General features: G+C 70.9%; 387 protein-coding genes, 1 other RNA gene and 4 pseudogenes (1 of these 392 running past the window's edge). 176 read left to right on the top strand and 216 right to left on the bottom strand.

Features of this window, described 5'->3' with window-relative positions; genetic code table 11:
• Nucleotides 1-383 (bottom strand): hypothetical protein (locus AB0I59_RS06210; protein ID WP_358130577.1); only part of this gene is annotated, 383 nt, incomplete at its 3' end.
• A gap of 697 nt (nt 384-1,080) precedes the next feature.
• Nucleotides 1,081-1,170 (bottom strand): hypothetical protein, encoded by a 90-nt coding sequence (locus AB0I59_RS06205; RefSeq protein WP_358130628.1) that lies wholly within the window; start codon nt 1,168-1,170, stop codon nt 1,081-1,083.
• Between the two features lie 190 nt (nt 1,171-1,360).
• Here AB0I59_RS06205 and AB0I59_RS06200 point away from each other — a divergent pair, with 190 nt between their 5' ends.
• On the top strand, nt 1,361-4,624 hold the full coding sequence (locus tag AB0I59_RS06200; RefSeq protein ID WP_358130574.1) for a DEAD/DEAH box helicase: 3,264 nt from the start codon (nt 1,361-1,363) through the stop codon (nt 4,622-4,624).
• Nucleotides 4,621-5,499, top strand: coding sequence for an SWIM zinc finger family protein (locus AB0I59_RS06195; protein ID WP_358130572.1), 879 nt, complete (start codon nt 4,621-4,623; stop codon nt 5,497-5,499). Before AB0I59_RS06200 ends, AB0I59_RS06195 begins: the two co-directional genes overlap by 4 nt.
• Before the next feature lie 28 nt (nt 5,500-5,527).
• On the opposite strand, the gene AB0I59_RS06190 is transcribed toward AB0I59_RS06195, so the two are convergent.
• A complete protein-coding gene (locus tag AB0I59_RS06190; protein WP_061261221.1) occupies nt 5,528-6,457 on the bottom strand; it encodes a diacylglycerol/lipid kinase family protein in 930 nt (309 codons plus the stop codon).
• 102 nt (nt 6,458-6,559) lie between these two features.
• Nucleotides 6,560-9,310, bottom strand: coding sequence for an immune inhibitor A domain-containing protein (locus AB0I59_RS06185; RefSeq protein WP_358130568.1), 2,751 nt, complete (start codon nt 9,308-9,310; stop codon nt 6,560-6,562).
• Between the two features lie 332 nt (nt 9,311-9,642).
• Between AB0I59_RS06185 and AB0I59_RS06180 the strand changes: the two genes are divergently transcribed.
• The 9 genes from AB0I59_RS06180 (at nt 9,643) to AB0I59_RS06140 (ending at nt 20,630) form a co-directional block, all read left to right on the top strand.
• Complete coding sequence (locus AB0I59_RS06180) at nt 9,643-10,992, top strand: FAD-binding oxidoreductase (RefSeq protein ID WP_358130565.1); 1,350 nt, start codon at nt 9,643-9,645, stop codon at nt 10,990-10,992.
• Between the two features lie 69 nt (nt 10,993-11,061).
• On the top strand, nt 11,062-12,756 hold the full coding sequence (locus AB0I59_RS06175) for a serine/threonine protein kinase (protein ID WP_082777618.1): 1,695 nt from the start codon (nt 11,062-11,064) through the stop codon (nt 12,754-12,756).
• A 69-nt stretch (nt 12,757-12,825) separates the two neighbouring features.
• Nucleotides 12,826-14,424 carry an acyl-CoA carboxylase subunit beta gene (locus tag AB0I59_RS06170; RefSeq protein WP_061261225.1) on the top strand — a complete coding sequence of 533 codons (1,599 nt, stop codon included), beginning with the start codon at nt 12,826-12,828 and terminating at the stop codon, nt 14,422-14,424.
• 13 nt (nt 14,425-14,437) lie between these two features.
• Nucleotides 14,438-16,417 carry an acetyl/propionyl/methylcrotonyl-CoA carboxylase subunit alpha gene (locus tag AB0I59_RS06165; protein ID WP_358130626.1) on the top strand — a complete coding sequence of 660 codons (1,980 nt, stop codon included), beginning with the start codon at nt 14,438-14,440 and terminating at the stop codon, nt 16,415-16,417.
• Nucleotides 16,395-17,186 (top strand): enoyl-CoA hydratase-related protein, encoded by a 792-nt coding sequence (locus AB0I59_RS06160; RefSeq protein WP_061261226.1) that lies wholly within the window; start codon nt 16,395-16,397, stop codon nt 17,184-17,186. Before AB0I59_RS06165 ends, AB0I59_RS06160 begins: the two co-directional genes overlap by 23 nt.
• Complete coding sequence (locus AB0I59_RS06155; RefSeq protein WP_358130561.1) at nt 17,183-19,024, top strand: acyclic terpene utilization AtuA family protein; 1,842 nt, start codon at nt 17,183-17,185, stop codon at nt 19,022-19,024. The genes AB0I59_RS06160 and AB0I59_RS06155 overlap by 4 nt, the downstream gene beginning before the upstream one ends.
• Nucleotides 19,025-19,080: 56 nt before the next feature.
• Nucleotides 19,081-19,287 (top strand): hypothetical protein, encoded by a 207-nt coding sequence (locus AB0I59_RS06150; RefSeq protein ID WP_061261228.1) that lies wholly within the window; start codon nt 19,081-19,083, stop codon nt 19,285-19,287.
• Nucleotides 19,288-19,450: 163 nt separating this feature from the next.
• Nucleotides 19,451-20,302 carry a helix-turn-helix domain-containing protein gene (locus AB0I59_RS06145; RefSeq protein WP_061261229.1) on the top strand — a complete coding sequence of 284 codons (852 nt, stop codon included), beginning with the start codon at nt 19,451-19,453 and terminating at the stop codon, nt 20,300-20,302.
• 70 nt (nt 20,303-20,372) lie between these two features.
• Nucleotides 20,373-20,630, top strand: coding sequence for a hypothetical protein (locus AB0I59_RS06140; protein ID WP_061261230.1), 258 nt, complete (start codon nt 20,373-20,375; stop codon nt 20,628-20,630).
• 31 nt (nt 20,631-20,661) lie between these two features.
• Here the strand turns inward: AB0I59_RS06140 and AB0I59_RS06135 are convergent, their stop codons facing one another.
• The 5 genes from AB0I59_RS06135 to AB0I59_RS06115 form a co-directional block, all read right to left on the bottom strand.
• Entirely contained in the window at nt 20,662-22,779 is a 2,118-nt protein-coding gene (locus AB0I59_RS06135) for a mannosyltransferase YkcB-related protein (protein WP_358130557.1), read from the bottom strand.
• Nucleotides 22,776-23,987, bottom strand: a complete 1,212-nt coding sequence (locus tag AB0I59_RS06130; RefSeq protein ID WP_061261232.1) for a bifunctional glycosyltransferase family 2/GtrA family protein — start codon at nt 23,985-23,987, stop codon at nt 22,776-22,778. Before AB0I59_RS06130 ends, AB0I59_RS06135 begins: the two co-directional genes overlap by 4 nt.
• 95 nt (nt 23,988-24,082) lie before the next feature.
• Complete coding sequence (locus AB0I59_RS06125; protein WP_358130554.1) at nt 24,083-25,555, bottom strand: sensor histidine kinase; 1,473 nt, start codon at nt 25,553-25,555, stop codon at nt 24,083-24,085.
• A complete protein-coding gene (locus AB0I59_RS06120; protein ID WP_358130623.1) occupies nt 25,552-26,262 on the bottom strand; it encodes a response regulator transcription factor in 711 nt (236 codons plus the stop codon). Before AB0I59_RS06120 ends, AB0I59_RS06125 begins: the two co-directional genes overlap by 4 nt.
• Before the next feature lie 7 nt (nt 26,263-26,269).
• Nucleotides 26,270-27,835, bottom strand: a complete 1,566-nt coding sequence (locus AB0I59_RS06115; RefSeq protein WP_358130551.1) for a phytoene desaturase family protein — start codon at nt 27,833-27,835, stop codon at nt 26,270-26,272.
• 241 nt (nt 27,836-28,076) lie between these two features.
• Here AB0I59_RS06115 and AB0I59_RS06110 point away from each other — a divergent pair, with 241 nt between their 5' ends.
• From AB0I59_RS06110 to AB0I59_RS06100, 3 genes are all read left to right on the top strand, one after another.
• Complete coding sequence (locus tag AB0I59_RS06110) at nt 28,077-28,991, top strand: pseudouridine-5'-phosphate glycosidase (RefSeq protein WP_228648517.1); 915 nt, start codon at nt 28,077-28,079, stop codon at nt 28,989-28,991.
• A 1-nt stretch (nt 28,992) separates the two neighbouring features.
• Nucleotides 28,993-29,937, top strand: coding sequence for a carbohydrate kinase family protein (locus AB0I59_RS06105; RefSeq protein WP_061261237.1), 945 nt, complete (start codon nt 28,993-28,995; stop codon nt 29,935-29,937).
• Nucleotides 29,938-30,002: 65 nt separating this feature from the next.
• Nucleotides 30,003-31,889 carry a hypothetical protein gene (locus AB0I59_RS06100; RefSeq protein WP_061261238.1) on the top strand — a complete coding sequence of 629 codons (1,887 nt, stop codon included), beginning with the start codon at nt 30,003-30,005 and terminating at the stop codon, nt 31,887-31,889.
• 75 nt (nt 31,890-31,964) lie between these two features.
• Here AB0I59_RS06100 and AB0I59_RS06095 read toward each other — a convergent pair whose 3' ends face one another.
• The 6 genes from AB0I59_RS06095 to AB0I59_RS06070 form a co-directional block, all read right to left on the bottom strand.
• Nucleotides 31,965-32,411: a GNAT family N-acetyltransferase gene (locus tag AB0I59_RS06095; protein ID WP_061261239.1), complete on the bottom strand. Its 447-nt coding sequence runs from the start codon at nt 32,409-32,411 to the stop codon at nt 31,965-31,967.
• A 59-nt stretch (nt 32,412-32,470) separates the two neighbouring features.
• Nucleotides 32,471-32,971 (bottom strand): Rieske (2Fe-2S) protein, encoded by a 501-nt coding sequence (locus AB0I59_RS06090; RefSeq protein WP_358130546.1) that lies wholly within the window; start codon nt 32,969-32,971, stop codon nt 32,471-32,473.
• Between the two features lie 113 nt (nt 32,972-33,084).
• Complete coding sequence (locus AB0I59_RS06085) at nt 33,085-34,242, bottom strand: acyl-CoA dehydrogenase family protein (protein WP_061261266.1); 1,158 nt, start codon at nt 34,240-34,242, stop codon at nt 33,085-33,087.
• Nucleotides 34,229-35,248: a hydroxymethylglutaryl-CoA lyase gene (locus AB0I59_RS06080; RefSeq protein ID WP_082777620.1), complete on the bottom strand. Its 1,020-nt coding sequence runs from the start codon at nt 35,246-35,248 to the stop codon at nt 34,229-34,231. Before AB0I59_RS06080 ends, AB0I59_RS06085 begins: the two co-directional genes overlap by 14 nt.
• On the bottom strand, nt 35,245-37,275 hold the full coding sequence (locus AB0I59_RS06075) for an acetyl/propionyl/methylcrotonyl-CoA carboxylase subunit alpha (RefSeq protein WP_358130542.1): 2,031 nt from the start codon (nt 37,273-37,275) through the stop codon (nt 35,245-35,247). The genes AB0I59_RS06080 and AB0I59_RS06075 overlap by 4 nt, the downstream gene beginning before the upstream one ends.
• Before the next feature lie 49 nt (nt 37,276-37,324).
• Nucleotides 37,325-38,935 (bottom strand): carboxyl transferase domain-containing protein, encoded by a 1,611-nt coding sequence (locus AB0I59_RS06070; protein WP_435830920.1) that lies wholly within the window; start codon nt 38,933-38,935, stop codon nt 37,325-37,327.
• Nucleotides 38,936-38,984: 49 nt separating this feature from the next.
• On the opposite strand from AB0I59_RS06070, the gene AB0I59_RS06065 reads away from it, so the two are divergent.
• Nucleotides 38,985-39,590 carry a TetR/AcrR family transcriptional regulator gene (locus tag AB0I59_RS06065; protein ID WP_061261267.1) on the top strand — a complete coding sequence of 202 codons (606 nt, stop codon included), beginning with the start codon at nt 38,985-38,987 and terminating at the stop codon, nt 39,588-39,590.
• 16 nt (nt 39,591-39,606) lie between these two features.
• Here AB0I59_RS06065 and AB0I59_RS06060 read toward each other — a convergent pair whose 3' ends face one another.
• Nucleotides 39,607-41,781, bottom strand: a complete 2,175-nt coding sequence (locus tag AB0I59_RS06060) for a thiamine pyrophosphate-dependent enzyme (RefSeq protein WP_358130539.1) — start codon at nt 41,779-41,781, stop codon at nt 39,607-39,609.
• Between the two features lie 253 nt (nt 41,782-42,034).
• Between AB0I59_RS06060 and AB0I59_RS06055 the strand changes: the two genes are divergently transcribed.
• Entirely contained in the window at nt 42,035-43,363 is a 1,329-nt protein-coding gene (locus AB0I59_RS06055; protein WP_358130537.1) for a hypothetical protein, read from the top strand.
• Nucleotides 43,364-43,426: 63 nt separating this feature from the next.
• Here the strand turns inward: AB0I59_RS06055 and AB0I59_RS06050 are convergent, their stop codons facing one another.
• The 8 genes from AB0I59_RS06050 to AB0I59_RS06015 all read right to left on the bottom strand — a co-directional run bounded on the left by AB0I59_RS06050 (nt 43,427) and on the right by AB0I59_RS06015 (nt 51,643).
• Nucleotides 43,427-44,785, bottom strand: a complete 1,359-nt coding sequence (locus AB0I59_RS06050; RefSeq protein ID WP_358130533.1) for an NAD-dependent succinate-semialdehyde dehydrogenase — start codon at nt 44,783-44,785, stop codon at nt 43,427-43,429.
• 79 nt (nt 44,786-44,864) lie between these two features.
• The gene (locus AB0I59_RS06045) at nt 44,865-46,031 is read right to left on the bottom strand and encodes a fumarylacetoacetate hydrolase family protein (RefSeq protein ID WP_358130530.1); all 1,167 of its coding nucleotides are present in this window, start codon (nt 46,029-46,031) and stop codon (nt 44,865-44,867) included.
• A gap of 66 nt (nt 46,032-46,097) precedes the next feature.
• Nucleotides 46,098-46,547 (bottom strand): VOC family protein, encoded by a 450-nt coding sequence (locus AB0I59_RS06040; RefSeq protein WP_061261248.1) that lies wholly within the window; start codon nt 46,545-46,547, stop codon nt 46,098-46,100.
• Nucleotides 46,548-46,997, bottom strand: coding sequence for a cytidine/deoxycytidylate deaminase family protein (locus AB0I59_RS06035; protein ID WP_061261249.1), 450 nt, complete (start codon nt 46,995-46,997; stop codon nt 46,548-46,550).
• Nucleotides 46,998-47,004: 7 nt separating this feature from the next.
• Nucleotides 47,005-47,925, bottom strand: a complete 921-nt coding sequence (locus AB0I59_RS06030) for an ABC transporter permease (protein WP_358130526.1) — start codon at nt 47,923-47,925, stop codon at nt 47,005-47,007.
• Nucleotides 47,926-47,928: 3 nt separating this feature from the next.
• Nucleotides 47,929-49,047 (bottom strand): ABC transporter permease, encoded by a 1,119-nt coding sequence (locus AB0I59_RS06025; protein ID WP_358130523.1) that lies wholly within the window; start codon nt 49,045-49,047, stop codon nt 47,929-47,931.
• On the bottom strand, nt 49,044-50,597 hold the full coding sequence (locus AB0I59_RS06020; protein WP_061261252.1) for an ABC transporter ATP-binding protein: 1,554 nt from the start codon (nt 50,595-50,597) through the stop codon (nt 49,044-49,046). The genes AB0I59_RS06025 and AB0I59_RS06020 overlap by 4 nt, the downstream gene beginning before the upstream one ends.
• On the bottom strand, nt 50,594-51,643 hold the full coding sequence (locus tag AB0I59_RS06015; protein WP_082777622.1) for a BMP family lipoprotein: 1,050 nt from the start codon (nt 51,641-51,643) through the stop codon (nt 50,594-50,596). The genes AB0I59_RS06020 and AB0I59_RS06015 overlap by 4 nt, the downstream gene beginning before the upstream one ends.
• 186 nt (nt 51,644-51,829) lie before the next feature.
• Between AB0I59_RS06015 and AB0I59_RS06010 the strand changes: the two genes are divergently transcribed.
• From AB0I59_RS06010 to AB0I59_RS05995, 4 genes are read left to right on the top strand one after another with little or no spacing between them, the layout of a single operon-like run.
• The gene (locus AB0I59_RS06010; protein ID WP_061261254.1) at nt 51,830-52,786 is read left to right on the top strand and encodes a C-terminal binding protein; all 957 of its coding nucleotides are present in this window, start codon (nt 51,830-51,832) and stop codon (nt 52,784-52,786) included.
• Nucleotides 52,787-52,827: 41 nt separating this feature from the next.
• A complete protein-coding gene (locus AB0I59_RS06005) occupies nt 52,828-53,610 on the top strand; it encodes a FadR/GntR family transcriptional regulator (protein ID WP_358130519.1) in 783 nt (260 codons plus the stop codon).
• Nucleotides 53,607-54,422, top strand: coding sequence for an SDR family oxidoreductase (locus AB0I59_RS06000; RefSeq protein WP_358130516.1), 816 nt, complete (start codon nt 53,607-53,609; stop codon nt 54,420-54,422). The genes AB0I59_RS06005 and AB0I59_RS06000 overlap by 4 nt, the downstream gene beginning before the upstream one ends.
• Before the next feature lie 34 nt (nt 54,423-54,456).
• Nucleotides 54,457-56,028, top strand: a complete 1,572-nt coding sequence (locus AB0I59_RS05995) for an aldehyde dehydrogenase (NADP(+)) (RefSeq protein WP_358130514.1) — start codon at nt 54,457-54,459, stop codon at nt 56,026-56,028.
• 4 nt (nt 56,029-56,032) lie between these two features.
• Here AB0I59_RS05995 and AB0I59_RS05990 read toward each other — a convergent pair whose 3' ends face one another.
• A complete protein-coding gene (locus AB0I59_RS05990; RefSeq protein ID WP_358130511.1) occupies nt 56,033-57,172 on the bottom strand; it encodes a magnesium and cobalt transport protein CorA in 1,140 nt (379 codons plus the stop codon).
• A gap of 160 nt (nt 57,173-57,332) precedes the next feature.
• On the opposite strand from AB0I59_RS05990, the gene AB0I59_RS05985 reads away from it, so the two are divergent.
• The 4 genes from AB0I59_RS05985 to AB0I59_RS05970 are packed head-to-tail and all read left to right on the top strand — an operon-like array spanning nt 57,333 to nt 63,552.
• Nucleotides 57,333-58,016, top strand: a complete 684-nt coding sequence (locus AB0I59_RS05985; protein WP_082777625.1) for a M50 family metallopeptidase — start codon at nt 57,333-57,335, stop codon at nt 58,014-58,016.
• Nucleotides 58,017-58,075: 59 nt separating this feature from the next.
• Entirely contained in the window at nt 58,076-59,329 is a 1,254-nt protein-coding gene (locus AB0I59_RS05980; protein WP_358130508.1) for a hypothetical protein, read from the top strand.
• Entirely contained in the window at nt 59,322-60,593 is a 1,272-nt protein-coding gene (locus AB0I59_RS05975) for a hypothetical protein (RefSeq protein WP_358130505.1), read from the top strand. Before AB0I59_RS05980 ends, AB0I59_RS05975 begins: the two co-directional genes overlap by 8 nt.
• Before the next feature lie 34 nt (nt 60,594-60,627).
• Entirely contained in the window at nt 60,628-63,552 is a 2,925-nt protein-coding gene (locus tag AB0I59_RS05970) for a coiled-coil domain-containing protein (protein WP_358130502.1), read from the top strand.
• Between the two features lie 22 nt (nt 63,553-63,574).
• Here the strand turns inward: AB0I59_RS05970 and AB0I59_RS05965 are convergent, their stop codons facing one another.
• Both AB0I59_RS05965 and AB0I59_RS05960 read right to left on the bottom strand, forming a co-directional pair.
• Nucleotides 63,575-65,008: an APC family permease gene (locus tag AB0I59_RS05965; RefSeq protein WP_061261261.1), complete on the bottom strand. Its 1,434-nt coding sequence runs from the start codon at nt 65,006-65,008 to the stop codon at nt 63,575-63,577.
• Between the two features lie 11 nt (nt 65,009-65,019).
• Nucleotides 65,020-66,117 (bottom strand): alcohol dehydrogenase catalytic domain-containing protein, encoded by a 1,098-nt coding sequence (locus tag AB0I59_RS05960; protein ID WP_061261262.1) that lies wholly within the window; start codon nt 66,115-66,117, stop codon nt 65,020-65,022.
• A gap of 271 nt (nt 66,118-66,388) precedes the next feature.
• Here AB0I59_RS05960 and AB0I59_RS05955 point away from each other — a divergent pair, with 271 nt between their 5' ends.
• Nucleotides 66,389-67,873 carry a PucR family transcriptional regulator gene (locus AB0I59_RS05955; RefSeq protein WP_061261263.1) on the top strand — a complete coding sequence of 495 codons (1,485 nt, stop codon included), beginning with the start codon at nt 66,389-66,391 and terminating at the stop codon, nt 67,871-67,873.
• A 75-nt stretch (nt 67,874-67,948) separates the two neighbouring features.
• Here AB0I59_RS05955 and AB0I59_RS05950 read toward each other — a convergent pair whose 3' ends face one another.
• Together AB0I59_RS05950 and AB0I59_RS05945 are read right to left on the bottom strand one after the other, a co-directional pair.
• Nucleotides 67,949-71,791, bottom strand: coding sequence for an AAA family ATPase (locus AB0I59_RS05950; protein ID WP_358130496.1), 3,843 nt, complete (start codon nt 71,789-71,791; stop codon nt 67,949-67,951).
• Nucleotides 71,788-72,909 (bottom strand): exonuclease SbcCD subunit D, encoded by a 1,122-nt coding sequence (locus tag AB0I59_RS05945; RefSeq protein ID WP_358130493.1) that lies wholly within the window; start codon nt 72,907-72,909, stop codon nt 71,788-71,790. Before AB0I59_RS05945 ends, AB0I59_RS05950 begins: the two co-directional genes overlap by 4 nt.
• Before the next feature lie 147 nt (nt 72,910-73,056).
• Here AB0I59_RS05945 and AB0I59_RS05940 point away from each other — a divergent pair, with 147 nt between their 5' ends.
• Nucleotides 73,057-74,550 (top strand): alpha/beta hydrolase family protein, encoded by a 1,494-nt coding sequence (locus AB0I59_RS05940; protein WP_061255486.1) that lies wholly within the window; start codon nt 73,057-73,059, stop codon nt 74,548-74,550.
• Here the strand turns inward: AB0I59_RS05940 and AB0I59_RS05935 are convergent.
• The gene (locus AB0I59_RS05935) at nt 74,520-75,551 is read right to left on the bottom strand and encodes an alpha/beta hydrolase (RefSeq protein ID WP_358130490.1); all 1,032 of its coding nucleotides are present in this window, start codon (nt 75,549-75,551) and stop codon (nt 74,520-74,522) included. The genes AB0I59_RS05940 and AB0I59_RS05935 overlap by 31 nt on opposite strands.
• A 289-nt stretch (nt 75,552-75,840) precedes the next feature.
• Here AB0I59_RS05935 and AB0I59_RS05930 point away from each other — a divergent pair, with 289 nt between their 5' ends.
• Nucleotides 75,841-77,274 (top strand): LCP family glycopolymer transferase, encoded by a 1,434-nt coding sequence (locus tag AB0I59_RS05930; RefSeq protein WP_061255485.1) that lies wholly within the window; start codon nt 75,841-75,843, stop codon nt 77,272-77,274.
• Between the two features lie 83 nt (nt 77,275-77,357).
• On the opposite strand, the gene AB0I59_RS05925 is transcribed toward AB0I59_RS05930, so the two are convergent.
• From AB0I59_RS05925 to AB0I59_RS05890, 8 genes are all read right to left on the bottom strand, one after another.
• On the bottom strand, nt 77,358-78,407 hold the full coding sequence (locus AB0I59_RS05925; protein ID WP_358130487.1) for an enolase C-terminal domain-like protein: 1,050 nt from the start codon (nt 78,405-78,407) through the stop codon (nt 77,358-77,360).
• Nucleotides 78,408-78,423: 16 nt separating this feature from the next.
• Nucleotides 78,424-79,791 carry an MFS transporter gene (locus tag AB0I59_RS05920; RefSeq protein ID WP_358130484.1) on the bottom strand — a complete coding sequence of 456 codons (1,368 nt, stop codon included), beginning with the start codon at nt 79,789-79,791 and terminating at the stop codon, nt 78,424-78,426.
• A 113-nt stretch (nt 79,792-79,904) separates the two neighbouring features.
• Complete coding sequence (locus tag AB0I59_RS05915) at nt 79,905-81,056, bottom strand: VWA domain-containing protein (RefSeq protein ID WP_228647489.1); 1,152 nt, start codon at nt 81,054-81,056, stop codon at nt 79,905-79,907.
• On the bottom strand, nt 81,056-83,467 hold the full coding sequence (locus AB0I59_RS05910) for a DUF5682 family protein (RefSeq protein WP_358130482.1): 2,412 nt from the start codon (nt 83,465-83,467) through the stop codon (nt 81,056-81,058). The genes AB0I59_RS05915 and AB0I59_RS05910 overlap by 1 nt, the downstream gene beginning before the upstream one ends.
• On the bottom strand, nt 83,464-83,802 hold the full coding sequence (locus tag AB0I59_RS05905; RefSeq protein ID WP_358130479.1) for a hypothetical protein: 339 nt from the start codon (nt 83,800-83,802) through the stop codon (nt 83,464-83,466). The genes AB0I59_RS05910 and AB0I59_RS05905 overlap by 4 nt, the downstream gene beginning before the upstream one ends.
• Nucleotides 83,792-84,868, bottom strand: a complete 1,077-nt coding sequence (locus tag AB0I59_RS05900; RefSeq protein WP_061255479.1) for an ATP-binding protein — start codon at nt 84,866-84,868, stop codon at nt 83,792-83,794. The genes AB0I59_RS05905 and AB0I59_RS05900 overlap by 11 nt, the downstream gene beginning before the upstream one ends.
• Complete coding sequence (locus AB0I59_RS05895) at nt 84,865-86,637, bottom strand: DUF5691 domain-containing protein (protein ID WP_358130476.1); 1,773 nt, start codon at nt 86,635-86,637, stop codon at nt 84,865-84,867. The genes AB0I59_RS05900 and AB0I59_RS05895 overlap by 4 nt, the downstream gene beginning before the upstream one ends.
• Nucleotides 86,634-88,298: an SWIM zinc finger family protein gene (locus AB0I59_RS05890; protein WP_358130474.1), complete on the bottom strand. Its 1,665-nt coding sequence runs from the start codon at nt 88,296-88,298 to the stop codon at nt 86,634-86,636. Before AB0I59_RS05890 ends, AB0I59_RS05895 begins: the two co-directional genes overlap by 4 nt.
• 215 nt (nt 88,299-88,513) lie before the next feature.
• Here AB0I59_RS05890 and AB0I59_RS05885 point away from each other — a divergent pair, with 215 nt between their 5' ends.
• Entirely contained in the window at nt 88,514-91,450 is a 2,937-nt protein-coding gene (locus tag AB0I59_RS05885; protein ID WP_358130471.1) for a helix-turn-helix transcriptional regulator, read from the top strand.
• A 155-nt stretch (nt 91,451-91,605) separates the two neighbouring features.
• Entirely contained in the window at nt 91,606-93,111 is a 1,506-nt protein-coding gene (locus tag AB0I59_RS05880) for an aldehyde dehydrogenase family protein (protein WP_061255478.1), read from the top strand.
• Between the two features lie 22 nt (nt 93,112-93,133).
• Here the strand turns inward: AB0I59_RS05880 and AB0I59_RS05875 are convergent, their stop codons facing one another.
• The gene (locus AB0I59_RS05875) at nt 93,134-96,247 is read right to left on the bottom strand and encodes an AAA family ATPase (RefSeq protein ID WP_358130468.1); all 3,114 of its coding nucleotides are present in this window, start codon (nt 96,245-96,247) and stop codon (nt 93,134-93,136) included.
• Nucleotides 96,248-96,260: 13 nt separating this feature from the next.
• The gene (locus AB0I59_RS05870; RefSeq protein ID WP_061255476.1) at nt 96,261-96,938 is read right to left on the bottom strand and encodes a hypothetical protein; all 678 of its coding nucleotides are present in this window, start codon (nt 96,936-96,938) and stop codon (nt 96,261-96,263) included.
• A 356-nt stretch (nt 96,939-97,294) separates the two neighbouring features.
• Between AB0I59_RS05870 and AB0I59_RS05865 the strand changes: the two genes are divergently transcribed.
• The 4 genes from AB0I59_RS05865 (at nt 97,295) to AB0I59_RS05850 (ending at nt 100,351) form a co-directional block, all read left to right on the top strand.
• A complete protein-coding gene (locus AB0I59_RS05865; RefSeq protein ID WP_063818751.1) occupies nt 97,295-97,672 on the top strand; it encodes a carboxymuconolactone decarboxylase family protein in 378 nt (125 codons plus the stop codon).
• Between the two features lie 295 nt (nt 97,673-97,967).
• Entirely contained in the window at nt 97,968-98,741 is a 774-nt protein-coding gene (locus AB0I59_RS05860) for a class I SAM-dependent methyltransferase (RefSeq protein WP_061255475.1), read from the top strand.
• A 39-nt stretch (nt 98,742-98,780) separates the two neighbouring features.
• The gene (locus tag AB0I59_RS05855; protein ID WP_061255474.1) at nt 98,781-99,491 is read left to right on the top strand and encodes a PIG-L deacetylase family protein; all 711 of its coding nucleotides are present in this window, start codon (nt 98,781-98,783) and stop codon (nt 99,489-99,491) included.
• Nucleotides 99,492-99,598: 107 nt separating this feature from the next.
• Complete coding sequence (locus AB0I59_RS05850; protein ID WP_358130465.1) at nt 99,599-100,351, top strand: SDR family NAD(P)-dependent oxidoreductase; 753 nt, start codon at nt 99,599-99,601, stop codon at nt 100,349-100,351.
• 13 nt (nt 100,352-100,364) lie between these two features.
• Here the strand turns inward: AB0I59_RS05850 and AB0I59_RS05845 are convergent, their stop codons facing one another.
• Together AB0I59_RS05845 and AB0I59_RS05840 are read right to left on the bottom strand one after the other, a co-directional pair.
• The gene (locus AB0I59_RS05845) at nt 100,365-102,689 is read right to left on the bottom strand and encodes a hypothetical protein (protein ID WP_358130462.1); all 2,325 of its coding nucleotides are present in this window, start codon (nt 102,687-102,689) and stop codon (nt 100,365-100,367) included.
• A 71-nt stretch (nt 102,690-102,760) separates the two neighbouring features.
• A complete protein-coding gene (locus AB0I59_RS05840) occupies nt 102,761-104,020 on the bottom strand; it encodes a nucleotide sugar dehydrogenase (protein WP_082776843.1) in 1,260 nt (419 codons plus the stop codon).
• Nucleotides 104,021-104,699: 679 nt separating this feature from the next.
• Here AB0I59_RS05840 and AB0I59_RS05835 point away from each other — a divergent pair.
• On the top strand, nt 104,700-105,404 hold the full coding sequence (locus tag AB0I59_RS05835) for a WbqC family protein (RefSeq protein ID WP_358130460.1): 705 nt from the start codon (nt 104,700-104,702) through the stop codon (nt 105,402-105,404).
• Nucleotides 105,405-105,968: 564 nt separating this feature from the next.
• Here the strand turns inward: AB0I59_RS05835 and AB0I59_RS05830 are convergent.
• The 4 genes from AB0I59_RS05830 to AB0I59_RS05815 all read right to left on the bottom strand — a co-directional run bounded on the left by AB0I59_RS05830 (nt 105,969) and on the right by AB0I59_RS05815 (nt 109,573).
• Complete coding sequence (locus AB0I59_RS05830) at nt 105,969-106,733, bottom strand: methionyl-tRNA formyltransferase (protein ID WP_358130457.1); 765 nt, start codon at nt 106,731-106,733, stop codon at nt 105,969-105,971.
• A gap of 178 nt (nt 106,734-106,911) precedes the next feature.
• Entirely contained in the window at nt 106,912-107,889 is a 978-nt protein-coding gene (gene rfbB / locus AB0I59_RS05825) for a dTDP-glucose 4,6-dehydratase (RefSeq protein WP_061255469.1), read from the bottom strand.
• Nucleotides 107,886-108,953 carry a glucose-1-phosphate thymidylyltransferase gene (locus tag AB0I59_RS05820; protein WP_358130454.1) on the bottom strand — a complete coding sequence of 356 codons (1,068 nt, stop codon included), beginning with the start codon at nt 108,951-108,953 and terminating at the stop codon, nt 107,886-107,888. The genes rfbB and AB0I59_RS05820 overlap by 4 nt, the downstream gene beginning before the upstream one ends.
• Before the next feature lie 176 nt (nt 108,954-109,129).
• Nucleotides 109,130-109,573 (bottom strand): GtrA family protein, encoded by a 444-nt coding sequence (locus AB0I59_RS05815; protein ID WP_082776842.1) that lies wholly within the window; start codon nt 109,571-109,573, stop codon nt 109,130-109,132.
• Nucleotides 109,574-109,651: 78 nt separating this feature from the next.
• On the opposite strand from AB0I59_RS05815, the gene AB0I59_RS05810 reads away from it, so the two are divergent.
• A complete protein-coding gene (locus tag AB0I59_RS05810; protein ID WP_358130452.1) occupies nt 109,652-110,653 on the top strand; it encodes a glycosyltransferase family 2 protein in 1,002 nt (333 codons plus the stop codon).
• 39 nt (nt 110,654-110,692) lie between these two features.
• Here AB0I59_RS05810 and AB0I59_RS05805 read toward each other — a convergent pair whose 3' ends face one another.
• The 8 genes from AB0I59_RS05805 to AB0I59_RS05770 all read right to left on the bottom strand — a co-directional run bounded on the left by AB0I59_RS05805 (nt 110,693) and on the right by AB0I59_RS05770 (nt 121,228).
• Nucleotides 110,693-111,100 (bottom strand): GtrA family protein, encoded by a 408-nt coding sequence (locus AB0I59_RS05805; RefSeq protein WP_358130449.1) that lies wholly within the window; start codon nt 111,098-111,100, stop codon nt 110,693-110,695.
• Nucleotides 111,097-112,047: a WxcM-like domain-containing protein gene (locus AB0I59_RS05800; RefSeq protein WP_061255464.1), complete on the bottom strand. Its 951-nt coding sequence runs from the start codon at nt 112,045-112,047 to the stop codon at nt 111,097-111,099. Before AB0I59_RS05800 ends, AB0I59_RS05805 begins: the two co-directional genes overlap by 4 nt.
• Nucleotides 112,044-113,030: a glycosyltransferase gene (locus tag AB0I59_RS05795; RefSeq protein WP_358130445.1), complete on the bottom strand. Its 987-nt coding sequence runs from the start codon at nt 113,028-113,030 to the stop codon at nt 112,044-112,046. Before AB0I59_RS05795 ends, AB0I59_RS05800 begins: the two co-directional genes overlap by 4 nt.
• A 4-nt stretch (nt 113,031-113,034) precedes the next feature.
• The gene (locus AB0I59_RS05790) at nt 113,035-114,135 is read right to left on the bottom strand and encodes a DegT/DnrJ/EryC1/StrS family aminotransferase (protein ID WP_358130442.1); all 1,101 of its coding nucleotides are present in this window, start codon (nt 114,133-114,135) and stop codon (nt 113,035-113,037) included.
• 220 nt (nt 114,136-114,355) lie between these two features.
• Nucleotides 114,356-116,716, bottom strand: a complete 2,361-nt coding sequence (locus AB0I59_RS05785) for a hypothetical protein (protein WP_358130439.1) — start codon at nt 116,714-116,716, stop codon at nt 114,356-114,358.
• Between the two features lie 152 nt (nt 116,717-116,868).
• Nucleotides 116,869-117,630: a GNAT family N-acetyltransferase gene (locus tag AB0I59_RS05780; RefSeq protein ID WP_358130436.1), complete on the bottom strand. Its 762-nt coding sequence runs from the start codon at nt 117,628-117,630 to the stop codon at nt 116,869-116,871.
• The gene (gene rffA, locus AB0I59_RS05775; protein WP_358130433.1) at nt 117,630-118,778 is read right to left on the bottom strand and encodes a dTDP-4-amino-4,6-dideoxygalactose transaminase; all 1,149 of its coding nucleotides are present in this window, start codon (nt 118,776-118,778) and stop codon (nt 117,630-117,632) included. Before rffA ends, AB0I59_RS05780 begins: the two co-directional genes overlap by 1 nt.
• A gap of 74 nt (nt 118,779-118,852) precedes the next feature.
• Entirely contained in the window at nt 118,853-121,228 is a 2,376-nt protein-coding gene (locus AB0I59_RS05770; RefSeq protein WP_358130430.1) for a hypothetical protein, read from the bottom strand.
• A 284-nt stretch (nt 121,229-121,512) separates the two neighbouring features.
• On the opposite strand from AB0I59_RS05770, the gene AB0I59_RS05765 reads away from it, so the two are divergent.
• The 5 genes from AB0I59_RS05765 to AB0I59_RS05745 all read left to right on the top strand — a co-directional run bounded on the left by AB0I59_RS05765 (nt 121,513) and on the right by AB0I59_RS05745 (nt 129,011).
• Entirely contained in the window at nt 121,513-122,772 is a 1,260-nt protein-coding gene (locus tag AB0I59_RS05765; RefSeq protein WP_358130427.1) for a hypothetical protein, read from the top strand.
• Between the two features lie 21 nt (nt 122,773-122,793).
• Nucleotides 122,794-123,903, top strand: a complete 1,110-nt coding sequence (locus AB0I59_RS05760) for a glycosyltransferase family 4 protein (protein ID WP_358130424.1) — start codon at nt 122,794-122,796, stop codon at nt 123,901-123,903.
• A gap of 63 nt (nt 123,904-123,966) precedes the next feature.
• Entirely contained in the window at nt 123,967-125,343 is a 1,377-nt protein-coding gene (locus tag AB0I59_RS05755; protein ID WP_358130421.1) for a lipopolysaccharide biosynthesis protein, read from the top strand.
• Nucleotides 125,344-125,634: 291 nt separating this feature from the next.
• The gene (locus AB0I59_RS05750) at nt 125,635-126,525 is read left to right on the top strand and encodes a class I SAM-dependent methyltransferase (protein ID WP_358130418.1); all 891 of its coding nucleotides are present in this window, start codon (nt 125,635-125,637) and stop codon (nt 126,523-126,525) included.
• A gap of 137 nt (nt 126,526-126,662) precedes the next feature.
• Nucleotides 126,663-129,011 (top strand): hypothetical protein, encoded by a 2,349-nt coding sequence (locus tag AB0I59_RS05745; protein WP_358130415.1) that lies wholly within the window; start codon nt 126,663-126,665, stop codon nt 129,009-129,011.
• Nucleotides 129,012-129,068: 57 nt separating this feature from the next.
• On the opposite strand, the gene asnB (AB0I59_RS05740) is transcribed toward AB0I59_RS05745, so the two are convergent.
• Together asnB (AB0I59_RS05740) and AB0I59_RS05735 are read right to left on the bottom strand one after the other, a co-directional pair.
• The gene (gene asnB / locus AB0I59_RS05740) at nt 129,069-130,991 is read right to left on the bottom strand and encodes an asparagine synthase (glutamine-hydrolyzing) (RefSeq protein WP_358130412.1); all 1,923 of its coding nucleotides are present in this window, start codon (nt 130,989-130,991) and stop codon (nt 129,069-129,071) included.
• Nucleotides 130,991-132,103: a glycosyltransferase gene (locus tag AB0I59_RS05735; RefSeq protein WP_358130409.1), complete on the bottom strand. Its 1,113-nt coding sequence runs from the start codon at nt 132,101-132,103 to the stop codon at nt 130,991-130,993. Before AB0I59_RS05735 ends, asnB (AB0I59_RS05740) begins: the two co-directional genes overlap by 1 nt.
• Nucleotides 132,104-132,599: 496 nt before the next feature.
• Between AB0I59_RS05735 and AB0I59_RS05730 the strand changes: the two genes are divergently transcribed.
• The 5 genes from AB0I59_RS05730 to AB0I59_RS05710 all read left to right on the top strand — a co-directional run bounded on the left by AB0I59_RS05730 (nt 132,600) and on the right by AB0I59_RS05710 (nt 138,123).
• Nucleotides 132,600-133,736: a glycosyltransferase gene (locus AB0I59_RS05730; protein WP_358130407.1), complete on the top strand. Its 1,137-nt coding sequence runs from the start codon at nt 132,600-132,602 to the stop codon at nt 133,734-133,736.
• Nucleotides 133,733-134,671: an NAD-dependent epimerase/dehydratase family protein gene (locus AB0I59_RS05725; protein WP_061255450.1), complete on the top strand. Its 939-nt coding sequence runs from the start codon at nt 133,733-133,735 to the stop codon at nt 134,669-134,671. Before AB0I59_RS05730 ends, AB0I59_RS05725 begins: the two co-directional genes overlap by 4 nt.
• Before the next feature lie 68 nt (nt 134,672-134,739).
• Nucleotides 134,740-135,723 carry an NAD-dependent epimerase/dehydratase family protein gene (locus AB0I59_RS05720; protein WP_358130404.1) on the top strand — a complete coding sequence of 328 codons (984 nt, stop codon included), beginning with the start codon at nt 134,740-134,742 and terminating at the stop codon, nt 135,721-135,723.
• Complete coding sequence (locus AB0I59_RS05715) at nt 135,720-136,754, top strand: MraY family glycosyltransferase (protein ID WP_061255448.1); 1,035 nt, start codon at nt 135,720-135,722, stop codon at nt 136,752-136,754. The genes AB0I59_RS05720 and AB0I59_RS05715 overlap by 4 nt, the downstream gene beginning before the upstream one ends.
• Before the next feature lie 4 nt (nt 136,755-136,758).
• Nucleotides 136,759-138,123 carry a tyrosine-protein kinase domain-containing protein gene (locus AB0I59_RS05710; RefSeq protein WP_358130401.1) on the top strand — a complete coding sequence of 455 codons (1,365 nt, stop codon included), beginning with the start codon at nt 136,759-136,761 and terminating at the stop codon, nt 138,121-138,123.
• On the opposite strand, the gene AB0I59_RS05705 is transcribed toward AB0I59_RS05710, so the two are convergent.
• The 4 genes from AB0I59_RS05705 to AB0I59_RS05690 form a co-directional block, all read right to left on the bottom strand.
• Entirely contained in the window at nt 138,101-138,685 is a 585-nt protein-coding gene (locus AB0I59_RS05705; protein WP_358130398.1) for an arsenate reductase/protein-tyrosine-phosphatase family protein, read from the bottom strand. The genes AB0I59_RS05710 and AB0I59_RS05705 overlap by 23 nt on opposite strands.
• Before the next feature lie 69 nt (nt 138,686-138,754).
• The gene (locus tag AB0I59_RS05700; protein ID WP_061255446.1) at nt 138,755-139,186 is read right to left on the bottom strand and encodes a hypothetical protein; all 432 of its coding nucleotides are present in this window, start codon (nt 139,184-139,186) and stop codon (nt 138,755-138,757) included.
• 78 nt (nt 139,187-139,264) lie between these two features.
• Nucleotides 139,265-141,025 (bottom strand): DUF4012 domain-containing protein, encoded by a 1,761-nt coding sequence (locus AB0I59_RS05695; RefSeq protein WP_358130395.1) that lies wholly within the window; start codon nt 141,023-141,025, stop codon nt 139,265-139,267.
• Complete coding sequence (locus AB0I59_RS05690; protein ID WP_358130392.1) at nt 141,012-141,419, bottom strand: LPXTG cell wall anchor domain-containing protein; 408 nt, start codon at nt 141,417-141,419, stop codon at nt 141,012-141,014. The genes AB0I59_RS05695 and AB0I59_RS05690 overlap by 14 nt, the downstream gene beginning before the upstream one ends.
• A gap of 469 nt (nt 141,420-141,888) precedes the next feature.
• Between AB0I59_RS05690 and AB0I59_RS05685 the strand changes: the two genes are divergently transcribed.
• Both AB0I59_RS05685 and AB0I59_RS05680 read left to right on the top strand, forming a co-directional pair.
• Entirely contained in the window at nt 141,889-142,512 is a 624-nt protein-coding gene (locus tag AB0I59_RS05685; RefSeq protein ID WP_082776837.1) for a class E sortase, read from the top strand.
• Between the two features lie 16 nt (nt 142,513-142,528).
• On the top strand, nt 142,529-142,678 hold the full coding sequence (locus AB0I59_RS05680) for a hypothetical protein (protein ID WP_228641948.1): 150 nt from the start codon (nt 142,529-142,531) through the stop codon (nt 142,676-142,678).
• 127 nt (nt 142,679-142,805) lie between these two features.
• Here the strand turns inward: AB0I59_RS05680 and AB0I59_RS05675 are convergent, their stop codons facing one another.
• Nucleotides 142,806-144,026 (bottom strand): ABC transporter ATP-binding protein, encoded by a 1,221-nt coding sequence (locus tag AB0I59_RS05675; RefSeq protein WP_061255443.1) that lies wholly within the window; start codon nt 144,024-144,026, stop codon nt 142,806-142,808.
• 223 nt (nt 144,027-144,249) lie between these two features.
• Here AB0I59_RS05675 and AB0I59_RS05670 point away from each other — a divergent pair, with 223 nt between their 5' ends.
• Nucleotides 144,250-145,257 carry a LacI family DNA-binding transcriptional regulator gene (locus AB0I59_RS05670; protein ID WP_061255442.1) on the top strand — a complete coding sequence of 336 codons (1,008 nt, stop codon included), beginning with the start codon at nt 144,250-144,252 and terminating at the stop codon, nt 145,255-145,257.
• Between the two features lie 31 nt (nt 145,258-145,288).
• On the opposite strand, the gene AB0I59_RS05665 is transcribed toward AB0I59_RS05670, so the two are convergent.
• Nucleotides 145,289-145,780, bottom strand: a complete 492-nt coding sequence (locus AB0I59_RS05665; protein WP_061255441.1) for a glutathione peroxidase — start codon at nt 145,778-145,780, stop codon at nt 145,289-145,291.
• Nucleotides 145,781-146,227: 447 nt separating this feature from the next.
• On the opposite strand from AB0I59_RS05665, the gene AB0I59_RS05660 reads away from it, so the two are divergent.
• The 3 genes from AB0I59_RS05660 (at nt 146,228) to AB0I59_RS05650 (ending at nt 153,397) form a co-directional block, all read left to right on the top strand.
• The gene (locus AB0I59_RS05660) at nt 146,228-146,803 is read left to right on the top strand and encodes an aggregation-promoting factor C-terminal-like domain-containing protein (RefSeq protein ID WP_358130386.1); all 576 of its coding nucleotides are present in this window, start codon (nt 146,228-146,230) and stop codon (nt 146,801-146,803) included.
• A gap of 675 nt (nt 146,804-147,478) precedes the next feature.
• Nucleotides 147,479-149,575, top strand: a complete 2,097-nt coding sequence (locus AB0I59_RS05655; RefSeq protein ID WP_358130383.1) for a DUF4082 domain-containing protein — start codon at nt 147,479-147,481, stop codon at nt 149,573-149,575.
• Nucleotides 149,576-149,797: 222 nt separating this feature from the next.
• On the top strand, nt 149,798-153,397 hold the full coding sequence (locus AB0I59_RS05650) for a DUF4082 domain-containing protein (RefSeq protein WP_061255438.1): 3,600 nt from the start codon (nt 149,798-149,800) through the stop codon (nt 153,395-153,397).
• Nucleotides 153,398-153,541: 144 nt separating this feature from the next.
• On the opposite strand, the gene AB0I59_RS05645 is transcribed toward AB0I59_RS05650, so the two are convergent.
• The gene (locus tag AB0I59_RS05645; protein ID WP_061255437.1) at nt 153,542-154,192 is read right to left on the bottom strand and encodes a TetR/AcrR family transcriptional regulator C-terminal domain-containing protein; all 651 of its coding nucleotides are present in this window, start codon (nt 154,190-154,192) and stop codon (nt 153,542-153,544) included.
• 87 nt (nt 154,193-154,279) lie between these two features.
• Between AB0I59_RS05645 and AB0I59_RS05640 the strand changes: the two genes are divergently transcribed.
• Nucleotides 154,280-155,392 carry a ferritin-like domain-containing protein gene (locus AB0I59_RS05640; RefSeq protein WP_358130379.1) on the top strand — a complete coding sequence of 371 codons (1,113 nt, stop codon included), beginning with the start codon at nt 154,280-154,282 and terminating at the stop codon, nt 155,390-155,392.
• Nucleotides 155,393-155,537: 145 nt separating this feature from the next.
• Here AB0I59_RS05640 and AB0I59_RS05635 read toward each other — a convergent pair whose 3' ends face one another.
• Together AB0I59_RS05635 and AB0I59_RS05630 are read right to left on the bottom strand one after the other, a co-directional pair.
• Nucleotides 155,538-155,906 (bottom strand): YidH family protein, encoded by a 369-nt coding sequence (locus tag AB0I59_RS05635; protein WP_358130376.1) that lies wholly within the window; start codon nt 155,904-155,906, stop codon nt 155,538-155,540.
• Entirely contained in the window at nt 155,903-156,235 is a 333-nt protein-coding gene (locus tag AB0I59_RS05630; protein ID WP_061255435.1) for a YidH family protein, read from the bottom strand. Before AB0I59_RS05630 ends, AB0I59_RS05635 begins: the two co-directional genes overlap by 4 nt.
• Nucleotides 156,236-156,456: 221 nt before the next feature.
• Between AB0I59_RS05630 and AB0I59_RS05625 the strand changes: the two genes are divergently transcribed.
• On the top strand, nt 156,457-156,714 hold the full coding sequence (locus AB0I59_RS05625; protein WP_358130373.1) for a UBP-type zinc finger domain-containing protein: 258 nt from the start codon (nt 156,457-156,459) through the stop codon (nt 156,712-156,714).
• Nucleotides 156,715-156,737: 23 nt separating this feature from the next.
• On the opposite strand, the gene AB0I59_RS05620 is transcribed toward AB0I59_RS05625, so the two are convergent.
• Both AB0I59_RS05620 and AB0I59_RS05615 read right to left on the bottom strand, forming a co-directional pair.
• Complete coding sequence (locus AB0I59_RS05620; protein ID WP_358130371.1) at nt 156,738-158,327, bottom strand: Na+/H+ antiporter; 1,590 nt, start codon at nt 158,325-158,327, stop codon at nt 156,738-156,740.
• A gap of 52 nt (nt 158,328-158,379) precedes the next feature.
• Nucleotides 158,380-159,663, bottom strand: a complete 1,284-nt coding sequence (locus AB0I59_RS05615; RefSeq protein WP_358130368.1) for a chromosomal replication initiator protein DnaA — start codon at nt 159,661-159,663, stop codon at nt 158,380-158,382.
• Nucleotides 159,664-159,899: 236 nt separating this feature from the next.
• Here AB0I59_RS05615 and AB0I59_RS05610 point away from each other — a divergent pair, with 236 nt between their 5' ends.
• Nucleotides 159,900-161,873, top strand: coding sequence for an ATP-dependent DNA helicase (locus AB0I59_RS05610; RefSeq protein ID WP_061255431.1), 1,974 nt, complete (start codon nt 159,900-159,902; stop codon nt 161,871-161,873).
• A 54-nt stretch (nt 161,874-161,927) separates the two neighbouring features.
• Here AB0I59_RS05610 and AB0I59_RS05605 read toward each other — a convergent pair whose 3' ends face one another.
• The 15 genes from AB0I59_RS05605 to AB0I59_RS05535 form a co-directional block, all read right to left on the bottom strand.
• On the bottom strand, nt 161,928-162,755 hold the full coding sequence (locus tag AB0I59_RS05605; RefSeq protein WP_358130365.1) for an MOSC domain-containing protein: 828 nt from the start codon (nt 162,753-162,755) through the stop codon (nt 161,928-161,930).
• A 220-nt stretch (nt 162,756-162,975) separates the two neighbouring features.
• On the bottom strand, nt 162,976-163,296 hold the full coding sequence (locus AB0I59_RS05600) for a YbaB/EbfC family nucleoid-associated protein (protein WP_358130362.1): 321 nt from the start codon (nt 163,294-163,296) through the stop codon (nt 162,976-162,978).
• Between the two features lie 52 nt (nt 163,297-163,348).
• A complete protein-coding gene (locus tag AB0I59_RS05595) occupies nt 163,349-164,284 on the bottom strand; it encodes a WXG100-like domain-containing protein (protein ID WP_358130359.1) in 936 nt (311 codons plus the stop codon).
• Nucleotides 164,281-164,679, bottom strand: coding sequence for a hypothetical protein (locus AB0I59_RS05590; RefSeq protein ID WP_061255428.1), 399 nt, complete (start codon nt 164,677-164,679; stop codon nt 164,281-164,283). Before AB0I59_RS05590 ends, AB0I59_RS05595 begins: the two co-directional genes overlap by 4 nt.
• Before the next feature lie 107 nt (nt 164,680-164,786).
• Entirely contained in the window at nt 164,787-165,590 is an 804-nt protein-coding gene (locus AB0I59_RS05585; RefSeq protein WP_358130356.1) for an SGNH/GDSL hydrolase family protein, read from the bottom strand.
• A gap of 143 nt (nt 165,591-165,733) precedes the next feature.
• Nucleotides 165,734-166,168 carry a type II 3-dehydroquinate dehydratase gene (gene aroQ, locus AB0I59_RS05580; RefSeq protein ID WP_061255426.1) on the bottom strand — a complete coding sequence of 145 codons (435 nt, stop codon included), beginning with the start codon at nt 166,166-166,168 and terminating at the stop codon, nt 165,734-165,736.
• Between the two features lie 136 nt (nt 166,169-166,304).
• On the bottom strand, nt 166,305-167,381 hold the full coding sequence (gene aroB, locus AB0I59_RS05575; RefSeq protein WP_061255425.1) for a 3-dehydroquinate synthase: 1,077 nt from the start codon (nt 167,379-167,381) through the stop codon (nt 166,305-166,307).
• Between the two features lie 43 nt (nt 167,382-167,424).
• Nucleotides 167,425-167,943: a shikimate kinase gene (locus AB0I59_RS05570; RefSeq protein WP_061255518.1), complete on the bottom strand. Its 519-nt coding sequence runs from the start codon at nt 167,941-167,943 to the stop codon at nt 167,425-167,427.
• Between the two features lie 121 nt (nt 167,944-168,064).
• The gene (aroC, locus tag AB0I59_RS05565; RefSeq protein WP_061255424.1) at nt 168,065-169,243 is read right to left on the bottom strand and encodes a chorismate synthase; all 1,179 of its coding nucleotides are present in this window, start codon (nt 169,241-169,243) and stop codon (nt 168,065-168,067) included.
• 108 nt (nt 169,244-169,351) lie between these two features.
• Nucleotides 169,352-170,074 (bottom strand): prepilin peptidase, encoded by a 723-nt coding sequence (locus AB0I59_RS05560; RefSeq protein ID WP_061255423.1) that lies wholly within the window; start codon nt 170,072-170,074, stop codon nt 169,352-169,354.
• A gap of 28 nt (nt 170,075-170,102) precedes the next feature.
• On the bottom strand, nt 170,103-170,666 hold the full coding sequence (locus AB0I59_RS05555; protein ID WP_061255422.1) for an SseB family protein: 564 nt from the start codon (nt 170,664-170,666) through the stop codon (nt 170,103-170,105).
• A gap of 64 nt (nt 170,667-170,730) precedes the next feature.
• Nucleotides 170,731-171,837 carry a barbiturase gene (gene bar, locus AB0I59_RS05550; RefSeq protein ID WP_061255421.1) on the bottom strand — a complete coding sequence of 369 codons (1,107 nt, stop codon included), beginning with the start codon at nt 171,835-171,837 and terminating at the stop codon, nt 170,731-170,733.
• Nucleotides 171,838-171,968: 131 nt separating this feature from the next.
• The gene (locus AB0I59_RS05545; protein WP_358130350.1) at nt 171,969-172,916 is read right to left on the bottom strand and encodes a carbamate kinase; all 948 of its coding nucleotides are present in this window, start codon (nt 172,914-172,916) and stop codon (nt 171,969-171,971) included.
• Nucleotides 172,917-173,091: 175 nt separating this feature from the next.
• Nucleotides 173,092-173,628 carry an alkylhydroperoxidase, AhpD family gene (gene ahpD / locus AB0I59_RS05540; protein ID WP_061255420.1) on the bottom strand — a complete coding sequence of 179 codons (537 nt, stop codon included), beginning with the start codon at nt 173,626-173,628 and terminating at the stop codon, nt 173,092-173,094.
• Nucleotides 173,628-174,179: a peroxiredoxin gene (locus tag AB0I59_RS05535; RefSeq protein ID WP_061255419.1), complete on the bottom strand. Its 552-nt coding sequence runs from the start codon at nt 174,177-174,179 to the stop codon at nt 173,628-173,630. Before AB0I59_RS05535 ends, ahpD begins: the two co-directional genes overlap by 1 nt.
• A 92-nt stretch (nt 174,180-174,271) precedes the next feature.
• Here AB0I59_RS05535 and AB0I59_RS05530 point away from each other — a divergent pair, with 92 nt between their 5' ends.
• The 3 genes from AB0I59_RS05530 (at nt 174,272) to AB0I59_RS05520 (ending at nt 176,321) form a co-directional block, all read left to right on the top strand.
• Nucleotides 174,272-175,210, top strand: coding sequence for a hydrogen peroxide-inducible genes activator (locus AB0I59_RS05530; RefSeq protein ID WP_358130346.1), 939 nt, complete (start codon nt 174,272-174,274; stop codon nt 175,208-175,210).
• Between the two features lie 207 nt (nt 175,211-175,417).
• Nucleotides 175,418-175,822, top strand: a complete 405-nt coding sequence (locus AB0I59_RS05525; protein WP_061255418.1) for a hypothetical protein — start codon at nt 175,418-175,420, stop codon at nt 175,820-175,822.
• Between the two features lie 49 nt (nt 175,823-175,871).
• Complete coding sequence (locus AB0I59_RS05520; RefSeq protein WP_061255417.1) at nt 175,872-176,321, top strand: hypothetical protein; 450 nt, start codon at nt 175,872-175,874, stop codon at nt 176,319-176,321.
• Between the two features lie 51 nt (nt 176,322-176,372).
• Here the strand turns inward: AB0I59_RS05520 and AB0I59_RS05515 are convergent, their stop codons facing one another.
• A complete protein-coding gene (locus tag AB0I59_RS05515; RefSeq protein WP_358130341.1) occupies nt 176,373-177,533 on the bottom strand; it encodes a pyridoxal phosphate-dependent aminotransferase in 1,161 nt (386 codons plus the stop codon).
• A 54-nt stretch (nt 177,534-177,587) separates the two neighbouring features.
• Here AB0I59_RS05515 and AB0I59_RS05510 point away from each other — a divergent pair, with 54 nt between their 5' ends.
• The 4 genes from AB0I59_RS05510 to AB0I59_RS05495 all read left to right on the top strand — a co-directional run bounded on the left by AB0I59_RS05510 (nt 177,588) and on the right by AB0I59_RS05495 (nt 180,424).
• The gene (locus AB0I59_RS05510; RefSeq protein ID WP_061255415.1) at nt 177,588-178,661 is read left to right on the top strand and encodes a DUF418 domain-containing protein; all 1,074 of its coding nucleotides are present in this window, start codon (nt 177,588-177,590) and stop codon (nt 178,659-178,661) included.
• A complete protein-coding gene (locus AB0I59_RS05505; protein WP_358130338.1) occupies nt 178,621-179,436 on the top strand; it encodes a carbon-nitrogen hydrolase family protein in 816 nt (271 codons plus the stop codon). The genes AB0I59_RS05510 and AB0I59_RS05505 overlap by 41 nt, the downstream gene beginning before the upstream one ends.
• Before the next feature lie 10 nt (nt 179,437-179,446).
• Nucleotides 179,447-179,905, top strand: coding sequence for a hypothetical protein (locus tag AB0I59_RS05500; protein WP_358130335.1), 459 nt, complete (start codon nt 179,447-179,449; stop codon nt 179,903-179,905).
• Nucleotides 179,906-179,983: 78 nt separating this feature from the next.
• Nucleotides 179,984-180,424 (top strand): UCP033725 family protein, encoded by a 441-nt coding sequence (locus AB0I59_RS05495; protein ID WP_358130332.1) that lies wholly within the window; start codon nt 179,984-179,986, stop codon nt 180,422-180,424.
• Here the strand turns inward: AB0I59_RS05495 and AB0I59_RS05490 are convergent.
• Both AB0I59_RS05490 and AB0I59_RS05485 read right to left on the bottom strand, forming a co-directional pair.
• A complete protein-coding gene (locus AB0I59_RS05490) occupies nt 180,403-181,890 on the bottom strand; it encodes a carboxyl transferase domain-containing protein (protein WP_061255411.1) in 1,488 nt (495 codons plus the stop codon). The two genes, AB0I59_RS05495 and AB0I59_RS05490, sit on opposite strands and share 22 nt — an antisense overlap.
• Entirely contained in the window at nt 181,887-183,218 is a 1,332-nt protein-coding gene (locus AB0I59_RS05485) for a CaiB/BaiF CoA transferase family protein (RefSeq protein ID WP_358130329.1), read from the bottom strand. The genes AB0I59_RS05490 and AB0I59_RS05485 overlap by 4 nt, the downstream gene beginning before the upstream one ends.
• Nucleotides 183,219-183,881: 663 nt before the next feature.
• Here AB0I59_RS05485 and AB0I59_RS05480 point away from each other — a divergent pair.
• Nucleotides 183,882-184,511 (top strand): hypothetical protein, encoded by a 630-nt coding sequence (locus AB0I59_RS05480; protein WP_358130326.1) that lies wholly within the window; start codon nt 183,882-183,884, stop codon nt 184,509-184,511.
• A gap of 248 nt (nt 184,512-184,759) precedes the next feature.
• Here the strand turns inward: AB0I59_RS05480 and AB0I59_RS05475 are convergent, their stop codons facing one another.
• The 5 genes from AB0I59_RS05475 to AB0I59_RS05455 all read right to left on the bottom strand — a co-directional run bounded on the left by AB0I59_RS05475 (nt 184,760) and on the right by AB0I59_RS05455 (nt 193,708).
• On the bottom strand, nt 184,760-185,227 hold the full coding sequence (locus tag AB0I59_RS05475; protein ID WP_358130323.1) for a hypothetical protein: 468 nt from the start codon (nt 185,225-185,227) through the stop codon (nt 184,760-184,762).
• A gap of 269 nt (nt 185,228-185,496) precedes the next feature.
• Entirely contained in the window at nt 185,497-188,553 is a 3,057-nt protein-coding gene (locus AB0I59_RS05470; protein ID WP_358130320.1) for an AfsR/SARP family transcriptional regulator, read from the bottom strand.
• Between the two features lie 533 nt (nt 188,554-189,086).
• Nucleotides 189,087-190,919 carry a hydantoinase B/oxoprolinase family protein gene (locus tag AB0I59_RS05465; protein WP_082776831.1) on the bottom strand — a complete coding sequence of 611 codons (1,833 nt, stop codon included), beginning with the start codon at nt 190,917-190,919 and terminating at the stop codon, nt 189,087-189,089.
• A 14-nt stretch (nt 190,920-190,933) separates the two neighbouring features.
• Nucleotides 190,934-193,015, bottom strand: coding sequence for a hydantoinase/oxoprolinase family protein (locus AB0I59_RS05460; RefSeq protein ID WP_358130317.1), 2,082 nt, complete (start codon nt 193,013-193,015; stop codon nt 190,934-190,936).
• Nucleotides 193,016-193,300: 285 nt separating this feature from the next.
• Entirely contained in the window at nt 193,301-193,708 is a 408-nt protein-coding gene (locus tag AB0I59_RS05455) for a hypothetical protein (protein ID WP_061255405.1), read from the bottom strand.
• Nucleotides 193,709-193,965: 257 nt separating this feature from the next.
• Here AB0I59_RS05455 and AB0I59_RS05450 point away from each other — a divergent pair, with 257 nt between their 5' ends.
• The gene (locus AB0I59_RS05450) at nt 193,966-194,853 is read left to right on the top strand and encodes a hypothetical protein (protein WP_358130314.1); all 888 of its coding nucleotides are present in this window, start codon (nt 193,966-193,968) and stop codon (nt 194,851-194,853) included.
• 133 nt (nt 194,854-194,986) lie between these two features.
• A complete protein-coding gene (locus AB0I59_RS05445; RefSeq protein WP_082776830.1) occupies nt 194,987-195,640 on the top strand; it encodes a thymidine kinase in 654 nt (217 codons plus the stop codon).
• A gap of 122 nt (nt 195,641-195,762) precedes the next feature.
• Here the strand turns inward: AB0I59_RS05445 and AB0I59_RS05440 are convergent, their stop codons facing one another.
• From AB0I59_RS05440 to AB0I59_RS05430, 3 genes are all read right to left on the bottom strand, one after another.
• Entirely contained in the window at nt 195,763-196,566 is an 804-nt protein-coding gene (locus AB0I59_RS05440) for an SAM-dependent methyltransferase (RefSeq protein ID WP_358130310.1), read from the bottom strand.
• Between the two features lie 186 nt (nt 196,567-196,752).
• Nucleotides 196,753-197,433 carry a DsbA family oxidoreductase gene (locus AB0I59_RS05435; protein WP_061255401.1) on the bottom strand — a complete coding sequence of 227 codons (681 nt, stop codon included), beginning with the start codon at nt 197,431-197,433 and terminating at the stop codon, nt 196,753-196,755.
• 103 nt (nt 197,434-197,536) lie between these two features.
• Entirely contained in the window at nt 197,537-198,253 is a 717-nt protein-coding gene (locus AB0I59_RS05430) for an SRPBCC family protein (RefSeq protein ID WP_358130307.1), read from the bottom strand.
• Between the two features lie 204 nt (nt 198,254-198,457).
• Between AB0I59_RS05430 and AB0I59_RS05425 the strand changes: the two genes are divergently transcribed.
• The 5 genes from AB0I59_RS05425 (at nt 198,458) to AB0I59_RS05405 (ending at nt 202,853) form a co-directional block, all read left to right on the top strand.
• Nucleotides 198,458-199,312: a polysaccharide deacetylase family protein gene (locus tag AB0I59_RS05425; protein ID WP_061255399.1), complete on the top strand. Its 855-nt coding sequence runs from the start codon at nt 198,458-198,460 to the stop codon at nt 199,310-199,312.
• A gap of 444 nt (nt 199,313-199,756) precedes the next feature.
• Entirely contained in the window at nt 199,757-201,289 is a 1,533-nt protein-coding gene (locus AB0I59_RS05420; protein ID WP_061255398.1) for a cytochrome ubiquinol oxidase subunit I, read from the top strand.
• 11 nt (nt 201,290-201,300) lie between these two features.
• A complete protein-coding gene (gene cydB, locus AB0I59_RS05415) occupies nt 201,301-202,242 on the top strand; it encodes a cytochrome d ubiquinol oxidase subunit II (protein ID WP_061255397.1) in 942 nt (313 codons plus the stop codon).
• Between the two features lie 93 nt (nt 202,243-202,335).
• Entirely contained in the window at nt 202,336-202,578 is a 243-nt protein-coding gene (locus AB0I59_RS05410; RefSeq protein ID WP_061255396.1) for a DUF6364 family protein, read from the top strand.
• Nucleotides 202,575-202,853 carry a hypothetical protein gene (locus AB0I59_RS05405; RefSeq protein WP_061255395.1) on the top strand — a complete coding sequence of 93 codons (279 nt, stop codon included), beginning with the start codon at nt 202,575-202,577 and terminating at the stop codon, nt 202,851-202,853. The genes AB0I59_RS05410 and AB0I59_RS05405 overlap by 4 nt, the downstream gene beginning before the upstream one ends.
• A 165-nt stretch (nt 202,854-203,018) precedes the next feature.
• Here the strand turns inward: AB0I59_RS05405 and cutA are convergent, their stop codons facing one another.
• From cutA to AB0I59_RS05375, 6 genes are all read right to left on the bottom strand, one after another.
• Nucleotides 203,019-205,409, bottom strand: a complete 2,391-nt coding sequence (gene cutA / locus AB0I59_RS05400) for an aerobic carbon-monoxide dehydrogenase large subunit (protein WP_061255394.1) — start codon at nt 205,407-205,409, stop codon at nt 203,019-203,021.
• Nucleotides 205,406-205,969, bottom strand: coding sequence for a (2Fe-2S)-binding protein (locus AB0I59_RS05395; protein WP_082776828.1), 564 nt, complete (start codon nt 205,967-205,969; stop codon nt 205,406-205,408). The genes cutA and AB0I59_RS05395 overlap by 4 nt, the downstream gene beginning before the upstream one ends.
• On the bottom strand, nt 205,962-206,843 hold the full coding sequence (locus tag AB0I59_RS05390) for an FAD binding domain-containing protein (protein ID WP_061255393.1): 882 nt from the start codon (nt 206,841-206,843) through the stop codon (nt 205,962-205,964). The genes AB0I59_RS05395 and AB0I59_RS05390 overlap by 8 nt, the downstream gene beginning before the upstream one ends.
• Nucleotides 206,844-206,897: 54 nt before the next feature.
• On the bottom strand, nt 206,898-208,265 hold the full coding sequence (locus tag AB0I59_RS05385) for a uracil-xanthine permease family protein (protein WP_358130299.1): 1,368 nt from the start codon (nt 208,263-208,265) through the stop codon (nt 206,898-206,900).
• A gap of 213 nt (nt 208,266-208,478) precedes the next feature.
• The gene (locus AB0I59_RS05380; protein WP_061255391.1) at nt 208,479-208,697 is read right to left on the bottom strand and encodes an RNA-binding S4 domain-containing protein; all 219 of its coding nucleotides are present in this window, start codon (nt 208,695-208,697) and stop codon (nt 208,479-208,481) included.
• A gap of 101 nt (nt 208,698-208,798) precedes the next feature.
• Nucleotides 208,799-210,442, bottom strand: coding sequence for a PucR family transcriptional regulator (locus tag AB0I59_RS05375; RefSeq protein WP_061255390.1), 1,644 nt, complete (start codon nt 210,440-210,442; stop codon nt 208,799-208,801).
• A gap of 229 nt (nt 210,443-210,671) precedes the next feature.
• Between AB0I59_RS05375 and AB0I59_RS05370 the strand changes: the two genes are divergently transcribed.
• From AB0I59_RS05370 to AB0I59_RS05345, 6 genes and pseudogenes are all read left to right on the top strand, one after another.
• Nucleotides 210,672-211,682: an oxamate carbamoyltransferase subunit AllH family protein gene (locus AB0I59_RS05370; protein ID WP_358130295.1), complete on the top strand. Its 1,011-nt coding sequence runs from the start codon at nt 210,672-210,674 to the stop codon at nt 211,680-211,682.
• Entirely contained in the window at nt 211,679-213,124 is a 1,446-nt protein-coding gene (locus tag AB0I59_RS05365) for an AllF/FdrA family protein (protein ID WP_358130293.1), read from the top strand. The genes AB0I59_RS05370 and AB0I59_RS05365 overlap by 4 nt, the downstream gene beginning before the upstream one ends.
• Nucleotides 213,125-213,223: 99 nt before the next feature.
• Entirely contained in the window at nt 213,224-214,618 is a 1,395-nt protein-coding gene (locus tag AB0I59_RS05360) for a YlbE family protein (RefSeq protein WP_358130291.1), read from the top strand.
• 156 nt (nt 214,619-214,774) lie between these two features.
• A complete protein-coding gene (locus AB0I59_RS05355) occupies nt 214,775-217,033 on the top strand; it encodes a serine/threonine-protein kinase (RefSeq protein ID WP_358130288.1) in 2,259 nt (752 codons plus the stop codon).
• Between the two features lie 36 nt (nt 217,034-217,069).
• Nucleotides 217,070-218,428: an MFS transporter gene (locus AB0I59_RS05350; RefSeq protein WP_358130285.1), complete on the top strand. Its 1,359-nt coding sequence runs from the start codon at nt 217,070-217,072 to the stop codon at nt 218,426-218,428.
• 49 nt (nt 218,429-218,477) lie between these two features.
• Nucleotides 218,478-218,696: pseudogene (locus tag AB0I59_RS05345) on the top strand (helix-hairpin-helix domain-containing protein); the annotation flags it as partial.
• A 76-nt stretch (nt 218,697-218,772) separates the two neighbouring features.
• On the opposite strand, the gene AB0I59_RS05340 reads toward AB0I59_RS05345, so the two are convergent.
• Nucleotides 218,773-220,392 carry a bifunctional 3'-5' exonuclease/DNA polymerase gene (locus AB0I59_RS05340; protein ID WP_358130282.1) on the bottom strand — a complete coding sequence of 540 codons (1,620 nt, stop codon included), beginning with the start codon at nt 220,390-220,392 and terminating at the stop codon, nt 218,773-218,775.
• A 163-nt stretch (nt 220,393-220,555) separates the two neighbouring features.
• Between AB0I59_RS05340 and AB0I59_RS05335 the strand changes: the two genes are divergently transcribed.
• A complete protein-coding gene (locus AB0I59_RS05335; RefSeq protein ID WP_358130279.1) occupies nt 220,556-220,867 on the top strand; it encodes a hypothetical protein in 312 nt (103 codons plus the stop codon).
• Here AB0I59_RS05335 and AB0I59_RS05330 read toward each other — a convergent pair.
• Together AB0I59_RS05330 and AB0I59_RS05325 are read right to left on the bottom strand one after the other, a co-directional pair.
• Nucleotides 220,851-222,512, bottom strand: a complete 1,662-nt coding sequence (locus AB0I59_RS05330; RefSeq protein WP_358130276.1) for a metallophosphoesterase family protein — start codon at nt 222,510-222,512, stop codon at nt 220,851-220,853. The two genes, AB0I59_RS05335 and AB0I59_RS05330, sit on opposite strands and share 17 nt — an antisense overlap.
• A 33-nt stretch (nt 222,513-222,545) precedes the next feature.
• Nucleotides 222,546-224,114 (bottom strand): FAD-binding oxidoreductase, encoded by a 1,569-nt coding sequence (locus tag AB0I59_RS05325; protein ID WP_358130617.1) that lies wholly within the window; start codon nt 224,112-224,114, stop codon nt 222,546-222,548.
• Nucleotides 224,115-224,202: 88 nt separating this feature from the next.
• Here AB0I59_RS05325 and AB0I59_RS05320 point away from each other — a divergent pair, with 88 nt between their 5' ends.
• The 3 genes from AB0I59_RS05320 (at nt 224,203) to AB0I59_RS05310 (ending at nt 227,415) form a co-directional block, all read left to right on the top strand.
• The gene (locus tag AB0I59_RS05320) at nt 224,203-225,801 is read left to right on the top strand and encodes a glycerol-3-phosphate dehydrogenase/oxidase (protein WP_435830919.1); all 1,599 of its coding nucleotides are present in this window, start codon (nt 224,203-224,205) and stop codon (nt 225,799-225,801) included.
• Between the two features lie 273 nt (nt 225,802-226,074).
• On the top strand, nt 226,075-226,986 hold the full coding sequence (locus tag AB0I59_RS05315) for a ferredoxin family protein (RefSeq protein WP_061255383.1): 912 nt from the start codon (nt 226,075-226,077) through the stop codon (nt 226,984-226,986).
• Nucleotides 226,987-227,100: 114 nt separating this feature from the next.
• A complete protein-coding gene (locus tag AB0I59_RS05310) occupies nt 227,101-227,415 on the top strand; it encodes a WhiB family transcriptional regulator (RefSeq protein WP_076434697.1) in 315 nt (104 codons plus the stop codon).
• Between the two features lie 191 nt (nt 227,416-227,606).
• Here AB0I59_RS05310 and rsgA read toward each other — a convergent pair whose 3' ends face one another.
• From rsgA to AB0I59_RS05285, 5 genes are all read right to left on the bottom strand, one after another.
• On the bottom strand, nt 227,607-228,731 hold the full coding sequence (gene rsgA / locus AB0I59_RS05305; RefSeq protein WP_358130269.1) for a ribosome small subunit-dependent GTPase A: 1,125 nt from the start codon (nt 228,729-228,731) through the stop codon (nt 227,607-227,609).
• A 368-nt stretch (nt 228,732-229,099) separates the two neighbouring features.
• Nucleotides 229,100-230,359: a serine hydroxymethyltransferase gene (glyA, locus tag AB0I59_RS05300; protein ID WP_061255382.1), complete on the bottom strand. Its 1,260-nt coding sequence runs from the start codon at nt 230,357-230,359 to the stop codon at nt 229,100-229,102.
• Nucleotides 230,360-230,574: 215 nt separating this feature from the next.
• Nucleotides 230,575-231,519 (bottom strand): YihY/virulence factor BrkB family protein, encoded by a 945-nt coding sequence (locus tag AB0I59_RS05295; RefSeq protein ID WP_082776825.1) that lies wholly within the window; start codon nt 231,517-231,519, stop codon nt 230,575-230,577.
• Between the two features lie 65 nt (nt 231,520-231,584).
• On the bottom strand, nt 231,585-231,980 hold the full coding sequence (locus tag AB0I59_RS05290; protein WP_061255380.1) for a YccF domain-containing protein: 396 nt from the start codon (nt 231,978-231,980) through the stop codon (nt 231,585-231,587).
• Between the two features lie 115 nt (nt 231,981-232,095).
• Nucleotides 232,096-232,902, bottom strand: a complete 807-nt coding sequence (locus AB0I59_RS05285; RefSeq protein ID WP_061255379.1) for a TIGR03084 family metal-binding protein — start codon at nt 232,900-232,902, stop codon at nt 232,096-232,098.
• A gap of 61 nt (nt 232,903-232,963) precedes the next feature.
• On the opposite strand from AB0I59_RS05285, the gene AB0I59_RS05280 reads away from it, so the two are divergent.
• The 8 genes from AB0I59_RS05280 (at nt 232,964) to AB0I59_RS05245 (ending at nt 237,805) form a co-directional block, all read left to right on the top strand.
• A complete protein-coding gene (locus AB0I59_RS05280; RefSeq protein WP_255706695.1) occupies nt 232,964-233,098 on the top strand; it encodes a hypothetical protein in 135 nt (44 codons plus the stop codon).
• Between the two features lie 141 nt (nt 233,099-233,239).
• Nucleotides 233,240-233,323, top strand: coding sequence for a putative leader peptide (locus AB0I59_RS05275; protein WP_358130614.1), 84 nt, complete (start codon nt 233,240-233,242; stop codon nt 233,321-233,323).
• A 172-nt stretch (nt 233,324-233,495) separates the two neighbouring features.
• Nucleotides 233,496-235,175 carry a nitrite/sulfite reductase gene (locus AB0I59_RS05270; protein ID WP_358130262.1) on the top strand — a complete coding sequence of 560 codons (1,680 nt, stop codon included), beginning with the start codon at nt 233,496-233,498 and terminating at the stop codon, nt 235,173-235,175.
• A gap of 25 nt (nt 235,176-235,200) precedes the next feature.
• Nucleotides 235,201-235,356, top strand: a complete 156-nt coding sequence (locus AB0I59_RS05265) for a DpnI domain-containing protein (RefSeq protein WP_061255376.1) — start codon at nt 235,201-235,203, stop codon at nt 235,354-235,356.
• Nucleotides 235,357-235,389: 33 nt separating this feature from the next.
• Entirely contained in the window at nt 235,390-236,118 is a 729-nt protein-coding gene (locus tag AB0I59_RS05260) for a phosphoadenylyl-sulfate reductase (RefSeq protein ID WP_061255375.1), read from the top strand.
• 151 nt (nt 236,119-236,269) lie between these two features.
• Complete coding sequence (locus AB0I59_RS05255) at nt 236,270-237,019, top strand: sirohydrochlorin chelatase (protein WP_358130259.1); 750 nt, start codon at nt 236,270-236,272, stop codon at nt 237,017-237,019.
• Between the two features lie 100 nt (nt 237,020-237,119).
• Nucleotides 237,120-237,404, top strand: coding sequence for a type II toxin-antitoxin system Phd/YefM family antitoxin (locus AB0I59_RS05250; protein WP_061255374.1), 285 nt, complete (start codon nt 237,120-237,122; stop codon nt 237,402-237,404).
• A complete protein-coding gene (locus AB0I59_RS05245; protein ID WP_061255373.1) occupies nt 237,401-237,805 on the top strand; it encodes a type II toxin-antitoxin system VapC family toxin in 405 nt (134 codons plus the stop codon). The genes AB0I59_RS05250 and AB0I59_RS05245 overlap by 4 nt, the downstream gene beginning before the upstream one ends.
• On the opposite strand, the gene AB0I59_RS05240 is transcribed toward AB0I59_RS05245, so the two are convergent.
• From AB0I59_RS05240 to AB0I59_RS05230, 3 genes are all read right to left on the bottom strand, one after another.
• Nucleotides 237,798-238,352: a hypothetical protein gene (locus AB0I59_RS05240; RefSeq protein WP_358130255.1), complete on the bottom strand. Its 555-nt coding sequence runs from the start codon at nt 238,350-238,352 to the stop codon at nt 237,798-237,800. The genes AB0I59_RS05245 and AB0I59_RS05240 overlap by 8 nt on opposite strands.
• Nucleotides 238,349-238,612, bottom strand: a complete 264-nt coding sequence (locus AB0I59_RS05235; protein ID WP_358130252.1) for a sigma-70 family RNA polymerase sigma factor — start codon at nt 238,610-238,612, stop codon at nt 238,349-238,351. The genes AB0I59_RS05240 and AB0I59_RS05235 overlap by 4 nt, the downstream gene beginning before the upstream one ends.
• Before the next feature lie 430 nt (nt 238,613-239,042).
• A complete protein-coding gene (locus AB0I59_RS05230; RefSeq protein WP_082776824.1) occupies nt 239,043-239,942 on the bottom strand; it encodes a DUF1707 SHOCT-like domain-containing protein in 900 nt (299 codons plus the stop codon).
• 81 nt (nt 239,943-240,023) lie between these two features.
• On the opposite strand from AB0I59_RS05230, the gene AB0I59_RS05225 reads away from it, so the two are divergent.
• The 3 genes from AB0I59_RS05225 (at nt 240,024) to glgX (ending at nt 244,484) form a co-directional block, all read left to right on the top strand.
• A complete protein-coding gene (locus AB0I59_RS05225; protein ID WP_358130249.1) occupies nt 240,024-241,499 on the top strand; it encodes an ankyrin repeat domain-containing protein in 1,476 nt (491 codons plus the stop codon).
• A 228-nt stretch (nt 241,500-241,727) separates the two neighbouring features.
• Entirely contained in the window at nt 241,728-242,156 is a 429-nt protein-coding gene (locus tag AB0I59_RS05220) for an OsmC family protein (RefSeq protein ID WP_061255370.1), read from the top strand.
• Between the two features lie 198 nt (nt 242,157-242,354).
• The gene (gene glgX, locus AB0I59_RS05215) at nt 242,355-244,484 is read left to right on the top strand and encodes a glycogen debranching protein GlgX (protein WP_358130246.1); all 2,130 of its coding nucleotides are present in this window, start codon (nt 242,355-242,357) and stop codon (nt 244,482-244,484) included.
• Between the two features lie 15 nt (nt 244,485-244,499).
• On the opposite strand, the gene AB0I59_RS05210 is transcribed toward glgX, so the two are convergent.
• Complete coding sequence (locus AB0I59_RS05210; RefSeq protein ID WP_358130243.1) at nt 244,500-245,237, bottom strand: Clp protease N-terminal domain-containing protein; 738 nt, start codon at nt 245,235-245,237, stop codon at nt 244,500-244,502.
• Nucleotides 245,238-245,480: 243 nt separating this feature from the next.
• Between AB0I59_RS05210 and AB0I59_RS05205 the strand changes: the two genes are divergently transcribed.
• The 3 genes from AB0I59_RS05205 to AB0I59_RS05195 are packed head-to-tail and all read left to right on the top strand — an operon-like array spanning nt 245,481 to nt 247,367.
• On the top strand, nt 245,481-246,335 hold the full coding sequence (locus AB0I59_RS05205) for an AraC family transcriptional regulator (protein WP_061255368.1): 855 nt from the start codon (nt 245,481-245,483) through the stop codon (nt 246,333-246,335).
• Nucleotides 246,336-246,345: 10 nt separating this feature from the next.
• Entirely contained in the window at nt 246,346-247,062 is a 717-nt protein-coding gene (locus tag AB0I59_RS05200; protein ID WP_358130240.1) for an AzlC family ABC transporter permease, read from the top strand.
• Nucleotides 247,059-247,367 (top strand): AzlD domain-containing protein, encoded by a 309-nt coding sequence (locus AB0I59_RS05195; protein WP_061255367.1) that lies wholly within the window; start codon nt 247,059-247,061, stop codon nt 247,365-247,367. Before AB0I59_RS05200 ends, AB0I59_RS05195 begins: the two co-directional genes overlap by 4 nt.
• A gap of 48 nt (nt 247,368-247,415) precedes the next feature.
• Here AB0I59_RS05195 and AB0I59_RS05190 read toward each other — a convergent pair whose 3' ends face one another.
• Nucleotides 247,416-248,498: an ATP-dependent DNA ligase gene (locus tag AB0I59_RS05190; RefSeq protein WP_061255366.1), complete on the bottom strand. Its 1,083-nt coding sequence runs from the start codon at nt 248,496-248,498 to the stop codon at nt 247,416-247,418.
• A complete protein-coding gene (locus tag AB0I59_RS05185; protein ID WP_061255365.1) occupies nt 248,482-249,219 on the bottom strand; it encodes a pyrimidine reductase family protein in 738 nt (245 codons plus the stop codon). Before AB0I59_RS05185 ends, AB0I59_RS05190 begins: the two co-directional genes overlap by 17 nt.
• A gap of 183 nt (nt 249,220-249,402) precedes the next feature.
• On the opposite strand from AB0I59_RS05185, the gene AB0I59_RS05180 reads away from it, so the two are divergent.
• Nucleotides 249,403-249,807, top strand: a complete 405-nt coding sequence (locus AB0I59_RS05180) for a hypothetical protein (RefSeq protein WP_061255364.1) — start codon at nt 249,403-249,405, stop codon at nt 249,805-249,807.
• A 103-nt stretch (nt 249,808-249,910) separates the two neighbouring features.
• On the opposite strand, the gene ligD is transcribed toward AB0I59_RS05180, so the two are convergent.
• Nucleotides 249,911-250,906, bottom strand: coding sequence for a non-homologous end-joining DNA ligase (gene ligD, locus AB0I59_RS05175; protein ID WP_358130235.1), 996 nt, complete (start codon nt 250,904-250,906; stop codon nt 249,911-249,913).
• Nucleotides 250,907-251,271: 365 nt separating this feature from the next.
• On the opposite strand from ligD, the gene msrB reads away from it, so the two are divergent.
• A complete protein-coding gene (msrB, locus tag AB0I59_RS05170) occupies nt 251,272-251,673 on the top strand; it encodes a peptide-methionine (R)-S-oxide reductase MsrB (protein ID WP_358130232.1) in 402 nt (133 codons plus the stop codon).
• A 15-nt stretch (nt 251,674-251,688) separates the two neighbouring features.
• Here msrB and AB0I59_RS05165 read toward each other — a convergent pair whose 3' ends face one another.
• The 3 genes from AB0I59_RS05165 to hemG form a co-directional block, all read right to left on the bottom strand.
• On the bottom strand, nt 251,689-252,219 hold the full coding sequence (locus AB0I59_RS05165) for a hypothetical protein (protein WP_228643224.1): 531 nt from the start codon (nt 252,217-252,219) through the stop codon (nt 251,689-251,691).
• A gap of 284 nt (nt 252,220-252,503) precedes the next feature.
• The gene (hemQ, locus tag AB0I59_RS05160; protein ID WP_061255507.1) at nt 252,504-253,205 is read right to left on the bottom strand and encodes a hydrogen peroxide-dependent heme synthase; all 702 of its coding nucleotides are present in this window, start codon (nt 253,203-253,205) and stop codon (nt 252,504-252,506) included.
• Nucleotides 253,206-253,223: 18 nt separating this feature from the next.
• Complete coding sequence (hemG, locus tag AB0I59_RS05155) at nt 253,224-254,678, bottom strand: protoporphyrinogen oxidase (protein WP_358130228.1); 1,455 nt, start codon at nt 254,676-254,678, stop codon at nt 253,224-253,226.
• A 126-nt stretch (nt 254,679-254,804) separates the two neighbouring features.
• On the opposite strand from hemG, the gene AB0I59_RS05150 reads away from it, so the two are divergent.
• On the top strand, nt 254,805-255,842 hold the full coding sequence (locus tag AB0I59_RS05150) for a DUF4349 domain-containing protein (protein ID WP_358130225.1): 1,038 nt from the start codon (nt 254,805-254,807) through the stop codon (nt 255,840-255,842).
• A gap of 160 nt (nt 255,843-256,002) precedes the next feature.
• On the opposite strand, the gene hemE is transcribed toward AB0I59_RS05150, so the two are convergent.
• Nucleotides 256,003-257,040, bottom strand: coding sequence for a uroporphyrinogen decarboxylase (hemE, locus tag AB0I59_RS05145; RefSeq protein ID WP_061255358.1), 1,038 nt, complete (start codon nt 257,038-257,040; stop codon nt 256,003-256,005).
• Nucleotides 257,041-257,654: 614 nt separating this feature from the next.
• Here hemE and AB0I59_RS05140 point away from each other — a divergent pair.
• The gene (locus AB0I59_RS05140; protein WP_061255357.1) at nt 257,655-258,251 is read left to right on the top strand and encodes a DUF3000 domain-containing protein; all 597 of its coding nucleotides are present in this window, start codon (nt 257,655-257,657) and stop codon (nt 258,249-258,251) included.
• 3 nt (nt 258,252-258,254) lie between these two features.
• On the top strand, nt 258,255-259,478 hold the full coding sequence (locus AB0I59_RS05135; RefSeq protein ID WP_061255356.1) for a ribonuclease D: 1,224 nt from the start codon (nt 258,255-258,257) through the stop codon (nt 259,476-259,478).
• Between the two features lie 71 nt (nt 259,479-259,549).
• Here the strand turns inward: AB0I59_RS05135 and AB0I59_RS05130 are convergent, their stop codons facing one another.
• Nucleotides 259,550-260,680, bottom strand: coding sequence for a DUF1648 domain-containing protein (locus tag AB0I59_RS05130; protein ID WP_358130221.1), 1,131 nt, complete (start codon nt 260,678-260,680; stop codon nt 259,550-259,552).
• The gene (locus tag AB0I59_RS05125) at nt 260,677-261,078 is read right to left on the bottom strand and encodes a GntR family transcriptional regulator (protein WP_358130218.1); all 402 of its coding nucleotides are present in this window, start codon (nt 261,076-261,078) and stop codon (nt 260,677-260,679) included. The genes AB0I59_RS05130 and AB0I59_RS05125 overlap by 4 nt, the downstream gene beginning before the upstream one ends.
• Nucleotides 261,079-261,146: 68 nt before the next feature.
• On the opposite strand from AB0I59_RS05125, the gene AB0I59_RS05120 reads away from it, so the two are divergent.
• The 3 genes from AB0I59_RS05120 to AB0I59_RS05110 are packed head-to-tail and all read left to right on the top strand — an operon-like array spanning nt 261,147 to nt 263,208.
• Nucleotides 261,147-261,503, top strand: coding sequence for a hypothetical protein (locus tag AB0I59_RS05120; RefSeq protein WP_358130214.1), 357 nt, complete (start codon nt 261,147-261,149; stop codon nt 261,501-261,503).
• On the top strand, nt 261,500-262,417 hold the full coding sequence (locus AB0I59_RS05115; protein WP_358130211.1) for an ABC transporter ATP-binding protein: 918 nt from the start codon (nt 261,500-261,502) through the stop codon (nt 262,415-262,417). Before AB0I59_RS05120 ends, AB0I59_RS05115 begins: the two co-directional genes overlap by 4 nt.
• Nucleotides 262,414-263,208, top strand: a complete 795-nt coding sequence (locus AB0I59_RS05110) for an ABC transporter permease (protein WP_358130208.1) — start codon at nt 262,414-262,416, stop codon at nt 263,206-263,208. The genes AB0I59_RS05115 and AB0I59_RS05110 overlap by 4 nt, the downstream gene beginning before the upstream one ends.
• A gap of 32 nt (nt 263,209-263,240) precedes the next feature.
• Here AB0I59_RS05110 and AB0I59_RS05105 read toward each other — a convergent pair whose 3' ends face one another.
• On the bottom strand, nt 263,241-264,233 hold the full coding sequence (locus tag AB0I59_RS05105) for a LacI family DNA-binding transcriptional regulator (RefSeq protein ID WP_358130205.1): 993 nt from the start codon (nt 264,231-264,233) through the stop codon (nt 263,241-263,243).
• A gap of 102 nt (nt 264,234-264,335) precedes the next feature.
• Between AB0I59_RS05105 and AB0I59_RS05100 the strand changes: the two genes are divergently transcribed.
• Genes AB0I59_RS05100 through AB0I59_RS05090 form a run of 3 tightly spaced genes read left to right on the top strand, consistent with a single transcriptional unit; the run spans nt 264,336 to nt 268,453 of the window.
• Entirely contained in the window at nt 264,336-265,115 is a 780-nt protein-coding gene (locus AB0I59_RS05100; protein WP_061255351.1) for a hypothetical protein, read from the top strand.
• A gap of 54 nt (nt 265,116-265,169) precedes the next feature.
• Nucleotides 265,170-266,354 (top strand): thiolase family protein, encoded by a 1,185-nt coding sequence (locus tag AB0I59_RS05095; protein WP_061255350.1) that lies wholly within the window; start codon nt 265,170-265,172, stop codon nt 266,352-266,354.
• Complete coding sequence (locus AB0I59_RS05090) at nt 266,351-268,453, top strand: 3-hydroxyacyl-CoA dehydrogenase NAD-binding domain-containing protein (protein WP_358130201.1); 2,103 nt, start codon at nt 266,351-266,353, stop codon at nt 268,451-268,453. Before AB0I59_RS05095 ends, AB0I59_RS05090 begins: the two co-directional genes overlap by 4 nt.
• A gap of 61 nt (nt 268,454-268,514) precedes the next feature.
• Here the strand turns inward: AB0I59_RS05090 and AB0I59_RS05085 are convergent, their stop codons facing one another.
• Both AB0I59_RS05085 and AB0I59_RS05080 read right to left on the bottom strand, forming a co-directional pair.
• Nucleotides 268,515-268,937 (bottom strand): PIN domain nuclease, encoded by a 423-nt coding sequence (locus tag AB0I59_RS05085; RefSeq protein ID WP_358130198.1) that lies wholly within the window; start codon nt 268,935-268,937, stop codon nt 268,515-268,517.
• Nucleotides 268,934-269,143 carry a type II toxin-antitoxin system VapB family antitoxin gene (locus AB0I59_RS05080; protein ID WP_358130195.1) on the bottom strand — a complete coding sequence of 70 codons (210 nt, stop codon included), beginning with the start codon at nt 269,141-269,143 and terminating at the stop codon, nt 268,934-268,936. The genes AB0I59_RS05085 and AB0I59_RS05080 overlap by 4 nt, the downstream gene beginning before the upstream one ends.
• A 135-nt stretch (nt 269,144-269,278) precedes the next feature.
• On the opposite strand from AB0I59_RS05080, the gene AB0I59_RS05075 reads away from it, so the two are divergent.
• Nucleotides 269,279-269,905 (top strand): LysE family transporter, encoded by a 627-nt coding sequence (locus AB0I59_RS05075; RefSeq protein WP_358130611.1) that lies wholly within the window; start codon nt 269,279-269,281, stop codon nt 269,903-269,905.
• 21 nt (nt 269,906-269,926) lie between these two features.
• On the opposite strand, the pseudogene AB0I59_RS05070 reads toward AB0I59_RS05075, so the two are convergent.
• Both AB0I59_RS05070 and dxs read right to left on the bottom strand, forming a co-directional pair.
• Nucleotides 269,927-271,360, bottom strand: a pseudogene (locus tag AB0I59_RS05070) (amino acid permease); the annotation flags it as partial.
• A gap of 77 nt (nt 271,361-271,437) precedes the next feature.
• Nucleotides 271,438-273,339 carry a 1-deoxy-D-xylulose-5-phosphate synthase gene (gene dxs, locus AB0I59_RS05065; protein WP_061255346.1) on the bottom strand — a complete coding sequence of 634 codons (1,902 nt, stop codon included), beginning with the start codon at nt 273,337-273,339 and terminating at the stop codon, nt 271,438-271,440.
• A 156-nt stretch (nt 273,340-273,495) separates the two neighbouring features.
• On the opposite strand from dxs, the gene AB0I59_RS05060 reads away from it, so the two are divergent.
• Together AB0I59_RS05060 and AB0I59_RS05055 are read left to right on the top strand one after the other, a co-directional pair.
• On the top strand, nt 273,496-274,272 hold the full coding sequence (locus AB0I59_RS05060) for a neutral zinc metallopeptidase (RefSeq protein WP_082776822.1): 777 nt from the start codon (nt 273,496-273,498) through the stop codon (nt 274,270-274,272).
• 120 nt (nt 274,273-274,392) lie between these two features.
• Nucleotides 274,393-275,187 (top strand): neutral zinc metallopeptidase, encoded by a 795-nt coding sequence (locus AB0I59_RS05055; RefSeq protein ID WP_082776821.1) that lies wholly within the window; start codon nt 274,393-274,395, stop codon nt 275,185-275,187.
• A gap of 31 nt (nt 275,188-275,218) precedes the next feature.
• Here AB0I59_RS05055 and AB0I59_RS05050 read toward each other — a convergent pair whose 3' ends face one another.
• The 5 genes from AB0I59_RS05050 to AB0I59_RS05030 all read right to left on the bottom strand — a co-directional run bounded on the left by AB0I59_RS05050 (nt 275,219) and on the right by AB0I59_RS05030 (nt 280,664).
• Nucleotides 275,219-276,418 carry an ROK family transcriptional regulator gene (locus tag AB0I59_RS05050; protein ID WP_358130608.1) on the bottom strand — a complete coding sequence of 400 codons (1,200 nt, stop codon included), beginning with the start codon at nt 276,416-276,418 and terminating at the stop codon, nt 275,219-275,221.
• Nucleotides 276,419-276,470: 52 nt separating this feature from the next.
• Nucleotides 276,471-277,721, bottom strand: coding sequence for a sugar ABC transporter permease (locus AB0I59_RS05045; protein WP_061255343.1), 1,251 nt, complete (start codon nt 277,719-277,721; stop codon nt 276,471-276,473).
• The gene (locus AB0I59_RS05040) at nt 277,718-278,494 is read right to left on the bottom strand and encodes an ATP-binding cassette domain-containing protein (RefSeq protein ID WP_061255342.1); all 777 of its coding nucleotides are present in this window, start codon (nt 278,492-278,494) and stop codon (nt 277,718-277,720) included. Before AB0I59_RS05040 ends, AB0I59_RS05045 begins: the two co-directional genes overlap by 4 nt.
• Nucleotides 278,495-278,612: 118 nt before the next feature.
• Entirely contained in the window at nt 278,613-279,731 is a 1,119-nt protein-coding gene (locus tag AB0I59_RS05035; protein ID WP_061255341.1) for a sugar ABC transporter substrate-binding protein, read from the bottom strand.
• Between the two features lie 198 nt (nt 279,732-279,929).
• A complete protein-coding gene (locus AB0I59_RS05030; protein ID WP_061255340.1) occupies nt 279,930-280,664 on the bottom strand; it encodes a sulfite exporter TauE/SafE family protein in 735 nt (244 codons plus the stop codon).
• Nucleotides 280,665-280,850: 186 nt separating this feature from the next.
• On the opposite strand from AB0I59_RS05030, the gene AB0I59_RS05025 reads away from it, so the two are divergent.
• Nucleotides 280,851-281,171 carry a hypothetical protein gene (locus AB0I59_RS05025; protein ID WP_358130188.1) on the top strand — a complete coding sequence of 107 codons (321 nt, stop codon included), beginning with the start codon at nt 280,851-280,853 and terminating at the stop codon, nt 281,169-281,171.
• On the top strand, nt 281,152-281,484 hold the full coding sequence (locus tag AB0I59_RS05020) for a type II toxin-antitoxin system PemK/MazF family toxin (protein WP_358130185.1): 333 nt from the start codon (nt 281,152-281,154) through the stop codon (nt 281,482-281,484). The genes AB0I59_RS05025 and AB0I59_RS05020 overlap by 20 nt, the downstream gene beginning before the upstream one ends.
• A gap of 149 nt (nt 281,485-281,633) precedes the next feature.
• On the opposite strand, the gene AB0I59_RS05015 is transcribed toward AB0I59_RS05020, so the two are convergent.
• The 4 genes from AB0I59_RS05015 to AB0I59_RS05000 all read right to left on the bottom strand — a co-directional run bounded on the left by AB0I59_RS05015 (nt 281,634) and on the right by AB0I59_RS05000 (nt 288,362).
• Nucleotides 281,634-284,408, bottom strand: a complete 2,775-nt coding sequence (locus AB0I59_RS05015; protein ID WP_358130182.1) for an aconitate hydratase — start codon at nt 284,406-284,408, stop codon at nt 281,634-281,636.
• 271 nt (nt 284,409-284,679) lie between these two features.
• A complete protein-coding gene (locus AB0I59_RS05010) occupies nt 284,680-285,801 on the bottom strand; it encodes a carcinine hydrolase/isopenicillin-N N-acyltransferase family protein (protein WP_358130179.1) in 1,122 nt (373 codons plus the stop codon).
• Between the two features lie 127 nt (nt 285,802-285,928).
• Entirely contained in the window at nt 285,929-286,648 is a 720-nt protein-coding gene (locus AB0I59_RS05005) for a metal-dependent hydrolase (protein ID WP_358130605.1), read from the bottom strand.
• 325 nt (nt 286,649-286,973) lie between these two features.
• The gene (locus AB0I59_RS05000; protein WP_358130175.1) at nt 286,974-288,362 is read right to left on the bottom strand and encodes an MFS transporter; all 1,389 of its coding nucleotides are present in this window, start codon (nt 288,360-288,362) and stop codon (nt 286,974-286,976) included.
• 193 nt (nt 288,363-288,555) lie between these two features.
• Between AB0I59_RS05000 and AB0I59_RS04995 the strand changes: the two genes are divergently transcribed.
• From AB0I59_RS04995 to AB0I59_RS04985, 3 genes are all read left to right on the top strand, one after another.
• Nucleotides 288,556-289,320, top strand: coding sequence for a PadR family transcriptional regulator (locus tag AB0I59_RS04995; RefSeq protein WP_358130172.1), 765 nt, complete (start codon nt 288,556-288,558; stop codon nt 289,318-289,320).
• Between the two features lie 65 nt (nt 289,321-289,385).
• Nucleotides 289,386-289,919, top strand: coding sequence for a DUF1707 SHOCT-like domain-containing protein (locus AB0I59_RS04990; protein WP_358130603.1), 534 nt, complete (start codon nt 289,386-289,388; stop codon nt 289,917-289,919).
• A gap of 292 nt (nt 289,920-290,211) precedes the next feature.
• On the top strand, nt 290,212-291,165 hold the full coding sequence (locus tag AB0I59_RS04985; RefSeq protein ID WP_061255333.1) for a DUF5996 family protein: 954 nt from the start codon (nt 290,212-290,214) through the stop codon (nt 291,163-291,165).
• Nucleotides 291,166-291,227: 62 nt separating this feature from the next.
• Here the strand turns inward: AB0I59_RS04985 and mug are convergent, their stop codons facing one another.
• Entirely contained in the window at nt 291,228-291,764 is a 537-nt protein-coding gene (mug, locus tag AB0I59_RS04980; RefSeq protein WP_061255332.1) for a G/U mismatch-specific DNA glycosylase, read from the bottom strand.
• Nucleotides 291,765-291,865: 101 nt separating this feature from the next.
• Here mug and AB0I59_RS04975 point away from each other — a divergent pair, with 101 nt between their 5' ends.
• On the top strand, nt 291,866-293,263 hold the full coding sequence (locus AB0I59_RS04975; protein ID WP_358130169.1) for a sugar porter family MFS transporter: 1,398 nt from the start codon (nt 291,866-291,868) through the stop codon (nt 293,261-293,263).
• Here AB0I59_RS04975 and AB0I59_RS04970 read toward each other — a convergent pair.
• From AB0I59_RS04970 to AB0I59_RS04950, 5 genes are all read right to left on the bottom strand, one after another.
• Nucleotides 293,176-294,009, bottom strand: a complete 834-nt coding sequence (locus tag AB0I59_RS04970; protein WP_358130166.1) for a nucleotidyltransferase domain-containing protein — start codon at nt 294,007-294,009, stop codon at nt 293,176-293,178. The genes AB0I59_RS04975 and AB0I59_RS04970 overlap by 88 nt on opposite strands.
• On the bottom strand, nt 294,006-294,803 hold the full coding sequence (locus AB0I59_RS04965; protein WP_358130163.1) for a nucleotidyltransferase domain-containing protein: 798 nt from the start codon (nt 294,801-294,803) through the stop codon (nt 294,006-294,008). Before AB0I59_RS04965 ends, AB0I59_RS04970 begins: the two co-directional genes overlap by 4 nt.
• Nucleotides 294,800-297,298, bottom strand: coding sequence for a polynucleotide kinase-phosphatase (locus AB0I59_RS04960; RefSeq protein WP_061255330.1), 2,499 nt, complete (start codon nt 297,296-297,298; stop codon nt 294,800-294,802). The genes AB0I59_RS04965 and AB0I59_RS04960 overlap by 4 nt, the downstream gene beginning before the upstream one ends.
• Nucleotides 297,291-299,033 carry a 3' terminal RNA ribose 2'-O-methyltransferase Hen1 gene (locus AB0I59_RS04955; RefSeq protein ID WP_358130160.1) on the bottom strand — a complete coding sequence of 581 codons (1,743 nt, stop codon included), beginning with the start codon at nt 299,031-299,033 and terminating at the stop codon, nt 297,291-297,293. The genes AB0I59_RS04960 and AB0I59_RS04955 overlap by 8 nt, the downstream gene beginning before the upstream one ends.
• Before the next feature lie 94 nt (nt 299,034-299,127).
• Nucleotides 299,128-300,045 (bottom strand): LLM class F420-dependent oxidoreductase, encoded by a 918-nt coding sequence (locus tag AB0I59_RS04950; protein ID WP_358130157.1) that lies wholly within the window; start codon nt 300,043-300,045, stop codon nt 299,128-299,130.
• A 94-nt stretch (nt 300,046-300,139) separates the two neighbouring features.
• Here AB0I59_RS04950 and AB0I59_RS04945 point away from each other — a divergent pair, with 94 nt between their 5' ends.
• The gene (locus AB0I59_RS04945; RefSeq protein ID WP_358130155.1) at nt 300,140-301,219 is read left to right on the top strand and encodes a glycoside hydrolase family 18 protein; all 1,080 of its coding nucleotides are present in this window, start codon (nt 300,140-300,142) and stop codon (nt 301,217-301,219) included.
• Nucleotides 301,220-301,246: 27 nt separating this feature from the next.
• Complete coding sequence (locus AB0I59_RS04940) at nt 301,247-301,648, top strand: TIGR03668 family PPOX class F420-dependent oxidoreductase (RefSeq protein ID WP_061255327.1); 402 nt, start codon at nt 301,247-301,249, stop codon at nt 301,646-301,648.
• Nucleotides 301,649-301,738: 90 nt separating this feature from the next.
• On the opposite strand, the gene AB0I59_RS04935 is transcribed toward AB0I59_RS04940, so the two are convergent.
• Together AB0I59_RS04935 and AB0I59_RS04930 are read right to left on the bottom strand one after the other, a co-directional pair.
• Nucleotides 301,739-302,098 carry a four-helix bundle copper-binding protein gene (locus AB0I59_RS04935; protein WP_061255326.1) on the bottom strand — a complete coding sequence of 120 codons (360 nt, stop codon included), beginning with the start codon at nt 302,096-302,098 and terminating at the stop codon, nt 301,739-301,741.
• A 224-nt stretch (nt 302,099-302,322) separates the two neighbouring features.
• Nucleotides 302,323-302,886 carry a TetR/AcrR family transcriptional regulator gene (locus AB0I59_RS04930; RefSeq protein ID WP_358130152.1) on the bottom strand — a complete coding sequence of 188 codons (564 nt, stop codon included), beginning with the start codon at nt 302,884-302,886 and terminating at the stop codon, nt 302,323-302,325.
• Nucleotides 302,887-302,975: 89 nt separating this feature from the next.
• Here AB0I59_RS04930 and AB0I59_RS04925 point away from each other — a divergent pair, with 89 nt between their 5' ends.
• Entirely contained in the window at nt 302,976-304,373 is a 1,398-nt protein-coding gene (locus tag AB0I59_RS04925) for an MFS transporter (RefSeq protein ID WP_358130149.1), read from the top strand.
• Here AB0I59_RS04925 and AB0I59_RS04920 read toward each other — a convergent pair.
• Both AB0I59_RS04920 and AB0I59_RS04915 read right to left on the bottom strand, forming a co-directional pair.
• The gene (locus tag AB0I59_RS04920; protein WP_358130146.1) at nt 304,337-305,608 is read right to left on the bottom strand and encodes a class I SAM-dependent RNA methyltransferase; all 1,272 of its coding nucleotides are present in this window, start codon (nt 305,606-305,608) and stop codon (nt 304,337-304,339) included. The two genes, AB0I59_RS04925 and AB0I59_RS04920, sit on opposite strands and share 37 nt — an antisense overlap.
• The gene (locus AB0I59_RS04915) at nt 305,605-307,641 is read right to left on the bottom strand and encodes an APC family permease (RefSeq protein ID WP_358130143.1); all 2,037 of its coding nucleotides are present in this window, start codon (nt 307,639-307,641) and stop codon (nt 305,605-305,607) included. Before AB0I59_RS04915 ends, AB0I59_RS04920 begins: the two co-directional genes overlap by 4 nt.
• Nucleotides 307,642-307,747: 106 nt before the next feature.
• On the opposite strand from AB0I59_RS04915, the gene AB0I59_RS04910 reads away from it, so the two are divergent.
• Together AB0I59_RS04910 and AB0I59_RS04905 are read left to right on the top strand one after the other, a co-directional pair.
• Nucleotides 307,748-308,413 (top strand): potassium channel family protein, encoded by a 666-nt coding sequence (locus AB0I59_RS04910; protein WP_061255322.1) that lies wholly within the window; start codon nt 307,748-307,750, stop codon nt 308,411-308,413.
• Nucleotides 308,413-309,072: a potassium channel family protein gene (locus AB0I59_RS04905; protein ID WP_061255321.1), complete on the top strand. Its 660-nt coding sequence runs from the start codon at nt 308,413-308,415 to the stop codon at nt 309,070-309,072. The genes AB0I59_RS04910 and AB0I59_RS04905 overlap by 1 nt, the downstream gene beginning before the upstream one ends.
• Nucleotides 309,073-309,149: 77 nt before the next feature.
• On the opposite strand, the gene AB0I59_RS04900 is transcribed toward AB0I59_RS04905, so the two are convergent.
• From AB0I59_RS04900 to valS, 6 genes are all read right to left on the bottom strand, one after another.
• Nucleotides 309,150-309,809: a DUF3159 domain-containing protein gene (locus AB0I59_RS04900; RefSeq protein ID WP_358130139.1), complete on the bottom strand. Its 660-nt coding sequence runs from the start codon at nt 309,807-309,809 to the stop codon at nt 309,150-309,152.
• A 96-nt stretch (nt 309,810-309,905) separates the two neighbouring features.
• Nucleotides 309,906-310,298 (bottom strand): OB-fold nucleic acid binding domain-containing protein, encoded by a 393-nt coding sequence (locus tag AB0I59_RS04895; RefSeq protein ID WP_061255319.1) that lies wholly within the window; start codon nt 310,296-310,298, stop codon nt 309,906-309,908.
• Nucleotides 310,299-310,460: 162 nt separating this feature from the next.
• Nucleotides 310,461-311,138, bottom strand: coding sequence for a DUF3710 domain-containing protein (locus tag AB0I59_RS04890; protein ID WP_358130136.1), 678 nt, complete (start codon nt 311,136-311,138; stop codon nt 310,461-310,463).
• Between the two features lie 28 nt (nt 311,139-311,166).
• Nucleotides 311,167-311,604 (bottom strand): dUTP diphosphatase, encoded by a 438-nt coding sequence (dut, locus tag AB0I59_RS04885; protein ID WP_061255499.1) that lies wholly within the window; start codon nt 311,602-311,604, stop codon nt 311,167-311,169.
• Nucleotides 311,605-311,615: 11 nt separating this feature from the next.
• Nucleotides 311,616-312,764 carry an AI-2E family transporter gene (locus AB0I59_RS04880; protein ID WP_061255318.1) on the bottom strand — a complete coding sequence of 383 codons (1,149 nt, stop codon included), beginning with the start codon at nt 312,762-312,764 and terminating at the stop codon, nt 311,616-311,618.
• Between the two features lie 107 nt (nt 312,765-312,871).
• Nucleotides 312,872-315,442 carry a valine--tRNA ligase gene (gene valS, locus AB0I59_RS04875; RefSeq protein WP_358130132.1) on the bottom strand — a complete coding sequence of 857 codons (2,571 nt, stop codon included), beginning with the start codon at nt 315,440-315,442 and terminating at the stop codon, nt 312,872-312,874.
• 69 nt (nt 315,443-315,511) lie between these two features.
• On the opposite strand from valS, the gene AB0I59_RS04870 reads away from it, so the two are divergent.
• Nucleotides 315,512-315,823: a DUF4235 domain-containing protein gene (locus AB0I59_RS04870; RefSeq protein WP_061255316.1), complete on the top strand. Its 312-nt coding sequence runs from the start codon at nt 315,512-315,514 to the stop codon at nt 315,821-315,823.
• A 3-nt stretch (nt 315,824-315,826) separates the two neighbouring features.
• On the opposite strand, the gene AB0I59_RS04865 is transcribed toward AB0I59_RS04870, so the two are convergent.
• The 5 genes from AB0I59_RS04865 to AB0I59_RS04845 all read right to left on the bottom strand — a co-directional run bounded on the left by AB0I59_RS04865 (nt 315,827) and on the right by AB0I59_RS04845 (nt 321,082).
• Nucleotides 315,827-317,203: an alpha,alpha-trehalose-phosphate synthase (UDP-forming) gene (locus AB0I59_RS04865; protein WP_061255315.1), complete on the bottom strand. Its 1,377-nt coding sequence runs from the start codon at nt 317,201-317,203 to the stop codon at nt 315,827-315,829.
• A 402-nt stretch (nt 317,204-317,605) separates the two neighbouring features.
• Nucleotides 317,606-318,355, bottom strand: a complete 750-nt coding sequence (locus AB0I59_RS04860; protein ID WP_358130128.1) for a hypothetical protein — start codon at nt 318,353-318,355, stop codon at nt 317,606-317,608.
• Nucleotides 318,356-318,375: 20 nt separating this feature from the next.
• A complete protein-coding gene (locus tag AB0I59_RS04855; RefSeq protein WP_030505490.1) occupies nt 318,376-318,675 on the bottom strand; it encodes a DUF4193 domain-containing protein in 300 nt (99 codons plus the stop codon).
• A 257-nt stretch (nt 318,676-318,932) separates the two neighbouring features.
• A complete protein-coding gene (locus AB0I59_RS04850; protein ID WP_435830922.1) occupies nt 318,933-320,219 on the bottom strand; it encodes a sensor histidine kinase in 1,287 nt (428 codons plus the stop codon).
• Nucleotides 320,220-320,428: 209 nt separating this feature from the next.
• Nucleotides 320,429-321,082 (bottom strand): response regulator transcription factor, encoded by a 654-nt coding sequence (locus AB0I59_RS04845; RefSeq protein ID WP_061255497.1) that lies wholly within the window; start codon nt 321,080-321,082, stop codon nt 320,429-320,431.
• Between the two features lie 244 nt (nt 321,083-321,326).
• Between AB0I59_RS04845 and AB0I59_RS04840 the strand changes: the two genes are divergently transcribed.
• Nucleotides 321,327-321,491 (top strand): hypothetical protein, encoded by a 165-nt coding sequence (locus AB0I59_RS04840; protein WP_228646690.1) that lies wholly within the window; start codon nt 321,327-321,329, stop codon nt 321,489-321,491.
• A gap of 129 nt (nt 321,492-321,620) precedes the next feature.
• Here AB0I59_RS04840 and AB0I59_RS04835 read toward each other — a convergent pair whose 3' ends face one another.
• On the bottom strand, nt 321,621-322,442 hold the full coding sequence (locus tag AB0I59_RS04835) for an inositol monophosphatase family protein (protein WP_358130120.1): 822 nt from the start codon (nt 322,440-322,442) through the stop codon (nt 321,621-321,623).
• A 109-nt stretch (nt 322,443-322,551) separates the two neighbouring features.
• Nucleotides 322,552-324,537 (bottom strand): S9 family peptidase, encoded by a 1,986-nt coding sequence (locus AB0I59_RS04830; protein ID WP_358130117.1) that lies wholly within the window; start codon nt 324,535-324,537, stop codon nt 322,552-322,554.
• 183 nt (nt 324,538-324,720) lie between these two features.
• On the opposite strand from AB0I59_RS04830, the gene AB0I59_RS04825 reads away from it, so the two are divergent.
• Nucleotides 324,721-325,719: a ferrochelatase gene (locus AB0I59_RS04825; RefSeq protein ID WP_358130114.1), complete on the top strand. Its 999-nt coding sequence runs from the start codon at nt 324,721-324,723 to the stop codon at nt 325,717-325,719.
• Between the two features lie 44 nt (nt 325,720-325,763).
• Here the strand turns inward: AB0I59_RS04825 and AB0I59_RS04820 are convergent, their stop codons facing one another.
• A complete protein-coding gene (locus tag AB0I59_RS04820) occupies nt 325,764-327,044 on the bottom strand; it encodes a lytic transglycosylase domain-containing protein (RefSeq protein ID WP_358130111.1) in 1,281 nt (426 codons plus the stop codon).
• 226 nt (nt 327,045-327,270) lie between these two features.
• Here AB0I59_RS04820 and AB0I59_RS04815 point away from each other — a divergent pair, with 226 nt between their 5' ends.
• From AB0I59_RS04815 to sepH, 3 genes are all read left to right on the top strand, one after another.
• Nucleotides 327,271-328,473 (top strand): MFS transporter, encoded by a 1,203-nt coding sequence (locus AB0I59_RS04815; RefSeq protein WP_061255310.1) that lies wholly within the window; start codon nt 327,271-327,273, stop codon nt 328,471-328,473.
• A gap of 172 nt (nt 328,474-328,645) precedes the next feature.
• Nucleotides 328,646-329,923: a D-arabinono-1,4-lactone oxidase gene (locus AB0I59_RS04810; protein ID WP_358130108.1), complete on the top strand. Its 1,278-nt coding sequence runs from the start codon at nt 328,646-328,648 to the stop codon at nt 329,921-329,923.
• A 286-nt stretch (nt 329,924-330,209) separates the two neighbouring features.
• Nucleotides 330,210-332,237 carry a septation protein SepH gene (sepH, locus tag AB0I59_RS04805; RefSeq protein WP_358130105.1) on the top strand — a complete coding sequence of 676 codons (2,028 nt, stop codon included), beginning with the start codon at nt 330,210-330,212 and terminating at the stop codon, nt 332,235-332,237.
• A gap of 24 nt (nt 332,238-332,261) precedes the next feature.
• On the opposite strand, the gene AB0I59_RS04800 is transcribed toward sepH, so the two are convergent.
• Nucleotides 332,262-332,498 carry a recombinase family protein gene (locus AB0I59_RS04800; protein WP_358130102.1) on the bottom strand — a complete coding sequence of 79 codons (237 nt, stop codon included), beginning with the start codon at nt 332,496-332,498 and terminating at the stop codon, nt 332,262-332,264.
• Between the two features lie 30 nt (nt 332,499-332,528).
• A complete protein-coding gene (locus AB0I59_RS04795) occupies nt 332,529-333,131 on the bottom strand; it encodes a TetR/AcrR family transcriptional regulator (RefSeq protein ID WP_061255308.1) in 603 nt (200 codons plus the stop codon).
• Between the two features lie 73 nt (nt 333,132-333,204).
• Between AB0I59_RS04795 and AB0I59_RS04790 the strand changes: the two genes are divergently transcribed.
• The 3 genes from AB0I59_RS04790 to AB0I59_RS04780 all read left to right on the top strand — a co-directional run bounded on the left by AB0I59_RS04790 (nt 333,205) and on the right by AB0I59_RS04780 (nt 336,460).
• Entirely contained in the window at nt 333,205-334,032 is an 828-nt protein-coding gene (locus tag AB0I59_RS04790; protein WP_358130099.1) for a class I SAM-dependent methyltransferase, read from the top strand.
• A gap of 623 nt (nt 334,033-334,655) precedes the next feature.
• Nucleotides 334,656-335,654: an ATP-binding cassette domain-containing protein gene (locus AB0I59_RS04785; RefSeq protein WP_358130096.1), complete on the top strand. Its 999-nt coding sequence runs from the start codon at nt 334,656-334,658 to the stop codon at nt 335,652-335,654.
• Nucleotides 335,651-336,460 carry an ABC transporter permease gene (locus tag AB0I59_RS04780; protein WP_358130092.1) on the top strand — a complete coding sequence of 270 codons (810 nt, stop codon included), beginning with the start codon at nt 335,651-335,653 and terminating at the stop codon, nt 336,458-336,460. The genes AB0I59_RS04785 and AB0I59_RS04780 overlap by 4 nt, the downstream gene beginning before the upstream one ends.
• Before the next feature lie 52 nt (nt 336,461-336,512).
• Here the strand turns inward: AB0I59_RS04780 and AB0I59_RS04775 are convergent, their stop codons facing one another.
• A complete protein-coding gene (locus AB0I59_RS04775) occupies nt 336,513-339,746 on the bottom strand; it encodes an AfsR/SARP family transcriptional regulator (RefSeq protein WP_358130089.1) in 3,234 nt (1,077 codons plus the stop codon).
• 244 nt (nt 339,747-339,990) lie between these two features.
• On the opposite strand from AB0I59_RS04775, the gene AB0I59_RS04770 reads away from it, so the two are divergent.
• The 6 genes from AB0I59_RS04770 to AB0I59_RS04745 all read left to right on the top strand — a co-directional run bounded on the left by AB0I59_RS04770 (nt 339,991) and on the right by AB0I59_RS04745 (nt 347,146).
• Nucleotides 339,991-340,536, top strand: a complete 546-nt coding sequence (locus AB0I59_RS04770) for a YbhB/YbcL family Raf kinase inhibitor-like protein (RefSeq protein WP_061255304.1) — start codon at nt 339,991-339,993, stop codon at nt 340,534-340,536.
• A gap of 183 nt (nt 340,537-340,719) precedes the next feature.
• The gene (locus tag AB0I59_RS04765) at nt 340,720-342,381 is read left to right on the top strand and encodes a hypothetical protein (RefSeq protein ID WP_358130086.1); all 1,662 of its coding nucleotides are present in this window, start codon (nt 340,720-340,722) and stop codon (nt 342,379-342,381) included.
• A gap of 52 nt (nt 342,382-342,433) precedes the next feature.
• Nucleotides 342,434-344,716: a SulP family inorganic anion transporter gene (locus AB0I59_RS04760; RefSeq protein ID WP_061255302.1), complete on the top strand. Its 2,283-nt coding sequence runs from the start codon at nt 342,434-342,436 to the stop codon at nt 344,714-344,716.
• 138 nt (nt 344,717-344,854) lie between these two features.
• On the top strand, nt 344,855-345,871 hold the full coding sequence (locus AB0I59_RS04755) for an NAD-dependent epimerase/dehydratase family protein (RefSeq protein WP_358130083.1): 1,017 nt from the start codon (nt 344,855-344,857) through the stop codon (nt 345,869-345,871).
• Between the two features lie 38 nt (nt 345,872-345,909).
• A complete protein-coding gene (locus AB0I59_RS04750) occupies nt 345,910-346,524 on the top strand; it encodes a type II toxin-antitoxin system PemK/MazF family toxin (RefSeq protein ID WP_358130080.1) in 615 nt (204 codons plus the stop codon).
• 58 nt (nt 346,525-346,582) lie between these two features.
• The gene (locus AB0I59_RS04745; protein ID WP_358130077.1) at nt 346,583-347,146 is read left to right on the top strand and encodes a hypothetical protein; all 564 of its coding nucleotides are present in this window, start codon (nt 346,583-346,585) and stop codon (nt 347,144-347,146) included.
• A 243-nt stretch (nt 347,147-347,389) separates the two neighbouring features.
• On the opposite strand, the gene AB0I59_RS04740 is transcribed toward AB0I59_RS04745, so the two are convergent.
• The 6 genes from AB0I59_RS04740 to AB0I59_RS04715 all read right to left on the bottom strand — a co-directional run bounded on the left by AB0I59_RS04740 (nt 347,390) and on the right by AB0I59_RS04715 (nt 352,749).
• Nucleotides 347,390-347,851: a GNAT family N-acetyltransferase gene (locus AB0I59_RS04740; RefSeq protein WP_358130074.1), complete on the bottom strand. Its 462-nt coding sequence runs from the start codon at nt 347,849-347,851 to the stop codon at nt 347,390-347,392.
• A 1,021-nt stretch (nt 347,852-348,872) separates the two neighbouring features.
• Complete coding sequence (locus tag AB0I59_RS04735) at nt 348,873-349,205, bottom strand: hypothetical protein (RefSeq protein ID WP_358130071.1); 333 nt, start codon at nt 349,203-349,205, stop codon at nt 348,873-348,875.
• Nucleotides 349,206-349,378: 173 nt separating this feature from the next.
• Nucleotides 349,379-349,779, bottom strand: an RNA gene (rnpB, locus tag AB0I59_RS04730) — RNase P RNA component class A.
• Between the two features lie 112 nt (nt 349,780-349,891).
• Nucleotides 349,892-351,166 carry a bifunctional RNase H/acid phosphatase gene (locus AB0I59_RS04725; RefSeq protein WP_358130068.1) on the bottom strand — a complete coding sequence of 425 codons (1,275 nt, stop codon included), beginning with the start codon at nt 351,164-351,166 and terminating at the stop codon, nt 349,892-349,894.
• A complete protein-coding gene (locus tag AB0I59_RS04720; protein ID WP_358130065.1) occupies nt 351,163-351,903 on the bottom strand; it encodes a zinc ribbon domain-containing protein in 741 nt (246 codons plus the stop codon). The genes AB0I59_RS04725 and AB0I59_RS04720 overlap by 4 nt, the downstream gene beginning before the upstream one ends.
• A gap of 9 nt (nt 351,904-351,912) precedes the next feature.
• On the bottom strand, nt 351,913-352,749 hold the full coding sequence (locus AB0I59_RS04715; RefSeq protein ID WP_358130062.1) for a Nif3-like dinuclear metal center hexameric protein: 837 nt from the start codon (nt 352,747-352,749) through the stop codon (nt 351,913-351,915).
• A 131-nt stretch (nt 352,750-352,880) separates the two neighbouring features.
• Between AB0I59_RS04715 and AB0I59_RS04710 the strand changes: the two genes are divergently transcribed.
• From AB0I59_RS04710 to AB0I59_RS04690, 5 genes are all read left to right on the top strand, one after another.
• The gene (locus AB0I59_RS04710) at nt 352,881-353,921 is read left to right on the top strand and encodes a dipeptidase (RefSeq protein WP_061255293.1); all 1,041 of its coding nucleotides are present in this window, start codon (nt 352,881-352,883) and stop codon (nt 353,919-353,921) included.
• Nucleotides 353,918-355,033, top strand: a complete 1,116-nt coding sequence (locus tag AB0I59_RS04705; protein WP_358130059.1) for a M20/M25/M40 family metallo-hydrolase — start codon at nt 353,918-353,920, stop codon at nt 355,031-355,033. Before AB0I59_RS04710 ends, AB0I59_RS04705 begins: the two co-directional genes overlap by 4 nt.
• Nucleotides 355,030-355,986 (top strand): GNAT family N-acetyltransferase, encoded by a 957-nt coding sequence (locus AB0I59_RS04700; protein ID WP_358130056.1) that lies wholly within the window; start codon nt 355,030-355,032, stop codon nt 355,984-355,986. Before AB0I59_RS04705 ends, AB0I59_RS04700 begins: the two co-directional genes overlap by 4 nt.
• A 19-nt stretch (nt 355,987-356,005) precedes the next feature.
• Nucleotides 356,006-357,109 (top strand): o-succinylbenzoate synthase, encoded by a 1,104-nt coding sequence (menC, locus tag AB0I59_RS04695; protein ID WP_358130053.1) that lies wholly within the window; start codon nt 356,006-356,008, stop codon nt 357,107-357,109.
• 122 nt (nt 357,110-357,231) lie between these two features.
• Complete coding sequence (locus AB0I59_RS04690; protein ID WP_358130050.1) at nt 357,232-358,599, top strand: sensor histidine kinase; 1,368 nt, start codon at nt 357,232-357,234, stop codon at nt 358,597-358,599.
• Nucleotide 358,600: 1 nt separating this feature from the next.
• Here AB0I59_RS04690 and AB0I59_RS04685 read toward each other — a convergent pair whose 3' ends face one another.
• Together AB0I59_RS04685 and AB0I59_RS04680 are read right to left on the bottom strand one after the other, a co-directional pair.
• Nucleotides 358,601-360,196, bottom strand: a complete 1,596-nt coding sequence (locus tag AB0I59_RS04685) for a thiamine pyrophosphate-binding protein (RefSeq protein ID WP_358130047.1) — start codon at nt 360,194-360,196, stop codon at nt 358,601-358,603.
• Nucleotides 360,197-360,324: 128 nt separating this feature from the next.
• Nucleotides 360,325-361,335 (bottom strand): 2-hydroxyacid dehydrogenase, encoded by a 1,011-nt coding sequence (locus AB0I59_RS04680; protein ID WP_358130044.1) that lies wholly within the window; start codon nt 361,333-361,335, stop codon nt 360,325-360,327.
• A 322-nt stretch (nt 361,336-361,657) separates the two neighbouring features.
• On the opposite strand from AB0I59_RS04680, the gene AB0I59_RS04675 reads away from it, so the two are divergent.
• Genes AB0I59_RS04675 through AB0I59_RS04655 form a run of 5 tightly spaced genes read left to right on the top strand, consistent with a single transcriptional unit; the run spans nt 361,658 to nt 367,397 of the window.
• Complete coding sequence (locus AB0I59_RS04675; protein ID WP_358130041.1) at nt 361,658-363,490, top strand: SCO2524 family protein; 1,833 nt, start codon at nt 361,658-361,660, stop codon at nt 363,488-363,490.
• Nucleotides 363,491-363,492: 2 nt separating this feature from the next.
• A complete protein-coding gene (locus tag AB0I59_RS04670) occupies nt 363,493-364,407 on the top strand; it encodes an SCO2523 family variant P-loop protein (RefSeq protein ID WP_358130038.1) in 915 nt (304 codons plus the stop codon).
• Complete coding sequence (locus AB0I59_RS04665; RefSeq protein WP_061255286.1) at nt 364,404-365,366, top strand: SCO2522 family protein; 963 nt, start codon at nt 364,404-364,406, stop codon at nt 365,364-365,366. Before AB0I59_RS04670 ends, AB0I59_RS04665 begins: the two co-directional genes overlap by 4 nt.
• Nucleotides 365,367-365,393: 27 nt before the next feature.
• A complete protein-coding gene (locus AB0I59_RS04660; protein WP_358130035.1) occupies nt 365,394-366,446 on the top strand; it encodes an SCO2521 family protein in 1,053 nt (350 codons plus the stop codon).
• A gap of 6 nt (nt 366,447-366,452) precedes the next feature.
• On the top strand, nt 366,453-367,397 hold the full coding sequence (locus AB0I59_RS04655; RefSeq protein ID WP_358130032.1) for a hypothetical protein: 945 nt from the start codon (nt 366,453-366,455) through the stop codon (nt 367,395-367,397).
• On the opposite strand, the gene AB0I59_RS04650 is transcribed toward AB0I59_RS04655, so the two are convergent.
• Nucleotides 367,360-368,547, bottom strand: a complete 1,188-nt coding sequence (locus AB0I59_RS04650) for an NAD(P)/FAD-dependent oxidoreductase (protein WP_061255283.1) — start codon at nt 368,545-368,547, stop codon at nt 367,360-367,362. The two genes, AB0I59_RS04655 and AB0I59_RS04650, sit on opposite strands and share 38 nt — an antisense overlap.
• A 210-nt stretch (nt 368,548-368,757) precedes the next feature.
• Between AB0I59_RS04650 and AB0I59_RS04645 the strand changes: the two genes are divergently transcribed.
• Entirely contained in the window at nt 368,758-369,561 is an 804-nt protein-coding gene (locus AB0I59_RS04645) for an SDR family oxidoreductase (protein ID WP_061255282.1), read from the top strand.
• Between the two features lie 77 nt (nt 369,562-369,638).
• On the opposite strand, the gene AB0I59_RS04640 is transcribed toward AB0I59_RS04645, so the two are convergent.
• The 6 genes from AB0I59_RS04640 to AB0I59_RS04615 form a co-directional block, all read right to left on the bottom strand.
• Entirely contained in the window at nt 369,639-371,171 is a 1,533-nt protein-coding gene (locus AB0I59_RS04640; RefSeq protein WP_358130028.1) for a glycoside hydrolase family 43 protein, read from the bottom strand.
• A gap of 214 nt (nt 371,172-371,385) precedes the next feature.
• Nucleotides 371,386-374,376, bottom strand: coding sequence for an endo-1,4-beta-xylanase (locus tag AB0I59_RS04635; protein WP_358130025.1), 2,991 nt, complete (start codon nt 374,374-374,376; stop codon nt 371,386-371,388).
• 103 nt (nt 374,377-374,479) lie between these two features.
• Entirely contained in the window at nt 374,480-375,850 is a 1,371-nt protein-coding gene (locus AB0I59_RS04630; RefSeq protein ID WP_358130022.1) for a glycoside hydrolase family 5 protein, read from the bottom strand.
• Between the two features lie 67 nt (nt 375,851-375,917).
• A complete protein-coding gene (locus tag AB0I59_RS04625) occupies nt 375,918-376,778 on the bottom strand; it encodes a carbohydrate ABC transporter permease (RefSeq protein WP_358130019.1) in 861 nt (286 codons plus the stop codon).
• Nucleotides 376,775-377,665 (bottom strand): carbohydrate ABC transporter permease, encoded by an 891-nt coding sequence (locus AB0I59_RS04620; protein ID WP_358130016.1) that lies wholly within the window; start codon nt 377,663-377,665, stop codon nt 376,775-376,777. Before AB0I59_RS04620 ends, AB0I59_RS04625 begins: the two co-directional genes overlap by 4 nt.
• Nucleotides 377,666-378,012: 347 nt before the next feature.
• Nucleotides 378,013-379,299 (bottom strand): extracellular solute-binding protein, encoded by a 1,287-nt coding sequence (locus AB0I59_RS04615; RefSeq protein WP_061255276.1) that lies wholly within the window; start codon nt 379,297-379,299, stop codon nt 378,013-378,015.
• Between the two features lie 193 nt (nt 379,300-379,492).
• Here AB0I59_RS04615 and AB0I59_RS04610 point away from each other — a divergent pair, with 193 nt between their 5' ends.
• The 3 genes from AB0I59_RS04610 (at nt 379,493) to AB0I59_RS04600 (ending at nt 382,948) form a co-directional block, all read left to right on the top strand.
• Nucleotides 379,493-380,509, top strand: a complete 1,017-nt coding sequence (locus AB0I59_RS04610) for a LacI family DNA-binding transcriptional regulator (protein WP_358130013.1) — start codon at nt 379,493-379,495, stop codon at nt 380,507-380,509.
• A 102-nt stretch (nt 380,510-380,611) separates the two neighbouring features.
• Nucleotides 380,612-382,414 carry an alpha/beta fold hydrolase gene (locus AB0I59_RS04605; RefSeq protein ID WP_358130010.1) on the top strand — a complete coding sequence of 601 codons (1,803 nt, stop codon included), beginning with the start codon at nt 380,612-380,614 and terminating at the stop codon, nt 382,412-382,414.
• A 153-nt stretch (nt 382,415-382,567) separates the two neighbouring features.
• Entirely contained in the window at nt 382,568-382,948 is a 381-nt protein-coding gene (locus AB0I59_RS04600) for a Gfo/Idh/MocA family oxidoreductase (RefSeq protein WP_358130600.1), read from the top strand.
• On the opposite strand, the gene AB0I59_RS04595 is transcribed toward AB0I59_RS04600, so the two are convergent.
• Nucleotides 382,879-384,144, bottom strand: coding sequence for an MFS transporter (locus AB0I59_RS04595; RefSeq protein ID WP_061255273.1), 1,266 nt, complete (start codon nt 384,142-384,144; stop codon nt 382,879-382,881). The two genes, AB0I59_RS04600 and AB0I59_RS04595, sit on opposite strands and share 70 nt — an antisense overlap.
• A gap of 532 nt (nt 384,145-384,676) precedes the next feature.
• Here AB0I59_RS04595 and AB0I59_RS04590 point away from each other — a divergent pair.
• The 3 genes from AB0I59_RS04590 (at nt 384,677) to AB0I59_RS04580 (ending at nt 389,064) form a co-directional block, all read left to right on the top strand.
• Nucleotides 384,677-386,989, top strand: a complete 2,313-nt coding sequence (locus tag AB0I59_RS04590) for a chitinase C-terminal domain-containing protein (protein ID WP_358130007.1) — start codon at nt 384,677-384,679, stop codon at nt 386,987-386,989.
• Nucleotides 386,990-387,313: 324 nt separating this feature from the next.
• The gene (locus AB0I59_RS04585) at nt 387,314-387,979 is read left to right on the top strand and encodes a copper resistance CopC family protein (protein WP_358130004.1); all 666 of its coding nucleotides are present in this window, start codon (nt 387,314-387,316) and stop codon (nt 387,977-387,979) included.
• The gene (locus AB0I59_RS04580) at nt 387,976-389,064 is read left to right on the top strand and encodes a copper resistance D family protein (RefSeq protein WP_358130001.1); all 1,089 of its coding nucleotides are present in this window, start codon (nt 387,976-387,978) and stop codon (nt 389,062-389,064) included. Before AB0I59_RS04585 ends, AB0I59_RS04580 begins: the two co-directional genes overlap by 4 nt.
• Here AB0I59_RS04580 and AB0I59_RS04575 read toward each other — a convergent pair.
• On the bottom strand, nt 389,022-390,224 hold the full coding sequence (locus tag AB0I59_RS04575) for a hypothetical protein (RefSeq protein ID WP_063818743.1): 1,203 nt from the start codon (nt 390,222-390,224) through the stop codon (nt 389,022-389,024). The two genes, AB0I59_RS04580 and AB0I59_RS04575, sit on opposite strands and share 43 nt — an antisense overlap.
• A gap of 230 nt (nt 390,225-390,454) precedes the next feature.
• Between AB0I59_RS04575 and AB0I59_RS04570 the strand changes: the two genes are divergently transcribed.
• Together AB0I59_RS04570 and AB0I59_RS04565 are read left to right on the top strand one after the other, a co-directional pair.
• The gene (locus AB0I59_RS04570) at nt 390,455-393,280 is read left to right on the top strand and encodes an alpha/beta fold hydrolase (RefSeq protein WP_358129998.1); all 2,826 of its coding nucleotides are present in this window, start codon (nt 390,455-390,457) and stop codon (nt 393,278-393,280) included.
• The gene (locus tag AB0I59_RS04565) at nt 393,277-394,212 is read left to right on the top strand and encodes an ABC transporter permease (RefSeq protein WP_358129995.1); all 936 of its coding nucleotides are present in this window, start codon (nt 393,277-393,279) and stop codon (nt 394,210-394,212) included. The genes AB0I59_RS04570 and AB0I59_RS04565 overlap by 4 nt, the downstream gene beginning before the upstream one ends.
• A gap of 171 nt (nt 394,213-394,383) precedes the next feature.
• On the opposite strand, the gene AB0I59_RS04560 is transcribed toward AB0I59_RS04565, so the two are convergent.
• Complete coding sequence (locus tag AB0I59_RS04560) at nt 394,384-394,557, bottom strand: hypothetical protein (RefSeq protein ID WP_228644807.1); 174 nt, start codon at nt 394,555-394,557, stop codon at nt 394,384-394,386.
• Between the two features lie 228 nt (nt 394,558-394,785).
• Here AB0I59_RS04560 and AB0I59_RS04555 point away from each other — a divergent pair, with 228 nt between their 5' ends.
• From AB0I59_RS04555 to AB0I59_RS04545, 3 genes are all read left to right on the top strand, one after another.
• On the top strand, nt 394,786-396,897 hold the full coding sequence (locus AB0I59_RS04555) for an ATP-binding protein (RefSeq protein WP_358129992.1): 2,112 nt from the start codon (nt 394,786-394,788) through the stop codon (nt 396,895-396,897).
• 336 nt (nt 396,898-397,233) lie between these two features.
• Nucleotides 397,234-397,629: an ACT domain-containing protein gene (locus tag AB0I59_RS04550; RefSeq protein ID WP_358129989.1), complete on the top strand. Its 396-nt coding sequence runs from the start codon at nt 397,234-397,236 to the stop codon at nt 397,627-397,629.
• Between the two features lie 335 nt (nt 397,630-397,964).
• Nucleotides 397,965-398,612 carry a DUF3800 domain-containing protein gene (locus AB0I59_RS04545; protein ID WP_358129986.1) on the top strand — a complete coding sequence of 216 codons (648 nt, stop codon included), beginning with the start codon at nt 397,965-397,967 and terminating at the stop codon, nt 398,610-398,612.
• Nucleotides 398,613-398,857: 245 nt separating this feature from the next.
• On the opposite strand, the gene AB0I59_RS04540 is transcribed toward AB0I59_RS04545, so the two are convergent.
• Both AB0I59_RS04540 and AB0I59_RS04535 read right to left on the bottom strand, forming a co-directional pair.
• The gene (locus tag AB0I59_RS04540) at nt 398,858-399,856 is read right to left on the bottom strand and encodes a 4-epi-cubebol synthase (RefSeq protein WP_358129983.1); all 999 of its coding nucleotides are present in this window, start codon (nt 399,854-399,856) and stop codon (nt 398,858-398,860) included.
• Nucleotides 399,857-400,107: 251 nt separating this feature from the next.
• Nucleotides 400,108-400,245: a hypothetical protein gene (locus AB0I59_RS04535; protein ID WP_358129980.1), complete on the bottom strand. Its 138-nt coding sequence runs from the start codon at nt 400,243-400,245 to the stop codon at nt 400,108-400,110.
• A 72-nt stretch (nt 400,246-400,317) separates the two neighbouring features.
• Here AB0I59_RS04535 and AB0I59_RS04530 point away from each other — a divergent pair, with 72 nt between their 5' ends.
• Nucleotides 400,318-401,223 (top strand): proteasome assembly chaperone family protein, encoded by a 906-nt coding sequence (locus AB0I59_RS04530; RefSeq protein ID WP_061257500.1) that lies wholly within the window; start codon nt 400,318-400,320, stop codon nt 401,221-401,223.
• A 146-nt stretch (nt 401,224-401,369) separates the two neighbouring features.
• Nucleotides 401,370-402,467, top strand: a complete 1,098-nt coding sequence (locus tag AB0I59_RS04525) for a Gfo/Idh/MocA family oxidoreductase (RefSeq protein ID WP_358129976.1) — start codon at nt 401,370-401,372, stop codon at nt 402,465-402,467.
• A 135-nt stretch (nt 402,468-402,602) separates the two neighbouring features.
• Here AB0I59_RS04525 and AB0I59_RS04520 read toward each other — a convergent pair whose 3' ends face one another.
• Nucleotides 402,603-403,397: a tyrosine-protein phosphatase gene (locus tag AB0I59_RS04520; protein WP_061257498.1), complete on the bottom strand. Its 795-nt coding sequence runs from the start codon at nt 403,395-403,397 to the stop codon at nt 402,603-402,605.
• Nucleotides 403,398-403,775: 378 nt separating this feature from the next.
• Here AB0I59_RS04520 and AB0I59_RS04515 point away from each other — a divergent pair, with 378 nt between their 5' ends.
• On the top strand, nt 403,776-404,987 hold the full coding sequence (locus tag AB0I59_RS04515; protein ID WP_358129973.1) for an SGNH/GDSL hydrolase family protein: 1,212 nt from the start codon (nt 403,776-403,778) through the stop codon (nt 404,985-404,987).
• Between the two features lie 34 nt (nt 404,988-405,021).
• Nucleotides 405,022-405,573: an NUDIX hydrolase gene (locus AB0I59_RS04510; protein WP_358129970.1), complete on the top strand. Its 552-nt coding sequence runs from the start codon at nt 405,022-405,024 to the stop codon at nt 405,571-405,573.
• Nucleotides 405,574-405,590: 17 nt separating this feature from the next.
• On the opposite strand, the pseudogene AB0I59_RS04505 reads toward AB0I59_RS04510, so the two are convergent.
• Nucleotides 405,591-405,991: pseudogene (locus tag AB0I59_RS04505) on the bottom strand (hypothetical protein); the annotation flags it as partial.
• 131 nt (nt 405,992-406,122) lie between these two features.
• A pseudogene (locus AB0I59_RS04500) lies at nt 406,123-406,326 on the bottom strand (integrase core domain-containing protein); the annotation flags it as partial.
• A 199-nt stretch (nt 406,327-406,525) separates the two neighbouring features.
• Between AB0I59_RS04500 and AB0I59_RS04495 the strand changes: the two are divergent.
• Nucleotides 406,526-407,293, top strand: coding sequence for a collagen-like domain-containing protein (locus AB0I59_RS04495; protein ID WP_358129967.1), 768 nt, complete (start codon nt 406,526-406,528; stop codon nt 407,291-407,293).
• A gap of 732 nt (nt 407,294-408,025) precedes the next feature.
• On the opposite strand, the gene AB0I59_RS04490 is transcribed toward AB0I59_RS04495, so the two are convergent.
• The 3 genes from AB0I59_RS04490 to AB0I59_RS04480 all read right to left on the bottom strand — a co-directional run bounded on the left by AB0I59_RS04490 (nt 408,026) and on the right by AB0I59_RS04480 (nt 413,277).
• Nucleotides 408,026-408,703, bottom strand: a complete 678-nt coding sequence (locus AB0I59_RS04490) for an HAD family hydrolase (RefSeq protein WP_435830921.1) — start codon at nt 408,701-408,703, stop codon at nt 408,026-408,028.
• Nucleotides 408,704-408,716: 13 nt separating this feature from the next.
• Entirely contained in the window at nt 408,717-412,598 is a 3,882-nt protein-coding gene (gene hrpA, locus AB0I59_RS04485) for an ATP-dependent RNA helicase HrpA (RefSeq protein ID WP_358129961.1), read from the bottom strand.
• 67 nt (nt 412,599-412,665) lie between these two features.
• Nucleotides 412,666-413,277: a winged helix-turn-helix domain-containing protein gene (locus AB0I59_RS04480; protein ID WP_358129958.1), complete on the bottom strand. Its 612-nt coding sequence runs from the start codon at nt 413,275-413,277 to the stop codon at nt 412,666-412,668.
• 253 nt (nt 413,278-413,530) lie between these two features.
• Here AB0I59_RS04480 and AB0I59_RS04475 point away from each other — a divergent pair, with 253 nt between their 5' ends.
• The 3 genes from AB0I59_RS04475 to AB0I59_RS04465 all read left to right on the top strand — a co-directional run bounded on the left by AB0I59_RS04475 (nt 413,531) and on the right by AB0I59_RS04465 (nt 415,710).
• Nucleotides 413,531-414,430 (top strand): carbohydrate kinase family protein, encoded by a 900-nt coding sequence (locus AB0I59_RS04475; RefSeq protein ID WP_358129956.1) that lies wholly within the window; start codon nt 413,531-413,533, stop codon nt 414,428-414,430.
• Between the two features lie 80 nt (nt 414,431-414,510).
• Nucleotides 414,511-414,804 carry a hypothetical protein gene (locus AB0I59_RS04470; protein WP_358129953.1) on the top strand — a complete coding sequence of 98 codons (294 nt, stop codon included), beginning with the start codon at nt 414,511-414,513 and terminating at the stop codon, nt 414,802-414,804.
• A 204-nt stretch (nt 414,805-415,008) separates the two neighbouring features.
• Nucleotides 415,009-415,710: an HAD family hydrolase gene (locus AB0I59_RS04465; RefSeq protein ID WP_228644790.1), complete on the top strand. Its 702-nt coding sequence runs from the start codon at nt 415,009-415,011 to the stop codon at nt 415,708-415,710.
• Nucleotides 415,711-415,805: 95 nt separating this feature from the next.
• Here AB0I59_RS04465 and AB0I59_RS04460 read toward each other — a convergent pair whose 3' ends face one another.
• Entirely contained in the window at nt 415,806-416,390 is a 585-nt protein-coding gene (locus AB0I59_RS04460) for a nucleoside/nucleotide kinase family protein (RefSeq protein ID WP_358129950.1), read from the bottom strand.
• A 48-nt stretch (nt 416,391-416,438) separates the two neighbouring features.
• Nucleotides 416,439-416,672: a hypothetical protein gene (locus AB0I59_RS04455; protein ID WP_358129947.1), complete on the bottom strand. Its 234-nt coding sequence runs from the start codon at nt 416,670-416,672 to the stop codon at nt 416,439-416,441.
• A 101-nt stretch (nt 416,673-416,773) separates the two neighbouring features.
• Here AB0I59_RS04455 and AB0I59_RS04450 point away from each other — a divergent pair, with 101 nt between their 5' ends.
• Nucleotides 416,774-417,499 (top strand): FHA domain-containing protein, encoded by a 726-nt coding sequence (locus AB0I59_RS04450; protein ID WP_061257489.1) that lies wholly within the window; start codon nt 416,774-416,776, stop codon nt 417,497-417,499.
• Nucleotides 417,500-417,575: 76 nt separating this feature from the next.
• Here the strand turns inward: AB0I59_RS04450 and AB0I59_RS04445 are convergent, their stop codons facing one another.
• The 10 genes from AB0I59_RS04445 to AB0I59_RS04400 form a co-directional block, all read right to left on the bottom strand.
• A complete protein-coding gene (locus tag AB0I59_RS04445) occupies nt 417,576-419,042 on the bottom strand; it encodes a serine/threonine-protein kinase (RefSeq protein WP_358129944.1) in 1,467 nt (488 codons plus the stop codon).
• Between the two features lie 232 nt (nt 419,043-419,274).
• The gene (locus AB0I59_RS04440; RefSeq protein ID WP_358129941.1) at nt 419,275-420,903 is read right to left on the bottom strand and encodes a dipeptide ABC transporter ATP-binding protein; all 1,629 of its coding nucleotides are present in this window, start codon (nt 420,901-420,903) and stop codon (nt 419,275-419,277) included.
• The gene (locus tag AB0I59_RS04435; protein ID WP_358129938.1) at nt 420,900-421,748 is read right to left on the bottom strand and encodes an ABC transporter permease; all 849 of its coding nucleotides are present in this window, start codon (nt 421,746-421,748) and stop codon (nt 420,900-420,902) included. The genes AB0I59_RS04440 and AB0I59_RS04435 overlap by 4 nt, the downstream gene beginning before the upstream one ends.
• Entirely contained in the window at nt 421,745-422,761 is a 1,017-nt protein-coding gene (locus tag AB0I59_RS04430; RefSeq protein WP_358129935.1) for an ABC transporter permease, read from the bottom strand. The genes AB0I59_RS04435 and AB0I59_RS04430 overlap by 4 nt, the downstream gene beginning before the upstream one ends.
• Nucleotides 422,758-424,386: an ABC transporter substrate-binding protein gene (locus AB0I59_RS04425; protein WP_358129932.1), complete on the bottom strand. Its 1,629-nt coding sequence runs from the start codon at nt 424,384-424,386 to the stop codon at nt 422,758-422,760. The genes AB0I59_RS04430 and AB0I59_RS04425 overlap by 4 nt, the downstream gene beginning before the upstream one ends.
• Before the next feature lie 129 nt (nt 424,387-424,515).
• Entirely contained in the window at nt 424,516-425,664 is a 1,149-nt protein-coding gene (locus AB0I59_RS04420) for an LLM class flavin-dependent oxidoreductase (RefSeq protein WP_358129928.1), read from the bottom strand.
• Nucleotides 425,661-426,755, bottom strand: a complete 1,095-nt coding sequence (locus AB0I59_RS04415; RefSeq protein WP_061257483.1) for an LLM class flavin-dependent oxidoreductase — start codon at nt 426,753-426,755, stop codon at nt 425,661-425,663. Before AB0I59_RS04415 ends, AB0I59_RS04420 begins: the two co-directional genes overlap by 4 nt.
• Complete coding sequence (locus AB0I59_RS04410) at nt 426,752-427,933, bottom strand: LLM class flavin-dependent oxidoreductase (RefSeq protein ID WP_358129925.1); 1,182 nt, start codon at nt 427,931-427,933, stop codon at nt 426,752-426,754. The genes AB0I59_RS04415 and AB0I59_RS04410 overlap by 4 nt, the downstream gene beginning before the upstream one ends.
• Nucleotides 427,930-429,396, bottom strand: coding sequence for an NtaA/DmoA family FMN-dependent monooxygenase (locus AB0I59_RS04405; protein ID WP_358129923.1), 1,467 nt, complete (start codon nt 429,394-429,396; stop codon nt 427,930-427,932). The genes AB0I59_RS04410 and AB0I59_RS04405 overlap by 4 nt, the downstream gene beginning before the upstream one ends.
• Nucleotides 429,397-429,789: 393 nt before the next feature.
• Nucleotides 429,790-431,271 (bottom strand): MFS transporter, encoded by a 1,482-nt coding sequence (locus tag AB0I59_RS04400; RefSeq protein WP_358129920.1) that lies wholly within the window; start codon nt 431,269-431,271, stop codon nt 429,790-429,792.
• Between the two features lie 308 nt (nt 431,272-431,579).
• Between AB0I59_RS04400 and AB0I59_RS04395 the strand changes: the two genes are divergently transcribed.
• Together AB0I59_RS04395 and AB0I59_RS04390 are read left to right on the top strand one after the other, a co-directional pair.
• Entirely contained in the window at nt 431,580-432,080 is a 501-nt protein-coding gene (locus tag AB0I59_RS04395) for a cupin domain-containing protein (protein WP_061257480.1), read from the top strand.
• A gap of 2 nt (nt 432,081-432,082) precedes the next feature.
• Nucleotides 432,083-432,733, top strand: coding sequence for an ArsR/SmtB family transcription factor (locus AB0I59_RS04390; RefSeq protein ID WP_358129917.1), 651 nt, complete (start codon nt 432,083-432,085; stop codon nt 432,731-432,733).
• 141 nt (nt 432,734-432,874) lie between these two features.
• Here the strand turns inward: AB0I59_RS04390 and AB0I59_RS04385 are convergent, their stop codons facing one another.
• On the bottom strand, nt 432,875-434,773 hold the full coding sequence (locus AB0I59_RS04385; protein WP_358129914.1) for an AfsR/SARP family transcriptional regulator: 1,899 nt from the start codon (nt 434,771-434,773) through the stop codon (nt 432,875-432,877).
• A 352-nt stretch (nt 434,774-435,125) separates the two neighbouring features.
• On the opposite strand from AB0I59_RS04385, the gene AB0I59_RS04380 reads away from it, so the two are divergent.
• Complete coding sequence (locus AB0I59_RS04380; RefSeq protein WP_061257477.1) at nt 435,126-435,884, top strand: TetR/AcrR family transcriptional regulator; 759 nt, start codon at nt 435,126-435,128, stop codon at nt 435,882-435,884.
• 42 nt (nt 435,885-435,926) lie between these two features.
• On the opposite strand, the gene AB0I59_RS04375 is transcribed toward AB0I59_RS04380, so the two are convergent.
• From AB0I59_RS04375 to AB0I59_RS04325, 11 genes are all read right to left on the bottom strand, one after another.
• Nucleotides 435,927-437,300: an acetyl-CoA carboxylase biotin carboxylase subunit gene (locus tag AB0I59_RS04375; RefSeq protein ID WP_061257476.1), complete on the bottom strand. Its 1,374-nt coding sequence runs from the start codon at nt 437,298-437,300 to the stop codon at nt 435,927-435,929.
• Nucleotides 437,297-437,824: an acetyl-CoA carboxylase biotin carboxyl carrier protein gene (gene accB, locus AB0I59_RS04370; RefSeq protein WP_358129910.1), complete on the bottom strand. Its 528-nt coding sequence runs from the start codon at nt 437,822-437,824 to the stop codon at nt 437,297-437,299. Before accB ends, AB0I59_RS04375 begins: the two co-directional genes overlap by 4 nt.
• Nucleotides 437,821-438,591: a carboxyltransferase subunit alpha gene (gene accA, locus AB0I59_RS04365; RefSeq protein ID WP_358130597.1), complete on the bottom strand. Its 771-nt coding sequence runs from the start codon at nt 438,589-438,591 to the stop codon at nt 437,821-437,823. Before accA ends, accB begins: the two co-directional genes overlap by 4 nt.
• Before the next feature lie 59 nt (nt 438,592-438,650).
• A complete protein-coding gene (gene accD / locus AB0I59_RS04360; protein ID WP_358129907.1) occupies nt 438,651-439,571 on the bottom strand; it encodes an acetyl-CoA carboxylase, carboxyltransferase subunit beta in 921 nt (306 codons plus the stop codon).
• A gap of 49 nt (nt 439,572-439,620) precedes the next feature.
• A complete protein-coding gene (locus AB0I59_RS04355; protein WP_358129904.1) occupies nt 439,621-439,944 on the bottom strand; it encodes an antibiotic biosynthesis monooxygenase family protein in 324 nt (107 codons plus the stop codon).
• On the bottom strand, nt 439,944-440,696 hold the full coding sequence (locus AB0I59_RS04350; RefSeq protein WP_061257473.1) for an SDR family NAD(P)-dependent oxidoreductase: 753 nt from the start codon (nt 440,694-440,696) through the stop codon (nt 439,944-439,946). Before AB0I59_RS04350 ends, AB0I59_RS04355 begins: the two co-directional genes overlap by 1 nt.
• A gap of 98 nt (nt 440,697-440,794) precedes the next feature.
• Nucleotides 440,795-441,259 carry an SRPBCC family protein gene (locus AB0I59_RS04345; protein ID WP_061257472.1) on the bottom strand — a complete coding sequence of 155 codons (465 nt, stop codon included), beginning with the start codon at nt 441,257-441,259 and terminating at the stop codon, nt 440,795-440,797.
• 1 nt (nt 441,260) lies between these two features.
• On the bottom strand, nt 441,261-441,527 hold the full coding sequence (locus AB0I59_RS04340; RefSeq protein ID WP_061257471.1) for an acyl carrier protein: 267 nt from the start codon (nt 441,525-441,527) through the stop codon (nt 441,261-441,263).
• 7 nt (nt 441,528-441,534) lie between these two features.
• Nucleotides 441,535-442,839, bottom strand: a complete 1,305-nt coding sequence (locus AB0I59_RS04335) for a ketosynthase chain-length factor (RefSeq protein ID WP_358129900.1) — start codon at nt 442,837-442,839, stop codon at nt 441,535-441,537.
• A gap of 110 nt (nt 442,840-442,949) precedes the next feature.
• The gene (locus tag AB0I59_RS04330; protein ID WP_358129897.1) at nt 442,950-445,055 is read right to left on the bottom strand and encodes a multicopper oxidase family protein; all 2,106 of its coding nucleotides are present in this window, start codon (nt 445,053-445,055) and stop codon (nt 442,950-442,952) included.
• Between the two features lie 122 nt (nt 445,056-445,177).
• A complete protein-coding gene (locus AB0I59_RS04325) occupies nt 445,178-446,923 on the bottom strand; it encodes an MFS transporter (RefSeq protein WP_358129894.1) in 1,746 nt (581 codons plus the stop codon).
• 394 nt (nt 446,924-447,317) lie between these two features.
• Between AB0I59_RS04325 and asnB (AB0I59_RS04320) the strand changes: the two genes are divergently transcribed.
• The 5 genes from asnB (AB0I59_RS04320) (at nt 447,318) to AB0I59_RS04300 (ending at nt 453,260) form a co-directional block, all read left to right on the top strand.
• Entirely contained in the window at nt 447,318-449,201 is a 1,884-nt protein-coding gene (gene asnB / locus AB0I59_RS04320; RefSeq protein ID WP_358129891.1) for an asparagine synthase (glutamine-hydrolyzing), read from the top strand.
• Between the two features lie 26 nt (nt 449,202-449,227).
• Nucleotides 449,228-449,854, top strand: coding sequence for a TenA family protein (locus AB0I59_RS04315; RefSeq protein WP_061257467.1), 627 nt, complete (start codon nt 449,228-449,230; stop codon nt 449,852-449,854).
• 137 nt (nt 449,855-449,991) lie between these two features.
• Nucleotides 449,992-450,831: a DUF4097 family beta strand repeat-containing protein gene (locus AB0I59_RS04310; RefSeq protein WP_358129888.1), complete on the top strand. Its 840-nt coding sequence runs from the start codon at nt 449,992-449,994 to the stop codon at nt 450,829-450,831.
• Nucleotides 450,831-451,547, top strand: coding sequence for a PadR family transcriptional regulator (locus AB0I59_RS04305; protein ID WP_061257465.1), 717 nt, complete (start codon nt 450,831-450,833; stop codon nt 451,545-451,547). Before AB0I59_RS04310 ends, AB0I59_RS04305 begins: the two co-directional genes overlap by 1 nt.
• Before the next feature lie 192 nt (nt 451,548-451,739).
• Complete coding sequence (locus tag AB0I59_RS04300; RefSeq protein WP_358129886.1) at nt 451,740-453,260, top strand: peptide MFS transporter; 1,521 nt, start codon at nt 451,740-451,742, stop codon at nt 453,258-453,260.
• Here AB0I59_RS04300 and AB0I59_RS04295 read toward each other — a convergent pair.
• A complete protein-coding gene (locus AB0I59_RS04295) occupies nt 453,232-453,966 on the bottom strand; it encodes a SchA/CurD-like domain-containing protein (RefSeq protein WP_063818808.1) in 735 nt (244 codons plus the stop codon). The genes AB0I59_RS04300 and AB0I59_RS04295 overlap by 29 nt on opposite strands.
• A 127-nt stretch (nt 453,967-454,093) precedes the next feature.
• Entirely contained in the window at nt 454,094-454,549 is a 456-nt protein-coding gene (locus AB0I59_RS04290) for an anthrone oxygenase family protein (protein ID WP_358129883.1), read from the bottom strand.
• Nucleotides 454,550-454,724: 175 nt separating this feature from the next.
• Here AB0I59_RS04290 and AB0I59_RS04285 point away from each other — a divergent pair, with 175 nt between their 5' ends.
• Genes AB0I59_RS04285 through AB0I59_RS04275 form a run of 3 tightly spaced genes read left to right on the top strand, consistent with a single transcriptional unit; the run spans nt 454,725 to nt 456,915 of the window.
• Nucleotides 454,725-455,822 (top strand): methyltransferase, encoded by a 1,098-nt coding sequence (locus AB0I59_RS04285; protein ID WP_358129880.1) that lies wholly within the window; start codon nt 454,725-454,727, stop codon nt 455,820-455,822.
• The gene (locus AB0I59_RS04280; protein WP_061257463.1) at nt 455,819-456,541 is read left to right on the top strand and encodes an SDR family NAD(P)-dependent oxidoreductase; all 723 of its coding nucleotides are present in this window, start codon (nt 455,819-455,821) and stop codon (nt 456,539-456,541) included. Before AB0I59_RS04285 ends, AB0I59_RS04280 begins: the two co-directional genes overlap by 4 nt.
• Complete coding sequence (locus AB0I59_RS04275; RefSeq protein WP_358129877.1) at nt 456,541-456,915, top strand: antibiotic biosynthesis monooxygenase family protein; 375 nt, start codon at nt 456,541-456,543, stop codon at nt 456,913-456,915. Before AB0I59_RS04280 ends, AB0I59_RS04275 begins: the two co-directional genes overlap by 1 nt.
• A 194-nt stretch (nt 456,916-457,109) precedes the next feature.
• On the opposite strand, the gene AB0I59_RS04270 is transcribed toward AB0I59_RS04275, so the two are convergent.
• Nucleotides 457,110-457,910, bottom strand: coding sequence for an alpha/beta fold hydrolase (locus tag AB0I59_RS04270; protein WP_358129874.1), 801 nt, complete (start codon nt 457,908-457,910; stop codon nt 457,110-457,112).
• A gap of 53 nt (nt 457,911-457,963) precedes the next feature.
• Here AB0I59_RS04270 and AB0I59_RS04265 point away from each other — a divergent pair, with 53 nt between their 5' ends.
• On the top strand, nt 457,964-458,572 hold the full coding sequence (locus tag AB0I59_RS04265) for a TetR/AcrR family transcriptional regulator C-terminal domain-containing protein (protein ID WP_358129872.1): 609 nt from the start codon (nt 457,964-457,966) through the stop codon (nt 458,570-458,572).
• A gap of 368 nt (nt 458,573-458,940) precedes the next feature.
• On the opposite strand, the gene AB0I59_RS04260 is transcribed toward AB0I59_RS04265, so the two are convergent.
• Both AB0I59_RS04260 and AB0I59_RS04255 read right to left on the bottom strand, forming a co-directional pair.
• Nucleotides 458,941-459,483: a flavin reductase family protein gene (locus AB0I59_RS04260; protein ID WP_358129870.1), complete on the bottom strand. Its 543-nt coding sequence runs from the start codon at nt 459,481-459,483 to the stop codon at nt 458,941-458,943.
• Nucleotides 459,484-459,674: 191 nt separating this feature from the next.
• On the bottom strand, nt 459,675-460,893 hold the 3' portion of the coding sequence (locus AB0I59_RS04255; protein WP_358129867.1) for a tryptophan halogenase family protein. The gene runs 545 nt beyond the window's last position; 1,219 of the gene's 1,764 nt are visible here — the last part of the coding sequence; its start codon lies beyond the right edge, outside the window; its stop codon occupies nt 459,675-459,677.

The following is a 460,893-nucleotide window of genomic DNA, read 5'->3' as shown; positions in this document are numbered from 1 at the left end:
CGCGCCTTATCAAGCAGACCGGCCGACAGGGCGTCACGCACGGCCGGGAGCCGCACTTTCAAGTCATAGGCGAGACCGTATTCACGTTCAGCGGCCCGGCGGGTGAGACGCAACGCCGCCCGCACTTCGTCGGGTGAATTCTTGTCCGGCTCGGGCATTTTCTCCATGCCGGAGACGGAAATCTCATACAGGCCGACTTCGGCCATCACGACGGCTTTCCGCGCCTGCACGTGCGCTTCGAGACGGGCGTAGGCTTGCATCACGATCACGGCGTCGAAGCCGTCCAGCCTGGCGATATCGATCCGCTCCAGCACGGCGGCCAATCCCACGCCCGGGGGCATGTCGCCCAGGCCGTCGGGGATCGGCTGCCGTTCGATATTCACACCGCAACGCTAACAACCACCACCGACAAAAACGCCCTCCGAACGGCTCCGGGAAAAGCACTCGACGCATTCACCTGGAATCACAGATTCCGCCCCCCACGGAATGTATTGATCGCCGTCTTTTTCCTACCTCTATTGAGGGTGGCTCATGGCGGAGATCGGGCTCCGTCATGGGGGTGAGGGGAAGGGCGGGTTGGTGGCGGGCGGTATCACGGGCAGCCCGCGATCTGGGCCGGGGAGGTGAACGGCGATAGGGGGTTGGTGGGGGTGGGGGTGACGGGATCCTCGTGGCGAGGCCGTGGCGAGGCCGTGGCCAGTGGCGAGGGCCGTGGCGAGGCCGTGTCGAGTGGCGAGGCCGTGGCCAGTGGCGAGGGCCGATGCCCTGACTTGCTTGCGCCTGTGTCTCGGAACCGGGGGGCGGGGCTCAGCTCCAGGAGCGTGAGGCGGCGGGAGCGGAGCGGAGTGCGGGTGGTTGTGGAGGCGCGCGTAAGACCGTGCCAGCAACCACCGCGCCCGCGAACGCCGCGCATGCGGCTCACCAGGCCGCGACTATCACGGCGCGCCGGAACAACTGCCCGCCGTAGCGGAGCGGCAGGCGCGTACGGCGGCTCAGGGGCCAAAAGGGGGAGCCAACCACACATATGGCGAAGCTGTACCTGGCGAACCTGTCATAGCGAACCTGTCCATAGCGAAGCCGTCATGGCGAAGCCGTCATTCCGTACCGACGAAGCGAGCCGCTCATCGTGCACCCGCTCATCGTGCACCCGCTCATCGTGCACCCGCTCATCGTGCACCCGCTCATCGTGCACCCGCTCATCGTGCACCCGCTCGTCATGCGGATCGCCATGACGTGACCCGCTCTTCACGCACCATGCACCAGCGAAATCCGGCGAATCCATGAGATCACGGCTGATCAAAGCACGGTGCGACCGCTGCTACTGTTGCCCGGCACGGGAGGTGTGAAGGGGGTACGGCACGTGCTCGTGATCCATAGCACCTGGGCCGAGGGCTACCTCAGGCTCTGGGCGGAGGACACCTCAGGCGGCCACGCGAACGACGGCCCGGTAGGCGTCGGCTTAACGGCCGAAGGCCCGGTAGGCGTCGGCTCAGCGGCCGAAGGCCGGGCGGGTGGCGGCAGGGCGACCACGTCACGGGCGAAGATCCGTCCCCATCCGTACGCCGCCCCGGCGGCGGCCATCACCAATGATCTGTCTCTCTGGGGCGACATCGCCGCGGCTTCGGCGGGCAAGGCCGACGCCGGCGAACTCGTCCTGCTCCTGCCCAGCTCGGGACGGAGCCCGCTGCCCTCCCGGGAAGCGGGGCTCGCCGTCACCGCGCGAAAACCGAAGATCAGCGCCTGGCGGGTTCCCGCTCTGCGGGTCGCGCCCGAGGCGGCTCTGGATCTGCTGGACCGCGTCGACGAGATGGCCCATCTTCCGGCGGAGGCGTACGAGCCGGGCGAATACCCGGAAGGCGATCCACGGACGGCCGTTCCCGGACCGTCGCTGCGCTATCTCGCCGTTGTCGCGGCCTATGCCCGTGACCTGGTCCGCCGCGGGCGGGTGCTGCCCCAGCTCGTCGCCGAGGACGGCGGTTACGCGGCCCGGTGGCGGCCGGTGCTGACCGGCGCCTACGCCGCCAGGTTCCGGGAGCTCGCGACCGCGATGCCGCCGGTCTGCCGGGCCGTGGAGGAGGAGCGGCCGTCCGCGCCCGTGCTGCTCGATGCCCTCGCGTCCCTGGCCGACGCCGCGGTACGTCACGCGCTTCCCGAACGACTGCTCGGCGGGCACCGCCCGGGGCTGCGCAGTCCCCTCGCCGATCGCTGGACGGTGGCCCTCACGGGGGACGCGGCCCTTCCGGGCGTGAAGGAGACCGAGGCCGAGAAGCTGGCCCGGCCGCTCCGGGAGTGGTTCACCTCGGCGCACCAGTTCGACGGTCCCGTCCGGGTGTGCTTCCGCCTGACCGAACCGCCCGCCCCTGAGATCGACGATGAACCACACCCGCTCGGACCTGGCGACGAAGACCGGGGGCGGACCGGCGACGGCGACCCCACCGGAACCACTGACGACCACGAGCGGCGTTCCGCGGACGACGGGGCGTGGCGGGTGGAGTTCGCCCTCCAGGCCGCCGATGATCCGAGCCTCTATCTGCCCGCGGAGTCGATCTGGGCGGACGAGAGCGCGCCCGGCTTCTCGCAGCGCCCGGACGAGACGCTGCTCGCGGGCCTCGGCCGGGCCGTACGTCTCTATCCGAAGGTTGAGGAGGCGTTGCGCGGGCCCCGGCCTTCCGCGCTTGTGCTCGACACGGCGGGGGCGTTCGCCTTCCTCCGTCATGCCGCGCCGCTGCTCCAGGCCGCCGGGTTCGGGGTGCAGTTGCCCGCGTGGGCGGGCCGTACCCGGCTGGGGCTCAAGCTGACCGCCCGCTCCCAGCGGAAGGCCGGACCGGGAGCGGCGAGCGACCAGGGGTTCGGCCTGCACCAGATCGTGGACTTCCGCGCGGATCTGGCGATCGGCGACGAGACGATCAGCGAGGAGGAGCTGGCCGCGCTGGCCAGGCTCAAGGTGCCGCTGGTCCGGGTCAGGGGACGCTGGGTCGAGCTGGACGACCGGCAGCTGGGCGCCGCGCTGAAGGCCGTGGCGAGGCGCCAGGCGGGCGAGATGACGGTGGGCGAGCTGATCCAGGAGGTCGTCCACGGCGGTGACGAGGACCTGCCGCTGGTCGAGGTGGACGCCGACGGACTGCTCGGGGACCTGCTCTCCGGTGAGGCGGATCGCCGGCTCGAACCGATCGCCACCCCTGAAAGCTTCCGCGGCACGCTGCGGCCGTACCAGGAGCGGGGGCTGTCCTGGCTGACCTTCATGTCGCGGATCGGGCTCGGTGGGGTGCTCGCCGACGACATGGGCCTCGGGAAGACCGCACAGACGCTGTCGCTCCTCCTGAACGAGCGCGAGCGGGGCGAGCGCCCGGGGCCGACGTTGCTGGTCTGCCCGATGTCCCTGCTCAGCAACTGGCAGAAGGAGGCCGCGCGGTTCGCCCCCTCGCTGGACGTCTACCTTCATCACGGCGCCACCCGGTCGCGGGACGAGGAGCTTGCCGAGCGGGTGGCCGAGGCGGACATCGTGCTCACCACGTACGGCACCGCCCTGCGGGACCGGGAGGTCCTGGCCGGGTTCGACTGGGCACGGGTCGTCTGCGACGAGGCGCAGGCCATCAAGAACAGCGCGGCACGGCAGGCGCAGGCCGTACGGGCCCTTCCCGCGCGCACCAGGCTGGCGCTGACGGGCACGCCGGTGGAGAACCACCTGGCCGAACTCTGGTCGATCATGGAGTTCTGCAATCCCGGCCTGCTCGGCCCGGCGAAGGACTTCCGGGAGCGTTACCAGGAGCCGATCGAGCGGCGTGGCGACGAGGCGGCGACCGCGGCGCTCAAGCGGGCCACCGGCCCGTTCGTGCTGCGCCGCCTCAAGACCGACAAGACGATCATCTCGGATCTGCCGGACAAGATGGAGATGAAGGTCTGGTGCAACCTCACCCCTGAACAGGCCACGCTGTACCAGGCGGTCGTCGAGGACATGATGGCCAAGATCGCGGGCAGCGAGGGTATCGAACGGCGCGGCAACGTGCTGGCCACGATGACGAAGCTCAAGCAGGTCTGCAACCATCCGGCGCACCTGCTCAAGGACGGCTCCCGGCTGCCCGGCAGGTCGGGGAAGCTCGCCCGGCTGGAGGAACTGGCCGAGGAGATCGTCGCCGAGGGCGACAAGGCGCTCGTGTTCACGCAGTACGCCGAGTTCGGGACGTTGCTCCAGCCGTACCTGTCGGCGCATCTCGACCGGCCGGTGCTGTGGCTCCACGGCGGGCTGCCGAAGAAGCAGCGGGACGCGCTGGTCGAACGTTTCCAGACCGACGACGAGCCGATGCTGTTCCTGCTGTCGCTCAAGGCGGCGGGTACGGGCCTCAACCTGACCGCGGCCAACCACGTGATCCACGTGGACCGGTGGTGGAACCCGGCGGTCGAGAACCAGGCGACCGACCGGGCGTTCCGCATCGGGCAGACGAGGAACGTCCAGGTCAGGAAGTTCGTCTGCGTGGGCACCCTGGAGGAGCGGATCGACGAGATGATCGAACGCAAGACGGCGCTCGCCGAGAGCGTGGTCGGCACCGGCGAGGACTGGATCACCGGCCTGTCCACCGACCGGCTGCGGGAGCTGTTCCGGCTCGGACCGGAGGCGGTCTCATGAGCGAGCGCGGGAGCCGGCCCGACCCGAAGACCTGGATCTTCGAGCACGTCCGGCCGATCCGGGTGGAGGGCGGCCTCCACGTGCGCAGCCGCCGCGGCTCGATCGGCGAGCGGTGGTGGTCACGCCGCTTCATCGACATCCTGGAACGCGTCTGCGACAAGGGCCGGCTGTCCCGCGGCCGGGCGTACGCGCGGTCGGGGCAGGTCATGCACCTCGACATCGCGCCCGGCCAGGTGACGGCGTGGGTCCAGGGGTCACGGCCGAAGCCGTACGACGTCACGATCGGCGTCGCCGCGTACGGCGCGGACCAGTGGCGCGTGCTCACGGAGAAGCTGGCGGCGCGGGCGCTCTACCGCGCCAAGCTGCTCGCCGGAGAGATGCCTCCGGAGATCGAGGACGTCTTCCGTGAGGCGGGCCTGCCGCTCTTCCCTGGCGAGCGCGGGCTGGACATGGCCTGTTCGTGCCCCGACTGGGGCTTCCCGTGCAAGCACCTGTCCGCGGTGCTGTACGTGCTGGCCGAGTCGTTCGACGACGATCCGTTCCTGGTGCTGGCCTGGCGCGGCATGGCCAAGGAGGACCTGCTCGACGCGCTGCGCGCGGCGAGACCGGCGGATCATCCCCGAAGCTCTGACGACGCCGGGACGGCATCGCTCCTCGACGTGACCGACGTGGCCTTCTCCGATCGCATGGACGGCTTCTACGAGCCGGCCGTCTCCCCTGCCCGGCTGCGGGACCGCGGCGACCTGCCCACGACACCGCCCGACCTGCTGCTGCGCGCCCTGGAGCCGCCCGCGGTCAAGGCGCGGCACATCCCGATCCTGGACCTGCTCAGGCCCGCCTACCGGACGCTCGCGGAGGACGCGGACGGCGGCTGAACCGGGCTCCCGTGACGCTCCGTGGACCTCAGGTGTCGGTGAAGTCCGACGGGACCATGACGCGCACGCCGTTCGGGATGGTCTTGAGCACGAGCGGGGTGCGCAACCGCACCTCTCCGTCGATGTCGGCGGCCATCGGGGGGTCGGTCTCCAGCAGCATCTCGGTCCCGGTGACGAACGGGCCGCCCGCGAGGCTCTGCCACCGGCCGGTCGTGGCGCGTACGAGGGTCTCGGCGAGCAGCCTGAGCCGCTTGCCCGAGCCGAGTTGGTAGGCGACCAGCCGCCGGTTGTCGATGCTGATGTCCCTGGCGATCTGCCATCCGCCGTGGAAGCGGCCGTTGGCGATGTTGAGCTGGTGGGTGAGCACCTCGTGCCGCCTGCCGTCCACCGTGATGTACGCACGGAACGGCTGGTGGCGGGGAAGCAGCCTGATCGCGGTCAGCGGGTAGGCGGCGCGGCCGAGGAGCCGCTTGACCCACGGCCGCACGGTTCCCGCGACCTCGACGGAGACGCCGAAGCTGGCCAGGTTGGCGAAGGGGCGGTCCCCGCAGACGCCGAGGTCGATGTCGGCGACCTTGCCCTCGGTGAACACGCGTACGGCGCGGGAGAGGTCGAGCGGCAGGCCGAGGCTGCGCGCGAAGTTGTTGGTGGTGCCGAGCGGCAGGACGCCCAGGGCGACGTCGCGGTGGGCGATGTGCTTGATCGAGCTGCTGAGGGTGCCGTCGCCGCCGCCGACGACGAGAAGGTCGGGGGCGGGGGCGAGCGCCCGCTCGATGGTGTCCCTGAGCCGGGTCGGGTCGGTGACCTGGTGGACGCCGGCCAGGTCGAACCGGCCGGCTTGGAGGAGCCGCAGGACCTCGGGGTAGTGCCGCCGCCCCCGCCGTGATCGCGTGTTCACGACGACGGCGGCACGCCGGTGCGTGTGGATCGCCGCCGTATGGTCCGCTTTGCTGCGCATGATCACATAGTAGGCGGGCCCGGCGGCTGGTGCGGCCGCCGGGCCCTGACCGGTGCGTTACGCCCTTATGGGGTCCTCACGCCCCGGGACTGCCTGATGTGACTACTTCTTGGGCGCCGTCACCTGGACGATCGCGCCGAGGTTCAGCGGCAGCGGGGTGAGCAGCTTGATCTGCACGCCGAGCTGCTTGTTCTCGTCGCCGGGGTTGCCGGTGCCGAGGATGGCGCCGCCGATGTCCGTGCCGTACAGCGAGGTCGCCGGGGTGCCGTCGGGGTTGACGACCCGGGTGGTGTACTGCTGGTTGTCCTTGGACGGGACCACGGAGGAGCCGTCACGGTGCCGGTAGTACAGCTGGCTGCCGCGGATCTCGAAGCCCGGGTACCAGCCCTTGGCGTCGGTGAAGGTCTTCACCGCGGCCTGCTTGGCGAACGAGGTGCAGTACTCCGTGAACGCCTCGCCCTCGATGCACTCCTTGAACGGGTAGGTGCCGACGAAGTTGAACGCCGCGTTCGAGGACTGCGGACGGGAGGGGAGGTTCTTCAGCGTCGAGGCGTCCTTCGTCGCCGCCTCGCCGGTACGGCGCAGCGGGTCGAAGTGCGAGTCGACGATGAGGAGCTGGCCCTTCGGACCGACCGAGGGCAGGTCGAAGGTGCTGTCCGCGACGTTGTTCATGGCGCGCGAGGTGTCGCGGTACCAGACCAGCAGGCCCGGCGCGTTGTACTTGATCTTCTCGACCTTCCAGGCGCCGTCACGCTGCCAGGTGGTGTCGTAGGCGAACTGGAGGCCCTTGTCGAAGCCGTCGAAGTTGCGCCACTCCGCCAGGTAGTACTGCGCGGACTGCACCTGGCCGGTGTGGGTCACCCAGCCGGCTCCGGTGGAGTCGGTGAAGGTGCCGGTCGTGGCGGTCCAGCCGTTGGCGCCGCCCTCGACGTCGTCGCTCCAGACGGACGTGCCGCCGTCGGTGAGCGAGAAGTCGTCCAGGAACCAGCCGGTGTTGACGGCCGCCGCGTCCGTGGCGTACCGGAGGCGGACCTGCACGGACGTGCCGGCGAACGGCGTCAGGTCGGCGTAGAGGTGCGTCCAGCCGCCGCTCTCGCCGGTGATGCCGTACTTCTTGTTGCCGTAGTCCCTGAGCCGGCCGTTGGGGTCGGGGTCACCGTCGTCGGTGCTGGCGAGGGTGCCGTCCTCCTTGTAGACCTTCTGCTCGGACCAGGTGGCGCCGCCGTCGGTGGAGACCTCGAAGAAGCCGTAGTCCCACTCGGACTCGATGCTGTAGTCGGTCCACCACCAGAACTTCTTGTCCGCGCCGGCCGGGACGGCGACCGCCCTGGTCAGCTTGGAGTCGGCCCAGTTCTGGTCGCTGCTGGACCACCACACGTTGGAGCCGCTGTGCGGGGTGGTCATGACGATGTGCTTGTCCGGCAGGTTGATCCGGACGCCGTCCTCGGTGCCCTTGGGCGTACGCGAGCTCTGCCCGACGGTCACCACCTTGGTGCCGTCACCGGGGTTGAGGGTCTTGGGGTTGGCCCATCCGAGCACCCACTTGTCCCACAGGCCCATGTGGGTCGGCAGCGACTGGAAGATCGGCCCGGAGTGGGAGCCGCTGGACATGAGGTCCCAGAAGTCCACGTCGGAATCGCCGCCGCCGGTGGCGTCGTACAGGTCGGGCAGGCCCAGGTCGTGGCCGTACTCGTGGGCGAAGACGCCCACCCCGGAGTCCTCGGGCTGCACGATGTAGTTGGAGATCTTCACGCTGGTGCCCGGGACGGTGTAGCCGCCGGTCACGTCGCTGGAGTGCGCCCAGATGGCGAAGGTGCCCTCCGCGCCGCCGCCGCCGGACTTGTCCTCACCGGCGTGGATCAGGACCAGGTGGTCGATCACGCCGTCGGGCTCGTCGTAGTTGCCGTCGCCGTCGGCGTCGGAGACGTCCTCCTTGTCGTAGTCAGCCCACGGGAAGGAGGGGTTCGCGGCGGCCAGAGCGTTCACCGCGTCGACCGGGAGCTGCGCGGCGCCGCGCGGGTTGTCCGGGTGACCGGACATGTCCTGCATGGCGGCGCCGCACTTGCCCGCGCCGTACCACGCCTCGGAGTGCGGGACCTTGATCCAGCCGACCGCCTCACCGGAGACCGTGTACGCGCCCTTCGAGAGCTCCTCGTACATGTTCTTCATGGTGGAGCCGGAGATGTCGATGCCCTTCTTACCGTCCCTGGGGTCGGTCAGGTCGGGGCGGACCCGGTTGGTGATCCCCTCCGAGCTGTAGAGCATCTTGTTGTAGTGGGCGTTGTTGAAGTCCGACACCCACATCGAGTTGTTGTCCTTGCCACCCCCAGCCGCGTCGGCCGGGTTGGGGATGGTGTTGTGGAGCGGTCCGTTCAGCTTGGTGCCGGCCGGCTCGGTCACGCAGTCGTCGACGTCGTCGATCGTCTTGGGGTGCGTCCAGCCGGAGAAGTCGTCGTTCGCCTGGTCGTTGAACTCGACCAGCAGCGTGAGCAGCTTGGCGGTCTTGGTGGTCTTCGACTTCTTGTAGATGAAGTCGAAGGGGTTCTGACCGGTCCTGATCGCCCGCTTCTCGTTCTTGACCAGTTCCCGCGCGGCGACCGGGTTGCCGCTGGAGAACTTGTGGTCGATCTCCTTGGCGAGCGCGGCGGTGCGCTTCGCCCCCTTGGAGGGGACCTCTTCGGGGGTGTCGGTGACGTCGCTCTGCACACGCGGCGGCGCGTAGTTGATGTAGTGGTCCTTCGCCGAAGGCTGGTAGTTCGCCTGGGGCGTGGCCGCACCTGCTGTGGCGAGTCCCGCCGCCGCCAGCCCGAGAGCGGGCACGACCGCGACGAGACGCCTGAGTCTCCTGGACAACAAGATCCCTTCCCCGCCCGGGGTCACCGGGCGCGTCACGAGGCGCACCGGGATGAGCGCGCGCCTGGCCTGGGGGTCCCGCGGCGAAGCCGCCTCGGAATCCGCAAGCGGACGATAAGGAGGAAGTAAAGGAAGCGTAAAGGGCGTAGATCGAACTTTGTCAAACCGTGATCTCTCCGGGATCGAACCGCCGCCCGACCTGGGCGGACACCGTTCCGACCTGCGGGCCGACCTGCGCGGACGCCGTTCCGAGCAGGCCGCGGGCCGCCGCCGGGCTTCCTACCTGCGGTTCTTTTCGCCTAGAGGGCACGGCCGCCGTAAAGTCCCTTTTTGTGAGAGAGCTCATCGCCGCGCTGCCCGAGGGACGGGTACTGACCGATCCCGACGTCACGGAGTCGTACGCCAGGGACCGCACCTTCCTGCGGCCGGGCAAGGCGCTGGGAGTGGTGCTCGCCCAGTCGCGGGACGACGTGGTCACCACGATGCGGTGGGCCACCGAGCACCGGGTGCCGGTGGTCCCGCGCGGTGCGGGCTCGGGTCTCGCGGGCGCGGCGACGGCCATGGACGGGAGCGTCATCCTGTCGCTGCACCGGATGACGTCGATCCTCGAACTGTCGCCCGACGACGAGATCGCGGTCGTCGAACCCGGGGTGATCACCGCCGATCTGGACCGCGCGGCGCGGGAGCACGGGCTGATGTACGCGCCCGACCCGTCGTCGTACGAGATCTCGACGATCGGCGGGAACCTGGCCACGAACGCGGGCGGCCTGCGCTGCGTGAAGTACGGGGTGACCCGCGACTCGGCGCTCGGCCTTGAGGTCGTGCTCGCCGACGGGCGCGTACTCAACACGGGCCGCCGGACCGTCAAGGGCGTCACGGGCTATGACCTGACCGGGCTGTTCGTCGGCTCGGAGGGCACCCTCGGGGTGATCACGAAGGCGACCGTGCGGCTGCGCCGGGCTCCGGCCGAGGTGGCGACGGTCGCGGCGGAGTTCACCTCACTGCGGGAGGCGGCGGCGGCCGTCTCGGCGATCATCGCCGCCGGATGCCAGCCGTCGCTGCTCGAACTGATGGACCGCACGACGCTCAAGGCGATCGACGACTGGAAGAACATCGGCCTGGAGCCGGGCACGAAGGCGATGCTGATCGCGCAGTCCGACGCCTCGGACAGCCAGGGGGTCGCCGCACGGATGGCCGAGCTGTGCGACGCGAACGGCGCGTCCTTCACCGCGTTGTCCGGCTCGCCCGAGGAGGCGGCGGAGCTGGTCGGGGTACGGCGGCTCGCCTACCAGGCCAAGGAGCGCCTCGGGCAGTGCCTGGTCGAGGACGTCTGCGTGCCGAGGTCCGTGCTGCCCGACATGATCGGGGCGGTCGAGGCCGCGGCGGCCAGGCACGGCGTGGTGATCGCGACGGTGGCGCACGCCGGCGACGGCAACCTGCACCCGGTGTTCATCTTCGAGCGCGGCCTGGAGGAGCCCCCGCCGGAGGTGTGGGCGGCGGCCGACGAGGTGTTCCGCGAGGCACTCGCGCTGGGTGGGACGCTGACCGGAGAGCACGGCGTCGGCCTGCTCAAGCGCCGCTGGCTCGCCCTGGAGTCCGGTCCCCTGGCGACCGAGATCCAGCACGGGATCAAGCAGGTCTTCGACCCGCTGAATCTCCTGAACCCCGGTAAGGCAATCTAAACCTCCCCTCCTTCATCACTGGTAGCGTTTTCCTCTCTTGTCACGCTAAATGGGGAAAACGGGGTCAAGATGGCATTGGGGGAAGGTGATCCGGCGCGGCTGGGGCCGTTCGAACTCGTGGACCGGCTGGGAGAGGGCGGTCAGGGGATCGTCTACCTCGGCCGGGGCCCCGAGGGCGAACAGGTCGCGGTCAAGCTGCTGCACACCCGCCTGGCGGGTGACCAGGAGGCGCGGCACCGGTTCCTCCGGGAGGTCGCCCTGGCCCAGCGGGTCGCCCGCTTCTGCACGGCACCCGTCCTCTACGCCGATCTCGTGGGCAACCAGCCCTACATCGTCAGCGAGTTCGTCCCCGGTCCGTCGCTCCGGCAGCTGGTGGACAAGGAGGGGCCGCGCAGGGGCGCGGCCCTCGAACGCCTGGCCATCAGCACGGCGACCGCCCTGGCCGCCATCCACCGGGCGGGGATCACCCACCGCGACTTCAAGCCCGCCAACGTCCTGATGGGCCCCGAGGGCCCGGTCGTGATCGACTTCGGCGTGGCCAGGGCGCTGGACTCGCCGCAGGCGACCGCCACCGGCGCCGCCATGGGGACACCGTCCTATTTCGCTCCCGAGCTGCTCTCCGGCGGTGAGGCGACCGGCGCCGCCGACGTCTTCGCGTGGGGCGTCACCATGGTGTTCGCGGCGACCGGGACCCCCGCGTTCGGCGCCGACTCGATCCCGTCCGTGATCACCCGCATCCTGAACACCGAACCCGACCTGAGCGCGCTCACCCCGCCCCTGCGCGACCTCGTCGGCGCCTGCCTGTCGAAGAACCCCGCGCTGCGCCCCTCCGCCGACGACCTGGTCGGCGCGCTCACCGGCCAGGCGACCGCGCCGACGGCGACCCCGGCGCCGATGGCAGCGGCGGCACCGGCCGCGCGCCCGCAGCCCGCACCGGAGAGACCCCAGGGCGCCGCGCGCAGGCCGGGACGGCGGCTGCCGATCCTCGCGGGCGTGGGAGGCGCGGTCGCGGTGGCGGCGATCGCCGGAGCGACCCTGGTGACCAGCAGGACCACGGCCAACATGGCGAACGAGCAGCCGGGGACACCCGTGGCGCAGGCGAGCGGCTCGCCGTCCACCACCCCGGTGGATCAGGTCGTCCCTCCCCCGTCCAGGCCGCGCACGTCTCCGCCCACTCCCAAGGCATCCCCGTCCGGCTCCCTCACCGGCGTCCCCGCGCACCGCCGTACGGCGCCGCCCGAGCCGGCGCGCAGTCCGGTGCGGAGCCGCACCACGACGCCGAAGCCCACGGCGGCGCCGACCCCCGAACCGAGCTCCGTGGTGATCCCTCCGTCGACGGAGGAGACCTCGGCGCCCACCAAGACCGTCGCGCCGACCCCCGTCAAGACCGCCACCAAGGCCCCCACGCCGACCAAGTCGGCCACTCCGGCGCCGAAGCCGAACCCGTACACGGCGAAGGGCGTCTGCGGGGCGGGCTTCGGGGTCGTCGACTCCCACTCGTGGAGCGGCAAGGCGACGACCTACCTGCTCTACAACGCGTCCACGGGCAAGAACTGCGTGATCACGATGTCGAAGTACGTGGTCCCCGGGAAGATCAGGATGGGTGCGGTCCTGAAGGTCAAGGGCGGCTCCTCCTCCAGTTCCTTCGCCTCGTACACGGTCTACGCGGGCCCGCTCAGGCTCACCGCGAAGAAGACCTGCGTCATGTGGGGAGGCGGGTACGGCAGCGCCACGTGGACCAGCGCCTGGTCCCACTGCGGCTGACCCGCGTTGACGTGTGCGACGCTTTCCGAGCAGGATCTACCCCGTGGCAGAACATGGTTCGGTGGCGCGATGGCGACCTTGACGAGCCGGTTGGACACCTCCGGCCGGGAGTACGGCACGCGCCGTGAGGCCATGCTCGCCCGGCTCGGCGAGCTGTCGGCCGAACACGCCACGGCCGTGGCGGGCGGCGGCGCCAGGTACGTCGAGCGGCACCGGGCGCGCGGCAAGCTGCTCGCCCGCGAGCGGATCGAGCTCCTGCTCGACCCGGACTCCCCGTTCCTCGAACTGTCCACGCTGGCGGCCTGGGGCACCGACTATCCCGTGGGCGCGAGCGTGGTCACCGGGATCGGGGTGATCGAGGGCGTCGAATGCGTGATCAACGCCAGCGATCCGACGGTGCGCGGCGGCGCGTCCAACCCGTGGACGCTGCGCAAGTCCCTCCGCGCGGCCGACATCGCCCTGCGCAACCGGCTCCCGCTCGTCAACCTGGTCGAGTCGGGCGGCGCGGACCTGCCCGCGCAGAAGGAGATCTTCATCCCCGGCGGGCAGGTGTTCCGCGACCTGACCCGGCTGTCCGCGGCGGGCGTCCCGACGATCGCGCTGGTCTTCGGCAACTCGACCGCCGGAGGCGCGTACGTGCCCGGCATGAGCGACTACGTCGTCATGGTGAAGGACCGGGCGAAGGTGTTCCTCGGCGGGCCTCCCCTGGTGAAGATGGCGACCGGCGAGGAATCCGACGACGAGTCGCTCGGCGGCGCCGACATGCACGCCCGCGTCTCCGGGCTGGCCGACTACCTGGCCGCCGACGAGTACGACGCGCTCCGGATCGGCCGCCGGATCGTCAGGAGGCTCAACTGGCGCAAGGCGGGGCCCGCTCCTGCCGCCGCCGCTCCGCCGCCCCGCTACGACGAGGACGAGCTGCTGGGCATCGTCCCCGAGGATCTGAAGATCCCGTTCGACCCGCGCGAGGTCATCGCCAGGGTCGTGGACGGCAGCGACTTCGACGAGTTCAAACCGCTGTACGGATCGAGCCTGGTCACCGGGTGGGCCGCCCTGCACGGCCACCCGATCGGGATCTTGGCCAACGCCCGAGGCGTGCTGTTCGGCGAGGAGGCGCGCAAAGCCGCGCAGTTCATCCAGCTCGCCGGCCAGTCGCGTACGCCGTTGGTCTTCCTGCAGAACACGACCGGCTACATGGTGGGCAGGGAGTACGAGCAGGGCGGCATCATCAAGCACGGCGCGATGATGATCAACGCGGTGTCCAACTCGACGGTCCCGCACATCACGATCGTCATGGGCGCCTCCTACGGCGCCGGCAACTACGGCATGTGCGGCCGCGCGTACGATCCCCGGTTCCTGTTCTCCTGGCCGAGCGCCAAGTCCGCTGTGATGGGGCCGGCGCAGCTCGCGGGCGTGCTGTCCATCGTCGGACGGGCCGCCGCGGAGGCCAGGGGCCAGGTCTACGACGAGGAGGCGGACGCCGCCATGCGGCAGATGGTCGAGGCCCAGATCGAGGCCGAGTCGCTGCCGTTCTTCCTCTCCGGACGGCTGTACGACGACGGCGTGATCGATCCGAGGGACACCCGCACCGTCCTCGGGCTGTGCCTGTCCGCGATCGGGAACGCGCCGGCCGCCGAGCCCGCGGGCTTCGGCGTCTTCCGGATGTGAGGGCGTGATGGTGATGATCCACCGGCTGCTGGTCGCCAACCGCGGGGAGATCGCCCGGCGGGTGTTCCGGACCTGCCGGGACCTCGGCGTCGAGACGGTCGCCGTCTACTCCGACGCCGACGCGGACGCGCCGCACGTGGCCGAGGCCGACCAGGCGGTACGGCTCGGCGATCCGATGTCCTACCTGGACGCGGCGAAGATCGTCGAGGCGGCCCTGGCGTCCGGCGCCGACGCCGTGCATCCCGGGTACGGCTTCCTCTCCGAGAACGCCGGTTTCGCGAGGGCCGTGCTCGACGCGGGCCTGATCTGGATCGGCCCGCCGCCCGAGGCCGTCGCCGCGATGGGCGCCAAGATCGAGGCGAAGGCGCTGATGGCCGCCGCGGGGGTCCCGGTGCTCCCGACCCACGATCTCGACGGCGACGCCCGCCCGGACGTCCCGCTGCTCGTGAAGGCGTCGGCGGGCGGCGGCGGGCGCGGGATGCGGATCGTACGCGACCCGGAGGAACTGGCCGAGACGGTCGAGTCGGCGCGGCGGGAGGCCCTCGCCGCCTTCGGCGACGGCACCGTCTTCGCCGAGCCCCTGCTCGAGCACGCCAGGCACATCGAGGTGCAGGTCGTGGCCGACTCCCACGGCACGGTGTGGACCCTCGGCGAGCGCGAGTGCTCCGTCCAGCGCCGCCACCAGAAGATCATCGAGGAGGCGCCCTCCCCCGCCGTCTCCCCCGAGCTGCGCAGGGAGCTGTCCGACGCGGCGGTGAAGGCCGCCCAGGCCATCGGCTATGTCGGCGCGGGGACGGTCGAGTTCCTGGTCAAGGACGGCACCGTCGCCTTCCTGGAGATGAACACCCGCCTCCAGGTCGAGCACCCGGTGACCGAGTACGTCTACGGCGTGGACCTGGTCCGGCTCCAGCTGGAGATCGCCGAGGGCGCCCCGCTGCCGGGCCTCCCCCCGAGCCCGGTCGGCCACGCGATCGAGGCCCGCCTCTGCGCCGAGGACCCCGCGCGGGACTGGCGGCCGCAGGCCGGTGTCATGCACCGTTTCGAGATCCCGGGCGTGGACGCCGAGTTCCGTTCCGGAGGCGGGCTCCGCCTCGACTCGGGCGTGGTGGACGGCTCGGCTGTCAGCCCGCACTACGACCCGATGCTGGCCAAGGTCATCGCGTACGCGCCCACGCGGGCGGGGGCGGCGCGGCGGTTGGCGGCGGCGCTCGCCCGGGCACGCATCCACGGCCCGGTGACCAACCGCGAGCTGCTGGTCAACGTCCTGCGCCATCCCGCCTTCCTTGCGGGTGAGACCGACACCGGTTTCCTCGATCGGCACGCCCTCCCCGCGTCCCCGCCTCTCGCGGACGCGGGCGCCGTACGGGTCTCCGCGCTGGCCGCGGCGCTCGCGGGGGCGGCGGCGAACCGGGCGGCGGCCAGGGCGGTCGGCGGGGTGCTCGGCGGGCTGCCCAGCGGCTGGCGCAACGTCGTCTCGCAGCCCCAGCGGGCCGCGTTCACGCTCCCCGGGGCCCCAGGGGAGCGGATCGAGATCGCCTACCTCGTCACCCGTGACGGGCTGGCCGCCGACGGCTTCGACGGCGTGGAGCTGGTGTCGGCGACGCCCGGCGAGGTCGTGCTGGCGGTGTCCGGCGTGCGCCGCGCGTTCGCCGTGTCCCGCTGTCCCGGCGTCACGCACGTCGACTCCGTCCTCGGCCCGGTACGGCTGGCTCCGCTCGAACGCCTGCCGGAACCGGTGGAGCGGATCGAGCCGGGATCCTTGCTCGCGCCCATGCCGGGTACGGTCCTTCGCGTCGACGTCGAACCCGGGGACTGGGTCACCGCGGGCCAGCCGGTGATCGTCCTTGAGGCGATGAAGATGGAACACCAGATCGTCTCCCCTGGCGCGGGGACCGTGACCGCGCTCGACGCCGTCGCCGGCCGGCAGGTCGAGGCGGGAGCCGTACTCGCCGTGATCGAGGAGCATGCCGATGACATCGCTGGTACACCGTGAGACCGCGGGCGGCGTCCGCACGCTGACCCTCGACTCCCCGGCCAACCGGAACGCCCTGTCGGTCCGGCTGCTCGGCGAGCTGAGGGAGGCCCTGGACGCCGCGCTGGCCGATCCCGTCGTGCGGGTGATCGTGCTGACCGGGACCGGCCCGGTGTTCTGCGCGGGCGCCGACCTCAAGGAGCAGCGTGCGGCGCGGGCCACCGGTCCGGGGGCCGCGCCCGTGACGGGGGCCTTCCCCGAGATCCTCTCCCTCATCTGGGACAGCCCCAAGCCGGTGATCTGCCGGTTGAACGGCACGGCGCGGGCGGGCGGCCTGGGCCTGGTGGCCGCGTGCGACTTCGCCGTCGCGCCGCTGTCCGCGACCTTCGCGTTCAGCGAGGTGCGGCTGGGCGTCGCGCCCGCGATGATCGCGGTGACCTGCCTGCGGCGGCTGGAGCCGCGCGCGGCGGCCGAGTACTTCCTCACCGGGGAGACCTTCTCCGCCGCCCGGGCCGCCGAGATCGGCCTCCTCACCCGGGCGGTGCCCGAGGACGAGCTGGACGCGACCGTGGCGCACTACGCGGGGATGCTGCTGCGCGGCGGCCCGGAGGCCCTCGCCATCACCAAGCGGCTGGTCCGGGAGGTGCCCGCGATGCCGGTCGCCGAGGGCATGCGCCGGATGGCCGAGCTGTCGGCCGAGCGGTTCGCCTCCGAGGAGGGCCAGGAGGGCATCCGCGCCTTCATGGAGAAGCGGCCGGCCGCCTGGGCCGTCCAGGAGGCGCCGAGATGACCGGCCCGCTCCGCGTCGCCAACTGCAGCGGGTTCTACGGCGACCGGCTGTCGGCGGCGCGCGAGATGGTCGAGGGCGGGCCGATCGACGTGCTCACCGGCGACTGGCTGGCCGAGCTGACCATGCTGATCCTCGCCGGGAACCGGATGAAGGGCCGCCCTGGATACGCGCGGACGTTCCTCACCCAGATGGAGCAGGTGCTCGGCACCTGCCTGGACCGCGGCATCAAGATCGTCACGAACGCCGGAGGGCTGGACCCGGCCGGATGCGCCGAGGCGGTGTCCGCCCTGGCCGACCGGCTCGGCCTGTCCGTGACCGTCGGCCACGCCCCCGCCGTCGATCCGATCGAGGGCCGGGTCCGCGTCGCCCGCCGCCGCGTACGGATCGCCCACGTGACGGGGGACGACCTGCTGCCCCGGCTGTCGCCGGACTCCCCCGCGCCGATCCCGCCGGGCGCGCTGGCCAACATGGACACCGGGGAGCCGCTCACCGGCCACCCGATCACCGCCAACGCGTACCTCGGCGGACGGCCGATCGCGGTCGCCCTGGAGCAGGGCGCCGACGTGGTCGTCACCGGGCGGGTCACGGACGCGGCGCTGGTGACCGGGCCGGGCATGTGGCGGTACGGCTGGCGGCCGGACGACCTCGACGCGCTCGCGGGCTCGGTGGTCGCCGGGCACGTCATCGAGTGCGGCTGCCAGGCGACGGGCGGCAACTACGCCTTCTTCGAGGAGGTGCCCGGCCTGGCGCACTGCGGGTTCCCCATCGCCGAGCTCCACCCGGACGGGTCGAGCGTGATCACGAAGCATCCCGGGACCGGCGGCCTCGTCTCGGTCGGCACGGTCACCGCCCAGCTCCTCTACGAGATCGCCTCCCCGCGCTATCTCGGGCCCGACGTCACGGCCCGCTTCGACACGATCCGCCTGGAGCAGGAGGGGCCGGACCGCGTCCGGATCAGCGGGACGCGCGGCGAGCCGCCGCCGGAGACGCTCAAGGTCGGCCTCAACCACCTCGGTGGCCACCGCAACACCATGGCGCTCGTGCTCACCGGCCTCGACGTGGAGGCCAAGGCGCGGGTCGCCGAGGAGGCGATCTGGGCGCGGGTCCCCAGGGACTCCTTCGAACACGTGGACGTCGAGCTCACGCCGGTCTCCGCGGGCGAACCGGCGACCGCGCTGCTGCGGATCACCGTCATGGACCCCGACAAGGAGAAGGCCGGGCGGCGGTTCTCCTCCGCCGTGGTCGAGACCGGCCTGGCGAGCTATCCCGGGTTCTACGCGCTCACCCCGCCCGGCGACGCCTCGCCGTACGGGGTCTACTGGCCCGCGCTGGTGGACGCGCGGGAGGTCCCGGCCGTGGTCACGGTCGAGGGCAGGAGGATCACCGTGCCGTCGCCCGAGCGGACGGACCTGTCCGGGGCACACCGGAACGTCGCTCCCGCCCCTGCCCCCGCGCCGTCCTCCGGCCCCGTACGGCCGGCGCCGCTCGGAACCGTCGCTGGGGCGCGGTCGGGCGACAAGGGAGGCAACGCGAACCTGGGGGTCTGGGTCCGGACCGCCGAGCAGTACGCCTGGCTGGCCGCCGAGCTCACCGCCGAGCGGTTGAAGGAACTGCTGCCCGAGACGAAGGATCTCATCGTCGAGCGCTTCGAGCTGCCCAACCTGCTGGCGCTCAATTTCGTCGTGCACGGGCTGCTCGGCCGGGGCGTGGCGGCCAGCCCCCGGCTCGACGCCCAGGCCAAGGCGCTCGGGGAGCGGCTGCGCGCGGTCACCGTGCCGATCCCGGAGCGTCTCCTCGCTGGAGGATCTTCCGCGGCGAAGGCGATCGAGCCCATCTAAACGGGAAATAACCCTACAATTGCGCGCAATTGTTCTCGCTTCGGGGAAGGACACCCATGCGACTGCGCTTTCTCGGCTCCACGTCGGAGGCCGGGGCCTGCCCCTCCCTCTACGAGACCGACCGGGGGACGATCGTCGTCCAGGGGCTGGAACTCGTCGACGCGGACGCCCGCGCCGACCTGAGACACGTGCTCGACGGCGAGACGGCCGTGGAGGTCCCGAGGGAACTGCTCGTGGAGATCGCCCGGCGCGTGCTCGGCTGATCACGATTAGGCGCATCCCTATGGCCGGATCGCTCCGGCGGGTCTACCTTTGAGCGCACCACAGGCGGAGGTAGCACGTGACCGACCGAACCACCCGCACGGCGAACGTCCATCCGCGCGCCGAAGGGGGGTCCCCGGCGGTGCCACGCGGGACGGACCGCGGGTGAGCGGCTTCCAGCAGTCCCGGATGGATCTGGGCTCCGAGCTGCGGCGACTGCGCGAGGAAGCCCACCTGTCCGGCAAGGACCTGGCCGAGCGGCTCGGGTGGCAGCCCTCCAAGGTGTCCCGCATCGAGAACGCCAGGCAGACCGCCACCGAGGACGACGTGGTCACCTGGGGCCAGGCCGTACGCGCCGATCCGGACACGGTGGACGGCCTGATCCAGCGGGCCCGCGGCCTCGTCGAGCGGCAGGACTCCTGGCGGCAGCGGCACAAGAACGGCCTCGCCGCGCTCCAGGAGGACGTACGCGACCTGGAGGCGAGGACCCGGTCCTTCCGGGCGTTCGAGCCGGGCATCGTGATCGGGCTGCTGCAGACCGCCGAGTACGCCAGGAACATCTTCACCAGGGTGCGCCGCGTGTACGAGGCGACCGACGACGTCGACGCGGCGATCCGGGTCAGGATGCAGCGCCAGGAGATCCTCTACGATCCCGCGCGCTCGTTCCGGTTCGTCCTGCCGGAGGCGGTGCTGCGCTACCGGTTCGCGCCGCTGAACGTGATGCGCGGCCAGATGGACCGGCTGCTGGCCGTGACCACCCTTCCCAACGTCGAGTTCGGGGTCATCCCGACGGGCGCGCTGCTGCCCACGACGCTGGTGAACCCGTTCTGGATCTACAACGACGCGCTCGTCGGGGTGGCCACGAAGACCAAGGAGATCCTGCTCCGCGACCCCGACGACATCGCCTTCTACGCCCGCGAGTTCGAGGATCTCTGCGAGGTCGCCGCGTTCGGCGAGGACGCCCGCCGTGTGATCGTCCAGGTGATCGACGACTATGCGAGGCAGTCGCCGGATTAATCGGCGCAATTGCTTGTATCCGCGTCGCGGCCCGTGCAATCCTTTCCCCCTGAACGGGAGGTGAAGCGCGTTGGTCGATACGGTTTCGCGCATCCACGAGTTCGCGTCGGCGGCCCGTGCGCACATCGACCTCTCGGTCCGGGTGATCGGTGACATGCCTCCCCGGGTCCAGGTGCGCAACCGGTTCAGCGACACCCTGCGTGAGACCGTGACCTGCTCCGACGACGGCGCGTTCCTCACCTCGTGGGGCTACCGGCTCGGCACCGTGGAGTGCGTCGAGTCCGCCGCCGCCCGGCTCGCCTACCTCCTGGCCGCCCTCCCCGCCTGAGAGCGGCCCGCAGGTTCCCGTCGCCGCGGCGTCAGGCCAGCTTGTAGAGGGACGAGTTCCCCTCGGCGCCACCGGCCTCGGCGCCGCCGATCTCCGCGGAGTCGACCGGCGTGCCGTTCGCCTTGACCCACTCGGTGACCTCGGAGTCGCCGCCGCCGGGGCCTCTGCCGCCCACCACGACGTACTTCAGCTTCCCCTCGGCGACGTACCGCTTCAGCGTGGCGACCGACATCGCGGGGTCGCTCCCGGTGAAGCCGCCCATCGCGATGACCGGCCTGCCGGTGGACAGGATGACCGACGAGGCGCTCTGCGCGCTGCCGACCGCGACGAGCCAGGTGGCGTCGCCCTGGTTCTTCTTCAGGTAGGCCACCATCGCGTCGCTGATCCCGCCGCCGGGCCCGCCTCCGAAGCCTCCGGGGAAGCCGACGGCGCGGCCTCCGGGACGCGTTCCGCCGGGCGGCATCCCTTCGGGAGTCCCCGTCCCGCCAGGCTCTCCGGGGCCGCCGTAGCGGGCTCCTGAAGGGCCCCCGGGGAAGCCTCCGGGGAAGCCCCCGGGGAAGCCTCCGGGGCCGCCCATCCCGCGACCGGTCGAGGGGCCCGCCGTCGGGTTGGTGCCGTTCACCCCCGACCCCAAGGGCGTCAGGGCGTACGCGGCGGGCCCGGCGAGGCCGGCGAACAGCCCGGCGGCCAGCGCCACCACCGTGACGCGGCGCACGCCGTAGCCCACGGCCACCAGCCCGAGGGCCGCCACCGCGGTCGCTCCCGCGACGGCCCAGGCCAGCCACGGGACGAACTCCGTCGTACGGCGCAGCACCGCGAACGACCAGCCGCCGGTGACGGCGACGGCCGCGGGAAGCGCCCACGCCCACGCGCGGGAGCTCCGGAGGGCCCGCCACATCAGCACCCCGCCCATCCCCGCGAGCGCCGCGATCGCGGGCGCCATGGCGGTCGAGTAGTACGGGTGGAACGTCCCCGCCGAGAAGCTGAACACGGCGTAGTGGACCACCAGCCAGCCGCCCCACAGCAGCAGGGCCGCCCTGGTCGCGGGGCGGCGGTCAGGACGCAGCGCGGTCACCGTCGCCGAGCGGTCGCCCTCACCGCGCAGTACGGCGCCGCCGGTGAGGGCGGCGGCCCTGCGGCCGGTCAGGACCAGCCCGGCGACCAGCGCGACCACCGCGAACGGGATCAGCCAGGAGATCTGCCCGGCCATGATGTCGTTGAAGAGCCGGTCCGCGCCCGCGGCGCCGCCGAACGACGCGCCCTGACCGCCCCCGCCTCCGCCGCCGCTCCTGCCGAAGATCCGGCCCAGGCCGTTGTAGCCGACGACGAGGTCCCACACCGTGTTGTCGGTGCTGCCCCCGACGTACGGCCGTCCGTCCGCGGGCCACAGGTCGACGATCACCATCCACCAGGCGCTGGAGACGGCCAGGGCCACCCCGGCCACGAGCAGCCGCCCGATCCGCCGCGAGAACGCGCCCGCGGCCGCGTACAGGTACACGAGGGCGAACGCGGGCAGCACCAGGTACGCCTGGAGCATCTTGGTGGTGAACGCGAGCCCGACGAGGACCGCCGAGATCACGATGGTCCGCGGCCGCCCGGTACGGATCGCCTCCAGGCAGAACCAGGCCGCCGCCACCAGGAGCAGCACCAGGACGGTGTCCGGGTTGTTGTCCCGGTTGATCGCCACGGTGATCGGGGTCAGCGTCATCACCAGGGCCGCGACCAGCGCCGCCGCGTGACCGGCGGGCCCCGCCAGCGAGCGCTGGACCGCCGAGTGCACCAGGGCGACCGAGGCGACGCCGGCGGCCGCCTGCGGCAGCAGCATGCTCCATGTGCCGAAACCGAAGACCCGCGCGGACAACCCCATCACCCACAGCGCGAACGGCGGCTTGTCGACGGTGATGAACGAGCCGGCGTCCAGCGCCCCGAAGAAGAACGCCTTCCAGCTCTGGGTGCCCGAGTAGACCGCGGCCGCGTAGTACTCGTTGGCGTACCCGCCCGCGCCGAGTGCCCAGGTGTAGAGGACGGCGGCCAGGACGAGCACGGCCCACATCGCCGGGCGCGCCCAGCGCGGGTCATGGCGTGCCGTCCGCCGGGCCGACGGTCGCGCGGGCGCCGCCGGCGACGTGGTGACAGGCGGCGTGCTCATCGGGCCTCCCTCCGGGGGTTGAACACCCACACCCGCAGGAGAAGGAAGCGTGCCAGGGTGGCGGCCCCGTTCGCGACGATCACTCCGACGAGCTCGGCGCCGCGCGACGCCGTCGCGGGCAGCAGGGCCAGGATGCCGGTGGTGAGGGCCAGGCCGATCAGGAAGGCGGCCAGGCCCTCGATCTGGTGCCTGAGCGCCCCCGAGGCCCCGGTGACGCCGAACGTGAAGCGCCGGTTGGCCGCCGTGTTGGCGATCGCCGTGACGAGCAGCGCGACCGCGTTCGCGGCGACCGCGGGCATGGCCGCGCGCAGCAGCCAGAAGAGCGCCAGGTAGGCGACCGTGCTGATCGCCCCGATGACCGCGAAGCTGGGGAGCTGCCTCGCCATCCCCGCGGGGAGCCTGGCCTGCTGCACGCGGGCGGGGACGGGCAGCCGCACCGCGCCGGAGAGGGTCTTCCTGGTCACCCGCCACATTCCCCTGAGGTCGTCCGTCGCGGTCCTGACGATGTCCACCCGGCTGTCGGGGTCGTCCACCCAGTCCACCGGCACCTCGTGGATGCGCAGCCCGTGCCGCTCGGCGAGCAGCAGCAGCTCGGTGTCGAAGAACCACTCCTGGTCCTCCACGATGGGCAGCAGCGCCCGCACGATCTCGGTGCGGCCCGCCTTGAAGCCGCACTGGGCGTCGGAGAACCTGGCCCCCATCAGCGAGCGGAGCAGCAGGTTGTAGGCGCGGGAGATGAACTCGCGTTTGGGCCCGCGCACCACGTTCGACGTCGTGGCGAGGCGGGTGCCGATCGCGAGGTCGCTGTGGCCGGTCAGCAGCGGGGCCACCAGCGGCAGGAAGGCGTCCAGGTCGGTCGAGAGGTCCACGTCCATGTAGCTGACGACGTCGGCCTCGCTCTCGCCCCACGCCCTCCGCAGCGCGCGCCCGCGCCCCTTCTCGTCGAGGTGCAGCGCGTGCACGTTCGGCAGCTCGCGGGCCAGCTCGCCGGCGATCGCCCAGGTGTCGTCCGTGCTGGCGTTGTCCGCGATCGTGATGCGGAAGCCGTACGGGAAGTCGCGGGTCAGGTAACCGTGCAGCCTGCGGATGCTCTCGGCCAGCACGCGCTGCTCGTTGTACACGGGAACCACGACCTCGACGAGGCGTGTCCTTCCCGGGGCGCCGTTCGGAGACGAGGCCGGAGGCGGGGGAACCGTCGCGATGCTCATGTGGTCCAACGTCGGCGCAGGGAATTGAACCTTGCTGAGCTGCCGATTAAGGATGTCTGAGAAAGAGCGGGGAACCCCGGGGGCACGGCGATCTCCTAGGAGGCCGCCACCTCGTCCTTCACCTCCGCGCCGGGCGGTGTGCCGGGCAGGCTGATCGTGGCCAGCGTCCCGCCGCCGGGAGCGTTCCCGAGGCGGACCTCGCCACCGGCGTCCCGTACGGCCTGGGCCACGATGGACAGTCCGAGCCCCGACCCGGGGAGGCTGCGCGCCGACGAGGAGCGCCAGAACCTCTCGAAGACGTGCGGAAGCTCGTCCTCCGGGATGCCCGGCCCCTGGTCGCGTACGGTCAGGACCCCGTTCGCGAGCCGGACCGCCACCAGGCCGCCCGGCGGGCTGAACTTCACGGCGTTGTCGAGCACGTTCACGGCGGCCCGCTGGAGGCCCCTGGCGTCGCCGTGGACCTGCCACGGCTGGAGGTCAACCTGGAACTCCAGTCCGGGGCCGCGGCGCCTGGCGCGGTTCACGGCGGCGGACACCAGATCGTGGAAGTCGATGTCGGTGGAGTGCTCGCCCGTCTCGGCGCTCCTCGACAGTTCGAGGAGGTCGCCGATCAGGCTGGACATCTCCTCGAACTGCTCCTTGACGTTGATCAGGAGCCGGCGTTTGGACTCCGGCTCCAACGCCCGGCCGGTGTTCTCGCTGCGCAGCATCAGGTCGATGTTGGTGCGCAGGCTGGTCAGCGGGGTCCGCAACTCGTGCCCGGCGTCGGAGACCAGCCGGCGCTGGCGTTCCTGGGAGCTGGACAGGGCGGCCGTCATCGTGTTGAACGACCGGCTCAGCCTGGCGATCTCGTCGGTCCCCTCGACCGGGATCCGGATCGCGAGGTCCTCGGTCCGCGCCACGTGCTCGACCGCGCTCGTCAGCCGCTCGACGGGGCGAAGCGCCGCGCGGGCGAGCCAGAGACCGGCGAGCGCGGCGCCGAGCACGCCGACGACGGCCACCGACCCGAGGATCAGGGCGAGGATCCGGAGCGTCCCGCTCATCTCTTCCGTGGAGCGGAAGACGGTGACGGCCACCGGCTCCGGGACGGCGAACTGCCGCAGTTCCTCGGGGCCGCCGCGCGGCGACGGTTGCGGCACGTACTTCTTGGTGAGGGCGAGGACCGAGCTGCCGTTCCTCGTCACCGCGTCGCGCAGGACCGGGTCTCCGCCGGAGACGGCCAGAGCCCGCTCCTCCGGGGTCGGGACGACCTCGTCCGACGATCCCCACACGCAGACGGAGCCGTCCACCCGGATGATCTCCCAGCTGCGCCCGGACGGGTCCCACGGGTGCGGTGGGCCGACGCCCTGTTCAAGGGTTTCCTGATCACTGTCCGCGCCGCACTGGGCGAGCGTGAACGCCACCTGCTCGACGCGCGGGTTGAACTCCCCCAGCGAGTCGCGGATCTGCCCCTGCATCCGGTCGTGGATCAGGAACCAGCACACCGCCGCCGACAGGGCCACCGCCACCGCCACCGCGGCGGCGATGACCAGGGTGAGCCGGGCCCGGAGCGAACGGCGTCTCCTCACGGAAAGGTCCGCAGGACATAGCCCACACCGCGCACGGTGTGGATCAGCCGGGTCTCGTCCGCGGCCTCGGTCTTCCTCCGCAGGTACATCACGTAGACGTCGAGCGAGTTGGACGACGGCTCGAAGTCGAACCCCCACACCTCGCTGAGGATCTGCTCCCGGGTCAGCACCTGGCGCGGATGCGTCAGGAACAGTTCGAGCAGGAGGTACTCCGTACGCGTGAGGTCGAGGGGGCGGCCGGCGCGGGTGACCTCGCGCCCGGCGGTGTCCATGCGGAGGTCGGCGAAGGAGAGCACGGAGCCCGCCTCCTCGCTGGGCGCGGCGAGCGCGCCGCGCCGCAGCAGGGCGCGCACCCGGGCGAGCAGCTCGTCCAGCTCGAAGGGCTTGACCAGGTAGTCGTCGGCCCCCGCGTCGAGACCGGACACGCGGTCGCCCACGGCGTCGCGCGCGGTCAGCATCAGCACCGGGACGTGGTTGCCGGAGGAGCGGAGCCTGCGGCACGTCGTCAGGCCGTCCAGACGCGGCATCATCACGTCGAGCAGCACCGCGTCGTACGGCTCGCGCTCCAGCCGGTCGAGGGCGGCCGACCCGTCCGCGACGGTCTCGACCTTGTACCCCTCGAACTCGAGGCTGCTCCGCAGCGCCTCGCGCAGCGCCGGTTCGTCGTCGACCACCAGCAACCGCGCGGGCTCACCTTCGGCTCCCATCACCGTTTCACGGTATCCGCGCCCCATGAGAGGTCGATGAGAACAGGACGGCCATCGCGGCGTTGTGACCGGGGATCCCGCTGACGCCTCCGCCGCGCCGGGCGCCCGCGCCACACAGCAGGATCCGCTCGTGCCGCGTCTCCACGCCCCACGGCCCGTCCTCCTGGGACTCGGCGAACGGCCAGGAAAGGTCGCGGTGGAAGATGTGCCCGCCGGGGAGCCCGGCCTCGTGCTCCAGGTCGAGCGGGGTCCGCACCTCCAGGCAGGGTTCGCCCGACGGCGCGCGCAGCAGGCAGTCCTCGATCGGCTCGGCGAGCACCGCGTCGACGGACGCGAGGGTGCGGCGCAGCGCGTCCTCCCGCGCGCCGGCCCCGGCTCCGGCTCCGTCGCCGGTGAACAGCCTGGCCGGCATGTGCAGGCCGAACAGCGTCATCGTGTGCGCGCCGGACCGCCGCAGCGCAGGGCCGAGGATCGACGGATCCGTCAGCGAGTGGCAGTACATCTCCGCGGGCGGCAGGTCGGGGATCCGGCCCGCGGCGGCCTGCGCGCGGGCGGCGGCGAGCCGCTCGGCGCCCTCGTTGACGTGGAAGGTGCCGCTGAACGCCTCCGCCGGGTCGACGGACGCGTCCCTGAGGCGCGGCAGCCGGGACACCACCATGTTGATCTTGAGCTGGGAGCCCTCGGGACGCTCCGGGGTCTCGCCCGTCAGCCGGGCCAGCATGGCGGGCGGCAGGGCGGCAAGGACGTGCCCGCCGCTGACGGCGTGCTCGTGCCCGCCGGAGTCGCGGAAGGTGACCTCGCCCGACGGGTCGATCGCGAGCACCTCGGCGCCGCACCTGATCTCGGCGCCCGCGCGCCTGGCGGCGTCCGCGAGGGCGTCCGTGACGGCTCCCATACCGCCGACCGGGACGTTCCAGTCGCCGGTCCCGTCGCCGATGACGTGGTACAGGAAGCACCGGTTGGCCAGCAGGTCCGTCGACGGATCGGCGAAGGTGCCGATCAGGGCGTCGGTGAGGACCACCCCGCGCACCGTGTCGTCGTCGAAGCGCTCGGCGACCACCTCGCCGATGGGGCGCTCGAACAGGTCGCGCCACGCCTCGGCGCCCACGAGGCGGCGCAGCGCCATACGGTCCACGAGGGGTTCGAGGAGCGTGGGCGCGACGCGCCGGGCGACCTCGGCGGTCATCGCGTAGAAGCGGCGCCACGCCTCGTGGTCCTTCGTCCCGCCGGTGACGGCGGCGAACGACGCCGCGGTGCGGGCCTCGTCCTCGCCGTCCACGAGCAGCCCGGTGTCCCCCGCGGGGGTGTACGAGGCGAAGCGGCGCCGCCGGAGCTCCACACCGACGCCGAGATCCTTGACGATCTTGGCGGGCAGCAGGCTGACCAGGTAGGAGTACCGCGACAGCCGGGCGTCGACGCCGGGGAAGGCCACGGTGGAGACCGCGAGGCCGCCGACGTGGTCGAGGCGTTCGAGGACGAGGACGCGGCGGCCCGCCCCCGCGAGGTAGGCGGCGGCGACCAGGCCGTTGTGCCCGCCGCCGGCGACGACCACGTCATAGCGCGAGTGAGACATCGGTTCTCCAGGGTCGGGGTGGGGGCGGTGGACCACGTGGTCGCCCCGGTCTGCCCTGGTCGCCCGCGCGGCCGCACGCGAGGGGCACACTATCCGGGAGGGTCCGCCCCGGCCAGGTGGCCCGTGCCCACTATCGCGCGGGTTCGTTGGCTGATCGTGCGGTGGACGCCCCCGAGAGGTACGTATAGGTTTGTCCTTTTGGAACCTTTTACGAACTTTGAAGAAACCACTCAGGAGAGCCATGCTCAAGGTCGTGCCGTCGGAGGAAGTCGCCGAAGCCCTGGCAGCCGGAAGGCCCGTCGTGGCGCTGGAGTCGACGATCATCTCCCACGGGCTGCCGCAGCCGCGCAACCTCGAGGTGGCGCTCGAACTCGAGGAGATCGTGCGGAGCGCGGGAGCCGTGCCGGCGACGATCGCGGTCCTCGACGGCGTGCCGCGCGCCGGGCTGGACCGGGAGGGCCTGGAGCGGATCGCGACCGAGCCCGGCCTGCGCAAGCTCGGCTTCCGTGACCTCGCCCCCGCCGCCGCGCTGAAGGTCAGCGGCGCCACGACCGTGTCCGGGACATCGTTCCTGGCCGCGAGGGCGGGCATCCGCGTCTTCGCGACCGGCGGGCTCGGCGGCGTCCACCGCGGCTGGACCACCGTCCAGGACGAGTCGGCCGACCTCGACACGCTGGGCCGTACCAGGATCACGGTCGTCTGCGCGGGCGTGAAGTCGATCCTGGACGTACCGGCCACCCTGCAGCGGCTGGAGACCCGGCAGGTCACCGTGGTCGGGTACCGGACCGACGAGTTCCCCGGCTTCTACCTGCACACCTCGGGCGAGCCCGTCGACTGGCGGATCGAGACCGCCGCCGAGGCGGCCGGGATCATGCGGGCGCAGGACCTGCTCGGCGGGCCGGAGACGGCGCTGATCGTCGCGAACCCGGTGCCCGTCGCCGACCAGCTCGACCCCGCGCTGCACGACCGCGTGCTCGCCGAGGCGCTCCGGGCCGCCGACGAGCAGGGCGTCGCCGGGCAGGCCATCACGCCGTTCCTGCTGGAGTACCTGGTCAACGGCACCGACGGCGCCTCACTTGAGGCGAATCTGGCCGCTGTGCGCGGAAACGCCCGTCTCGCCGGCGAGATCGCGGCATCCTGGTCCCGGGAGGACTGACATGGGAGGCCTGCTGGTGATCGGCGACGTCGTCACCGACGTCGTGGCGCTGCACGGGCAGCCGGTCGCCACCGGCACCGACACCGCGGCCGACATCGTGCTGCGTCCGGGCGGCTCCGGGGCCAACACGGCCTGCTGGGCCGCCCATCTTGGCGCGGACGCGCGGCTGCTCGCCCGGGCCGGATACGACACCGGCGAGTGGCACCGGGCCGAGCTGGTCCGGGCCGGAGTGCGGCCGCACCTCCGGATCGACCCGGCCAGGCCGACCGCCGTCGTCATCGCCATGGTCGACCTGAGCGGCGAGCGTTCCATGCTCACCAACCGGGGCGCGGGCCGGCACATCGGACCCGCCGACTGGTCGGAGGCGCTCCTCGACGGCGTGACCCACCTGCACCTGTCGGGGTACACGCTGTTCGAGCGGCCGGGCCTCGACCTCGCCCGGCTCGCCATGCGCGAGGCGGCCGAGCGCGGCGTGACCGTGAGCGTGGACGCCGCCTCGACCGGCTTCCTGCGCGACTTCGGGACCGACCGCTTCATCCGGGAGACCGCCGCCGCGCGGATCATCATCCCTAACCTCGACGAGGCGCTGCTGCTCACCGGCGCCACCGCCCCGGAGGGGGCCGCCACGGCCCTCAGCGCCGCGTACGGCACCGCCGTGGTGAAGCTGGGTGCCAAGGGGGCCCTGCTCGCCAGGGATGGCGAGATCGTCGCGAGGGCGCCCGCGTCCCAGACGGAGGTGGTCGACTCGACGGGCGCGGGGGACGCGTTCGCCGCCGGTTTCCTGACCGCGCTGCTGTCCGGGCTCGCCCCCGAGATCGCGCTGGAAAATGGTTGCCGGGCCGGCGCCGCCGCGGTCGCGCAGGTCGGCGGCCGTCCCCCGGTCGCGGGAGCGGCAGGTCCGGCCGCCGGTATCGCGAAGGAGCTTTACCCTATTGACACCAATTGATAGCTTGCGGCGTAAGCTGCACCATTAGCAACATGCGTCACTCTCGGGAGGGTGCGGTCATACCGATGGACGCCGAGTCAACGATCTGCCTGAGTGATCTGGTTCCCGCCCTTCGCTGGACCCGTGCGCAGCAGGTCGCCGAAGTTCTGGCCGACCCTCGCCTGCCCGCGGGCTGGTGGGGCTCCGTCGCGCTCGGCCGAGCCCTCGGCGCGACCGGGGTGGACTGGCTCTGCGAGCGGCTGGCCCGGCTCGCCGCGAGCCGCTGGGATCATCTCGCGCTGACCGATCTGCTTCCCGCGATCCAGGTCCACTCCGTCGATCCCGCCCTTCCGGGATGGCAGGAACCGGCCCGTTCGGCGGTCACCGGCCTGGGCGGATGGCACCGGCTCCGCCGGCTCACTCCCGGAGACCTGCAGAGCCCCTCGGCTCCCGCCACTCCCGAGGCCGTCCTCACTGTCGTCTTCCGTGAGATCTTCACCCACCTCCAGCTCCCGGTCACCGCCGCGGAACCGGCGCCGCTGCCGGCCGTACCGGCACCGGACGCGGCGGCGGCATCGGCCCCGTCCTCCACGGCGGCACCCGGCTCCACGACACCCGGCTCACCGGCGCCGGCGGCCGCACCGCAGCAGGCCGTACCGCAGCAGCCCGCGTCAGCTCCCGCTCCGGCTCCCGCCGAGCAGGGCACGCAGACCCGCCCCGCGCCCCCGCTCGCCGCCCCCCTCGCCGCGCCGACTCCCGGGGCCGCCGCCGCTCCTTCCGCGCCGTCCCTGCCCGTCCGGCAGTCTCCCGCCGCCCAGGGCGCCCCCGTCCCGCATGCCGGTCAGCCCGCCCCCGGCGCTCCGGCCCGGCCGCCCGCGCCTCCCGCGGCGCCTCCGGCTCCGCCCGCGCCCGTTCCGAGCGACTACCCCATGGTCGGTCTCGTGGAGCACCTCTTCAGGGACTGGGACCCGCTCGCCAGGGCCGTCGCCGCCGAGCGGCTGTTCGCGGCCGAGCCGGTCAGCCTCCGCGCGCTCGCCCACCGCCTCAACGTCGACCGCGAGATCCTCTCCCAGGCCCAGCGGGCCGTGGAGGAGCGTGTGCTCATGTGGCTGCGCTCCCCCGACTCCGCCGCGCTGACCGGTCACCTGTTCGGCCTCACGGAGTGGCTGGGCACCGCCGCGACGCAGGAGCAGCTGATCGCCGCCGACCCCTCCCACCCCATCGACGTCCCCTCGCTTGGCACGCCCCTCTGGCGGGTGCTGGTCACGCTGATGCCCGACCGCCGGCTTCAGGACGGCTGGCTCGTCGTCGGCGACCTCGGCGGCCTGCGGGACAAGACCCGCCAGCTCCTCGCGACCAAACCCGCGGACACGGACGTCGTCGAGCTGCTCGGCCAGCTCGGCATCCGCCCGCACTCGGCCAAGGCCTGGCTGGACGCGCTGCCCAAGGAGCAGCCGCGTCCGGAGCAGCGGTCGGCCGGCGCCGCGCCGCCCGGCGAGCCCAAACCGCTCCCCCGCCGCACTCCCGGCGCGAACGGGCACCATCAGCGGGGCGGGGTCCCCGTTCCCTCGCAGGCGGGCAACGGACCCGACCCGGCGACCGCCCTGGCCGCGCTCAACGCGCTCACCGGCGCCGCCCCGCCGCGCCCGCACCTGGTCCCCAGCCCGCGCAGCACGCCGACCAGCCCGTCCTCCGACCCCCGCCGCTGGCAGCGCATCGACGTCACCAGCGGGCATCTGCGCGGCGAGCCCGTCGCGGTTCCCGAGGGGTACGCCGCCCAGCTCGGCATGCGACCGGGCACGCTGCTGTCGGTCACCGGCCCCGGGGACAACGCGGTCGTGCTGGTCTGGCGCGACCAGCAGCCGGTCTTCGACTCGCTCCAGCCCGTGCTGATGCGGCTGAACGCGCGGCCGGGCGACTCGGTCTACGTCACCGTGGACGGCTACCGGCTGGACGCCCAGCTCACGTCGTGACGTCCCGCTCCCCCCGCGAGCGTCCGCGGGGGGAGCGGGACCGGACGTAGGTGGCGGGCGGCTCCCGCCCGCGCGTCACGTACGGGGCGGCGTGAGCATCTTCCGGTAGTACGTGGCCGAGACGTCGAAGCCGAGCGCGCTGAAGAAGCCCGCCGCCCGGCGGGTGGCGAGCGCCATGTATCCGGCCTCGCGCGAGCGGGCCCATGCCTCGAACTCCTCCAGGAGCCTGCGGCCGATGCCGTGGCGGCGGAAGTTCCTTTCGATGATCGCCTCCTCGACCCAGGCGACCCGCCCGTTGGCGAAGAGCGTGAGGTGCGTGTAGCCGAGGAGGTAGCCGCGGACCGTTCCGTCCACGGTGGCGACCAGGAGCAGCGCGTCCTCGTTCTGGAGCAGCTGCGGCAGCGCCGCGTCGAAAGCGGCGCGTTCCGGGCGGAACGACAGCGCGAACTCGCGCGCGAGCGCGAAGATCTCGTCCGCGTCGCTCTTGTCCGCCCTCCGGAGCCGGAGATCACCAGACGTCATGGGTAGGACTCTAGATTTACCGGGGCGAATACGTCCATTGCATGGTCAATCCGAGAGTCTCAGGCCAGGGTGATCGTGTCGCCCTCGGAGGAGATGGCCACCTCGGCGAGGGCCTTCTTCGCCGGACCGCTCTTGGGGGAGCCGTCGGCGATGGCGAAGGACGAGTTGTGGCAGGGACACACGATGACGCCGTCCCTGACCCGCTTCACCGGGCACCCCTCGTGCGTGCAGATGGCGCTGTATGCCTTGAAGGTGCCCGCCTCCGGCTGGACGACCACCACCTTCTCCGCGCTCACGATCACACCGCCGCCGACCGGGATGTCGGCCTTCTTGGCCAGCGTGCCCGCCGGCGCCTTGTTCGCCTCTCCCGCGCCCGCGGCCTCCCCGCCCGTCGCGGGCTTGCCGTCGGCGGTCGTGCCGGCGGTCGTGCCGGCGGCCGTGCCCGCGGTCGTGCCGGTGCCGGACGAGCACGCCGCGACGGCGGCGCCCACTCCCGCGAGGGCGGCGGCGCTGAGGGCGTGACGGCGGGTGACGTTCTTGTCCAAGGTGCTGCCTTTCATCGGTCGGGTCTCCACCCAACCAGTACCACCAGGCCAAACCCGTCACCCCGGAGGGTTTTCTAAGAATTTATTAAGTACCTGAGGTGACAACCAGCGAAAGGGTCATATCGCACTTATGCCCCCATTCCCAGCTCGCGTGCGATCAGCATGCGCTGAACCTCGCTGGTGCCCTCGCCGATCTCCAGGATCTTGGCGTCCCGGTAGAAGCGGCCCACGGGATACTCGTTCATGAAGCCGTACCCGCCGAAGATCTGGGTGGCGTCGCGCGCGTTGTCCATGGCCGCGTTCGAGGAGACCAGCTTCGCGATCGCCGCCTCCTTCTTGAACGGCCGCCCCGCCAGCATCCTCTCGGCCGCGTGGTAGTAGGCGAGCCGCGCGGTGTGCGTGCGCGCCTCCATGTCGGCGATCTTGAACTGGATCGCCTGGTACCGGTTGATGGCCCGGCCGAACGCGACCCGCTCCCCGGCGTAGCGCAGGGACTCGTCCACGCATCCCTGGGCGAGCCCGACCGACAGCGCGGCGATGGCCACCCGGCCCTCGTCGAGCGTCTGGAGGAACTGGGCGTACCCCCTTCCGCGCTCTCCCAGGAGGTTCTCCTCGGGGACCCGGCAGTCGCTGAACGACAGCTCGCGGGTGTCGCTGGCCGACCAGCCGACCTTGGAGTACTTCTTCGACACGGTGAACCCCGGGGTCCCCGACGGCACGAGGATCGTGCTGATCTCGGGCACCACCGCGCCGTCACGCTCGCGGCGGCCGGTGATCGCCGCGACGCCGACGACACCGGTGATGTCGGTCCCCGCGTTCGTGATGAACGCCTTGGACCCGTTGATCACCCATTCGCCGCCGTCCAGCGTCGCCGTCGTGCGCATCCCGCCCGGCACGTCGGAACCGCCGCCCGGCTCGGTGAGGCCGAACGCGCCGAGCATCTCCCCGGAGGCCAGCCGCGGCAACCACCGGGCCCTCTGCTCGTCCGTGCCGAACCGCAGGATGGGCATCGCGCCCAGCGACACCGCGGCCTCCAGTGTGATCGCCACCGAGGAGTCGACCCGCGCCAGCTCCTCCAGCGCGAGGCACAGGGCGAAATAGTCGCCGCCCATGCCGCCGTACTCCTCCGGGATCGGCAACCCGAACAACCCCATCGCGCCCATCTTGGCGACGATGTCGTAGGGGAACTCGCACCGCTCGTAGTAGTCGCCGATCACCGGGGCGACCACCTCGCGGGCGAACTGCCCGACCGACTCGCGCAACTGCGCGTACTCATCCTTGAGCATCTCGCGCTCCTCCTCGCTCCGGCTGATCGCCGCCACCGCTGCTACCGGACCCCAGCGCCTGGACGACGCGGGACACGCTCGGACGGCCGAGCCTCCCCGCGAGCCACACGCTGGTCTCCACCAGGGACGGGAGGTCCACGCCCGTCTCCACTCCGAGGCCGTCCAGCATCCAGACCAGGTCCTCGGTGGCGAGGTTCCCGGTGGCGCTCTCGGCGTACGGGCAGCCGCCCAGGCCGCCCGCCGAGGCGTCCACGACGGTCACTCCCTTTGTGAGCGCCGTGAGGGTGTTCGCCAGCGCCTGGCCGTACGTGTCGTGGAAGTGGACGGCGAGCCGCTCCGGCCCCGCCCCCGCCGCCGCGAAGGCGTCGAGCAGCGCGGCGACGTGGCCGGGGGTGCCGACCCCGATCGTGTCGCCCAGCGACAGCTCGAAGCAGCCGAGGTCGAGGAGCCGCATGCCCGCGCGTACGACCTGCGGGACCGGGACCGCGCCCTCCCAGGGATCGCCGAAGCACATCGAGAGGTACGCCCTGACCCGGAGGCCGTGGTCGAGCGCCCGCCCGACCACGGGGGCGAACATGTCGAACTGCGACTCCACCCCCTGGTTGAGGTTCCTCCTTGCGAACGTCTCGGTCGCGCTGCCGAAGATCGCTATCTCGGTGACGCCGCGTTCCAGGGCCCGGTCCAGGCCCCGCTCGTTGGGCACGAGCACGGGGTAGCGCACTCCGGGCACCGGCTCAACGAGGTCGAGCAGTTCGGCCGCGTCGGCGAGCTGGGGAACCCACTTCGGATGGACGAAGCTGGTCGTCTCGATCCTCGTCAGGCCCGCGCGGGCGAGCCGGGCGACGAACTCCGCCTTGACCTCGACCGGGACGATCGCCGCCTCGTTCTGCAGCCCGTCCCTCGGGCCCACCTCGTGGACCGTGACCCTCGCGGGCAGGCCGTCCAGGGCGTACGCGCCGTATCCCGCCCCTTCGCCTCCCACCGGTCGCGCCGGTCGCACTGTCATGACGTGCTCCCATCGGGTTCCACCCGGGCCAGGACGCCGTCGAGCTCGACGGCCTGGCCGATCCGCACCGTCAGCTCGGTGACGACGCCGTCCAGGGGCGCCACCACCGAGTGCTCCATCTTCATCGCCTCCACCACGACGAGGGGCTGGCCCGCGCGCACCCGGTCGCCCGCGGCCGCCTTGACCACGAGCACGGTCCCGGGCATCGGGCTGCGGACCACGCCGTCGGCGTCGCCTCCGCCGCCCGCTCGGTCCCCCGGGTCGCCCAGCTCGTGCCGGACGACCGGCCAGGCCAGGCCGTCGCGCCCCAGCCAGAGAACGCCGCCGTCCCAGGCCGTGGCGAACCGGCGGGTCATGCCGCCGATGGTGATCGCGATCTCGCCCTCCGCCGGACGCGCCAGCGCGGCCCGAAGTGAATGGTCATTAACATCCGCCTCGGCGTCACCGGCCAGCCCGCGCACCCGCACGTCGACGACCGCGCCCCGGGAGTCCAGCCGGTAACCGGTCCACGCCCGCTCGCCGATCCGCCAGCCGTCCGCGACGTCCCACGGATCGGCGCTCGCCGGATCCCCCGTTCCGGCGCCCGGCCCGTGGCCCGAGTGGAAGATCAGCGCGGCGGCCACCAGGGCGTCCAGCGGCAGAGGCTCGGCGGCCAGGCCGCCCTCCGCCCGATCGTCCTGGAGGAGGCGCTCGACCAGGCCCGTGTCCAGGCGGCCGGCGACGACCTCGGGCCGCGCGACCAGTGTCCGGAGGAAGCCGATGTTGGTCGTCACCCCGAGGATCGCGGTCGAGGCCAGCGCGTGGTCGAGGGTGCGCAGCGCGCCGGACCGGTCGGGCGCCCAGGCGACGACCTTCGACAGCATCGGGTCGTAGTCGCCGCCCACGATCATGCCCTCGACCAGGCCGGAGTCGACCCGTACGGCACGGCCGTCCCGGGGTTCGCGCAGCGCGAGGACCCGCCCGCCCGACGGCAGGAAGCCCCGCGCCGGGTCCTCCGCGTACACGCGGGCCTCGACGGCGTGGCCGTTCAGCCGTACGTCGTCCTGGCCGAACGGCAGCGGCTCGCCCGCGGCGACGCGGATCTGCAGTTCGACGAGGTCGAGGCCGGTCACCATCTCGGTCACCGGATGTTCGACCTGGAGCCGCGTGTTCATCTCCATGAAGTGGTACGGCGGCCCCTCGTCAAGGGACTCGGCCTCTCCCCACTCCGTGCCCTGGACGATGAACTCGACCGTGCCCGCGCCGACGTAGCCGACCGCCCGCGCGGCCTCGACGGCCGCGGCGCCCATCCGCGCCCGGGTGGCCGATTCGAGCAGCGGCGAGGGGGCCTCCTCGATGATCTTCTGGTGCCGTCGCTGGAGGCTGCACTCGCGCTCGCCCAGGTGGACGACGTTCCCGTGCCCGTCGGCCATGACCTGGATCTCGATGTGCCGGGGGTTCGGGACGAACCTCTCGATCAGCAGCGTGCCGTCCCCGAACGCGGCGAGCGCCGTACGGCGGGCCGAGGCGATCGCCTCGGGCAGCTCGGCCTCGGACCGCACCACGACCATGCCCTTGCCGCCGCCGCCGGCCGACGGCTTGATCAGCGCGGGGAAGCCGATCGCGCGGGCCGCCTCGGCCAGGTCGTCGGCGGGCTCCGCCCCTCCGGGGACCACGGGCACGCCCGCCGCGGCGACGGTCGCCTTGGCCCGGATCTTGTCGCCCATCGCCTCGATCGCGGCGGGCGGCGGCCCGACGAACACCAGCCCCGCCTCCGCGCACCGCCGGGCGAACGCGGCGCTCTCCGCGAGGAACCCGTACCCCGGGTGGACGGCCTCGGCCCCTGTCTGGAGCGCGGCGGCGATCACCCCGTCGACGTCGAGGTAGCCGCCCGGCAGCCGGACGGCCAGGTCGGCCTCGCGCACGTGCCGGGCGGCCCGGTCCGCGTCGCTGTGCACGGCGACGGAACGGATGCCCATCGCCCGCAGCGTGCGGACGATCCTTACCGCGATCTCACCGCGATTGGCGATCAGCACGGACCCGAACACCCCGCCACCTCCTCTTCACGATCACGTACGCTCCTCACGATCACGCCGGTCACATCCGGAAGACGCCGTACCCGACCGGGTCGAGCGGGGCGCCGGCCGCGGCGGACAGGGCCAGGCCGAGTACCGTGCGGGTGTCCACCGGGTCGATCACTCCGTCGTCCCAGAGCCGGGCGGTCGAGTAATAGGGGTTCCCCTGGCGCTCGTACTGCGCGCGGATCGCGTCCTGGTCGGCGTCGCCCACGGTCGAGAGCACGTTCGCCGCCTGCTCGCCCCCCATGACCGAGATGCGGGCGTTCGGCCACATCCACAGGAAGCGCGGCGAGTACGCCCGCCCCGCCATGGCGTAGTTGCCCGCGCCGAACGACCCGCCTATGATCACGGTGAACTTCGGCACCCGCGCGCAGGCGACGGCGGTGACCATCTTCGCCCCGTGCTTGGCGATGCCGCCCGCCTCGTACGCCCTGCCGACCATGAAACCGCTGATGTTCTGCAGGAACACGAGCGGGATCGACCGGCGGTCGCACAGCTCGATGAAGTGCGCGCCCTTCAGCGCCGACTCGGCGAAGAGGATGCCGTTGTTCGCGACGATCCCCACCGGGTGCCCGTGAATGCGCGCGAACCCCGTGACCAGGGTGGGGCCGTACTCCGCCTTGAACTCCAGGAACCTGCTGCCGTCGACGATCCGCGCGACGACCTCCCGCACGTCGTACGGCGTGCGGGTGTCCTGCGGGACGATGCCGTACAGCTCGCCCGGGTCGTAGGCGGGCGGCTCGGCCGGCCCGGTCTCCCAGGCACGGGCCGTGCGGGGCGGCAGCGTCGCCACGATGTCCCGGACGATGCGCAGCGCGTGGGCGTCGTCCTCGGCGAGGTGGTCGGTCACACCGCTGGTCCTCGCGTGGACCTCGCCGCCGCCGAGCTCCTCGGCGGTGACGGTCTCGCCGGTGGCCGCCTTCACCAGGGGCGGCCCGCCCAGGAAGATCGTGCCCTGGTTCCTGACGATCACGGCCTCGTCGCTCATCGCCGGGACGTACGCTCCGCCCGCCGTGCAGGAGCCGAGGACGGCCGCGATCTGCGCGATCCCCCGCGCGGACATGGTGGCCTGGTTGTAGAAGATCCGCCCGAAGTGCTCGCGGTCGGGGAACACCTCGTCCTGCTTGGGCAGGAAGGCGCCGCCCGAGTCGACGAGATACACGCAGGGCAGGTGGTTGTCGAGAGCGATCTCCTGGGCCCGCAGGTGCTTCTTGACGGTGACGGGATAGTACGTACCGCCCTTCACCGTGGCGTCGTTGGCGACGACGACCACCTCGCGGCCGGACACCCGCCCGATGCCGGTGATGATGCCGGCGGCGGGCGCCTGCCCGTCGTAGAGCCCGTCCGCCGCGAGCGGCGACAGCTCAAGGAATCTGCCCCCGGGGTCGAGCAGCGCGTCCACCCGGTCCCTGGGCAGCAGCTTGCCCCGGGCGACGTGCCGCTCCCTTGCGCGCGGCGGGCCGCCCCGCGCCGCGACGGCCAGCCGCTCGCGCAGCTCGGCGGCCAGGCGCTCGCCCGCCTCCGCGTTGCGCTTGTACGGCTCGCCGCCCGGATCACAGGCGCTCCGCAGCACCGGCCACGGATTCGGCTCCATGCCGACCACCTCCGGCGAGTTAATGCCGACTAACATCACCTCGGATGTTAGTCACCATTAACCGGCTCGTCTACCATTGCCTCTCGTGACGGCTCCCCGTACCCCTACCCGCAACAGGCGCGCCGAGATACTCCGGGCGGCGGCCGAACTGTTCGCGGCGCGCGGGTTCCACGGGGTGTCGATCGAGGACATCGGATCCGCCGTCGGCGTCTCCGGCCCCGCGATCTATCGCCACTTCAGCGGCAAGGAAGCCCTGCTCAGCGAGATCCTGCTCGACATCAGCGAGCGGCTGCGCGAGCAGGGAGCCCGCCTGGTCACCGCCCCCGCCGTGCCGGAGTCCCCCAGCGGCGACGCGTACGCGCGGGCGGCCCTGGACGCGCTGCTCCACGGGCACATCGACTTCGCGCTGGCCAACCCGGCACTGATCCGGGTGCATGAGCGGGAGCTGGACAACGTGCCCGAGTCGGCCCGCCGCCGGATCCGCCGCCTCCAGCGCCTGTACGTCGAGGAGTGGGTCACCGTGCTGAGCGAGCTCTATCCCGACTGCCCGCCGGCCCGGCTGCGCGCCGCCACCCACGCCGTCTTCGGGCTGCTCAACTCCACCCCGCGCAGCGCGGGCGAGCTGCCTCCGCAGGCCATGGCGCCGCTCCTGCACGGGATGGCCGTCGCCTCCCTGGCGGTGCTGGCCTGATCCCGCGGCTGCCCCGTCAGGCGAGGAGCTTGCGCGCGGCCTGCTCGATGTCCCACTCGGACATCAGCACCGTGTCAGCGGCGGCGCCCAGCGGGATGAAGCTGTCCTGGGAGGTGACCCGCGCGATCTGCCCGGAGAACCCGCCCTCGACCAGCGCGGTGATGACGCTCTCGGAGACGCCGCCGCTGCGCCGGGTCTCGTCGGCGATCAGCACCTTGCCGGTCAGCTCGGCGGCGCGCAGCAGGTCCTCGACCGGGAGTGGAGACAACCAGCGCAGGTCGAGCACCCGGCAGCTCATCTCCTCGGCGGTGAGCTTGACCGCCGCACGCAGGCTCATCCGCACCCCGTTGCCGAAGGTGACGATGGTCAGGTCGCGGCCGTCGCCGTACGAGCGGGCCCGGCCGATCGGGATGTGGGTCTCCGCCCAGCGGGCCGGAGGGACGTACGGCGAGAGCCAGCCGCCGTCGTCCTCGTCGAACAGGTCACGCGTGTGGTACAGCGCGATGGGTTCGAGGAAGACGCAGACCCGGCCGTCGGCCCGCGCCGCGGCGAGGCAGGTGCGCAGCATGGACGCGGCGTCGTCCGGCCGCGCGGGCACGGCCACGATCAGGCCGGGGATGTCGCGCAGCGCGGCGACCGAGTTGTCGTTGTGGAAGTGGCCGCCGAAACCCTTCTGGTAGGCGAGCCCGGGGACGCGGACGACCATCGGGTTGCGGAACGCCCCCCGGGAGAAGAACTGCAGCGACGACGCCTCGCCGCGGATCTGGTCCAGCGCGTTGTGGAGGTAGGCGAGGTACTGGATCTCGGGGACCGGCAGCAGCCCCGAGACGCCGGAGCCGAGGGCCAGCCCGAGAATGGACTGCTCGTCCAGCAACGTGTCGAAGACCCGCTCGGCGCCGAACTTCCGCAGCAGGCCGCGGCTGACGCCGTACACGCCGCCCTTCCTGGCGACGTCCTCGCCGAACAGCAGGACGCCGGGGTCCAGCGCCATCTCCTCGGCGAGCGTGCGGTTGATCGCCTGGGCGAGCGTGAGGCCGCCCTCCTGCTCGGGTGGCGTGCCGAAGACCCGTTCCCGTACGGCGGGGCCGGCGACCCGGGTGGCCTCGGCGGCGACCCTGCGGGGGCTGGCGGGGGCGAGCGGGGCCATCACCTCGTGCGCCGAGGTGAGGCGGGGCCGCCGGGTGCACTCCATCGCCAGCTTGAGCACGTGCTCGCGCTCCGCCTCGTAGCGCGCGACCAGTTCGTCCGGCTCGGCGAGGCCGCCCTCCACGAGCAGCCGCGCCGTGCCGACGAGGGGGTCGCGCTCCAGGTCGGCGGCGATCTCTCTGCGGGTGCGGTAGGCGATCTCGACGTCGGAGCCGGCGTGCCCCATCAGCCGGACCGTGCTCATGTGCAGGAACGCGGGGGCGCGGGTGGAGCGCACGTGCTCGGCGGCGGCGCGGGCGACGTCGTGGATGTCGGCGAGGTCGCACCCGTCGGCCCGGAAGTACGCCAGCAGGGGGTGCCTCGCGGCCTCGACCCAGCCGGGCGGGGTCCGCACGCTGATCCCGAGGCCGTTGTCCTCGCAGACGAACAGCACGGGGAGCTGGAGCCCCCGGAACGCGCCGTAGGCCGCGGTGTTGAGCCCGCTCAACGCCGACGCGTGGTTGACCGTGGCGTCGCCGAAGCTGCAGACGGCGATCGCGTCCCGCGGCCAGGGTGACGGCACGCCGAGGGCACGCGCGCGATCGATCGCGAAGCCGACGCCGACGGCCCGGGGCAGGTGGCTCGCGATCGTGGACGTCTGGGGGATCACCGCGAGGTCCGGATGGCCGAAGACCTTGTGCCTGCCTCCGGCGATGGGCTCCTCCGTCGAGGCGCTCAGCCCGAGGAGCACGTCGCGCAGGCCCTCCTCCGCCAGCCGGCCCGCCTGGGCGGAGCGTTCGAGATAGAAGGCGCCCGAGCGGTAGTGCAGCAGCGCCGGGTCGGAGGGGCGCAGCTCCGCGGCGACGGCGGCGTTCCCCTCGTGCCCCGACGAGCCGATCGTGTAGAAGCCCTCGTTCCGCTCCCGCAGCACGCGGGCGGCGACGTCCAGGAGGCGGCTGCCGAGCTGGATCTCGAACAGCTCCCTGCAGCGTCTGCCCGTCAACGTCGTGCCGGGCCGTACGGGAAGGGCGGGGTCCTGGGAAGGTCCGGCGCTCAGGGCTCCCACAGCCTCGATGAAATGCGTCTCAACAGTGTCGCGGGCCACAAGGCCGATTATGTCGCCAGGACACCCGCGCCGTCCGCAACAGTGATGACTATGTTGACGTCTTGTTGTCGGGAATCCCCCGAACGACACCAATCCATAACGACTCGCACTGGTTACTCAACCATCCACAGGGTTTGACCGTCTACTGGTAAAGGAAGACGTGGCACCCTCAAAGCCGCGTTCAACCCACCCGGGGAAGGATGGATCACCCGAGATGTTGAAACGCATCAGTGCCGTCGCCGTGGCGTTGGCGCTGGGTGGTGTGGCGCTCGTCGCCGCGCCGGCCGGCGCGACCGCGGCTCCGGCGGCACCCACCGCACTCCAGGCGTCACCCGATCCCGTCGTCGTGAACGACGGCGCGGGGAAGACGGCGACGTTCGGATTCAGCGCCGGGGAGGGCACGGGCACGGCCAGGCTCGTCGACCCCCTCGGCAAGAGCGTCCCCCTGACCGTGAGCGGCGGACCGAACTACACCGCGAGCTACACGTTCAAGTTCAGCGACGAGCCGGGCGCCTGGAAGCTGGTGGCCACGGCCACCAAGGACGGCGCGTCGTCCGAGTCGAGCAAGGGGTTCTCGGTCCACTGGATCACGGACCTGGACTTCTCCGCCACCCCCGACGCCGTCGACCGCGGCGGCAAGGTCTGGCTGAGCGGCGCCCTGACGTACAAGGAGGGCGGAAGCTGGAAGGCCTACGACAAGCAGGCCGTCCAGATCGCGTTCAAGCCGGTCGGCGGCTCCTACAGCCAGGTCAGGACCGTCACGACCGACTCCCGCGGCCGGTTCCGCGTCGACCAGCAGGTGGACAGGTCGGGCTGGTGGCGGGCCGAGTACGCTGGCTCCGCCGAGACCGAGGGATCGGTCAGCGACAGCGACCGGGTCGACGTCCGGGAACGGGCGCGGGCCTCCCGCCTGTCGTTCGACGCCTCACCCGAGCCGGTGAACGCGGGCGGCACGCTGCGCCTGCGCGGCAAGGTCGAGGCGGGCTCCTGGAGCATCTGGGACCCGATCAGGGGCGCCAAGGTGAACCTGCTGTTCAAGGCGGACGGCGCCTACTCGTGGCGGTACGTCACCTCGGCCTGGACCGGCCGTGACGGCCGGTTCGCCGCCGACGTCACCGCGAACGCCTCGGGCTGGTGGCGCGCGGAGTACGCCGGCGGTAAGGGTCTGGGCGGCTCGCACGCGGACGACCACGTGGACGTGGTCCGGCCGCAGCCGGAACCCCCGGCGTCGCTGGACACCCGCGTGATCTCGTTCAACGCCTATCCCGAGCCGGTGAAGTACGGCAAGTACCTCGCCTTCAAGGGCAAGCTCCAGGCGTGGGACGGCGGCTGGACCGGATACGGCCACCAGAAGGTCACCGTCTGGTTCAAGACGAAGTACGGCTCCTGGAAGTACGTGAAGAGCACCTGGACCAACGGGTCCGGCAAGTTCTGGACCAAGACCAAGGCGTCGAAGTCCGGGTACTGGAAGGTCGTCTTCGCCGGCAACGACGAGGCCGACGGCTCCTCCAGCGCCAGGGACTGGGTCCGGGTCAAGCGCTGACCTCCGGCGCTTGGGATACGGGATGACACGACGGCCCGGGGCGGTGACGCCCCGGGCCGTCGGCTACAGCCGGAACACCTTCTTGTTCATGAACTCCTCCATGCCCAGAGGGCCCAATTCGCGGCCGACGCCGGACAGCTTGATCCCGCCGAAGGGCAGGTCCGCCTGCGAACCGCCGGCCGCGTTGAGGTACACCATTCCCGCCTCGATCCGCGCGCCGACGCGTCGTGCCCGGTCGAGGTCGGCGCTGAAGACGCTCGAGCCCAAGCCGTACGGGGTGTCGTTCGCGAGCTCGATCGCCTCCGCCTCGCTGTTCACGCGGTACACGACCGCCACCGGGCCGAACAGTTCCTCGGAGTAGGCGTCCATCTCCGGGGTGACGTCCGTCAGCACCGTCGGCTCCACGTAGGCGCCGGGACCCTCGACGTGGCGCCCTCCCACGCGCAGGGTCGCGCCCTGCCGGACGGCCGTCTCGATCTGGTCGACCAGGCGCTCCGCCGCCTCCTTCGAGGAGAGCGGCGCCAGCGTCGTGGCGGGATCCGTGGGGTCGCCGGGGGTGTACTGCGACATCTTCTTCGACAGCTTCTCCACGAACTCGTCGTAGATGCCGGACATGACGATCATTCTCTTCGGCGCGTTGCATGCCTGCCCGGTGTTGCCCATCCGGGACGCGACCGCGATCTCCACGGTCTCGCCGAGGTCGTCCGCGTCCAGGATCACCATCGGGTCGGAGCCGCCCAGTTCCAGGACGACCTTCTTCAGGTTCTTGCCCGCCTCAGCCGCGACGGCCGCGCCCGCCCGCTCGCTGCCGGTCAGGGACACCCCCTGGATTCGGGGATCAGCGAGCGTCCACGCGATCTGGTCGTGGGTCGCGTAGACGTTGATGTACGCGTCCGCGGGTACACCGGCTTCGCGCAGCAGCGACTCGATCGCGGCGGACGACTTGGGGCAGTTCGGCGCGTGCTTGAGCAGGATGGTGTTACCCAGCACGAGGTTCGGCGCGGCGAACCGGGCCACCTGATAGTACGGATAGTTCCACGGCATGATCCCGACCAGCACCCCGATCGGGCACTTCTGGATGACGGCCTCACCACCCTTGATCGTCAATGGCTCGTCGGCCAGCAGCGATTCACCGTTCTCGGCGTAGTAGGTGAAGATGTCGACGACCGTCGCCAGCTCGCCCTTGCCTTCCTCGATCCGTTTGCCCATCTCCGTCGTGATGATGGCGGCCAGCTCGTCGGTCCTCTCCGCGAAGAGCTCCGCGGCCCGCTTCACGATTCCGGCCCGTTCGGCGACCGGCCTTTCCCTCCACGACAGGTAACCGCGATGCGCGCGATCGATCGCGTCCCGGATCTCGTCGTCCGTCGCGGTTGCGAAGTTCTCGACGACCTCACCGGTTGCCGGATTCGTGACCTTGTACATCCGTGTTCCCCTCTCCTGAAACGAATCCCGGCCACTCCACGCCGAGGGTGGCCGAACACGCCGTGCGTCCCCTGGCCGGCTAGACGAGTCCCCGAGCGCGCAGGCTCTTCACCAGAGCCCAGATCCCGGCTTCCCAGCGAGGGGCGGACTCGGCATGATCCACCGTGTTCACCAGCACCCCCAGCCGAGGGGTGGCGATGCGCACGACGTCGCCGAGCAGGTGCGTGAATCCCGCGCCCGGAGCGAACCGGTCCTGAGTCGGCGCGAACAGCGTTCCGGTGAACAGAACGAATCCGTCCGGATACTGGTGGTGGTCTCCGTAGGCGTGATGGATCAGCTCGACGGGGTCGCGGCTGATGTTCTTCATAGAGCTGGCCCCGTCCAGGACGAAGCCGTCCTCTCCGGTCACCGTGAGGGTCACGTCGAGGTCGCGGACGTCGTCCATGCCGAACGCGTCGTCGAACAGCCGCACGAACGGGCCGATGGCGCAGGAAGCGTTGTTGTCCTTCGCCTCGGTGAGCAGCAGGGCGCTGCGCCCCTCGAAGTCGCGGAGGTTCACGTCGTTGCCGAGCGTCGCGCCCACCGGTGTGCCGTCCGAGCGCACCGCCAGGACGACCTCCGGTTCCGGGTTGTTCCAGGAGGACCGGCTCAGCACACCGATCGACTGGCCGGTACCCACCGAGGACAGCACGGGCGCCTTCGTGAAGATCTCCGGGTCGGGCCCGATGCCGACCTCCAGGTACTGCGACCAGAGGCCTTCTCGCAGCAGGACCTCCTTCACCTGCACGGCGCTCTCCGTGCCGGGCTTGACCGCGGAAATCGCACCGCCGACGACCTCGGCGAGTTGCTCCCGGATCGCGACCGCCCGTGACGCGTCACCCTTCGCCCGCTCTTCGATCACGCGCTCGATCATGCTCTCGACGAACGTCACCCCAGCGGCCTTGATCACCTGCAGGTCGATCGGTGACAGCAGCCTGGGAACCGAGCGGTCCCTCTCGTCGGCGAACGCGGCGGCCAACTGCTCCAATGACCACCGGCGCCGCCCCGCCCGAGCCGAGGCGACCGCGTCGTGCAGGTCCTCTCGCTCGAACAGGGTCGAGACGGTGGGCTCGACGTCGGTGATCTCGACCACCTCCGTGCCGTCGACCACCACCACGCAGGGCCCCTGCGACTCGGGGTCGAAAACGCGGCCCACCAGAGTGGCCGACTCCGCGTCTCTGGGCAGAATCTCCTCAACGGAAATCATCAGCTCACATCTCTTGTCCGGTCCATGTCCACCGCCCCGACTGCTACGCGAGACGGCGTCGTCGCACTAGCTGTTCGATTCGGGGACGCCGTCGTGCGCGTCCACCCCGCCTGGCTCGCCACCGTCGTACCAGGCGAAGAACTCCCAGAACTCGCCGCACGGGCCCGCGAAGTAGACGCACCTCGCGTTCCAGGGGTAGTCCATCGGCGGCCGATAGAACTCGACACCGCGAGCCAGCAGGCGTTCGTACATCTCGTCGATGGCAGCCGGTGACCCAAGCTTCACGGCGACCATGACGCCGTGGCCTTCCGGCTCGGTCCGCTGCGCGGGAACCCCCGTGGTCTCGCGGATCCTCTCGGCGTCCCACAGGGCGAGGATGGGGCCCGGCCCCTCGAAATCCGCGAACCCGGGCATCCGGTGCGCGAGGCGGTAGCCGAGTTTCTCCGTGTAGAAGGCGATCGCCTTCTCCATGTCGCGGGTGACCAGGCAGATGTCAGTGACGATCGGATTCGGCATCTACGCCCTCTCGCTCTTGGGGGTCTCAACAGACCAGTCGTTCTCATGTGGAAACATCCAGGGGTTCGGCATGAGATCCATGGCGCGGACCTTCCGGACCTGGCCCCGGAGGTCGACGATGACGTCCGCCTCGCGGCCGTAGGTGCCCAGGAGCTCGCGGCACACCCCGCACGGATTCGTCACCACGACGCGGCCGCTGTCGTCCTTGCACACCGCGACCACGCCCCTGATGGTGGAGTCCCCGGCCATTTCGGCGTTCGCGATCGCGGAAGACTCCGCGCAGACGTTGATGCGACGCGATCCCACGTGCAGGCCCAGGTAGACCGCACCGGAGTCGGTGACCACCGCGGCGGCGACCTGATGGCGCACGGGGTGGTGCGCTCGCTCCAGCAACCGCCTGGCCTGGTCGAACAGCTCGACGTCCGTCGTGGACAGTTCTCTGCTCTCCATATCCACCTCAACTCTCCATCGCCGGGGTGGCGATACGCGCCGCGCCGTCCCGGGAGGTTCGGGCGAGCACGACGAGGCCCACCAACGCGACGACGTACGGGATCATCTGGGCGAACTGCGGTGGCATGATCTCCTCGTTGATCTGCACCGCGACCGATGACGACAGGCCGAAGCCGAGCGACATCAGAGCGAGCAGCAGCACGCGCCCGCGGCTGAAGATCACCGCGGCGAGTGCGACGAACCCGAGACCGCTGGTCATGCCCTCGGTGAACATGGACAACTGGCCCATGCTGAGCTGCATGCCGGCGAGGGCGCACAGGCCGAAGCACCACGCCTGGGCCAGGATGCGCACGCGCGTCACGTTCCCGCCGGCCGTCGCGAGCGCCGCCGGATGTTCCCCGGCGGCCTTCATGTGCCGTACCAGCACGGTGTGCCGCGCCGCCAGGAGCGTCAGCACGACCAGCACCCAGCTCAGATAGGTGAGGACCGTGTGGCCGGAAAGGACGCCGCCGACGATCGGGATGTCGTTCACGACCGGGATCGTGATCTTCCCGATGGTCGGGATCCGGTCATCGCTGAGCGTTCCCTTCACCCCGAACAGGGAGCGCAGGAGATATACGGTCGCGCCGGAGCCGAACACGTTGAGCACGATGCCGGCGACGAACACGTTCACCCGGAGCACCGTGATCACGTAGCCGAACAACGCGCCGGCGACCATGCCCAGCAGCACGGTGAGCAGCACGGCCGCGAGCCCTGACCCGGTCGTCAGACCCATGACCACCCCGAAGAACGCCCCGAAGAGCATCGCGCCCTCAAGACCGACGTTCAGATCTTTCGTCCAGCTCGTCGCCAGGCAGCCCAGAGCCGCCAGCAAGATCGGGGTCGTGAACCGGATCCCGGACGCGAGGAACGCGTCAAGCCATTCCATCCGTCAACGTCCCTTCGTGCGCAGGAAGCGGTGCCGAAACGCCGCGAACTGGCCGAACACGCCCGCGCGGGCGGCCGCGGCGATGATGATCGCGGAGATGAGGATCAGGGACAGTTCCGAGGGCACGGTAGAAACCTGCTCGACGCCCCGGGCGGCCGCTCGCATGACGCAGTAGATGGTGACCCAGACAAGGGTCGCCACCGGACGGGCCCGGCCGATCAGCGCGACGAGCACCGCGTCCCAGCCGATCCCGGAACCGATCTCGGTCCAGAACCGGCCCTGTGAGGCGGTGACGAGCACCGCCCCGGCGATGCCGCACAGAGCGCCGCTGGCGACCATCGAGGCGCTCCGAGAGCCCTTCACGTCGATGCCCGCCGCGTCCGCGAAGGCCGGGCTCTCGCCGGTCATCCGCCAGCGGTATCCGATGACGGACTTCTCGCTCAGCCACCAGCCCAGCGCGCACAGGGCGACCACGAGGAACACCACTCCGGTCAGGCCGGTACGGGGGAGGATCTCGGCGAACCTCGCCGTGTCCACGACCTCGCGCGTCGTCCCGCTCTGCCGGCTGGGATCGCGCAGCGGCCCCGTCGCCAGGTAGGCGCAGAAGAGGATGACGATGTAGTTCGACAGCAGCGTGGAGAGCACCTCGTCGACGCCCCAGGCGGCGCGGAGCCAGCCGAGCGCGCCCGCGAGACCTGCTCCGGCGGCGGCGGCCGCGAGGATGCACAGCGCGAGATGCGCCCCCGTGAACATCGGCCCGAGATAGGCGCCGGCCAGGGCGGACGCCATCGCTCCCGCGTAGATCTGGCCCTCGGCGCCGATGTTGAACATGCCGGAACGGAAGGCGATCGCCACACCGATGGCCGCCACGTACAGCGGGAGCCCCCACGCGATCGTGCGGGCGATGCTGGTGGGGTCCCCGACGGCGTACTGGACGCCGGCGGCGAGCGTGCTGAACGGTTCGAACCCCTGCATCTGGATCAGCAGGACGGCCATCGCCAGGCCGACGATCAGTGTGAAACCCGCGGACGCCAACCGCGTCGTCGCCCGGCCCGGGACCCGCGCGCCGGACCGCCGCAGGATGCCGCGCCTGCCCGGACCCGCGGTCGTGGATGTGCTCACGCCGCCGTCTCCGTCACTTTCGCGCCCATCATGTGCATGCCCAGTTGCTCCCGACTCGTCTCGCTGGTGCGCGCCTCTGCCGCCACCCGGCCTCGGTACATGACGAGCACCCGGTCCGAGAGGCGCAGAATCTCGTCCAGGTCCGCCGAGATGAGAAGGACCGCGCACCCGCGGGCGGTCGCCTCCGCTATCCGGCCGTACAGGAAGTCGATCGCCCCGAGGTCCACGCCCCGGGTGGGCTGGGCGAGGATGAGGCAGCTCGGGTTCTCCTCCAGCTCGCGCGCGATCACGATCTTCTGCTGGTTGCCGCCCGAGAGGGTGCTGCACCGGGCGTCGTAGCCGGGCGTCTTGATCGAGTACCTCTCGATGAGCTCGCTGCCCCACGCCCTCATCGCCTTCGGGAAGGCACGGCCCCACGATCGCCACGACCGCCGCGACCGCAGGCGGCCCGCGGACAGTCCTTCGAGCACCGATCCATTGATCGGGATGCCCTCCAGGTGCCGGTCCTCGGGAACGTACGACAACCCCAGCGTGCGCCGATCCGCCACACCGAGCCCGGTGATCTCCCGGCCGCCCAGGTTCACCGTCCCGGCCGTGAGCGGCACCGTGCCGATGAGCGCTTCGGCGAGCACCGACTGGCCGTTGCCCTCGACGCCGGCGATGCCGACGATCTCGCCGGAGCGGACGGTGAACGACACACCGTCGAGCGCCGCATCGTGTCGGTGTTTGGCCGTCGAGATGCCCTCCGCTCGCAGCACCACGTCGGCGACCGCGGCGTCGCGGTGCACGCGGCCGAGGTTCACGTCGCCGCGGCCCGTCATCGCGGCCACGACCTGCTTCGGATCCGTGGCCGCCGTGGCCGAGGTGCTCACGGTGCGCCCGTCGCGCAGCACGGTGATGCGGTCGGCCACGGCGAACACTTCGCGGAGCTTGTGCGAGATGAAGATGATCGACGATCCGTCGTCCGCCAGCTTGCGGAGCAGGACGAACAGCTCGTCGGTCTCCTGCGGGGTGAGGACCGCGGTCGGTTCGTCCAGGATGATGATCCGGGCACCCCGGTAGAGCACCTTCGTGATCTCGATCTTCTGCTGCGTCGCGACGTTCAGCGTGCCGGTGATCGTGTTCGGCGCGAGATCGACGCCCAGCCGGGACATGGGTTTCCTGATGGCCTCGTCGGCCGCCTTCCGGTCGAACAGTCCCGCGCGCCCCGGCTCCGCTCCCAGAGTGATGTTCTCCGCCACGGTGAAGGTCGGCACCAGCATGAAGTGCTGATGGACCATGCCGATGCCGTATCTGATCGAGTCCGAGGGCTTCCTGAACTCGACCTGCTCGCCGTCCACGTGAATCGTGCCCGCGTCCGGCTGGTACATCCCGTACAGCACGCGCATCAGCGTCGTCTTGCCTGCGCCGTTCTCGCCGACCAGGGCGTGGATCTCGCCCGGTTCGAGGTCGAACGTCACATCCTCGTTGGCGGTGATCGGCCCGAAGGTCTTGGTGATGCCGGCGAGCTTCAGGAGTGGCCGGCCGGCATTCGTCAGCGGCTCACTCACGCGATCTTCAGTTCCCCGCTGACGAGTTTCCGCTCGATCGCCTGCAGGCTGTCTCGCTGTTCCTGTGTGAGCAACGTGTTGTCGTAGATCATCGACCAACCGCCTTCGGCGAAGCCGTAGCTGGACTTGGTACCGTGCGTGAGCTCGCCGGCCTTGAAGCTGTCCGTGCTCCGCAGGATGACGGCGTCGACGCCCATCTCCAGGCTCCCGGGCGTCTTGCCGCGGGCGAGGTTGCTCTTGTCCGTGACGACGCCGATCGGCGCGAGGTCCTCGCCGGACTTGGCGGCGTCGAACGCCCCGGCACCGGACAGTCCGGCGTACGGGAACACCGCGTACGTGCCCTGCTTCGCCAGGGCGATCGCGACCTCACGGCCCTTGGCGGGGTCGACGAAGGAGCCGACGTACTGCGCCGCCACCTTCATGTCCGGCACCACCTGGTGGACGCCCTGCTCGTAGCCGGACTGGCAGTTCTTGATCACAGGAGCGTTCACGCCGCCGATGAACCCGGCGGCGTCCTTGCCCTTCGCGGTGTTCACCGTGGCGGCGAGCGCACCGGCCATGAAGCAGCCCTCGGCGGTGCGGAACTGAGCCGACACGACGTCCGGGCCGTCTACGGCGCCGTCGATGAAGACGAAGGTGGTCTTCGGGTTCTCCTTGGCCACCTTCACCAGGGCGTCGATCGCCTCGAAGCCGAGAACGAACACGAGGTCGTTGGCATCCGCCGCGTCCTGCAGCATCGGCGCGAAGTTCTGGGCCTGCAGCTGACCCTCGTACGTCTTGACGACGGCGCCCTTGTCCTTCTTCAGCGGCTCCTCCGCCTTCGCGGCCTGGTCGAAGAAGTCGCCGTCACCGAAGGCGTTGTCCACGAAGATGCCCACACGGAGCTGCCCGCTCTGCGCGCCGGCCGTCGCGGGCGCCTTGCCCCCGCAGGCGGCCAGGCCCATGCCGATCAGGGTGAGACCGGCGATGGCGGCCAGCCGTAGCGGTCTCCTGGAGCCGTGCACGCTCCCGGAAGAAGCGAATGGCGGTAGTCCGATGGTGTTCATGGGGTTCCTCTCGACTGTGCGAGCTTGCCGCTGGCCCCCCTAGCCCCGCGTGGCTCATGTGGCACTTGCGGAGGAACATAGCAATCATCATATGATGCGATCAAGAGCCTTCCGGATAGATTTTCGGCGGCCCGAAACCCATGCCTGGCAGTACCCCCAGGCCCAGGAACCTGAGTAGGGCGAACGGTGAACAAGAAGGTCGTAGTCACTGATCACGCATTTCGTGATGTCTCGTTCGAAGAGCGAGCCGCGTGGGCCAACGGCGCCGGCTTCGCGTGCTTCTCCTGCACCGGGGAGGCGGAGACGGCCGCCGCCGTCGACGGCGCCGACGTCGTCTTGGTCAACTTCGCGCCGATCACGCACAAGGTGCTCTCACGCATGCGACCGGGCGCCACCGTCATCCGCTACGGCATCGGCTACGACAACGTGGACATCGACGCCGCGCGAGAACTCGGCGTCCGGGTCGCCAATGTGCCCGACTACGGCGTCGAGACGGTCGCCGACCACGCCGCCGCCGGCCTGCTGGCCCTGGCCAGGCGCATCCCTGTCTACAACCACCGCATCCGCGGCGAAGGCTGGGTGCTTCCCGGAGACGTCGGCCCGATCCGGGGCTTCCGATCCATGGTGGTCGGCCTCGTCGGCCTGGGCAGGATCGCCCAGGCCCTGCACACCCGCCTGGTGCCGTTCGGCTTCGAATTCATCGCCTACGACCCGTTCTGCCGGTCCGAAACCTTCGAACGGCTGGGCATCGAGAGCGTGGACCTGGTCGAGCTGGCCCGGCGATCCCACGCCATCAGCCTGCACGCGCCGAGCACCCGCGAGACGTTCCGGATGATCAACGGTGACTTCTTCGCCGAGCTGCAGCCGGGCGCTGTCCTGGTCAACACCGCGCGGGGCCCCCTCATCGACGAAGCGGCTCTGGCCACGGCCATATCCGAGGGCCGCCTCGCGGCGGTCGTCCTCGATGTGACCGACCCCGAGCCGCTGCCCCTGGAGTCACCACTGCGTGACGTACCCGAGATCATTTTCACCCCGCACGCCGCCTTCTATGACGAAGACTCCCTCCGTAGGCTCCAAGAACTCGCAAGCGATGAAGCTGGGCGTGCGCTGCGCGACGAGCCGCTCCGATGCCAGATCATCTAGATCGACGAGAGATGTCACACACGAAGACGGAGGGCTCCGCGATGTCGACCGACCGAAGGACTGCCGACGCCACCGGGCCGAGGCGCCCGGCCGTACGGACCAAACGTCACCGCCTGTCAGAGGACGTCGCCGACGCGATCAAGGACCGGCTCATCGCGGACGGGCTCAAGCCCGGTGACCGCCTCCCCACCGAACCGGAACTCGTCGAGCACTATGACGTCAGCCGGACCGTCATCCGGGAGGCGAGCCGCATCCTCGTCGAGAGGGGCCTGGTCGACATCCGCCCCGGCCGGGGCATGGTCGTCGCCGACTTCGACGGCACGAGCATGTCGCGTCAGTACGAGCTCATGCTGGAGCTGATGCAGGGCAGCTTCCGGCACCTGATGGAGATGCGACTGGTCCTCGAGATCGGCATGACCGAGTACGCCGCCGCGCGGCACACGCCCGCGGATGCCCGGCGGATCCGCATGGCGATCGAATCCTTCGCCGCCTCGGGCGACAGCCATGAGGCCGCGCTCGAATCGGACCTGGAGTTCCACACCGCCATCGCATTCGCGTCGCACAACCCGTTCTTCATCCACATCGTCAACCCCGTCAACGACTACCTGCGCAAGGCCTACCAGCCCAGCCTCGGCTACCAGGCGGCCCGCGGCCAGACTCTCGCGGAGCACACGGCCATCGCCGAGGCGATCTTCGAGAGAGACGCGAAGAAGGCCGGCCGTCTCGCCCGGCGGCACCTGATCCGGATCCTCGAGACCAGCAGCGAACTCGTGCCCGACGTCGAAGACGCACGAGGTACTTCCACCGACCCGGGAGAGCAATGAGCACGCACGACGACGCCGGCGAGCTGGACAAGATCGACACGATCGCCGTCGCCCCATCCGACTTCGGCCTTGCCGGCAAGCACGTCCTCGTCACCGGCGGTGGGCGGGGTCTCGGCCAGGGCATAGCGGTTTCGGCCGCACTCGCGGGAGCGCGGGTCACGATCATGGCGCGCTCCACGGATCAGCTCGACGAGACGGTCCGCATCATCGAGAAGTTCGACGGCGACTGCGGCGCCCACCCCGCGGACCTCTCCGACATCGAGGCCATCCCCCGGCATGTCGCGGCCATCGGCGAACGCCGGCCCATTGACGGCGTGGTGCACGCCGCCGGAGTCCAGGTGCGCAAGGACGCCGTCGACGTCTCCATCGCGGACTGGCGCTTCGTGCAGACCATGAACGTCGAGGCGCCGTTCTTCCTCAGCACCGCCATCGCGCGAGCGCAGCAGGCGGACGGCCGCCCGGGATCGCACGTCTTCGTCGGCTCGCTCAACAGCACGCTCGGACTGCCCCGGATCGCCCCCTACGCGGCGTCCAAGACCGCGCTGCTCGGGATCGCCCGCGTCCTGTCCACGGAATGGTCCCGGACGGGCATCCGGGCGAACGTCATCGGCCCCGGCTACTTCCACACGAAGCTCACCGAGGACCTGCTGAGCCGGCGCGAGAACCAGGAGCGCATCCTCGGCCGCATCCCGATGGGCCGGCTCGGGACGCCGGCCGACCTCGGCGGCACCGCCGTGTTCCTCCTGTCGGATGCGTCGCGATACCTCACCGGCCAGCTGATCAACGTTGACGGCGGCTGGCTCGCCTCCTGACGCGCTCGCCACCGAACCACGAGGAGTGACACACATGACGATCACCGGCGCGTCCATCATCGCGGGCGAGCACATCTCTGGCGGTAACGGAACCACCGAGGCCACCAACCCGGCCACCGGGGAAAGCCTCCCGCCGCGGTTCACCTTCGTCACGTCGGCGGAGCTGAACCTCGCCGCGACCGCCGCCGAGGCCGCCTTCGACCTCTACCGGCGGACCGCTCCGGAGGAGCGCGCCGCGTTCCTGGAACTGATCGCCGCCAACCTCGACGAGTGCAAGTCCGAGATCGTGACGCGCGCCCACCTGGAGACCGGACTGCCCATGGGGCGCCTCGAAGGTGAGCACGGCCGCACCACCGGCCAGTTGCGGCTCTTCGCGCGGGAACTGCGGCTCGGCGCGCACCAGGAGGTGCGGATCGACGAGGCCCAGCCGGAGCGCCCGTCCGGGCCCGCTCCCGATCTGCGTCAGCGACAGGTCCCCCTCGGCCCCGTCGCCGTTTTCGGTGCGAGCAACTTCCCGCTGGCGTTCTCGACAGCGGGCGGTGACACGGCCTCCGCGCTGGCCGCGGGCTGTCCCGTCATCGTGAAGGCGCACAACTCGCACGCCGGCACCGCCGAACTCGCCGGACAGGCCATAGCCCAGGCGGTTCGTGACAGCGGGCTGCCCGGCGGCGTCTTCTCGCTCATCTTCGGGCCCGGGGCGACCATCGGGCAGGAGCTGGCCGCCCATCCGTCCATCAAGGCCATCGCCTTCACCGGATCGCAGGCGGCGGGGACCGCGCTGATGCGGACCGCGGCCGGTCGGCCGGAGCCGGTTCCCGTCTACGCCGAGATGTCCAGCATCAACCCGGTGATCGTCCTCCCCGGTGCCCTCGCCGCCGATTCAGAGGCGGTCGCGTCCGGTTTCACGGCGTCTCTCACCCTCGGCTCCGGGCAGTTCTGCACCAACCCGGGGCTGGTGTTCGTGCCCAAGGACAGTGAGCGGTTCACCGGCATCGTCGCGGACTCGCTATCCCGGGCTGTCGGTCAGACCATGCTCTCCTCGGGCATCCGCCAGGCGTACACGGACGGGCTCGGGCGGCTGGAGCGCGGCGGCGCCGAGCTCGTCGCCACAGGTGCCGACGGCCCCACCGAGAACGCTCCGGCACCCGCGCTCTACCTCACCACGTCGGCGCACCTGCGCGCGACACCAGATCTCCAGGACGAGGTCTTCGGCGCCGCGGCGCTGCTCGTGGTCTACGACGACCTGAACGACCTCAAGACCACCCTCGAGGCGCTTCACGGACAGCTGACCATCACCGTCCACGCGACCGAGACGGACCACGAGCAGGTGCGCGCGATCCTGCCCATCCTGGAACGCAAGGCCGGGCGGCTCATCGTGAACGGCTGGCCGACCGGTGTAGAGGTCAATCACTCGGTGGTGCACGGCGGGCCTTTCCCCGCCACATCCGACGCCCGGACCACCTCCGTCGGGACACTCGCCATCCACCGGTTCCAGCGCCCGGTCAGCTATCAGGGCTTCCCTGACGGTCTGTTGCCCGAACCGGTCCGCGACGACAACCCCTGGCGCCTGCCGCGCCGCGTCAACGGTGAACCGCGGTTGCCGTAGACCCCTACAGCCAGTCGCGGCGCTTGAAGACCAGGTAGAGGGTGCCGCAGACCAGGGCCATGAGGCTCACCGCGAACGGATAGCCGAACACCCAGTGCAGCTCCGGCATGTGGTCGAAGTTCATGCCGTAGATCGTGCCGACCAGCGTGGGCGCGAACAGGATCGCCGCCCACGCGGAGATCTTCTTCACCTCGTCGCCCTGGGCGATGCTGGCCGCGGTGAGCTTGGTCATCTCCTCGTTCTGGGCCTGGCTGACCAGGGTCGAGTTGACGATGAGGATGTCCTGGAGCATCTGCCGGAACCCGGCGACGCGCTCGGTGACCGTGATGACGTGGTCGGCGACGTCGCGCAGGTAACGCTGGAGCTCCTCGTCCACGCCGTACTTGGGGGCGCCGGCGATGAAGCCGTCGAGCATGGCGACCAGCGGCGTGGTCGCCCGCTGGAACTCGATCACCTCGCGGGACAGCGCGTAGATGCGCCGGGGCGCCGCCGGGTCGCCGCCGAAGACCTGCACCTCGATCTCGTCGATGTCGTTCTGCAGCCCCGCGACGACGGGCGCGTAGCCGTCCACCACCGCGTCGAGGATCGCGTACAGCACGGCCTGCGGCCCCTGCCTGAGCAGGTCGGGGTCGGACTCCATCCGGGCGCGCACCTTCGACAGGTCGGGCGCCTCGCTGTGCCGTACGGTGAGGACGAATCCGGGGCCGACGAAGACGTGCAGCTCGCCGAAGGCGACCTTCTCCGCCTTGTCGAGGTACTGCGCGGCGCGGAGCACGACGAAGAGCGTGTCGTCGTAGCGGTCCGCCTTCGGCCGCTGGTGGGCGACGATGGCGTCCTCGATCGCGAGGGTGTGCAGCCCGAACTCCTCCGCGGCGGCGGTCAGCTCCTCCTCGCCCGGACGGTAGAGCCCTATCCAGGCCATCGCTCCGGGCCTGGACCGCAGCGAGGCGATCGCGTCGGCCAGCGACACCGGCGAGTCGACCCGCTTGCCGTCGACGTAGACGGCGTTGTCGACCACGCTGCCCCGCGCCGGCCACTCCGCGGTGGCGATCTCTCCCGAACGCGGATCCATGGAGTGCTCGGGGGCGGGCTCCCGCTTCGCCCGGACCAGTCCCCGCAAACCACGCATTCGACGCTCAGCCACACATAGACCGTAGAACCTTTTCACAGCGCCCCGCCCCGGATCGCCCGCGCCCGGATCGCGCTTACGCCGCGTGGATCTCCCTGGCTTTACGCTGTCTCCCGGAGGTGGCCCCCTGAAAGCACTCTGGAACCAGCTGATCGCGACGCAGGACGCACCGCCGATGTGGCTGATCGCCCTCGCCGGGTTCGCGGCGCTCGCCGTCGTCTCCTATCCCCCCTCATGGCATGTGTCGCGCGGCCTGATCACCATCGCGCACGAGGGCGGGCACGCGCTCGCGGCCGTGCTGACCAGGCGCAGGCTCCATGGCATCCGGCTGCACTCCGACACCTCGGGAGTGACGCTGACCAGGGGCAACCCGCGCGGCCTCGGCATGATCGTCACGGCGGGCGCCGGTTACGTCGCCCCGTCGCTGCTGGGGTTCGGCGCGGCCTGGCTCACCGCGGCCGGATACATCACGCTCCTGCTCTGGGGCGTGCTCGCGCTGCTCGCCTGCATGCTCCTGATGATCAGGAACGCGTTCGGGGTGATCTCGCTGCTCGCCACGGGCGGGGCCGTCTTCGCGGTCTCGTGGTTCACCGAGCCGAAGGTCCAGGCGGTCGTCGCGTACGCCGCGGTCTGGTTCCTCCTGCTGGGCGGCGTGCGGCCGATCGTCGAGCTGCAGCGCAAACGGCGGCGGGGGCGTGCGCCCGACTCCGACGCCGACCAACTGGCCAGGCTGACCCGGATCCCGGGCACGTTCTGGGTCGCGCTCTTCCTGCTCGTGTCCGTCGCCGCGCTGGCGGCCGGAGGCTGGCTGCTCGTCGATCTCCCCGCCGTCCTGCCCGCGGCCTTCGGCTCCGGTTGAACCCCCGACCGGGCGGATCATGGCCGGGATTGTCGCCAGCAAGCCGTACGGTATAGCGCGTGCCTCAGCAGACCTCACGGGAGAGACCACCCGCCTCGCCGCGCGACCAGCGGGCGTTGCCCGAGACGCTGGACGCCGCGCTCACCGACGAGGCCGTGCTCGCGACATACCGGCGGATGTTCGCCGCGCTCGCCCGCGACAGCGGCGCCGTCGTGGACGACCCCGCGCTGGTCGACATCGCCGAGACGCTGTTCGACGCGTTCGCCGAGGCCGGTGAGGAGTGGCTCACGCACGAGCAGATGCGGTACGCCTGCCGCGCCCACCCCACCGACCGGTTCGAGAACCGGCTGCGCGTGCTGAGAGGTCTCGGCGCGATCCGCGAGGTCTTCCCCAAGCCCAACCAGCTCCGATACCGGGCGTCGTTCACCAGCGTCGTGGGGCTGATGTTCATCCGGCGGATGATGGACGACGGCGGCCAGTCCGAGATGCACCGGCTGCTCGCCCTCGAGGATCTCAACGTCGCCGACCCGCGCACCACCATGGAGGAGGCCCGCCAGTCGGCGGGGAACCTGGCCCGCGCCTTCCGGCTGTGGGCCCTCGAACTGATCACCCTGACCAACGGGACGATCGAGGAGCTGCGCGAGCAGGCGCCCAAGCTCTGGGGCACCGAGGAGATCGCGCGGCGCGCGCAGAGCCTGCACGGCACGATCCTGCGCCGGTGGCCCGCCCTCGACCGCACCTGCACCGAGCTGCGTGCCGCGATCTACGCCTACAGCGACGCCTCGCGCCGCGCTGCCGGGCGGCTCGCCGACTCCGCGGGGACGACCCGCAACCTGACGCTGCTGCCCGCCGAGACGTGGCGCACCTTCGCCCAGACCGCGCCGAAGGAGCGGCTGGCGGCCGTGCTCGACGGGTTCGTGTTCGACGCGCCCGCGCCGTGGCACGACCCCGCCGCCATCGCCACGGCGGTGGACGAGGCCCCGCGCCCGGCTCCGGTCAGGCCCGCTCCCCCGCGCTCGCCGCTTCCGGACTCCGGCCCGGTGGAGTCGGCGGGCGACGGCGTGGCCGGCCTCGACCGGCTCGCCGCGGTGGCGGAGTCCGCGCTCGCCGGCCGTACTGCGGTGCCGCTGGAGGAGGTGCTGACCGGCGACTGGGCCTCCATGCGCCGCGTGCTCGCCGACCTGGCGTCCGCGGACCTGCGCCCGGAGCTGCCCTACCGGCTGCGCTGGTCCGACGGCCTACGCGCCGATCCCGCCGGCCATCCGAGCTGGTCGTCCGACGGCACGCTCGAAAGGGTGACGACCGATGGCTGAGCCCGAGCCCACCGCCGCGCCGGAACACGCGCGGGCCCGCGCGCACGGGCCGCTCGCGCTGCGGCTCGCCGAGCCCGCGCCTCCCGGCTTCCTACGGCTCTCCCACGGCGACGAGACCGTGGTCGCGCTGCCCGCCTGGCCGGACGGCGCGACCCCGTCGGTCCTCGACGAGTACGGCGTGGCCCCCGTCCCGGTGGAACGCTCCGGAGAGACGCGGCGCGTGCTCGCGGCGTGCCTGCGGGTGTGCTGGACGGACCTGTCCGCCGAGCCGTGGCCCGGCATGCCCGCCGAGATCTCCGACGTGCTGGGCTGCTATCGCGCACTGACCGGGCGGGGCGACGACATGACGCGCAGCTGGGCGCTGGGCGCGCTGCGCCGTCTGGCCGACACCGGCTGGATCCTCAGGTCCGGCGACGTCGTACGGCTCGGCCCGCGGTGCGCCACCTGGCCGCAGGAGTCGCACGCCGTCCTGCGCGAGCTGGTGCGCCGCCTGCCCGGCCCGCACCCTGCGGACGGCCGTCCGGACGGCCACCCGGACGGCCCGGCGGGCGCCCCGGCGACGCTTCCCCTGGAGGAGTCCGGGCCGGGCGAGCCGGCGGGCGGCCGGCCACCCGGCGCCGCGCGCGACGAGACGAGCCCGGATCTCGACGGGCTGCTCTCCGCCTACGACGAGCGCCGCCGCGCCGAGCTCGTGGCGGCCTTCATGGCGGTCGAGCACGCGGCCGAGCCGGTCCACGAGGCGAGGTTCGCCGCCCTGCGGGATCCGGCGCTGCGCCGTACGCTCGCGGAGATGCTGGCGCGGCGCGGCCGGACCCTGATCCAGCGCCGCGACACGTGGACCTCCGGTTACGACGACACCGTGGCCGCCCGGCTCACGGGCGGGCCCGGCGGGAAGGCCGGGCCGGCGGAGGGCGAGCGTGCGGTCCTCACGCTGGTGCTGGTCCACTCGGTCGCCATTCCCCGGGCCGACGGGCTGCTGCCGGAGGACACCTGGCTCTCGCCGTACCCCGTGGCGGTGGAGGAGCTGCGCCGCCGCACCCTGCTGCCGATCGGTGAGCTGGAGTCGGCGCTGCGGGCGCTGCGCCAGGCGGGCCTGCTGACCCAGGTCAAAGCCGTCTCGGAGGAGGCGCCCGGCGGGTACGTGCCCGGCCCGCAGTTCCACCGGCTCACGGCGGCGGCCCGCCGCCGCCTCCAGGAGGAGCTGATCCTGGCGGCCGGACCGCAGACGCCGCTCGCCGCCGCGATCAGAGCGCGGCGGGCGTGACGGGGAAACACGAGCGAGGAAAGGAAGCAGCGGCTTGACGCAGACCGAGAACGTCGTCGGAGACCGGGTGCTGGTCGCCGTGCAGGCGATCAACATCTCCCGGCTGTCGACGCATCCGGTGCCGACCGTGCCGGGGACGCTGATCGTGGTCGCGGGTGCGGGTCCGAAGGACTCCAACGGCGCGGGCAAGTCGTCGTTCATCGCGGCGATCACCGCGCTGCTCGGCGACGAGCAGTGGCGGTTCGCGTCCGGGGCGAAGGCCGTCTCCGAGCTGCTGTTCAACGCCGAGCTGGCCGCGCACGGCGACCAGCAGTGGGCCAGCGCCGACCACGGCTACATCATCGGCGTGTTCGACGTGCCGTCGGCCGGCCTGCCGATGACGGTGTGGCTGCGGGTCAACCGCGAGGCGCCCTACCTGGAGATCAGGTGGACCGAGGGCGTGCGCCTGGCCGCTGGCGCGTCGGAGGCCGACCGGGTCACCCGGTCCGACGAGGTGTGGGCCCAGCTCCCGCGCAGCGCCGGCCGCCGTGACGTCGTGGCCCGCGACCTCACCCGGGTTCTGTACGGCGACCGCGTCCGGTGCGTCTCGTTCCTGTCCACGTCGGTCCGGAGCAAGGTCGCCACGAACCTGCTCTCCCAGCCGCTCAACGAGATCTCCCCCGAGCGGATCTTCGAGGCGATCGCGGCGCTCACCGGCCTCGACGCCGAGCTCGACCAGGAGCGGGAGGCCAGGCGCGACGAGCACGCCAAGCGGGTCAGGGCGGCGGAGGCGTCCGACCGGCTGCGCGAGTTCGAGTCCGAGTCCGAGTCGCTGCTCGCCGCCTTCGACCGGCGCGACCAGGCGCGCGTCCAGCTCGCGAGCGCGCTGCGCTGCTGGCGCGGCCGGTTGGCCCGGCGGTTCGCGGACGCCGCGGATCGGGACGAGCGGCTCGACGCCGAGCTCGCCGTCAGCCGGGACGCCGCCGAGGCGGCGTCGGACGCCATCGCCGCGCTGCGCGAGGAGATCGCCGCGCTGAAGGACGACTCGCTCGACCGGGCTCTGGCCTCGGCGCGGCGCGAGCTGGCCCAGATCCAGGCACGGGCGGCCAAGCTGGAGACCGACCGGGCGGTGGCCCAGAGCACGGCCGACGGGCTCAGGTCCCAGATGCCCGCGCTGGAGGAGTCGCGGCGGCAGGCCGACGGGCGGGACGTCGCCGCCGCCGAACGGGAGACGGCCGCGGCGCGGCGCCGGGTCGACGAGGCGCTCAAGGCGCTGGGCGTCGCCGACCGCGAGGCCGAGACGGCGCGGGCGGCTCTCGACGACGCGGAGAACGGACCCGCGGCCGCGCAGCTCGCCGCACTGGCCGGGCGCGGCGTCGCCGCCGCCAGCCTGCTCGACGCGATCGACGCCGCCGAGCAGGCGCGGGACGCGTCCACCGACGGCCCCGCGGCCGGGCTTCTCGCGAGCAGGTCATGGCCGCACGAGCACGCCGTGATCGTGGACGGCGCCGACCTGGCCGCCGCGGCCCACGCTCTGGCCGAGCTGCCCGGTTCCGTGCTGGTCAGCTCCACGGGCGTCACGGTCGTCGGCGCCTTCGAGAGCGCGGTGACCGGGCGTGAGGCCCGCGTCAAGGCCGCCGAGCAGCGGCTGCATCGGGCCCGTGACGCCCAGGACCGGGCCGCCGCCGCGGTACGGCAGGCGGAGGCCGAGATGGACGAGGCCGCCCGGAGGGCCGAGGGCGCCCGGGCGGCGGTGCGCCTGGACGACGTCCGCGACCGCCTTTCGACGCAGCGGGAGCTGCTGGCCGGGCTGCACGCCGCGGCCGGTGAGCTCGCCCCCACGCTCGACGCCGCCGAGGAGAGCGTGAGCGCCCTCGACTTCAGGGCGCGCACCCGCGACATGGAGATCGAGCGGTTGGAGGGCCGCCGGGCGCGGTTCGAGGCGGATCGCGCCCGGGCCCGGGAGCAGGCCGACCGGACGGCCGCCGAGCGGCGGGCGCTCGACATCGAGGGGCTGACCGCGGAGTGGGGCGGCCCGGTCGAGGAGGCGCGCGACTGGCTCGCGGCGGAGGAGTCGCTGACCGCCGACGAGTGGTGGCGCGGCGCCGAGCGGCATCTCGACGCGGCCCTGCGCGGCGGCTTCGGCGACTCCGCGGAGACGGGCGACGAGATGCCCGAGGAGCTGGCCTTCCTGGTCAAGGAGCGGCGCGGCGGCCGGACCGCCGAGGAGCTGGCCACGTTCCCGGCGGTGTGCGCCGCACTCGGTTCGTATCTCCGGGGCCAGGAGGAGTACGAACGGCACCGTCGCCGGCAGATCGAGACCCAGCTCTCCTCGCGCAGGCGTGACCTGGAGACGGCGACCCGCGGAGCGGAGGACGCGGCCCAGTCCACCGCCGTGCACCGTGCGGCGCTCACCGAGGCGATCAGGGCCCGCCTGGCCCGGGTCGCCGAGGAGTTCGAGAAGCTCGACGTGGGTTACGGCGGCTACGGCGCGACGTTGGACTTCCCCGTGCCCGCCGCCCCCGCCGATCCCGAGCAGCGCTGGTCGTGGCGGGTGGTGCCCAAGTGGCGGCGGGGCGACGGTCAGGGGTTCGTGCCCTACAACCGGCGGGCCAACACGGCGCTCATGGACGAGAAGGCGGTCAAGCTCGTCTGCGCCGCCGCGATCGCCTCCTCCGGCGGGGGCCACCTGACGCTGGTCCTCGACGAGCTCGGCCGCAACCTCGGCAAGGAGCACCGCAGGGAGGCCGTCGCGCTGTTCCGCAGGATCGGCGAGATGCACGGCATCACGGTCATCGGCGCCCTGCAGGACGACATGGAGCCCTACGCCATCGACGCCTGCGGCCAGTACGTGAAGCTGCGCCGCTCGTCGGACGCCATGCCGTACAACGAGCCGCCGATCATCGTGGGGCACGACCGGCACGCCGAGCGGGTGCGCATGCTCGCGGACTGGGTCACCCGCCCGCGAGCCGCGTCGTAGCCACGTCGCCGGAACGAGGCCGTCAGGCCATTTCCGCGAAGTCGGTCTCGGTGGTGCCGATCGTCTGCGCCACCGAGGGCCTGACCGTCTTGAGATAGCCGTACCACCCGAGCGCCACGGCGAACGTGACCAGGAACGCGCAGATCACGAAGTTCAGCGGCCAGGCGGGCCACGGCACGACGTTGACGTAGAAGACGTAGGCCATGCCGACCACCGAGACCACCACGCACGGCCAGATGAACGGGACCCTCACGCCCTCGCGGCGCAGGAAGATCGGCGCGGCGAGCGCCACGACGGCGTAGGCCACCATGTAGCCGAACGTGCCGTACGTGTCGACGAACACGACGATGTCCATGCCGTCCACGTCCAGGACGTAGAGGAACGCGGTCAGCAGCACCGCGAGCGGCGCGACCGCCAGGATCGCCCGGTGCGGGGTCTGCTGGGTGCGGTGCGTACGGCCGAGCGAGGCGGGCAGCACGCCCTCCTTGCCCATCACGAAGACGATGCGGCCGATCACGTTGATGGGCGCGACCACGACGGCGAAGAACGACGCGGTGATGCCGAGGCTGAGCACCGGGCGGAACCAGCCGGGCATGCCGACGGCCACCGCCAGCTCGTCCAGCGGGTTGCCGCTCGCGCCGAGGTCGCCCAGCGCGCGGTATCCCGTGACCTGGGTGTACGCGGCGAAGATGTAGAGGAGGCCGACGCCGGCCGCGCTCCACATGATGGCCCTGGGGATCGCCTTGAACGGGTTGCGGGCCTCACGGCCGAGCGCGTCGGAGCTGGAGAAGCCGACGAACCCGAGGATGGCCAGCACCATGCCGACCGCGATGCCGTGCGGCGTCGCGCCGCTGAGCGAGAACTGGTCGGCGTCGAATACGGGGCCGCCACCGGCGACCAGCACGATCACCAGCATGATCGTGATGATCGCGATCGAGATAACCTCGAGGATCAGCGAGATCCGCGCGGACATCCGGATGCCCCACACGGTGAACAGCGTGGCGAGCCCGCCGATCACCACCGCGAGGAGGACGTTCCACGCGGTGTTCTCGATCGTCAGCCCGATGGAGGACAGGAAGGCGTTGAAGTGGTAGACGGCGCCGCCCAGGGAGCCGGAGGCGATGCCGAAACAGCCGATGACCAGCGTGATGCCGGTGACGTACGCGCCGAGCGGGCCGAGACCCTGGGCGGCGTAGTTGTAGAGGGAGCCGGCCGAGGCGCGGCGCTTGGCGAACTGGGAGATGCAGTAGCCCACCGCGAGGATCACGATCGTGGCGAGCGCGAACGACAGCCATGTGGCGTTCCCCGCGCTGGCGAAGATGCCGGCCACGGAGAAGGCGATGACGGCGCTGGGGGCGATGTTGGCGATGGCCTGGGCGACGACCTCGCCACCCGACATCGCCCCTCTGCGGAGTCCCTGGTCGGATGTCGAGGTGGGGACGCTGGTCTGGGTCATGGGGGATTTCCTTAGGGGATCAGGAGGGTGCGCAACGCCTCGCCGCTGGCCAGGGCGTCCAGTGCGGGACCGGCCTCGTCGAGCGAGGTACGGCGGCTGACGAGCTGGTCGAGCTGGAGGTGACCGTCCATGTAGCGGTCGACCAGCGCGGGGATGTCGATCGCCGGGCGCACGCTGCCGTAGTTCGAGCCGAGGATCCGCTGGTCGGCCTCGGCGAGTACGAGCGGGTCGAACCGGGCGAGGGTCCCCTTGGGCGGGAGCCCGACCGCGACGGCCGCGCCGCCGAGACCGAGGATCTGGATAGCCGACTCCAGCGTGGCCTGGTGGCCCACCGCGTCGAAGGCGTAGTCGACGCCGTCGGGCAGGAGGTCGCGGAGCGCCTCGGGCACGTCCACCCCGGCACCGGAGATCTGGTCGGTCGCGCCGAGCGTCGCCGCGAGGGCGGTCTTCTCCGCGCGGGTGTCGATCGCGATGATCCGCTCGGCGCCGGCGAGCTTGGCGCCCTGGACGACGGACAGCCCCACGCCACCGCAGCCGATGACCGCGACCGTGCTGCCGGGCAGGACGGCGGCCGTGTTCGTCACCGCGCCGACCCCGGTGGCCACGGCGCAGCCGACCAGCGCCACGGTGTCGAGGGGCGCGTCCTCGCGGATCTTGATCGCTCCCGACGCGGGGACCACGGCCTCCTCCGCGAACGACGAGACGCCGAGGTAGTGGTAGAGGGACTCGCCGCCCCGGCTGAGCCGGCTGGTGCCGTCCTGGAGCACGCCGCCGGGGGCGACGACGGTCGCGGCGACCTGGCAGCGGGCCTCGTGCCCGGCGCGGCAGTAGCGGCACTGGCCGCAGGGCGCGACCCAGGACAGGACGACGTGGTCGCCCTCGGCGAGGCTGGTCACGCCCGGCCCGAGCGCGGTCACGACACCGGATCCCTCGTGGCCCATGACGAGCGGCAGCGGCACGTCCCACTCTCCGCGGCGTACGTGCAGGTCGGATCCGCAGACACCGGCTGCGGCGATCTTGACCCGTACCTCACCGGGCCCGGGAGGAGCCAGCTCGACCTGCTCGACCCTGACGGGCTTGTCGGGTGATTCGAAAACCGCGGCGCGCATACCGCCCCTTCCCTCGGGCCGGGAACAGCACAGCCGTCACCCGGTGTTACTGGAACGGGGTTAAGGGTAAGTTTGCGTGCTTTCTCTCCGCACGTAGCCAAATGTCCATTGACCTGCGACGAGGACGCCGATCCGATATTTCCCCCCGCGTCCGCTCCCGTGTCACGGTGACCCAGCGTTGATCCGCGTACGGCCCGGCCGCCGTTTCCGCCGGTGACTCCTGGCGTACGCGCAGACCGAGCAGCGGAAGACGAGCAGAGGAGGATGCGCCGTGCTGGAGACAGTGGGCGACGTCGCGCAACGGTTCCGGTTGCGCGTCCCGACCGGGAGCACCGGCCTGGACCGCCCCATCCGGTGGACGCATATCTCGGAGCTGGCCGACCCGACGCCGTGGCTGCGGGGCGGTGAGATGCTTCTCACCCTGGGCCTGCAGCTCGACCAGTCCGACACGTCTGAGCAGCTCACCGCCTACGCCGGGAGACTGGCCGAGGCCGGAGTGGCCGCCCTCGGGTTCGGCGTCGGCGTCCGGCACCCGTCCGTACCCGAGGCGCTGGTGGCCGGTGCCGAGGCGCACGGCATGGCGGTGCTGGAGATCCCCGGCGGCGTGGCCTTCCAGGACATCACGTACCAGCTCAACGGCGACCTGTTGCGCACCGGCGCCGCGGAGTCGCGGTTGATCGCGGAGGGCGTCTCCAGCATGACCAGGGTGGCCCGCAGTGCCGGGCCGCAGGGGATCGTCGCCACCCTCGCCGCCCGGATCGACAGCTGGGCGGTGCTGATGGACCGGCACGGCAAGACGCACGCCGCGGTGGGAGCCGCGCGGGTCCACCTCGACGACGCACGGGCCGCCGCGCTCGGCCAGCGTTCGCGCATCCGGCATCCCGGCCTGACCGTGTACGGCGTCGGCGATCCGGTGCGTCCCCGCGCCCACCTGGTCGTGGCCCCCCGCCCGGACCGGATCAGCCTGACCAGGGAGCTGGCCCAGCACGCGGCCCTCCTGCTCGACCTGGCGCTCAACCCGCTGAGCGGCGGCGACACCTGGGGGCTGGCCCGCGCCGACGCCGTGGACGCGCTGATGTCCGGCGATCCGGCGCTCATCCAGCGGGTCTCGGCCCGGTGGAACCTCCTCGCCGGGAACATCGCCGTCGCGCTGCTGCGGTCCCGCTCACGTGCCGTGCCGCTGGAGGAGAACGTCCTGGAGTGGTGTGAGGAGCTGGACGTCCCGCCGCTCGTCAGCTCCGAGTCGTCGCTGGTCACGGTCCTGCTGCCCGAGGACGAACTGGGCCGGTGGACCGCGCGGGTGTGCGACGCGGTCGAGCGTGAGGGCGTTCCGGCCCGATGCGGCGTCGGTACGGCCCAGCCGCCGTCGGGGTCCCTCCTCAGCCGCCGTCAGGCGGAGCAGGCGCTGGAGGTCGCGGTCGCGGACGCCCGGCCGGTCGTCGAGTTCGCCGGCCTGCCGACCCAGCGGCTGATCCTCCAGCATCTCGACCCGGCCGCGCGCACCGCGCTCACCTCGCCGCTGCTGCCGCTGCTGGAGAGCGACTCCACCCGGATCCTGCTCCGGTCGCTGCGGGTCTTCCTCAGCGAGAACAACAACTGGGAGGCGGCGTCCTCCCAGCTCGGCATCCACCGGCACACCCTCCGCCAGCGGATGGGACGCGTCGAGGAGCTGACCGGCCTGTCGGTCACCGTGACCGAGGACCGGGTGATCGCCTGGCTGGCCCTCCAGGCGCTCCACGTCGACGACACGAACTGATCGGCCAGGGGACCGGGGTCACACCATGGGGCCGGGGTCACACCATGGGGCCGGGGTCACACCATGGGGCCGGAGTCACACCATGGAGAGCGTCGAGCCGCCCCGCCCCTTGCGTACCCTGATCTGGGCGGGGATGCGGGTCCGCAGTTCGGCCACGTGGCTGACGATGCCGACGGCCCTGCCGCCCTCGCGCAGGCCGTCCAGGATGTCCAGGACGTCGTCGAGCGTGTCCTCGTCGAGCGTGCCGAATCCCTCGTCCACGAAGAGACTGCCGATCTCGGCGCCACCGGCCTCGGCCGTGACCACGTCCGCCAGGCCGAGGGCCAGGGCCAGCGAGGTGATGAAGCTCTCGCCGCCGGAGAGGGTCGCCGGGTCGCGGTCCACGCCGGTCCAGCCGTCGAGCACCCGCAGTCCCAGCCCGCCGCCGGATCTTCCCCGGTCACCCGCCGCCTGCCTCAGGTCGTGCTGGAGCAGGTAACGCCCGCCGGACATCCGGTCGAGCCGCTCGTTCGCGGCGTCGACCACCTGGCGGAGCCGCTCCCCCAGCACGTACGCCGAGAGCCGCATGTTCAGCGGGTTGTCCGTCGAGGTCCCGCCCGCGAGTTCGGCCAGCCTGCGGGCGAGGCGGTGCCGCTCGGCCGCAGGGCCGTAACGCCCGTGCGCGTCCTCCAGCTCGGCGGCGAGCCCGGTGAGCTGCTCCAACCGGCTCATGGCGTGGTCGCGGGCCGACGTCCGCTCCGCGGTCTCCCTTTCGGCCCGCTCGTGCTCGGCCGCGAGGACCGCCAGATCCGGATCGGGGGCCGCCGCCACCGCGACCAGCTCGGGATCGGCGAGCAGCGCGTCGACGGCGGCCTGCTCGTCGGCGAAGCGCCGGAGCCTCTCGGCCATCTCCTCACGCTCGGCCTCGGCGCGTACCGCGGCGCGAGCGTCGTCCAGGGTCGCGAACCCGGCCTCGGCGGCGGCGTCCGCCGCCGCGGCGCGGGCCGCCTCCCGCTCCCGATCGGCCGTCGTGGATGCCTGGACCCCCTCGGCGGCGTCGTGCAGCAGCGCGGCCTCCGCCGCGAGCCGCTCCAGCCGCGCCTCCAGGGAGGCGTCGCCGCCGCGCGCCCCGTCGAGCAGCGTGGCCAGCCTGCCCTCCGCCTCGGCGAGCTGGGCGCGGCGGGTCCGGGTCTCGGCGGCGTCCAGCTCAAGGGACCGCGAACGCTCCTCGGCTTCGGCGAGCTCGGCGGCCAGCCCGCGCGTCTCCTCCACCAGGCCGGGCTCCCCCTCCGCCGCCGCGCTCGCGTCCCGCAGGGCTCGCTCCGCCTCCGCGAGGACCGCCGCCACCGCGTCCTCGGTCGGCCCGTCGCCCTCGCGGGACCCGACGCCTTCGCACGGCCCGGCTTCCGCGGCGATCTCCGCGACGTCGTCACGGGCCTTGTCGTACGCGGCGCGCGTCTCGGCGGCCCGGGCGACGGCCTCGGCGGCGGTGGCGAGCAGCCGCGCCTCCGCCGCGAACCTGGCCTGCCTGGACCGGACGCTGTCGTCCTCTCCCCGCGCGGCGGTGAGGCGGGTGACGAGGCGGTCGCGCTCGGCCAGGAGCTCGGCCTCGCCGGTCCGGTGCCCGGCCAGCGCCCGGCCGGCCTCGTCGGCGCGGTCGCGCAGCGCCTCCGTCTCCGCGGCGAGCCGCTCGGTCTCGGCGGCGGCCTCCGGCTCCCCGTCGGCGGCGTCCCGCGCCCCGGCGAGGTCCGACTCGGCGGCGGCGAGCCGGGTCTCCGCGTCGCCTGCGGACAGGTCCTCCGCCCGCCGGGTGACCTCGTCCAGCCGGGAGGCCAGCGCGGCGACCCGGCTCTCCGCGTCCTCGCGACCCTGCCTCGCGGTGTCGAACGTGTCCTGCGCCGCCTGCTCGTCGTCGGCGGTCGGCGCCGCCTCCAGGGGGGCGGCGGGAGCCGGGTGCTCGGCGGAGCCGCACACCGCGCACGGCTCTCCGGGGACGAGTGACCTCGCCAGCTCGGCGGCCATGCCCTCGATCCGGGCGAGCCGAACGCCGTGGAGCCGGTCGCGGGCGTCCTGGGCACGGTCCACCGCCACCCGCCGCTCCGCGTCGGCCTCCGCCAGTTCGGCGGTCAGCGCGTCACGCTGGGCGGCGGCGTCGCGCCGGTCGCGGGCCGCGCCGACGGCGGCCTCCAGCGCGGGGATACGCGCGGCGGCGGCGCGGGCCCGCGATTGCCGCTCGTCCGCCGCCGCCAGTGCCGCCGGCAGCGCCGCCAGGTCCGCGAGGGCGGACGCCTCCCGCTCCGCGGCCTCCTCGATGTCCGCGCGCACCGCGGCCAGGCGGCCGGTGACCTCGGCCAGCCGCCCCTCCTCGCCCGCCAGCAGCTCCAGCCGGGCCAGCTCGTCCCGCCAGGCGCGCTCCAGTTCGGCGAGGACACGGCCGACGTCGCCGTCCGGCGGCGTCGGCCGTACCGGCTGGAGCTCGGGGGTCTCGGGCAGCGCCGCGAGCGCGGCGGCCCGCGCCCCCATGGCGGAGGCCAGCTCGGCGGCGAGGGCGTCGCGGCGGCGCACCGCCGCGAGATCGCGGGCGGCACCGTCACGGGTGGCCCTGAGCCCGGAAACGGCGGCGGCGGCCAGTCGCGCCGCCTCCAGCCGCTCCTCGGCCGCCGCCAGCTCGCCGGGCAGTACGGCGAGGCGGTCGCCGAGATCGGCGCGCAGGGCCGCCAGCTCTGCCAGTCGCCCGTCGGCCAGGGCGAGCTCCGCCCTGACCTCCGTCAGCCGAGCCTCCTCGGGCAGAAGCTGCTCGAGACGGGCGACCTCGTCGCGCAGCCCCCGCTCCCACTCGCGCAGCGCCGCCACATCCGGCCACGCCCCGTCGGCCGGGGCCCCGGTGAGCGGCAGTGCCCTGGCCACGGCGTCCACGGCCAGCCGCCGCGCCTTGGCGGCCGTCTCGACCCGCTGGCCGGCCTGGCGGATCAGCGGCACCACGCGGTCGGCCCTGGCCGCCTCGTCGAGCATGGTCTCCAGGTCGGAACGCTCGTCGGCGGCCAGTGCCAGCTCCTCGCGGCGGGCCAGCGCGGAGGCGTGGCGCCTGCGGCGGTCGGCCAACGCCCGGCCGTCGTCCAGGCGGCCGCGGGCGGACGCCAGCGCGGCGGCGGCCAGCGCCTGCTCCTCACCGCCTCTCGTTACCACGTCGTCGGCGGCCGCGAGCACCGCGCCGGACCAGCCGAGCGGGTCCTCCCCCGGCTCGGGGGGCGTCTCGGCCAGGCCGGGTCCGGCGGCGCCGCGCATCCGGTTGACGACGGAGTCGACCTCCTGGCGCAGCTCCTGCTGGGCGCGGCCGGTGCGGGTGCGGTGCTCGGCGAGCCACCTCTCGACCTCGGTGTAGACCTTCACCGAGAACAAGCGCTCCAGCAGCTTGCGCCGATCGTCGCCGTCCGCGCGCAGGAAACGGGCGAAGTCCCCCTGGGGGAGCATCGCGACCTGCCAGAACTGGTCGGCGTTCATCCCGACGAGCTCGCCGATCAGGTGACCGGCCTCGTCACTGCGCGTGCTGCGGGCCGTCCACGCGCCGGTCGGCTCGTCGAGCTCCTCGACGAGAACCTTGGCCTTCTCCTCCACCAGGCCGGTGCCCCGCTGCTTGGGCCGCATCCAGGCGGGGGACCTCATGATCCGGAACCGGCGGTTCCTGATCGTGGCCTCCAGCGTCACCGCGGGGCCCCGCCCGGCGGGGGCGTGGTCGCAGCGGAGGCTGCGGGCGCTGTCGCGCTGCCCGGGCACCCGGCCGTACAGCGCGTAGCAGACGGCGTCGAGCACCGTGGTCTTGCCCGCGCCGGTCGGCCCGTGGACGAGGAACAGCCCGGCCTCGCCGAGCGCGTCGAAGTCGACCTCCTCCTCACCGGGGAAGGAGCCGAAGGCGATCAACCTCAGGCGGTGCAGCCTCACGAGACCTCCCTGATGCGGCAGTCCTCCACGGCGCGTTCCAGCAGCCGTCTCTCGGCCTCGTCGGCGGGCTCGCCGCGGACCTCGCGGACGAAGTCGAGCGCCACCTCGATCTCGGCGCGCCCGGCGATCGGCCGCGGAGCCGCCGGCGCGCCGGCCGCGCCGTCCGGGTCGAAGGCCAGCGCCAGCGCGTGCGGGAAGCGGCCGCGCAGCCGCTCCATGGCCTCCTTGGGACGCACCGGGTCGGTCAGCGTGACGTGCAGCCAGTGGTCCTCGCGGCCGGCGTATCCCTCCGAGGTGAGCAGATCGTCGATGCGGCCGCGCAGCCGGGCGAGCCGGCGGGGCACCGGCGCGGGCACGAACTCGGCGCGTACGCCATGGGCGCCAGGGCCGAGATCGACCAGCCAGCATCCCTTGACGTGATCGGCCTCCGAGAACGAGTAGGCCAGCGGGGACCCGGAGTAGCGGACGGTCTCGCTCATGGTCTGCCGCCCGTGCAGGTGGCCGAGCGCGGTGTAGCCGACGCCGTCGAACGCGCTCAGCGGCACGTGCGCGACGCCGCCCACCGTGATGTCGCGCTCGCTGTCGCTGGCCTCACCCCCGGTGACGAAGGCGTGGGCCAGCACCACCGAACGCCCGCCGCGCGCCGCGGCGTCCGCCCTGATCGCGGTCATGGCGTGGCCGATCGCCGCGCTGTGGCTGCGCTCGGCCAGCTCCCACGGGCCCTTGACCAGCTCAGGCTCGAGGTAGGGGATGCCGTAGAAGGCGGTGTCCTCGATCACCACCGGCTCCCAGGCCCGCGCCGGGTCCGTGCGGAGGTGCACCCGCTCCATCAGGTCGGCGCCGAACCCGAGCCGCACAGCGGAGTCGTGGTTGCCGCTGATCAGCACGGTGTGCGCGCCCAGCGCGGCCAGCCGGCGCAGCGCGTCGCCGCAGAGGGCGACCGCGTCGACCGGCGGCAGCGCGCGGTCGTAGACGTCGCCCGAGACGACCACGACGTCCACCCGCTCGGCCTGCACGGTCTCAACGAGATGGTCGACGAACGCCCCCTGGGCGGTCAGAAGACTCTCCCGGTGGAACGAGCGGCCCAGGTGCCAGTCGGAGGTGTGCAAGACCCGCATGTCGCAGGAAGCTAACAGGTCTCTCCGACAAATGTGGCCTCGCGCGTACCTCAGATATCACGTAATGACTTAACCTGGCGATCAGTGGGCAGAGGTAAAGAGCAGGGCGCGGCTGGGTACAGGATTCGTCAGTCGGGGAGCGGTCTCATGAACATCGGCCGAGGCATGCTGACCGTGACCATCACCGTCGTGGCCGTCGCGCTCGCCATGCTCGGATACGTGCTCTCCCCTCCGTCGTTCCACCCGGCGCCGCTGCCGGAGTCCGAGGAGTTCCACTCCCTTCCGGCACAGCCGGTGACCGAGTCCCTTCCCATATCCGCCCAGGCGGCCTTCTCGACCGAGCGGGTCACGGTCCACGCGCGGGGAGAGACGCTGAGTGCCACGATCCGGGCCCCCCTCTCCCCCGGACGGCATCCGGCGATGGTGTTCGTGCAGGGGTCGGGCTCGGGCACCGGCAGCGAGTTCACCTCCCAGGCGAGATGGCTCGCCGAGCGGGGCGTCGTGACCGTCGCCTACGACAAGCGCACGGTCGGGTACTCCTTCCGCGACCGCGACTTCGCGCTGCTGGCCGACGACGCGCTCCGGATGATCGGGCTCCTGCGTGCCAGGCCCGACGTGGATCCGGCGCGCACCGGGCTGTGGGGTGTCAGTGAGGGCGGCTGGGTTGTGCCCATCGCGGCGGCGCGGAGCGCGGACGTGCGGTTCGTCGTCCTGGTGTCCTCACCGAACGTCTCCCCGATGCGTCAGGTCGCCTGGGCGCTGAACGAGCAGCTCCAGCGGCTGCACGCCCCGGCGGGGGTACGCGATCTGCTGACCCGCGCGATGGGCGGCGTGGGCTTCGACTTCCTGCGTTACGACGGCGTCCCGGCGCTGACGGGGATCACCCAGCCCGTGCTCGCGCTGTACGGCACGATGGACCCCTCGATCCCGTTCGTGGAGAGCACCAGGACCCTGACCTCGGCCCTCGCCGCGGGGGGCAACCGCGACTACACGATCCGGTTCCTCGCCGGGGCCGACCACGCGATGCGGACCAACGGCGGGCCGTTCGTGCGCGACTACCTGCCGACCCTCGCCAACTGGATCAGGGGTCTCCCGGGTACGGCCGGGCAGGCGCCGCCGATCGCGGGCGCGACGCCGGTCCAGCGGTTCGAGGCCAGCGACGTCCCGGCCGCCCCCTGGTACGGCGGCACCACCTTCCTGTGGCTCACGATCTGCCTGGCCGCCGTCGGCTATGTCACCGCCCCGGTCACCGAGATGGTCGTCCGGCTGCGCGGCCGTGACCTGAGGCTGGCGGCCAACGCGCAGGCGTGGTCCGGGATCCGGCGCCGGATCAGGCGGATGGCCTGGACGGGGCTCGGCATGCTGGCCGCCGCCCTCGCGTTCATCACCCTGATCGTGCTCTTCTCGGTGAACCAGGCCGGCGCCTGGCCCGCCGTACAGTCCGGCTGGCTGGTCGTGCGGCTGCTCGCGGTGCTGATGCTCGCGCAGGAGGTCGCCGCGACGGCGGCGGTGATCGGCGCGCTGCGCGACGGCTGGGAGCCCACCCGCTGGCAGTCGTTCACGCTGGCCGGAGTGCTCGGCGGCACCGGCCTGTTGCTGCTCACCGCGGCCTACTTCGGGCTGTTCGCCTTCCCCTGGTGACCGGCGCCCTGACCGGCGCCCTGACCGGCGCCCTGACCGGCGCCCTGACCGGGTTCCCGGCCGGGGCCGACGTAGGCCAGCCAGCGGTCGATCTCCGCGAGCACCTGCTTGCGCACCGGCTCCGGTGACAGCAGCAGGTCGTGCATCCCGCCGGGGACCCGCACGCAGGTCACGTGCGGCCCGATCCTGGTGGACCAGCGGGCGATGTGCTCGGCGTCGAGGACCACGTCCGCGGAGTGCGCCTCGGGGATGAAGTCGCGCACCCGCAGGCTGCGCTCGGCGCACAGCACCAGCACGGGGACGTCGACGCGGAGCCCGGCGTGCAACCGCCGGTGCGCCCGCCGGATCGCCGCCAGCCACACGGCGTGCACGGGGAAGCCCGCGAGCGGCTTCCACTCCAGGTCGTAGTCCCACTCCCCTCTGTGGTCGCGGTGCAGGCTCGTGCCGTACGCGGTGGCGGCGCCGAGGGGCAGCACGGCCGTCGCGGGCAGCCTGGCCAGGACGCCCCCGAGCGCGTCGGCGGCTCCCCTGAGCAGGGCGGGCACGTTGAGATCGAGGAAGGGGCTGTTGAGGACGAGGGCGTCCACGAGGCCCCGGCCGCGCACGCGGTCGGCCCACAGCGCCGCGATGAGCCCGCCGGTCGAGTGCGCGCTGACCGTGAGCTCGTCGTGGTCCTCCCGGATGATCCGCACGGCCTCGTCGATCTCGGGGAAGTGCTCGGTGACGCTGGCGACCAGGCCCCTGGTCTGGTGCGCCAGCAGCGAGCGGCCGTACTTGCGCAGGTCGAGAGCGTAGAAGCTGACGCCCTGGGCGGCGTAGTGATCGGCCACGTGGGTCTGGAAGAAATAGTCGGTGAAGCCGTGGATGTACAGGACGGCCCGCCGCGATCCGGCCACGCGGCGCCGTACGAGGGTGGCGACGACCTCGCCCTCGGCGTCGCGGCCCATGGGGAGGACGACGGCGTCGTAGTCGGCTCCGAGGATGTCGGGGACAGCGGTCACGGCAGCTCCAAGGGGTGTACCGGCCGGGAGGGGACCCCGGCTCTCTCTCGACGCAAACGCACCCGCCCCGGCCGGTAAGCAGCCCGGTCCGCGTGAGCGCGATCGGCATTGACCTGGTCAAATACCCGTATCGACTCGCCACGGCTCGAAGGGGCACCGGCGCGGTCGTGGCCCATCGGGGCCAATGTGATCACGGCCACATTCCTGACCGCGCGGTTCTCGATCTCGTCGAAAGCCATGAGCCGAACTTTATTCAGTTCTGTGCGGATACGTTCCTTGGGGTGAGCACGTGCCCTTCGCCCGTCCGATATCTGAACGCGAACCGGAGAGGACGCCGAAGCCCGTCGGCGCGGCGGCGCTGATCGGCTGGACGGCGCTGTCCGTCGTGCTGCCCGGCGCGGCGCATCTCCGCGCCGGCTGGAAGCGCACCGGATCAGCGCTGGTCGGCGCGTACGCCGTGGTCCTGATCGCCCTGGGGCTGGTCGCGCTGAACGCGGACGCGCACCTGGCCGGCCGCGCGCTCAACTGGCTCGGCCTGATCGAGATCGTCACCGCGGTCGCCGGCGCGGCGTGGTTCGCGCTGGTGATCCACTCGTTCGTGGTGCTGCGGCCGCAGGGCCTGCCCAGGACCGCCCAGGTGGTCACCGGTCTCGTCGCGGGCACGCTGTCGGTCACCGTCGCGCTTCCCTTCGCCGTGGCCGCGCAGTACGTGGCCGAGTCCGAGCGGACCATCGACAAGGTGTTCGCCGCGTCGGCCGGGCCCCTGGCCCCGGTGGTCCCCGGCGGGCGGCTCGCCGCCAGCGACCCCTGGGGCGGCCGGGACCGGATCAACGTCCTGCTCCTCGGAGGCGACTGGGGCAACGACAGGACCGGGATGCGCACCGACAGCCTGAACGTCGCCAGCGTGGACGTCCGCACCGGCAACACCGTGCTGCTCGGCCTGCCGAGGAACCTGGAACACGTCCCGTTCCCGCCGGGCAGTCCGATGGCGCGCCGCTTCCCCACCGGGTTCACCCTCCCCGAATACCGCCCCGGCTGGCGGGACGACCTGCTGTTCGGGGTCTGGCAGTACGCCGAGGACCATCCCGAGCTCTTCGGCGGGCGCCGGCACATGGGGGCCGAGACGCTCAAGGAGACGATCGGCTACATCCTCGGGCTCAGGATCGACTGGTACACGCTGGTCAACATCTGGGGCTTCGCCAAGATCGTCGATGCTCTCGGCGGGCTCGTCCTGACCGTGGACAGCGACATCGTGTACGGCAAGTACAACGAGGGGCTCGTCCGGGCGGGCACCCGCAGGCTGAGCGGAGCCGACGCGCTGTGGTTCGCGCGGTCCCGCACCAACAGCGACGACTTCGTCCGCATGCGCCGCCAGCGGTGCGTGTTCAGCGCGTTGCTGGACCAGGCCGATCCGGCGACGGTGCTCTCCCGGTTCAACCAGATCGCCGCGGCCACGCGCAGGATCCTGCGCACCGACATCCCGCGATCGATGCTGGAGGACCTCGTGCCGCTGGCCGTGAAGGCCAAGAACGCCCGCGTGACGAGCGTCCAGTTCATGCCTCCGCTGATCAGCACGAGCACGCCCGACTGGGCGCAGATCCGCCTCCTCACGGCCCAGGCGATCGCGAAGTCGTCCGCGCCGGTCAGGCGGCGGGCGCAGAAGCACGCGCCGGTCACGGCGGGCGCCCCCAGCCCGATCGGCGAGGGCTGCAGCGCCCTGTAGGCACCGCCGGGCGGCCGGGTCGGCCCGGTCGCCCGGCCGCAGGTCACCGCGTCACCGGGTCACCGGGCCGGGTCACCGGGCCGTCAGACCCGGAAGGTGTCCTTGGCCAGGCGGCGGACCTTCGCCTCGTCGATGGTGTGGCCGAGCCCCGGCTGCGTGAGGGGCACGGCGACGACCCCTCCGGACGCGCCGACCGGCGGCATGACGATCTGCGCGCTGCGCGGCGGCTCCGCCACGTCGCTCGGCAGCGTGCAGCCCGGCAGGCTCGCCACGGCCACCGTGGCGGCGCGGGCCAGCCCGACGCCGAGTCCGCCCGCGCAGGTGATGTCCCATCCGGCGTCCACCGCCGTGTCGTGCGCGAGCCGTACGTCGGACAGGGAGCCGAACCGCGAGGGGCGCAGCAGCAGCGCCCGGCCCGCGTGCGCGGCGATGGCCTGGTCCAGTTCCGTGACCGAGCGCGCCTCGACCACGACGGCCGCCGAGATCCGGTCCTGGAGTTCGGCGCTCGTCGCCAGGTCGGTGAACGGCCGCTCGATCGCCACCAGGCCGTACGCGTCGAGCGCCTCCAGCTGGGAGATCTCCGTGTAGGCGCCGTGCCCGTCCACGGCGATCGCCAGGCCCGGGTACGCCGCGCGTACCGCGCGCAGCGGCTCGACGTCCCATCCCGGGTGGACGTCCATCGTCACATGGACGTATCCGGCGCAGACATGCCGGTTCACCCGGGCCACCATGCTCTCCAGGGAGCGTTCGGCGCCGAGCCGCACGGTCGCCATGAGGGAGGTACGGCTGCCGCCGAGGGCGTGGGACAGCGGAACGCCCTTCATCCGGGCCCACAGGTCCCAGCAGGCCATGTCCGCAGCCGAGCCTCCGGGAATCCGCCCCAGCTCGGACGGATGCTCCCAGTCGACCCCGACCAGCGCGGCGGGGAGGGACTCCTCCAGGGAGGTCCACAGCTTCTCGTGCCCGTCCCCCTGCTCGTCGCACCGTTCGCCGGGCAGCGACGTGGAGGGCCGGACGGCCTCTCCCCAGCCGACCATCCCGCCGTAGTCGGTGATCCTCACCAGGATGCTCTCTGGCCGCCTGCCGTAGGGCAGGGTCAGCCTGAAGAGTTCGAGCTCCCGGACACGCGGCAAGTGACATCCCCTTCCGTTAGACCTCCATGGTGCCCGCCCCGCGAGGGTGCTCAAAACGTCCGGAGGCGAGCGCCGCGGCGCCGGCCATCATCGCGAGCAGGACGAAGCACACCACATAGCTGGCCGCCGACCGTGCGAAAGCGGTGGAGATCGCCCCGGTGATCGCGATGGCGACGACAGAGTAGACGGACTCGCCGATCGCGAGCGAGGCGCTGTTGGCGCCCTTCTCGGCGGGGGACGACAACTCGAGGATCAGGACGGACAGCGTCGGATAGACCAGGCCGATGCCCAGGCCGCCCACGCACCAGGCGAGGAACCCGACGATCACCGGCACCGAGGGGAAGACCGTCAGCGCGGTCAGCAGCACCGCCGCCGCGATCAGGGTGGTGCCCGTCCGCAGGATCACCGCACGGTCGCGCGGCCTGCGTCCCTGGATCCACGACCCGGTCGACCAGAAGATGGCGCCACCGGTGAGCGCGAGGCCGGCCTGCGTGGGGCTCAACCCGCGCTCGTTGTGGAGCAGGAGCGGCACGAACACCTCGGCCGCGAAGAACGCGCCCGCCGCCAGGCCCCGGAGCGCGACCACCGCCGGGACGCCGCGGGCGGCTCGGATCGTCCCCTTGGGCAGCAGCCGCGGCAGCGCCACCACGAGGACGGCGGCCCCGGCGAGCAGCAGCGGCACGACCTTGGCCCCGCTGCCGTACTGCATGAGCGCCGCCCCGGTGGCCACCACCACGCCCAGCACCAGCTTCGTCGCGAATCCGCGGGAGGCGGGCGCGGAGGCGACCCCGGACGCGGAAGTGGACGCGGGCAGGGTCACGGGCTCGGGCTCGGGCACGGGCACGGCGGACCGCGGCGCGGCGCGATGTTCCGCGAGTCCCCGCCACAGGAAGACGGCGGCGGGGGCGGCGATGATCGGCACTCCGAGGAACACCCAGCGCCAGCCCACGTTCTCCACCACCAGGCCGGTGATGGCCGGTCCGACCAGCGACGGCATCACCCAGGCGGCCGAGAGCAGGGAGAACACTCTGGGGTGCATCTCGGGCGGATACACCTGGTCGATCAGCACGTACATCGCGACGGAGAACAGACCGCCGCCGAGCCCCTGCAGGAACCGTCCCGCGACGAAGACGTCCATGGTGGGGGCGGTCCCGGCGACGAGGAGGCCCGCGCAGAAGCCCACCAGGCCGATCCACAGGGGTGCCACCGGTCCTCGCGTGTCGCTCCACTTCCCGCCCACCAGGGTCGCGATCACGCTCGCGACCAGGCTCGCGTTGAAGGCCAGGCCGTACAGGGACATTCCGTCGAGCCGTTCGGCGACGACGGGCATGGCGGTGGCGACCGCGAGGTACTCGAAGGCGATCAACATGATGATGGCGACCATGCCGATCCCGAGAGCCCGATATCGCTGCGAAAAGATCGGCGGGGCCGTCATTACCGAATTCACGCTACGGACGTTACAGATCACCCAATAGTGTCCGTAATCGGCCATTAGACCTAGGACATATTGCGCTCCACCCACTGGGAGATGTCACGGCGCTCGATGGCGGCCGCCATCAGGCCGGGGAACGCGTCCGGCGTGCAGGCGAACGCCGGCACGCCCAGCGCCGAGAGCGCCGACGCGTTGTCGTGGTCGTAGGACGGCGCGCCCTCGTCCGACAGGGCCAGCAGCACGATCACCTGAACCCCGGCGGCCGTCATCGCGGCCACCCTGCGGAGCATCTCCTCACGGACACCGCCCTCGTAGAGGTCACTGATCAGGATGAAGATGGAGTCCGTCGGCCGGGTGATCAACCCCTGGCTGTAGGCGATCGCCCGGTTGATGTCCGTGCCGCCCCCGAGCTGGGTGCCGAACAGCAGCTCCACCGGGTCGTGCAGCTGGTCCGTCAGATCGACCACCGCGGTGTCGAACACCACCAGGCTGGTCCGCAGCGACCGCATCGACGCCAGGACCGCACCGAAGACGCTGGAGTAGACGACCGACGCCGCCATCGACCCGCTCTGGTCGATGCACAGGACGACCTCCCGCTGGACGGCCTGTTGCCTGCGGGCATACCCCACCAGCCGGGACGGCACGACCGTGTTGCGCTCGGGCAGGTAGTTCTTCAGGTTCGCCCGGATCGTGCGGTCCCAGTCGATGTCGGCGACCCGCCGCGGCCGATGGGTCCGCGCCGAGCGGTCCAGCGCACCGGTCACGGCCGCCCGGGTCCGCTGCGCGAGCTTGGACTCCAGCTCGGCGACGACCTTGCGGACCACGGCGCGGGCCGACTCGCGCGCCTTCTCCGGCATGACCCGGTTCAGCGAGAGCAGCGTCCCGACCAGGTGGACGTCGGGCTCGACCGCCTCCAGCATCTCGGGTTCCAGCAGGAGGCGGCTCAGGTTGAGCCGCTCGATCGCGTCCTTCTGCATCACTTGGACGACCGTCGAGGGGAAGTAGGCGCGGATGTCGCCCAGCCATCGGGCCACCCTCGGCGCGGACGCGCCGAGACCCGCACTGCGCTCGCCGTCGCCGCGCCCCGCGCCCGGTCCCCCGCCGTAGAGCGCGGACAGCGCCGCGTCCATGCCGGCATCGGCGCCGCCGAGCGCGCAGCCGGTCCCGTCCGCGTCACCGCCGAGGACCAGCCGCCAGCGGCGCAACCGCTCCTCCATCACGCCCTCCCCAGGATTTCCAGCACGGTCCGGACGGCCGGAGCCGCCCGCTCGTCGTCGTGATCCGCCCCGTCGCCTGTCCCGCCACGGCCCCCGTCACCGCCACCGCAGGCGGCGGCCGTACCGGACCTGACCCGCTCGCCGATCGAGCGGCGTTCCGGCGGCGCGAAGGCGCCGAACGTGCGCCGCAGCAGCGGAAGCACGTCCACGAACGCCTCCGGCGACAGGCCGGTCAGCCAGCCGTCCACCGCGGCGAGCAGCCGGGAGTCGTGGACGAGCAGCAGCCCTCCGCCCGACAGGAAGCCCTCGACCCAGGCGGCGGCCCGCGCGGGCGGGTGGCCGAGGGACATCGCGCGTGACATCCGGACCTGGACGTCGTCCGCCATCTGCGCGTCGAACAGGATGCGCACCAGCCTGCCCTCGATCACCCCGGGCAGGTCGCTCCGGCTCGCCACGCTCCTGAGCGTCGCGAGCCAGCGCCCGCGCGGCGAGCCCTGCCCGATCCCCTGCCCGATCCCGCGCGCCGTCCTCTGCCCGCCGCCGTGCCCGCCTTCCCCGTGCCCGCTGCCATGCCCGCCTTCCCCGTGCCCGTCGTGCAGCAGGGCCACCGCGGAGTGAACCGCGTCGATCTGGGACACCAGCTGCCGGGCCGGATCATCGTCCAGGCCGGTGACCGCGGTCGGGAGCCCGGTGCAGATGCGCGTCAGCAGCGAGTCCACGATCGTGGCCAGCCCGGCGGCCGGGGTGCCGCGGACGTCGCCGTACCTCTGGGCCCGGACCAGCGCGGGAAGCGCCGCCATCAGGTGGCCGACGTCGCTGTCCAGCGCCGCCCGGTCGCCGATCACCCCCAGCACGTACGGCAGAGCGTCCGGCAGGTCGGCGAGAAGGCACTTCTCGACCAGGGCGGTCAACTCCGCCAGCGACACCCTGTGGGCACCGGCCGCCGGAGCCGGCAACCCGACGCCCGGGAGGCCGTGAGCCGGGGAGCCGTGAAGGGAGGCACCATGAGCGGAGGCGCCGTGAGCCGGGGCGCCCTTCTCCGCCAGGTCGCACACCCGCGCGGTGGCCGCGGCCTCGACGGTGATTCCCCAGACCGCGGCCTCGATCAGGCTGACGTCGAACTCGGGACGCCACTCCAGCGTCCAGGACTCCTTGAAGGTGCCCTTGCCTCTGGTCTCACGCGGCGTGCCCCACGGCACCCCGATGAGCCCGAGCCGGTGCAGCAACCTGCTGCGGTCGAGGTCGAGGGACTTGCGCAGGTCGAGGTCGTGGTCCCGGCCCAGTGCCTCCGGCTTGAGCTTCACCCGCCGCTGCTCCCCCCGCAGGTGTCGCTGCAACGGCACCATCGGGGTCGAATCGGGCACATGGCCGAGCCGCTCCCCCACCACCATGCGGCGCTGGACCAGGTCGGCCGGCAACTCGTCGCCCTCGCAGAGCACCGCGCAGACCGCCTCGCTCACCTCGGTCAGACCGGCGAGCGGCCGGTCCCGCAGCGTCGCAAGGCCGTCCGCGAGCCGTACGGCCTCGATGACGTGCGCGGACGAGACGGGCAGGTCCTCCTCGCGGAGCACCGCGGCGGCCCGCGCCAGCCATCGCTCGATCGGCCGGTCGGGCGCGGTGAACAGATGGTGGTACCACCCTGGCGAGGTGACGCCCGCGCCGTAACCGCTCCACGCGGCCAGCCGCCCGTGCGTCCACGGCACCCAGGTCATCTCAACCTTGACCTTGGGCATGCCCTTGAGCAGCCGGTCGTCGTCGGCGGCCCGGGGAAGCGTCGCGAGCGCGGGCACGTGCCAGGCGCCGCACACGACGGCGATGTTCCGGAAGCCGTCCTTGACCGCCTGCCTGAGCGTCCTGCGCATGTACGCCTCGCGGCGTGCCTCGTGCCGATCGGGTACGTGGCCCTCGCGAACGGCCGTCATCGCCTCGGCGATCACCTCGAACACCGAGCCGTGGCCGGCCTCACCGTCCGTACGGTGTTCGACGGCGTCCTCCCACCACCGCTCCGGGTCGTCGTAGCCCGCCGCCTCGGCCAGCGCCCCGATCGGATCGGCGTGAACGGCGGTCTCCGCCTCGCCGGACCGTCCTCCGTCGAGCGCGAGGCCGTGGGCGGCAGGCAGATCGCAGAACCGCACCTCGACGTCGGCCGTGGCCGCGTAACGGATCGCCTGCCACTCGGGCGAGAACACCGCGAACGGCCAGAACGCGGCCTTCGACGGATCACCCGGCACGTGGGCGAGCAGCGCGACAGGAGGTTCCATGTCCGGTTCTGCGGCGAGGGGAACCAGGGCGTCCGCCTCCGGCGGCCCCTCGATGAGCACGATGTCCGGCTCCAACCGCTCCAGCGCGGAACGCACCGCTCGGGCGGACCCCGGACCGTGGTGCCGCACGCCCAGAATCGTGGTCGTCACCCGATCACCCGCCGTCCGGTCCGCTGTCCAGCCCACCGTCCGATGCCCGGCCGCCCGAATGCGTGCCGCCCGATCCCTCGCCGTCCGATGCCCCGCACGGCCACGTCATCCGTTCCGATACCGATCGTGCATCCACGGATGTCATCTGCTGCGTCACCGACCGCGTCATGGGTCCCGTCACCGGCCATGCCACTGATCGCGCCGACGGTCGCGACACCGGTCGCGCCACCGGCTGTGTCGTCGGCCGTATCCGCGACGGCGCCGTCGGAGACGTCGGAGACGTCGGAGACGCCGCGGATCGTGTCACCGGCCGTGCGGAGGAGGTCAGCTCGCATCGCGGCAGGCCCGATAGAAGTCGCGCCAGTCCTCGCGCTCTCTGACGACGGCCTCCAGGTATTCCTGCCAGACCACCCGGTCCGACACGGGATCCTGAACGACCGCGCCGAGGATGCCCGCCGCCACGTCAGAGGGACGCAGCACCCCGTCGCCGAAGTGGGCCGCGAGCGCGATGCCGCTGGTCACCACCGAGATCGCCTCGGCGGTGCTGAGCGTGCCGCTCGGCGACTTGACCTTGGTCCTGCCGTCGGAGGTCACGCCGGAGCGCAACTCACGGAACACCGTGACGACCCGGCGGATCTCCTCCAGCCCGGTCGGCGTCTCGGGCAACTCCAGCGAGCGGCCGAGCTGGGCGACCCGGCGGGAGACGATGTCCACCTCTTCTTCCGCGCTGGCGGGCACGGGCAGCACGACCGTGTTGAACCGCCTGCGCAGCGCGCTGGACAGCTCGTTGACCCCGCGGTCCCGGTCATTGGCGGTCGCGATGACGTTGAAGCCCTTGGCCGCCTGGACCTCTTCGTTCAGTTCGGGGATCGGGAGCGTCTTCTCCGAGAGGACAGTGATCAACGCGTCCTGGACGTCGGACGGCATGCGGGTCAGCTCCTCCACGCGGGCCAGCCGTCCCTCGGCCATCGCCCGCATGACGGGGCTCGGGGTCAGCGCCTGGCGGGACGGGCCCTCCGACAACAGCCGCGCGTAGTTCCAGCCGTATCGGATGGCTTCCTCGGCGGTGCCCGCCGTGCCCTGCACCAGGAGGGTGGAGTCACCGCTGATCGCCGCGGCGAGGTGCTCCGACAGCCACGTCTTCGCCGTTCCCGGAACCCCGAGCAGCAGCAGCGCCCTGTCGGTGGCCAGGGTGGCGACCGCGACCTCGACGATCCTTCTCGGGCCGATGTACTTCGGCGTGATGACGCCCCCGGGGTGATCGGGGTCTCCGAGCAGGTACGTGGTCACGGCCCAGGGCGAGAGCCGCCAGCCCGGCGGCCTGGGCCGGTCGTCGTCCTTGGCCAGGATCGCCAGCTCGTCCGCGTACTGATCTTCCGCGTGCGGGCGCAGAACCGTCACTTGTCCTCCTCGCCTAGCGGCCCGCCGTCTTCCTGGGCGGCGGTGCCGTGTCCGTCGTCTGTCCGTCTCTCGTCAGGCCCGGCCGCAGGTCCAGCCGCTGCCCCGGCCATGGGTCCAGCCGCGAGTCCAGCCACGGTTTCGGCTGTGTGCCCTTCACCGGGACCGTCCGCGGCGAGTTCCCCGGCCATGTCGTAGCGGAACCGGAGCGTGGCGGACACCTCGCGGACCTCGGAGAGGTCCGACAGCCGCGCCACCAGGCCGTACATCGCGGGGTCGAACCGCTCACCCGCGAGCCGCGCCAGCTCCCCGGCGTTCCACGGCTGGGCGGTCGAGGTGTTCACGATCTTCTCCAGTACGGCCTTCGCCAGCGGTGTGCCCCACGGCCGGGGAATGCCGCCGAGCATCATGATCATCTGCCCGTCGACGGGGTGGTGGCGGACGAACTCCGCCGCCACCCGGGACTGCTCGGCCGGGGGGAGGATCGCGAGCAGGTCCGTCAGCGGCTCCACCTCGATGAGCGCTCGCGCCCAGACCCCGTCTCGCTGAAGGATCGCCGCGCGGGTCCAGCCCATGCGGACCTCCCTGGCCCAGTCGCCGACCTCCATGGTGGTGATCTCAACCGGGGAGAGGCCGAAGCGCCCGGTCCAGAACGAAAGGGGCGTATGCGCGATGACCTGCTGCAGCCACCACCCCCGCTGCCCGGTCCCCGCGGGCGGGCGGGCCCGGACCCCGTCGCGCTCCATCCTGCTGTCGCACGCCTTCGGCGCCTCGGCGCGGAGACGGTCACCGCCCCGCGTGAGCAGGCGTCCCGCGCGCTCGGCCATCCGCGTCCCGAGCCGCGAGCCGGGCAACCGGGTGAGCAGGTCGGCGGCCGCCTGCCGTACCTCGCGGCGGCGGTCGTCGAGCGCCTCCTCCAGGAAGGGCTCGTCGGCCATCGTCAACCCCTCGGCGAGGAGGTGCGTGAACGCCGCCCGGTCCTCGGGTGTCTCCTCGCTCCAGCCCCGTGCGAGCAGTTCCCTGGCCGCCGTGGGATCGGCCGCGCGCAGCGCGGCCAGGTAGGCCCGGCGATCGCCGCTCGTGCCGAACTCCCACACATCGGTGGACCCGGCGTACCCGTCGGTCGGCTCCGCCTGGAGGTAGGACCAGCCGGGGTTGAGCCCGGCGAGCCACCGGCCGCGCGCGCCGGCCAGCACGCCCAGGTGGCCCCGGATCGACTGATCCCGCGCCCCCAGGTCGAGGAGCTTCGGGATGAGCCGCGCCGGAACCCGCACGCCGCTTCCCGCCGCGATCTCCAGCCACTCCGCCAGCAGGCGCCCCTGCTCCCCGGCGAGGATCCGGGCCAGCCGGTCACTCGCGGTCCGGGTCACCAGAGGCCGCGTCTCGGGCGGGGCGGGGGACAGCGGCCGGCCCCTATGCGGCCGCTGTCCCGCCCGTACCCGCATCACCCGCACGGCCGCCTGCTCCAGCAGGTCGACCGGAGGCACGACGGACGGCCTGCCGGGCACGGGTCTCCGGTCGGTGCCGACCAGCGCGGCCGACACGAGGTCCTCCCAGGTCGCCGCGTCCTGGCCGTTCCCCCCGGGCTCCTCCGCCCATCCAGACTCGCCGGCCAGACCGGACCCCCCGTCCCCTGCGCCCGGAGCCACACCATCGGGCACCACACCATCGGGGACCACACCATCGCGCACCGAAGCGGCGGAGGCTCCCCCGAGTTCCGGCGTCGCCGTTGACGGGGTGGCCCTGTCGCCGCCGTGACGATTCGTGGTCACAGCACCACCACCTGGCCTTCCTCATCCCATACGGTCAACGGCCGCGCCCCTCGTGGCGTCCACTCGCAGGCGACGGTGACCGGATGGCCACCCGACACCGCGAGCAGTCGCCACGGCGTGCCGCACGACGGGTCGAGCCGCAGACCGCCCACTTCGGTGCCACCCTCGGTGCCGCCCTCTGCGACGACTTCGCCGCCTTCCGGGACGACTCCGCTGACGTCTTCTGTGCCGATCCGCGGGCCGACTTCGGGGACGCCCTCGGAGTCGAGCGTGGACGCCGGCTCGCGGGTGCCCCCGGACGCGTCCTCGGGCGCAGCCGCCCGCTCGGCGGGCGCCGTCCCCTGAGCGGAGAACGCCGACCCGGGATCGGGGTCCGCGAGAAGCCAGCCGTCGCCGTTCACCGGACTCGCCGGAACGACCCCGGCCAGGACCACGGGCCATGACTCGGTCCAGGGATCCCCGGCCAGCACCCCCGCCAGCAGGTCGGGGACCTCCGCGGCGCTCAGTCCGGGAGGCGGCCCCGCGTGGACCGCCCCATGGCGCCGGGCCACCAGCGCGCGCAGCGGCGCGGCCCCCGGATAGAACGCCAGATCGGCGTCGACTGTGGTACCGCTGACCAGCGAAGCGTCGAGAGCCTGCCCCACGGGAGCGAACGACAGCACGAGCGCGGCCCTGCCGGTCTCCCTGCCGCGTAGCCAGACCCGGCGGGCGATCAGCCGATCCTGCTCCTCATCCCTGCTGCCGATCACGTCCCACCGGTCACGGACCGCGGGTGTGGCGAGCACGGTCTCCCGCGCCAAGGGGAAGCCGATCCGGGATCGGACCACCTCGCCCAGATCGCGCGGCAGTTCGGACATACGGCGGTGCGCGACGGCCAGCAGGTGGACCAGCGCGTACTCACCCAGGAGGCGGCGCGGCCAGTCCTCCTCGCGCAGCACGGGCGGCAGCCGGGAGAACATCCCCGCCACCCCCGGCGCCTGGGCGTCGACCATGCGTTTGGCGAGGGCGTCCCAGTCGCCCGGGCCGGTCTGCCTGGCGCCCGCGATGCCCTGCGCGATCTGGTCGGCCAGCCACCTCTCCAACTCGGACAGCCCGGCGGTGACCCGCTGCTCCCGTTGCCGGGCGCGCCGGTCCGGTGCCGAGGACCCCGCCTGCCCGCCCGAGAGGTCACCGTCACCGTCACCGCGCCGCCCCGCCCCCTCTCCCTGTCCCGGCCCGTCTCCCGGCCGGGCGCCCTGAGCCGCGGTCCCCTGATCCGCAGCACCTTGAGCCTCGGTCCCCTGAGCCGCCTCCAGAGCGGCGGCGATCTTGGACGCCTGTTTCAGGGCGCGCTCCCTGCGCTGGTCCATCCACTCGGCCGCCCAGTCCGCCGGCTCGTCCGCCGCGGGCACGCCGTCGGCCGACCACAGCAGAAGCAGGCCGAGGGAGTGCTTGCAGGGGAACTTCCTGCTCGGGCAGCTGCACCGGTACGCCGGTTCGGACAGGTCGACGCACGCGCGGTAGGGCTTCGACCCGCTCCCCTTGCACTCGCCCCAGAGCACCTCCGGGGTCGCCCCGAGGACGGACCACTTCCCGGGCGAACTGACGCCCGACGCGGCCTTCTGCGACGCCGCGTCGGGTGCCAGTGCCAGCACCTGATCGCGGCTCCACCGTTCGATCACGCGCCGCACAGTAGCCAGCGCCGCCGACAAAACCGCGACCTCGCCTCTCGCGACCCCGAAACCGCAGGTCAGTGCGAGTCCCGGCCGACGGCCCGGCGATGGCGGGATCACCCTGAGGACCCGGCCGCGCCTCCCCCGCCATGTACGGCACGCCCGGCCTGTACGGAAGCTCCAAGCACGAGGGATATGTCCAAGTAGCGTGGCATACTCACGCCGTGACTCCGAGAACCGCGCGAACGGCGCTGATCGGCCGGTCGGGCGAGCTCGACCGCTTGGTGCGCGTGCTCGACGCGGCGGAGGGCGGCCTGGCCGGGGTCGCGCTCGTGGGCGGCGACGCGGGGATCGGCAAGACCCGGCTGGTCACCGAGGTCCGCGATCTGGCCGAGGATCGCGGCTTCACCGTCCTCGTCGGGCAGTGCGCCGAGCTCGGCGACTCCCTGCCGTACCTGCCGCTCGTGGACGCGCTGCGCGGGGCGGCGGAGCCGGGCACGGCGGCCGACGGCGCGCTGAGCGCCTGGCCCGCGCTGCGGCGGCTACTCCCCGGCGCCGACCCGGGCGCGGCCGGGGCGGCGGCGGGCGCGCTCGCCCAGCAGCAGCTGTTCGGCTCGGTGCTGGGCTTCCTGTCCGAGCTGGCCGAGGGCCGCCCGGTGCTGTTCGTGTTCGAGGACCTGCACTGGGCCGACCGTTCGACCCGTGACCTGCTGGTCTTCCTCACCCGGATGCTCCAGCGGGAGCGGGTCGCCGTCGTCGGGACCTACCGGACCGACGACCTGCACAGGAAGCACCCGTTGCGGCCGGTCCTCGCCGAACTGCAACGGCTGCCGCTGGTCACCGCGACCGAGCTGCCCCCGCTCGCGAACGACGACCTGGCCGAATACCTCGCGACCATCGACACGACCCCCAGAAGCGTGCTCGGCAACGTGATCGGCGGAGTCGTCGAGCGCGCCGGCGGCAATCCGTTCTTCGCCGAGGAACTGCTCGCCGCGGCGGCGATGTGCGACGGGATGCCCGGCACCCTGTCCGACCTCCTGCTCTCCCGGGTGGAGGCGCTGCCCGACCAGGCACGCCACGTCCTGCGGGTGGCCGCGGTGGCCGGTCACAACGTCGATCACGACATGCTCAGGGACGCCACCGATCTCGGGGAGATCCCCCTGGAGGGCGCGCTGCGCGAGATCGTCTCGCGCGGCCTGCTGACCACGAACAGGAGCGGCTACGCGTTCCGGCACGCGCTGCTCCAGGAGGCGGTCTACGACGACCTGCTTCCCGGCGAACGGACCCGGCTGCACGGGACCTTCGCCCGCCTGCTCGCCGCCCGCGGCGCCTCCGCGGCAGAGCTGGCCCATCACTACCAGGCCGGACACGACCTGCCGGGAGCGCTCCGGGCGTCGGTCGAGGCGGGCCGGCTCGCGACCGAGGTGGGCGCGCCCGCGGAGGCTCACCGCCACTTCGACCGGGCTCTCGAGATCTGGGAGCACGTGGCCGACGCGGAGCGGCTCACCGGCACGAACGCCGTACGCGTCGCCCTGTCCAGCGCCGCGTCCGCCGCGGCCGCCGGGGACTACCGCCGCGCCGTGGCCCGGTTGCGGCGCCTGCGCCCGTCGCTGGACGATCCGCTCCTGATCTCCGAGACGGACGAGCGGATCGCCTACTACCTCACCGACTCCGACCTCGGCGCCGGCATGGTGGAGGCGGCGCGCGCCGCCGTCGACGTGCTGCCGCCCGGCGAGCCGACCCCCTTGCTCGCCCGCGCGCTGGCCACGTACGCCCGGGCCATGTTCGCCACGTCGGGCACCGCCGTACGGGACCTCGCGACCCGGGCGCTTGAGGCCGCGCGGGCGGCCGGAGCGCGGGACGCCGAGGTCAGCGCCCTGATCTCGCTGGCCATCGTGGAGGAGGCGACGGGCACGGTGGAACAGGTGGAGGAGCTGCTCGACCGCGCCACCGCGACGCGATCGGGCGACCTCAGCATCGACCTGCGCGCCGCCTTCCACCAGGCCCGCGTACGGTACGAGCACGGAGAGCTGGATGCCGCCGCGCGCACGGCGGACGCGAGCATCGAGCTGGCCGCGCGCACCGGCCTGACCTGGAGCACGTACGGCACGGACCTGCGCTTCCTCCAGTTCCTCATCCACTACGCGTCCGGTGACTGGGACACGGCAGAGCGTGTCGCGGCGGGGTTCGGCGTGCGCGTCGGCATGCCCGCCGAGGCGCACCTGTCGTCGTTCGCCCTATTCATCGAAGTCGGCCGGGGGAGCGACGCGGCCGACGATCGGCTCTCGTGGCTGCGGCCGTTCTGGAAGGCGGACGAGCGCGACGGCCAGGCCGACTACCTGGTGATCTACATGGCGCGCGGGCTGGCCGCCGAGCAGGCTCTCTGGCGCGGCGACCCGGAGACCGCCCTCGCCCATGTGACGGCTGTGGTGGACGCGCTCGACCCGTTCGATCCGGGGCTCATCCGGATCTGCGCGACCGGCCTGTGGGCGCTGGCGGAGGGCGCGGCGCCGCACGACGCCCGCGAGCGCGCCGACGACCTGATCGAACGGGCGCGCTGGTCCGCCGTGAACGGCCCGTACGGGCCACGCCTGGAACTGGGCCCGGAGGGCGCCGCCTGGCTGCTGCGGGCCGAGGCCGAATGGCACCGGGCCAAAGGGACGGCGGAGCCGGAGATGTGGCGGCGGGCCGCCCACGCCTTCGGGTTCGGGTTCGTCTACGAGGAGGCGCGGTCCCGCTGGCGGCTCGCCGAGTCCCTGCTCGACGCGGGCGACCGCGAGGCGGCACGGACCGAGTGGTCCCGGGCCGTCGAGACGGCCGACCGGCTCGGGGCCGCTCCCCTGCGCCGGGCGCTGGAGACGCTGGGCCTCCGAGCCCGTTTCGGCGCGGCCCGCCGCCCCACCCCCGCCGGCGGTGCCAGCGGTCAAGGTGCTGGGGGTCAAGGTGCTGGGGGCGGCCTCGACGCGCTGACCAGCCGCGAGCGCGAGGTGCTCGAACATGTGGCGGCCGGTCTGCCCAACCGGGAGATCGGCAAGCTGCTGTACATCTCGCAGAAGACCGTCAGCGTGCACGTCTCCAACATCTTGGCCAAGCTCGGCGTGGCCAGCCGTACCCAGGCGGCGGCGATCGCCCATCGGCAGGGAGCGGCCCCCGGCGAGTGACCCCGCGAGTGACCCGGTGCGATGATCCGCTGACTGATCCGCTGACTGATCCGCTGACTGATCCGGTGCGTGATCCGTCGTCTCCCCGGTTCACGCTTCACCCTGTCGTACCCGCTTGAAAGAATGCGACGGTAGCCCGAAAGAGGAGGTCAACGGTGACCCGCCAGATCACTTCCGTCATCGGTGGAAAGAACGCACCCGAAGGTTCCCCCTACTCGTCCACGAATCCGGCCCGGCCCTCGGAGGTCGTCGCCACGGTTCCGCTCGCGGACGCGGCGACGTTCGCCCGGGCGTGCCGTACGGCCGCCGCCGCGCAGAAGGAATGGGCCCGCGTGCCCGCGCCGGTGCGCGGCCGCGTGATCGCGTCCATCGGCCGACTGGTCGAGGCGAACACCGAGTCCCTGGCCCGGCTGGTGACCGAGGAGATCGGCAAGCCGTACGCCGAGGCGCTGGGCGAGGTCCGCGAGATCGTCGACACGTGCGACTTCTTCCTCGGCGAGGGGCGTCGCCTCTACGGCCAGACCGTGCCGTCGGAGATGCCGGACAAGAACCTGTTCACCTTCCGGGTCCCGGTCGGAGTCGCGGCCGTCATCACGGCGGGCAACTTCCCCGTTGCCGTCCCGTCGTGGTACCTGGTGCCCGCTCTGCTGTGCGGCAACGCCGTCGTGTGGAAGCCCGCCGAGTACGCCGCCGCGTCCGCGCACGCGCTGTACCGCCTGTTCGCCGCCGCCGGGCTGCCCGACGGCGTGCTGAACATCGTGTTCGCGGACGGCGCGCGGACGTACGAGGGGCTCGACCAGGCGCTGTCCGAGGGCACCGTGCACAAGGTCGGCTTCACCGGGTCCAGCGCGGTCGGGCGCAGCGTCGGCGAGCTGTGCGGGCGGCACCTGCAGTCCGCCTGCCTGGAGCTCGGCGGCAAGAACCCGATGGTCGTCATGCCCGACGCCGATCTCGACCTCGCCGTCGAGGGCGCGCTGTTCTCCGGGTTCGGTACGGCCGGGCAGCGCTGCACGTCCCTCGGCACGGTCATCGTCCACCGGGACGTCCACGACGAGTTCGTACGCCGGTACGTCCAGGCCGTACAGGCGGCGAAGATCGGCGACCCGAACGGCGACGTGCTCTACGGGCCGCTGCTCGACCACAAGTTCGCCGAGCGGTACGAGGAGTACCTCACCTGGGTCCAGCCGCACCACACCGTGCTGCCCGGCCCGACCGGCCGCATGGACGGCGAGGGCCTCTACTACCACCCGGTCGTCGTCGACGGAGTGCGCCCGGACGACCGGATCTTCCTTGAGGAGACCTTCGGCCCCATCGTCGGCGTGACCGCGTTCGACTCGCTCGACGAAGCGATCGAGCTGGCGAACAGGCCGGGCTACGGGCTGTCGTCGTCGATCTACACCACCGACCCGAAGGCCGCGTTCCGGTTCCGCGCGGGCGTGTCGGCCGGCATGGTCAGCGTCAACAACTCGACCTCGGGGGCCGAGGCGCACCTGCCGTTCGGCGGGAACGGCAAGTCGGGCAACGGCAGCAGGCAGAGCGGCGTCTGGGTGCTCGACCAGTTCACCCGCTGGCAGGCGATGAACTGGGACTACTCCGGCAAGCTGCAGAAGGCCCAGATGGACGTCGCCGACATCACGCCCGATCTGGCCTTCCGCCTCTGACACATCCGGACACCGCCAGACGTCACGTGGTGCCGTCGGGACCGCGGCGGCCGTCGTATCCGAGCAGCCGCATGGCGACCTCGGGATCCATGGCCGCCGCGAGGAGCTGCGCCCGCTCGGCCGCCCGGTCCCTGGCGTCCTCCGCCTGCCTGCGGCCCGCCTGCTGGGCGCGTACCACCGCGACGGCGACCACGATCAGGCCGAGGACGCCGAGGAGCGCGAGGAACAGCACCAGGGCGGTTCCCGGCGAGACGCCCTTCGCCGCCTCCTCCATGGCCCCGGCGGCGCCGCCCTGCAGGAGCGCCGCGCCGAGCAGGGCGATGACGACCAGCGCGATGATCCCGCCGATGGCCGCCCACAGCAGGCCGTGCGACCTGCCGCGCGGCGCCCCCGGCGGCGGGATCGCCGGTTCCGAGTGAGCGTCGGGTACGGACCCGTTCCGCGGCACGAGGTCCGGCTGGACGACGCCGTTGCCCCAGCCGTTCGTCGCGACCCGCACCGGCACGCCGGGAGACATGCCGGTCGTCATGGGGTGCGGCTCGTACGGGTCGTCGGCTCGTGGAGGCGCGAAGCTCGGCGAACCGGGCGGCACAGACGCGGACGCTGCGGACGACCCAGGCGGTCCAAGCGACCCGGGCGACCCGGGCGACCCCGCCCCCGGCGTTCCGGGGCCGGCGGAGGCCGGGCGCGCGGCCGCGACGACGGCCGACGGTTCGAGCTCCAGCACCCGTCCGGGCGCCGGCAGCTCCACCGGGACGGCGCTGTGGCTCCGGTGCGCGTCCGCCGCCGCCGTGTGGTACGCCTCGATCTCCTCGAAGAACTCGTCGGAGCCGTAGACGGTGCCGTCCACGAGCGGCCCGCGGGTCTTCTCGATGACCGCGACCACGTCGTCGCCGTTGAGCGTCTTGTGGTGCTCCAGGGCGTGCGCGACGCTCAGCACCTCGCGGCGGTTGTCCCTGAGCAGTTCGGCGGTCTTCTCCAGCAGCTGGTTCAGGTTGAACTCGATGCGCTCCGGGAGCATGTCGGGCGTCAGATCGTTCCCCGGCGACCTGGGCGTGCCGAGGAAGCCGATGCCTCCGCCCTGGCCGGGCGGATTCTGGGCCCTGCCCTCACGGATGCCGAGGTCCTGCAGGGCGGGCAGCGACGCGACGCCGATGCCCATGCCCCAGTGCGCCTCCATCAGCCCGGTCAGCAGCGTGGCCGACTGGAGGTCGCCGGAGACGCCGGAGGAGTTGTCCTCGCCGAAGAACATCCGCTCGCCCGCCAGCGAGGCGAGGGAGACCATGATGTCGGCCTCGTACTCCGACTTCCACCTGGTGAACTGGTCCTCCGGCTTGATGCTGGAGACCATGCCGAGGTAGTCGGCGCCCTTCTCGATGGTCGCGAGGTCGATCTCCAGGTGGTGCCGGGTGCGGTAGGCCACGACGGCGTGGCACGCCTCGTGCACGGCCACCGCGTGCCGTTCCCTCTCGATGTACTCGACGTCCTCCGGGGGCCCGAGCTGCTTGAGCCGCTTGGCCCGCATCACGTCGGACCAGGTGATCACGTCCCGGCCGTCCCTGATCGCGGTGATCAGCGACTCGTTGACGAGGTCCTTGATGGTCGCTCCGGTGGCGTACGGAGTGATCGTGGCCAGCTTGTCGACCTGCTCGTCGGTCAGCTCGTGCCGCACCTTGTCGAAGTATCCCTTGTAGGTGCGGATCCGGCCGTCCTTCGACGGATAGCCGACCTTGTAGATGCGGTCGATCCGGCCCGGCCGCAGCAGCGCCTCGTCCAGCGCCTCGGGCAGGTTGGTCGCCATCATGATCAGGATGCGGTACTTCGGCGGCGGCTTGGGACGCATGCCGAGCAGCCGCCGCACGTGCCGGTTGACGAACCCGCGCGGCTTCTTCAGGCCGGAGATCTCGGTGAGCAACGCCTGCAGCGTGCCCATGCCGCCACCGCCGCCGCCCATGCCGGCGCCGTAGACCAGGCGGCTGACGAGGGCGCCGGTCCTGGAGACCGGGGCGGCCGCCTCCGCCTGCCCCCGCCCGTGACCCTGCCCGTGACCGACCGCGTTGCGGCCGAGCAGCCATCGGGTCTCCTGGTCGAGGTAGGAGAAGCCGTTGCATCCCGCCTGCTGGAAGGGCGCGGGGACGGCCCGGCCCCATCCGCCCGGCCCGCCGGAGGCCAGCGCGCCCCGGTTGCCGAGGGAGTCGGCCTCGTCGAAGAAGACGATCACCCCGCCGTAGCGCAGCGCCAGCTTGCGGAGCTTCCTGAACAACGACTTGACCTTCAGCACGCCCACGCCGAAGAACATGTTGATGAACGCGCCGGGGTCCACGAAGACGTACGGCTTGCCGGTCGAGCCGGCGACCGCCTCGGCCATGAGGGTCTTTCCGGTGCCGGGAGGGCCCCACAGGAGGATGCCGCTCGGGACGTAGCCGCCCTTGTCCTCGATCTCGTCGGGCCGCTCGAGGAAGACGATGTTCTCCTTGACCCGCTCGACCACATGGTCCTGGCCCCACACGTCGGCGAAGCGCGTCTTGATGTCGTCGGGGAAGTAGACGTCCACGCCGCCGCGTGAGAGGAACCAGAAGATGGCGGCGAACTGGCCGACGGCCAGCAGCATGTAGAGGAGGACCTGCAGGACCGTCGGGAGATATCCCACCGCCTGGGCCGGCGCCTGGATCAGTGCCTCCAGGGGCGAGGTGTCCCCCAGCTTGCCGAGCACGACGGCGATGACGGCGATCCAGATCGTCCACTTCAGCGCCCGGGCCAGCCGGAAGCGGGTCCAGTCGCTGAACCTGCGGCGGGTCCAGCGGTTCCATCCGCCGAAGACCTTCTTCGTCCAGAACCGGTGGTATCCGGCGGACCTCTCGCTGATCAGGAAGTGGAGTTGCCTGATCAGCTCCAGGCCCGCCAGCCACAGGATCCAGGTGGACTCCTCAGCCGTCTTGGTGACCGCGTCCCGCACCGGGATGATCCCGGGGAAGCTGCCGTAGGTGTTCATCACCAGGACGCCGAACAGCACCGCGAGCAGGACCAGGAACTTGGCCCGGTCCCAGAAGGGAAGCCGTTTCCTGGTCAGCGGGTCGCGGTCCACGGGGCCCGAGCCGGGTTCGCGCAGCCCCTCGGGCTGGTGTGCCGTGTTCATCTGAGGGGCTCCTTCACGAGGTGAGTCGCTTGACCTTGAAGGACTGCGCGACTTGGTCGATCTCCTTGGTCCGCTTCCTGTAACAGGCGGCCGTACAGCGGATCAGCAGCGTGGACACGTGCGTGCCGTCGGCGGAGAGGTAGGCCGTCTCGTCGAACGTCTGGACCGGCCCGCCGAGCAGGCGGTAGTTGAAGATCGCCCGGATTCCGCGGACACCGTCCTTCACCGGCAGCACCTGGTCGGTCAGCAGCTCGAAGTCCTTGAACGGCGAGGCGGACGACGATTCGAGCTGCTGCCGTGCCTCGGTGCTGAGCGCGACGGGGAGACCGGAGGAGTTGCGCAGCACGTTGAGCGACACCTCGTTCCGCTGTGACGGGGTGAGGGTCTGCACCTTCGCCATGACGAACGGCTGGTCCTCGACCAGTGAGCCGGGGACCAGCAGGTGGTCGGCGGACGGCCGTGAGTGGGCGTCGAACCCGACCGTCCAGGTGAGCTGTTTCTGGAGCCGCGCGGTCTCGGACTGGAGGTCGCCGAAGACCTTGTTGTCGAGCGACGCCTGATCGACCTTGCGCCATTCCGAAGGGACTTTGAAGTATGTCGCTCCGTCGTCGTCACGTACGTACGTGAACTGGGAGCCGGCGCAGCCTGACAGCCCTGTGAGCAGTGCGGAGGCTGTCGTTACCGCCACCATTCCGGACCTAACCCGCGATCTTTCCACCAGGGCCCAACCTCCGCTTTGCGGGTGTACGAGGTAGTAGTGCCCGTTTTCCGAGTATCCATCTCGACATCGGCGATGGTCATCTGGGAAATCTTGCCCAAATCTTGGCCATATCTTGGCTTTGCCTGTTATCCACCACTAAACGATGAACGCGTCAACTCGATCATGTAACAGGGGATGACTGATCGCGTGAGATAGTGCTACAGATCGGAGAGCGCGACGAAAAATGACCTATCGCGAGCGCGCGAAGTGGCCAAGGATGGAGGGGGCGGGGGTGCCGCTCGCCGGGCTCGCCACAGACGCACAGCCGACGGACTTGGAGCACTTCTATGAGCGACAGCGTGGACGACCTTGACCGTTGGGCTCGCGGACTGGAGATCATGAAGCGCGTGAACGGATGGGACCATCCCGACGACGCGCCCGGCGAGTTCTTCGGGATGACGGTGGAGCATCTGTTCGCCGAGATCTGGTCGCGCGACGTGCTCTCGGTCAGGGAGCGGCGGTTGCTGCTGCTCGGCCTGCTCGTCGGCCAGGGGCTCGACGACGCCCTGCGCGTCCAGCTCGACACCGCGCTGCGCACCGGGGAGCTGACCCCCACGGAGCTCCGCGAGGTCGTCGTGTTCCTGACCCACTACGCCGGCTGGCCGCGCGGCGCCCGGCTCAACTCCCAGGTCGAGGAGCTGATCGAGCGGTCGGCAGGGGATTGACGCCTGGACCGGTCCCCGCCCGGCGAACCCGCGCGCCGGACGCCGGCCGGCGCGGCTCCGGACGGTGTGCCACAACAGTCCGCGCTCGTATCCTCATTGTGTTTCGGAAATAACTCGATGCGGCCGTGTCCGCCTTTTCCGCGGTCGACCGAATCAATCGCCGACCGGAACAGGGGCGTCACCACCCGGCGACACACCTCGGCACCACCTCCTTGACTGAAAAGCAGCGGAGCGATCCAATGCGGACAGGCGTGCGCGAAGACGCATGACCATCGATCCAAGGAGGGGTACCGAAATGGATATCAGCTACCACGAAACCCAGGATCGCCTGACAAGCCGTATACGCGCGCACAAGCTGTTCGGCAACTTCGATATCACCGACTGGATCGACGATTTCCTCGGCCATCGCCCACGCGTGAACGTTCTCGACCTCGGGTGCGGCGACGGGAACCACATCGACCTCTACCTGCGACACGTCGGCGACGATGGAACGGTCACCGGCGCCGACCGGGACGAAGCGCTGATCAACCGGGCCAAGGCTCGCTACCTTGACGTGGAGAACCTTTCCCTGCGCGTCGGCTCCATGGATGACGCCCTGCCCTTCGAGGACGGCGCGTTCGACCTCTGCATGGTGACTTTCGCCGTATACAACGCCAGGGACGCGGAATTCACCCTCCGTGAACTGCATCGTGTACTCGACAAAAACGGCGAACTCGTCATGATCGGGCCTACTGCCAACAATGTGGCAGAGCTCTACGAATTCAACGAGAAGGTGACCGGGCGGAAAGCGGACGAGAAGACACTGCGTCGATCGGAGCGGATCGTCAACGAGTTCCTGCCTCTCGCTCTGGGAATGTTCGGCAGCGTCCGGGCAGAGGTCATCAATTCCGTGCTGACCTTTCCGAACCGGGACGAGTTCCTCCGCTACTTCTGCTCGACCCTGCTCTATGAGGAGATCGCCGAGCGCGAAGGCCACTCGCTCGACGACCTCAAGGCGTACTGCCCTCCGAGCGGTGCGATGCCGGTGTCCAAGGAGATGGTCGCGGTGGTGGCCACGAAGTCCGCCTGAGCGGCGCCACCCTCTACTACAGATCACACGGGGAACATCATGATCAACTGGACGGACCAGCGGCTTCTGGTGGTCGCTCCGCATCCGGACGACGAACTCCTGGGCTGCGGTGGCCTCATCAACCTGGTGAAGCGATCGGGCGGACAGGTATTCGTGCTCTTCGTCACCGTCGGCGACACGAGAGATTTCTCGCAGGCGGGACAGTCCACCGGATCGGAGCGCGAGCGCGAGATCGAGGAGGTGGTCAAGCACTTCGGTGTGGACGGCCACCACATCGCGCTGCGGGGCAGCGACTACCACCTGCGGCTCGACCATCTGCCGCGGCAGCGTCTGATCGACCTTCTCGAACGCGACAGTCCGCTCTCCTTCTCCGAGATCCGCCCGTCCGTGGTGCTGCTGCCGGAGATCACCAGTTACAACCAGGACCACAAGAGCGTCGCGCACGCGGGAATCACCGCGTTGCGGCCAGGGCCACGGGATGAGCGTCATCAACCCGACATCGTCCTCATGTACGAGGAGGTGGCGGACGGCTGGAGCGGCGAGAGCATCTCGCCGCGCAACTTCTACGTCGGCATCGAGCCGATCGACCTCGATCAGAAGATCGAGGGGCTGCGGCGTTACGCGAGTCAGTGGCGAACGCATCCCCATACCCGTTCTGAGGAGGCGCTCCGCGGCCTCGCCGCGGTACGCGGCGTCCAATGCGGGCAGCCCCTGGCCGAAGCCTTCACCTGCCTGCGGTTCACCGCCTGAGGCGAACGGTCACGAACATCCGGCGGCCCCGGCGGGCCCGCGCTCCCACCAGGAGTCGCGGGCCGGCCGGGGCCGCCGCTCTGTGGCGTTGGGACTAGTCTGCCGTCATGCCCACCGCACTCATCACCGGCGCGACCGCCGGAATCGGCGCGGCCTTCGCCCGCCGCCTCGCCGCCGACGGCTTCTCCCTCGTGCTGGTCGCCCGTGACGCGGCCCGTCTGTCCGCCTCGGCGGGAGAGCTGCGCAAGCGGTACGGCGTGGCGGTGGAGGTGCTGCCCGCCGACCTCTCCCTCGACGAGGGCGTGACGAAGGTCGAGGAGCGCCTCAGGCAGGGTGTCGACCTGCTGGTCAACAACGCGGGGTTCGGGCATCCCGGCGCTTTCCTCGACGTCCCCGTGGACGAGGAGGTGACCATGCTCCGGGTCCACTGCGAGGCGGTGCTGCGGCTCACGCTGGCCGCGCTGCCAGGGATGCGGGCACGCGGCCGGGGAGCCGTGATCAACGTGGCGTCGGTGGCGGCGTTCTTCACCCGCGGCACCTACAGCGCGTCCAAGGCCTGGGTGGTCAACTTCAGCGAGTCCGTCGCCGCCGAGGCCGGCGACCGCGACGTGCGCGTCATGGCCCTCTGTCCCGGATTCGTCCGTACGGAGTTCCACCGGCGGGCCGCCATGGACGTGTCCGGCATCCCGGGCTTCCTGTGGTTGTCGGCCGACCGGGTCGTGGCCGAGGCGATGCGCGACCTCGCCCGCGGCCGGAGGGTCAGCGTTCCCTCGGCCCGCTACAAGGCGATCGTGTCGATCGGCAAGCTCGTCCCGCGGAACCTCGTCGGGCAGGTCTCCGCCCGCATCGGGCGCCGCTGACCCGGACCGCCCGTCACCTCGGCAGCTTGGCCGGTATCCGGTACACCGCGTAGTCGCCGGAGCGGAAGCGCAGGTTCGCGGCGTCCCCGATCGGCGGTGACCGGCGCTCTTCGACGACGAGCCAGCGGACCCCGAAGCGGTCGCGCAGGTACTGGAAGGCCGCGGCCGACGGGCGGCGGAAGGCCGCGTCGTTCAGCCGGAGGCGCTCGGAGTCCCAGAACGGGAGCCGCAGCACCGACTGGCCGGGCCGCCAGCGGTCCATGTTCGTCAGCGTGTACGCCCATCCCTCGACCAGCGCGCGCCGCTCGGACAGCGCGGTCACCCAGAAGTGGCGGCTGTCGCAGGGGTCCTCACGGCCCCAGACGCAGTGCGCGTTGGTGGCGACCAGGTCCTCCGGCCGCGAGTGGGCGCGCAGCCACCGCCCGGCGGCGAGCGCGCCGCGCGGCACCTTCTCCCTGTCGGGGTGGACCACCCGCGCCGCGGCGGGGTCGGCTCCGGGGTCGTCGCCGAGCGCGAGCGCGCGCGCCTGCCAGGACGCCGGGACGCCCATGGCCGCGACCATGGACAGCGCGAGCGACCAGGCGCGCACCCTGCGCCGCCGCAGCGCGAACGCGGCCGCGGCCGCGAGGATCGCGACGGCGAACACGACGGCGAACGGCAGGTAGAGCGCGGCCTCGGCACGGCCCGGCCCCAGCGGGACGACGACGCCGGACAGCACGCGGATCAGGTGCGCGACCACCAGCCCCGAGGCGACGGCGCCCGCGACCGCCCAGCGCGACGGCCGCTCCCCCTTCGTCACGACCAGGAACCCGTACGCCGAGAGGATCGCGAGGTACGGATAGATCGCCTGAAGGAAGTACCCCTCGTTCAGGTAGGTGCTGCCCAGCAGGAGCACGGCGCCGACGCCCGCCGCGCACATGCCGAGCATGAGGACGACGGGCGGCCCCAGGAGCAGCCGGGGGCGGCGCAGCAACCCCGCGATCCCGCACCAGGTGACCGCCCAGCAGATCAGGTAGACCGCGGTCATCCCGGCGAGGGAGGCCGGTGACGGCTGCGCCGCGTCGCCCAGCCCTGCGAGCTTCACCCACGTCGTGCGCACGAAGGACAGCGGGGCGACGATCACCCCCTGGCGGCCGCCGCCGTACAGGACGACCTGCGCGAAGGCCAGGCACGCGACGGTCATTCCGAGCGTGGCGAGCACGGCCCACGGCGGACGCCGGTCCCGGACCGCCCGCACCGCGCCGACCACGACCAGCCCGGCGAAGAGCAGCGGCAGATGGGTGGCCTTGGCCCCCATGACGGCGATCAGGAGGACCGCCAGCAGGACCCACGCGCCCCGGCCGCCGCGCCCCTCCAGGAGGTCGGCGAGCACGAGCACGACGGCCGCGAACAGCAGCGCCCCGAACATCTGCGACGGGCTGCCCCATCCGCTCGGCTGGAGGCCGTTCCACAGGAGCAGCCCGTCGGTGTTGGCGTACAGGCGCGGCATGGACACGAAAAGGGTTCCGGCGACGGCGAGCGCCGCGGCGACCCGCGATCCGGTGACGCGGTGCCCGATCATCCCGATGAGCGCGGCGAAGGCGGCCAACATCGGCAGGACGGCCAGGCGGAAGAGCAGCACCATCGGCTCGATGCCCGTGACCCAGCTCGACGACGCGAGGTGGGCGTAGACGAACCAGTGGTAGAGGAGCGGCTCACCGGCGACCGTGGGCTCCTCCGGCGGCATGTGGTGCTTCAGCTCGCCGACGAGGCCCAGGTGGTAGGGCATGTCGAAGAGGGAGGCGCCGGCCCGGGGCCAGGTCAACGCGTTCGCGTCGAAGAAGCTCGTGGCGCTCCACCAGGTGAGGTAGACGACGACCAGCGCGAGGAACCAGGACCACCACCGCGGCGCGGCGGGCCCCGGCGGCACGCGCCTCCAGTGGCGGCGCAGCCGTGGGACGGCCAGGAAGGCGGCGTAGACGGCCGCCGGCCAGAGCAGGACGAGCAGCGGATGGCCCGCCGCGCGGGCGGCGATGTACGCGGGCACCTCGATCGCGTATCCCAGCGTCACGCCGAGGGCGAGTTCCTCCCCCGCCGTGCGGCCGGCGTCCTTCCCATCACCTCTGACCGCTCCGTACAGCGCCCTGACCAGCAGGACGCCGGGGAGCGCGAGGGCCAGCGCGAGATAGAGCCCGAAGACGGCGAGGTCCCGGATCGACACACCGTTGAGCCCCAGCACCGCGGCCGCGAACACGAGGGCGAGCGCCGCGGGCGCCCACCGGGCCAGGCGGGATCTCCGATGCCGTCCGGCGCGCCTTCCCCCGCCGATGGACGGGCCCGCCGCGATGGTCCTGACCATGCGGAGAGTCTGGCGGCGGGCGCGTCCTCGTGCCGTCGTCTTTGCCAGTACTTCACCCGGCGGGGGGCGGGTCAGAGCCGTTCGACGTTGAAGCCCCTGCAGCGGTCGCGGGTGTCGAAGACGAAGGTGCCGGCGCGTTGGACCAGCTCGTAGTCGAAGCAGTCGTGGTCGGTGAGGACGACGACCGCGTCCGCCCGGGCCAGCTCGTGGTAGGACGCCTCCGCGAGCTCGATCCCGGCCGGCAACCGGCCGAGATCGATGTGCGGATCGGCGGCCCGCACCTCCGCGCCCAGCTTCGTCAACGCGCGGGCCACCTCGATCGCGGGAGACTCCCGGCAGTCGCCCGCGTTCTTCTTGTACGCGAGGCCGAGCAGCAGCACGCGGCTGCCCTTGACCGGCTTGAACCGCTGGTTGAGCGCGAGCGTCAGCCGGTGGACGACGTGCTCGGGCATGTGGTCGTTGACGTCGTTGGCCAGCTCGACGAACCGGAAGTTGTGCCCCAGGCTGCGCTTGACCTTCCAGGACAGGTACGACGGGTCGATCGGGAGGCAGTGCCCGCCGACTCCCGGTCCCGGGGTGAAGCGCATGTAGCCGAACGGCTTGGTCGATGCCGCGTCGATGGCCTCCCAGACATCGATCCCGAGCTGCTGCGCGAAGATCGACAGCTCGTTCACCAGGGCGATGTTGACGTGCCTGAACGTGTTCTCCAGGAGCTTGCACAGCTCGGCCACCTGGAGCGACGACACCGGGACGACCTGCTCCACGATGGCGCAGTAGAAGGCCCGGATCCGGGCGAGGGACGCCTCGTCGAGGCCGGAGACGACCTTCGGGGTGTTCTCCAGCCGCCAGCGCGCGTTGCCCGGGTCGATCCGCTCCGGGCTGTAGCCGAGGCAGAAGTCCTCGGGGGCCCGCAGCCCCGACCCTTCCTCCAGGATCGGACGAAGGTACTCCTCGGTGGTCCCCGGATAGGTCGTCGACTCCAGCACCACCAGGGAGCCATGCCGTACGAACGGGGCGATCGACCGGCCGGCCGAGGCGATGTGGCGCAGGTCGGGTGCGCCCTCGCTCAGTGGCGTCGGCACCGTGATCACGCAGACGTCGAACCCCTCGGCGCCCGCGTAGTCCGTTGCGACGTGATACCGGCCGGACCGGTGGGCGGCGGCCAGCACGTCGTCACCGATGTCCTCGACGTAGCTCTCGGCGGCGTTGAGGCGTTTCACCCTCCACTCGTCGAGGTCGATCCCCACGACGTCGAACCCGGCCTCGACCGCCCGCATCGCGAGCGGCAGGCCGACGTATCCCTGGCCGATCACGACCAGCTTCTCTCCCACTTCCAAGGACCCCCGTCATTTTCCAGATCAGATGTCCCGACTCTAGAAGTCGGGAGATCCCGAACCCCCGAAGGCAGATTCGGCGTGTCGCCTGCCATGCCCGGCATCGGGCGAACCGCCGTCGCAGCTTCGCCTCGCGGACAGACGCAGTCGACTTTCGAACAAAGGGGCTGTTTCGCGAGGGAAGAAACGCGCGGAGGTCTGCCCCGGCGTCGAGGCGCTGCGGCTTTTCCCCGGCGACAAGCGCCGAGGAGATCGAGGCGTACTTCGCACAGTTGCAGAACCGGAAGAAGCGCCCCGTCGGCGAGGACCGCGCCTCCGCCACCATCTGCGATGGCAGCAGCAGCCGGGCCGAGCGGTCCACGGCGTGAGTCCGGATCGTGTGGCCGAGGCGACTTCCGATCCCGGTAAACGCCCAGCAAGGAGCCCGACGCTTATCGGCAAAATCGACGGGGCGCGCGGGCCCGTTGATCGGTTTCCCCGTAAATTCGAACGGTCAACCGGTCGCCGCCGCCATAGGTTCTTGTCGACCCCTCCACGGAGGCGGCTGATGTGCCCACAGGTGACGTCCGTCACGGCCATGTCGCCGGTAGGAGCCCCGCCCGAAGTGAGGGGGCCACAGAATCGCCGTGCGCGCCGGACACAAACCCACGCCGAACAATACGGAAGCGCGAATCGAATGAAGCGAGTTGCGATAGTGCAATCGAACTATATACCCTGGAAGGGATATTTCGATCTCATCGCCCATGTCGACGAGTTCATCCTGCTCGACGACGTGCAATACACCAACAGGGATTGGCGTAATCGCAACCGCATAAAGACGGCCACGGGCCCCATATGGCTCTCGATTCCGATCGAACACGGAGGCCGGAGCCAGCTGATCAACGAGGCGACCGTCGCCAGCCGGTCCTGGAATGTCAAACATTGGCGATCACTCACACACGCCTACCGGAGGAGCCCCTACTTCGACGAGTACGCCACGGCTCTGGAAAAAATGTACCGAGAATGCGAAGGAAGCAGGATGTCCGAAATAAACAGACACTTCCTCGAAGGGCTCTGTTCGATCCTCGGCATTCAGGCCAACCTGCGTCAGTCCACCGACTACGGTGCGACGGGATCCAAAACCGAGCGTCTCGTCGACCTGTGCCGGAAGTCGGGAGCGACCCGATACATCACCGGCCCGGCCGCTCGAGCCTACCTCGACGAAACCATTTTCCAGAATGCGGGAATCGAGACTCAATGGTTCGACTACTCGGGCTATCCCGAGTATCCGCAACTCCACCCGCCCTTCGACCATCACGTGAGCGTTCTCGATCTCATCTTCAACACCGGGCCGAACGCCAAGAGGTATCTGAAGATCGCCACTTCGACGAGGGTGCCGTGAAACGTCGTCACTACAGCCCGCGCTACCGCAGGTGCCCACCCGACCGGGCTTTCATGATCTTTATATGCCAGTTGTAGATCGAGACGAGGAGACGGCCAACCGCCGGACCCTCGGCGAGGCGATCGGCCACCGCGGCCCACACGTGCTGTATCACTTCTCGTTCCTGGCCCGCTGAAATGACAACGCCGTACGCGACCGGGTCGCCACCTGGGCAGTCGATCAGGTGGTGACCTGAACGCGGTACTCGTCATCGACGAGACCGGTGATGGGAACAGCACCCAAGCTGTGGATGCGGCCGATGTACTCCCCCAGAACCCCCGAAGGCGATGAGTTGGGCGGCGGAAAGGAGCGCCACCATCGAGGCGATGGTGGCGAATCCCGCGGCCGTGGTCTCCCCTGCCGCGAAACCGCGGCGAAACGCCATAGAACGGCCGCGCCCAGCAGGAGCCCGAAGATCCCGACGAGCAGTGGCAACGCGGCGCGGCGGGCGTTCACCGTCCGAGCGCGTTGCTCCCGAGTCTCCGCGTCAGTCATTTCTCGCCGACCATCACACGCGTCCGACGGTCACTCCGGGATCAGCTCCAGAAAGAGGCGGATCACGGTGCCGTCGAGCGTGCGGAGTCGCACGCAGTTGTCCCGGTTGAAGCACCGGCCCCGCATGATGTCCACCATTCGCCCGACCGTCATGATCTGGTCCGGGTCAAGGTACCCGAGTGCCTCGAACTCGCTGGTCGTGTGTGCGGTGGCCTTGTCGTGGTCCTGTTCCTTCGGTGTGAGCGCGTTCGCGCACAGCAGCGGCCACGAGCGCCGGAACAGTTCGACGGCGGCGTCCTCGACCTTTCGGTAGAGCGAACCGCCCGTGTCGTGCGGGTGGACCGGAACCTCTTCCTGCGCGAGCACCGGACCCGTGTCGACTCCCTCGTCGACCATGTGCAACGTCGCACCGGCCGGTGTGCCGTCGATGATCGACCAGATCGCCGTCCGCCGCCCCCGGTTGTATGGGAGCAAGGAGGGATGGAGGTTGACGATCCCACGCGGAAACGCGTTGATGAGCTCCGACGTGAATATGTGCGCGAAATACAGGGAGATCCCCAACTCCGCGCCGAGCGCTGCGATGCGGCGCGCCGCCTCTCCGTTCCTGAGCATGTCCCCGGTGAGGACGAGGCCCGCTCGCTCCAGGTCGGGGAACAGGCTCCTGATCTCGCCTGCCCGACGCTGCTGACCGGGAGCGTTGAGGACGACCGCGGCGACCTCCGCGTCCGGCCTGCCATGAAGCCACGTCGCGATCTCAAGACCAGTCCGGTCATTACAGAATAGGACGATCCGCATGTTTTGTTCCCTGGAAATTAGCTTGGTAATTGTGCGAGAGCTGAGCGCTCCGAGCCGTCAACGCACTGCGCCCAGTGGCCCGCAGCGATAGGGCCCCAGGGCGCGCGCGTGAATTCCGTGATCGGTTCTACCGCTGTGCCGGCATCCGCATGGCGGACGACCACAACCGCCCTGACGATCAGGAGGTCGTGGCCCTGAGCCCGCGCCACCAGTCCTCGTGGTCGCGATACCACCGCACGACCTCGGCGAGCCCCTCGTCGAAGTCGACCAGAGGCTCGTAGCCGATCGAACGGATCTTGCCGGAGTCGACGGAGTAGCGCAGGTCATGGCCGAGCCGATCCGGCACGTGCTCGACCATCTCCCAGCCGACGCCGAAGGCATCGAGCAGCCGGCGGGTCAGCTCCAGGTTGGTCAGCTCGACCCCGCCGCCGATGTTGTAGACCTCTCCCGCGCCGCCCTTGTCGACCACGGTCTGGATGCCCCGGCAGTGGTCGTCGACATGCAACCACTCGCGCACGTTGCGGCCGTCGCCGTACATCGGGACGGGTCGGCCGTCGATGAGGTTGGTGACGAAGAGCGGGATGACCTTCTCGGGGTACTGGTAGGGGCCGTAGTTGTTGGAACATCTGGTGACGCGGACGTCGAGGCCGTGCGTCCGATGGTAGGCACGGCAGAGCAGGTCGGCGCCCGCCTTGGCGGCGGAGTAGGGCGAGTTCGGCAGCAGCGGCTCGCATTCGGTCCACGAGCCCTCCTCGATCGACCCGTACACCTCGTCGGTCGAGACCTGGACGACCGTGCGCACGTCGTGGTCGAGTGCGGCCTGGAGCAGACACTGCGTGCCCTGCACATTGGTGACCACGAAGTCGCCCGCGCCGGTGATCGAGCGGTCCACATGCGTCTCGGCGGCGAAGTTGACGACGATGTCGTGGCCGGGCACCAACTCGGCGAGAAGGGCGGCGTCGGTGATGTCGCCGTGGACGAAGGTGAGCCGGGCGGCCCCCTCGACCGGCCGCAGGTTCGCCATGTTGCCCGCGTAGGTGAGCTTGTCGAGCACCGTCACATGGGCGTCCTCGTAGCCGGCGTACGCCCCGGTGAGCAGCGACCGGACATAGTTGGAGCCGATGAACCCGGCGCCCCCCGAGACCAGGATCCTCATGCGCGCACCTGAACCTTGCTGTGGTCTCCCACCATGAGCTGACAGGCGTTCGGCACTCCGGCCGCCTTCGTGACCTCGACATTACGGCCGATGAGGGAGCGGCTGAGCCCGCCGACGCCTCTGATGGCCGACTCGCCCAGGACGATGCTGTACTCCACCTCGGCCTCCTCCACCGTGCAGCCGTCTCCGATGGACGTGTAGGGGCCGATGTACGAGCGATCGATCTTGGTATCGGCGCCGATGACCGCGGGCCCACGGATCACGGAATTCTCCACGACGGCGCCGGGGCCGATGACGACCCGCCCGGTTATCTCGGAGAGCCCGTCCACCGTGCCCCTGCAGTCGTGCTCGATCGCCTCCAGCACGATCCGGTTGCACTCCAGCATGTCCTCCAGTCGGCCGGTGTCCTTCCAATAGCCGGTGACGAGATGTGACTGGACCCGATGGCCGGCGTCGATGAGCCACTTGATGGCGTCGGTGATCTCCAGCTCGCCCCGGGCGGACGGCCCGATCGCGCGTACGGCCTCGTGGATGGCGGGTGAGAACGTGTAGACCCCGACGATCGCGAGATCGCTGCGCGGGTTCACCGGCTTCTCTTCGAGCGCGACGATCTCCCCGTCCGGCCCGAGCTCCGCGACGCCGTAGAACTGCGGCTCCGCGACCCGGGTGAGCAGGATGCGGGCGTCGCAGTCGGCCGCGTCGAAGGCGTCGACCAGGCCGGTGATGCCGTCGATCAGGAAGTTGTCCCCGAGGTACATCACGAAGGGGTCGTCGGCGAGGAACTCCCTGGCGATCAGGACACAGTGCGCGAGGCCGAGCGGGGCCTCCTGCTCGATGTAGGTGATGTCGAGCCCGAAAGCCGAACCGTCGCCGACGGCCTCGCGGATCTCGTGCGCCGTGTCGCCGACGATGACGCCGACGCTGGTGATCCCCGCCTCACGGATCGCCTCGAGCCCGTAAAAGAGCACCGGCTTGTTCGCGACAGGAACCAGCTGTTTCGCCGACGTGTGGGTCAGCGGGCGCAGTCTGGTCCCCTTGCCGCCCGCCAGAACGAGTGCCTTCACCGCTCTTCGAGTCCTTCCATGCTTTTGGATCCCTCATTGAAGAACGCATGGCCGCAGCGACCATCTGACCGGTCGAAATTACCGGGGGCTCGAATCGAGAACGTCGCACCGCAGGCCGCTTTTGCCGAACGGTGTTGCACATGTTGCCAGGGCTAGACGTTGCCGACGCCCTCCCACTACCGGAAGGTCCATGCTCGGTGTATCGCGTAACTCAGCGGCGGACTCATCAGGATTATCAGGCCCTGCGCCACCATGATGGGAATCCCGGCAAACTCCACCAGAATGGGCAGGCCGATGACGGACAGGCCGAGGAAGCTCAGCCCGACGGCGTAGAAGCGCAGGTAACCGGACAGCCATCCCACGCCGGAGACCTTGAAGACCACCAGCCTATACGCCGGATAGACGAGCACCACGGTGATGAAGTGGCTGACCACGACGAGGAAAAGGTAGGGCACCGCATTCTTGGCGACCAGCAATCCTAGGCAAAGAAGAGCGTAATACACCCCGGCCGTCATGGCACCGGCCAGCAGGTATGTGATGCGCTGGCCGAGGAAAGCCGGGATCAGGGCCCGTCGCACCATCGGGTTCTCCCGGGCACTACGGCTTTTGAGTTCGAGCATATTGGGGCTACTCCGGATCTGCTGTCGACGGCCGATCAGGGGGAGTGTAATCGTCGGCGAGAATGAATCGGGGGATCAATGTCGGTGTCGGTGGTAATTCCGTGTTATCGCTCAGCGCGGACCCTTCCGCCGCTGGTCGCCAGGCTCATGCCGGTGCTGCGCGACGTGTCCCCCCGTCACGAGGTGATCCTCGTCGTGGACGGAAGCCCGGACGACACCTGGACCGTCGCCTCCGACCTGGCACGCCGGGTCGAGGGCGTGCGGGCCCTCCACCTCTCCCGCAACTACGGCCAGCACAACGCCCTGGTCGCGGGCATCAGGGAGGCCAGGTTCGACGTCGTCGTCACGATGGACGACGACCTCCAGCACCTGCCGGAGCAGATCCCCCTCCTGCTCGCCGCGCTCGAGGGCGAGCGCCTCGACCTGGTGTACGGCGTGCCGCACGAGGAGGAGCACGGATACCTGCGCAGCCTCGCGTCCCGCTCGATGAAGGCGGGGATGGCCGCCGCGCTCGGCATCCGCACCGCGCGGGCGATCAGCGCGTTCCGTGCCTTCCGCACCCGCCTTCGCGACGGCTTCGACGGGTTGTCCGGTCCGCACGCGTCCATCGACGTCGCGCTCTCGTGGGCCACTACCCGCGTCGACTCGGTGCGGGTGCGCATGAGCGAGCGCGACCACGGCCGATCCAACTACACACCCCGCCTGCTCGTGCGACACGCCGTCACCATGCTGGTCGGCTACAGCGCCGCTCCCCTGAAGGCGGCCAGCTACCTGGGGTTCCTCGCGGGGATCATCGGCCTACTGCTCGGCGCGGTCGTGCTGTGGAGGTTCGTCATGGGAGACACCACGGTGGCGGGGTTCACGACGATCGCCTCGATGGTCGCGCTCTTCTCGGCGGCGCAGCTCATATCCATCGGGGTGCTCGGCGAGTACGTCGGCCGCATCCACGGTGGCGGGATGGGCCGCCCGACCTATCTCGTACGCGAGCGGGCCGAGACTGCGGGCGACCGCACCGCCGGGCGGCTGTCCGACGACCTCGACGCTCCCGTGGGAGTCGGCTCCGGACCGGGTGACCGGTGAAAGGGGCGCGGCGCGGTCGTACCCAGTGCCCCTCCGGCACTAGACGGAAAGGCGGTCGGGCGCCGGCGCGGATTCGACCCGCCGGGCCGCGCCCCGGAGGACGCGCCGGCTCAGCACGAACGTGAGCGGGACGGTGACGCACATCGTCAGCGGCATCGCCGCCCAGCCGGCGACCCCCAAGCGGACCAACAGCGTCAGGAGGGCCAGACCGGTGAGGTACTGGACCAGATAGACGCCCGGAAACCGGACGGCGGTACGGATCGACGCCCTGGTGCGGAACACGAAAACGGCGTTGAGGACGTAGGAGAGAGCGATGCCGAAGAGGAAGACCAGCGAATAGGCGACCGACGGCGGCATCCACCACGACAGGATCACGAACAGCCCGTACGTTATGCCACTGTTGGCGGCTCCGGCCACGAGAAACCGGACGAACGACGAACCCCTCATGCGCGCGCCGGCTGCCTGGACACGATCCGCCGGAACTCCTCGTACGAGCGGATGTAGTCGTCCGGGTCGTAGTAGTCGGAGGCGAACACGAGGAGCAGGGCGTCGGGCGAGTACCGGTATTGCGTGCCCCAGATCATGGCCGGCATGTAGACGCCGCGGCTGGGGCGGTCCAGCGTGACCTCACGACGGTTGCGACCGTCGTCCAGCAGGACCCCGCACGACCCGCGCACACAGATCAGGAACTGCTCACAGCTTCTGTGGGCGTGCTCGCCCCGTACTTCCATGCTCGGCACGTTGAAGACCAGGAAATAGCGCTTGGGCACGAATGGCAGCTCACGTTCGAACTCCCCGACGGAGAGTTCGCCACGCAGGTCCTTCGTGACGTGCAACTCGTGCAGGCTGGCGGCCCCGACTCCGAGCCCCACCTTCCCCGTCCGCCTGGTGCCGCCGCCCGCGAAAGGCGTGCCGAGATGTTCCCCGCCCGCGACGTAGCCCTTGATGCGGGCCGGATTGCCGACCACGATCGCATTGGGGGGAACCGAACGCGTCACGACCGCGGCCGCCCCCACCATCGCGCCCGTGCCGATCTCCACACCTGGCAGGATCGTGCTGTTCGCGCCGATGGAGGCGCCGGAGCGGACCACCGTGCGGGCCGGCTTCTCCGGGTAGACCTTGCTGCGCGGGAAAACGTCGTTCGTGAAGGTCGCGTTGGGGCCGATGAAGACGTCGTCCTCGATCGTGATGCCGTCCCAGATCTGGACACCGCACTTGACGGTCACGCGATCTCCCAGCACCACGTCGTTCTCGACGAAGACACCGTCGCAGATGTTGCACTCGGCCCCTATCCGCGCCCCCGGGAGCACGTGCGCGAACGCCCAGACGCGGGTGCCCGCTCCGATGTCCGTGCTCTCGCAGAGGGCCTGCGGGTGGACGAAGGTCTGTTTCATACACGCCCGCCGGTGTGGAGGAGATCGGAGATGGGTTCCGGAGCGCCGTCGAAGGAGCGAGCGGTACTCACCAGGGCCAGTGGCCGCTTCTTCGTGTTCTCGTAGCTCCGCCACGCGTACGACCCGATGAAACCGAGCCCCATAGTGTTCAGCGCTCCGAAGAAGGTGATGACAAGGATCGTGGCCGTGTAGCCCGCCAGCGGAATCTGACCGGTCAGCCGCATGACGATGACCAGGACGGCGAGACATCCCGCCACGACGAATCCGAGTGCCCCCAGGATCGTGAGGATCCGGATCGGCAGGTCCGTGAAGGCGAAAACGCTGTCCAGCAGATAGTTGATCTTCTTGCGTACCGTCCAGGCGCTCTTGCCGTACGCTCGCGCGCGCCGCTCGTACGGTATCTCGCAACGCCGGAAGCCGAGCCAGAAGACGAGGCCGACGAGGGAGCTGTTCGCCTCCTCCAGCCGTAGGAGTTCGTCCCTGATCCGCCGGTTGCACCCGAAGACGTCGACCCCACCGGGCGGGATGTCGCGCACGACGAAACGCCGGTAGAAGCCCCAGAAGATGTTGGCCGACAGCCGCGACACCCCCGGATCCTCACGCCCCTGCCGCACTCCGACCGCGATGTCGGCATCACCGTGCACCAGGCGGTCGAGGAATCGCAGCAGCAGGTCAGGCGGCTCCTGGAGGTCCGCGGCGATCGTGGCGAAGTAGTCGCCCCTGGCCGCGCGAAGACCCGTGCGGACGGCCGCGAACGAGCCGAAGTTACGCGCGTGCAGCAGCAGCTGCGACTGGAACGGCGCCCGCGGCAGGGCCTCCTTGAGCAGGTCGAAGCTGTCGTCCGGGCTCGCGTCCACCACGAAGACGAACTCCATCGGCATGGCGTAGCGTTCCGCGACTATCGCGTTGATGGCGCTGAACTCCGCGATCAGCTGCGGCACGAATTCGGCGTTCCGGTAGACGGGGACGATCACTGAGAACATGGCGTCACCAACTGTTGACGCGAGAGATCACTCGCGTGACCTCCTCGTCGGAGAGTTCGGGATAGCACGGCAGAGTCAGGATCGCCGCCGACAGGTCGTCGGTCACCGGGAGTCCGGTCCGGCCGCCGTGGGCGGCCAACACCGGTTGGCGGTGGTCCGGGAGCGGATAGTGCACGTCCGTCAGAATCGACGCCTCGGCGAGATGCGCGCGGAGGGCTTCCCTGTCGTCGCTCACGACGACGTAGAGATGGCCGACGTATTCCTCACCGTGGACGGGAGGGCGGTCCACTCGCGGGTTGCCGATCTCCCGGGAGTACCGCGTGGCGATGTCGCGGCGCCGCCGGTTCCAGCCGTCGAGAAGAGGCAGCTTGGCCCGCAGAATCGCGGCCTGCATCTCGTCCAGACGGCTGTTACGCCCGCCCTTGATCTCCGCGCGATACCTCGACCCCCACCCGTACTGGCGCAGACGTCTGACCGACTGGGCGACGTCCGCGCTGCCGGTCACCACGGCACCGCCGTCACCGAGCGCGCCCAGGTTCTTCGTCGGATAGAAACTGAAGCTCGCCGCGGCTCCGAAAGAGCCGGCGGCCCGACCGCCACGGCGGGCGCCGTGGGCCTGCGCGCAGTCCTCGAACACGGGAACGCCGGCCCGGTCCGTGAGATCCAGGACCGGCTCCATGTCGTGCAGGAGCCCGAAGAGATGGGTGACCACGACCGCGTCAAGGGTGGTCTCCCCGAGGATCTGCTTGAGGTGGGCGAGATCCATCAGCTTCGTCTCACGCTCCACGTCGACGAAGACGGGTTCCGCGCCGAGCGCCATCAGGGCCGTCGTCGTGTAGAAGCCGGCGTTCGCGACCGTGGCCACACGGCTTCCCCGGCCGACGCCGAGGGCACGGAGCCCGAGTTCGATGGCGTCCGTTCCGCTGGCGACGCCGACGCAGTGGCCCACGCCGCAGTACTCGGCGAACTCCCGCTCGAAGGCCTCGACCTCCTTGCCCAGGACGTACCACCCGCTGCTCAGCACGCGCTCGGCGGAAGTACGCACGGTCGCTTCCGTCGTGATCGCATGCCGGCGGAGGTCGTTCACCGCGATCCGGTCAGCCACATCCGCTCTCCCTGTCTTCACGACTTGCTGGCGTCAGGTGAACGCCGATCACCACGCTGCTCCCCTCGCGCCCGACGGGCGGCCCGGACATCGCCGAACGTCTTCGATGCCGCAGTGAAACACGGCAGGTGAGGCGGCAGGGGACGCGCCGTCGCCTCTTATCGAGTCATTACGAAACCCTTGCGCCGCGATCGGCCCGCCCTGCCGCACGCATGCGCGCTCACCCTCGGCGACCACCAGGAACGCCTGCCGGAACGCGGGAGCCGTTCGGCACCTGGTAAACGGCATAGTCGCCGGAACGGAACCTGGGAGTGGCGAATTCGCCGATCCGAGATCCCGGCCCCGTCAGCCGCTCGTCGACGACGAGCCAGCGCACTCCGTAGCGTTCGGCCAGGAGCCGCATCGATGCCGCGGAAGGTCTGGAAAAGGCCGCATCGTTCGCTTTGATTCGCGAGCCATCCCAGAACGGGAGGTTCACCACGTTCTCTCCCGGCCGCCATCGGTCCTGGTTGGTCGACGTGAACGCCCACCCCTCGACCAGCATGCGCCGTTCGGACAGCGCGGACACCCAGAAGTGACGGCTGTCGCAGCGAGCCCCCTCTTCGGGGAGACAATGCTCGTTCGTGGCGACGAGATCGTCGGGATTCGAGTGCGCGCGCAGCCAGCGCCCGGCGTCCAGGGCTCCCTGCGGGATGGTCAGGGGCGGCACGGCCGGATTCGATCCGCCGGAGCCGATCCCGCCGAGCAGGTGCGGGGAGGCGAGGACGTACGCGTGACCGTGGGCGAGCAGGCCGACGGTCGAGAAGATGATGACCGTCATGGCCGTCGCGCGAAGGCGTCCCCACACCACGATCAGTGCGGCCGCCACCAGCGCCATGACGACCAGCAGCACGGCATAGGGCCGGACCAGCAGGTCATCCGGCTGCCATGAGGCGAGCGGCACCCGGACTCCGCAGAGGGCGGGAATCGCATAGGCGGCGGCCAGCCCGGCACAGAACGCGGCGATCATCGCGCGGCGGGCGAGCTCCGCGCGCCGGGCGACGGCGATGATTCCGTAGACAGCCATGATCGCCAGATAGGGAGTGGCACCGCAGAGGAAGAAGAACTGACTTCCACCGGACTGGCCGAACAGCAGCGCCGCACCGAGACCTACCGCGCCGATGCCCAGCATGAGGGTCACCGGGGCACGAAGGAGCGAGTGCGGCCGCGTCAGCAGGCCCAGCACCCCCGACCAGGAAAGAAGCCAGATCGGCACCCACACCATGGCCAGGGCCACGAACAAACCGGGCGACGGCCCCGTGGAGACGCCCGATCGCGTGATCTCCTCCCAGGCTGTCCGGATGGAGTAGAGCGGAGCGACGACCACGGCCTGCCGGGCGTTTCCGAACAAGACAGATTGCGCATAGAGAAAGCACCCTGTGGCGAGCGTCAGCATCGTGATCGTGGGCCGGGACAGTCGGCGCCACCTCACGATCTCCACCAACGCGATGCCCAGGAGGCCGACGATGAGCATCGGCAGATAGCTCGCCTTCGCACCCATGACTCCGAGGAGCAGGACGCCCAGCAAAGGCCACTCGCGGGCGGCGGCGTTCCCTCGATGACGACGGATGTCGATCAGCACGAGCACGGCGGCGGCGAACAGAAGCGCGCCGAAGGCCTGCGTCGGGCTCGTCCACGCGAGATCGGGGATGCCTTTCCGGGTGAACGACGGGTTGCTCCCGATGTACAGACTGGGGATCGCGGCGAGCATCGCCCCGGCGACGGCGAGCGACGCGCCTCCCCAGAGGCCGAGAACGCGCCTGGCCGTCATCCCGATCAGGACGACGAGGGCCGCCAGCATGGGGAGTACCGCCAGGCGAGCCAGCAGCACCAGCGGTTCCAACCCGGTGACCCAGCTCGTCGCGGCGAAGTGGGCGTAAACGAACCAGTGATAAAGCAGCGGCTCGCCGGCGACCATCGGGACGGTGGGCGGCATGTGGTGCTTCAGCTCGCCGATCAGGGCCAGATGGTAGAAGACGTCGGCTTCGGAAGACCCGAGCTCCGGCCAGGTCAACGCCGTCTTTCTGAGATAGGAGGCGGCCCCCCAGACCACCAGATAGGCGAAGGCGAGGGCGAGCGACCAGGAGTACCAGAGCGGAGCCGTGGTGCGGCTCCGCCGGCTGTTCCAATGGCGGCGCAGCCGAGGGACCGCGAGGAAGAGGACATACGTGGTGATCGGCCAGATCACCACGAGCCGTGGCATCCCCGCAGCCCGCGCACCGATGTAGGCGAATGTCTCAATCGTGTAGCCCACGGCCACGCCGAGGGCGATCTCCTCCGCGAGCGTGCGGGAGCCGCTGTACACGGCTCGGAGCACGAGCACACCCGGCAACGCGATCAGGAGGCCGACGTACACCGCGAAAACGGCGACATCCTTGACACTGACCCCGAAGTGGAGCACGACTCCCACGACCAGAACGGTCATGGACAGCGCCGGTAGCCACCTCGCCGCCTTCCGCACGTGGGCGGGCAGCCTGTTCGCGTAGGCCTCTCCGCTGCCCGCTTCCGGTGCGGGACTCAGGAGGGACGGAGCTTCACCCATGTGCGAAAGCCTGGCCACACCGTGCGTCGGCGGCTTCTCGGACACTCGCGGAAGGCAGTGTCCTTGCCGGTCCTTTTATGACGGGTGACGACCGGCCAGGAATGTGGATCTCGGACATCAGATACGCCCGAAGCCCGACCGGCCGGGGCATTTCACACGAGGAGCCGGTTCCGGATCAGGTGGACCGTCAGCACCGTCTGCACCGGCTCGAAGCCGTACCTCCCCCACGCCCGCTGCACCCGTGTGTTGTGTCCCTGGGTGGAGATGACCACCTCGGCCGCCCCACGTGAAGCCGCGCGGTCCTCGACCGCCCGGAGCAGGTGCCCGTAGACACCGCGTCCCTGGGCCGCGGGCACCACACCGGCGAGCAGGATCTCGGTGCGCACCGTGTCCTCCTCCAGCGTGGCGAGCGCCAGCACGCCCGCCTGGCCCGACACGACTACGCAGTCCCCCTGCGCCGCCGACCTCAGCGCCCACTCCTCATAGCCGTCGAGCGCGGCTCCCGCGTCGAACAACGGGTTGGCCAGGTAGTGGTTGCCGTACGCGCCGAAGATGCCGCGCACCAGCGCCCGCACGTCGGCGGTGGCGGGTGCGCCCCCCGGCCATATCCCGGGTTCGGGATCGGGCGCCCTCCCCTCCCCTACACGCAACCGCCAGTACGTGAGCGAGTCGGCGGGGATGGCGGTGCGGCCCAGCGTGGTGAGCCCTGCGAACCAGCCGACGCGCTCGGCCGGGTAGCGCAGGATGATGATGTCGGCGTCCGAGGCCAGGACCACCGCGCGCACGTCGGAGAGCTCAGCGGCCGACTCGGCGGAGACGGTGAGGCGCTCGACGGAGCGGCCGAACCTGGCGGACTCGAAAGGCGACGCCGCGGTGCGCACGGCCTCCGCCTCCATCACCTCATGCCAGCCCATCAGCTCACCGTGAAGGAGCGTACGGCGTCGATCACGCGGGTCACGTCGTCCTCGTCCAGGTCGGCGAACAGCGGCAGCCGTACCAGACGGTCGGCCACCTCCTCGGTGACCGGGCATCCGCCGGGCGCCGCCCGCCCATGCCGGGCGCCCGCCGGGGCGGAGTGCAGGGCCTGGTAATGGAAGGTCGCCTGCACGCCATGCTCGGCGAGGTGGGCGATGAACGCCTGCCGGTTCGGAAGGTCGGGGAGCAGCAGGTAGTAGAGGTGCGCCGGATGCTCGCAACCGTCGGGGACGATCGGGAGGCGGACCTCGTTCGCCTCCGCCCAGCCGGCCAGTTCCTCGTGGTACCTGGCCCAGACGGCGTGTCGCAGCGACTGGATCCTGTCGAAGGACTCGAACTGCGCGGTGAGCATCGCGGCGAGGATGTCGGAGGGCAGGTAGCTCGAGCCGACGTCGACCCAGCGGTACTTGTCCACCTGTCCCCGGAAGAACCTGCTCCTGTCGGTGCCCTTCTCCCTGATGATCTCCGCGCGCGCGGCGAGCCTCGGGTCGTTCATCAGCAGGGCCCCGCCCTCACCGCACTGCACGTTCTTCGTCGAGTGGAAGCTCTGCGCCACCAGCCCGCCGAAGGAGCCGAGTGGTCTGCTGTGGTAGGAACCACCCAGGCCGTGGGCGTTGTCCTCGATCAGGGCGAGGCCGTACCGCTCGCAGAGCTTGCCGATCGTCTCCATGTCGCAGGCGACCCCCGCATAGTGGACGACGACGACCGCTCGCGTGCGGTCCGTGATCGCTCCCTCGACGAGCCGCTCGTCGATGTTCAGCGTGTCCGGACGGCAGTCGACGAACACCGGCACCGCGCCCCTGAGAACGTAGGCGTTGGCGGTCGAGACGAAGGTGAACGACGGCATGATCACCTCGTCGCCCGGCCGCAGGTCGAGCAGGAGCGCGCTCATCTCCAGGGCGTGGGTGCACGACGTGGTCAGCAACGCGCCGCGGGACTTCGTGATCTCTGTCAACAGCCGGGTGGCCCGCGCTGTGAACGGCCCGTCGCCGGACGTGGATCCGCGACGTACCGCCTCGGCGAGGTACTCCAGCTCGTTCCGAGAGACGTGCGGTCTGTTGAAGGGAATCGTGTCGGCTGTTGTCACGAGTGCAGTGAACAACGGGCGGCTACGCCGCCTCCCGCGGCGCCGCCGCCGCTTGGCGAGCCATTGCGAAAGCCTTACGCGGCGCGCGGCAATTCGTAGATCGCGCAGCCGGGAGATCGGAATCGCAGCGTCGCGAACGCGCCGATCCGCGAGCTCGCGTCTCGCTCGTCGACGAACAACCAGCGCACGCCGTACCGGTCGCGCAGCCGTTTCATCGCCTCGCGGGACGGCGAGGTGAAGGCCAGATCGTTCGCGCGCAGTCGCTCCCGGTCCCAGAACGGTAGATACTCCGGGGACGCGCCCGGCCGCCAGTGGCTCATGTTCGTGCCGGTGAAGGCCCATCCTTCGACCAGTACACGCCGTTCGCTCAACGCGGCGACCCAGAAATGGCGTTCATCGCACGCGACCTGCCCATCGGGCCTGCAATGAGCGTTCGTGGCGATGAGGTCGCGCGGATCGGAGTGGGAACGCAGCCATCGGCCGGCCGCCATGAGGCCGGGGGCCGTCAGGGTGCTCTGGACGGCCTGGGACTCCTGGAACTCGGTGGACCCGGCCGCCTCGTGCAGCCCGGCACCGACCACGCGGGGCAGCACCGACAGGACGTGACCCTGCACGTCCGCCTGCAGGGCGATCGCCACGGAAGCGACGGACATGAGCGCCCACGCGCGGTACCCGCCCCAGGTACGGAGAAGGAATATCCCCGCCAACGCGGAAACGGCCACGAGCACCAGATAGGGCCGGTACAGGACACTGTCGTCCTCGCCTTGGCCCAGCGGAATCGTGACTCCGCAGACGAAGGGGATCAGGTACGCGACGGCGATTCCGGCCACGGCCGCACAGATCGCCGCCCTGCGTGGCACCCGCGCTCGCCGCACCAGTACGAGGAGCCCGTACACCGACAGGATCACCAGGTAGGGGTAGGCGCCGTACATGAAGAAGAGCTGGCTGCGACCGGGGTGGCCGAGCATGAGTGCCGTTCCGAGCCCGATCACGCCGATGCCGAGCATGAGGATCACGCTGTGGCGCGTGAGTGACCGCGACCGGCTCAGCAGACCGAGGATTCCGGACCACATGACCAACCAGCTCAGCAGGAACACCAACGTGACACCGACCAGGGAGCCCGTGGGAGGCTCGACCGCCGCGCCCAGCCCCCTCCACGCCTGCCAGCAGGTGCGCATGAAGAACAGCGGCGCGACCACGATGGCGGACCGGGCCCCGCCGAACAGCACGCACTGCGCGTACAGGAGGCAGGCCGCGGTCATCCCCAGGGCGACGAGCGCGGGCCGGTGCAACCTCCGATGTCTGACGGCCTCGACCAGGGTGATCGCCACGAGCCCCGCGCCGAGCATGGGCAGATAGGTGGCCTTGGCCCCCATCACCCCCAGAAGGAAGATCGCCAGCAGGATCCAGGCGCTGCCGGTGCGCCTGTGCTCCAGAAGATCGATCAGAAGGAGCACGACCGGGGCGAACAGGAGCGCCCCGAAAGTCTGCGTGGGGCTCGTCCACGCGAGATCTGGCACTCCTCCCCAGCTGAACGGCCCGTTCTGGCCGACGAAGAAGCCCGGAATCGCGACCATGATCGTGCCTGCCGTGGCGAGCAGCGCCGCGGTCCAGGAGCGCGTGACACGTCGCGCGGTCATTCCGATCAGCACGACGAGCGCGGGCAGCATGGGCAGCACGCCGATACGGTTCACCAGAACCAGCGGCTCCACGCCGGTGATCCAGCTCGACGCCGCGAAATGCGCGTAGACGAACCAGTGATACAAGAGGGGCTCGCCCGCGACCATCGGCACCATGGGCGGCATCTGATGCTTCAGCTCGCCGGTCAGAGCCAGATGAAACGGCACGTCCGGCGGAGCGGCGGCAAGCCCCGGCCAGTCGAGCGGAGTCACCGCGAAATAGGAAGCGGCCCCCCATCCGAGCAGATACGCGACGAGCAGCACGAGGGCCCAGGAGAACCAGAGAGGGGCCGTGCCTGTGTGCCGCCCGCCCCTCCAGTGCCGACGCAGGCGGGGGACGGCGATGAAGATCGCGTAGGTGGTGGCCGGCCAGACCAGCACCAGCAGGGGCAGGCCGATCGCGCGGGCGGCGATGTAGGTGAAGACCTCGATGGCGTAGCCCAGGGCCAGCCCGAGAGCGATCTCCTCGGCCCACGTACGGCGGCCCTTGTACAGGGCTCGGATCAGGAGCACGCCGGGAACGGTGACGCAGAGGAGCACGTACGCGCTGAAGACGACCAGGTCGCGAAGGGACACACCATAGTGGAGGAGCACCGCGACGCTGAGCCCGGACGCCGCGATCGCGGGCAGCCACCGGGATGTCAGGAAAGCGGCCGCCCCGCGGCGCCGGCTGGCGGGCCGTCCGCCATCCGCGGATCCGCCCACGTCCGCGATCCGTTCGGGCGCCTGCGAGCCCGACGTGGAACCGTGAACGGGTGAGATCGTGTCCATGACCGCAAGACTGGCGACACGCGTGCCGGGAAGCGGCTCCGACGCAGCGTGACCACCGTTTCATTGCCAGGCCTTTGTTGTCGTCAAAGCCGTTTTAGCCGACGAGGAACCGTTCACGGGTACCCAGCGGCGCGCCATCGTCCCCCGCCAGGTGCGCATTCGATTCTTTACGGGGGCTTGGAATATCGCGCGGCCATGCGTTCGGCACCTTTTCAGACTCCCCCGATTACAGTGGCCGGACGTCCCGGAACATCCCCGCCATAACATCATTCGGGTGATTCTTTGTGGAGTACATAATTGTCGCGGCGGCCGCGACGATACTCGTCTTCCTCGTTCAGTCCTCCCTGGATGGACACGTGGCACGACGTGCCTTACGGGTGCTGCTGCTGGCCTTCGTCGCCCGGTTGGTCATCCACGTCCTGGTCATGCGGAGCCTGCTGCCGTATGGGGGCGACAACTACACCTATGAGCACAGGGCACTGGAAATCGTCGCGTACTGGAAACGTGAGGGATTCCAGTTCGTCACCTCCGACCAGATTCCCGCCCTTTACTCCGTGGCGGTGCCGTGCAACATCTTCGCGCTCATCATGTATGTGTGCGGCGGTCCGGCTCTCCTGGCCTGCACGTCTGTGATAGCGCTCATGGCGTGCGCTCTGTGCATCGTCATGTACAGGTTCGCCAGGGTCATCGGCGCCGACGAGCGTTCCTCCTTCCGCCTCCTCGTCCTGATGGCGTTCATGCCCGCGTTCCTGCTGCACACGTCGGACACCTTCAAGGACGGTTTCAATGTGTTCCTCGTCGTGTCGTGCCTGGCGCTGGCCACGTCGAACGTGCAGAGATTCGACATCCGGAAAGTGCTGTTGCTCGCACCATTGCTGTGGGCTCTGTGGAACGTACGCCCCTACATGGTGTTCATGTGCGGGCTACCGCTCGTCCTCGGTTTCGTCGGGGCCAGGCGCGCGCTCCCCTTCTGCACCCTCGCCCTTCTCGCGGGGGTACTGGCATCGCTCGCGTTCTTCCCGGGAGCGGCTCCGAACGCGGCTGTCGAAACGATGCAGGAACAGCTTGAGCTCGGCCAGTCGGAAGCGGTCCGCCTCGCGAACGCGGAGACAGGATCCGGGGTCGTCTTCGACGACGGCGGAAACCCATGGAGCGCTTTCGCGCCGAAACTCGTCTACACCGTGCTGTCACCGTTTCCCTGGATGGGGGGAAGCGTGGTGCTACAGCTCGCGAAGATCGAAACCCTGGTCTGGTATTACCTGCTCTTCTGCGCGGCGCGAGGAACACGGAGATTGTGGGTTCAGGACCGAAGAGTCCTGATGCTCCTGCTTCTCTTCATCGTGCCCTGCACGATCGTGTACGCGACGACCATGTCCAACATCGGTCTCATCTTCCGGCAGCGGATGCCGATCGTCATGATCGTGAGCCTGTTGTCCGCAGTCGCCTGGACCCGGACGCCGCAGCGCCCCGGCCAGGCCCCGTCCGGCCCTCTGACACCGCCGGCCGCGCGGCCGACAGGGGCGGCGCCGGCTGTTGGTCCCTGACACGCACCACAGGAAGTCGTCATGAGAATTCTGCACATCGCGTATCGACTGCCGCCGGAGCCCGGAGGCATGGAGCTCCATATCGAACGCCTCATCCGAGCGCAGTTGCCACGCGGGCACGAGGTGATCGTCGCGCACCGGCGCGGCGAGCTTCCGCGAGGCACAGCGCCGATGCCCTTGACGCGCACCGGGGCCAGCCGGGCGGTGTCCCTCAAGTCAGACGAGATCGCCTTCGCGATGGAGTGTGCCGAGGCGCTCTCCCGCGTGGCCGCGCCCGACGTCATCCACCTGCACGGCGATCATCGGGAGGCGCTCGCGCTCGGCTCCGCCGCCCGGCGCCTCGGCATCCCGCTGATGCTCCACATTCACGGGGCCCTCACAATGCGCCACCGCGCGATCATGCCGTGGGCGTTCCGCCATGTCGGCGGCTTCATCGTGGCGGGAACACGCCCCAGGGCGGACCTGCACACCGTCGGCATCCCCGACCGCCTCATTCGCATGACGTCGGCCGGTCTGGACGTCGGCCGGCTCGCCGGATTTCGTGACAGCGGCCGGGTCCGGCGCGGACTGATCATCAGCGTGGGTTCGCTGGTGAAGGTGAAGAACCACGAGCTGACCATCGAGGCGTTCCACCGGGTGCGTGCCGTACGTCCGGACGCCCGCCTGGTCATAGCGGGAGAGGGACCGGAACGGGACCGCTTGCAGCGCCTCGCGGCCACCGGTCCGGGGATCGAGTTCACCGGACACATCGCGCCCGACCGCGTCTATTCACTGGTGAACCGCGCCGAGGTCCTCGTGCACTCGTCGCAACGGCTGCGCGGCATAGGCGAGGGGATCCCGAACGCCGCGCTGGAAGCGCTGGCGCTCGGCACCGCCGTCCTCATCTCATCGGAGTCCACACTGGACCCGGTGGTCCCACGGGACGCTTATCGGATATTCCGGTCGGGGGACGCGGCCGACTTGGCCGCCCGGCTCCACGCTCTCCTGGACGACGACGAAACGCGCCGGCGGATGAGCGAGCGCGGCGTCCGCGCCGCGGAGGACCTCGACTGGCCGCTGGTGGCCGCGCGGATCGAGCGCTGGTACGAGATGGTCACCTCCCACCGGGTGCCGGTCCTGACGGCGAGATGAACGGCCCTGTGACAGGCCGCAGCCGGTTGATCTTGTCTGTTCGGGGGTGAAGGGGTTTCGGTCATGTCCATCAACACTCGCAGTCGATCCAGTCGTCACGTCCGGCCACCAGGTGGGCGGCAACTGCTGACCTTCACGTCGCTGAGCTCGGCCGGGCTCGGAGAGGCCGTTCTCCCCACGCTCAGCCTGATCGCCCTGGTCCGGATGACCGGCACGCAGATCTCCGGTCAGGTCATCTTCGCCCAGTCCGTGGCCGGGCTCTGGTTCCTCGTGTCCAACCCGGGTCTCGAAGACGCGACTCAGCGCTTCGTCCCGCTGGAGCAGCGGCGCAGTGGCAGGGGGACAGCGCTTTTCCTCCTCCTGCTGCGCTGGAGCACAGGCATCGGCCTCGCCGCGACCGCGCTCGCCCTCGTGGCGGTGCTGGCCGCCCGGCTGCTCGGCCTCGTCCCGGACGGCCTCGCGCTCATGCTCGCCCTCGCCATCGTCGGACGGGGAGCCATCGTCCCGTACGCGACGGCGGGCGCGGGACTCGCGCTGGCGAGCCGACTGCGGACATTCGGCATGCTCCGGGTGCTGGCCGCGCTCCTGTCCTTCGCCCTGTCGCTCGTGGGATTGTGGGCCGGCGGTCCCCTGCTCTACCTCGCCGGGCAGGCGGCGGGCGCGCTGGCCATGGCCGCCGTCATCTGCCTGACCGCGACCCGAACGGCGGTGTCCGCGCTGGGGCCGGTGACAGAGCACGCACGGCTGCCTGCCGGGCTGATCCCGTTCACCTTCCAGACGTCGGTGGGGACCACCGTCGCCGGTATCTCCGACACGGGCATCCTCACGATCGCGGGCCTCCTCGGGGGGCCGTCTCTCGTGACCGTCCTGAAAATCGCGATGGCTCCGGGCCGCTTCTACGCCAACCTGACCATCCCGGTCACGACGATGCTGTTCCCCCGGATCACCCAGGCCGTCGCGACGGGGACCGGATCGGCGTTCATCAAACGAATCGTCAGGCGCACCTCTGTGCTGCTCTCCGTGAGTGGGGTGGTGACGGCCGTGGTCGCGTTCCCGCTGATCGGCACCGTCATCGCCATGGCGTACGGAACGGAATACGCGGACGCGGGCGCGGTGGCGATGCTCCTTCTCTGCACCGCGTGCGTCAAAGGCATCGCGTGCTGGTCCAACACCCTCGCCCTCGGCGTGGGAAAGCCGGGTTGGCGGCTCTCCTATCTCACCGCCGAGGCGGCCCTTCTCGTCGCGGCTCTCCTCGTGGCGCACTGGTCGGCGTCCGGCACCGTGGCGACCGCTCTCCATTTCGCGTCGGGGACGCTGGCTCTCGCCGCCCTCGGCAGCGGCTTCTGGCTGGCGATTCTGGGCCGCGTCACCGTCACAGCCCCCCGATCAGAGGCGCCCGCCCCGGCGGAACGGGCGGCTCTCCCCCTCCAGAGAGTGTGACGACGTGCCGACGCCGTCGTCCCCTCCCGGAAATCCGATCCATGCCGCGCGGACGAGCGACGATCTCGCGGCCCGTGTCGAGACACACCGGCGGAACAACGCGCGTCCGCGAGGTGACCGTCCGTACGATGATCCTCACAATTCGCGATCGGACGGCGACGCTACCGCGGTCCTTCCCGTCTCACCGATAGGTGTCCAATGACTCTCTCGAAACACGCTTCCGCCGGCACGGACACACCGCGCGCATGGTGGTCCGAGCTTCGCTGTCCCGGCTGTCGCGGTGGCCTTCGCGTGGAGGACGGGTTGCGGTGCGGCGCGTGCCCGGCGACGTACCCCGTCGACCGCGGAGTGCCCCGGTTCGTCCCCGCGGACAACTACGCGAAGGGATTCGGATACCAGTGGAACCAGCATCGGCTGACCCAGCTCGACTCGCACTCCGGTCTGCCGATATCCCGCGACCGGCTCTTCCGGTCCAGCCGCTGGACGGTCGGCGAACTGCGCGGCCGGCGGGTGCTCGAATGCGGTAGCGGCGCCGGACGGTTCACCGAGATCCTGTGCGAGGTCGGCGCCGAGGTGACGTCCCTCGACATCTCCAGCGCCGTCCACGCCAACGCCGCCTCCAACGGACGCTTCCCCAATCTGCGCCTGGTCCAGGCGAGCATCTACGAGATGCCGTTCCCAGAGGAGTCGTTCGACTACCTGCTCTGCTTCGGGGTCATCCAGCACACGCCCGACGTCGAGCGGACGTTCAAGACCATGTTCCGCTACCTGCGTCCCGGCGGCCGGTTCTGCGTGGACGTGTACGCCGCGATGGTGGCCTACACGCATCCACGGCACCTGCTGCGCCCGTTCACCCGGCGAATGCCTCCGGCCACGCTCTACTCCCTCGTGGAGAAGACGGCGCCCCGCCTGCTGCCCCTGTCCATGGCGCTCCACGCGGTGCCGAAAGCGGGGCCGCTCCTGGCCCGGTTGGTGCCCGTCGCCAACCACCGCTACCTGAATCTGAAGGACCACCGAATGTTGCGGAACTGGTCCGTGCTCGACACGTTCGACTGGTTCGCGCCACGGTACGAGAGCCCGCAGACGCGCCGCCGCCTTGAGCGGTGGACCAGGGATCTCGCGCTGAGCGAGGTCTCCATCGAGCGTCATCGCGGCATATACGTCGTGCGCGGTGTGAAGTAACCGTGTGAAGTATCTGGCCGGCCCCGCCGGGAAACGGCCGGCCGGTGACCATTCCGCGCCTACAATCTTTGACAAGGAAGAACCCAACAGTCCGTGTCCGATCTCGCCGGTCAAACGCAAGCCATTACGGTACCCCCATGGACACGGGGCCACTTGTAAAGAATTCACCGGCAACATCCGGAAAATACGCGGGGACCGCTCGGCAGAATATTCCTTCGGCGCGCCGGTCTCGTCTCAACCGATTTTCGCGGAGCATTCTGAGGCAACGGTGGCTGCCTGCGGCTTTTCTGGGCTCGTTCACTGTCGCCGCGCTGTGTTTTTACGGCGTCTCCGTCCCGGACATCGCCGTCTTCGCCACCTATGTGGCCCTGGGCCTGGCGCTTCCCGGTGTACTGGTGATCCGGTCCTTGTACGGCGGTGCGCGATCCCTGGCAGAGGAGATCGCTCTGGGATTGGCACTCGGCTACGCGCTCGAAGTGCTGGCGTACATCCCCGCACGCGCGGCCGGCATGCCGCTGCTCGTCCTGGCGTGGCCCGTCGGCACGTACACGCTTTTCCTCATCGTCCCCCGGCTGCGCCGTCACTGGAGAGGTTCGCACCGCAGGGGTGTACCCCTGTGGTGGTCGTGGTCGATCGCGCTGACGGTCGCATATCTGGTCGCCTGGAGCGCGGTGGCCTTCTACAGAGCGAACGCCCTGACCTGGCCGGCACTCGGACTCTCCAATGTCGACGCGTCGTTTCACCTGTCGTTGATCGGTGAACTGAAACACCACATGCCTCCCACGACTCCAGGGGTCGCCGGAGAGCCGCTTTTCTATCACTGGTTCGTCCACGCGGAAATGGCCGCGACGAGCTGGGTGACCGGAATCGAGCCGGTCGTCCTGCTTCTCCGCCTCGCCATGCTGCCCATGTTGGCCGTGCTCGTCGTCCTCGTGGGCACGATCGCCCTGCGCGTCATGAAGACACGGTTCGCAGCGCTCCTGGCGGTCGTGGCAGCGATATTCATGGCGGCTCCCAGCCTCTATCTCGGCAGCAACGGGATATTCACGTGGGGTGGGATTCAGGACGCGGCATGGAACAGCCCGAGCCAGACGTTCGGCGCCGCCCTGTTCGCACCGGTCGTCCTCCTGCTCGTCGAAATTCTCGAAGGCAGGTCACGCACCGGCGGCAGATGGATGCTGTTCGCCGTGTTCCTCGTCGCGCTGATGGGCGCCAAGGCGACCTACCTTCCGCTGCTGACCGTCGGGCTGGCCGCGGTCGCCGCCGTGGAAGCGGCCAAGAACCGCCGGTGGCCGCGATCCCCTCTCCTCGCGCTGGGGATGACCGCGGCCTGCTTTCTCTGTGCGCAGATCGTGCTGTTCCAGGGGGCCCGGCAGGGTCTGAGCCTCTCCCTCCTCGTTCTCCCCGCGCACGTGTGGAGAGATCTCACCGGACAGGCGGACCCTCCGGCCCTGACCGCGGCGATCGGCCTCATCCTCGTGTACCTGATGAGCTGGGGGATCACCTGGTCCGGGGTTCTGGGGCTGCTGAGCCGGCCGCGCCTGCTGGCTCGCCCCGCGGTCGTCATCATGGTCAGCATGGGTGCCGCCGGCCTCGGCATGGCCCTTCTGTTCGGGAACCAGGCTCTCGACCAGCTCTACTTCCTCAGGGCCACCTTCCCCTACATGGGGATCGTCGCGGTGTACGGGCTGGTCGTCCTCGTCCGCGCTACGCGTGTCTCCCGTGTCAGGGTGGCCTCCATGGCCGGTGTCGGCCTTGCCTTCGCCTACCTGATCCCTCTCGCCTGCGGAGTCGAGATCCCGCAACCTCAGGGGCGGTCCGCCGTACTCCTGTTTCTGCCCTACGTCGTGCTGCTGCTTCTCGTCGGGGCGACGGCGATCGCCCTGATCGCGCGGCGGGGCGCCGCGGGCTTCGCGCTCACGTTGTCGATGGCCGCGGCGATGGGTTTGCCCGCGGAGGCGCACGCGCGCGTCCTCTCGGTGACCCACGCCACGACCCGGGCCGAGCCGGCGGGAGCCCCCGCCACCTCGACGGAAACCGCGGTGCCTCGGGGTGCCCTGACCGCCGGGCGATGGCTGCGCGACCATTCGGATGCCGACGACATGGTCGCCACGAACGGACATTGCCGTTGGGGATACGAAGCGGACTACTGCGACGGCCGCCACTCCTGGGTGAGCGCCCTCACCGAACGGCGTGTCCTGCTTGAAGGATGGACCTACACCGTGACGAACTGGGATCGGCCGCAGCCAGGTCACCAGCGGAAGGCGACCGAATTCTGGGACACCGACCGGCTCCGCTCGAACGACCAGGCGTTTCTCCAGCCGTCCCGGGAGTCGATCCGGCGTCTACGGGCACGTTACGGCGTCCGCTGGCTCTTCGCGGACGAACGGAACACCGGTCGAGAGCACGGGATCGCGAACTACGCGATCCTGCGATTCCGCTCCGGCGATTTCGCCGTCTACGAGATCCCGGACGATCCGCGCTGACTCCGCGGAACGCGTATGAGGGGCACCGCCATCGCGATGCCCCTCATACGTTCGCTGTCAGCCCCTCGCCGAACCGGTCGGGTCCCCCGCGCATGCCACGCCGACGTCCGCCTGAACGGCGCGGGCCCGGTCCCAGAGCTCGAACTGCATCAGGGGCCAGAGGACGGCGCTGTGGTCCGCGCCACCCATGTGCCGCAGCAGCAGATCGCGTACGGCGGGCGGCCGGAACAGGCCCCGGCCGCGCGCGGTGCCGTCGGTGAGCACCGCCCAGGCGAGGTCGCGCAACTCGCCGCGCAGCCAGGCGGCGAGCGGGACGCCGAATCCCTGCTTGGGGTAGCGCAACAGCTCCTGTGGGAGCCACGGGGCGACCGCCCGCCTCAACAGCAGTTTGGTCTGGCGGTTGCGGACCTTCAGTGAGGCGGGCAGTCCGGCGGCCCATTCCATCAGGTGGTGGTCCAGGAACGGTGACCTGCCCTCCAGGGAGTGGGCCATCGTGGTGGTGTCGACCTTGACCAGCAGATCTCCCGGGAGATAGGTGGCTATGTCGACGTCCAGAGCGCGGCCGAGGTCGGTCTCGGCCCGCGAGCCCAGGAAGAGATCCTCGACCAGGGCGCCGCTGTCCACCTCGGACAGCAGAACGCGCAACTCGTCACTGTAGATGCCCCATTTCTGGTCCTCGGTGCAGCAGCACATCAGCCCGGCGTACCGGCGTGACGGCGGCTCGGCGGCGAACCTGATGAGACGGCCGAGGCGGCGCGCGAGCGTGCCGTAGTCACTCCGCTCCACGATGGTGGAGCCGAGCCTCGCGCCCGCCGCGGCCAGAGGTCGCGGCAGCGCGGGAATCCGGCGGGCCATGTTCATGAGGGCGTAGCGCTGGTAGCCGCCGAAGGACTCGTCTCCGCCGTCGCCGTTGAGCGCGACCGTGACGTGCCTGCGGCTCAGCTCCGCGACGTAGAAGCTCGGAATCGCCGAGGAGTCGGCGAACGGCTCGTCGAAGTGCCCGGCGAGACGCGGCAACACGTCGAGCATGCCCTGCGTGACGACCAGCTCGTGATGATCGGTGCCATACCGGTCCGCCACCATCCGCGCCTTGTGGCGCTCGTCGTACCTGCCGTCCTCGAACCCGATGCAGAACGTCTTGATCGGCTCCGGGCTCTGCATCGCCATGGCGGCGACCACCGCCGACGAGTCGATCCCTCCCGACAGGAACGCCCCGACGGGACGCTCGCTCACCATACGGATCCTGGTGGCCTCCAGCAGCAGCTCGCACAGCCGCTCCTCCTCCTCGCTCTCGTCGGCCACCACACGCGTGGCCGGGTCGAGCGTCCAGTAGCGGTGCAGCGTGGCGCGGCCCCGTTCCCAGACGAGCACGTGGCCCGGCGGGAGCTTGCGCGCTTCCCGGTAGATCGACCATGGTGCCGGGACGTACTGATAGGAGAGGTAGTGATGAAGGGCCACCGGGTCCGTCTCGCGGGACATGCCGGGGTCCTGCTCGAGCGACTTCAGCTCGGAACCGAACCAGATGGTCTCGCCGTCGGATCGCCAGTACAGCGGCTTCTTGCCGACGCGGTCCCGCGCGAGAAGGAGCCGTCCCCTGGCCCGGTCCCAGACCGCGAAGGCGAACATCCCCCGAAGCCGGTGGACCATGTCGGCGCCGTACTCCTCGTAGAGGTGCACGAGGCACTCGGAGTCGCCCGTCGAACGTAGCGTGTGCCCGCGCCGCGCCAGATCCTGCCGCAACTCGGCGAAGTTGTACACCTCGCCGTTGAAGACGGCGACGACCTGTCCGTCCTCGCTGTGGACGGGCTGGTCACCGGTCGCCACGTCGATGATCGCCAGACGTCGCATCCCCAGCGCCACGCGGTCGTCGTTGTAGAAGCCCGCGCCATCGGGGCCCCGGTGCGCGATCACATCGCACATCCGGCGGACGATCTCCGGATCCGGCGCCGTCGTCGACGCGATCCCCGCGATTCCACACATCAGGCCTTCACGCTCCTGACCACGTCCTCATAGAGCTCTTCGAACCATTCCGCCGTACCGGCCATGTCGACCCTGTCCGCGCTGGCCAGGGCGCCGGCCCGCAGCTCACGGTGCGTCTGGGGCTCCATCGCCTGAACCACGGCTCTGGCGAGCGCGTCAGGCGAGCCCGGCTCGGTCAGGATCCCGTTCCGGCCCGAGATGATCAGATCGGGCACTCCCCCGACCCGGGTGGAGACGACGGGCACCCCCGCCGCGAGGGCCTCCATCACCACGACGGGCAGCCCCTCGTAGTGGGAGCTGAGAACCAGCAGGTCGGCCGCCGCGACCAGCCTTCTGGCATCGGGCACCGGCCCGAGGACGCGTACGTGGCCACCGAGGCGCCGCTCCCTCACTTCGCGGGTGACCTCGTCCAGCAGCGGGCCGTCACCGGCGAGCAGGAAAACGGTGTCCGGGCGGGTCCGCGCCACCTCCCGGGCCGCCTGGAGCAGCATGCGGTGATTCTTCTGCGGCCGGAAGTTGGCCACGCAGGCGCACAGGAAGGTGTTCTCGTGGACATCGAACTCGCGCCGCACGACGCTCGCCTGGGCCGCCCACCGCCACTGCTCGCGCACGTCGACACCGTGCATGCGGGTCAGTACGTGACGGGCTCCGATGACGGCGCGAGACCGTGCCACCTGGGGTGACACGGCCACGGTACGGTCGTCCAGCCCTCGGGTGAGGCGGTCGAGATACATCGTCTTGGGCCATCGCTCGCTGTGGACCGTCGAAACGAGCGCGGGCCGGTGCCTCGCGAACCTGAGCAACGGGCGGAGGGCGATGGCGGGCGCCGGAGAATGCACGTTCAGCACATGCGGCGCGATCCGACGGACCGTCGTGACAAGCCTGGCGTAGACCAGCGGGCGCGGGCACCCGCTGAGATCGATGACGGTGATTCCGGCTGAACGTAGCCGCTCGATGAGCTCGCCGGTCGAGGCCCACAGGCAGATCACCGTGTAGTCCACGGCGCGGTTCGCGCTTCGGTTCCTGGCCATCAGAAGCCGCTCGACCAAAAGCACCTCCGCTCCCCCGACGTTCAGGGTCTTCACGACCTCGCACACTCGGAGACCCCTCATCGTGCTCACCTCCGGATGCCGCGCCTCATCATTGCGGACAGAATTTGAATGAATATTCACGTGCCTGTGTACCGACTCTTCTTCTGTGTCATCCGGGATCGGGGCCCGGAGTCGCCGAAAAAGCTTTGCGCCGACTCCGCCTAACACACCCGCAAACGCAAGGAGAATCGACGAAACAGTAGCCGGCCACAAGCGACACACGGCCCCTTGGCTTCTTCTTTGCGGCAAACTCAGGCTGCACGGACACCTGTGGTGCGGACGGCAGGCCCCTCATCCGCACCGCCGAAGCCCTGATCGGCCACACCCCCAGCCTCATGGAATGGCGAGCGCTGGATCATGTTCGGGTACCGAATTCGGAAACTCTTCGCCGCCACAGTGAGCGCATCTATGGGAAGACTCGCGGCCAAGTTAGCTTCTCCGGCGTGAAGCAGGCCTGTCAGCGAGGAGCCCGATGAAGAGGGACAGCCGGATTCGTGTCATGGAAATCATCGCTCGGATGAATGTCGGCGGACCCGCCACGCAGGTGCTGGGACTGTCGGAGGGTTTGAATCCGGAGGAGTTCGACCACCGCCTCTACACCGGTTACGTCGAGGGTGGCGAGGGCGACCATCTGCGCCTGCGCGACACGTCCGTACGGGTGCACCGGGTGCGCGGCCTGGGCCGGTCGATCAACCCGACCGATGATTTCCGTGCCATGTTCCGGCTGGTCAGCGCCATGCGCAGGTTCCGGCCGCACATCGTGCACACGCGTACGGCCAAGGCGGGCGCGCTCGGCCGTACGGCGGCCCGCCTGTCGGGGGTGGGAGCGGCGCGGATCCACGTGTTCCACGGCCACCTGCTGCACGGGTACTTCTCCCCCGCCAAGCTGGGCCTTTACGTGCGGACGGAAAGGGCGCTCGCCTCGATGTCGGACCGCCTGGTGACGGTCGGAGCGCGGGTGCGCGACGAGCTGCTCGCCGCAGGGATCGGCCGCCCGGAGCAGTACGTCGTCATCCCTCCCGGCGTACGGCTGGGCACGGTGCCCGGCCGGGAAGCGGCCCGCGCCGAGCTGGGACTTCCCCTCGACGCGCCGGTCGTCGCCTACGTCGGCCGGCTCACCCGGGTCAAGCGGCCCGACCGCTTCCTCGACGTGGCGGGCGCGGTGCTCCACCGCGTTCCCGGTTGCAGGTTCGTCGTCTGCGGTGACGGCGACCTGCGGGAGGAGACGGAGCGCGGTATCGCGCCCGTCCGGGACTCCTTCCACCTGCTGGGGTGGCGGAGAGACGTCGAGACGGTCTACGCGGCGGCCGACGTGGTGCTACTGACCTCGGACAACGAGGGCACACCGCTCACGCTCGTGGAGGCGGGCATGGCCGGAACCCCGGTCGTCGCCACCCGTGTCGGCAGCGTCGCGGAGGTGGTACGCGACGGGCACACCGGTCTGCTGGCCGAGCCAGACGCCGCCGCGCTCGCCGGGCACGTCGTGCGGCTTCTGTCCGATCCCGGCGCGGCCGCTCGGATGGGCTCGTCGGCCCGTGACTGGACAACGGGCGCCTTCGGCGTCGAACGCCTCGTCGCCGACACCGAGGCCCTGTACCGATCACTTCGCGGCGCCTCCCGGCACCGCCTTGCACCGGAGGGAACCAACACATGAGGATCCTTGTGACGGGTGGCGCCGGCTTCATCGGCGCGAACCTCTGCCGCGCGCTCGTCAACCGGCCCGAGGTCGAGAGCGTCACGGTGCTCGACGATCTCAGCACCGGAGACCGGCGGAACGTCGAGGACATCGGGGTGGACCTGGTCCCGGGAAGCATTCTGGACCGGGAGCTGTTGGCCGACCTCATCCCGAGGGCGACGACGGTCGTGCACCTCGCCGCGCGCCCCTCGGTGCCGAGATCGCTGATGGACCCGCTGGCATCGCACGCCGTCAACGCGACGGGCACGCTCCACGTCCTGGAGGCGTGCCGGGCCACCAGGCCGCACGTGATCCTGGCGTCCTCGTCGTCCGTCTACGGGAACTGCGCCGAGCCGTACAAGCACGAGGAGCTGCCCACCCGGCCGCTCAGCCCGTACGGCGCGAGCAAGCTCGCCACGGAAGCGTACGCGCTGGCGTTCGCGGAGAGCTTCGGCCTGCGGGTGCTGCCCTTCCGCTTCTTCAACGTGTACGGCCCCATGCAGCCGGCCGGCCACGCGTACGCGGCTGTCATCCCGATGTTCGTGTCCGCCGCGCTCGACGGGCGGCCGGTTCCGGTCCACGGGGACGGCACGCAGGCACGCGACTTCACCTACGTCGGATCGGTGGCCGAGGTGCTCACCGACGCCGTGGTCCGCCGGGTGGGCAGCAGCACCCCGGTCAACCTCGCGTACGGAACGCGGATCTCGCTGCTGTCTCTGAAGGACGCGCTCGCCGCGGTGCTCGGCCGGCCGGTCGAGACGGAGTTCCTGCCTCCGCGTGTGGGGGACATCCGCGAGTCGCAAGCGTCGCCCCGGCTGCTTCTCGACATGTTCCCGGACGTCCGGCCGGTGCCTCTGGACGAGGGGCTCCGCCTGACCGTGGAGTGGTTCGAGAAGACCGCGGGGCGGGCCTGATTCGCGCGTGCTTCCCGATCCACCCGTTCTCAATCGTCCTCTCAACACATATGTCCCAGGAGAATTCGGTGACCACATCACCACGTAGCACGTACCTGATCACTGGAGGGAGCGGTTTCGTCGGCTCCCACCTGAGCGACGCGCTGCTCGCACGCGGTGACTCGGTCGTGGTTCTCGACAACCTGTCGACGGGCCGGCTCGCCAACCTCACCCCGCACCCGAACCTGCGTTTCGTGCAGGGGTCGGTGCTCGACGAGCTGATGGTCGACGAGCTCGTCCATCAGTGTGACGTGGTCGTCCATCTCGCGGCGGCCGTCGGGGTCAAACTGATCGTCGAGCAGCCGCTGCGCTCGTTCACCACGAACATCCGCGGCTCGGAGATCGTGATCGAGGCGGCCCACCGCTACCGGCGCAAGATCCTCGTGACCAGCACGAGCGAGATCTATGGCAAGAACTCCAGCGGAGCGCTCGCCGAGTCCGCCGACCGGATCCTCGGCAGCCCGACGGTGGCCCGGTGGGCCTACAGCACCGCCAAGGCCGTGGACGAGATCCTGGCCAACACCTACCACAAGGAGCGCGGCCTGCCGGCGATCATCGTCCGCCTGTTCAACACAGTGGGACCCCGGCAGAGCCCCGCGTACGGCATGGTCATCCCACGCCTCGTCAGGCAGGCCGTCAGCGGCGTGCCCCTCACCGTGTACGGCGACGGCACACAGACCCGATGCTTCGCGCACGTCGAGGACGTCGTCCGCGCGCTCCTGCTGCTCCTGGACCACGACGACGCGGTGGGGAACACCTACAACATCGGCGTCGGCGACGAGGTCAGCATCCTGGAACTGGCCAAGCTGATCAGCGAGCTCGCGGGCAGCACGTCCAGAGTGGACCTCATCCCGTACGCCGAGGCGTACGAGCGGGGCTTCGAAGACATGACGCGACGGGTGCCGGACACGACGAGGCTCCGGGCGCTGACCGGCTGGGCTCCCGTGCGGACGCTCGACGACATCCTGCGGGCCATCATCGACGAGGCCCGCGCCGAGGCATCACAGCGGTGAACGGCGTCACCGTCGCGGGCGCGGGAACGGCCGCGTTCCTGCTGGCCACCGGGGGCACCCATGCGCTGGGACGCCTGGCGCTGCGCTGGGGCATCACCGACCGGCCGGGAGGCTACAAGACGCACGTCAGGCCCGTGCCCTACCTCGGCGGCATCGCGATCATGCTGGGTACCGTCGTGCCGGCGCTCGGGCTGCTCGGCTTCGGCGATCACCGGACGACCGCCATCATGATCGGCGCGACCGCGATCGCCCTGCTCGGCCTCATCGACGACATCTCACCGTTGCCCAAGTCGACGCGGCTGGTGGTCGAGTCCGTGACGGCGACCGGGGTCGTGCTCAGCGGGGTCGAGGCATCGATCACCAGGACCTGGCTGGACGGGCCGATCACCGTCATATGGATCGTCGTCATCGCCAATTCCTTCAATCTGCTCGACAACATGGACGGTGCTCTGGGCGCCATCGCGCTGGCCGGCACCGCGCCCCTCGCCGTGGCGGCCTTCGTCCGCGGCGAGTACGGGGCCGGGCTGCTCCTGGTCACCCTGGCGGCCTCCGGCTTCGGCTTCCTGCCGCACAACTGGGCGCCGGCGAAGGTGTTCATGGGAGACGCGGGATCGCTGTTCATCGGATTCACCACCGCCTGCCTGGCGGCCCTGCTGGTCACCGGCGAGGGAACCGGCACGGCGATCGCCGGGCTGCTGCTTCCGACCTTCGTCGCCACCGTCGATACCGGCGTGGTGACGCTGTCACGCAGGAGGGCGGGCCGTCCGGTGTTCCAGGGCGGGACGGACCACGTGTCCCACCGGCTACGCCGGCTCGGATTCGGTGCCAGGCTGACGGCGCTGCTGCTCGCCTCGGTCGCGGGCGCGACCGGGACGCTCGGCCTGGCCATGGCGTTGCACTGGATCTCGCCGATCATCGCGATGATCTCCGCCATCGTCTCGGCCCTCGTCCTCATCACACTGCCGCAACGGGTGCCCATCTACGGACAGCCTCAGAAACCTCCCAAAGTCACATATGAAAGGCGACCTTAGACCGGTGGAACTGCTCCATTACCTACGGCTTGCCCGCAGGAGCTGGCCGCTCATCGTGCTATCCCTGATCATCGCGTCATCCGCGGCGGCGGTGGTGACGGCGAACACGCCGCCCTCCTACACGGCGACGACCTCGATGATCGTGTCCGGCACCGACAAGGAATCCGACCTGTCCACGGCCTACCAGTCGGGGATGCTGTCCGCGCAGCGCGTCACGTCCTACGCGAGCCTCCTGACGAGCCGCAGGGTGCTCAGCAAGATCACCGATCCGGCCGACCTCGGCCGCCTCCAATCGGCTGTCACGGCTGAGGCCATCCCCGGAACCGTGCTCCTGCGTGCCACCGTGACCGACGCCGACCCGGTGCGCGCCGCCCGGCTCGCCAACAACCTCGGCGAAACGTTCTCGAAGCTGATCGACCAGATCGAACGGCCGACGCCCAAGAGCCGACCCGCCGTCAAGGTCACGGTGGTCGACAGGGCGACGGTCCCCACGGTTCCGGTCAGCCCCAAGCCGCTGGTCAACCAGGCCGTCGCCCTATTGCTCGCGCTGCTCCTCGCGATGGCCACGGTCGTCCTGCGCGACCGGCTGGACACGACGATCAAGACCATCGAGACGCTGCAGGACACGTCGAAGACCTCGATCCTCGGGATCATCGGCTACGAGAAGGACGCTCAGCGGCATCCCCTCGTCCTCCGGGAGACGGGCCACTCCACGCGGGCGGAGGCGTTCCGCTCGCTGCGGACGAACCTGCAGTTCATCGGGGTCGACCGGCAGCCGAAGACGCTCGTCGTCACCAGCTCCCTACCGAGCGAGGGCAAGTCCTCGACGTCCGTCAACCTCGCGATCACCCTGGCGCAGGCCGGATGGCGGGTGGTCCTGGTGGACGCCGATCTCCGCAGGCCCCGCATCCCGAGCTATCTCGGGATCGAGGGCGCCGCCGGCCTCACCGACGTGCTCATCGACAAGGCGGGGCTGCAGGACGTCACCCAGGTCTGGGGCACCCCGGGCATCTCCGTCCTGCCGAGTGGCAAGGTCCCGCCGAATCCCAGCGAGCTGCTCGGCTCGCAGAACATGCGGATGGTGCTGGCCCAGCTCTCGCGGGACTACGACATCGTGGTCATCGACGCGCCGCCGCTGCTGCCCGTCACCGACGCCGCGGCGCTCGCCGCCTTCTGCGACGCCACGCTGCTCGTCGCGCGGTACGGCAAGACCCGGCGCGAGCACGTGGTCCGCGCCGTGGAGTTGCTGACGTCGGTCAACGCCCGGCTGGTGGGCGCGGTGCTCAACTTCGCGCCGGCGAAGAGCGGGCACTACTACGGATACGGATACGGATACTCCACGGACGTCAAGACGCCGGTGAATGCGTGAGGAGCGTGAGCGGGACGGACAACGCGTCGGCGATCGCCCGTCCCGCCACACGGTAGGCACGCCGGGAACGACCGTAGGGGTCGGCGATGTCGGGCTGGTCCACACGGACCAGCCCGCGGCGCGCTCCGGCCTCGGCCACGAGCGCGCGGGCCCGCCGTACGGGATCTCGGTGGGAGACGATCGCCTCGGCCGGCACACCCCGGGTCAGCACGCCGAACTCGGCGATGGTGAAGACCCGGGCGACGGCGGGAGGGTGCAGCGCCGCCACCTCGGCCCGGTGCTCGGCGGTGGCCGCGAGCACGAGGTCGGAGTCGGCGACCAACTCCTCGGTGAGCGGGCGGGAGGCGAACCCGCCGGGATCGCCGCCGAGCCGGGCCAGCGCCTCCCGCGCTCGCTCGGCCATCGGCATTCCCCGCGCGGCGCGGGTGCCCGCGCTGGTCACCTTGACCGGCGAGCCCGCTCCGATGGCGGCCCGGGCCAGCCGCTCCGCCATCGGTGAGCGGCAGATGTTGCCCGTGCACACGATGAGGACGTGGAAACCCTTGTCAGCCTGAGACGACATCGGCGGTACCGCCTTTCCCATCTGGAGCCACAGCGCCGGGGTGCGCGGGACGTCGAACCCTGTTGATCTTCATCGTGCCCTGTCACGGCACGGGAACCCGGGAATCTCCAGGAACGGGGAGCACGCCGGGCGCCGCGCCATCGGGCGCCATCGGTTCTCCCCGTCGCCTGCGCCGGGCGCGACCGGCGGCTCGTCCTTCTTCGCGGCCCTGTTGCTCCGGACCTCGCCGGCGGTCTCAACAGCGGCCTTCTCGCCGCGGTCCTCCCCCACCGGCCGGGCGGCGGGGTGCTGGCGCTCACCCTCCGGAGGGATCCCCCCGGGAACACGCTCGACGCCGCGCTCGTACGAGCCGAGCAACGCGCGGCCGCCCAGGACCATGCCCGCGGAGAGGGCGAGGCCGGCGACTCCACAGCCGATGATCGCCCTGCGCATGCCGCGCTTCCTGGACAGCGCCCTCTCCGCGGGCTCGCTGATTTCAACGTACTCGCGGATACCCTCCATGAACGCGACGGTAAATCGTCGTCTCCTGACGATCCCGCGTGGCACGCCGGGGTTTACCCTTTCCGGCATCGTCTCCCGTCACGACGGCGGTGCCGGGCAACCGTGGTGGTTCTCGGTGATCCGGGTGCGCTGTGGCCGGACGAGCGGCTGCACGGGAGCCGCCGGCGGCTCGGCGGTGACGGGTTCCACCAGTCTGAATTCCAGCGTCCGCGTCTGCCGGGGAGCGAACTCCAGCAACGTGGAGTAGACCGGATGGGATCGTTCCGCCTCGATGATGACGGCGGACTTGTGACCGTCGAGGCGTACCCCGCTCAGCCTCGCGCCCGGGGTGGCATAGAGCGACACCCACAGCAGGTTGGAGCCGAGGGCGTGGTGCCCCTGCGGCGAGTCGAGCCGGCCGGTGACATAGCTCGGCAACGCCCCTCGGGGCACGTCGTTGTCCAGCCGGACGCGCACTGTCGTGGCGCGCAGCCCGTCGTCCCGGCACGCGTCCAGACTGTAGGTGAGGGAGCGCCGCAGGTAGTAGTCGAGCTTGCCGCCCGCCGAATTGTTGACCACCAGTCCGGCGAAGGGTCCCGGCTGTCGCGGGAGCGCGCCGCCGAGCGGGGTGGCCGCCAGCCGCTGTTCCTCGGCGGGGTCGCGGCTCCAGATCTGGATCCTCCGCTCGTCCACGAGCCGGGACAGGACCGGCAGCAAGCGCGCGGGCTCGGCGAGGGATCGGCTGATCGCCTCGCTGACGGCGCCGGCGACCGTGATGAGGAACCGCTTGCGTTCCGCCGTGTTCGGATACCGGGCGTACGCCGTCCGCTCGGTGAGATCGACGACGTTGCCCGCGGTCACCGTCTCGCCGTCGGGGAGGGTGACGGGGCCGATCAGCTCCAGCAGATGGGAGAGACCCACGGGATCGGTGGCCACGACCCCGTCCAGCTTGTGGCCGTACCGGCGCTCCCAGAGCCCGGCCCACGTGGCCGCCGCGTACGGGAAATGCGGGGAGAGGTTGGAGACGGAGAGCAGCGAGGTCGCGCTCGGCCCGTAACGAGCGCGGTACGCCGCCCCGTGATCGACGACCGGCGTCGGACTCGCGAGGCCGTTCTCCGCGGACAGCCGCTGGATCCCGAGCCTGCCGTGGTCGGCCCTGAGGACGCCGTACGCTCCGACCAGGCCTCCCGTTCCCCGGGCCTCCGCGTTGGTCTGGAACGCGAGGAAATAGCGGCGGGGGCCGTCATGCCCCAGCATCGGCGGCAACAGCACGGCGGCGTCCGCGGCCGCGCCGAGGCGGTCGTGCAGCCGATCCATTTCGCGCAGCGCCGTACCGCGTGCCTGGTCCAGCAGGTCCACGCCGGTGTCCGCCGGAGTGGCGGCGAGGCGGGAGCTCGCCGTGGCGAGGCGGGCGGCGCCGTCGTCCAGCACCGGGGCCGCGGCGTCGAGACCGTCGAGCAACTGCCGCATGTTGCTCATCGAGAGGGCGTTCGCCGTCAGGAACGGCGCGGCCCTGCGGTAGACCCCGCCGAGAACATCGCTGAGCTCGTCGGCGGCCTCGGCCAGCCCCTGTGTGGTGGTCGCCGCGTCTCCGACGAAGGGAGCATGGGCGATGAGCCACCAGCCGGGTCCGCCGGTCAGCCGCCGGGCCTCGGCCGCGTGCCGCCGCGCTTCCGCCAGCGGCCCGGCCAGTTGCCGGGGATCCTCCGATTCCAGCAGGAGGAACGCGTTCTTCGCGGCCTCCAGATGGTCCCGCACGCTCAGGCCGAGATGTGCCGACCAGCCGCCGGCCAGCACGAGGCCGGCGGCTGGGAGCGACAGGCCGATGAGGGCCAGACGGCGACGGTTACCGCCCCACATGGGAGGATCGACGACGCCTCGCGGTGAGGATGAGCCCGGCCGCGGCGGCGGCGAGCAGTCCTCCGCCGGCGGTGGCCATCGCCGCCACGGGAGCGCCCGTCATCGGCAGCTCTCCCTTGGCCTGGCAACCGCTGCAGCCCCCGCAGCTGGGGCTGCAGTTGCCGCTGCTCGACCAGCTGTTCGACCTGTTGTTCGACCTGTTGTGTTGCCTGTTGTGCTGGTGCTGCCTGCCCTGCTGACCGTGGGACTGCGACTGGCTTTGGTGAATGTTCTGGTGCAGGTTGGGGAGCGGCGGGTACGGCTGCCCGACCACGATGCCCTCCGGCACCGGCAGGGCGGCTTCGGCGGTCGCCGCCACCGCGGGTCCGAGAGACAACGCTCCCGCCGCCATCATCGACAACAGAATAGGTATCGCGTTTTTTCGTACCACTTAGGACTCCCCGATGGTAATAGGTCGCGCCATGGGCGATTTGGGCGAAATGTCAGCGACACGTTCACCTCGTAAGCTTTATATGCGGCAAGCTGAGAGGTTCCCCGCCAGGCGCGTGCTTCTTACGGACTGATCACTGACCGTTCTCCCTTTGTTGACGATCGCCTTATTTCGGTGCCGCGGTCCGATCGCCGCATGGAGCATCCACGCTTCGACCGCCGCTCGCGGAGCGTCTCGCCGATATTCGTTCGGCTTTACGTCGGTTTCGCGTGCCGTGGCTGGTTGTGAAGGAGTCCGCACTGATATGCGCACCTGAATGTCCATCCGGCGACGTGTCACTAAAGAATCGGCCAACGCCGTCACCGGGGCCGCCTCCCGACACTCGGTCCGGCGATACTCGATGCGTGTGTGACCAGCCGAAACCCACAGCGCCGTGAGGGCGGCTCTCCGAGTCGTCTGCGAGATCGGCGTCACCGCCGGGGTCGTCCTGCTGATGTTCTGCGCGTATCTGCTCTGGGGCACCGGCTCCTACACCGAGCGGCACCAACGCGTCCTGCAACAGCAGTTCGAGCAGGAGATTCACGAGAAGAACGGCAAAAGGAGCCTCGGGAGGATCAGACTCGGCAGCGCACTCGCGTTGCTCCGCATCCCCCGACTGGGTCCCGATTACACGTTCGCCATCGTCGAGGGCGTGGACGCCGAGGCATTGCGCGAGGGTCCCGGCCACTATCCCGGCACGGCATTGCCCGGACAGACAGGAAATTTCGTCGTCTCAGGGCACCGGACAACGTATTTGGCGCCGTTCAACCGCATCGGAGAGTTGCGACGCGGTGACGACATCGTGGTGGACACCCACGAGGCCCGGTACACCTACCGGGTCACCCGCAAGGAGGTCGTCCTCCCCACCCGGTTGGACGTCATCGCCCCGGTGCCGGGCCACCCCTCCGAACCGCCCTCGAAGGCGCTGATCACCTTGACCACATGCAATCCGATGTACTCCGCCAGCGAGCGCCTGATCGTCCACGGCGTGCTCGCCGACCGAGAACGCCGCACCTGAACCGGGAGAGGCCGACATGTACGGATTCATCTGGCGGCGGCTGCCCGGCGGCACCGCGGCTCGGCTCGTCGTCTTCCTGCTGCTCATCGGCATCGCGGCGGGCCTGCTCTGGTACGTCGTGTTCCCCTGGCTGGCGCCCCGGGTGCCCGTCGACCAGCCCTGGTGACCCTGCCCGCCGGCGCCCCTGTCCCCTGGTGAGCCGCCGGCGCGCGTGAAGGTCCGGAGGAAGCCGGAAGGCCCTCGCCGCGAGAGGGGGAAGGCGGCGAGGGCCCCGGGAAGGTGAGCCGTGCGGCTCAGCGGCCGACGTTGGCCTCGTGTCCGATGGACAGGCCGGAGTCGACGTCGAAGAAGTGCAGGTTGTGGGTGTCGACGACCAGGTCGATGTTCTGGCCGGGACGGACGTGGCTGCGGGCGTTGACGCGGGCGGTCCACAGGGACTTGTCCCCGGCCAGCGGCAGGGTCGTCTCCTCCTCGTCACCGTCGTTCTGCGCGGCCACGGTGTCCTTGTGCTCGACCGGCGGGGCGTCGATCGTGAACAGCACGTTGATCTCGGAGCCCAGCTCCTCGGTCACGTTCGCGCGGACCGCGAGGCGGACCCAGCCGGAGGCGTTGCCGTTCGCGGCGACCGAGTCCTCGAAGTCGGACGGGCGGATGCCGAGGATGATCTTCTTGCCGATGTAGCGGTCGAGGCCCGGCTTCTCCGCGAAGGTGGAGTCCGGGACCGGGAGCCGGTAGCCGGCGAACGCGACGGCGGCGCCGCTGCCGTCCCTGACCAGCTCGGCGTAGGTGAAGTTCATCGACGGCGAGCCCATGAAGCCCGCGACGAACAGGTTGACCGGGTTGTCGAACAGGTTCTGCGGGGTGTCGACCTGCTGGAGCAGGCCGTCGCGCAGGACGCAGACGCGGTCGCCGAGGGTCATGGCCTCGACCTGGTCGTGGGTGACGTAGACCGTGGTGACGCCGAGGCGCTCGTGGAGCTGGTTCAGCGAGGCGCGCATGGAGACGCGGAGCTTGGCGTCCAGGTTGGACAGCGGCTCGTCCATCAGGAACGCCTGCGGCTCGCGGACGATGGCGCGGCCCATGGCGACACGCTGGCGCTGGCCACCGGAGAGGGCGGCCGGCTTGCGCTTGAGGTACTGCTCCAGGCCGAGCATCTTGGCGGCCTCGTTGACCCGCTTGGCGATCTCGGCCTTGGGCATCTTGCGGAGCTTGAGGCCGAAGGCGAGGTTCTCCTCGACCGTCATGTGGGGGTAGAGCGCGTAGTTCTGGAACACCATCGCGATGTCGCGGTCCTTCGGAGGCAGGTGGTTGACCACCCGGTCGCCGATGACGATCTCGCCGCCGCTGATGTCCTCGAGGCCCGCGATCATGCGCAGGGCCGTGGACTTGCCACAGCCGGACGGGCCGACCAGCACCATGAACTCGCCGTCCCTGATCTCCAGGTTCAGGCCGTTCACTGCCTTGACGCCGCCCGCGTAGATCTTGTCGACGCCGTTCAGAACGATAGAAGCCATCTCAGTCCTTCGTCGCTTCCTGACGATTCCGCCCCGTCCAGCAGTCTGGGTCCCCCCGATGCGGGCTGGGCTTCCTCTCCTGGGGATGACCACAGGAAGTGGATACGTTTTCAAGAATCACAGCGGACAGATCGGGACCTGTCAACTCATTCCGCTTGTCACACGGGCCTCGTTACCATTCTGAGACTGGCGACGGCGATGGAAAGATGATGGAATCGTTTCCATGCAGATGCCAGTGCAGCGCCGTACGACGATCAAGGATGTGGCGGAGGCCGCGGGTGTGGGCGTCGCGACCGTGTCCCGGGTGCTGTCGGGCGGGTCGGCGAGCGCCGAGACCAGGGAGAAGGTGCTGGCGGCGGCGGCGCGGCTCGACTACCACCCGAGCGCGCTCGGCCGGAACCTCCGCCAGCGGCGCACCGGCGGCGTCGGCCTGCTCGTCCCCGACATCACCGACAGCTTCTACGCGCGGCTGGCCGACGGTGTGCTGTCCTGCGCCCGCTCGTACGGCGAGCCCGTCACGATCGGCGTCACCGGCGACGATCCCGAGCGGGAGAGCGAGATGATCGGCACGCTCATCGAGCAGAGCATGGACCGGGTCATCGCGGTGCCGTCCGGCGACGGCGACGCGTGGGATCCGGTGCTGCGCGCCGGGGTGAACGTCGTCTTCGCGAGCCGGAGGGCGGAGCCGGACGTGCCGGACGTGCCCGCCGTGCTGGCCGACGACCGCGGCGGGGTGCGGACAGCGGTGGAGTACCTGACCGGTCTCGGCCACCGGAAGATCGCCTTCCTGGCCCGGCGCGGCCAGTCGCAGCGCGTGGCGGCGTTCACCGGCGCGCTCAAGGCGCTCGGCGTGCCGGTGGAGGACGAACTCGTCGTCCACGCGCGAGCGAGCCGGGATTCGGCCTACGCCGCGGCGGCGGGCCTGCTGCAGCGCCGCCCCGACGTCACCGCCGTGCTCACCGGCGGCAACATCCTGGGCGAGGCGGCCGTCCTGGCCGCCAGGGAACTGGACGTGCGCGTCCCGCGCGACGTCTCACTGATCATGTTCGACGACGTGCCCTGGGCCGAGTTGTGCTCTCCCCCGCTCACGGTGATCGCTCAGCCCGCCCAGGACATCGGCTACCGTGCCGCGGAACTGGTCCTGCGGCAGGGGCGCAGGCCGCGCACGGTCATGCTGCCCTCCGAACTCGTCGTACGGGCCAGCTGCGGGCCCAGGAGGCCACGCCAGTGACATCGGCCGCCATGCCGCCGAGAATGCCGCGTCAGCCGGTGGTGACCTTCTCGATCGCCTCGACGACCTCGGGCGCCTCGGGCTCGGTACGCGGCCGGAACCGCGCGACCACCCCGCCCGCGCCGTCCACCAGGAACTTCTCGAAGTTCCACTGGATGTCGCCGGCGGCGCCCTCGGCGTCGGACACCTCGGTCAGGGTCGCGTAGAGCGGGTGCCTGTCGTCGCCGTTCACGTCGGTCTTCTCCAGGAGGGGGAAGTCCACGCCGTAGGTCGTGGAGCAGAACTCCTGGATCTCCTCGGCGGAGCCGGGCTCCTGGCCCATGAACTGGTTGCACGGCACGCCGACGACCGTGAAGCCGCGGTCGCCGTAGGTTTCCTGGAGGCGGACGAGTCCGCCGTACTGCGGGGTGAGCCCGCACTTCGACGCCACGTTGACCACCAGCGCCGCCCGGCCTCCGAGGATGTCGCCGAGCGTGGTCGCCGCTCCGTCCAGGGTCCGAACCGGAATCTCGAGAATGCTCATGGCGCTGACTTTACCCAGAACACCATTCGGCGGGACGCGGCGGGAGGCGGTAAAAGTTCCGTCGCGAGCATGCCACGCGACGGTCGTGCGGCGGACGGATCCGCTGGTCAGACAGGGTGTGGGCGGCAAACCCCAAGCCACGGGCAATTTTCCGGAACCGACGTCCCCGCCCGCGGCGGCACCTGACCAGCGGGTCCTCTTGGGAGCTCCAGAAGTCATCGCGGGAGCGGCAAACAACTTTCTGCAGCGTGTCGCAGTTCACCGGATCGGGGCGGGGTGGCGTACTTCAATCCGGCTGAAGGACCCGTCGCGGCGCCTGCCCGGGAGTGCACGTTGAATCCGGTGAGGCCGAGCGGACGGCCGTGCCCACGCCATGGGCGCTGGACCGCCTGGCGGGCGTACCGCGAGTGCGCCCCCTCCGCACGCGACCCGACGACAAGGACCGAATTGGACAGCAACAGAGTTCTCATGCGCAACGCGGCGGCGGCGGTCATCGCCGTCTCCGTGGTCGGAGGCGCGGGAAGCGGCGCGGCCGCGAGTACCGAGCGGACCGCCACGCAGGCCACCGACCAGGCGACGACGGAGGCCGCCGAAGCGGCCGCCGAAGCGGCCGCCGAACAGGCGGACGCGATGTCCGCACGCGGGATAACGACGGTGCACAACGCGGTCTGGAGGACCAGCGCCAAGGCCGTCAAGCGCAGGGTGAGCGCGGCGGCACCCGCGATTCTCAACAAGGCGTACGCCTTCCGCCTCGTGGCCCGGCGATCATGGCCGGGCACCCAGTTCCAGTGCCTGGACAGCCTGTGGACGAGGGAGAGCGGCTGGAACCACCGGGCGGAGAACCCGAGTTCCGGGGCGTACGGCATCCCGCAGGCGTTGCCCGGCAGCAAGATGAGCGGGACCGGCGTCGACTGGCGGTTCAACCCGGTGACCCAGATCAGATGGGGGCTGAAGTACATCAGGCTCCGGTACGGCTCGCCGTGCGGAGCGTGGGGGCATTTCCAATCCAACAACTGGTACTGACGGTTCCGCACGTCATGATCTGAAGCTCGTGGACGTGGTGGACACCTCTGAGACCGAGGAGTGACCAGGGGAAGGGACCGCTCCTCGTGAAGCGCCCGGGCCGCGGCCCGGGCGCTTCTCTGCATCCGCACGGCATTTCGATTTTCCTCGCCGGGCCCTCGAGATCCCCGGCCGCCGAGGTCGATCACAGCGTGGATCTTTTCCGTCCGAGCCGAGCGGGGCCGATTCCGCGCTACGGCCGGATATCGACTCCCCCTCCATTCGCCGGCCGGGTTCATCTCTCGATAACGAAGCCCCACGGAACTTATCCGGGGTCGCGCCGGAGCCCCTCTTGCACGATCACGCTCTTGCCATGATCGTGCCATTGACAAGGTCGTTAAACGCGACCAGACCTGAAACTGGCACTACAAAGGCCGAAATATCAGGAAATTTCACAATTCCTAGCTCGTAATGACCATGACCATACCCTCTGGCGATCAGGGATTCCTCGGAGGTAATGTCGTGGTCAATCGCAACCGCCGCAATTCTCCCGAAGTCGTGCGGGCGGCGCGATGGAAGAGCTTCTCCGCCGGGCGGCGGTGGTCAAAAACGGCAAATGCCGCATTTTCATATCTCTGCAGCCATCGGCGCCCGGCCAGAAGAGCCGGCACGGCAAAGATTGAAGAGTTGAGTCGTATGTCCGCATCTCATCGCGACGCCCCGCATCAAACGCCCGACGCGGCGGAGCCCGCACACCACGCGCACGCGAGGACGCTGATCCCGCGTGCCATCCGTGCCCGCCGCCGGCCGCTGCTCGCGGCAGGGATCGCCGCGGTCCTCGCGCTGGGCACGATCGTCGTCATGTCCGACAGCGCCGCCGCCGTCCAGGCGCCGGTGAGCATCGGCTCCGCGTCGTCCTACGCCGTCCTCGGCACCACGCTCGTCAGAAACGTGAACCAGACCAGCCTCATGGGAAACCTCGGGGTCAGCCCGAGTGGGTCGATCGCCGGATTCCCTCCCGGCACCGTCACCGGAACCATCCATGCCAACGACGCTAACGCCGCGAGCGCCAGGTCCGACGCCGTAGCCGCCTACAACGACATCGCCGGGCGAACCGGGGCCACGAACGTGAACGCGGAGCTCGGCGGCACGACCAAGACCCCGGGTCTCTACACCACGTCAGGCGGCAATTTCACGATCACGGGCACCCTGACGCTCGACGCGCAGAGCGACCCGGACGCGGTCTTCATCTTCAGGGGCAACACGCTGGCCGCCGCGAACGTCAGCAACATCGACCTGGTCGGCGGAGCTCAGGCGAACAACGTGTTCTGGGAGTTCGTCGGCGACACGAACTTCGGCCAGAACTGCACGTTCCGCGGCAACGTCCTCACACAGGCCACCGCCACGATCTCCTTCGGCGCGTCGATCTTCGGCCGCGTCCTCGCGCTGGCCGAGGACGTCCAGATCCAGGGCACGAACAACGACCTGCCGAGCACCCTCGTCATCGTCCCGAACGACCCGCCGACCACCACGACGCTCACCGTCTCGCAGAACCCCTCGGCGCAAGGGCAGCCGGTCACGTTCACGGCCACCGTCAACGCGGTCAGCGGCTCCATCGTTCCCGCGGGACAGGTGGCCTTCAAAGACGGAACCACGGTGCTCGCGATCGTCTACGACCAGAGCGTCGGGTCGGTCACGTACACCACGTCGTCGCTGTCCGCGGGTAAGCACTCGATCACGGCCGTCTATCTGGGCGGGAACACGCCCGACAACGAGGCGATCATCCACTTCGCCCCCAGCAAGTCGTCGCCGATCACCCAGGTGGTGACCGCATCGCTCTGGGACAACTCGGCGACCCCCGCCGTCGCGTCGGTCAACGACCCGCAGCCCGTGGTGCTCGGCGTGAAGTTCAAGGCGACCACGGCCGGAGCGGTCGCCGGCATCCGCTTCTACAAGGGGCCGCTCAACACCGGCACCCACACCGCGAGCTTATGGACCGCCGACGGCCAGCAGCTCGCCACCGCCACCGTCACCAACGAGACCTCGTCCGGCTGGCAACAGATGAGCTTCCCCACCCCCGTCCCCATCACCCCGAACACCACCTACGTCGCGTCGTACCACACGACATCCGGAAATTACTCGGCAACTCGGTCCTACTTCGCGTCCCCACGCAACAATGACCCGCTCATCGGGCCGGCCGACGGCGACCAGGGCGGGAACGGCGTCTACACCTACAGCGCCACCAACACGTTCCCCACGAACACCTACCAGTCCACCAACTACTGGGTCGACGTGGTCTTCGTCTCGTCCGCCAGCCTATGGAGCAACTCCACGACCCCGGCGGTCGTGACGCAGGGCGACCCACAGGCCGTCGCGCTGGGCGTGAAATTCAAGGCCGTCGTCAACGGAACGATCAGGGGCATCCGCTTCTACAAGGGGCCGCTCAACACCGGCACCCACACCGCGAGCCTATGGACCATCGACGGCCGGCAGCTCGCCACCGCCACCTCCACCAACGAGACCGCGTCCGGCTGGCAACAGGTGAACTTCTCCACCCCCGTCGCCATCACCGCAAACACCGCCTACGTCGCCTCTTACCACACGACATCCGGAAACTACTCAATAACTCGCCCCTACTTCACCTCCCAGTACAGCAACCAGTCATTGATCGCCTTCCAGGACGGCGACCAGAGCGGAAACGGCGTCTACACCTACAGCGCCACCAACACGTTCCCCACGAACACCTATCAGTCCAGCAACTACTGGGTCGACGTGGTCTTCGACATCAGCTGACACCCCGCCGACGCGGCCGGGCCTCACGGTTCCACACACATCACCTCGACCTGCTGTTCCCAGGTCGGCCAACCGAAAATACGGCTTTCAAGAGAAACCCCCGATCCCCGTCCCCATTACGGGAAACTCGCCGATCTTCTCGCGTAAACCACACGTAGGGCGCCGACCTGGCTGGCTTCCTTTCACCCGAACCCGCGGCGGGCTGTGCGAATAGGAATGCGCATGCCAAACATTACGACAAACCCCTCATCCGACCGGCGCCTGCTCCGGGCGGGCCTGATCGTCTTCGGACTCGGCCTGATCATGGTCATCGGTCTGCTGGACTCGTCCTCCTCGGCAGAGAAGGCGAGGCAGGACGGGCCCGTCCTCCACACGAGCACGACGACCGGTGCCGGCACCGCGCTTCCGGCGGTCGCGAAGACGCTCGCCCAGGCGCACCCGGCCGGCTCCGCCACGACACTCGCCCGGGCGCACAAGACCGGCTCGGCGAAGAAGATCGGCGGAACGAGCAGAGGTCCGGCGGCCAGGAGCCGAGCGGTCAGCGCTCGGGAGCTCCGTGCTGCCTGCCCGCCGACCTCGATCATCTGCCTGGAGAACAGCCTGCCCGGCACTCCGCCGAGCCAGTGGGACATCCCTGGAGCGGGTAGCACCAACATCCAGGGCTTCGCGACACAGATGAGCGTCGACCACGGGCAGACGGTCCAGTTCAAGGTCAATACGAACGCGACCGCCTATCGCGTCGACATCTACCGCGTCGGCTACTACGGGGGAGACGGCGCGCGGCAGATCACGAGCATCACTCCCTCGGCGGCCCTGCCACAGACCCAGCCGGCCTGCGTCAGCGACACGTCGACCGGGTTGTACGACTGCGGCAACTGGGCCGTGTCGGCTTCATGGGCCGTGCCCGCCAGCGCGGTCTCGGGCGTCTATCTCGCCAACCTGGTCAGGACGGACGGCACAACGGGGGCGAGCCAGATCATCTTCGTGGTGCGGGACGACGAGCGCGGATCGGACATCCTGCTGCAGACCTCCGACGCCACCTGGCAGGCGTACAACACCTTCGGAGGCGGGAGCCTCTACCTGGCGCCCACCTCCGCCGGTCGCGCCTTCAAGGTCAGCTACAACCGGCCGGTCACCACGCGGGGCAGCAGCTGCTGCAACGGTTCGGTGGAGGGCTACTTCTTCGACTCCGAGTACCCCATGATCCGATGGATCGAGGCCAACGGCTACGACGTCAGCTACACCACGGACGTCGACACCGCCATGCGCCCGGCGGCGCTACTCACCCACAAGATGTACATGTCCAGCGGACATGACGAGTACTGGTCCAACGAGATGCGCAACAATGTCGTGGCCGCCCAGAACCAGGGCGTCAACCTCGCCTTCTTCTCGGGGAACGAGATGTTCTGGAAGACAAGGTGGGAGGCCAGCGTCGACGGGTCGGCCACGCCCTTCCGTACGCTCGTCTGCTACAAGGAGACGCTGGCCAACGCCAAGATCGACCCGAGCACGCAGTGGACCGGTACCTGGCGCGACCCCCGTTTCTCGCCTCCCTCGGACGGCGGACGGCCGGAGAACGCCGTGACCGGCACCTGGTTCCGGGTGAACGGCACGGCGAACAACTCGATAACGGTGCCCGCGGAGTTCGGCGACATGCGCCTGTGGCGCAACACGTCCATCGCGACGTTGCAGCCGGGCCAGACCGCTGTCTTCCCCGCCGGCACGCTCGGCTACGAATGGGACGTGACACCCAACAACGGGGTGGAGCCCGCGGGCCCGGTCAAGTATTCGCGGACGCCCGTCACCGTGACGAGCACATACCTGGTCAACTTCGGCAGCACGTTCGGCCCCGGCACCGCGACCCACGCTCTGACGCTGTACAAGGCCCCGAGCAAGGCACTGACCTTCGGGGCGGGGACCACCCAGTGGGCATGGGGACTCGACGCCGTGCACGACCGGGCCGGGTCGCCCACCGACATCAACATGCAGCAGGCCACGGTCAACCTTTTCGCCGACATGGGAGCCCAGCCGGCCAGCCTCCAGCCCGGGCTCGTCCCGGCCACCGCGTCGACGGACACCAGCCCCCCGACGTCCACCATCACCAGCCCGGCGAGCGGCAGCACGGTGGACACCCTGACGACCACCGTTATCCAGGGAACGGCCTCCGACACCGGCGGCGGCGTGGTGGGGGGTGTCGAGGTGTCGGTCGACGGCGGCGCCACCTGGAATCCGGCGACGGGTCGCTCAAGCTGGCAGTACCGCTGGCAGCCCACGACCGCCGGGCCCGTGACGATCAGTGTCCGGGCCGTCGACGACATCGGCAACCTCCAGACCACCCCCACCACGCTGAACGTCACGGTGGTGACGGCGTGCACCGCCTGTACGATCTTCGCACCCACCGACGTGCCCGCTGTGGACTCCTCCCCCGACTCCAACTCGGTGGAACTCGGGGTCAGGTTCCAGACGAGCCAGGCGGGCGTCATCAGGGGCATCCGGTTCTACAAGGGCGCGCTCAACACGGGAACGCACACCGGCAATCTCTGGAGTTCGAGCGGCCAGCTCCTGGCGAGTGCGACGTTCACCAACGAGACGTCGAGCGGGTGGCAGCAGGTGAACTTCGCCACGCCTGTCACCGTCACGGCCGGGATGACATATGTCGCCTCATATTTCGCGCCGTCGGGACACTATTCGTTCACGCGCCCATATTTCACCACCCCGCACACGAACGGGCCGCTCACGGCCCTCGCGGACGGCGCGGGCGGCGGCAACGGCGTCTACAGCTACGGATCGACCAGCTCGTTCCCGACCAATACCTTCCAATCCAGCAATTACTGGGTGGACGTATTGTTCGTACCGATGGACAGCCTGTGGGACGACACGTTCGTCCCCGCGGTTCTGTCGAGTCCGGACTCCCAGTCCGTGACGCTCGGCGTCAAGTTCCAGGCGGTCACGAGTGGCATGGTCACCGGCATCCGCTTCTACAAAGGCCCCCAGAACACGGGAACCCACATCGGAAGCCTGTGGACGAGCACCGGACAGCAGCTCGCCAGCGCGACGTTCACCAATGAATCGGCTTCGGGTTGGCAGCAGGTGACCTTCTCAGCCCCCGTGTCGATCGTCGCCAACACCACCTATATCGTCTCTTACTTGGCGCCGTCGGGCCATTATTCGACAAATAACTCCTATTTCACTGACGCGTACGCCAACGGGGCGCTCGTCAGTCCGCAGGACGGCGATCAAGGCGGCAACGGCGTATACGCCTACGGCGCGACGAACACCTTCCCGAGCAACACCTACCAGGCCACCAACTACTGGGTCGACGTGATGTTCGTACCCTCGGCCAGCCTGTGGGACAACGGGACGGTTCCGGCCGTCGTGACCCAACCCGACCCGCAGCCCGTGGCGCTCGGCGTGAAATTCTCATCGATCACCGGCGGAAGCATCCGGGGCATCCGGTTCTACAAGGGGCCGCTGAACACGGGGACCCACACCGTGAGTCTCTGGACGAGCGACGGGCAGCTGCTCGCGAGCACGACGTCCTTCGGGGAGACCGCCTCCGGCTGGCAGCAGGTGTTCTTCCTGACACCTGTCCCCGTTTCCGCCGGCACCACGTACGTCGCCTCCTACCACACGACGTCCGGCTATTACTCCGTGACCCGGCCGTACTTCACCACGCAATACACGAACGAGCCGCTCATCGGGCTCGCGGACGGCGCACAGGGCGGCAACGGCGTATACGCCTACAGCGCGACGAACACCTTCCCGACCAACACCTTCCAAGCCACCAACTACTGGGTCGACGTCGTCTTCGACGTCTATTGAGGTCTCGACGTGGATCCTGTCGGCCGGCATCGCCTCGCGGCGGCCGGCCGGCAGGACCGGCCGCCGGTACCGGGACGACGCGCCGGCCTCGGCGTGACCTTCGAGTCCGTCGAGAACCGGTGGTCATGAGCATTCCGGGTGATGTCACGCCGTCTCGTGGCCGGACAGCCCGCGCTCGCCGAGCCGTACGGCCATGGCCTGGACGAGCAGCTCCAGCCCGAACTCGAACTCCGCCTCGTGATCGCACGCGCCGAGTTCCTGCGCGCGGGCGCTGAGCTCGGGGAACAGGGCGGGATCGGCCTCTGCCACCGGAGCGTCCGGGCGTACGGGGGCGAAGGTCGGCGTCACACCGACCTCGCGGAGCAGCGAGCCGACGATGTAGGCGATGAACATGCGCAACATCCGCACCGCCTCCCCGCCCTCGAAGCCCGCGTCGCGCAGGGTGGCCAGGGCGCGCTCGGCCGGGAGCATCCCCGCCGGGGACCGGAGCTGGCGGCTCACCACGACCATCGTGGAGCGCGGGTAGTGATGGGCGATCTGCCGGAACGCCCGCGCCTGGATGCGGACCCGATCGGTCCAATGGGCGGACGGGTCGTCGGTGAACTCGATCTCCGAGAGCACCGCCTCGGCCACGCCGTCCAGCAGGGCCGACTTGTTCGGCACGTGGTTGTAGAGGGACATCACCCCGACGCCGAGCTCGGCGGCGATCCTGCGCATCGAGATCGCGTCGGCGCCCTCGCGCTCGATGAGATCCACGGCGGCGGCGACGATCCTCGCCCGGTTCAGGGTGGACATGGAACCGATTCTCCCCCAGGCCATTGACGACGTACAGCGTACGTGACACGGTGACGTACGTACGGTGTACGTAGACGGGAGGTCAAGGTGTCGACCCACGAGCTTTACACCATCCCCGCCGAGCTCTCCACGTGGGACGTGGAGATGACCGGTTCTTCCAGGTTTACCTGGGAATACGATGACGGCCGGGACCGCATGCTCGCCCTTTACCAGAAGGGCAAGGACAAGCAGTGGGACTCGGTCAAACGCATCGACTGGGACCTCGAAGTCGACCCGTACAACGTTCTCGGTATCCCCGACAACACGATCGCGATCTACGGCACCCCCTTGTGGGAGCGGATGGGCGAGAAGCAGCGCCAGGACGTCCGCCTGCACGGCGCGGCCTGGCAGTTCTCCCAGTTCCTGCACGGCGAGCAGGGAGCGATGATCTGCTCGGCCCGCATCGTGGAGTCGGTGCCGGACCTGGACTCGAAGTTCTACGCCGCCACCCAGACGATGGACGAGGCCCGGCACGCCGAGACCTACGCCCGGTTCCTCAAGGAGAAGGTCGGGCTGGCCTACCCGATCAACGAACATCTCAAGGCCCTGCTGGACAGCACGCTGAACGACTCCCGCTGGGACATGCCCTACCTCGGCATGCAGGTGCTGATCGAGGGCCTCGCGCTCGCCGCGTTCGGCGTGATGCGCGACATCACCACCAAGCCGCTGCCCAAGCAGATCCTCGCGTACGTGATGCAGGACGAGGCCAGGCACGTCGCGTTCGGCCGGATGGCGCTGCGCGACTACTACAAGAACCTGTCGGAGGCCGAGCGGCGCGAGCGCGAGGACTTCGTCATCGAAGGCTGCTACCTGATGCGCGACCGCCTGCGCGGCCGTGAGACGTGGGAGGCCCTCGACCTGTCCAGGCAGGAGGTCGACGAGGCGATGCGGTGCGTCGACGAGTCGGACTACCTCAAGCTGTTCCGCTCGCTGCTGTTCAGCCGGATCGTGCCGTGCGTCAAGGACATCGGCCTGTGGAGCCCGCGCCTGCAGCAGGCGTACGCCGACATGGGCGTCCTCGACATGGCCGGGCAGAGCCTTGAGGCTCTGATGAGGCAGGACGAGGAGATCGCCGACAAGCTCGACGCGGAGCGGTTCGCCCAGGAGGAGACCGAGCGGCACGAGGAGGTCGCCGCGACCATCGCGCTGGCCGCCGACTGATCCCCCGTGTCCGAGCGGCTCCTTGCACCCTGGTCACGCGGGCGCGGCCAGGCGCCGATATCGGCCGCGGCCCCCGTCGCCGCAGGTCGAAGCTACGCGAGGGCTGAAACGTTCGGGAGATCGGCGGGCCCGCCGGGCGCCGGGCTCACGCGGACACGACGAAGATCACGGCGCCCGCCACGACGGCCAGGACGCCCCACCACGCGAGCAGCGCGTCGGTCATGAAGTCCAGCGGGTGCCCGAGGTGCAGCGCCCGCTGGAGGCGCTGGAAGCGAACGCTGACCCGGGCGAGGAGCGCGGTGCCGCAGAGGGCGCCGAAGGCGAAGGCGGCCAACTCGACGCCGCCCATGCCGTGCCGTACGGCGACGCCGACGGCGACGAGGGAGAGCGAACACAGCGCGACGCCGGTGCGGACCCACGCCAACCGGGTGCGCTCGTTCTGGAGCCCCTCGTCCCATCTCGCCATGGTCGGGTCGGAGTCTTTCCCGGAGGGGCCGGTCTCACGACGTTTCATGCCAGCAGGATCAGTACGAGGGCGATGATCGCCACCCCCGCCACGCCGTACCCGAACAGGGGCGCGAGTGTGGGCGGCGGGAGCGGCTCCTGGCGGCGCATCGCCCGCTGGACGCGCCGCCAGCGGGGATAGGCCATGATCGCGGTCACCGCGGACAGCACCACGAGCACGACGGCGAGCAGCGTCTTGACCCAGTCCACGAAGATGTTCGCCGGCACCGCCGCCATCGCGATGCCGCCCGCGCTCATCGCGAGCGAGGTGCTGAGCCAGGTGAGGAACGTCCGCTCGTTGGCCAGCGTGAAGCGAGGGTCCGGTTCGTGCCCATCCATGAAACACAGGATATTTTGCCGTATTTCCCCTTAGTTATGGTGGAATGCCGGAAACGGGGAGGCATGTTCCCGGGAACGGCGGCACCTAGGCTGAAGACGCGCGAGCACGCCTTTTCGGCGGCTCACGAACAGGATCGCTCGAGATCTCGCCGGAGATGCATGGGAGACCCCGAAGATCCGGGACCCCGAGAGACCTGAACCTGAGGAAAGGGTGGAACCCCATGGCATCGTGCGAACATCTGGAGACCGCGGGCAGTCCGCCGGCGGTGACCCCGCAGGGGTGCGAGGAGTGCCTTGCATCGGGGGCGCACTGGGTCCACCTGCGCAAGTGCCTGGACTGCGGGCACATCGGATGTTGCGACTCCTCGCCCGGACGGCACGCCACCGCCCATTTCCGGGACACCGGGCATCCGGTCATCGTCTCGTTCCAGCCCGGCGAGAGCTGGCGCTGGTGCTACCTGGACAATCTGATGGCCTGACCCGGCGTGATGGGACCTGCCGGTCAGTCCCGGACCAGGGTCGCCTCCTCGAAGTCGAGCTCCTGCATCATCCGCCGGAGCACCTCGTCGTCGATGCGGCGCTCGTCCCGGAGCCGGATGATCACTTCTCGCTCCGTGTCGATCATCTCCCGGCGCAGGCGGCGGTAGAGCGACGCGGGCGTCTCCTCACCCTCCGGGCCGGTGCCGCCGCCCAGCCGCTCCCACGCGTGCAGCGCCTTGCGCTCGGCACGGTCGCGCAGGATCGTGATGACCTCCTCGTGAACGTCGAGCACGCCGTCGGCGACCATCTCGTCCAGCCTGGCCAGCGCCGCGTCGGCGGCGGCCTGCTGCGCCGCGGCCTCGTGCAGGTCGTCCTGGTAGCGCTCGCGCTCGTTCGACACGCCCAGCTTCCTGATCAGCCAGGGGAAGGACAACCCCTGAACGACCAGAGTGCCGATCACGATGACGAAGGTCACGAACAGCAGCAGGTTGCGCCGGGGGAAGTCCTGCGGCAGGGCGAACGCGGCGGCGAGCGAGACCACGCCGCGCATGCCCGCCCAGCTCAGGACCACCACGTGCCGCCACGGCGGCCGGTTCGGCTCGCGCCGCCTGATCCGCTTGGACAGGATCCTCGGCAGGTACGTCGAGGGGATCATCCAGACCACCCGCGCCGCCACCGCCACCAGCAGCAGGACCAGCGCGTACGTCAGGATCCGGCCGAGGGGCTCACCCGACAGCCCGAGCACGATCGGGCGGAGCTGGAGCCCGATGAGGATGAAGACGATCGACTCCAGGATGAAGTCGGCGACCTGCCAGACCGCGTTGGAGATGAGCCGGGTCCCGTACGACGTATGGCTCAGCCGGTGGCCGAGATACAGTCCCACGATCACGACCGCGATCACGCCGGAGGCGTGCGCGGACTCCGCCGCCAGGTACGCGCCGTACGGCAGGAGCAGGGACGTGGCGTTGGTCACGAGCGCGTCGGTGAGCCTCCGGAACAGGAGCCCGGCGGCGTAGGCGATGGCGAGGCCGATGGCCACGCCGACCCCGGCGGCGTAGAGGAACTCCCCACCCGCTTCGAGAAGCCCGACACCCGTCCCGACCACCGCGCCGACCGCGACCCGGAACGCCGTGAGCGCGGTGGCGTCGTTGAACAGGCTCTCGCCGATAAGGATCGTGAGCGGTCTGCGCGGCAGGCCGAGCCTGCGGCCGATGGCGACCGCGGCGACCGCGTCCGGCGGTGCCACGATCGCGCCCAGCGCGAAGGCGGCGGCGAGCGGCAGTTCCGGGATCATCGCGTGCGCGACCAGGCCGATCACGGCGGTGGTGAACAGCACCAGGCCCACCGACAGCAGGCCCACCGCCCGCTTGGTGTCGCGCAGCCGCAGGTAGGAGCTGTCCAGCGCGGCCGAGTACAGCAGCGGCGGGAGGAACACCACCAGGACGATCTCGGGGTCGAGCCGGTATTCGGGCACTCCCGGGACGTACGACAGGGCCAGCCCGGCCATCACCAGCAGCAGAGGCGCCGAAAGGTCCCGTCTCCTGGCGATCGCGGCCACCACGAGGGCGCCGGTGGCCAGCAGGACCAGTCCGGCCGCCGTCGAGATATCCATCAACGGTCGAGCGTACCCGCGCGGCCGTCACGAGCTCCGGGCGGTCCCCCGATCACCAGTCGCGTTCGTCCCGCTGTTCCGGACGCAGCCGCTCGCCGGTCGTGTAAACCGGATCCTGCACGTACGGCCGGGTCAGGGAGGGGTCGGTCTGGCGCGCCGGTGACGTGCCGAGGCCAAGCGGATCGTTCGGATCCACCCCCTGATGCGGCGGCTGCTGACCCGGCTGCTGCTGGCCCTGGTGTTGCTGGCCCTGGTGTTGCCCCTGCTGGGGGTAGGGCTCGGGGTCGAACCGGTACGCCGGCCGTCCCGGCACCGGAGAGGGGAACTGGTACACCGGCTCCCCCGGGTCGTACGAGCCCCCAGAGGAGTCGGCGGGCCGGGGCGCCGCGTCGTAGGACCGCGCCCCCTGGTCGTACTGGCCCCTCTCGTAGCCCGGGTCGTACTGCCCCTGGCCGGTCTCGTACTGGCCGTAGGAACCCGGGGACGGCTCGTAGGGCAGGGAGTCGCCCACGATCATGTTCTCCCTGGGGACGCTGTCGCCCGAGGAGGCGCCACGCCGGTCCCGGCCGCCGGGCGCGCCCCTGGCCACCAGCACGTCGTTCGGGCCGAGGGCGGCCGGCGCGGGCTCCTGCTGGTACGGCACCGGCTGGCCGTAGTCGGGGTCCTGCTGGCCGTAGTCCTGGGCGGGCCTGCCGTAGTCCGGCCCGGCCTGCGGATAACCGCCGTCCTGCTGGCCGTAGCCCTGGTCGGGACCGTAGCCCTGATCCGGCTGGCCGTAGCCCTGGTCCGGGCCGTAGCCGGCGTCCGGGTGCCCGTAGCCGGCGTCCGCCTGGCCGTAACCGTCCGCCTGGCCGTAATCGTCCTGACCGTAACCGTCGGGTCGGCCGTAGCCGCCGTCCGGGCCGGCCTGCGCGTAGGCGGGAGCCTGCGGCTCCGGCTGGTACGGCACGGCGCCCTGGCCGGGCTGGGCGTACCCTCCCTGGCCCTGCTGGGGCGGGTATCCCTGCGCGGGCGGCTCGGTGAGCTGCGGGCGGGTGTACTGGCCGGTTCCGGGGTACTCCCCCGCGTCGAACCGGCCCGTGTCGACCTGGTGCAGCGGGCCGGTCCCCGGGTCGTCGGCGTACTGGCCGCCGGCCTCGGTGAAGCCGTCATCGAGGGTGTCGATGAGGCGTCCGACGTCGTCCATGGGCATGCGGAAACTCGCGGTGCACATCTCGCCCCGCCAGAGGCTCAGGACGAGCGTTCCCTCGTGCCAGGTGACCCGGAGAACGCGGTCCTGGCCGCGGGCGTCAAAGAACACCTCACCGAACGATGGCAGTGGGACAACTTCCGACATGGCAGACATAGTGCCTTTACCTGCCCTTATCCGTCCACTCGACCACGGGAATCCCTACAGAAACGCCAGTTCCAGTGCCGTCCCGGACCCCCCGCGCCCCACCGGGTAGATCACTTTTGACCATCAGGGGCATGCTCGCCAGTGTGCCATGCGGCTCGCTCGGCCGGACCGGGAACGCCGGGATGTGCCGACGCGGTCACGCAACGAATGTCGGCGGCAGCGGGTAGCGTTCTCCCGTGCCATCCACTGACTCCAAGATCGCGCTGCCCCCTGTCGACGAGCTGCTCACCGCGGCGGTGACCGGCCTCGGGGGCGCCGAGCGGCCCGGTCAGGTCACGATGGCGCGAGCCGTGCAGGAGGCCGTGGAGGGCGACCGGCACCTGGCCGTCCAGGCGGGCACCGGCACCGGCAAGTCCCTCGCCTACCTCGTCCCCGCGATCAGGCACGCCATGGAGACCGGCGACGCCATCGTCGTGTCGACCGCGACGATCGCGCTGCAGCGCCAGCTCGTCGATCGCGACCTGCCCCGGCTGGCGGACACGCTGGAGCAGCATCTGCCGCACAAGCCCGAGTTCGCGATCCTCAAGGGCCGGCGCAACTACCTCTGCCGCCACAAGACCGGCGCCGGCATGCCCGACGACGAGGACGACCAGCTCTTCGACCCGCGTGAGGTGAGCGCCACCGGGCGGATGGTCCAGCGGATCCAGGAGTGGGCGAACGAGACCGAGACCGGCGACCGGGACGAGCTGGTCCCCGGCGTCAGCGACCTGGCCTGGCGACAGTTCTCGGTGCACGCCAAGGAATGCCTGGGCGCGCAGCGCTGCCCGAGCGGCGCCGAGTGCTTCGCCGAGCTGGCCAGGCAGCGCGCGGGCGAGGCGGACGTCGTGGTCACCAACCACGCGCTGCTGGCGATCGACGCGATGGAGGACTTCCCCGTCCTGCCCGAGCACGACGTCGTGGTGGTCGACGAGGCGCACGAGCTGGTCGACCGGGTGACCTCGGTGGTCACCGACGAGCTGTCGGAGGCCGGTGTCGCCCTGGCGGTCCGCCGGGCGGGCAGGCTCGTCGAGCAGGGTGTGGCCGACCGGCTGAAGGAGGCGGGCGAGGATCTCGGCGCCCTCCTCGCGGCGGCGCCGCCCGGGCGGGTCGACGATCTCCCCCAGTCGCTCGGGCTCACCCTCGCGCTCGTCAGGGACGCCGCGTTCGCCTGCATCACCGCCCTCGGGCCGCGCAACAAGGACAAGGACGATCCCGACAACGCGGGGGCGCGCAAGGCGGCGTTCATGGCGCTCGACGAGACCCACGACACCGCGCAACGCATGCTCGACGCGTTCGGCGCCGAGTCCGAGGCGGACCGCGCCGAGGTGGTCTGGCTGGACGCCGGGCACGGCAGGGTGCCGCCGACGCTCCGGGTGGCCCCGCTGTCCGTGGGCGGCATGCTTCGCGACAAGCTGTTCGGCGACCGCACGGTGATCCTCACCAGCGCCACGCTGGCCCTCGGCGGCTCCTTCGACGGCATGGCCCGCCAATGGGGCCTCCGCGACGACGACTGGACCGGCCTCGACGTCGGCTCGCCGTTCGACCACCCGCGCAGCGGCATCCTGTACGTCGCCAAACATCTCCCGCAGCCGGGCCGCGACGGCCTTCCGGAGGCGTACCTCGACGAGATCACCGAGCTGATCGAGGCGGCGGGCGGGCGGACCCTGGGGTTGTTCTCCTCGATGCGGGCCGCCAAGGCCGCCACCGAGGCGCTGCGCGAGCGGCTCGACGTGCCGCTGCTCTGCCAGGGCGACGACTCCACGTCACTGCTGGTCAAGCAGTTCGCGGCCGATCCGGCGACCTGCCTGTTCGGCACGCTGTCCCTGTGGCAGGGCGTGGACGTCCCCGGCCCCTCGCTCACACTCGTGATCATCGACCGGATCCCGTTCCCACGTCCGGACGACCCGCTCGCCTCGGCCCGGCAGCGGCACATCGCGGCCAAGGGCGGGAACGGCTTCATGAGCGTCGCGGCCACGCACGCCGCGCTGCTTCTCGCCCAGGGTGCGGGCCGGTTGCTGCGGTCGATGACCGACCGGGGCGTCGTCGCCGTCCTCGACCCCCGGCTGGCCACCGCGCGGTACGGCGGCTTCCTGCTGGGCTCGCTGCCCCCGTTCTGGCGCACCACCGACCCGGCGAAGGTACGGGAGGCCCTGCGCCGCCTCACCGCCTGAGTCCCGCCCGCCGTACGGCCGCCGGGAGCATCCTGAGATCCGGCGTCCCGCGACTCAGGTCCGGGCCAGCGGGACGATCGGATCGCCGACGCTGATCTTCCCCGGGGTGCGCGGGACCAGCCGGACGCCGAACCAGGTCTTTCCGTCCCACCTGCGGTGCCCGGCGAGGGTGCGGATCGGCTCCTTGCCCTTCACCCACGTGTCCGGGTCGATGGTGGTGACCGCGCAGCGGTCGCATAGCTCCGATATCCGGAACTCGACATCGCCGATGCGCACCTCCGTCCAGCCGTCCTCCTCGTACGGCTCGGCGCCCTCGACGACCACGTTGGGCCGGAACCGCGCCATGGCCAGCGGGCCCGGGGGTTCCTCACCGCGCTCCACCGCACCTGCGGAGATCCGCTCGTCCAGCAGCCGGAGCGAGGACGCCGACGTCAGGAGCAGGGGCGCGTCCCAGGCGAAGCTGACCACCTCGCCGGGCAGTCCCCCGTGCTTCGGATCGATGGTCCGGCGCCGGGGGTCGTCCAACCAGACCAGGCGGGCCGGGCGGCCGAGCAGCTCGGAGAACCAGGCGTGGGCCACCTCGTCGGCGGTGACCGCCCGGTCCAGCCCGGTGAAGCCGACGGGGACGCTCTCTCCGGTCGCGGGCGGCACCACGAGCTCCGGCAGCCCCGGCGCGGTCAGGGAGAGCCCTCCGTGCGCCAGATTGCGCGCCGTCACCGAGAGCATGCGGGGGAACTCGCCCAGCCAGAGGTTCTCACCGTCATCACCGATCACGGCCCACCGGCGGTCTCCGTCGAGACCCCAGAGTTCGATGGTCGCGTGGTCGACCCGCACACCAGAAGCCGACTTTAGGGGATAAATGTGGATATCACGGAGGTGCATGACCGAACGATAGAGCGCTCTCTCGGGAACCACCACCGGCTGTCACGCCGGTGTCGCCGGACCGGCCCGCCCGCGCATCACCGCGGGGCCGCCCCACCCCTCGTGGCACGTCGGCGTATCGCCGCCCGCCCGCGATCCGGCCTCGTTCACGGGTACACCGGCGCAGACTCGCACTCCGATGACGTGAACCCGAGAGGCGACGCGCGGGGCGCCTCGGACGTCAGGAATCGAAGGGTTCGAGCAGCGGCGTCATCAGCTTGTCGGCCATCTCGGTCGCCGCCCTCGTGGCCTTGCCGACCGCCTCCATGATCGCTTCCACGAGGGCCTCGGAGCCCAGGCGCATGGCCCTCGGATCGATGTACAGACCGTTCAGGGCACCGGTCGCCAGCACGTCCGCCCGAACGTGGCCCCCCGCGGCCTCGCCCCTGCCCCGCACCTCGGCCAGCCTCCGCCCGACCTCCTCAGCGCGCTCCATGTGCTCCTGAAGTCCGGCGAGCACACGGTCGGCGTCGGGATCCCCGGTCGGGGAGAACGGCATCATGGTCTCTCCTGTATTCCTCGCCCGGAGGCCGGATGTCCGGCCGGACGCCCGGTCACGGCCCGGCCGACGCGGGCGCGGTGACCGGCTTGGCCGTCCGGGCGCCGTGAACGATGATCTTGGCGATCCACTGCTCCAGCGTGGGCGCGGACATGTCGCCCTGAAGGGCGTTGTCCGTCACGGTGTACATGCCGGATCCGGCGAGCCTGGACAGGAGGTTGCCGGTCGGGCTGACGGGGACGCGGGCCACCTTCGTCAGGTCGTAGATGCCGTTGAAGGCCATGTTCGCGGCGAACCCGCGCCCGAACTGCTCCGCGTTCACCCCAAGGGTGGTGACCTCGTTGCCACCGAGGTCCTTCCGGACGCCGGCGAGTTCGAAGATGCTCCACTGGATGATCTGCTGTCCACCGGCGTAGGCGACGCTGTCCCCCAGGTAGTAGAACGAGTTGTAGATGATCTTTTCGACGCTCAGCTTGAAGAGCTTCTTCTGCAGGATCGCGCGGCCCTTGAACGCTTTCTCGATGACCGCCTTCTGGACGAGGGAGCCGACTCCGGCGGTCCCCCACCCCCAGGCGACGGTGAAGAGGATGTTCACGAACATCTGGATGGCGAGCACGACGAGCACGTAGCGGGTGATCTCCACGGCCTTGGCGTACTCGCGGCACGCCTTGGCGACGGCCCGGCAGTACGTCGCGACGTCGCCGGGATAGGCCGCGAACCGGCCGGTCCACATGTTCCGGAACTCGTCCACCGCCGGACCGGAATTGCTCTTGAGAACCTGGCCGACCGCGTCGTTCGCGTCCTTCCTGGTGCGCTCGATCGCCTCCGCGAGGTGGTCCCAGATATCGGCGGCTTTGCGCAGCCTGTCCGGATCTCCTTCGGGCCAGCTCACCGCGAGCAGCGAGGTCACGAGCCCGGCCCCGCCCAGCGTGCCGATGCCCATCGCGCTCGCGAACGGATGGGCCTTGACGAAGCCCAGGGCCGGGCTCATTCGAGCTCCGCCGGCGTCACCGGGACCGCGATCTCCGGCCCGTGGATCTCGGTGACGAGGGCGACGACGGACGCCCAGTTGGCCCCGTCGACGTTGACCGACATGGCGTCGAGATTGTCGCCGATGGCGAGGTAGCCGTCCCGGACGTGCGCGACGTGCTCCGCGGCCTCCTTGACCGCGGCCCGGTAGCCCTTGCCCTCTTCCGTGCCCGCGAACTTCTGGCCCACGTCGTCACCGCCCCAGAAGTTGCCGAGGCTTCGCAGACTCTGCATGGCGTGGGTGAACGCCGTCTCCAGCGCGTCGCGTTGGTCCCGGAACTCCTGCGCCTGCCTCTTCAGGCTCGTGGCGCTGACGTTCGTCTCATCCTGGCCAGGTTGTGGCAATTCGACCTCCATGCCGATACACCACGGAAAGACGCAGGGGACTTTAGTTCTCCCCTGTTACGCCAATGTTCACCTAGCCGTCAATTCCCTATTAACTAACTGTCAACACCACGATTTGATTACAGAATGGAGGAATCTCCGACGAAAGGAGTCAGGTCGGGGCGTTTCGGATCGAGGCCGTCTCCCGAGGAGCGTCCGCTGAGACGACGGCCGATCCACGGGGCGAGGTGCTCACGCACCCACTGGGCGTCCTCGCGGCGTTTCGCCCTCGCGTCGACGTTCTCCCTCGGCGGCCACACCGTTCGCCAGGAGTCCTCGGACGGCACGCCCAGCACGTCGAGGACCTTCGCGGCGACCATGCGGTGGCCGTGCTCGTTCATGTGCAGGCGGTCGTCGCTCCACGCCCGCCAGTCCCGCAGGCCCTGCATCGACCACTGGTCCACGAGGCGACAGCCGTACAGGTCGGAGATCGAGCGGATGTGCAGATAGAACGTGGCGAACTTGCCCCGCACCCGCCGCATGATCGGCGTGTCGCGCGGGTCCACACCGGTGAAGAGCAGCACGTCGGCGCCGGTGCTCCGCAGGTCGCGTACGGCTCCCGCCAGCTTCTTGGCCATCCGGTCCGGATCGCTGCCGGGACGCAGCAGGTCGTTGCCTCCCGCGCAGAAGCTGATGAGGTCCGGCTTCATCTCCACGGCCAGGGGCACCTGGTGCTCGACGATCTGGTCGAGGAGCTTGCCCCGCACCGCGAGGTTGGCGTACCGGAAGCCGGGCTGCACCTGGCCGAGACGCTCGGCGACGCGGTCGGCCCAGCCGCGGAAACGGTCCGCCTGCCCCTGGGTCGCGCCCGTCGTGCCGACGGGGGGATCGTTGAGCCCCTCGGTGAAGCTGTCCCCGACGGCCACGAACGACGTGTAGGCCACGTCCTACCCCCTTGTGTCGATCCGCCCCCTGCCGTTCGCGTCCGGCACGACACGAATCAACCGAGCTTTCGGCTAATTTTCCCCATGCCGGTCGGCTGGACAAAACGCGGGGGTATCACTCCGGTCACAGGGGTCCGGCGGGGTCACTCCGGCAGTTCGGCGATCGCCTGCAGCGCGAGGACGTACGACCGCATCCCGAATCCGGCGATCGTGCCGGTGGCGACGGCGGCCACGACCGAGGTGTGGCGGAACTCCTCCCGGGCGTTCGGGTTGGAGATGTGCACCTCCACGAGCGGGGCCGTCCGCTGGGCGATGGCGTCCCGCAGCGCGTACGAGTAGTGCGTGAACGCGGCGGGGTTCAGCACGACCGGGATCTTGCCGTCCGCCGCCTCGTGGATCCAGCCGATGAGCTCCGCCTCGTCGTCGGTCTGCCTGACCTCGACGGAGAGCCCCAGCTCGCGGCCGGTCGCCCGGCAGAGCGCGGCCAGGTCCTCCAGGGTGTCGGCGCCGTACACGTCCGGCTCACGGCTGCCCAGGCGCCCCAGGTTGGGGCCGTTCAGAACCAGCACGGGCCGCATCGGCGCACCGCCTTCTCGTAGAAGCCGCGGACAGAAGAGCCGCGAACAGGACGGACACGAAAGCCATGGTCACGGGAGCCATGGTCACAGGAGCCATGGTCACGGGAGCCGTGAACGCGGGTGGGACGCCCCGAGGTCACCGCGCGACCTCGTGGTAGGCGGCCTCCAGCAACTCCTCGGCCGGGTCCTCCAGACGGGACGGCCGGGCCAGCCCGTCCAGGACCACGAATCGCAGCGTGGCCCCCCGGCTCTTCTTGTCGATCCGCATGTGGTCGCGGAGCGCGGGCCACGCCTCCCGCCGGTACGCCGTGGGAAGGCCGACGGACGTGAGGATCGACCGGGTCCGGTCGACGATCTCGCTGCCGACGCGCCCATCGAGCCGGGACAGCTCCGCGGCGTACACCAGGCCGATCGCGACGGCCTCGCCGTGCCGGATGCGGTAGTCCTCGACCCGCTCGATGGCGTGGGCCAGTGTGTGGCCGTAGTTGAGGATCTCCCTGAGCCCGCTCTCGCGCAGGTCGGCCCCGACCACGTCGGCCTTGACCTGGACCTTGCGCTCGATCAGCTCGCGGGTGTGGCCGCCCTCGGGGGTGCACGCCCCGGCGGGGTCGTCCTCGATCAGCTGGAGGATCACCGGGTCGGCGATGAAGCCGCCCTTGATGATCTCGGCCAGACCCGCGACGTAGTCCTCGCGCGGCACGCTGACCAGCGTCGCGAGGTCGCACAGGACGCCCTTCGGCGGGTGGAACGAGCCGACCAGGTTCTTGCCCTCGGGGGTGTTGATGCCGGTCTTGCCGCCGACGGCCGCGTCGACCATGGCGAGCAGCGTGGTGGGGACCTGGACGACCTGGACGCCGCGCAGCCAGGTGGCCGCCACGAACCCGGCGAGGTCGGTGGTCGCTCCCCCTCCGACGCCGACGACCGCGTCGGACCTGGTCACGCCGTACCGACCGAGCGCCGACCACAGCTCGGCGGCGACGTGGACGGACTTGGCCTGCTCGCCGTCGGGCACGGGAAGCGCGACCACCTCGTATCCGGCGGCCTCCAGCACCCCGCAAACCGGGCGGGAGATCTCGGGCAGGCTCGCCGGGTGGATCACCGCGACCGTGCGGGCGCCTGCGCCGATGAGGCCGGGCAGCTCGCCCAGGACGCCGGTGCCGACGACCACGTCGTACGGGCTGTCGCCCCGCACGGCGATGCGGGTTGCGGTCACGGCGCCACCTCGCGGGAGCGCGGAGAGCCGGGGCGGCGCACGGTCATGCGAGCCCCTTGACGATCTCGGCGACGATGTCGGCCGGCTCGCGCTCGTCGGTGACCACGATCACCTTGGCCAGCCGCTCGTAGATCGGGCGGCGCTCCTCCATCAGCTTCCTGAGCTGGCTGCGCGGGTTCAGCACGAGCAGCGGGCGGGCGGAGGCGAGACCGACCCGCCTGACCGCCTGGTCGAGCTTCACCTGGAGGTAGACGACCTGGTGCGCGGCCAGCGCCTCCTGCGTCGACTCGTCGAGGATCGCGCCGCCGCCCAGCGAGAGGACGCCGTCGTGCTCCTCCAGCGCGGCGCGTACGGCGGCCGCCTCCAACTCGCGGAAGCGCGCCTCGCCGTCTTCGACGAACACGTCGCTCACCGGCTTGCCCGCGACCGCCTCGACGTCGGCGTCCGTGTCGCGGAAGCCCACACCGAGGTGCCCGGCCAGCAGGGTGCCGATCGTCGTCTTGCCTGATCCCGGCGGCCCGATGAGGACCGCGGCGGGCCGCCGCTGTTCTGCCGATTGCATGGTCACGAACCTTATCCCGCCTGGCGTACGCGGATGTCCTGGGTGTCCTGGGTGCCTTGGAAGTCGTGGGTGTTGTGGGTGTCGTCGATGTCGTGGAGCTCTCTCGCGGTCATCGGGCGGCTTACTTGATGATCAGCGAGGAGAGGTAGCCGGACAGGTTCCTGGCGACCTCCTCCACCGAGTCGCCGCCGAACTTCTCGATCGCCGTGTCGGCGAGCACCAGGGCGACCATCGCCTCGGCGACGATGGCGGCGGCGGGCACCGCGCACACGTCCGACCGCTCGTGATGGGCCTTGGCGGCCTCACCGGTCACCACGTCGACGGTGGCGAGCGCGCGGGGCACCGTGGAGATCGGCTTCATCGCGGCGCTGACCCGGAGCGGCTCGCCGTTGGTCATGCCGCCCTCGATGCCGCCGGCCCGGTTGGTGACCCTGCGCACGCCCTCGGGTGTGTTGACGATCTCGTCGTGGGCGCGTGAGCCCGGACGCCGGGCCGTCTCGAACCCGTCGCCGACGGCGACGCCCTTGATCGCCTGGATGCCCATGAGCGCGCCGGCGAGGCGGGCGTCGAGGCGCCGGTCCCACTGCGCGTATCCGCCCAGGCCCGGCGGCAGGCCGTACGCGACGACCTCGACCACGCCGCCCAGCGTGTCGCCGTCCTTGTGCGCCTTGTCGATCTCGGCGACCATGGCCGCGCTCGCGGCCGGGTCGAAGCAGCGCACCGGATCCTCGTCGATGGCGGCGAGGTCCTTGGGCTCGGGGATCACGCCTTCGGGCGCGGCCGCGCCGCCGATGGACACCACATGGCTGACGATCTCGACGCCGAGGGCCTGCTTGAGGAAGTTGCGGGCGACCTGGCCGAGCGCGACCCGCGCGGCGGTCTCCCGCGCACTGGCCCGGTCGAGCACGGGTCGCGCGTCGTCGAAGCCGTACTTCTGCATGCCGGCGAGGTCGGCGTGGCCCGGCCGCGGCCGTGACCTCGGCGCGTTGCGCGCCTGGCCTTCGAGCAGCGCGGGATCAACCGGGTCGGCGGCCATCACCGTCTCCCACTTGGGCCACTCGGTGTTGCCGATCCTGACGGCGACGGGCGAGCCGAGCGTGCGGCCGTGCCGTACACCGCCGACCACGGACACCGCGTCCTGCTCGAACTTCATCCGCGCCCCGCGGCCGTAACCGAGGCGACGGCGGCGCAGCGCCTCGTCCAGGTCGGCCGTGGTCACCTCCACCCCGGCGGGCAGGCCTTCAAGGATCGCGACGAGTTCGGGGCCATGGGACTCCCCGGCGGTCAACCAGCGCAGCATGATGACAAGTCTTCCATGTGTCCCACAGTGCGACGTCCCACCTGCTCACCAGGCGAGACGGCGATCGCGCGCCGCACCCCGCGCCGCACCCCCGCGCCGGGCAACGCGTCAGGTCACGGGGAGCACGACGGCGAGCAGCGCGGCGCCGAGCATGAAGGGGCCGAACGGGAACTCGGTCGTACGGGTCGCCCTCCCGGTGATCAGCAGTCCCACGGCGTACAGCGCGCCGAGGACGTGCGCCCCGACGGCGGCGAGGATCACGGCGTTCACTCCGGCGGCTCCGGTCACCATGCCGACCAGTCCCGCGAGCTTCACGTCGCCCAGGCCCAGCGCCGCGGGGCGGACGAACCACAACACGGCGTACGCGGCGCCGAGGGCGAGCCCGCAGAGCAGCGCGACGCCGAGGCGGCCGGTGGGCGCCAGCAGGACGGCCAGGGCGGGATAGGACGGCAGGGTGATCACGTCCGGGAGCCGCCGGGTCCGCCAGTCGATCACGCTCAGGGTCACTCCCGCCGCCGCCGCGTACAGCAGGGCAGCGGTCATGAGCGTCACACCGGCGCCCACACCGCCCCCCACACCGGCCGCCGGTCCGCCGGTCCCGCTCGCGGACCGCCAGGTCACCAGGCCGAAGACTCCGGCCATGACGATCTCCACGACGAACGGCCGGCGTGGGAGTGGCGTGATCCGCGTGGCCCGGGCGAGGGCGTCGCGCGCCTCACGGAGAGGGGCGTCGGGATGCTCGCCGAACCCGTCGGCGAACGCCCGCGCGTACGCTCCCACGATCAGCCCGAGCAGGCAGGCGGAGACGGGGGCGACGACGGCGAGGGACACGCCGTGACCCTAACGCGCCGGCGAAGGATCAGGACCGCTTGCGCTGGAACCAGCGACGCCGGGGCGCGGCCTCACCGATCTTGGTGACCGTGATCCCGGGTACGGCGTCCGCGAGGTCGTCCAGGGCGGAGGGATCGCGCTTGACGTCCTCGATCGCGGCCAGGGCCCGCAACATCCCGCCCTCGATCACGAATGGGATCGGCCCGGCCACGTCGATCACCACGGCCGCGGCGTTCTCCAGGCGCGCGGCCTGGCACACCTGCGGGCCGGTCGCCTGGATGGGCCGGGCGTCCGGGCGCCACATCGTGAGCGCCTCGGTGCCGGTGAAGGCGAGGACGGCCTCCCGCCCGTCCTTGCCGACCAGCTTCGGCAGCGCCATCTCGCTCTCCTTCTCCTGCTTCAGCCCGTGATCGCCGATCTCGGACTCGGTGAGGAGCGCGACCACGGGCACGAGCAGCCGTGCCCGGCTGATCGCCGGGAGGACGTCGGCGGCGGAAGCCGTACCGGCCTGGAACGCGGAAAGGGCGGAGGCGACGGCGGCGTCCGCGCTTCCGTCGTCATCGGGCGCGAGCGGCTGCGGAATGGTCAGCACGATTCGCGAGCCTACCCGCCCCCATGCCCCCTCCCCACACCGGTGGAGGGGGCCGGGACGTCGCTCAGGACAGGTCGGCGATGGCGATGACCGGGCCGCCGCCGGATGGCCCCTGGTGCACGGCCGCGACCGAGACGAAGATCGCCGGGTCGCCCGTCACCGCGGCCGCGACGCCGCCGACGGTGGCCTTGATCTGGCGGTGCCAGTGCACGTCGGAGTCGTCCAGCATGATGTTGCGGCGGCCGCGCACCCGCCCCGAGGGGTCGGCCTCGCACTTCATGAATACGTTGACCAGCTTGTCGCCCAGGTCGCTCGGGTGGGGCCGCTCGGGAAGCTCGATGCCCGCGTCGCGGATCGCCTCCCAGATGCCGTCGGCGTCCAGCGCGTCCTTCATGACGGAATGCCCGGCGCGGTAGTGGCCGCCGATGCCGCGGACGTTCCCGACGACGACGATCTGGGCCTGGTCGAGTTCGACACCGGACGAGCACGAGGCGACCGACGAGTAGAGCGACAGGTCCTTGTGGATCTGCTCGGCCGCGGGCATCTCGATCTCCCCGAGCGCGACGGCGATGCCGAGCGCGGTCGTGGAGTTGGAGATGTCCATCGACTTGAGCGTGTCCTCGGTGACGACCGTGTGGCCGCGCTCCTTGGCGTCGGTGATCGTCGCGAGGGTCAGCAGCGGCGTCTTGGTCTGCACGTAGTGGACGTCGGCCGGGTCGTCGATGCCCGCGATCTTCATGGCCTCGCGGACTCCCCTGGCGACCTTCTCCACCATGGCCGGGCGGCCGATGTCCTCGGGGAGGATCACCTCGCTCATCGCCACGCCGACGCTGACCCGCGGCTCGTCGGTCTGTACGGCGGTCGCCGGGTCGACGGTCGCGAAGATCGTGGCGTGCGGGCTGAGCACGCCGTCGGTGCCTCCGGACCAGACGAGGGGAACCTGCTTCACCTCGTCCTCGGTCCGGGTGCCCTTGCTGACCAGCACCTCGCGGAAGGCGCGGTCGGCCAGGATGCGGGTGTAGTCGTTCACCCCGCCGTTGCCCTCGGTCTTGCCGATCACCGCGAGCACACGGTCGGCCTCGATCACTCCGTCGTCGATCAGTTTCGCGAGCCCGGAGGCGTCGGTGACGCTCTCGATGGCGACCTTGCGTACCTCGATCGGATCCGGCATCTCCTGCACCTTTCGTTGTGCGACTCGTTGTGCGGCCTGCCCGGTACTGCTGACTTCACCGCTGCCGCGTGGCTGACTTCACCGCTGTGTGCGCCGCCGGTTCGGCGGCTGGTCTCGGACCGGAGTCCCGCTCATCTCTCGAGAATCGTCCCGATGATCCCGGTGGCCCCGGTCGTCTCCCCGAGGGCGGCGCCGATGTGCTCCAGTGAGGTGATCACCGCTCGGCGGCCGCCGTCCCCGACGAAGCGCAGCGCGGCCTCCACCTTCGGCCCCATGCTGCCGCTCGCGAAGTGCCCGGCGGCCTGCAGGAGCCGCAACTCGCCGACGCCGACCCTTCCGATGGGCCGCGCGGTGGGCGTGCCGAACCCCGCGACCGCGCCGGGGACGTCGGTCGCGATGACGAGCGCCGTCGCCCGTACGGCTCTCGCCAGCACCGCGGCGGCGAGGTCCTTGTCGATGACCGCCTCGACGCCGTCCAGCGTCCCGTCCGGGGTGCGGACGACCGGCACCCCGCCGCCCCCGGAGGCGACGACGGTGTATCCCGCCTCCATCAGGGCGATCGCCGCGTCGGCGTCGAGGATCTCGATCGGTTCGGGCGAGGCGACGACCCTGCGCCAGCCGCGCTCGAAGCGTTTCCAGGTCTGGCCCAGCTTCTCGAAACGGCGAGCGTCGTCCTCCGGGAAGTACTGGCCGATCGGCTTCACCGGGTCGGCGAACGCGTGATCATCCCGATCGACCAGGGTTCGGGTCACCACGGCGGCCACCTTGGCCGGCAGCGGCGCGAGCGCGCGTTCCAGCGCGTTCATCATCAGCGTGCCGATCGTTCCCTGCGTCTGCGCCACGCACCAGTCGAGCGGGACCGGCGGCACGACGTGCGCGGCGAGTTGGTTCTTCAGCAGGATGTTGCCCACCTGCGGCCCGTTCCCGTGCGTGAGCATCACCTCGTGCCCGGCCCGGATCAGAGCGGCGGCATGCGCCATGGCCTGCTCGACCGCCAGGCGCTGGTCCTCCGGTGACGCGCTCCCTTCGGGAGACGTCATGGCGTTTCCGCCCAGTGCGATCAGTACGCGTTCGCCCACATCGCGAAACTATCCAGCGGGCGACCGGGCTTCATTGGCGACATTCGCCCACCGGTGCCCCATCCTTCGGCAAGCCTTGCGTAGAAGCCGAAAGCGGGCGGGCCCCACAAGGGTGCCCACCCGCTCCGGTCGTACCTGCCTCACCGTTCACGACCCCTTGCGGGGCCCTACCGTCTCATCCCCCGACGGAGACGGATTCGGCCTCGATCGTCGTCGCGACGGCGTTGACCACCGCGGCGATCCTGACCGCTTCCTGCACCTGCTCGCGCGACAGGCCCGCGTTGCGTACGACCTGCTCGTGCGACTCCAGGCACTTGCCGCAGCCGCCGATGGCGCTCACCGCGAGGCTCCAGAGCTCGAAGTCGAGCTTCTCGACGCCCGGGTTGCCGATGATGGTCATCCGCAGCTTCGCGGGCATCGTGGCGTACGTCTCGTCACCGATCAGATGCGTCGTCCGGTAGTAGACGTTGTTCATCGCCATGATGCTCGCGGCGGCCTTCGCCGCGGTGAACGCCTCGGCCGACAGGTAGTCGGCGGCGTCGGCGGACACTTCGGCGATGACCTTCGGCGACCTCGTCGCGATGGCGGTGGCGAGCAGCGTCCCCCAGAGCTGCTGCTCGGTCAGCGACGACGTGGTGACAAGGGAGCCGAGGTTGAGCTTGACGTCCTTGGCGTACGCCGGAAGGGCGTTCTTGAGGTTGTCGATCGACATCAGCCGGCCAGCAGCGTCTTGGCGTCGAGGCCCTGGTCGCCCTTGTTCCAGTTGCAGGGGCAGAGCTCGTCGGACTGGAGGGCGTCGAGGACCCGGAGGACCTCCTTCACGTTCCGGCCCACGGAGCCGGCGGTGACCATCGAGAACTGGATCTCGTTGTTCGGGTCGACGATGAAGGTCGCGCGCATGGCCACGCCGTCCTCGCCGAGGACGCCCAGCGCGGACGCCAGCTCGCGCTTGATGTCGGACAGCATCGGGAAGGGCAGGTCGCGCAGGTCGGGGTGGTTCTTGCGCCACGCGTGGTGAACGAACTCGGAGTCCACGGAGGCGCCGAGGACCTGCGCGTCGCGGTCGGCGAACTCGTCGTTGAGGCGGCCGAACTCGGCGATCTCGGTGGGACAGACGAAGGTGAAGTCCTTCGGCCAGAAGAAGACGACCCGCCACTTGCCTTCGTAGGACTTGTGGTGGATGGTCTCGAACGCGCTGTCGGCGTCCAGCGAGACGCAGGCGGTGAGCTCGTATTCGGGGAACTGGTCACCAACGGTGAGCATGTCAGGCACCTTCCTGAGGACGACGTTGTCGTGCTCAGATTGCCGCACATACCATTGATCCGAGAAATCGAGCAGTCGGACTAATCTGAGAGGTGATTCTTATCAGTGAGGCGGCGCCCACCATCGCCCAGCTGCGGGCCTTCCTCGCGGTGGCCAATCATCTCCACTTCCGGGAGGCGGCCGCCACGCTCCGGATCAGCCAGCCGGCGTTGTCGAGCGCGGTTTCCGCCCTGGAGGAGATCCTGGAGACCCGCCTGCTGGAGCGTACGACCAGAAAGGTCCTGCTGACGCCGACGGGCGAGCGGGTGAGCCTGCACGCGGCGCGGATCCTCGCCGGCCTCGACGAGCTGATCAGCGACGTCGCCGAGACACGCGAGCCGTACAGCGGCCCCGCCCATCTCGGGGTCATCCCGACCGTCGCGCCCTACCTGCTGCCGCTGCTGCTGCCCATGTTCGCCAAGGACTTCCCGCGCCTCAAGCTGACCGTGCACGAGGCCAAGACGGAGACGATCCTCGAAGAGGTGCGCGAGGGCCGCCTCGACATGGTCCTGCTCGCCCTTCCGACCGAGACGAACGGCCTGGTCGAGGAGCCGCTCTACGACGAGGACTTCCTCCTCGCCCTGCCGTACGATCATCCGCTGGCGGGCGACGACACGCCGTTGAGCCGCGAGGCGCTGAAGGGTCTCGACATCGTGCTCCTCAACCAGGGGCACTGCCTGCGCGAACAGGCAATAGACGTCTGCCGCGAGGTCGGCACGAAGGCGACGATGACGACCTACGCGACGAGCCTGCCCACGCTGGTCCAGCTCGTCGCCGGCGGTCTCGGCGTGACGCTCATCCCCGAGCTCGCGGTCCCGGTCGAGACGGGCAAGCGGGTCCGCATCGCCCTGCGCCGGTTCGCGCGCCCGCCCGGCCGTCGCATCGGGCTCGCCTATCGCGGCACCTCACCCCGCGCCGCGGAGTACGCCCCGCTGGCCGCGGCGATCCGGTCCGCCATCCGGGCCAGGCGCCTCCCCGTCCGCCTCGTCTGACGCCGACGCTGTGACACCTTCGGGGTGACGGCACGGAGGTGACCTGCCGCTCTCCTGGGACCTGCTTTTGAGGCCGCTCCCGAATGGCCCGCGCGGATGCGACCGATTGGTCGGCCCTTCGAGGTAGCCGAGCAGCGCGTAGGAGCCATCTTTCCCGCAGGGCGTCAGCCGCTGGTAGACCTGCGGGGCAGCAGGAAGCTGACCGCGGTGGTGAGTGCCAGCAGGGCGAGGCTGACCCAGATTGTGACGCTGAAGGCGGTGCCGTACCCGCGCGTGGCTTCGCCGGAGTGCTCGGCCGGGGCGACGGGTCAGGCTCATGCCCGCACCGCCGACGACCACGCCAGGCTCGACCTCGGCTTCCGCACCCCGCTGCCGCTCACCACGAACGAGGCTCGGGGCGTGGATGAACCGGCGTATCTGGTGCGGATCCTCCGGCGCGGGCCGGCGGCGGCTCCGCCGCCGATGCGACGCGACGGCTGCCTGGACGGCGCCGGTGCCCCTGACCGTTGGGACGCGGGTGGTCCCGAACGTGGTCGGAAGGTCCAGCGCCGTCCGCTGCAGTCGGCCAGCATGCGGGCGGTCGCCGCCGAAGCCGGCGTCTCCCTGCGGTGAAAGCGGATGGTTTGTCGCATTTGGGGCGTAGTGGGAAGATTGAAGGGCGATGCCGAAGGACATTACCGTCATTCTCAGCGATCAACCGGGTGAGCTGGCCCGTCTGGGGGAGGTCACCGGCGAATCCGGCGTGAACATCCAGGGCTTCGCGGCCTTCACAGGTGAGGGCAAGGGTGTGGTCCACGTACTCGTCGACGACGCGGTCGCGGACAGATGCCGGGAAGTGCTGGAAGGCGCCGGGCTGGGGGTCGCCGATGAACGCCCGGTGTTGGTGGTGGACATCGAGGACCGGCCGGGGACTCTGGGCGAGCTGACCCGGCAACTCGCCGACGCGAACGTCAACGTCGACCTCGCCTACACCACTTTCGGGGGCGTGAAGGTCGTCATAGCCACCGATGACCTGGAGAACGCGCGCCTGGCGCTTGAGTGGCCCGCCGGCCAGCCGGTGGGCAAGCGCCATGAGGCGGATACACCCAGCATCTGGGATCAACCCGCCTGACGGGCGACCGCGCATCACAGGCCCGCGCGACCGCGGGACCGCGACTCCTCGTCAGAGGCGCTTGAGGCGCTCGACGGCCTCGTCGATGACGTCGTCGCGCTTGCAGAAGGCGAAACGTACGTACCGCGCGCCGTACTCGGGGTGATCGTAGAAGACCTGGGTGGGGATGGCGACGACGCCCGCGCGTTCGGGGAGCCGCCGCGCGAACGCGAGCCCGTCGTCGAACCCCAGCGGCCGGATGTCGGCCTGGATGAAGTAAGTCCCCGCGGGCCGGAGCACCTCGAACCCGCTGGCGGCCAGCCCCGCCATCAGCCTGTCGCGCTTCGCGGACAGGGACGCGCGCTGGCTCGCCACCCAATCCATGTCGTGCCGCAGGCCGTACGCGACGGCGAGTTGCCAAGGAGCGCTGGACGTGAAGGTCATGAACTGCTTGACCGCCTGCACCGCGGACACCATGGCGTACGGCGCGCAGACCCAGCCGACCTTCCAGCCGGTCACGGAGAAGGTCTTGCCCGCGGAGGAGATCGTCACGGTGCGTTCCCGCATGCCGGGGAACGTCGCGAGTGGGAGGTGCTCGACGCCGTCGAAGGTCAGGTGCTCGTACACCTCGTCGGTGATCGCGATCAGGTCGCGCGCCTCGCACAGGTCCGCGATGGCCGCGAGCTCCTCGCGGGTGAACACCGTCCCGGTCGGGTTGTGCGGTGAATTGACGAGGATCGCCCGGGTCCGGGGGCTCACGGCCGCGGCGAGCTCGCCCGGGTCGAACGCGAACCTCCCGGCGTCCACGCGTAGCGGCACGGGGACGCGTACGGCTCCCGCGAGGGCGATGGCGGCGGCGTAGGAGTCGTAGTAGGGCTCGAAGACGATCACCTCGTCGCCCGGCTCGCACAGCGCGAGCACCGCCGCCGCGATGGCCTCGGTGGCACCGACCGTGACCAGCACCTCGCCGTCGGGGTCGTAGTCGAGGCCGTAGCCGTCCTTCTGGTGCTCGGACACCGCGTGACGGAGCTCGGGCACTCCGGGGCCGGGCGGGTACTGGTTGAAGCCGCCGCGGATCGCCTCGACGGCCCGCTCCAGCATCTCCTCGGGCCCGTCGGTGTCCGGGAAACCCTGTCCGAGATTGATCGAACCGGTCTCGACGGCCAGTCGCGTCATGGTCGCGAAAACGGTCGTTCCGAACTCCCGCATCCGTGCCACCAGAGGCTCTCTCACGCTCGCAATGTACCGGTTGACCGCATCCGGGATCTCCGGACGAAGATGACAGACGTGATCCATCCCGCCCCCCGATCCCGGATCGGCGAGATCGACGCTCTTCGCGGTTTCGCCGTATGCGGGATGACGGTCGTCAACGTCTGGCAGAACACCCTCACCCACGGCCGTACGACGTCGATCGACTGGGCCATGACCAGTCTGGCGCAGAGCCGCTTCTATCCGATCTTCGCGTGCCTGTTCGGCGTGGGGTTCGCGCTGTTCCTGCGGTCGGCGAAGGCCCGGGCGGACAGGCCCTGGCTGGTGGCGCTCGCGCGACTGGTCGTGCTCGCGCTGTTCGGCGCGCTCCATGGGGCGGTCAACGCCGGCGATGTGCTCCTCCCCTACGCCCTCATCGGCCTGCTGGTGCTGCTTCCGGCCGGATTCCTGGCCCCGCCGGTGGTGATCCTGGTCGGGACGGGGATCGTGGCCGTGTCCCTGACCGCCGGCGATCCGTGGCCGCTCATCGCCGGCCTCTTCGCCCTCGGCGCGGGCGCTACGGCCGCGGTGCTCAAAGAGACAGCCCCCGAGAAGACAGCGCCGCGGAAGGCGGCGCGGAAGGCGACGCAAGAGGCGCCGCAGCGTGCGGCGGGACCGGCGACCGGGGCCGGGTACCGCCGGGCCGCCCGGCGGACGGGCTACGTGATCTTCCCGCTCGCCGCGTCGCTCACCGTGGTCCTCACCCTGCGATGGAACGCGTCCCAGACCGGCGGGCTCTATCTGGCCGCCGCGCTGTCGGGGGCGGTGGCCTACGCCACCGGCTTCCTGCTGCTCACCCGGGCGATCCCGGCCGTCGGCGAGATCTTCCGGACGCTCGGCAGGATGGCCTTGACCTGCTATCTCACCGGGACGGCGGTCATCCTGGCCACGCTCCCCCTGCTCACCGCGGACGGGAGCGGGTTCACCGTCGTCGCCGTCAGCGTGCTGACGATCGCCGGCCAGGTCGTCCTGACCCGCTGGTGGCTGGCCCGATACCGGTACGGCCCGCTGGAGTGGGTCTGGCGCCGCCTCACATGGTGGGAACCCCTGCCCAACAGGCAGACTGGGAACCGTGACACGCGTAGCCCTGTGCCAGATCCCGATCTCCCATGACCCGAAGACCAACCTGGAAGCCGTACGCGAGGCGTTGGCCGAGGCCCGGGACGCCGAGCTGGCGGTGTTCCCCGAGGCCACGCTGGCCCGTTTCGGCCGGGGCGTGGCCGAGGTCGCCGAGCCGCTGGACGGGCCGTTCGTGACCGGGCTGCGGGAGGCGGCGCGCGAGTTCCGCACCGCGATCATCGCGGGCACCTTCGAGCCGGGGGACGGCGGGGTTCTCAACACGGCCGTCGCGATCTCCGAGGTCGGCGGACTGAAGGCCGCCTACCGGAAGATCCACCTCTTCGACTCGTTCGGCTCCCGCGAGTCCGACCTGGTCGTCGCCGGTGACACTCCCACGGTGGTCGAGCTGGCCGGGCTCAGGATCGGGCTGATCACCTGCTACGACGTCCGGTTCCCCGAGCTGGCCAGGGCGCTGGTGGACGCGGGGGCGGACACCTTCGCGGTCATCGCCGCGTGGGGGTCGGGCCCGATGAAGGAGGAGCACTGGGCGACCATGGTCCGGGCCCGGGCCATCGAGAACACCACGTGGACGATCGCGGTGGGCCAGGCGCCGAACCCTTCGGCCTCCGACGGGTTCGGGGTGGGCCGCAGCATGCTGGTCGACCCCCTCGGTGTCGTACGGCACGACCTCGGCCCGGCCCGTGCCGTACAGACCGGGGTGATCGACCAGGCGCTCGGTGAGCGGATCCGCGAGACGGTGCCCTCTCTGCGGCACCGGCGGCCGGACATTTTCTCCCGCCCCGCCGGAGCGAGTGTCACCGGATCGTAAACTGTCGGTCATGACCGAGCCGGGACACAGGACGCCGATGCAGAAGGTGATCCCGCCGCGACTGCTCGTGCCGTATCTCTCCGGAAAACGGACGATCATCTCCGGGTACGTGTACCGCGTGCGGGACTGCGGTCGGCTGACCACGCCCGCGGCTCTCATCGGCGCGCTCGACCTCGGGTTCGAGGGGTCGGATCTGGTGCCGGGAGTGCCCGAGCTGTACATCATGCGGTGGCAGGCGCGCGACACCGACAGCTATGTCGTCCCGTACGGCCCGCACATGGGCGGGGACTGGAACGATGCACCCCCGTTCACCGGGAACGGGTTCACCGCGTCCAGGGACAGCGTCGTGCCGCAGCTCCACACGATGCCGATGCCGATTCCGGCCGGGGCCGAGATCGTCCACCTGACGAAGGCAGGGGAACGCGCCTTCGCCCAGTACGACGGCCTGTCCTGGCGCCCGGCGTCGTGAGCGGGCGCGCGGGACACCCTTCCGGGACGGCGGGGCAGGACCCACAGGATTCACCACGACTTCGGAGCGGGGCACGGCATGAGTGACATCGAGCCGGTCGGGCTGGGCTTCGTCGCCGGCTATCGCGGCCAGACGTACGCCGCGGCCGTCGGCCCGGACAGCGGCGACGTGGTCCTGTTCAGCGAGTCGCCGGAGAACGGCTTCACGCAGGCCGCGGGGTACTGGCGGCGCCAGGTGTCCCGCGCCGATCTGGAGTGGCTGACCATGCTCCGCACGGTCGGCGCGTACGGCGGTGAGCCCTGCCTGGTCCTGGACGAGGACGACACCGGTGACGTGGCCGGGCTGCACATCGCCTACACGGGGCACAGCGGCGTGAAAGCCGAGGCGCTGGGCTACTGGCTGGTGGACCACGGCGCCTACGAGGTCGTCGTGCCGCGCGACGAGGTCCAGTCCATCCGGGTGGAACGGGTTCCCGTTCCTACGAGGATCGGCGGGGATCAGGAGCCCAGCGACCGATAGCGGGCGAGCCGCGCGGCCATGCGGTCGGCCGGAGGCCGGTCGAGCAGGCCCGCGATCTCGTATTCGAGCGTCCCGGCCACGCGGCGGCAGAACGCCACCGGCTCGTAGGCGGCGTCCGGCCGTTCCGGCACGATCCGGTCCACGATGCCGTCGCGTTTCAGGTCGGCGGCGCGCACGCCCTGCGAGGCGGCGATCTCGGGCGCGAAGTCCACCGTCCGGTAGAGGATGGCCGACGCGCCCTCGGGCGGCAGCGGTGACAGCCAGCCGTGCTGGGCGCAGATCACCCGGTCTGCGGGCAGCAGGGCCAGCGCGGCGCCGCCGGCTCCCTCGCCGAGCAGCAGGCAGACCGTGGGCGCGTCCAGCATGACGAGATCGGCCAGGCAGCGGGCGATCTCGGCGGCGAGACCGCGCTCCTCGGCCGCCTTGGACAGCGCCGCACCCGCCGTGTCGATCACCGTCACCAGTGGGAGGCCCAGCTCGGACGCCAGGCGCATGCCGCGCCGCGCGACCCGCAGCCCCGCGGGCCCGAGTGGACCCCCGGCCCGCAGGCGGCGCCGGTCCTGACCGAGGACGACGGCGGGCACCGTGCCGAATCTGGCCAGCGCCAGCAGCACGCCTGGGTCGTTCTCGCCCTCGCCGGTTCCGTTGAGCGGGGTGACGTCGGAGGCGGCCAGCTTGAGCAGGGTGCGCACGCCGGGGCGGTCGTCGCGGCGGGAACGGGTGATCGCGTCCCACGCCTCGGCGTTCTCGATCGCCTCCTCCGGCTCGGGCGGGCGGGTGAGGTCATTCTTCGGGGCGCAGAGGACGGACAGGGCCCGGATGGCGATCTCCCTCGCGTCCTCGGCGGAGACGACGGCGTCCACGAGGCCGTGGGCGTACAGGTTCTCCGACACCTGTACGCCTTCGGGGAACGGGTAACCGTGCAGCGACTCGAAGACGCGCGGGCCGAGGAACCCGATCAGCGCGCCGGGCTCCGCCGCCGTCACGTGGCCGAGCGACCCCCACGAGGCGAGCACGCCGCCGGTGGTCGGGTGGCGCAGGTAGACGACGTACGGCAGGCCGGCGGCACGGTGGGCCGCGACGGCCGCGGTGATCTTCACCATCTGGGCGAAGGCGAGCGCGCCTTCCTGCATCCGGGTGCCGCCGCTGGCCGGGGCGGCGAGCAGCGGCAGCCGTTCCGCGGTGGCGCGCTCGACCGCGCGGGCCAGCCGTTCGGCGGCGGCCACCCCGATCGAGCCGGCCAGGAAGGAGAACTCGCAGACCGCGACGGCGACCCGGCGGCCGTCGAGCGTGCCCTCCCCCGTGATCACGGATTCGTCGTATCCGGTCCGGGCGCGGGCCTCCCGCAGTTCCTCGGCGTACGGAGAACCGGGCTCGGCCGGGTCGGCGGGTGGCTCGTCCCACGACTTCCACGAGTCGGGATCGAGCACCCGGCCGATCAGGGTCCGGGCGTCCGGCCTGGTCATCGCGCGGTCCCGGGTGGTGAACCGGGCTGGGACCCGTTCTGGGATCCGTTCTGGGACTCGGGCTGGGATCCGTTCTGGGACTCGTTCTGGGACTCGTTCTGGGACTCGGGCCGGGCTTCGGGCGAGGAGCCGGACGGGGACCCGGATGAGCCTGCCTCGCGCTCGCGGAGCCAGCCGAGCACGGCGTCGTTGTCCTGGCCGAGCAGGGGCGGCGCGACGTGGCGACGCGCCGGCGACTCTCCGGAACCCGCGTCCTCGAAGCGCAGGGGCGGGCCGGGCAACTCGATCGGGCCGAGTACGGGATGGTCCACTTCGACGAGCAGACCCTGCGACCTGACCTGGTCCCAGGCGTACACCTCGTCGATGGTGCGGATGGCGCCCGCGGGGACGCCCAGCTCGCCGAGCGCGGCGAGCCAGTGGGCCCGATCGTGCTGGGCCAGGGCCTTCTCCATGTCGCCGATCAGGTCGTCGCGGTGGGCGAACCTCTCCCGGTTGTTCGCGTACTTCGGGGTCTCGGGGTCGATGCCGAGAAGAGCCGCGACCTTGCGCCATTGGCTGTCGTTGGCGGCCGCGATCTGGATCATGCCGTCGGCGCAGCGGAAGGCTCCGTACGGCGCGATGGACGCGTGGTGGTTCCCCGCCGCCCTCGGCACCTGCCCGCCGACCGTCCAGGCCGTGCCGTGGTAGGAGTGCACGCCGACGATCGAGGACAGCAGGGAGGTGCGCACGACCTTGCCCCGGCCCGTCCTCTCGCGCTCGTAGAGCGCCGCGACGACGCCGTACGCCCCGTGGATGCCGCCGAGCAGGTCGGCGATCGAGGCCCCCACGCGGTACGGCTCGTCCGGGGAGGGGCCAGTGAGCGACATCAGGCCGGCCTCGCCCTGCGCGATCTGGTCGTATCCGGGACGGCCGCCCTCGGGGCCGTCGTGCCCGAAGCCGGTGATCGACAGGATGACCAGGCGGGGGTTGAGCTCGTGCAGCCGTTCCACCGGGAAGCCGAGCCGGTCGAGGACGCCGGTGCGGAAGTTCTCGATCAGGACGTCGCTCTGCCGTACGAGCCGCTCGATGAGTTCCTTGCCCTCGGCGGTCTTCATGTCGACCGTGACGGACTGCTTGTTGCGGTTGGCCGCGAGGAAGTATGTGGATATGTCGTGATCAGGGCCGACGAACGGCGGGCCCCACCCTCGTGACTCGTCCCCGGTGGAGGGATGCTCCACCTTGATCACATGGGCGCCCAGGTCGCCGAGCATCTGGCCGGCGTGCGGCCCGGCCAGCGCCCGGGACAGGTCCAGAACGACGATGCCCTCCAGCGGTCCCCGCAAGATCATCCTCCGATGCGGCTCGGTGTCACACCGGCTAGCCTGCCAGGTCTCTCCACCGGGGCAACTGTCAGGTTGTGCCAACCCGCACACCGTCGAAGCGATCACTACGGGCCCCGTCTTCACGATCGCCAGATTCCGCGATAAACGCACATAATCTCGGCGAGAATCTCGTACCACCGTAAGGCCGCGAACGCCTTCTCACCATCTGCGGCCTGACCTCCTCCCGCCCCGGCACTCCTGCGGCCGGAACGGCCCTGTGCCCCGAAACGTCGATGAGGACCGGCGCCGGCCGAAGAATCCCGACACGGCCTTTGTCGGCGTGGCCCTTGTCGGCGAGAGTGTCCACACCGACAGCTTTTGAGACGGCGGATGACGCCTGTTCAGTCCGGAATGCGGTCAGATCGTGCACGGACGCCCGGACCAGCCCCCTACGGCCCCACGAGCGCTTAAGCCTTCGCCAGCAGGCTTCTTTTGATGTCTGGACTCGCAGAGCCGGGCAACGAAGGCCCGGAACGTTATTAGCCCCGCAACGACAGGTAAGGAACACAAGCGATAAATCGCCATATTCTGACACACAATTTCGCCACCACAATCATCTTGCGAAAATACATTCGAGTATGCGACCATTCATATGCATGTTCTAATGGCGCCGCAGGAGGTGGGTGCAAGATGGAAGAAACGGTAAAAATCTCCGGGATCGTGTTTATCGGCGCGCTCGACTTCCTTGCACCTGATCAGCAGCGAACCGTGTTCGCGGACCCCCGCAATGCCACCTGGTGGGAGTGGCCGGCATCCCGCACAAAGGTATGGGCGCAGGAAGGCGGCGTGTCCGCCCTCCTGACTCGTAAGCCGCACGGCTCCGCCACTCACGAAAGCGAGGTGCGGGTCACCCTCGACGCCACTGACGAAGAGACACTGGGTGTCCCCGCCGCCCCTCGCCAAGCCGCGGCATCGAACCTCCCCAAAGCCACTCATCAGGCCGAGGCGTCGGGTGACCTCGCACCTGCTCGCGACGTGGTTTACGGTGCCGCCGATCTCAACGTCGCCGTCGACCATACGCTCAACACACTCAACGCCGCCTTCGACACGGTTCCCGGAGACTCCTCCGACACCGAACGGTTCGCCAGAGCGATCCTCTTCAGCCATACGGCGCCACGGGATGGATGGTTCCGCCATGACACGTTCGTCGGCGCGGCGTCCACGCCGGCGCTTTCGCGCTCGACGGCAGGGGCGATGCCCGCGGAGATGCGAAAACACCCATCACGAACAGACTGTCGGTGCCGGGACGGCCCGCACTGACGTGTTCGCCTCTGACACCGCCCAGGCCAGGAGCGTCCCGGCGCATACACATGCTGCCCCGCGAGCCGAATCGAGCCGGACGGCCCGCAAGACGGACACGCCTCAACACGTACGGGCGGCAAGGCGGAATAGCTCGCTACACGCCCCAGAAGCTTCGATGTCAAGCGGGGGCGGGGCGGGGGGACGGCCTGCTTGTCGCTGTCCTGGCCGCGCCGCAGTGCGGTTGCGCAACCGACGCCTGCCTTTCACTACGGACCAGAACGCACCTGGTTGGGGCCCGACGTGTCTCGACTCCAAATCTGAGTACATCGAGGGAGGTCTTCGATGCCGCCACCTTCCGGGATCATGCCCCAGAGGAAGGGGAGCAGATACTGAGGCGGTTCGCCGAGGAGCGTGGCCAGTTCGTCCTCGGAGACGGCGAGGGGAAATGCCGAGCCCGGTTTCCGCGCGTTCCATCCTTGTTCGATGGCCCGTCGGATGCATCCGCTGACGAGAATGGGCCGGATCGCGATCGTTCGCTCTCCTAGCCAGCTGTCCGGCCGGGCGCAGGGGAGTGACACCACGAGAACGCCTCCTGGCTCCTCGGCTCGCTCGACGCCGAAAATCATGGGGGACCAGCCGTTCCCCTGGTGGTAGGTGGGCTTGTGACGGACACGCCAGCGGTAGACGGCGCCGTCGACGGTGATGAGCCGAGAGCCCTTCTTCGGCATCGCCACAGCTGCCTCCATGCTCTGCTCTTGTTCCGTCGCTGTTCCGTGGGAGCACCAGAATCGTGGGAGAAGTGACGCAAGACGCCCGCAAGCGTAGCCGCGGCTCATCAAGGTGATCGAGCGTTTTCCTGGTGGCCGGTTCGCAGTGGGTCACGCCGAACCGGATCCGCCACCGCGGGCCGATGGTCTCGGATCAGGTGCCGGGGAGGGAGTGAGGTGCCGAGCGAGGGCGTCAGGGACTGGGAAGAGGAGTCATGCGTCGGCCGGCGGCCGGGTCATCGTTCTACGTGGGCGTCCGAAAGGTCGCACTCACAGCCCCATCGGCGGCGCCAGGCGGTCAGCTCGCCCGCCTCGCGTACGCCCGTGCGTGTGAAGACGCGCAGGGCGGAGCGCCAGACGTCGTGCGCGGCGGCGCAACCGTCGAGCAGGGCCCGCGCGGCGCCCATGTCCCGGCGGGTGCGGGCGGCCCACAGGTCGTGTTCCATGTCCTCCCACGTGGCCATGGCCAGGTGGAGGTGGTCGAGCGCCGGTCCGGGACGGCCCGCGGCGAGGTGCGCCTCGCCGATGGTCCGCAGGGCGAGGGCCGTACCGAACCGGTCCCCCAGCTCGGCGCTCGTCTCCAGCGTGGGGGCGAGCAGCCGCTCGGCCTCTGCCGTCCTCCCGGTGCGGAGCCAGACCTTGGCCAGGGCCTGGCCGGTGTAGCACCTCAGGTGCCGATCGGTGAGCCCGGCCGCCCGCCGGTGTGCCTCCGCGCACCACTCCTCCGCCCTGGCGAGATCTCCCCTGGCCCGGAACACCAGGCCGATGCCGCGGACGGCGATGATCTCGCCGGGCTGATGGCCGACCAGGCGGAACGCGCGCGCCGCCAGGCCCAACCGGCCGAGCGCCCGCCGGTCCGCGCCCAACTCACGGAAAGCGACGCCCAGACCGTAGAGCGCGTGCGCCACGCCCTCGCCGTCGCCGAGTTCCCGGCACATCCGCCGGGACCTGGTGAGCAGCGGTATCGCCTCCCTGTGCTCGCCGAGCTCCTTGTGCACGGTTCCCAGGCCGTTCAGCGTGTTCGCCTCGCCGTACGCGTCGCCGAGTTCCCGGTACAGGAGCAGAGCGCGGCCGAAATGCCGTTTGGCGTCGGCGAACCGGTCCTCGCAGTACCGCAGCTGTCCCAGCCCGCTCTCGACCGCCGCCTCGGCCCGATGGCTGCGGGCGGCCTTCGCGGCCGCGTGGGCGGCGTCGAGCGCGCGGTTCCAGAGGTCGAACCTGTTGCCGACGGCGAACAGCGCGTGCACCAGCGCCTCGGTGAGAGCGTAGGCCAGCTCGTCGAGCCCGGTCTGCGCGGCGCGTTCGACCAGTCCGACGAGGAACTCCTCCTCGGCGGCGAACCAGCCGGGGCCGAGGGCCGCTTCCGGCTCGCCGTGTCCGGCCTGCTCGGGCGGGCGGTGCGTCCTCGGCAGCGCCAGCGGCAGCCGCGCGGACATCGCGCCTGTCATCCGCAGGCTGGCGACGGTCACCCGTTCGACCGCCGCGGCGATCCTCTCGGGGGGTTCCACCGCCGCAGCACGCTCGGCCGCGTAGACCCGGACGAGGTCGTGCGTACGGCAGCGCAGGTCGGGTCCGCGTCCGCAGACGACCTCCAGGAGCCGGTGGTCGACCAGCTCCTCGACGAGTTCGAGCGCCCGATCGGAAGGCAGGCCGAGGAGCGCGGCGACGGCCCAGGTGGCGAACCCGGACGACCCCAGCAGGCTGATCAGCCGGAGCGCCCGGCGCTGGTCCGCTGTCAGTCCCCGGTAGCCGAGCGCGACGCTCGCACGGACGTCCAGGTCGTCCACGGCCAGCTCGTCCAGGCGGCGCCGCTCGTCCGCGAGCCTGCCCACGAGGTCCGAGATCGCCCAGTACGGGCGGGTGGCGAGACGGGCCGCCGCGATGCGTACGGCCAGGGGCAGGCCGGCGCAGAGCCGTACGACCTCGGCGGCCTCGTCCGGCTCGGCCCGCATCCGCTCGTGACCGGCGACCCGGCTCAGCAGGCGCACACCCTCGGCCTCGGACAGGACCCGCATCTCGACCTGGCCGGCGCTCGGAAGGCCGGCCAGCCGGCGCCGGCTTGTGACGATCACGCCGCAGCCGTGATCACCCGGGATCAGCGGCCGGACCTGCTCCACGCTCGCGGCGTCGTCGAGGACGACGAGCATGCGCCGCCCGTGCAGCGCCTGCCGGAACAACCCGGCCATCTCGTCGAGACCCGCGCCGTCGGCGGGCGCGTCGGCGTCCAGGACGCGGAGCAGCCGCTCCAGCGCCTCCATCGGCGGCAGCGGCTGCTCCTCGGTCCCCCGCAGGCGGATGTACAGCGCCCCGCCGGGATAGGACTGCCGGAGCCGGTGCGCCGCGCGTACGGCCAGGGCGCTCTTGCCGACCCCGCCCTGCCCGGAGACGACGACCACCGGCACCGCGCTCGTCCCGGCTCGGGGTTCCCTGGCCGACAGGTGCTTCTCGATCAGGATGAGATCGTCGTCACGTCCCACGAAGTCGCCGATGTCCGGCGGTAACCGGCTCGGCGGCCCGGAGTGCGGCTGGAGCCGTACGTCGTCGGCGAGCATGCGCCGGTGCAGCTCCCGGAGCTCGGCACCGGGTTCCAGCCCCAGCTCGGCGACGAGCTCTCCCCGGATCCGCTGGAAGGTCTCCAACGCCTCGCCCCTGCGGCCCGCCCGGTAGAGCGCGAGCATCAGCTGGGCGCTGAAGCGCTCGTTCAGGGAGTGGCGGCTCGCCAGCTCGGACAGGTCCGGGATCAGCGTGGTGCAACGGCCCAGCGCCAGCTCGGCCTCCGCACGGCGCTCCTGCACCGCGATGCGCAGCTGCGCGAGCCGGTGCGCCTCGAAGGCGAGGGGAACGCACTCCGGGAAGTCCCCGTACGGCTCGCCACGCCACAGCGCGAGCGCCTCCTTGAAGCGCTCGGCCGCCCGGCGGTGGTCGCCCTCGGCGAGCGCGGCGTCTCCCTCTCCTGTCAGCCGCCGGAACCGGAGCGCGTCGACCTCCTCGTCGGAGGCGTCGACGGAGTACGCGTCCCGATGGCCGAGGATGCGGTCCGGGCCGAGGACGCGCCGCAGCCGGTACACGTACAGCTGGATGTTGCGCCGGGCCGAAGGCGGGGGGTGATCTCCCCACATGGCCCCGGTCAGCCATTCGATGGGGGCCGGGCTCCGCGCCCGCGACAGGAGAAGGGCGAGGAGGAGCCTCGGCTTGCCGGCGCCTCCGATGTCGACATCCCTGTCATCCCGGTCGGGGACTCCGTTCGTGCCCCCGTCCGACACGGCCAGCGGCCCCAGAATGCGGAACTCCACTCACGCCCCACGTCCGTGAAATTTCAACCAATATCCATTTTTGGCGGTTTGATCGCATTGTCAAGATCATTAAATCGCGTCGATACGGAGCCGTGACCGTATCTCGGACTCCTCGGCGGGCATCGCGGCAGACATCGCAGCGGACATCACGGCGGACATCGCGGCGAATACACCTGCGGATATACCGCCCTTATACCGGCATGCCGGATCCTCGCCCCGAGCACATTTAGGCGACGGCGTGTGGCAGTCCAGGACCCTCTCGATCGACATCGACGACGAGGCGTTCATGGTGCTGCAAACGAATCCCAAGGGCGACGGGACGGCCATGCGCCTCGCGAATCCCTGGCGCGCGGAATGAGCGCCTGACTCGCAACCCCGTGGACCTCGCGGCCTGAACGGGCTCGCCGGCGCTCCGGCCCGCGTCGCACCGCGCGGGTCACACCGGCACGCCCGTCACACCGCCGCACGACCACGTCGGCGCCGCCGCCCGGATGGGGAACCCGAGCGGCGGCGCCGACACGCCATTCACCGGTTCAGATCGTGTCCACCTCGGCGTACGGGAGACCACCCGAGAGGGTGGGGTAGCCGGGGCCCCGGTCGAAGAACGGCGCTCCCTCCGGCACGGCGGCCCGGAGGGAGTTCCGCAGTTCGGCGGTCCGCTCCTCGTCGATCCGCACATCGTCACGCGGGCCGTGCAGGACGACGCCGTACTCCTCCCTGGCGGCCTCGGCCGAGACCTTGCCGTCGCGGACGTCGGCGGCGACCGCCTCGGGGTCGCGGTCGTACGGCGAGCCCCACCCGCCGCCACCCGTGGTGCGCACCCGGACGATCTCCCCGGCGCGGACCGGGAAGTCGTCGACCAGGCCCTCCATCTCCTCACCGTCGACCGTGACGACGAACGGCCTGCCCGCCCGGCCTCCGTTGACGCCCCAGCAGGCCAGGATCGACCGGTCGGCGATCGACATGAACGACGCGTCACGCAGCATGCGGATGTGCTTGTCGTAACCCAGGCCGCCCCGGTACTCCCCCGGGCCGCCGCTGTCGACGGCCAGCCCGAGCCGCTCCACCCGGAACGGCCAGCGGGCCTCGGCGAACTCCACCGGGATGTTGCGCGAGTCGGGGACGACGTGGATCGTGTCCTCGCCGTCGGCGTACCACCGCCCGCCGGAGCCGCCGCCGAGGACCTCCCGCATCAGGTACGGCCCGTCATCGGAGTCGCCGTAGACGCCGGTGTACCTGATCGTCTCCTGGTCGGCGGGCATGCGGCCGCCGGTGGCCTTGGCCAGCACGCCAGCGAGCACCCCGAGCAGCCGCAGGATCACGAACGTCCGCGCGTTCGTCGGCGCCGGGAAGATCGGCGTCAGCAGCGTGCCCTTCTCCGGGAACACCATCCTGATCAGGGGGACGACGCCCTCGTTGACGTCGAGCTCGGCCATGCGTTCCGGGGTGTCGGCGAGGTTGCGCAGGATCGGCGCGAGCCACTTCTTGAGGAAGACGCCGTCCGCGTAGTCGCCCGCGTGGTTGATCGGCCCCTTGGCCTGCGGCGACGTCCCGGTGAAGTCGATCGTCAGCGGGACCTCGGCGGCGTGGTCCACGGTCAGCGTGATCCGCTGGGTGTGCAGCCGAGGGTCGTCGACGCCGTCGTGCTCGGCGTAGTCCTCCCAGACGTGGACGCCCTCGGGGATCTTCGCCAGCAGTTCCCTGCGGAACGTCTCCGTCGTCTTCGTGATGATCGCGTCGAAGCACGCCTCGACGGCATCCCTGCCGTACCGGTCGAAGAGCTCGCCCAACCGGCGGGACCCCATCAGGCAGGCCGAGCACTCGGCGTCGAGGTCGCCCGCGAGGGAGTCGGGCATCCGCGAGTTACGCGTCATGATCGTCAACGCGGCGCGGTTCGGCACGCCCTGGTCCCACAGCTTGATCGGAGGGACCATCAGGCCCTCCTCGAAGGCGCTGCGCGCGTGCGAGGGCATCGAGCCGGGCACGGCGCCGCCGATGTCGTCGTGGTGGCCGAACGCCTGCACGAAGGCCACCACCTCCCCCTCGTGGAACACCGGGACGGTCACGCACAGGTCCGGGAGATGACCGATCCCACCCTCGGACAGATAGACGTCGTTGTGGAAGAAGACGTCGCCGGGCTTCATCGTGTCCAGGGGGAAGTCCCGGACGATCGGCTGGACCAGCGCCGAGTACGACCGGCCGGTCAGCTTGCGGAGCCGTACGTCGTGGATCCCCGCGCGGAAGTCGTGCGCGTCACGGATCATCGGCGAGCGGGCCGTCCGCGCGATCGCGGTCTCGACCTCCTTCTCGACCGAGGCGAGGGTGCCCTCCACGATCTCCACGAGTACCGGGTCCGCCAGAGTCATCTGCTCGCTCCTCGTCATCGGTCGCTCACCAGGACCAGGTTTCCGTGGTCGTCCACCGTGGCGGTGAAGCCGGGGTGGACGGGCAGGGTGGAGCCGTACTCCTCGATGACGGCCGGGCCCCTGACGACGGCGCCGGCGCCGAGATCCGCGCGGCGGTAGATCACGGTGCGCCCCCACTGCTCGTAGAACACCTCGCGGGTCGCCACCGGGCTCGCCTCGGCGACCTGCTCCGGTACGCGGGCGATGGCGGGACGCGTGATCGGGCCGATGCCGGAGACGCGCAGGTTGACCCATTCCACCGCGTGCCGGGGATCGTCGCGGTAGCCGTACCCGTAGAGCTTCTCGTGCTCGGTGTGGAAGCGCTCGACCACGTCCGCGCACCACGAGTCGTCGATCGCGCCGCCGGGGGCGGGCACCCGGACCTCGTACGCCTGGCCGTAGTAACGGAGGTCGGCGCTGCGCGCGTACACGTGGTCGGCGAAGCCCTCGCGGTCGAGCGCGTCCGCCGCCTGGGCCTCCAGCTCCGTGTAGATCGCGGAGAGCGCGTCCGGCGCGGGCGTCCGGGACACGTGCGTACGGACGTAGTCGTTCTTGACGTCCACCGTGAGCAGCCCGAAAGCGGAGACGTTGCCCGGGTTGGGCGGGATCACCGCGGCGGGCAGCCCGAGGATGTCGATCAGGCGGCAGGCCAGCAGCGGGCCGGACCCGCCGAACGCCACCATCGGGAAGTCCCGCACGTCGAGCCCGCGCTTGACCGTGATCTGCCTGATGGCGTTGGACTGGTTGAAGGCGCTGATCTCCAGGATGCCGGTGGCGCAGCGCTCCGGCGTCAGCCCGAGCTTGCCCGCCAGGGCCTCGATGCCCGCCCTGGCCGCGGCCACGTCGAGGGGGATCTCGCCGCCGAGCAGGTGCGGGGGAACCCTGCCGAGGAAGACGTGCGCGTCGGTGACGGTCACCTCGGTGCCGCCCCTGCCGTAGCAGAGCGGCCCCGGGTCGGCTCCCGCGGACTTCGGCCCGACCTTCAGCGTCCCCTCGGGCGAGATCCACGCGATCGACCCGCCGCCCGCGCCCACGGTGACGATGTCGATCATCGGGATCTTGCAGGGGTACCGGCCGATGCTGCCCTCGGTCGTCAGGGACGGCTCGCCCTCGACCACCACGGCGACGTCGGTGGAGGTGCCGCCGCCGTCCAGGGTGATCACGCTCGGCCGGCCGGCCGTACCGGCGATCAGGGCGGCGCCGAGCGCGCCCGCCGCAGGGCCGGACAGGACGGTCGTGATCGGCTGGTGCACGACCTCGGCGGCCGACAGCACGCCCCCGTTGCTCTTCATGATGGAGAACCCGCGGCCGAGCCGGTCGGACAGGTTCTGGATGTACCTGCGCATGACCGGCTTGACCGCGGCGTCGACCAGCGTGGTCACGGACCGCTCGTACTCCCGGTACTCCCGGAGCACCTCGCTCGACAGCGAGACGACGGCCTCCGGATGCTCGCGTTCGAGCACCTCTCTCATCCGGAGCTCGTGCGCGGGGTCCATGTACGAGTGGAGGAAGCAGACGCCGATCGCGGTGACACCGTGCTCCTTGAACCAGCGGGCCGCCGCCACCGCCTCGTCCTCGTCGAACGGGCGGACCTCCCGGCCCAAGTGGTCGAGCCGCCCGCCCACCGTCCTGACGCGATGCACCGGGACGATCCTGGGCGGCTTCACCCAGAAGTAGGAGTTGCCGTACCCGTCGGGCACACTCTGCCGGGCGATCTCCAGGAGGAACTCGAAGCCCTCCGTGGTGACGAACCCGAGATGGGCCGTACCATCCGCACGGTCCTCCAGAAGCTGGTTGGTCGCCACCGTCGTGCCGTGCACGATCCCGGACACAGAGTCCAGTCCCGGGTCCAGTCCCGGGTCCAGCCCCATGTCCGGGCCCTCGGGGTCTCCGGCGTGGAGCTCCAGCACTTTGTGAACGCCTGCCATGAACCCGTCGGCCGGATTGGCAGGAGTCGAGGGAGTCTTGGTCGTAACGATCTTGCCGGTGTGCTCGTCCACCAGAACCACGTCGGTGAACGTGCCTCCGGTGTCGACCCCGATGCGGACGCTAGGCATGTTCCAGTGTCTACAGACCCGCACCGACGGCGGGAACCGGCGCACTCTGCCGAAGAATCTGCCGAAGAATCGGCGAATCCTCGTCACAGGCTGCCGCACCGTACGTCTCCGCGGGAGCCGGGCGTGGATCCCCGCCGGTCAGGGCCGACGCCGCCGGCGGGAACCCGTCGCCCGGGGGCGGCACAGGGGCCCGGGGGCGGCACAGGGGCCCGGGGGCGGCACAGGGACCGGTTCAGGCCACCGTCCAAGCACCGCCCAGCGCCGCCCGGCGCCGCCCAGAACGGCTCAGGGGCGGCGCGGCCAGCGGGCCACGGCCTTCCCGCCGGGTGCGCGTCCCATGATCTCCTCGATGTTCTGGGCGCCGACGTACGCCGCCATGCGCATGGCGCGGTCGTTGACCCGGCGCAGCTCCGCCTCGACCTTGGCCTTTCCCGACTGGCCGCTCTGCACGCCGAAGTACGCGCCGGTGAGCGTTCCCACGACTCCGGCGAGACCGGCGAAGAGCGTGCTCGCCTCGCCCGTGGTGATCACGGCGACGCTGAAGCCGACCAGGGTGACCACGAGACCGGTGAGGACCACATAGAACCCGTAGCGCCAGCGGGCGGCCTCCGCCTCGGCCGCCGCCGTGTCGTCGGCGATCATCATCGCCTCCAGCGCGCTCGACGTGTCCGGCTGCTCCTCGGGCGTGGCCATCAGCACCTCCTGGGGTTCGAGTGAAGAAGAATGTCCCATGTTGCTCCCAATCACGCCAACAGCTCTGCCCTCCAGCACACGGGGATATCGCGATCGAGCCGCCCTCATATGATCATCGTCTCTAAGATCACAATGTACGGCCGGGCATCCTGAGGACGATACGGCGGCCTCCCATACGCCATGCGACGAGCCCGGGGCTCCTCCCCCCGGGCGTACACGCTCGCCCGCGAGATCGAGACCATGGAGAGGACGGGCGGATGAGGCGTGATCGGGTGACCCGCCACCGGGTCGCCGCACTGCTCGCGGCGGCGATCGCCCTCACGGGGTGCGCCGAGACAGCGGATCCGTCGGCGGAGGCGGGCAGGAGCGGTCCGGGCAGGACGGCGGGTGGAACGGCAGATGGAACGGCGAGCGCACCGGTCTCCCCCGGCGTCGCCACCGCGAGACCGGGTCGTCCGATCCCGTCCGCCGAGCCGACCGGCGGCACACTCGACCTGTCCCGCATCCAGTCGAGCGCGCTCGACTACGACCCGGTCCCGTCGCCCGAGGCTCTGGCGGCCATGAAACCGATCGTCGCGGTGGGCGAGGTCGACGGGTGGCAGCGGGGGCCCACTCTCGGCGTCCTCCCGGGCGACCCGCCCGTCTCCTACGTTCTGATGAGGGTCCGCGTCACCTATCCGCTGAAAGGCGTCAGGACGACTCCATCCCTCCGCGGCGGTGTGATGTTCATCGAGTTCGAGCGGGCGTACAAGGAGTCGGTCGCGGACTTCGAGGAGGCGATCCCGACCGGTACCCGGGTGCTCGTGTTTCCGCGGGAAAGGCCGCCGTACAACATGGGGATCCGCTCGCAGGGAGACCCCCTGCCCGACGGGGCGAAGATCATGGCCGTCCACCCGCAGGGCCTCGTCATCGAGGACCCCGGCCTCGTCTGCCAGGGTGCCGAGCGCACCCTCGTCGGAGGGTACGAGCCGCTGACGGGCGGGAGCAGGGCCGCCTGGCTCGAACCCCGGACCATGGACGAGATGATCGACCGGCTCAGGCGGTACGGCTTCTCCGAAGAGCCTCCCCCGCGTCCGAAGGCGAACATGATCGCCTGCCGCTTCTCTGCCACCTCGGCCGCCTCGGCCGCTCCCCGGGTCCGCTGATCCCGGAATCGCCGGACTTCCGAACGGGCGTTCCGGACGGGAGCACCGTCTGGGAACCTTGCCACTAAGCTGGCGCCCCGTGACTGATCTGTCTGCCTTGTCTTCTTCGCCAAATCAGGGCCTCCGGGACGCCGTGCTCAAGTTCTTCTACGGCCCCATGGACTGCGGCAAGTCCACCCTGGCCCTGCAGCTGAACTACAACCACCGGCGACAGGGCAGGCGCGGGCTCGTGCTGACCAAGCACGACCGTTCGGGCGAGCCCCGGATCACCAGCAGGATCGGCCTCGGGAACGAGGCCGTGGAGGTCGTGGACGGCCTCGACCTGGTCGAGCTGGTCGCCGCGCACGACCGCATCGACTATCTGATCTGCGACGAGGCGTGCTTCTACAGTGTCCGGCAGATCGAGCAGCTCGCCGATCTCGTGGACGACCACGGCATCGACGTCTACGCCTTCGGCCTCGCGTCCGATTTCAGGTCCCAGATGTTCCCTGCGGCGCAGCGGCTCTTCGAGCTCGCCGACGAGGTCTCCCGGTTGCAGGTGGAGGTCCTGTGCTGGTGCGGCCGACCGGGCATGTTGAACGCCCGCGTCGTCGGCGGGGTCATGGCCAGGACGGGCGAGCAGGTCGTCATCGCCGACACCGGGGCCGGCGCGCCCGCCGCAGAACCGGACGGCGCGGCCGAGACCATGGTGCACTACCGGGTCCTGTGCCGCCGCCACCACCGTACGGGCGACCTCGGCGAGCCGTCACCCGCCGAAGCCGCGGCGGGCCGGGAGGCCCACGTCTGACCGGGCTCCGCGCGAGGACGGCACCGGGACCGTCCTCGCCGCCCGGCGGGGCCTCGCGCGCCGGGCGTGCCCTCCTCCGCCGGCCTCACTCGGCCGGCGTACGTCGGAGAAGCGGGCGTACGTCAGAGGAGACGGCCGACCCCGCCCAGCACGTAGCCGCCCCTGCTGTGCTCGATGAACTCGTTGTCGTTGCGCCAGTCGGCGACGTCCACCAGCCCTGGTGAGAGCAGCTCGAACCCGGTGAAGAGTTCCGCGATCTCCTCCGGCGTACGGTCGTTGAGCGCCGCGGTCGACTTCTCGTACACGCGCCGGGTTTCGCCGATGGTCTGCTCGGTCAGCCGCCCCTGAGTGCCGTGGGCGATCACCATGTAGCTGCCCGGCGCCATGAGCTCGCGGAAGTACGCGACCGCCCGCGCGGCCTCGTCGTCGTCGACGAAGTGCAGCACGCTCACGAACAGCACCGCCACCGGCTGGCTGAAATCGATGAGGTCACGGGTGATGGGGCTGTCCGTGATCTTCTCCGGATCACGCATGTCGGCCTCGACGACACCGGTACGGCCGCCGTTCCTGAGCAGTGCCCGGCCGTGGGTGGCGACGATGGGGTCGTTGTCGACGTAGACCACGCGCGCCTCGGGGTCGACCTCCTGGGCGACCTCGTGCACGTTGCCCCGGGTGGGGATCCCCGCGCCGATGTCGAGGAACTGCCGGATGCCCGACTCGCTGAGGAAACGCACCGCCCGGCCGAGGAAGTCGCGGTTCTGGCGGATCACCAGGCGCCCGTCCTCACCGACCAGCGCCAGCAGCTTCTCGGCCGCGGCGCGGTCGACGGCGAAGTTGTCCTTGCCGCCGAGCCACCAGTCGTAGATCCTCGCGACGCTCGGAACGGTGAGGTCGATGCCGCGCGGCGCGCTCTCGTCCTGGCTCACTTTCTCTGCCCCCTGTGCCTCTCGTCGACGTGATGGAGATCCCTCAGCCGATCCCACCTGCCGACGGTGTCTATATCCGCCTATAGGGGATCAGCCGATCGCATTTCGGTCGTGCGCGGAAGTAGCCCGGCAAGGGTGTGACGAGATCTTGATGTGACACGGTCCTCCCGCGGTTCCGCCCGGCCGTCAGACCGCGCAGAAACCGTCGTCGCAGGCGTCGCCGTCCCCCTGGGCGCTTCCCTGGGGATCCTGCTGGGCGACGGCGACCGCCGTACGGGCCCGGACCTCGCGGAGGGCGGCGAGCAGCGTCTCCACGGGCTGGGCGCCCGAGACCGCGAACTGCCCCTCGAACAGGAACAGCGGGACGCCGCTGATGCCGAGGTCGCGAGCGCGGGCCAGTTCGGCGCGGACCTCCTCGGCCCCCTCGCCGGTGTCCGTGACGCCGAGCTCCGCGGCCAGCTTCGCCAGCGTGGCGGCGTCGCCGACGTCGAGGCCCTCCTCGAAGTGCGCGCGGAAGAGCCGCTCGGCCGCCTCCGCGCCGTGCCCGGCGCGCTGCGCCAGCCAGATCAGCCGGTGGGCCTCGAAGGTGTTGGCCTGGATCGCCCGCTCGAAGTCGATCTCCAGGCCGTCCTCGGCCGCCGCCCGCGCCACCCGCGCCGTCATCTGCGCCACCTGGGCGGGCCCGCCGAACTTGCGCGCCAGCGCGGGCAGCAGCGGCTCCCCGTTCGAGACCGCGTCGGGGGCGAGCTGGAACGGCCGGTGGGCGATCTCGACGTCGCCGTCGAAGAGCCGCACCGCCTTCTTCAGCCGGGCGTGCCCGATGTAGCACCACGGGCAGACGACGTCAGAGAAAATCTCAATCTTCACGATCTGCTCTAACCGGCCGCGAAACCGCGCCATTCCCGCCGACCGCACCCGGAATCGGCCCTCTGGACCCATCCATCAGGCCCCGGGATCACCGCCTCCGAGGTCATCGCCTCTGGCGTCCCAGGACCCACCCGATGACGGCGCTCCCGAGCGCGACGCTCGCGCCCATGCCGAACGCGGCGAGCATCGACCACGGCGGCACGCCGAGGCGCGGCTGCCGCGCGGCGCCCGGCGTCTCGCGGGTGAACACCTGCCCGGCCTCCACCTGGTACGGCACGGCAGCCCCGGCGCCGACCGCCGCCGCCACCTCGGCCTGGTCACCGGCCGCCACCACCGCGACCGGCGCGCCCCCGGCGACCACCGGTTCGAGGACGGCGGCCACACCGGACAGGAGGTGTTCCTCGACGGCCGAGAAGAACTCGCCGGCGGTCTTCTTGGCGACCGAGCCGAGCATCCGCTGGCCGACTCCGCCGATCATGCCGCCGACGACGGCGTCGGCGTCGTAGTCGACGCGGGTGCCCTCCTCGACCTCGCTCAACCGGATCCGCACGGTGGCGTCGACGGTGCCGGGCGCGCCCTGGCCCCGGGCGCGCAGCACGAACCGCTCCGGCTCCTCGGGGTCGGACAGCGCGACCTCACCCTGGTAGAGCCCCTTGATGGAGGCCACTCCGGCGGTCACGGTCATCTTGTAGACGTCCTCGCCGACGGCCTCGAGCCGCTCGCATCCGGGGATCGTCCGTACCAGGACGCCCGGATCCTGCAGGGCGGTCCAGACACGGCCCCGTTCCACACCGAGTACGGCGCTTCCCGTGATTTTCACACCATCACTCCTTCTGGCACCCCTTGTGGCTCCGGAGACTAAGGACTCCCCGGCAGTGCGGATAAGGGCAACATCTGCCCACTCCCATGATCGGCCCTCGTCAGGTCTCTTCACGCCGGACGCCCGAATCATGCGATGATCACGCGCCTGTGGGCGGCATCGGCCATACGCCCTATAGATCCAATTGCGCGAAGATTGTCGGTCATGAAGGGCAACCGGCGTCTGACAGGCGTGATCATCGGACTGACACTGGCCGCGGGATGCGCGGAGGGCGGCACCACGCAGGCGGAGTCGACGGCCCCGGCGAAGGCGCGTTCCCCCTTGACCGCCACGTCCCCCTCCGCGTCGCCGACGCCCCGTGCGGCACTCCCCCGGCCGGGTGAGGTCGCGCGGATCCCCAGGCCGGCGGAGGGGATCCCGGTGGTCAGCAGCATTCCCACCAAGCGGAAGGTGGTCTTCCTGACCATCGACGACGGCTGGGAGCAGGATCCCGGTTTCCTCAAGCAGGTACGCGATCAGCGGATCCCGATCACGGTGTTCGCCATGCGGGACGCGGTCGAGGCCACCGGGTCCCCCGACGCCGCCTCCGGGGGAGGCCGGTATGTGGGCGCGGGCAAGTGGGACTACTTCCGGGACCTGCGGGACGCCGGGGCGCCGATCGAGAACCACACGTTCAGCCACCCCAACCTGTGGACGCTCGGCTACGAGAGGCAGAAGGCCGAGATCTGTGGGATGTCCACGCTCATCCGCAAGGAGATCGGGCGGCGCCCCACGCTGTTCCGCCCGCCGTTCGGCAACCACAACGCGGCCACCGCGCGGGCGGCCGGGGAATGCGGCATCAAGGCGATCATGATGTGGACCGCGACCGTGCAGCCCGGCGGCAAGATCGCCTACCAGGTGCCGGACAAGAAGCTGCGCCCCGGGGACATCCTGCTGCTGCACTTCCGGCCGAACATGGCCAGGGACTTCCGCGTACTCGTCAACAAGATCAGGCGCCGGGGGTTCGAGATCGGCGACCTGCGGGCGTACATGCGGGCCGGTGGCGTACCGGTCTCCTGACATCGGGGAGGAGCCGGTCCCTCGAACAGGATCATGGAAAAGATCGCGGAAGGGACCGGCGAAGGGAGGCGCGGAAGGAGTCGGCGGAAGGCCGCCCCGCTCCGCACGAGCCTGCAGAAGATCACACGGCACCGTCCCTCGCGCGACGTACCGCGGAATCACCCCAGCGGCGGACGCCGGTTTCGCGTGACATGTCCATTATTGAGACCAAGCCTCCCAGGAGGCGTTCCCGGAGAGTCGGGCCACTGGTCCCTTCAATCCAGGACCGTACGGCCCGCATTCTCTGTATCGAACGGGACAAGTGCCGCGAACGCGGATCATGGGGGCATCGATCCGTGTGACAAAGATCTCGCGGCACAGTCGTCCCACCAATTGCTCTACAGGCTGTAGTACTACTGTTAGTAGAACTACGACTTGTAGAGCTCCGGCACCCGCGAGGGGGACATGGACGCGCTAGACCTGGCACGGTGGCAGTTCGGGGTGACCACCGTCTATCACTTTCTGTTCGTACCGCTGACGATCGGTCTCGGCGTCTTCGTCGCCGGACTGCAGACCGCCTGGTACCGCACGGGCAAGGCCCACTACCTCAGCCTGACGAAGTTCTTCGGCAAGTTGTTCCTGATCAACTTCGCGATGGGCGTGGTCACCGGCATCGTGCAGGAGTTCCAGTTCGGCATGAACTGGAGCGAGTACTCGACCTTCGTCGGCGACGTCTTCGGAGCGCCCCTCGCGCTGGAGGCGCTGCTCGCCTTCTTCCTTGAGTCGACCTTCCTCGGCCTGTGGATCTTCGGCTGGGACCGGCTTCCCAAGCGGATCCACCTGGCGGCCATCTGGGCCGCCGTGATCGGGTCCAATTTGTCGGCATATTTCATCCTTGCTGCCAACGCCTGGATGAAGCATCCGGTCGGCTACGAGGTGGTGAACGGCCGGGCCAGGATGAACGACCTGTGGGCCGTCCTCACCAACTCGACCGCGCTCGCCCAGATCCCGCACGTCGTGGCGGCGGCGTTCGTCGTGGCCGGCGGTTTCGTGCTGGCGGTCAGCGGCTACCGGATCCTGCGCGAGCGGGGAGTCGGGCTCACCGGCAGGCCCGTCACGGGAGCCGGGTCCGCCATCGACGGCGACACCACGGTGCCACTGCGCCGCCGTACCGACATGTGGCGGACGAGCCTGCGCGGCGCGCTGGTCATGACGGCCCTCGCCGGGGTCGTGGTCGCCGGGACCGGCGACCTGTCCGGCCAGCTGCTGCGCGAGCAGCAGCCGATGAAGCTGGCCGCGGCCGAGGGGCTCACCCGGGACACCGACGGCGCGCCCTTCTCCCTCGTCCCCGGCGTCGAGGTGCCGGGCATGCTCAGCCTGCTCGCCGCCCACGACCCCGGCGCCACGGTCCAGGGCGTGGACGACATCCAGCGGAGGTACGAGCAGCAGTTCGGCCCGGCCGACTACACGCCGAACCTGCCCGTGGTCTTCTGGTCGTTCCGCGTGATGATCGGCTTCGGCATGGCGACGGTCGGCCTCTCGGTGCTCGGCCTCTGGCTGACCAGGAAGCGGCGCGGCCGTGCCGGCGGAAGGCGTACCAGGAACCTCGGCGGAACCGGCGCGGGCAGCGCAGGCGTGGGGAACGGCGCGGCGCCGCCGGTGCCGTCCTGGTTCGCGCGGGCCTGCGTCCTGGCGCTCCCGCTGCCGACGGCGGCGATCATCGCGGGCTGGCTGCTCAGCGAGATCGGGCGCCAGCCGTGGACGGTCCAGGGTGAGCTCCTCACGGCCGCGAGCGTCTCGCCCGGGGTGAGTCTCACCGAGGTCGCGATCTCCCTGAGTGTCTTCACCGTCCTGTACGGCGTGCTCGCGCTGGCCGAGGCGGTCCTGATGGTGCGCCATGTGAAGGCCGGTCCCGAGCAGCCGCCCGCCACGCCCGACCACGCCATCGCCGCCGCCGACCCCGACGCGGTGCGGCGCACGCCGACCCTCATGTACTGAGGAGACACACGATGACGACGTTCTGGTTCATAGTGATCGCGTTCCTCTGGACGGGCTACTTCGTTCTGGAGGGGTTCGACTTCGGCGTTGGGGCGCTGCTCCCGCTGCTGTCGCGGTCGGAGGCCGACCGCCGGCAGGTCATCGGCACCATCGGGCCCGTCTGGGACGGCAACGAGGTCTGGGTCATCACCGCGATCGGCGCGATGTTCGCCGCCTTTCCCGCGTGGTACTCGGGCCTGCTCAGCACCTTCTACCTGCCGATGTTCCTCATCGTGGTCGGACTGATCGTGCGCGGAGTCGGCCTGGAGTGGCGCGGCAAGGTCCGCTCAGGAGCGGAACGCGCGCTGTGCGACGCCGGGATCGTGACCGGCAGCGTCCTCACCGCCTTCCTGTGGGGCGCGGTCTTCGGCAACCTCCTGTACGACACGGCGCTCGCGACCGTCCTCGGCGGCCTGCTTTCCCTGTCGGTCGCGATCCTGCACGGTGCGGTGTTCGTGACGTTGAAGACGTCGGGACCGGTCCGCGCCCGCGCCCGGAACGCCGCCCTGGCCGCCGCGGCCGTGGCCGTCCCGGTGGGCATCATCGCGCTGCCCTCCGTCCCCGGATCGGCGATGGACGTCCCGAGCTGGTCGACCTCCCCCTGGCTGTGGGCCTGCGCGCTCCTCGCGATGGCGGCCCTGACGGCGGGCGTGGCCCTCGTCTGGCGGCGCCGCGAGGGCTGGGCGTTCACCGCCACGGCATCGTCGATCGGGCTGACCACGGCCGCGCTGTTCGGCGCCCTGTGGCCCGCGCCCCTGCCGGGTCTCACGCTGGCCGAGGCCGCCTCCGCGCCGTACACGTTGACGATGCTGACCTGGATCGGCCTGATCGCGCTCCCCGGCGTGCTCGCCTACCAGGCGTGGACCTACTGGGTGTTCCGCAAGCGCCTCACCGCGGACATTTCCGCTCATTAGATCAAGCGGATGATCAGCGACCATAACGCGGGATACGTTCTGCGGATGAAATCCTTATTGAGAGATGCCATAACGGAAATCCATACTGACGATATGGAGCGCACCAAGAAGATCACGCTGTCGGTCGAGGAGACCGTCGTGGAGCAGGCACGTGCCGCCGCCGAACGCGAAGGACTCTCCCTCTCGGCCTGGGTGACCCGGACGATGCGCCGTGAGGCGCTCGCCGCGGAGTCCGCCGCCGTGATCGCCGCCGAGCCCCGCATGCGGGAGCTCATCGGTGAGCACCTCGCGGCCAATCGCCGGGCCCTGTCACGAGCACTGGAAGGCACAGCGTGAGGCGTGGCGAGATCTGGCAGGCATTCGGTGAATATCACGTCCTGGCCGTAGGCGTACCCGAGATCTACGACCTGCGAGAGGACATCGCCGTGGTCCCTCTCGTCCCCGATGTCGGATTGACCGCCGCGACCCTGCCGAGAGTGGGCGAGCGCCTGGCGCACTGCGCGCTGCTCTCGGTGGTCAGCAAGAAGGAGTTCACCCGCAAGACCGGCGAGGCGCGGGATGCCGAAATGCGCGGCGTCTCGGAGGGACTGCGCCTCGTTCTGGGCCTCTGACACGGCCCTCTGACGTGTCCCTTTGACGTGTCCCTTTGACGACGGGCCGTCCGGGGCGGACGCCTCCGGCGGAAGGAACCTCCGGCACAATCCCCACTGCGGGCGGCGGGGGGGGGGGGGGGGGCCCCCCCCCCCCCCCCCCCACGTCCCTCCTCACCGGGCGAGTTACCGGGCGAGCCGCAGGCGCAGGGTGTGCAGGTCGGAGGGAGAGATGGGCATCCGGTCGATGGGGATGGCCTCCGCGTCCTCGACGGCGGAGGCGATCACGGCGGACACCGGGATGACCCCGGCCTCTCCCGCCCCCTTGATGCCCAGGGGATTGAGCGGCGAGGGCGTCTCCAGGTGGGCGGTCTCGATACGCGGCACCTCAGTGGCGTACGGCATGAGGAAGTCCATGAACGAGGCGTTCAGCAGTTGGCCGTACTCGTCGTAGACCATCTTCTCGTACAGCGCCCCGCCCACTCCCTGGGCGACGCCGCCGTGGATCTGCCCCTCGACGATCATGGGATTGATCAGCTTGCCGCAGTCGTGGACGACGGCGTACCTGAGGATCGTGATCTCGGCGGTCTCCGGGTCCGTCTCCACGATCGCGGCGTGCATGCCGGAGGCGAACGTCGACCTGATCGGCGAGTAGTAGTCCCGCCCCTCCAGTCCCGGCTCCTCCCCCTCGTCCACCGGCGGGCGGTCCATCGACGACGCGCCGGAGAACTGGGTGGCGCGCTTGGTCTCCTCGTCGAAGGCGTACCGCAGCGGGTTGGACAGCACGGCGACGGTGGCGAGAGGGATCGACGCGGACGGCGTTCCGGCGACGTGGACGATCCCGTCGGTGATCTCCAGGTCGCGCGGGTCGGCCTCCAGTGCGTCCGCGGCGATACGCAGCGCCTTCTCGCGGACCTTGCGGCAGGCGAGCGCGATGGCGTTGCCGCTCATCACCGCGGCGCGCGAGGCGAAGGTCCCCACGGCGTACCCGAAGCGGCGGGTGTCGCCGGTGACGACGGAGACCTTCTCGATCGGCACACCCAGCTCGGTGGCCGCGATCTGCGCGAACACGGTCTCGTGGCCCTGTCCCTGCGAGGTCAGGCCGGTCGAGACGTGCACCCGGCCGTCGGAGGTGACCTGCACATGGCCCCCCTCGTACGGGCCGACGCCGGTGCCCTCGACGTAGCAGCCGACGCCGATGCCGATCCTGCGGCCGTCGGCCGCGGCCCGCGCCTTCATCTCGGGGAAGGAGTCCCAGCCGATCAGCTCCTTGAGCATCCGCAGCGACTCGGGGTAGTTCCCGCTGTCGTAGATCAGCGGCCGGCCGTCCTGGAAGATCAGGCCCTGGTCGTAGGGGAACTCGTCCGGCCCGATGAAGTTGGCCGCCCTCACCTCGGTCCGGTCCCGCCCCAGGTAGGCGGCGACGCGGTCCATCGTCCGCTCCATGCAGAACACGCCCTGCGGGCGCCCCGCCCCCCGGTACGGCGTGACCTGCACCGTGTTGGTGTAGATCGAGGAGAACTCCACCCGGTAGGCACCGATCTTGTACGGCCCGAGGAGCTGGGTGGAGGTGATGATCGGCACGATGATCCCGTACGGCGTGTACGCGCCGTTGTCGTGCAGGATGGTCACGTCGAGGCCGAGGACGCGGCCCTCGTCGTCGAAGCCGACCCTGACGTGCTGCACCTGGGCCCGCTCGTGGGCCGACGAGACGAAGTGCTCCCGCCGGTCCTCGGTCCACTTGATCTCCCGGTCGAGCAGCCGGGCCGCCCAGGGGATGAGGATCTCCTCCGGCCATGGGTGCACGATCTTCACGCCGAAGCCGCCGCCGACGTCGGGCGCGATCACCTCGACCTTGGGCAGCGGCAGGCCGAGCTTGGCCGCGACCGCCATCCGCACGCTGGTGGACGTCTGGGTGGACGAGTAGACCCGCAGCGACTGGTCGTCGGCGTCCCAGCGGGCGTACACGCCCTTGCCTTCCAGCGGCATGCACGCGCTGCGTTCGATGTCGAGCCGGAACTCCAGGGTGTGCGGCGCGGCGGCGATGGCCTCGGCCGCCGACCGGCCGTCCCGGGACGGGACCTCCTGCACCATGTGCGCGCCCACGTTGCCGGGCACGTCCTCGTGGACCAGGTGGACGCCCTGGACGGCCTCCTCGACGCCGACGACCGGCTTGAGGAACTCGTACTCGACGTCGATCAGTGCGCAGGCGTCCTCGGCGATGTAGCGGTCCTCGGCGACCACCATCACGATGGGCTCGCCGACGTGCCGCACGACGTCCTTGGCCAGCGGGTACGCCGTACGGCCGTGGGTCAGCGCGGGATGCGGGATCAGCAGCGGCAGCGGCTCGGCCAGCGCCCCGGGGAGGTCCTCCCAGGTGTAGATCGCGACCAGGCCGTCCACGTCCAGCGCGGCCGAGACGTCGATGTCGCGGATGCGGGCGTGCGCGTGGGGCGACCGGACGAAGGCGGCGGCCAACGCGCCCGGCCCGAGGTCGTCCAGGTAGCGGCCCTGGCCGGTGACCAGCCGGGCGTCCTCGCGCCGGCGGACCGGTTCGCCGAAGAGCTTCGTCGTCACGCCGTGTTCCCTCGCTCCCCTGAATCGCCGGACCCGTTCTCCGCCTGGAGCAGCCCTGGCTGGGGCTCCGTCGGGAGCTCCGCCTGGATCTCCGCGGCCCGGTGCACGGCCTTGACGATGTTCTGGTAGCCGGTGCACCGGCACAGGTTGCCGGAGACGGCCTCCAGCACCTCCTCGTCGGTCGGCGTCGGGTTCTCCCGCAGGAACGCGGTCGCCGTGCAGAGGAAGCCCGGGGTGCAGAAGCCGCACTGGAGGCCGTGGCATTCGGTGAAGGCCCGTTGCACGGGAGACGGCTCGCCGTCCCTGGCGAGACCCTCCACCGTGGTGATCTCGTGGCCGTCGACCGTGACGGCGAACGTCAGGCAGGACCGTACGGGCTCGCCGTCGAGCAGCACCGTGCACGCTCCGCAGACGCCGTGCTCGCAGCCGACGTGCGTGCCGGTCAGTCCCAGGTCGTGCCGGAGGCAGTCGGACAGCAGGCGCCGCGCGGGCACCTCCGCCTCCCTGACCACGCCGTTGACCACGAGCGTGATGGCGTATCGGGTGGTTGCGTCACTCATGAGCCGCCTCCGTTACCGCGTTCCTCGCGGCGTCCTTGAGCGCCCGCTCCGCCAGCACTCCGGTGAGATGCCGCCGGTACTCGGCCGTCGCGTGGATGTCCTCATCGGGATCGATCCGATCCCGTACGGCCGCGGTGACCGCGTCCCAGGGGACGGACGCCGCGGGTCGCCTGCCGCAGGCGTCGGAGACGTCGACGACCACCGGTCCGGGGCCGACGCTGACGCAGGCGACCCGGGCGGAGACGATCCGCAGGTCCTCGTCGAGGGTGACGAGCGCGGCCATACCGGCCACGGCGTAGTCGCCGTGCCGCCGGGCGACCTCGCGGAACGCGGTGCCCGAACGCGGCGGAAGCGCCGGGAAGAACGCGGACACCGCGAGCTCGCCCGGTTCGATCGCCGATTCCATCGGCCCGATGAAGAAGTCCGCCGCCGCGACCTCGCGTTCGCCGCCGAGCCGCGCGAGCCGTACGGACCCGCCGAGGAGGGCGAGGGCCGCGGGCATCTCGGCGGACGGGTCGGCGTGCACGAGGCTGCCGACCACGGTCCCCCGGTTCCTGATCACGGGGTGCGCGACCAGCGCGAGCGCCTGGCGGAGGAGCGGCTGGACCGCCGCGGCCTCGGCCGAGCGCTCGACGGTCGCGTGCCGGGCCAGCGCCCCCACCCGGACGCCGCCCGCGTCGGCGGTGAGCGTGTCCAGCTCGCCGACGCGGTTGATGTCGACGAGCTGGGACGGCGCCACCAGCCGCATGTTGAGCAGCGGGATCAGGCTCTGGCCTCCGGCCAGGACCTTGCCGTGCGGCCCCGCCTCGGCGAGGGCCTCAAGGGCCTCATCCACCGAGACGGGGGCGTGGTAGTCGAACGGAGGTGGTTTCACGTGGTCGTCTTACTCCGAAGTGGTGGAGCCTGCCGCGGGGTCCCCGGCGGCAGGTCAGGTCGCGGCATCCCTCTCGAATCCGATCTCCCCACCGGAGACCTCCTTCCTCGGGCCGCGTGCGATGGCACGGAGCAGGTGGTAGCCGCCGAGGACCACGATGGTGCCCAGGGCGATGCCGGCCAGCGCGAAGTCGCCGGCGATCTGGTGGGTGACCGGGCCGATCGCGAGGATGATCCCGGCGCCGACCGGCACCATGTTCACCGGGTCGGAGAAGTCCACCCGGTTCTCGATCCAGATCTTCGCGCCCAGCAGGCCGATCATGCCGTACAGGATGACGGTGATGCCGCCGAGCACGCCGCCCGGCGTGGCGGCGATGAGCGCGCCGAACTTCGGGCACAGGCCGAACAGGATCGCGATGACGGCGGCGACGTAGTAGGCGGCGGTCGAGTAGACCCGGGTCGCCGCCATGACACCGATGTTCTCGGCGTACGTGGTGGTGGGCGAGCCGCCGACCGCGGAGGCGATGACGGTGGCGGCGCCGTCGGCGGCGACCGCCCGGCCCATGTACGGGTCGACGTCGGCGCCGGTCATCTCGCCCACGGCCTTGACGTGGCCGACGTTCTCCGCGATGAGCGCGATGACGGCGGGCAGCACGAGGACGATGGCCGAGACCTTGAAGTCGGGGGCGTGGAAGTTCGGCAGCCCGATCCAGTCCGCGCTCGCCACCGCGTCGAAGTTCACCCGCGGATGTGTGTCGATCTGCCCGGTGCCCGCGTTGTACGCGGTGATGTTCCCGAAGACCTTGTCCGCGCCCCAGGAGAGGACGAACCCGAAGACCAGGCCGAGCAGGATGCCGATCCGGCCGATGAACCCCCGGAACAGCACAATGATCAGGAAGGTCGCCAGCATGGTGATCAGGGCGATCCAGTGGTCCTGCGGCCAGTAGACGTCGGCGACCACGTAGGCCAGGCCGAACCCGATCAGCATGACCACCGCGCCGGTGACGACCGGCGGGAAGATCTTGTGGATGATCTGTACGCCGAGGTAGTGGATCGCGACGCCGCACAGGGCGAGCACGACACCCGCGATCAGGATCGCGCCGGTGACCGTGGCGCTGTCCCCCTGCGCGGCGCGAATCGCGACCACGCCGCCGACGAATGACGCGCTCGTGCCGAGGTAGCTGGGGATCTTGCCCTGCACGATGAGCAGGAACAGGATCGTCGAGACACCGGACATCATCACGGCCACGTTCGGGTCCAACCCCATGACCAGGGGGAAGACGAACGTCGCGCCGAACATCGCGATCACGTGCTGGGCGCCGAAACCGACCATGCGCGGCCAGCTCAGTCTTTCGTCGGGTTTTACCACCTCGCCCGGTGGCAGGTTCTTCCCGTCGCCATGCAACTTCCAGCCGAAAGCCATGCAAGCCCCTCTTTTACCTGGGCCGACGTCCGGTGGCCACCCCGCGGGCTTCCAGCGCGGCACTGCTTTGCGGGCACATTAGGCCCGCGATTCCCATTACACACGGGCATCTTGTGCCAAACCAGAGGCGATCCGCAGCAGTCATGTTGCGCACCGGGCGCCGGGCGGGGCGGTGAACGTCACATCACGTCGTCAACGGGTGGACGCGCCCGTTCACGAGGCGGCGACGACCCGGATCTCGAAGCCCTCGCCGGTGACGACCTGGCCGGCCCGGATCTTGCACGCCTTGCGCAGCTCGACCGCGCCGTCCACCCGGACGTTCCCCTCGGCGATGAGGTGCTTGGCCGCCCCGCCCGAGTCCGTGACGTAGCAGTACTTGAGCAGGTCGCAGAGCGGGATGTAGTCGTCGTTCAGCTCGAATGTCTCTTTCACCGCGCCAGCTTAGGACGTCCCCGCCGCGCGGTACGGCTCAGCGGACGGTTCAGCCGTACGGCTGAGCGGTACCGGTCAGCCGTACCGGTCGGACGTGCGGCTCAGATGCCGCGCATGCGCAGGACGTGCAGCGCGAGGGTCAGGTTGAGCCGCAGGTGGGCGTCCTCGGTGAAGTTGCCGAGCATCCGCTCCAGCTTCCCGATGCGGTAGCGCAGGGTGTTGTAGTGGAAGTGCAGCCTCCGGGCGGTCTCCGCGACGTTGAGATTGGTCTCCAGCAGCACCTGAAGCGTCCGGCGCAGGTCCGCGTTCTCCACGTCGTCGTCCCCGGCGAGCGACCCGAGCGTCTCACGGACGAAGGCGTGCAGCTCATCCGTGTCGTTCACCAGCGAGAGCAGCCGGTAGACGCCCAGCTCGTCGAAGTGCGCGACCGCGCCGCCGCCGTGCAGCTGCCGGCCGACCCGCGCGGCCTTGAGCGCCTGGCCGTACGCGCCGGGGAGCAGGTCGGCGCCCCCGGCGACCCGGCTCAGGCCGGTGGAGAACGTGCAGTCGGAGACGGCGGCGAGGGCGTCCCTGGCCAGCCGGATGGTGTCGATCCCCGCTCCGACGACGGCGACGACCTCGTGGGAGAACCCGGCCACCGCGCCGCGCGGGTCGTACCTGCGAACAGCGGACTGCCAGGCGGTGAGCATGCGGTCCTGGGCGGGGCGCTCCTCGGCGTCCGGGTCGATCTCGGCGACCAGGACGCTGACCGGGCGTTCCAGGTCCCACCCGAACGCGCGGGCGCGCTCGGCGACCCGGGTGCCGCCCCTGCCCGTGAGCACGTCGCGCAGGAAGTCGGCGCGGTACTTGCTCTCGACGGCGGTCACCGCCTCCTGCTTGGTCACGACGAGGGCGGCGACCGTGGCGGCGCGCTCCAGGATGCCGATGTCGCTCGGGGTCAGCGCGCCGGAGGCGCTGAACGCCACGATCCTGCCGTGATGGTGCCCGCCCGCCACGACCGGCACCACGGCGTGATGCCCGTCGGACGCCGTGACCGGCGCGATGGAGCTGGACGGTACCCGCGTGCCCGGTGACGGCTGTTCCGGAGGCGCTCCCACGGTGAGGCAGGTCTCGCGCAGCGCCGCCACCTGCCCGGCGTCGCCGGCCGAGGCCAGGATCTGGCCTCCGGCGTCCAGCGCGGCGACGGCCACGTCGAGCAGCCCGGCGACCTCGGCGGTGACCTCGCGCATGCCGCCTCCGGCGAGCACGATCTGGACCAGCGCCCGGTGCGCCTCCTCGGCCCTGGCCAGGAGCCCGGCCTGGCGGTTCAGGATGTCGGTGAGCACCTGGTTGAGGATGTCGTCGAAGCCCACGTCGTTGGGAAGCAGGATCAGGGGGAACCCGAGCCTGTCGGCCTGCTCGACCATCTCCTCCGGCAGCTCGTCGAGGTACCGCCCAAGCTTGATCGCCAGCGCGGCCAGCCCGCGTTCGTCGAGATCCGCCACCAGCCGGTCCAGCGACTGTGGAGTGTTGCGCAGTGGATAGCCCGTGGTGAGCAGCAGCTCGTGCGGTTTCACCCAGGCCAGGATGTCGGGCACCTCCATGACGTTGAGGCGCTGCACGATGCGGTCGAGGCCGCGCTTTCCCGCGATCAGACGGGCGTCCGCCAGCGTCGACACGCCCAGCACCTCCCCGACGGACACGCCGTGGAGGATGGTTCCTGTGCTGGCCAGCCTCATCGCCGGCGCGGCGGGATCGATCGTCATCGTGCGCTCCGGGGTTGAGCTTCGGGGGATATGTACGGCTCAGGCCGATTGTGCCGAACAATCCGACTGTCAGGAAGAGCCAAGCATTTGGCCCACTGTTGGCAGCTTTCTCCGTACGGAGCTCAGGGGCGGCGTTCTAGCGTCGGCTCTGACGCGCTCAACGGGAGGTTCGATGACTGTCGACACACGTCCGAGAGCGCGGCGCTCCCCGGCACGTCCGCCGGGAGGCGTGGGAGGTCGCACCCAGATCGGGGGGGCCGCCAGCGTCGCGCTGCGCCCGGCGCTCGAATCACCGCGCCGTCCCGCCCGCGTGCTGGCGGCGTTCCCGCTCGCGGTCTATCTGGAGGTCAGGAGCGAGTGGGAGCCGCACGTCATCGCCCTGGTCAGCGGGGAGGCCACCCGCCTGCCCAACGCGGTGGTGCTGTCCGGGCCGCTCGACCGTCTTCCCCTGGGGGACGAGTGCTGGGTCGGGGAGGGCTCCATCGGACTGGGCGGCGTCGCTGTGCGGGTCCGGCGCTGGTGGGATCCGGCGCCGCCGCTCGGCGCCGCCGATCCGGCCCGCCTCGCGCGGGCCTTGCCGCTACTCGACGACATCTGCGTACGGGCGCAGCGGCAGCCGGGCCTGGACGTCACCGGCGCCCCCGGGCTGCTCTCCGCCGGGTGCCGGTCGGGTTCCCTGGTGGACGGCATCATGGCGGCGGAACGACTGCTCGGTCTCGGGCCGGGGCTGACGCCCAGCGGCGACGACATGCTGTGCGGGCTGCTGGTGACGCTGCGCCATCTGGGCCTCGCCGCGGCCGCCCCGCGCGCCGTGTGGCTGGCCGACTGGCTGGCCGCGGCGGTGACCTACGACGCCCGCGCGCGGACGACGCCCATCTCCGCCACGCTGCTCCACTGCGCGGCGCGCGGCGAGGCCAGTTCGGAGGTGCTCGGCGTGCTGCGCGGCGTCGCGGGACAGCAGCCGCTCGACTCGGCGGTGCACCGCCTGCTGCGCCTCGGGCACACCTCCGGCGCCGACCTCGCCTGGGGCGTGCGCACGGGCCTGGCCGCCGTTCTCGCGCTGCGTTCGTGGCCCGCGGGCCGTTCCTGCGGTTCGGAGAACGGCCTGGACATCGGCACGGACATCGGGGACATCGGTACGACAGGCGGCACGGCGATCAGCACAGCGGGTAGCGCATCGGGCAGTACGGCATTCAGCACGGCATTCAGCGCCGGAAGCCGCGGGAGGAAGCGTCCTTGAACGATCTGGTGGAAGTACGCGCGGGGGTCTACCACGACTCGGTGAGCCTGATGCGGGTCAGCCAGGCGCTTGCCGGGCGGCCAGGGGTGAGCGTCGCGATCGTCGCGATGGCCACCGAGCTCAACGTGGGTCTGGCGTGCGACGCGGGCTTCTCGGTGCCCCCGGCCACGCCGGGCGATCTGCTCGTCGCGATCAGGGCCTCGTCGGAGGACGCCGTACAGGAGGCCGCGTGCGAGCTGGAGCGACAGCTCGCGGCCCGGGGCGCGGCGAGCGGCTCGCGAAGGGAGGAAGCACCTCCGCGCACCACGCGGTCGGCGGCTCGCGCGGCGGCACGGTCCGCGGCACGGTCCGGGGACGCGACGGTCGCCCTGGTGAGCGTGCCCGGGGAGTATGCCTTCCTGGAGGCCGTCGACGCCGTCGAGGCGGGGATCTCCGTCATGATCTTCAGTGACAACGTCCCGGTCGAGCAGGAGATCCTCCTCAAGGACCGCGCGCGGGAGCAGGGCGTCCTCGTGATGGGGCCCGACTGCGGGACCGCCGTGATCGGCGGTGCGGGGCTCGGCTTCGCCAACGTGCTCCGGCCGGGCCCGGTCGGCGTCGTGGCCGCCTCGGGTACGGGAGCGCAGCAGGTGACGAGCCTGCTCGACCTGGCCGGCGTGGGCGTGAGCCACCTGCTCGGGGTGGGCGGGCGCGACCTGTCGGCCGAGGTGGGCGGACGCTCGACGATCCAGGCCCTGCGCGCCCTCGACGCCGACCCCGCCACCGAGCTGATCGTGCTCGTCTCCAAGCCGCCCGCCGCCGAGGTGGCGCGGGCCGTACAGGATCTGGGGCTCGGCACGAAGGTCGTCGCGGCGCTGCTCGGGCCGGGCCAGGACGACCTCACGACCGCCGTGGAGCGGGTGCTGGGCGCCCTCGGTCGCGAGGTGCCCGAATGGCCCGCATGGCCCGCATGGCCCGCGTCGCCGGCGGAGCACGCCGTCTCGGAGGGCACATCCGGGCCGGCCGGCGACGCGGTACGGGGGCCGCTGCGCGGGCTGTACTCGGGCGGCACGCTCTGCACCGAGGCCGCCCTGATCGCCGGGACGGGCGAGTTCACCGACTTCGGCGACGACGAGTACACGCGGGGCCGCGCCCACCCGATGATCGACCCGACGCTCCGCCTGGAGGCGCTGGACGCCGTCGAGTCGGGGGTGGTCCTCCTCGACGTGGTGCTGGGGCAGGGCGCCGACCCGGATCCGTCCGCACGGCTGGCGCCGGGCGTCGCGCGGGCGTGCGAGCGCGGCGTCGCCGTGGTGGTCGCGCTCGTCGGCACGGACGGCGACCCGCAGGGCCTGCGCGCCCAGGCGGCCCGGCTGAACGAGGCGGGCGCCGCGGTGTTCACGTCCAACGCGGCGGCCGCGCGCCACGCGCGTGAGCTCGCGCGCGCTCACGCCGGTGCCTGAGACCGCCGTCCCCGTGCGACCCCTGGAGACGCGCCCCTCTACGGCGCGAACCCCTGAGACGCGAACCTCCGAGACGCGAACCGACCCGATAGGAGCCCGATGACCTCGATGACGCTGTCGATGCTGAGCCGTGAGCCCCACGTGATCACGGCCGGGACCGCGGTGCTCGGCGAGGCGCTGGACCAGCAGGCCGTGGCGAGGATCGAGGTCGACTGGCGCCCGCCTCTCCCCGGCACCGCCGCCGCCCTGGCCCGGGTGCTCGCCGATCCGCGCAGGGAGCGGGCCAACGCGACCGCCGTCGGCCGGATGGTGTCCGCCCGGCCCATGCTCGTCGGCGTACGCCCGGCCCGTGACGTCCTCGGCCTGGAACCCGGCACCTTCCTGCACGCGGGGCCGCCGATCACCTGGGAGCGCGCCTCCGGCCCCATGCGGGGGGCCCTGATCGGCGCGATGCTCTTCGAGGGACTCGCCTCCTCTCCGAAGGACGCGGAGGACCGGCTGGCCGCGGGGTCCGGCATCACGCTCGACTCCTGCCACCATCACCGGACGGTCGGGCCGATGGCGGGCCTGGTCAGCCCCTCGATGTGGATGCTGGAGGTCACGGACGCCGAACACGGCGGCACCGCCTACTGCTCGCTGAACGAGGGCCTGGGCAAGGTGCTGCGGTACGGCGCGTACGGCCCGGAGGTGATCGACAGGCTGCGCTGGATGGGCGACGTGCTGGGCCCGGTGCTCCGGGCTGCGCTGGACAGGAGCGGGCCGCTCGACCTGCGCGCCCTGGTCGCGCAGGCCCTGCAGATGGGCGACGAGCTCCACAACCGCAACCGCGCGGCGACCTCGCTGATGGTGCGCGAGCTGGCGCCCGCCATCGTGGAGGCCGCGCCCGAGCACGCCGCGGAGGTGTTGCGATTTATCAATGGAAACGATCATTTCTTCCTGAACGCGGGAATGGCGGCGGCGAAAGTGAGCGCCGACGCCGCGAGAGATGTGCCCGGCTCCAGCCTCGTGGTGGCGATGGCGCGCAATGGGACCGATTTCGGAATCCAGGTTTCCGGGCTCGGGGACCGCTGGTTCACCGGCCCCGCCGGGGTTCCCGACGGTCTCTACCTCGGCGCGTACGGCCCGGCGGACGCCAACCCGGACATCGGCGACTCCACGATCACGGAGACGACGGGGCTGGGCGGCTTCGCCATGGCGGCCGCGCCGGCGATCGTGCGCTTCGTCGGCGGTGACGTGTCGGACGCCGTCGCGGCGACGACCTCGATGTACGAGATCACCCTGGCGGAGCATCCGGCGTACCAGATCCCGGGGCTCGGGTTCCGCGGCACTCCGGTGGGCGTCGACGTCACCCTCGTCGCGCGTACCGGCGTGCTTCCGGTCGTCAACACCGGTATCGCCGGTCGCGTCGCGGGAACAGGCCAGGTCGGAGCGGGTCTGGTCAGTCCTCCCGTGGAGGCGTTCACCGCCGCGCTGGAGGCCCTGGCGAAGGCATGAATTCCCTTTGACCCTGGATTGACCCTAATATCGGTTGCCAACCTCACATATCTTGTGAATTCGCGCGGATCGGGTCTTGGGGGGATTTGTGCGGACTGAGCCAGAATTGGGGACCAGCGCATGACAACCGATCGCTTGCTCGGTATGGTCCCCTCCATGCCGGAGGGTCAGGGTCCCATCGGAGGAAGTACGGCCGGACCGGTGCCCGAGGGGCAGGGACGGCTCGTCGGCAGGCGTTACCGCCTCCTCTCACCGGTCGGCCGCGGCGGCATGGGCATGGTCTGGCACGCCCATGACGTCCTGCTCGACCGCGACGTCGCGGTCAAGGAGCTCATCTTGCCGTTCGGTCTCGACCAGGCGGGCACCCACGGCGCCCACCAGCGCATGCTGCGCGAGGCGCGTTCGGCGGCACGGCTCAGCCACCCGGGCATCGTCACCGTCCACGACGTCGTGGAGGAGGACGGGCGCCCCTGGATCGTCATGGAACTGGTCCGCGCCTGGTCCCTGGAGCAGGCCGTACGGCAGAGCGGGCCGCTGCCCGTCGTGCAGGCCGCCGAGATCGGCATCCGCGTGCTGGACGCGCTGCGCCACGCGCACGCGGCCGGGATCCTGCACCGTGACGTCAAGCCGGGCAACGTGCTGCTCACCGCCGACCGGGTGGTGCTCACCGACTTCGGCATCGCCGCGATCGAGGGCGACGTCACGATCACCCAGACCGGCCTGCTGATGGGATCGCCCGCCTACATCCCGCCGGAGCGGCTCCAGGGCCGCCCGATCACGCACGCGGCGGACCTGTGGTCGTTCGGCGCCACCCTCTACGCCGCTGTCGAGGGCCGCCCGCCGTACGAGGGGCCGGACGCGGTGGCCGTGCTCGGCGCCGTGCTCACGCGGGAACCGGCCCGGCCGCAGCGCGCCGGAACCCTGTTGCCCGTCATCGAGGGCCTGCTTCGCAAGAACCCCGCCGACCGGATCGGGGCCGCGCAGGTCGCGGACATGCTGGAACGCGTCCTGCAGAGCCACGGAGCGGGGATCACGACACCCGGAAACCGGGGCGCGATGCCGACCCCGCAGGACTCCACTCCCGCACAGTTGCTGCCGCCGCTGGACATGCCCTCCGGACCGCTGCCGTCGCGCATCATCGAGACGCCGTCGGGCCCGATCCGCGTTCCGTTCGACCCGATGGCGAGCCCGTCGGGCGGGTACTCCGCCGCGCAGACCTCCGGCGCCCACCGCGTGGACGGCGGCTCCCCGGCCCGGCCGGGCACGACGGGCGCCACCGGCGGGCACGCCACGCCGACGCGCGACCCGCTCTCGGCGCCTCTCGCTCCCCCCGTTCCCGTACGGCACGGCACGGACGGCGCCTCCGTCCCGTTCGGCTCCGCACCGCTGTTCGGGTCCGCGCCGCCGTTCGACCCGCTGACCTCCCCGTCGGGATCCACGCACGCGCCGGAACGCAGGGCCGACGCGATGTGGCCCGCTCCCGCTCCCTCCGACCTTCCCGGCCGCCTGGGGCGGGATCCGGGCATCGACCCGGACGACCCCTTCGCGACCGGCCCCGGGCGGGTCAGGAGGCGCGTCGAGGGCGCACACAGCAAGCCCGAGCCGGACCCGGGCTCCGGGTCGAGGGGTTCCAGGAGCTCCAGGAGCTCCAGGAGCTCCACGGGCGCCGACAACTCCGGCGCCGCTGCGAGCAACGGGACCGCCGAAGCCATCGGGACCGCCGGCCGGGGCAGGAGTGCGAGCCGGTCCGGAGGGCGCCGCCGCGCCGAGGGCCAGAAGCCGTCCGGCGAGCGGGGCAGCCGCTCCACCGTGCTGATCGCCGTGGCGGCGGTCGCGGTCATCGGCGTGATCGTCGCGGTCGTCCTCCTGGTGCTTCCCGGCGGCTCCGGCGACCAGGGCGTCCGGTCCGCCGGAGAGCCGAGCTCCGCCCCGGTGAAGGCCGGAGACGCGGGCGGGGAAGGCGGGAAGGACGGCGGCGCCGAGGGCGACTTCGTGACGCCCAAGGGGTACCAGACCCTGTCCGGCGGCGGCGTCTCCATCGCCGTGCCGAAGGAGTGGACGGTGGCCTCGGAGTCGGGCGCCACCACGTTCTCCGGCCCCAAGGACAGCGCGCAGACGATCGTGGTCCGCACGATCTCCGACGGCGGTCTGCCCGCGCTCAGGGTGGCGGAGCAGCAGGCCAAGTACGACGACTACACGCAGGTGAACCTGAGCGCGGCCGACTACCGCTGGCCGGCCGCCGACTGGGAGTACACGTACACCGATTCCAGCCAGGTCACCATGCATCGGCTGACCCGCTACCTCGAGGTCGACGACCGGGCGTACTCGATCACCGTCACGTCGCCCGACTACGGCTGGAACGATTCCGCCGCGAGCGTACGCCAGGCGCTTTGGGGCAGCCTCACGCCAGAGTAATGAAATGTCCGTCATGAGCCATGGCAAACTTCACTCATGACGACGACTCCCCTCAAAATCCCCATAGATGTGTCTCGTGTGCAGCGGCGCGTGCTGATCGTGCTGTCCGCCGCGCAGACCGTCGGCGGGGCGGGAGTCGCCGTCGGCCTGGCCCTCAGCTCCCTGGTCGTGAACCGCCTGTCCGGGTCCACGGTGATCAGCGGGTTCGCCGGTACCGCCACCGTGCTCGGCGCGGCGCTGCTCGCGCTGCCCACCGCCCGCGCCGCCGGGCGCGGCGGGCGGCGGGCCGGGCTGACCCTGGCCTACGCCTGCGCCTTCGCGGGCTCCGTCATCGCGGTCCTGGCGATCGCGCTCGCATCGTGGCAGCTCCTGCTCGCGGGCCTCGTCCTCGTGGGCGGCGGGAGCGCGGGCAACCTGGCCGCGCGCTACTCGGCGACCGATCTCGCCCCTCCGGGCCACGCCGCCCGGCATCTCTCGTGGGTGGTCTGGGCCTCCACCGTCGGCACCGTCGCCGGCCCCAACCTGGTCGAGCCCGCCGAGGCGGTGGCCGAGCCGCTGGGCCTGAGCGGCGCCGCCGGGCCGTTCGCGCTCTCCGCGCTCACCTTCGCGGTCACCGCGCTGATCATCAACGTCGGGCTGCGTCCCGACCCGTTCATCCTCGCCCGGCGGATCGCCGAGCCGGTCACGCCGCTCGACCCCGTCACGCCGCTCGACCCGGCAGCGCCGTCGGAAGCGGGCACGGATGCCCCCGCGAGCGGGCCCAGGAGCCGCGTCGCGGCCGCACCGGACCGCGGCGGCCGGACGCTCCGCACCGCCTGGGAGGCGCTCCGTCAGGCGCCGCAGGCCCGCCGGGCGCTGGCCGGCATCGCGATCAGCCACACCGCCATGGTCTCGGTCATGTCGATGACGCCGGTGCATCTCGACCACGAGGGCGCGTCCATCTCGGTCATCGGCATCGTGATCAGCGTGCACATCGCCGGAATGTACGTGTTGTCGCCGGTCGTCGGCTGGCTCGCCGACCGCATCGGCAGGCGGAACGTCATGCTCGTCGGCATGGGCGTGCTGATCTGCGCCGCCCTCCTCGCCGGATCGGCGGGGCACCACGACGTCCCGCAGGTCGGCGCCGGGCTCCTGCTGCTCGGCGTCGGCTGGTCGTGCGGGCTGGTCTCCGGCTCGGCGATGCTGACCGAGGCGGTGCCGATCGAGCGCCGCCCGGCCGTGCAGGGCATGTCCGACCTGCTGATGAACGTCTGCGGCGCCACCGGAACGATCCTGGCCGGGGCGATCGTCGGCTTCGCCGGTTACGGCGTCCTGGGGGCGGCCGTCGCCGTGGTCGTCGGGATCTTCGCCGTCTGGCTCACCGTCTCCTCCCGGCGCCCCGCCACGGCCCTGTAGACGGGGGTCGGCCAGCGACCGAGCGGACCTCACCGGTGCCGACCTCACCGAACTGGTCAACGTCGGCCGGGCGGTGGCCGGCTACTTCGAACGCGTCGCCATCACCCGCATCGCACAACTGGCAGGCAGAAACCCGATCGAGCTGTACGAACAGATATCGGCCGCCTCCGGCGAGGCCCTGGACCCGTGCCCGCTCGACACCATCGTTCAGCCCAGCCAGCGGGAGGGCTTGTATGCCAGGTGGGGCACATCCGGCCCGGCCCGGTAAGCCTGGGGACTTGTGAGCCGGCTGGGGCTCATCCGGCGCCGCCCTGTACGGGGACTCCGGCCGGGCCGGGCGGCGGCTATTTGGCGTCGGCGTAGCGGCCGACCGCGACGGCCTCCATCGGGAACCGGACCGGCGTCCGGCCGAACAGCAGCCGGGTCGCCTCCTCGGCCGCGCCGCCCACGGCGGCCCGCACCTCACCGGCCAGGTCGAGCGGGCAGTGCACCATGACCTCGTCGTGCTGGAAGAACACCAGACGGGCCGGATCGGGCAGCCGGCCGCGCAGCACGGCCATGAGCGTCAGCGCCCACTCCGCGGCGGTGGCCTGGACGACGAAGTTGCGGGTGAACCGTCCTCGGTCGCGGGCCGCCCGCGCGCCGTCGGGCCCGGACACCAGCTCCCGCCACCGCGCCGACGGCTGCGGGCAGGTCCGGCCGAGCCACGACCTGACCAGCCGTCCCTCCTCGCCCGCGCGAGCGGCGTCCTCCACGAACGTGTACGCCTGAGGGAAGCGCTGCCGCATCACGGCGAGCAGCTTGGGCGCGTCACCGCTGGTCCCGCCATACATGGCGGACAGCATGGCGATCTTGGCGGAGTCGCGCTCACCGCCGAACGCCTGGGCCAGCGCGGCGTACAGGTCGATCTCCCCCGCCGCGCGGGCGAGGCCGCCGTCGCCGGCCATGGCGGCGAGCACCCGGGGTTCGAGCTGGGCGGCGTCGGCGACCACGAGCGTCCATCCGTCGTCGGCGACCACGACGCGGCGCATGACCTTCGGGATCTGCAGCGCGCCGCCGCCGCTGGTCGCCCACCGGCCGGACACCACACCGGCCACCACGTACTCCGCCCGGAACCGGTTGCCCCGCACCCACTGGTCGGCCCAGACCCAGCCGTGGAAGCTGTACAGCCGGGCCAGCTCCTTGTACGCCAGCAGCGGGGCCACGCCGGGATGCTCGACCGACGCCAGGACACGGGATCTGGCCGACGGGATCGCGATGCCCGCGCCCTTGAACGCCTTGACGATCTGCTGGGGCGAGTCGGGGTTGACGGGATGCCCGAAGGCCGCGGAGATCTCGTCCGCGAGCGCCTGGAGCTTGGAGGGGCGCATCCCGTGGACCGGCCGGGGGCCGAGCAGCTCGGTCAGCAGCTCGTCGTGCGCGTCCTCGCGCCAGGGCATGCCGTCATGGCCCATCTCGGCCGCGATCAGCGCGCCGGCCGACTCCGCCGCCACCAGCAGGCGGAACCGTCCGGGGTGGGCCGTGCGGACGATCCGGCCGAGCTGGTCGTCGTACGCCTCGGAGAGGAGGTCGATCTCGGCGACGTCCGGCCCGGCCGGGCCCGTGTCCTCCGGCTCGAACAGGCTCGCCTGCGCCGCCTCGGCGAGCTCCGCCCGGTCCTCCGGCACCGGCAGCCCGCGCAGCCGCGCGTAGGCCGCCTCGGCCGACCTCGGCTCGCCGTATCGCCCGTCTGCGCCGAGCAGCAGCCCCTCGGTGAGGGTGACGTCGTGGCAACGCGAGAGCCGTACGCCACGGGCGAGCAGTGCGGGATAGATCCGCCGCGCGTCCGCCCAGACCCACCGGGGGCGCGCGGCGGCCTCCAGCTCGCGCACGGCCTCCGCCAGGTCGCCGACCCGCGTCGTGGGACCGCCGACGGGGCGGATCGTCCCGCCGCCGTCCGGATCCGCCGCAATCAGCACCTGCACGAGCCCAGCCTGCCAGGCGCCACCGACATATCGTCGGCGTCCCCGCGCTCCCGGCTCTGCCGCTCCAGAGGATCGCTGAAGATCTCGGCCATGAGCCACCGACCGGAATCCGACCGGCAATACTTCAAGCGTAAAGTGATCGAATTGCGCAAAGAGTTCAAGCTTGAAGTATGGCGAGTGCGTGGAAGAGGAGCTGGAGCCGCGCTGGCTCGATGGCGACGAGCAGCTGAGCTGGTACGCGTTGGCGCTGCTGCTGAACCAGTTGCCCGCGGCGCTCGACGCGCAGATGCAGCGGGACGCGGGGATCAGCCAGTTCGAGTACATGGTGCTGTCGGCGTTGCCGATCGGGGGATCACCGCCGAGGGCTTCCCGGCCATCGCCCCCGACGACCTGGCCCAGACCTACTGGAACCTCCGCACCCGGCGAGACCATGCCGAACTCGTCCTCTAGGCGACGGTCTAGGCGACGGTCCTGACCAGGGGGATCTCGACCTCGTCCTCCAGCGGCGGGTCGATCTCCTGGGCGAGGCAACCGGTCGCGGCGAGGCAGCGGATCCGCAGCACGTCCCCGGTGACCGACACGTGCAGGAAGCTCTTGAAGAACGGCGGGGTGTCCCAGTCGGACAGCTCGGAGATCCACCGGTGGAACACCCGGCCCACCGGCAGGTGGAAGGGCATCGGCCACCCGCCGAGCAGCCGCGCCGCCCACTTCATCCTCGCGGTGATCCGTACGGGCGCCGTCCGAACCTGCCCGCCGCCACCGCCCACGACGCCGCCCACGCCGCCCACGCCGCCGCTCCCGGCCGTGCCCGGTGGCGGGGGCGTCCCGTCGGGATCGGCGGCGATCGAGCGCGGCGGCACGTTGCCGACGTGCCGCGACATGAGGGCGAGACCCTCGTCCGGAGTGAGGTACAGCCAGCGCATCCGCAGCCGCCTGCTGTAGAGCAGGCTGTAGAACGACAGCGAGTCTCCGCGCAGCGGATAGCACTTGAAGTCGTCCTCGTGGACGCCGCCGACGTCGACCCGGGGGATGGTGTGGGTGGCGTGCATGAACGCGCCCCCACCGCCCGAGACGATGTACTGGATGACCCGGTCACCGACCCTGACCGGGAAGCGCTGGTAGTTGTGGACGTCGCCGCCGATCGCCGCGACATAGTTGTGCGCCGGGTCGCGGACGATGTCGTCCACCGTTCCCCCGCCCTCGATGTCGCAGGGGTGGTAGTCGTTGCGCACGTAGATCGGCTTGCCGGTGATAAGGATCTTGGGCCGGGGATCGGCGGAGATCCGGCGCAGCCACTCCCCCTGCTCGCGGTCGATGTCGCCGCGGATCCCCGTGTCGATGCCGACGACGAGAAGCCGTCCGAGGTCGAGCACCCAGTACGGCGCGGGCATGGTCGCCTGCTGCCCCGGAGCGGAGCGCATCCGGCGTGCCGTGGCCAGCGCCTCCTCGTCGATCTTCGCGGGCTTCTTCCACAGCAGGCCGCGCAGCCCCGACGGGGAGAGGCGGAACCCCTGCTCCCTCACCTCCAGGGGCTGGGCCTCGCAGAAGACCCGCATGAAACCGCCGAGCCCGTCGTACCAGTCATGGTTGCCCGGCACCGCGTAGATCGGCGCCCGGTAGTCCTGGTACGGCCGGTAGAACTTGTCGCGGTACTCGTTGCCCGACCCGGTCGGGTAGATGACGTCGCTGGCGATGACCGCGAACGAGGTCCCCTCACCGGCCTTGAGCAGGCCCGGAACTACGGCGTACTGGGAGGCGTCACCCTCGCCCGTGTCGCCGAGCACGAGGAACGTGAAGTCCTCCCCCACCTCACGAAATATCCGGAAATCCGGGTCGACGCCGCGTTCCCGCTGGGCCTCCACCCAGCGGCGGCGGACCTCGGCGGAGGGGTCGCCGAAGAGTTGCGCCAGGATCTCGTTGCGCGATCGCCAGAGCGTCCCCGGCCTCAGCCAGGTGAAGGTCGCCCGGTTCGGCCGCAGCCGCTGGAAGGTGCCGACCTCCTGGCAGTTCCAGCCCGCCCCGGCCTCCGAGACCCGTGATGACTGCCGCGCGCCCCGCGCGGGACGCGCATCCGCGTCCGCGTTCACATCGGCGTTCACATCGGCGTGCACATCGGCCATGACCCCATCTTCGCCTGATCATGACCGGCGCCGCTATGGGATCAACACTCCCGGGTTGAGTATCCCCGCCGGGTCGAGCCGTTCCTTGACCCCGCGGAGGACGGATACGCCCAGGTCTCCGATCTCCAGCGCGAACGCGTCCCGATGGTCGCGGCCGACGCCGTGGTGGTGGGAGATGGTCCCCCCGGCCAGGCCGATCGCGTCGTTGACCGCGCGCTTGGCCGACTCCCACTGGCCGACCGGGTCCTCCGACTGCGCGGTCACCACGGTGAAGTACAGCGAGGCCCCTGTGGCGTACACATGCGAGACGTGGCACATGACCAGCGGGGAGCCCAGGGAGGCCGTGAGCGCCTGCCGTACGGCCTCGTAGAGGCGCGGCAGACCCGACCAGAAGCAGGCGGTCTCCAGCGTCTCCACGGTCGCCCCCGCGGCGAGCAGCGAGTCACGCAGATAGGGCGCGGAGTAGCGGCCGTGGGCCCACTTCTCCCCCGGCTCGGGCCCGAGGGGCACGCCGCCCATCTCCGACAGCGTCGCCGCGGTGCGCTCGCGGCGGTACGCGACGTCGCCGGGCGTGCCCTCGTACCCGGCGATCACCAGGCAGCCGGGCTCGGCGGTGAGCGTGCCGAGCTCCTCCGGCCTGGCCAGGCCCACCATGGTCTCGGTCTCGTCGGACAGCCGCAGCACCGTCGGCGCCGGGCCCTCCTGCGCCACCCCGCGCAGCGCCGCGACCCCGGCGGGGAACGCCGCGAACCGCCACCCCTCGTACATCCGGACCTCGGGCGCGGGCCGTACGCGGAGGCGGAGCGAGGTGATCACGCCGAAGGCCCCCTCGGATCCGAGGATCAGCTGGCGCAGATCCGGTCCGGCGGCGGACTTGGGGGCGCGGCCGAGATCCAGCGTGCCGCGCGGCGTCGCCACCGTCATGCCGACCACCAGGTCGTCGAAGCGGCCGTATCCCGCCGACGCCTGGCCGCTCGACCTGGCCGCCGCGAACCCGCCCAGCGTCGCGTACTCGAAGGACTGCGGGAAGTGCCCCAGGGTGTACCCGCGCGCCGCCAGCAACTGCTCGGCCTGCGGCGCGCGCAGTCCCGGCTCCAGCTCCGCGACCATGGACTCGGCGTCGATCGAGACGAGCCGGTTGAGCCGCGCCACATCGAGCGCCACGACACCCGCGAACCCCTTGCGCGCGGCGACCAGGCCGCCCACGACGGACGTTCCGCCGCCGAAGGGCACGACCGCGACGCGGTGCTCCGCGCAGATCCGCAGCACCTCGGCGACCTCCGCGTGCGAGCCCGGCAGCACGACCGCGTCCGGCGCGTCGGCGCCGTCGCCCGCGCGCATCCGCAGCAGGTCGGGTGTGGACTTGCCGCGCGTGTGCCTGATCCGCGCGTCGTCGTCGAACCGCACGTGCTCGCCGCCGACCACCGAGGAGAGCGTGCTCAGCACCAGCGGGGACAGCGCCGAGGCGGGCAACCGCACCTCGCCGAACGTCGCGGCGGGCCGCTCGGGCGCCCGGACGCCCAGCAGGTCGGCGAGCAGCCGTCGTACGGGCGGAGGCAGCTCGGCGGCCTTGGCGGGATCTCCCCATCCCGACCAGAGCATCGGCTCCACGGGAGTCTGCGGTGGTTCCATGGCGTCACCTCTGAGACTAGGTTACTCAACAGTAATGGATGAGGAATTAGGGGTTTATGTGGACTCCTCCCTGAACGCCGGGCGGCGCGCCCGGGAACTCGCCGAGATCCGGGACATCGTGGTGGACGTGCTGGTCGTGGGGCTCGGCGCCACGGGTGCCGGAGCCGCTCTCGACGCCGCCTCGCGCGGCCTGTCCGTCGCGGCGATCGACGCCCACGACCTGGCCTTCGGCACCTCTCGCTGGAGCTCCAAGCTCATCCACGGCGGGCTGCGCTACCTGGCCAAGGGACAGGTCGGGGTGGCCCGCGAGAGCGCCGTCGAGCGGGGCGTGCTGCTCCGGCACACCGCCCCCCACCTGGTGCGGGCGCAGCCGTACCTGCTGCCGCTGACGCCGTCGGTTTCTCCGGGGCAGGCCCGCCTCGTGATGACCGGGTACCGCCTCGGGGACGGGCTGCGCGCGACCGCGCGAACCCCGCGGCACTTGCTCCCCGGGCCGTCGCGGCTGTCGGCGAAGCGGGCGCTCACGCTGGCGCCCGCCCTGCACGAGCGCGGCCTGCGCGGAGCGCTGCTCTCCTGGGACGGCCGGGTCGTGGACGACGCCCGGCTGGTGGTCGCCATCGCCCGTACCGCCGCCGCCCACGGTGCCCGGATCCTCACCAGGTGCCGGGCCCTGTCGCTCGCCGGCGACGGAGCCCAGGTCCGCGACGAGATGACCGGCGCCGAGTTCGGCGTCAGGGCCAGGGCGGTGATCAACGCGACGGGCGTGTGGGCCGGGCAGCTCTCCCCCTTGGTGCGGCTCCGCCCGTCGCGCGGGACCCATCTCGTGCTCCGTCCCGGCTCCCTCCACGGCCTGCGAACCGGGATGCACGTCCCGATCCCCGGCGAGAGCAACCGGTTCGCGCTCGTCCTCCCGCAGGCCGACGGACGGATCTACGTGGGCCTCACGGACGAGCCGGTGGACGGGCCCCTGCCCGACGTCCCGGAGGCGCCCGAGAGCGACGTCTCGTTCCTCCTGGACGTCCTGGGGACCGTCCTGCGCGAGCCGGTACGGCGGGCCGACGTGGCCGGCGCCTTCGCCGGGCTGCGACCGCTTCTCGACGGCCCCGCACCGACGCACGGCCCGGCACGGATCCGGACGGGCGGGGAGGCCGGGGCCGGCACGGCCGACCTGTCCCGCAGGCACGCGGTGGTCACCTCGCCCGACGGGATCGTCACCGTCGTCGGCGGCAAGCTCACGACGTACCGCCGGATGGCCGAGGACGCGGTCGACGCGGCCTGCCCCACCGCTTCGCCCAGCCGTACGGCGCGGCTGCCCCTGGTGGGCGCCGGGTCGGCGTTCGAGGGAGGCCGGGAACACTCCCCCATCGCCGGACGCGCGCCCGGCGCGTCGCCGCCACGCCACGACCCGCCCGCACGGCTGGTCGAGCGGTACGGCGGGGAGGCGCGGGCCGTACAGGACCTGGCGCTGGCGGACCCGGCGCTGGCCGAGCCGGTCGCGGCCGGGATCACGCTCGCCGAGTTGGTCTGGGCGGTGCGCCACGAGGGAGCCCTGGACGTGGACGACCTGCTCGACCGGCGGACCAGGATCGGACTGATCCCCGAGGACCGCGCCGCCGCCCTTCCCGCCGCCGAGGCGGCGCTCGCCCTCGGCCGCTGACCTCGACCGCCGCCCTCCGCCGACCGACCGCGGATCCGCCCGGGCCCGGACACCGCGCGTCAGGGCGGGGACGGAGCGTGACAGCGAGCGAAGTGTGACGCGAATCTCTGTGCCCGCCGGTTGACCGGAGACCGATGGGGAAGTTGTGACCCCCGCGCGCCGAGTCCCGGACCCATCTCGATAAGGTTAGTCTTACCTAATTCTGTTGGGCCGGCCCCGGAACTCCGGGGCGCCCACGGGGGCGGGACGAGACGAAGAGGAGGGCGGACCGGCATGTCCAAAGGGTGCGGGCACCTCGCCGCGCTGCACACGGGCGAGGCTCCCATCCTCGCCAGTGCGACGGTCGGCGCCCGGTTCTGGCTGCTCATCGAGCATTCCGGCCCCTGGGCGGCCTACCTCGACGAGTGCCGGCTTCCCGACGACGTGCACGCCCTGATCGACCGGGCCACCTCGCTCGGCATCCGGCCGCAGCTGATCCGCCGCACCGGGCGGCGTCCGGCCCAGGGCGGCCCGCTGCACGTGTTCGTCGCCTCGTCGGCGGGAGCGCGGCCGTGGCTCGCGGAAGGCTTCTTCGAGACCTCCAACGATCTTGACCTGGGCTCACTCGTGCACGGAGTGGTTCCGGAGTCCTGCATACTGGTGAACGAGCCGGTGTTTCTGGTGTGCACCCACGCCAAGCGCAACGCGTGTTGCGCCCGTTTCGGGCTCCCGCTCGCGCGGTCTCTCGACGAGAAGCTGCCGGGCCAGGTGTGGGAAACCACTCATGTAGGCGGCGATCGATACGCCGCTAACCTCGTATGCTTGCCACACGGGCTTTACTACGGCAGCATGTCTCAGGCTGCTGCGATCGCGGCGGCAAACGCGTACCGGCGCGGCGAGGTCGTCCTCGACCGTTACCGGGGGCGCGCGGGTCTCCCTGAGCCACTGCAAGCCGCCGAGCATTTCGTCCGCGCACATACGGGCGAGCTCTCGGTCGGCGGGGTGGCCGTGGAATCCTCCCGGTCGGAATCGGAAGGCGACGCCACCGTGTGCATCGTGCAGTGCACGAGGCCAGGTGGTCTGTCGCGGTTTCGGGTAGTGGTCGAACCTGCGGTGTTCGCGGCACCGTGCGGTACGGCCTGCACCGAAGAGATCTCGACCTACAGGTTGACGGAGCTGAGCCAGCTCACTCCGGTACCGGCCTGAGGCTCTGCGAAGAGCCGGGAACACCACGGCTGATCCCGGCGTTGGACCCAGGGACGCCACAAGCGCCCGATGCGGCACAAACACTGAAATACCTCTCACCAAAGGTGGTTTCTCATGTCTCAGGTACGTCGGCAGCTCGCCCGCCCGCGCCCCAGCTGGGGTTGGCAGGATGATGCCGCGTGCCGGGGAGAGGACCTTGTGCTGTTCTTCGGCCCTGACGGCGAGCGTCAGCCGGAGCGCGACATCCGCGAGCGCAAGGCCAAGGCCATCTGCGCACAGTGCCCCGTACGTGCCGAGTGCCTCGACTACGCCCTTTCCCGTCCTGAGAAGTACGGCACCTGGGGCGGGCTGAACGAGGACGAGCGCGCCTCCGAGCGTCGCCGCCGGATGCGGCGCGCCGCGAGCGCCGGCATCAGCGCAGTCGCCTGAGCCGTCTGAACGCAAAACTCAAACGTCTCCCCCCGACACGCGTCACACGAGACCGCTGGGTCGTTCCACCCGCCGATACCCCAACACGGCGGGCGGAACGCCCAGCGGTTTCGTCTGTTCACCCTCCGGCGCGGCCGAGCCGGCCGGGGCATGTGTCACGCCCCGGACCGCCCGTCACGCACCGATCATGATCACGGGCGGGACCTGCCCGGCTTGCGCATCTCCTTGTGGATGATCTTCCACTTGCGGGTCTCCTCGCTCCGGAGGCGCGCGTCACTGCGCCGGGCCATCCAGGCCGCCTCACGCTGCAGCTTGAACCAGCTCTCCAGCCGCCGCTCGGGCAGCTCGCCCGACTCGAGCGCCGCCTGTACGGCACAGCCGGGCTCACCGTCGTGCGAGCAGTCACCGAAGCGGCAGTTCGCGGCGAGCTCCTCGATGTCCGAGAAGACCAGGTCCACGCCGTCGCTCATGTCGTACAGGCCCACCCGGCGGATGCCGGGCGTATCGATGATCAGTCCGCCTCCGGGCAGCGGGATCAGCTCGCGATGGACGGTGGTGTGCCGTCCCCGGCCGTCCGCCGCGCGTACCTGCTGGGTGTCCATGACGGTCTCCCCCGCGAGCGCGTTGACCAGGGTGGACTTCCCGGCACCGGAAGGGCCGAGGATGACGGCGGTCTTCGAGCCGTCGAGGTAGGCCCGTACGAGATCGACCCCCTCGCCGGTCATCGAACACACCGCGTGCACGTCCACGCCGGGGGCCGCGGACTCGACGTCGGCGAGCAGGTCACCGAGCCCCTGCTCGAACAGGTCGGCCTTGGTGACGATCACCACGGGCCGCCCGCCGCTCTCCCAGGCGAGCGCCACGAGGCGCTCGATCCGGCCGAGGTCGGCGAAGTCGGTGGAATGCATGGACGGCTCGGCCACGAACACGATGTCGACGTTGGCGGCGAGGATCTGGCCCTGCCCGTCACCGGACAGGCCACCGCGCGAGTCCCTGCTGACGCCGCCGCGGACGAAGGCCGACGTTCTGGGCAGCACGGCGTCCAGTTCGTAGCGGCCCTCGGGCAGGCGGTCGAGCGCCACCCAGTCGCCCACGCAGGGGAGGGCGATGGGGTCGTCGGCGGCGGCCCGGCGGACCCGGGCGCTGTATCGCGCCTGGAACTGCCCGTCGGCCGCGATGACCTCGGCGGCGCCCCTGTCGACCCGGGCGACGCGGGCGGGAACGGTACCCGCGGGAAGCGAAAGCGAGTCGTTCCAGCCGAGAAGAGAAAGATCGATGGAACCGGAGAAGGAACCAGAAGGCGAATCGGAGAACAACGGGGTGGCACCCTTCGGAAAGCGGGTGCCCAACGATGATCCAGGTCGTGTTCCGGAGACCGGCCCCGCTGCGCGCGGGCGGTGGCGAAACAGTGCCTAGACGGGCACCCGAGAGTTGGTGGACGGCAGGGTCGTCAGAAAGGCCCGCATAGTCCTCACCTCCCGAAGTGATGGCCGCGTCCGAAAAGCGGCGTCGAGGAAGAACACTAGCGCAGTCCCGGCACTCCGCCGCAACGGGTTTTCCCGGCCCCGGTGCCGCGGCATGCCCCGGAAACGCGCCGTGAGACGCCACGGAGATCTCGCCCCGGAACGCGGCGTGGCCACGCCCTCCGAGAGGACGTGGCCACGCGCGCGCGAACGGGAAGGGGTCAGGAGAGGCCGGGCGCGGGGAACTTCGCCGTCAGCTCGCTGACCTCGTTGTGGACCCGGGCGATGACGTCCTCGGCGTCGCCCTTGGCGACCGCGGTGACGACCTCGTCCATCCAGGCGCCGATCTGGCGCATCTCCGCCTCGCCCATGCCGCGCGAGGTGACCGAGGGGGTGCCGATGCGGATGCCCGACGGGTCGAACGGCTTGCGCGTGTCGAACGGGACGGCGTTGTAGTTGGTCTCCAGGCCCGCCCGGTCGAGCGCCTGGGCGGCGGGCTTGCCGCCGACGCCCTTGGGGGTCAGGTCCATCAGGATCAGGTGGTTGTCGGTGCCGCCCGAGACCAGGTCGAAGCCGCGGGAGGCCAGCTCCTCGGCGAGCGCCTTGGCGTTCTTCACGACCTGCGCCGCGTACGCCTTGAACTCCGGCTGGGACGCCTCGCGCAGTGCGACCGCGATGGCGGCGGTCGTGTGGTTGTGCGGGCCGCCCTGCAGGCCGGGGAAGACCGCCTTGTTCAGCGCGGTGGCGTGCTCGTCGGAGGTGGCCATCAGCATGGCGCCGCGCGGGCCGCGCAGCGTCTTGTGCGTGGTCGTGGAGATCACGTCGGCGTACCCGACCGGCGAGGGGTGCGCGCCGCCCGCGATGAGGCCGGCGATGTGCGCGATGTCGGCGGCGAGGACCGCGTCCACCTCGCGGGCGATCTCGGCGAACGCCGGGAAGTCGATGGTGCGCGGGATCGCGGTGCCGCCGCAGAAGATCAGCTTGGGCCGGTGCTCCAGCGCCAGGGCGCGCACCTCGTCCATGTCGATGCGGCCCGTGTCCTTGCGCACGCCGTACCGGACGGGGTTGAACCACTTGCCGGTGGCGGAGACGGACCAGCCGTGCGTGAGGTGGCCGCCGAAGGGCAGGCCCATGCCGAGCACGGTGTCGCCGGGCTTCAGGAACGCCATGTAGATCGCGAGGTTGGCCGGGGAGCCGGAGTACGGCTGGACGTTGGCGTGGTTCACGCCGAACACGGCCTTGGCCCGCTCGATGGCGATGGTCTCGATCTGGTCGATGACCTGCTGGCCCTCGTAGTAGCGCTTGCCGGGATACCCCTCGGAGTACTTGTTCGTCAGAACGGTCCCGGTGGCCTCGAGCACGGCCTTGGAGACATAGTTCTCCGACGCGATGAGCTTGACGGTGTCGGCCTGCCGCCGCTCCTCCGCCCTGATGAGCTCGGCGATCTCGGGATCGACGGCGTTCAGCGAGTTCTCAGCCATTGGCGCCTTTCCTTGTCAACGTCGACAGCCGCGGGACCCAGGCGCACGGCCTCCGCACGTTCGCTCCCCGGTGGTAAACCCACCTAGCACGTGCCCGAGGGCACGTCAGCGCCAGTCGCGACGCCTCCTACCCTATCCGAGCCTCGCGTACGGGCACACGCCCGCGCTGCCGGGAACGCCGCGGCACCCGCCGCCAGAGGGGTGACCTGCCGGGATCACTGCTGGCGGCGGGCCGTACCGGCCAGGGGCCACATGCGGTCCACCTCGGCGTTGAGTGTCGCGCCGATGAGCACGGCGAGCGCCGTGATGTAGAGCCAGAGCAGGACGGCGATCGGGGCCGCGAGCGAGCCGTAGATCGACAGCGGCGTGAACCAGGCGGCGAGCACCTCGCGCAGGACGGCGCCGCACACGATCCAGATGATGAGCGCGAGCACGGCCCCGGGGAGCTCGCGCCACCAGCGGGTCCGCATCGGGACGCTGACGTGGTAGAGCAACGTGAGCATGAAAACGGAGCCGACGATCACCACGGGCCAGTAGAACACCGTGACGAGCACGCTGTAGCTCGACAGGGCTCCCGCGAGCAACGTGGGACCGATGACGAGCACCGGCATGACGATCAGGCCGATCAGCAGCGCGGCCAGATAGAGCCCGAAGGACATGACCCGGGTCCGGATGATCCCCCGGGTCTCCCCCAGTCCGTACGCGATGGAGATCAGGTCCACGTACACGAAGAGTGCCCGGGATCCGGACCACAGCGACAGCAGGAACCCCACCGAGATGAGCGAGACCTGCCCCCCGCTCAGCACGTCGTTGAGCAGCGGCTGGACGACGCGGTCCACGGTGTTGCCGGTGAACAGCAGCTCGGCCTGGTCGATCACCCACTGCTTGATCCGCAGGATGGTCTGGTCGCCGAGCAGTCCGCTCAGGTGGCCCATCACACCGAGCAGTCCGAGCACGAACGGCGGCAGCGAGAGGAGCGCGAAGAAGGCCGCCTCACCGGCGAGCCCGGTGACGCGGTAGTTGACGCCGGCCATCGTGGTCGACTTGGTCAGGGCCCAGGCGCTCGATCCCCGGACCCAGTCCATGCGGGCCCGGGCGCGTGCCATTCCCCGGCGCGAGTCGTGTCTCGGCCGGTGGGTGGGCGCGTCCGCGGACGTCATGGCATCTAACCGTATTCGCACAGACGGGGTGTCATGACACCGATGAATGAACCAACGACTACCCGTTACCGTGACGGATAGTACTGATTGTCCGCATCCACGATACGGGCGCCGAGCGGCAGAAGCGATACGGGAATCATCTTGAGATTGGCGATACCGAGCGGGATACCGATGATCGACACGAACAGCGGGATCGCGGTGACGATGTGCCCGATCGCCAGCCAGAGCCCGGCGAAGACCAGCCAGATGACGTTCCCGATCGCCGTCAGGACGCCCGACTCGGGATCCCGGACCACGGTGCGCCCGAAGGGCCACAGCGCGTACGCGGCGATCCTGAACGACGCGATTCCGAACGGGATGGTGATGATCAGGATGCAGCAGACGATCCCGGCGACCACATAGCCGAGGGCGAGCCACACGCCGGCGAAGACCAGCCAGATGACGTTCAGCAGAGTCCGCATAACTCAATGATGGCTCACGCTATCTCCCTGTATGCCGGACTTGTCGATCTTTCTGTACGCCTGGCTCATCGCACGCCTGACCCACGCTCCGCTCCGAGCCTCATCGTCCCGAGCCTCATCGCCCCGCTCCGGGCGCGCGTCCCTTGCCCGGCGGCCCGGCGAAGGCCTGGGCGACGGCCATCCAGGCGCGCGCGGTCCCGCCCGCAACGGTGAGGGACGTGTCGGCGACATGACACCGCTGCGTGACGACCAGGCAGAAGTCGGCGACCGAGCCGCGCACGACGTCCGGAACGCCGGCGGGCCCGGAGACCCACCAGGTGCCGTCCGGCATGGCGAGCTCCACCCTGACCGGCTCCGCGGGCACCGGCAGCCCCCTGACCGCGAAGCCGTACGGCAGGGCGCGCACGCCGAGCGTCGCCACGTGGCGCAGCCGCATGCTCGGCGCGCGGGTGATCCCGAGCGCGTCCGCCACGTCCTGGCCGTGCGCCCACGTCTCCATCAGCCGCGCGGTGGTGAACGAGGCGGGCGACATGTCGGGGCCGTACCACGGGAGCCGCGAGCCGGGATCGACCGTGGCCAGCGCCTCGATCATCCGGGCCCGCGCCGTACGGAACCAGTCCAGGACCTGCGGCGGAGCCAGCCCGCGCGCGCCCGCGGTGAGGTCGTCCACGGCGGCCTCTCCCCTGGCCATCAGGGCCGCACGGGCGGCCCGGAACCCCTCCGGGTCGGTCACGGCGGATGTGGCGGCGTCATCGAACCAGGCCAGGTGGCTGATCTGGTCGCGGACGTCCCAGCCCTCCGCGGGAGTGGGCAGCTCCCAGCCGGGAAGGTCCAGAGCACGCACCATCGCGTGCAACTCCGCTGTCTCGGCGCGCAGGTCGGCGATCAGTTCGGACATCAGCTCGGACTTGGAAACAGCCACGGCACCCTCCTGTGACGGCGAGCGTAACCGAATAATCTTCTACCGGGAACAGTGGGCGATCATGATCTGCGACTCCTGCAAGGACCGGCGGCACGACGAGTGCCGCGGCGGCTCGTGGTGCGACTGCCAGCACCACGAACCACAGGACGAGACCGGCGCGAACGAGCCGGCGCAGAACTGGATCAGCCAGGGCTGACCCGGCCGTGCCGCCCACGCCTCCATCCGCGTCTCCGTCCGCGTCTCTGTCCGCGTCTCCGTCCATGCCTCCATCCGCTTCGCCGTCCACATCGTGAAACCGAACTTGGACATCAGGGATGCCACAGGTATCGTTTGGGACATGCCAGCGGACCCGTTGCTCGTCGTGCGACGCCACGTCGACCTTCTGCGTGTCCGCAGCGCCATCTGTATCGACGCCCGTTGACCGTCGCCCACCTTTTCTGACATTGGGCGCGTGACCAGGCGTCTTTTTCGTGTTCGCCCCCGTACTCGACGATGAGGCGGGAGGCCGCCTGAGGCACGCGTTCGGGGTCGCTTCTGTGACCCTTCGCCCGGATTTTCGACCGTTTCGGATCCTTCGGATTAAGGACGCCCTCATGAGCACCCCGGCCCGCCCGGCGAACCGCCACCACAAGCGCCCGCGCGGCGAAGGCCAGTGGGCTCTCGGTTACCGTGAGCCGCTGAACAAGAACGAGGAGAACAAGAAGGCCGACGACGGGCTCAACGTCCGTCAGCGGATCATCGACATCTACTCGAAGGGCGGGTTCGACTCGATCGACCCTGCCGACCTGCGCGGCCGGATGCGCTGGTACGGGCTGTACACCCAGCGCAAGCCCGGGATCGACGGCGGCAAGACGGCGATCCTGGAGCCGGAGGAGCTCGACGACCGCTACTTCATGCTCCGCGTGCGCATCGACGGCGGCCAGCTCGACCTGAAGCAGCTCCGGGTGATCGCCGACATCTCCAACGACTACGCCAGGGGCACGGCCGACATCACCGACCGGCAGAACATCCAGCTCCACTGGATCGAGATCGAGTCGGTCCCGGACATCTGGAACCGGCTGGAGGCCGTGGGCCTGTCCACCACCGAGGCGTGCGGCGACACCCCGCGCGTCGTCATGGGTTGCCCCCTCGCCGGGATCGACGCCGCCGAGGTGATCGACGGCACCGCCCAGATCGCCGACATCACCAGCCGCTATGTCGGCGACAAGGCGTTCTCCAACCTGCCGCGCAAGTTCAAGTCCGCCGTCAGCGGGTGCTCCGCGCACTGCACCGTCCACGAGATCAACGACATCGCGTTCGTCGGCGTGACCCACGAGGGCGAGCAGGGCTTCGACGTGTGGGTCGGCGGCGGTCTGTCCACCAACCCCATGTTCGCCAAGCGGCTCGGCGCCTTCGTCCGGCCCGAGCAGGTGCACGAGGTGTGGGCCGGGGTCTGCGGCATCTTCCGCGACTACGGCTACCGCCGGCTGCGCCACCGGGCGCGGATCAAGTTCCTGATCAACGACTGGGGCGCGGAGAAGTTCCGCGAGATCCTGGAGACCGAGTACCTCGGCTACCGGCTCGCCGACGGACCGGCCCCCGAGGAGCCGCGCGGCGGACGCCGCGACCACGTCGGCGTCTTCCCGCAGAAGGACGGCAACTTCTACGTCGGGTTCGCCCCCAGGGTCGGCCGGGTCGACGGCGACACGCTGCACCGGATCGCCGACATCGCCGAGCGGCACGGCTCCGGCCGGGTCCGCACCACGGTCGAGCAGAAGATGGTCATCCTGGACGTGGCGCCCGACCAGGTGGACTCGATCGTCGCCGAACTGGAGGCCGTCGACCTCCGCGTCAACCCCTCCACGTTCCGCCGCCAGACGATGGCCTGCACCGGCATCGAGTACTGCAAGCTCGCCATCGTCGAGACCAAGGCGACGGCGGTGAAGCTGATCGACGAGCTGGAGACCCGGCTGCCCGGCTTCACCGAGCCGCTGACGATCAACGTCAACGGCTGCCCGAACTCCTGCGCCCGCATCCAGGTCGCCGACATCGGCCTCAAGGGGCAGCTCGTCGTGAACGACAAGGGCGAGCAGGTCGAGGGCTTCCAGGTCCACCTGGGCGGCTCGATCGGGGTCAACCCGAACTTCGGCCGCAAGGTCCGCGGCCTGAAGGCCACCGCCGAGGAACTCCCCGGCTACGTCGAGCGCGTCGTACGGAACTTCGACAAGCAGAAGAACGAGGGCGAGACGTTCTCCGAGTGGGTCCAGCGGGCCGACGAGGCGGACCTCAAGTGACGGCCGGCGCGGGGCGGAGCCGGTCATGAGCGAGCGCGCGGCCCCCTACTACTGCCCTTACTGCGGTGACGAGGACCTCGAACCGTACGCCTCCGAAGAGGAGAGCTACGGCTGGTACTGCCGCTCCTGTTCCCGCGCGTTCCGGGTGAAGTTCCTGGGCATCGGCGTACGGCACAGCTAGCCCCCTCCGAAGTACGACGTTTGAGGAGTAGTCATGACCCTGGTGGAGATAGAGGCCGGTCTGGAACGCCAGCGTGGCGTGCTCGACCTGCAGAGCATCGTCGAGTCAGCCGCCCGGTTCCTTGAGGACGCGCCCGCCCGCGAGATCATCCGGTGGGCGGCGGCCACGTTCGGCGACCGCCTCTGTCTCACTTCCTCGATGAGCGACGCGCTGCTGATCGATCTGGTGAGCCGGGTCAAGCCCGGCGTGGACGTGCTGTTCATCGACACCGGCTACCACTTCGCGGAGACCATCGGCACGCGTGACGCGGTCCAGGCGGTCTACAAGGTCAACGTGATCAACGTGACGCCGTCCCGCACGGTGGCGGAGCAGGACCGCGACCTCGGGCCCCGGCTGCACGGCCGCAACCCCGACCTGTGCTGCTACCTGCGCAAGGTGGAGCCGCTCAATCGCGCGCTCGAGCCGTACCTCGCCTGGGTGTCGGGCATCCGGCGCGACGAGTCGCCCACCCGGGCGGACACGAAGGTCGTCGAGTGGGACGCCAAGCGCCAGATGGTCAAGATCAACCCGATCGCGCGGTGGACCCAGGAGGAGGTCGACAACTACATCGCCGACAACGGGGTCCTGATCAACCCGCTGCACTATGACGACTACCCCTCGATCGGCTGCGCGCCCTGCACCCGGCGGGTCGCTCCCGGCGAGGACCCGCGCAGCGGCAGGTGGGCCGGACTCGGCAAGATCGAGTGCGGCATCCACCTCTGATTCTTGGCCGGCTATCTCGCCGGGGTTTCCCCTCGGCTGGGATTGCCGGTGCCCGCACCGCGCGTGACCGTAGGCGGGCACCCCGTTGACCCGGCCACGAGAAGTCCCGAAGCGTCCGCCCCGGTAGCCCGAAAGTCCTGAGAGTCCATCCGTGAACCAGCATCCGACCGGCCCACCTCTGATCGCCGTGGCGCACGGGTCCCGTGACCCGCGCGCCGCCACGGCGGTCGAGGCGCTGCTCGACGCGGTACGGCTGGCGCGACCGGACCTGGACGTGCGGACCGCCTACCTGGACCACGCACCGCCGACGCTGGAGCGGGCCCTGTCCGGGCTGGACGAGGCCGTGGTGCTGCCGCTGCTGCTCACCGCGGCCTACCACAGCCGGGTGGACATCCCGGCCGCGCTGCGCGAGGCGACCGCGCGCCGGCCCCGGCTGCGGGTCCACCTCGGGCCGACCCTGGGACCGCACCCGCTGCTCGTGACCGCCCTGGAACGCCGCCTGGAGGAGGCCGGAGTGGAGGCCGGCGATCCCGAGACGGCCGTCGTGCTGGTCTCCGCCGGTTCGAGCGATGCCCGGGCCAACGCGGTCGTGGCGCGCGTGGCGCGCTCCTGGGCCCGTCGGCGGTCGTGGTGGTCGGTGACCCCCGCCTACGCCTCCGCCGCCGCTCCCGCGCCCGCGGACGAGGTCGTACGGCTGTCGCACGCCGGGGCTCCCCGGGTGGTCGTCGCTCCCTACCTGCTGGCCCCCGGCCACTTCGCCGACAAGGTCCGCCGGGACACGCTGGCGGCCGGGGCCCACCGGGTCGCCGACGTCCTCGGCCCCGCTCCCGAACTCGTCACGCTGCTCCTCGACCGCTACGCGCAGGCCGTACAACAGCCGGAACCCGCCGCGACCGCCTAGAACCACCCAGAGCAATATTCCGACTACCCATCGTGTCGTTTCGGCCACAAAGCAGGGTGCGCGGCTCTACGGTGACCTCGTGAAACGCATGATGGAAGCTATGGAGCGCATCGGAGTCACGGAGTTCGCCGACCACGCCGCGGACTGCCTCGACAAGGCCCTGGCGGGCGAGACCATCGAGGTGATCAAGGACGGCCGCACCGTCGCGCGGCTGGTTCCCGTGCCCGGGCCGACGGCGATCCTCGACGAATGGGTCGCCCAAGGCCGGGCCACCCCGGGAGCGGGGAACCTGCGCGAGTTCCTTGAGCAGGTGGACACCGAGCCGTACGACGACGTCAACGCCGCGGAAGAGCTCATCCGCATGAGGGAGGAGGAGCGCTTTTGATCTACATCGACAGCGCCGCAGCGGTCAAGCTGATCCACCCCGAACCGGAATCGAAGGCCCTTACGGCCTGGCTCGGCGAGCGGGCACATCAGCGGGTGTTCTCCTCCACCCTGCTCGAAGTGGAAACCCAGCGCACCATTCGACGGGTCGCTCCTGAGCGAATCTCCTTGGTCGCGCCCTTCCTCGCCGAAATCGACCGAATCGACATGGACGTCGCAATTCGCGGCACGGCCGGTACGCTCGCGGATCCCGTGTTGCGCAGTCTGGACGCGATCCATCTCGCTACGGCGATGCAGTTCGGAGTGGTCGTGGATCATTTCGTGACCTACGACAAACGCCTGCTGGCCGCCGCCTCCGCGCTCGGCCTGCCGGTCGCCAGCCCCGGCTCGTCGCTCAACTGAAGCAACCGACCGACCTGACGCGCCTCCGTGCCACCAGCCCATACCCGGACGCGTGTGCGGCTCGACGCCGCCTATCGAAGGATCCGCCTGGCTGGCTGGCTGGCTCCCTCACCCCATTCAGCCAGACGATCACATAGGACGGCGAGCCGGGGCATTCGACGTAGACGCTCAACGGGAGCTCCCCCGCCTGGAAAGTGAGCCGCCGTTTGACTCCGGCCTGCTCGTACGCCTTGTGCGCGAGCACCGCCACTCCCCGCCACTGGGAGGGGAGACGGCCCGACGGCGACGGTGAGGATGAGGGCGAGGGCTGGGCCATGACGGCGGTCCAGACGTCGTCGGGGGCCTCGGCGGTGACGGCGCGCGGAACCGTCAGGGCTCCCACGACCACCAGTCCGGCGGTGAGGACGCCCGTCGCGGCGGCGAGGCGGCGGCGCCTGATGCGGCGCACCCGCCGGTCCACGTCCGCCACGGTGACCCCCTCGACGGGCCCGCCGCGGCTCTCGTCGGCGAGCAGGTCGCGAAGGTCGGATTCGGTGATGGCCATCATCGGCTTCCCAGGTTCGTCGCGGAGCGGGCCACGGGGTCGACGCGCAGCTTGGCCAGCGCCCTGCTCGCCTGACTCCGTACGGTCGCCACCGAACAGCCGAGGACGCCGGCGATCTCGTCCTCGGCGAGATCGGCGAGATCGGCGAAGTACCGAAGCACGATCACGGCCCGCTGCCGGGGCGGAAGACATCCGACCGCCTGCCGTACGGCGTCGCGGGAGCCGACCAGGTCGGCGTCGTCGGCGACCACCGTGTCCGGCACGTCCGCCGCGGGGATCTCGGCCCGCCAGCGCCGCCGGAGGCGTGCGTGTTCGCCAGGATGCGGTAGACGTGCGGGTCCGGGTTCTCGCCGACCTCCGCCAGGCCGTCCACGCCTTGGCCAGAGCGGTCTGCAGCGGGTCCTCGGCGGTCGCCCAGTCGCGGCACAGCAGGTACGCCGTGCGGAGCAGGCGAGCCGACCGCTGTTCGACGTAGCGCTCGAAATCCGCCCGGTCCCGCATGGAGTCCTCATTCGTCCGGTGAAACTCTCACCGATCACTACTCCCGAGCCCGGCCTGCCTGTTGCACGCGACTTTCACGCGGCTTCACCCGATCGAGAACCCGATCGAACACCCGCCCCTGGCACCCGGCCGAGGGCGGCGTGTTCACCGGCGAGGGGCGCGGGACCTGGCGCTCGACCGAGGGCCGCATACTCACCGGCGAGGGGACTGCGGCGGCGCTGGGGGCTCCGGCGGGTATCCGTCGCGGGCGTCACGCCACGCGTCCCGCGCCTCCCTGCGGGTCTCCCGGACCTCTCTGCGCATCTCCCGGTGGCTCTCGCGAGCGTCCCTGCGCATCTCGCGGTAGGCGTCCCGCGCCTCGCCGAGGGCCTGGAGGGGATCGTGGCGCAGACCGTGGCGCAGACCATGGCGCGCGTCGTGCCCGAGGCCATGGTGGAGGTCGTGGTACGCCTCCGCGCGGCGCTCCTGCCACCACTCGCTCCACGCGAACCAGCCGCGCTTGATCGGCCTGGCCCGGGAGTCGCCGATGATCTTCACGTCGCCCATCACGACGTACGCGCGGACCCGGACCACGGGGGCGTTCTGGTTGGGCGGCGCCTCGACCACCTGGACCTTCTTGTCACCCATGATGGTCATGCCGGACAGCTCGACGTCCACGCCGTCGGGCACGATGATCTTGATGTCGCCCATGACGCAGGTCGCCACGATGTCGATCGCGTTCGTACGGACCTCGGCCTCGCGCAGGTCGAGCGTGACGTCGCCCATCACGCAGACCGCGCCGATCTCCTGGTCGATGCGCCAGCTGCCCTGCCGCTTGGCGTCGCCCATCACCGCGACGATCCACTTGCGGACCTTTCCGCCCCCGCCCCCGCCTCCGGTGGCCGGCGGGCGGTAGGCCGGAGCGGGTGCGCCTCCGGGGAGGTCCGCGGTGAGCTGCCCGAGCTCGGCGTGGGTCTGGGCCAGGTAGGCCGCCTCGGTACGCTCGGTCAGTTCGGCCAGGGTCAGACGCCCGTCGACGGACGCCTCCCGGAGCCTTTCGACCACGGCCTCTCGCTCGGCGTCCGATGCCCGCATTCCACCCAGATCACTCACGGGACAAGGTTATCCCCGCGAGGACGGCTGCCCCTCCTCCCTGGGAAGGAACCATTTGTCCACCTGTGTGACCATGGAAGAGTGACATACCGTGAGCTTCTGCACGCGGTTTCGGAAGGCGACGTCGGCAGGGTGCGGCGGATGCTCCATCCCGACACGGATCTGAACCGCGCACCGGGGACCACCCCGCTCTACCGGGCGGCCGTCAACGGCGACCACGAGATGGTACGGCTGCTGCTGGAGTACGGGGCCGACCCGGACCAGCCCAGCGGCGGGACGGACGAGGGGCTCCCCCTCTGCGGGGCCGCCTGCTGGAACCACTGGGAGACCATCCAGGCCCTGGTGGACGGTGGCGCCGACCCGAACGCCCGGGAGGACGGCGGCTGGACCGCCCTCCTGTGGGCCGCCGCCCAAGGGCATCTCATGTCCGCGGACGTCCTCCTCGACGCGGGCGCGGATCCCGACGCCGCCGACGACGAGGACACCACGCCCCTCACCGCGGCCGCTCGCTTCGGCGCGTACGGGGTCGTCTGGTCGCTCCTGGAGCACGGCGCCGACCCGGCGCGGGCGGACGGGGCGTGCGACACGGCCCTGAGCATCGCCAGGCGCTGGGCGGGCACCGACCTGGAGGCGGAGATGCGCGAGGAGGTCGCCCGGCACGCGGAGCCGGGATGGGCCGTCATGGTCGCGAGGAGCCACGCCGACGACGGCACCGAGCTGATCACCGTCGAGGCCAGGGACGCCAGGGGTGACGGATTCCAGGCCACCCGCCAGCGCGGCCACGCCGCGATCACCATCCTTCTGGAGGAGGCGCTGGGCCTGCGCACGCCGGCCGAGGACCTGGTCGCCCGCGCGGTGCCGTACCGGGAGGTCGACGAGGACGGCGAGACCTGGTGGGCGGCGGTCCACGCCCTGCAGAAACGGCACGACGACGAGACGTTCGAGGCGGCGGCGGAGCTGTGCGACAGCGGCGACGCGACGGACCGCGAGTTCGCGGTGGACGTCCTCGCCCAGTTCGGCTACGACGCGGGCGTTCGGCCCTTCCACGAGCGCAGCCTGGCGATCCTGCGGCGGCTGGCCCGTACGGAGACCGAGCCCAAGGTCGTCGACGCGCTCCTCGGCGCGATCGCGCACCACGGCGACGCGGAGGCGCTTCCCGAGGTGCTGGAGATCGTGGACCGTCCGGGCAGGAGGCCGTCCGTGAGCGACGCCATCGCGCTCGCCGCCGTGCTTCCCCCGGACGACGATGAGGGGTTGTCCCGGCTGGTACGGCTCAGCGAGGAAGGCGACACCGAGGTGCGCGACTGGGCGACCATGGGGCTCGCCGGCCTGGACGCCGACACCCCGCGCATCCGGGAGGCGCTGGCCGCCCGGCTCGCCGACGGCGACATCACGACCGTCGCGGAGGCCGTACGCGGACTGGCGGCCAGGGGCGACCGGCGGGCGATCGGCGGGATCCACCGGGTGCTGTCGGAGACGGACGACGACTACGCGCGGGACCTGGCGCTCGACGGCGCCGCACAACTCGGCCTGGACATCAAGACCGTCATCCGCTGATCCTGTTCCGCGGGATGCCCTCGGACGCACGACAGGTACGGCGGCCGGGTCGGCACGGCCTCGACCTGAGGTTCTCGTCGACCGAGGCCGGCCGCCCGTCCCGGCGGTCCTGACACGCGGGGACCGATCACGGCCTGACAGCGGGCCGGTTCCACGTCGCCGGTGCCGGCGGCGTTAGGGTCGCTCCTGGAACTGAAGCTGAGGACTTACGACTGAAGGGATATCGCCATGGCGACCACCCGTACCGCGACCACCCAGTGGAAGGGCACGCTCTTCGAGGGCTCCGGCACGGTCTCACTGGACTCCTCGGGCGTCGGCACCTTCGACGTCTCCTGGCCGTCCAGGGCGGAGCAGGCGAACGGCAAGACGAGCCCCGAGGAGCTGATCGCGGCCGCCCACTCCTCCTGCTTCTCGATGGCGCTGTCCAACGGCCTGGCCAAGGCCGGGACGCCGCCGCAGTCGCTGGAGACCAGGGCGGACGTGACCTTCCAGCCCGGCGAGGGCATCACGGGCATCGTCATCTCGGTGCGCGGCCAGGTTCCCGGCATCTCGGCCGAGGACTTCCAGCAGGCGGCCGAGACCGCCAAGGCCAACTGCCCGGTGAGCCAGGCCCTGACCGGCACCACCATCAGCCTGAACGCCGAACTCGTCGGCTGATCGACCTCGCGGGCCCCCGCTTCCGGCCGTCCCGGTCGGGGCGGGGGCCCGCGTGCGTCCCGCTCCGGGCGGGTGAACGGCGGCCTAACTAACTTCACATAAGGTGATAAATCTGGATAAATAGGGGCAAAACAGGGCTAGATCTCGCAGATCTTTTGGGGTACACGAAGGCCCCTCCTGAGAGGAGAATGGGGCTACATGCGCGAAGTCTGGCCTGGAGAGCCGTATCCACTCGGCGGCACCTGGGATGGCGTGGGCACCAGTTTCTCGGTGTTCTCCGAGGTCGCCGAGCGGGTCGAACTATGCCTGTTCGACGACGACGGCGCCGAGACGCGCGTCGACCTGCCCGAGATGGATGGCTTCGTCTGGCACGGTTACCTGCCGGGGATCATGCCGGGGCAGCGGTACGGCTTCCGCGTGCACGGGCCGTACGAGCCGGAGCACGGCCACCGGTGCAACCCCGCCAAGCTCCTCCTCGACCCGTACGGCAAGGCCATCGAGGGCGGCGTGCGCTGGAACGAGGCGCTCTTCTCCTACCACTTCACCGACCCCGGGCGGCTGAACACCGACGACTCCGCTCCGTACATGCCGAAGAACGTGGTGATCAACCCGTTCTTCGAGTGGGGCAACGACCGGCCGCCGCGCACGCCGTACCACGAGACCGTGATCTACGAGGCGCATGTGCGCGGGCTGACGATGCGGCACCCCGACGTTCCGGACGAGCAGCGCGGCACCTACGCCGGACTGGCCCACCCGGCGGTGATCGAGCATCTGCTGGCGATCGGCGTGACGGCGGTGGAGCTGATGCCGGTCCACCAGTTCGTCCCCGAGCACGCCATGGTGGCGCGCGGCCTGACGAACTACTGGGGCTACAACACCATCGCCTACCTGGCGCCGCACAACGCCTACTCCAGCGCGGGGCAGCGGGGCGAGCAGGTCCAGGAGTTCAAGGCCATGGTCCGGGCGCTGCACGAGGCCGGCATCGAGGTCATCCTGGACGTGGTCTACAACCACACGGCCGAGGGCGACCACATGGGACCCACACTCGGCTTCCGGGGCATCGACAACGCCGCCTACTACCGGCTGCACGACTCCGACCGGCGCTACTACCTCGACTACACCGGCTGCGGCAACTCGCTGAACGTCCGCTCCCCGCACGCGCTGCAGCTGATCATGGACTCGCTGCGCTACTGGGTGCTGGAGATGCACGTCGACGGGTTCAGGTTCGACCTGGCCGCCGCGCTCGCCCGCGAACTGCACGACGTGGACCGGCTGTCCGCGTTCTTCGACCTGATCCAGCAGGATCCGGTGATCTCACAGGTCAAGCTGATCGCCGAGCCGTGGGACGTCGGCCCGGGAGGCTACCAGGTCGGCAACTTCCCGCCCCTGTGGACCGAATGGAACGGCAAGTACCGCGACTCCGTCCGTGACTTCTGGCGCGGCGGCTCGCGCACGATGCCGGAGTTCGCCTCCCGGCTCACCGGGTCGAGCGACCTGTACGCCACGAGCGGCCGCCGCCCGGTGGCGTCCATCAACTTCGTGACCTGCCACGACGGGTTCACGCTGACCGACCTGGTCTCCTACAACCGCAAGCACAACGACGCCAACGGCGAGCACAACCGCGACGGCACCGACGACAACCGTTCGTGGAACTGCGGGGCCGAGGGCCCGGTCGAGGACCCCGGGATCGTACGGCTCCGCCACCGGCAGCGGCGCAACTTCCTCGCCACGCTGTTCGCCTCCCAGGGCGTCCCGATGCTGCTCGCGGGCGACGAGTTCGGGCGCACGCAGGGCGGCAACAACAACGCCTACTGCCAGGACAACGAGACGTCCTGGGTCGACTGGTCGCTGGTCAAGACCGAGGCGAACCTCCTGGAGTTCGTCCGGATGCTCGCCACGCTCCGGCGCCACCACCCCGTGTTCCGCAGGCGCCGGTTCTTCTACGGCCGCAGGGCGGGCGACGACGTGCGCGACATCGTCTGGCTCACGCCGTCGGGCAAGGAGATGGTCTCCGCCGACTGGCACGCGAGCTACGCCAAGTCGCTGGCGGTGTTCCTGAACGGCGACGCCATCTCCGAGCCAGGTCCCCGGGGCGAGCGGATCACGGACGACTCGTTCCTCCTGCTCATCAACGCCCATCACGAGAGCCTCACGTTCACCCTGCCCGGCACGGAGTTCGGCGACTGCTGGCGTCCCGTGCTTGACACGGCGGACGAGGCTCCCGGTCAGGGCTCCTTCCCCGGCGAGACCTGGCCCGCGGGGGTGGACGTGTCCGTCACCGCGAGGTCCGTGCAGATCCTGCGCTGTGCCAGGGAGGACCCCGCCTGACGGCCTTCCCTCAGGTCACCCCTGCCCTCGGGCCGCGACGATGGCCGCCAGGGCGGCGGTGATGTCGGCTTCGACGGCCGCCTTGTCGACGCCGAGGCCGGCGAGCACGCCCGCGCCGTCTTCGAGCTCCAGCAGTCCGAGCAGGATGTGCTCGGTCCCGATGTAGTTGTGTCCCAGCCGCAGGGCCTCCCGGAACGCGAGTTCCAGCGCCTTGCGCGTCTGCGAGTCGTACGGGATGGTCTCCGGCGCCTGGGCGGCCCTCGGGGGCAGCGTCGCGGTCACGGCCTGCCGGACGGTCTCCAGCGGCACGCCCCGCGCGACGATCGCCTTCGCGGCCAGGGCGTCCGGCTCGCTCAGGAGCCCCAGCACCAGGTGTCCGGGGCGGACCTCGTCGTTGCCCGCCGTGCGGGCTTCGTTCTGCGCCACCGTCACGACGTTCTTCGCTCGCGGGGTGAACCGGTTCAATGCCTCGGGATCGAGAACCGATGGTTCGCCGGACGCCTTCGGGACGAACCGCTTCTGGGCCGCCTGCTTGGTGACGCCCATGCTCCTGCCGATGTCGGTCCACGACGCGCCCGAGCGCCTGGCCTGATCGACGAAGTGACCGATCAGGTGGTCGGCGACCTCGCCGAGGTGGTCCGCGGCGATGACCGCGTCGGAGAGTCGGTCGAGCGCGTCGGTGTGCGCTCTCTTGATGGCCTCGATCAGGTCATCGAGCCGGACGGGGTTCGTCGAATGAACGGGATTCTCCATGCGTCAACCATAGGTTGACGATTGCCGTGTCGTCAACCCCCGGTTGACTCCCTCCTTGAGGGCGCGCCCGGAGGTACGCCCACAGAGATTCGCCTCACACGGAGTCTCCAGGCCACCGGGGAGGGGCAGCTGGTGGCCAGGCTCAGGAGCACCCTCGGCATCGCGTTCCGCGTGAGGGTGGGCGGACGCCGGGTCCGGGGGCCGCCGCACGGATTTTCATCGCTTTCCCGGACAATCAAGTACATGACCCCGGACGAGGAAGAGGAGGCGCGGCACTGGCGGCACCCGGGACTTCCGGGGGTGGACCTGCTCCGGGCCCGCTACGTCAGCAAGACCTTCATCCGGCACACCCATGAGAACTTCGTCATCGCCGCGGTCACCCGGGGCGTCGACGAGTTCCACGTGCGCGACAGCATCGAGCGCGCCGGGCCCGGCAGCCTCGCGCTGATCAACCCCGACACCCCGCACACCGGCCGGGCGGGCGTGCCGGAGGGGTGGACCTACAGCGCCGTCTATCCGGAGGCCGAGCTGGTCGCGGCGGTCGCCGCCGAGACGATCTCGATCAGGGGCACCGCCGGGTTCGCCGTCCCCGTCGCCCATGACCCGCACGCCGTACGCCTCGTCACCGAGGTGCTGCGCGCCGTGGACGAGCGCAACACATTGGCCGCGGACACCCTGCTGCGGATCACCGTGGCCCGGCTGCTCCGCTCGCACGGCACCGCGCTGATCGCGTCCGCCCCGCGCGGCGCGGGCGCGCGGAACGCGGCCAGGGCCCGGGACATCCTGGAGGAGCGAATGGCCGCACCGCCCTCCCTCGAACGGCTCGCCGCCGAGCTCGGCACCGGCCCGTTCGCGTTGCTGCGGGCGTTCCGCACCGCGTACGGCATGCCTCCCCACAGCTGGCTCACCGACGCCCGGGTCCGCCGGGCCCGCCACCTGCTGGACGAGGGGGTCACCCCCGCCGTCGCCGCCGTGACCGTGGGATTCACCGACCAGCCCCACCTGAACCGGCACTTCACCCGCGTCGTCGGCGTGCCTCCGGGGGCGTACCAGCGGGAGCGCAAGAACGTACAAGACCGTTTTGGCGGCGCCGCGTAACCTCGGGCGCGTGACGACGGCATCAGCGCGAATCGAGGAAGAACAGGCACCCGGCCGACCCCGGGCCGCGGTCGTACGGGACGCCCTGGGAGTGGGGGTGGCCGTCGGCCTGTCCGGGTTCGCCTTCGGCGTGACCTCGGCCGGCGCCGGGCTGAGCCTGGCGCAGACGTGCGCGCTCTCCCTTCTCGTCTTCACCGGGGCGTCGCAGTTCGCGCTCGTCGGCGCGCTGGGAGCGGGCGGCAATCCCGCCGCGGCGGTGGCGGGAGCCCTGTTCCTCGGCGTGCGCAACGCCTTCTACGGGCTGCGGCTGTCGCACCTGCTGCGCCTGCCCCGCGCGGTGCGCCCGTTCGCCGCGCAGTGGATCATCGACGAGACCTCGGCCGTGGCCATGGCGCAGCCGGACCGGGACAGCGCCAGGCTCGGGTTCACGGTCACCGGGGCCAGCCTGTACACGCTCTGGAACCTGAGCACCTTCCTCGGCGCGCTCGGAGCGGCCGCCCTCGGCGACCCGTCGGCCTGGGGGCTGGACGCGGCGGGCCCCGCCGCCTTCCTGGCGCTGCTCGCGTCCATGTTGCGCGGGCGGCAGGAGGCGCTGGTCGCGTTCCTCGCCGTCGTGCTCGCGCTGGCGTGCCTGCCGCTGCTGCCCGCGGGCGTCCCCGTCCTGGTCGCGGCGCTGGCCGCGCCGATCGCCTTGACCTTCACCCGCCGCGAGGAGGCGCACCGTTGACCGTCTGGATCGCCATCGCCGTCACGGCCCTCGGCTGCTACGCCGTCAAGCTGCTCGGCATCTCCGTGCCCGCCGGGCTGCTTGACCGGCCCCTCGTACGGCGGACCGCCGCCCTGGTGCCCATCGCGATGCTGGCCGCCCTCACCGCGATCCAGACCTTCGGGAGCGGTCAGGCCCTGGTCGTCGACGCGCGGGCGGCGGGGGTCGCGGCGGCCGCCGTCGCGCTGCTGCTGCGGGCGCCGTTCCTGGTGGTCGTCGCGGTCGCGGTCGTCGTGACCGCCGCCATCCGCGCGCTGACGGGCTGACGGGCTGAGACGAGGTTTCCGTTCCCTCCCGGCGGCGCCGTCGCCGGATCAGCGCGGCAGGATGTCGTCGAGGTCGTAGGCCACGGGCCGTTCGAGCTGCTCGTACGTGCACGAGGACGGCTCGCGGTCCGGACGCCGGCGGCGGAACTGGGCGGTGTGCCGGAACCTGTCGCCCTCCATGTGGTCGTAGGCCACCTCGACCACCAGCTCGGGCCGGAGCGGGATGAACGACAGATCCTTCTTGGCGTTCCACCGGGAGACCGCGCCGGGCATCCGCTGGCCGCCGTCGGGCGCCGTCTCACCGCCCTGCGCCGCCCACGACGCCCAGGGATGCTCGCCCAGGTCCTCCAGCCGGTACGGCGCGAGCTCCCCCACCAGCTCGGCGCGGCGCTTCATCGGGAACGCCGCCACCACGCCCACGTGGTGCAGCCGCCCGTCCGCGTCGTACAGCCCCAGGAGCAGAGAGCCGACCACCGATCCGGTCTTGTGCTCGCGGTATCCGGCGACGACGCAGTCGGCCGTCCGCTCGTGCTTGACCTTGAACATCACCCGCCGGTCCGGTTCGTACGGCAGCGTGCCGGGTTTGACGACGATGCCGTCCAGCCCGGCCCCCTCGAAGGTGTCGAACCACTCGGCGGCCCGGCGTTCGTCCCGCGTGACGGGCGTGAGCCGGATCGAGCGGCCCGCGCCGGCCAGCGCCTCCTCCAGCCGGGCCCTCCGGTCCGCGAACGGCGCGGCCATCAGGTCCTCGTCGCCCAGCGCGAGCAGGTCGAACGCGACGAACGACGCGGGCGTCCGCTCGGCGAGCAGCCGCACCCGCGACTCCGCCGGGTGGATGCGCTGCTGGAGCGCGTCGAAGTCGAGCGTCTGGCCACTCATGACGACGATCTCGCCGTCCACGACGCACCGCTCGGGCAGCTCGTCGCGCACGGCCTGGACCAGCTCGGGGAAGTATCTGGTGAACGGCCGCTCGTTCCTGCTGCCGAGATAGACCTCGTCACCGTCGCGGAACACGATGCAGCGGAAGCCGTCCCACTTCGGCTCGTAGAAGAGCGATCCGTCCTGGTCCGGCAGCCGCTTGACCGCCTTGGCCAGCATCGGGGCCACGGGCGGCTCAACCGGCAAGCTCATCCGACATCTCCCTCATGTATCGGCAGAAGAGGAAACCCTCCTCCTGGAGGACCTGGGCGAGCGTCAGCCGGGTCTGGGAGGCGGCACCGTTCAGGATGCGGGCCGCGTCGCCGCCGATCAGCAGCGGGCTGACGGTGAGGCACAGCTCGTCCACCAGGCCGGCGGCGGCGAGCTGCGCGTTCAGCCGCGGCCCTCCCTCGCACAGGATCGCGCCCAGGCCGCGGTCGCGCAGCTCGCGGACCGCCGGCACCAGATCGACGCGGTACTCCCCCGCGATGATCACATCGGCCTTCTTGGCCGCCTCCGCCCGCCGGTCGCGCGGCGCGGACTCCGTGGTGATCACGATCGTCCGCGCGTACGGCTCAGTCTCGGTGAACAGGGGGCTGCCGAGGTCCAGGTCGAGCCGCCGGGTGACGACCGCCACCGGCGGCGCGGGGGGACGGCCCTCCCTCAGGGCGCGCCACGACTCGCGCGGCCGGGCCGGGCCGTACCCCTCGGTGCGCACCGTGGCGGCACCGGCGAGGATCACGTCGGCGAGGCCGCGCAGGATCCCGAAGACCCGGCGGTCCCCCTCGCTGGACAGGCCGCCGGACAGGCCCTTGAGCCAGGCACCGCCGTCCGCGCTGGCCACCATGTTGAGCCGCAGCCACTCGCCCGCGGGCTGGGCGTAGGCGGCGACGAGATCCGGATCGTCCTCGAAGTCGGGATGTATGCGGCGCACGCTCTCTACAGTGGCACATCCGCCCGACATACATGGAGGGACCTCCGCAGGGCATGCCGTCCGGAGCCCCCGCAGATAACGGTTCGATGTCCCCTGTTCCCGCCTTGTGGGGGACGGTGTTGGATCGAGCCGACGGGACCGACGGGCCGGGTGTCCGCTTCGGATCCGCTCCGGAGGAGACGCTTGGAACTCGCCGCGCTCGCAGTCTGGATCCTCACCGTGCTGGCCGGGCTCTACCTGCTGGTCCTGTGGCTGGCGGGCAGCGGCCTGCGGCAGCAGGCGACGAAGGTCACCGCGTTCCCCGTCACGCTGATCCTCACCCATCCGGCTCTGGCGGTGGCGGGTCTCGGGCTGTGGATCGGCTTCCTGCTCACCCGCGAGAGCGGGTACGCCTGGGGCGCCTTCGCCGTGCTGACCGCCGTGGCACTGCTCGGGTTCACGCTGTTCACCCGCTGGCTGGGCCGGGGACGCCACGCCCGGGGCGCGGAACGCCGCTTCCCCGTGATCGCGGTCGTCCTGCACGGCGTCGCCGGTGTCTCCACGTTCGTCCTGGTGCTGCTGACGGCCTCGATGGCCCACCACTTCTAGCCGGCCGCTCCTCGTCCGACAGCCCCGCCGGCGGCTCCCGCGCGAAGCGCGCCGCCCGCAGTTCATCCAGGAGGTCGGCCCATGGGTCGCGTCCGGCACAACGCTAGGACGGGCGCGCCTTGGACGGCTGGACGCGCTTGGGCTCGCCGGGCATCTTCGGATAGTTCGGCGGGTACGGCAGGTCGCCGCGGTCGTCCGCGGCGTACCACTCCAGCAGCGTCTCGATGCCGAACGCCTCGTCGTCGATGGCCCGGTGCACGTCGCCGAGCCGGGCGAAGCGCTCCGGCATCGTCCTGATGTCGAAGTCGCGCGGATCGCAGTCGGCCAGCTCGTCCCAGGTCACGGGGGCGGACACCGGCGCCTCCGGCCGGGCGCGCACGGAGTAGGCGGCGACGACGGTGCGGTCGCGGGCGTTCTGGTTGTAGTCGATGAAGATCCGCTCGCCGCGCTCCTCCTTCCACCAGGCGGTGGTCGCGAGGGCGGGAGCGCGCCGCTCCACCTCACGGGCGAGCGCGATGGACGCGTGCCGTACCTCGGTGAAGGTCCATTCCGGCCGGACGCGGACGGCGACGTGGATCCCGCGGCTGCCTGAGGTCTTCGGGAAGCCGCTCACGCCCAGCTCGTCGAGGACCTCGCGGACGACGAAGGCGACCTTGCGCGCCTCGTCGAACCCGGTGCCGGGCTGCGGATCGATGTCGACGCGCAGTTCGTCGGGGTGCTCCACGTCGGCAGCGCGTACGGGCCAGGGGTGGAAGTCGATCGTGCCGAGGTTCGCGCACCAGGCGATCGCGGCGATCTCGGTGGGACGGAACGCGTCGGCGGTCCGCCCGCTGGGGAACCGCACGGTCACCGTCTCGATCCAGTCGGGATGTTTGGGCATCCGCTTCTGGTAGATCGCCTCGGTCTCGACGCCGTCGGGGTGTCGCTTGAGATGCGTCGGGCGGTCGTACAGCGCGCGCAGGACCCCCTCCCCGACGTTCACGTAGTACTCCACCAGGTCGCGCTTGGTGGCGCCGATGCCGGGGAAGTAGACCTTGTCCGGATTGGTCACCTTGACGGTCCGGTCACCCGCTTTGATCTCGATAAACGGCGAAGCCATGTTCCGGACCCTACCCGGGACGGAGCGGGTCCGTCCCGGACCTCGGCGTTCGGCCTTCGGTGCTCGGCACTGGGCACCGGCCTCGGCCGGAAGGTAGGACGGGACGGACCCGGCGTGCCGCCCCTCCGGACGGCAACCCTCCTGCCGTACGGGCGGCGTCCAGCACGGGTAGGGCGCTTCGCCGCCGCGACGGCGGGACGGCCGGCCCCTCCCTCACGGGGAGGATCGGCCCTCTCACCAGTGAAGACGCCGAAACGACCTCCGAAGGATGCTTCGCCCGGAAAGAACTCCGCCGGGAAGGTCTCAGGCCCTTCCGTGGTTCTTACGCGATGACCACGGGATCGATCTCACAGAGGCAGGCAGATATGGACAAGGTCATCAAAAGCGACGCCGAATGGCGCGTCCAGCTCTCGCCCGAGGAGTTCCGCGTGCTGCGTCAGGCGGGCACGGAGCGGCCCTTCACCGGGGAGTACGTCGACACGAAGACGGTGGGGGTCTACTCCTGCCGCGCCTGCGGCGCCGAACTGTTCCGCTCCGAGGCCAAGTTCGACTCGCACTGCGGCTGGCCGTCGTTCTTCGAGCCGTCGGACTCGGACGCGGTCACGCTGCTGGAGGACGACTCCCTGGGCATGAGCCGGGTGGAGGTCCGCTGCGCCCGGTGCGACTCGCATCTCGGCCATGTCTTCCACGGTGAGGGCTACCCCACCCCCACCGACGACCGTTACTGCATCAACTCGGTCTGCCTGACCCACGAACCGGCCGAGTGAGGTCCGCCTCGGCGGTCACTTGGGCTTGGGGTGCGTGACGCGGCAGGTCTTGTCGTCCGGACCGAGGATGTTGGCCAGGACGGGGTTGCCGTTCTGGCCGAACTTCGCCTGGACGAAGACCACCGGGTTGCTCTCCCCGATCTCCTTGAGGTACTTCAGGCCCCTCTCGCACAGCGCGATGGCGGGCTTGGAGTTGCTCGCGTTCTCCGACAGGTTCGTGTAGATGCGCAGATATCGGCCGGTCGTGCGGATGTCCCTGACCCGCTTGGTCGTCTTGTCGTTCCAGCGGCTCGTGAAATAGGTGATCGCCTGGTCGTCCGTGTACTTCGACCGGCCGGACGCCATGACCTCGCCCTTCGAGCCGCCGACCCGGCCGGCGCTCGCGGCGCCGTCGGCGCTCGTGACGGTCAGCTCGCCCGCCGGGCTCGCGACGGGCGCGACCGCGGCCGCGCGGACCGGAGAGGGCGCACCGGAGCCGGCGAGCAGCGGCCGCACCACGACGGCGCACCCGGCGAGTGCCACCAGGCCGACGGACGCCTTGATCACGCGCGATTTGGTGCGCCGCTTCCGGCGGCGACCCCTGGAACGTGCCAGAACCCTCGACACCTCGCCTCACAACGACATAAGGGCTTTGCCCGAGTATGACAAAGATAACGAGATCATATCGGCGGTTCCCGGCAATTGGTACAGGGAGGGTCATCCTCTCGTACAGGGAGGGTCATCCGCGGGGGTTCTACCCGCGCCGCGGGCGCCGTACGCACCCGGGCCCGTACACGCGCAGCGCCCGCCGGTGACCCGGCGGGCGCTGCGCGTGGAACGCGGCAAACGGGTCAGGGCAGGGCCGCGACCAGCTCGCTGACCGGCTTCCTGCGCCCGGTGTAGAACGGGATCTCGATCCGGGTGTGGCGGCGGGCCTCGGCTCCGCGCAGGTGGCGCATGAGGTCGACGATGCGGTGCAGCTCGTCGGCCTCGAACGCGAGCATCCACTCGAAGTCGTTCAGCGCGAAGCAGGCCACGGTGTTCGCCCGTACATCCGGGAAGTCGCGGGCCATCCTGCCGTGCTCGGCGAGCATGGTCCGGCGCTCGACGTCGTCGAGGAGGTACCACTCAAGGGAGCGCACGAACGGATAGACCGAGACGAACCCCCTCGGCTCCTCCTCCGCCAGGAACGCCGGGATGTGCGACTTGTTGAACTCCGCCGGCCGGTGCAGCGCCATCGCCGACCAGACGGGCTCGCTCACGCGGCCGAGCGCGGTACGGCGGAAGCGGGAGTAGACCTCCTGCAGGTCCTCGGCCGCCGGAGCGTGCCACCAGAACATGTAGTCGGCGTCCGCGCGGAACCCGGAGACGTCGTAGCACCCGCGGGTCACGACGTCCTTGCCGCCCGCCTGCGCGAGCAGCTCGTCCACCTCGTCGGCGACGCCGTCGCGGCTCGGAGGCAGCTGGTCGCGCAGCCGGAAGACCGACCACATGGTGTACCGGATCACCTGGTTGAGATCACGCGCCTTGGGACGCGATGTGCCCTCCGTCATGCGTTCCATTCTGCCGTCTCACCCTTTCGGGTCGTTCGCCGCCCCGGCCGCGGCCCGCGGCTCGCTCGCGGCGAGATGGTCGAGGATCTGGGCGGCGGCGGTGCGGGCGGTGGCGGCGCACGCGGGAACCCCGACACCGTCGTAGGCCGCACCGCAGACCGCCAGACCGGGCTGGATGGACGTCGCCACGCGGATGCGGGCGACCCGGCCGAGGTGACCGACGTTGTACTGCGGCAGGGAGCCGCCCCAGCGGGTGATCCGGGTGTCGATCGGGAACGCCCGCACCCCGGTGACGTCGGCCATCTCGCTCACCGCGATGGCCACCAGCTCGGCGTCGTCCCGCTGGAGGACGTGCTCCTCCCCCAGACGTCCCATGGAGCAGCGCACGACCACCACGCCGGGGTCGGCCTCGGCCAGGTGCGGCCACTTGATCGTGCTGAAGGTCGCCGCCTTGACCGGCCTGCGCTCGACCGGCGGGACCAGGTAACCGCTGCCGGACGGCGGCACGGGGAACGCGTCCCTGGGATAGGCCAGGGTGGCGATGGCCATGCTGGCGTATTCGATCCCGGCCAGTTCGGCGGCCGCGCCCGGGACCTCACGCCGCAACAGCCGCGCGGCCGCGGTCGCGGGCACGGCGAGCACGACGGCGTCGGCCTCGATGATCTCCTCGTCCCGGGTGGGGCCGGTGACGAGCCGCCAACCGCCCGGGATCCGGACCAGCTCGCGCACCGTCACTCCGGTCCTGACGTCTGCTCCGGACGCCTTCGCGACCGCCTCGGGCAGGCTGCCCATGCCGTTCTTGAGCGTGGTGAAGACCGGCCCCGCGTCCTTGGGAACCGCCGCGACGACATCGCCGACGGCCTGCGTCAGGGACCGCTCCGTACGCGCGATGGCGGCGATCTGCGGCATGGTCGCCTGGAGGGAAAGCATCTCCGACCGGCCGGCGTAGACCCCGCCGAGCAGCGGTTCGACGAGTCGGTCGACGACCTCGCCCCCCACGCGGGCCCGGATGTAGGCGGCCACGGAGACATCCGTGGTGACCGTGGTCGGGGGAAGGATCCGGTCGAGCGCGACCCGGGCCAGTCCCCCGGGGGACAGGACCCGCGACGCGGCGAGCGCGGCCAGGTCGGACGGGACGCCCATCACCTGTCCCTTGGGCAGCGTGCGAAGCGCACCCCTGGACAGGATGGACGCGTGCGTCGTGCCGGGGTAGACGAGCATGTCGTCCATTCCGGCGAGCCCGGCCAGTTCCTTGCCCTCGGGCCTGCGGGCCAGCATGGCCTCGGCGCCGGCGTCCACCTCCAGACCGGCCACCTCGGACACGTGGAGCTTGCCGCCGATCCGCGGCGCCCCCTCCAGAACGGTGATCCGTATCTCGCGGGTGGCACCGCGCCGCAGATAGAGGGCGGCGGCCAGGCCGGCGATTCCACCGCCGACGACCACGACATGGCGCGGAGCTGGGGTTCCTTCCATAGCGATTAACGCTACCGGGCGGGGGGCACGGCCCCCGAACCGACGTGACCGCGCGGCGCGGAACCCGTGACAGGACCGTGACTCCGGCCACCGAACCCGCCGGGTCCCGGACTCGTCTTCACGGACATGACCAGATTCCGGTACGGAACAGCTGTTATCGTCGCGACGGCCTTCCTGATCTCCGGTTGCGGAGGGGCAAGCGGTTCCTCCGAGTCCGTGGCCCGTGACGAGTCCGCCACCGAGGCCGCCGTCGTTCCAGAACTCGCCCGCCCCCAGGCGGATTCGGGCGGCGGCTCGGGTGCCGGCGCCGACGCGATCGGCGAAACGAAGCCCGCGTCCTCGCAGAAGACGAGGATCGTGTCCGACCCTCGGGCGGTGATCTACACGGCCCAGCTGACCGTCCGGGTGAAGGATGTCAGCGCCGCCGCGGAGCAGGCCAAGCAGATCGTGACCGGCGCGGGCGGCTACGTCTCCGAGGAGCGGAGCAACTCATTCGCCAAGCGGGACGAGGCGGTCGTCACGTTCAAGATCCCGCCGACCGGCTACCCGGACGTACTGGCCCGCCTCGGCCGTGACCTCGGCAAACGGGAGTCGCTGCACCAGGGCGCGCAGGACGTCACCGAGGAGGTCGCCGACGTGGCCAGCCGGGTGAAGTCGGCGGAGTCGGCGCTCAACCAGTTCCGCACGCTGCTGCGCAAGGCGGAGAAGATCGGCGAGATCCTGGAGATCGAACGCGAGATCTCCAACCGCGAGGCCGAGTTGGAGTCGCTCCAGGCTCGGCAGAAGGCGCTTGCCTCCCAGACCGGCATGGCGACCGTCACCCTCAGCCTGGCCGGGCCCAAGGCGACGGTCCCCAAGCCCAAGCCGAAGGAGTCCGGGTTCTTCGCCGGTCTCGAGGTCGGCTGGAAGACGCTGGTCAGGGCCGTCGGGATCGGCCTCACCGTGCTGGGCGCGCTGCTGCCCTGGCTGGTCCTGGCCGCCCTCGTCGGGCTGCCCTTCGTGCTGGTCCACCGCCGGAACCGTGCCCGCCGTACGGCGTCGCCGGGCGCGGCGCAGCCCGGCTCCGCGGCCCCGGCCGGCTCCGCGCTCCGGCCCGGCGAGACCGCGAACGGCGAGAGCACGGGAGCCGAGAGCACGGGCGGGTCGCCCGGCACGTCCGCCTGACTCCTTCGCGACGTCGGGTGAGGAAAGCGCCGGACGTGGCGGCGGCCACGTCCGGCGCGAACCCGTGTCCAGCCCTGTCCGGCGCCATTTCCAGCACCGTGTCCAACCCTGTGCCCGGTACCGTGTCCAGCCCTGTGTCCGGCGCGCGCCGATCCTCGGGTCAGCGGGCGGACGCCTCGTGGACGAAGTCGGCCAGCCGCGCGAGCTGGTCGGGGTCGGTGGAGGGCAGGACGCCGTGGCCGAGGTTGAAGACGTGCCCCTCGGCCACCCGGCCACGCTCCAGCACCTCACGGGCGCGGGGCTCGACGACCTCCCACGGGGCCAGCAGGATGGCCGGGTCCAGGTTCCCCTGCAGGGCCTTGCCCGCGCCGACGCGGAGCGCGGCCTCGTCGAGCGGCACCCGCCAGTCCACCCCGACGACGTCGGCGCCGGCCTCCCCCATCAGGCCGAGCAGCTCGCCCGTTCCCACGCCGAAGTGGATGCGGGGCACGCCGAGGTCGACCAGGCCCGAGAAGATCTTGCTCGTGTGCGGCAGCACGTACGAGCGGTAGTCCGCCGGGGCGACCGCGCCGACCCACGAGTCGAAGAGCTGGATCGCGGACGCGCCCGCGGCGACCTGGATGCGCAGGAAGGCCAGGGTGATCGTGGCCAGCCGGTCCATCAGCTCGTGCCACAGCTCCGGCTCGCCGTACATCATCGCCTTGGTGCGGTCGTGGTTCTTCGAGGGACCGCCCTCGATGAGGTACGACGCGAGCGTGAACGGCCCTCCGGCGAACCCGATCAGGGGGATGCCGTCGAGCTCCTTCACGAGCGACTGCACGGACTCCGTGACATACGGGACGTCGCCCGGCTCGATGGGCCGCAGAGTGGCGACGGCGGACGCGTCACGGATCGGCGCGTCCACCACGGGGCCGACGCCCGGCACGATGTCGAGGGCGACGCCGATGGCCTTGAGGGGGACCACGATGTCGCTGAAGAAGATCGCGGCGTCCGTGGAGTATCGCCGGACCGGCTGCATGGTGATCTCGACCACGAGGTCCGGCGTCGCGCACGCGTCGAGCATCGAGGTCCCCTCGCGCACCCGGCGGTACTCCGGGAGCGATCGCCCCGCCTGGCGCATGAACCAGACGGGCGTGTGCGGGACGGGCTCGCGACGGCAGGCGCGGAGGAAGGCTGAGTCGGCAAGGTGGGCAGTCACGGTCCCAGCGTCCCATGTCAAGGGCCCGGCCCACGCACCGGTCGCGGGATCCGTCCCCCTTCGCCGCGCGTTCCCGGCACGGCGCACGGCGCCTGCCGCCGCCTCTCCTGCCCAGAGACTCGCGAGTGTACGCGCGTGTCGCCGCGCGCCGACGGTACGGCGCGGGCCAAGCATCGGTATGGTGAACCTCTCCGCTTCATGAGGTTCACCTCACAGGTCGGCAAAGTGTTCGCAATCGGGCTTCCGGCATCGATTCCAATACCACTTTCGAGACACGCCGAGCGCGTTGCGGGGAAATGTCGGCGGGACATGTCAACGTCAGAGCAGTCCCGATCACTAGGGACACAACCGTGGATCCGACGAGAGGCCCCGGAGCGATGACGTCGATGTGGAGTTCCCCCGAACACCGCACTGAGCACTGTGCCGGTTGCGACGCCGAGCGCGCGTTCGAACAGCCGCCCTGCCCTGACGCTCACGACGACTGTCCCGAGCGGGTGTGCACGACCTGCGGATTCGCCCTGTTGCTTGCGACGGCCTCGGTTTGATCGGTACGTATGCCCCCCACAGCCATCCCCCTGCTTCGTGCACTCCCGAATCCGGCCTACGCTTCGGCTATGACCCTCGGTGACGCACCCGTGCCTCCGGCCGCCTTCCGGCGGGCGCTGGAGACGTTGCGGCCCGCCAAGGTCAGACCGGAGATCGAGCTGGAGGACATCCCCGCGCCGCAGCGCCTCGCGCCCTATTCCGGGGCGGTCGGAGCCTCCGTCTACCGTGACGACGACGAGCTGGCGGTCGGCCGTCTGATCATGCTGTTCGACCCGGACGGTCAGCGCGGCTGGGAGGGGCAGTTCCGCCTGGTCGCCTACGTCCGCGCCGACATGGAGCCGGAGATCACCACGGATCCGCTGCTCGGTCCGGTGGCCTGGAGCTGGCTCACCGAGTCGCTCGACGCGCACGGCGCTGCCTACGCCGCGGCCGGCGGCACGGTGACCCGTGCCGTGTCGGAGGGTTTCGGTAACAAGTCCGCCGACCCCGTCACCACCGAGCTGGAGCTGCGGGCCTCCTGGTCCCCTCTCGACGAGGACCTGTCCGCGCATGCCGCCGCCTGGTGCGATCTGATGTGTCTCGCCGCGGGCATCCCACCCCTTCCACCCGATGTCGCGGCGCTGCGGCTCCGCCCGGCGCGTCGCGAAGATCCGAAAGCCCCGTAACTCGTGACCGAACCTGAAGTTCAGCTCTTGTTGGAGCCGCGTGAGGGAATTCCGCCCGTCATCGAGGACGACGCCGCGCTCGCGGCGGTCGTGCGCGCCTTCGCCGGAGGGAGCGGCCCCGTCGCGGTGGACGCCGAGCGTGCCTCCGGCTACCGCTACAGCGGCCGCGCCTACCTGGTGCAGTTGCGCCGGGCCGGAGCCGGCACCGCGCTGATCGACCCCGTGGCCTGTCCCGACCTGACCGCCCTGCACGACGCCGTCGCCGACGGTGAGATCGTCCTGCACGCGGCGACCCAGGACCTGCCCTGTCTGACCGAGCTGGGCTTCCGCCCGCGGAAGCTGTTCGACACCGAGCTCGCGGGACGGCTGCTCGGCTACGAGCGGGTCGGGCTGGGCACGATGGTCGAGGTCGTCCTGGGCCTGCGGCTGGAAAAGGGCCATTCGGCGGCCGACTGGTCCAACCGCCCCCTCCCGGAAGACTGGCTGCGCTATGCGGCGCTTGACGTCGAGGTGCTGATCGAGCTCAGGGACGCCCTGTTCTCGGAGCTGACCTCCAGCGGCAAGCTGGAGTGGGCCCTGGAGGAGTTCTCCTCGATCCTCGCGGCTCCGAGCGCCCCTCCGCGCAGCGATCCGTGGCGGCGCACCTCGGGCATCCATCGCGTACGGTCGCTGCGCGGCCTCGCCGTGGTCCGCGAGCTGTGGACGCTTCGGGACGAGATCGCCCAGGACATCGACCTCGCCCCCGGACGGGTGCTGCCGGATTCCGCGATCGTGCAGGCCGCGCTCGACCAGCCGCGCACCACGAAGGCGCTGACCGAGATCGCCCCGTTCACCGGCAGGAGCGCGCGTCGCCATCTGCGCGACTGGCTGGCCGCGGTCGCCCGGGGCCGGACGATGCCGGACGCCGAGCTGCCCCAGCCGATGGGGCCGGGTGACGGTCCGCCTCCGGCCAACCGGTGGGCCGACCGGGATCCGGAGGCGGCGAAGCGGCTGGCCGCGGCCCGGACGGTGATCGCCGCGCTCGCCGACGAGCACCGGATGCCCACCGAGAACCTGCTGCAGCCGGACGCGGTACGGCGGCTCACCTGGGAGCCGCCCGCCGACCTGTCCCAGGAGTCGATCGCCCTGCGGCTGCGCCAACTGGGGGCGCGGCAGTGGCAGATCGGCCTGACGGCCTTCCCGATGGCGAAGGCGCTCCAGCGGCTGGACGCCAAGAGCACCGCCTGACGCCCGGCCTCCCCCGCCGTCGAACGCCGAGCGCCGACCACCCAACGGTGGTCGGCGCTCGGCGTTCCGCGTCAGAAGCCGCTCTGCCGTACGGGCAGGTCGATGACGCCGAGGGCGGCGAGCAGTCCGGCCCCGGCCAGGACGGCGAGGAGGGCCCACGCGACGGGGTGCCCGAGGTTGACCGTCCAGGACGCCCCGATCCGGGCGTGGAGCAGGATCGCCGGGTCGCGGCGGTTGACGTAGACGGTTCCGGCCAGGAACCAGTGCCGGTCGTCGTCGCGCTGGGTGACGCCGGAGTCCTCGTCCTCCTCCCCCGGAAGAGCCGGCAGGCGGTGTCCCGCGTGACCGACCCGGCTCTCCCACACCAGCCACGCGACCAGCAGGCCGACGGACGGCAGGTACGTGACGACGGTCCAGAGCGTCGAGGGTGCGACGACCGTCCACAGCTGTAGCGCCGACGCGAGCAGGCCGAGGTTGAGGCAGGCCACGCCGAGGAGCGACAGGCGCGCCATGCCGCCCAGGTAGACGCGGTACCTGCGGGCCGAGCCCACAGGACGGGCGGCGTCGAGGTCGGGGCGGGCGCGCAGCAGGAGCAGCGTCACGGCGAGGATCAGCAGCGTGACCGCGAGCTGGTACATCACCGGCGCGAATGCGGTCAGCACGGTGACGGGTTCCCGCCGGGCCGCGTCGACGCCGTAGCCGGAGAAGCGCGGCAGCGTGGCGGGCAGGTCGCCGTATCGCCACCAGCCGAGGCCCGCGGTGAGGAGGAGCGTCGCCGCGCCCGGGAGTGTCCAGGACCAGGGCAGTCGCACCGGATCGGTGCGGAAGGTGGTGTTCACGGTGACGCCCTGGCGCTGCTCGTCCCGCCACCCTCCGGCCAGCTTGGCCGCGCGCAGCCGGCGCGCGGACCGCCAGTACAGCAGCAGGTCCGCCACGACCAGGGCCGTCGCGGTGGCGCCGACGACGCTCGTGCTTCCTCCTCTCACGAGGAGCGGCACGGAGACGGCCACCGCGCATGCTCCCGCCGCCAGGGCCAGCCTGGCGTAGGCGCGCCGCTGGGCGATCACGGCCGGGTCGCCGGCCCTGGCGTGGGACACGCGCACGCCGAACGGCGTCGTCGGCCCGGCCATCGCGGGCACGGCCAGCATCAGGCAGGTGACCAGGACGATGGCGGTCACGTCGGCGGCGATCAGCGGTGTCACGATGTCGCCCTCTCCCCGGCACGGAATCCCGACAACATCGCCGCGCACCGCCGTACGACGTCGTCATGGTCGAGCCCGTGGACGGTGGCCTCCGCGAGCAGCACGCCCATCCTCTCCTCCCAGTCCTCGGCGAACCCGGGCTCGGGCGGCCCGGAGTACGGATCTCGCCGGATCACCGCGCCGCTCTTGCGGTTGACGCGGATGACTCCCTCCTGACGCAGCAGGTCGTACGCCTTGTTCACGGTGTGGAAGTTGATCCCGAAATCGGCGGCGAGCTGCCGCGTGGACGGCAGCGGGTCGCCCTCCACCGCCTCCCCGCGAGCGACCGCCTCCACGATCCGGTCCCTGATCTGCTGGTAGATCGGGACCTCGCTGTCGAGATCGAGCGTCAGGTTCACAGGTAGGAGCATAGCTGATATACAACTTATAGAACAGATACATCTGATGTTCCAGAAAGAGGGCCGAGATGATCCGGACAGAGATCCGCGACGGGGTGCTGGTGGCGAGCTTCGCGCCGTGGACGCGGCCGTTCGTACGGCGAGCCGAGATGAGAGTGCCGCTGGCGGCGACCCGCGAGGTGCGGCTCGAAGCGGATCCGCGGGCCGCCGCCAGCGGGATGCACGCGGGCCTGCTCATCAGCGGGCTCATGAAGGTCGGCACGTGGACCGGCCTGAACGGCGTCCGGCGGCTGGTCTGCGCCCGCCGTGACGTTCCCGGCGTGCGGATCGTCCTTGCCGGCAGGATCGAGAACGTCGACGAGCTGCTCCTCAGCGTTCCGGACGCGGCCGGGCTCCGGGCTCAGATCATGGGGGCGCACGCGTGAGCACGCGATCCTGGGAGATCGAGGTGCGCGGCCTGACCAAGACCTTCGGCACCGTGGAGGCGGTCACCGACCTCGGCTTCACCGTCACCCCGGGCACGGTGACCGCCTTCCTCGGCCCGAACGGCTCGGGCAAGACGACCACCATGCGGATGCTGCTCGGGCTGGTCACGCCCACCGCGGGCCGCGCCACCATCGGCGGCCTGCGCTACGCGAAGCTGCCCCGGCCTGCCGCGACGGTCGGGGCCGTGCTGGACACGTCGGGGTTCCACCCTGACCACACCGCCCGCGACCATCTCGGCGTGTACGCCCGCCTGGGCGGCTTCGCCTCCTCACGGGTGCGCGAGGTCATGGACCTGACCGGCGTGACGCCGTTCGAGGGACGGAGGACCCGCGCCCTGTCCACCGGGATGCGGCGGCGGCTCCACCTGGCGACGGCGCTGCTCGGCGATCCCCCCGTACTGCTGCTGGACGAACCCGGCAACGGCCTGGATCCCGAGGGCATCGCGTGGCTGCGCGCCTTCCTGCGCCGGCTCGCCGCCGAAGGCCGCACGGTCCTGGTCTCCAGCCACGTCCTCAGCGAGGTGGAGCAGATGGCCGAGCACGCCGTGGTGATCCGCGGCGGGCGGCTGGTCGCGACCGGTCCGGTCGCCGACCTGTACGGCGAGGCCGCCGTGCGGGTCCGCTCGCCGCGGGCCGGGCCGCTGACCGCCGTCCTCCTCGCCGCCCATCCCGGCGCGGTCCGCGTGGAGGACCTGGAGCCGGACACGTTGCGGATCCATGGGCTGACCGCGGCCGGGATCGCCGCGGACGCCGCGGCGCACGGCATTCCGCTGCACGAGATCACTCCAGAACGGCCCACCCTCGAACACGCCTTCCTCCACCTCACCGGACACGACCAGGGGGACACCCGATGACCGCGCTCGTCTCGGCGGAGCTGCGCCGCCTGGCCGCCACCAGGCTATGGCTGTGGGGACTGCTCGCCTCGATCGGCAGCGGTGGCTTCATCGGCCTGCTCGCCCTCATCGGCCCGGAGAACTTCGACCCGCCGATGCCCGGCCTGGAGACGGCGACGGGCGTGCGCGTGCTGCTCGGCCTGCTCGGCCTGTGCGCGTTCGTACCCGCCCTGCTCGGCACGACCGCCGTGGCCTCCGAATACCGCCATCGGACGATCACCACGACGGCGTTGTTCGTCCCCGGGCGCTGGACCACGCTCGCCGCCAAGCTGGCGGCGTACGCCGCCGCGGGACTCGCCTACGGGCTGGTCGCCGTCACCGTGGCCGGAGCGGCGCTCTTCGGGGCGGCGGCGCTCAAGGGCGTCACGCTCGGTCTGCCCGCGGCCACGGCGCTGGCCTTGCTGTCCAGGATCACGGTGACGATGGCCGTCTACACGCTGGTGGGCGTCGCGGTAGGGGCCCTGATCCCGAACCAGGTGGCGGCGGCGGCCGTGCTCGGCGCCTACTTCTACATGATCGAGACCGCGCTGCTGCTCATCCCCGGTGTCAACGTGCTCTACCCCTACCTGCCCGGCGGCGCGACGGCGGCGATCACCGGGTTCACCTACCTGACCGAGGCGCTGGCGCGGCAGACGGGCGGCGGCGCGGCCCCGCTCCTCTCCGCCCCGCTCGGCGCCGCCGTGCTCGTCGGGTACGCGCTGGTGGCGGCCGCGGTCGCCGTGATCGTTCCCCTGCGGCGCGACATCACCTGACCGCCCTCGCCCGGCCCGGCCTCGCGGCGGCGTCAGACCCTCTGGACGCTCTCGCGGAGCACGACCTCACCCTCGACGCGGACGACGCGCGGCTCGTCCTCCTCCGCGAGCGCGAGTTCCACCGCCCGCGCCCCCATGGCGGCGAGCGGCAGCCGTACCGTCGTCAGGTGCGGCACGAGGTCGCGCAAGGTGGCGATGTCGTCGAAGCCGGCCACCGAAAGGTCGCCGGGAACTCCGGTCCCGCGCTCCCGGAGCGCGGCGACGGCGCCGACCGCCATCACGTCGTTGACGGCGAAGACGCAGGTCACGTCGTCGGACACCTCCTGGACCGCCGCGTGACCGCCGTCCCTGTCGAAGCTCCCGTGGATCACCTCGGGCCGCGGCAGGCCCAGCTCGGCGAGCGCGGCCGTGAATCCGGCGCTGCGGTCGGCCGCCGTGACGAGGTCGGCGGGCCCGGCCAGCACGGCGAACCTGGTGTGCCCAAGCGCGGCGAGCGCGCGGGCCAGGTCGGCCGCGCCCTCGCGGTTGGCCGGGGCGACCGTCGAGACGCCGAGCAGGTCCTGCCCGACGCAGGCGACCCGCCCCCCGGCGTCGCGGTACCGGTCCAGCTCGGCGCGGAGCCGCGCGGTGACCGAGGCGTCGGAGACGCGCGAACCGGCGATCAGCACGGCCCGTACGCGCTGCGCGTTGAGCGTCGACACGTAGTCGATCTCACGGCCGGGGTCGCGGTGGGTGGTGCCGACCATGACCATGTGGCCGTGCGCGTCGGCTGCGCGCATCGCACCGTCGGCGAGCACCGCGAAGTAGGGGTCGGCCAGGTCGTGGACGACCAGCCCGATGACGTTGCTCGCGCCGCGGGCCAGCGTCTGGGCGGCGACGTTCGTGCGGTAGCCCAGCTCGACGGCCGCGCGCCGCACCCGGTCGCGCAGCTCTATACCGACCTGGCGAGTGCTGCCGTTGAGCACGCGTGAGGCCGTGGCGAGCGACACTCCCGCGTGCCGCGCCACGTCTTCCAGAGTGACCACTCCACCTCCCCGGGAAGCGGTTTCCCAGTATGCCCGAACGAGATCCCGGGAGATATCCGCGTTTTGGCCCCCGATCGCGTACGGTAACGGCATCATTACGAGATGTCCGCCCTGACACCGCGGCGTCGTCCCGCCCCCGACGGGCTGCCCGCGTCCCCCGGATCCGCACGGCTCACCCTCCTGCGCGCGCGTGCGGCCGGCGCGCGCCGCGCCGCGCTGCTCATGCTCGGGATCTCGACGACCCTCCTGGTCACCGTCCAACTCCTGGCCGAGCGGGCCGACACCGGCCGGGCTGCGTCGCCGTACGCCGTGGCGGCGCTCGCGGTGTTCGTCGTGACGTTGCCCGCGCTGACGGCCAGCCAGGTGCTGTGGGGCATCCGGGAGCAGGAGGCGAGGAGCGGCGAGCGGGAGGTGTTCGCGACCAGGCCCCGGCCCGACGCCCGGCGACTGCTCGCCCGGCTGGCGATCGCGGCCTGCTGGGCGGTGGTGGTCCTGCTCGGGCTCACCATGCCCCGGCTGTTCACCGACGCCGGCCTGTACGGCGCCGCGGACCGGTTGGCGTCCGCCGCCGAGACGCTGGCGATGACCTGCTACATGGGCGGGATGGCATTCCTCCTGTGGTGGGGCAGGGACGTGATCGTCGCGGCCGCGAGAAGGCAGCCGCCCCCGGATCCGTGGGACGACGCCGTGCCGCCCCGGCCGCGGGAGCGCCGGCTTCCGGCGGCGGCGGCGATCGTGCTGGTCCTCGCGCTGATCTCCGCCCGCGCGCACCTGTGGGCACCGGACGCCGTGACCGTGCTCGCGCTGGCGGTGGCGGCCCTGACCGCCTGCGTCGCGGCCGTCTTCGGACGGCCAGGCCGGGCACCCCGCTCCGCGGAGTAGTTACCGATAAGTAGCATTGGTCCGAGAAGCTACCGATCAGTAGGAGCGAACCTCGTGCCTGCGTCCCGTGAAGTCGTCTTCGTCGACGGCGTGCGCACGCCTTTCGGCAGGTCGGGCCCCAAGGGCCTGTACGCCGAGACGCGTGCCGACGACATGGTTGTCCGCGTCATCCGCGAGCTGATGCGCCGCAATCCCGGCCTCCCGCCCGAGCGGGTGGACGAGGTGGCCATCGCGGCCACCACCCAGATCGGCGACCAGGGCCTGACCATCGGCCGCTCGGCCGCGGTGCTGGCCGGGCTGCCCAAGTCGGTCCCCGGTTATGCCATCGACCGAATGTGCGCCGGCGCGATGACCGCCGTCACCAACGTGGCGGGCGGCATCTCCTTCGGCGCCTACGACGTGGCCATCGCCGGCGGTGTCGAGCACATGGGCCGCCACCCGATGGGCGAGGGCGTCGACCCCAACCCCAGGTTCCTGTCCGAGCGGCTGGTGGACGGCTCCGCCCTGATCATGGGCATGACGGCGGAGAACCTGCATGACCGCTATCCGTCGATCACCAAGGACCGCGCCGACGCGTTCGCCGTGGCGTCCCAGGAGAAGGCCGCCAAGGCGTACGCCGACGGCAGGATCCAGCCGGACCTGGTCCCGATGGCGGCCCGCAAGGCCGCCGAGGGATGGGGACTCGCCACCGCCGACGAGGCGCCGCGTCCCGGGACCACCCTGCAAGCGCTGCGAAGCCTGAAGACCCCCTTCCGCCCGCACGGCAGGGTCACCGCGGGGAACGCCTCCGGCATCAACGACGGCGCCACCGGTTGCCTCGTCGCCGCGCGGGACGTCGCCGAGGAGCTCGGACTCCCCGCGCGCATGCGGCTGGTCTCCTACGCGTTCGCGGGCGTGGACCCCGAGGTCATGGGCGTCGGCCCGATCCCCTCGACCGAGCGCGCGCTACGCCTGGCCGGGCTGTCCATCGACGACATCGGCCTCTTCGAGATCAACGAGGCGTTCGCCGTACAGGTGCTCGCGTTCCTGGAGCACTTCGGCATCGCCGACGACGACCCCCGGGTGAACCCGTACGGCGGCGCGATCGCCTTCGGCCACCCCCTCGCGTCCTCCGGCGTACGGCTCATGATCCAGCTCTCGCGCGAGTTCGCCGAGCGGCCGGACGTCCGGTACGGCATCACCACGATGTGCGTCGGCATGGGCATGGGCGGCACGGTCATCTGGGAGAACCTCGCATGAGCGACATCGAGACCTACAAGAGCCTGCTCGCGGGCAAGGACACCGGCGAGGTCGTCACCAGGGCGCTGGTGCGCGACGTCGAGTTGCCGTACGGCGCGGGCACCATGGCGCTGATCACGCTGGACAACGGGCTCGACCACACCAAGCCCAACACGTTCGGACCGCAGGGCCTGCTCGCGCTGAACGACGTCCTGGACGCGATCGAGGCGCGCGGCGACGTCGCCGCTGTCGGCGTCACCGGCAAGCCGTTCATCTTCGCGGTGGGCGCCGACCTCAAGGGGGCGGCGGCCGTGGCCACGCACGAGGAGGCGGCCGCCATCGGCGGGCTCGGCCACCACGTCTTCCGCCGCCTCGGCGAGCTGGGCGTGCCCACGTTCGCCTTCGTCAACGGCGCGGCCATGGGCGGCGGCCTGGAGATCGCCCTGCACTGCGCGTACCGGACGGTCTCCTCGGGAGTTCCGGCCGTCGCGCTGCCCGAGTGCTTCCTCGGCCTGGTTCCCGGCTGGGGCGGCACCCAGCTCCTCCCCCGGCTGATCGGCCCGGAGAAGGCCATCAAGCTGATCATCGAGAACCCGCTCTCGCAGAACCGCATGATCAAGGGGCGGGACGCGTACGAGCTGGGCGTCGCCGACGCGATGTTCGAGCCGGCCGACTTCCTGGAGGAGTCGCTGCGCTGGGCCGCCCGGGTGCTGCGCGGCGAGGAGACCGTGACCCGCGCGCCGTACGAAGGCGACTGGGACAAGGCCGTCGCGGACGCGCGCGTCCTGGTGGACCTGAAGCTGCGCGGCGCCTCCCCCGCTCCCTATCGCGCGCTCGACCTGATCGCGCTGGCCCGCACCGCCTCCAGGGACGAGGGCTTCGCCGCCGAGGACCGTGCGCTCGCCGACCTGCTGATGGGCGACGAGCTGCGCGCCGGGCTGTACGCCTTCGACCTGGTGCAGCGCCGGGCCAAGAAGCCGGCGGGCGCGCCGGACAAGGCCCTGGCCCGCAAGGTCACCAAGGTCGGCGTGGTCGGCGCCGGGCTGATGGCCTCCCAGCTCGCGCTGCTGTTCGCGCGGCGGCTGGAGGTGCCGGTCGTGCTGACCGACCTCGACCAGGCCCGCCTCGACAAGGGCGTGGGCTACGTACGCGCCGAGGTGGACAAGCTGCTCGCCAAGGGCCGCGTCTCCGCCGACCAGGCGGGCCGGCTCAGGGCCCTGGTGAGCGGCTCGCTGACCAAGGACGCCTTCGCCGACGCGGACTTCGTCATCGAGGCGGTCTTCGAGGATCTCGACGTCAAGCGGAAGGTGCTCGCCGAGGTCGAGGCCGTCGTCTCCGACGAGTGCGTCCTGGCCACCAACACCTCCTCGCTCTCGATCACCGCCATGGCGTCCGGGCTGAGGCGTCCGGAGCGGGTCGTCGGCTTCCACTTCTTCAACCCGGTGGCGGTGATGCCGCTCCTGGAGATCGTCCGGGGCGACGCCACCGACGACGCCACGCTCGCCACCGCGTTCTCCGTCGCCAAGACGCTGAAGAAGTCGTCCGTGCTGGTCAAGGACGCGCCCGCGTTCGTGGTGAACCGGCTGCTGACCCGGTTCATGGGCGAGATCACCGCGGCCGCCGACGAGGGCACGCCCCTGGAGGTCGCCGACCACGCGCTGGACGGCCTCGGCCTGCCCATGACGCCGTTCACGCTGCTCCAGCTCGTCGGCCCGGCCGTCGCGCTGCACGTCGCGGAGACCATGCACGCCGCCTTCCCGGAGCGCTACGGCGTGTCCGGCAACCTGGCCACGCTGGTCGCCGCCGGCAAGCCGGGCGTCTACGGCTCCGACTTCCAGATCGACCCCGAGGTACGGACGCTGTTCGAGGGCGGCGCCTCCCCGTCCACCGGTGAGGACGTACGGCTCCGCGCGCTCAGGGCGCTGGCCGAGGAGATCCGCCTGATGCTCGACGAGGGCGTGGTCGCGGCGGCCCAGGACATCGACCTGTGCGTGATCCTCGGCGCCGGATGGCCGTTCCACACCGGCGGCATCACGCCGTACCTGGACCGTGAGGGCATCTCGGAGGCGGTGACCGGCTCCCGGTTCCTCGCACCCGGCGTGGCCTCCGTCCCGGCGTAGGAGCGATCCGCCGGACGACCTGGAGCGGCCTTCGTGGCGGCTCCAGGTCATGCCGTCGGCGTCAGTTCGCGGACCCCGCCGGAACCAGCCAGCGAACGTCCTGGCCCGTGAAGGCGGCGATGGTGTCGAAGTCGCGGTCGTAGTGGACGACCACGGCGTCGTTCAGCTCAGCGCACGCGGCGATCATGAGGTCCGAGACGCCGGGACCACGATGCCGCCCGCGTCTGACCAACTCACGTTGGACGTCCCTGGCGCGCGCGCAGACCGCGCGCGTGATGGGCAGATCCAGGTAGAGATCCTTACGATCGGAGGCGATCGAGTCGAACTCGGCGAGGTTGCGGGCGCTGTACCCGACCTCTAGATCGATAATCGCGCAGGTGGCGAGAACACCGGCCTCGTCAAGGGCGAAGAACGCGTCTCTCGCCTTACCGTGTCGCTCGGCGCGGGCGAGCGCGCTCTTGTCTACGAGGTAGACCTCCGTCAACGCCAGGCTCCGTCCATCACCTCGTCGTCGGCGATGTCGGAAGAGCCGAGGCTGTTGATCAGCCTGCGCCGGCGCTCGCGACTCTTGTGCTCCGCCTCGACGGCCGCCACCAGCGCGGCGTGAATGGTCTCCTTCTTGGTCTTGGTGCCGAGTGCCTTCGCGGCGGCCTCGGTCAACTCCGTGTCCAGATCGATGACGGTTTTCATCGGCCCCTCCAATAGCCCGGCGTATATATGAATATATACTCGCACCGGCTGACCTGCTCGCGCCTCTCACCATCGACTACGCCATAGGACCGTGACCGTGACGCTGGCTCTCCTGTCGCAAAGACCCGGGTAACCATGCGGGAGTTGTTACTGGGGCTGAGTCTCGGGCTGGGGGCCGGGGTCGCGCCTGGTGCGCTGCTCGGCCTGGTGATCACGGCGAGCCTGCGCGGCGGCTTCCGGGCCGGGCTCGGGCTGGCCTGCGTCCCCCTGCTCTCCGACCTTCCGGTCGTGCTGCTCTCGGTCACCGCCGCCGGCGCGCTGCCCGGCGTGTTCCTGCGCGTCCTGGCCGTCGTGGGCGGCCTCTACGTCGTCCACCTGGCGATCTCCGCCGCCCGCGAGTCCCGTACGGCCCGGCCCCCCGAACCCGGCGTCACGGTTTCCTCCGCCACCGGGCCCTCCTCCGTCCGGGAGGTGCTGCGCGGCGTCGCGGTCAACATGCTGAATCCGCACCCATGGCTCTTCTGGATCGCCGTCGGCGCTCCGATCTTCGCCGCGGCCTGGGAGCGGACCCCGGCCGCCGCCCTCGCCTTCACCGGAGGCTTCTACCTGGTGCTGGTCGGGTCCAAGGTGGTGCTGGCGGCCATGGTCGGCGCGGGGCGGCACCGGCTCGGGGTACGTGGCTACCGCGTCCTGCTCGCCGGAAGCGCCCTGCTGATGGCCGCCACCGGGCTGCTGCTGCTCGTCCGGGGCGTCACCGGCTAGCCGGGCCCTGCTGTGGCGGGCGCCGTACCCGAAGTAGAGCACGACGCCGGCGATCATCCACACGACGAACCGCAGCCAGGTCTCCACGGGCAGGTTGAGCATCAGGTAGAGGCACGCGAGCACGGAGAGGATCGGCAGCACCGGGACCCAGGGCGCGCGGAACGCGCGGGGCAGGTCGGGCCGGGTCCGGCGCAGGATGACCACACCGATCGAGACGACCACGAACGCGAAGAGCGTCCCGATATTGACCAGTTCGGCGATCGCGGCCAGCGGGATCAGCGCGGCGAGGGTCGCGGTGGCCACGCCGATCACAATGGTGATCACGTACGGCGTGTGGAACCGTCGGTGGACGCGGGCGAGCCCGCGCGGCAGCAGGTTGTCGCGGCACATGGCGAAGAAGACCCGGCTCTGGCCGAGCATGAGGATCATCACCACGGTGGTGAGCCCGGCGATGCCCCCGAAGCTGATCACGGTCGCCAGCCACGACTGGCCGACGGAGAGGAACGCGTCCGCGAGCGGCGCGGACTCGCTCAGCTCCGTGTACGGCTGCATGCCGACGACCACCAGGGAGACCGCGACGTACAGGACCGTGCAGATCGCCAGCGAGGCGAGGATGCCGATCGGCAGGTTGCGCTGCGGGTCGCGGGTCTCCTCCGCGGCCGTGGCGACGACGTCGAACCCGATGTAGGCGAAGAAGACGAGCGCGGCGGCGGTGAAGATGCCGAAGACCCCGAAGGCGACCGGCGTCACACCGAACAGCACCTGGATGAGCGGCGAGGCCAGTCCACCCCTGGTCTCGATCTCCCGTGCCGGGGGGATGAACGGCTGGTAGTTCTCCGCCTTGAGGAAGAACAGGCCGGCCACGATGACGAGCAGGACGACGCTCACCTTGATCGTCACCATGACGGCGTTGAACCGGGCCGACGTCTTGATGCCCAGGACCAGGATGGCGGTGAGGATCAGCACGATGGCCGCCGCCGGAATGTTCACCACTGCCTTGTCCCCGGCGATGGAGGCGGGCAGGTCCACGCCGACGCTCCTCAGCAGCGACGTGAAGTAGCCCGACCAGCCGGAGGCGACCACGGCGGCGGCGAGCGTGAGTTCCAGCACGAGGTCCCAGCCGATGATCCAGGCCGGGAACTCGCCGATGGTCGCGTACGCGAAGGTGTAGGCGGAGCCCGCGACCGGCACGGTGGCGGCGAACTCCGCGTAACACAGGGCGGCGAGGCCGCAGGCGACCGCCGCGGCGACGAAGGAGATCGCGACAGCGGGGCCCGCCGTGGTCTTGGCCGCGACGCCGGTGAGCACGAAGATGCCGGTGCCGATGATGACACCGACGCCGAAGACGGTCAGGTCGAGCGCGCTCAGGGTGCGGACGAGCCGGTAACGCCCACCCTGAGTGTCCTCGATCGACTGCTCGACCGACTTCGTGCGAAGAATGCTCAACCGGCTCATATGCAGGCCCCCGATCCCCGATGACCTGCAGGGTTCCCGGAAACGCGCAGATCACGCGCGTTTCCGGGGGAGGGGCGTCAGACCTGGCCGGCCGGGTCGTCCTCTAGGGCGGGCGAGCGCCGCGCCACGGTCTCGGTGATCTCGCGGGCGAGGTCCTGCCCGGTGAGGCCGATCTCGGCGAGGATCTTCGGCCGCTTGGCGTGGTCGAGGAACCGCTGCGGGATGCCGTAGGTGCGGACCGGCACGTCCACGTCGGCGTCGCGCAGCATGCGGGCGACCGCGTCGCCCACGCCGCCGACCCGGCCGTTGTCCTCGACGACGACCACGAGCTTGTGCTCGGCGGCGGCCGGGATCAGCGCCTCGTCGAGCGGCTTGACCCAGCGCGGGTCGACCACCGTGGCCGAGATGCCCTGGGCGTCGAGCAGCGCCGCGGCGTCGAGGCAGATCTCGGCCATCGAGCCGGCCGCGACCAGCAGCACGTCGGGCTCTCCGGAGCGGAGCACGTCCATCGTGCCGAGCTTGCCGACGGCCTCGATGTCCCCCGCGACCGCGCCCTTGGGATAGCGGACCACGGACGGCCCGTCGTCGATCGCGACGGCCTCGCCGAGCAGTTCGCGCAGCCGCCGCGCGTCGCGGGGGGCGGCGATCGACAGGCCGGGGATGACCTGGAGGATCGACAGGTCCCACATGCCGTTGTGGCTGGCGCCGTCGTCGCCGGTGACACCGGAGCGGTCCAGCGTGACGACGACGGGAAGCCGGTGGAGGGCGACGTCCATGAGCAGCTGGTCGAAGGCCCGGTTCAGGAAGGTGGCGTAGAGGGCGACCACCGGGCGCAGCCCGCCGAGCGCGAGGCCGGCGGCGGAGGTCAGGGCGTGCTGTTCGGCGATGCCGACGTCGTAGATCCGGTCGGGATACGCCTCGGCGAACTCGGCCAGCCCCACGGGGTACAGCATCGCCGCGGTGATCGCGACGATGTCCCTGCGCTGGGCACCGAGCCGGACGATCTCCTCGCTGAACACGTTGGTCCAGCTGTGCGGTTTCGGCCGCTCCTCGCCGGTGATCGGGTCGAACGGGCCGGGCCCGTGGAAGCAGTCCTCGTCGTGGTTCTCCGCGGGCGAGTAGCCGTGGCCCTTGTGGGTGAGGACGTGCACGATGACCGGACCGCCGAAGGCCCGGGCCTTGCGCAGGGCGGCCTCCACGGCCTCCTGGTCGTGCCCGTCGATCGGGCCGACGTACTTGAGGCCGAGGTCCTCGAACATCACCTGCGGGGCCAGTATGTCCTTGATGCCCTTCTTGACGCCGTGCAGGGCGTCGTAGAAGGGGGCGCCCACCACCGGGACCTTGGCCAGGTTCTCCTTGACGAACTCCAGCGCGTCCTCGTACTTCTGCGTCATCCGCAGGGACGACAGGTGGGAGGCGAGACCGCCGATGGTCGGGGAGTACGACCGGCCGTTGTCGTTGACCACGATGATCAGCGGCAGGTCCTTGCGGCCCGCGATGTTGTTGAGCGCCTCCCACGCCATGCCACCGGTCAGCGCGCCGTCGCCGATGACCGCGACGACCGTGCGGCCGGTCTCGCCGCGCAGCGTGATCGCCTTGGCCAGCCCGTCGGCGTACGACAGGGCCGTGGAGGCGTGCGAGTTCTCGATCACGTCGTGCTCGGACTCGGCCTGGCTGGGATATCCCGACAGGCCGCCCTCCTGGCGCAGCGTGCCGAAGTCGCCGGCCCTGCCGGTGAGCATCTTGTGCACGTACGCCTGGTGCCCGGTGTCGAAGAGGATGGGGTCGCGCGGCGACTCGAAGACCCGGTGAAGGGCGATGGTGAGCTCGACGACGCCGAGGTTGGGCCCGAGGTGTCCGCCCGTCTTCGCGACGGAGGAAACCAGCAGATCGCGGATCTCGGCGGCAAGCCTCGGCAGCTCTCCGGCGTCCAGGCGCCTGACGTCCTGCGGGCTCTTCACCGTCTCCAGAATCCCCACGAATCTTCCTTCCCGCTCGCCGTCGAACAGAGCGAGTCTAGTTCGCGAACACCGTGACGCTCCCATGGGTCGCATCGGAGCCTCACGCTATTTCAATCAGAATCGACTTATTTCCGCTTTACCGGGACTTGACCTTTCCCCTACGCTCCTGATCTCATGCGGAAATCCTTTATCGCGCTGCTCATGGGGCTGATCGTAAGCCTTCTTCTTTCCGGTACGGCCGTCGCCTCCGGTTCTGCACGACCCGTGCCCACCGGCAAGGCCGCTCTGACGAAGAATCCCATCTACACGACGGGCGAGTTCGACTTCACGGAGTGCAAGGAGCTGAGCCGCCAGCCCGACGACGTCGACTCGTACAAGATCTATCTCGATCATCTGATGGACTGCCTCAACCTGTCCTGGGGCGAGGAGTTCAAGCAGGCGGGGCTGCCGTTCGCGAAGCCCAAGGTGCGGTACATCACCACCGCCGCGAAGACCGGCTGCGGCAAGTACCCCGCCGGATACGCGGCGGGCATGTACTGCTCGCTCGACAAGACGATGTGGATCCTGATCTACAAGCACCAGCTCGCCGATCCGTCGGAGATGGATCTCTTCGACACGATCGCGCACGAGTACGGGCACTACGTTCAGGACCGGATCGGCATCATGCCCACGGTGGAGAAGATGTCCCGCAGGGCGAGCAAGGCGGCGCAGTACGCGTGGGTCCGGCGGCTGGAGCTGCAGGCGGCGTGCTTCTCCGGCGCGTTCGTCGGCAGCGTGTGGCACTCCCTGGGCCGCGACCAGTTCGACTGGGACGACCTGCTCGACCGCACGTCGGGCGACGTGCTCCACGGCAAGGCCAAGAACATCCGCTACTGGTCCATGCGCGGCTGGAACGGCAACGGTCCGGGCGTGTGCAACACCTTCAGCGCGCCGGCGTCCAAGGTCGCCTGACCTGCAGCGGCGTACGGCCGGCCGGTCGGCCCGCCCGGCCGTACGCGTCGCGTCACGATATGTCGAAAAAATCATGATCTGTCGCTTGGTTCCTGGTGGGTGCAATAAGCTCCCTTGACCATGCGAATACCCCTCATCGCTGTGGTCCCCGGGGTGCTCACCGGTCTTCTTCTCACCGGTACGGCACCCGCGTCGGCCACGACGGAAACGGCCACGAGCGCGCAGTCGGCGCCAGTGGCCCTGGCCAAGAACAAGATCTACCGCTCCGGCGCCGCGAAGGAGATCGCCTGTTCCCCCACCGAGCCCCGTAAGGGCAGCGCGGCCTCGATCAAGCGGTACCTGCAGCTGGTCGCGAAGTGCAACGACGTGCTCTGGACCCGGCAGTTCAAGGCCGTCGGCTGGCGGTTCAGTCGCCCGCGCGTCGTGGTGATGACCACCGGCACCAAGTCGCCGTGCGGCAAGCTCACGAGCTGGTCGCCGGCCCACTACTGCCCTGACTCACGGACGATCTACTTCCGCCTGCTCAGGTCCCAGATCAAGGACCCGTTCCCGCTCGTCCTGGCAAAGACCATGGCGCACGAGTATGGGCACCACGTGCAGCAGCGCACCGGGATCTTCGGCACCTACTGGAGCATGTACAACCGGACGCAGAGCCGTACGGCGCGCAACCTGCTGAACCACCGCCTGGAGCAGCAGGCGGAGTGCTTCTCCGGCGTCTTCCTCCGCGCCACCGAGGCCTACCTGCCGGTCGATCCACGCGAGTACGACTACGTCGTGGACTGGGCCGCCAAGAACGCCACGGACACGATCCACGGCAAGGGCCGCAACCAGGCCTGGTGGCTGGAGCGCGGCTTCGACTCGGCGTCGCCCGCCGCCTGCAACACCTGGGTGGCGCCCAACGCGCGAGTGGCCTAGTTCGTGTCCGACGCTCCCTGATGGAACGTCCCTAACCGAGGCGTGACAACACCTCAAGGGGGTCGGCGAGCACCTGGGCGAAAGCCAGCTCGGCGGCCCCCACCACTGTGGCGTCGTCGCCGAGCGCCGAGATGCGCAGCCGCAGCCGCTCGCGTGACGCCACCAGGGTCGAGGTGTTGATCCTGGTCCTGACCTGGGCGGCGGCCCCGAGATAGAGCTCCCTCAGCACGCCGCCGAAGATGACCATCTCCGGGTTGAAGATGTTGATCAGGTTGGCGACGCCGAGACCGAGCCAGTCGCCGACCCGGTGCAGCGCGTCCTGCGCCCGCACGTCCCCGCGGCCCGCCGCGTCGACGACCGCGCGCACGGCCTCTCTGCCGGTGACATCGGTGCCGCGGCCGGCCAGCTCGATGAGGGCGCGCTCCCCTACCTCGGCCTCCAGGCAGCCTCGGGAGCCGCAGGCGCAGGGGCGCCCTCCGGGGTTGACGACCATGTGGCCGACCTCGCCGCCGTATCCCGCCAGGCCGCCGAGCAGCTGGCCGTTGACGACGATGCCGCCGCCGATGCCGACGTCGCCGTGCAGGTAGACGAGGTCGCGGCAGTCGAGGCCGACACCGCGCGACTGCTCGGCGATCGCGCCCACGTTGCCGTCGTTGCCGACGGTGACCGGCAGGCCGAGTGCCAGCCTCTTGGACAGCTCCTCGCCGAACGGCGCGTCCTTGAATCCGATGTTGGGCCCGAACCTGACGACGCCGTCCGTCCGGCCGACCGATCCGCAGATCGCCGCGGCCGCCCCGACGCAGACCGTGTCCGGACGGGTCTTGCGGTGCATCTGCCGCGCGAAACCCGCCAGCGCGGCGACGACCTCCGGCATCTCGAAACCGCCGCGTGGCCGTACCATCTCGCGGCGGTCGAGGATCACGCCGCCGAGACCGACCCTGGCGGCGACCAGCCGGTCGACGCCCACGTCGAAGGCGAGGACGTAGACCCGGGCGGACTCGGGCCGGACGACCAGGGAGGGACGCCCCGCACGGCCGGTCTCCCGCGGCAGTTCCTCACGCACCAGCCCCGCCGCCGTCAGGTCGGCGGTGAGCGCCATGATGGTGCTGCGGTTCAGCCCCATGCGGTTGGTCAGCTCAGCCCTGGACGTCGGCCCGCCGAGATGGACGTGGCGGAGCAGGGTGCCCAGGTTGTGCCTGCGGATCTCCTCCTGTGAGGGACCTGCGCGCATCATCCGTCCGGGCTTCGTCGGGGGTTCATGGTCGGGGACCACCTTAGCGGGGTCATCTCCTGCCGGTGGCCGCCGCCCTCTTGCGGGACAGCGCGTCCACACCCGCGGCGAGCAGCAGCACACAACCGGTGACCGCGTACTTCACGCCCGCGGTGTAGCCCATCAGGCCCATGCCGTTCTCGATCACCGCCACCACGGCGCCGCCGAGAAGGGCGTCCAGCGCCCGCCCCTTGCCGCCGAACAGGCTGGTGCCGCCGATGACCGCGGCGCCGACGGCGAACAGCAGCACGTTGCTGCCGCCGGTGTTCGGGTCGACGGAGTTGGCCCTGGAGGCCGCGATGATGCCGCCGATCGACGCCATGAACGAGCACAGGACGAACGCCGAGATCCGGATCCGGTCCACGTCGATGCCCGCGCGGCGCGCCGCCTCCGCGTTGCCGCCCACCGCGTAGATGTGCCTGCCGTACGCGGTGCGGTGCAGCACGAACGTCCACAGGAGCAGCAGGACGATGATGACGGGCACCACGATCGGCACGCCCTTGAGCGACACGATGACGGCGTTGCGGCTGCGCTCCAGGTTGAGCACGAACACGGCGGCGCCCGAGATCACCGCGAGCGCGCCCACGCGGAACGCGATCAGCGACATCGGGCTGGCGGGCAGGCCCCTGCCCGCGCGGCGGCGGGCCTGCAGGATCTGGAGCGCGGCGTAGGCCAGGACGCCGACCACCACGCACGCCCATCCGAGGACCGGCGGCATGTTCTTGTTGGCGATCGCCAGGATCGTCTGGTCCCGGATCGAGATGTTGGTGCCCTCTTTGAGCAGCAGCAGCACGACGCCCTGGAAGGCCAGGAACGCGGCCAGCGTGACCACGAAGGAGGGAATGCCGAGCTTGGCGACCAGCGTCCCGATCACCATGCCGATGGCGGCGCCGGTCGCCATCGCGGCCAGGACGGCCGCGTACCAGGGCCAGCCCTCGTTGGTGAGCAGCACGCCGAGGACCGCCGCGCAGACGCCGCTGGCGAAGCCGGCCGAAAGGTCGATCTCGCCCAGCAGCAGCACGAAGATCAGGCCCATCGCGATGACCGCGACCGCCGCGCCCTGGGTGAACAGGTTGGCGAAGTTGATGGGCGAGAGGAACGCGGGGCGCAGGATGGAGAAGACCGCGCAGAGCACGACCAGCCCGATCACCGCGGGCAGCGCGCCGAGGTCGCCGCCGCGGACGCGTTCCAGGTAGTCGCGGACGTGCGTGCCGATGGCCGGAGCGCCGGTGGTGCCCTTCTCCGGAACCGTGGTGGTCGTCATGACGTAGCTCCGTTGCCGTTCTGCAGGCCGAGCTCGCCACTGCGTCCGGCCGTGATGAGTTCCACGACCTGCGAGTGCGTGACCTCGGAGGTCTTCACCTGGGCGGCCATCCGGCCGAGATAGAGCGCCGCGATCCGGTCGGAGACGGCGAACACGTCGTTCATGTTGTGCGAGATGAGCACGACGGCGAGGCCCTTGTCGGCCAGGCGGCGGACCAGGTCGAGGACCTGCGCGGTCTGCGCGACGCCGAGTGCCGCGGTCGGCTCGTCGAGGATGACGATCTTGCTGTTCCAGAGCACGGCCTTGGCGATCGCGACGGTCTGCCGCTGCCCGCCGGAGAGGCTGGACACCCGCTGGCGGAGCGACTTGACCGTGCGGACCGAGAGGCTCTCCAGGGTCTTGGCGGCCAGTTCCTCCATCGTGGCCTCGTCCAGGATCAGGCCGCTCCTGCGCTCCCGTCCGAGGAACATGTTCTGCACGATGTCGAGGTTGTCGCAGAGCGCGAGGTCCTGGTAGACGATCTCGACCCCCAGGGTGGCCGCGTCTCTGGGCCCGCCGACGTGGACCTTCTCCCCTTCGAAGAAGTACTGGCCGGCGTCGATCGGGTGGATGCCGCCGATGCACTTCACCAGCGTGGACTTTCCCGCTCCGTTGTCGCCGACGAGCGCGGTCACCTCTCCGGGGAACACGGAAAAGGCGACGTCGTGAAGGACCTGCACGGGACCGAAACTCTTGTCGATGCCGCGCAGCTCCAGGACAGGTGCCTGGGACACGATGGACTACTCCGTTGCTCGGGGGCCGGTACGACCCGCTGGCCGGGCGCGGGCCGCCTCATGGGACGCCCCGCCCCGGCCGCCGGGACGCGAGCCGTACGCGGCCGGGAGGGTTGACCTAGCTGATTCCGGCCTCGGCGCACTTGTCGGCGAAGTCACCGGTGCACAGCTCGTCCTTGCTGACGTATCCGTCGGCCACGACGTCCTTGACGCTGTCGAAGAAGATGGCCTTCGGCGTGAGCAGGACGGCGGCGACGTCCTTGCCGGTCTCGGTGTCCTTGACGCTGCCGTTCGCGGCCGGCTTCTGGCCCTGGGCGAGGGCGATCGCGAGCTGCGCCGTCGCGTCCGCCTCCTGCTTGACCGCCTTGTAGACCGTCATGCACTGGTCGCCGGCGAGGATGTTCTGCAGGCCCTGCACGGTGGCGTCCTGGCCGGTGACGGGGACCTTGCCGTTGAGCTTGTTCTTCTTCAGCACCGAGATGGCGGCGTTGCCGAGGCCGTCGTTGGCCGCGAGAACACCGGCGATCTTGGGAGTGCTGGTCAGCATCTGCTCGAAGATCGTGCCGGCCTGGGTGTTGTCCCAGTCGGGAACGGACTGGTCCGGGCCCTTGACGTAGTCGCCGGACTTGTACTTCGGCTCCAGCACGCCGTCGTACCCCTGCTTGAACAGGGTGGCGTTGTTGTCCGTCGGCGAGCCGTTCAGCTCGGCGATGATCGGCTTGTCGGCCTTCTTCTCGGTCAGGCACTGGACCAGGCCGTCGCCCTGGAGCTTGCCGACGGCGGTGTTGTCGAAGCTGACGTAGTAGTCGGCGTTGCCCCCCAGGGTGAGCCGGTCGTAGTCGATTGTGGCGACGCCCTGCGACTTCGCCTTGTCGAGGACGGCCTTGCCGGTGCCGCTGTCGAGGTTGACGATCGCCAGGACGGTGACGCCCCCGGTGATCATCTGGTCGGCGATGGTCTGGAAGGAGTTCTTGTCGCCCTGCGCGTTCTGGATCTCGTAGGCGACGCCCGCGGCCTTGAACGCCTCTTCGAGGTACTTGCGGTCGGCGGTCTCCCACCGGGCCGAGGACTTGCTGTCGGGAAGGATGACGCCGATCTTGCCGGTCGTGGCCGCGGAGGCGGAGGGTGCGTCACCGCCCTGCGCGGTGATGGTGTCACCGCTCTCGCCCCCGCAGGCGGTGAGACCGAGGGAAAGCGCCGCGCCCGCGGCGGCGATGCTGAGGATCCCCTTGCGCATTCTGCCTGGGTCCTTTCTCTGACACTGGGGGTCTGGTCTGGGCCGAGCTCTGCGCCGAGCCGGTACGGCGACGCTGGATCACAGCGGCCACCGTTCCGGTTGAATGTTGTTTGGCACAACGTAATCCACACCCAATGCTGTTGAAAGACACAGGAATGTAACGTTTGTTGTCCGCAGTAACAATCAAGAAACGTGCGGTCAACCGGCCTGCCCGGCCAGGCTCTGGAGGATGAGAGCGCACGCGGAGACGGCCGCCACGGCGAGGATGGCGGCGCGGGCCCGCCCCCCGTCCAGGTAGCGCCGGAGCGGCCCGGAGACGAGGAACCCGACGATCAGGAACGGGATCAGCCAGAGCCCGGCCACGATGGCCCGCTCGGGCAGCTTCCCCACCACGCGAAGGACGATCAATGACTGCGTGGCGCTCAGGAAGAAGAACATGGCGAGCGTCGCCCGGATCTGCGGCCCCTTGGCGCTCTGGTAGACCAGACCCATCGGCGGCCCGCCGATGCCCGTGGCCGTACCGGTGACCCCCGAGCAGAAGCCCGCCCCGGCCAGCGTGGCGGCGTTGCGCGGCACGCTCACGGCGCGCGCGCTGAGCACGACCGCGATCACGACCATCACACCGACCAGAACGCCCAGCGTTCCCGTGCTGACGTGGACGACCACGAACGCTCCCACGAACGTGCCGGGCAGGCGGCCCAGTACGGCGAAGCCGAGCCCGCGCCAGTCCACCCTGCGCCACTCGACGGCCAGCGTGAACAGGGGAAGCGTGACGTTGACGACCTGGACGGCGCCCGGCATGACGGTCGGGTCGAGCAGCGTCAGCAGCGGGGCGGCGATCAACCCGAGGCCGAAACCCACGCCGCCCTGGACGATCGCGCCGGCGCACACCGCCAGGCCGGCGATGAGCAGGAGATGAACATCGTGATCCATGTCAGCAGAGGCTAACCATCAGCCGAAACTCGCTTTTGTGCGCCGTACCCGACCGCCGTAACCGACATTCCCCGGCAATCACCCCACGTAATCGAATCCTCTTGCGAGAGTAATCGGACGGTCACCAAACTCGTGCTGAAACGGAGTGGTAGACCATTATGTAGATGCCGTCGTAGCCTCATGTGTATGAGCACCGAACCCAAGACGACGACGATCCGGGTCAGCTTCGTCACCCGCGACGAGATCGCGAAACTTGCCGAGCAGGAAGGGAAATCCATGACGGCAGTGGTGGACGACGCCATCAGGGAACATCGGAGAAAGCTCCGCTGGCGGCAGGTGGCGGAGCAGATGGAGCGGACCAGGAGAGAGGACCCCGAAAGCTGGGCCGAATATCTCGCCGAACAAGAGCTATGGCTGGGCGGCCCTTCGCCGGCGCAGCGCATAGCCCCCGAGTGGGAGGGGCTGATCGCACCCCCGGAGGAGGGCCATGCGGATCAGGCAGGGTGACATCTGGTGGGCCGATCTCGGTGAGCCCGCGGGCCGGGAACAGGGGTATGTCCGGCCCGCGCTCGTGATCAGCAACGATCGCACGAACGGAACCGTGTGGGATCCGGTGCTCGCCGTTCCCCTCACCACGCGGTTCCGTGGCTGGAATACGCACATCGAGATAGAGCCGGAAGGAACCGGTCTGCCGAAGCCAAGTTGGGCGATGGCGGAGCAGGTGAGGGCGATCTCGCCCACACGATTCGGGTCAAGGATCGGCGGTGTCTCCCCTGAGGTGGTGTCAGAGATCGCCGAGTGGGTGCACGAGATGCTGTAGAAGCACCGGAGCCGTCCGGGCAGAGGTTGTCCTGCCCGGACGGCTCCGGCCTGTTCGAGGTTGGATGCCCCCGCTCACGTCCCCGAGAGAGATGGTCGGGGCACGTCCCGGCCGCCAGGAAGGGCGGCCGGGCTCCGGCGTTCCTCCGCTCAGCTCTTGGCGAGCAGCGAACGCAGGACGTACTGCATGATCCCGCCGTGGCGGTAGTAGTCCGCCTCGCCGGGGGTGTCGATCCGTACGACGGCCTGGAACTCGACGTCCCCGGCGCGCACGGTCACGGTGGCGGGCGTGGCGCCCGTGTTCAGCTCCTCGACCCCGACTATGTCGAAGGTCTCCTCGCCGGTCAGCCCCAGGGAGGCCGCGCTCTCGCCCTCGGGGAACTGGAGCGGCAGCACGCCCATGCCGATGAGGTTGGAGCGGTGGATGCGCTCGTAGGACTCGGCGATGACGGCGCGGACGCCGAGCAGCGCGGTGCCCTTGGCGGCCCAGTCGCGGGACGACCCGGAACCGTACTCCTTGCCCGCCAGGACCACCAGCGGGATGCCCGCGGCCTGGTAGTTCTGCGACGCGTCGTAGATGAACGACTGCTCGCCGCCCGCGGTGAAGTCGCGGGTGTAGCCGCCCTCCACACCGTTCAGCAGCAGGTTCTTCAGCCGGATGTTGGCGAAGGTGCCGCGGATCATCACCTCGTGGTTGCCACGGCGGGAGCCGTAGGAGTTGAAGTCCTTGACCGCGACGCCGTTCTCCCGGAGGTACTGCCCGGCGGGCGAGTCGGCCTTGATCGATCCGGCCGGCGAGATGTGGTCGGTCGTGACCGAGTCGCCGAGCAGGGCGAGCACGCGGGCGCCGTGGATGTCCGTCACCGGCTCGGGCGAAGCGGGCATGCCGTCGAAGTACGGCGCCTTGCGCACGTACGTCGACGCCGGGTCCCACTCGAAGGTGTCGCCGGTCGGGATCGGCAGGGACTGCCAGTTCTCGTCGCCCTTGAACACGTCGGCGTAGTCCTGCAGGAACATCTCCTGGCCGATCGACTCGGCCACGACGGCGGAGACCTCTTCCGGCGAGGGCCAGATGTCCTTGAGGAACACCGGCTGCCCGTCGGCGCCGACGCCGAGCGGCTCGTTGTTGAGGTCGATATCCATCGTGCCGGCCAGCGCGTACGCGACGACGAGCGGCGGGGACGCCAGGTAGTTCATCTTGACGTCGGGGTTGATCCGGCCCTCGAAGTTGCGGTTGCCGGACAGCACCGCGGTCACCGCGAGGTCGGAGCTCTGCACCGCGGCCGAGATCTCCTCGGGGAGCGGACCCGAGTTGCCGATGCAGGTGGTGCAGCCGTAGCCGACCAGGTTGAAGCCGAGCTTGTCCAGGTAGGGCTGGAGGCCGGACCGCTCGAAGTAGCCGGTGACGACCTGGGAGCCGGGCGCGAGCGACGTCTTCACCCACGGCTTGCGGGACAGGCCCTTGTCCACCGCGTTCTTGGCGAGCAGGGCCGCGCCGAGCATGACATACGGGTTGGAGGTGTTCGTGCACGAGGTGATCGCGGCGATCACGACGGCGCCGTGGTCGACCTCGAACGAGGTTCCGTCGGCCAGCGTGACCGGGGTCGGCCGGTTCGGACGGCCGCCGTTGAGCCGGGCGGCGTGCGGGGCGTCGCCCTCGCCGCCGTGCGAGATCGCCGGGGAGTCCGACGCCGGGAACGACTCGGCGGACGCCTCGTCGGTCGGGCCCTGGATGCTGTCGCCCGGGACGTAGTCGCGGACGGCGGCCCGCCAGGCCTCCTTGGCCGAGGACAGCGCGATGCGGTCCTGCGGACGCTTCGGACCGGCGATCGACGGGACGACGGTGGACAGGTCCAGCTCGATGTACTCGGAGAAGACCGGCTCCGGAGCGGACGGGTCCAGCCAGAGGCCCTGCTCCTTGGCGTACGCCTCGACGAGGGCGATCTGCTCGGCCGAGCGGCCGGTGAGCGTGAGGTAGCTGATCGTCTCGCCGTCGATCGGGAAGATCGCGCAGGTCGAGCCGAACTCGGGGCTCATGTTGCCGATGGTGGCGCGGTTGGCGAGCGGCACGCTGGTGACGCCCTCGCCGTAGAACTCGACGAACTTGCCGACGACGCCGTGCTTGCGCAGCATCTCGGTGATCGTGAGGACCAGGTCGGTGGCGGTGGCGCCCGCGGGCAGCTTGCCGGTCAGCTTGAAGCCGACCACGCGCGGGATCAGCATCGAGATCGGCTGGCCGAGCATCGCGGCCTCGGCCTCGATGCCGCCGACGCCCCAGCCGAGGACGCCGATGCCGTTCTCCATGGTCGTGTGCGAGTCGGTGCCCACGCAGGTGTCGGGGTAGGCCTTGCCGTCCCTGATCATGACGACCCGGGCCAGGTGCTCGATGTTCACCTGGTGGACGATGCCGGTGCCCGGCGGGACGACCTTGAACTCGTCGAACGCGGTCTGGCCCCAGCGCAGGAACTGGTAGCGCTCGTGGTTGCGCTCGTACTCGCGCTCGACGTTGCGGACGAAGGAGTCCGGCCCGCCGAAGAAGTCGACGATGACGGAGTGGTCGATGACCATCTCCGCCGGAGCGAGCGGGTTGATCCTCGCGGGGTCGCCTCCCAGGTCGCGCACGGCCTCGCGCATGGTGGCGAGGTCGACGACACAGGGCACGCCGGTGAAGTCCTGCATGATCACGCGCGCGGGGGTGAACTGGATCTCGACGCTCGGAGCGGCGTTCGGGTCCCAGCCCGCGAGGGCGCGGATGTGGTCGGCGGTGATGTTCGCGCCGTCCTCCGTGCGGAGCAGGTTCTCCAGCAGGATCTTCAGGCTGTACGGGAGGCGCGCCGACCCCTCGACGGCGTCCAGCCGATAGATCTCGTACGACGCGTCACCGACGCGCAACGTGTCACGGCTGCCGAAGCTGTTCTCGGACACGACGTTTCGCCTCCCCAGGTTCCGGGCTGTCACAAAGCTGGCCTCTGCATCCTCCCGCACCTTCGGATCGCGTCCGACAGTTAGGTTCACCTAACTCGGTGCCAGAGAGTGTCTCGACATCAAGATATCTCGGTAGATATCTTGATATCAAATTAACCGTCCGGGAATGGACGGGGTGGCGCGGCGGCAGCGTCCGGGCGGTGCGTCGTCGGCGTCCAGGTGGCGGGGTCCAGCGTCCGGATGGCGCGGCGGCATCGCCCTCCCGGCGCGCTCAGTCCATCACGAGGCGGAGCTCGTGCACGGTGTCGTACCTCTGGCCGGTGGCCAGCCGCACCTCTCCGCTCTTCTGGCCGTACACGATCGACCACTGCGTGTGGCCCTGCCGGACGTCGGCGAGCAGATCCATCGCCTGGTCGTCCGATGCCTTGCCGCCGCTGCTCTCCAGGGCCTCGCTCAGCGTCCGGTAGCGCTGATCGGCCCGGCGACTCTCCTCCGTGGACGTCGCCAGGGTGAAGTTCGTCATGGCCTGCCACGGGCCCTCGCCGCGCCGTACCACCATCTCACCGCCGGAGAACTCGACGACCGCCGACCGCCCCTGCGCGTCGGCGAACATGTAGTGCAGCGGCGGGCTGTCGCTGAAGTCGACGTTGTACCGGCTGAAGACGGCGATCGCCTCGTCCACGGTCTCCGCCTGGTCGAGCACGAGGCGCTGGACGCGCACGCTGCCGACGGTGCGCCGCTTGGCGTCGAAGGTCGGCTTCGCGTCGGGCACGGTGGCCATGCCCACGACCAACCCCCTGGAATTCATCCCGTCGAACGGCAGCAACGGAGCCTGGAGGAGCGCCTTCCTCCCGGCGTCGGTGGTGAAGCCGGCGTCCGACCTCAGCCCGAGGTACGACACGTCCACCATGGAGACCGAGGCGTAGCCGTCCGGCGGCGAGGTGAACAGCAGCAGCGCGGGCTGGTGGTCGAAGTCGAAGTTCCGGCCGAACACCGGGTCGGCCGGGTCGCCGTGCGCGGCGAACAACGAGCATCCGAAGGCGCTCTGCGTCAGCGCGGGCGCGATCGTCGCCAACCGGTCGTACCCGCCCCTGTAGGTCATGGTCCACAGCGGGTGGTCGTCGACCTTACGGAGGCTCGCCAGCGTGGCGGCCTGATCGCGGGACAGGGGCCCCCGGCCGGTCGCGAACGTGGACGGGGGGCGGGCCGCGTCGCCGGTGAGGGACGGCGTGACCTGACCGGCCGGGGACGCCGCCGGCACGGCTCCGGTCCCGCAACCGGCGAGCGCCGCGGCGAGCAGGAGCACGCCCGCGCCCCTGAAGGCGGTCCTGACGACTGTCCCGGCGGCGGCCTTGGGTGCGGTCCCGGATGCGGTCCTGGAGGCTTTGCCCATGCCGCCATGATGTCCCGCCGCGGCCCCGTCCGATCAGCGTTCTGACCGGTTTTCCGGTGAATTCAGCCGATCGGCCGGGAGTCCCGGCGCTCGCGGCCGTCACCGGAGCGCGCAGGACGCCGGAACGTCAGGCGGCGGGCATCAGCCGCAGGCAGAGCAGGGCGACCACGGCCAGCGAGAGCGCGGGAGCGAGGATCTTCTGCTCGAACGCCTTCCCGGTCTTGAACCCGATCTTGTACGGCAGCACCCATCGCCCCTTGATCGGCCACAACACCGGACAGCCGTGCTCGGTCATGCAGTCGCCGAAGACGTGCGTCAGGCAGCCGACGCCGATCGCGACCCCGAGCCAGGCGTACTGGACCCCCAGCAGGTAGAAGGTCGTGAAGACGCCCGCGGTGAGGAAGACGTTGACCGCCGCGGACGTGAGCGTCTTCCCCGGCACGCCGATGCCGATCGCGCGCAGCGCCAGACCGACCATGAGGACCACGACGACGTCGCGCCCGATCGGGTAGGCGTCGGCCAGGAAGTGCACGCCGAGGCCCATCGCGATGGCGAACAGCAGCGAGTGGGTGGCGTGCCGGTGGCCGCCGCTGATGAAGTTGACGCCCCTGCTCAGCCAGTAGGTGACCGGCCCGAAGGTCTGGGCGATCGTGGCACTGGGATGGTCGAGGTCCGGCAGCATGGCGGCGCCCGCGCAGACCAGAGCTCCGGCGATCAACTCGGTCGGGCTGAGCACGTTGGCGGTCACGGGGGCGAGCTCCGGCGCGATGACGGCCGGGAGCGCGGCCAGCCCGGGCGCGACCCCGAGCCACACGACCGCTCCGCTCAACGAGTGCGAGTGTCCCATCATGTCCAGATCACGCCTGGCAATGCTACGGGAAAGGGACGACAAAATCGATCTTTACCCTGGTGGCGCGTTCCAGCGCGAAACGGATGTGACAGCAGGCGCCTCCGGGAGCGGAGTCACCGGGGCGGCGCCCCTCCGGAGCCGTGGGATCGACGCCTACGAGCCCTGGGCGACCCCGTCAGGAGGGGAGAAAACGAAGACGGGATCGTTCCGCTCCAAGAGCACCCCCCAGCCCTCTCAGAGCAGAACAATCCCGTCTATTGGTCGCAACGCTTCGGTGTCGAGCCGTGTTCCCGGGAATTGCGGCGAATTCTTGTGATCTAGGTCACGACCCCGATGACCTGGCCAGTTCCGCCGTGGTGACGGTTCTCAGGAACGGGATCGGGAGCATCGCCACCGTCACTGCGAACAGCGCGAAAGCCGCCCGGAGTCCGAAGATCTCCGCGAGCAGCCCGCCGAGGGCCGCGCCCAGTGGGAGCGTTCCCCACCCAAGTAGTCGGGCCGCCGCGCCGTACCTCCCGAGGAGGCGGTCGGGCACGAGCGCCTGCGCGATCGTGCGGGCGTTGACCGTCCAGAGCGTCCCGCCCATGCCCCCGGCGAAGGCCGCGGCCGCCACCGCCCAGGCAGCCGGGAAGACCGCGGGCACACCCATCATGAGGAACGTTCCGACGAGGTCGGCGAAGAGCGCCCACCGGACGCCCAGCAGGCGGTTGATCACCGAGACCAGTCCCGCGCCGGCCAGCCCGCCCAGCCCGATCCCGCTGATCAGGAACCCGTACTCGGCGGCGTCCGCCTCCAGCACCGAGGCGGCGTAGGACGGCAGCAGCGCCAGCCACGCGCTCCAGGACGCGGCGAGCACCGCGATCGTCAACGTGAGAGTGCGCAGCAGGCGGTGCCGCCACACGAAGACGAGCCCTTCCCGGATCTCAGCGATCACACCGCCGACGCCGGACGCCGCATCGCCCCCTTCCCCGTCACGGCCCGCTTCCCTGGTACGGCCCGGCGAGGCGGGGGCGGGGCGGAACCGGCCCACCAGCATGGCGACGAGCACGGCGCCGACCGCGAACGCCACCGCCGCGGAGCCCAGCGCGACCGCCGCGCCCAGGCCCACGAGGAGCCCGCCCACCGCGGGACCGCAGAACTCGTTGGCCAGCGTCTCGGCCCCGGCGATCCACGCGTTGGTCCGTGCCCGCCGCTCCGCCGGTACGGCCGCGGGGACCAGGGCGCCGCTCGCCGTGTTGGCGACGACCTCGGTGAACCCGACCGCGAGCCCGACCGCGTAAAGGACGGGGAGCGAGCACGCGTCGGCCGCGACGGCGACGAGCAGGCCCGCGACGGCCGCCAGCCGGACGAGGTCGGCCACGATGACGAGCCTGCGCCGGTCCGCGCGGTCGGCGAGCACGCCCACCGGAAGCGAGACGAGCAGCCACGGAAGCGTGAGCGTGAGCCCGACCAGGGCGACCTGCCCCGGCGAGCCGCCCAGCCCAACGGCGAGCAGCGGCAGCACGATCTTCAGGACCCCGTCCGCCAGGTTCGTCATCGCCGTGAACGCGACGAGCACGACCTCGTTCCTGCGCGCCCGGGCGAATTCGCCGGGCCCGGCGACCGACCCCGCCGCTCCACGTCCCGTCTCTCCGGGTCTGGCCTTCCCGGGTCCGATCGCCTCCGCGCCGGCAGGCGCCGCGCTCTCGACGTCGGCGAAAGCGGCTCGCACGCCATCCTCACTCATTAACACCACCAAAAGCATTTAGGTGGTGTCAGCATAGCGCCCCCGGCCGGTCCGGCGAATCCGGACCGGCCTGCGACGTGCAAGGACGGCGAAACCGCACATAAGGGGTTGCTCACGTAATGTTCTCGATATATCGTCGAAGCATCGAAGAACAATCGAACACACGAGGAGAACCATCATGAATCCGGCGTATGCCATGGGCGAGCCGTGGGCCCGTCCGCACCACCACTTCCACAGAGGGATGCGGCACGCGGTTCGCGAGGCGATGCTCAGGGGTGCCGCGGCCTGGAACTCCGGGCACCGCGAGGGCATGCCGCACGGCGGCCCCGGCGCACACGGCGCGCACAGCGAGGGCGGCCCGCACGAGCACCGGCACCGCGGGGGTCCGTGGGGGCGCGGTCCCTGGGGCGGCGGTTTCGGTCCCGGAGGCCCGTTCGGCGGGCCCGGCTTCCCGTTCGGCGGACGCGGTTTCGGCCGGGGGCGCAAGGCCAAGCGGGGCGACGTCCGCGCCGCGATCCTCGCTCTGCTCGCCGAGGAGCCGCGCAACGGCTACCAGATCATCCAGGAGATCGCCCAGCGCAGCCAGGGCGGCTGGAAGCCCAGTCCTGGCGCGGTCTACCCGGCGCTCCAGCAGCTCACCGACGAGGGCCTGGTCCGCGCCGACGAGACGGAGGGCCGCAAGACGTTCCGGCTGACCGAGGCCGGCCTGTCCTACATCGCCGAGCATCAGGACGAGGTCCGCGCTCCCTGGGAGGAGATGACCCCGGACATCGGTGACAACGTGCACGAGCTGCTCGACCTGTCCCGCCAGGCCGCCTCGGCCTTGTTCCAGATCGCACAGACCGGCAGCGAGGGCCAGGTCAGGCAGGCCAGGCAGGTGCTGGCCGAGACCCGCCGCAAGCTCTACCACATCCTGGCCGACGGCGACCCCGACGAGGAGTGACCCGAGATGGCCTCCCCCAGGACCACACCGCAGGTTTCCCCGTTCGGAGAGGTCAGGTGATCGACATGGCGCCGTCCGAGCGACCGCCGACGCCGCGCGACGGGCTCCGCGTCGGAGACCGCGAGCGCGACGAGGTGACGGCGGCCCTGCACGACGCGTTCGTCCAGGGCCGCATCACCCGCGAGGAACTGGACGAGCGGCTCGGCGCGACCCTCGCCGCCCGGACCGAGGGCGATCTCCGCCAGGTGACCGCCGACCTTCCCGGTGCGCACGGCTTCACCGGCCCGCCGGCCGGCGGGTACGGCTTCCCCGCCCCGTGGGCCGGCGGCCGTGGACCGGGTCTCGGGCCGTGGAGCCACCGCGCGGCGGAGGCGCGGCGGCGCGGGGGCTACCCGCGGCGGCGCGGGGGCCCGCCGCCCACCGCCCTCCTCGTCCTGTCGGCCCTGGTCGCCGTGTCCCTCGTGTCCGGCGCGATGTGGCCGCTGTTCGCCGCGTTCAAGCTGTTCTTCTTCGCCTGGATGGCGATGGCCCTGCTGGGGCTGGTCCACCACCGCCGGTTCCACCGGCGTCCCCGGCACGGCGGCCGGATCGGGCCCTGACCGGCGACATCGCGTCCCCGCGAAATCCCATCGGGTTCACGCCCCGCACGCGGGAGGTCCGGCGTCCCCCCACCGGCCGGACTTCCCTCATGGGCCCCTCACGGGCCACCGGATTCCCCAGCGGTCCGCTGCTCCCTGTTCGCCGCTCGCTGCCCGCGGGTGGACCGGTCGCCGAGTTGTGTCGCGCGGCAGGGAACGCGCAGAACATCGTGCTCCCCTCCGATGGCCTTGCCATGACACGTTCCAGGGGATGCACGGATATGTGGGGAACTTGGCTGAAAGAGGTGGTCCCATGGAGGTCTTTCCCGACATCCCGCTGAGCGCCTGGTCCGACAGCAAGGCCACGGTCCACCGGTTCGCGCAGATCGTCGGCAAGATACGCCTGGCCGAGGGCGTCCGCCGCAACCACTGGTGGAACGTCCCCTTCCACCTGACCGGGCGGGGCATCACCACGCGCCCGATGGGCGGCGTGGGAGACACCCCCGTGTTCGCCATCGACTTCGACTTCGTCGACCACAGGCTCGTGGTGAACGTGATCGACGGCCGTACCGCCTCGTTCTCGATGCCCGGCCGTTCCGTGGCGTCCTTCTACCGGGAGTTGTTCCGCATCTTCGACCTGCTCGGCGTCGACGTGTCCATCCGGGCGACGCCCTTCGACCTCGACGACGACATCCCCTTCGCCGAGGACACCGTCCACCGGGCCTACGACACCGCCATGGTCACCCGCTACTGGCAGGTCCTCAGCCAGGTCGCCCAGGTGCTCGAACGCTTCGCGGCGGACTTCTCCGGCAAGATCAGCCCGGTCCACCATTTCTGGCACACCTTCGACATCGCGGTCACCCTGTTCTCCGACAAGAAGGTGGACCAGGGACCGGAGGTGGACTCGGTCACCCGCGAGGCCTACTCCAGGGAAGTGATCAGCGCGGGATTCTGGTTCGGCGACCCCAACCTGCCCGAGCCGGCCTTCTACTCCTACACCGCGCCGGAACCGCCGGGCCTCGAACAGGAGCCTCTCCGACCGCCGGAGGCCCGCTGGACGCCACTGCGGGGCAGCCACCTGGCGATCCTGCCCTACGCGGACGCCCGCGTGGCCGCCGACCCGCGCGGGACCGCGCTCGACTTCCTGCGCAGCGCGTACGAGGCGGGAGCGCGCCGGGCGGGGTGGGACGTCGGCGCCGCCTACTGCCCCGGGGGCGTCACCGACCCGGTCGCGCTGCGGAACCTCCCTACAGGCGGCGTGCGCTGAAAGAGCGGCGCCCGGCGGAGTGCCGACGCCCGCGCGGTGCCGACGAGAATCCGCCCGGAAGGTCAGGAGGAACGGCTTAGCAGGCGCATCTGGGCCGCGATGCCGTCCAGGCTCCAGTGCGCGTTGAGCCCGCTGGGGTTCGGCAGCACCCACACCTCGCTGCCCGCGATCTCCTCGTCCTGGCGTCCGATCTCCGCCTTCTTCCGCCCGAAGCCGAGACGGTACGCCGACACCCCGGCCACGGCCACGACCCGCGGGCCGGTCTCCGCGACCAGACGTGAGAGCCGTAGGGCGCCCTGCCGCAGTTCCTCCGCCGAAAGCTCGTCCGCGCGGGCGGTCGCGCGGGACGCCAGGTTGGTGATGCCGAGGCCGTAGCCGGGAAGCAGGTGCTGCTCGGACGGCACGAGCCTGCGGGGCACGAGGCCGGACAGGTGGAGTGCGGGCCAGAACCGGTTCCCCGGCCGGGCGAAGTGGTGGCCCGTCGCGGCCGAGTAGAGGCTCGGGTTGATGCCGCAGAAGAGCACGTCGAGACCGGGCCCGAGCACGTCGTCGATCGTGGTGTGCCGCGCGGCGTCGAGATCGGCGCGGGTCGGCGGCATGGCGGGAGGCACCCTCCGATGCTAACCGCGTTCCAGTCGCCCCCGCAGGGGTAGAGGACGGCCACAAGATCGTCGGGCCGTCAGGGGGACGGATGAGGGCAATGCCGGTTTCCGGCACACGGGGGACTCTGAAGCGGGTCGTCTTCATCGCGGCGGCCGCCGCCGTCGGCGGCTTCCTCTTCGGCTACGACAGCGCGGTGATCAACGGTGCCGTCACCGGTATCCAGAAGCGGTTCGCCGTCGGGAACGTCGAGATCGGCGCGACCGTGTCCTCGGCGCTGCTCGGGTCCGCCCTCGGCGCCTGGTTCGCCGGATCACTCGCCGACCGCCTGGGGAGGCTGCCGGTCATGCGGATCGCGGCCGGCCTGTTCGCGATCAGCTCCATCGGCTCGGGTCTGGCGTTCGCCATCTACGATCTGGCGGCCTGGCGGGTCCTCGGCGGCATCGCCATCGGCATGGCCTCGGTGATCGGTCCCGCGTACATCGCCGAGGTGGCTCCCGCCGCCTACCGGGGCAGGCTGGGCTCGTTCCAGCAGCTCGCGATCGTCCTGGGCATCGCGGTGTCCCAGCTCGTCAACTACGTGCTCGCGGAGGTGGCGGGCGGCGACGTCCGAGGCGTGCTGGCCGGTCTCGAGGCGTGGCGGTGGATGCTCATCGCGTGCGTCGTGCCCGCGGGCGTCTACCTGACCCTGGCGCTGCTGATCCCGGAGTCCCCCCGGTTCCTCATCGCCGCACGCCGCCTGGACGAGGCGCGTACGGTCCTGGCCCGGGTCGAGGGCGAGACGGTGGACCTCGACCGCCGAGTCGCCGACATCGAGTCGGTGCTCCGGAGCGAGCTTCGGCCCCGCCTCTCCGACCTTCGCGGCCACCGGCTGGGTCTGGCGCCGATCGTCTGGGCCGGGATCGTCCTTTCGATGTTCCAGCAGTTCGTCGGCATCAATGTGATCTTCTACTACTCGTCCGCGCTGTGGCAGTCGGTCGGCATCAGCCAGAGCGGCTCGCTGCTGATCAGCTTCTCCAGCTCGGTCATCAACATCGTCGGCACGCTCATCGCGATCGCCCTGGTGGACCGGATCGGGCGCAGGCCGCTCCTCATCACCGGCTCCATCGGCATGGCGCTGTCGCTCGCCACCGCCTCATGGGCGTTCAGCTCGGCGGTGAAGGTCGGCGCGACCGTCACGCTGCCCGGCGACAGGGGCGCGATCGCGCTGGTCGCGGCGAACCTCTTCGTCCTGTTCTTCGCGCTGTCCTGGGGCGTGGTGGTGTGGGTGCTCCTCGGCGAGATGTTCCCGAACCGCGTCCGCGCCGCCGCGCTGTCGGTGGCCGCCGCCGCCCAGTGGCTGGCCAACTGGCTGGTCACGGTGACGTTCCCCAGCCTGTCCGCCTGGAACCTGCCGGTCACCTATCTGATCTACGCGTTCTTCGCCGCGCTGTCCGCGGTGTTCGTGGTCCGCTGCATCCGCGAGACGAAGGGCCGCGCGCTGGAGGAGATGGGCTGACCGAGCCGGACCCGCACCACGAGATCGTGTACGGCCGCGCCGGCCGTTGCGGCGTCGGGAAGCTCCGACGTCTCCCTCGCCTCCTCCAGCGACGCGGTGAGCGCCCGCACGTCGTGCGCGAGCCGTACGGGATCGGGACCGTCGCCGGGCAGCGGGCCGTGCTCGGCCGAGCGCTTGGCCTCAACCAGATCCGGCAGGTACGGCGGCCCCTCGGGGAACAGGCGGGTCAGGTCGGCGACGAGCTCGCCGGAGCGCATGAGACGCAGCCCGGTCAGCAGCACCCGGAACGTGTACAGCAGGGGCTTGAGCTCACCGGTCCGCTCGAAGAGCCCCCACTGGGTCCGGGCGAAGCCGAGGTAGTGATGGGCGTGGTGCCGGGTCAGGCACGCCGGGGCCAGTGCCACCAGCTCCTCGTGGACCGCGGACGACGCCACCACGAGCGGGGACAGGAGCTGCTCCATCACATAGCCGTTCCTGGTCAGCAGCAGGCGGCAGAACTTCACCAGATCATGCGTGACGAGATCGACCTCGACGCCGTCCCGCTCCCATGACCTGCTGATCGTCTCCTCGCCGGTACGCAGGCCGACGACCTCCTCGATGGGGAGCGCGTGCGTTCCGCGCAGGTCCACATCCGAATCCCGCGAGGGGAACCCGTACAGGTGGGCGCCGCTGATCGTCGCGAACAGCAGGGGGTAGGGCTCCTCGGCGCAGACGTCCGCGAGCCAGGCGGGCGGGATCACGGTCACAGGGCACTCCTACGCACATCGACCAGGAACTCCTCGACCGTGGCCCGGTCGGGCTCCGCGGGCAGCACGCCGGACCGGCCGGACCCGGGCCCGCCTGATGTCCCGCCTCCGTACGCGGCGCGGGCCGGGTCGGCGACGAGGCCGGCGAGCAGGTCGTCACGCCAGCGCACGATCTCCGGCCACGGGACCTCGCCGCCGCGCACGGCGAGCAGCCGCTCCCGGTGCTCCGCCATGTCCACCAGCGGCTCGCCCTCGCGCATCAGGTGACGGCCGCTGATCAGCAGCCTGATCATGTGCATCACCTGCTTCCATTTCGGCCTTTCCGGAGTAATCCGCCGGAACTGGGTGTCGGCGTACCGGATGAAGCTCCTCTCGGCCCGGACCGAGAGGAACGCCTTCCTGATCGCCAGCAACCGTGCGCCGGTCTCGGTGACGTGCTCGACGTGCGGCGACCAGAGGCACTCCAGGACGGTGGGGTTCGCCTCCAGGGCGAGCGCGCAGAACCGCTCGACCTCCCAGGAGAACTCCTCCGGCCGCGGACCCTCCACGTGGGTCGGCGGCTTGTCCAGGCGCCAGAACATCGGCGTGGGTGCCACGAAGACGCCCCGCCGGTCCACGTCGCTGGCGGGGGTGGCCAGGCCGTACGCCCGTGACCCGATGACCACGGAAAGGATCAGGTGCCGGGGCACCAGACCGTCCGCCCCCGCACCGTCCGCCCCGGCGCCGTCGTCCCCGCGCTCGCCCGGCATCCCGGCTCCCCCGAGCTCTGGCCCGCCGATCCGCTCCGGGGTCACAACCGCGGATCCACGGGCTCGGACTCCAGCGCGAGCACGGCGAAGACCGGCTCGTGGACGCGCCACAGCGGCTCGCCCTCGGCGAGACGGGTGAGCGCCTCCAGGCCGAGCGCGTGCTCCCGCAGCGCCAGCGAACGTTTCCTGCCGAGGAACCGGCGCCGCAGCACGTCCAGAGATTCGGTGTAGTCCGGCCCGTAGATGATCCGGAGGTACTCGCGCCCGCGCACCTTGACTCCCGGCTGGACCCGGCCCGTCGTGTGGTCCACCGGCTTCACCACCATGCCCTCGCCGCCGGCCTCGGTCAGCTCCGACCACCACCGGATCGCTTTCGCCCGCTCCTCCTCGGAGTCCAGCGAAACGAACACGTGCCTGGTCGGCGCGAGCAGGGACACGCCGGGCTCCGGCTTCAGCCGGGACAGCAGGTCAAGGTGCCAGGAGTGCGGCTCGTTCACGGCCGTCGCCCGCCCCTCGCACGCGAGGATCTGGAACGGCGCGAGCCGTACGCCGTCGAGGCCGGACACCGGCCAGCAGTACCGCGCGTACGCGTCACGGAAGCGGGCGGCGTTGTCCTGGCGGCGGCGGGTGCGCTCCAGCAGGTCGCCCACGTCGAGACCGCGCGCGGCGGCCGAGGAGAGCACCGCGACCGCGTCGGGCAGCGCGGCCCGTGCCGCCGCCCCGACCGAGGCGTACTGGCCGCGGATCAGGGCCTCCGCCTTCGCCGACCAGGGCAGCAGCTCGCAGTCGAGCACCACCCAGTCCGAGACCAGCTCGTCCCAGAGCGGGCGCACCTCCGCGCGCAGCCGGTCGATCAGCTCACCCATGCGATGGTCGCCGAAGAACGGCCGGCCGGTGCGGGTGTAGACAGCGCCCGCGCTCCCGTCGGTGACGCCGAACCGCTTGGCCGCCACCTCCGGGGTCCGGGCCAGTACGGCTATCGCCCGCGACCCCATGTGCTTCTCCTCGCACACGACGCGGGTGACACCCGCCCTGGCGAACTCGTCGAACGCCTCCGCGGGGTGCTCGAGGAAACCGTCGAGCGTGGACGTCTCCGGCGGCGCCATGGTCGGCGGGAGGTAGACCAGCCAGTGGGGGTCCACCGCGAACCGGCTCATGATCTCCAGAGCGGCGGCGGCGTTCTCCTCTCTGATCTTGATCCGGCCGCCGAACCTCGTGTCCACGTAGCGGGTGCCGCTCACGTCTCCGATCCGCAGCGCGGCCGGGTCCCGGCCCACCGGTGCCCCGATCGGCCGGACCGACTCGTACCAGACCCGCTCCGCCGGTACGGAGACCAGCTCACGCTCGGGGTAGCGCAGGGCGGTCAGGCTGCCCCCGAAGACGGCCCCGGTGTCCAGGCAGATCGTGTTGTTGATCCACTCCGGCTCCGGGACGGGCGTGTGACCGTAGACCACCATCGCCCGGCCCCGGTACTCCTCGGCCCACGGGTAGCGGACGGGCAGGCCGTACTCGTCGGTCTCCCCCGTCGTGTCGCCGTACAGCGCGAACGCGCGCACGCGGCCGCTGGCGCGCCCGTGGTAGGCCTCCTTGAGCCCCGCGTGCGCGACCACGAGCCGTCCCCCGTCCAGCCGGTAGTGGCTGATGAGGCCGTCCATGAACGCCCTGGCCTCCCGCTGGAACTCCTCCGGCTCGGCGGCGAGCTGCTCCAGGGACTCCTTGAGACCGTGCGCGACCCTGACCTTGCGCCCGCCGAGCGCGCGGACGAGCTTCTGCTCGTGGTTCCCGGACACACACAGGGCGGTTCCGGCCGCGACCATGCCCATGACGAGGCGCAGCACGCCCGGGGTGTCGGGCCCGCGGTCGACGAGGTCGCCGACGAACACCGCGATACGCCCCTCGGGATGCACGGCGCCCGCGGCGGTGACCTCCCAGCCGAGGGAGCGCAGCAGCGTCTCCAGCTCCGAGCGGCACCCGTGCACGTCGCCGATGATGTCGAACGGGCCGGTCAGCTCGGTCTTGTCGGTCCACGACTTCTCGTAGGTGACGACGGCCTCATCGATCTCGTCCCCGCGCAGCACGTGGACCCGGCGGAAGCCGTCCCTGGACATCCGGCTGAGCGAGCGCCGCAGGTCCTTGCTCTGCCGCGTGATCACCCGTGGCCCGAAGTCCCGGTCCGGCCGTACGGCGTTGCGCGCGACGGCCACCTTCTCGGCGACGTCGAGCACGACGGCGTCGGCCAGTACGTCGTGGCTCTTGGCCAGCTCGACCAGCTTCTTGCGCGCGTCCCACTGCACGTTCGTGGCGTCCACGACCGTGAGGAGGCCGCGCCGCAGGCGGGTGCCGACGATGTAGTGCAGCACGTCGAACGCGTCGGGCGTGGCCGACTGGTCGTTCTCGTCGTCCGAGACCAGGCCCCGGCAGAAGTCCGAGGAGATCACCTGGGTGGGCGCGAAATGCCGGGCGGCGAAGGTCGACTTCCCGCTCCCGGAGACGCCGACGAGCACCACCAGCCCGGTCTCGGGGACCTTGACCTCAACCATCGCCCTCGCTCCTCTCCCCCGTCACAACGGCCGTGGCGCCCTCTGTGACGTCCCTCGCGGCGTTCTCTGTGGCGTTCTCTGTGACGTTCTCTGTGGCTGTGGCGTCCTTCACGGAGTCCGCCGTCGCGTCCGCCTTCACGCTGAACACCGCCATCTGGGTGGGCGGCCCGACCTCCGGGTCGTCCTCACCCACCGGCCTGAACTCGACGTGGTACCCGTACCGGCCCGCCACCGCCGAGGCCCAGGAGGCGAACTCGGCCCTGGTCCACTCGAACCGGTGGTCCGGGTGGCGCATCGCCCGGCCCCCGCCATGGGCGCCGTCCAGGAAGTCGTAGCGCACGTTGTATTCCGCGTTGGGCGTGGTCACGACGACGTGCGCGGGCTTCGCCGTACCGAAGACGACCCGCTCCAGAGCGGGCAGCCGGGGTGGATCGACATGCTCGATCACCTCCATGAGGACGGCGGCGTCGTACCCGGCGAACCGTGGGTCGGCGTAGGTCAGCGCGCCCTGGAACAGCTCGAGGCGGGCCCGTTTCGCGTCCGGCATCCGGTCGAGCTTGAGCTTGCGCGCGGCGATGGCGAGCGCCTGCGTGGACACGTCGGTACCCGCGATCCTGGCGAACACCGGCCGGGCCAGCAGCGCCGACACCAACTGGCCGGAGCCACACCCGAGGTCGATCACCGTACGCGCCCCGAGTTCCTCCAGGGCGGCGACGACGGCCTCTCTCCGCAGCACGTTCAAGGGGACTCGAACGTCCCCGGATTCGGACGCGGCCCCATCAGCGGGCGCGCCGGCGGCCCCGCCGGCGGCCACGGCCGCGAACGTGGCGGACGCGGAGACGGGTTCGTGCGCGGACGCGGGCGCGGGCTCCGGTTCGGGACCAGACGCGGGAGCGGACTCCGCGAGCTCTCCCGCCTCCCCACCGGCCCCGCCGTCGGGCGTGAGCTCCTCGTCCAGAGGGGGCTCCAGGGCCTCCTCGACATCGTCACCGAGCTCGGCCAGCCGGGCGAAGGCGGTGCGCTCCAGTGCCCTGCGGCGGCCGAGGTACCGCCGGGTGATCAGCCCCTTCTCCGGATGCACGGCCAGCCAGCCCCCACCCGCACGGACGAGCTTGTCCACCTCGTCGCCCGCCAGCCAGTAGTGCTTGGCGTCGTCGAGCACCGGAAGCAGCACGTACAGGTGGTTGAGCGCGTCGGCCAGCCGCACCTCGCCGCGCAGCGACAGCCGTACGTACCGGGACTCGCCCCACTCGGGGAATCCCTCGTCGAGGGGGATGGCGGTCGCCTCCACCTCCCAGCCGAGCGGCTCGAACAGCCGGCGGGCGAGAGCGGCGCCGCCACGGCACGGCAGCGCGGGAAGGCAGATCTCCAGCGGCATCGGGTGCGCCGCGAGTTCGGGGCGCGCGTTGCAGCGCCCCGTCCTGGCCGTACGGAAGACGTCTCCGAGCGCCACCGCGAGCAGCGACGACGCCGCGTACGGACGGTCGTTGACGTACTGTCCCAGGCTGAAGTCCGGCGAGGTCTTCCCGCGCGAGCGCACGAGCCGGACCGGGTCCACCTCCAGCAAAAGCGCGGCCGTGCACCGCCGCTCCGTGGCCTCCGGATAGAAGACGCGGGCCGTGCCGAACGACTGGCCGAACTCCTGCACCCGTTCGGGATGCTTGTGCAGCAGGAAGCCGAGATCGGTCGCCGGGCCGGACGTCACGGAGGAAACGGTCGAGATCGTGAGAAGCACGGATTAAGCATTCCGTACCTTCTCTTTGTCTTTCCACCCGATTCCTCATGATCCGTGACGTCCGCGCCCGGAGGACCGGAGGTCGCGGCGGGGATCACACGTGCGGCATGACCTCGGCCGCGATCAGTTCCAGATGGTCGAGATCGGCGAGATCCATGACCTGGAGGTACATCCGCTCCGCGCCCATCTCGGCGAACTTCCCGATCTTCTCCACGATCTCGGCGGGCGTCCCGGCGAGAGCACCCTCCCGCAGGGCCGCCACGTCCTGGCCGATAGCGGCGGCGCGACGGGCGATCTCGGCCTCGTCCCTGCCCGCGCACACGGTCTGCGCGGCCGAATACACCATGGACCCCCGTCCGGCGGCCTCGCACGCCTCGCGCACCCGCCCGAAGGCCGACCGCGTCTCCTCCAGACTCCGGAACGGCAGGTTGTACTCGTCCGCGAACCGGGCGGCGAGCCTGGGCGTCCTGCGGGCGCCGCCACCGCCGATGATGATCGGCGGCCTGGGGCGCTGACCCGGCTTGGGCAGCGCCGGGGAGTCCTCCACCCGGTAGTGCGCGCCCTCGAACGAGTACGGCTTGGCCGCGCCCCACAGCCCGGTGATGATCTCCAGCTGCTCCTCGAACCGCTCGAACCGCTCACCCACCGGAGGGAACGGGATGCCGTAGGCGGCGTGCTCGCGGTCGAACCAGCCCGTGCCCAGGCCGAGCTCGACCCGGCCGCCGCTCATCTGGTCGACCTGCGCGACGCTGATGGCGAGGGGGCCGGGCAGCCGGAACGTCACCGGCGAGACCAGGGTGCCGAGCCGGATGCGCGACGTCTCCCTGGCCAGACCCGCGAGGGTCACCCAGGCGTCCGTCGAACCGGGGCCGGGATCACCGGCCCCGATCCGCGCGTAGTGGTCGGAACGGAAGAACGCGTCGAATCCGAGCCGCTCCGTGGCCTGCGCCACCGCGAGCAGATCGTCGTACGTCGCGCCCTCTTGCGGCTCGGTGAAGATCCTCAGCTTCATCCGGTCATTATCTCCCCGGCCGTCCGGGCGTGGTTGATATGGTCCACGCATCATGCGCGTAAAGTAGCCACAATATGACTCAGGGTGGTGAACGGTGGGTTCTGTACGGCGGGAGCGCGAGCCGGGAACACCTCCACGATCCCTGGTGGCCCTGGCCGCGACGGCCCTGGTCGCCTGCACCGGATACGCCCTCTGGCTGCTGCCCGCGCAGGCCCGCCCCGACTGGTCCGCCACCCCCGTCGCGCATGTCCCCGAGCCGGGGGTGACCGCGAGCTCCGCCGTCGCGTTGCGCACGTCGGAGCCGGCCACGACGGAGCCGGCCACGACGGTCCCGGCGGTGACGCGGACCGGCGGCCCCTCCGGCTACGTCGTCTTCGTGGACGCCGTACGGGAGCCCGAGTTCGACCTGGCCGAGGCCGCCCGCCGCACCGGGACCGGCTGGTACACCATCGGCCATCTCGCCGCCGGGCCGGACGGCTGCACCCCACGCTGGGGCGGGATCACCGAGCAGGGCGGCAACCCCGTCGCCAACGGCATTGGTTCCCTCCGGGCGGGGGGCGGGGACGCCGGTCTCGCCTTCGGCGGCCCTTCGGGACGCGAGCTCTCCGCCACCTGCGCGGACATGGACCGCCTGCTGGCGGCCTACCGCCGCGTGCTCGGCTCGTTCGCTCCGGCCGTCATCGACTTCGAGGTCCGTGACTCGTCGGACGCGACGGCGACCGGCCGGCGTGCGGTGGCGATCAGCCTGCTGCAGCGGGAGGCCGCGGCGAGCGGGCGCGTGCTCGGCGTCACCTTCACGCTCCCCGCCTCGGAGTCCGGCCTCTCCGCGGCCGACAGCGCCATGCTGCGCACCACCCGGGCCGCGGGCGTCGACATCCGCGCGGTCAACCTGCTCGTGCCCTTCCAGCCGGGTGCGTCCGGCAACCTGCGCCGGCTGGCCGTCGTGGCCAGGGCCGTCCACGCCCAGTTGCCGTACGCGCTGGGTGTGGACGGCCGGCCGGGATGGCAGCGGATGGGACTCGTACCGGTGCTGGCCGCGTCACAGGATCTCGGTGCCGGCCAGGCGCGGCGGCTGGCCGCGTTCCGCGAACGGACCGGCCTGGCCTGGGTGTCCGTGCGCGGCGCCCGTCCCCGTGACGAGGTCGGCCGGATCCTGGACTCCGCCGCGTCGTGACCGTTCCGCCACTGCTTCAATGAGGAGATGGACGCACGGCGGTTGCTGGGCGGCGCGCGGGTGGCCAGGCTCGCCACGGTGAGCGGTGCCGGGGTCCCCCATCTCGTGCCCATCACCTTCGCCCTCGACGGCGACACGATCGTCACGGCGGTCGACCACAAGCCGAAGACCACCACGAACCTGCGCCGGATCCGCGACATACGGGAGAACCCGAACGTGTGCGTGCTGGCCGACCACTACGCCGACGACTGGGACGAGCTGTGGTGGGTCCGGGCGGACGGGTACGCCACGATCGCCGAGGACGACGCGGAGCGGGCCCCCGCCCTGGCCTCGCTTGCCGGGAAGTACGCCCAGTATCGGGACCGGCCGCCCGCAGGCCCCGTCATCATGATCCAGGTCACCGCCTGGAATTCCTGGTCGTACGCGTAGGAGGGGGCGGAGCCCGGCCGCCGGGCGCACGACACCCCGCTCCGGATCGCGGAGCGGGGTGCGGTGGGTCGGCCGCCGGCCGGGCGGAGGTCAGGCGCGGGCAGGAGCCACGGCGCGGGCCGCCTGGGCGCACGCGCGGCACGCGTCCACGCACTTCTGCATCATGGGGTCGCCGGTGCTCATGGGCATGGCCATCTCGGCACACCTGTCCGCGGCCCGGGCGCACATGCCGGCCATGTCCATGGCCATCGGCGACTGGCGCATCATCATGTCGCCGCACATGCGGGTCATGTCGGAGCAGTCCATCAGGGCGCCCATCATCGCCATGTCGGCGTGCTTGCCGCCCTGCTGGAGACAGTGCGTCATGGTCTGCTCACAACAGCTGTGGGCCTCCATGCACATGTCGATGCATTTCTGCATCTCCGATGTGATCTTCTTCTCCTGCTTCATGCTTCCCCCGTGATCGTGACCGCCCGCTCGTCGGGCCGCGTCGGAAGGTGTGCAGGAGCTTGGATTCCCCGTCCGAAGCGTCCGGATATACCGGTTTCTCTAATTTGATCACTATTTGCGGATGTTTTATGGCCATGCCGCTGGTTGCGATGATCGGCGGCGTCCGCGAGGTGCCCGCACGCCCGGCGGCGGCCACCGGCACGGCCGTCATGCGGCGACGTGGATCACGTCCTGGATGAGCGGTCCATGATGAACTCCGCCGTCGCCCGCGCGGCCAGGGCCGGATGAGCGTCGGGACGGGTGACGGCGTGGGCCAGCACTCCGTCGATGAGCACGAGGAGTTGGTCGGCGCCGAAATCCGGGTCGGGATGGCCGTGCCTGGTCAGCTCGGCGGCGAAGAGCCGATGGAGCCCGTCCTTGTAGGCACGGATCTCCGTGTGAGCGGGATGGCCCGGATCGGCGAGGGCGAGGTCGGCCGAGGTGTAGCGGCAGCCGCGGAACGACGGCCGGGTGGTGATCTTCTCCAGCTCGTCGAAGACGGCGAGCACGCGCAGGCGCGGCTCGTCGCCCGCCGCGTCCATGACCTCGCGGTAGCGGGCCTCGCCGGAGTGGGTGCGCAGCACCTCGGCGATGAGCCCGTCCTTCCCCCCGAAATGCTGGTAGAGCGAGCGGCGCGCGACATCGGCCTCCTTGAGGATCGCGTCCACGCCGACGTGCACACCCTGGGCGTAGGTGAGGTCGCGGGCCGCGTCGAGCAGCCGCTGTCGCGGCCCCGGTCTCGTCGTCACGGACCGATTCTGGCACGGGCTTGACAGTAGATCAACCGTTCTATCTAATCATGCGGCGTATACCGATCGTTCTATCTACAGGAGCGGCCATGTCCCGCCCGGGCACTCTGCCCACCGTGCTGACCGGCGTTTTCATCACGATCCTCGATTTCTTCATCGTCAACGTGGCCATCCCCGCGACCCAGCGTGACCTGCACACCAGCACCGCCGCCGTCGAATGGGTGGTGGCCGGATACGCCCTGGCGTACGGCTCCGGCCTCGTCCTCGGCGGGCGGCTCGGCGACATCTTCGGCCGCCGCCGGATGTTCGCCGTCGGCCTGGCGCTGTTCACGCTCGCCTCGATCGCGTGCGGCCTGGCCCCCGACGCCGCCACGCTGGTCGTCGCCCGGGTCGCACAGGGCGCGGCGGCCGCGTTGCTCTCCCCGCAGGTGCTGGCCATCCTGCGCACCGCCTACAGCGGCGCCGCCCAGGCCAGGGCCATCAACGCGTACGCGTTGACGATGGGTCTGGCCGCGGTGTTCGGCCAGCTCATCGGCGGCCTGCTCATCCAGGCGGACCTGTTCGGGCTGGGGTGGCGGGCCTGCTTCCTGATCAACGTGCCGATCGGCGTCGCCGCCCTCGCGGTCACCGGACGGCTGGTCCCCGAGAGCCGTCTCGACGGCGTGGTCCGGCTCGACCTCGGGGGCACCGCCCTCATCACGCTCGGGCTGGTCGCGACGCTGCTCCCGCTGATTGAGGGGCGTGAGCGGGGCTGGCCGATGTGGACCTTGCTGTCGTTCGCGTTCGCCGCCGTGCTCTTCCTCGCGTACGGCAGGCGGCGGCACCCGTCGCCCCTGATCGACCTGACCTTGTTCCGGGAGCGCGCCTTCACCGCCGGGCTGCTCACCTATCTCGCGTTCACGATGGGCATGTCCGCCTATTTCCTGATCTTCGCCCTGTACGCCCAGGAGGGCAGGGGCTTCGACGCACTCCAGGCCGGGCTGATCTTCCTGCCGATCGGCGGGGGCTACCTGGCCGCGTCACTGCTCGCACCCCGCCTCGCGGCCCGCTTCGGCCGCCAGGTGATCGCCGTCGGCGGGCTCGCCAGGGCCTTGGGCCTGACCGCCCTCCTCGTCGCGGTCGGCGGGAACGCGCCGGTCGGATGGCTGCTTCCCGCGCTGATCGTCGACGGGTTCGGCATGGGTCTCGCACTCGCGCCGATCATGAGCACCGTCCTGGCCAGGGTGGCCCCGCACCACGCCGGGGCCGCCGCCGGCGCGCTCACCACGGCCCAGCAGGTCGGCGGGGCGCTCGGGGTCGGCATCGTCGGCATCGTCTTCTACGGCGGCCTGTCCGGCGGCATGACGCGGGCCTTCCAGCACGGGGTGGTCTACCTGATCGCGGTCGCCCTGGCCGTCGCCGGACTCGTCCAATTGCTGCCACGCACCCCGCGCGCGCCCCGCGCCCGCGCTCAGTCCTTGACCAGGAGCGCGACGCACTCCACATGATGGGTCATCGGGTACTGGTCGAAAGCCCTCAGATCATCCAGGCGATAGCCGTACGGGGCGAACCAGGCGATATCACGCGCCAGCGTGGCCGGGTCACAGGAGACGTAGGCGACGCGGAGCGCGTCCAGCGTGGCGACTCGGTCCACCACGGGCCGTCCGAGTCCCGCCCTCGGCGGGTCGACCACGACGAGGTCGGCCCGCTCGATCTCCAGGCGGTCGAGCGCCTCCTCGACCTTGCCCCGCTCGGTCCGGGCCTGCGGCAGGTCCCGCAGGTTCCACCGCGCGTCCTGTACGGCCTGCGGATCCGACTCCACGCCCAGCACCGCGCCGTCGGGGCCCACCGCCTCGGCGAGGCCGGCGGCGAACAGGCCGACGCCGCAGTACAGGTCGAGCGCCCACTCCCCCGCCTTCGGCCGCGCGAAGTCCAGCACGGTGTCGAGGAGGGTCGCGGCGGCGCCCGGATGCACCTGCCAGAAACCACTCGCGGTGACCCGGAAGTCCCGGTCGCCGACGCGTTCGGTCATGGACGCCTGGCCCCGGACGGCGCGCGTGCCCCGCTTGCCCTCGTCGATGAGGACCGCGGCGTCGACATCGGGCAGGGACACCCGCCTGCCGGGCCTCGGGGTCACGATGACGGCCCTGTCGCCGCCCGAGGACGCCACCACCTCGACGGTGGCGGCCCCCGGCCACTCGAGCCCCTCCGCGCCGACCTCCTCGACCGCCGGATGGGCGATCGGGCAGGCGTCGATGTACTCGATGTCGTGCGACCGGTGCCGGCGCAGGCCGATGGAACCGTGCCTGTCGGCGGCGAACTGCACCCGCGTCCGCCAGCCGAGCCCGCCTCCGGCGGAACCGGGCACCTCCTCGACGGTCACCTTCCATTCGATGCCCGCGAGACGGCGCAACTGCTCCTCGACGACGTCCGCCTTCAACCGGCGCTGCGCCTCGGGCGACGCGTGCTGCCAGTCGCAGCCGCCGCACCTTCCCGGGCCGCTGAACGGGCACGGCGGCGTCACCCGGTCCGGCGACGGCTCCAGGATCTCTACCGCGTCCGCGCGCAGGAACCGCGCGGTCTCCTCGGTGATCGCCGCGAGGACACGCTCGCCGGGGAGCGCGTGCCGGACGAACACGACGCGCCCCTCGTGCCTGGCCACGCACCAGCCGCCGTTCGCGACCGGCCCCACCGTCAACTCGATCGCCATCGTGTTCTCCCCGCCGATCCCTTGCTTGGTCATGCCTTGATCTCGCCGTTCTTCACTTCGGGGTGCGACCGCCGTACGGCACCGGGCGCGAACGCCTCGGGGCGGCCCTTGAGCCGGTCGGAGGAGGCGAGCTGCCACGGCACGCTGGTGACCATCACTCCCGGCTTGAACAGCAGACGCCCCTTCAGCCGCAGCGCGCTCTGGTTGTGGAGCAGGTGCTCCCACCAGCGGCCGACGACGTACTCGGGGATGTACACGGTCACCACGTCGCGCGGCGACTTGCGGCGCAGCGACTTGACGTAGTCGAGCACCGGCCCGGTGATCTCCCGGTAGGGCGAGTCGAGGATCTTCAACGGCACCGGAATGCCCCGCCGGTCCCATTCCTCCTGAAGCCTGGCCGCCTCGTCGGCGTCCACGCTCACCGTGACGGCCTCCAGGGTGGACGGCCGGGTGGCCCTGGCGTACGCGAGGGCGCGCAGCGTCGGCTTGTGGATCTTGGACACGAGCACGATGGAGTGGTTGCGGGCCGGGAGCATCGTCTCGTCGATCTCGCCCTCGGGCGCGGCCAGCTCGTCGGCGACCCGGTCGTAGTGGTGCCGGATGCCCTTCATCATCAGGAACAGCACCGGCATGGCGATGCAGACGATGTACGCGCCGTGCGTGAACTTCGTGAGCAGGACGACGATGAGGACGATGCCCGTCATGACCCCGCCGAACCCGTTGATGACGCGGGCGCGCATCATGCGGAAGCGGGCCTTGGGGTCGGTCTCGGTCCTCAGGTGCCGCGTCCAGTGCCGCACCATGCCGATCTGGCTGAGGGTGAACGACACGAACACGCCGACGATGTAGAGGTTGAGCAGCTTGCTGACGTCGGCCTGGAACGCCCAGATGAGCAGGCAGGCGCCGGTGGCGAGCAGGATGATGCCGTTGCTGAACGCCAGCCGGTCGCCGCGGGTGTGCAGCTGGCGCGGCAGGTACCGGTCCTGGGCGAGGATCGAGGCGAGCACGGGGAAGCCGTTGAACGCGGTGTTCGCGGCCAGGAACAGGATGAGCGCGGTGACCGCGGCGATGGCGATGAACAGGATCGAGCCGTCACCGAACACGGCCGACGCGACCTGCGCGATGATCGGCTGCTGGTAGTAGCCGGGCCCGGCCGGCTGCCCGTTGATGAGGATGTCCCTGGCGACGTTGGCGGGCTCGGTCAGCTTCACCCCGGCCTTGAGGCCCAGGTAGATGATGCCGCTGAACATGACGACCGCGATGACGCCCATCATGAGCAGCGTCGTCGCGGCGTTCTTGCTCTTGGGCTTGCGGAACGCGGGCACGCCGTTGCTGATCGCCTCGACGCCGGTCAGCGCGGCGCAGCCGGAGGAGAACGCGCGCAGCACCAGGAAGGCCATCGCGAACCCGGCGATGTCGGCCTGCTCCGCCACGATCTGGTAGTCGGCCGTGGGGGCGCGCAGCGTGTCACCCAGCACGAGCAGCCGGAACAGACCCCACAGGACCATGCCGATCACGGCGAACATGAACGCGTACGTCGGAACCGCGAAGGCCGCACCCGATTCGCGAAGGCCGCGCAGGTTCATGATGGTCAGCAGCACGACGATCGCGATCGCCACCAGCGGCCGGTTCTCCGCGACGAACGGCACCGTGGCGCCCACGTAGTCGGCGCCGTTGGCGACCGAGACCGCGACCGTCAGCACGTAGTCCACGAGGAGCGCGCTCGCCACGGTCAACCCGGCGCTCGGCCCCAGGTTGGTCGTGGCCACCTCGTAGTCGCCGCCGCCGCTCGGGTAGGCGTGCACGTTCTGCCGGTAGGAGGCGACCACGGTGAGCATGACCACGACGACGCCCAGGGCGACCCACGGACTGTAGCTGTAGAACGCGGCGCCGCCCAGCGACAGGATCACCAGGATTTCCTGCGGCGCGTACGCCACCGAGGAGAGTGCGTCACTGGCGAAAACCGGAAGCGCGATACGTTTGGGGAGCAACTGGTCGTGGAGTTGCGTGCTGCGAAGCGCACGCCCCACGAGGAGCCGCTTGACGAGGTCCGTCACCTTTGACACGACTGTCGATGCTAGTCCTTCACCTTGGCTCCCCGCTCACCCGGCATCCATCGCGAGCGACATACTGTGCTCAAAGGAGACCGCCCCAACCCGACGGCGGGAGAGCATGCATATCGTGATCATGGGATGCGGACGGGTCGGTTCGACCCTCGCCCACATCCTCGAGGACAGCGGCCACTCGGTCGCGATCATCGACCGTGACCCGCAGGCCTTCCGCAGGCTGCGCGCGGGCTTCCGCGGCCGACGGGTCACCGGAGTCGGCTTCGACCGTGATGTCCTGGAGGAGGCGGGGCTGGCGACGGCCTCCGCCTTCGTCGCGGTGAGCAGCGGCGACAACTCCAACATCATCTCCGCCCGCGTGGCACGCGAGACCTTCGGCGTGGACAACGTGGTGGCCCGCATCTACGACCCCAGGCGGGCCGAGGTCTACCAGCGCCTCGGCATCCCGACCGTGGCGACGGTCCGCTGGACCGCCGACCAGATCCTGCGCCGGGTGCTCCCGGAGGGCGCGGAACCGCTGTGGCGCGATCCCACGGGGACCGTGATCCTCGCCGAGATGGCGTTCAACCCCGGCTGGATCGGGACACGGACGCGGAAGGTCGAGGAGGCGACGGGCGGCAGGATCGCCTTCCTCAACCGGATGGGCGAGGCCCTGGTGCCCAAGGACGACACCGTCATCCAGGACGGCGACATCCTGCACGTCATCGCCGCGGAGAACGACATGGACCGGATCAACAAGGTGCTGTCCGGCGCACCTTCCGAGGAGCACTGATGCGCGTCACCATCGCGGGCGCGGGCGCCGTCGGGCGCTCCATCGCCGCGGAACTCCTGGAGAACGGCCACGAGGTCCTTCTCATCGACGTCGATCCACGAGCCATCAAGATCGACAGCGTTCCCCGCGCCGAGTGGCTGCTCGCCGACGCCTGCGAGATCTCCTCGCTCGACGAGGCCGGGCTGAACGGCTGCCAGGTCGTCATCGCCGCGTCCGGCGACGACAAGGTCAACCTGGTGGTCTCCCTCCTGGCCAAGACCGAGTACGGCGTGCCGCGCGTCGTGGCCCGCATCAACCACCCCAAGAACGAGTGGCTGTTCAACGAGTCGTGGGGCGTGGACGTGGCGGTCTCCACGCCGCGCCTGCTCTCGGCGCTGGTCGAGGAGGCCGTCAGCGTGGGCGATCTCGTCCGGCTGATGACCTTCCGGCAGGGCCAGGCGAACCTGGTCGAGCTCACCCTGGCCGAGGACGCGCCGGTGGTGGGGCAGCGGGCCGGGTCCGTGCCGTGGCCGGTGGACGCGGCGCTGGTCGCGATCCTGCGCGAGGGCCGGGTCCTGGTGCCGTCGGCCGACGACCCGCTGGAAGCCGGGGACGAGCTGCTCTTCGTCGCCAACCAGGACGTGGAGCACGAGCTCGCCGAACTGCTGTCGGGGCGCTGAGCCGCAACTGGGCCGCAACTGGGCCGCGCAGCTGAGCCGCAGAGCCGGTCGCCCCTGCCGAGCGGGGCGACCGCCGCTCAGCCGGTGCTCTGGATCGGGGTACGGCCCCGGGCGAGCACCCACACCATGGCCGCGAGCGCCGCGACCTGGAGCGGCCAGCCCAGTGCGATCTTGGTGAGGCCAAGCGTGACGACCTGGTCGAACATGTAGAGCGGCAGCTGCACCAGCACGCGCACCAGGCAGGGCAGCATCAACAGCCACGTGAGCTTGGAGCAGAGCCGGACCAGACCCGGATCCTTGTGCCAGGCCGTCGGATCACCCGTCACCGAGCCGATCAGGAAGCCCAGGACCGGCCATCGGGTCACGATCGACAGCAGCATGGCCGCGGCGTACACGGCGTTGTAGAGGATGCCCGGCAGGAAGTAGTCCTTGGCGTCGCCGCTGCGGGTGGCGAAGAACGCGCCGATGGCGATGCCGATCAGGCTGTTGATCACGAACTGCGGCGTGCTGCGTTGCACGAGCCGCACCAGCAGCAGGACGACCGCGGTGGCGATGCTGACGATCAGCGAGGGCTTGAGCTCGCTCGTGCCCACCCACATGGCGGTGAAGGCGATCGTGGGCACCGCGGCCTCGATGATGCCCCTCTTGCCGCCCAGCGCCTTACTCAGCTGGGCCCTGAGGGCGGCCTCGACGGTGTCATGTGCGGCGTGCGTCGCCGTTACGTCCGCTGCACTCATGATTCCTCCTCGCGTCGCGACCGGCGGGGCCGGTCGCATGGCGCGTCGCTCGCGTCGATCCGCTCGGCGAACGCGCTCACGCGCGCTCCCCGACGATCACTGCCCACCGGCGGGGCGAAGCTCGTAACGTGGGTTGAACATGACCTTCCGGCCGTCCTGGACGCTGACCAGGCCCTCGGCACGGACCACACGGCCCGGCTCGATGCCGGCGATCTTTCGGCGGCCGAGCCAGACCAGGTCGATCACGTCGGAGCCGTCGTACAGCTCCGCCTCCAGCGCGGGGGCTCCGCCCCGTGGCCGAAGTGTGACGGTCCGTAGTGTACCGGCGACGCAGGAGCGTTGCCGCTCCCCGCAGGAGGCGATGGGCGTGGCGCCGTGCCTGCCCAGGTCCTCGCGGAGTTCTTCGGCCTCCAACTCGGCCTGGCTGCTCGTCAGCCGCTGGAAGAAGCCGCGCAGACGGCCCTTCTTCACCGGCTCCGCCGTGCTCATCGATCGCTCACCGTCTCCTCGCGGGCCGTGCGGGCCGCTTCGCCGCCGGCGACGCTCTCTCGGGAGGCGTGTCGCCGGCCACTGCGCGTGCTCACCAAGCTCGCTCCGTGTTCATGCTTTCCAAGCGTAGGCGATGGAACGCGGCGAAGCGCATGCCGGGTTTCACCGGATCTCGGAGATCTCCGGGCCTCGCTCGAACGGCTTGAACTCCTCGTGCTCGGGCTCCTGCTCCATCGCCTGCCTGGCCTCGGCGGGCAGGCGCAGCTGGATGGGCTCGCGCGGAGCCATCGGCTCGTCGCCACGGACGACGACGATGTCGCGCACGACTCCTTCGAGGGTCTCGGCCGCGGCCGGATCGAGTGCGGCGCGGCCACTGAGAGCGGCCCGCAGGAGCCAGCGCGGCCCGTCCACCCCGATGTAGCGGACCGGCTGCGTGCCCTGGCCCTGCGCCGGGACCTTCGCGGCCAGCTCCGGCCCGAACGGGCCCTCCCGCTCCTCGGCGGTGCCGCCCAGGGCGGCCACCTCCCGGGACAGCTCGGCACGGACCTCGTCCCAGATGCCGCTGCGCTTCGGCGCGGCGAACGCCTGCACCTGCAGGGCGCTCTCCTCCACGAGCACGACGGCACCCACGATGCTGTCACCGGACATGGTGAGCTGGATCTCGAAACCGGGACCGACGGGCAGGAGCAGACCTCCCAGGTCGACCCGCTCGCTCTCCGGATGTGCCTCTTCTGCGTCCCACGGACCTGATTCGCGCGCGGGAGCGGCGGGCTCCCTCTCGGGTACGGCCTGCGCCGTCTCCTCATCCGCGCGTCGACGGCGTCCGAACACGTCGTTCACACTCCTTATGACCTGTGCTCGCCTGTGATCATCGACCGGTGGAGCCGAACCCGTTCGCGCCGCGTACCGAGCCGGGCAGCCGGTCCACCTCGTAGAAGGACGCCTTCTCCACCCGCTGGATGACCAACTGGGCGATGCGGTCGCCGCGTCTGAGCGACGCGGTCTCCTTGGTGTCGGTGTTGAGGAGGGTCACCTTGATCTCGCCGCGGTAGCCGGCGTCGACCGTTCCCGGCGCGTTCACCAGGGTGACGCCGAACTTGGAGGCGAGCCCCGACCGGGGGTGCACGAACGCGGCGTACCCGTCGGGAAGGGCGATGGCCACCCCGGTGCCGACCACGGCCCGCTCCCCCGGCAGCAACTCGACGTCCGTCGCGGCGTACAGATCGGCCCCGGCGTCACCGGGATGCGCGTAGCCGGGCAGCGGGAGCCCTGTGTCGAGACGGTGGATCAGCACCTCAACATTCATGAGCCAAGACACTACCCGTTGCGCTGGGGAGATACCGCCTCCACGGACCCGGATGGCTTCGGTGTGGAGCGTTCCGGCGGCTCCGCTCCCTGAGGATGCAGGGGCGGCGACTGCGGAGGCTCCCCGACGGGAGGTGGCGGTTCACGGCGCAGCAGTTCCTGCAACACGCGGTAGATGACCGCGGCCACCGGGACCGCCACCGCCGCCCCCGCGATCCCCGCGATCACACCGCCCACGCCCAGCACGAGGATGATCGCCAACGGGTGGAAGTCCACCGCCCGGCCGACGATGAGCGGCTGCAGGACGTGGTTCTCCAGCTGTTGCTCGACGATGAGGACGCCTACGAAGATCGCCGCGGGCACCCAGCCCTGGGATCCGAACGTCACGAGGGTCGCGACCGTCCCCGCGAAGAGGATGCCGACGATCGGGATGAAACTCGCGATGAACACCAGCACCGCGAGTGGCGCCCACAGCGGCACCCGCAGCACGGCGAGGGTCGCGCCGATCACCACACCGTGGATCGCGGAGATGGCGACGGTGCCCTGGACATAGTGCGAGAGGGTCCGCCAGGCGGACCGGCCCGCCCGGTCGACGTGCGGCGCCGCCCCGCCGAACGCGCGCAGGAACCAGTTCCAGATGCGGTCGCCGTCCTTGAGGAAGAAGAACGTGACGAAGAGCAGCAGCACGATGCCGGCGAGCACCTCGACCACCGCCGCCGCCCCGGTGATGACCGTGCCCGTGATCTGCCCGCGCCGTTCGACGAGCTGTTTCGTCAGCTCGTCGATGACGCCGGTGATCTGGGACTCCTTCAAATGGAAGGGCCCGTTGATCAGCCAGGCCTGCACCTCGCGCGAGGTCTTGTCGATCTGGTCGACGAGCCGGGGCGCCTCCGCGTTGGCCCTGATGCCGATGAGGAAGCCGATGCCGGCGATGACCGCGAAGAAGAGCAGGACGGTGAGCCAGGTGGCGTAGATCGGCCGCATCCGTCTGCGCAGGCGGCCGGTCACCGGATACAGCAGCGCGGTCAGCAGGAACGCCACCGCCACCGGCAGCGCCACGATGCCGACGCGACCGATGATCTGCCAGAAGAAGTAGATCACCACGCCGAGGACGATCAGACAGGCGCCCCACACGGCGAGCGTGAGCAACGTGGGGGGCACATGAAGCGTTCGACGTTCCTTTTCCGGGATCACAACGTCCAGCCTGACATGTCGCCCCCCAATGCGCGCACCCGATTATTCATCCGGCGATGAACGCGTGACCGGCGTCACTCGGCGAGTGTGACGGACACCGTGGAATCCGGCCCAGCCGGGTCGAGGACGAACTCCTCGACGTTACCCGCCGCGCACAGGTCGTCCTGCGCCTGCCGTACGAGCGCGGCGTGGGGACCGGAGACGGAGAGGCGAGAGATCTCGGCCCGCATGGACAGCCTGGCCTCGGACTTGGCCTTGCGCACCTGGCGCAGCACCTCGGCCACCGCGCCGAGCACCGCGGGGTCGCCGTGGACCCCGCGGCCGGGCTCGGCGCCGGGGTCGGCCTGGAGATCGGCAGCGGACGGCCAGGCGGCGCGGTGCACCGAACCGGCGCGCCACCAGGACCAGACCTCCTCGGTCACGAACGGCAGGAAGGGCGCGAAGAGCCGCAGGAGCACGTCGAGCGCCTGGCGCAGCGCCGTGACGGCCGAGGCGTTCCCGTCGTAGGCCCGTGCCTTGACCAGCTCCAGGTAGTCGTCGCACAGCTCCCAGAAGAAGCGCTCGGTGCGCTCCAGCGCCCGGGTGTAGTCGTACTCCTCGAACGCCTCGGTGGCCTCCGTCACGACCGTGCGGAGCGCGGCCAGCATCGACAGGTCGAGCGGCTCGGTGACCCGCCGCTCCCCGGCGGGCGCCTCTCCGAAGCCGAGCACGAACCGGGAGGCGTTCAGGATCTTGATGGCCAGCCTCCGGCCGATCTTGATCTGCCCGGTGTCGAACGCCGTGTCCGTACCGGGGCGCCCGTTCGCCGCCCAGTAGCGCACCGCGTCGGAGCCGTACTGCTCGAGCAGGCCCAGAGGGGTGACCACGTTGCCCTTGGACTTGGACATCTTCTTGCGGTCGGGGTCGAGGATCCAGCCGGAGATCGCGGCGTGCTTCCAGGGCAGGCCGCCGTGCTCCAGGTGCGCCCGGACGACCGTGGAGAACAGCCAGGTCCGGATGATCTCGTGGGCCTGCGGGCGCAGGTCCATCGGGAAGACCCGGCGGAACAGGTCGTCGTCGCGCTCCCAGCCGGCCGCGATCTGCGGCGAGAGCGACGACGTCGCCCAGGTGTCCATCACGTCAGGATCGCCGACGAAGCCGAGCGGCTTGCCGCGCATGTCCTCGGTGAACCCGGGGGGCACGTCGCTGGACGGGTCCACGGGCAGGGACGACTCCTCGGCCGGGATCGGCGCCTCGTAGACGGGCAGGCCGTCGCCGTCCAGCGGGTACCAGACGGGGACCGGCACGCCGAAGAACCGCTGCCGGGAGATCAGCCAGTCGCCGGCCAGGCCCTCGACCCAGTTGTCGTACCTGACCCGCATGTGGGGCGGGTGCCAGCGCAGCTCGGTGCCCCGGTCGAGCAGGGCGAGGCGCAACTCAACGTCACGGCCGCCGTTGCGGATGTACCACTGGCGGGTGGTGACGATCTCCAGCGGCCGGTCGCCCTTCTCGTAGAACTTCACCGGGCGCTGGATCTTGCGCGGGTCGCCGTCGAGGTCGCCGGCCTCGGCCAGCATCTCCACGATCCGCTCGCGGGCGCCGTGCACGCTCTTCCCGGCCAGCTCCTTGTACGGCTCGGCGGGCACGGCCTCCGGCGGGTCGTTCAGCAGGCGGCCGTCCCAGCCGATCACCGGCCGCGTCGGCAGGTCCAGCTCACGCCACCAGGTGACGTCGGTGACGTCGCCGAAGGTGCAGATCATGGCGATGCCCGAGCCCTTGTCCGGCTCGGCGAGGTGGTGGCTGAGGACCGGCACCTCGACCCCGAAGATCGGCGTGCGCACGGTCGTGCCGAACAGCGGGCGGTACCGCTCGTCGTCGGGGTGGGCCACCAGGGCGACACAGGCCGGGATCAGCTCGGGCCGGGTCGTCTCGATCCACACGCGGTCGCCGAAGCCCTGCTCGCGCTGCTCCGGGGACAGCTCGAACCCGATGCGGTGGAAGGCTCCGGGCCACTCCCGATCCTCCAACTCGGCCTGGGCGACGGCCGTGCGGAACGTCACGTCCCACAGCGTCGGCGCCTCGGACAGGTACGCCTCGCCGCGCGCGAGGTTGCGCAGGAAGGCCCGCTGGGACGCGACCCGCGCGTGCTCGCCGATCGTGGCGTAGGTCATCGTCCAGTCGACGGACAGGCCGAGGCGGCGCCACAGCTCCTCGAAGGCCTTCTCGTCCTCGGCGGTGAGCCGCTCGCACAGCTCGATGAAGTTCTTCCTGGACACCGGGACCTGGCCCTTGGCGTTCGCCGGCGGCTCGAAGTCGGGGTCGTACGGCAGCGAGGGGTCGCAGCGGACACCGAAGTGGTTCTGCACGCGGCGCTCGGTGGGCAGGCCGTTGTCGTCCCAGCCCATGGGGTAGAAGACCTCGCGCCCGCGCATCCGCTGGTAACGGGCGACGGTGTCGGTGTGGGTGTAGGAGAAGACGTGTCCGACGTGGAGCGAGCCGGAGACCGTGGGCGGCGGCGTGTCGATCGAGTAGACCTCGTCGCGGGTGCGGGACCGATCGAAGCGGTAGGTGCCGTCCGCCTCCCAGCGTGCTACCCATACCGCCTCGAGTCCATCCAGAGTGGGCTTCTCGGGCATGGCGGCGGTGCGCGGTCGCTGTTCGGTCATGCCACCTAATGGTATGGCGTCGGCGGCTCTACCGTGCGGAGAGACTAGGGTCGTTACCGAGGAGGAATCATGGCGGAAATCACGCACGCCGGCCACGAATCAGGCGCGGTGGACAAACCCGATATGACCTGGCGGATCGTCGGCGGCCTGGTAGGCATCGGCGTGGGCTTCGCCTCGCGCAAGGTGCTGTCGTTCGCGTGGCAGAAGACGACGGGAAAGAAGCCCCCTGCCAGCGCGGACTCGCTCGACATCAGCCTCGGCGAGGCGATCGCGTACGCCGTGGTGATGGGCCTCGGCATGGAGGTGGCCCGCATCGTCGCGGTCCGCGCGGCGGCCAAGAAGTGGCACTCGTGGAAGTCCGACGCCGAGACCAAGCTCTGACCGTCAACCGGCCTCGAGCGCGGTGAGGAAGTCACTCGCCCACTTGTCGACGTCGTGGGTGGCGACCCGGCGCCGCAGCGAGCGCATCCTCCGGGCCAGCTCGTGCGGCGTCGCGCGCATCGCGGTGAGCATGGCCCGCTTCATCCCGTCTATGTCGTACGGATTGACCAGGTAGGCCTGGCGCAGCTCGTCGGCGGCCCCGGCGAACTCGCTGAGCACGAGTGCCCCCCGCAGGTCGTAACGGCAGGAGACGTACTCCTTGGCCACCAGGTTCATGCCGTCGCGCAGCGGGGTGACCACCATCACGTCGGCCGCGCGGTAGAGGGCGGCCAGCTCGTTCTTGTCGTACGACTGGTGCAGGTAGCTGATCGGCTGGCGGCCCAGCATCCCGTACTCGCCGTTGATCCGGCCGACCCTGAGCTCGATGTCGCCCCGCAGCCGGATGTACTCGGCCACCCGTTCCCTCGTGGGGGTGGCGACCTGCACGAACGCCGCCTCCCCCGGCTGGATCGCGCCGTCGGCGAGCAGTTCGCCGAACGCCTTGAGCCGCTGGCCGATCCCCTTGGTGTAGTCGAGCCGGTCGACGCCGAGCAGGACGTGCTCGGGGTCGCCGAGCTCGGCGCGGATCTCCTTGGCCCGGGCGAGGACGTGCGGCTCGCGGACGAGTTGGTCCAGCTCGCCGAAGTCGACGGAGATCGGGAACGCCTCGGCCCGGACGGTACGACCGTCCACCTGGACCTCGTTCCTGTGGTTCTGCAGGCCGAGCAGGCGGCGGCAGAGCCGGATGAAGTTGGAGGCACCTCCGGGGCGCTGGAATCCGACCAGGTCGGCGCCGAGCAGGCCCTCCAGGAGCTCCTTGCGCCACGGAAGCTGCCAGAACAGCTCGGCCGGGGGGAACGGGATGTGCAGGAAGAAGCCGATCCGCAGGTCGGGACGGAGCTTGCGCAGCATCGCCGGGACGAGCTGGAGCTGGTAGTCCTGCACCCAGACGACGGCGCCGGGGGCGGCTGCGTCGGCGGCGGCCCGGGCGAACCGGTCGTTGACGGCTCGGTAGGCGTCCCACAGCACACGCGAGTAGACGGGCGTCGCGACGACGTCGTGATAGAGGGGCCAGAGGGTCGCGTTGGAGAAGCCCTCGTAGTAGAGCTCCACCTCAAGGGCGGAAAGCGGCACGGGGATGAGATGCATCCCGTCGTTGTCGAACGGCTTGAGTTCCTCGCCCGCGGCGCCGGTCCACCCGAGCCACGCTCCGTCGCGCCGCTGCATGACCGGCGCGATCGCCGTCACCAGGCCCCCGGGGCTGCGCCGCCATTCGGTCTCGCCGACACGGTCGACGGGCAATCGGTTCGCGACGATCAAAAACGAGCTGGTGCCATCCATTGAGCCCCTCCGGAGATCGTCCCCACTACGTCACGCCCCCGTAGGACAACCATACGAAAGGCCAGTCATACCGCCCATACCCGCCATGAAGTGCACAATTCATTTGAGTGGGTGTGAGAATGATCTCGCCAGGTCACGGGTGGTCACCAAGAGGTTTAGACCAATCGGCTACATTTCCGTATCGTTCGATCACGCACAGCGCGTTCGGCCGGATCGCCGTCCGGCGCGAGAGAGACGAAGATCACACAAGATCACGCGAGAAGTGCCGGGGAGAACACACGGAGACGGCGTGGAAAGCCGGGGGGAACGTACGGAGATCGCCCGGAAAGGGGCCTGGGGGAACGCACGGAGACCGCGACGATCACATGGGTCCGACGCCGTGTCATCCGCCGCGACGTGACGTCACGCGGGGGGAAGAGCGCGCGTCCTGAGGTCGGCGCGTACGGCCTGGGCGAGTTTCCTGGTGGCGACGCGGTTGAACGTGCCACCCGCGACGGCTCCCGTGAAGAAGGGGCCGAGGGTGGTGAAATGCCGCCCGAGCGTTCTCATCAGGCGGTTGCGCAGCGCGGTCTTCGCCGCGGCGCCGATCGCGAGCGTGGCCGAGCCCGGGGCCAGCGGGTTGACTCCGCGCTGCCTGGCCCAGGCCACCGCGAACGCGGTGGCACGCTGGGTGCCGTTGCCGGGAACCTGCACGCCGTACACCTCGTGCAGCTCGGCGAGAAGCTTGACCTCGATGGCCGCGACGACGAGCGTCTCCGCGACCAGCTGGGCGGGAGCGGAGAGCAGCAGCGGCGGAGCGGCGAACTGGGCCGCGGCCAGGGCACCGCCGACGGCGCCGACGGCCATCGTGCCCTTCGCGGCCGTGCGGACCAGGTCGTCGGCGAGTTGCTCGCCGGTCAGCCCGTAGTGATGCCGCTGAAGCGTCGCGGCGTCTCTGATCGGGAGACGCGGCGCGATGTTCATGAAGACATCGGCGAGCCAGCGGCCACGCTCGGGGCCGGCGACCTTCGCCTTCTTCGCGGAGTCGACGAGCACCCTGCTGAGGCGGCCGAGCAGGCGGCGCCGCTCGGCCCCGTCCGTTTCCTCAGGGGTCACGAGCTTGCCGACCAGCTCGGCGACCTCGTCTTGTGATCGATCCGCTTCCGAAGCCAACGGACTACTCCTAGCGTCTCCTAGGCGGCGCACTCGCGGCAGACCTGCTGACCGTTCTTCTCAGAGGCCAGCTGACTGCGGTGATGCACCAGGAAGCAACGCGAGCAGGTGAACTCGTCGGCCTGGCGCGGGATCACGCGGAGCGAGAGCTCCTCGTTGGACAGGTCCGCCCCCGGCAGCTCCAGCGACTCGGCAAGGTCCGTCTCGTCGATGTCGATGCTGCCCGACGACTTGTCGCTACGCCGTGCCTGGAGTTCCTGAAGGCTGTCCTCGTTCAGGTCGTCGTCGGTCTTGCGCGGGCTGTCGTAGTCGGTAGCCATGTGCGTACTCCATCCCCCTCATCTAGCTGTCGCGCTGGTCGCGCGTCTTTAACGCTTGGAAGGCCGTTCTTGTGCCCGTTTCGCCCGGGAGATTTTGCAATCGGTACCCCGGTTCGCGGAACACTGAACCTCCCGGCACGCGAGGGGATGCCGCGCAAGGCTCCAGTTAGCCAAATATGGCGAAAACCAGAGTATTGCGGGTATGACCCACCGCGTTCGACGGCACATCCAACCACATGTGCGGGGCGGTCGCTGTATCAGCGCGCCGACAGTGTCGTCCCGGCCGGGACGCCGAGCCCCGCGAGACGCACCGTCACCACGAGACCGCCTCCGTCCCTGGGGACGGCGGTCACGGTCCCGCCGTGCGCGCGGACGATCGCCCGCACGATGGACAGGCCGAGTCCCGCGCCCTTGGCGGACTCCACCCGGTCGGCGTTCAGCCTGCGGAACGGTTCGAAGATGGAGTCCACTTCGTACGCGGGGACATGTTGCCCCGTGTTGGCGACCTGAACAACGGCACCCCCGTCCACCATTCCCGTCCGTACCCAGACTTTTCCAGACGGGCCGGAATTGTGCTTGATGCCGTTCTCGATGAGGTTGGAGACGCAGCGTTCGAGCAGGACGGGATCACCCGTGACGGGCGCGGAATGGAGATCGTGCTCGACCGTGACGTCGTGCTCGGCGGCGAAGGGGGCGAGCTGCTCCACGGCGGTCGTGGCGACCTCCTGGACGTCCACCGGCTTGCGCACGGTCAGCTCGCGCTCGCTCCTGGCCAGCAGGAGGAGTCCCTCGATGAGGCGCTCGTTGCGGGCGTTCGTGCCGAGGAGGGTACGGCCCAGCACCCTGAGGTCCTCGGACGCCTCCGGGTCGGACAGCGCGACCTCCAGGACCGTCCGGTTGATCGCGAGCGGGGTGCGCAGCTCGTGGGAGGCGTTGTCGACGAACCGGCGCTGCGCGTCGAAGGCGGTGTTGAGCCGGGTGAGCATCTCGTCGAAGGTGTCCGCCAGCTCCTTGAGCTCGTCGTCGGGGCCCTGGAGGTCGATCCGCTCGTGGGCGAGGGAGGTCCCCGAGAGCTTCCTGGCCGTCGAGGTCATCTGCTTGACCGGCCGAAGCGCCCGGTCGGCGACGAAGTATCCGAGGATCAGCGCGAGGATCCCCACCCCGACCAGCGCCTCCAGCGACCTGATCAGCAGGCCCCTGCGCGCGCCCTCGATCGCCTGGTACTTGAGGGAGTCCCAGAGGGTCTGGAAATAGACGGCCTCTTCCTGGGTGCGCCCGGCGGTCAGGGGCGGCCAGTTGGCCTGGATGGCCCAGCCCACCATGAGGTACATCACGAACATCAGCACCGCGCCCGCGGCGAAGAACAGCGCGCCGTAGGTCAGGGTCAGCCGCCACCGGATGCTCATCCGGCGGGGCAGCGCCCGTATCCGGTCTATCAGTCCCTGCTGCTCGACCGGGTTGGCCTCCAGCGGCGGCGGGCCGTCCCAGACCGGCGGGCCGCTCGGCGGCGGGGGGACCTGGGCGCGGTACGGCCCCGTCCCCATCGCCGACGTCATCCGCCCGAGGCGACCACGCGGAGCCGGCGGGCCCTGGTGGCCCCGCGCCGTCTGTCCGCTCAGGCCACTCTGGTCACCATGGTCACCCTGGTTCCCCTGCGGGCCCCGGGCGGCGGGCCCTCCGGCGGTGCCGTCCGAGCCCGCGGAGGGCTCCCTGGGAACGTCCGCGTCGTTCTTCGCGGGCTCGTACGGCTCGGTCACAGTCGGTACCCAACTCCGGGGACGGTCTCGATGATCTGAGGCTCACCCAGCTTCTTGCGCAGCGTCATCATCGTCACGCGCACCACGTTGGTGAACGGGTCGATGTGCTCGTCCCACGCCTTGTCCAGCAGATCCTCCTGGCTGACGACGGCGCCCTCGGCGCGCATCAGCTCCTCCAGGACGGCGAACTCCTTCTTGGTGAGGGCGACCTCCTTGCCGTCCCTGGTCACCAGGCGCTTGCCCGGGTCCAGCCGTACGCCCGCGCGTTCCAGCACGGGCGGCAGCGCGGGAGCGGAGCGGCGGCCGAGCGCGCGCACGCGCGCGACCAGTTCCATGAACACGAACGGCTTGGCGAGGTAGTCGTCGGCGCCCAGTTCCAGGCCCTCGACCTTGTCGTCGACCTCGCCCGAGGCGGTCAGCATGATGATCCTGGAAGCGGACCGCTCGGCCACCAGGCGGCGGGCGACCTCGTCTCCGTGGACCTTGGGCAGGTCGCGGTCGAGCACGATCACGTCGTAGTCGATGTAGCTGGTCTTCTCCAAGGCGGCGGCGCCGTCGTACGCCACGTCGACGGCCATCGCCTCGCGGCGGAGTCCGGTGGCGATCGCGTCGGCCATGACGCGTTCGTCCTCCACCACAAGCACGCGCATCCAGGTCCTCCTCAGAAGGTCGCAGGCCTCCATTCTGGCCCTGTCGGACGTAAGTCGACGGTAAGCGGTTCCCCAGCTCTACGTGACGTAGAGCACAGGAATTGAATGGTTTGAAAGTTCCTAACGTGTGGGTACAGGCAGGTCTACACCCCTCTGTCGTGTGCCGGGGAAGGGTCATGCTCTCCCCAGGATCCGGTGACGGGGTCAACTGGCACCTTTTCGCCCCCTGAGAAAGAAGGTGAGTATGGGCGAGTTCACGACCACGATCGAAACCCGGCTCAACCAGGCCTACAAGGGCCTCCAGGAAGCCACGTCGAACGGGGACGACTTCCTCGCCGACACCCTCACCGCCGAGATCGAGGACCTGCGCAGGCTGGCCGACGATCACGGCGTCGCGATCGAGCGATAGCACCCTCAACGACGCGGGGACCCACCGTCTCGGTGGGTCCCCGCGTCGTGTTCAGGGCCGGTTCCCGTGTCCGGGATCCGCTCCGCTCCGGTCCGGACCGTCCACCGTCTGCGGTTCACCGGGTACGGATCACTCGTGGACGGCGGGGGCGTCGCGTTCGGGGTCGAGCGGCACGAGCAGGTCGTGCAGCCGGTCGAACAGTCCGGGAGCCGCGCACACCACCATGTCCGTGCCGTGCGGCCTGCCGCGCAGCCCGCCGATCCGCGCGCCGGCCTCGGTGGCGATCAGCCCGGCGGCGGCGTGGTCCCAGTAGTTGGTGCCGCGCTCGTAGTAGGCGTCCACCCGCCCCGCGGCGACCGAGCACAGGTCGACGGCGCAGGAACCGCCCCTGCGGATGTCGCGCACCCGGGGCAGCACGTGCGCCAGCACCTCGGCCTGGACGGCGCGACGGCCGGAGTCGTAGCCGAATCCGGTCGCGACCAGCGCCCGGTCCAGCGCGACGCCGGTGTTGCAGCGCAGCCGCTCTCCTCCCAGCCAGGCGCCCTCGCCCCTGGCCGCGGAGTAGAGCTCGCCGCGCTGCGGGACGCTGACCGCGCCCGCGACGATCTCGCCGTCCACCTCGACGCCGATGCTCACCGCCCAGTCGGGCAGGCCGTACAGGAAGTTGACGGTGCCGTCGATCGGGTCGACGACCCAGCGGGCGCCGCCGGTGCCGGGCGTGTCGCCGCCTTCCTCGCCCAGGACCGCGTCGTACGGCCTGGCCGCGGCGATGCGGGCGCGGATGAGCTCCTCGGCGGCGCGGTCAAGCGCGGTGACGACGTCGGTGGGGCTGGACTTGGTCTCGACCACCTCCGGCCGGGCCGGGCGCTTGGCGACGAGCATCCTTCCCGCCTCATCGGCGATGCTCACCGCCAGCGCCAGCAACTCCGCCCGGTCGGGTGAAACCCGCACCTCGTCCATCCTGACCCGCCCCCCTGCTCGGTCTGATCACACGATGTCCTGAAATTTCGTGACCCGTGAGGTCACCTGAGGCATCTTCCCAGACCGCGGGGCCGGCCGATCAGGCGAGAGCGGCCGGGTGGGTCCACTCCTCTCCGAGGACGTGCTGGGCGAGGAAGGCCAGCACGGTCTGGTACCAGGCGACGGCGTTCCCCGGCTTGAGCACCCAGTGGTTCTCGTCGGGGAAGTACAGGAACTTGGACTCGACGCCGGACCGCTGCAGGTCCCACCAGAGCCGCAGCCCCTCGCCGATCGGGACGCGGTAGTCCCTGTCGCCGTGGATCACCAGCATCGGCGTCGAGATCTCGCCGAGCCAGTTGTGCGGCGACAGCCGCGCGTACCGCTCGCTGCCCGGCCGGCCGAACTCGCGCTCCCAGTACATCGAGGCGTCCGTCGTGCCGGCGAACTGCTCCAGGTTCCACAGGGACGCGTGGGTGACGATCGCGCTGAACCGGTCGGTGTGCCCGGCGACCCAGTTGGCCATGTAGCCGCCGAACGAGCCGCCCATCGCCGCGATCCGCTGGTCGTCGATCTCGGGCAGCTTGAGGCACTCGTCGGTGATCGCCATGAGGTCGGCATGGGTGACGGGACCCCACTCGCCCCACCCGCGGTCGATCATCGCCTGGCCGTAGCCGGTGGACAGGCACGGGTCCGGCAGCAGGACGGCGTAGCCGTGCTCGGCCATGATCCACGGGTTCCAGCGCCAGGACCAGTCGTTCCAGCTCGACACCGGGCCGCCGTGGATCCACAGGAGGAACGGGGCGGGGTTCTCCGCCGTCGCCCCGGCGGGCAGGACCAGCCAGCCGCGGATCTCCGTACCGTCGTCGGCGACGGCGCTGACCTCGGTCAGCGTGCCGGGCAGGTCCAGCGCGGGAACCGGTGACGGCAGCGTGGTCACGGCCCCGCCGGGGGCGACGCGCACCGGGACGGGCGGCGCGTCCACGGCGCTCCTCAGCGCGTAGATCGACCCGTCGGCCGCCGGGCACAACTCCAGATAGGCGCCGTCGTCGGGGGTGATCCGCACCGGCTCGCCGTCCTCCGCGCCGGTCACCGGCACGCGGAAGATCGGGCGGCGGCCCTGGTGGTCTGCGGCGATGAAGACCGCGTCAGACGAGGGTGCCCAGGCGACGTCCACCGGGAAGAGCTCGCCGCCGAGCGCCCGGCCCTCGCCGGTGGACAGGTCGACGACCCACAGCCCGTACGCGCTGGAGAGCTCCTCTGTCGCGTGCCGCTCCCGTGTGCAGGCGACGAACCGGCCGTCGGGCGAGACCGCGACCGGCCCGCCGAAGTCGTGGTCCTCGGAGGTGGCCAACACCCTGCGACCCAGCGCCTCGCCCGCGGCCGGGTCCAGGTCGATGGCGACGAGTTCGGAGCGCACCTTGCCGCTCGGGAGCGGCACGTACCAGGTGGTGATGACCGTGGCGCCGTCGGGCGTCACCGCGAACGACGCCAGGTCGAGCGCCCGGCCGGGGTCGGGCGTCAGATCGTGCCCGTCGAGCCGGTCGGGGTCGGCTCCGGCGCGCGCCGCGAAGAGCCGGGACTGCGCGGGACCGAGGTCGTGGTCCCAGTAGCGGATGGGGTACCCCTCGTGCAGGATGGCGCTGACCCCTGCCTCCTTGCGCGCCTTGCGCCGGTCCGCCTCGGTGGCGGCGTCGCCCGGCAGCACCTCGGCGGTGTACACGATCGTGCCGCCGGCCGCCCTGACGCCGGTGACGCCCCCGGGCCGGTCCGCGATCCGCCTCGGCTCGCCTCTCTCGGGCAGCAGCCAGAGCGCGGGGACTTCCTCCGCCTCGTCCTTGACCGTCTCGTCGGGTCTCCTGGAGACGAACAGCACCTCGCCTTCGGTGGTGAACTCCGCGCCCGCTTCGCCCTTGGCCGACCGGGTCAGCCGGTGCGGGCGGCCCTCGGGATCCAGGGGGATCTCCCAGAGCGCGGTGCCGTACGATTTCCCGTCGGGATTGAGGGACTGGACCACGGACACCAACCGGGTCCCGTCCGGGGAGAGCCGCAGCGACTGCACGCGCGGCACGGCGACGTATTCACTCATGTCCCGGAAATGGCTCACCGATCGAACCTACCTCGATCTTCCGGCGCCACCAACGTACTTATCCCCCACCCGGACGCCGGACGCCTGGCAGGTCTCCCCACCGGACCGGCGTACGCGCCGAATAGGCTGTGAGACCGGATCGGCGGCGAGGCCGGGACGGCGAGCGTGATCGGGCGGGGAGCGATGGGCAATCTGACACATGAGGGCGGGCGTGCGGCTCCGCGTTACGACGCGCTGCTCGTGGTGTCCTTCGGCGGTCCGGAGAAGCCCGACGACGTCATGCCGTTCCTGGAGAACGTCGTACGCGGGCGCGGGGTGCCGCGCGAGCGGCTGCTCGAGGTGGAGGCGCACTACCAGCGCTTCGGCGGGGTCAGTCCGATCAACCGGCAGTGCCGTGACCTGATCGCGGCTCTCGACGTGGACGTCCCCGTCTACTGGGGCAACCGCAACTGGCATCCGTTCCTGGAGGACACGGTCCGCCAGATGGCGGCCGACGGGGTGCGCAAGGCGGCGGCGTTCGCCACCTCCGCGTACAGCTCCTATTCGAGCTGCCGGCAGTACATCGAGGACATCGCGCGGGCGCGGGCGGCGGTCCCGGGCGCTCCGGAGATCGTGAAACTGCGCCACTACTTCGACCACCCGGGCTTCGTCGCCGCGATGGTGGACCACACGCGCCAGGCCCTGGAGCGGCTGCCCGAGCCGCGCCGGGAGCGCGCGCGGCTGGTGTTCACCGCGCACAGCATCCCGATCTCGATGGCGAAGACGTCCGGGCCCGCCGGAGGTGCCTACGAGGCGGAGCTGCGCCGGGCGGCCGCGCTCGTCGCGGCGGAGATCCCCGGGGACCGGCCGTGGGACCTCGTCTGGCAGAGCCGCAGCGGCCCTCCCCACATCCCGTGGCTGGAGCCCGACGTCTGCGACCACCTGGAGGCACTGCACGCCTCCGGCACGGAAGCGGTCGTCCTGGTGCCGATCGGCTTCGTCTCCGACCACATGGAGGTCGTCTACGACCTCGACGTGGAGGCGAAGGCGCTCGCCGAGCGGCTCGGCCTGCCGCTCTCCCGCGCGGCCACGGCCGGGACCCACCCCCGGTTCGTCGCGATGGTCTCCGAGCTGATGGCCGAACCGGAGCCGGCCCCGTGCCCGGCGACCTGCTGCCCGGCACCGGTACGGCACCCCCGCTGAACCGCCGCTGAACCGCCGCCGGGCCGACGCCCGCCGCCGGCGGATCAGCGGTAGGCCTGGGCGTACGCCTCGGCGAGGCCGAGGACCTTGTTCACGTAGTCCCACGAATGGTTGTAGAACCAGACGGCCTTCCTGAGCTTCTCCCCGCCGCGGGCGGCGCCGTTGGCGCAGAGGTATTTCGCCGCCGACGGCACCGCGTCGTAGGCGCTCCAGATGTCCGCCTTGCCGTCGCCGTCGCCGTCCACGCCGTACGACTTCCAGGTGGCGGGCATGAACTGCATCGGGCCGAGCGCGCCCGCGGAGGACGGGCCGTTGTTGCGGCCGTGCCCGCTCTCCACCTGGCCGATGGCGGCCAGCACGGTCCATGACAGGCCGGGGCACACCTCGGCCGACTTCCGGTAGAGCTCCAGGTAGCTGTCCGGCCGTCCCACCAGACCGTGCCCGGCCGTCCTGGTGGAGCCGCCGTCGCCGGCCTTCGTGGCGTCGCCGCCGCCCTTGCCGTTCTTCGCGCCCTTCGTGTCCTTCGAGTTCCCGCCCGTGGTCCCGGCCGCCGGGACGGTGAGGACGTGCGCCTTCGCTCCGAGCACGCGCCCGACCCCGCGCGCGTCCGGAGAGTCCCCGTGGATCAGGACGACCACGCCGGGGGAGAATCCGAGCCGCCGCCCGAGATCGACGCCGATCAGCCCGTCCACGGCGGGCAGGCCGAGGGACGCCGAGGCCGCCAGGCGCAGCCGCGGACCGCCGTCCACCTGGTACTCCGCGCCGAGGTTCATGCCGAGCCGCCGGACCACCGCGGAGTCAGCGACGAGCTCGCCCCGGCTGAGCGCGCTCCACACCTCGGGGTGCTCGGCGACCGGCCGGGGAGTCCAGGACCGGAAACCGGCCGGATCGACGGCGAGGAGCTGCAGTGAGTTGCCCGCGATGCGTATCGTGCCCCCGTCGGCCGCGGCGACCTTCCGTACGCGCTTGAGAGCGGCGAGCTTCCGCAGCTCGCCGTCGGACACCGCCGAGGTCGTGATCGCCATCAGCTCGGGAGGGGTCACCTGGACGGCCGTGTCCGTGACCGGAGCGCTGGACGGGAGCGTGGCGTCGGGGCGCAGGGGCGCGCCGCCGCCGGTCCCGTCTCCCCCGGCCGATCGCGGGGCCGGCGTCCGCCCGTCACCCCCGCCGCCCGCCGCCGCGGCGTTCCGGCCGTTCCCGCCGTCCGCCCTGCCATCAGCTCGGCCGGCGCTCGCGTCCGCCCCGCCGTCCGATGGGCCGTCCGATCGGCCGTCCGCGAACACCATCGCGCCGCCCACGGCGCCGACGATCGCCAGCAAAGCCACCAGCCCCACCACAACCATGCGAAGTGACGCAAACCACGGAACAGGGGGCACCTGGCTCAGGTTAGACCCTCTGGCGTGCCGATCGAGAAATCACTTGCCAACCGCAGGGCGGTACGCCAGGGTCTGACAGGATAAGTGCACGTCCGCGTGCCGTGGGCGGGGGAGCCCGTGGCCGCATCCGATCACATCGAGGTGCCCGGACGCACAAGGTGCGAGGGGAATCGACATGGTTGGGCCGTACCGCGGGCTGCTTGGCACGCCTGGCGTCAAGGGCTTCGTCATCGCGGGATTCGTCGGCCGGATCCCGATGTCCATGCTCGGCATCGGCATCATCCTGCTCGTCTCGGAGCTGACCGGGTCCTACGCCACGGCGGGCGCCGTCTCCGCGGTGCAGTCGGTGGCCTTCGCGGTCGCCGCCCCGCTGTCGGGCCGGCTCGTGGACCGGTTCGGCCAGGCCAGGGTGCTCGTCCCGCTGGTCTTCCTCCACGGCGTCGCGCTCGTCGCGCTGATGCTGTGCGCCCACGCCAAGCTGCCCACCTGGACCCTTTACGCCACCGGCATCGTCGTGGGAGGCGCCGCCACATCGCTGGGGTCGATGGTCCGGGCCCGGTGGTCGCACGTTCTCGACGATCCCTCGAAGCTGCACACGGCGTTCTCGTTCGAGTCCGTGGCCGACGAGGCGATCTTCGTGGCGGGTCCGGCCTTCGTCACCGCGCTGGCCACCGGCGTCAACGTCTACGCGGGGCTCATCGTCGCCGTCGTGCTCGCCGTCGGCGGCACCCTCGCGTTCTCCGCGCTCCGCGGCACGGAGCCGCCGGCCGTACGGCACCGCGAGCACTCGGGGTCGCCGATCGCGATCCCGGGAGTCGCGATGCTGGCGGTGGTGTTCCTCGCCGTGGGTTCGGTCTTCGGGTCGGTCGACATCGTCACGGTGGCATTCGCCGAGGAGCAGGGCTCCAAGGGCCTGGCCGGCCTGATGCTCGCCTCGGTCGCGAGCGGCAGCATGATCTCCGGCCTGTGGTACGGCTCACGCCGCTGGAAGATCGCCCTGCGTGGCCGGCTCGTGCGCGGGCTGGGCGTGTTCGCCGTGGGGCTGACTCCGCTCGTCCTGATGGGCAACGTCCCCACGATGAGCGTCGCGCTGTTCTTCGCGGGCCTGGCGATCTCCCCCACGCTGATCACCGGTTTCTCCCTCGTCGAGCGCCTGGTTCCCGCGTCGCAGCTCACCGAGGGCATGTCGTGGCTCTCGACGTCGCTCGGGTTCGGCGTGGCCATCGGCGCCTGGGCGGGGGGGCGGCTCACCGACCTGTACGGGGCCTCCAACGCCTACGGTTTCCCCCTCATCTGCGCGCTGCTCGCCGTCGCCGTCGGGGTCGCCGGGTCGGCCTGGCTGCGCACTCCCGAGACGGCCGGCCAGGACGCCGCCTGACGGCGCCCGCCCGGGTCACGCCCGCGGGCGTGCGCGGCGTGCGCGGCGTGCGCGCGGGCCGGTCCCGCGGGGAGCCGGTTCCCGGTCCCTCTTTCCCTGGTCTCACCTCTGGCCTCGGCCCATATTTCATGAGTATTGTTCATATTCTCCGAAATCGTGGGCTTGGATGGTCATGAGCGAGTTCCGCAACTGGGCTGGGAACCAGTCAGTCACCCCGGGCGAAGTCAGGACGCCCGCGTCCGCCGCCGAGGTGGCGCAAGCCGTACGGGACGCGGCGGACAGCGGGCGCCGGGTGCGCATGGTGGGCACCGGGCACTCCTTCACCGGCGTCGCCCTGGTCGACGGCATCATGCTGCGCCCCGACGCGCTCACCGGCGTCATCGCGACCGGCGACGACTGGGCCAAGGTCGCCGCCGGTACCCCGCTCCACGTGGTCAACGACGAGCTGCACCGGCGCGGCCTCGCCCTCGGCAACATGGGCGACATCACCGCGCAGACCATCGCGGGCGCGATCCAGACCGGTACCCACGGGACCGGCCGGGACATCGGCGGCCTCGCCGACCAGGTCATCGAGCTGGAGCTGGTACTCGCCGACGGCACGATCACCACCGTGAGCGAGGGCCCGCTGTTCGACGCGGCCCGCGTGGGTCTCGGCGCGCTCGGCATCCTCACCGCGGTCACCTTCCGGGTGGAGCCGTCGTTCCTCCTCCACAGCCGCCGTGAGCCGCTGCCGTTCAGCGGCATCCTGGAGTCGCTGGACGAGCTGACCGCCGACAACGAGCACCTCGACTTCTTCTGGCTGCCGCACACCGACACCTGCCTGGCCAAGCGGAACAACCGGTCCCCCGGCCCAGCTAGGCCCACCGGCCCCTTCAAGCACTGGCTGGACAACGTCTTCCTGGAGAACACGATCTTCGGTGCCGCCTGCGCGACCGGCGCGAAGATCCCCCGCGCCATCCCGCGCATCAACGGGATCTCCGCCAGTCTGCTGAGCGCGTCCGAGTCCGTGGACACGTCGTACAAGATCTTCAACTCGGTCCGGGAGGTGCGCTTCCTGGAGATGGAGTACGCGATCCCGCGCGAACACCTCGCCCGAGCCCTCCGCGAGACGCGTGACCTCATCGAACGGATGGACTGGAAGATCACCTTCCCGGTGGAGGTCCGCGTGACCCCTCCCTCTGACGCGTGGCTGTCCACGGCGTACGGGAGGCCCAGTGCGTATATCGCCTGCCACGTCTACCGCCGGACGCCGAACCCGGCGTACTTCGAGGGCGTCGAGGAGATCATGACGAGACTTGAGGGACGCCCGCACTGGGGCAAGCTGCACACCCGGGACGCGGCCTACCTCTCGACGGTCTATCCCAAGTTCGCCGACTTCCTGGCCCTGCGGGACGAGCTCGACCCGCGGCGCCTGTTCACCAACGACTACCTGGACGGCGTCCTGGGCTGACCGGGCCGTCCCCGATCTCTCCCGACTCCGCTCACCGCCGCCCCGGAACCGGGCCGCGGCGGCCACCGCGACTCGCCGGAAACCTTCGAGGGCCGAGAACCGCTTGCGGGCACCGCCGCCCTGTAGAAAGGTGAATGCGACAAATGTGACTGGCGTCACGTCGCCCGCCACGCCCCTTGGGAAGGCGATGTTCGGACATGCCGGGTACGGTGCTGGAAGGCAACCGGCTCACGCGAGAGACTCAAGGGTCCGGGGGAAGATTGAGCACGACGACGAAGGGACTCGCATGCAGGAGCTCCGTCTCGTCGCGGTAAGTGAGGACGGCACCTACCTCGTTCTGGCGACGGCCGGGCGCGGTACGCGGTTCACGCTTCCCGTCGACGACCGGCTCCGCGCTGCCGTCCGCGGCAACTTCTCCCGTCTCGGCCAGTACGAGATCGAAGTGGAGAGTCCGTTGCGTCCCAAGGAGATCCAGGCTCGCATCCGCGCCGGCGAGTCGGCGGAGGAGATCGCGGCCACCGCCGGCATCCCGGTGGAACGTGTCCGCTGGTTCGAGGGGCCCGTGCTCCAGGAGCGCGAGTACATGGCCCAGCAGGCGCAGCGCGTCGCCGTACGCCTTCCGGGCGAGAACACGCCCGGGCCCACGCTCGGCGACCTGGTCGCGGAGCGGCTGACCCGGCGCGGCGTACCCGCCGACGAGATCGACTGGGACTCCTGCAAGCGCGACGACAACCTCTGGCGGGTGAAGCTCGGCTTCGTCTGGAACGGTCACACGCGGCACGCGGAGTGGCTGTTCGACCCGCGCCGCCGCCACATCACGCCCAACGACGACGAGGCGATGCGCCTGTCGGCGGCCGAGTACGTCGAGCCCGTCCCGCGCGAGGACACGACCGTGCGGCCGTTCCTGCCCCGCCTCGCGTCGAAGCTCGCACCCGTGCCGCCGCTTCCCGACGGCTCGCTCTCGATCCGGGCCGGTCGCGCCGAGCCCGACTATCCGCCCGTACGGCACGAGCCCATGCGGCGGGACGAGCCGGTGTACGACGAGCCCGCCGCGCAGAGGGCCGAGACGGCCTACCTGCCCGAGCCGCCGATCGTCGCGGGCACGACCGCGTTCCGCCCGGATCCGGGCCGGGAGACGGCGTTCCACCTGCGCGAGCCTGTTCAGGAGCAGGTCCAGGAGCAGATCACGGCCCGGCCCGCTCCCCAGGCACCGGCCCCGGTTCACATGACCGGACCCGGCGTGGAGCGGCCCGGCGCCTTCGTCCCCGACCCGGCGGAAGCCGTACCGCGGACCTCCCCCGCGTCCCCGGCCGGTACGGCGCACGAGCCCACGATCGGGGCGACACCGCGCGCCGAGGAGACACCGCGCGCCGAGGAACGGCTCTCCGTCGTTTCGGAGAGCGCGGCTTCGGCCGATCAGACGCGGGTCGCTCCCCCGTCGGTCGACGCGCCCAGGGTGGAGGCGCCCGCCACCACCGAGCATCGGTCGCGGCAGGTGGAGACCACGCCACAGGCGACGGCCGATGACGCACGGCCTCCCGTCAAGGACGAGACCGGCACCCCGGACATCCCCGGCGCCGTGCCGCGGCAGCTCGTCACACCCGCTGTCGCGGACATCGCGACGGAGGAGAAGGCCGCCCTCACGGCGTCCGGAGACACCGGCACAGCGCCCGAGAGCACACCCGCCGCCACGCCGGACGCTGCGTCCGCCACGCCCGACGCCCATGCCGCGCCGGATCCGGTACCGGATGTGGTGCCGAATGTCGTGCCGGATGTCGTGCCGGATGTCGTGACACCGCCCGAGGCACAGGTCGTCAGCGCACAGGCCGTCACCACACAGGCCGAGCCGGACGCTTCGCCGGAGGTCGGGCACGACACCGGGACGACTCCCCCGGCGGCCGAGGCCCGTCCCGACGAGCCCGTCTCACCCCAGCCCGAGCCCGAGCCCGCGGTCGCGGTCGCGGTCGCGGCTCAGGGCGAGGCCGCCGCTCCCGCGGCCACCGATGAGCCCGCCGTTCCCGCGCCCACGGAACCCGAGCCTGAGCAGGCCAAGGAGCCGGTCGCCGTACCCGCGGCGAGGATCAGCGAAGAGCGCGCCGCACCACCACCAGTCCCGGCAGCTGCGCCGGCCGCACCAGCGCCGGGCGCCAAGGGCACCGGCAAAGAGGCCGCGGCGGCGAAGGAGACGAAGCCCGAGCCACCGGCTCCGCCCGCTCCCAAGCCCACCCCGGCGCGTCCCCGCAAGTCGCGTGGCCGCCGCGCCTCCGTGCCGACATGGGACGAGATCATGTTCGGCGCCCGCAAGCAGGAGTGACCCGCCGACTCGACCCGTGGCGGCTCAGCCGTCGATCCGGCCCGAGCCCTCCCCCCGATCGGGAGCGACGGCCATGAAGGGCGCGATCCACGCCGGGGTGACCTCGGCGGTGGTGGTGGCGATGTTCTGGTCCAGCGCCCGTAGCCCGGCCCCGGCCCACAGGATGCGGTCGGCGATCTCCTTCAGCGTCTTCACCGACCTGCCGAGCCGGTCCGGCTTGGTGAACACCACCACGTCACCTGGCCGCAGCGCATCCATCATCGTGGACCCCATGCCGACACTCGGGGGTCCCTAATCCGGTCGTCGTCGCACGGCGTCGGCGATGACCCCTGTCACGAACTTGTTGACGACTGCCGTGGCCGGCGGGCCGGGGTCGCGGTCCGCGAACAGGAGATGACCGCCACCGACCAGGGAGAGGGTGAGCGAGTCGATGTCGGCGCCTGCCGCGATGCGGCCCAGTTCACGCTCATCGGCCAGGTAGGCCGAGATCGCGGTCGTGGCCTGGGCGAGGATCGCGATGCCACCTCCGGGCCTGGCTTGCCGCAGCCGTGCGCGCAACTCGTCCCGGAAGGTGATGAGCGGGATGATCGCCACCGGAACCGGTCCGAACAGGGTGGTCAGCGCGCTGGTGAGGTTGTCGGCCACCGTGCCGGTACCGGCGGACTCGCGCAGCGCACTCGCCTGCGTCTCGAGCCGCGCGGCCCGGTCGAGCACGAGGTCGGCGAGGAAGGCGTCGAAGTCGGTGAAGTGCCGGTGCAGGACACCTTTGGCGCAGCCCGCCTCGTCGGTGACGGCACGGCTGGTCAGCCCGTTCGGCCCGTCCCGCAGAAGCACGCGTTCCGCAGCGTCGAACAGCTGCTGCCGGGCGTCGCGAAGGTGTACCCCCGTCGGCACTTAAAAGATCCTCTCGTGCGTCAACCAGCTGACATCCGTTGGCTAGTGGGCATTCGCCCACTAAGGTGGGCACATGCCCATCCTACCTCGGGAGCAACCAGAACCGCCCCCAACGGATCCGCACAAGGCCCGGCGGATGGCCGAGTCGTTCGGCGTGGACGCGCAACGCTACGACCGAGCCCGCCCCGGCTACCCCGATGCGTTGGTGACGCGGATCGTCGCCGGGAGCCCCGGGCCTGACGTGCTCGACGTCGGCTGCGGTACCGGCATCGCGGCCCGCCAGTTCCAGGCCGCCGGCTGCACCGTGCTCGGCGTCGAGCCCGATGCGCGGATGGCCGACTTCGCGCGAGCCCAGGGCCTGCAGGTCGAGGTAACGGCCTTCGAAGCCTGGCAGCCCGTCGGCCGGACGTTCGACGCGGTCGTCGCCGCCCAGTCGTGGCACTGGGTGGATCCGGTCACCGGCGCCGCCAAGGCGGCACGTGTGCTGCGTCCAGGAGGACGGCTGGCGATCTTCGGGCACGTGTACGAGCCGCCTGCCGAGGTAGCCGAACCGTTCGCCGCCGCCTACCGGCGGGCGGCGCCCGAGTCTCCGCTCAACGGCCAACCGGCCCGACGTCCGCTCGCCTTCTACCAGGCGGCATACGCGAAGTTCGCCGACAAGATCCGCGAGACCAAACAGTTCAACGATCCCGAACAGTGGCGATTCGACTGGGAGCAGTCCTACACGCGTGACCAATGGCTGGCCCTGCTATCCACCACCGGCGGTCTCACCCAACTCCGTCCCGATCAGCTGGCCGAGATACTGGACGCGGTCGGGGGCGCCATCGACTCCCTCGGTGGACGCTTCACGATGAGCTACACCACCCTGGCCACGACCGCCGTACGCGCCGGCACCTCCTGAGTCCCTCCCCCAAGTCGCCGCCCGCCTGGGAATCCGCGCGGCCGTTCGACGCTCTGCCGGGCAGTTGGCGGAGTGCGGCCGGCCGCGTGGGCGGCCGGCTCGACCGGGAGTCATCGGCCGGGCGGATCGCCGGCGCCGACCGCCGGCTCGCGTACGCCCTGTGGTCCGGGGCGTCGGGCCACAGGATGCCCGCCATCAGCGCCCGGGAGACGGACCGGCCGCAGAGGGCGATGAACGACAGAAGACGCTCAGACCCCCGGTGACAGGCACCTGATCGTCTCCGGCGAGTAAGCCGGAAACCGCCGAGAAGGGTGGCCCGCGCAGCGGGCCAGTCGCGGCTCTCCATAATCATCCCGCCTCGCATGGGAAACGGATGGAAACAGGATCCGACCGTCGGTTCCGCGGCGCTTCCCTCCCTAGGTGCCCGATACGTGATAAATCGCTGTGATTTTCACCGAATGGGTGGCCAACGTGCTTCCAATCGGATGTTCCCCGAGGTCACGCGGTGTCCGGCCGCGCCTCTCAGCGCGCCGTCAGCGATATGTCAGCGCCGGCCGGAGAGGATCAGCGAAATGTCAGTGCCGTCCTCCAGAGTGGATCCGACACCGAAGAGAGAAGAGATCATGACATACGCGATTCAGGCCGAGGGTCTGGCCAAGCGCTATGGCGAGACCAAGGCGCTCGACGGGGTGGATCTGGAGGTGCCACGAGGCCGGCTGCTCGGCGTCCTCGGGCCGAACGGCGCGGGGAAGACCACCGCGGTGCGCGTCCTCGCCACATTGCTCAAGCCCGACGCGGGCCACGCCCGGGTGGCCGGGTTCGACGTCGTCAAGCAGGCCCACCAGGTGCGGTCGCTGATCGGCCTGACCGGGCAGTACGCCGCGGTCGACGAGGCGCTGACCGGCGTGGAGAACCTCGTGATGATCGGCCGCCTGCTCGACATGCCGCGGGCCGAGGCCAAGCGGCGCGCCGCCGAGCTGCTCGACCGGTTCGACCTGACCGAGGCCGGCGGCCGGGCCGCGAAGACGTTCTCGGGCGGCATGCGCCGCAGGCTGGACCTCGCCGCGAGCCTGGTGGGCCACCCCCAGCTGCTGTTCCTGGACGAGCCGACGACCGGCCTCGACCCACGCAGCCGCGCGGACCTGTGGGCGGTCGTCCGCGGACTGCGGGACGACGGCGTGACGGTGCTGCTCACCACGCAATATCTGGAGGAGGCCGACCAGCTCGCCGACGACATCGTGGTGTTCGACCACGGCAAGGTGATCGCGCGGGGCACGTCCGACGAGCTCAAGGCCACCACGGGCGCCCAGGTGCTGGAGGTGCGGCCGCTGCGGGCATCCCATCTGGACGTGGTCGTGGGTGTGGTGGGCGACGTTCTCGGCTCGGCGCCGGAGATCGCGGGCGGCCTGGTCACCGGCAGCGTCCGCGACCCCGCGCTGGTTCCCGCCATCGTGCGCCGCCTGGACGACCTCGGGGTGGTCGCGGCGGAGCTGTCGCTGCGCAAGTCCAGCCTCGACGAGGTCTTCCTGGCCCTGACCGGCCACCGCGCCGACGACGGCGACGCCGACTCCCACGACGACACGCGGGACAGCACCGCGCGGAAGGAGGAGGTCGCGATATGACGACCTTCACGCAGACCGCCCCGGTCACCGTCTCCCCGAGGCCGGGGCTCGCGGCGACCGTCCGCCACACCGCCACGCTCGCGTGGCGGAGCCTGGTGCAGATCAAGCACAACCCGATGGAGCTCCTCGACCTGAGCGTCCAACCGATCATGTTCCTGCTGCTGTTCACGTACGTGTTCGGCGGGGCGATCTCCGGCTCCACGGGTGACTACCTGCAGTTCTCACTGCCGGGCCTGATCGCGCAGAACATGCTGTTCGCCAGCTTGACGACGGCGATCGGGCTGAACACGGACATCACCAAGGGCGTGTTCGACCGGCTGCGCAGCCTGCCGATCGCCCGCTCCGCGCCGCTGACCGGGCGCATTCTCGCGGACACGCTCAAGCAGGTGTGGGCGTTCGCGCTGTTCCTCGGCCTCGGCATGGTCCTGGGGTTCCGGGTCCAGACCGGCGTGCTGGGGGTCGTGGGCGCCCTCGCGCTGCTGCTCACGTTCGCTCTGGCGCTGTCCTGGGCGGCGGTGCTCATCGGGCTGACCGCGGAGAACCAGGAGAAGGTGCAGATCGTGGCGTTCTCCCTGATGATGCCGATCACCTTCACCAGCAACGCCTTCGTGCCGACCGACACCATGCCGGGCTGGCTGCAGAAGTGGGTGGAGATCAACCCCGTCACCCACCTGGCCGACGCGGTCCGGGGCCTCCTCAGCGGTGGTCCGGTCGCCTCCAGCGCGACCATCTCCGTGCTCTGGGCGGCCGGTCTTGCGATGGTGTTCGCCCCGTTGTCCGTCCGTGCCTTCCGCAACCGCATCTGAGCCGCGCCTGAACCACACCCGAGCCCGCCTGTGCTCCGGCCCGCCGGGCCCCTCACGCCGAGGCGGCGGCGACCACCTCGTCGAACGGCATCCCCCGGCCGCGCTCGTACGACCGCGAGAACTCCTCGGGTCCGAGCGCGGCCTGCGCGTTCGCGGTGATGCGCGCGTGGTCGTAGGCGGTGACCTCCTCTATGCCGCGAATCGCGGCGGCGGCGCCGAGAAGGCGGGCGGCCAGTTCCGGCTCGTCGTCCAGCAGCGCCAGACCGGCCCGGGCGATCAGGATATATCCGATGATCGGCCCGTCCTGCGACGTGAGGGCGGCCTCCAGCGCCTCCGCGTGCATCCGCCGGGACCGGACCGCGTCGCCCTCCTGCTCGGCGAGCAGCCCGAGGGACGCCCGCAGGGTCGCGAGGAACTGCGGCGGGTGCACCTCGGGTCCGTCGAGCATCCCCACGGCCTGCGCGTAGTGCATGCGGGCGAGGTCGATGTCACCGTCCTCGCGGGCGAACTCTCCCTTGATGACGCACACGCCCGCCGCGCCGACCGGGTCGTCACCGTTCGCGCAGATGCGGGCCGCCTCGGCGAGCACCGCGGTCGCCCCCGCGCGGTCACCCGCCGCGTTGAGGGTGAGCGCCAGCCGGCCCCGCATGTACGGGGTGTCGTCGGAGGCGCCGATCTCATCGACGAACGCGATGGCCTCGCGCATGACCGGGATCGCCTCGGCGTTGTTCCCGCGCATGGCGCTGACCTCCGCAAGCGCGGACAGCGAGTTCGCGATGCCCCAGCGGTCTCCGGTCATGCGGAAGCCGTCCAGCGCGGCTCGCACGTCGGCCTCTCCCTCCTCGACCCTGCCGCTGTTGAAGTGCAGGTGACCGCGGAAAAGGTGGGCGGAGGCGACCAGCCACGGATCCCGGTCGGCGAACAACTCCTCCAGGAGCGCGTCGATGGGGTCGTCCTGGCGCAGGAAGAGGTTCAGCACCGGCCGGGCGAGCGCGACGATCGGATGCAGCGAGCCTGGTTCGAGGAGCCCGGTCAGTAGGGAGACGCCTTCGAGTGCCTCCCTCGCCCTCTCCCAGTCGGCGGATCCGCCCAGGACGGTCACGCCGTAGACCGCCAGCACCAGGGCCCGCTTGGCCGGGTCCATGTCCTCGGGGACGATCCGGAGCACTTCGGCGGCACGTGCCGCGCCCTCCCCGCGGCGGCCGGCCAGCCACCAGTACCAGCCGAGGGCGCCGACCAGTCGGACCGCCAGCTCCGCGGCGCCGCCGTCGACCGCCCGGCGCAGCGCGGCCGACAGGTTGTCCTGCTCTGCCGTCAGCCGCGCCAGCCACTCGACCTGGTCCCGCCCGCGCAACCGCGAGTCGGCGGTCTCCGCCAACTCGGTGAAATAGCCGGCGTGCGCCAGCTGTACGCGGTGCTCCTCGCCGGACTCGGCGAGCCGCTCGGCGGCGTAGGCCCTGATCGTCTCCAGCATCGTGTAACGCCCGCCGTCGTAGACGAGGAGGGACTTGTCCACCAGATGTCCGAGCAGGTCGACGGCCCAGCCGGACATGCCGGGACCGGCGCAGACCCGTTCTGCGCTCTCCAGCGTCGCCCCGCCCGCGAAGACCGACAGCCGCGCGGCGAGACGCCGCTCGTCCTCGTCCAGCAGCTCCCAGCTCCACTCGACCACGGCGCGGAGCGTCTGGTGCCTCGGCAGCGCCGTACGGCTCCCGCTGGTGAGCAGGCGGAAACGGTCGTCGAGCCGGTCGGCGATCTGCGCGGCCGAGAGGGTGCGCAGCCGGGCGGCGGCCAGCTCGATCGCCAGGGGCATGCCGTCGAGCTCGCGGCAGATGCGTTCGACGGCGGGGCGCTCGCCGTCCACCGTGTAGCCGGACCGGGCGGCGACGGCCCGGTCGGCGAACAGCCGGACGGCGTGATCGAGGTCGAGCGGCCGGACCGGCCACAACATCTCACCGGTGATCCCCAGCGGCTCGCGGCTGGTGGCGAGGACACGGACGTCCGGGCAGTCGGCCAGCAGCCGGTCCACCAGCACCGCGGCGGGCTCGATCAGGTGCTCGCAGTTGTCGAGCACGATCAGCATGCGCCGGCCCGCGAGAAGGCCGGCCAGCCGACCCATGGGGTCGGTCTCGGCGTGCGGCGCACCCGGATGCCTGGTCATCAGGGACGCGTCCCTGAGGCCGAGCGAGGCGAGCACCGTCTGCGCGATCTCCTCGGGATCGCGCAGCGAGGCGAGCTCGACCAGCCACGCGCCGTCCGGCATGCGGGCGGAGAGGGCCTCGGCGGTCTCGACCGCCAGCCTCGTCTTGCCCGCCCCGCCCGGCCCGAGGAGGGTGACCAGCCGGTGCCCGTCCAGCAGTTCCCCCGCGCGCTCGACGTCCGGCTCGCGCCCGACGAAGCTCGTCAGCCTGGCCCGCAGGTTGCCCTTGCGCGCGGCGGGCGCGGGCCGCGTGGCGTCGTGATGCGGCGGGTCGTGATGCGGCGGATCGTCACTCGGCGGGTCGCCATGCGGGGAGAGCAGGTCGCCATGCGGGGAGAGCAGGTCGCGGCGGAGCACGGCGAGGTGCAGCTCGGCGAGCTGGGGCGACGGGTCGGCGCCGAGCAGGTCGGCGAAGGAGGACCGGGCCTCCTCGTAGGCGGCGAGCGCCTCCACGTGCCGGCCGGACGCGTAGAGGGCCCGCATGAACTGGCCGCGCAACCGCTCGCGCAGCGGGTGGGCCGTGATCAGGGAGCGGAGCTCGGGCAGCACCTCCGCGTGCCGTCCGAGCAGCAGGTCGGCGTCGATCCGGTCCTCGGTCGCGGCGATCCGCAGGTCGTCGAGCCGGGCGATCTCGGGCGCCCCGTCGGGCAGGTCGGGGAGCGCGGGCCCGCGCCAGAGGGCCAGGGCGTCCCGCAGGGTGCGCGCGGCACCGGCGGCGTCGCGCGCGGCCAGCTCGCGGCCGCCGTCCCGGCAGAGCCGGGTGAACAGGTGGACGTCCACCAGCTCTGGCGAGACGGCCAGGCGGTATCCGGAGGGGTGGGCGACCACCAGATCGCGGTCGATCACCGCGCGGAGCCGGGAGATCAGGGCCTGGAGCGCGTTGCCGACGCCGCTCGGCGGGTTGTCCTCCCACACTCCCGCGACGAGGGCGTCGACGGGAACGGCACTGCCCGCGTCGAGGAGCAGCGTCGTCAGGAGGGCGCGGAGCCGCTGTCCGCCGATCTCGATCAGCCGCCCGTCCTGGCGGACCTCGAGAGGACCGAGGACGGCGAATTTCAGACGCGTGTCCCGTTCCGTCCCCTCCATGCCTCGATTATCGGTGCCCGGAGGGGCCGGCGAGTCATCCGGCCGGAAGCGATCCGGGACCGGGCGCGAACATGCCCGTCCCGTCACTCCGGCACCGCCGGTGAGCACGGCGGTCATGTCACTCCGGCACCACGGGTGAGCACGGGTATCGCATCGCCACGGGACCGCTCGCGGTGGCGGCCGGAGGAACGGATCGGCGCGATCCGGTCAGCGCACCGTCCAGATCCGCGTAGCATCATCGGGCATGGGGTCGCCGAACAAGTCAGGACGCGCGCGGCGTGCCGCCGCCATAGCGGCGGTGGCGCTCACCGCGACGGGCTGCGGGATCCTGGGCGGCGGCTCGCCCAGGAACCTCGACGTGATCAGTGTGTCGAGCCCGCGGTTCCGCGACGGCGCTCCCTTGCCGCACGGCTACTCCTGCAATGGAGGGATGGGCAACCCGCCCCTCCGCTGGTCGGGTACGTCGGGTGCCAAGTCGGTGGCCCTTGTGGTCGACGACAACAGCCCTCGAAGCGAAGCGGAGGTGCACTGGGTGGTCTTCAACATCGATCCCAACACCACTGAACTGGGCGAGAACGGCGTCCCCCGAGGTGCCCGGCAGGGCCAGACGACGACGGGGAAGGTCGGGTACGTGCCGCCGTGCGCCACCGAGGGAAACTACCGTTTCACGGTGTACGCCCTCGACGCGAAGCTCGATCTCCAGCAGGGCTCCGCCCTCGCGGATACCTTGCAGCACATCGCCGATCACACCATCGCCCGCGGGCGTCTCACTGCGGCGAACATCGAGTGACATGGTGAACACCTCAGGTAGCAGTGCCTCACCAATCTTCACCAAGGGTGTGACAACGGTCATCGTGGTCGAGCAGAATCGGATCCAATTGCTGAGCGCAGGTGAACAAAGGGGGCAGGTCGCGTCGATGGCCGCGCGACCTCACCGGCGCCGCTGGAAGGCCATGGCCTTGAGGGTGGTGCTATGATCGCGGTCATTTTTGGCCTCGTCGCCGTCGTGCTCTTGGTGCTGGTGGTCGTGGCCATGGGCATGCGGTCGATGAACCGCAGGGAGAGCGCGCTCTCTCCCGAGCGGATCAAGGCGATGGCCGAGAACAAGGGTCCTAAACCCCGGCGGCCGGCTGAGGACACGTTCTTCGAGAGTTTCCCCAAGGGCTTCGACGCCTTCGAGGAGCCCCCGGCCAAGCGCCCGGCCGGCCCCCGTCCGGCGCCCCGTCCCGGCGGCCGGCAGGCCTCGCGCCCCGCGCAGCGCGGCGGCAAGCAGCCCGCCGCCGCCCGCGGCCGCCGCGGGGTGGACGAGTGGGGCGAGCAGGACGATTACGACGACGACTACTGGACCCGCGTCCGCGCCGACGACGGCGGTTACGACGGCGCGGCCGGAGGGCAGGCGGGTACGCCCCGCACCGGCGCCGCCTCACCCGATCCCGACGCCGTCACGCTCCAGGGCTCCTTGCCGCAGCATTCCGGCGCGTCCGGCCTGGCCGATCTGGTCGAACCCCGGCGCGCCACCCCCGCCTCGGCACTCGCCGAGCAGAAGACCATGACCTTCTCCGCCCCGGCCTCCGACGCGCTGAGCGCTCTGGGCACCCCGGCGCCCGCCTCGCGGCCCGACCCGCTGCTCGACCGCGGCGCCCCGATGCCCACCGGCCCGTTCGCGGCCTCCCAGCCGAGCGGTCCCTTCCCCGCCCCGCTTGCGGGCGATCCGCTGGACACCTCCCGCGGCAGCGGCTCCTTCGAGGCCGTACGCGGCGCGACACCGCCCACCGGCCCGTTCGAGAGCGTGATCCCGTCCACCGGGATGTTCGAGGCCATCCGCGACACCGGCCCCGCCCCGTCCACCGCCTCCGCCACCGGCTCGTTCGAGGACGCGATCCCGTCCACCGGGATGTTCGAGGCCATCCGCGACACCGGCCCCGCCCCGACCTCCGCCCGCTCCACCGGCTCGTTCGAGACCGCCGTCCCCTCCACGGGGATGTTCGAGCGGCCCGCCTCCTACGACGTGCCTCCGGCCGACCCCTACGGGCCGACGGGGCGGTTCACCTCCGACACCGGCCCCTCCTACGCGGTGCCTCCGGCGAGCCCGGCTCCCCTCCCCTCGACTCCCTCATCGACTCCGCCCGTGGACGAGCCCGTCTGGGGGCAGGCGTCCCACACGCCACCTCCGGCGGCCACACCGGTCTGGCCGGGCGCGCGCGACGTGCTCGACGACCCCGAGCCGCCGCACGGCTACCAGACCCCCTCCTACGGCGGGTACTCCTCGGACCAGACCTATCCGCCCACCCCCACCTCGTCGTCCTACGAGGTGAGCGCCGGCTGGGCGACGATCGACGACTCCGACACGGTGACCGGGCCCACCCCGGCCTCCGGACTTCCCACCAGCCCCTCCAGGGCGGTCTCTCCCACCTCTGACGCCTCCTCGGCAGCGCCGTACGAGCCCGACTACTACGGGCAGGATCGGCAGCAGGGATACCCGAGCACGCCCGAGCCGTCCGCGTGGCCGGAGCAGAACCCCGGCGGCAGCTGGCCCTCCTACGACGAGCTGTACGGCGGCGCCACTCCGGAGCCGAGCGGACGCCGGGGCAGCCACCGCACCCCCGAGAGCGACTATCCCGACTATTACCGCTGACTTTCCTCCCACTTGCCTGACCTGCGCGTGATCCCTGCCATAGGGTCGCGTCATGACGGAGAGTGGCTATACGAATACAAAGCGTGATTGGCGGTCGGTTCTCCGGCACGACTTTCCCGCTTCGCTGGTGGTTTTCCTCGTCGCGGTGCCCCTCTCCCTCGGGATAGCCGTCGCGTCCGGTGCGCCGATCGCCGCGGGACTGGTCGCGGCGGTCGTCGGCGGCGTGGTCGCGGGCGCCCTGGGCGGGTCCGTGGTTCAGGTCAGCGGTCCGGCCGCCGGGCTGTCCCTGGTGGTCGCCGACCTCGTCCACACGTACGGCTGGCGCGCCACCTGCATGATCACGCTGATGGCGGGGCTGGTGCAGCTCCTGCTGGGGGTCTTCCGGGTGGCGCGGGCGGCCCTGGCCGTCTCCCCCGCCGTCGTCCACGGGATGCTCGCCGGGGTGGGCGTCGTGATCGCGTTGTCGCAGCTCCACATCGTTCTCGGCGGCCAGCCGCAGAAGTCCGCCGTGGAGAACCTGCTGGAGCTGCCCTCACAGATCATGAACAACCATGGCCACGCCGTCATGGTGGGCGTCATCACCATCGCGGTCATGCTCGTGTGGAACCGGCTCCCCCGTCTGCGCGCGGTTCCCGCACCGCTCGCCGCCCTCCTGATCGGGGCGCTCCCGGCGAGCGTGCTGGGCTGGGACATCACCAGGGTGGACCTGACCGGCGGGTTCTCGTCGCTTCAGGGTCCGGTGCTGCCGGCGGGCGACTGGCACGCCATCGTCTCGGCCGTGCTGCTGGTCTCCCTCCTCGCCGGGGTCGAGTCCCTGCTCACCTGCGTCGCGTCCGACCGGATGCACAGCGGCCCGCGCGCCGACCTCGACCGGGAGCTGACCGCGCAGGGGGCGGCCAACGTGATCTCGGGAGCGCTCGGCGGGCTGCCCGTGGCCGGAGTGGTCGTGCGGACCACCACCAACGTGCGGGCGGGGGCCCGCAGCCGGTGGTCGACGGTGCTGCACGGCGTGTGGGTCCTGCTCTTCACCCTGGCCTTCGGCTGGGCGATCATGCTGATCCCGATGGAGGCGCTCGCCGCCCTGCTGCTCTTCATCGGCGTCCAGATGGTGAACGTCGCCCATGTGCGCAACCTGCGCGGGCACGGCGAGATGCCGGTCTACTTCGTCACCATGGCGGGCGTGGTGCTGATCGGGCTCGCCGAGGGCGTCCTGATCGGGCTCGGCCTGGCCGCGCTGCTCGCGCTCCGCCGCCTCACCTGGCTCTCGGTGCAGGTACGGCCCGACGCCGGCTGCTGGCGCGTCGTCGTCACCGGCTCGCTCACCTTTCTCGGCGTGCCCCGGCTGACCGACTCGCTGCGGGCCATCCCCGCCGGCTCGGCGGTGGAGCTCGACCTGCACGTCGACTTCATGGACAACGCCGCCTTCGAGGCGCTGCACGCCTGGCGGCTGGAACACGAACGCACCGGCGGCACGATCGACATCGACGAGCTGCACGACGAGTGGTACTCGGCCGCCGTGAGCGGCACCCGGATGTTCCCGGCCAAGAGCCCGTTCCGGCACGACCGGTGGTGGCTGCCCTGGGCGTATCGGCGTTCCGGCCCCCCTTCCGGTGAGGTCGGCCCGGACGCGGTTCCCGCCGCGGCGGTCGCCGACGCGGAAGCCGTACCGGATCTGCTGAAGGGGACCCGGGAGTTCCAGCGGCGGACGGCCCCGTTGGTGCGGCCGCTGCTGACCCGGTTGGCGCGCGGGCAGGCGCCCTCGCATCTGTTCATCACGTGCGCCGACTCGCGGATCGTGCCGAACATCATCACCGCGAGCGGGCCAGGCGACCTGTTCACGGTCCGCAACATCGGCAACCTGGTCCCCCGCCATCGCATGGCGCCGCACGACGACTCCGTCATGGCCGCGGTCGAGTACGCCGTGGGGGTCCTGGCGGTGCGGACGATCACGGTGTGCGGGCACTCCGGTTGCGGCGCGATGGCGGCCCTGCTGGGCGAGGTCCCGCCCGCACCGGCCGAGTGGGAGGCGGTGTTCGGGACGGACTTCCCCTCCCTGCGCGGCTGGCTCCGCCACGGACGGCACACCCTCGCCCGTTTCGTGGCGTCGGAGAGCGCGGGGGACGACGCGGGCCCGCTGGACCGGCTCTGCCGGGTGAACGTGATCCAGCAGCTGGACAACCTGCGTTCTCATCCCCGTGTGGACGCCCTGGTCCGGTCGGGGAAGCTGGAGCTTTCCGGCCTGTACTTCGACATCGGCTCGGCGAGCGTCCACGTGCTGCACCAGGAGCGCTTCACGCCCGTGCCCGAGCTGCGGGCCGCGGCGGGCACCGGATGAAGCGGGGGTACGCCGGGTGCGGCCGCTTCGTGGTCTCCCACCTGCCGCGAGGCGGCACTCCCGTTCACCTGAGCACACGTCGTCCGCTCATCGTGAAACGCCGGAGACACGCGCCGCCATCGGGCTAAGGATGACGGTATGAAAATCTTGGTTATCGGTGGTTCGGTGTTCCTCGGCCGGGCGATCGTGGCGGAGGCGCTCCGCCAGGGTCACGAGGTCACGACGTTCAACCGCGGCAAGAGCGGGCCGGACGCGCCCGGGGTCGAGGCGGTGCACGGCGACCGCGGTGTGTCCGCCGACCTGGACCGTCTCGTCGAGGGCCGCACCTGGGACCTCGTGATCGACGTGTGCGGCTTCGTCCCGCGGGTCGTCCTCGACTCGGTACGGAGGCTGTCCGGGCACGCCGGGCACTACACGTTCATCTCCAGCATCTCCGCGTTCCCCGGTTTCCCCGCCGAGATGGAGCTGAACGAGGACTCCCCCCGGCACGAGTGCCCGCCGGACGCGGACAGCGAGTACGGCGACTACGGCGTACTCAAGGCCGGCTGCGAGCGGGCGGTCGAGGAGCACTTCGACGGGCAGACCCTGATCATCGACCCGGGCCTCATCCTCGGGCCGTACGAGAACGTCGGGCGGCTGCCGTGGTGGCTCACCCGGATCGCCCGCGGGGGCAGGGTGCTCGCGCCCGGCGACCCCTCGCGGGCCATGCAGCTCATCGACGCCCGGGACATCGCGGCCTTCACCGTGGACCGGGCGGCCAAGGGCACCACGGGCCGGTTCCTCACGTCGGGGGTGCCGGGCAACACGACGTACGGCGACTGGCTGCGGGACTGCGTCGAGGTCACCGGCTCCGACGCCGAACTGGTCTGGGTCGACGACTCCGTCCTCCTCGAACACGACGTCCAGATGTGGACCGAGATGCCGCTGTGGGCCCCGGACAGCCCCGAGATGGCGGGCGTCTGGCTGCCGTCGTCGGCCAAGGCGCTCGCCGCCGGTCTCACCTGCCGCCCCGTCAGCGAGACGGTCCGGGACACGTGGGCATGGCTGAAGGACATTCCTGAGGACCAGCGCAGCTTCGGGTCCTCCATGCTGAGCCACGGCATCGACCCCGAGAAGGAGGCACGCGTCCTCGCCGCGTGGGACGCCCGTTCCTGATCTCCGTTCCGTTTACACGTGGCTCTAGGCTTGCGGCCATGCGGGATCTGTCACTGTTTGTCACCCTGATCATCGTGTCGGCCGCCGTACTCGCCGTGGCCTTCACCGCCACGGCGAAGTGGCGGGGCCGGAAGCCGGACCGGCCCTCGACCGCCTCGCGCGGCAGCGCGCGAGGCGGCTCGCCTGGTGGCTCGCCGCGCGGGCGGGGAGCCGGGGCGCCGTCCAGACGACCGCAGGGGCGCCCCACAGGCCGCGGAACAGGTGCCCCCGCCCCATCCGGTCGGCGGCGGGGCGAGCCGTCTCGTGGACGCCCTCAGCCGTCGGATACGAGTACGGCGCAGCGCCCCGGGGAGATCTGGTGGGCGGACGTGCCGTTCGAGGACGGGCCCGGTTCCAAGGTCCGGCCCTGCGTGGTGTTGAGAACGCACCGGGGTGGCGCCGAGGTGCTGAAGATCACCAGCCAGGATCAGCGCCATCGCGACGACCACATCGAAATCCCCACGCGTACGTGGGACCACGACGCCGACCACAACAGCTTCCTCGATCTGAGCGATCCGATCCGGGTCACCACCGCCGCCTTCCAGGACCGCGCCGGAGAGCTGGATCCCAAGATCTGGCGGCACGTCTGCTCCCTCCACGGAATCCCTCGCTAGCCGGGTTCGCATGACCGGCAGGCTTTCGGCGATCTGAAGATCATGGTAAGGATCTCCCATGCGCCGCTCCCCGGCAGTCTTACTGGCGATCATCGGCTTCGTCGTCGCCATCGGCGCCGCCTTCGTGCTCACGCTGACGTCGCTGCTCCCCGCTCAGGACCAGACCGACCTCGGCTCCGCGGCGGCACCCTCGCCGTCGGCCTCTCAGGTGGCTGATGAGGAGCCGGAGGAGGACGAGGACGTGCCACCGGAGCAACGCCTCCCCGCGGGAACCGCGTTGCCGCTCAGGATCGATCAGGAGACCCGTGACCTGCTCAGTGCCGCGGCACGGGCCGCCGTCGATCCCTCGGGTCCCGCGAAGAGAGCCGTGGACGTGACCGACAGCGGCACCATCTACTACGGCGAGATCTACGGCACGACCCCCGACGCCGATGCCTACTACGTCGTCGCGTCCATCGACCGGCTGTATTTCTGGGAGCTGGAAGGCAACGGGCCTTGGCAATACCGAGGCGACTATGACGCACGGGTGTGCATGCCCCCCGTGCCCTCCGTGCTCAACAAGGCGTGGGGCGCACCTTTCGGGGGCGGGCCGACCCCGAACCCGGTCCCCACATGCAGCTGACCGGCCGGCCTCATGGCTTCCGTCCGCGGAGATCGATCCGGTCGCACGCCTACCAGGACCCGGCTCCGCACCTTCACGCGCACGCCCACGCCCCGCCCTTTACGGCGTCGGCGCTCGGTTCTCGGCCGTGTGGGGAGGCGAACCGCTCGTACAAGATCTCTGCCTGCGGCCGTGGTCCATGGTTGTCCACGAGTGTCCAGCGTCGTTCGTCGGCGTTGTCACGCGGTTGGTCACGCAGCGGATTCAAGGCTGCCGGCGAGTCATGATGACGAATCCGCAGCCGTCCGTTGTGGCGTTGAAGGTTCTGGTGGGTACGAAGCCGAGTCCCTGAACGACCTGCTGGGCACGGATGTTTAAGCCGGCGACGGTCACCCGAAAGGCCATTGGCCGGAAACGTGCGGCGCCGTACTCCAGGCCGGCGGCGATTGCCTGCCTACCGAGACCACGGCCCGTCAATTCGGGACGTAGACCTCCACCCGTGTCAAGCGCTGATTCGTCGTACTCGCCGCCTGGTACGCGGCCGTCACGGCCGAACACGCGATAGCCGATGAGTTCCCCCTTATCCACGAGGGCGACATATCCGTTTCGGGGATCTGTGAAGAACTCCGGATCCGTGTCAACGAGGTCGTAGCAGTCATAAGGCGCGGGATAACGCCATGTGACGATGTCGGCCGCGTACTCGTCGGTCATATCAACGATTTCCACGACACCCAAGGGAGCAAGTCAGGCGCCGTTGAGTCAACAGGCACTCAAGCTGCGCGTCGCTCATGTCGAGGTGCGACAACCGCTAGAACGGCCGTCCCACTTGCCCGAACAGGGGATATACCGCCGGTATACGACCTCCTGGAATGGTTGCCGCATCCTGCGATCAAGAAGGAGGCCAATGAAGGTCGGAGTAAGAAGAGCGCTCAAGGCGGCTGTGATCGGTGGGCTGATGGCCGGAGCGGTGATTGTTCCGACGACGGCCGCGCACGCGGCGTCCTGGAACTGCAGCAGCGCCCCTTATGGCAATGGCTGGTGGGCGAAGTGCAGCCAGGGCCCTAGCGGTTACGAATATCAGGTGTGGGCCCGATGCTACAAGATCGGTACGAGCAATTACACGATCAGGTGGGGCCCCTGGCGGGCGATCAACCGCGAGCCGTCCACCGTGAGCTGCCAAAGCACCGAAGAGGTGGGTGGAGGCGGCGTCTTCCACGCATAGCCCGAGCCTGATCCGCGTGCGCTCCGGCCGGAGCGCACGCGGATCACGTGGGCGGCGACAGGGCGCCGCGCGTGCCGGCCGCGCCCTGTCGTCAAGGACGAAGCCTCACGGTGACGGGCGATCCTGAAGGATGCCCGATCACGACACCGACCGCGAACTCCTGGTGCTGTGTTCGTCATCTCGAACGGAAGAACTCCGCCACGACGTGAGCGTGCAGGGGAAGGCGAGTTCCCGCGGCCCGTCGATCAGCAGCCATTGCGAAGTCTCGGCCGCGGAGGCAACCGGCGGAAGGTCGGCCGATCCGGTACGCGGCCCCGGAGCGAAGACCGGCAGCGTATCGTCAGGAGCGCTGAGCACGTCGAAGAGCCGCACGTCACCGGCGCCGACGAGAACACCGGCCTCCTCGCGTAGTCCTCGGACGGCCGCCTGCTGTCAGGATTCGCCGACGTCGATGATGCCGCCACCGGTGGACCGCCTCACCGCGGAGGAGGCGGGCACCGCGCAGGGTCTCGCCGACTATCTCGATCACATGACACGGGCGCGCCACTTGAAGCGGTTCACGAGATGATCGCGGCGATGCCGGTGAGTAGCGCGGACCCGCTGGCGACCGGGAGCGCGTACCACCACCGCTCGATCCTCCGGATCCTGGCCCAAGACGGTGGCCGGCGACTGCGCCGCATGAGCGACCTGGCCGGTAAGGGCTCGCCCGTCCAGCACGGCCAGCAACGCGAACCCATCCCTCGCACGCGAGTCGATCAACGCCTCACGCGCGGCCGCATGCGTCCAGTCGATGACCGGCTTGGCGCTATCGGTGTAGGCGTCCCCGCTGGAAAGCACCTCCCGCAGCCGTTCACGCAACGGCCGGTCCGCCGCACGCAGCAGCCCACGGATCGCCGAACGGATTTCCCATCCCCATGCCCGGTAACAACAACGATCACCCTGGCACAACGAGACAGAGCACCGCGAGAGCTCACGAAAACACCAGTCACCCAGGGGGGCGGTTCGGCCCGAGGTCGGAGAGGCGGCGGCGGCGGACGAGTCGGCCTGTAGGCCGGGTTCTGTGGCCGGCTTTCGCCGGCCGGCGGCCATCCATCTAGGACCGCCGTTGCCGGCGGTCTCAAGCGGTCTACCCGCGCGGCTCGGGCGGGCAGCCCTCGAACGTCGCGCGCGGGACGCTCCTCGCGGAGCGTCCCTTCTTGACCTTGCTCCAGGTGGGGTTTACCGAGCCGCCCACGTCACCGTGGGCGCTGGTGGTCTCTTACACCACCGTTTCACCCTTACCCCCGCGAAGGGGGCGGTCTGTTTTCTGTGGCACTGTCCCGCGGGTCGCCCCGGGTCGGCGTTACCGACCACCTCGCCCTGTGGAGCCCGGACCTTCCTCGGCGGGGCCGTGCCGAACACGAGACCCCGACGCGGCCGCCCGGCCGGCTCGTCCGCCGTGCGTCCCAGCCTAACGGCCTCCCAAGCGCTGTCCAACCCGGCGGCAAGCGTCCGGAACCGGATATCACCGGCATCGTACGGCGCGAGCCGCCGCCGGGCCCGGGTCAGCCCAGGTGAGCGGTGTCGTTGAGCGCCCGCACGACCGCGGGGCCGTCGGCGTAGTAGTCGATCACCGAGAGGCACGCCACATCGAGATGCATCCGGTAGAGCGCCTCCGGAGGCGCCATGAGCGCGAAACGGACCAGCAGCTTGATCGGGGTCACGTGCGAGACAACGAGCACGGTCCTGCCCTCGTGCTCGGCGATGATCCGGTCCCTGGCCCGCTCGACCCGCTGTCCCGCGGCGGCGAAGCTCTCTCCTCCGGGCGGGGCGACGGAGGGGTCGCCGATCCACGCCGCCAACTCCGCCGGCCAACTCCGCTGGATCTCGGCGAACGTGTGACCCTCCCAGGCGCCGAAGTCGGCCTCCCTGAGGTCCTGCTCGATCCGCACCGGAACGCCGGTACGCGCGGCGACCGCCTCTGCCGTCTGCCTGGCCCGCGTCAGCGGGGAACTCACGATCACGTCGATGGCGTACGGCTCGCGCGAGAGCCGGAGCGCGGCGGCCTCGGCCTGGACGCGCCCCTTGGGCGTGAGGGAGGGATCACCCAGGCCGGAGAAGCGCTTCTCCACAGAAAGCGGCGTCTCCCCGTGCCGGAGCAGCAGGAACGACGTGGCGACACGGGTGGGCCGGGGCATCCAGCCGTTGCCCTCGGCCCTCGTTCCGGCCTTGCCCTCGGTCCTGTCCTCGCCCCTGCTCTCGGCCCGCTCTGGCGCCACGCCCCCGGAAGGGGTGACGGTCCCAGAGGGGGTGACCAGCTCGGAGGGGGTGACCGCCTCGAACAGGGTGGCGGGGGCGGACGGAGTGACCGGCGCGGAAGGGGTGATGGGCGCGGTCACGGAGGCGGCGACGCCCGTGGACTCCCACTTCAGGCCCTTGGCGGCGGCGTCCATCGCCTCGTTGGCGAGGCGGTCGGCGTGGCTGTTCTGCTCGCGCGGAATCCACTTCCAGGTGACCCGCAGCCGCCGCGCGAGCGCGCCCGCCTCGAGCGCGAGCGGCCGAAGGCCCTCGTTCTTGATCTTCCAGCGGCCGGCCATCTGCTCGATGACGAGCTTGGAGTCCATCCGCACCTCGGCGGAGGCCCCCTCGCCGCCGAGCGCCAGCAGGGACTCAAGGCCCGCGATCAGGCCGCGGTATTCGGCGACGTTGTTGGTCGCGGTGCCGATCGCCTCGGCGGACTCGGCGAGCACACGGCCGTCGGCGTCCTTCACCACGGCCCCGTATCCCGCGGGACCGGGATTGCCCCGGGAGCCGCCGTCGGCCTCGACGAGGAACCTCACAGGCCGGACTCCGCGGTGCGGACCAGGATCCGGCGGCACTCCTCGCAGCGGACCACCTCGTCGTGCGCGGCCGCGCGGATGCGGTTGAGGTCGGCGATGGACAGGCTGGTCCGGCAGCCGAGACAGCGCCCGCCGTGCAGCATCGCGGCGCCGACCCCCGACTGCTCACGCAGCTTGCCGTACAGCGCCAGCAGGTCGTCGGGGATGTCGGCGGTGATCGCGGGGCGCCGGCCCTGGAGCTCGGCCGCCTCCTTGTCGATCTCCGCGAAGGCCGCGTCGCGCCGGCCCTCGGCGACCGCCAGCGTCGCCGCCACCTCGTCGCGCCGTCCCTTGACGGTCTCGACCCGCGCGTCGGCCGCCTCGCGGCGCTCCATGATCTCCAGCACGACCTCTTCGAGGTCACCCTGGCGGCGCTGCAGGGAGGCGATCTCGGACTGGAGGCTCGCCAGGTCCTTCGGGGAGGTCACCTGACCCGAGTCGAGCCGCTTCTGGTCGCGGTCGGCCCTGAGGCGGACGGCGTCCACGTCCGCCTCGGCCTTGGTCTGCTCCCTGGCCAGGTCACCGGCCTCGGTCTCGGCGGCGATCGCCTCCGTGGCGGCCCGGGCGAGGTTCTTCGACAGGTCGTCGATCTCGGCGAGCTCGGGCAGGGTGCGGCGGCGGTGCCGCAGCCGGTCGAGACCCGCGTCGAGCTCCGCCAGATCGAGCAGACGCTTCTGTGCTTCGGGTGCGGCCTTCATCCCAGATCCTCAAGGTGCTCGCGGGGGCGAATACGGTGTCGTCGACGTCCACGCGTCGGTGACGATGCGGGAGACGCGCGCCTCAACATTAATGCCCTTCGCGGCCAGCGCGGACGTCAGACGCTCGGCGGCGTCGGCCAGCCAGGGCCACTCGGTCGCCCAGTGCGAGGCGTCGATCAGCGCGGGGCCTCCCTCGGCCTCCATGAACTCGCTCGCCGGGTGGTGGCGGAGGTCGGCGGTCAGGAACACGTCGGCTCCCGAGGCGCGTGCCGTACCGAGGAGGGAGTCGCCCGCTCCCCCGCTGACCGCGACGGTGACGACGGGGCGGTCGGGGTCGCCGGCCACGCGCAGCGGGCCGGCCGTGCCGGGCAGGCCGGAGGCGGCGCGCTCGGCGAAGGCGCGCAGGGTCATCGGGGACGGCAGCGTCCCGATCCGGCCGAGGCCGCGGCGCGGGTCGTCCACGGCGGGTCGCAAGGGGCGCAGTTCGCCGGACAGGCCGACGGCGCGGGCCAGCGCGTCGGAGACGCCGGGGTCGGCCACGTCGGCGTTGGTGTGCGCGGTGTAGAGGGCGACGTCGTTCCTGATCAACCGGTGGATCACACGGCCCTTGAAGGTGGTGGCCGCGACGCTGGTCGTGCCCCGCAGATAGAGAGGGTGGTGCGTGACGATCAGATCCGCGCCGTATTCGAGCGCCTCGTCCACGACGACCGCGACCGGGTCGACGGCGAAGAGGATCCTTCTCACGTCCTGCGCGGGATCACCGCACACCAGCCCGACCGCGTCCCAGGACTCCGCCCAGGCGGGGTCGTACAGTGTCTCCATCTGGGCAACGACGTCCGCAAGCACACGCGCAGACTACCGCCGCCGGGGCTTTCCGAGATCACCACGGTCGCCTACCGTGAGGATCCAGGCTCGGCCGATCGGGAGAGCGGTGAGTGTAACGTCCCGGACAAACACCGTATAGAAGGGACTCCAGCATGCCCTCTCTGGATCTCCACAGGGACGCGGTCGTCGCCGACACGCACAACGACCTTCTCATGGCCGTCTCGGCCCGCCCGCCGCACCAGTGGGCCTCGTTCTTCCGGCGCCAGTGGCTGCCGCAGCTCGTCGAGGGCGGGGTGGACGTCCAGGTCCTCCCGGTGTTCATCGACAGCGAGTTCCGCCCCGAGGGATCCCTCCGCCAGACGCTGCGGATGATCGAGTGCGCGCACGTGCTGGCCGAGGGCAACCCCGAGTCCGTACGGCTCTGCCTCGACGGCGACCAGATCGACGAGGCGCTCGCGCTCGGCCGGATCGCCCTGGTCCTGGCCATGGAGAGCATGCCGGGCATCGACGACAGCGTCGAACTCATCCCGACCGTGCACCGGCTCGGCGTGCGGGTCGCCTCGATCGCCCACTGGGGGCGCACGCCCCTCGCCGACGGCAGCGGCGAGGACGCCACCGGCTCCCGGCTGACGGCCGCGGGCGTCGAGGCGCTCAAGGAGATGGAACGGCTGGGCATGATCTTCGACGTGTCGCACCTCGGGGCGACCGGCGTGGAGCACGTCCTGGAGATCGCCACCCGTCCGGTCATGGCCACGCACTCCTCCGCCCGCGCGCTGCGCGACCACCATCGCAACCTCACCGACGCGCAGCTTCGCGGCGTCGCCGCGACCGGCGGCGTGATCTGCGTGAACTTCCTCGCCGCCTTCCTCACCGAGGACGCGCGCGCCGCGACCGTGGACCATCTGGTGGATCACATCGAGCACATCGCGGGCGTCGCGGGCATCGACCACGTGGGTCTCGGCCCGGACTTCATCCGGGAGGTGTACGCCGACCTCACCCCGCCGTGCTGCGAGGACGTCAGCTTCAGCGGGCTCGACACGGACGCGGCCATCCCGGGCCTCGACGGCCCCAGGGGCATGCCCCTGGTCACCGAGGGGCTGCTCAAGCGCGGCTTCTCGGAGGAGGAGACCCTCAAGATCCTCGGTGACAACGTGGCGCGCCTGTTCCGGGCGGAGCTGGGGCGCCCCCGGTGAATCTCGACGCGATGCTGGCCGATCTGGAGGAGCTCGTCCAGTGCGAGTCGTACTCCACCGACCACGCGGCCGTGGAACGCAGCGCGAAGGCGGTGGCCGCGCAGGGACTGCGCCTGCTCGGCGCGGAGCCCGAGACGATCGTGATCGACGGCGTCACCCACCTGCGGTGGTCGTTCGGCACGCCGCGGGTGCTGCTGCTCGGCCACCACGACACCGTGTGGCCGATCGGCTCGCTGCTCGCGCACCCCTGGTCCGTGATCGACGGCGTGGCCCGCGGGCCGGGGGTCTTCGACATGAAGGCGGGGCTCGTGCAGCTGTTCCACGCGCTCGCCTCGCTGCCCTCTCTCGACGGGGTCTGCGTGCTGGTCGTGGGCGACGAGGAGCTGGGCTCGCCGACGTCCCGGCCGCTCATCGAGTCCGTCGCGGCGGGCTGCTCGGCCGCGTTCGTCCTCGAGGCGAGCGCCGGCCGGGGCGCGCTCAAGATCGCCCGCAAGGGCGTCTCCCGCTACGAGCTCCTCGTGTACGGCAAGGCCGCGCACGCGGGTCTCGAACCCGAGCTCGGCGCCAACGCGGGAGTCGAGCTGGCGCACCAGATCCTGGCGATCACGGAGATCGCGCATCAGGTGGACTCCTCGTCCGACGCGGGCATGGTCTCGGTCACGCCCACCCTGCTCTCGTCGGGGACCAGCACGAACACCGTCCCCGCGACGGGCCGGGTGGCCATCGACGTCCGTGTGCCCGACCTCGCGTCGCAGAGCCGGGTGGACGAGCTCATGCGCGCGCTCACCCCCCGGCTCCCGGGCACGCGGCTGGAGCTCCTGGGCGGCCCGAACCGGCCTCCCCTCGATCCCGCGTCGTCGGCCGCCCTGTTCGCCCGTGCCGTACGGACGGCGGAGGATCTCGGCATGGGACCGCTCGAGGGCGTGGCGGTCGGGGGCGCGTCCGACGGCAACTTCACCGCCGGTGCGGGCTGCCCCACCCTGGACGGCCTGGGCGCGGTGGGCGGTGGGGCGCACGCCGCGGACGAGCACGTGATCACGGGTGAGATGCCGGTCCGCGCCCGGCTGGTCGCGGCGCTCGTCGGCTCGGTGCTCGCGGAAACCGCGCCGTGACCGGCGGCGGCGACCACGGCGCGCCCGCCCCTGCGGCGGAAACCACGGGTACAGCGGTGGACACGGCGGGGGACACAGCGGCGGAAACCACGGACACGGCAGCGGACACGGCGGCGGCCGAGGCCGCGGCGAGAAGCGGCGTGCGGATCCGCGAACTGCACGACATTCCGGACTTCGAGCGGGTGGTCCGGGTGTTCGATGAGATCTGGCACCCTGAACCCCACAATCCGCCCATCACCGTGGAGCTCATGCGCGCGCTGTCGCACGCGGGGAACTACGTGGCGGGGGCGTTCGACGGGGACACCCTCGTCGGGGCCTCCGTCGGGTTCTTCGCCGCCCCCGCGGGCAAGGCCCTGCACTCGCACGTCACGGGCGCCGTCAGGCGCGGCGCGGGCTTCGCGCTCAAGCTCCACCAGCGGGCCTGGGCCCTGCGCCGGGGCCTGCGCCGGATCACCTGGACCTTCGACCCGCTCGTACGGCGCAACGCCCACTTCAACCTGGCCAAGCTGGGCGCCCTGCCGGAGGAGTACCTGCCCGAGTTCTACGGGCCGATGGCCGACGCCGTCAACGCCGACGACGAGTCCGACCGTGTGCTCGCGGTCTGGCGGCTGGACGCTCCCCACGTCGTCCGGGCATGCGGGTTCGCCCCTTACCTTCCGGAGGTTCCCGGTGACGCGGTCAGGGGAATCTCCGACGAGGGCGGACGACCGATCGCCCGCGCGGTGGACGGCCGGGTGATCCTCGTCGCCGTCCCCGAGGACGTCGAGACGCTTCGTCACGCCGATCCCGGTGCCGCCAAGGCCTGGCGGCACGCCGTACGGGAGGTCCTCGGCGGCCTCATGGACGGCGGCGCGCGGGTGGCCGGGTTCGCCGGCGGTCACTACGTGGTCCTGACCGCGCCGGGTAGGGCACCGGGGGTGGCACCCGGGAGCGCCGGCGTGATCGGGGCGTGAACAGGTCGGAGAAAAGACCATGAAGATCACTGGAGTGGAGCTGCGCCGCATCGCGATGCCGCTGGTCGCGCCGTTCCGGACGTCGTTCGGCGTGGAGCGCACGCGTGACGTGCTGCTGGTGCGGGTGGTGACGCCGGACGGCGAGGGCTGGGCGGAGTGCGTGGCACTGTCCGAGCCGGTGTACTCCTCCGAGTACGCCGACGGGGCCGCCGACGTCATGCGCCGCTTCATGATCCCGGCTCTGACCGCGTTGCCGCAGGTCGACGCGTACGGCGTGGGCCGGGCGCTGGAGCCGTTCAAGGGCCACAGGATGGCCAAGGCGGCACTGGAGACCGCCGTGCTCGACGCCGGGCTCCGCGCCGCGGAGCAGCCGCTCTCCGATTTCCTGGGCGCGTCGCGGGAGCGGGTGCCCTGCGGCGTCTCCGTGGGCATCATGAACTCGATCCCCGAGCTGCTCGACGCGGTCGACGGCTATCTGGCCGAGGGATACGTCCGGATCAAGCTGAAGATCGAGCCGGGATGGGACGTCGAGCCGGTGCGCGCGGTCCGCGAGCGGTTCGGCGACATCATGCTGCAGGTGGACGCCAACGCGGCCTACACGCCGGCCGACGCGCCGCACCTGGCCCGACTGGACGCGTTCGGCCTGCTGCTGGTCGAGCAGCCGCTGGCGAACGACGACCTGGTCCGTCATGCCGAACTGGCCCGGCGGATGTCGACGCCGCTGTGCCTGGACGAGTCGATCGAGTCGGCCGCGCACGCCGCCGCCGCGATCTCGCTCGGCGCCTGCTCGGTGGTCAACATCAAGCCCGGCCGGGTGGGGGGCTACCTCGAGGCGCGCCGGATCCACGACGTGTGCCGCGCGCACGGGGTGGCGGTCTGGTGCGGCGGCATGCTGGAGACCGGCATCGGCCGGGCGGCCAACGTCGCCCTGGCCGCGCTGCCGGGGTTCACTCTGCCGGGCGACACGTCGGCGTCCCGGCGCTACTTCGCGACCGACATCACGCCGCCGTTCGAGCTGCGCGACGGCCACCTCGACGTGCCCACGGGTCCCGGCATCGGGGTGGATCCGCTCCCCGACGTCCTGGACGAGATCACCACGTCGCTGGAGTGGATACCGGCCTGACCTGCGGGTAGAGGTCGGCTGTTGGGGGACTCTAGAGGGACGTTTGCTCAGTTTTGATGGATTATCTCCCTCTTATCCCCTCGCACTGACCTACTGTGATCATCTGGTCACGGGGGGATCGGGTGAGCGTTTGGCACGGATGGTCCATCAGGACGCGCCTGACGGTGGTCTCGAGCGTCGTCATGGCGCTGCTCTGCACCATCGCGACGGTGTTCATCCTGCTCGCCGTCCACGGCAGCGCCACGGACTACCGCGAGGAGCAGCTGGTCTCCGACGCCGTACGGATCGTGCAACAGGTCCGGCGCAAGGGCATCCCCACCTCCATACCCGAGCCCGGTGACGTCTCGGCCCAGCTGTACAACCCGGTCGGCACGCAGGTCGCCGCGACGCCGGACGTGAAGGGCATGCCGCCGCTCGGCGACTTCGGCACGCCCGACATCGACAACTACGCCATCAGGCACCTGTGCGACATGCCCTCCTTCCCCGGCGACTGCAAAATCGTGCTCGCCTTCCCGATCGACCTGGCGAACGGGGTCTGGTGGCTCTACGCCGCCACCGACCAGGTGCCGTGGTACGTCAGCGCGCCGTTGCTGAGCACGCTCGTCGGGGGCTCGCTGCTGCTGGTCCTGCTGACGGCGCTGGGCGCCTACCGGACCGTCGGCAGGACGCTCGAACCGGTGAACGCCATCACCGACAAACTCGCGAAGATCACCGGCAGCGACCTCAGTCAACGGGTGCCCGTCCCGCACTTCCAGGACGAGCTCAAACGGCTGGCCGAGACGGCGAACCAGACACTCGACCGGGCCGAGTCCGCCGTCGACCAGCAGCGCCGGTTCGCCTCAGACGCCTCGCACGACCTGCGCAGCCCGCTGACCGCCATGCGCGCGGAGGTCGAGGAAGCACTGCTCCATCCCGGCGAGACCGACTGGGAGGAGACGGGCAAGGCACTGCTGGAGAGCCTGGAACGGCTCCAGGATCTGGTCACCGACCTGCTGCAGATCGCCCGGCTCGACGCCGGCGCCCCGGGACAGCTGGAGCCGATCGACCTGGCCGAGATGGTGACGTGCGAGCTCGACCGGCGGCAGCGCGGCGTCACGGTGACGCGGCGGCTCGCTCCCGGTGTGGTGATCAACGGTGATCGGCTCCGCCTCACCCGGCTGCTGACCAACCTCCTCGACAACGCCGAGCGGCACGCCGAGTCCAACGTGACCGTCGTCGTCGAACGCCAGGGGGATTCGGCCGTGCTCGAGGTGGTGGACGACGGCGGCGGCATCACGCCCGACCAGCGGGAGATCGTGTTCCAGCGCTTCGCCCGGCTCGACGCGGCCCGCAGCAGGGACGCCGGAGGCACCGGCCTCGGCCTGCCGATCGCCCGGCAGATCGCGGAGAGCCACGGCGGTTCGCTGACCCTCGAGGACTCCACCAAGGGCGCGCGGTTCGTGCTCCGCGTCCCCGTGGCCGACTCGGCGACCGGCTCGGCGGCCGGCTGAGTCAGCGGGGCTCGTGGAAGGCGATGACCGTGGGAACCGGCGCCTTGAGCGCCTCCACGACGGCCTCCCCCAGCTCCTCCGGGCGTTCCGCCTTCCTCCCCCGCGCGCCGTACGCCGAGGCCAGGGTCATGAGGTCCGGCGCGTGCAGGTCGACCCCCACGGGCGGCATGCCGCGGCGCGCCATCTCGTCCCTGATCTCCCCGAAGCCGCCGTTGACCGCGACCACGATCGGCAGGCTGAGCCGCAGTTCGACGGCGGTCGCCAGCTCCTGGACGCTGAACTGCAGCGCGCCGTCCCCCGCCAGCACCACGACCGGCCGGTCCGGCCTGCCGACCTTCGCTCCGATGCCCGCGGGCAGCGCGAACCCGAGCGTGCCGTACCCGGCGGGGAACAGGAACCGGCCGGGCGGGTCCATGGGCATGCCGACGATCGCGCCGTGGTAGCTCATCATCGAGTTGTCACCGACCACGACCGTGTCCGCCGGCATGGCCTCGCGCAGCGCCACCAGCTGCGGCGCCCACCTGTGGGTGAGATCGCGCAGCTCCGCGTCGCGCTCGCGCTCCACCGGGTCCTCCGGCGCGGGCACGTCACCCGCCGCCGGCACCCGTACGGCGAGGCCCTCAAGGGCGAGGGCGGCGTCCGCCACGACCGGCACGCCGGCCACGTGATCCCCGTACATCTGCCCGGGATCGACGTCCACCCGGATGAGCGTGCCGGTCAGGGCGAAGCCGTCCTCCCACAGATCCGCGGGACCGAGTTCGGTGCCGACCGCGAGCACGACGTCACAGGAGGCGAGCCAGCGGCGGACGCCGGCGAGGTGGAGGGTGGCCCCCAGGCACAGGGGGTGACTCTCCGGAACGGCGCCCTTGCCGTTCACCGTCGTGACGACGCGGGCCCCCGTGCGCTCGGCCAGCTCCATCGCGAGCCGTCCGGTGACCGGCTCGTCACGGCCGGGCTGCTGGGCCCCGCCGCCGAGGACGATCCCCGGCCGCCGCGCCGCGCGCAGGAGCCGGGCGGCCTCGTCCAGCGCGCCGGGGTCCGGGACGCGCGGCATCGGCCGGTACGGCGTCGCGAGGTCCGCCGTCCCCACGCGTTCGAGCAGGTCGGCGGGCACCTCGACGTGGACGGGGCGCGGGCGGCCCTCCGTGAAGGCGGCGAACGCGCGGGCGACGGCGGCGGGGATCTCCCGGATCGAGGTGACGCGGTGGCTCCACGCGCAGAGCGCGTCCAGGGCGCCCGACTGGTCCTTGCTCTCGTGCAGGTAGCCGCGTCCCAGCCGGGGATGGTCGGTCGGCACTCCGGGTGACAGCAGCAGGACGGGCGAGGAGTCGGAGTACGCCTGGGCGAGCGCCGTCGCCGCGTTGACCACACCGGGACCGGTCGTGGTGACCGCGACGCCGGGGCGGCCGGTGACCCGCGCGTACCCGTCCGCCGCGTATCCGGCGCCCTGCTCGTGGCGCGGGGTCACGCAGGTGACGTTGTAGCGGGCCAGCTCCTGATAGACCGCCAGATTGTGCGTGCCGGGAATCCCGAAGATCGTGTTCACACCGTGGCCGCGCAACGCGGCGACGAGCACTCCTGCCCCCGTGGCTTCCATTTCCACCCCCACCCGGAATTCGACCCTAGGGCTGGTACGTGCGCATCGTATCTTCGGGTTATCACAATGTGACAGAGAACCCCATTTCCGGCCCATCCGGATATAAAGGTATCAGGGGGACTAAATTCTCAACGGACCACGATATTGGCGTCGGTCCGGCCGTTCAGAAGGTTGACGACGGACGCGACCGCCTGACGGGTCATCCGCTCCATCGACTGTTTCGTGTGGGACGCGATGTGCCCGGTGACATACATGCGGTCGCCGAAATCGTTGAGCAGGTCCTTGGCGACGCTCGAATCCTGGTAGTAGCCGTCGAAGACCGCCATGCCGAGCAGGCCGGCGGCGAGCGCGTCACGCAGCGCCTCGGGGTCGACGACGCACGCGCGGGCGGTGTTGACGAGGATCGTTCCAGGCCGGACCCGCCCCAGGATCCGGTGGTCGATCATTCCGGCGGTCTCCGCGTTGCCGCCCACCATGACGACGAGGACGTCGCTCCACTCGGCGAGCTCGGGCAGCTGCCTGAACCGCAGTCCCAGGGCCCGCTCCTGGTCCTCTCTCCGGGTGCGGTTGTAGTAGGAGACCCGGCAGCCGAACCCGCGGCTCAGGATCGTGGCGATGCGCGTGCCGATCTGCCCGAGCCCGACGATGCCGATCTTCTTGCTGACGAGCTCGTCGGGCAGCTCACCCGCGTCCGTCCAGTGCGGATAGACCGTGCCGAGGTGCCGCGGGATGCGCCTGCCGGCGTTGATGATCTGCCCGATGGTGAACTCGGCCACCGCGTCAGGGGTGCGTTCCGGCGTGTTCGTCACGATGATCCCGCGCCGCCGGGCCGCCGCGACGTCGATGAAGGTCTCGTAGCCGATCCCCAGGAAGGCGATGACCTTGAGGCCGTACGCGAGTTCCAGCGCCTCCTCGGACACGTGCTCCTCGCCCCCGTGCAGGTAGGCAACCGCGTCCGCGAGCTCGTGCCGCAGCGCCTGCGCGGTCAGCGGCTCACCGCGGCCGACCGGGACCACCTGGAAGCCGAGGCCGTACAGCGGGGCGAGAAGCCGCTCGTCGATGCCCGCACCGCTCACCACGATCTTCGCCGCACCGACCACCGCCCCCATGCGCGCCGCCCCGTCAACCACGACATCCACGGCGGATATATGCCCGCTCGTCCGCATTTGAGGCATGATCAGGTCTTTCGGACTCAAAAGCTGGCATTTCGGATTTCCGGTGCGGCAGCCCTTCTCAGCGAAAGACCTCATCACGGCCCGGGAGCCGGTCGCGCCGCGTCGGGAAACCCGAAATACCACAACGGTGTTGGCGTCCCCAAGTGTAGGTCCGGCCAGGACGGTCGGCCTCCCACCGGCGGGGAATTTCTCCTTGACTTATTGTTGTAATCGAATTCAGCGGTAAGAATGGCTCCAATCCGTGCCGACGACGCAGCCGGCCGGGTCGTCGTGGCGAGGGGGATCCATGAAACTTCAGCCGCGCCAGCAGCTCCTGGAGCTCTGGGAGGCCACAGCCCGCACCTCCTACCAGGAGAGGTCGTGGGTCTGGGGTGGGCGCGACGGCTCCAACTCGATCTCGGACGCCGAGCAGCTCCTGTGCCTGATGTATCCCGCGGCGGAGCTTCCCGGCTTCCGGCTCGACACTCCGGACGAGACGTCGGACGACGTCCTCGACACGCTGGCCACGCTGGGCGACAGCGTCGAGATCCCCCGGCTGCTCCTGCGGCTCTTCTCGCACTACCTGCGCACCTACACGGGCGCGGACGGCAAGGCGATCTTCTCCGGCGGCAGCTACTTCCAGCCCTCCGCCCCCGACGGCGAGATCACCCCGGACCAGCGCGAGATCGACGTCGTCGACTCCTACTCGATGTCGATCACGCTCATGCTGAGCATTCTCGGCTTCCTGAAGGTCTTCCGGCAGAGCGTGCGGCGTGAGGGCATCCGCAGGGAGATACGCGAGCTGGAGACCCTGGCCGGCAACCGGCTCTCGGCCGCCATGGTCGGCATGCTGCGCAGCTTCTCCGTCAACGCCTTCGAGCCCGGGTCGCCGCAGGGACAGGCGTTGCTGCGCACCGCCAACCAGACGGGCGCGCCCACGCGGCGGGTCCTCGACGACTTCCAGAAGCAGCTCCAGGGGGTCCGGGCCGGCCTGCGCGACCTCACGATCGGTTCCGGCGTCGTCGATCTCGACAACCCGAACCTGCTCTTCGAGTGCGGCTGGTCCTGGGGGGTCGTCAAGGACGCCCCGACCGTCGACACCGAGCGGGAGGTGGGCCCGCAGCCCAAGGGCATCGCGGCCGACACGCCCTACCTCTACTTCACGGTGAACGCCCTGGTCGGTCTGGTCGACCTGTGGTCGGAGCGCACCCGAGTCCTCGGCCTGCTCGACGACTCCCAGCAGCAGCTCGCCGCCGCGCTCCAGCTCCGCTGGGACCTCACCCAGGGCTACTGGCGCACCGTCGCCACGTACGGGAGGGGCCGCTGGCCGCTGGAGGACATCCCGTGGCGGACCACCGACGGCAAGGAGTCCGACTACTACAGCCTCGGCGTCACCGCCATGGTCGTGCAGTACCTCTCCCGCAACAGAGCGGGCGACGTGGACCTCAACCGGGTCGCGGGCGTCCTGGAGGAGCTGGCGATGCGGGCGCGCATCACCCGCCGGGCGATCCCCGGCGACCCGCCGGTCGCCTTGCACGCGCCGGGCGTACGGGTGAACCTCTCCGGCACCGAGGAACTCGGCCCCCCGATGATCTGGGTCGTCTCCGACTTCTCCATCACGCTGCTCAAACGGACGATCTGGGTGGCCAACGTCGCGCAGAGCTCGCGCACCAGAGAGCGGCTGCACAACCTGGCCGACCTGATCTGGCAGCACATCCTGTCGCGCCAGTTCAACAGCGGCCTGCACAAGGGCCTGTGGGACCAGCCCGCGAACGCCTTCCCCGACGTCGTCATCCGGCAGGAGCAGCCCTCGTGGTACTTCACTGAGCGGGTCGTGGAGTTCCTCGTCTCGCTGGCCCAGGCGTCGGGCGAGTCGCCGCTGCGCAGCGCGCAGCTCTTCGACATCGCCAGCGACATGCTGAGCGAGGCCGAGCATCTCCTCAACAGGGAGCAGGTCCTGCGCCCGGTCCTGCCGGGGCAGAACATCCGCTCCAGCGTCAGCGGCGTCCAGGCGGGGCTGCAACGGGCCCGCGCCATCATGGGCGAGCGCCCGGCCAGCGCGATCGCGCTGATCACCAACGCCCTGCTCGAACTGGAACGTCAGGCGACCGCTCGCGAGAACGCCTCGGAGGCGATGTAGCGATGCTCGTGTTCGCCATCTCCGACAAGGGCGGCACGGGCCGCTCGGTCACCAGCAGCAACATCGTGTACCGCCGCGCGCTCCAGGGCAGCGACGTGTGCTACCTCGACTTCGACTTCGGTTCTCCCACGGCCGGGGCCATCTTCAGCGTCAGCTCGGCGGCGCGGGGTACCGCGCAGGGCGGCATGCACCGCTATCTGGAGGGCCGGCTCGCCGATCCGCACCGGATCGACATCTGGTCCGAGTCCGACCGCGAGGGGCTGCGCGCCAAGCCTCCCGGAGCGGGCCAGATGGTGCTCTTCCCCGGCGACGAGGGCGGCGGCGAGTTCTCCACGGTGAGCGAGGAGATGCTGCAGCGCTGCGTGCGGCTCTTCGCCCGGCTGGAGGAGGAGTTCGACCTGTGCCTGGTGGATCTCAGCGCCGGCCGCTCGTTCGCCGCGCAGATGGCGCTCGCCGCCACGGCGCGGCTGCCCGGGGTGCCCTTCCGCTGGCTCGTCTTCCACCGGTGGACCCGGCAGCACATCATCGCGGCCGACGGCCTCGTGCGTGGTCAGCAGGGCCTGCTGGCGGTGGGCGTGCAGCACGGGCACGACGAGGAGGCCCTGGCCGACCACATCCGCTTCGTCCGCACCGCCGTTCTCGAACCCGACGCCGCCGAGCTGGAGGGGCTGCGCGAGACGCAGAAGGCCTGGTTGAACGAGTGCGACCGCGAACTGCGCGAGCTGGCCGGCCGGCACCGGGTGGGACGGACGTCGATGCTCGGCAAGATCCCGCTCGATCCGGTGCTCCAGTGGCGCGAGCAACTCATCTCCGACGAGGACGTGCTGTCCAGCCAGATCGCCAACGCCGAGACCGTCGCGGCCTTCGACGACCTGGCCAAGAAGATCGTCGACGACAGCGCGTGGGAGGCTCTGTGACGCCGGCGTACGCCACGTTCGGTGAAGTCGCGGCGGAGCGCAGGATCGCCTCCGCTCCGCTGTCCCACGTGTCCATCGAGCTGGGACACCTCTACATGGAGGACTTCCAGGCGGGGCCGGAACGGCTCAGGGAGCAGTTCCGGCAGGTGGCTCCGTGGGCGGAGACCATGCGCAGGAGTTGGCAGTCCCGGGTGCCCGGCGGCCGGGCCAGGGTCAGCACCTGCTTCCTGATCGACGACTACTTCAGCAGGTTCAGCACTCCGGCCGAGCTGGTGCCCATGGTGCTGGAGGCGGCCGCGGAGTGCGATCTGACCATCGACTACCTCGCCCGCGAGTCCGCCTGCGCCGAGGCGGACGGTGTGAAGCTCGCCCGGCTGGTGGAGGACCGGCTGGTCACCGACCCGCCCGCCGACACCAACGGCGCGCGCCCGCCGGTGACCGAGACGGGCTGGCTGTGCAACGGCGCCAGGTCCCCACACGGCGGTGCCGTACAGGCGATGGGGTCGGCGCGGGGGTGGGAGCCGCCCGCGCAGAACGCCAAGCGGCGGCACTCGATCTTCGTCGACGTCGAGCTGTGGGACACCGACAGCCGGGGACGCACCTGGTCGTGCCCGTTCCTCGCGGCGGTCTGGCAGCTGCTCCGCCTGGGGTTGATCCGCAACGAGGGCGAGCTGCCGGTACGGCCGCGGCCACGCGGTCCGTCGTTCCCCTCGGACTGGGACGAGCTCCCGGCGATCGTCCAGCTCAACCCGGCCGCCGCCCCGTTCAGCGCGTACTCCACGCTGTCGGTGCTCTCCTCGCGCTTCCTGCCGGTCGAACTCGCCGTACGGACGATCCTCAGCCAGGTCTTCGTGGACGCCGAGGTGCTGGGGCAGGTGGCCGCGCGGAGCGCGGGTGAGGGCATCCCCCTGCGGGACGAGCTCGTCGATCGAATCTCCTACGTCTTTCTGGGAGTGTGACCCGCCGGATCCGTGATCGGAGCGCACATGCTGGTGATGGGGGAAGTCCGGACCGGGCTCCTGCAGAACTCCGGGGAGATCCCCGAATCACTGTGCCAGAGCGTCCTCGGACTGCTGTCCGGTGAGCGGGTGCGGGTCTCGCGCCGCCCCATCGTGTACGCGGTGTCGCCGGACCAGCTCACCGGTGTGGACTGCCGGCTGGCGTCCGCGTCGCGGGCCAGGGTCAGGGGCGTCGGGACGGTGCTGTCCCGGGCCTCGGTGACCGGCGGGCGGCTGCTGCAGGGGTCCTCGCACATCCGGGTGGTGCGCAGCGAGTCCGACCATCGGCTGTCGTGGTCGCACTACCTGGCCAGGCCGGGCGTCGTCGAGGTCTTCGGCAAGGTACGCGTCCTCGATCTCGCCGAGGGCTTCGCCGAGAACGGCGCGCGGGACGACTGCCTTGACCTGGGCAGCGTGAGCGAGCGGTTCATGGACGCGGTTCAGGCGTCCCCGTTCCTGGACAGGAAGGCGCCGTTCAGGAGCGCCAGGACGCGGCTGCGCTGGGTGGCGGAATGCGGGGGCCCGGGGAGCACCGGCACAGGGAACACAAGCGCCGGCACGGGCGCGGGCACGGCGAGCGGAGGCGCGGCGAGCGGAGGCGCGGCGAGCGGAGGCGCGGAAATCCCTGGGACCGGCGTTCTCTCCCCGGAGGGCCCGGCCATCCGGTTCACGCTCGGTCGCGACCAGGTGCGGACGCTGCGTCTGGTCCTGCCGGGCGGGTTCACCCCCGGCGTCGTGGACTTCTGCGAGGACCTGGCGCTGCACGACTGGCTGCTGACGACCCTGCTGGTCATCGTCGAGAGGGCCAGGGTCGGCACCGCCACGCGGGGGGAGGTCACGGCGAAGCTGGCTCCCGCGGTGGACCACCTGCTGCACCTGTGGATGCCGGCGGCCCGGCTGGACGAGGGGTTCGCGCCCTTCTGGGAGACCCTGGAGCGCCGCCCCGGATTCAGCCGTCAATGGCAGTCACTGGTCGAACGCGTACGCGACCAGATCGCGATCAACACGTTGGCTCTTCTCAGGGAAGCGGGCGGGTGGTAGATGCCGGTGCCAGGTAAGACGAGGTTCGCGCCCGAGATCATCCCCCGCACTCTCCGGAAGATCCTCATCACCGCGGCCGTCGGGGTTCCCACGTACTTCCTGACCAACGACAACGGACCGGCCTTCGACGGCGAGCACACGGCGTGGTCGCTGCTCCTGACGGTGTTCATCAGCGCCGTGGTGTTCCTGACGCAGTACCTCATCGAGGTCGACAGGCAACTCGAGGCGACCCGCCACGAGATGATCACCGGTCTGTCGCGGATCACCAAGGCGACAGAGCTGTTCAACCGGGTGGAGGCGTCGGCGGTGCAGACCGACGTGATCACCCAGCTGGTGAGCAACGCGACCAGGGTCGACAAGGAGATGCCCGCGCTGGTCCAGGCGTTCGCGCAGTCGGAGATCGCGCGGATATCCACGCTGCTGCGCGAGCTCAGCGAGGGCAACGTCATCTATGAGGGCGAGGACCGCGACTGGCTGCTCGGCCTGACCCGGAACACGCAGCGGACTCTCGACGCCCTCAGCCTCAACGTGGTGGACCAGGGGCCGAGCGAGTTCGACGGCGGCTTCTGGACGACGGACGCCGGCCAGCGCTATCTGGAGGCCCAGCGGGACCGGCTCAGGGCCGGGGTGCGGATTCGTCGGATCTTCTTCGTGGACCGCACGGAACGCGTGGAGTCGGAGATGTTCCGGCGGATCTGCAAGATGCACACGGAGATCGGGATCGACGTGCGGATCCTGACGCCCGGTCACCTGTCCAGCCCGCTGGGGTTGCTCGACTTCATCGTCTTCGACGACGACGTGAGCTATGAGATCACGCCGTCCGCTCCGCAGGTGGGCCAGATCACCACGCACACGTTCGTGCACACCCTGCTGGTGCTGGAACCGCCCCGGGTCAGGCAGCGGATCGAGCGGTTCAAGGAGCTGTGGGAGCTGGCGTCGGAGCCGTTGTGAACGACCGGTCGGGGCGGCAGATGTCCAGCCTGTCCCGGGTCTCCTCGTCGGCGCGGCCGTTCAGGACGGCCGAGACCAGCTCGGCGGTGGCCGGCGCGAGGGTGACGCCGAGGCCGGCGTGCCCGGTCGCGGCCAGCAGCCTGCGGTGGTCGTCGACGTATCCGATGATCGGGATGTGGTCGGCGCTCGCCGGGCGCAGTCCCGCCCAGTGGTGCTCGATCGGCCATTCCGCCACCGCCGGCATCAGGGTGGCCGCCCATCTGCTGATCTCGTCCCGCCCGGCGGCGGTCGGGGTGGGGTCCCCGACGCCCTCCTCGTACGTCACGCCGACGGCCAGCCGCCCGTCGTGCCGGGGCACGAGGTACGGGTAGCCGGTGTGGCCGTCCGAGGTGATCTCGGCGAAGACGTGGTGGCGCAGCGGGTAGGTCGTGAAGCCGGGGCGGCGCACGTTGAACGCCTCGCCCTTGATCGGCAGCATGACGTCGGCGAGGGAGGGCAGCAGCCGCCCGCTGAGGTGGCCGGCGGCCACGACGACCGTGCCGGCGTGGATCACGCCGCCGTCGTGCAGCTCGACCAGCGCGCCCTCGGGGCTGGATGCCACGCGTAGGGCGCGGTCCCCCACCCGGACGCCGACACCCGCGCGCTCCATCGTGCGGCGCAGGGCCTCCATCAGCTCGCGCGGGTCGAGGGCGAGCTCCTCGGGCAGCAGGAACCCGCCGACCACGGCCTCGCTGAGGAGGGGTTCGAGCGACCTGGCCTCGGCGGCGGTGAGCTGCTCGACCGCGAACGGCGAGGCGACCCACTTGGGCAGCACCACGGTCTCCAGGCGCGTCATCTCGTCGTCGTCGAGGGCCACCTGGATGTCGCCGCCGTCCAGGACCGCGACCTCGAATCCGGAGACCTCGGCCAGCTCGTCCAGCCAGCCGGGGTAGAGATCGCGGCTGTACTTGATCACGGGGCTCAACCGGCCGAGGCAGGAGCCCTCCGTCTGGGTGAGGATGCCGCCCATCGCCGCGTCGGAGGCCCCGAGGCCGAGCTTCGGCGCCGCCTCGACGATGACGACGCTCCTGCCCTCCGACCTGATCCTGTGCGCGATCGCGCATCCGATGACTCCGCCGCCAACGATCGCGACATCACAGGTCTCACGCACGCAAGCTCCCCATGCTTCGCCGTTTCCCGGCTTCCACAGTAGGTGAGGTCAGGACATTCAAGAAGGTCACACACGCGTGGCCCGCCCGAACTTTATCGCGAAAGAATCTTGAGAGTGGGGCGAACGCGCGAGATTGCTGGAGTGCCTGTTGCGCCCCTATTGGATCGCTCGTACAAATCAAAGGAGGAGAATCCGGGAGAGGGAGGGCGTATGAGCAGGACCGCCGTCATCACGGGCGGGGCCTCGGGGATCGGCCGGGCGGTCGCCCGCGCGCTGGTCGCGCGGGGCCTGCACGTCACGATCGCCGACATCCGGCACGCCGAGAAGGCGGCCGGGGACCTCGGCTGCGCCCACGCCACGCTCGACGTGACCGACGCGTCGGCCGTACGCGACCTGCTCGGCGCGGTGCGGGACGAGCACGGGCGGCTCGACTACGTGTTCAACAACGCCGGGATCGCGATCGGCGGGTACGCGGACGAGCTCACGCTCGACCACTGGAACGCCGCGATCGACGTCAACCTGCGCGGGGTGGTGCACGGCGTCCACGCGGCCTACCCGATCATGGTGCGGCAGGGGTTCGGGCACATCGTGAACACGGCGTCGCTGGCGGGGCTGACCCCGGCTCCGATGATGGCTCCGTACACCGCGACGAAGCACGCGGTGGTGGGCCTGTCGCTGGCGCTCCGCGCGGAGGCCGCGGCCAAGGGCGTACGGGTGAGCGTGGTCTGTCCTGGTTTCGTGGACACGCCGCTGCTCGACCACGCCAACCCGGGGCTGCCGCCCACGGAGGTCGGCGACCAGGCCCGGCGGGCGGCGGTGCGGGCGCAGGGGCGGCTCTACCCCGTGGACGCGATGGCCCGCGACATCCTGCGCGGGGTGGCGCGCGACCAGGCGTTCATCGTGGCGCCCGCCTCCGCCCGGTTCGCCTGGCGTCTCGCCCGGTTGTCGCCGGTCCTCGCGTCCCGGGTCGCCGGTCTGGCGGTCCGCCGGGCGCCGTGGCGGGCCCCCTGGTGATCACGAGGCCGCGACCGCCGGGGTCCCGGCGGTCGCGGCCCTGATGGTCAGAGTGCCTGGAGCCGCGGCCCCGACGGTCAGAGCGCCTGGTACTCGAACCAGTCGAACCCGGCGGAGTTCGTGCCGGGGCCGCCGTTGGAGCTGGCGTACATGCCGACGTAGGCGCCGGTGAAGCCGCCCGCGACGGTGGAGCTGAGGATCCGGCCGTCGACGGGATCGCCCAGGTCGCGCCACTCGCCCGGCGGCGCGGCGTACCGCGCCTGGTAGTCCTGCCCGCGTGCCTCCACTCCCAGGTGGACACGGCCGGGTGGGACGTCCGCGCGGGCCAGCAGGCGATCGGTCCCGGCCTCCCGCCTGACCAGTTCGAGCCCGCGCGCGGTCAGCACGACGAGGATGTGGAAGTCGTCGTTCTGGACCAGGGCCAGACCCGCGCACTCGTCGCCTTCCGGCGTGAATTCGAGCGCGGTGTGCACGGCGAAGTCCCTGTGCTGCTGACGCCTGGCGACCAGGCTCGGGTTCACCCGCTCCGCCAGCGTCTCCGGCCGCGCCCGCAGCCAGAGGCGGCCGCCGGAGAGGCTCCAGTACGGCTCGCGCGGCGTGCGCAGGTGGTTCCAGACGGGCGACAGCCGTACGGAGTCGAAGTGGTCGCAGGCGGGGCCGGCGGGCGGGCGGTGCGGAGTGAGTGCGGGAGACCGGCGGCTCTCGGTCACCTCGCCGACGACCGGCCAGCCGTCCTCCCAGGTCACGGGGGTAAGGAACGTCTCCCTGCCCAGGTTGGCGAAGTCGCCTCCGTAGGGGCGGGTGGCGAGCAGCACCATCCACCACTCCCCCTCCTGGGTCTGGACCAGGTCGGCGTGGCCGGTGCAGGCGATCGGGTGCTCGCGGCCCTTGTGCCGGTTGGTGAGGATCGGATTGCGCGGGTCCGGCTCGTACGGCCCGGCGATGTCGCGCGAGCGGGCGATCATGACGGCGTGGTCGCGGGCGGTGCCCCCTTCGGAGGTCAGCAGGTAGTACCAGTCCCCGATCCGGTAGAGGTGGGGGCCCTCGGACCAGATGCCGCGGCGCTGCACCGCCTCCCAGATGATCCGCTCCTCGCCGACCGGTGTGAGGCCGTCGAGGCGCCGGAGCCAGATCTCGGTGTCCCCGGGATAGCGGCCTTGCGTCTTCTCCCGGGTGCCGACGACCCACGCCGTGCCATCGTCGTCGAAGAACAGGGACGGGTCGATCCCCCGCGTCGTGGGCAACCAGTGGGGATCGCTCCACGGTCCCGCCGGGTCGGTCGCCGTGACGATGAAGTTGCCTCCGCCGTCGACCAGCGTCGTGATCAGGTAGAAGACGCCGTCGTGGTGCCGGATGGTCGGCGCGTAGACGCCGGCGGACGGCGCCAGGCCGTCCAGGTCCAGCTGGGACGGGCGGTCGAGGACGTGCCCGAGTTGCCGCCAGTGGACCAGGTCCCGGCTGTGGAAGATCGGCACGCCGGGGAACCATTCGAAGGTCGAGGTGACGAGGTAGTAGTCCGCACCCACCCGGCAGATCGAGGGATCCGGATGGCACCCCGGAAGCACGGGATTCCGGAAATGGCCGTTCTCTGTCCTGGACGCCTGCTCCATCGGCTCTCCTTGTCGGTCATGGTCGCGATCGTGTTCGCGTCCCGGGCTTCCTGAAGATGGGGACGGGACCGGGCGCCATGGCCTCAGAGGAGGCCGGGCCTCGCACGCTGCGGAAGGCGAGACCCGGCCGCTTCCCATTGGAACATGCCGGTCCGCGGAGTTCACGGCGATATCGCCGGAATCATGCGGTAGTCATGCCGCGGTCACGCTGTGGTCACTTCGTCAGACGGAGCACCCCCCAGCGCGCGGTGCTCAGGTAGCTCTGTCCGGTCGGGTCGTTCCAGGTGACCGCTCCGGTGCGGCTCGCACCCGTGGCGTCGTTCACCTGGACGTCGAAGCCGAGTAGCGCGTCCTTCGCCAGGGTGATCGTCGGGAGCTTGACGGCCGCCTCGATCACATAGCCGCCGGGGACGATCCTGGCCGCGCTCGTCAGGTTGTCCTTGACCGCGAAGGCGTCGAACGTGCCGCCGACCGTCTGCCGGCCGGAGAAGGAGATCCGGTACTGGCCGTCGTCATCGTCGTATCCCTTGGTCTTGCCGTTGCCGGGGTCCACGAAGATCTCGACGGAGTCCTGCTCCCAGGCGTTCGGGGAGTCCTCGCTCAGGGTCGCGTCGGTGACCTGGGCCAGGACGTACAGCGTGCCCCCGTGGTCACCGGCGCCGTTCCAGAGCGCGCGGACGCGCGCGGTGGCTCCGGTCGTGCCCTGAATCCAGGTGGTGGTGCGGATCTCGGGACTCCTCGCCCACAGCGCGTCCACGGTCCCGTCGACGACGGGCGCCGCCTTGGACGCGGTGGCGAGCTTGATCGCGGGGACGACGGTCGGCGCGCCGTTCCAGGCGATGTCCTCGCCGCCCGAGGCGTTGTGGACGGTCACGCGCAGCGTGCCGGCCATACCCAAGGGAAGCAGGGCCTCCACGCGGTATCCCCCGTCGGTCCTCTTCGCGTGGGCGGGGAACCCGTGGGCGTGCGTGCCGCCCCGCCTGACCGTGTACGGCGTGCCGCCGGCCTCGAAGGTCACGGAGTCGTTCTTGTCGTTCGAGGGGTCGCCTACCTCGGCCATCACGTACAGCCCCGCGCCGGTGGACCTGGCCTGGAAGCGGGCGGACAGGTCGCCGACGCGGGCGATGGGCGTGTCGGGCAGCAGGTCCCATTCCAGGTCGCGCTTGCCGTCGACCACGATCGTCCCGGCGGGGACGGTGAGCCGGCGGGTGAGCGGCGGCAGCTTCGAGGGGTCCGCGATGCCCCAGTACGCGGGTTTGGCCTGGAGTTCGTCGTCGAACGGCAGCGGCGGGTTGAGCCGGGTGATGGGGAAGGACGACAGCCATGTGCCGTCGTCGGCCACGCCCCAGACGGTGACCGAGCTGATCTGCGACGCGTGCCTGCGGAACACGTCGAACAGCTCCTTGTAGCGGTATCCCTGCTCGGCCAGGACGTCCTGCGGCACCGTGTCGTACGTCGAGACGAAGTCGGTGTAGACGCTGACGTCGAGCTCGGTGATCTGCTGGTCCACGCCGAGGGCGGCGAACCTCTCGATGGTGTCCTCGACGTTCGAGGCGGGCGCCTGCTCGATGTTGACGTGCAGCTGGTGGCCGACGCCGTCGATGGGCACGCCCTCGGCGCGCAGCTTCCTGACGAGGTCGTAGAGCGCCTCGCGCTTGCGCGGCCATTCGGTGTTGTAGTCGTTGATGAACAGCGTGGCGCCGGGGTCGGCCTCGTGTGCCACGCGGAAGGCCGTGCGGATGTAGTCGAGCCCGGTGATCTCGAACCACTTCGACCGGCGCATGCCGTCGGGCTGGTTCTCGTCGATGACCTCGTTGACGACGTCCCAGGCGGCGATCTTGCCCTTGTACCTGGTCACCAGGGTCCGGATGTGGTTCTCCAGGCGCTGGAGCAGCAGGGCCCGGTCGGCCGGGGTGAGGTCCCGGTCACCGTCCTTGAACACCCAGTCGGGGGTCTGGCTGTGCCAGGCGAGGGTGTGGCCGCGGAACTTCAGGTCGTGCTCCGCCGCGTAGTTCACCAGGTAGTCCGCCTCAGTGAAGGTGAACCGCCCCTCCTCGGGCTCGGTGGCGTCCCATTTCATGTCGTTGCCGGGGGTGACGCCGCCGTAGTGCCTGAGCAGGAGCTGCCCGTGCTCGCCGAGGGTCTGCGCGCGGTTGAACGCGACGCCGAGCGTGAAGGGGACCGTGTCCTTCAGCGAGGGGATGTCGGTCTGGATCGGTTTCGGCTCGATGTACGTCAGGGAGAAGTCGTCCAGGTAGAACGGGAAGGTGCCGCCGTCCGACTCGATGTAGACGCTGAGGAAGTCCACGTCGTGGGCGAGGGTGTAGGTGCCCTTGAGCCGCGTCCACTCCCCCGGGGCGACGGCCTTGGGCGCGGCCACCCGCTGGTAGGCGGGAGTGCCGTCCAGCCGCCGTTCGAGCGACAGTCCGAGGTTGCCGGAGGTGACGTCGGGGCCGAGCCGTACCCATGCGGAGATCTCGTACTTCGAGCCCTTGGCCATCGCGCCGAGGACGCTTCGTGACGGCCCGTCCCAGGACGCGCTCCGGCCCGACACGGCGAGGCTGTACGCGCCGCCGTGCGCGACGGCCGTCGTGGGCGTGAGCGAGGCGGAGGCGCGGGGCGACCAGCTCTGCGCGGTGCCCGTCTCGAAGTCGCTGGCCAGCCCGGACCGCGTGGGGTCGCCGTCGGACGTGATCACGATGTCGTCGAGGTGGTACCGCGACGTGGCGTCCGAGCTCTCGACGTAGAGCTGCAGGTCCGTGGAGTCGGCGGTGAAGGTGTACGTCCCGGACAGTTCGGTCCACGCGGCGTCGGTCACGGTGCCGGCGCCGACCCGCTCGTAGGTGGTGGACCCGCCGGCCGGGGTCCGCTGCACGGTCATCGCGACGGTGCTCGGCGGCTGCCCGCTCGCCAGCCTGGCGAAGGCGGTGACCGTGTAGGTGACCCCCTTCTCGAACGGCGGGGTGATCGTGGCTCCGTGCCAGGTGGCGGCCCGGCCCTGGACGAGCAGCGCGCCCTCCCCCGAATGCGCGGTGTCGCTCAGCCCGACCGTGACGCCGGAGCCGCGCGCGCTCCAGCCCTGCGTGCTGCCGTTCTCGAAGTCGTATTTCGCGACGTGTACGGCAGCGCTCGCCGGGCTTGTCGCGATAAATCCTGATAACAGGCATAACAGGGCGGCGGCCATCGCCATCCAGCGCGTACGCATTCGGGCGTCTCCTCGTGGTCAGGTTGAGGGCGACATCGGGAAGCGCGGCGACCGCCCCCGGCGGTCGCCGCGCCGGGCCCGGATCTCCGGGCCTTCGGGCGGGCTACCGGGACAGGTTCTCGGCCAGGAGGTCCAGCAGGGGCTCACGCCGTACGCACCGGGCGAGCGCGAAGGAGTCGGCGAGGGCGATGAGCTCCTCGTCGGAGAGGCCGCGGAACAGGTCCGCGTACTCCGGCAGCAGGGCCTGGGCGATCAGGATGTGGCGCAGGAGGTCGTCGGTCTGGTAGCGGGCGCCCCACGGGAAGGGGTCCCAGGACGGGAACTCGGTCTCCACCAGCCGGTGCAGCGGGGCGAGCTGGTCCGCCGCCTCCTCCATCGTGGATCCCCACCTGTCGGCGCCGAGCCGGGTCTTCTTGGCGATGAACGGCCCGAACCTGTCCATGTACGGCCCGGCGGCGTGGACGAGCCCCTGGAGACCGACGTCCTTGTACGTCCACAGGGACCATCCGGCGTCGTGCGCGTCGTAGATCTCCAGCTGGTCGCGCAGGATCTGGTACCGCTGGGCGTCGGTCTCTGGGTCGCCGGTGTAGACGGGGCCGAACTCGCCGACCCACACCGGAGTCCCGGTCTCGCGCTGGAAGGCGGTCCGCCGGGTGAAGGTGCTCTCCAGCTGGTCGCGGTCGCACCACTCGCCGCGGGTGTGGCCGGGGTACGGCCCGCCGTGCGCGAACCCGGCCAGCGCGTAGTCGTGGCAGACGAACACCGTGTTCTCATACACCTCACGAAATATCGTGAAATCGGTGGAGTACCGGTTGCCGTCGAGGAAGAGCACGTGCGCGGGGTCCACCGCGCGCACCGCCTTGACGAGCCGGTCGTAGAACGGCCCGACCACCCGGCCCTCGACGTCGCCGGGCTCGTTGACGGGGTTGTAGCCCGCCACCCAGGGGTCGTCCTTGTACCGGTCGGCGATGGCCTCCCACATGTGCACGGCCCGGTCCTGGAAGTGCCGGTGCCGCCAGAAGGACGCGATGTGGGTGGGATTGTCGGAGTGCCAGTGCTGGTTCTGCGCGCCGGGGAGGGCGTGCATGTCGATCACGGAGTAGATTCCCCGGTCGCCGAGCAGGCGGATGACCCGGTCCAGGTGGCGGAAGCCGCGCTCGATGATCTCCATCGGGCGGTCGTCGGATTCGAAATGCCGGTAGTTCACCGGGATCCGCACGCAGTTGATCCCGAGGTCCGCCAGCAACGCCGCGTCGGCTTCGTCGAAGAACGAGGTCAGCAGCCGGTCGAAGAACAGCTCGTAGCGGTCGTCCCCCAGCACCTCCCGTACGGCGGAGCGCATCGAGGACTCGTCGGCCGGGTACCCGGTGATGAAGTTCTCCATGTTCATCCAGCCCCCGAGACCCACTCCGCGCAACCGCACCGGGGTACCGTCGGCCGCGACAAGGCGGGATCCGGACACACGCAGGGTCATCACAACTCCTTCTTCACATGCCGGGACGAACCCGGACGATCTTCGGTATTCGGCCGGACGCGGGAGGTCATCCCTTGGTGGCGCCCGCGGTGAGACCACCGATGAGCTGGCGTTCGGCGACGCTGTAGAAGGCCAGTGCCGGCACCATCGCGAGCACGACGTACGCGAGGATCTTGGCTGTCTGCGAGGAGTACTGGCCGTAGAACTGCTGGACCCCGAGCGGGATGGTCCACCAGTTGGGGTCATTGAAGATCACCAGCGGCAGGAAGAAGTTGTTCCAGCTCGCCACGATCGCGAGCACGGACACCGTGGCCAGCGCGGGGCGCGCCATCGGCAGCAGGATCCGCCAGAAGAAGCCGAAGGCGGTGCATCCGTCCATCGTCGCGGCCTCTTCGAGCTCCCTCGGGACACCGCGGAAGAACGAGCGCAGGATGATGATCGTCATCGGCAGCCCGAAGGCGGCCTGCGGCAGGATCACCCCGAGCGGGTTGTCCAGCAGCCCCATGGTCCGCAGCAGCACGAACAGCGGCAGGATCGCCACCGTGAACGGGAACATCAGCCCGACCGTGAACAGCGTGTACAGGAACTCCCTGCCCCGGAACGCGAACCTCGCGAAAACGAAGGCCGCCATGGCGGAGAAGGCGACCACGATCAGCGTGGTGGCCAGCGCGATGAACACGCTGTTGAGAATCTGCCGCCAGAACGAGCCGGACAGCAGCACGTCGGTGTAGTTCTCCGGAACCCAGGGCGAGGGCAGGCCGAACGGGTTGTCCGAGAGCTGCACCGTGTCCTTGAATCCGCCGATCAGGGCGAACAGCAGGGGGACGATGACGAACGCGCTGAGCACCAGCGCGACGGCGTGCAAGGAGATGCTTCGGGCCTGGAACTTCGGCTTCCGGGTCCCCCGAGGGGTGGCGTGGGCGCTCATCGCGCGTCTCGCATGGTGGTGATCGCTCCTTCAGTGTCGCGGCGCATGACGAACCGCTGGTAGCCGATCGCGAAGACCAGGCTGATGATGAACATCACGACGCTGACCGCGCTGGCGTAGCCGACCTGGGACCGCTTGAAGCCGGACTGGAACATGGTCACGGCCATGGTCTCCGACGAGTGGATCGGGCCTCCGCTGGTCAGCACCCAGACCAGGTCGAACAGCTGGATGGCACCGATGACGGAGAGGAAGATGCTGATCCGGATCGTCGGCCCGAGCAGCGGCAGCGTGACATACCGGAACTGCTCCCAGGCGGTCGCGCCGTCGATGGAGGCGGCCTCGCCGATCTCCTTGGGGATGCCCTGCCGCCCGGCCAGGTAAAGGATCATGTGGAAGCCGAAGTACTTCCAGGTCATCACGACGAACAGGGCGAGCAGCACCGTCGACGGGTCGCCCAGCCACTCGGCCTCGAAGGCGCCGAGCCCGATCGCGCGCAGGACCTGGTTGGCGAGTCCCAGGTCCGGCGAGAGGATCATGGTGAACAGGACACCCGTGATCACCTCGGACAGCATGTACGGGGCGAAGAACAACATCCGGTACACGGCGCGACCGCGCATCTTCTGGTTGAGCAGCATGGCGATGCCGAGCGCCAGCGGAAGCTGGATCACCAGCGACAGGACGATCAGGACCAGGCCCCGCCACAAGTCGCCGCGGAACACCTCGTCGCCGAACATCCTGGTGAAGTTGTCCAGCCCGATGAAGTTCGTGGGCAGCCCGCCGAGGCCGTTCCACTTGAACAGGCTGGTGTAGCCCGCGACGGCGATCGGCACCAGGACCAGCAGGCCGAACAGCACCAGCGCGGGGAGGATGAACAGGGTGATCGTCACCAGGCCGCGTAACCGCCGCCCGCGCCCGGAAGGCGGTGTCCGCTGCCCTGCCGTACGGGAGGGGGCTGCCGGGGCTCCCGATCGCTCACCCACTGAGGCCGGGGATGTCACTTCGCTTCGCTCCGCTCGTTGCTCGCCGGGGCCGCTTTCTGGCCACGGCTGGTGGTCCCGTTCGCCAGGCGGGCCGCGGCTCGGGCGCCCGGGGTCAGGCGCGTCGAGGGACGCTCACCGCGGCCGCCGGCGCGGGTCTTGGACGGACGGCGCCGCCGGACGTGGAACCTCCACGTCCACCGGGGAGCGGGCCGGGGCTTGCGGCTCTGGCCCGCTCGTCCAGGACCAGTCCGGATTTATTCGGACTTCGCCACTTCAGTGATGGATTTCGCCACTTCATCCGGAGACTTGGAGCCCGCGATCAGCGCGGCCACGCTGTCGTTGACCTCCTGGCCCACAGCGGGCGGGTAGGCCTGGTCGAGGTAGAGCTGGAACCCCGTCGCGGAGACCAGCGCCTTGGCGACGACCGCGAGGTTCGGGTCCTTGACCGCCGACTCCTCGCCCTTGAGCACGGGCAGGATGATCCCGGCCTCGACGGCCTTGGTGTGCTGGGGCATCTCCAGCATGTACTTCAGGAAGTCGACCGCCTCAGCAGGCGCGTCCGCGCCCACGGCGTACCCGCCGCCCCCTCCGAACGCCTCCGTCGCCACGCCCTTGCCTCCCTCGACCGACGGGAAGGGGAAGAAGCCGAGATCGTCACCGAGCCCCTTGCCCGCGTCGCTCTCGACCGACGGCGCCCACTGCCCCATCAGCTCCATGGCGGCCTTGCCGTTGCCCACGGTCGCGGCCTGGCCGTCCGGTGTGGAGTAGCCCGCGCCCAGGAAGCCCTTCTGGAACGGCTGGAGATCGACGAGCTGCTTGAGGTGCTCGCCCGCGGAGACGAAGTCCGGCTTGGTGAAGTCGTGGTCGACGCCCGCCTGCTTGAGCGCGTCCAGACCGGCGATCCGCATCGCGAGGTAGGCCCAGTAGTAATGGCCCGGCCACTTCTCCTTGCCCGCGAGGGCGATCGGCGTGATGCCCGCGGCCTTGAGCTTCTTGACGTCATCGAGGTACTCGCTCCACGTGGCCGGCGGCTGGGCGATGCCCGCCTTGGCGAAGAGCGCCTTGTTGTACCAGAAGCCGACCATCCCGATGTCGTTCGGAACGGCGTACATCTTGGCGTCGAACTGGTAAGCCGACAAGGCCGCCGGGGTGAAGTTGCCGACCCAGGACTGCGTGTCCGCGGTGATGTCCTTCACCAGGCCCGCGTCGATCTGCTGCTGGAGCATGCCGCCGCCCCAGGTCGCGAAGATGTCGGGCGCCTTGCCCGACTGGGTGACCGTCGCGAGCTTCGCCTTGAACGCCTCGTTCTCGATCGGGACGTTCTTGATCGTCACGTTCGGGTGGGCGGCCTCGTACTCCTTGACCCGCTCGGCCATGATCGACTTCGACGGCTCGGCGGTGAAGATGTTCCACCATTCGACCGTGACCTTCTCGGACGCGGGCTTGTCCGACGCTTCTCCGCCGCTCCCCTCGCTGGAGCATCCCGCGAGGACCAACGCGGTCGCCGCGAGTAAGACCACACCTCGTCGAGTCAACGACATCTCAGTGCTTCCCTTCCTTATCTACGGACCCGCTGGTGGTCCGGTGAAAGTTTCAGGTGCACCCCCGAATATTTCGTGACCCGGAGAATAGGTAAACTCCGCGTTACGCGTCAATAGCCCCCATGGGAGCGATCCCATACCGGGCCGGACGTGCGACACGCGAATCCGAAAGTTTTCGGCTACGCTACCGTCCATGCCAGCGAAAAGGCGGGTGACGATCGCCCTGATCGCCAAGGAGGCGGGGGTTTCCGTCCCCACGGTTTCCAAGGTCATCAACGGCCGCCCCGAGGTCGCGTCCGAGACCAGACAACGGGTCGAGCGCCTCCTCCACAAGCACGGTTACCAGCGCAGGACCGGTCACGGCGACGGCCCGGTCGGCCTCATCGACCTGGTCTTCGCCGAGGTCGAGAGCCCGTGGGCGATGGAGCTGATCCGCGGCGCCGAGACCACGGCGCGCGAGGCGGACGCCGGCGTGGTCGTCTCCGTCCTGCACACCCACTCGGGTCCCGGCCGGGACTGGATCGACCGCATCGCGGCCCGCCGCACCGACGGTGCGATCATCGTCGGGTCGCACCTGTCCGTACGGCAGCAGGGGCAGCTCAACGCCCGTGCGATCCCGTTCGTCGTGGTGGACCCGGACGGCGAGCCCGCGCCCGGCATGACCTCGGTGGGCGCCACGAACTGGCACGGCGGCCTGGCCGCGACCCGCCACCTGCTCGAACTCGGGCACACCAGGATCGGCATGATCGGCGGCCCGCCCGACATGCTGTGCAGCCGCGCGCGGATCGACGGCTACCGGGCCGGGCTGGAGACCGCCGGCGTGGGGGTCGACCCCGAGCTGATCAGGAACGGCGACTTCCTCGTCGGGTCCGGGCGGGACCAGGGGCACGCGCTGCTCTCGCTGCCCGACCCGCCCACCGCGATCTTCGCGGGCAGCGACATGCAGGCGTTCGGCGTCTTCGAGGCGGCCAGGCGACGCGGCCTGCGGGTGCCGGAGGACCTGTCCGTGGTCGGCTTCGACGACCTGCCCCTGGCACGTTCCGCGTGGCCTCCGCTGACCACCGTCCGGCAGCCGCTCCAGGAGATGGCGGCGCTCGCCGCCCGCATGGTCCTCGCCATCGGCCGGGGCGAGGTGCCCGAGCCGCGCCGGGTCGAGCTGGCCACCGATCTGGTGATCAGGGAGAGCACCGCCGCGCCGCGCGTCCGCTGACCCGCCATCGCGTACCCGCTGACCTGTTCAAGGTCCGCACGGGTCGCCCGGCGCGCTAGGGTTTCTCGCGATATGTCCGGGTGCGCGAGACGGAGCGGACGGTTGCGGGGTTGGCGTGGAGCGGCCGTCACGGCGCTCATGGCGGCGATCGTTACGGCTCTCATCGGGAGCCCCGGAGCGGCGCATGCCTCCGCGCGGGCGGCCGCGACCGAGGAGCGGCCGTGCCCGGTGGCGGTTCCCTCGGGCACGACCTGCGGCTACCTGCTCGTTCCCGAACGGCGTGACGTCCCCGGCAGCAGGACGATCCGGGTGGGTTACGCGGTGCACCGCTCGACCTCGCCGGACCGGCGGGCCGATCCGGTGGTGTACTCCAGCGGCGGCCCCGGTTCGCCGTCGACGCAGCTCACCGGCTTCCTCACGCGGATGTCGCCGGACCGGGACGTGATCGTCGTCGAGCAGCGCGGCGGGCGCCACTCGCAACCCTCGCTGAGCTGTCCCGAGGTGGTCCGGGGCCTCGTCGAGACGCTGAAGACGCCCAAGGCGACCGCGGACGAGACCGGCCCGATCACCGAGGGCGCGCTGGCCTGCCAGAGCCGCTACCAGGCCGAGAAGATCGACCTGCGCGGGTACCGCACCGACGAGATCGCCGCCGACGTGGTGGAGCTGCGCACGGCGCTCGGCTACGAGCAGTGGAACCTGATCGGGGTCAGCTACTCGACCCGGTCGATGCTGGAGGCCGCCGCCAGGGACCCGCGGGGCACCCGCGCGGTGGTGCTCGACTCCTTCCTCCCCTCCCAGGTCAACTGGTACGACGACGCGGTACCCGCGCTGCGGGCGACACTGACCAAGCTCGGCGCGGGCGCCCGGTTCGACGAGATGGTGGCCAGGTACAACGCCCACCCCGCCGCGTACGCGACGAAGGATCCGCTGACCCGCATGCGGATCGGCGTGCGGCTCACCGGCGACGACATCGCGACGATCATCGGCGAGGCGGCCCATGAGACCGAGGTCGCCCCGCTCCTCCCCGCCCTCGTGGACGCCCTGGCCGACGGCCGCGTCGAACTGCTCCAGCCCCTTCTGGACGGTGTCGGCGACGCCCTGACCTCGCACGACTGGGGTCTGTACTACGCCGTGCAGTGCCAGGACGAGGTGCCGTTCAACGCGTTCACGACCCAGAGCGGGCCCCGGCTGTTCACCGGTGTCGCGGACACCGCCGTCTGCGCGGCCTGGAACCTGCCCCGCAGTTCGGGCGAGGCCGCGACCACCACGGCGCCGGTCCTGGTCCTCGGCGGCCAGTACGACCCGACCACTCCTCCCGAGAGCGCACGCCAGGCGGCGACCGCCCTTCCGAACGCCAGGTTCACCGAGTTCGCCGGAATCGGGCACGGCGTCTTCCTGTCGAGCGACTGCGGACGCCGGACGATCGCCGCCTTCCTCGCCGACCCGACCGCGGCCGGGACCGCGCCGTGCGACCCGGGCGCCGGCGCCCCGTCACCGGTCCGGCCGGGCGACCTCCACCTGACGTCGGCGCCGTACCGGATGTCGCAGTCCCCCGTGCTGCTCGCTCCGGTCGGGATCTTCGCGCTCGCCGCGGCCGTGCAGTTCCTGGCCGGACTCGTCACGCTGGTCCGGCGCCGCGGCCACGGCCTGCTCCCGTCGCTGGCCGGGCTGGCCGGGCTCGCCTTCGCCGGGCTGGCCGCGCTGAGCCTCACCCGCGTCTCCGACGACACCGTGTTCGCCATCGGCCTCCCTCCGGCGATCGCCTGGTACGGCCTGCTCGCCGTGGTCTCGACCGCGCTGTCGATCATCGCCGCCTTCCGGCTGCGCTCGGCCTCGTCCGAGATCATCCCCGTCGTGACCGGTCTCGTCCTCCTCACCTGGCTCTACGGCTGGGTGCTCGCCTAGTCATCCAAAGCGCGACGGGCGCGGCGGTGATCTGAGCAGGAGCGAGCGGGCGCGGAACGAGTCCCGAGCGAGGCCTGAAGATCATCGCCGCGAAGGCGCCCCGGGCCCGTCCCACCGAAGGCGGACACACAAGCAGGGCATTGACGGGGGCGGATTACCCCATACGTTTCGGGTTCGAAACTTGTCCCTAATCTTCCGAAAGTTTCGGAGGTCCATGGCGGCGGTACAGCGAAGGCGTTCGCCGCCGAGCATCGCATCCCGGCGGCGTACACGTCCCTGGCCGGGACGCTGGACGCGGAACGGCCGGATCTCGTCCACGTGCGCGCCCCGCCCCACCTGCACGCGGCACAGGTGGTCGAGTGCCTCCGGGCCGGAGCCTGGGTCTGGTGCGAGAAGCCGGTCTGCCTCACCCTCGCCGAGCACGACGGCTGGACGCCTTCGAGGAGCGGTGGCGGTCCGGCGCTCTACGGGACGCTCTTGATCTTCCACACGAAGACGGCGCCGAGCAGGACGAGCACGCCCGCCGTCAGGTAGAGCACCGTGTATCCGCCGAAGCTGGCGACGATCGGGCCCGCGATGACCGGGCCGAGCACCTGCGGCCCGGAGTTGGCGATGTTGATCAGACCGAGGTCCTTGCCCCGTCCCTTCGCGGCGGGGAGGACCTGGGTGATGAGGGCGTTGTCCACGGCGAAGTACGCGCCGAAGCCGATGCCGAGGACCAGCGCCCCGACCAGCGTCACGTTCCACTGCGGCCAGAACGCGAGCATGAGCGCGGGGATCGCGCTGATCGTGCCGGAGATCGTGACCAGGACCTTCCGCTTGCCCAGCCGGTCGGACAGCATGCCGGCGAGCACGGCGGTCAGCACCACGGCCCCGGTGTAGATCAGGATCAGCAGGAAGAGGCCGTCGCTCGCCTTCTCGCCCGGGAACAGCCGCTCGTAGCCGACCGCGTCGGTCAGGAAGTACAGCAGGTACAGCAGCGCCATCGCGTTGCCCAGGCTCATGAGGAACCGGGTGGCCCAGGCCCAGGCGAAGTCGGGGTGCTTCCTCGGGCTGATCCAGAAGTGCTTGAACGAGAACGCCGGGCGGTGCTCGCGCGGCAGGGCCGGGTCGGGGGTGGTCAGCACGAACGGCAGCACACACAGCGGGAGGATCAGGCCGATCAGCAGATATCCGGACGTGATGCCGGTGGCGACCATGGTGACGAGGCCGACGCCGACCACGACGCCGAGCGACTGCGTGATGCCGATCCATCCGGAGACGCCGCCACGCTGGCTGACCGGAACGTGGTCGGGGACCCCGGCGGACAGCGCGGCCTGCAGGGAGTTCAGCCCGATCTCCGCCAGGCACCAGCCCAGCGCCACACCGGCGACGGTGCTCTGCGTGGACAGGAACAGCAGTCCCAGACAGCCGAGGAGCGCGCCGAACAGCGTCCAGGGGTGTCGCCGTCCGAACCTGCTCGCCGTACGGTCCGACAGCGCCCCGGCGATCGGGTTGGCGATCAGGGCGGCCGCCGCGCCGAGTCCGGTGACGATGGCGAGGGCCGTCTCCTTGTTGCCGGGGGCGATCTCGCCGACCTGCTCGGGCAGGAGGACCTGCAACGGGCCGAAGTACCCCATCCAGAGGACGAGGTTGCCGAGGGAGATGAAGGCGATCCAGCGCGGCCTCACCCGCCGTACCGGCTCGGCGAGGGCGGCGGGAAGCTCGGCGGCCTGGCCGGCGACGTTCATGGGCATCCATTCCCGAAGGTGAGGGGTGCTCGGATGGTATGCCACCGGCCCACAGCAGATGAATACGTCGTTCCTATACTGTGACCACACTAATTCCCACGTTGTAATCCAGCCGGCCGCCCCGCGCCGACCGGGATCGGCGCCCTGCGATCGGGGCGGCCGTCCCCTCCGGCCCCGCCCTCGCCTCCGGCCGCCGTCCCGCGCCGCCCACGCAGCGGGTCCGGGGAACCATGAATCCGCAGGACAGGGAGATCTGGTCGCGCAGCCACCCGGATCGACCTCACCAAACGGCATTATCTTTTTGGAAACTTTCCTAAAAGAAGGCATTGACTGGCCTGCTGGGAGCGCCTAGCTTCCAGATCGACGACCCCTGGGGGCGGGGTGCGCACGAAGTCCTGTCGCCTACGGAGGTGGCCCGTCCGTGTTCCCTTCACGACCGTCCTCATCACGACCGCCCGCCGTACCACCGTCTCCCGCTTCTCCGCCCCCATCCGCCGCGCGGCCCGCCTCGGCGGCCCCGCGCCTGCGGACGGTGCTGGCCGCGGCCGGAGCGTCCCTCGCCCTCGTCGCCGGCGCCCTCACGGGCGCGGCGGCCGCGGCGGCCGACAACGAGACCTGCCGCCCCGACGGCCTCTACCGGACTCCCGGTGTGGACGTCCCCTACTGCCTGACCTACGACGAGTCCGGCAGGGAGAAGATGGGCACCGACCATCCGCGCCGGATCATCGGCTACTTCACCGGGTGGCGGGACGGGAAGAACGGCCAGCCGTCCTACCTGGCCAAGGACATCCCGTGGAGCAAGATCACCCACATCAACTACGCCTTCGCGCACGTCGGCTCGGACAACAAGATCTCGGTCGGCGCGAACGGCGCGAACAACCCGGCGACCGGCATGGAGTGGCCGGGCGTCGCGGGGGCCGAACTCGACCCCGCGCTGCCGTACAAGGGGCACTTCAACCTGCTCAACAAGTACAAGAAGGCCAACCCGCACGCCAAGACGCTGATCAGCGTCGGCGGCTGGGCCGAGACCGGCGGCTACCTGGAAGGGAGCGGCCGGGTGGCCTCCGGCGGCTTCTACAGCATGACCGTCAACGCCGGCGGCGGCGTCAACCAGGCCGGGATCGACACCTTCGCCGACTCCGCGGTGAAGTTCCTGCGTGACTACGGCTTCAACGGCGTCGACATCGACTACGAGTACCCCACCTCGATGAAGGACGCGGGCAACCCGCTCGACTGGACCATCGCCAACGCGCGCCGGGCGAACCTGATGAAGGGCTACGCGGCGCTGATGAAGACGCTGCGCGAGAAGCTCGACCGCGCCTCGGCGGCCGACGGCAAGTACTACATGCTCACCGTGGCAGCGCCCGCCTCCGGCTATCTGCTGCGCGGCATGGAGACCTTCCAGGTCGCCCAGTACCTCGACTACGTCAACATCATGTCGTACGACCTGCACGGCGCCTGGAACGAGTTCGTCGGCCCCAACGCCGCGCTGTACGACGACGGCAAGGACGCCGAACTGGCCAAGTGGGGCGTCTACACCACCTCGCAGTACGGCGGCATAGGATACCTCAACACCGACTGGGCCTACCACTACTTCCGCGGCGCCATGCAGGCCGGGCGGATCAACATCGGCGTGCCGTACTACACGCGCGGCTGGAAGAACGTCAACGGCGGGACCAACGGCCTGTGGGGCACGTCGGTCGGCTCGAACTGCCCGACAGGGCTGACGACCTGCGGCGACGGCGCGCGCGGCGTGGACAACCTGTGGCACGACGAGGAGAACGGCAAGGAGGTCGGCGCCGGATCCAACCCCATGTGGCACGCCAAGAACCTGGAGAAGGGCATCACCGGCTCGTACGGCGCGGCCTATGGCCTGGACCCGGCGAACGACGCCGAGGACAGGCTGACCGGCACCTACACCCGCAACTACGACTCCACGATGGCCGCCCCCTGGTTGTGGAACGCGACCAAGAAGGTGTTCCTGTCCACCGAGGACGAGCAGTCGATCGGCGTCAAGGCCGACTACGTCAAGGACAAGGGCCTGGGCGGCATCATGATCTGGGAGCTGGCCGGCGACTACCGGTGGACCGGCTCCGAGTACTACATGGGCGACGCGCTCACCACTCTCGCCTACGACACGCTCAAGACCGCCTCGCCGTACGGCGCGACCATGGCGAAGGTGAGCGTCCCGGCCGAGAAGCTGGACGTCACGGTCGAGGCGACCGGGTTCCCCGTGGGCGACAGCAACTACCCGATCAACCCCAAGCTGAAGATCACCAACAACTCGCAGACGACGCTCCCCGGCGGCGCGGAGTTCCAGTGGGACTACGCGACGTCCGCGCCGAACAACGCCAAGGACCAGTCCGGCTTCGGGTTGAGCGTGATCAGCAGCGAGCACACCGGGAACAACATCGGCGGGCTCAAGGGCGACTTCCATCGAGTCTCGGTGAAGCTGCCCTCATGGCAGTCGCTCGCACCGGGCGCGTCGGTCACGCTCGACTACGTCTACTACCTGCCCGCGCCCGGCCCGGCGAACTACACGCTGACCTTCGGCGGCAAGACGTACGGCCTGGCCTTCGAGAACGCCCGCGGGGGCACGTCCCCCAGCGCCTCGCCCAGCGCCAGCGCCTCCCCGAGCGCGTCCCCGAGCGCCTCGCCCAGCGCCAGCGCGTCCCCGAGCGGCGGCACGTGCACGTCGCCCGCCTGGTCGACCGGCACGGTCTACACGGGAGGCCAGCAGGTCTCCCACAAGGGCCACACCTGGCAGGCCAAGTGGTGGACGCAGAACGAGGAGCCCGGCACCACCGGCGAGTGGGGCGTCTGGAAGGACCTAGGCGCCTGCTGAGCCCGCTCGCCTGACACAACCTCGGGGCCGTGGGGTTCCCTCTCCTCCCCCACGGTCCCGAGGTTCACATCACCGAGACTCCCCCGGGCCCTGCGCCTCACGCCCCCCATCTCAGGGCCCGGGGGCCCGCACGACCCGCCGAGGCCGGACGGGCACGATCCGACCTGGGGGGCCACCGCCCGGGGTGGTCGTCTCCCCGGCGTCCGAGGACGACCGTGCGCGGCGATCACGTCCGCGGCGATCACGCCTGGCCGGGAGCCGTACCGGTGCCGAACGATGGGACCATGTGTGGGTCAGGAACCCTCCAACGGAAGGTCATCATCGGTGAGGCGGCTACTCACGGTCCTGCTGCTCGCCTGCGCTCCCGTACTGGGCGTCGCGATGCCCGCTCAGGCGCACAACGTGCTGGTCGGCAGCGACCCCAAGGACGGCGCCCAGGTGGCCACGGCCCCGGACCGGATCACGCTGGAATTCGACCAGCCCGTACGGCGCGACTTCGCGCGGATCGCCGTCACCGGCCCGGACGGAGCCACCTACGAGCAGGGCGAGATCACGGCGAAGGGCGACAGTGTCTCGATCGGCCTGGCCCCGCTCGGCCCGGCCGGCGCGTACGTGATCGGCTATCGCATCGTCTCGAACGACGGCCATCCGGTCACCGGCACGATCACCTTCACCCTGACCACCGCCGGGCAGGCGGCCGGACAGCCCTCCCCATCGGCGACCTCCTCGACGGGCCCCGTTGAGAGCCCGTCCGCGAACCCGCCGGAGAGCCCCTCGGCGACACCGTCGGAGCAGGCGCAGACCGGCGGCCAGACGCTCCCTCCGGCCGCCGGAGGACAGCCGGACCTCACCACGTCCACCACCGACCTCACCGCGCAGAGCTCGTCCGGCGGATGGGTGTGGGGCCTCCTCGTCGGCACCCTCGCGCTGCTCGCCCTGTCCGCCTACGTGCTCGTACGGCACGACCGCCGCGCGCGGAGCGCGGCATGACCAGGACCGGGGCCGCGAAGAACGCGGAGAGCATGGGACGTCCGCAGACCACGGGACGTCCGGAGACCGTGGGAGGTCCGCAGGGCACGGCCGCGGTGGCGCGTCCCCGGCTCGCCCTGGCCGCGATCATTCTCGCCGGACTGCTCGCGGTGCTGATCTCGACCTGGCTCACGCTCCCCGAGGCGGCGCGCGGGATCGTGATGCCCGGCCCGCTGGTGGAATACGGCCTGCCCGTCATGCGGCTGGTCCTCGACGTGGCGGCGACCGCGACCGTCGGGCTCAGCCTGCTGCCCAAGCTGCTCGGCTTCGACGATCCGGAGCGGACCGAGCCGGTGGCTGCGCGCGCCAGGCACTGGGCCGTGCTGTCCGCGCTCGTGTGGGCGCTGTCCGCGCTCGTCTCCACCGTGCTGAGCGCCGCCGAGCTGACTCCCGGGCAGGCGCCGGACGTGGCCGGATTCGTCGAGCGGATCGGCTCCGGCCAGGGCCTGGTCGTAAGCGCCTCGTGCGCGGTGGTCAGCGCCGCCGTGGGCATGTTCGCGGTCAGGTTCGGCGAGAAGGTCCCGGCCGAGCTCCGCGTGCTGGTGGCCGCGTTCGGCCTGCTTCCGCTGCCGGTGACCGGTCACGCGTCCAACTGGTACTGGCACGACCTGAGCATGGTCTCGATGGAGCTGCACGTCATCGGGTCGGCCGCGTGGGTCGGGGGCCTGCTGGCGCTCGCCGTCCTGCTCGCGGGGAACCGCGGCCTGCTGGCGCTGGCGCTCCCGCGGTTCTCCCGGCTGGCCACGGTGGCCCTGCTCGTCGTCGGCCTCACCGGCCTGTTCAACGGTGTGGTCGAGCTGCTGCTGACCCCCGGTGAGGAGTTCCCGCTCTCACTGGTGACCACCGGCTACGGGCAGCTCGTCATCGCGAAGATCGTGTTCGTCGGCCTGGTGGCACTGCTCGGGGGCAACATCCGCTGGCGGCTGCTGCCCGCGATCAGCCGGCAGGCCCCGACGGCGTTCGCCGCCTGGGTGGCGTTCGAACTGGCCGTCATGGGCCTCGCCTACGGCGTGGCGGTGGCGCTGACCCGCGCTCCGGTCTCCTGATCCCGGTCGCCGTCGCGCAGGCGGTACATCCGGGTGAGGATCTCCGCGCCGATCCAGGCGGCCGCGAGCAACCCGCCGGCCATCGCCCAGGAGTCCGTCGGGTACGGCGGCGCGGCGAGGAGCTCCTTCTGCAGCGCCAACCCGCCGTAGATCCCGCCGGTCACCAGCGCGGCGCCCAGGACCGGCCGTACGAGCCGGGCGAGCAGTGAGTCACCGAGCGGACCGCACGCCAGGAAGGCGAGGTCGATGAACAGGCCGCCGAGCACGAAGAAGAACGGGATGGCCGAGGCCGGGAAGCCCATCCCGACGAAGAGCGGCCAGACCAGCGCGCGGTAGGCGACGTACGCGGCCGCGATCGCCGTGGCCGTCCAGGCACGCCCGATCATGAGCCGGGCGATGACCAGGACGAGCATTCCCGCCACACCGGCCCACAGCGGATAGAGCAGGTCGGGCACCGGGAGCGAGAACTTGACGATCATCTCGCGGTCCACCGCCCGGCCGAGCTGGTTGGCCGCGAACTCCAGCAGGCTCGGCTCGGCGTACGGCTCGCCGCGGTCCCACGAGGCGATCTCCAGCACGCCGTACTCCTGCTGCTGGGCGGGAAAGTGCAGGTTCTCCAGGAAGAAGGCGAACAGCGCGGCGAGGACCACGGTGCGCCGCCGCTCGACCCGCGCGTCGCCACGCGGCGCGCCGAGCCACCAGCCCCGGGTCACCCCGGCGATCATCAGCCCGCTGCCGATGAACAGCAGCGCGTGCGAGGGGCTCCAGGCGGTGATGTCGAGACCGTTGACCCGGTGGTTGATCAGGTCGAGCGGGATCGCGATGAGGAAGACGCCCGTGCCCCAGACGATCAGCCGCGAGGCCAGGCGGTCCACTCCGTAACCGGTGTACCAGTGGACGATGGTCAGGCCCACGGCGATGACGGTGCCGACCGTGTTGAGCAGGTGCGGCGGGGCCAGGTCGTCGCGCAGCCACCTGAAGTGCCAGGACACGTCCCAGGACGCCCCCAGCACCTTCAGCACGAACGCCGCCAGCCAGCCGAGGTAGAGCACCCGGAACAGTTCCGCCGGTGTCTCCCTGCCCGCCTCACCACGTGTCCAGTACGGGAGGGCCCAATCGAGGATCCGATGAGGTGCTTGCCTGAGCGTTCCAATGGTCACGCGCGAAATGATGCCGGTCTCGTCGCCCGCAACGCAATCGGGGACAACCCCGATATACCCGAGCTGTCCAGCTAAGAGGTGGCGATCCCTGCTTTGAGGGGAGCCACGAAGGCACGGAAAGGGCGGAGACGGCGGGAACCACCCGCGCTCTTCGTCTTCGCCGCGATCAGCACGTTGCCTCGGGGCCGCGGTCTCAGCTGGTTCTCAGCAGATCTCAGTAGGCTCTCGGCATGACGCTTCGGGGTGGGCGGCGCGCCCTTGCCGCACTGGTGGCGCTCGCGCTGGTGGTCGTCGGCGGCCTCGCCTGGTTCCTGTGGCCGTCCACGCCGCAGGTGCGCGGCCAGGACGTGGCCATCCCTGTTCTGGACGGCCCAGCCGACGACCAGCGCGTGACGCTGGACGCCACGTACTTCCCGCCGGCCTCCGGTGGCCGCGCCCCGGCGGTGCTGCTCGCCCACGGATTCGGCGGCAGCAAGGACGACCTGCGGGACGAGGCGGCGCGGCTGGCCGGTCGCGGCTATGCCGTACTGACCTGGTCGGCCCGCGGGTTCGGGCGGTCCACCGGGGAGATCGCGTTGAACTCCCCCGACTATGAGGTGAAGGACGTCCGCCAGCTCGTCGACTGGCTCGCCCGGCGCCCGGACGTCCGGCTGGACGGGAACGGCGATCCCCGCGTGGGCATCGCGGGCGGCTCGTACGGCGGGGCCATCGCCCTGATGGCCGCCGCCTACGACGGCAGGATCGACGCCATCGTGCCCCAGATCACCTGGTACGACCTGGCCGACGCGCTCTTCCCCGAGTCCACCGGGCGGGGCGCGGAGCACGGTGTGTTCAAGAAGATGTGGGCCGGCATCTTTTTCAGCGCGGGTGGCGGCGGGCTCTCCTCCGGCGGCTCCGCGGGCGGCCTGGCCGCGCTCACCGGCGGCGGCACAGGACAGCGCGCAGGCCAGGGGACGGGCCAGGGCACCGGGCAGAACGCGAGCTCGGGGGCGGACGGTCAGACGGGCGCGGACGGCGGGGACGGAGGCAACGGCACGACGGCGGCCTCCCGGCAGGCCCAGTGCGGCCGCTTCCAGTCCGAGATCTGCGACGTGTACCTGACCATCGCCGAGACGGGCCGGGCCACCCCGGAGGCGGTGAAACTGCTGCGCGCGTCGAGCCCGGCCTCGGTGCCCGGCCGGATCAGGATCCCGACTCTGCTGATCCAGGGCCAGCGCGACTCCCTGTTCCCCTTGGGACACGCCGACGCCAACGCCCGCGCGATCGCCGCGACGGGCGCCCCCGTGGAGGTGGCGTGGATCAGCGGCGGTCATGACGGCGGCGGCGACGCCGACACCGAATGGGTGGAGGAGCGGACCACGGCCTGGCTCGACCGCTGGCTCAAGGACTCACCCGTGCCGGGCGCGGAGGCGGGCCGGGCATCCGGCGTGCCCGCCCCCGCCGGCACCGCCACAGACAACGCCACAGACACCGCCACAGACACGACCGCGACCGCGGCGCCCTCGGGTCCGGACGCCACGGCACCGGCGACGGGGACACAGGACACGCGCGGCGGCGGCAGCGTCCGGGGCGTCCAGGGCTTCACGGTGTCCCGCGACGGCGGCAGGGACCCCGGCACCCGGCGCGCCGTCGTCGTCCACGCGACCGCGCCCTCGTACGCCGGGCTGGGCGGCACCGCCCGGTCCGAGGTGCGGGTCTCCGGGCCGGTCCAGGACATCGCGAACCCCCCGGGCGGCTCCCCCGCCTCCATCTCCGCCGTCCCGGGCATCGGCAGCCTGCTCGGCGGTTCGAGCGCCAACCTCGGGGTCTCCGTGGACATGCCCGGCCAGGCCGCGGTGTTCGAGTCCGCACCGCTGCCGAAGCTCGTCCACGTCACCGGCACGCCCACGGTCCGGATCAAGGTGTACGGCACGGGCGAGGTGACGCTGTTCGCCAAGCTCTACGACGCGAGCGGCGGGCGGCTCGCCGTGCTTCCGTCGAGCCTGGTGGCTCCGCTGCGGGTCACGGCGTCGGAGTCGGGCACGGAGGCGACCGTCACGCTTCCCGCGATCGACCGGCGGTTCGACGCCGGCCACCGGCTGCGGGTCGTGGTGACGACCACCGACATGGGCTACGCCACGCCGGCCAAGCCCGCCGCGTACCGCGTGGGCCTGGCCGGAGACACCCTCTCGCTTCCCGGTGACGCGTCGCTCACCGCGCCCGCGACCGGACCCGCCTGGTGGACATGGGCCGCGCCGCTGGCCGCGATCGTCGCCGCCGCCGGGCTCCTCGCCGCCGGCCGCCGCCGTACGGCATCGGAGCGGGACGGCGAGCCGGACGGCGTGCCGCTGCGCATCACCGGGCTGACCAAGCGCTACCGCAACGGCGAGAAGGCGGTGGACGACCTCTCCTTCCACGTCGAGAAGGGCCAGGTGCTCGGCCTGCTCGGGCCGAACGGCGCGGGCAAGACCACCACGATGCGGATGATGATGGGGCTGATCCACCCGGACGAGGGCGAGATCCACATCTTCGGCCGGCGGGTGGTCCCCGGCGCACCGGTCCTGTCGCGGCTCGGGTCGTTCGTGGAGGGGCCGGGATTCCTGCCGCACCTCACCGGGCGGGCCAACCTGGAGCTCTACTGGCAGGCCACGGGACGGCCCGCCGAGGACGCGCACATGGAGGAGGCGCTGGAGATCGCCGGGCTCGGGGCCGCCTTGGAGCGGGCGGTGCGCACCTACTCCCAGGGCATGCGCCAGCGGCTCGCCATCGCCCAGGCGATGCTCGGCCTGCCCGACCTGCTCGTGCTCGACGAACCCACCAACGGCCTCGACCCACCGCAGATCGCCGAGATGCGCGAGGTGCTCAAGGCGTACGCCGAGGGAGGCCGTACCGTGATCGTCTCCAGCCACCTGCTCGGCGAGGTCGAGCAGACGTGCAGCCACGTGGTGGTCATGCGCCGCGGCCGGCTGGTCTTCCAGGGGCCGGTCGGCGACCTGCTCGGCTCCCGCTCCCCCGTGGACGGGCCCGGCCCCCGGCTGGAGGACGTCTTCCTCGACCTGATCGGAGAGGCTCGATGAGCGTGAACGGCGACGCGGCCGTCCCGGCGCGCGCGTCCGAGACCCCGGCCCGGGCGTCCGCGACGCGGGCGGCGGGAAACGGGACCAGGACGGCTCGCGGATACGCGCCCGGCCGGACGCTGTCGCTGCGGGTGGAGTTCGTCCGCCAGTTCCGGCGGCGCAGGACGATGGCGATGTTCGGGCTGCTGCTCGCGCTGCCCTGGGTCCTGGTGGTGGCGTTCCAGTTCGGCCCCGGGCCCGGCGGGCAGGGCACCAGCAGCCTGCGGATGTCCGACCTGGCGACCCAGGGCGGGCTGAACTTCGCCGCGTTCGCCCTGTCGGTGTCCACGAGTTTCCTGCTGGTCGTCGCGGTGGCGCTGTTCTGCGGGGACACGGTGGCGAGCGAGGCGAGCTGGTCGTCGCTGCGCTACCTGCTGGCCGCGCCCGTACCCCGTGACCGGTTGCTGCGGCAGAAGCTGATCGTGGCGATGGGCTACTCGGCCGCGGCGGTGACCGTGCTGCCGCTGATGGCGCTGCTCGCGGGCACGATCGCCTTCGGCTGGAACGACATCCAGGTGCCGGGCACCGGCGAGACCATCCCGGCCGCCGACGTGTTGCCGAGGTTCGCCGTCGTCGTGGGGTACGCGCTGGTGAGCCAGCTCGTGGTCGCGTCCGTCGCGTTCCTGCTGTCGGTCGGGACGGACTCACCCCTCGGCGCGGTCGGCGGCGCCGTCGGCCTGGTGATCGTGAGCAGCATCCTGCAGGCGGTGGAGGCGCTCGGCTCCATCCGCGAGTTCCTGCCCACGTTCTGGAACACGGCCTGGCTCGACGCGCTCGCCCCCGAGCCCGACTACAGCGGAATGATCAAGGGCGTGGCCGTGTCGGTGACGTACTCGGTGATCCTTATCGCGTTCGCCTTCCGGCGGTTCCGCGCCAAGGACGTGGTGTCCTGACGCGCCGAGGACGGCGGTGGTCCCGCGCGACAGGAGAGTGCGTCTCGATACTTCGAGGACGGCGGTGATCCGGCGCGTCGACGGGCGACCGCCGTTCTCTCCGAAGGTGCCCGCATTCGAGTGGTTCATCGCGGCGCTACGCGCCGCGAGTCGCCCCACTCCGGCAGGTGACTAGTCCCAGTGCGGCGGGCGTTCCTCGATCAGTCGGGCGTCGTCGGAATCGGCGTCGCCACGCCACTCACCCCAGCCGAGGTCGGTGTCGTCGCTGGTCTGGTCGGGCAGCACCGGCAGTCCCTCGTCGAAGAGGTCCACCGGCCGCATGTCATCCGGATGCCGCTCAGTCACACGACGATGGTAACCGGCCAGGCGGCCGGGCGCGGGTGCCGTCGGCGCGTCGCGCCCCTCATCGGCAATAGCGCCGAATCATGGCGAATTACGGCAGAACGCCCCAGGTCGAGGTGATTTCCCCCGAGAAGGTGGAACCTCTCGATCCTCAGACCCGAACATTCAACCGTCAGCAAAGGTACGATGCGGAAACAGGTAGCAGGCCGGACGCGACCCCCGTGAGGCGGCATGGCAACGCCAGCAGGATGGCGTCGAGAGGGCAACCTGCCCGCGGAGCTGACCAGCTTCGTGGGTCGGACCAGGCTTCTCGCCACCATCAGACAGCGACTGCGCGACTCCCGACTGGTCACCGTGACCGGGATCGGGGGCGTGGGCAAGTCCCGTACGGCCCTGCGCATCGCCCATCTGGTGCGCCAGCAGTTCAAGGACGGCGTCTGGTACGCCGACCTCGCGCGGCTGCAGGACGCCGGGATGGTCCATCACACGATCACGTCGGCGCTCGGCATCGCCGACCAGTCGCACCGCGCCGGGTCCGAGACCCTGGCCGAGTGGCTGGGCGACCGCGAGATCCTGCTCATCCTGGACACCTGTGAGCATCTGGTGGACGCCTGTGCCGAGCTGACGCAGGAGCTGCTGGCCCGGGCGCCCAACCTGCGGATCATCGCGACGAGCCGCCGGTCGCTCAACGCCCCCGGCGAGCACACGATCGCGATCCCTCCGCTCGCCGTGCCGGGAGACGATCCCTCGGAGAGTCCGTACACCAACGAGGCGGTCCAGCTCTTCGCGGAGCGGGGCAGCGCTGTCGTGCCGGACTTCGTGGTGGACGAGAGCAACGTGTCGGCCGTGTCGGAGCTGTGCCGGCGGCTCGACGGGATCCCGCTCGCCATCGAGCTCGCCGCCGTCCGCCTGCGCGCGCTGTCGGTCGAGCAGATCCTCGCGCTCCTCACCGACCGCTTCAGCCTGCTGGCCGGCGCCAGCCGTACGGCGTTGCCGCGGCACCAGACGCTGCGCGCGGCGATCGGCTGGAGCCACGAGCTGTGCGAGCCGGCCGAGCGGCTGCTGTGGGCCCGCCTGTCGGTGTTCGCGGGCGACTTCGACCTGGACGCGGCCCGTTACGTCTGCGCGGGCGACGGCCTCGAGGCCGCGACCGTCCTGGACGTGATCACCGGCCTGGTGGACAAGTCGATCCTGTTCAGCTTCGCCACCCCGGTCGGCCACCGGTACCGGCTGATCGACACCCTCCGGCAGTACGGCGCCGAGTGGCTGGAGAAGCTCGGCGAGACCGAAGCGCTGCGCCGCCGCCACCGCGACCACTACCTGCAGCTCGCCCAGCGCGGCGAGCACTCCTGGTCGGGTCCGCGGCAGGTGCAGTGGTACGTGCGCATGCGCCAGGAGCACGACAACATCCGGGTCGCGCTCGACTACTGCCTGTCCGACCCGATCGAGGCGCGTGTCGGCCAGGAGCTGCTGTCGTCGCTGTGGTTCCTCTGGGTCGCGTGCGGATTCGCCCGGGAGGGTGCGGTCTACCTGGAAAGAGCACTCGCCGCGTCACGGGTGCCGAGCAAGGAACGATGCAAGGCCCTGTGGGTGCTGGCGTACATCCGCAGCGCCCAGGGCGACCTGCCCGGCGCGCTGGCGGCGGCAGAGGAGTGCAGCAGCGAGGCGGTGCGGGCCGGCGACTCCGGGGCCGTCATCCTGGCGACCAAGATGCAGGGCACCACCGCGATGCTGCAGGGCGACGCGAAGAAGGCCACGGCCCTGCTCGGCGTGGCCATCGAGTTCCACCGGGGCGGGCGGGAGCTCAACCCCGGGTTGCTGCCCGCGATCGTGGAGCTGTCCATGGTCCTGTTCGCGCAGGGTGACTTCGCGGAGGCCGAGGGGCTCCTCGAAGACTGCGTCAAGGTGTGCACCGAGCGCGGTGAGCAGTGGTTGCGCTCCTACGCGTGGTACGCCACCTCGCAGGTCCAGCGGGCCACCGGCCGCCGCGACGAGGCGCTGGAGAGCTGCAAGTCCTCGCTGCGGATCAAGCGGTACTTCCACGACGTCCTCGGCATCGTGCTGTGCGTGGACGTGATGGCCGGGCTCTATCTGGAGATGGGCCGGCCGGAGTACACCGCGCACCTGCTCGGCGCGGCCCAGACCAACTGGCGGACCTTCGGGTTGCCGCAGTTCGGGTCGCCGTTCTTCACGAACGAGCACGAGCAGTGCGTCAAGGAGTGCAGGAAGTTGCTCGGTGACGCCGCCTACCAGGAGGCGTACAGCCGGGGCACGCGGCTCTCGCTCAGCGAGCTGATCGAGTACGCGCTGGACGACTTCGACGAGCCGCACGACCCGGACTGAATGCCCGACCTCGTCGGCGCCCGTCCGCGCGTCGCCGGGACCCGTACCCGGGTCTCCGATCTCCAGGCCGCTCGGTGACCCGCCACACCGGGCTCGTGCCCGGCGAGATCGGCCCGGCTGCCTGACCACCGTCGCCTGACCGGGACCGGCGCCGACGCGCGGAATCCGGGGGCGCCGCCCGGTCCACGGCGGGCGACGCGACGCCGGAGAACCGACGCCTGGGAGCGCAGGCTCGCGCGTCACCCGGGGTCCGCGAGTACCGTTACGACCATCGCCTGCGTGTCCGAAGGCCTCCGCGCGGCACGAGCCGAACGGTGCCTCTGGTACACACATCTCATGAACGTGCCTCCTGCTCAGCGCCTGGGCGTCGTGCCATCCGTCTTCGCCGTCGAACATGTGCCGCATGCGACGTTCCCCGAGGACGACGAGTGGATCGCGCTGGTCCGCGCCCCAGAAGGCCTCACCGTCGTTCGCGAGACCTGGCCGACGGGGTCCGGCGATCGGTGGATCGGCCTGTACGGCGGGGCGATCGCGCACGGCCTGGACGTGCCCGGCATGCTGGCGGCGATCGTGGGGCCGCTGGCCGAGGCGGCGATTCCGGTGTTCGTCGCCTCGACGTTCCACGGGGACCTGGTGCTCGTGCCCGAGCCCAGGGCCAAGGAGGCCGTCGCCGTTCTCGAGGACGCGGGCCATCAGGTGGACACCACGCATCTGCGATCGTCCGGCGTCTAGCCGGGGTGGGACGCGGCGTGCGAGGGACAGATCGCGCAGGAGGCCGCATTCCTTTTTGCGGGGTAGTGACTGTTCTTCCGTTGCCTTTCTTCCGTTGCGCGCTGTGGCGGCCGCGCCGCGGTGACAGAAGCGAGCCGCTGAAAAGGATGCCGTTCTCGAACGCCTCTGACCTCTCATTGCCTACGCGAAAGCCGTAAAGGCGGCAAGACGACGGCGAAACGCGCGCCACTCCCCCGCCGCGGCGCCGCCTCATCACCGGTTTTCGCCAGAACCGGGGTCGGCTGTGGTACCGGTTGCGTGACAGATGCGAAGCCACGTGATCAGTGAGGCCGTCCATGTCCGAGGTCTTCATGTACGCCGACGAGACCGGCAACCTCGACTACAACGTCAGCGGCGGCGGCTCGAAGTATTTCGGTATCGGAACGGCGACTTTCGTGGGCGACCACGACCAGGCCGTGTGGCAGGGGCATCGGCTGCGCTTGACCCATTCACGGGCGGGCCTGGCGTTCCCGCGCGGATATCACGCGAAGAACGACAATTACCGGACGCGCAAGGAGGTCTATGACGTTATCAAGGCGCAGGCTCCCCGATTCGATGCCACGTTCCTCGCGAAGGAGAACGCGCACGACTCCGAACGCGAAAAAGGGGATCTCCACCTGTACCGGGAGGCCTGGTACCTGCACTTCAAGGAGATCGCCAAGCAGATCACCGTGCAGGGGGACATCCTCTACGTCGTGGTCGCCACGCTGGGCACCTCGGCGCGGAAGAAGGCGTTCGAGGACGCGATCAGGGAAGTGTGCGAGGACTGCGCGCCGTCGCGCCGGGATGTTGTGGTCTGTACCTGGGATTCCAGTACGAGCTGGGGGCTGCAGGTGGCCGACTACGGGCTGTGGGCCGTCCAGAGGAAGCTGGAACGGGGCGATGCCGGCTTCATGTGGGCGGTGGAGCCGACATTGAGCTCGTTCTCCCGGCCCTGGGGCTAGGCGCACGATAATGGCCAGCTATCCCCGGGGGGGAAGAGGTCCCCTGGACCTCTTGTCACTGGCCATCGTCAGTACACGCCATCGAGACGACGCGGGTCAACCGCTTCGAGCATTGTCACACTCCATCCTTGTAACGACGCTCGAAAACTTGGCGGACTGTTCGATACGAGGCGGTCGGCGCACGGTCCCCGGTCGAAGGGAAGTCCCGTCCGCCGACGCCACGGCCGTGTTGTACCCGCCCGTGCTCACATGTCGCCGCCGGGCGGCGCCTGCGCCGACCAGGCGTGCACGTAGCGGGAGCTGGTCAGCGAATAGTCCACGCTTCCGCTGATCCAGTACTCCAGGCCCCTGACGTACGCGGCGACCCCCGCGGAGCCGAGGGCGTCGAGCCGGGGCTTCAGCGCGACCATCCCGGCGACCGCGTCGTTGCGCATGCCGCCGATGAGGTCCATCGCCTCCTGGGTGGAGCATCCCTTGTGCCGGCGGAGCACGCTGACCATGTTGTTGTGGATGTTCGGGCCGGCGGTCTCCTTGGCGTACGAGATGAGGTCGTTGTCCCAGACGACGACGTCGTTCGCGTGCTCGGTGATCGCCCGCACGTCGGGGTGGCGCCACTCGTCGGGGGTGAGACAGCCGCCCGCGGCGACGTCGATCAGCGCGAAGACCGTGAGCATCGCGCCGGTCCTGCGCCGCATGACGATGTAGTCGTCGAAGGTCGGGACGACGTCCTGCTCCCTGTTGGCGGCCTCCCAGACCTGGGCGAAGAGGTAGTCCTTGGTCATGGCCCGCCAGCGGTCGAGCTGGTCGCCGTTCCCCGCGGCGGCGATCCTGGTCTTGATCTCCAGCAGCGACCGGGCGAAGACGTTGCCGACGTGGTCGCCGTCGCCGAGATCGTCGATGACGGAGATGAACAGCGGGAGCGCCCTGGCTATCTCGGCGGCCGCCCGGTCCGACTCGCAGAACGCGTCGTCGAACGCGAACAACCACACGCACCAGTCGGTGACGAGCTGGCACAGCTCCCGGGCGGCGTAGGGATAGGTGCGCGCGCCCAGCCAGCCGTACCTGGCCGCACCGTAACGCCCGAGGTTTTCGGCCCCCTCGATCATTCCGGACGCGGCCAGCCAGGCCAGCGTGTCTCTGTCCACTTCCTCGACGTACGGATTGACCTCGCTGGGGAACGGGCAGGTCAGCGCGGGGATGCGCAACGGCGGTCTGTTGTGGGTGAGCGTGGAAGGATTCGACACGCCCAACAGCATGACTAGCGAGCCAACAAATAGCTAGAGTCACAGCAAATAATGGAATTTCGGACTTAGCGGAAATTCCGCAAATTGTGGCCGTTCGCTGGACGCTCCCTACTCGCCGGTGCCGAACGTGCCGAACCGGTCGCCACCGCACCCGCCGGCATGGACCCCGGCGCCGGGGCGTGGGCGTACCGGGCACCGTGGCGTGGGCCCACCGGGCGGCGAGGCGTGGGCCCACTGGCCGCGAACAGCCGTCATCGGCCGAACATGCGCGCGGTGTCGAGCGCGGACGGCGTGCCCGCCCGCGCGAGCACCAGTAACTTGGCCGCGAACTCCTCCAGTTCCGGGTCCTGCTCCATGCGACCCGTTGTCCACCAGGTAGGGTCCAGCACACCGACGCGGAATCCACGGGACTTCTCGCTGGTTCACCAGAGAAACGTTCATGAGGAAAGGCTGGGACTCAGGTGCTCGACCCGACGGATCTCTACAGGCTCGACGGCGACGCCCCAGAGTTGACCGATCCGGTGCTGCTCTACCACTTCGAGGGTTTCGTCGACGCCGGCGGCGCGGGCCGGTTGGCGCTCGGGCATCTGCTGTCCGAGCTGGACCACCGTGTGATCGCCACGTTCGATGTGGACCGCCTCCTCGACTACCGCTCCCGGCGGCCCATGATGACGTTCGACGGGGACCGCTGGGCGGACTACGACACCCCCGAGCTGGCCGTCTACCTCACCGAGGACGTGACCGGCACACCGTTCCTGATCATGACGGGCCCGGAGCCCGACCGCGAGTGGGAGCTGTTCACCGAGGCCGTCGGCATGCTCGTGACCCGGCTCGGCGTCGGCACTCTGGTGACGGCGCACGGCGTGCCGATGGGCGTCCCGCACACCCGCCCGCTCGGCCTCACCACCCACGGCAGCCGCCCCGAACTGGTCACCGGGCCGCCGAGCCCGTTCGGCCGGGTCCAGGTGCCGGGAAGCGTCGCCGCCCTGATCGAGCTCCGCCTCGGCGCCAAGGGGCACGACGCGCTCGGGTACGCGGTGCACGTGCCGCACTATCTCGCCCAGGCGGAGTACCACCAGTCCGCGGTGGCGGCCCTGGAGGCGGTCACCCGCGGCACCGGCCTGGTGTTCCCCACCGAGGCGCTCCGGGAGGCCGCGGAGAAGACCAACGCCGAGATCGAGGAGCAGATCCAGGCGTCCGCCGAGCTGTCGAGCGCCATCCAGGGGCTGGAGCAGCAGTACGACGCCTTCCAGTCGGGCACCGAGAGGGAGAGCCTCCTCGCCGAGGACACCCCCATGCCGACCGGTGATGAGTTGGCCGCCCAGTTCGAGGCGTTCCTGGCCGAGCGCGACGACCGCGACAGCTGATCCGCCCCTCCGCGAACGGCCGTGCCATCAGGTCGGCGTCGCGAGGTCCGTGTCGTCACGATCCGTCGTGACGGTGGGCACCCGGCGGGCGGGCACCGTGGGGGCGGTGGAGCGGGGCGGCGGCGTGGGGCCAATATCGTTGGGCCATGCCGTACGAGTCTGAGATCCGCGTCGGCCTCGCCGGGTACGGGACGGCGGGCGCGTTCTTCCACGCGCCGCTGATCGCCGCCACCCCCGGCCTCCGGCTGGCCTCGGTGGTGACGAGGGACCCGGAACGGGCCGGCCGGGCCCGGCACGCGCATCCCGGCGCGGAGGTCGTGGCGTCGGCCGGCGAGCTGGCCGGCCGGTGCGACCTGGTCGTGATCGCCTCGCCGAACCGTACGCACGTGCCGCTGGCGCGGGCCGCGCTGGAAGCGGGTCTTCCGGTCGTGGTGGACAAGCCGCTCGCCGGCACCGCCGCCGAGGCCCTCGACCTCGTCCGGCTGGCCGCCGAGCGCGGCCTGATGCTGACCGTGTTCCAGAACCGGCGGTGGGACGGTGACTTCCTGACCATCCGCCGCCTGCTGCCGGAGCTCGGCACGATCAACCGGCTGGAATCCCGGTTCGAGCGCTGGCGGCCGGTGCCCAAGGGCGGGTGGCGCGAGCTGGGGGGCCCGGACGAGATCGGCGGCGTGCTCTACGACCTCGGCAGCCACCTCGTCGATCAGGCGCTCCAGCTCCTCGGTCCGGTCTCCACCGTGTACGCGGAGACCGATGTGCGGCGGCCGGGCGTGCGATCCGACGACGACGCGTTCGTGGCGCTGACCCACGCGGATGGCGGGCGTTCCCATCTGTGGATGAGCGCCGTGGCGGGACGGCTCGGCCCCCGGTTCCGGGTGCTCGGCTCGCGGAGCGCGTACGTGAAATGGGGCCTCGACCCGCAGGAGGACCGCCTGCGCGCGAACGAACGCCCCGGCGTCCAGACGACGCCCGATGAGAAGCCGGCCGGAACGGGGCCGAACCGCGGGGGTTGGGGCGTGGAGCCGCCGGACCGCTGGGGCGAACTCGGCGTCGAGGGCGACAGCCGTACGGTCCCCACGGAGCCGGGCGCCTACCAGGAGTTCTACGCCGGCGTCGTGGCGTGTCTGCGGGACGGCGCTCCGCCGCCCGTCGACCCGCGCGACGCCGTCGAGTCCCTCACCGTCCTTGAGGCGGCCCGGCGCTCCGCGGCCACCCGGTCGACCGTGGTCCTGGAGACCCGTTAGTACTCCCAGCCGTGTTCGTGATCTTCACGGTCGGGGTCCGCGTCCCCTTCGGACACTCTGGACGCGCCGCGGCCCTTGCCGGCCGTGGCTTCCCCGCGGCGCCGGTCGGCCATGCGGACCCCGTCGGCGCCACTGTCAGGAGATGAGGCGGGAGCGGAGGGCGTCGGTGTCCCCGTCGGTCCAGCCGTTGCTCTCCAGCCAGCCGAACGGGCCGCCGAACCGCACGTCGAGCGTGTGCAGGAACTGCGCCATGTATTCGGGACGCGGCAGATGGTGGTCGGCGGGCTTGCCGTCGAGGTCGGCCCGGTAGGTGTCGCTGGCCCGCAGCCGGGCGAGGACCCCTTCAAGACGCTCGCCTGTGGCGGCGTAGTCCGCGATGATCGCCTCGCGGGTCACCCCGGCGACGGCGAGGGCGAGGGCGCTCACCACTCCGGTGCGGTCCTTGCCCGCCGCGCAGTGGACCAGCGCCATGCCGTCGTCGCGGGCGAGCACCCGCAGCGCCGCCACGACCGAGTCGGGCCGAGCGCGCAGATATCCGTAGTAGTAGCCGGTGACCCGCAGTTCCTCGTCGACCTTCGGCGACCGTCCCCAGGGGAGGACCTTGTCCCCCTCGATCGTGTCGGCCTCCACGTCGGTGAACCGGCCGGCCTCGGCGAACAGGCTGTGGTGGTGGTGACCGACCTCGGTCATCCGGGTCAGCGGCCCCGGTCCCTCCAGCCGTACCTCGGCCTGGGAGCGCAGATCGACCACGTTCCTGAGCTTGAGGTCTCCGACCAGCCGGTTCAGGTCTTCCCCGGTCAGCCCCTGAAGGTTGTCGCCCCTGAGGATGCGCCCGAATTTAGTGGCTTCTCCGTCGGCGGTGGGTAGACCGCCGAGATCTCTTACGTTGACCGCGCCGTCGAGAACAATCCATCGTTCATTTTCGTTCATCGCCTCGACCCTATCCCGCCCGTACGTCGGCGCCATGAGAGGAGAGTGAATGTTCGGTGGCCGGGTTCCGTCCCGCTGTGGCCCGCCGTAGGCCGCCGTCTTCCGGCCGGGAGCGCCCTGGGCTGTCAGAATCCGGCCCCGGCGTGTCGGGGCACGTCGGAACCTGTCAAGGCGCGCCGGTCGTCGGCAGTGCCGGGGAAGAGGACGGCGAACCGCCGATCACCTGCTGATCATCACCGTCGCGTCATCGGCTCATCCGGAACACGGGACACGGTGGACCCGATCTTCCCAGACAATTCACCGCTGACTCCTGCGTCTACTGTCACGAATGCCCGTAATGTAAGCCGTCGCACAAGGCGATCAAACAGGAGGACGACGATGCGACGGCCGGTTCACCGGTTGGCCATGGCGGTGTTGGTCATGACTGGGGTGATGGCGGGAGTGCTTCCCCTGTCACCGGCCGCGGCGGAGTCCCGCCACCTTGTGGGGACGTGGTCGGCCGCGAGCGACCGGCTGACCGTCGACGACCGGCTGCTCGCCCCGATCGGCGGCCAGACCATCCGCATGGTGGCGCGCACCAGCGTCGGAGGATCCGGCCTGCGGATCCGCCTGTCCAACGTCTTCGGCGTCGTGCCGGTCACGTTCAAGAGCGTGCATCTCGGCCTCCAGGCGTACGGCGCCGAGATCGTCGGCAAGACCAACCGGCCGCTGACCTTCGGCGGGCGCGCGTGGGTCACGATCCGGCCCGGCCAGGCCGTCTGGAGCGACGCCCTTCCCGGGAAGATCTCCGGCCGCCAGGACGTGGTGATCAGCGCTTACGTCCCGACGACGGTGGAGCAGGTCACCGGCCACGACCGGGCCTACGCGACGACCTACCTGTCCACGCCCGGGAACCACGCCGCCGGCGAGTCCGGGGAGGCGTTCACCACCACCAGCCTGCAGTGGTACTTCCTCGACCGGATCGCGGTGACCGCCGACGGCGGCATCGGCTCGGTGGTCGCGCTGGGCGACTCGATCACCGATGGCACCGGCCAGGGCAACGACGCCAACCGGCGGTGGACCGACTACCTCTACCAGCGGGTCGGCCAGCTGCCCGCCAAGAAGCGCGTGGGCGTGCTCAACGTCGGCATAGCCGGGAACCGCGTGCTGTACACCGGTGTCGGGCCGAGTGCGCTGAGCCGGTTCAAAAGGGACGCGCTCTCCCAGCCGGGGGTGCGCACGATCGTGGTGCTCGAAGGCATCAACGACATCTCCAGAGGCGAGTACACCTCGGCGAAGCCGCTGATCGAGGCGTACAAGAAGATGATCAAACTCGCGCACGCCAGGAAGCTGCGTATCCTCGGCGGCACGCTGACGCCGTTCTACGGATACTCGACCTGGACCGAGGAGCGCGAGGAGATCCGCCAGGAGGTCAACGCGTGGATCAGGACCGGCAAGGCGTTCGACGGTGTGATCGACTTCGACAAGGCGGTGCGCGACCCCGGGTATCCCGCGCAGCTCGCCGCAGCGTACGACCACGGCGACCACATCCACCTCAGCGACGCCGGCCGCCGCAGGCTCGCATACACGGTGCGGCTCTCACACCTCTGACGACGAGCACGCGCCCGCCTTCCCGGAGACCGAGATGAAGAAGGCTGTCTGCGACCACCTGTCCGTCGGCGTAGCCATCACCGATGACGCGGACCGCTGGCTGATGTTCGAGCGCGTGCCCCCGCTGGTCGGTGTCGCACCTGCCGCCTGCCACGTCGACGACCACGGCAGCACGGAGAAGGCCGCGCGCCACCTGGTGACCGGACAACTCCGACTGACCGTGACCGGCCTGGAACTGTTCGCCGGAGGATGGCGGTCCTACCGCTGCCACCGCCGGGTCGGCGCAGGCCACCGGGCCGGGCACGAGTGGACCGTCTACCGTGCCATCGTCACCGGCGACCTCGCCCCGGGCCCTCACGAGACCCGCGACGCCCGATGGCTCGACGTCGATCGGCTCCAGGAGCTGACCGACCGCACCGCCGACCACGCCCGCGGCACGCTGACCGCCGAGGCCTTCGCGGCCGCGCCGGGGATCGAGCCGATGTGGGTGTGGTGGTTGCACGTGCTGGGAGCGGTCAACGCCACTCACAGGGAGATGGTCCTCATTGGAGCCCTCGCCGAGCGGTCACCGACCACCATCGCCTGACCACGACCGGTTCACGTTCACACCTTCCTCCACCCGGGGATCCGCGCCGTCCTCGATGACGTAGTCGGCGAACAGCGCCGGAGCCTCCTCCTTCATGAGTGCGCCGATCCTGCCGAAGACGAGCCGGATCTCCTCCTCCGCGCCGGCCAGGGTGCGGGCCTCGACCATGTGCCGGAGGGTGCGGGCCTTGGCGGACCCAGTCGGGGAACCAGAACAGGATCTCGGCCGGGCGGACGAAGCGGAGGGACTCTTGGGAGATGGCGACGCCGGGACGGTGGCGTATCGGTTCGTGGGTGAGCATCCGAGACATGTTCGGGGGAACGAACTTCTCCGGGGATGCCTCGTTCGGGGAGACGAACTTCTGCGCGCTCGGGTGGAGTTCCGCCATCACCCGGAGCCACTCGTCGTCGCTCCACCGGTCGACGGGCAAGGCGTAGGGCGGCTAAGCGCACTCCGAGGAAATCGCGTACCCGTCGATGACGTGCGCCCTGGCTCGTCACCGTGATCGTGGCGGCCGCCACGCGCTGGAGGGCCCCCAGGTGTACTGCCCAGGTTGGTGACGCGGCTGATCGGTGGCCGGCCTTTCACCGTGGTGTGTCCGCGGTGATGGTTGTACATGTGCGACCAGGGATCAAGCGTGGTGCGGCGTTCGGCTTCCGAGGCATACGGGCGGGCGTAGGCCCACTCGTCGGCGAGGGTGCGATGGAAGCGCTCCACCTTGCCGTTGGTCTGGGGCCGGTAGGGGCGGATGCGCCCCGGGCGGTGCAGTTCCCGAGACGGCGGGCTCCGATGCTCTTCACGCCTTCTGGAGCTATATGCCCGAGATCAAATTGAGATGTTTGAGTTTTGATCGTTTTGAGGCGATCGAACGTCTAAGCATTGCTCACGTGAGCAAATCCGGTCGCGCCCACCCCTCCTGGCGCGGAATAACGTCAAAGAAGGGAACATTTCCGTGGCTATCAAGGTGCCGCGTGGACGCACGATCGGTGTTCTGAGCGTCGGAGCGCTCGTGGGGTCGCTGTTCGCGGTGGGTGGCATGGCCTCCGCCTCCTCTGCCTCCTCTGCCTCCAAGATCATCTACGGCTGTGTGGCGAAGAAGTCGGGCTACGTCCGGATCGTCAACGCGACGACCACCTGCAAGACGACCGAGTACAAGACTTACTGGAACCAGACCGGTGCCGACGGCGCAACGGGCGTCGGTGGCACCGGCGCGCAGGGGCCGCAGGGTCCTCGTGGCCTCCAGGGGCCGAAGGGCGACAAGGGCGAAACCGGTCCTGCCGGTCCTGCCGGTCCCCAGGGCGTCAAGGGCCAGGACGGCAAGGACGGCGAGCGCGGCCTTCCCGGCAAGGACGGCAAGGACGGCGAGCGCGGCCTTCCCGGCAAGGACGGCAAGGACGGCAAGGACGGCGAGCGCGGCCTTCCCGGCAAGGACGGCGAGCCGGGGCCTAAGGGGGACCCCGGCGGCATGGGCAAGGCGGTGATGGTTACGGTGCGCGTCGACCTCCGCAACAGAGAGAAGGCACAGGCTCTAACTCCACTCTGCCCTAATGGCAAGATCGCCACGGGCGGCGGCTTTGAAATCTACAGCGAAGGTAAAAATGCCAAGATCTGGGCGAGTAAGCCGAGCCTGGCCCTGGTGGGGGGCGAGTACCAGGCGAGGGGCTGGGGGGTCATAGCTAGTGACGTCTGGGTAGATGTCATGGCGATCTGCGTAGGCTGATCGCGGCGCTGACGCCCGCGGCGGCCATGTCCGCCGTGCCGTGAACACCGCAACGAACACCATGCGCCTTCGCGCGGTGATCTGGCGGGCGAGGTGCAGGGATCCGCTGCGGCGTGCTCGACGGCGGGAGGAGTGGCTTCCCGGACTATCGTTCCGGGGAGCCACTCGTGTTCGCGGCGGATTAGCCGGTCCCTCCGGGGGAAGGCATGGACGAGAGTGGTGGCACCCGGATAGCAAGGCCCGGCTTCAGGCTGAGGTGCGGGGCAGCCGCTCCTGTCGGCGAGGTAGGAAGATCCGCCTTGTTCCGGTCCGCGGCCTCCGAAACAGCGCCACTCTAGAGCTTGTCCGACAAATGATCATGGCCGTGCACTTAGATATTTGCGCCCCGCATGCGGCTCTTCACATGTTTCCGAGCAGATCGCCCATATGCGACATTCCGCATGCGCCCCCATGCGCCGGCCATGTGCGACGCCCTTTATACGCCTCCATATCGGCACATAGCCTGCCAACGTACGACGTCGACGCAGGTTGTCCATGCGCGCACAGCCTACACAAGGCGCATAAAGCACGTACTTACGGCGCACCCATACGCCCCCACATATGGGCTATAGCGCGACAACCAGTGAGCGCCGACTCAGGGTGAAACAACCCACGTGGGGCGTTTACCGGAACAAATTAGACCGAAACAACTCACGTAAGGCGGCTTACCGAAACAACGCGAAACGAAACGGCTCAGGTGAGGCGGGCGGCGAGGGCGGCCAGGCTGTCGACGACCATGTCGGCTTCGGTGGCCCCCGGCCGGGCCGCGTGGAGGTAGCCCCACGGCCCCCGGCGCAGCAGCGCGGTCCGCATCCCCGCCCGCCTGGCGGGGAGGACGTCGTTGTCGAGCCGGTCTCCGACGTACAGGATCTCCTCCGGCCGCCGGCCCGCCACGGCGGCGACCTTGGCGAAGAACTCGGGAGCGGGCTTCTCGACCTGCCAGGCGGCCGACGTGTGGATGGCGTCAACGGGCAGGTCCATGGCCAGCAGGGCGTCGTACGCCTGGCGCGGCTGGTTGCCCGCGATGATCAGCTCGTACCCGGCGGACCTGAGCGCCGCGAGGCTGCCGCGCACGTCGGGGTAGAGGTCGTCGCCGTCGAAGTTCTCGCGCAGGCCGTCCGGGTCCGCACGGCGCCATGCCTCGATCTCGGCGTCGAGGTCGAGTCCCGGGCGGATCACCTGGAACGCGTCCGCGTGCGGGCGGTCGAGCGCGGCCATCCCGCCGAGGACGCCCATGAATGTCAGGCGGGGCACCCCGAGCCGGTCGGCCCACCGGGACCAGATCCGCGTCTCGTCGATCAGCGTCTCGCCGACGTCGAACACCAGTGACCGGATCACGGCCGCTTCCACGCTTTCCCCACGCCCTTCCATCACAACTGGCCCGTCACAACTGGTCCATCGCCTTGCGGATGCGCTTCTCCGAGATCGGGGACGGCGTCCCGAGTTGCTGGGCGAAGAAGCTGACCCGCAGTTCCTCGATCATCCAGCGGATCTCGCGTACGGCCGGCGCGTCCCGTTCCACCGGTTTCATCCGGTCGAGCAGGTCGCGGTAGTCGTCCTCGACGTCGTGGACCTTGTGCATCCACTCGCGGTCGCGGTGCGGATCGTCCGGCAGCTTCTGCAGCCGGCGCTCGACCGCGCGCAGATAGCGGTGCAGGTCGGTCAGGCGGGCGTACCCGGTCGCGGTGACGAACCCGGGGTGGATCAGCCCGTCGAGCTGTTCCCTGATGTCGGCGACCGCGTCCGCCGGGCCGGCGATGGAGTTCTGCACGGCGTGCCAGGTCGCCAGGACCCGCTCCACCTTGCCGACGACGTCCTCGGTGGTGTCGTACAGCCCGGCGCGCACGTGGTCGTGCAGCCGCCCGAACCCGGTGGCGTCCCACGCCGGACCGCCGGCCTGGGTGATCAGCCGGTCGGCGGCGCAGGCCGCGCAGTCGTCGAACAGTTCGGCGGCGCCTCCGTGCGGGCTGCGGCTGAGCGCCAGCTTCTGCGCCGTGGTGAGCCCGCGCAGGATGGCCTTGGCCGGGTTGACCGAGCCCAGCAGGAGCAGGCGGCGGGTGCCGTCCCACATGGCGCGTCGCTGTTCGGCCTGGGTCTCGAACATCCGCACCGCGACGCTGCCGGTCTCGTCGACGAGCGCGGGGTAGGCCCTCATCCTGCCCTGCTCGAACACCTGGGGCAGCGTGCCGATGGTCCACTCGCGCAGGCCGGTGCGTTCCAGGTCGTCGGCCGCCTTGGACAGGGTCGCGCGGAGCTTGGGCGCGAGCCGCCGCTTCAGCCCGTCGAGGTCCTTGTCCTCGGCGATGGCGCGCTTCCTGTCGTCGATCACGCGGTAGGTGATGCGCAGGTGGTCGGGCACCTGGTCGGGGGCCCAGGCGTCACGCGGGATGGTCACGCCGGTCATCCGGTGCAGCTCCCGCTCCAGCACGTCGAGCAGCGCCTCCGCCGGGGCTCCGCTCTCCTGCTTCGCGGAGGACACCCGCTCGAGTACGGCCTTCGCGTAGTTGGGGGCGGGCACGAAGTTGCGCCGCAGGTGCTTGGGCAGTGACCTGATCAGCGCGGTGACGAGGTCCTCGCGCAGCCCGGGGATCTGCCAGTCGAACCCGGCCGAGTCGACCTGGTTGAGCACGGCGAGGGGGACGTGCACGGTGACGCCGTCGGCGTCGGTGCCCGGCTCGAACTGGTAGGTGAGGCGCATGCGCTGGCCGCTCTGCCGCCACGCGTCGGGGTAGTCCCCGGCGCTGACGTCCGCGCTCTCGTTGACCAGCATCTCGGGTGAGAACGTGAGCAGGTCGGGCTTGGCGGGGGCGGTCTTCTTCCACCAGCTGTCGAAGTGGCGCCCGGAGACGACGTCGGCCGGGATCCGCTGGTCGTAGAAGTCGAACAGCGTCTCGTCGTCGACCAGGATGTCGCGGCGGCGGGCCTTCTCCTCAAGCTGCTCGACCTCCTGGAGCAGCTTGCGGTTCTCGTGGAAGAACTTGTGGTGGGTCCGCCAGTCGCCTTCGACGAGCGCGTGCCGGATGAACAGCTCGCGGCTCAGCTCCGGGTCGATCCGGCCGTAGTTGACCTTGCGCTCGGTCACGATCGGCACGCCGTACAGGGTGACCTTCTCCAGGGCCACGACGGCGGCCTGGTCCTTCTCCCAGTGGGGCTCGCTGTAGGTGCGTTTGACCAGGTGCTGGGCGAGCGGCTCGACCCAGCCCGGCTCGATCTTGGCGTTGACCCTGGCCCAGAGCCGCGAGGTCTCCACCAGCTCGGCCGACATCACCCACTGCGGCTGCGTCCTGGCCAGCGCCGACCCCGGGAAGATCGCGAAGCGGGCGTTCCTCGCGCCGATGTACTCCGTGATGGGGCGGCGCGGGCCGTCCTGCTTGCGCGCGCCCTTCGACTCGACGTCCTTGACGCCGATGTGCGAGAGCAGCCCGGACAGCAGTGAGACGTGCACCCGCTGGGGGTCGGCGTCCACGCTGTTGAGGACGATGCCGAGATTCTTGGCGACCTGGCGGAGCTGGCTGTCGATGTCCTGCCACTCGCGTACGCGCAGGTAGTTGAGGAACTCCGCGCGGCAGAGCCGGCGGAACGCGCTGGAGGACAGCTCCCGCTGCTGCTCCCTGACGTACTTCCACAGGTTCAGGTAGGTGACGAAGTCGGATTCCTTGTCGGCGAACCTGCGGTGCTTCTCGTCCGCCGCCTGCTGCTTGTCGGCCGGGCGCTCGCGCGGGTCCTGGATGGACAGCGCGGCCGTGATGATCATGACCTCGCGTACGCAGCCGTTCTTGTCGGCTTCGAGGACCATGCGGGCCAGCCGGGGGTCCACGGGAAGCTGCGCGATCTTGCGGCCGACCAGGGTCAGCCCCTTGGCGTCGAGGGCGCCGAGCTCGTGCAGCAGGTTGACGCCGTCCTTGATCTGGCGGCTGTCCGGCGGCTCGACGAACGGGAAGGCCGCGATGTCGCCCAGCCCGAGCGAGGTCATCTGGAGGATGACCGACGCCAGGTTGGTACGGAGGATCTCCGGATCGGTGAACTCGGGCCTGCTGAGGAAGTCGTCCTCCGAGTAGAGCCGGATGCAGATGCCGTCGGAGGTGCGGCCGCAGCGTCCCTTGCGCTGGTTGGCGCTCGCCTGCGAGATCGGCTCGATGGGCAGCCGCTGCACCTTGAGCCGGTGGCTGTAGCGGGAGATGCGCGCGGTGCCGGGGTCGATGACGTACTTGATGCCGGGGACCGTGAGGGAGGTCTCGGCCACGTTGGTGGCGAGGACGATCCTGCGGCCGCGGTGCTGCTGGAACACGCGGTGCTGCTCGGCCGCCGACAGCCGGGCGTACAGCGGGAGGACCTCCTCCTGGCGGCCCTTCAGCGCGTCGGCGGTGTCGCGGATCTCCCTCTCGCCGCTGAGGAAGACGAGGATGTCCCCGGGGCCCTCGGCGCACAGCTCGTCGACCGCGTTGACGATGGCCTGCGTCTGGTCGTCGTCCTCCTCGACCGGGCGGTGCCGTACCTCGACGGGGTAGGTGCGGCCGGAGACCTCGACGATCGGCGCGTCGCCGGCGGCGGAGCCGAAGTGCCGCGCGAACCGCTCGGGGTCGATCGTGGCGGAGGTGATGACGACCTTGAGGTCCGGCCGTCTGGGCAGCAGCTGTTTGACGTAGCCGAGGATGAAGTCGATGTTGAGGCTGCGTTCGTGGGCCTCGTCGATGATGAGCGTGTCGTACCGCAGGAGCAGCGGATCGGTCTGCATCTCCGCGAGCAGGATGCCGTCGGTCATCAGCTTGACCAGGGTGCCGTCGCTGGAGTGGTCGGTGAAGCGCACCTTGTAGCCGACCGCGTCGCCGAGGGGGATCGACAGCTCCTCGGCGATGCGCTCGGCCACGGTGCGGGCCGCGATCCGCCGCGGCTGGGTGTGGCCGATCAGGCCGTGCACGCCGCGGCCGAGTTCCAGACAGATCTTGGGCAGCTGGGTGGTCTTGCCGGAGCCGGTCTCACCCGCGACGATGACGACCTGGTTGTCGCGGATGGCCTCCAGCAGGTCGTCCTTGCGCCGGCTGACCGGCAGCTGCGGCGGATAGGTGATCGTGGGTACGGCGTCACGCCTGGCCGCGACCCGGAGCTCGGCTGCCTCGATGTCGGCGGCGATCTCGGCGGCCACGGCCTGGCGTGCCTTGCCGTCCCGTATCTTGCGCATGCCGTCGATGCGCCGGCGGAGCCTGCGCTGGTCGCGCAGCATCAGGTCAGGCAGGCTGCCCTGCAGATCGGCGAGCGAAGTTTTCATCCCGCCGTAAGCATAGGTAAGACCAGGTATGTCTCCGCCACCGGATTACTTGCCAATGATCGACGGCTCAGGCCGGACGGGCGGGTTGGTACTTGTAGCCGACGTTCCTGACCGTGACGATGCGCCCCGCGTGGCGGCCCAGCTTCCTGCGTATCCGCAGGATGTGGACGTCGACCGTGCGCGCGCTCTCGTCGCCGTACCTGTCCCACACGGCGGCCAGGATCTGGCGGCGGTTGTAGACGCGCCCGGGTGCGGCGCACAGGTAGTCGAGCAGTTCGAACTCGCGGTAGGTGAGCTCGATGTCCTCGCCGCCCACCCGGACGAGCCGGGCCGCGCGGTCGACGACGAACTCGTCCGCCCTGAAGTCGCCCGCGTGCCGCACGGTCTGTGCGGCCTGAACGGCCCGGGCGTTCTGTGCGGTCTGTGCGGAGCGGATGGCCTCCCCGGCCTGGGAGGGATGGACGGCCGGGGAGGCCATGGCCGGTTGCCCGGACGGGGGGACGCCCGGGACGCGCCGCGCGTCCTTCGCCCGCGCCAGCGGAACGACGTGCCCGACGATGATGAGCGCGGCCTCGACCCCCGGGATGGGGACGACGCTGAGGACGGTGCCCTCGTCCTGCCCGATCGGCTCCTGGACCGGATCTCGGGTGACGAGGTCGATGATCTCCGCCTGCGGCATTGCCTTTCTCCTTCAACCTGGTGACGTGCCGGATTCTGTGGAACCGGTGATCAACAGGCGGCGCCGCAGACCCGGAGCAGGTCGATGTGACGACGCTCGGTCAATACTCGCCGTGATCTCATGCGGTCATCATGGCATCGAAATTCCATGGTGTCCAGGTAGGAAATTATGGCATTAGCGGTCGCGGCCGTCCGCTGCCAGACTGCGACGCGAGGACCACCGGGAAGACGACCGTGGCGACCGGGAGGAAAACGTGATCATCGTATGCGGCGAGGCCCTCATCGACCTCGTCCCCACCGGCGCCGAGGACACCTGGCGCGCCGTGCCGGGAGGCGGCCCGGCGAACACGGCCGTGGCCGTCGCACGCCTGGGCACCCCGGTACGCCTGCTGTGCCGGCTGTCACGGGACGGATTCGGACGGCGGCTGCGCGACCACCTGACCGCGAACGGCGTGGACCTCGGCCTCGCCGTCGAGGCGGCCGAGCCGACGACCCTCGCCGTGGTCGACCTCGACGAGCACGGCTCCGCCGGCTTCCGGTTCTCCATGGAGAAGACCGCCGACTGGCAGTGGACTCCCGGCGAGCTGCCCGGGTCGCTCCCGCCCGGCACGCGCGCGCTGCACGTCGGCTCGCTGGCCTCGGTCGTACCGCCCGGCGCGGCCGTCCTCCGCACGTGGGCGGCCGGGCACCGCGACGCGGTCACGGTGGTCTACGACGTCAACGTGCGACCCGCCGTCCTTCCCGGGCGGGAGCCGTACCTGGAGCAGGTCGAGGCGTGGCTCCGGGTGGCGCACATCGTCAAGGCCAGCGAGGAGGACCTCGCCTGGCTCCACCCGGAACGCGACCCGCTCGACACGGCCCGCGCGTGGCTCGCCGAGCACGGCCTCGATCTCGTCCTCGTGACGAGGGGCGCCGCCGGGGCCGTGGCGCTGAGCTGCGACGGTCCCCCGATCGCGGCGGACGGCGTCGCCGTACGCGTGGTGGACACGGTGGGGGCCGGAGACGCCTTCACCGGCGCTTTCCTGCACGGGTCGATGGACCGCGGCATGCCGCTCGCGGAGTCCCTGCGCTACGCGGTCCGCGCCGCCGCGCTGACCTGCACGCGCGAGGGCGCGGCGCCGCCGTCACGCGCCGAGGTGGACGCCGGTTTGTAGCCATTTGATCAGTAGCATCCGGATTATGCGCGATTACGGAGGGTAACGATAGGGAGGGGAAACCACCACCAGGGGGGAACATGATCAGCACACTCCACAGGATGGGCCTGCGCTCCGGCATGATGTACGCGGCCGGACTGGCCTCGATCGGCCTCGCGGCCGCGTCGTGGTTCGTGTCGAGGAACTACGAAGCCGCGGGCCAGGATCGGGCCGACCGCTGGGGGATCTTCGTCGGCGAGTGGGCACCCACGTTCTTCGGCATGGGGATCGCGCTCCGCATCGAGGAGATGCGCGAGATGAAGCAGAGCGAGATGGCCGACTGGCAGGAGACCCAGCAGCAGGCCATGCGCACCCCTACACGCGCGGGCGTGTGATGCGCTGATCGTCCGCGCCGGGATCCCGTTCTACCGCTTTCCTGTATCGGTCGCATTTCCGACCTTTCCAGATTTTCCCGCGGTTCTCGAGCCCCAGAGGTCTCAGCGCGACGGTCCCGAGCCCGCGGTCCCTGCGGCCGCGGGCATCGCCGTACTGGGGCACTCCTTTACGGCTCGTGGCGGACCACGGGGAAGAATGGGCCGGTGAGCACTGACCTTCGTTATCCCGAACCGGCCAATCCGGCGTTCCTCTTCGACCTCGACGGCACTCTGATCGACAGCGTGTACCAGCACGTCATCGCGTGGCGGTCCGCGCTGGCCGGGCTCGGCATCGACCTGTCGGTCTGGCGGATCCACCGGCGCATCGGCATGAGCGGAGGGCTCTTCGTCACCGCGCTGCTGCGCGAGACCGGCCTGTCGCTGACCCAGGAACAGATCGACGACCTTCAGCACGCGCACGCCGCCGCCTACACCGAGCAGATCGACTCGGTGAAGCCACTGCCGGGGGCCATCTCGCTGCTCTCCGAGCTGACCGAACGCGGGGTGCCCTGGGCTATCGCCACCAGCGGGTACGCCGCGACCGCCCGGCGGGCGCTCGACATGCTCCAACTGCCGGAGGACACGCCCATGGTCACCCGCGACCTGGTGCGGCGAGCCAAGCCCGACCCCGACCTGTTCCTCGCCGGTGCCGCCCTTCTGGACATCGAGCCCCGGTCCGCGATGGTGGTCGGCGACAGCGTCTGGGATCTGCTCGCCGCGCGCCGCGCCGGCTCACTCGGGATCGGCCTGCTGTCCGGCGGGTACGGCAGGGACGAACTGGAGCGCGCCGGAGCGTTCCGGGTGTACGCCGACCCCGCCGACATGCTCAACCGCCTCGACGAACTCGGCGTACGCCAGAGCCGGTGACCCGACCGACGTCCCGACGGCTCGGTGTCCGACCACCGATGTCGCGACCGGCACAGTCGCCGAGCCGCGTTCCTCTTCCTTTACGGGGCTCCTGTTCAGCCGGTGACGATCGTCAGGTCGGCGCGGGCGCGGACGTCGTGGGCGGCGTAGAACCGCTCCTCCTGGTCGGCCCAGCGGGTCCAGTGGGGAAGGTAGACGTCGCCGTCCCGGGCCAGGGCCCGTGACCTGCGGACGTCGTCGGCGGCCTCGACCCAGATCAGGCCGCTCAGGAACGGAGCGGCGCCACTGGAACCACAGCCGACGCCCTCAACGAGAAGCGCCCCCGTTTCGGGCTCCCCGTGCCATTCGGCGTAGTCTCCCGCGGCCCAGTCATAGCGCCGCCACCGCGCTGGACGCCCCAGACTGAGCGGCCGCAGGACCCATTCCACGAGCGCGTCGACGCCGTCGAGCAGGCCGTCCCAGCCCGGATAGAGATCGTCCATCCGGACGACGGGCATGGTCCACTCGGCCGCGAGCGCCGTGGCGAGGGTGGACTTGCCCGCTCCCGACCGTCCCTCGACGGCCAGGACGCGGGTGCGGCCCGCCCGGGCGGGGCGGTCGAGCAACCGCTCGACGGCGGCGGCCGACTCCGGCGTCAGGCTCGTCGCCGGGCTCACGGCCGGTGCCGGGGTCCCCCTCACCACATCACGTCCCTCGGCTGGCCGACATCAGCCATCCATGATGCGTCGTCAGGCGGCGTAGAACCACTTCGAGGTCCAGATCCTGATCCACTCCCCCGGCGGATAGATCCGGCCGTTGGCGACGATCCACGTGGTGCGTGACCGTACGCAGTCGACGTCCCCCGGTTCTCGCTCGTACAGAGAACATCGCTTCCCCGTTACTCCGGCGGTTCCTCCGGCGTACGCCGGATCTCCGATGAGCCGGAGTCCACGGATGTCGATTCGACGGATGTTCCGCGTCACGTCCGCGTTCCCCGGCATCGACATCGTCGGACGCGATCCCGACTTTGCTAACCTCGAAGCCTCAAGGGTGTCGTCGTCATCCGCTCGGAGGATCCAGAAGAATGCGGACGATCCTCCTGCAAGTCGAGTCTCCCGGCCCCGGATCCTCCACTCTGGAGATCCCTCCCGGGCGTGAGATCAGCTTCGGTCGCGGCGACCTGTCCGCCCCCGTCGACTTCCCACTGCACCATCCGGGCGTCTCGCGCCGGGCCGGTGTGATCAGGGCCGTGGACGACTACTGGCTGCTGACCAACCTCAGCCGCGCCGCCACCCTCGTGGTCGAGAACCCCGAAGGCGGCGGCGAGTTCCTCAAGGTGGCCCCCGGCAGGGCCGCCGCGCCGGTGCCGTTCGAGTTCGCCCGCGTGGTGCTGCCCGTCGCCGAAGGGTCGTGCTCGTTCCTGGTCTTCGCCTCCCAGCACAGCTACATCGACTTCGACGCGCCGGAGAGCACCGCCGGTGAGCCCACGTTGTCGGCGTTCGCCGTGGACGAGTCGGCGAAGTACTTCCTGGTGCTGGTCGCACTCTGCGAGCCCCGCCTGCGGGACTGCTCGTCGTCGGTCATCCCGACGGTTCCCGAGGTGCTGGAGCGCCTGCGGCATGTCCCCGAAGGCGCCGAGCTGACCCGGCCCGCGGTCAACTTCCACATCGACTATCTGGCCCGGACGAAACTGCGCGTGAAGGAGGCGTCCGACTCGCGGAAGGCCGACTGGCAGCGGGCCGCCCTGGTGTCCGTCGCGCTCCGGTTCGACCTGGTCACCGAAGAACACCTGGCGCTGCTCGACGGCTGAGCGCTGCCCGACGGCTAAGCATCCGACAGCTGAGCACTGCCCGACCGCTGAGCACTGCCCGACGGCCCGGCGCTTCTCACGGCTTGTAGGCGGCGCGGTACCGGCGGACACGCTCCACGTACGGCTGGAAACGGGCCGGAACTCCCTTCTCCTCGCGGATCACGTCGTCGGACGAGCGGAACGCCGCCGCCCCCAGCAGGCCGTGGTCCCCGGGCACCCCGGCCAGCAGCGGCAGCCGTACGCACAGGTAGCGGCCGACGGCGGGGATGGAGTCCTCGGGGGACAGCGGAGGCGTGAGTATCTCGCCCCTCCTGTCCGGCGGAAGGTAGTACCGCAGCACTGACGGCGTCCACCGCGCGATGCCGTACTCGTCCTTGGTGGGATCGGACAGGTGCGGGTCGAAGCCGCTCTCCACTTTCAGGATGGCGGCGACGAGCGCCGGGGTGAGGCCGGGCTCGTCGCACATGGTGCCGGCCTGGACGATCAGCGCGCGATATTCGCGCGGGATGTCGGAGTCGGTACGCAGCCAGCGTGCGTACGGATCGGCCGGACCGTGCGTCGGCGTCGCCCCCGTACCCGCCGCCAGCGTGAGGAGCGCCGCGGCCGCCAAGCCCACGACGGCGCGATGCCTTCTCCGGCTCGGAACGCGTACGGTACCGGCCAGCAGGCGGGCGCGGTGCAGCTGACGCGCCGCCTCGGGCCGGGACCTCGGCCGGGGCGACAGGCAGTCGCCGATCCAGGAGCGCCAGGCGTCGGGCAGGGTGGCGGGGAACGAGAGGGGCCGCTCCCCGGCCGCGTACTCCGCGGCGGCGACGTACCGGGCGCGTGCCGTGGGGGCGTTGAAGGGCAGATGGCCGGTGAGCAGCTGGCAGGCCGTCACGCCCAGCGCCCAGATGTCGGCCGAGGTCCGTACGGCGTAGCCGCGTTCGGTCAGCGGCTCGCCCCAGCGCTCCGGGGGCACGTGATCGACCGAACCGGCCGGAGGGAGGTAGCCGTGGGTCCCGTCGATCTCCGTGGCCAGGCCGAAGTCGGCGAGCCGGATCGAACCGTCGGCCATGACGAGCACGTTGCTCGGCTTGAGGTCGCCGTGCAACCAGCCTTCGGCGTGCAGGTGCGCCAGCCCCTCGCAGATCTCGATGATCAGCCTCTGCGCGTCCGGAACGGGCGTGCCCGGCGTTCCGGCGCGGAGCAGGTCGGCCAGGGACCTCTCGGCGAGCTCCATGACGAGGACGCAGGCGCCGTCGAGTTCCGGATCGTTCACGTCGTCCACGACGAGTGTCTCCGTGACCCGGACGATGCGCGGGTGCTGGAGCGTGTGGTGCAGCCGGATCTCCCGCTGGGTCATGTCCCGCAGGTGGCGCAGCTGGCGGCGGGTGACGGTGCCGGTGGGGAGGAACTTCAACGCCACCGGCGCCGCGTCGCCGGTCACCGGCCGCCCCTCGTACACGCTGGCCCAGCTGCCGGAGGCGATGGGCCTGGTCACCTGCCAGTCGCCGACGCGGTACCCCGTCGGTACGCTGACCGCCCAGCCCTCTGTGTCCACGTGGCGTCCCGCCTTCTCGACGTCACCTTGTCAGCGCCCAGTCAGTGCGAATGGTCAGCGCGCACCGCCATGCTAACCGCTGGGGATCTTCGAATTCGAGGAAACGTCAGGAACGCCGGGAACGCCCGCCGCGCCGCGCGCGACCGCGCGCAGCTCGTCGTCCTCGCCTACGAGTCCGGCCTGGTCACCCCCCGTTCCTCAGAGCCTTGGCGGACCGGCCGGGTGGTCGGGGTCAGGTCGGGAGGCGGGGGACGGCGGCGACGAGGTCCCGCGTGTACGGGTGCCGGGGCAGGAAGAAGACGTCGTCCACGTCGCCCTCCTCGACGACGCGCCCGTCCTTCATGACCAGCACCCGGTCGCTGATGTGGTGGACGACCCCGAGATCGTGGGAGACGAACAGCAGGGCGGTGCCGTCCTCCGCCTGGATCTCGGCCAGCAGGTCCAGGACCTGGGCCTGGATCGACACGTCGAGCGCCGAGACCGGCTCGTCGCAGACGAGGACGTCGGGCCGGGGGCCGAGCGCCCTGGCGATGGCGACCCGCTGGCGCTGGCCGCCGGACAGCTCCCGGGGATGGCGGGCGGCGAGGCCGGGGGCCAGGCCGACGCGTTCCAGGAGCTCCAGGGCGCGGGCCCGGCGCTCTCGCCGGGGAAGGCCGCGCAGCGGTTCGGCGACCAGGCGGCCGACGGTGTGGCGGGGGTCGAACGACTCCAGCGGGTTCTGCGAGATCAGCTGGATCGCCGGACGCCGGGGCCGGCGCCGCCGTTCGCGGACGCCGCTCCAGCGCTGGCCGTGCAGGCGCACCTCGCCCGATCCGGGGTCGAACAGGCCGAGGGCGAGCCGGGCCAGCGTCGTCTTGCCCGATCCCGACTCCCCCACGACGCCGAGGGTCTCGCCCCGGTGGAGGGTGAAGGAGACGCCGTCCACCGCGCGGCGGGAGCCGTACGAGAGGGACAGGTCCGTCGCGGCGAGGACCTCCGGCGCGTGGCCCGCCGCCCGCTCGGGCAGCGGCACGGCGGGGGCGGACAGCCGGGTGCCCCTGGACGAGGCCGAGGGCACGGCCGCCAGCAGGGACCGGGTGTACTCGTGGCCGGGCGACGACAGCACGCGCTCGGTGGGCCCCTCCTCGACGACGAGCCCGTCCTTCATGACGAGGACGCGGTCGGCGAGCGACGCGACCACGGCCAGGTCGTGGCTGATCAGCAGCACCGCCGTGCCCGCGGCCCTGCGGTCGGCGAGCAGCCGGAGGATCTGCGCCTGCACGGTGACGTCGAGCGCGGTGGTCGGCTCGTCCGCGATGATCAGTTCGGGGTCGGCCGCGACGGCCGAGGCGATCAGCGCGCGCTGCCGCAGCCCCCCGGAGAGCTCATGCGGGTACTGCCCGGCCCGGATCTCGGGATCGGGGATCCCCACGGAGGCGAGGAGTTCGACAACCCGGGCCGTACGGCCGGGCCGGGGCACGACGTCGTGGACGGCGAGCACCTCGGCGATCTCGTCCCCGACGGTGCGCAGCGGATCGAGCGAGACGAGCGCGTCCTGCAGGACCAGCCCGGCGAACCGTCCGCGGATCCGCCGCCAGTCACGCGGGCCGAAGCCCCGCGCGTCCCGGCCCGCCATCGTGAAGCGGGACGCCCGCACCGCCGCCCCCGGCCCGGCCAGCCCGAGCAGGGAGCGCGCGGTCACGCTCTTGCCCGACCCGGACTCGCCGACGACGGCCACGCACTCCCCCGGGGCGACGGACAGCGACACACCGCGTACGGCCTCGACTCCGGCGGAGGGGAAGGAGACGCGCAGCTCCTCGACGGCCACCAGCGGTTCGCTCGCCACGCGTACCGCCGTCCGGACGCTCACCGGCTCCGTCATGGGGTCCTCCCCTCGAAGCGGCGCTGCAGGCGCCGGCCGATCACGGTCAGGCAGACGACGGTCAACGTGATCGCCATGCCGGGGAACAGCGCCTCCCACCAGGCGACCCGGAGATAGTTGCGGGCCTCGGAGAGCATCGCGCCCCATTCGGCGGCGGGCGGCTGTGGTCCCATGCCGAGGAAGCTGAGGCCGGAGGCGGCGATGACGCCCTGCCCGAGCCCGATGGTGGCGAGCACGGGGATCGGGCCGAGCACGTTCGGCAGCACGTGGCGCGCGGTGATCGCGGCGCGGGGCAGCCCCGAGGTCACCGCCTGCTCGACGTATCCGGCCCGCCGTACGACGAAGGTCTGGGCCCGGATCACGCGGGCGTAGTTCGGGATCTGGGCGATGCCGATCGCCAGGATCACGTTTCCGGTCCCGGGGCCGGTGATCGCGATGACGAGCAGGGCGAGCAGCAGTTCGGGGAAGGTGGACAGCACGTCGAACGAGCGGGCCAGCGCCTCGTCCACCCAGCGGTGCGACAGTCCGGCGGCCAGCCCGAGCAGCACCCCCGCGGTCACGGCGAGGCCCGTGGCCAGGACCCCGATGCTGAGCGAGTGCCGCGCGCCGTACACGATCCGGGCGAGCACGTCCCGGCCCAGGTGGTCGGTGCCGAGCCAGTGCTCCGGGCCGGGCGGCGCCAGGGCGCGCAGCGGATCGGCCGCGAGCGGATCCACACCCGTGACCAGGCCGGGTGCGACGACGGCGACGGCGAGCAGGGTGAGGAAGAGCCCGGCGAGGACCGCCCCGGGGCGCGGCCGGTACGGCCCGCGGGTCACGGCGGCGGCGACCGCGGCGGTGGTCATCGCACGCTCCTCAGCCGGGGGTCGATGAGCCGGTAGGCGAGGTCGAGCAGGGTGCTGACCGCGACGTAGACGACCGCGGAGAGGATGACGACGGCCATGACGACAGGCATGTCCTTCCCGGTGACGGCCAGCATCGTGACCTGGCCGAGGCCGGGGCGGCCGAAGAGCGCCTCGATGATGACGGCCCCGCCGAGCAGCACGCCGGTGAACCAGCCGACGAGCGTCACCGCGGGGAGCAGCGCGTGGCGGAGGGCGTGCCTTGCGACGAGCGCCCGCTCGGTGAGCCCGCGCGACCGCGCGGTGAGGGCGAAGGGCTGTTCCAGCGCGCGCTCCAGTCCTTCGCGGAGCACCTGGCCGAGCACTCCGGCGATGGGGAGGCCGAGGGCCAGGGCCGGGAGGACGAGCGCCGTCGGATCCCCCGCGCCGGAGACGGGGAACCAGCCGAGCGTGAACGAGAAGACGGTGAGCAGCAGGATGCCGATCACGAACGGCGGGACCGACACCGACACCAGTTCCGCCGCCGAGGCCGCACGGCGCAGCCGGCGCGCCCTGCCCGCCGTTCCCAGCGCGACGGCGAGGGCGAGCAGGACGCCGGTCGCGGCCGCGGCGAGGGTGAGCCGCACGGTCGGGCCCACCTGGGTGGCGAGGATGTCGCCGACTCCCCGCTGGAGCTGGTAGGAACGGCCGAGGTCGCCGTGGAGGAGGCGGCCCAGATAGCCGACGTACTGGACGATCTCGGGCCGGTCGAGCCCCCATTCGCGGATGATCTGCGCCCGGATCCCGGGGGTGTCGGCCCCCTCCCCGATCAGGATGTCCACGGTGTCACCGGGGGCCAGCCGCAGCGCGCCGTAGGCGGCGGTCGCGGCCGCCCACAGGACCGCCAGCCCGGAGCCCGCCCGGCGCGCCACCGGTCCGAGCCACCGGAGCGCCGGGCCGAACCGGCGGGCCGCCGGGCCGGGCGGGGGCGGCACCACCGGCCCGGCCGCGGCCTCCGGCGTCCGGGTGGCGGTCATGTGCCGACCCGGACGTCGTACGCGCTGCGCGGGGTGCCCGCCACGGGGTCGAAGCCGAGCCCCTGCACGGTCGCGCGCGCGGCGATCTGGTCGGCGGGGACGTAGATCGGGAAGACGATCGCGTGGTCGGACACCACCGCCCGCTGGACCTGGCCGTAGAGCTTCTTCCTCTCCGCGGTGTCGGAGCTGGCCGACGCCCGCGCGAGCAGCTTCTCCGTCTCGGGGTCGTGGAAGCGGGTGCGGTTGATGGCCGCGCCCTCCGGCAGGATGAGGTTGAGCGCGGCTCCCACGTCGGAGTCTCCGCGCGAGTTCTCGAAGACCTCGTACTCGTTGTCGTCGAGCGCCTTCTGGGCGGTTCCCTGATCCACGATCTTGACCTGGAAGTCGATGCCGGCGGTCTGCTTCACCTGGGCCTGGATGGCCTGGGCGAGGATGTCGCGGCGGTCCCGCACGAACGGCGCGGAGGCCACGGTGCGCGCGGTGAGCCGCTTGCCGTCCTTGACCCGGTAGCCCTCCGCGTCCCGCGTGGTCCATCCGGCCGCGTCGAGGAGGGCGTTCGCCTTCGCCGCGTCTCCTCCGTAGGTCTTCTCCAGGGACGGGTCGTAGAACGGGCTGGTCCGGGCGACGACGCTCCACGCCCGCGTCGCCGTCCCCCGGTAGACGGAGGCGAGGACCGTGTCGAGGTCGACGGCCTCCCGGAAGGCCCGCCGTACCCTCTCGTCGTCGAACGGCGGCCGCGAGGCGTTGAAGTAGTACGAGAACGATGTGCCGGAGTTGAGCGCGGACTGGAAGGTGAGGCCCGGATCCGCCTTGACCAGGGCGACCTCGGTGGCCGGGACGCCCTCGATCACCTGCACCTGCCCGGAGGTGAGCGCCCCGACGCGTACGGCCGCCTCGGAGAGGAAGCGGTAGGTCACCTCGGACAGGTACGCGGGCCCCTGGTGGGCGGCTCCTTCCGGCGCCCAGTGGTAGGCGGGGTTGCGCCGGTAGTGCACTTCCTGCCCCTGGACGTACCGGTCGAGGATGAACGGTCCGGTGCCGACCACGTCGGCACCGCCCGCCTTGAGGTCCTTGGCGGATTTCAGGGACTTCGGGGACACCTGCCCCCCGAGGGGCGAGGAGAGGAAGTCGAGGAACAACCCGTCCGGCTCCTTCAGGGTGATCTTCAATGTGGTCGGGGACACCACCTCCGCCCGGTCGAACGCGTGCAACTGGATCGCGGCCACCGCCGGGTTGTATCCGGGTACCAGGAACTGGTCGAGGTTGGCCTTCGCCGCCGCCGCGTCGAACCTCGTCCCGTCGTGGAAGGTCACGTCGTCCCGCAGTTCGAAGGTGTACGTCAGCCGGTCGGCGGAGATCTTCCACGACTTCGCCAGCCAGGGGACGAACCCGCCGTCCGCGCCCCGGGCCACCAGCGCGTCGAACTGGTTGAACACCAGCAGCCTGGCCTTGTTCTGCGCCCACAGCTGGGGGTTGAAGGTGATCGGCTGCGTCTCGATCGCCCAGGTCAGCGAGCCGCCGCCGGACGCCTTCCCGGACACCTCGCCTGAGGTCCCCTCCGAGGAGCCGCACGCGGTCAGGGCGATGAGCAATATCAGAGAAAGTCCGCTTCTGGTCAGCTTCACTGGTATGCCTCCTGGTCTTTCCGCCGGGACATGGCCCCGCCGCTCCGTTCGGCGCCTGTTCGGCGCCGGCTCAACGCCCGTTCAGCGCCTGCCCGGCGCCGCGCCGACGCCGCCGCCCACGGGCCGGGGTCACCCGTTCTCCCACGCGGCGGCGAGCAGTTCGTACGAGCGCACCCGGTCGGCGTGCCCGTGGGTGATCGTGGTGACGAGGACCTCGTCGGCTCCGGTCGCCCGCTGGAGCACCCGCAGCCCCGCGACGACGGTCCCCGGCGAGCCGACGAACTGGGTCTCGACCCGGTCCGCGACCAGCGCCCTGTCCCACTCGGTCCAGGGGAAGGCGTCGGCCTCGGCCGGAGTGGGGTACGGCGGGGCGCCCTTGGCGGTGCGGATGCGATGCACCCACAGCGCGTACGGCTTGGCCAGCTCGCGCGCCGTCGCGTCGTCCGGCGCGACGACCGCGTCCGCGGAGACGAGCACGTACGGCTCGGCCAGCACCTGCGACGGTGTGAACGCGTCCCGGTACGCCTCCACCGCCTCCAGCACCGTGGCCGGGCTGACGTGGTAGTTCGCGGCGAACGGCAGGCCCAGCTTCCCCGCGAGCCGGGCGCTCTGCCCGGCGCTGCTGCCGAGGATCCACAGCGCCAGGTCGGCTCCCTCGCCGGGTACGGCGTGCGCGGTCAGACCGTCGGCGGAGCGGTAGGTCCCGCGAAGGAACGCGATGATGTCGTCCACCTGCTCGGCGAAGTCGGGGGTCGACGCGCCGGGCTGCTGGAGCAGGGACTCCTGGAAGGCCAGCTCGGGTGAGCGGGCCAGTTCGGCGTAGGAGAACGGCGCCGGGATCAGCAGTCCGTCGACGGTGCGCCACCCGGCCGGTCCCCGGCCGGCCGTGGACGCGGAGTCGCGGGCGGACGCGGACTCGCGGGCGGCGAACTCCTCACGGCGGCGGCCGGACCGGCCGATGCCGAGGTCGATCCTGCCGGGGTGCAGCGCGTCGACGAGGCCGAACTGCTCGACCACGGCCGCCGGCGTCTGGTGCCCGAGCAGCACCGCGCCGGAACCGACCCTGATCCGGCGCGTCGCGGCGGCGATCAGGCCGACGAGCACGGCGGGTGCCGAGCCGGCCACCCCCGTGGCGAAGTGGTGCTCGGCCACCCAGAACCGGCGGTAGCCGAGTTCCTCGGCCCGGCGGGCGAGGTCGACGGTGTTGCGCAGCGCGTCGGCGACGCCGCCTCCGGAGGGAACCGGCGACAGGTCGAGGATGGAGAGCGGAACGGTCATGACAGCCTCCCGGGGAAGGGCCTGCTGGGGATCTCCTTGCGCAGCACCGGGGCGATCTCCGCCTGGAACAGCTCAAGCGAGGCCCGGTGCCGTGCGGGAGGCAGTCCGTCGGCGTCGGCCTGCACATGCATCACCTCATGACCGAACCGATCGTGGTAGCGGTGAACTTTGTCGATGATCTGCTGCGGGCTGCCGACCAGGATGGAACCGCGCTCGATCGCGTCCTCCAGCGAGTGGAACACCGGGGGGACGCCGTGCCTCCTGAACGTCTCCTGGCGCGCGGCGAAGATCGGTCGGTAGGTCTCGATCGCCTCCTGCGAGGTCCGCGCGACGTGGAGCCCGGCGGTCCCCGCGCCGACCAGAGCGTCGGCGGGGTCGTGCCCGTAGTGCGCCCAGCGTTCCCGGTAGTGGTCGATCAGCTCGCCGTACGGGTCGATGGGATTGGTGACGTTCGCGGAGAACAGCGGGTCGCCGTACCTCGCGGCGAGATCGACGGACTCCTTGCTGGTGGCGCTGCCGTGCCAGACGCGGACCGGCCGCTGGAGCGGGCGCGGCCAGGTTTCCGCGTCGGTCAGCGACGGCCTGAACCGCCCGTCCCAGGTGACCCTGTCCTCGCGCCAGAGCCGTCGGAACAGCTCGTATCCTTCGCGGTTGCGCTCCCACTGGTCCTCGGGGGTGACGTGGAAGAGCTGCGCCTGCGCGGTCCCGTTGCCCTTACCGATGATCAGTTCCAGGCGCCCGCCGGAGAGGTGGTCGAGCGTGGCGTAGTCCTCGTACGCCCGGACCGGGTCGAGCAGGCTGAGCGTGGTGACGGCGGTGAACAGCCGGATCTCCGACGTCTTCGCGGCGATGTGGCTGAGCACCACCGGCGGTGACGAGGAGATGAAGGGACGCTCGTGCCGCTCGCCCACGCCGAAGCCGTCGAACCCGAGTTCCTCGGCGAGCACGGCGTTGTCCACCACCTCGCGGAACCGTTCCGTGGTGGACGTGCCGGAGCCGGCGGACGCGCTGGACCTGGTGGACGTGGTCGGACCGGACGCTGCGGAGCCGGCGGTGTCGTGCACGATCAGCGTGATGGCCAGGAACTTCACGACGTGGTCGCCTCCTCGTAGCGGCTCACGGGGCGGGGCAGGCCGAGCAGCCCGCGCAGGGTGCCCGCCTCGTACGCGGCGCGGAAGGCGCCCCGCCCGCGCAGCACGGCGGTCACCTCGCGGGTGATCCGCTCCAGGTCGTACGGCACCGCCGCCGGGCGCAGCCGGTATCCCTGGATCCCGGCCCGCTGCCAGTCGAGGAGCAGGTCGGCCAGTTCGCCCGCGCTACCGGTGAAGATCGCGGCATCGGAGGTGAGCTCGGCTCCGGCGAGCTCGTCGAGCCGCGCCCCGCGCTCGGCCGCCTCGGCCGCGTCGGCGCCGAGGATGACGACGAGGTCGGCGAAGATCTTCAGTGGCGCCCCGTCCCTGGGGATGGCGCGCACCTCCTCGACGATCCGCCGCGCCTCCTCGCGGTCGTGCGGGGTCACGTAGACGACGTCGGCCGACCGCGCCGCGAACTCGTACGGCACCCGCGCGTGGGCGAGCGCGGTGACGACCGGCTGCCCCTGCGGGGAGCGCGGCGTGATCGAGGGGCCCTTGACGGTGAACCAGCGCCCGGAGAAGTCGATGTAGTGCAGCCGGTCCCGGTCGACGAACCGGCCGGTGGCCACATCGCGGATCTCGGCGTCGTCCTCCCAGCTGTCCCAGAGCCGGCGGGCCACCTCCACCGCGTCGGCGGCCTCCTCGAAGAGGTCCCCGACGTGGCGATCGTCCAGGTGCTCCGGATCGAGCACGGGGAAGTCCCTGCGCCCGAAGTGCGCGGCCTCGGCCCGCCGGCCGGAGACCTGCGCCCGCCAGCCGGCCCGGCCGCCGCTCACGTGGTCGAGGGTGGCGATGCCGATCGCCACGTGGAAGGGCTCGGTGTGGGTCGTGGTGGCCGTCGGGACGATCCCGATCCGCGACGTGAGCGGCGCGACCCGCGCGGCGAGGAGCACCGCGTCGAACCGGCCGCGTACTCGGTCGGTCCGGCCGTCCGGGCCGTCGGGCGCGGTGGACTGCGGGCCGAGCGCGTCCTCGATGGTGACGAAGTCGAGCAGCCCGCGCTCCGCCTCCGCGACCAGGGCGGCCCAGTGGCGCGCGCTGAACAGGTCGCGGGGCCGCGCGCCCTCCTCACGCCATGCCGCCGGGTGCCAGCCGGCCCCGTCGAGCGCGACGGCGAGGTGCAGGGGCGTCGTCATGACTCTCCTTCCGGTACGGCCGCCGGCACTGCTGCGCGCACTGCCGTTGGCACGGCTTCCGGCACGAGGCGGGGTGCGTCGCCGGATGTGGCGGCTGGTGCGGCCTCCGGTAGGGACCTGGGCACGGCGAGTCCCAGGTGATCGCGGAGCGTGGTGCCCTCGTAGTCGGCGCGGAACACGCCGCGTTCCTGCAGCAGCGGCACGACCCTGTCGACGAAGTCGTCCAGCCCGCCCGGGGTGAGGTGCGGGACGAGGATGAAGCCGTCGGCGGCGTCCGCCTGGACGAACTCGTCGATCCGCCGGGCCACCGTCGCGGGCGATCCGACGAACGACTGGCGTCCGGTCATCTCGATGACGAGCTGCCGGATCGTCAGGTTCTTCTCCTCGGCCACGGCCCGCCATTTGGCGGCGACCGCGGCCCGGTCGGCGACCTGGACCCGCCCCTGCGAGACGCCGCCCTCCTGTTCGGGTTCGACGTCGGGCAACGGCCCGTCGGGGTCGTACGCCGACATGTCCCTGCCCCAGATCTGTTCCAGGAAGGCGATCGCCGTCTGGGGGCTCACCTGCAGGCGGCGGATCTCGGCGGCGTGCTCGGCGGCCTCCTCATCGGTGTCCCCGAGCGCGAAGGTCGCCGCCGGCATGATCTTCAACTCGTGCCGCTCGCGCCCGTAGCGGGACAACCGGCGCTTGACGTCGGTGTAGAAGGCCCTGCCCTCCTCCAGCGTGCCGTGCCTGCTGAAGATGACGTCCGCGGTCGAGGCGGCGAACTCACGGCCCTCGTCGGAGTCTCCCGCCTGGATGATCACGGGGTGGCCCTGAGGGGCGCGTGGGACGTTGAAGTGTCCCTCGACGGTGAAGTGCGGCCCGTCGTGGCGGACGGCGCCGACGTCGCCGTGCCGTACGAAGTGGCCGCTCTCCTGGTCGGCGACGAGGTCGCCGGGCGCCCAGGAGTCCCACAGCTCGCGCGACACCCGGACGAACTCGGCGGCCCGGGTGTAGCGGTCGGCCCGGTCGAGGTAGCCGCCGCGCCGGAAGTTCTCCCCGGTGAAGGCGTCGGAGCTGGTCACCACGTTCCACGCCGCCCGGCCCTCGCTCAGGTGGTCGAGCGTCGCCAGCCGCCTGGCCAGCTCGTACGGCTCGTTGAAGGTGGCGTTGACCGTACCGGCCAGCCCCAGACGGCCGGTGACGGCGGCAAGCGCGGCCAGCACGGTGAGGCTCTCGGGGCGCCCCACCACGTCGAGATCGTGGATGCGCCCCTTGAGCTCGCGCAGCCGCAGCCCTTCCGCGAGGAAGAAGAAGTCGAATCTGCCGCGCTCCGCCGTACGGGCCAGGTGGACGAAGGAGGCGAAGTCGATCTGGCTGCCCGAGCGGGGGTCCGCCCAGACCGTGGTGTTGTTCACGCCGGGGAAGTGCGCCGCCAGGTGGACCCGCTTACGTGGCAGTGCATCGGTGGAAGTGGTCACATGGGTTCCTCTCCGCAAATGCCCAGTAAAAAAGTAGGAAATAAGGGGAAAGGTGTCAAGGTCCGGAAATCAGGCGGTTCATGACCTCTCAGAAGATCGCCTGACCCGCCGGAAGGCCGACCGGCGGGAACGGCGGGCCGGGACAGCACAGGCCGCGGACACGACCGGCACGCACGCGGCCGTGCCGTCGATCAAGCCGGCGTCCGGTCGCTCCGGTCGGTCCGGTCGGTCTGGTCGGTCGTCATCCGGGCTCCGGCGGAAGGGACCGGCGCACGGCGTACGGCAGCATTACAGGAGCACGAGTGCGAGTGCACGAGAACGCGGCGTGACGGCCGGGCACAGAATCCGGGCCCGCCCGTCGCCGAACCACCGCCGTCCGGGGACGGCACCCGTTCAGACGTCGAGGCTCAGAGGGACCGAACGGTAGGTGCGCCAGATCGTCACGTCGTACCCGATGGCGAGAGCGGCACCGAGCAGCAGGGGCGCGCCCACGAGGCCGAGCGGCCCGGTGAGCAGCGCGGTGGCGACGACGGGGCTCACGGAGACGGCGACGCTGCGGGCGATGCCGGCCATGCTGGCCGCCGCCGTGCGCTCGCTCGGTCGCACGATGGCCGCCGTGAACGCCTGGCGCGCCGGTACGTCGATCTTCGACAGGGTCTGGCGCAGCAGGAGCAGGGTGATCGCGCTGCCCAGATCGGGGGCGAAGGCGACGCAGGCGAGGATCAGGTTGGACACGAAGTGCGGCACCAGCATCGCGGCGAGCAGTCCACGGCGCGCGGCCAGCAGGGGCGCGGCGAGCTGGGCGAGGGCGGGCAGCAGGTTCGCGGCGAAGAAGACCAGGCCGAGTTGCGTCGTGGTGGCGCCGAAGCGGTGCGCGAACCACCAGGCGAGCACCGCCTGTACCACCAGGCCCCCCGCGAAGGCGTCGACGGCGAACAGCCCCACAAGACGGCGTACCTGACGCGGCAGCCGCGGCATTGCCGCCGGGGCGGTCCCCGCACGGGAGGCAGCGGGGGTCCCACCCGCGGAGACGGATGCCGCGGCGGCTCCGGGAACCGGCTCGACCTGGGCGGTAGGCGCGGCGGCTCCGGGAACCGGCTCGACCTGGGCGGTAGGCGCGGCGGCTCCGGGAACCGGCTCGACCTGGGCGGTAGGCACGGCGGCTCCGGGAACCGGCTCGACCTGGGCGGTAGGCACGGCGGCTCCGGGAACCGGCTCGACCTGGGCGGCGGGCCGGGCTTCGGAGAGAGTGGAGGCGACGGGCTGGGCTTCGGCGGCGGGTGAGAGCCGCAGGAACAACAGCACCGTGCAGCCTGCCAGCAGGGCGTACAGCGCGAACGCGGCGTCACCGGGCGAGACAACGTGTTGCAGCCCCAGCGCGGCGGCGGCGAGCCCGCCCAGCGCCCCTGCCGCCAGGGCCGTCACGTTGTAGACGGTGAACATCGCGGTGAGCCGGGCGGGCGCGCATGTCTGCGCGAGTATCGACTGCTCCACTCCGGAGAAAGGCGTGTTGTCGTTGGTCGAGGGCGAGATGGTGCCGACGAACGCCGCGGCGACCAGGGCCGGGAAGGACTCGCTGACAGCGAAGACCGCTCCGGCGGCCGCCATCAGGCATCCGCACACGATCAACGCGCGACGGCGCCCCCAGCGGTCGGCGAACAGCCCCAACGCCAGACTGGACGCCACCGAGCCCGCGGACGCGGTCGCCAGCAGCATCCCGGTCTGCCATGGAGCGTCGCCGTCCTGAGCGAGCATTCCCGCCAGCAGGACGCTGGTACATCCGTACCCGAAGGTGCGCAACGCTCTCGCGGCGATGACCAGCCGCGTGTCATATGCCGTTCCGCGCCGCGATGCCCGCCTGGGCCGCTTCGTCATGGGTCCACGGTGGGCGGGCAGGCCGCGGGTCACCGGCCGGACACGCCGTCGCGGACGCCTGGCGTCCCAGGCCCTCGGACACGACCCGAACAGGCCCACGACCAGGGCATGAGCAGGTCCACGAACAGAGCCTTGGACCGGGCCTCGGACCGGACATCCGGTGGGACGTCCGGGAGGCCCTCCGGCAGGACATCGGAGGCGGCCTCGGGCAGGACCGGTTGGCCAGTGCCCCATCTCGCACGAATGATCCGCATTCAGGCAGCACAGGGTACTATTCTAAAAATCGTTGGAATATGAGAGGAGTTGTCATGTCGTATCCCGAGGCGCGCTATCTGGGCGAGAACGGCGAGAACAGCGGGGTCTTCCGGCCCGCGTCCGCGCCGCCGGACCTGATCATGCGACCGGACGGTACGGGGACCAACGTCCACCACCTGGCCACCGGGGCCTCGACCCACGGGCATTTCGGTCTCTACCGGTGGGAGATGGGACCGCGACCGTCCGGCCCCAGCCCGCACTTCCACCGGACCATGACCGAGTCCTTCTACGTCCTGTCCGGCACCATCCGGCTGTACAACGGGGAGCGCTGGGTCGAGGGAACGCCGGGCGACTTCCTGTACGTGCCCGAGGGCGGGGTGCACGCGTTCCGGAACGAGTCGGGCGAGCCGGCCTCGATGCTGCTGCTGTTCACGCCGGGAGCACCGCGCGAGGCGTACTTCGAGGAACTCGCCGAGATCGCGGCCAGCGACCGGGAGCTCAGTCCCGAGGAGTGGACAGAGGTCTTCAGCCGTCACGACCAGTACATGGTCTGACCATGGCCGGATTCCCCGAGGAACCGATCTACCAGCAGCTCGCCCGCATCGGGAAGGCGTTCGCCGGCCCCGTGCGGCTGCGGCTGCTCGATGTCCTGACCGAGGGGGAGCGCACGGTGGAGGAGTTGTCCGAGGAGGCGGGGATCGCGCTGAAGAACACCTCGGCCCAGCTGCAACAGCTCCGCGCGGCTCACCTCGTGACGAGCAGGAGGGAGGGGACGCGGATCTACTACCGTCTGGCCGACGAGCGTGTGCCGCTGTTCCTCGGCCAGCTGCGCGACTTCGCGCACGAGCGGCTCGCCGATCTCAGGGACGCGGTGTCGGAGCACATCGACTCCCTGGAGGGGGTGACCGCCGACGAACTGGCCGGGCGGCTCGCCGACCCGAACACCATCGTCATCGATGTGCGGTCGGCCGACTCGTACGCCGAAGGGCATCTTCCCGGGGCGGTCTCGCTGCCGCTGGAGGAACTCCGGGATCGTCTCGACGAGTTGCCGCACGATGTCGAGATCGTCGCCTACTGCGGGGGTCCGTACTGCGTCGTGTCCCCACGGGCCGTCCGGCTCCTGCGTGAACACGGCCGCCGGGCCCGCCCCCTGGAAGGAGGCATCACCGGCTGGCGCGGTTCCGGCCATCGCCTGGCCGACCACTGAGCACCGCCGGAACACCGGCCCGGCATCGTCCACGCACCGCCGGAACACCGGCCCGGCACCAACCATGCGCCACCGGAACACCGGCCGAACCCCATGTGGCGCCATCGGCCGGGCAACCGGCCGATCATCGATCACGGCACGTCAGGAGACCCGGGACAGCCCTTGCTCACCCCGGGGCCCGCTGTGGACGCCGTGGGTCCCGCTCTCGATCCCGTGCCGCTTGTGCCCGGCGCCCGCGAGCTGGTGCCCTATTCGGCGGAGGGTGGGCAGAAACCAGTAGTCGAGGCCGTTCTCGCGCTCCGCGTCGGACTCCGTCTCCAGGAGCTGGAACTCCACCAGCTCCTCGAGAATCGACTCGGCCAGGTGCTCGTCGATCCCCAGAGCCGACGCCGCGAGGTCGAGCGAGACCACCGTGGCCGGAAGCGTCGTCAGCCGGCCCAGCGCGATCTGCGCCGGCCGGGGGACGATCTGGTAGGTCCGCTTGACGCTCGCCCAGATGCTCATCGGATCGTCGGCCGGCTCGACGGTGGCGGTGGCGGAGACCGCCAGCTCGTACTCCTTCCGGGCGACCAGCCGTTCGAGGGTCCAGTGCGGGCGCACCAGCAGGCACGCCGCGGCCCCCTGGAGCGCCGCCGGGAGGCCGTCGCACAGGTCGACCAGGCGGCGCGCCGCGGCCGGCTCCCGCTCCACCCGCTCCCTGCCCATCAGGTGGATGAGCAGCTGAACGCCCTCCTCGACGCTCAGCGGCGGGATGTTCACCAGCGTGGTGACGGACGGGATCGACAACCTGCGCCGGCAGGTGACCAGCAACGCGCTGTCCGGGTTGGCGGGCAGCAGCCAGTCGACCTGGCTGATGTCGACCACGTCGTCGAGCATCACCAGGGTCTTCCTCGAACGCGCCCATTCCTGGAAGACGTACGCGCGTTCCACGACCGACGGCGGCATCCGGTCCTCCGGCACCCCGATCGCCCTGAGGAAGTCCTCCAGCACTTTCGCGGGACTCACCCTGCGGCCCTCGTGGTCGAGCATCCGGGCGAAGAACTGACCGTCGGGATAGCATTCGCGCACCTGGCGGGACACGTGGGTGCAGATGCTCGTCGTCCCGGACCCGGGTGGGCCGGCGATCATGACCACGGACGGATGATCGTGTGAAGGAGCGGTGAGCAGGTCGAGGATCTCCGCGAGCTGCTGCGTCCGGCCGACGATCATCGGAATGCTCGCCGGGATCTGCGACGGCACCACGCGCACCGGAGCGGCCGCCGTGACCTTCTCGGGCTTCGGCATGTCGAGCAGCGGATCGGCGTTCAGGATGCTCTGGTGCAGTTGCCGGATGTCGGCGGAGGGGTCCAGTCCGAGCTCGTCCGCGAGGCTGTACCGCAGGCGCTGGTAGACGCCCAGCGCGTCCGACCTGCGGCCCGCGCGGTACAGCGCCTTCATCAACCGGGCAGGGAACCCCTCGTGCGTGGGATGCTTCGCGGTCAGCGCGGTCAGCTCGCCCAGGAGCTCCATGTGCCGGCCGAGCGCGAGATCCGCGTCGATGCGGTTCTCCAGCGTGCTCTTGCGGTTCTCCTCCAGCCGCAACACCTCGGCCTGGAGCAGCGGCCCGCAGGTCACGTCCACCAGGGCGGGGCCCCGCCAGAGCCGGAGCGCCTCGGCGAGGGTGTCCGCGGCGGCCGCGGTCTTCCCCGCGTCCAGCGCCACCCGGCCGCGCTCCGCGAGCTGTTCGAACCGCAGGGAGTCGAGCATGCCGGGTTCCAGGGAGAGCTGGTAGCCGGACGCGGACGTCTGCAGGGAGGGCTGCCACGACTCCCCCGCGCCGGACACCCGCGTGGGCTGCGACCGGCCGAGATCAAGGTCTTTGCGCAGCAGGTAGATGTAGGTCTGCAGGGTGGTCGAAACGCTCACCGGCGGGCACTGCTCCCACAGCTCCTCGATGATCTGTTCCGTCCGTACGATGCCGTTCGCGCACAGGGCCAGCAGGCTGAGAAGTTGTCGCAGTTTTCCCGCGGAAGGAGTGGCGATATCGTCGCCACGAATCACTTGTAGGGGACCTAAGAGGCTCACGTACATTGTCATCAACCCCCGTCATTTCTTCGAGGGTCGTGCGAGGTGGTGCTGGTGTCGAACCCTCGAAGCGTCGGACGAAATAGCGAAAGTCAATACCGTTCGGCCGCGTAGCGATTTGACCAGAACGTGTCCATAAAGTCAAGTACTTCCGTTTATCGCGTCACGCATTGCGGCGCCCCCCGTGGACGACAAAACAGAATTACATCTCCGTTGGGAGGCCCCCGCCTCGCCGGTCGCCCGAACGTCGATCTGGCACCGATCACTGTTCGTTATACGACTATTGTCCCAATCTAGTACGGTGTTAGCAAGAGTTTGAGGAGCGAGCATGGCAGACCGTCACCTCCCCCCTGGTGCGCCTCCGCCGCCCTGGCGGACCCCGGCCAAAGCCGCGCCCAGCAAGCCTCCGCTGACCCAGGAGCTGATCGTGCGCACGGCCCTGGAGATCGTGGACAGGGAGGGGCTCGACGCCCTCAGCATGCGCCGCGTCGCCCAGGAGCTGGAGACGGGATCCGCCTCGCTGTACGTGTACGTCGCCAACAAGGATGAGCTGCTCGAACTCCTCATCGACCATGTCTTCGGCGAGGTCTCGGTCCCCAAGGCCGATCCGGCACGCTGGCAGGAGCAGATCAAGGAACTCGCCTTCGCGCTGCGGCGCGCGCTGACCGACCACGCCGACATCGCCAGGATCGGCATGGCGTACGCGCCCTGCGGGCCGAACGGGCTGTGGGTCGCGGAGGGGTTCCTGGCCATCCTGCGGTCGGCCGGCCTGCCGGACCAGGTGTGCGGCTGGGCGGTCGACCGGCTGACCCTCTACGTCACCGCCGACGCCCTCGAAGTCAGCCACCACATCGTCAGGGGGCGTGCCACGCAGTCCGACGTCGAGGCTTACTGGCGCCGCGTGGGCGACTATTACGCGAGCCTGCCGAAGGAACATTTCCCGCATACGACCGCCATGGTGGAAAGTCTCCTGGCGGGAAGCGACAGCACGCGATTCGAATTCGGCCTCGACCTTTTCCTTTACGGCCTCAAGAATGTGGATCGTATTAAGAGCACGTTAACGGAAGAACCGAAAAAGGAACGCTGACCGTCGTTCGACGGTCAGCGTCACGATTTTTCTCGGAGAACATCAGGCGTCCGGTCTCACGTCGAGCAGGGACGTGGTGTGAGAACCCGACCGGAAGACGGGATCGGCCATCACGTCCCGCAGCAGTTCCTTCGTCGTCCGTATGTTCCGCCCGTCGATCCGGAATTCCCGCAGGGCGCGATCCATCCGCGCGATCGCCTGCTCCCGGTCGGGCGCCCACACGATCACCTTGGCGAGCAGCGAGTCGTAGTGGGGGGAGACCTCCCAGCCCGGGAAGGCGTGCGTGTCCACGCGGACGAACGGGCCGCCCGGCGGGACGAACTCGTGAAGCACACCCGGACAAGGGGCGAAGCCCCGCCGCGGGTCCTCCGCGTTGACCCGGCACTCCAGGGCCACGCCCGTGTGCCGGACGTCCTCCTGCCGGAACCCGAGAGGCCGGCCGGCGGCGATCGCGATCTGCTCCCGGACCAGGTCCACGCCGGTCACCATCTCGGTCACCGGATGCTCCACCTGGATCCGTGAGTTCACCTCGAGGAAGGCGATGTCCCGCCCGTCGACCAGGAACTCGAAGGTGCCCGCGCCGGTGAACCCCACCGCTCTCGCACCGCGTACGGCCGCGGCGCGGAGCGCCCGCGACGTGGCCGGGTCGAGGCGGGGCGCGGGACTCTCCTCGATCAGCTTCTGGTGGCGGCGCTGCACCGAGCAGTCGCGCTCCCCCAGGTGCACGACGCCGCCGTGCTCGTCGGCAAGCACCTGGATCTCGACATGGCGCGCGTGCTCCACGTACCGCTCCAGGTAGACGCGGTCGTCACCGAAGACGGCGCGCGCGGCCGCCCGGACCGAGCGGTAGGCCGGCAGCAGTTCCTCCCACGTCCTGACCACCGCCATGCCCCGGCCGCCGCCACCGGCCGACGCCTTGATGATGACCGGCAGGCCGATCTCCTCCACGACCGCGGTGACCTCCGGCGCGCTGTCGACCGGCTCGCGGGTGCCCGGGAGCACCGGCAGTCCCGCGTCCGCCATCAGGCTCCTGGCCAGCGCCTTGTCCCCCAGCTCCGCCATCACCTCGGGCCTCGGACCGATGAAGACCAGGCCGTTCTTCGCGCAGATCTCGGCGAAGTCGGGGTCTTCGGACAGGAATCCGTACCCCGGGTGGACGGCCTGCGCCCCGGTGCGGAGCGCCGCCTCGACGATCGCGGGCGGGTACAGATAACTCTGCTTGGCGGGCCCGGGGCCGATGTGCACCGCCACGTCCGCGGCCCTGACGGCGGCGGAGTCCCGATCGGCGGTGGAGTACACGGCGACGGTCCTTATCCCCATCTCCCGGCACGTACGGACGACCCGCAACGCGATCTCCCCGCGGTTGGCCACGAGCACGGTCTCGAAGAGACCGTCAGGCCGTCGGCCGGCCGTCACTCGCCCTCCCACGGTTCCAGCAGGAGGAGCGGCTGGTCGTACTCGACAGGCTCCCCGTCGCCCACGGGAATCTCCACGATCCGCCCGGCCGTGTCGGCGACGATCGGGTTCATCAGCTTCATCGCCTCCACGATCCCGATCTGCCTGCCCGGCTCGACGATGTCGCCCACCTCGACGAACGGTTTGGCCCCCGGCTCCGGAGCGCGGTAGAAGGTGCCGACCAGCGGAGCCCGGACGGCGTGCCACACCTGCGGCTCCGGCTCCGGAGCAGGCGCTCCCGGCACCGCCGCCCGCACGGCCGGGGCTTCGGAGACGCCCACGGTGGCCTCCGGGGAGGCGCCCCACTCCATCTCGATGCTGGCCGAACCGAGTTGGACGCTGATCCGGCTGGGCGGCCGGGAGGCACCGCCCACCATGTCGACGACGGTGCGCCAGACGGTGCTGATCTCCGTCGCGATCCAGGTGTCGGGAACGGGGTCGAGAGGGCCGGCGTCCGGAGAGGCCGAAGGAAGCGTTTCTGTCACGGAAGGATTCCTTTCTCCTTGAGGGAGGTGTCGACCGATCCGAAGCGCCGGTACCGTGCGCGGCGCTCGGCCACCAGATCCGCGCCGTCGCGCCCGCGCAGCCTCCGCACCGCGTGGACCACCGCCCGGCGGACGAGCCGCGCCGCCGCCGCCGGATCGCGGTGCGCCCCGCCGTCGGGTTCCGGGACCACGCCGTCGACGACGCCGAGTTCGAGCATGGACGCGGCGTCGATCTTCAGCGCGGCGGCCGCGGTCCCCGCCGCCTCCGGGCTGCGCCACAGGATGGCCGCGCACCCTTCGGGGCTGATCACCGAATAGACGCCGTTCTCACAGATCAGCACCTCGTTCGCCACGCCGAGCGCCAGCGCTCCGCCGCTGCCGCCTTCACCGGTGATCACGCTGACCACGGGGACCGGCAGGCTCCCCATGAGCCGGATGCACTCGGCGATGGCGTGGGCCTGGCCGTGCTCCTCCGCCTCCAGCCCCGGGTACGCGCCCGGGGTGTCGATCAGCGTCACCAGCGGGAGCCGCAGCTTCGCGGCCAGTCGCATGAGCCGCATGGCCTTGCGATATCCGGCCGGGGACGGCATGCCGAAGTTCCGGCGGACCAGCTCGTCCGTGGTGTGGCCCTTCTGGTGGCCGACGACCACCAGGGGAAGCCCGTCCACGACGGCGAGGCCGCCGGCGATGGCGGGGCAGTCGCCGCCGCCCGCGCGGTCTCCCCGCAGTTCCACGAACCTGTCGGTCCACTCGGCGACGTGGTCCAGGGTCGTGGGCCGGCCGAGGTCGCGCGCGAGCCGTACGGCCTGGTCGACGGGACGGCGGGTCAGGCCGCGTGGATCGCGGACCGCGACGTCCTCCGCGTCCCGCTCACGGGCCCGTCCCCCGCCACCGTCTCCCCCGCCGCCGCCGCTGACTCCGCCGCCGTCGCCGACAGCAGCGTGCCCAGGAGGTACGGCAGCTCGGCCCTGGCCCTGACTCCGTCGATGAGCCCGTGTCCCAGCAGGAACTCGGCCGTCTGGAAGTCGCCGGGCAGCTTCTGGCGGATGGTCTGCTCGATCACTCTCGGCCCGGCGAAGCCCATCCGGGCTCCGGGTTCGGCGATCAGGACGTCGGACAGCGTGGCGAACGACGCGGCGACCCCGCCGTACGTGGGATCGGTGATCAGCGAGATCGTCAGCAGCCCCGCCTCGTCCAGCCGCGCCATCGCGCCCGCGGTCTTGGCCATCTGCATCAGGGACAGCGTCCCCTCCTGCATGCGCGCCCCGCCGGAGGCGGTCACCAGCAGGAGAGGAGCCTGATCGGCGAGCGCCGTCTCGGCCGCGACGGCGACCGCCTCGCCCGCCGCCGCGCCCAGGCTGCCGCCGAGGAAGGCGAAGTCCATGACGGCCGCCACGACGGGCCGGCCCTGGATCGTGCCGCGCACCACCTGGACCGCGTCGTCGAGCCCCGTCCGCGCCCGCGCCTTCGACAGCCGGTCGGCGTACGGCTCGAGATCGACGAACGACAGGGGGTCGTGCACGGTCTCCGGCGGCGCGACGCGGACGGCGGATTCCCGGTCGAGCAGCGTCGCCACGCGCCGATCGGCGCTGAGCGGGCTGTGCCAGCCGCACTCGGGGCACACCCCGCCCGCCCTGTCGAACCTCTTGCGGTACAAGAGGACCCGGCAGCGGCGGCAGCTCATCCAGTCGGGCTCCTCGGACGGCGCCGCCGGGAAGCCGGGAGATCGCTCCATCATGCTGGTCATGTGGGACTCCGGTTGGGTGGAGTGGTGCGGACAGGACGGGACGGGTTCCCTACTCGGCCCCGCCGGTGCCCGGCAGGTGGGCCACGATCCGCATGGTGACCATCGACCCGCCCGACCGGTACGGGTGCAGCTGCCTGCGGTGCTCCACATGCCGGTCGCTGGTCTCGAACCGGCGGAAGCTCGCCTCGTCGACCCAGTCGCTGACGATGTAGTAGACGTCCTCCTCCTCCTCGCTGCGCGACAGCCACTGGCCGCGGTTGGCGGGGTGGGAGGTGACGGAGTCGCCGACCTTCCGCCAGATCCGTTCGAAGTCGGGGCCCATCCCGGGGATGATCTGCATGCGCAGCATGACCCGGTACGTCGCGTCGCTCATCAGGAGATCCCCCCGTCGACCGCGATGACCGCGCCCGTGACGAACCTGGCCAGGTCGCTCGCCAGCCAGAGGACGCCGCCCGCGACCTCCTCGGGCGTGCCGAGCCGGCCCAGGGCGGTCTTCTCGCTGTAGCGCTGGACCATGAGCTCGCGCTGCTCGGCGGGCATCGCGTCCATCGCCTCGGTGGCGATGATGCCGAGGGACAACATGGTGAATCTGATGCCCCGCTTGCCGTACTCCTTGGCCAGGGACCGGGTCAGTCCGGTCAGCGCGGCCTTGGTCGCGGTGTAGTGGGCGCGGAGCGGGATCCCCACCTCGGCCGACTTCGACCCGATGCTGATCACCGAGCCGCCGGCCGTCATCAGCGGGAGCGCGCCCTGGATGACCAGGTGCACGCCGGTGACGTTCACGTCGAGGATGTGCCGCCACTGCTCGGGGGTGAGCCGCTCGTACGGTACGTGGCTGATGGTCGCGGCGTTGTTCACCACGAGGTCCAGCCGCCCGAACCGGCTCTCGCACGCGCCGAGCAGCGCGGTGATCTCCGCGGGGTCGGCGAGATCCGCGCGCAGCACGTGGTGGTCCCCGCCGAGCTCCTTGAGCTCGCGTTCCAGCGACGCGGCGGCCTCTCCCGGCTGCCGGTAGCAGGTGATGACGTCGACGCCGTGACGCGCCAGCTCCAGTACCACTCCCCTGCCGACGCCCCTGGTGCCGCCGGTGACGAGTGCCTTCTTGCCACTGAGCCCGAGGTCCATGTCGTGTCCGTCTCCGTTTCGCCTGGTCTGTCAGATGTCTCAGATGTGGTCAGGGCCGATGAGGTGTGATCGGGTGCGATCACGGGTGACCGGGCGGGTCAGATCGCCGCGGTCGCGCGCGCGGCGGCCTCGACCTTGTCCTTGATGAGCTGGAGCTGCACCAGCGTGTTGCGGTTGAGGCGGTCGCGCATCGCCTCGTCGCCCACCGGGGCGCCCGGCTTCATCTCGAAGTCCTGGACCCACCGCATGCGGACCCCCCGGTCCGTCTCGGTGTACTCCCAGAAGATCGACATGTACTTGAAGGGGCCCGTCTCGACACGGTGCGAGCGGACCGTGCGCGTGGCGGGATCGGGGGTGCGCAGGGACATCCAGCTCCACACCGTGCCGTTCTCGTCGGGGTGCAGCGCGAGCCGGAACAGGATGGAGTCGCCGCGCCGCTCGATGATCGTCGCCTCGGAGTACTCGCTGAACAGCTCGGTCCACGACTCGATGTCGTTCGTCATCCGCCACACCACGTCGATGGGCGCGTCGATGACGATGTGGTTGTCGGTGTGCCCGGCCATCTCAGGCCACCTCGACGGTGTCGGCGAGACGGCCGTTGATGTACGCGAGGGTCGCGCGGGGCGTGACCATCTCGTGGACCGCGTCGTCGGGGATGACGACTCCGTAGCGCTTCTCGACCTGGCTGGCCAGCTCCAGCAGCGCGAGCGAGTCGTAGCCGAGGTCGGCCAGGGAGACGTCGGAGATGTCCCCGTCCAGGTCGACCTGCTCGTCCTCCCCCGCGATCGCGCGCAGCGTCTGCTTGAGGTCCTCCATGGTGAATTCGGGCATTTTCCGCTCACTTTCCGGTTCGGGAGATATTTCCGGTTCGGGAGATGTGGTGAAGGTCGGACAACACCATCGCCGCGGCGAAACCGCCGTGACCGCGGGCGAGTACGAGGGCGGTGCGCACGGGGGTGTCCCGCGGTTCACCGAGCACGAGGTCCAGCTCGCAGCCGGGGGCGAGCCTGGTCGGTCCCACGGTGTGCGGGATGACGTCGTCGCGGAGCGCGAACAGCGCCGTCGCGATGTCGAGGGCGGCGCCACCGCCGTACAGGCGGCCGGTGAGGGTCTTGGGCGCGGTGACCGGCACGCCCCGGGGGCCGAACACCGCGGTGATGGCCTCGGCCTCCGCCAGGTCGAGTTCGGGCACTCCCGCCGCGTCGGCGAACACGACGTCGATGTCGCCCGGGGTGACGCCGGCGTCCGCCAGCGCACGCTCGATGGTGCCGCGCAGCGCGGGACGCCGTCCCGAGCCGGGCCGCGGGTCGAAGCCGGCGGCGTACCCGCGGATCGCGCCGTAGCCGTCCGGGGCGTCGCGCTCCACCACGAGGATGGCCCCGCCCTCACCCGGCAGATATCCCGAGGCGGCGGCATCGAAGGGCAGGTACGCCCGGCCGGGGTCCTGCTCGGTGGAGAGCAGGCCGGTGGCGAGCTGGGCCGTGAGGCCGTAGGGGCACAACGAGGCGTCGGTCCCGCCGCTGACCACGAGCCGCGCGCCGGACCTCAGCAGCCGGCGGGCCTGGCCGAGCGCGTCGAGCCCGCCGGCCTGCTCCGTGCACAGGACACCGCAGGGACCGCGCATGCCGTGCCTGATCGACACCTGTCCGGTGGTGGCGGCGTAGAACCAGCCGATCGACTGGTAGACGCTGACCCACGAGGGCCCCTTGGTGTAGAGGCGCTCCATCTCGTGCTGGCCGAACTCCGTGCCGCCGGAGGAGCTCGCCGTCACCACGGCCATCTCGTACTCGGGCAGTTCACCGGGATCGACCCCGGCGTCGGCAAGGGCGGCCTGGGTCGCCGCCAGCGCCATGTGCGTCCAGTGGTCGGTCTGGGGGATCAGCCGGCCCGGCACCCGCTCCCTGGCCGCGAATCCCGGCACCTCGCCGGCCAGGCGCACCGGGTAGGAGGTGGGGTCGAAACGGCTGATCCGGCCGATGCCGGACTTCCCGGCCAGTACGGCCTGCCAGTGTTCCTCAGCGCCGACTCCCGTAGGTGCCACGACACCGACGCCTGTCACCACGGCACCGGTGGCCGCGGCGCCGCTCACCACGGGGCCGCTCACCACGGGGCCGGGCCCGGCATCCGTTGACGCGCTGCTCATCGTCGAACCCTCCTGTGTCGGTCGCGGGCTTCCCGCGCCCGATCACAGGGTGGCTCGACTCACTGGGGCGCCCCTCGAGAGGGGCTCGACAGCTCGCTGGACGTGGCTCGCTATTCGGGGACGTTCCCGGTGGCCCGCCCGGCGAGATAGGGGGTGTGCACGTTCTCGTAGGCCAGGTGGATCGTCATCCCCATGGCGGCGTGTTCGAGGTTGTGGCAGTGGTCCATCCACACCCCGGGATTGTCGGCCTTGAAGGCCAGCTCGTAGGTCTCCCCGTCCACGACGGTGACGGTGTCCAGCCAGACGGGGCTGCCCGTGACCGGTTTCCCGTTGCGGCTGAGCACGAGCACGCGGTGGCCGTGGAGGTGCAGGGGATGTTCGAGGAAGCTGCGGTTCACCACGGTGACCTTCACAAGTTCCCCTTCGCGCACCATCAGCATCGGGATGTGCGGGAAGACCGACCCGTTGACCGTCCACAGGTAGTACGGCGTGCCGTCGAAGAACCCGGGCTTGTTGTCCAGGATGAGCTGGAAGGAGCGGTCGAAGTCGCTGCCCGGCCCGAACGGCGTGGGCCGCGGCGACCCGTAGCGGGTCGGATCGAAGTCGGGGGCCTCCAGCAGCGGCGCCAGCTCTCCCTTCCCGTCGGGCGTGATCAGGAGCCCGGCGTCCGGCGCGGCCAGGTCGGCGAACCGCACCGGCCCCGCGGGCATGACGAACTCGAGGTCGTAGCGCCCGCCGCCGCCGAGGGGCAGCTTCACCTTGCTCAGCTCGGTGGGCGCGTTCACGTCGTTGCCGTCCAGTGCGGTCACCTTGAACGGGACCCCGGCCAGGGTGAACGTCTTGAGGAAGTTGTCGGAGTTGACGAGCCTGATCCGCACCGGAGTGCCCGCGGGAACGGTCTCCCTGCGCAGCGTGTCGTAGGAGTTGAGCGAGCTGATCTCGCCCTTGTCGGTGTCCCAGACGTGCGCGGCGAGCGTGAACTCCTTCAGGTTCGCGGGTCCGGGGTCGGCCTTCTCGATCACCAGGGGGCCGAAGAGCCCCCGGCGGACCTGCACCGATGACTGCTGGTGCGAGTGGTACCAGTAGGTCCCCGTCTGGCCCGCGACCCACCGGTAGGTGTGGCTCTTGCCCGGAGCCACCGCGTCCTGCGTGACACCTGCCACGCCGTCCTCGGCGTTCGGCACGTCGACGCCGTGCCAGTGGAGGGTGGTGGGGACGTCGCGTGTCCTGTTCACCAGCGTCACCTCGACGAGGTCGCCCTCGCGCACCCGCAGTTCGGGGCCGGGAAGCTGCCCGTTGAAGACCACCGCGTCCACCTCGGCCGAGGAGCTCAGCTTCATCCTGGCGTCGGTGGCGGTGAGCGTGAAGCGCTTGTCGGGGACGCCGGTACGCGGTCCGGTGAGGTCCGCCACCGAGACCGACGGCACCTTCGCCCCGCCCGCCCCCGCGGCGAGGTGGCCGTGCCCGGACACCTCGGGACCGTCGCCGTAGGTCATCGCGTGGTCCATCATGCTGTAGCTGTCGGGCAACTTGCTGGTCTGCCAGTCCCAGGCGGCGTAGACGGCGACCAGCGCCAGCACCGTCACCGTTCCCACGAGGTTGCGGCGGGTGCGGGCCCCACCGCGCGGCATCGGCCGTACGTCCACACCGGCCGTCCGCGCCCGATGCCTGCGGCCGAGCACCAGGATCCAGCCGCCGGCGACGGCGAAGGTCAGCAGGGCCGGGATGAACAGCGGCGGCGTCGGAGCGAAGATCAGCCGCGCGAAGGCGATGAGCGCCCCGATGGTCATGGCGCGCGCCGGCAGGGTGACCGCGGGCGCGGCCGCCCGCAGACGCTGCTCGGGGGTGGGCGGGGCCTGCCGGTCGGCGACCTCGGCGACCGCGAACCGCCGGAGCCGGGGCAGGGTCAGGACGAGGGCGAAGATCGTGGGGACGGCGACCAGGGGCAGGCCGATCCACAGACGGTCCGCCGCGAACTGCGGTCCGTAGCCGCCCATGACGAGGATGGTGAACAGCCGGGCCGGCACGAGCAGGGCCCCCACCACCACGCCCACGACCAGCCTCCGGCTGCTGCGCCTGAGCTTGTGGGCGGTCTTGCTGAAGGGGAGGCGGTACAGGCGACGGGCCAGGACCGCCCAGAAGATCAGTTGCAGGATGGCGACCGTGAAGTCGTTGTTGACCTGATCGTCGTACAGCTCGATCGAGGGCTCGAACATGGGACACCTCTCTGGTGGCGTCTCTGGGATGGCATCGGCCGGCACGCGGCAGCAGATCGGCGCCGGACTCTCCGGCGGACCGGGAATCACGGCGCCGATCGACGGACTCAGTCGACGGGGGCTCAGCTCACCGGCTCGGGTTCGGGCGACCCTTCCGGCGCGCCCGCGTCGGCCTCGGCGTGGACCTTGATCGCGCGAGGCAGGAAGAAGATGAGCAGGAAGGTCAGGAAGAAGACCCCGGCGTTGTACCAGCCGGCCGCGGTCATCGCCTGGTTGAAGAGGTCGTTCCTGCCCTCATCCGCCGCCGTGGTGAAGGCGGTGCGCACGGAGGGCGGGACGTCCTGCTGGGGCGACTCCGCCTCGGCGCAGCTCGCGGGCACCGCGGTCGGATCCTTCTCCTCCGCCCGGTCCACGAAGCACCGGACGAAGCCTCGGCTCGCCTCCTCCGCCGCCGAGGCGGGCGCCCCCGCGGCCTGCAGCGCCGTACGGATCCTCGGGGTGACCGACTCGGCGACGTTCTGGGCCTGCGCGCTCACCGAGCCGAAGAAGACCAGGCCGACCAGGGCGATGCCCAGCGCGCCGCCGATCTGCTGGACCGCGCTGAGGACTCCGGACGCCGAGCCCGCCTCCGTCGGGGGGACGTCGGACACCACGGCGTCGACCAGCAGCGGGGCGACCAGGCCCATGCCGATGCCGCCGACGAGCATGCTCGGGACGTACCACCACAGGGAGACCTCGGCGCCGCCGGTCTGGATGGTGACGATGACCCCGCCCATGGCGAGGGTCATCAGGCCCGTGCCGATGTGCAGCACCGTACGGCCGAGCTTGGGCGCGAGCTGGAACCCGGTGCCGCTGGCCACGGCGATGCCGACGGACCAGGGCAGCAGGGTCAGTGCCGCCGACAGGACGGACTCACCGCGGCCCGCCTGCAGGTAGATGATGAACACCAGGAAGAAGGACACGATGCCGGCGAAGAAGGACAGGTTCACCAGGAGCCCGCCGGTGAACGACACCTTCCTGAAGAGAGAGGGAGGCACCAGCGGCGAGGCGTTCCTGCCGGCCCGGCGGCGCTGGTGCGCGCCGAAGATCAGCAGCCCGACGATGGACGCCGCCATCATGGCAAGGGTCCACACCGGCCAGTCCAGGTCGCGGCCCTGGATCAGCGGATACATCAGCAGCAGCATGGTGACCGTGATCAGGAAGCTGCCCACGAGGTCGAGCCGCAGGGTGTGCGCGAGCGGCACCCGCACCTCGGGCATGATCGCGATGGCGGCGACGAACGCGGCCACGCCGAGCGGCAGGTTGATGAGGAAGATCGAGCGCCATCCGCTGCCGAACAGGTCCGCGTTGAGCAGGAGGCCGCCCAGCAGCGGCCCGCTGATCGTCGCGAGACCGGCGACACCTCCGTAGACGGCGAAGGCGCCGCCGCGCTCCTTCGGCGGGAAGATCAGCTGGATCGTGGAGATGACCTGGGGGACCATCATCGCGGCCATCGCCCCCTGGAGCACCCGCGAGGCGACCAGCATCTCGGGCGAAACGGCGAATCCGCACAGGGCCGAGGCGAGGGTGAAGCCGCCCATGCCGAGCAGGAAGATCCGCTTGCGCCCGGCGATGTCGCCCAGCCGGCCGCCGGTGATCAGCAGTAGGGCGAAGGCCAGGGAGTAGCCGGCCAGCATCCACTGGGCCGAGGTGTAGGTCGCCTGGAGATCCTTCTGGATCGAGGGGATGGCGATGGCGACGATGGACACGTCGAGCAGGTCCATGAACGTCGCGACCAGGATGATCGCCAGTACGGCCCACCGGCGCTTGTGCGGAGGAGCCGCTTCTTCGGCGAGCCGCAGCGGCTGGCTCCCTTCGTGTTCGGACATCACTGCTCCTTGCAGACCTCGGAAGTGGAGACGATCGCGATACTGTTCTCGATCGCGATCACGCTATATCGCGATACTGCCTTAGGTCAAGATACTCCGACGCATATCGCGATATCCAGTTGTCGGCGGCGAGGCATATATCGCGACTGCCGTATCGCATCACGATGATGGCCCCGGCCGCTGGTGGCGGACTCGATCCCGCCTCGAGCGGGGCCGTGGTCGCCGACGGAACCGGCGAGGGGCCCGCTCCACCGATCCGGGAACCGGTCCGGGAACCGGTCCTGGCACCGGTCCGGTGGAGCGGCCAAGACCGGCTCCATCTCGTTCCAAGCCCTGCTCGAGTGACCTCCGGGAGGCTCGCCGTACGAGCGCGCGACAGACGGGAGAGTGCTCAATGTGCGGTATCGCCGGTCATGTTGACTTCGAGCGAGATCTGACGGGCCGGCGCGCCACGGCCACGGCCACGGCGACGGCCATGTCGGAGACGATGGCCTGCCGCGGCCCCGACGCCGAGGGGCTGTGGACGGACGGGCACGCCGCCCTGGCCCACCGGCGGCTCGCGGTGATCGACCTCGCGGGCAGCGCCCAGCCGATGGTCGCGGAGCGGGACGGCGGGGGTCCTGCCGTCCTGACCTACAACGGGGAGATCTACAACTACCGGGAGCTGCGGAGCGAGCTGGCGGCCCGCGGCCACCGGTTCCGCACCGACGGGGACACCGAGGTCGTGCTCAGGGCCTACCTCGAATGGGGCGAGGACGTCGGGAACCACCTCAACGGGATCTTCGCCTTCGCCGTCTGGGACGCCCACGAGCAGGCGCTCCTCCTGGTCCGCGACCATTTCGGCGTCAAGCCGCTCTTCTACCATCGCGGCCAGGAGGGCCGGGTGTACTTCGCCTCGGAGCCCAAGGCGCTGTTCGCCACCGGCGAGGTCGAGGCCAGGGCCGACGCCGACAGCCTCCGCGAGGCGTTCAGCCAGGTCTGGACGCCCGGGCACACCGTCTTCGCCGGCATCCACGAGGTGCGCCCCGGCCACGTCGTACGGGTGGACCGCTCGGGGATCCGGCACCGGCGCTACTGGGCCCTCCAGGCCCGCCCGCACACCGACGACCTGCCCGCGACGGTGGACACGGTGCGCGGCATGCTGGAGGAGATCATCGCCGCCCAGCTCGTGGCCGACGTCCCCGTCGGGTCGCTGCTCTCCGGAGGTCTGGACTCCAGCGTGATGACCGCGCTGGCGGCCCGGCACCGCCGCGCGGCGGGCGAGGAGCCCATCCGGTCGTTCTCCGTGACGTTCACGCGCTACACCGAGCGGTTCCGCGCCGACGAGGTCCGCGACACCCCGGACGCGCCGTTCGCCCGCATGGTCGCCGAGCATGTCGCGTCGCTGCACACGCCCGTGGTCATCACCCCGGAACGGCTCGCCGAGCCGGGCGTCCGGCTGGCCACCGTGCTGGCCCAGGACCGCCCGAGCCCGCTCGGCGACATGGACGCCTCGCTGTACGAGCTGTTCCAGCAGGTGCGCGGGCACAGCACCGTCGCATTGTGCGGGGAGGGCGCCGACGAGGTGTTCGGCGGCTACCACTGGGCGTGGGTGCCGGAACTGATCGACGTGGAGGCGTTCCCGTGGATCGCCTTCTACCAGTTCTTCTGTCCGGGCGCCGGCCTCGGCAGCGGCCTGCTCGACCCGGGCCTGCTGAAGCTGCTCGACCTGGAGGGCTACGGCGCCGACCGCTACCGCGAGGCGGTCGCGGAGGTGCCGCGGCTCCCCGGAGAGTCCGGGCGGGAACGCCGTATGCGGGAGATCACCCACATGCATCTGACCAGGTGGATGCAGCACCTGCTCACCCGGGACGACCGGATCAGCATGGCGGTCGGGCTGGAGGTGCGGGTCCCCTACGTCGACCCGCGGCTGGTGGAGTACGTCTTCAACGCGCCCTGGTCGATGAAGAGCCATGACGGCCGGGAGAAGGCGCTGCTGCGGGCCGCCGGCGCCGACCTGCTGCCCGAGCAGGTGCTGAACAGGCAGAAGAGCCCGTTCCCCGTCACCCAGGACCCCCTCTACACCCGCTATCTGAGCCGGTCGCTGACCGAGATCCTCGACGATCCCGGGCAGCCGGCCCATCCCCTGGTCGACGTCCAGGCGGCGCGCGCCGTACTCGCCGCCCCGGAGAAGCTGGAGAACGGCCCCATCGCCTGGGTGAACCGCACCCACATCGAGATGGTGCTCACCCTCAACGCGTGGCTGCGCCACTACCGCGTACGGCTGGACCTCGGCTGACGATCCCCCTCCTCGAAAGGTGCGTGATGAGTCTTCACAAGGAACTGTGGACGGCGGGCGAGGAGAGCTTCGCCGCGATCGTCGACCACCCGATCCCCGCCGGGATCAGCGCGGGCGACCTGCCCAAGGCCGTGCTGGCACGGCTCGTGGCGATCGACAGCCTGCATCTGGAGGACTACGCCCGCGCGCTGGCGCTCATCGCCGCCAAGGCGCCGACCCTCGGCGACCTGGCGCACTTCGCGGGCATCGCGATGGGCGCGGCCCGGTCGGCGGGGCCCAAGCGGCAGGCCATGCTGGGCATCCTCGGCGAGGAGCCGCCCGTCCCGCCCGCGAGTGACCGCCCGTACGGTGCCTTCCTGGCGTCCGCCGGGCGGGATCTCGGCTTCGCCGAGGCGCTCGCGGCGGTGCTCCCCCGCCTGTGGTTCCACGCCGAGCTCGGCAAGGAGCTGCAGCGGCGCTCCTCCCCCGACCCGGTCTACCGGGCGTTCATCGACGTCCATCTGCACCGGGACTACCTGCCCGTGGTCGAGGCCACCCTCGCCCTCGTGGACGCCCTGGGCGCGCGCGTCTCGGCGGCCGAGCGTTCGGCCATGGCGGCCAGGTTCGCCGAGGGGGCGCGCTTCGAGTTGGGAGTATGGGAGTCGGCTCGATAGCATCGGCTCGGCCTCGACCGATCGCGATATATGTCGCGATCTGGTCAAGGTCGAGCCGCTTTCGAGTAGCAATCCGCACAGTCGCGATATAGCGTGATAGTAGCGGCGGCACCGGCGGCCGGACGAGGAGGATCGCGATGGCGGAGTGGAGCGTTGAGGGACCGTACGAGATCGAGTTGGCCGGAGTGACCCAGGCCATCGTGCGGATCATCGACGGAGGCGTGGCCGTGGTCACCGACGAGGGGCCGTCCCTGCTCGAGGTCACCCGGGTGAGCGGCGCCCCGCTGCGGGTCAACGTGTGCGACGGGGTTCTCGAGATCCGGCACGACCTGGGCCTGCACCGCAAGTGGTACCGGGACCTGCCTCCCGCCTTCCTGCGCCGGACCGACCTGAGCCTGCGCCTCCCTCCCGGCACGCCGATCCGCGTCGAGACGGTCAGCGCCGGGATCACCATGGCGGGAAGCGGCGAGGAGACCAGCCTCACCACGTTGAACGGGGAGATAGTCATGGAGGGAGCCGGTCCCCAGCTGATGGCCAAGACCGTCTCTGGGGAGATCATCGCCAGCCACTGCCACGGGCAGGTGCATCTGGAGTCCGTCTCGGGCGAGATCACCATGATCACCGAGGCGGATCCGGTCGACGCCGTGCTCAGCTCGGTCTCCGGCGCGATCACGCTCGGGCTCGGAGGAGATCGGGACAAGGCGGGTCTGGACGTGGAGCTCTCCACGGCGAGCGGCAAGGTCGTGGCCAATCCTCCCGCCGGCGGGCGCCTTGCTCCCGCGCTCGTCCCCATCGGCCCGTCCGGGCGGGGTGCCACCGGGGTGACGCTGCGGGAGAACTCCCATCGGGACCGCCAGGTCCAGGTGCGCGGTTTCACCGTCTCGGGGAAGGTGGCGCTGGTGATCCGTACCGACGACAGAGCGGACGAGAGAGCCTCCGCCGAGGCGTCCCGTTCGGGCACGGAGGACGGCGCGTGATGGCGGCGGTGGCGTCCCCGTTCGGACACGGCCAGTTCAAGCTCTACCTCCTCGCGTTGCTGAAGGATCAGCCGCGGTACGGCTACGAGGCGATCAAGCTGGTCGAGGAGACGTTCCTCGGCGCCTACGCCCCGTCGGCCGGAGCCGTGTACCCCCGGCTGTCCAAGCTGGAGAGCGAGGGCTTCATCGTCAGCGAGCCGGACGACGGCGGCCGCAAGAGGTACCGCATCACGGCGGACGGGCAGGAGGAGCTGCGCCGGCGGGCTCCGGAGCTTGACGAGCTGACCCAGACGATCCTCCGGATCAGCGACGAGGTCCGCAGGTCGGCGCAGCGCGTACGCGACGAGGCGCGGCACGCCCCGGCGGTGCCGCGCGACCTCCCGGCGGCGGCGCCCACGGGGACGGGCGCGGCAACGGGCGCCGACGAGGTCCACGAGCAGGCGGGTGAACCCGCCTCCCGCGCCGTCACCCCGGATCAGTGGGGTCCTCGGGAGTGGCGGGAGGCCCTCTCCTGGGGCGCCGAGTGGCACCACGAGTGGGACTCCTACTTCGCCTCCGGCAAGACCGTCAAGCAGATGGAGAAGATGCTCGACCGGTTCAGGAACGACGCCCGCACGGCGGCCAGGGACGGCGTCGTGGACGGCCGCGCACTCGAGGAGTGCCGCCAGGCCCTGGGCGAGGCGCTGGTGCGGATCCGGCGCGCCACGGGCACGTAGAGCCGGGGGGCCAGGCGCACCCGCTCGTCCTTTCGAGCTCCGGATCGGCGGGCCACGGGCAGGTGGCCGCCCTTTCGGGTGCCCCTTTCGAGCGCCGGCCAAGCCGGTACCGAGGCGGGCTTGGCACCCTCGCCGTGACATGGCGCGAGCACCTTCGCGGTCTCGCGCCCACGGCAACGTAGGGAGCCCGCCATGGCCACCACGCAGACGGCCCATCCGGCGCCGGTCCCCGCCCGAACGATCTTCGGGCAACCGCGCTGGTTCGCCACCCTGTTCCTCACCGACATGTGGGAGCGCTTCAGCTTCTACGGGATGCAGGCGATTCTCTTCCTGTTCGCGGTGTCACCCGTCTCCGAGGGCGGGCTCGGCCTGTCCCCCGCCGAGGCGACCGCCCTGTTCGGCCTGTACATGGCGCTGCTGTTCATCGCCGCGGTGCCCGGCGCCTGGCTGGGCGACCGGGTACTCGGCGCCCGGCGCGCCACGCTGTTCAGCGGCATGGTGATCACCGCGGGTCACGTCTGCATGGCCCTGCCGGCCGGGTGGACGGTGTGGGCGGGGCTCGCTCTGATCATCGCCGGGACCGGCCTGCTCAAGCCCAACATGAGCGCGCTGCTCAGCGGCTTCTACGGTCCGGGCGACACCGAGCGCAGGGAGGCCGCGTTCTCCGTCTTCTACATGAGCATCCAGGTCAGCGCGCTGATCGCGCCCGTCATCACGGGATTCCTCGGCGAGACCGTCGACTGGCACCTCGGGTTCGGCGCGGCGGCCGTGGGCATGGCGTTCGGGGTGATCCAGTTCGCCGCCGGCAGGCGGCACTTCGGTCACGTCGGCGCGCTCCCCATCAACCCCGCCTCCCGGGCCGAGCGCGCGCGGGCCTTCCGCCGGGCCGGGATCTGGGCCGGTGTGGCCGTCGCCGCCGTTCTCGCCGACGGCCTCGCGGGGACCCTCAGGATCGAGCACGTCCTCATCCCCGTGGGCGTCCTGGTCCTCGCCGTGCCCGTGTTCCAGTTCCGTACGCTCCTGCGGCACCCGAGGCTGACGGCCGCGGAACGGAGCCGCGTGCTCGGCTTCGTCCGGCTCTTCCTCTCCTCCGCGATCTTCTGGATGATCTTCACGCAGTCGGGGTCGGTGCTGAGCCTGTTCGCGCGGGAGTCGGTCGACCGTGACGTCCTCGGTTTCGTGATCCCCGCGAGCTGGTTCCAGGGCGCCCATCCCCTGTTCATCCTCGTCATGGCCCCGCTCTTCGCCTACGCGTGGGTACGGCTCGGCCGGCACGCCGACGTGCCGGCCAAGTTCGCGCTCGGCCTCGGACTCGTCGGCCTGAGCTACGTGCTCATGGCACTGATCAGCCTCTCCGCCGGGGAGGGCGGCTCAGGGGGCGCGGACGGAGGGGGCACGGTCTCCCCGCTGTGGCTGCTCACGGTCTTCTTCCTGCAGGCGTGCGGCGAGCTGGCCCTGGCGCCCGTCGGGATCAGCGCGGCGGGCAGCGCGGCCCCGGCCTTCTACACGAGCCGGATGATGGGCGTGTGGTGGGTGTCAGCCGCCGTCGGCGCCGCCGTCGGCGGCCGGGTGGGGCAACTGGCCGGGGCCGTGCCCGCCCACCTGTACTACGCGTGCCTGGGCGGGGTGGCCCTGCTCGCCGGCGCCGTACTGCTCGCCCGCAGGCGGCGCCTGGCCCTGCTGCTCACCGCCGCCGATCCGGCACGGGTGTGACCTCCTCCGATCCGGTACGGGGACGCGGCGGGTTCAGCACGGAGAGCTGGGAGATGCAGCGCATCACCCGCCCGTCGAACCCCGCGTCCCCGTCCTCGACGACCGCCGCCACACCCGCGCTCCGCTCCCGGGCCGCCAGATACCCGACGGCCTCGCCGGTGTCCCCCTCGTACTGGTGGACCCGGATGAGTGTGGAGCCCCGGAGGAAGCTCGCGCTCGCGAGGATCGGCCCCTCCTCACCGGAGACGGGCGGCGCGGAGGCCAGGAGCTCGGCGGCGGCGGTCTCCGCGTCCGGGCGCAGGCCGTACCGGAGGGCGATCATGGAGGTGGCGACGCGGTCGCGACGGGCGTGCTCGTGGACCAGCGTCATGATCGAACGGCCGAAGTGGGCGCGGAAGCCGGCGGCTGTGGAGGTGTCCCTGGGGGTGGCGAGCAGCGGCGCGATGCGCCGCTCGGCCTCGTGCACCCCCGGCTGCGCCGCCATGTGACGGCCCACGGCGGCGAGGTCGCCCTCGTACTGGATGACCCGGACCATGTCGGTGTCCTGGATGAACAGGCCGGTGGCGAGCAGCCTCCCCACCTCCTTCCCGTCCTCGTCCCGCAGGACCGGCGAGTCGGCGCGGGTGAAGTTTCCCGGGGCGAAGATCTCGGCGATCTCGTCCTCGTGTCCCGGCGCGACGCCGTAGCTGATCGCGGCGAAGGGCATCGTGTCCTCCTGGTGTGATGACTGGTGTGCTGACCGGTGTGCTGGTCGGTCGTGACTGGTGGTTGGCGGGTTCGGCGGCCGACCTGGTGGCCGGCGCGGTGGTCGGCGCGGTGGGGGTCGGGGCCGGTCAGGACAGCACGACCGCGACGGCGTTCGCGGCCAGCGCGACCAGGGCGAGCGAGGTCCGCAGCATGTGCCACCCCCGCCACAGGGGCCTGGGGTCCTGCCAGCCCTCGGGGACCGCCTCGGGATCGACGGCCTTCACCCGGCGGTTGATGGGCACATTGCCCAGGTGGGAGACGAACTGGCTGGCCAGCAGCAGCACCCCCGCCACGACGAACAGGGTCCTGGGCAGCCGGTCGCCGGGCATCAGCCCGAGCCAGAGGTCGGCGACCATCGCCACGTTGACCACGATCGGCATCGTGGGGTGGTAGCCCTTGCCGAGCAGGCGATGGGTCTCGATGTAGCGCCCCGCCGGCAGGGCGAACAGGGCGGGCAGGACGCTGACGGCCACGGCGAACAGCACCCCGGCGACCACCCCGCTGGTGATCAGCGCGATTACCTCAAGTAGTTCCGGGATCACGTCCCGCTCCTCTCGACGACCCGGTACGGCGCAGCCATGGTCACGTCAGCCGGTGGAGGGTAACTCGACCGCCGCTTGAGCTGGCCCCTCGATCGGGACCTGAGCGCTCTTTGAGCAGCTCACGCCACCGTTGTGGGATCGGCCAGCGCGCGAAGCGACGTGGAACGGAGATCAGATGGACGGCAATTGGCACGGCGCCAGCACCATGACGGGGGCGCCTCCCCAGGCGCGGCCACCGGCCCAGGCCCGGCTGCTCCTGCTGACCAGCGGCAAGCGGATCTCGCAGGTGATCTACGCGCTGGCCGAGGTCGGCGTGGCGGACGTGCTCGCGGACGGGCCGCTGCCGGTCACCGAGATCGCGGAGAGAACGGCCACGGACCCGGACGCCCTGCGCCGCCTCCTCCGCTGCGCCTCGGCGGTCGGGGTCTTCACCGAGCAGGACGAGGGCGTCTACGCGCTGACCGAGATGGCCGAGGCGCTGCGGTCGGACGTGCCCGGCAGCCAGCGGGACATGGTCCTCTTCAACGGGTCGGACCTGCTCTGGTTCCCGTACGGGGAGATCGTCAGCGGCCTGCGCACCGGGCGGCCGGTGTTCTCTGAGATCTTCGGCTCGGAGTTCTTCGACCACCTGCGCGCCAACCCCGAGGCGGGTGCCCTGTTCGACCGGGCGATGACCCGGATGAGCGCCGCCACGACCGGCAGGTTCCTCGACGCGTACGACTTCGGCCGGTTCGCGGACGTGGTCGACGTCGGCGGGGGGCGCGGCCACTTCCTGGCGGGGCTGCTCGAACGGCACCCGCACGTCCGGGGGACGCTGGTCGACCAGCCCCAGGTGGTGACCGAGGCCGCCGCCGTGATGGCCGAGCGCGGCGTGGCGGACCGGGTGCGGCTGACGCCGGGCGACTTCTTCGGCGAGCTGCCCTCCGGGCACCGGGCGTACATCCTCAAGGCGGTGCTGCACGACTGGAACGACGAGGACGCCGCCGCCATCCTGAGGCGGGTCGGGGACGCCATGGGCAGCGATCCCGGGGCCCGGCTGCTCGTGCTGGAGCACGTGCTTGCGCCGGCGAACGTCTGGGACCACGGCAAGGTCCTCGACATCGACATGATGCTCCGCTTCGGCGGGCGCGAGCGGGACCTCGCCGAGTGGCGGGCGCTGCTCGGATCCGCCGGTTTCGAGATCGTCAACAGTCCGGGGGCGGGCCAGTGGACCGTCATCGAATGCCGCCGCACCGGGGCGACCGAGGCGACCGAGGATCAGGAGATTCGATGAGCGTGCACGGGAGGAGAGTCCTGCTCACCGGCGGAACGCGAGGGATCGGGCGGGCCGTCGCGCTCGGCCTGGCACGCGCCGGGGCGACCGTGGTGACGTGCGCCAGGCACGACGGCGAGGACGCGGAAGGGCTGCGCCGGGAGTTCAAGGAGATCGGCGGCGACCATCATGTCGTCCAGGCCGACGTGTCCGACGCCGGCGACGTGGACCGGCTGGTCGGCGTCTGCCTGTCGGCGGTGGGCGGGCTGGACGTCGTCGTCAACAACGCCGGCGCGATCAGCCACGCCCCGTTCGCCGAACTCGCCGTCGAGGACTGGCACCGGGTCCTGGACGCCAGCCTCACCGGCGCCTTCCTCGTCACCCAGCGGGCCCTTCCCCTGCTGGGCCACGGCGCCTCGATCGTCAACATCGGCGCCGCGGCCGCGCTGCGCGGGCTTCCCGGGCGGGCACACTACACCGCGGCGAAGGCGGGGCTGATCGGCCTGACCCGCTCGCTGGCGAAGGAGCTGGGACCGGCCGGCATCCGGGTCAACCTGGTCGCGCCCGGCCCGATCGAGACCGGGGAGGCGGACGAGCGGGCGCTCAGCCGCTACCGCCACCTGATCGCCCTCGGCCGGCCGGGCACGCCCGACGACGTGGCCGGAGCGGTGCTCTTCCTGGCCGGCGACCAGTCGCGGTTCGTCACCGGGGAGACCCTCATGGTGGACGGGGGCATCTGATGAAGGAGACCGCGCGGCGGACCGTACAGCAGGGCGTACAGCAGGGCGTGCGACAGGGCGGGGATCGGGGCGCGATCCGCGTGGTGCTCTGGTGCCGGGCGACCGGCGCCGACGTGGAGGCCGTCGAGTCGGCGTACCACCAGGTCAGCGCGACGCTGGCCGGAACCCCCGGCCTGCTCGGCAACGAACTGCTGCGATCCGCCGTCGAGCCGGACGTCTTCGCGGTCATGAGCGAGTGGGAGGACATGGCCGCCTTCACCGCGTGGGAGCGGGGGCCGGACCACCGCGACGCCACGGCGCCGCTCAGGGGATACCAGGAGCCGCACCGCGGCCGCTCGTTCGACCTCTTCCAGAAGGTGGCGGGCTACTCCTGACACGGGTTCGCCGCCCAGGCCCCTTCCCCGGGACCTGGGCGGCGAACTCGCGCTCAAGGTGGAAGCCTGATCATCCCGCCTGCCAGGACCCAGGCAAGCCCGCAGACCGGCTCCTACGGCTCAAGCCCGTCTCCAGCACGAGCAGCATCACGTATGCGCATCCTCCGCTGGTGATTCGTGAGGCGCCGGGGCGGTCAGGATGTGGACCTGGCGGCGAAGGACTCGATGGTGGCGGCGACCTCGGCGGGCGCGGACGCGTGGGCGCTGTGTCCCTGACCGTGCAGCACCACCCGCTCGGCGTGGGGCAGCACCCGAGCCAGCGCGTCGAGGCGTTCGCCCAGGTGGGCGGGACTGCGATCACCGCCGAGCAGCAGCATCGGGGTCTGGATCCCGGCATAGGCGTCGAGCCGGACGCCGAGCCGGTCCAGCGCTTCGTTGTCGTCGATCTGGTGGGAGACGAGCGGGCGCAAGCGCGGGCTGCACGCGGTGAAAACACCGGCGAGGAAGGCCATCCAGGCAGGGAGCCCTACGGTGTCCCGGATGAAGATTCGCATCGCCTTGCCGGGGTGACCGGCCGCGATGGCCTGCCGTGCGCGGGTGTTGATCTCGCCGCCGGGGCCGCCGAGCGGGTCGCCGATCACGACCGGCGGTTCGTAGAGGACGGCCCCGGCGAACGCCTCCGGCGCGGCGACCAGCGCCTCGAGAGCGACCACAGCACCTGAGGAGTGGCCGACGAGAAGGATCGGATGGGTGATCTCCCGCGTGGCGGCGAGCACGTGCTCGACCTCCTGAGGGATCGTCGCGGGGCCGGGCAGGTCCTGCCGGTACTGCCGCCGGTGCAGGCGTACCACCCGGTGGCGCGGCGTCAGCCGGGCCACCACTTTGTCCCAGGAGCGGCCGTCGTCCAGCCCTGGATGGAGGATGAGCACGGCCGGCCCTCGCCCCTCGTCCATAGCACGGACCTCTGTGCCGTCGGTTGCCGTGGTGATGATCATGTCAACCCCCTTAGCAACGCTAAGGCTAGTTTAGCGCTGCTAAGGTGTCAACGATGAGCGACCGCAGACGCCCCGGGCTGACCCGGCAGACGATGATCGACGCCGCGCTGCGGCTGCTGGACGAGGTTGGCCTGGACGGGCTGACGGTCCGGAGACTCGCGGCCGAGCTGGGCGTCCAGTCGCCGGCGCTGTACTGGCACATCCGCACCAAACAGGAACTGCTGGACGGCATGGCCGACGCGATCGTACGGGCCGCCGGCATGGGGCCACCACGGCGGGAAGAGCCCTGGCAGGAGTGGCTGGCCCGGCGCGCCCGCGCCTACCGGGCCTCGCTGCTCGCCCACCGCGACGGCGCCCGTGTCGTCGCCGGTGCGGCGACGCTCAGCCTCGAGACTCTGCGGATGTTCGAGGGCGAACTCGCCGCCATGACGGATCGCGGGTTCACCCCCGTGCTCGCGGTGCGCACGATCAGCACCCTCACCCACTACATCACCGGATTCGTGCTGCAGGAACAGGCCCCCCGCCCACCCGGGCAGCCCGTCGAGGAACCGATGCCGATCCTGACGGAGTCCCACCGCGCGGGCGGCAGCCCGCTCAGCGAGGATGCCTTCGAACACGGCCTGCGCGTGATCATCACCGGGACGGCCGCCACGCTGGGATGAGGCATCGGGGTGCGATCGAACTCTCCCCGATCAAGGCCGCCGACAAGCCGCGCCACCTGTGTCGGATTCCCACTCAGCGTCTTGACCACTGCCACCCTCGATTGGGTCCGCTCAGCGGTGCCGTGTGTCCACGTCGATGAGCGGCGGTTCCGTCCGGATCTGCCGCTCCGTACCCCCCGGGCACAAGCCCACGGCCCGACTGCCCGCTCGAAGCGCCGTCGATCCCGGTGACCGACCCCGAGGGCAACGAGTTCCGCCCGGACCGACGGAAGGGAACGACATCCCGGCCGTTCCTGTGGAAGACGACCGCGGAGGAGATCCTCGAATCCCTCGCATGAATGTCGCCGGCGAATTTCAGGCCCGGGACACTAGCGTTCCGCGCCCAGCGGGGCCGGCCAGGCGGCATAGCGGCGCAGCCCGTACAGCAGGGGGTCGCGGCGCGCCTCCTGCCGGATGAGGCAGGCCTCCCCGAGCACGATCACGTGGTCGCCGACCGCCTGTGTGCCGACGACCCGGCAGTGCGCGACCGCGTGCGCGTCGTCGATCAGGTGCGGCCCGGCTGCGTCGGGCCCTGCCTGCCAGCGAACCCGGTCGAAGCGGTCCGGGTCGCCGGAGGCGAACAGCCCGGCCGTGTCCGCCGCGCCCTCGTGCAGCAGATTGACGGCGAAGGTCAGCCGCCGTGTGATCGCCTCCAGGGTGGGGCTCCCGTACCGCACGCAGACCAGGAGGACCGGCGGGGTGAGCGTCACGCTGCACACGGACGAGCACGTCATCCCCTTGGGCTCGCCGTCCGGTCCGAAGGTCGTCAGGATCGCGACGCCGGTGGGGAATGCCGCCATCAGCGCGCGGAAGTCCGCGGGGCTGGCCGTGGAAGACGGTCGCCCGACGGGTTGTGCCGAAGGATCGATCACCTCGTACCTCCTGATCAGGGGCCACGCGACGAGGCCGGCGGCCGGGGCCGATGACCGGACCGGTGACCGGACCGGCGACCGGGGCGCGGCGGCCCCGCGCGCGGCGCCCACCCGGGCGCGCGCGCTGGGCCGCGAGGCGTCCCGCCTCGTCACGACGGGTCACGACGGGTCGCGCGTGGGTCGCGCGTGGGTCACAACATCCCGATGTAGCCGGCGATGTGGCGGCCCGCCCAGCTGTCCAGGTCGTTCAGAAGCTGGGCGTTCAGCTCCGGATCCGTCCGGAACGCCTCCAGCGCCCGGCTCTGCGTGAGCGCCCGGGAGACCAGCGCGTCACCCGCCTTCCTTCGGGCCCACCAGTCCTCGATCGGCTCGGCGCGCTGGAGCAGGCGGGCGGGCACCTTCTGGCCCAGGAGGATGTTGTCGATCCCGGCCAGGCCGAAGAACGTGGGCGCCGCCCCGAGAGCGAGGTCGAGGATGTACGGGTCGCGCCGGGTGAGCGGCGCCCCGTTCTGGTAGAGCGCGAGCAGCGGCTGGAAGCCGGAGATGTCGCACCGCTCGCGGACGTCCTTCCAGAACTCCGTGTCGAGCCGGGTGTTGAACTTGTAGTGGATCGCCAGGAACCAGCGGATCGCGTCCCAGCGCTGCCCGAGCCCGATGTTGACGACGTCCCGGGCCTGCTCGTCGGACCAGGAGGCCGGGAGCACGCTGGTCAGCGTCTGCACGGCGAGGGCGATCATCAGCAGGCCGGTGGACTCCAGCGGCTCCACGAAGGCGTAGGAGTTGCCGATCGCCATCACGTTCCCGCGCCAGGCCTTGTCGTGCCTGCCGCTGCGGAAACGCACCTGCCGCAGTCCCTCGATGCCGGGGAACCTCTCGGTCAGCTCCTTGTGCGCCTCGTCGTCCGACAGCGCCGACGACGAGTACACGTACCCCAGGTGGTCGCTCTGGGGGGTCGGGATGTTCCAGCACCATCCCGCGTTCATGGTCGTCGCGGTGGTGTAGGGCTTGAGGTGGCCGCCGTTCTCCAGGTTGCCGGTCACGGCCGAGTCGGTGAACAGGCTGCCGGCGTAGCTGTGGAAGGGCGTGTCGAGCGCCTTGCCCAGCAGCATGGACCGGAAGCCGGTGCAGTCCACGTAGAAGTCGTACCGGAGCTCGCGGCCGTCGGTCGTCCGCACGTGGTCGACCCACTCGTCGTCGCCGAGCACGACGTCGTCGAGTCGCGCCTCGACGTGCCGTACGCCACGCTGCTCCGCCAGCTCGGTCAGGAAGGCGACGAACCGGGCGTTGTCGAGGTGGTAGGCGAAGGGGAGGTACTTCATCAGCGACACGTACTTGCCGTCGATCTCGTAGACCCCGGCGCGGTCGGCCATCATCATCAGCGACTGCACGGTGAAGCCGTTGACCGTGTTC

The sequence above is a fragment of the Microtetraspora glauca genome, from assembly GCF_040656155.1.
Lineage (GTDB): Bacteria > Actinomycetota > Actinomycetes > Streptosporangiales > Streptosporangiaceae > Microtetraspora > Microtetraspora glauca.
The sequence above is the reverse complement of the archived record's forward strand: the minus strand, read 5'-3'. Positions and strand labels throughout refer to the sequence as shown.

Excerpts from the sequence above, each read along its gene's own strand:
- AB0I59_RS06205 (WP_358130628.1), bottom strand. The coding sequence starts at position 1,170 with ATGAGCGGGTGCACGATGAGCGGGTGCACGATGAGCGGGTGCACGATG.
- AB0I59_RS06195 (WP_358130572.1), top strand. The coding sequence starts at position 4,621 with ATGAGCGAGCGCGGGAGCCGGCCCGACCCGAAGACCTGGATCTTCGAG.
- AB0I59_RS06190 (WP_061261221.1), bottom strand. The coding sequence starts at position 6,457 with ATGCGCAGCAAAGCGGACCATACGGCGGCGATCCACACGCACCGGCGT.
- AB0I59_RS06175 (WP_082777618.1), top strand. The coding sequence starts at position 11,062 with ATGGCATTGGGGGAAGGTGATCCGGCGCGGCTGGGGCCGTTCGAACTC.
- AB0I59_RS06170 (WP_061261225.1), top strand. The coding sequence starts at position 12,826 with ATGGCGACCTTGACGAGCCGGTTGGACACCTCCGGCCGGGAGTACGGC.
- AB0I59_RS06165 (WP_358130626.1), top strand. The coding sequence starts at position 14,438 with ATGATCCACCGGCTGCTGGTCGCCAACCGCGGGGAGATCGCCCGGCGG.
- AB0I59_RS06160 (WP_061261226.1), top strand. The coding sequence starts at position 16,395 with ATGACATCGCTGGTACACCGTGAGACCGCGGGCGGCGTCCGCACGCTG.
- AB0I59_RS06155 (WP_358130561.1), top strand. The coding sequence starts at position 17,183 with ATGACCGGCCCGCTCCGCGTCGCCAACTGCAGCGGGTTCTACGGCGAC.
- AB0I59_RS06150 (WP_061261228.1), top strand. The coding sequence starts at position 19,081 with ATGCGACTGCGCTTTCTCGGCTCCACGTCGGAGGCCGGGGCCTGCCCC.
- AB0I59_RS06135 (WP_358130557.1), bottom strand. The coding sequence starts at position 22,779 with ATGAGCACGCCGCCTGTCACCACGTCGCCGGCGGCGCCCGCGCGACCG.
- AB0I59_RS06130 (WP_061261232.1), bottom strand. The coding sequence starts at position 23,987 with ATGAGCATCGCGACGGTTCCCCCGCCTCCGGCCTCGTCTCCGAACGGC.
- AB0I59_RS06120 (WP_358130623.1), bottom strand. The coding sequence starts at position 26,262 with ATGGGAGCCGAAGGTGAGCCCGCGCGGTTGCTGGTGGTCGACGACGAA.
- AB0I59_RS06115 (WP_358130551.1), bottom strand. The coding sequence starts at position 27,835 with ATGTCTCACTCGCGCTATGACGTGGTCGTCGCCGGCGGCGGGCACAAC.
- AB0I59_RS06110 (WP_228648517.1), top strand. The coding sequence starts at position 28,077 with ATGCTCAAGGTCGTGCCGTCGGAGGAAGTCGCCGAAGCCCTGGCAGCC.
- AB0I59_RS06105 (WP_061261237.1), top strand. The coding sequence starts at position 28,993 with ATGGGAGGCCTGCTGGTGATCGGCGACGTCGTCACCGACGTCGTGGCG.
- AB0I59_RS06100 (WP_061261238.1), top strand. The coding sequence starts at position 30,003 with ATGGACGCCGAGTCAACGATCTGCCTGAGTGATCTGGTTCCCGCCCTT.
- AB0I59_RS06095 (WP_061261239.1), bottom strand. The coding sequence starts at position 32,411 with ATGACGTCTGGTGATCTCCGGCTCCGGAGGGCGGACAAGAGCGACGCG.
- AB0I59_RS06090 (WP_358130546.1), bottom strand. The coding sequence starts at position 32,971 with ATGAAAGGCAGCACCTTGGACAAGAACGTCACCCGCCGTCACGCCCTC.
- AB0I59_RS06085 (WP_061261266.1), bottom strand. The coding sequence starts at position 34,242 with ATGCTCAAGGATGAGTACGCGCAGTTGCGCGAGTCGGTCGGGCAGTTC.
- AB0I59_RS06080 (WP_082777620.1), bottom strand. The coding sequence starts at position 35,248 with ATGACAGTGCGACCGGCGCGACCGGTGGGAGGCGAAGGGGCGGGATAC.
- AB0I59_RS06070 (WP_435830920.1), bottom strand. The coding sequence starts at position 38,935 with ATGTTAGTCGGCATTAACTCGCCGGAGGTGGTCGGCATGGAGCCGAAT.
- AB0I59_RS06055 (WP_358130537.1), top strand. The coding sequence starts at position 42,035 with ATGTTGAAACGCATCAGTGCCGTCGCCGTGGCGTTGGCGCTGGGTGGT.
- AB0I59_RS06050 (WP_358130533.1), bottom strand. The coding sequence starts at position 44,785 with ATGTACAAGGTCACGAATCCGGCAACCGGTGAGGTCGTCGAGAACTTC.
- AB0I59_RS06045 (WP_358130530.1), bottom strand. The coding sequence starts at position 46,031 with ATGATTTCCGTTGAGGAGATTCTGCCCAGAGACGCGGAGTCGGCCACT.
- AB0I59_RS06040 (WP_061261248.1), bottom strand. The coding sequence starts at position 46,547 with ATGCCGAATCCGATCGTCACTGACATCTGCCTGGTCACCCGCGACATG.
- AB0I59_RS06035 (WP_061261249.1), bottom strand. The coding sequence starts at position 46,997 with ATGGAGAGCAGAGAACTGTCCACGACGGACGTCGAGCTGTTCGACCAG.
- AB0I59_RS06030 (WP_358130526.1), bottom strand. The coding sequence starts at position 47,925 with ATGGAATGGCTTGACGCGTTCCTCGCGTCCGGGATCCGGTTCACGACC.
- AB0I59_RS06015 (WP_082777622.1), bottom strand. The coding sequence starts at position 51,643 with ATGAACACCATCGGACTACCGCCATTCGCTTCTTCCGGGAGCGTGCAC.
- AB0I59_RS06005 (WP_358130519.1), top strand. The coding sequence starts at position 52,828 with ATGTCGACCGACCGAAGGACTGCCGACGCCACCGGGCCGAGGCGCCCG.
- AB0I59_RS06000 (WP_358130516.1), top strand. The coding sequence starts at position 53,607 with ATGAGCACGCACGACGACGCCGGCGAGCTGGACAAGATCGACACGATC.
- AB0I59_RS05995 (WP_358130514.1), top strand. The coding sequence starts at position 54,457 with ATGACGATCACCGGCGCGTCCATCATCGCGGGCGAGCACATCTCTGGC.
- AB0I59_RS05985 (WP_082777625.1), top strand. The coding sequence starts at position 57,333 with ATGTGGCTGATCGCCCTCGCCGGGTTCGCGGCGCTCGCCGTCGTCTCC.
- AB0I59_RS05975 (WP_358130505.1), top strand. The coding sequence starts at position 59,322 with ATGGCTGAGCCCGAGCCCACCGCCGCGCCGGAACACGCGCGGGCCCGC.
- AB0I59_RS05965 (WP_061261261.1), bottom strand. The coding sequence starts at position 65,008 with ATGACCCAGACCAGCGTCCCCACCTCGACATCCGACCAGGGACTCCGC.
- AB0I59_RS05960 (WP_061261262.1), bottom strand. The coding sequence starts at position 66,117 with ATGCGCGCCGCGGTTTTCGAATCACCCGACAAGCCCGTCAGGGTCGAG.
- AB0I59_RS05945 (WP_358130493.1), bottom strand. The coding sequence starts at position 72,909 with ATGCGGGTCTTGCACACCTCCGACTGGCACCTGGGCCGCTCGTTCCAC.
- AB0I59_RS05940 (WP_061255486.1), top strand. The coding sequence starts at position 73,057 with ATGAACATCGGCCGAGGCATGCTGACCGTGACCATCACCGTCGTGGCC.
- AB0I59_RS05920 (WP_358130484.1), bottom strand. The coding sequence starts at position 79,791 with ATGGTCGCCATCATCATGTTGATCGCCTTCGAGTACCTCGCGGTCGCC.
- AB0I59_RS05915 (WP_228647489.1), bottom strand. The coding sequence starts at position 81,056 with ATGGAGGAGCGGTTGCGCCGCTGGCGGCTGGTCCTCGGCGGTGACGCG.
- AB0I59_RS05905 (WP_358130479.1), bottom strand. The coding sequence starts at position 83,802 with ATGCGAGCTGACCTCCTCCGCACGGCCGGTGACACGATCCGCGGCGTC.
- AB0I59_RS05875 (WP_358130468.1), bottom strand. The coding sequence starts at position 96,247 with ATGAACACGGCACACCAGCCCGAGGGGCTGCGCGAACCCGGCTCGGGC.
- AB0I59_RS05870 (WP_061255476.1), bottom strand. The coding sequence starts at position 96,938 with ATGGTGGCGGTAACGACAGCCTCCGCACTGCTCACAGGGCTGTCAGGC.
- AB0I59_RS05865 (WP_063818751.1), top strand. The coding sequence starts at position 97,295 with ATGAGCGACAGCGTGGACGACCTTGACCGTTGGGCTCGCGGACTGGAG.
- AB0I59_RS05860 (WP_061255475.1), top strand. The coding sequence starts at position 97,968 with ATGGATATCAGCTACCACGAAACCCAGGATCGCCTGACAAGCCGTATA.
- AB0I59_RS05855 (WP_061255474.1), top strand. The coding sequence starts at position 98,781 with ATGATCAACTGGACGGACCAGCGGCTTCTGGTGGTCGCTCCGCATCCG.
- AB0I59_RS05850 (WP_358130465.1), top strand. The coding sequence starts at position 99,599 with ATGCCCACCGCACTCATCACCGGCGCGACCGCCGGAATCGGCGCGGCC.
- AB0I59_RS05845 (WP_358130462.1), bottom strand. The coding sequence starts at position 102,689 with ATGGTCAGGACCATCGCGGCGGGCCCGTCCATCGGCGGGGGAAGGCGC.
- AB0I59_RS05835 (WP_358130460.1), top strand. The coding sequence starts at position 104,700 with ATGAAGCGAGTTGCGATAGTGCAATCGAACTATATACCCTGGAAGGGA.
- AB0I59_RS05830 (WP_358130457.1), bottom strand. The coding sequence starts at position 106,733 with ATGCGGATCGTCCTATTCTGTAATGACCGGACTGGTCTTGAGATCGCG.
- rfbB (WP_061255469.1), bottom strand. The coding sequence starts at position 107,889 with ATGAGGATCCTGGTCTCGGGGGGCGCCGGGTTCATCGGCTCCAACTAT.
- AB0I59_RS05815 (WP_082776842.1), bottom strand. The coding sequence starts at position 109,573 with ATGCTCGAACTCAAAAGCCGTAGTGCCCGGGAGAACCCGATGGTGCGA.
- AB0I59_RS05810 (WP_358130452.1), top strand. The coding sequence starts at position 109,652 with ATGTCGGTGTCGGTGGTAATTCCGTGTTATCGCTCAGCGCGGACCCTT.
- AB0I59_RS05805 (WP_358130449.1), bottom strand. The coding sequence starts at position 111,100 with ATGAGGGGTTCGTCGTTCGTCCGGTTTCTCGTGGCCGGAGCCGCCAAC.
- AB0I59_RS05800 (WP_061255464.1), bottom strand. The coding sequence starts at position 112,047 with ATGAAACAGACCTTCGTCCACCCGCAGGCCCTCTGCGAGAGCACGGAC.
- AB0I59_RS05795 (WP_358130445.1), bottom strand. The coding sequence starts at position 113,030 with ATGTTCTCAGTGATCGTCCCCGTCTACCGGAACGCCGAATTCGTGCCG.
- AB0I59_RS05785 (WP_358130439.1), bottom strand. The coding sequence starts at position 116,716 with ATGGGTGAAGCTCCGTCCCTCCTGAGTCCCGCACCGGAAGCGGGCAGC.
- AB0I59_RS05780 (WP_358130436.1), bottom strand. The coding sequence starts at position 117,630 with ATGGGCTGGCATGAGGTGATGGAGGCGGAGGCCGTGCGCACCGCGGCG.
- AB0I59_RS05770 (WP_358130430.1), bottom strand. The coding sequence starts at position 121,228 with ATGGACACGATCTCACCCGTTCACGGTTCCACGTCGGGCTCGCAGGCG.
- AB0I59_RS05760 (WP_358130424.1), top strand. The coding sequence starts at position 122,794 with ATGAGAATTCTGCACATCGCGTATCGACTGCCGCCGGAGCCCGGAGGC.
- AB0I59_RS05755 (WP_358130421.1), top strand. The coding sequence starts at position 123,967 with ATGTCCATCAACACTCGCAGTCGATCCAGTCGTCACGTCCGGCCACCA.
- AB0I59_RS05745 (WP_358130415.1), top strand. The coding sequence starts at position 126,663 with ATGGACACGGGGCCACTTGTAAAGAATTCACCGGCAACATCCGGAAAA.
- asnB (WP_358130412.1), bottom strand. The coding sequence starts at position 130,991 with ATGTGTGGAATCGCGGGGATCGCGTCGACGACGGCGCCGGATCCGGAG.
- AB0I59_RS05735 (WP_358130409.1), bottom strand. The coding sequence starts at position 132,103 with ATGAGGGGTCTCCGAGTGTGCGAGGTCGTGAAGACCCTGAACGTCGGG.
- AB0I59_RS05730 (WP_358130407.1), top strand. The coding sequence starts at position 132,600 with ATGAATGTCGGCGGACCCGCCACGCAGGTGCTGGGACTGTCGGAGGGT.
- AB0I59_RS05725 (WP_061255450.1), top strand. The coding sequence starts at position 133,733 with ATGAGGATCCTTGTGACGGGTGGCGCCGGCTTCATCGGCGCGAACCTC.
- AB0I59_RS05705 (WP_358130398.1), bottom strand. The coding sequence starts at position 138,685 with ATGTCGTCTCAGGCTGACAAGGGTTTCCACGTCCTCATCGTGTGCACG.
- AB0I59_RS05700 (WP_061255446.1), bottom strand. The coding sequence starts at position 139,186 with ATGGAGGGTATCCGCGAGTACGTTGAAATCAGCGAGCCCGCGGAGAGG.
- AB0I59_RS05695 (WP_358130395.1), bottom strand. The coding sequence starts at position 141,025 with ATGTGGGGCGGTAACCGTCGCCGTCTGGCCCTCATCGGCCTGTCGCTC.
- AB0I59_RS05690 (WP_358130392.1), bottom strand. The coding sequence starts at position 141,419 with ATGATGGCGGCGGGAGCGTTGTCTCTCGGACCCGCGGTGGCGGCGACC.
- AB0I59_RS05680 (WP_228641948.1), top strand. The coding sequence starts at position 142,529 with ATGTACGGATTCATCTGGCGGCGGCTGCCCGGCGGCACCGCGGCTCGG.
- AB0I59_RS05675 (WP_061255443.1), bottom strand. The coding sequence starts at position 144,026 with ATGGCTTCTATCGTTCTGAACGGCGTCGACAAGATCTACGCGGGCGGC.
- AB0I59_RS05670 (WP_061255442.1), top strand. The coding sequence starts at position 144,250 with ATGCAGATGCCAGTGCAGCGCCGTACGACGATCAAGGATGTGGCGGAG.
- AB0I59_RS05665 (WP_061255441.1), bottom strand. The coding sequence starts at position 145,780 with ATGAGCATTCTCGAGATTCCGGTTCGGACCCTGGACGGAGCGGCGACC.
- AB0I59_RS05655 (WP_358130383.1), top strand. The coding sequence starts at position 147,479 with ATGTCCGCATCTCATCGCGACGCCCCGCATCAAACGCCCGACGCGGCG.
- AB0I59_RS05650 (WP_061255438.1), top strand. The coding sequence starts at position 149,798 with ATGCCAAACATTACGACAAACCCCTCATCCGACCGGCGCCTGCTCCGG.
- AB0I59_RS05645 (WP_061255437.1), bottom strand. The coding sequence starts at position 154,192 with ATGTCCACCCTGAACCGGGCGAGGATCGTCGCCGCCGCCGTGGATCTC.
- AB0I59_RS05635 (WP_358130376.1), bottom strand. The coding sequence starts at position 155,906 with ATGAAACGTCGTGAGACCGGCCCCTCCGGGAAAGACTCCGACCCGACC.
- AB0I59_RS05630 (WP_061255435.1), bottom strand. The coding sequence starts at position 156,235 with ATGGATGGGCACGAACCGGACCCTCGCTTCACGCTGGCCAACGAGCGG.
- AB0I59_RS05625 (WP_358130373.1), top strand. The coding sequence starts at position 156,457 with ATGGCATCGTGCGAACATCTGGAGACCGCGGGCAGTCCGCCGGCGGTG.
- AB0I59_RS05620 (WP_358130371.1), bottom strand. The coding sequence starts at position 158,327 with ATGGATATCTCGACGGCGGCCGGACTGGTCCTGCTGGCCACCGGCGCC.
- AB0I59_RS05615 (WP_358130368.1), bottom strand. The coding sequence starts at position 159,663 with ATGTCGGAAGTTGTCCCACTGCCATCGTTCGGTGAGGTGTTCTTTGAC.
- AB0I59_RS05605 (WP_358130365.1), bottom strand. The coding sequence starts at position 162,755 with ATGCACCTCCGTGATATCCACATTTATCCCCTAAAGTCGGCTTCTGGT.
- AB0I59_RS05600 (WP_358130362.1), bottom strand. The coding sequence starts at position 163,296 with ATGATGCCGTTCTCCCCGACCGGGGATCCCGACGCCGACCGTGTGCTC.
- AB0I59_RS05595 (WP_358130359.1), bottom strand. The coding sequence starts at position 164,284 with ATGAGCCCGGCCCTGGGCTTCGTCAAGGCCCATCCGTTCGCGAGCGCG.
- AB0I59_RS05590 (WP_061255428.1), bottom strand. The coding sequence starts at position 164,679 with ATGGAGGTCGAATTGCCACAACCTGGCCAGGATGAGACGAACGTCAGC.
- aroQ (WP_061255426.1), bottom strand. The coding sequence starts at position 166,168 with ATGCGGCCCGTGCTGGTTCTGAACGGCCCCAACCTGGGGCGCCTGGGC.
- AB0I59_RS05570 (WP_061255518.1), bottom strand. The coding sequence starts at position 167,943 with ATGCAATCGGCAGAACAGCGGCGGCCCGCCGCGGTCCTCATCGGGCCG.
- aroC (WP_061255424.1), bottom strand. The coding sequence starts at position 169,243 with ATGCTGCGCTGGTTGACCGCCGGGGAGTCCCATGGCCCCGAACTCGTC.
- bar (WP_061255421.1), bottom strand. The coding sequence starts at position 171,837 with ATGCCGGATCCGATCGAGGTACGCAAGGTCGCCATCGAGAGCGTCACC.
- ahpD (WP_061255420.1), bottom strand. The coding sequence starts at position 173,628 with ATGTCGATCGACAACCTCAAGAACGCCCTTCCGGCGTACGCCAAGGAC.
- AB0I59_RS05535 (WP_061255419.1), bottom strand. The coding sequence starts at position 174,179 with ATGCTCACCGTTGGTGACCAGTTCCCCGAATACGAGCTCACCGCCTGC.
- AB0I59_RS05520 (WP_061255417.1), top strand. The coding sequence starts at position 175,872 with ATGCCGAAGGACATTACCGTCATTCTCAGCGATCAACCGGGTGAGCTG.
- AB0I59_RS05500 (WP_358130335.1), top strand. The coding sequence starts at position 179,447 with ATGACCGAGCCGGGACACAGGACGCCGATGCAGAAGGTGATCCCGCCG.
- AB0I59_RS05495 (WP_358130332.1), top strand. The coding sequence starts at position 179,984 with ATGAGTGACATCGAGCCGGTCGGGCTGGGCTTCGTCGCCGGCTATCGC.
- AB0I59_RS05490 (WP_061255411.1), bottom strand. The coding sequence starts at position 181,890 with ATGACCAGGCCGGACGCCCGGACCCTGATCGGCCGGGTGCTCGATCCC.
- AB0I59_RS05485 (WP_358130329.1), bottom strand. The coding sequence starts at position 183,218 with ATGATCTTGCGGGGACCGCTGGAGGGCATCGTCGTTCTGGACCTGTCC.
- AB0I59_RS05480 (WP_358130326.1), top strand. The coding sequence starts at position 183,882 with ATGGAAGAAACGGTAAAAATCTCCGGGATCGTGTTTATCGGCGCGCTC.
- AB0I59_RS05465 (WP_082776831.1), bottom strand. The coding sequence starts at position 190,919 with ATGACTCTGGCGGACCCGGTACTCGTGGAGATCGTGGAGGGCACCCTC.
- AB0I59_RS05460 (WP_358130317.1), bottom strand. The coding sequence starts at position 193,015 with ATGCCTAGCGTCCGCATCGGGGTCGACACCGGAGGCACGTTCACCGAC.
- AB0I59_RS05455 (WP_061255405.1), bottom strand. The coding sequence starts at position 193,708 with ATGGCCACGCCCGAGGAGCAGCCGGACACGTCGAGCGCGCTGGAGGCG.
- AB0I59_RS05450 (WP_358130314.1), top strand. The coding sequence starts at position 193,966 with ATGAGGCGTGATCGGGTGACCCGCCACCGGGTCGCCGCACTGCTCGCG.
- AB0I59_RS05425 (WP_061255399.1), top strand. The coding sequence starts at position 198,458 with ATGAAGGGCAACCGGCGTCTGACAGGCGTGATCATCGGACTGACACTG.
- AB0I59_RS05420 (WP_061255398.1), top strand. The coding sequence starts at position 199,757 with ATGGACGCGCTAGACCTGGCACGGTGGCAGTTCGGGGTGACCACCGTC.
- cydB (WP_061255397.1), top strand. The coding sequence starts at position 201,301 with ATGACGACGTTCTGGTTCATAGTGATCGCGTTCCTCTGGACGGGCTAC.
- AB0I59_RS05410 (WP_061255396.1), top strand. The coding sequence starts at position 202,336 with ATGGAGCGCACCAAGAAGATCACGCTGTCGGTCGAGGAGACCGTCGTG.
- AB0I59_RS05395 (WP_082776828.1), bottom strand. The coding sequence starts at position 205,969 with ATGAGTGACGCAACCACCCGATACGCCATCACGCTCGTGGTCAACGGC.
- AB0I59_RS05385 (WP_358130299.1), bottom strand. The coding sequence starts at position 208,265 with ATGGCTTTCGGCTGGAAGTTGCATGGCGACGGGAAGAACCTGCCACCG.
- AB0I59_RS05375 (WP_061255390.1), bottom strand. The coding sequence starts at position 210,442 with ATGACGATCGATCCCGCCGCGCCGGCGATGAGGCTGGCCAGCACAGGA.
- AB0I59_RS05360 (WP_358130291.1), top strand. The coding sequence starts at position 213,224 with ATGACCTCGATGACGCTGTCGATGCTGAGCCGTGAGCCCCACGTGATC.
- AB0I59_RS05355 (WP_358130288.1), top strand. The coding sequence starts at position 214,775 with ATGCCGGAGGGTCAGGGTCCCATCGGAGGAAGTACGGCCGGACCGGTG.
- AB0I59_RS05350 (WP_358130285.1), top strand. The coding sequence starts at position 217,070 with ATGACGACGACTCCCCTCAAAATCCCCATAGATGTGTCTCGTGTGCAG.
- AB0I59_RS05330 (WP_358130276.1), bottom strand. The coding sequence starts at position 222,512 with ATGGCCGATGTGCACGCCGATGTGAACGCCGATGTGAACGCGGACGCG.
- AB0I59_RS05325 (WP_358130617.1), bottom strand. The coding sequence starts at position 224,114 with ATGCTCTGGTCGGGATGGGGAGATCCCGCCAAGGCCGCCGAGCTGCCT.
- AB0I59_RS05315 (WP_061255383.1), top strand. The coding sequence starts at position 226,075 with ATGTCCAAAGGGTGCGGGCACCTCGCCGCGCTGCACACGGGCGAGGCT.
- AB0I59_RS05310 (WP_076434697.1), top strand. The coding sequence starts at position 227,101 with ATGTCTCAGGTACGTCGGCAGCTCGCCCGCCCGCGCCCCAGCTGGGGT.
- glyA (WP_061255382.1), bottom strand. The coding sequence starts at position 230,359 with ATGGCTGAGAACTCGCTGAACGCCGTCGATCCCGAGATCGCCGAGCTC.
- AB0I59_RS05295 (WP_082776825.1), bottom strand. The coding sequence starts at position 231,519 with ATGACGTCCGCGGACGCGCCCACCCACCGGCCGAGACACGACTCGCGC.
- AB0I59_RS05290 (WP_061255380.1), bottom strand. The coding sequence starts at position 231,980 with ATGCGGACTCTGCTGAACGTCATCTGGCTGGTCTTCGCCGGCGTGTGG.
- AB0I59_RS05280 (WP_255706695.1), top strand. The coding sequence starts at position 232,964 with ATGATCTGCGACTCCTGCAAGGACCGGCGGCACGACGAGTGCCGCGGC.
- AB0I59_RS05275 (WP_358130614.1), top strand. The coding sequence starts at position 233,240 with ATGCCAGCGGACCCGTTGCTCGTCGTGCGACGCCACGTCGACCTTCTG.
- AB0I59_RS05270 (WP_358130262.1), top strand. The coding sequence starts at position 233,496 with ATGAGCACCCCGGCCCGCCCGGCGAACCGCCACCACAAGCGCCCGCGC.
- AB0I59_RS05265 (WP_061255376.1), top strand. The coding sequence starts at position 235,201 with ATGAGCGAGCGCGCGGCCCCCTACTACTGCCCTTACTGCGGTGACGAG.
- AB0I59_RS05260 (WP_061255375.1), top strand. The coding sequence starts at position 235,390 with ATGACCCTGGTGGAGATAGAGGCCGGTCTGGAACGCCAGCGTGGCGTG.
- AB0I59_RS05250 (WP_061255374.1), top strand. The coding sequence starts at position 237,120 with ATGGAGCGCATCGGAGTCACGGAGTTCGCCGACCACGCCGCGGACTGC.
- AB0I59_RS05240 (WP_358130255.1), bottom strand. The coding sequence starts at position 238,352 with ATGATGGCCATCACCGAATCCGACCTTCGCGACCTGCTCGCCGACGAG.
- AB0I59_RS05220 (WP_061255370.1), top strand. The coding sequence starts at position 241,728 with ATGGCGACCACCCGTACCGCGACCACCCAGTGGAAGGGCACGCTCTTC.
- glgX (WP_358130246.1), top strand. The coding sequence starts at position 242,355 with ATGCGCGAAGTCTGGCCTGGAGAGCCGTATCCACTCGGCGGCACCTGG.
- AB0I59_RS05210 (WP_358130243.1), bottom strand. The coding sequence starts at position 245,237 with ATGGAGAATCCCGTTCATTCGACGAACCCCGTCCGGCTCGATGACCTG.
- AB0I59_RS05205 (WP_061255368.1), top strand. The coding sequence starts at position 245,481 with ATGACCCCGGACGAGGAAGAGGAGGCGCGGCACTGGCGGCACCCGGGA.
- AB0I59_RS05190 (WP_061255366.1), bottom strand. The coding sequence starts at position 248,498 with ATGAGCTTGCCGGTTGAGCCGCCCGTGGCCCCGATGCTGGCCAAGGCG.
- ligD (WP_358130235.1), bottom strand. The coding sequence starts at position 250,906 with ATGGCTTCGCCGTTTATCGAGATCAAAGCGGGTGACCGGACCGTCAAG.
- msrB (WP_358130232.1), top strand. The coding sequence starts at position 251,272 with ATGGACAAGGTCATCAAAAGCGACGCCGAATGGCGCGTCCAGCTCTCG.
- hemQ (WP_061255507.1), bottom strand. The coding sequence starts at position 253,205 with ATGACGGAGGGCACATCGCGTCCCAAGGCGCGTGATCTCAACCAGGTG.
- hemG (WP_358130228.1), bottom strand. The coding sequence starts at position 254,678 with ATGGAAGGAACCCCAGCTCCGCGCCATGTCGTGGTCGTCGGCGGTGGA.
- AB0I59_RS05150 (WP_358130225.1), top strand. The coding sequence starts at position 254,805 with ATGACCAGATTCCGGTACGGAACAGCTGTTATCGTCGCGACGGCCTTC.
- AB0I59_RS05140 (WP_061255357.1), top strand. The coding sequence starts at position 257,655 with ATGACCCTCGGTGACGCACCCGTGCCTCCGGCCGCCTTCCGGCGGGCG.
- AB0I59_RS05120 (WP_358130214.1), top strand. The coding sequence starts at position 261,147 with ATGATCCGGACAGAGATCCGCGACGGGGTGCTGGTGGCGAGCTTCGCG.
- AB0I59_RS05110 (WP_358130208.1), top strand. The coding sequence starts at position 262,414 with ATGACCGCGCTCGTCTCGGCGGAGCTGCGCCGCCTGGCCGCCACCAGG.
- AB0I59_RS05100 (WP_061255351.1), top strand. The coding sequence starts at position 264,336 with ATGTCCGCCCTGACACCGCGGCGTCGTCCCGCCCCCGACGGGCTGCCC.
- AB0I59_RS05090 (WP_358130201.1), top strand. The coding sequence starts at position 266,351 with ATGAGCGACATCGAGACCTACAAGAGCCTGCTCGCGGGCAAGGACACC.
- AB0I59_RS05080 (WP_358130195.1), bottom strand. The coding sequence starts at position 269,143 with ATGAAAACCGTCATCGATCTGGACACGGAGTTGACCGAGGCCGCCGCG.
- AB0I59_RS05075 (WP_358130611.1), top strand. The coding sequence starts at position 269,279 with ATGCGGGAGTTGTTACTGGGGCTGAGTCTCGGGCTGGGGGCCGGGGTC.
- AB0I59_RS05060 (WP_082776822.1), top strand. The coding sequence starts at position 273,496 with ATGCGGAAATCCTTTATCGCGCTGCTCATGGGGCTGATCGTAAGCCTT.
- AB0I59_RS05055 (WP_082776821.1), top strand. The coding sequence starts at position 274,393 with ATGCGAATACCCCTCATCGCTGTGGTCCCCGGGGTGCTCACCGGTCTT.
- AB0I59_RS05050 (WP_358130608.1), bottom strand. The coding sequence starts at position 276,418 with ATGCGCGCAGGTCCCTCACAGGAGGAGATCCGCAGGCACAACCTGGGC.
- AB0I59_RS05045 (WP_061255343.1), bottom strand. The coding sequence starts at position 277,721 with ATGACGACCACCACGGTTCCGGAGAAGGGCACCACCGGCGCTCCGGCC.
- AB0I59_RS05035 (WP_061255341.1), bottom strand. The coding sequence starts at position 279,731 with ATGCGCAAGGGGATCCTCAGCATCGCCGCCGCGGGCGCGGCGCTTTCC.
- AB0I59_RS05030 (WP_061255340.1), bottom strand. The coding sequence starts at position 280,664 with ATGGATCACGATGTTCATCTCCTGCTCATCGCCGGCCTGGCGGTGTGC.
- AB0I59_RS05025 (WP_358130188.1), top strand. The coding sequence starts at position 280,851 with ATGAGCACCGAACCCAAGACGACGACGATCCGGGTCAGCTTCGTCACC.
- AB0I59_RS05020 (WP_358130185.1), top strand. The coding sequence starts at position 281,152 with ATGCGGATCAGGCAGGGTGACATCTGGTGGGCCGATCTCGGTGAGCCC.
- AB0I59_RS05010 (WP_358130179.1), bottom strand. The coding sequence starts at position 285,801 with ATGGGCAAAGCCTCCAGGACCGCATCCGGGACCGCACCCAAGGCCGCC.
- AB0I59_RS05005 (WP_358130605.1), bottom strand. The coding sequence starts at position 286,648 with ATGGGACACTCGCACTCGTTGAGCGGAGCGGTCGTGTGGCTCGGGGTC.
- AB0I59_RS04995 (WP_358130172.1), top strand. The coding sequence starts at position 288,556 with ATGAATCCGGCGTATGCCATGGGCGAGCCGTGGGCCCGTCCGCACCAC.
- AB0I59_RS04990 (WP_358130603.1), top strand. The coding sequence starts at position 289,386 with ATGGCGCCGTCCGAGCGACCGCCGACGCCGCGCGACGGGCTCCGCGTC.
- AB0I59_RS04985 (WP_061255333.1), top strand. The coding sequence starts at position 290,212 with ATGGAGGTCTTTCCCGACATCCCGCTGAGCGCCTGGTCCGACAGCAAG.
- mug (WP_061255332.1), bottom strand. The coding sequence starts at position 291,764 with ATGCCGCCGACCCGCGCCGATCTCGACGCCGCGCGGCACACCACGATC.
- AB0I59_RS04975 (WP_358130169.1), top strand. The coding sequence starts at position 291,866 with ATGCCGGTTTCCGGCACACGGGGGACTCTGAAGCGGGTCGTCTTCATC.
- AB0I59_RS04960 (WP_061255330.1), bottom strand. The coding sequence starts at position 297,298 with ATGGTTGAGGTCAAGGTCCCCGAGACCGGGCTGGTGGTGCTCGTCGGC.
- AB0I59_RS04950 (WP_358130157.1), bottom strand. The coding sequence starts at position 300,045 with ATGAAGCTGAGGATCTTCACCGAGCCGCAAGAGGGCGCGACGTACGAC.
- AB0I59_RS04940 (WP_061255327.1), top strand. The coding sequence starts at position 301,247 with ATGGACGCACGGCGGTTGCTGGGCGGCGCGCGGGTGGCCAGGCTCGCC.
- AB0I59_RS04935 (WP_061255326.1), bottom strand. The coding sequence starts at position 302,098 with ATGAAGCAGGAGAAGAAGATCACATCGGAGATGCAGAAATGCATCGAC.
- AB0I59_RS04925 (WP_358130149.1), top strand. The coding sequence starts at position 302,976 with ATGTCCCGCCCGGGCACTCTGCCCACCGTGCTGACCGGCGTTTTCATC.
- AB0I59_RS04920 (WP_358130146.1), bottom strand. The coding sequence starts at position 305,608 with ATGACCAAGCAAGGGATCGGCGGGGAGAACACGATGGCGATCGAGTTG.
- AB0I59_RS04910 (WP_061255322.1), top strand. The coding sequence starts at position 307,748 with ATGCATATCGTGATCATGGGATGCGGACGGGTCGGTTCGACCCTCGCC.
- AB0I59_RS04905 (WP_061255321.1), top strand. The coding sequence starts at position 308,413 with ATGCGCGTCACCATCGCGGGCGCGGGCGCCGTCGGGCGCTCCATCGCC.
- AB0I59_RS04900 (WP_358130139.1), bottom strand. The coding sequence starts at position 309,809 with ATGAGTGCAGCGGACGTAACGGCGACGCACGCCGCACATGACACCGTC.
- AB0I59_RS04895 (WP_061255319.1), bottom strand. The coding sequence starts at position 310,298 with ATGAGCACGGCGGAGCCGGTGAAGAAGGGCCGTCTGCGCGGCTTCTTC.
- dut (WP_061255499.1), bottom strand. The coding sequence starts at position 311,604 with ATGAATGTTGAGGTGCTGATCCACCGTCTCGACACAGGGCTCCCGCTG.
- valS (WP_358130132.1), bottom strand. The coding sequence starts at position 315,442 with ATGACCGAACAGCGACCGCGCACCGCCGCCATGCCCGAGAAGCCCACT.
- AB0I59_RS04870 (WP_061255316.1), top strand. The coding sequence starts at position 315,512 with ATGGCGGAAATCACGCACGCCGGCCACGAATCAGGCGCGGTGGACAAA.
- AB0I59_RS04865 (WP_061255315.1), bottom strand. The coding sequence starts at position 317,203 with ATGGATGGCACCAGCTCGTTTTTGATCGTCGCGAACCGATTGCCCGTC.
- AB0I59_RS04855 (WP_030505490.1), bottom strand. The coding sequence starts at position 318,675 with ATGGCTACCGACTACGACAGCCCGCGCAAGACCGACGACGACCTGAAC.
- AB0I59_RS04850 (WP_435830922.1), bottom strand. The coding sequence starts at position 320,219 with ATGGGGACGGGGCCGTACCGCGCCCAGGTCCCCCCGCCGCCGAGCGGC.
- AB0I59_RS04845 (WP_061255497.1), bottom strand. The coding sequence starts at position 321,082 with ATGCGCGTGCTTGTGGTGGAGGACGAACGCGTCATGGCCGACGCGATC.
- AB0I59_RS04840 (WP_228646690.1), top strand. The coding sequence starts at position 321,327 with ATGGGCGAGTTCACGACCACGATCGAAACCCGGCTCAACCAGGCCTAC.
- AB0I59_RS04830 (WP_358130117.1), bottom strand. The coding sequence starts at position 324,537 with ATGAGTGAATACGTCGCCGTGCCGCGCGTGCAGTCGCTGCGGCTCTCC.
- AB0I59_RS04825 (WP_358130114.1), top strand. The coding sequence starts at position 324,721 with ATGGGCAATCTGACACATGAGGGCGGGCGTGCGGCTCCGCGTTACGAC.
- AB0I59_RS04815 (WP_061255310.1), top strand. The coding sequence starts at position 327,271 with ATGGTTGGGCCGTACCGCGGGCTGCTTGGCACGCCTGGCGTCAAGGGC.
- AB0I59_RS04810 (WP_358130108.1), top strand. The coding sequence starts at position 328,646 with ATGAGCGAGTTCCGCAACTGGGCTGGGAACCAGTCAGTCACCCCGGGC.
- sepH (WP_358130105.1), top strand. The coding sequence starts at position 330,210 with ATGCAGGAGCTCCGTCTCGTCGCGGTAAGTGAGGACGGCACCTACCTC.
- AB0I59_RS04800 (WP_358130102.1), bottom strand. The coding sequence starts at position 332,498 with ATGATGGATGCGCTGCGGCCAGGTGACGTGGTGGTGTTCACCAAGCCG.
- AB0I59_RS04790 (WP_358130099.1), top strand. The coding sequence starts at position 333,205 with ATGCCCATCCTACCTCGGGAGCAACCAGAACCGCCCCCAACGGATCCG.
- AB0I59_RS04785 (WP_358130096.1), top strand. The coding sequence starts at position 334,656 with ATGACATACGCGATTCAGGCCGAGGGTCTGGCCAAGCGCTATGGCGAG.
- AB0I59_RS04780 (WP_358130092.1), top strand. The coding sequence starts at position 335,651 with ATGACGACCTTCACGCAGACCGCCCCGGTCACCGTCTCCCCGAGGCCG.
- AB0I59_RS04775 (WP_358130089.1), bottom strand. The coding sequence starts at position 339,746 with ATGGAGGGGACGGAACGGGACACGCGTCTGAAATTCGCCGTCCTCGGT.
- AB0I59_RS04770 (WP_061255304.1), top strand. The coding sequence starts at position 339,991 with ATGGGGTCGCCGAACAAGTCAGGACGCGCGCGGCGTGCCGCCGCCATA.
- AB0I59_RS04765 (WP_358130086.1), top strand. The coding sequence starts at position 340,720 with ATGATCGCGGTCATTTTTGGCCTCGTCGCCGTCGTGCTCTTGGTGCTG.
- AB0I59_RS04760 (WP_061255302.1), top strand. The coding sequence starts at position 342,434 with ATGACGGAGAGTGGCTATACGAATACAAAGCGTGATTGGCGGTCGGTT.
- AB0I59_RS04755 (WP_358130083.1), top strand. The coding sequence starts at position 344,855 with ATGAAAATCTTGGTTATCGGTGGTTCGGTGTTCCTCGGCCGGGCGATC.
- AB0I59_RS04750 (WP_358130080.1), top strand. The coding sequence starts at position 345,910 with ATGCGGGATCTGTCACTGTTTGTCACCCTGATCATCGTGTCGGCCGCC.
- AB0I59_RS04745 (WP_358130077.1), top strand. The coding sequence starts at position 346,583 with ATGCGCCGCTCCCCGGCAGTCTTACTGGCGATCATCGGCTTCGTCGTC.
- AB0I59_RS04720 (WP_358130065.1), bottom strand. The coding sequence starts at position 351,903 with ATGAAGGCCGCACCCGAAGCACAGAAGCGTCTGCTCGATCTGGCGGAG.
- AB0I59_RS04710 (WP_061255293.1), top strand. The coding sequence starts at position 352,881 with ATGCCCTCTCTGGATCTCCACAGGGACGCGGTCGTCGCCGACACGCAC.
- menC (WP_358130053.1), top strand. The coding sequence starts at position 356,006 with ATGAAGATCACTGGAGTGGAGCTGCGCCGCATCGCGATGCCGCTGGTC.
- AB0I59_RS04685 (WP_358130047.1), bottom strand. The coding sequence starts at position 360,196 with ATGGAAGCCACGGGGGCAGGAGTGCTCGTCGCCGCGTTGCGCGGCCAC.
- AB0I59_RS04675 (WP_358130041.1), top strand. The coding sequence starts at position 361,658 with ATGAAACTTCAGCCGCGCCAGCAGCTCCTGGAGCTCTGGGAGGCCACA.
- AB0I59_RS04670 (WP_358130038.1), top strand. The coding sequence starts at position 363,493 with ATGCTCGTGTTCGCCATCTCCGACAAGGGCGGCACGGGCCGCTCGGTC.
- AB0I59_RS04660 (WP_358130035.1), top strand. The coding sequence starts at position 365,394 with ATGCTGGTGATGGGGGAAGTCCGGACCGGGCTCCTGCAGAACTCCGGG.
- AB0I59_RS04645 (WP_061255282.1), top strand. The coding sequence starts at position 368,758 with ATGAGCAGGACCGCCGTCATCACGGGCGGGGCCTCGGGGATCGGCCGG.
- AB0I59_RS04640 (WP_358130028.1), bottom strand. The coding sequence starts at position 371,171 with ATGGAGCAGGCGTCCAGGACAGAGAACGGCCATTTCCGGAATCCCGTG.
- AB0I59_RS04635 (WP_358130025.1), bottom strand. The coding sequence starts at position 374,376 with ATGCGTACGCGCTGGATGGCGATGGCCGCCGCCCTGTTATGCCTGTTA.
- AB0I59_RS04630 (WP_358130022.1), bottom strand. The coding sequence starts at position 375,850 with ATGACCCTGCGTGTGTCCGGATCCCGCCTTGTCGCGGCCGACGGTACC.
- AB0I59_RS04625 (WP_358130019.1), bottom strand. The coding sequence starts at position 376,778 with ATGAGCGCCCACGCCACCCCTCGGGGGACCCGGAAGCCGAAGTTCCAG.
- AB0I59_RS04615 (WP_061255276.1), bottom strand. The coding sequence starts at position 379,299 with ATGTCGTTGACTCGACGAGGTGTGGTCTTACTCGCGGCGACCGCGTTG.
- AB0I59_RS04610 (WP_358130013.1), top strand. The coding sequence starts at position 379,493 with ATGCCAGCGAAAAGGCGGGTGACGATCGCCCTGATCGCCAAGGAGGCG.
- AB0I59_RS04595 (WP_061255273.1), bottom strand. The coding sequence starts at position 384,144 with ATGAACGTCGCCGGCCAGGCCGCCGAGCTTCCCGCCGCCCTCGCCGAG.
- AB0I59_RS04580 (WP_358130001.1), top strand. The coding sequence starts at position 387,976 with ATGACCAGGACCGGGGCCGCGAAGAACGCGGAGAGCATGGGACGTCCG.
- AB0I59_RS04570 (WP_358129998.1), top strand. The coding sequence starts at position 390,455 with ATGACGCTTCGGGGTGGGCGGCGCGCCCTTGCCGCACTGGTGGCGCTC.
- AB0I59_RS04565 (WP_358129995.1), top strand. The coding sequence starts at position 393,277 with ATGAGCGTGAACGGCGACGCGGCCGTCCCGGCGCGCGCGTCCGAGACC.
- AB0I59_RS04555 (WP_358129992.1), top strand. The coding sequence starts at position 394,786 with ATGGCAACGCCAGCAGGATGGCGTCGAGAGGGCAACCTGCCCGCGGAG.
- AB0I59_RS04550 (WP_358129989.1), top strand. The coding sequence starts at position 397,234 with ATGAACGTGCCTCCTGCTCAGCGCCTGGGCGTCGTGCCATCCGTCTTC.
- AB0I59_RS04545 (WP_358129986.1), top strand. The coding sequence starts at position 397,965 with ATGTCCGAGGTCTTCATGTACGCCGACGAGACCGGCAACCTCGACTAC.
- AB0I59_RS04525 (WP_358129976.1), top strand. The coding sequence starts at position 401,370 with ATGCCGTACGAGTCTGAGATCCGCGTCGGCCTCGCCGGGTACGGGACG.
- AB0I59_RS04520 (WP_061257498.1), bottom strand. The coding sequence starts at position 403,397 with ATGAACGAAAATGAACGATGGATTGTTCTCGACGGCGCGGTCAACGTA.
- AB0I59_RS04515 (WP_358129973.1), top strand. The coding sequence starts at position 403,776 with ATGCGACGGCCGGTTCACCGGTTGGCCATGGCGGTGTTGGTCATGACT.
- AB0I59_RS04510 (WP_358129970.1), top strand. The coding sequence starts at position 405,022 with ATGAAGAAGGCTGTCTGCGACCACCTGTCCGTCGGCGTAGCCATCACC.
- AB0I59_RS04490 (WP_435830921.1), bottom strand. The coding sequence starts at position 408,703 with ATGGAAGGGCGTGGGGAAAGCGTGGAAGCGGCCGTGATCCGGTCACTG.
- hrpA (WP_358129961.1), bottom strand. The coding sequence starts at position 412,598 with ATGAAAACTTCGCTCGCCGATCTGCAGGGCAGCCTGCCTGACCTGATG.
- AB0I59_RS04480 (WP_358129958.1), bottom strand. The coding sequence starts at position 413,277 with ATGCCGCAGGCGGAGATCATCGACCTCGTCACCCGAGATCCGGTCCAG.
- AB0I59_RS04470 (WP_358129953.1), top strand. The coding sequence starts at position 414,511 with ATGATCAGCACACTCCACAGGATGGGCCTGCGCTCCGGCATGATGTAC.
- AB0I59_RS04450 (WP_061257489.1), top strand. The coding sequence starts at position 416,774 with ATGCGGACGATCCTCCTGCAAGTCGAGTCTCCCGGCCCCGGATCCTCC.
- AB0I59_RS04440 (WP_358129941.1), bottom strand. The coding sequence starts at position 420,903 with ATGACGGAGCCGGTGAGCGTCCGGACGGCGGTACGCGTGGCGAGCGAA.
- AB0I59_RS04435 (WP_358129938.1), bottom strand. The coding sequence starts at position 421,748 with ATGACCACCGCCGCGGTCGCCGCCGCCGTGACCCGCGGGCCGTACCGG.
- AB0I59_RS04430 (WP_358129935.1), bottom strand. The coding sequence starts at position 422,761 with ATGACCGCCACCCGGACGCCGGAGGCCGCGGCCGGGCCGGTGGTGCCG.
- AB0I59_RS04420 (WP_358129928.1), bottom strand. The coding sequence starts at position 425,664 with ATGACCGTTCCGCTCTCCATCCTCGACCTGTCGCCGGTTCCCTCCGGA.
- AB0I59_RS04410 (WP_358129925.1), bottom strand. The coding sequence starts at position 427,933 with ATGACGACGCCCCTGCACCTCGCCGTCGCGCTCGACGGGGCCGGCTGG.
- AB0I59_RS04400 (WP_358129920.1), bottom strand. The coding sequence starts at position 431,271 with ATGACGAAGCGGCCCAGGCGGGCATCGCGGCGCGGAACGGCATATGAC.
- AB0I59_RS04395 (WP_061257480.1), top strand. The coding sequence starts at position 431,580 with ATGTCGTATCCCGAGGCGCGCTATCTGGGCGAGAACGGCGAGAACAGC.
- AB0I59_RS04390 (WP_358129917.1), top strand. The coding sequence starts at position 432,083 with ATGGCCGGATTCCCCGAGGAACCGATCTACCAGCAGCTCGCCCGCATC.
- AB0I59_RS04380 (WP_061257477.1), top strand. The coding sequence starts at position 435,126 with ATGGCAGACCGTCACCTCCCCCCTGGTGCGCCTCCGCCGCCCTGGCGG.
- accD (WP_358129907.1), bottom strand. The coding sequence starts at position 439,571 with ATGACCAGCATGATGGAGCGATCTCCCGGCTTCCCGGCGGCGCCGTCC.
- AB0I59_RS04355 (WP_358129904.1), bottom strand. The coding sequence starts at position 439,944 with ATGAGCGACGCGACGTACCGGGTCATGCTGCGCATGCAGATCATCCCC.
- AB0I59_RS04350 (WP_061257473.1), bottom strand. The coding sequence starts at position 440,696 with ATGGACCTCGGGCTCAGTGGCAAGAAGGCACTCGTCACCGGCGGCACC.
- AB0I59_RS04345 (WP_061257472.1), bottom strand. The coding sequence starts at position 441,259 with ATGGCCGGGCACACCGACAACCACATCGTCATCGACGCGCCCATCGAC.
- AB0I59_RS04340 (WP_061257471.1), bottom strand. The coding sequence starts at position 441,527 with ATGCCCGAATTCACCATGGAGGACCTCAAGCAGACGCTGCGCGCGATC.
- AB0I59_RS04335 (WP_358129900.1), bottom strand. The coding sequence starts at position 442,839 with ATGAGCAGCGCGTCAACGGATGCCGGGCCCGGCCCCGTGGTGAGCGGC.
- AB0I59_RS04330 (WP_358129897.1), bottom strand. The coding sequence starts at position 445,055 with ATGTTCGAGCCCTCGATCGAGCTGTACGACGATCAGGTCAACAACGAC.
- AB0I59_RS04325 (WP_358129894.1), bottom strand. The coding sequence starts at position 446,923 with ATGTCCGAACACGAAGGGAGCCAGCCGCTGCGGCTCGCCGAAGAAGCG.
- asnB (WP_358129891.1), top strand. The coding sequence starts at position 447,318 with ATGTGCGGTATCGCCGGTCATGTTGACTTCGAGCGAGATCTGACGGGC.
- AB0I59_RS04315 (WP_061257467.1), top strand. The coding sequence starts at position 449,228 with ATGAGTCTTCACAAGGAACTGTGGACGGCGGGCGAGGAGAGCTTCGCC.
- AB0I59_RS04310 (WP_358129888.1), top strand. The coding sequence starts at position 449,992 with ATGGCGGAGTGGAGCGTTGAGGGACCGTACGAGATCGAGTTGGCCGGA.
- AB0I59_RS04305 (WP_061257465.1), top strand. The coding sequence starts at position 450,831 with ATGGCGGCGGTGGCGTCCCCGTTCGGACACGGCCAGTTCAAGCTCTAC.
- AB0I59_RS04300 (WP_358129886.1), top strand. The coding sequence starts at position 451,740 with ATGGCCACCACGCAGACGGCCCATCCGGCGCCGGTCCCCGCCCGAACG.
- AB0I59_RS04295 (WP_063818808.1), bottom strand. The coding sequence starts at position 453,966 with ATGCCCTTCGCCGCGATCAGCTACGGCGTCGCGCCGGGACACGAGGAC.
- AB0I59_RS04285 (WP_358129880.1), top strand. The coding sequence starts at position 454,725 with ATGGACGGCAATTGGCACGGCGCCAGCACCATGACGGGGGCGCCTCCC.
- AB0I59_RS04280 (WP_061257463.1), top strand. The coding sequence starts at position 455,819 with ATGAGCGTGCACGGGAGGAGAGTCCTGCTCACCGGCGGAACGCGAGGG.
- AB0I59_RS04275 (WP_358129877.1), top strand. The coding sequence starts at position 456,541 with ATGAAGGAGACCGCGCGGCGGACCGTACAGCAGGGCGTACAGCAGGGC.
- AB0I59_RS04270 (WP_358129874.1), bottom strand. The coding sequence starts at position 457,910 with ATGATCATCACCACGGCAACCGACGGCACAGAGGTCCGTGCTATGGAC.
- AB0I59_RS04265 (WP_358129872.1), top strand. The coding sequence starts at position 457,964 with ATGAGCGACCGCAGACGCCCCGGGCTGACCCGGCAGACGATGATCGAC.